The 461,373-nt window shown below is 46.0% G+C and carries 414 protein-coding genes, 1 other RNA gene, 3 pseudogenes and 2 other annotated features (2 of these 420 only partly in view); of the genes and pseudogenes, 313 read left to right on the top strand and 105 right to left on the bottom strand.

Annotated features, from left to right (window positions below; translation table 11 throughout):
* Positions 1-153: the 5' portion of a cysteine-rich CWC family protein gene (locus tag M1D71_RS22440; RefSeq protein ID WP_458123752.1), read on the bottom strand. Its footprint begins 99 nt before the window's first position; 153 of the gene's 252 nt are visible here — the first part of the coding sequence; its start codon is at positions 151-153; the stop codon falls past the left edge of the window.
* A gap of 148 nt (positions 154-301) precedes the next feature.
* On the bottom strand, positions 302-2,305 hold the full coding sequence (locus tag M1D71_RS22435; RefSeq protein WP_458123751.1) for an endonuclease MutS2: 2,004 nt from the start codon (positions 2,303-2,305) through the stop codon (positions 302-304).
* A gap of 512 nt (positions 2,306-2,817) precedes the next feature.
* Between M1D71_RS22435 and M1D71_RS22430 the strand changes: the two genes are divergently transcribed.
* The 14 genes from M1D71_RS22430 to M1D71_RS22365 all read left to right on the top strand — a co-directional run bounded on the left by M1D71_RS22430 (position 2,818) and on the right by M1D71_RS22365 (position 25,734).
* Entirely contained in the window at positions 2,818-5,154 is a 2,337-nt protein-coding gene (locus M1D71_RS22430) for a helix-turn-helix domain-containing protein (protein ID WP_458123750.1), read from the top strand.
* 281 nt (positions 5,155-5,435) lie between these two features.
* Entirely contained in the window at positions 5,436-6,389 is a 954-nt protein-coding gene (locus M1D71_RS22425) for an ABC transporter permease (RefSeq protein WP_340399190.1), read from the top strand.
* A gap of 45 nt (positions 6,390-6,434) precedes the next feature.
* Positions 6,435-7,307 carry a carbohydrate ABC transporter permease gene (locus tag M1D71_RS22420; RefSeq protein WP_145323913.1) on the top strand — a complete coding sequence of 291 codons (873 nt, stop codon included), beginning with the start codon at positions 6,435-6,437 and terminating at the stop codon, positions 7,305-7,307.
* Between the two features lie 63 nt (positions 7,308-7,370).
* Entirely contained in the window at positions 7,371-8,870 is a 1,500-nt protein-coding gene (locus tag M1D71_RS22415) for an extracellular solute-binding protein (RefSeq protein ID WP_458123749.1), read from the top strand.
* Positions 8,871-8,893: 23 nt separating this feature from the next.
* Entirely contained in the window at positions 8,894-10,006 is a 1,113-nt protein-coding gene (locus M1D71_RS22410) for a glycoside hydrolase family 88/105 protein (protein WP_458123748.1), read from the top strand.
* Positions 10,007-10,185: 179 nt separating this feature from the next.
* Positions 10,186-11,697, top strand: a complete 1,512-nt coding sequence (locus M1D71_RS22405) for an extracellular solute-binding protein (protein ID WP_336765195.1) — start codon at positions 10,186-10,188, stop codon at positions 11,695-11,697.
* 341 nt (positions 11,698-12,038) lie between these two features.
* On the top strand, positions 12,039-13,316 hold the full coding sequence (locus M1D71_RS22400) for an S-layer homology domain-containing protein (RefSeq protein ID WP_458123747.1): 1,278 nt from the start codon (positions 12,039-12,041) through the stop codon (positions 13,314-13,316).
* Between the two features lie 642 nt (positions 13,317-13,958).
* Positions 13,959-17,006, top strand: a complete 3,048-nt coding sequence (locus M1D71_RS22395; protein ID WP_458123746.1) for a DUF5704 domain-containing protein — start codon at positions 13,959-13,961, stop codon at positions 17,004-17,006.
* Between the two features lie 169 nt (positions 17,007-17,175).
* Entirely contained in the window at positions 17,176-19,224 is a 2,049-nt protein-coding gene (gene pulA, locus M1D71_RS22390; RefSeq protein WP_458123745.1) for a type I pullulanase, read from the top strand.
* Positions 19,225-19,619: 395 nt separating this feature from the next.
* Positions 19,620-22,496, top strand: a complete 2,877-nt coding sequence (pulA, locus tag M1D71_RS22385) for a type I pullulanase (RefSeq protein WP_458123744.1) — start codon at positions 19,620-19,622, stop codon at positions 22,494-22,496.
* 279 nt (positions 22,497-22,775) lie between these two features.
* On the top strand, positions 22,776-23,405 hold the full coding sequence (locus M1D71_RS22380; RefSeq protein WP_458123743.1) for a 50S ribosomal protein L25: 630 nt from the start codon (positions 22,776-22,778) through the stop codon (positions 23,403-23,405).
* Between the two features lie 161 nt (positions 23,406-23,566).
* The gene (locus tag M1D71_RS22375; protein WP_458123742.1) at positions 23,567-24,082 is read left to right on the top strand and encodes a hypothetical protein; all 516 of its coding nucleotides are present in this window, start codon (positions 23,567-23,569) and stop codon (positions 24,080-24,082) included.
* Between the two features lie 279 nt (positions 24,083-24,361).
* Positions 24,362-25,333: a helix-turn-helix transcriptional regulator gene (locus tag M1D71_RS22370; RefSeq protein WP_458123741.1), complete on the top strand. Its 972-nt coding sequence runs from the start codon at positions 24,362-24,364 to the stop codon at positions 25,331-25,333.
* Positions 25,334-25,371: 38 nt separating this feature from the next.
* The gene (locus M1D71_RS22365) at positions 25,372-25,734 is read left to right on the top strand and encodes an HIRAN domain-containing protein (RefSeq protein WP_458123740.1); all 363 of its coding nucleotides are present in this window, start codon (positions 25,372-25,374) and stop codon (positions 25,732-25,734) included.
* Between the two features lie 61 nt (positions 25,735-25,795).
* Here M1D71_RS22365 and M1D71_RS22360 read toward each other — a convergent pair whose 3' ends face one another.
* Positions 25,796-26,899, bottom strand: coding sequence for a glycosyltransferase family 4 protein (locus M1D71_RS22360; protein WP_458123739.1), 1,104 nt, complete (start codon positions 26,897-26,899; stop codon positions 25,796-25,798).
* A 212-nt stretch (positions 26,900-27,111) separates the two neighbouring features.
* On the opposite strand from M1D71_RS22360, the gene M1D71_RS22355 reads away from it, so the two are divergent.
* From M1D71_RS22355 to msrA, 6 genes are all read left to right on the top strand, one after another.
* On the top strand, positions 27,112-27,426 hold the full coding sequence (locus M1D71_RS22355; RefSeq protein ID WP_458123738.1) for a DUF3817 domain-containing protein: 315 nt from the start codon (positions 27,112-27,114) through the stop codon (positions 27,424-27,426).
* A gap of 277 nt (positions 27,427-27,703) precedes the next feature.
* Positions 27,704-28,522, top strand: a complete 819-nt coding sequence (locus tag M1D71_RS22350) for a TerC family protein (RefSeq protein ID WP_458123737.1) — start codon at positions 27,704-27,706, stop codon at positions 28,520-28,522.
* A gap of 497 nt (positions 28,523-29,019) precedes the next feature.
* Positions 29,020-30,483, top strand: coding sequence for an RtcB family protein (locus tag M1D71_RS22345; RefSeq protein WP_458123736.1), 1,464 nt, complete (start codon positions 29,020-29,022; stop codon positions 30,481-30,483).
* Positions 30,483-31,787, top strand: coding sequence for an ATP-binding protein (locus tag M1D71_RS22340; RefSeq protein WP_458123735.1), 1,305 nt, complete (start codon positions 30,483-30,485; stop codon positions 31,785-31,787). The genes M1D71_RS22345 and M1D71_RS22340 overlap by 1 nt, the downstream gene beginning before the upstream one ends.
* Positions 31,788-32,123: 336 nt before the next feature.
* Positions 32,124-32,381 carry a GlsB/YeaQ/YmgE family stress response membrane protein gene (locus M1D71_RS22335; protein ID WP_062835823.1) on the top strand — a complete coding sequence of 86 codons (258 nt, stop codon included), beginning with the start codon at positions 32,124-32,126 and terminating at the stop codon, positions 32,379-32,381.
* Positions 32,382-32,560: 179 nt separating this feature from the next.
* Complete coding sequence (gene msrA, locus M1D71_RS22330) at positions 32,561-33,076, top strand: peptide-methionine (S)-S-oxide reductase MsrA (protein WP_458123734.1); 516 nt, start codon at positions 32,561-32,563, stop codon at positions 33,074-33,076.
* Between the two features lie 121 nt (positions 33,077-33,197).
* Here msrA and M1D71_RS22325 read toward each other — a convergent pair whose 3' ends face one another.
* A complete protein-coding gene (locus M1D71_RS22325; protein ID WP_458123733.1) occupies positions 33,198-34,469 on the bottom strand; it encodes a hypothetical protein in 1,272 nt (423 codons plus the stop codon).
* A gap of 260 nt (positions 34,470-34,729) precedes the next feature.
* Here M1D71_RS22325 and M1D71_RS22320 point away from each other — a divergent pair, with 260 nt between their 5' ends.
* From M1D71_RS22320 to M1D71_RS22310, 3 genes are all read left to right on the top strand, one after another.
* Positions 34,730-35,326: a restriction endonuclease gene (locus M1D71_RS22320; RefSeq protein WP_145323879.1), complete on the top strand. Its 597-nt coding sequence runs from the start codon at positions 34,730-34,732 to the stop codon at positions 35,324-35,326.
* 123 nt (positions 35,327-35,449) lie between these two features.
* Complete coding sequence (locus M1D71_RS22315; RefSeq protein WP_458123732.1) at positions 35,450-35,674, top strand: hypothetical protein; 225 nt, start codon at positions 35,450-35,452, stop codon at positions 35,672-35,674.
* Positions 35,671-36,918 carry a DNA glycosylase AlkZ-like family protein gene (locus tag M1D71_RS22310; RefSeq protein WP_458123731.1) on the top strand — a complete coding sequence of 416 codons (1,248 nt, stop codon included), beginning with the start codon at positions 35,671-35,673 and terminating at the stop codon, positions 36,916-36,918. Before M1D71_RS22315 ends, M1D71_RS22310 begins: the two co-directional genes overlap by 4 nt.
* 176 nt (positions 36,919-37,094) lie before the next feature.
* Here M1D71_RS22310 and fabV read toward each other — a convergent pair whose 3' ends face one another.
* On the bottom strand, positions 37,095-38,288 hold the full coding sequence (gene fabV / locus M1D71_RS22305; protein WP_458123730.1) for an enoyl-ACP reductase FabV: 1,194 nt from the start codon (positions 38,286-38,288) through the stop codon (positions 37,095-37,097).
* A gap of 307 nt (positions 38,289-38,595) precedes the next feature.
* On the opposite strand from fabV, the gene M1D71_RS22300 reads away from it, so the two are divergent.
* From M1D71_RS22300 to M1D71_RS22290, 3 genes are all read left to right on the top strand, one after another.
* On the top strand, positions 38,596-39,003 hold the full coding sequence (locus tag M1D71_RS22300) for an NUDIX hydrolase (protein WP_458123729.1): 408 nt from the start codon (positions 38,596-38,598) through the stop codon (positions 39,001-39,003).
* Positions 39,004-39,228: 225 nt separating this feature from the next.
* Positions 39,229-39,591, top strand: coding sequence for a hypothetical protein (locus M1D71_RS22295; protein WP_458123728.1), 363 nt, complete (start codon positions 39,229-39,231; stop codon positions 39,589-39,591).
* A 416-nt stretch (positions 39,592-40,007) separates the two neighbouring features.
* On the top strand, positions 40,008-40,322 hold the full coding sequence (locus M1D71_RS22290; RefSeq protein ID WP_458123727.1) for a hypothetical protein: 315 nt from the start codon (positions 40,008-40,010) through the stop codon (positions 40,320-40,322).
* Positions 40,323-40,608: 286 nt separating this feature from the next.
* On the opposite strand, the gene M1D71_RS22285 is transcribed toward M1D71_RS22290, so the two are convergent.
* Positions 40,609-41,424, bottom strand: coding sequence for a class I SAM-dependent methyltransferase (locus M1D71_RS22285; protein WP_458123726.1), 816 nt, complete (start codon positions 41,422-41,424; stop codon positions 40,609-40,611).
* Positions 41,425-41,511: 87 nt separating this feature from the next.
* Positions 41,512-42,438 carry a helix-turn-helix transcriptional regulator gene (locus tag M1D71_RS22280; protein WP_458123725.1) on the bottom strand — a complete coding sequence of 309 codons (927 nt, stop codon included), beginning with the start codon at positions 42,436-42,438 and terminating at the stop codon, positions 41,512-41,514.
* An 89-nt stretch (positions 42,439-42,527) separates the two neighbouring features.
* Here M1D71_RS22280 and M1D71_RS22275 point away from each other — a divergent pair, with 89 nt between their 5' ends.
* Positions 42,528-43,961 (top strand): glycoside hydrolase family 1 protein, encoded by a 1,434-nt coding sequence (locus tag M1D71_RS22275; protein WP_458123724.1) that lies wholly within the window; start codon positions 42,528-42,530, stop codon positions 43,959-43,961.
* Positions 43,962-44,122: 161 nt separating this feature from the next.
* Here M1D71_RS22275 and M1D71_RS22270 read toward each other — a convergent pair whose 3' ends face one another.
* Complete coding sequence (locus M1D71_RS22270) at positions 44,123-44,788, bottom strand: phosphatase PAP2 family protein (protein WP_458127329.1); 666 nt, start codon at positions 44,786-44,788, stop codon at positions 44,123-44,125.
* 169 nt (positions 44,789-44,957) lie between these two features.
* Here M1D71_RS22270 and M1D71_RS22265 point away from each other — a divergent pair, with 169 nt between their 5' ends.
* Positions 44,958-45,530: a hypothetical protein gene (locus tag M1D71_RS22265; protein WP_458123723.1), complete on the top strand. Its 573-nt coding sequence runs from the start codon at positions 44,958-44,960 to the stop codon at positions 45,528-45,530.
* Between the two features lie 387 nt (positions 45,531-45,917).
* Here M1D71_RS22265 and M1D71_RS22260 read toward each other — a convergent pair whose 3' ends face one another.
* Positions 45,918-46,703 carry an AraC family transcriptional regulator gene (locus M1D71_RS22260; protein WP_458123722.1) on the bottom strand — a complete coding sequence of 262 codons (786 nt, stop codon included), beginning with the start codon at positions 46,701-46,703 and terminating at the stop codon, positions 45,918-45,920.
* 19 nt (positions 46,704-46,722) lie between these two features.
* Positions 46,723-47,304 (bottom strand): LysE family translocator, encoded by a 582-nt coding sequence (locus tag M1D71_RS22255; RefSeq protein WP_405157758.1) that lies wholly within the window; start codon positions 47,302-47,304, stop codon positions 46,723-46,725.
* A gap of 206 nt (positions 47,305-47,510) precedes the next feature.
* Between M1D71_RS22255 and M1D71_RS22250 the strand changes: the two genes are divergently transcribed.
* The 6 genes from M1D71_RS22250 (at position 47,511) to mmsB (ending at position 55,905) form a co-directional block, all read left to right on the top strand.
* Positions 47,511-48,518 carry a substrate-binding domain-containing protein gene (locus tag M1D71_RS22250; RefSeq protein WP_458123721.1) on the top strand — a complete coding sequence of 336 codons (1,008 nt, stop codon included), beginning with the start codon at positions 47,511-47,513 and terminating at the stop codon, positions 48,516-48,518.
* A gap of 91 nt (positions 48,519-48,609) precedes the next feature.
* Complete coding sequence (locus tag M1D71_RS22245; RefSeq protein WP_458127328.1) at positions 48,610-50,478, top strand: cache domain-containing sensor histidine kinase; 1,869 nt, start codon at positions 48,610-48,612, stop codon at positions 50,476-50,478.
* 80 nt (positions 50,479-50,558) lie between these two features.
* Complete coding sequence (locus M1D71_RS22240; protein WP_458127327.1) at positions 50,559-51,791, top strand: response regulator transcription factor; 1,233 nt, start codon at positions 50,559-50,561, stop codon at positions 51,789-51,791.
* Positions 51,792-52,100: 309 nt separating this feature from the next.
* Positions 52,101-53,186, top strand: a complete 1,086-nt coding sequence (gene chvE / locus M1D71_RS22235) for a multiple monosaccharide ABC transporter substrate-binding protein (RefSeq protein WP_458123720.1) — start codon at positions 52,101-52,103, stop codon at positions 53,184-53,186.
* Between the two features lie 21 nt (positions 53,187-53,207).
* Positions 53,208-54,773 carry a multiple monosaccharide ABC transporter ATP-binding protein gene (gene mmsA / locus M1D71_RS22230; protein WP_458123719.1) on the top strand — a complete coding sequence of 522 codons (1,566 nt, stop codon included), beginning with the start codon at positions 53,208-53,210 and terminating at the stop codon, positions 54,771-54,773.
* Positions 54,742-55,905 carry a multiple monosaccharide ABC transporter permease gene (gene mmsB / locus M1D71_RS22225; RefSeq protein ID WP_458123718.1) on the top strand — a complete coding sequence of 388 codons (1,164 nt, stop codon included), beginning with the start codon at positions 54,742-54,744 and terminating at the stop codon, positions 55,903-55,905. The genes mmsA and mmsB overlap by 32 nt, the downstream gene beginning before the upstream one ends.
* A 69-nt stretch (positions 55,906-55,974) precedes the next feature.
* On the opposite strand, the gene mgtE is transcribed toward mmsB, so the two are convergent.
* Positions 55,975-57,345, bottom strand: coding sequence for a magnesium transporter (mgtE, locus tag M1D71_RS22220; RefSeq protein WP_458123717.1), 1,371 nt, complete (start codon positions 57,343-57,345; stop codon positions 55,975-55,977).
* 190 nt (positions 57,346-57,535) lie between these two features.
* Between mgtE and M1D71_RS22215 the strand changes: the two genes are divergently transcribed.
* The 9 genes from M1D71_RS22215 (at position 57,536) to M1D71_RS22175 (ending at position 64,532) form a co-directional block, all read left to right on the top strand.
* Positions 57,536-58,240 carry a DNA alkylation repair protein gene (locus M1D71_RS22215; protein WP_458123716.1) on the top strand — a complete coding sequence of 235 codons (705 nt, stop codon included), beginning with the start codon at positions 57,536-57,538 and terminating at the stop codon, positions 58,238-58,240.
* 36 nt (positions 58,241-58,276) lie between these two features.
* Positions 58,277-58,831 carry a methylated-DNA--[protein]-cysteine S-methyltransferase gene (locus tag M1D71_RS22210; RefSeq protein WP_458123715.1) on the top strand — a complete coding sequence of 185 codons (555 nt, stop codon included), beginning with the start codon at positions 58,277-58,279 and terminating at the stop codon, positions 58,829-58,831.
* Between the two features lie 180 nt (positions 58,832-59,011).
* The gene (locus M1D71_RS22205; RefSeq protein WP_458123714.1) at positions 59,012-60,238 is read left to right on the top strand and encodes an amidohydrolase; all 1,227 of its coding nucleotides are present in this window, start codon (positions 59,012-59,014) and stop codon (positions 60,236-60,238) included.
* 127 nt (positions 60,239-60,365) lie between these two features.
* Positions 60,366-60,617: a hypothetical protein gene (locus tag M1D71_RS22200; RefSeq protein ID WP_458123713.1), complete on the top strand. Its 252-nt coding sequence runs from the start codon at positions 60,366-60,368 to the stop codon at positions 60,615-60,617.
* Positions 60,618-60,754: 137 nt separating this feature from the next.
* Positions 60,755-61,183: a GNAT family N-acetyltransferase gene (locus M1D71_RS22195; protein WP_458123712.1), complete on the top strand. Its 429-nt coding sequence runs from the start codon at positions 60,755-60,757 to the stop codon at positions 61,181-61,183.
* Positions 61,184-61,217: 34 nt separating this feature from the next.
* Positions 61,218-61,916, top strand: a complete 699-nt coding sequence (locus M1D71_RS22190; RefSeq protein WP_458123711.1) for a DUF1361 domain-containing protein — start codon at positions 61,218-61,220, stop codon at positions 61,914-61,916.
* Between the two features lie 199 nt (positions 61,917-62,115).
* Entirely contained in the window at positions 62,116-63,060 is a 945-nt protein-coding gene (locus M1D71_RS22185) for a GNAT family N-acetyltransferase (protein ID WP_458123710.1), read from the top strand.
* On the top strand, positions 63,057-63,788 hold the full coding sequence (locus M1D71_RS22180; RefSeq protein ID WP_458123709.1) for a metallophosphoesterase family protein: 732 nt from the start codon (positions 63,057-63,059) through the stop codon (positions 63,786-63,788). Before M1D71_RS22185 ends, M1D71_RS22180 begins: the two co-directional genes overlap by 4 nt.
* Before the next feature lie 216 nt (positions 63,789-64,004).
* On the top strand, positions 64,005-64,532 hold the full coding sequence (locus M1D71_RS22175) for a DinB family protein (protein ID WP_458123708.1): 528 nt from the start codon (positions 64,005-64,007) through the stop codon (positions 64,530-64,532).
* Between the two features lie 127 nt (positions 64,533-64,659).
* Here M1D71_RS22175 and M1D71_RS22170 read toward each other — a convergent pair whose 3' ends face one another.
* Positions 64,660-65,562, bottom strand: coding sequence for an ArsR/SmtB family transcription factor (locus M1D71_RS22170; RefSeq protein ID WP_458123707.1), 903 nt, complete (start codon positions 65,560-65,562; stop codon positions 64,660-64,662).
* Positions 65,563-65,741: 179 nt separating this feature from the next.
* Between M1D71_RS22170 and M1D71_RS22165 the strand changes: the two genes are divergently transcribed.
* The 11 genes from M1D71_RS22165 to M1D71_RS22115 all read left to right on the top strand — a co-directional run bounded on the left by M1D71_RS22165 (position 65,742) and on the right by M1D71_RS22115 (position 74,044).
* Positions 65,742-67,232 carry a glycoside hydrolase family 43 protein gene (locus M1D71_RS22165; protein WP_458123706.1) on the top strand — a complete coding sequence of 497 codons (1,491 nt, stop codon included), beginning with the start codon at positions 65,742-65,744 and terminating at the stop codon, positions 67,230-67,232.
* Between the two features lie 215 nt (positions 67,233-67,447).
* The gene (locus tag M1D71_RS22160; protein ID WP_458123705.1) at positions 67,448-67,993 is read left to right on the top strand and encodes a GrpB family protein; all 546 of its coding nucleotides are present in this window, start codon (positions 67,448-67,450) and stop codon (positions 67,991-67,993) included.
* 41 nt (positions 67,994-68,034) lie between these two features.
* Positions 68,035-68,457 carry a hypothetical protein gene (locus tag M1D71_RS22155; RefSeq protein ID WP_458123704.1) on the top strand — a complete coding sequence of 141 codons (423 nt, stop codon included), beginning with the start codon at positions 68,035-68,037 and terminating at the stop codon, positions 68,455-68,457.
* A gap of 30 nt (positions 68,458-68,487) precedes the next feature.
* Complete coding sequence (locus M1D71_RS22150) at positions 68,488-69,009, top strand: cysteine hydrolase family protein (protein WP_458123703.1); 522 nt, start codon at positions 68,488-68,490, stop codon at positions 69,007-69,009.
* Positions 69,009-69,491: a hypothetical protein gene (locus M1D71_RS22145; protein WP_458123702.1), complete on the top strand. Its 483-nt coding sequence runs from the start codon at positions 69,009-69,011 to the stop codon at positions 69,489-69,491. The genes M1D71_RS22150 and M1D71_RS22145 overlap by 1 nt, the downstream gene beginning before the upstream one ends.
* 337 nt (positions 69,492-69,828) lie before the next feature.
* The gene (locus tag M1D71_RS22140) at positions 69,829-70,308 is read left to right on the top strand and encodes a DinB family protein (protein WP_458123701.1); all 480 of its coding nucleotides are present in this window, start codon (positions 69,829-69,831) and stop codon (positions 70,306-70,308) included.
* 41 nt (positions 70,309-70,349) lie between these two features.
* Complete coding sequence (locus tag M1D71_RS22135) at positions 70,350-70,475, top strand: hypothetical protein (RefSeq protein ID WP_458123700.1); 126 nt, start codon at positions 70,350-70,352, stop codon at positions 70,473-70,475.
* Positions 70,476-70,516: 41 nt separating this feature from the next.
* On the top strand, positions 70,517-71,014 hold the full coding sequence (locus tag M1D71_RS22130; protein ID WP_458123699.1) for an aminoglycoside phosphotransferase family protein: 498 nt from the start codon (positions 70,517-70,519) through the stop codon (positions 71,012-71,014).
* Positions 71,015-71,103: 89 nt separating this feature from the next.
* Positions 71,104-71,460 (top strand): hypothetical protein, encoded by a 357-nt coding sequence (locus M1D71_RS22125; protein ID WP_458123698.1) that lies wholly within the window; start codon positions 71,104-71,106, stop codon positions 71,458-71,460.
* 237 nt (positions 71,461-71,697) lie between these two features.
* Complete coding sequence (locus tag M1D71_RS22120; protein ID WP_458123697.1) at positions 71,698-72,699, top strand: endo-1,4-beta-xylanase; 1,002 nt, start codon at positions 71,698-71,700, stop codon at positions 72,697-72,699.
* A gap of 526 nt (positions 72,700-73,225) precedes the next feature.
* Positions 73,226-74,044, top strand: coding sequence for a purine-nucleoside phosphorylase (locus M1D71_RS22115; RefSeq protein ID WP_458123696.1), 819 nt, complete (start codon positions 73,226-73,228; stop codon positions 74,042-74,044).
* A 106-nt stretch (positions 74,045-74,150) separates the two neighbouring features.
* On the opposite strand, the gene M1D71_RS22110 is transcribed toward M1D71_RS22115, so the two are convergent.
* Positions 74,151-75,227: a LacI family DNA-binding transcriptional regulator gene (locus M1D71_RS22110; RefSeq protein WP_458123695.1), complete on the bottom strand. Its 1,077-nt coding sequence runs from the start codon at positions 75,225-75,227 to the stop codon at positions 74,151-74,153.
* A 541-nt stretch (positions 75,228-75,768) separates the two neighbouring features.
* On the opposite strand from M1D71_RS22110, the gene M1D71_RS22105 reads away from it, so the two are divergent.
* From M1D71_RS22105 to M1D71_RS22075, 7 genes are all read left to right on the top strand, one after another.
* Entirely contained in the window at positions 75,769-76,629 is an 861-nt protein-coding gene (locus M1D71_RS22105) for an ABC transporter permease (protein WP_458127326.1), read from the top strand.
* Positions 76,630-76,644: 15 nt separating this feature from the next.
* Complete coding sequence (locus M1D71_RS22100; protein ID WP_215076232.1) at positions 76,645-77,526, top strand: carbohydrate ABC transporter permease; 882 nt, start codon at positions 76,645-76,647, stop codon at positions 77,524-77,526.
* A gap of 56 nt (positions 77,527-77,582) precedes the next feature.
* Entirely contained in the window at positions 77,583-79,190 is a 1,608-nt protein-coding gene (locus M1D71_RS22095; RefSeq protein WP_458123694.1) for an ABC transporter substrate-binding protein, read from the top strand.
* 22 nt (positions 79,191-79,212) lie between these two features.
* Positions 79,213-80,691, top strand: a complete 1,479-nt coding sequence (locus tag M1D71_RS22090) for a glycoside hydrolase family 32 protein (protein WP_458123693.1) — start codon at positions 79,213-79,215, stop codon at positions 80,689-80,691.
* 22 nt (positions 80,692-80,713) lie between these two features.
* Positions 80,714-81,613 (top strand): ROK family protein, encoded by a 900-nt coding sequence (locus M1D71_RS22085; RefSeq protein ID WP_458123692.1) that lies wholly within the window; start codon positions 80,714-80,716, stop codon positions 81,611-81,613.
* Between the two features lie 250 nt (positions 81,614-81,863).
* A complete protein-coding gene (locus tag M1D71_RS22080; protein WP_458123691.1) occupies positions 81,864-82,307 on the top strand; it encodes an N-acetyltransferase family protein in 444 nt (147 codons plus the stop codon).
* A gap of 153 nt (positions 82,308-82,460) precedes the next feature.
* Positions 82,461-82,904, top strand: a complete 444-nt coding sequence (locus M1D71_RS22075) for a hypothetical protein (protein ID WP_458123690.1) — start codon at positions 82,461-82,463, stop codon at positions 82,902-82,904.
* Positions 82,905-82,908: 4 nt separating this feature from the next.
* Here M1D71_RS22075 and M1D71_RS22070 read toward each other — a convergent pair whose 3' ends face one another.
* Positions 82,909-83,241 carry a DUF6199 family natural product biosynthesis protein gene (locus tag M1D71_RS22070; RefSeq protein ID WP_458123689.1) on the bottom strand — a complete coding sequence of 111 codons (333 nt, stop codon included), beginning with the start codon at positions 83,239-83,241 and terminating at the stop codon, positions 82,909-82,911.
* Between the two features lie 108 nt (positions 83,242-83,349).
* On the opposite strand from M1D71_RS22070, the gene M1D71_RS22065 reads away from it, so the two are divergent.
* The 3 genes and pseudogenes from M1D71_RS22065 to tnpA all read left to right on the top strand — a co-directional run bounded on the left by M1D71_RS22065 (position 83,350) and on the right by tnpA (position 85,196).
* Positions 83,350-83,529 (top strand): hypothetical protein, encoded by a 180-nt coding sequence (locus M1D71_RS22065; RefSeq protein ID WP_458123688.1) that lies wholly within the window; start codon positions 83,350-83,352, stop codon positions 83,527-83,529.
* Positions 83,530-83,709: 180 nt separating this feature from the next.
* Positions 83,710-84,537, top strand: coding sequence for a sugar phosphate isomerase/epimerase family protein (locus M1D71_RS22060; protein ID WP_458123687.1), 828 nt, complete (start codon positions 83,710-83,712; stop codon positions 84,535-84,537).
* A gap of 192 nt (positions 84,538-84,729) precedes the next feature.
* Positions 84,730-85,196, top strand: a pseudogene (gene tnpA, locus M1D71_RS22055) (IS200/IS605 family transposase).
* Positions 85,197-85,295: 99 nt separating this feature from the next.
* Here the strand turns inward: tnpA and M1D71_RS22050 are convergent.
* From M1D71_RS22050 to M1D71_RS22040, 3 genes are read right to left on the bottom strand one after another with little or no spacing between them, the layout of a single operon-like run.
* Positions 85,296-85,427: an IS3 family transposase gene (locus tag M1D71_RS22050; RefSeq protein ID WP_458123686.1), complete on the bottom strand. Its 132-nt coding sequence runs from the start codon at positions 85,425-85,427 to the stop codon at positions 85,296-85,298.
* 10 nt (positions 85,428-85,437) lie between these two features.
* A complete protein-coding gene (locus M1D71_RS22045; RefSeq protein WP_458123685.1) occupies positions 85,438-86,136 on the bottom strand; it encodes an IS3 family transposase in 699 nt (232 codons plus the stop codon).
* Positions 86,085-86,402, bottom strand: a complete 318-nt coding sequence (locus tag M1D71_RS22040) for a helix-turn-helix domain-containing protein (protein ID WP_458123684.1) — start codon at positions 86,400-86,402, stop codon at positions 86,085-86,087. Before M1D71_RS22040 ends, M1D71_RS22045 begins: the two co-directional genes overlap by 52 nt.
* Positions 86,403-86,527: 125 nt before the next feature.
* Here M1D71_RS22040 and M1D71_RS22035 point away from each other — a divergent pair.
* The 4 genes from M1D71_RS22035 (at position 86,528) to M1D71_RS22020 (ending at position 89,836) form a co-directional block, all read left to right on the top strand.
* Positions 86,528-87,648 (top strand): IS3 family transposase gene (locus M1D71_RS22035; protein ID WP_458123683.1). Its coding sequence is split into 2 segments (ribosomal slippage): positions 86,528-86,777 and positions 86,777-87,648, totalling 1,122 coding nucleotides; the frame shifts between segments, so codons are not numbered across the junction.
* Between the two features lie 4 nt (positions 87,649-87,652).
* Positions 87,653-88,234 (top strand): ABC transporter permease, encoded by a 582-nt coding sequence (locus tag M1D71_RS22030; RefSeq protein WP_458123682.1) that lies wholly within the window; start codon positions 87,653-87,655, stop codon positions 88,232-88,234.
* Between the two features lie 270 nt (positions 88,235-88,504).
* On the top strand, positions 88,505-88,966 hold the full coding sequence (locus tag M1D71_RS22025; protein ID WP_458123681.1) for a helix-turn-helix transcriptional regulator: 462 nt from the start codon (positions 88,505-88,507) through the stop codon (positions 88,964-88,966).
* A gap of 714 nt (positions 88,967-89,680) precedes the next feature.
* Positions 89,681-89,836 carry a hypothetical protein gene (locus tag M1D71_RS22020; RefSeq protein WP_458123680.1) on the top strand — a complete coding sequence of 52 codons (156 nt, stop codon included), beginning with the start codon at positions 89,681-89,683 and terminating at the stop codon, positions 89,834-89,836.
* A gap of 103 nt (positions 89,837-89,939) precedes the next feature.
* Here the strand turns inward: M1D71_RS22020 and M1D71_RS22015 are convergent, their stop codons facing one another.
* Together M1D71_RS22015 and M1D71_RS22010 are read right to left on the bottom strand one after the other, a co-directional pair.
* Positions 89,940-90,284, bottom strand: coding sequence for a hypothetical protein (locus M1D71_RS22015; RefSeq protein ID WP_458123679.1), 345 nt, complete (start codon positions 90,282-90,284; stop codon positions 89,940-89,942).
* Positions 90,285-90,574: 290 nt separating this feature from the next.
* Complete coding sequence (locus M1D71_RS22010) at positions 90,575-91,171, bottom strand: hypothetical protein (protein WP_458123678.1); 597 nt, start codon at positions 91,169-91,171, stop codon at positions 90,575-90,577.
* A gap of 98 nt (positions 91,172-91,269) precedes the next feature.
* On the opposite strand from M1D71_RS22010, the gene M1D71_RS22005 reads away from it, so the two are divergent.
* A complete protein-coding gene (locus M1D71_RS22005; protein WP_458123677.1) occupies positions 91,270-92,217 on the top strand; it encodes a helix-turn-helix transcriptional regulator in 948 nt (315 codons plus the stop codon).
* 368 nt (positions 92,218-92,585) lie between these two features.
* On the opposite strand, the gene M1D71_RS22000 is transcribed toward M1D71_RS22005, so the two are convergent.
* The gene (locus tag M1D71_RS22000) at positions 92,586-92,696 is read right to left on the bottom strand and encodes a hypothetical protein (protein WP_458127325.1); all 111 of its coding nucleotides are present in this window, start codon (positions 92,694-92,696) and stop codon (positions 92,586-92,588) included.
* Positions 92,697-93,132: 436 nt separating this feature from the next.
* Between M1D71_RS22000 and M1D71_RS21995 the strand changes: the two genes are divergently transcribed.
* Positions 93,133-94,299 (top strand): iron-containing alcohol dehydrogenase, encoded by a 1,167-nt coding sequence (locus M1D71_RS21995; RefSeq protein WP_458123676.1) that lies wholly within the window; start codon positions 93,133-93,135, stop codon positions 94,297-94,299.
* 100 nt (positions 94,300-94,399) lie between these two features.
* Here M1D71_RS21995 and yidD read toward each other — a convergent pair whose 3' ends face one another.
* A complete protein-coding gene (gene yidD / locus M1D71_RS21990; protein ID WP_458127324.1) occupies positions 94,400-94,627 on the bottom strand; it encodes a membrane protein insertion efficiency factor YidD in 228 nt (75 codons plus the stop codon).
* 777 nt (positions 94,628-95,404) lie between these two features.
* Here yidD and M1D71_RS21985 point away from each other — a divergent pair.
* Positions 95,405-95,998: a YdeI/OmpD-associated family protein gene (locus M1D71_RS21985; RefSeq protein WP_458123675.1), complete on the top strand. Its 594-nt coding sequence runs from the start codon at positions 95,405-95,407 to the stop codon at positions 95,996-95,998.
* A 121-nt stretch (positions 95,999-96,119) separates the two neighbouring features.
* Positions 96,120-96,377: a type II toxin-antitoxin system HicB family antitoxin gene (locus M1D71_RS21980; protein WP_458123674.1), complete on the top strand. Its 258-nt coding sequence runs from the start codon at positions 96,120-96,122 to the stop codon at positions 96,375-96,377.
* A gap of 65 nt (positions 96,378-96,442) precedes the next feature.
* Here the strand turns inward: M1D71_RS21980 and M1D71_RS21975 are convergent, their stop codons facing one another.
* Positions 96,443-97,309, bottom strand: coding sequence for an AraC family transcriptional regulator (locus M1D71_RS21975; protein ID WP_458123673.1), 867 nt, complete (start codon positions 97,307-97,309; stop codon positions 96,443-96,445).
* Positions 97,310-97,499: 190 nt separating this feature from the next.
* Between M1D71_RS21975 and M1D71_RS21970 the strand changes: the two genes are divergently transcribed.
* Together M1D71_RS21970 and M1D71_RS21965 are read left to right on the top strand one after the other, a co-directional pair.
* Positions 97,500-98,516 (top strand): quercetin 2,3-dioxygenase, encoded by a 1,017-nt coding sequence (locus M1D71_RS21970; RefSeq protein WP_458127323.1) that lies wholly within the window; start codon positions 97,500-97,502, stop codon positions 98,514-98,516.
* A gap of 7 nt (positions 98,517-98,523) precedes the next feature.
* Positions 98,524-99,873, top strand: a complete 1,350-nt coding sequence (locus M1D71_RS21965) for an MFS transporter (protein WP_458123672.1) — start codon at positions 98,524-98,526, stop codon at positions 99,871-99,873.
* 147 nt (positions 99,874-100,020) lie between these two features.
* On the opposite strand, the gene M1D71_RS21960 is transcribed toward M1D71_RS21965, so the two are convergent.
* The 3 genes from M1D71_RS21960 to M1D71_RS21950 all read right to left on the bottom strand — a co-directional run bounded on the left by M1D71_RS21960 (position 100,021) and on the right by M1D71_RS21950 (position 102,827).
* Positions 100,021-100,680, bottom strand: coding sequence for a DUF554 domain-containing protein (locus M1D71_RS21960; protein WP_458123671.1), 660 nt, complete (start codon positions 100,678-100,680; stop codon positions 100,021-100,023).
* Positions 100,681-100,696: 16 nt separating this feature from the next.
* Positions 100,697-102,019, bottom strand: a complete 1,323-nt coding sequence (locus M1D71_RS21955; protein ID WP_458123670.1) for an amidohydrolase family protein — start codon at positions 102,017-102,019, stop codon at positions 100,697-100,699.
* 196 nt (positions 102,020-102,215) lie between these two features.
* A complete protein-coding gene (locus M1D71_RS21950; RefSeq protein WP_458123669.1) occupies positions 102,216-102,827 on the bottom strand; it encodes a TetR/AcrR family transcriptional regulator in 612 nt (203 codons plus the stop codon).
* Between the two features lie 404 nt (positions 102,828-103,231).
* On the opposite strand from M1D71_RS21950, the gene M1D71_RS21945 reads away from it, so the two are divergent.
* From M1D71_RS21945 to M1D71_RS21920, 6 genes are all read left to right on the top strand, one after another.
* A complete protein-coding gene (locus tag M1D71_RS21945; protein ID WP_458123668.1) occupies positions 103,232-105,472 on the top strand; it encodes an ATP-dependent nuclease in 2,241 nt (746 codons plus the stop codon).
* On the top strand, positions 105,454-107,337 hold the full coding sequence (locus M1D71_RS21940; protein ID WP_101314495.1) for a UvrD-helicase domain-containing protein: 1,884 nt from the start codon (positions 105,454-105,456) through the stop codon (positions 107,335-107,337). The genes M1D71_RS21945 and M1D71_RS21940 overlap by 19 nt, the downstream gene beginning before the upstream one ends.
* A 168-nt stretch (positions 107,338-107,505) precedes the next feature.
* The gene (locus M1D71_RS21935; protein ID WP_458123667.1) at positions 107,506-107,775 is read left to right on the top strand and encodes a hypothetical protein; all 270 of its coding nucleotides are present in this window, start codon (positions 107,506-107,508) and stop codon (positions 107,773-107,775) included.
* A 199-nt stretch (positions 107,776-107,974) separates the two neighbouring features.
* The gene (locus M1D71_RS21930) at positions 107,975-109,012 is read left to right on the top strand and encodes an ROK family protein (RefSeq protein WP_458123666.1); all 1,038 of its coding nucleotides are present in this window, start codon (positions 107,975-107,977) and stop codon (positions 109,010-109,012) included.
* A 260-nt stretch (positions 109,013-109,272) separates the two neighbouring features.
* Positions 109,273-110,472, top strand: a complete 1,200-nt coding sequence (locus M1D71_RS21925) for an MFS transporter (RefSeq protein WP_458127322.1) — start codon at positions 109,273-109,275, stop codon at positions 110,470-110,472.
* A gap of 418 nt (positions 110,473-110,890) precedes the next feature.
* A complete protein-coding gene (locus tag M1D71_RS21920) occupies positions 110,891-111,025 on the top strand; it encodes a hypothetical protein (RefSeq protein ID WP_458123665.1) in 135 nt (44 codons plus the stop codon).
* Between the two features lie 123 nt (positions 111,026-111,148).
* Here the strand turns inward: M1D71_RS21920 and M1D71_RS21915 are convergent, their stop codons facing one another.
* Positions 111,149-111,850 (bottom strand): MerR family transcriptional regulator, encoded by a 702-nt coding sequence (locus M1D71_RS21915; protein ID WP_458123664.1) that lies wholly within the window; start codon positions 111,848-111,850, stop codon positions 111,149-111,151.
* A gap of 150 nt (positions 111,851-112,000) precedes the next feature.
* On the opposite strand from M1D71_RS21915, the gene M1D71_RS21910 reads away from it, so the two are divergent.
* Together M1D71_RS21910 and M1D71_RS21905 are read left to right on the top strand one after the other, a co-directional pair.
* Positions 112,001-112,489 (top strand): DUF6022 family protein, encoded by a 489-nt coding sequence (locus M1D71_RS21910; RefSeq protein WP_458123663.1) that lies wholly within the window; start codon positions 112,001-112,003, stop codon positions 112,487-112,489.
* A gap of 53 nt (positions 112,490-112,542) precedes the next feature.
* Positions 112,543-114,186, top strand: a complete 1,644-nt coding sequence (locus M1D71_RS21905; RefSeq protein WP_458123662.1) for an SNF2-related protein — start codon at positions 112,543-112,545, stop codon at positions 114,184-114,186.
* 433 nt (positions 114,187-114,619) lie between these two features.
* Here M1D71_RS21905 and M1D71_RS21900 read toward each other — a convergent pair whose 3' ends face one another.
* The 3 genes from M1D71_RS21900 to M1D71_RS21890 all read right to left on the bottom strand — a co-directional run bounded on the left by M1D71_RS21900 (position 114,620) and on the right by M1D71_RS21890 (position 120,305).
* Positions 114,620-117,733 (bottom strand): ATP-binding protein, encoded by a 3,114-nt coding sequence (locus M1D71_RS21900; RefSeq protein ID WP_458123661.1) that lies wholly within the window; start codon positions 117,731-117,733, stop codon positions 114,620-114,622.
* Positions 117,734-117,810: 77 nt separating this feature from the next.
* Positions 117,811-118,965, bottom strand: coding sequence for a response regulator (locus M1D71_RS21895; protein ID WP_458123660.1), 1,155 nt, complete (start codon positions 118,963-118,965; stop codon positions 117,811-117,813).
* 734 nt (positions 118,966-119,699) lie between these two features.
* Positions 119,700-120,305, bottom strand: a complete 606-nt coding sequence (locus M1D71_RS21890) for a DedA family protein (protein ID WP_458123659.1) — start codon at positions 120,303-120,305, stop codon at positions 119,700-119,702.
* A 320-nt stretch (positions 120,306-120,625) separates the two neighbouring features.
* Here M1D71_RS21890 and M1D71_RS21885 point away from each other — a divergent pair, with 320 nt between their 5' ends.
* Both M1D71_RS21885 and M1D71_RS21880 read left to right on the top strand, forming a co-directional pair.
* Positions 120,626-123,796 carry a GNAT family N-acetyltransferase gene (locus M1D71_RS21885; protein ID WP_458123658.1) on the top strand — a complete coding sequence of 1,057 codons (3,171 nt, stop codon included), beginning with the start codon at positions 120,626-120,628 and terminating at the stop codon, positions 123,794-123,796.
* On the top strand, positions 123,783-124,661 hold the full coding sequence (locus M1D71_RS21880; RefSeq protein WP_458123657.1) for an amidohydrolase family protein: 879 nt from the start codon (positions 123,783-123,785) through the stop codon (positions 124,659-124,661). Before M1D71_RS21885 ends, M1D71_RS21880 begins: the two co-directional genes overlap by 14 nt.
* A 244-nt stretch (positions 124,662-124,905) precedes the next feature.
* On the opposite strand, the gene M1D71_RS21875 is transcribed toward M1D71_RS21880, so the two are convergent.
* The 8 genes from M1D71_RS21875 to M1D71_RS21840 all read right to left on the bottom strand — a co-directional run bounded on the left by M1D71_RS21875 (position 124,906) and on the right by M1D71_RS21840 (position 132,611).
* On the bottom strand, positions 124,906-125,331 hold the full coding sequence (locus M1D71_RS21875) for a hypothetical protein (RefSeq protein ID WP_458123656.1): 426 nt from the start codon (positions 125,329-125,331) through the stop codon (positions 124,906-124,908).
* Positions 125,332-125,357: 26 nt separating this feature from the next.
* Positions 125,358-125,774 carry a hypothetical protein gene (locus M1D71_RS21870; RefSeq protein ID WP_458123655.1) on the bottom strand — a complete coding sequence of 139 codons (417 nt, stop codon included), beginning with the start codon at positions 125,772-125,774 and terminating at the stop codon, positions 125,358-125,360.
* A 240-nt stretch (positions 125,775-126,014) separates the two neighbouring features.
* Entirely contained in the window at positions 126,015-126,401 is a 387-nt protein-coding gene (locus M1D71_RS21865; protein ID WP_458123654.1) for a RidA family protein, read from the bottom strand.
* Positions 126,402-126,420: 19 nt separating this feature from the next.
* The gene (locus tag M1D71_RS21860) at positions 126,421-127,797 is read right to left on the bottom strand and encodes an amidase (protein ID WP_458123653.1); all 1,377 of its coding nucleotides are present in this window, start codon (positions 127,795-127,797) and stop codon (positions 126,421-126,423) included.
* Between the two features lie 193 nt (positions 127,798-127,990).
* Positions 127,991-129,019 carry an ABC transporter substrate-binding protein gene (locus tag M1D71_RS21855; protein WP_458123652.1) on the bottom strand — a complete coding sequence of 343 codons (1,029 nt, stop codon included), beginning with the start codon at positions 129,017-129,019 and terminating at the stop codon, positions 127,991-127,993.
* 34 nt (positions 129,020-129,053) lie between these two features.
* Positions 129,054-129,926: an ABC transporter permease gene (locus tag M1D71_RS21850; protein ID WP_458123651.1), complete on the bottom strand. Its 873-nt coding sequence runs from the start codon at positions 129,924-129,926 to the stop codon at positions 129,054-129,056.
* Positions 129,926-130,702 (bottom strand): ABC transporter ATP-binding protein, encoded by a 777-nt coding sequence (locus M1D71_RS21845; protein WP_145323717.1) that lies wholly within the window; start codon positions 130,700-130,702, stop codon positions 129,926-129,928. Before M1D71_RS21845 ends, M1D71_RS21850 begins: the two co-directional genes overlap by 1 nt.
* A gap of 229 nt (positions 130,703-130,931) precedes the next feature.
* Positions 130,932-132,611 carry a PucR family transcriptional regulator gene (locus M1D71_RS21840; protein ID WP_458123650.1) on the bottom strand — a complete coding sequence of 560 codons (1,680 nt, stop codon included), beginning with the start codon at positions 132,609-132,611 and terminating at the stop codon, positions 130,932-130,934.
* 249 nt (positions 132,612-132,860) lie between these two features.
* Between M1D71_RS21840 and M1D71_RS21835 the strand changes: the two genes are divergently transcribed.
* The 4 genes from M1D71_RS21835 (at position 132,861) to M1D71_RS21820 (ending at position 134,621) form a co-directional block, all read left to right on the top strand.
* A complete protein-coding gene (locus M1D71_RS21835; protein ID WP_458123649.1) occupies positions 132,861-133,115 on the top strand; it encodes a hypothetical protein in 255 nt (84 codons plus the stop codon).
* 47 nt (positions 133,116-133,162) lie between these two features.
* Positions 133,163-133,420 (top strand): hypothetical protein, encoded by a 258-nt coding sequence (locus tag M1D71_RS21830; RefSeq protein WP_458123648.1) that lies wholly within the window; start codon positions 133,163-133,165, stop codon positions 133,418-133,420.
* A gap of 41 nt (positions 133,421-133,461) precedes the next feature.
* Positions 133,462-134,130 (top strand): Type 1 glutamine amidotransferase-like domain-containing protein, encoded by a 669-nt coding sequence (locus M1D71_RS21825; protein WP_458123647.1) that lies wholly within the window; start codon positions 133,462-133,464, stop codon positions 134,128-134,130.
* A 65-nt stretch (positions 134,131-134,195) separates the two neighbouring features.
* On the top strand, positions 134,196-134,621 hold the full coding sequence (locus tag M1D71_RS21820; protein WP_458123646.1) for a hypothetical protein: 426 nt from the start codon (positions 134,196-134,198) through the stop codon (positions 134,619-134,621).
* A gap of 499 nt (positions 134,622-135,120) precedes the next feature.
* Here M1D71_RS21820 and M1D71_RS21815 read toward each other — a convergent pair whose 3' ends face one another.
* On the bottom strand, positions 135,121-135,369 hold the full coding sequence (locus M1D71_RS21815) for a hypothetical protein (RefSeq protein WP_336765067.1): 249 nt from the start codon (positions 135,367-135,369) through the stop codon (positions 135,121-135,123).
* 153 nt (positions 135,370-135,522) lie between these two features.
* Here M1D71_RS21815 and M1D71_RS21810 point away from each other — a divergent pair, with 153 nt between their 5' ends.
* Together M1D71_RS21810 and M1D71_RS21805 are read left to right on the top strand one after the other, a co-directional pair.
* Positions 135,523-136,878, top strand: coding sequence for a lipase family protein (locus M1D71_RS21810; protein WP_458123645.1), 1,356 nt, complete (start codon positions 135,523-135,525; stop codon positions 136,876-136,878).
* A gap of 15 nt (positions 136,879-136,893) precedes the next feature.
* Entirely contained in the window at positions 136,894-137,199 is a 306-nt protein-coding gene (locus M1D71_RS21805) for a WXG100 family type VII secretion target (protein WP_458123644.1), read from the top strand.
* 94 nt (positions 137,200-137,293) lie between these two features.
* Here M1D71_RS21805 and M1D71_RS21800 read toward each other — a convergent pair whose 3' ends face one another.
* Together M1D71_RS21800 and M1D71_RS21795 are read right to left on the bottom strand one after the other, a co-directional pair.
* The gene (locus M1D71_RS21800; RefSeq protein WP_458123643.1) at positions 137,294-137,719 is read right to left on the bottom strand and encodes a hypothetical protein; all 426 of its coding nucleotides are present in this window, start codon (positions 137,717-137,719) and stop codon (positions 137,294-137,296) included.
* Positions 137,720-138,093: 374 nt separating this feature from the next.
* Positions 138,094-138,468: an iron-sulfur cluster biosynthesis family protein gene (locus tag M1D71_RS21795; RefSeq protein WP_458123642.1), complete on the bottom strand. Its 375-nt coding sequence runs from the start codon at positions 138,466-138,468 to the stop codon at positions 138,094-138,096.
* Between the two features lie 278 nt (positions 138,469-138,746).
* Between M1D71_RS21795 and M1D71_RS21790 the strand changes: the two genes are divergently transcribed.
* The 10 genes from M1D71_RS21790 to M1D71_RS21745 all read left to right on the top strand — a co-directional run bounded on the left by M1D71_RS21790 (position 138,747) and on the right by M1D71_RS21745 (position 151,647).
* Complete coding sequence (locus tag M1D71_RS21790; protein ID WP_458123641.1) at positions 138,747-139,775, top strand: LacI family DNA-binding transcriptional regulator; 1,029 nt, start codon at positions 138,747-138,749, stop codon at positions 139,773-139,775.
* 181 nt (positions 139,776-139,956) lie between these two features.
* Positions 139,957-141,228: an ABC transporter substrate-binding protein gene (locus M1D71_RS21785; protein WP_458123640.1), complete on the top strand. Its 1,272-nt coding sequence runs from the start codon at positions 139,957-139,959 to the stop codon at positions 141,226-141,228.
* Positions 141,229-141,318: 90 nt separating this feature from the next.
* Entirely contained in the window at positions 141,319-142,206 is an 888-nt protein-coding gene (locus tag M1D71_RS21780) for a carbohydrate ABC transporter permease (RefSeq protein WP_036668619.1), read from the top strand.
* Positions 142,199-143,044 (top strand): carbohydrate ABC transporter permease, encoded by an 846-nt coding sequence (locus M1D71_RS21775; RefSeq protein WP_458123639.1) that lies wholly within the window; start codon positions 142,199-142,201, stop codon positions 143,042-143,044. Before M1D71_RS21780 ends, M1D71_RS21775 begins: the two co-directional genes overlap by 8 nt.
* Before the next feature lie 91 nt (positions 143,045-143,135).
* Complete coding sequence (locus tag M1D71_RS21770) at positions 143,136-144,632, top strand: glycoside hydrolase family 30 protein (RefSeq protein WP_458123638.1); 1,497 nt, start codon at positions 143,136-143,138, stop codon at positions 144,630-144,632.
* A 365-nt stretch (positions 144,633-144,997) separates the two neighbouring features.
* A complete protein-coding gene (locus M1D71_RS21765) occupies positions 144,998-148,033 on the top strand; it encodes a beta-galactosidase (protein WP_458123637.1) in 3,036 nt (1,011 codons plus the stop codon).
* Between the two features lie 388 nt (positions 148,034-148,421).
* Positions 148,422-149,762 (top strand): AbfB domain-containing protein, encoded by a 1,341-nt coding sequence (locus M1D71_RS21760; RefSeq protein ID WP_458123636.1) that lies wholly within the window; start codon positions 148,422-148,424, stop codon positions 149,760-149,762.
* 40 nt (positions 149,763-149,802) lie between these two features.
* Positions 149,803-150,459, top strand: a complete 657-nt coding sequence (locus M1D71_RS21755; protein ID WP_458123635.1) for a glycoside hydrolase — start codon at positions 149,803-149,805, stop codon at positions 150,457-150,459.
* Positions 150,434-150,841, top strand: coding sequence for a hypothetical protein (locus M1D71_RS21750; protein ID WP_458123634.1), 408 nt, complete (start codon positions 150,434-150,436; stop codon positions 150,839-150,841). The genes M1D71_RS21755 and M1D71_RS21750 overlap by 26 nt, the downstream gene beginning before the upstream one ends.
* Entirely contained in the window at positions 150,766-151,647 is an 882-nt protein-coding gene (locus tag M1D71_RS21745) for an RICIN domain-containing protein (protein WP_458123633.1), read from the top strand. The genes M1D71_RS21750 and M1D71_RS21745 overlap by 76 nt, the downstream gene beginning before the upstream one ends.
* Positions 151,648-151,782: 135 nt before the next feature.
* Here the strand turns inward: M1D71_RS21745 and solA are convergent, their stop codons facing one another.
* Positions 151,783-152,919 (bottom strand): N-methyl-L-tryptophan oxidase, encoded by a 1,137-nt coding sequence (gene solA / locus M1D71_RS21740; protein ID WP_458123632.1) that lies wholly within the window; start codon positions 152,917-152,919, stop codon positions 151,783-151,785.
* A gap of 164 nt (positions 152,920-153,083) precedes the next feature.
* On the opposite strand from solA, the gene M1D71_RS21735 reads away from it, so the two are divergent.
* The 5 genes from M1D71_RS21735 to M1D71_RS21715 all read left to right on the top strand — a co-directional run bounded on the left by M1D71_RS21735 (position 153,084) and on the right by M1D71_RS21715 (position 157,344).
* Positions 153,084-153,641, top strand: coding sequence for a GNAT family N-acetyltransferase (locus M1D71_RS21735; RefSeq protein ID WP_458123631.1), 558 nt, complete (start codon positions 153,084-153,086; stop codon positions 153,639-153,641).
* An 85-nt stretch (positions 153,642-153,726) separates the two neighbouring features.
* Complete coding sequence (locus tag M1D71_RS21730) at positions 153,727-154,482, top strand: exodeoxyribonuclease III (RefSeq protein ID WP_458123630.1); 756 nt, start codon at positions 153,727-153,729, stop codon at positions 154,480-154,482.
* A gap of 232 nt (positions 154,483-154,714) precedes the next feature.
* On the top strand, positions 154,715-155,698 hold the full coding sequence (locus tag M1D71_RS21725; protein WP_458123629.1) for an alpha/beta fold hydrolase: 984 nt from the start codon (positions 154,715-154,717) through the stop codon (positions 155,696-155,698).
* A gap of 50 nt (positions 155,699-155,748) precedes the next feature.
* Complete coding sequence (locus tag M1D71_RS21720; protein ID WP_458123628.1) at positions 155,749-155,895, top strand: hypothetical protein; 147 nt, start codon at positions 155,749-155,751, stop codon at positions 155,893-155,895.
* Between the two features lie 471 nt (positions 155,896-156,366).
* A complete protein-coding gene (locus M1D71_RS21715; RefSeq protein ID WP_458123627.1) occupies positions 156,367-157,344 on the top strand; it encodes a diaminopimelate dehydrogenase in 978 nt (325 codons plus the stop codon).
* 167 nt (positions 157,345-157,511) lie between these two features.
* Here the strand turns inward: M1D71_RS21715 and M1D71_RS21710 are convergent, their stop codons facing one another.
* Positions 157,512-158,366 carry a pentapeptide repeat-containing protein gene (locus tag M1D71_RS21710; protein ID WP_458123626.1) on the bottom strand — a complete coding sequence of 285 codons (855 nt, stop codon included), beginning with the start codon at positions 158,364-158,366 and terminating at the stop codon, positions 157,512-157,514.
* Between the two features lie 94 nt (positions 158,367-158,460).
* Positions 158,461-159,504 carry a LacI family DNA-binding transcriptional regulator gene (locus tag M1D71_RS21705; RefSeq protein ID WP_458123625.1) on the bottom strand — a complete coding sequence of 348 codons (1,044 nt, stop codon included), beginning with the start codon at positions 159,502-159,504 and terminating at the stop codon, positions 158,461-158,463.
* 243 nt (positions 159,505-159,747) lie between these two features.
* Here M1D71_RS21705 and M1D71_RS21700 point away from each other — a divergent pair, with 243 nt between their 5' ends.
* The 4 genes from M1D71_RS21700 to M1D71_RS21685 all read left to right on the top strand — a co-directional run bounded on the left by M1D71_RS21700 (position 159,748) and on the right by M1D71_RS21685 (position 165,252).
* The gene (locus tag M1D71_RS21700) at positions 159,748-161,022 is read left to right on the top strand and encodes an apiosidase-like domain-containing protein (protein ID WP_458123624.1); all 1,275 of its coding nucleotides are present in this window, start codon (positions 159,748-159,750) and stop codon (positions 161,020-161,022) included.
* Between the two features lie 65 nt (positions 161,023-161,087).
* On the top strand, positions 161,088-162,131 hold the full coding sequence (locus M1D71_RS21695; protein ID WP_458123623.1) for a Gfo/Idh/MocA family protein: 1,044 nt from the start codon (positions 161,088-161,090) through the stop codon (positions 162,129-162,131).
* Positions 162,132-162,133: 2 nt separating this feature from the next.
* The gene (gene eutH, locus M1D71_RS21690) at positions 162,134-163,222 is read left to right on the top strand and encodes an ethanolamine utilization protein EutH (protein WP_458123622.1); all 1,089 of its coding nucleotides are present in this window, start codon (positions 162,134-162,136) and stop codon (positions 163,220-163,222) included.
* An 89-nt stretch (positions 163,223-163,311) separates the two neighbouring features.
* Positions 163,312-165,252, top strand: coding sequence for a beta-glucoside-specific PTS transporter subunit IIABC (locus M1D71_RS21685; RefSeq protein ID WP_458123621.1), 1,941 nt, complete (start codon positions 163,312-163,314; stop codon positions 165,250-165,252).
* A gap of 123 nt (positions 165,253-165,375) precedes the next feature.
* On the opposite strand, the gene gdhA is transcribed toward M1D71_RS21685, so the two are convergent.
* Positions 165,376-166,761: an NADP-specific glutamate dehydrogenase gene (gdhA, locus tag M1D71_RS21680; protein WP_458123620.1), complete on the bottom strand. Its 1,386-nt coding sequence runs from the start codon at positions 166,759-166,761 to the stop codon at positions 165,376-165,378.
* A gap of 388 nt (positions 166,762-167,149) precedes the next feature.
* Here gdhA and M1D71_RS21675 point away from each other — a divergent pair, with 388 nt between their 5' ends.
* The 4 genes from M1D71_RS21675 (at position 167,150) to M1D71_RS21660 (ending at position 170,561) form a co-directional block, all read left to right on the top strand.
* Positions 167,150-167,623, top strand: coding sequence for a GreA/GreB family elongation factor (locus M1D71_RS21675; protein ID WP_458123619.1), 474 nt, complete (start codon positions 167,150-167,152; stop codon positions 167,621-167,623).
* Entirely contained in the window at positions 167,613-168,119 is a 507-nt protein-coding gene (locus tag M1D71_RS21670) for a cation:proton antiporter regulatory subunit (protein WP_458123618.1), read from the top strand. The genes M1D71_RS21675 and M1D71_RS21670 overlap by 11 nt, the downstream gene beginning before the upstream one ends.
* A gap of 3 nt (positions 168,120-168,122) precedes the next feature.
* On the top strand, positions 168,123-169,328 hold the full coding sequence (locus tag M1D71_RS21665) for a cation:proton antiporter (protein ID WP_145323658.1): 1,206 nt from the start codon (positions 168,123-168,125) through the stop codon (positions 169,326-169,328).
* 516 nt (positions 169,329-169,844) lie between these two features.
* Positions 169,845-170,561: an expansin EXLX1 family cellulose-binding protein gene (locus M1D71_RS21660; RefSeq protein WP_458123617.1), complete on the top strand. Its 717-nt coding sequence runs from the start codon at positions 169,845-169,847 to the stop codon at positions 170,559-170,561.
* Positions 170,562-170,577: 16 nt separating this feature from the next.
* On the opposite strand, the gene M1D71_RS21655 is transcribed toward M1D71_RS21660, so the two are convergent.
* A complete protein-coding gene (locus tag M1D71_RS21655) occupies positions 170,578-170,982 on the bottom strand; it encodes a PhzF family phenazine biosynthesis protein (RefSeq protein WP_458123616.1) in 405 nt (134 codons plus the stop codon).
* Between the two features lie 70 nt (positions 170,983-171,052).
* Between M1D71_RS21655 and M1D71_RS21650 the strand changes: the two genes are divergently transcribed.
* A complete protein-coding gene (locus tag M1D71_RS21650) occupies positions 171,053-171,979 on the top strand; it encodes an NADP-dependent oxidoreductase (protein WP_458123615.1) in 927 nt (308 codons plus the stop codon).
* Here M1D71_RS21650 and M1D71_RS21645 read toward each other — a convergent pair.
* Both M1D71_RS21645 and M1D71_RS21640 read right to left on the bottom strand, forming a co-directional pair.
* Positions 171,963-172,598, bottom strand: coding sequence for a type 1 glutamine amidotransferase family protein (locus M1D71_RS21645; RefSeq protein ID WP_458127321.1), 636 nt, complete (start codon positions 172,596-172,598; stop codon positions 171,963-171,965). The two genes, M1D71_RS21650 and M1D71_RS21645, sit on opposite strands and share 17 nt — an antisense overlap.
* A gap of 87 nt (positions 172,599-172,685) precedes the next feature.
* Positions 172,686-173,648: a helix-turn-helix transcriptional regulator gene (locus M1D71_RS21640; RefSeq protein ID WP_458123614.1), complete on the bottom strand. Its 963-nt coding sequence runs from the start codon at positions 173,646-173,648 to the stop codon at positions 172,686-172,688.
* Between the two features lie 145 nt (positions 173,649-173,793).
* Here M1D71_RS21640 and M1D71_RS21635 point away from each other — a divergent pair, with 145 nt between their 5' ends.
* A complete protein-coding gene (locus M1D71_RS21635) occupies positions 173,794-174,531 on the top strand; it encodes a cyclase family protein (protein ID WP_458123613.1) in 738 nt (245 codons plus the stop codon).
* Between the two features lie 117 nt (positions 174,532-174,648).
* On the opposite strand, the gene M1D71_RS21630 is transcribed toward M1D71_RS21635, so the two are convergent.
* The gene (locus M1D71_RS21630) at positions 174,649-174,849 is read right to left on the bottom strand and encodes a hypothetical protein (protein WP_458123612.1); all 201 of its coding nucleotides are present in this window, start codon (positions 174,847-174,849) and stop codon (positions 174,649-174,651) included.
* A gap of 801 nt (positions 174,850-175,650) precedes the next feature.
* Here M1D71_RS21630 and M1D71_RS21625 point away from each other — a divergent pair.
* A complete protein-coding gene (locus M1D71_RS21625; RefSeq protein WP_458123611.1) occupies positions 175,651-176,709 on the top strand; it encodes an ROK family protein in 1,059 nt (352 codons plus the stop codon).
* Between the two features lie 63 nt (positions 176,710-176,772).
* Positions 176,773-177,417 (top strand): sugar O-acetyltransferase, encoded by a 645-nt coding sequence (locus M1D71_RS21620; RefSeq protein WP_458123610.1) that lies wholly within the window; start codon positions 176,773-176,775, stop codon positions 177,415-177,417.
* A 57-nt stretch (positions 177,418-177,474) separates the two neighbouring features.
* Here M1D71_RS21620 and M1D71_RS21615 read toward each other — a convergent pair whose 3' ends face one another.
* From M1D71_RS21615 to M1D71_RS21605, 3 genes are all read right to left on the bottom strand, one after another.
* Positions 177,475-179,295 carry an ABC transporter substrate-binding protein gene (locus M1D71_RS21615; protein ID WP_458123609.1) on the bottom strand — a complete coding sequence of 607 codons (1,821 nt, stop codon included), beginning with the start codon at positions 179,293-179,295 and terminating at the stop codon, positions 177,475-177,477.
* A gap of 69 nt (positions 179,296-179,364) precedes the next feature.
* Positions 179,365-180,876: an ABC transporter permease gene (locus tag M1D71_RS21610; RefSeq protein WP_458123608.1), complete on the bottom strand. Its 1,512-nt coding sequence runs from the start codon at positions 180,874-180,876 to the stop codon at positions 179,365-179,367.
* 36 nt (positions 180,877-180,912) lie between these two features.
* Positions 180,913-182,355, bottom strand: coding sequence for an ABC transporter permease subunit (locus M1D71_RS21605; protein WP_458123607.1), 1,443 nt, complete (start codon positions 182,353-182,355; stop codon positions 180,913-180,915).
* A gap of 142 nt (positions 182,356-182,497) precedes the next feature.
* Here M1D71_RS21605 and M1D71_RS21600 point away from each other — a divergent pair, with 142 nt between their 5' ends.
* Positions 182,498-184,249 carry an ABC transporter ATP-binding protein gene (locus tag M1D71_RS21600; protein WP_458123606.1) on the top strand — a complete coding sequence of 584 codons (1,752 nt, stop codon included), beginning with the start codon at positions 182,498-182,500 and terminating at the stop codon, positions 184,247-184,249.
* A 108-nt stretch (positions 184,250-184,357) separates the two neighbouring features.
* On the opposite strand, the gene M1D71_RS21595 is transcribed toward M1D71_RS21600, so the two are convergent.
* The 3 genes from M1D71_RS21595 to M1D71_RS21585 all read right to left on the bottom strand — a co-directional run bounded on the left by M1D71_RS21595 (position 184,358) and on the right by M1D71_RS21585 (position 187,144).
* Positions 184,358-185,137, bottom strand: coding sequence for a hypothetical protein (locus M1D71_RS21595; protein ID WP_458123605.1), 780 nt, complete (start codon positions 185,135-185,137; stop codon positions 184,358-184,360).
* Positions 185,138-185,246: 109 nt separating this feature from the next.
* The gene (locus tag M1D71_RS21590) at positions 185,247-186,008 is read right to left on the bottom strand and encodes a LuxR C-terminal-related transcriptional regulator (protein WP_458123604.1); all 762 of its coding nucleotides are present in this window, start codon (positions 186,006-186,008) and stop codon (positions 185,247-185,249) included.
* Between the two features lie 71 nt (positions 186,009-186,079).
* Positions 186,080-187,144: a suppressor of fused domain protein gene (locus M1D71_RS21585; protein ID WP_458123603.1), complete on the bottom strand. Its 1,065-nt coding sequence runs from the start codon at positions 187,142-187,144 to the stop codon at positions 186,080-186,082.
* A gap of 148 nt (positions 187,145-187,292) precedes the next feature.
* On the opposite strand from M1D71_RS21585, the gene M1D71_RS21580 reads away from it, so the two are divergent.
* The 6 genes from M1D71_RS21580 (at position 187,293) to M1D71_RS21555 (ending at position 194,067) form a co-directional block, all read left to right on the top strand.
* Positions 187,293-187,433: a hypothetical protein gene (locus tag M1D71_RS21580; protein ID WP_458123602.1), complete on the top strand. Its 141-nt coding sequence runs from the start codon at positions 187,293-187,295 to the stop codon at positions 187,431-187,433.
* Between the two features lie 35 nt (positions 187,434-187,468).
* Complete coding sequence (locus M1D71_RS21575) at positions 187,469-187,585, top strand: antitoxin Xre/MbcA/ParS toxin-binding domain-containing protein (protein ID WP_458123601.1); 117 nt, start codon at positions 187,469-187,471, stop codon at positions 187,583-187,585.
* Between the two features lie 289 nt (positions 187,586-187,874).
* The gene (locus M1D71_RS21570; protein ID WP_458123600.1) at positions 187,875-189,332 is read left to right on the top strand and encodes a glycoside hydrolase family 1 protein; all 1,458 of its coding nucleotides are present in this window, start codon (positions 187,875-187,877) and stop codon (positions 189,330-189,332) included.
* Between the two features lie 191 nt (positions 189,333-189,523).
* Positions 189,524-190,948 carry a glycoside hydrolase family 1 protein gene (locus tag M1D71_RS21565; RefSeq protein ID WP_458123599.1) on the top strand — a complete coding sequence of 475 codons (1,425 nt, stop codon included), beginning with the start codon at positions 189,524-189,526 and terminating at the stop codon, positions 190,946-190,948.
* Positions 190,949-191,182: 234 nt separating this feature from the next.
* Positions 191,183-192,034 carry a BglG family transcription antiterminator LicT gene (gene licT / locus M1D71_RS21560; RefSeq protein WP_458123598.1) on the top strand — a complete coding sequence of 284 codons (852 nt, stop codon included), beginning with the start codon at positions 191,183-191,185 and terminating at the stop codon, positions 192,032-192,034.
* Between the two features lie 128 nt (positions 192,035-192,162).
* A complete protein-coding gene (locus M1D71_RS21555) occupies positions 192,163-194,067 on the top strand; it encodes a beta-glucoside-specific PTS transporter subunit IIABC (RefSeq protein ID WP_458123597.1) in 1,905 nt (634 codons plus the stop codon).
* A gap of 72 nt (positions 194,068-194,139) precedes the next feature.
* On the opposite strand, the gene M1D71_RS21550 is transcribed toward M1D71_RS21555, so the two are convergent.
* On the bottom strand, positions 194,140-195,045 hold the full coding sequence (locus tag M1D71_RS21550; RefSeq protein WP_458123596.1) for a LysR family transcriptional regulator: 906 nt from the start codon (positions 195,043-195,045) through the stop codon (positions 194,140-194,142).
* 157 nt (positions 195,046-195,202) lie between these two features.
* On the opposite strand from M1D71_RS21550, the gene M1D71_RS21545 reads away from it, so the two are divergent.
* Both M1D71_RS21545 and M1D71_RS21540 read left to right on the top strand, forming a co-directional pair.
* Complete coding sequence (locus M1D71_RS21545) at positions 195,203-195,787, top strand: ankyrin repeat domain-containing protein (protein ID WP_458123595.1); 585 nt, start codon at positions 195,203-195,205, stop codon at positions 195,785-195,787.
* 50 nt (positions 195,788-195,837) lie between these two features.
* Entirely contained in the window at positions 195,838-197,181 is a 1,344-nt protein-coding gene (locus M1D71_RS21540; protein ID WP_458123594.1) for a uracil/xanthine transporter, read from the top strand.
* A gap of 73 nt (positions 197,182-197,254) precedes the next feature.
* On the opposite strand, the gene M1D71_RS21535 is transcribed toward M1D71_RS21540, so the two are convergent.
* Complete coding sequence (locus tag M1D71_RS21535) at positions 197,255-197,632, bottom strand: PilZ domain-containing protein (RefSeq protein ID WP_458123593.1); 378 nt, start codon at positions 197,630-197,632, stop codon at positions 197,255-197,257.
* A 181-nt stretch (positions 197,633-197,813) separates the two neighbouring features.
* Here M1D71_RS21535 and M1D71_RS21530 point away from each other — a divergent pair, with 181 nt between their 5' ends.
* The 5 genes from M1D71_RS21530 (at position 197,814) to M1D71_RS21510 (ending at position 201,252) form a co-directional block, all read left to right on the top strand.
* Positions 197,814-198,281, top strand: a complete 468-nt coding sequence (locus M1D71_RS21530; RefSeq protein ID WP_458123592.1) for a DUF6386 family protein — start codon at positions 197,814-197,816, stop codon at positions 198,279-198,281.
* Between the two features lie 32 nt (positions 198,282-198,313).
* On the top strand, positions 198,314-199,033 hold the full coding sequence (locus M1D71_RS21525) for a hypothetical protein (RefSeq protein ID WP_458123591.1): 720 nt from the start codon (positions 198,314-198,316) through the stop codon (positions 199,031-199,033).
* Between the two features lie 39 nt (positions 199,034-199,072).
* The gene (locus tag M1D71_RS21520; RefSeq protein ID WP_458123590.1) at positions 199,073-199,396 is read left to right on the top strand and encodes a hypothetical protein; all 324 of its coding nucleotides are present in this window, start codon (positions 199,073-199,075) and stop codon (positions 199,394-199,396) included.
* Positions 199,397-199,574: 178 nt separating this feature from the next.
* The gene (locus tag M1D71_RS21515) at positions 199,575-200,123 is read left to right on the top strand and encodes a sigma-70 family RNA polymerase sigma factor (protein WP_458123589.1); all 549 of its coding nucleotides are present in this window, start codon (positions 199,575-199,577) and stop codon (positions 200,121-200,123) included.
* Entirely contained in the window at positions 200,113-201,252 is a 1,140-nt protein-coding gene (locus M1D71_RS21510) for a DUF4179 domain-containing protein (RefSeq protein WP_458123588.1), read from the top strand. Before M1D71_RS21515 ends, M1D71_RS21510 begins: the two co-directional genes overlap by 11 nt.
* Positions 201,253-201,378: 126 nt before the next feature.
* On the opposite strand, the gene M1D71_RS21505 is transcribed toward M1D71_RS21510, so the two are convergent.
* Positions 201,379-203,364 (bottom strand): beta-galactosidase, encoded by a 1,986-nt coding sequence (locus tag M1D71_RS21505; protein WP_458123587.1) that lies wholly within the window; start codon positions 203,362-203,364, stop codon positions 201,379-201,381.
* A 116-nt stretch (positions 203,365-203,480) separates the two neighbouring features.
* Between M1D71_RS21505 and M1D71_RS21500 the strand changes: the two genes are divergently transcribed.
* From M1D71_RS21500 to M1D71_RS21485, 4 genes are all read left to right on the top strand, one after another.
* Complete coding sequence (locus M1D71_RS21500; RefSeq protein WP_458123586.1) at positions 203,481-204,323, top strand: helix-turn-helix domain-containing protein; 843 nt, start codon at positions 203,481-203,483, stop codon at positions 204,321-204,323.
* A 285-nt stretch (positions 204,324-204,608) separates the two neighbouring features.
* Positions 204,609-205,652, top strand: coding sequence for a pectate lyase family protein (locus tag M1D71_RS21495; RefSeq protein WP_458123585.1), 1,044 nt, complete (start codon positions 204,609-204,611; stop codon positions 205,650-205,652).
* A 303-nt stretch (positions 205,653-205,955) separates the two neighbouring features.
* The gene (locus tag M1D71_RS21490) at positions 205,956-207,434 is read left to right on the top strand and encodes a methyl-accepting chemotaxis protein (RefSeq protein ID WP_458123584.1); all 1,479 of its coding nucleotides are present in this window, start codon (positions 205,956-205,958) and stop codon (positions 207,432-207,434) included.
* Positions 207,435-207,572: 138 nt separating this feature from the next.
* Positions 207,573-208,796 carry a GNAT family N-acetyltransferase gene (locus M1D71_RS21485; protein ID WP_458123583.1) on the top strand — a complete coding sequence of 408 codons (1,224 nt, stop codon included), beginning with the start codon at positions 207,573-207,575 and terminating at the stop codon, positions 208,794-208,796.
* Positions 208,797-208,899: 103 nt separating this feature from the next.
* On the opposite strand, the gene M1D71_RS21480 is transcribed toward M1D71_RS21485, so the two are convergent.
* Both M1D71_RS21480 and M1D71_RS21475 read right to left on the bottom strand, forming a co-directional pair.
* A complete protein-coding gene (locus tag M1D71_RS21480) occupies positions 208,900-209,265 on the bottom strand; it encodes a VOC family protein (RefSeq protein ID WP_458123582.1) in 366 nt (121 codons plus the stop codon).
* Positions 209,266-209,426: 161 nt separating this feature from the next.
* Positions 209,427-211,046 carry an alkaline phosphatase gene (locus M1D71_RS21475; protein ID WP_458127320.1) on the bottom strand — a complete coding sequence of 540 codons (1,620 nt, stop codon included), beginning with the start codon at positions 211,044-211,046 and terminating at the stop codon, positions 209,427-209,429.
* 639 nt (positions 211,047-211,685) lie between these two features.
* Between M1D71_RS21475 and M1D71_RS21470 the strand changes: the two genes are divergently transcribed.
* The gene (locus tag M1D71_RS21470) at positions 211,686-213,929 is read left to right on the top strand and encodes a carboxylesterase/lipase family protein (RefSeq protein WP_458123581.1); all 2,244 of its coding nucleotides are present in this window, start codon (positions 211,686-211,688) and stop codon (positions 213,927-213,929) included.
* 485 nt (positions 213,930-214,414) lie between these two features.
* Here the strand turns inward: M1D71_RS21470 and M1D71_RS21465 are convergent, their stop codons facing one another.
* On the bottom strand, positions 214,415-216,001 hold the full coding sequence (locus M1D71_RS21465) for a choice-of-anchor I domain-containing protein (RefSeq protein WP_458123580.1): 1,587 nt from the start codon (positions 215,999-216,001) through the stop codon (positions 214,415-214,417).
* A gap of 241 nt (positions 216,002-216,242) precedes the next feature.
* On the opposite strand from M1D71_RS21465, the gene M1D71_RS21460 reads away from it, so the two are divergent.
* From M1D71_RS21460 to M1D71_RS21450, 3 genes are all read left to right on the top strand, one after another.
* Positions 216,243-217,202, top strand: a complete 960-nt coding sequence (locus M1D71_RS21460; protein WP_458123579.1) for a helix-turn-helix transcriptional regulator — start codon at positions 216,243-216,245, stop codon at positions 217,200-217,202.
* Between the two features lie 112 nt (positions 217,203-217,314).
* The gene (locus M1D71_RS21455) at positions 217,315-218,517 is read left to right on the top strand and encodes an MFS transporter (RefSeq protein WP_458123578.1); all 1,203 of its coding nucleotides are present in this window, start codon (positions 217,315-217,317) and stop codon (positions 218,515-218,517) included.
* Positions 218,518-218,708: 191 nt separating this feature from the next.
* The gene (locus M1D71_RS21450) at positions 218,709-219,152 is read left to right on the top strand and encodes an Hsp20/alpha crystallin family protein (protein ID WP_458123577.1); all 444 of its coding nucleotides are present in this window, start codon (positions 218,709-218,711) and stop codon (positions 219,150-219,152) included.
* 134 nt (positions 219,153-219,286) lie between these two features.
* Here M1D71_RS21450 and M1D71_RS21445 read toward each other — a convergent pair whose 3' ends face one another.
* From M1D71_RS21445 to M1D71_RS21435, 3 genes are read right to left on the bottom strand one after another with little or no spacing between them, the layout of a single operon-like run.
* A complete protein-coding gene (locus tag M1D71_RS21445) occupies positions 219,287-219,844 on the bottom strand; it encodes a DUF1697 domain-containing protein (protein WP_458123576.1) in 558 nt (185 codons plus the stop codon).
* A complete protein-coding gene (locus M1D71_RS21440) occupies positions 219,813-220,001 on the bottom strand; it encodes a hypothetical protein (RefSeq protein WP_458123575.1) in 189 nt (62 codons plus the stop codon). Before M1D71_RS21440 ends, M1D71_RS21445 begins: the two co-directional genes overlap by 32 nt.
* A complete protein-coding gene (locus tag M1D71_RS21435; RefSeq protein ID WP_458123574.1) occupies positions 219,998-220,339 on the bottom strand; it encodes a hypothetical protein in 342 nt (113 codons plus the stop codon). The genes M1D71_RS21440 and M1D71_RS21435 overlap by 4 nt, the downstream gene beginning before the upstream one ends.
* A gap of 288 nt (positions 220,340-220,627) precedes the next feature.
* On the opposite strand from M1D71_RS21435, the gene M1D71_RS21430 reads away from it, so the two are divergent.
* Positions 220,628-222,262 carry a nucleoside hydrolase-like domain-containing protein gene (locus M1D71_RS21430; protein WP_458123573.1) on the top strand — a complete coding sequence of 545 codons (1,635 nt, stop codon included), beginning with the start codon at positions 220,628-220,630 and terminating at the stop codon, positions 222,260-222,262.
* Positions 222,263-222,345: 83 nt separating this feature from the next.
* On the opposite strand, the gene M1D71_RS21425 is transcribed toward M1D71_RS21430, so the two are convergent.
* The 3 genes from M1D71_RS21425 to M1D71_RS21415 form a co-directional block, all read right to left on the bottom strand.
* A complete protein-coding gene (locus M1D71_RS21425; protein ID WP_458123572.1) occupies positions 222,346-222,909 on the bottom strand; it encodes a TetR/AcrR family transcriptional regulator in 564 nt (187 codons plus the stop codon).
* Positions 222,902-224,116, bottom strand: coding sequence for an MFS transporter (locus tag M1D71_RS21420; protein ID WP_458123571.1), 1,215 nt, complete (start codon positions 224,114-224,116; stop codon positions 222,902-222,904). Before M1D71_RS21420 ends, M1D71_RS21425 begins: the two co-directional genes overlap by 8 nt.
* Positions 224,117-224,323: 207 nt before the next feature.
* The gene (locus M1D71_RS21415) at positions 224,324-225,175 is read right to left on the bottom strand and encodes a leucine-rich repeat domain-containing protein (RefSeq protein WP_458123570.1); all 852 of its coding nucleotides are present in this window, start codon (positions 225,173-225,175) and stop codon (positions 224,324-224,326) included.
* A gap of 117 nt (positions 225,176-225,292) precedes the next feature.
* Between M1D71_RS21415 and M1D71_RS21410 the strand changes: the two genes are divergently transcribed.
* Both M1D71_RS21410 and M1D71_RS21405 read left to right on the top strand, forming a co-directional pair.
* Positions 225,293-225,979: a Crp/Fnr family transcriptional regulator gene (locus M1D71_RS21410; protein WP_458123569.1), complete on the top strand. Its 687-nt coding sequence runs from the start codon at positions 225,293-225,295 to the stop codon at positions 225,977-225,979.
* 187 nt (positions 225,980-226,166) lie between these two features.
* The gene (locus M1D71_RS21405; protein ID WP_458123568.1) at positions 226,167-226,823 is read left to right on the top strand and encodes a DUF2625 family protein; all 657 of its coding nucleotides are present in this window, start codon (positions 226,167-226,169) and stop codon (positions 226,821-226,823) included.
* Between the two features lie 70 nt (positions 226,824-226,893).
* Here M1D71_RS21405 and M1D71_RS21400 read toward each other — a convergent pair whose 3' ends face one another.
* Both M1D71_RS21400 and M1D71_RS21395 read right to left on the bottom strand, forming a co-directional pair.
* The gene (locus M1D71_RS21400) at positions 226,894-228,234 is read right to left on the bottom strand and encodes an MFS transporter (protein ID WP_458123567.1); all 1,341 of its coding nucleotides are present in this window, start codon (positions 228,232-228,234) and stop codon (positions 226,894-226,896) included.
* Between the two features lie 240 nt (positions 228,235-228,474).
* Positions 228,475-231,126, bottom strand: a complete 2,652-nt coding sequence (locus M1D71_RS21395) for a cation-translocating P-type ATPase (RefSeq protein ID WP_458123566.1) — start codon at positions 231,124-231,126, stop codon at positions 228,475-228,477.
* Positions 231,127-231,457: 331 nt separating this feature from the next.
* Between M1D71_RS21395 and hcp the strand changes: the two genes are divergently transcribed.
* The 11 genes and pseudogenes from hcp (at position 231,458) to M1D71_RS21340 (ending at position 241,659) form a co-directional block, all read left to right on the top strand.
* Positions 231,458-232,750 carry a hydroxylamine reductase gene (gene hcp / locus M1D71_RS21390; protein WP_458123565.1) on the top strand — a complete coding sequence of 431 codons (1,293 nt, stop codon included), beginning with the start codon at positions 231,458-231,460 and terminating at the stop codon, positions 232,748-232,750.
* A 235-nt stretch (positions 232,751-232,985) separates the two neighbouring features.
* Complete coding sequence (locus M1D71_RS21385; RefSeq protein WP_458123564.1) at positions 232,986-234,368, top strand: PTS transporter subunit EIIC; 1,383 nt, start codon at positions 232,986-232,988, stop codon at positions 234,366-234,368.
* 74 nt (positions 234,369-234,442) lie between these two features.
* Positions 234,443-234,797, top strand: a pseudogene (locus tag M1D71_RS21380) (thioredoxin reductase); the annotation flags it as partial.
* Positions 234,798-235,199: 402 nt separating this feature from the next.
* Positions 235,200-235,487 (top strand): sigma factor, encoded by a 288-nt coding sequence (locus M1D71_RS21375; protein WP_458123563.1) that lies wholly within the window; start codon positions 235,200-235,202, stop codon positions 235,485-235,487.
* Positions 235,488-235,489: 2 nt separating this feature from the next.
* Positions 235,490-235,897, top strand: a complete 408-nt coding sequence (locus M1D71_RS21370; RefSeq protein WP_458123562.1) for a hypothetical protein — start codon at positions 235,490-235,492, stop codon at positions 235,895-235,897.
* Positions 235,898-235,990: 93 nt separating this feature from the next.
* On the top strand, positions 235,991-236,389 hold the full coding sequence (locus M1D71_RS21365) for a hypothetical protein (protein WP_458123561.1): 399 nt from the start codon (positions 235,991-235,993) through the stop codon (positions 236,387-236,389).
* The gene (locus tag M1D71_RS21360; protein WP_458123560.1) at positions 236,343-237,122 is read left to right on the top strand and encodes a hypothetical protein; all 780 of its coding nucleotides are present in this window, start codon (positions 236,343-236,345) and stop codon (positions 237,120-237,122) included. Before M1D71_RS21365 ends, M1D71_RS21360 begins: the two co-directional genes overlap by 47 nt.
* Before the next feature lie 440 nt (positions 237,123-237,562).
* The gene (locus M1D71_RS21355) at positions 237,563-237,715 is read left to right on the top strand and encodes a hypothetical protein (protein WP_458123559.1); all 153 of its coding nucleotides are present in this window, start codon (positions 237,563-237,565) and stop codon (positions 237,713-237,715) included.
* Positions 237,716-237,885: 170 nt separating this feature from the next.
* Complete coding sequence (locus tag M1D71_RS21350; RefSeq protein WP_458123558.1) at positions 237,886-238,428, top strand: CueP family metal-binding protein; 543 nt, start codon at positions 237,886-237,888, stop codon at positions 238,426-238,428.
* Positions 238,429-238,609: 181 nt separating this feature from the next.
* Positions 238,610-239,611 (top strand): ABC transporter substrate-binding protein, encoded by a 1,002-nt coding sequence (locus M1D71_RS21345; RefSeq protein ID WP_458123557.1) that lies wholly within the window; start codon positions 238,610-238,612, stop codon positions 239,609-239,611.
* The gene (locus M1D71_RS21340; RefSeq protein WP_458123556.1) at positions 239,608-241,659 is read left to right on the top strand and encodes an iron ABC transporter permease; all 2,052 of its coding nucleotides are present in this window, start codon (positions 239,608-239,610) and stop codon (positions 241,657-241,659) included. The genes M1D71_RS21345 and M1D71_RS21340 overlap by 4 nt, the downstream gene beginning before the upstream one ends.
* A 170-nt stretch (positions 241,660-241,829) precedes the next feature.
* On the opposite strand, the gene M1D71_RS21335 is transcribed toward M1D71_RS21340, so the two are convergent.
* Positions 241,830-245,006 (bottom strand): S-layer homology domain-containing protein, encoded by a 3,177-nt coding sequence (locus M1D71_RS21335; RefSeq protein ID WP_458123555.1) that lies wholly within the window; start codon positions 245,004-245,006, stop codon positions 241,830-241,832.
* 163 nt (positions 245,007-245,169) lie between these two features.
* On the opposite strand from M1D71_RS21335, the gene M1D71_RS21330 reads away from it, so the two are divergent.
* Positions 245,170-247,263 (top strand): bacterio-opsin activator, encoded by a 2,094-nt coding sequence (locus M1D71_RS21330; RefSeq protein WP_458123554.1) that lies wholly within the window; start codon positions 245,170-245,172, stop codon positions 247,261-247,263.
* A 93-nt stretch (positions 247,264-247,356) separates the two neighbouring features.
* Here M1D71_RS21330 and M1D71_RS21325 read toward each other — a convergent pair whose 3' ends face one another.
* From M1D71_RS21325 to M1D71_RS21305, 5 genes are all read right to left on the bottom strand, one after another.
* Positions 247,357-248,529 carry an aminotransferase class I/II-fold pyridoxal phosphate-dependent enzyme gene (locus M1D71_RS21325; RefSeq protein ID WP_458123553.1) on the bottom strand — a complete coding sequence of 391 codons (1,173 nt, stop codon included), beginning with the start codon at positions 248,527-248,529 and terminating at the stop codon, positions 247,357-247,359.
* A gap of 100 nt (positions 248,530-248,629) precedes the next feature.
* A complete protein-coding gene (locus M1D71_RS21320) occupies positions 248,630-250,702 on the bottom strand; it encodes a methyl-accepting chemotaxis protein (RefSeq protein WP_458123552.1) in 2,073 nt (690 codons plus the stop codon).
* 577 nt (positions 250,703-251,279) lie between these two features.
* Positions 251,280-251,957, bottom strand: a complete 678-nt coding sequence (locus tag M1D71_RS21315; RefSeq protein WP_458123551.1) for a hypothetical protein — start codon at positions 251,955-251,957, stop codon at positions 251,280-251,282.
* Position 251,958: 1 nt separating this feature from the next.
* Positions 251,959-252,828 carry an ATP-binding cassette domain-containing protein gene (locus M1D71_RS21310; RefSeq protein WP_458123550.1) on the bottom strand — a complete coding sequence of 290 codons (870 nt, stop codon included), beginning with the start codon at positions 252,826-252,828 and terminating at the stop codon, positions 251,959-251,961.
* A 1-nt stretch (position 252,829) separates the two neighbouring features.
* The gene (locus M1D71_RS21305; protein WP_458123549.1) at positions 252,830-253,204 is read right to left on the bottom strand and encodes a GntR family transcriptional regulator; all 375 of its coding nucleotides are present in this window, start codon (positions 253,202-253,204) and stop codon (positions 252,830-252,832) included.
* A 242-nt stretch (positions 253,205-253,446) separates the two neighbouring features.
* Between M1D71_RS21305 and M1D71_RS21300 the strand changes: the two genes are divergently transcribed.
* Together M1D71_RS21300 and M1D71_RS21295 are read left to right on the top strand one after the other, a co-directional pair.
* Positions 253,447-254,151, top strand: coding sequence for an ABC transporter ATP-binding protein (locus M1D71_RS21300; RefSeq protein WP_458123548.1), 705 nt, complete (start codon positions 253,447-253,449; stop codon positions 254,149-254,151).
* Complete coding sequence (locus tag M1D71_RS21295) at positions 254,151-256,475, top strand: ABC transporter permease (RefSeq protein WP_458123547.1); 2,325 nt, start codon at positions 254,151-254,153, stop codon at positions 256,473-256,475. Before M1D71_RS21300 ends, M1D71_RS21295 begins: the two co-directional genes overlap by 1 nt.
* Before the next feature lie 445 nt (positions 256,476-256,920).
* On the opposite strand, the gene M1D71_RS21290 is transcribed toward M1D71_RS21295, so the two are convergent.
* Together M1D71_RS21290 and M1D71_RS21285 are read right to left on the bottom strand one after the other, a co-directional pair.
* A complete protein-coding gene (locus tag M1D71_RS21290; protein ID WP_458123546.1) occupies positions 256,921-257,757 on the bottom strand; it encodes a sulfurtransferase in 837 nt (278 codons plus the stop codon).
* A 63-nt stretch (positions 257,758-257,820) separates the two neighbouring features.
* The gene (locus M1D71_RS21285) at positions 257,821-258,765 is read right to left on the bottom strand and encodes a DMT family transporter (RefSeq protein ID WP_458123545.1); all 945 of its coding nucleotides are present in this window, start codon (positions 258,763-258,765) and stop codon (positions 257,821-257,823) included.
* 228 nt (positions 258,766-258,993) lie between these two features.
* Here M1D71_RS21285 and M1D71_RS21280 point away from each other — a divergent pair, with 228 nt between their 5' ends.
* From M1D71_RS21280 to M1D71_RS21270, 3 genes are all read left to right on the top strand, one after another.
* Positions 258,994-259,896 carry a polysaccharide deacetylase family protein gene (locus M1D71_RS21280; RefSeq protein ID WP_458123544.1) on the top strand — a complete coding sequence of 301 codons (903 nt, stop codon included), beginning with the start codon at positions 258,994-258,996 and terminating at the stop codon, positions 259,894-259,896.
* 40 nt (positions 259,897-259,936) lie between these two features.
* A complete protein-coding gene (locus M1D71_RS21275; protein WP_458123543.1) occupies positions 259,937-260,590 on the top strand; it encodes a YkyA family protein in 654 nt (217 codons plus the stop codon).
* Positions 260,591-260,732: 142 nt separating this feature from the next.
* A complete protein-coding gene (locus M1D71_RS21270) occupies positions 260,733-261,623 on the top strand; it encodes a hypothetical protein (protein WP_458123542.1) in 891 nt (296 codons plus the stop codon).
* A gap of 242 nt (positions 261,624-261,865) precedes the next feature.
* Here M1D71_RS21270 and M1D71_RS21265 read toward each other — a convergent pair whose 3' ends face one another.
* Together M1D71_RS21265 and M1D71_RS21260 are read right to left on the bottom strand one after the other, a co-directional pair.
* Positions 261,866-263,038 (bottom strand): mannitol-1-phosphate 5-dehydrogenase, encoded by a 1,173-nt coding sequence (locus M1D71_RS21265; RefSeq protein ID WP_458123541.1) that lies wholly within the window; start codon positions 263,036-263,038, stop codon positions 261,866-261,868.
* Between the two features lie 47 nt (positions 263,039-263,085).
* On the bottom strand, positions 263,086-263,754 hold the full coding sequence (locus tag M1D71_RS21260; protein WP_458123540.1) for an HAD family hydrolase: 669 nt from the start codon (positions 263,752-263,754) through the stop codon (positions 263,086-263,088).
* 502 nt (positions 263,755-264,256) lie between these two features.
* Between M1D71_RS21260 and M1D71_RS21255 the strand changes: the two genes are divergently transcribed.
* The 7 genes from M1D71_RS21255 to M1D71_RS21225 all read left to right on the top strand — a co-directional run bounded on the left by M1D71_RS21255 (position 264,257) and on the right by M1D71_RS21225 (position 270,022).
* Positions 264,257-265,183 carry an ADP-ribosylglycohydrolase family protein gene (locus M1D71_RS21255; protein ID WP_458123539.1) on the top strand — a complete coding sequence of 309 codons (927 nt, stop codon included), beginning with the start codon at positions 264,257-264,259 and terminating at the stop codon, positions 265,181-265,183.
* 28 nt (positions 265,184-265,211) lie between these two features.
* Positions 265,212-266,459 carry an MFS transporter gene (locus M1D71_RS21250; RefSeq protein WP_458123538.1) on the top strand — a complete coding sequence of 416 codons (1,248 nt, stop codon included), beginning with the start codon at positions 265,212-265,214 and terminating at the stop codon, positions 266,457-266,459.
* A gap of 85 nt (positions 266,460-266,544) precedes the next feature.
* A complete protein-coding gene (locus tag M1D71_RS21245; RefSeq protein WP_458123537.1) occupies positions 266,545-266,724 on the top strand; it encodes a hypothetical protein in 180 nt (59 codons plus the stop codon).
* A gap of 89 nt (positions 266,725-266,813) precedes the next feature.
* Positions 266,814-266,993 carry a hypothetical protein gene (locus tag M1D71_RS21240; RefSeq protein WP_458123536.1) on the top strand — a complete coding sequence of 60 codons (180 nt, stop codon included), beginning with the start codon at positions 266,814-266,816 and terminating at the stop codon, positions 266,991-266,993.
* Complete coding sequence (locus M1D71_RS21235; protein WP_458123535.1) at positions 266,986-267,579, top strand: zeta toxin family protein; 594 nt, start codon at positions 266,986-266,988, stop codon at positions 267,577-267,579. Before M1D71_RS21240 ends, M1D71_RS21235 begins: the two co-directional genes overlap by 8 nt.
* A 221-nt stretch (positions 267,580-267,800) precedes the next feature.
* The gene (gene sigK, locus M1D71_RS21230) at positions 267,801-268,499 is read left to right on the top strand and encodes an RNA polymerase sporulation sigma factor SigK (RefSeq protein ID WP_145323447.1); all 699 of its coding nucleotides are present in this window, start codon (positions 267,801-267,803) and stop codon (positions 268,497-268,499) included.
* 161 nt (positions 268,500-268,660) lie between these two features.
* Positions 268,661-270,022, top strand: coding sequence for an amino acid permease (locus tag M1D71_RS21225; protein WP_458123534.1), 1,362 nt, complete (start codon positions 268,661-268,663; stop codon positions 270,020-270,022).
* A 56-nt stretch (positions 270,023-270,078) separates the two neighbouring features.
* Here M1D71_RS21225 and M1D71_RS21220 read toward each other — a convergent pair whose 3' ends face one another.
* A complete protein-coding gene (locus M1D71_RS21220; protein ID WP_458123533.1) occupies positions 270,079-271,248 on the bottom strand; it encodes a serine hydrolase domain-containing protein in 1,170 nt (389 codons plus the stop codon).
* Between the two features lie 185 nt (positions 271,249-271,433).
* Between M1D71_RS21220 and M1D71_RS21215 the strand changes: the two genes are divergently transcribed.
* A complete protein-coding gene (locus tag M1D71_RS21215; RefSeq protein ID WP_145323415.1) occupies positions 271,434-271,886 on the top strand; it encodes an Lrp/AsnC family transcriptional regulator in 453 nt (150 codons plus the stop codon).
* Positions 271,887-271,978: 92 nt separating this feature from the next.
* Here M1D71_RS21215 and M1D71_RS21210 read toward each other — a convergent pair whose 3' ends face one another.
* The 3 genes from M1D71_RS21210 to M1D71_RS21200 form a co-directional block, all read right to left on the bottom strand.
* Complete coding sequence (locus M1D71_RS21210) at positions 271,979-273,184, bottom strand: MFS transporter (RefSeq protein WP_458123532.1); 1,206 nt, start codon at positions 273,182-273,184, stop codon at positions 271,979-271,981.
* A gap of 124 nt (positions 273,185-273,308) precedes the next feature.
* Positions 273,309-274,172, bottom strand: a complete 864-nt coding sequence (locus tag M1D71_RS21205) for an alpha/beta hydrolase (protein ID WP_458123531.1) — start codon at positions 274,170-274,172, stop codon at positions 273,309-273,311.
* Positions 274,173-274,228: 56 nt separating this feature from the next.
* Positions 274,229-274,675 (bottom strand): MarR family winged helix-turn-helix transcriptional regulator, encoded by a 447-nt coding sequence (locus tag M1D71_RS21200; protein ID WP_458123530.1) that lies wholly within the window; start codon positions 274,673-274,675, stop codon positions 274,229-274,231.
* Between the two features lie 470 nt (positions 274,676-275,145).
* Between M1D71_RS21200 and M1D71_RS21195 the strand changes: the two genes are divergently transcribed.
* Together M1D71_RS21195 and M1D71_RS21190 are read left to right on the top strand one after the other, a co-directional pair.
* Complete coding sequence (locus M1D71_RS21195) at positions 275,146-276,222, top strand: FecCD family ABC transporter permease (RefSeq protein ID WP_458127319.1); 1,077 nt, start codon at positions 275,146-275,148, stop codon at positions 276,220-276,222.
* 2 nt (positions 276,223-276,224) lie between these two features.
* Positions 276,225-276,992 (top strand): ABC transporter ATP-binding protein, encoded by a 768-nt coding sequence (locus M1D71_RS21190; protein WP_458123529.1) that lies wholly within the window; start codon positions 276,225-276,227, stop codon positions 276,990-276,992.
* Between the two features lie 91 nt (positions 276,993-277,083).
* On the opposite strand, the gene M1D71_RS21185 is transcribed toward M1D71_RS21190, so the two are convergent.
* A complete protein-coding gene (locus tag M1D71_RS21185; protein WP_458123528.1) occupies positions 277,084-277,707 on the bottom strand; it encodes a DUF421 domain-containing protein in 624 nt (207 codons plus the stop codon).
* 156 nt (positions 277,708-277,863) lie between these two features.
* Between M1D71_RS21185 and rnhA the strand changes: the two genes are divergently transcribed.
* The 5 genes from rnhA to M1D71_RS21160 all read left to right on the top strand — a co-directional run bounded on the left by rnhA (position 277,864) and on the right by M1D71_RS21160 (position 282,106).
* Positions 277,864-278,520, top strand: a complete 657-nt coding sequence (gene rnhA / locus M1D71_RS21180) for a ribonuclease H (protein WP_458123527.1) — start codon at positions 277,864-277,866, stop codon at positions 278,518-278,520.
* A gap of 194 nt (positions 278,521-278,714) precedes the next feature.
* A complete protein-coding gene (locus M1D71_RS21175) occupies positions 278,715-279,584 on the top strand; it encodes an alpha/beta fold hydrolase (RefSeq protein WP_458123526.1) in 870 nt (289 codons plus the stop codon).
* Positions 279,585-279,881: 297 nt separating this feature from the next.
* Complete coding sequence (locus M1D71_RS21170) at positions 279,882-280,868, top strand: serine/threonine protein kinase (protein WP_458123525.1); 987 nt, start codon at positions 279,882-279,884, stop codon at positions 280,866-280,868.
* A gap of 228 nt (positions 280,869-281,096) precedes the next feature.
* A complete protein-coding gene (imm48, locus tag M1D71_RS21165; protein WP_458123524.1) occupies positions 281,097-281,537 on the top strand; it encodes an Imm48 family immunity protein in 441 nt (146 codons plus the stop codon).
* Positions 281,538-281,560: 23 nt separating this feature from the next.
* Positions 281,561-282,106: an RNA 2'-phosphotransferase gene (locus M1D71_RS21160; RefSeq protein ID WP_458123523.1), complete on the top strand. Its 546-nt coding sequence runs from the start codon at positions 281,561-281,563 to the stop codon at positions 282,104-282,106.
* Between the two features lie 143 nt (positions 282,107-282,249).
* On the opposite strand, the gene M1D71_RS21155 is transcribed toward M1D71_RS21160, so the two are convergent.
* The gene (locus M1D71_RS21155) at positions 282,250-283,107 is read right to left on the bottom strand and encodes an SDR family oxidoreductase (RefSeq protein ID WP_458123522.1); all 858 of its coding nucleotides are present in this window, start codon (positions 283,105-283,107) and stop codon (positions 282,250-282,252) included.
* A 157-nt stretch (positions 283,108-283,264) separates the two neighbouring features.
* The gene (locus M1D71_RS21150; protein WP_458123521.1) at positions 283,265-283,690 is read right to left on the bottom strand and encodes an Rrf2 family transcriptional regulator; all 426 of its coding nucleotides are present in this window, start codon (positions 283,688-283,690) and stop codon (positions 283,265-283,267) included.
* 313 nt (positions 283,691-284,003) lie between these two features.
* On the opposite strand from M1D71_RS21150, the gene M1D71_RS21145 reads away from it, so the two are divergent.
* The 4 genes from M1D71_RS21145 to M1D71_RS21130 are packed head-to-tail and all read left to right on the top strand — an operon-like array spanning position 284,004 to position 289,161.
* Positions 284,004-286,337 carry an ABC transporter permease gene (locus tag M1D71_RS21145; RefSeq protein WP_458123520.1) on the top strand — a complete coding sequence of 778 codons (2,334 nt, stop codon included), beginning with the start codon at positions 284,004-284,006 and terminating at the stop codon, positions 286,335-286,337.
* A 12-nt stretch (positions 286,338-286,349) separates the two neighbouring features.
* Entirely contained in the window at positions 286,350-287,117 is a 768-nt protein-coding gene (locus M1D71_RS21140) for an ABC transporter ATP-binding protein (protein ID WP_091028310.1), read from the top strand.
* Positions 287,118-287,176: 59 nt separating this feature from the next.
* On the top strand, positions 287,177-287,812 hold the full coding sequence (locus M1D71_RS21135) for a TetR/AcrR family transcriptional regulator (protein ID WP_458123519.1): 636 nt from the start codon (positions 287,177-287,179) through the stop codon (positions 287,810-287,812).
* Between the two features lie 20 nt (positions 287,813-287,832).
* The gene (locus M1D71_RS21130) at positions 287,833-289,161 is read left to right on the top strand and encodes an MFS transporter (protein ID WP_458123518.1); all 1,329 of its coding nucleotides are present in this window, start codon (positions 287,833-287,835) and stop codon (positions 289,159-289,161) included.
* 161 nt (positions 289,162-289,322) lie between these two features.
* Here the strand turns inward: M1D71_RS21130 and M1D71_RS21125 are convergent, their stop codons facing one another.
* The 3 genes from M1D71_RS21125 to M1D71_RS21115 form a co-directional block, all read right to left on the bottom strand.
* Entirely contained in the window at positions 289,323-290,147 is an 825-nt protein-coding gene (locus M1D71_RS21125; RefSeq protein WP_458123517.1) for a carbohydrate ABC transporter permease, read from the bottom strand.
* A 1-nt stretch (position 290,148) separates the two neighbouring features.
* Positions 290,149-291,021 (bottom strand): carbohydrate ABC transporter permease, encoded by an 873-nt coding sequence (locus M1D71_RS21120; RefSeq protein ID WP_458123516.1) that lies wholly within the window; start codon positions 291,019-291,021, stop codon positions 290,149-290,151.
* A 100-nt stretch (positions 291,022-291,121) separates the two neighbouring features.
* Positions 291,122-292,423, bottom strand: a complete 1,302-nt coding sequence (locus M1D71_RS21115; RefSeq protein WP_458123515.1) for an ABC transporter substrate-binding protein — start codon at positions 292,421-292,423, stop codon at positions 291,122-291,124.
* A gap of 138 nt (positions 292,424-292,561) precedes the next feature.
* On the opposite strand from M1D71_RS21115, the gene M1D71_RS21110 reads away from it, so the two are divergent.
* Both M1D71_RS21110 and M1D71_RS21105 read left to right on the top strand, forming a co-directional pair.
* A complete protein-coding gene (locus M1D71_RS21110) occupies positions 292,562-294,481 on the top strand; it encodes a cache domain-containing sensor histidine kinase (RefSeq protein ID WP_458123514.1) in 1,920 nt (639 codons plus the stop codon).
* A complete protein-coding gene (locus M1D71_RS21105) occupies positions 294,474-295,295 on the top strand; it encodes a response regulator transcription factor (protein WP_458123513.1) in 822 nt (273 codons plus the stop codon). Before M1D71_RS21110 ends, M1D71_RS21105 begins: the two co-directional genes overlap by 8 nt.
* Position 295,296: 1 nt before the next feature.
* Here M1D71_RS21105 and M1D71_RS21100 read toward each other — a convergent pair whose 3' ends face one another.
* From M1D71_RS21100 to nirB, 4 genes are all read right to left on the bottom strand, one after another.
* Positions 295,297-295,926 (bottom strand): YfbR-like 5'-deoxynucleotidase, encoded by a 630-nt coding sequence (locus M1D71_RS21100; RefSeq protein ID WP_458123512.1) that lies wholly within the window; start codon positions 295,924-295,926, stop codon positions 295,297-295,299.
* Between the two features lie 209 nt (positions 295,927-296,135).
* On the bottom strand, positions 296,136-296,918 hold the full coding sequence (locus M1D71_RS21095; RefSeq protein ID WP_458123511.1) for a formate/nitrite transporter family protein: 783 nt from the start codon (positions 296,916-296,918) through the stop codon (positions 296,136-296,138).
* Between the two features lie 49 nt (positions 296,919-296,967).
* Positions 296,968-297,294, bottom strand: a complete 327-nt coding sequence (gene nirD / locus M1D71_RS21090) for a nitrite reductase small subunit NirD (RefSeq protein WP_145323375.1) — start codon at positions 297,292-297,294, stop codon at positions 296,968-296,970.
* Between the two features lie 57 nt (positions 297,295-297,351).
* The gene (nirB, locus tag M1D71_RS21085) at positions 297,352-299,781 is read right to left on the bottom strand and encodes a nitrite reductase large subunit NirB (protein WP_458123510.1); all 2,430 of its coding nucleotides are present in this window, start codon (positions 299,779-299,781) and stop codon (positions 297,352-297,354) included.
* A gap of 277 nt (positions 299,782-300,058) precedes the next feature.
* Between nirB and M1D71_RS21080 the strand changes: the two genes are divergently transcribed.
* The gene (locus M1D71_RS21080) at positions 300,059-300,766 is read left to right on the top strand and encodes a metal-dependent hydrolase (RefSeq protein WP_458123509.1); all 708 of its coding nucleotides are present in this window, start codon (positions 300,059-300,061) and stop codon (positions 300,764-300,766) included.
* A 229-nt stretch (positions 300,767-300,995) separates the two neighbouring features.
* Here the strand turns inward: M1D71_RS21080 and M1D71_RS21075 are convergent, their stop codons facing one another.
* Complete coding sequence (locus M1D71_RS21075; RefSeq protein WP_458123508.1) at positions 300,996-301,316, bottom strand: hypothetical protein; 321 nt, start codon at positions 301,314-301,316, stop codon at positions 300,996-300,998.
* A gap of 180 nt (positions 301,317-301,496) precedes the next feature.
* Complete coding sequence (locus M1D71_RS21070) at positions 301,497-302,570, bottom strand: M42 family metallopeptidase (protein ID WP_336762047.1); 1,074 nt, start codon at positions 302,568-302,570, stop codon at positions 301,497-301,499.
* Between the two features lie 793 nt (positions 302,571-303,363).
* On the opposite strand from M1D71_RS21070, the gene spoVAC reads away from it, so the two are divergent.
* From spoVAC to leuS, 17 genes and pseudogenes are all read left to right on the top strand, one after another.
* Complete coding sequence (gene spoVAC / locus M1D71_RS21065; protein ID WP_458123507.1) at positions 303,364-303,867, top strand: stage V sporulation protein AC; 504 nt, start codon at positions 303,364-303,366, stop codon at positions 303,865-303,867.
* The gene (gene spoVAD / locus M1D71_RS21060; protein ID WP_336762046.1) at positions 303,864-304,880 is read left to right on the top strand and encodes a stage V sporulation protein AD; all 1,017 of its coding nucleotides are present in this window, start codon (positions 303,864-303,866) and stop codon (positions 304,878-304,880) included. The genes spoVAC and spoVAD overlap by 4 nt, the downstream gene beginning before the upstream one ends.
* Before the next feature lie 5 nt (positions 304,881-304,885).
* Positions 304,886-305,236, top strand: coding sequence for a stage V sporulation protein AE (gene spoVAE, locus M1D71_RS21055; RefSeq protein WP_458123506.1), 351 nt, complete (start codon positions 304,886-304,888; stop codon positions 305,234-305,236).
* Positions 305,237-305,443: 207 nt separating this feature from the next.
* Positions 305,444-306,400 (top strand): AAA family ATPase, encoded by a 957-nt coding sequence (locus M1D71_RS21050; protein WP_062835567.1) that lies wholly within the window; start codon positions 305,444-305,446, stop codon positions 306,398-306,400.
* Between the two features lie 3 nt (positions 306,401-306,403).
* The gene (locus M1D71_RS21045) at positions 306,404-307,651 is read left to right on the top strand and encodes a DUF58 domain-containing protein (protein ID WP_458123505.1); all 1,248 of its coding nucleotides are present in this window, start codon (positions 306,404-306,406) and stop codon (positions 307,649-307,651) included.
* Positions 307,648-309,861 (top strand): DUF4129 domain-containing transglutaminase family protein, encoded by a 2,214-nt coding sequence (locus M1D71_RS21040; protein WP_458123504.1) that lies wholly within the window; start codon positions 307,648-307,650, stop codon positions 309,859-309,861. Before M1D71_RS21045 ends, M1D71_RS21040 begins: the two co-directional genes overlap by 4 nt.
* A gap of 110 nt (positions 309,862-309,971) precedes the next feature.
* Positions 309,972-310,499, top strand: a complete 528-nt coding sequence (locus M1D71_RS21035; protein WP_458123503.1) for a YqeG family HAD IIIA-type phosphatase — start codon at positions 309,972-309,974, stop codon at positions 310,497-310,499.
* Positions 310,496-311,623 carry a ribosome biogenesis GTPase YqeH gene (gene yqeH / locus M1D71_RS21030; protein WP_017687184.1) on the top strand — a complete coding sequence of 376 codons (1,128 nt, stop codon included), beginning with the start codon at positions 310,496-310,498 and terminating at the stop codon, positions 311,621-311,623. The genes M1D71_RS21035 and yqeH overlap by 4 nt, the downstream gene beginning before the upstream one ends.
* Positions 311,624-311,668: 45 nt before the next feature.
* Positions 311,669-312,538, top strand: a complete 870-nt coding sequence (aroE, locus tag M1D71_RS21025) for a shikimate dehydrogenase (RefSeq protein WP_458123502.1) — start codon at positions 311,669-311,671, stop codon at positions 312,536-312,538.
* Positions 312,539-312,619: 81 nt separating this feature from the next.
* The gene (gene yhbY, locus M1D71_RS21020) at positions 312,620-312,913 is read left to right on the top strand and encodes a ribosome assembly RNA-binding protein YhbY (protein WP_063567269.1); all 294 of its coding nucleotides are present in this window, start codon (positions 312,620-312,622) and stop codon (positions 312,911-312,913) included.
* Positions 312,914-312,928: 15 nt separating this feature from the next.
* On the top strand, positions 312,929-313,519 hold the full coding sequence (locus M1D71_RS21015; RefSeq protein WP_074095918.1) for a nicotinate-nucleotide adenylyltransferase: 591 nt from the start codon (positions 312,929-312,931) through the stop codon (positions 313,517-313,519).
* Complete coding sequence (gene yqeK, locus M1D71_RS21010) at positions 313,503-314,069, top strand: bis(5'-nucleosyl)-tetraphosphatase (symmetrical) YqeK (RefSeq protein ID WP_458123501.1); 567 nt, start codon at positions 313,503-313,505, stop codon at positions 314,067-314,069. Before M1D71_RS21015 ends, yqeK begins: the two co-directional genes overlap by 17 nt.
* 200 nt (positions 314,070-314,269) lie before the next feature.
* Positions 314,270-314,617 (top strand): ribosome silencing factor, encoded by a 348-nt coding sequence (gene rsfS, locus M1D71_RS21005; RefSeq protein ID WP_458123500.1) that lies wholly within the window; start codon positions 314,270-314,272, stop codon positions 314,615-314,617.
* Positions 314,614-315,519: a CvfB family protein gene (locus tag M1D71_RS21000; RefSeq protein ID WP_458123499.1), complete on the top strand. Its 906-nt coding sequence runs from the start codon at positions 314,614-314,616 to the stop codon at positions 315,517-315,519. The genes rsfS and M1D71_RS21000 overlap by 4 nt, the downstream gene beginning before the upstream one ends.
* Positions 315,520-315,841: 322 nt before the next feature.
* Positions 315,842-316,612, top strand: coding sequence for a class I SAM-dependent DNA methyltransferase (locus tag M1D71_RS20995; protein WP_458123498.1), 771 nt, complete (start codon positions 315,842-315,844; stop codon positions 316,610-316,612).
* A gap of 218 nt (positions 316,613-316,830) precedes the next feature.
* Positions 316,831-317,787, top strand: coding sequence for a phosphotransferase family protein (locus M1D71_RS20990; protein ID WP_458123497.1), 957 nt, complete (start codon positions 316,831-316,833; stop codon positions 317,785-317,787).
* Between the two features lie 111 nt (positions 317,788-317,898).
* Positions 317,899-318,167, top strand: a binding site (T-box leader).
* A 74-nt stretch (positions 318,168-318,241) separates the two neighbouring features.
* A pseudogene (leuS, locus tag M1D71_RS20985) lies at positions 318,242-320,687 on the top strand (leucine--tRNA ligase).
* Here leuS and comER read toward each other — a convergent pair.
* Positions 320,668-321,513 carry a late competence protein ComER gene (comER, locus tag M1D71_RS20980; RefSeq protein WP_458123496.1) on the bottom strand — a complete coding sequence of 282 codons (846 nt, stop codon included), beginning with the start codon at positions 321,511-321,513 and terminating at the stop codon, positions 320,668-320,670. The pseudogene leuS and the gene comER sit on opposite strands and share 20 nt — an antisense overlap.
* A 188-nt stretch (positions 321,514-321,701) precedes the next feature.
* Here comER and M1D71_RS20975 point away from each other — a divergent pair, with 188 nt between their 5' ends.
* The 3 genes from M1D71_RS20975 (at position 321,702) to M1D71_RS20965 (ending at position 325,874) form a co-directional block, all read left to right on the top strand.
* Positions 321,702-322,337, top strand: a complete 636-nt coding sequence (locus M1D71_RS20975) for a ComEA family DNA-binding protein (protein ID WP_458123495.1) — start codon at positions 321,702-321,704, stop codon at positions 322,335-322,337.
* Positions 322,338-322,376: 39 nt separating this feature from the next.
* Complete coding sequence (locus tag M1D71_RS20970; protein WP_145323337.1) at positions 322,377-322,895, top strand: deoxycytidylate deaminase; 519 nt, start codon at positions 322,377-322,379, stop codon at positions 322,893-322,895.
* Positions 322,896-322,997: 102 nt separating this feature from the next.
* Complete coding sequence (locus M1D71_RS20965; protein ID WP_458123494.1) at positions 322,998-325,874, top strand: ComEC/Rec2 family competence protein; 2,877 nt, start codon at positions 322,998-323,000, stop codon at positions 325,872-325,874.
* A gap of 136 nt (positions 325,875-326,010) precedes the next feature.
* Here M1D71_RS20965 and M1D71_RS20960 read toward each other — a convergent pair whose 3' ends face one another.
* Entirely contained in the window at positions 326,011-326,499 is a 489-nt protein-coding gene (locus M1D71_RS20960; protein ID WP_145323335.1) for a pyridoxamine 5'-phosphate oxidase family protein, read from the bottom strand.
* A 164-nt stretch (positions 326,500-326,663) separates the two neighbouring features.
* Here M1D71_RS20960 and M1D71_RS20955 point away from each other — a divergent pair, with 164 nt between their 5' ends.
* From M1D71_RS20955 to M1D71_RS20915, 9 genes are all read left to right on the top strand, one after another.
* Positions 326,664-327,203, top strand: coding sequence for a glycerol-3-phosphate responsive antiterminator (locus M1D71_RS20955; RefSeq protein WP_458123493.1), 540 nt, complete (start codon positions 326,664-326,666; stop codon positions 327,201-327,203).
* Positions 327,204-327,343: 140 nt separating this feature from the next.
* Complete coding sequence (locus M1D71_RS20950; RefSeq protein WP_458123492.1) at positions 327,344-328,057, top strand: glycerophosphodiester phosphodiesterase; 714 nt, start codon at positions 327,344-327,346, stop codon at positions 328,055-328,057.
* 18 nt (positions 328,058-328,075) lie between these two features.
* The gene (locus tag M1D71_RS20945; protein WP_458123491.1) at positions 328,076-328,909 is read left to right on the top strand and encodes an HAD-IIA family hydrolase; all 834 of its coding nucleotides are present in this window, start codon (positions 328,076-328,078) and stop codon (positions 328,907-328,909) included.
* 39 nt (positions 328,910-328,948) lie between these two features.
* Positions 328,949-329,785 carry a metallophosphoesterase family protein gene (locus M1D71_RS20940; RefSeq protein ID WP_458123490.1) on the top strand — a complete coding sequence of 279 codons (837 nt, stop codon included), beginning with the start codon at positions 328,949-328,951 and terminating at the stop codon, positions 329,783-329,785.
* 23 nt (positions 329,786-329,808) lie between these two features.
* Positions 329,809-330,897: an ABC transporter ATP-binding protein gene (locus M1D71_RS20935; RefSeq protein WP_458123489.1), complete on the top strand. Its 1,089-nt coding sequence runs from the start codon at positions 329,809-329,811 to the stop codon at positions 330,895-330,897.
* Positions 330,894-331,766 carry a carbohydrate ABC transporter permease gene (locus tag M1D71_RS20930; RefSeq protein ID WP_458123488.1) on the top strand — a complete coding sequence of 291 codons (873 nt, stop codon included), beginning with the start codon at positions 330,894-330,896 and terminating at the stop codon, positions 331,764-331,766. The genes M1D71_RS20935 and M1D71_RS20930 overlap by 4 nt, the downstream gene beginning before the upstream one ends.
* A 19-nt stretch (positions 331,767-331,785) precedes the next feature.
* Positions 331,786-332,610, top strand: coding sequence for a carbohydrate ABC transporter permease (locus M1D71_RS20925; protein ID WP_458123487.1), 825 nt, complete (start codon positions 331,786-331,788; stop codon positions 332,608-332,610).
* Positions 332,611-332,634: 24 nt separating this feature from the next.
* On the top strand, positions 332,635-333,945 hold the full coding sequence (locus M1D71_RS20920; protein WP_458123486.1) for an ABC transporter substrate-binding protein: 1,311 nt from the start codon (positions 332,635-332,637) through the stop codon (positions 333,943-333,945).
* A gap of 320 nt (positions 333,946-334,265) precedes the next feature.
* Positions 334,266-334,931, top strand: coding sequence for a glycosyltransferase (locus M1D71_RS20915; protein ID WP_458123485.1), 666 nt, complete (start codon positions 334,266-334,268; stop codon positions 334,929-334,931).
* A gap of 118 nt (positions 334,932-335,049) precedes the next feature.
* Here M1D71_RS20915 and M1D71_RS20910 read toward each other — a convergent pair whose 3' ends face one another.
* On the bottom strand, positions 335,050-335,352 hold the full coding sequence (locus M1D71_RS20910; protein ID WP_211080831.1) for a hypothetical protein: 303 nt from the start codon (positions 335,350-335,352) through the stop codon (positions 335,050-335,052).
* A gap of 341 nt (positions 335,353-335,693) precedes the next feature.
* Between M1D71_RS20910 and M1D71_RS20905 the strand changes: the two genes are divergently transcribed.
* The 3 genes from M1D71_RS20905 to holA all read left to right on the top strand — a co-directional run bounded on the left by M1D71_RS20905 (position 335,694) and on the right by holA (position 338,793).
* On the top strand, positions 335,694-336,242 hold the full coding sequence (locus M1D71_RS20905) for an RNA polymerase sigma factor (protein ID WP_017687205.1): 549 nt from the start codon (positions 335,694-335,696) through the stop codon (positions 336,240-336,242).
* Positions 336,239-337,519, top strand: coding sequence for a zf-HC2 domain-containing protein (locus tag M1D71_RS20900; protein ID WP_458123484.1), 1,281 nt, complete (start codon positions 336,239-336,241; stop codon positions 337,517-337,519). The genes M1D71_RS20905 and M1D71_RS20900 overlap by 4 nt, the downstream gene beginning before the upstream one ends.
* A 257-nt stretch (positions 337,520-337,776) precedes the next feature.
* Positions 337,777-338,793 carry a DNA polymerase III subunit delta gene (gene holA / locus M1D71_RS20895; RefSeq protein ID WP_458123483.1) on the top strand — a complete coding sequence of 339 codons (1,017 nt, stop codon included), beginning with the start codon at positions 337,777-337,779 and terminating at the stop codon, positions 338,791-338,793.
* Between the two features lie 188 nt (positions 338,794-338,981).
* On the opposite strand, the gene rpsT is transcribed toward holA, so the two are convergent.
* Positions 338,982-339,254 carry a 30S ribosomal protein S20 gene (gene rpsT / locus M1D71_RS20890; RefSeq protein ID WP_024628504.1) on the bottom strand — a complete coding sequence of 91 codons (273 nt, stop codon included), beginning with the start codon at positions 339,252-339,254 and terminating at the stop codon, positions 338,982-338,984.
* A 175-nt stretch (positions 339,255-339,429) separates the two neighbouring features.
* Between rpsT and gpr the strand changes: the two genes are divergently transcribed.
* From gpr to M1D71_RS20800, 18 genes are all read left to right on the top strand, one after another.
* Positions 339,430-340,431, top strand: a complete 1,002-nt coding sequence (gene gpr / locus M1D71_RS20885) for a GPR endopeptidase (protein ID WP_458123482.1) — start codon at positions 339,430-339,432, stop codon at positions 340,429-340,431.
* A gap of 147 nt (positions 340,432-340,578) precedes the next feature.
* Positions 340,579-341,874 (top strand): stage II sporulation protein P, encoded by a 1,296-nt coding sequence (locus M1D71_RS20880; protein ID WP_458123481.1) that lies wholly within the window; start codon positions 340,579-340,581, stop codon positions 341,872-341,874.
* Between the two features lie 53 nt (positions 341,875-341,927).
* Positions 341,928-342,287: a hypothetical protein gene (locus tag M1D71_RS20875; RefSeq protein WP_458123480.1), complete on the top strand. Its 360-nt coding sequence runs from the start codon at positions 341,928-341,930 to the stop codon at positions 342,285-342,287.
* Positions 342,288-342,433: 146 nt separating this feature from the next.
* Positions 342,434-344,248 (top strand): translation elongation factor 4, encoded by a 1,815-nt coding sequence (lepA, locus tag M1D71_RS20870; RefSeq protein ID WP_145323302.1) that lies wholly within the window; start codon positions 342,434-342,436, stop codon positions 344,246-344,248.
* Positions 344,249-344,389: 141 nt separating this feature from the next.
* Positions 344,390-345,574, top strand: coding sequence for a radical SAM family heme chaperone HemW (hemW, locus tag M1D71_RS20865; RefSeq protein WP_458123479.1), 1,185 nt, complete (start codon positions 344,390-344,392; stop codon positions 345,572-345,574).
* A 118-nt stretch (positions 345,575-345,692) separates the two neighbouring features.
* A complete protein-coding gene (locus M1D71_RS20860; protein WP_017687214.1) occupies positions 345,693-346,163 on the top strand; it encodes an N-acetyltransferase in 471 nt (156 codons plus the stop codon).
* Between the two features lie 254 nt (positions 346,164-346,417).
* Entirely contained in the window at positions 346,418-347,449 is a 1,032-nt protein-coding gene (gene hrcA / locus M1D71_RS20855; protein ID WP_036615092.1) for a heat-inducible transcriptional repressor HrcA, read from the top strand.
* Positions 347,450-347,493: 44 nt separating this feature from the next.
* Positions 347,494-348,057: a nucleotide exchange factor GrpE gene (gene grpE / locus M1D71_RS20850; RefSeq protein ID WP_458123478.1), complete on the top strand. Its 564-nt coding sequence runs from the start codon at positions 347,494-347,496 to the stop codon at positions 348,055-348,057.
* Positions 348,058-348,216: 159 nt separating this feature from the next.
* A complete protein-coding gene (dnaK, locus tag M1D71_RS20845; protein ID WP_062835522.1) occupies positions 348,217-350,061 on the top strand; it encodes a molecular chaperone DnaK in 1,845 nt (614 codons plus the stop codon).
* Between the two features lie 129 nt (positions 350,062-350,190).
* Positions 350,191-351,315, top strand: a complete 1,125-nt coding sequence (dnaJ, locus tag M1D71_RS20840) for a molecular chaperone DnaJ (protein WP_062835521.1) — start codon at positions 350,191-350,193, stop codon at positions 351,313-351,315.
* 242 nt (positions 351,316-351,557) lie between these two features.
* Positions 351,558-351,926: a hypothetical protein gene (locus M1D71_RS20835; protein WP_336761977.1), complete on the top strand. Its 369-nt coding sequence runs from the start codon at positions 351,558-351,560 to the stop codon at positions 351,924-351,926.
* Between the two features lie 83 nt (positions 351,927-352,009).
* Positions 352,010-352,189, top strand: coding sequence for a YfhD family protein (locus M1D71_RS20830; protein ID WP_062835520.1), 180 nt, complete (start codon positions 352,010-352,012; stop codon positions 352,187-352,189).
* Positions 352,182-352,574 carry a hypothetical protein gene (locus M1D71_RS20825; RefSeq protein WP_458123477.1) on the top strand — a complete coding sequence of 131 codons (393 nt, stop codon included), beginning with the start codon at positions 352,182-352,184 and terminating at the stop codon, positions 352,572-352,574. Before M1D71_RS20830 ends, M1D71_RS20825 begins: the two co-directional genes overlap by 8 nt.
* Positions 352,575-352,793: 219 nt before the next feature.
* Positions 352,794-353,759, top strand: a complete 966-nt coding sequence (prmA, locus tag M1D71_RS20820) for a 50S ribosomal protein L11 methyltransferase (RefSeq protein ID WP_458123476.1) — start codon at positions 352,794-352,796, stop codon at positions 353,757-353,759.
* A 3-nt stretch (positions 353,760-353,762) separates the two neighbouring features.
* Positions 353,763-354,443 (top strand): site-2 protease family protein, encoded by a 681-nt coding sequence (locus M1D71_RS20815; RefSeq protein WP_458123475.1) that lies wholly within the window; start codon positions 353,763-353,765, stop codon positions 354,441-354,443.
* A gap of 138 nt (positions 354,444-354,581) precedes the next feature.
* Positions 354,582-355,346 (top strand): RsmE family RNA methyltransferase, encoded by a 765-nt coding sequence (locus tag M1D71_RS20810; protein ID WP_458123474.1) that lies wholly within the window; start codon positions 354,582-354,584, stop codon positions 355,344-355,346.
* A gap of 2 nt (positions 355,347-355,348) precedes the next feature.
* Positions 355,349-356,695: a tRNA (N(6)-L-threonylcarbamoyladenosine(37)-C(2))-methylthiotransferase MtaB gene (gene mtaB, locus M1D71_RS20805; RefSeq protein ID WP_458123473.1), complete on the top strand. Its 1,347-nt coding sequence runs from the start codon at positions 355,349-355,351 to the stop codon at positions 356,693-356,695.
* Between the two features lie 111 nt (positions 356,696-356,806).
* Positions 356,807-357,241, top strand: a complete 435-nt coding sequence (locus M1D71_RS20800; RefSeq protein WP_458123472.1) for an NUDIX hydrolase — start codon at positions 356,807-356,809, stop codon at positions 357,239-357,241.
* 57 nt (positions 357,242-357,298) lie between these two features.
* Here M1D71_RS20800 and M1D71_RS20795 read toward each other — a convergent pair whose 3' ends face one another.
* Positions 357,299-358,300, bottom strand: a complete 1,002-nt coding sequence (locus M1D71_RS20795; protein ID WP_017687227.1) for a Na/Pi cotransporter family protein — start codon at positions 358,298-358,300, stop codon at positions 357,299-357,301.
* Positions 358,301-358,813: 513 nt separating this feature from the next.
* Between M1D71_RS20795 and M1D71_RS20790 the strand changes: the two genes are divergently transcribed.
* The 30 genes from M1D71_RS20790 (at position 358,814) to rnpB (ending at position 396,841) form a co-directional block, all read left to right on the top strand.
* Positions 358,814-360,190, top strand: a complete 1,377-nt coding sequence (locus M1D71_RS20790; RefSeq protein WP_458123471.1) for a class I SAM-dependent rRNA methyltransferase — start codon at positions 358,814-358,816, stop codon at positions 360,188-360,190.
* Between the two features lie 200 nt (positions 360,191-360,390).
* On the top strand, positions 360,391-363,894 hold the full coding sequence (addB, locus tag M1D71_RS20785) for a helicase-exonuclease AddAB subunit AddB (protein ID WP_458123470.1): 3,504 nt from the start codon (positions 360,391-360,393) through the stop codon (positions 363,892-363,894).
* Positions 363,891-368,309 carry a helicase-exonuclease AddAB subunit AddA gene (gene addA / locus M1D71_RS20780; RefSeq protein ID WP_458123469.1) on the top strand — a complete coding sequence of 1,473 codons (4,419 nt, stop codon included), beginning with the start codon at positions 363,891-363,893 and terminating at the stop codon, positions 368,307-368,309. The genes addB and addA overlap by 4 nt, the downstream gene beginning before the upstream one ends.
* A 59-nt stretch (positions 368,310-368,368) precedes the next feature.
* A complete protein-coding gene (locus M1D71_RS20775) occupies positions 368,369-369,553 on the top strand; it encodes an exonuclease SbcCD subunit D (RefSeq protein ID WP_458123468.1) in 1,185 nt (394 codons plus the stop codon).
* On the top strand, positions 369,550-372,969 hold the full coding sequence (locus M1D71_RS20770; RefSeq protein ID WP_458123467.1) for an AAA family ATPase: 3,420 nt from the start codon (positions 369,550-369,552) through the stop codon (positions 372,967-372,969). The genes M1D71_RS20775 and M1D71_RS20770 overlap by 4 nt, the downstream gene beginning before the upstream one ends.
* Positions 372,970-373,402: 433 nt before the next feature.
* The gene (locus M1D71_RS20765) at positions 373,403-373,747 is read left to right on the top strand and encodes a hypothetical protein (RefSeq protein ID WP_145323265.1); all 345 of its coding nucleotides are present in this window, start codon (positions 373,403-373,405) and stop codon (positions 373,745-373,747) included.
* A gap of 355 nt (positions 373,748-374,102) precedes the next feature.
* A complete protein-coding gene (locus M1D71_RS20760) occupies positions 374,103-374,462 on the top strand; it encodes a histidine triad nucleotide-binding protein (RefSeq protein WP_145323263.1) in 360 nt (119 codons plus the stop codon).
* Between the two features lie 267 nt (positions 374,463-374,729).
* Positions 374,730-374,903, top strand: a complete 174-nt coding sequence (rpsU, locus tag M1D71_RS20755; RefSeq protein ID WP_005547957.1) for a 30S ribosomal protein S21 — start codon at positions 374,730-374,732, stop codon at positions 374,901-374,903.
* Positions 374,904-374,918: 15 nt separating this feature from the next.
* Positions 374,919-375,362, top strand: a complete 444-nt coding sequence (locus tag M1D71_RS20750; RefSeq protein WP_458123466.1) for a GatB/YqeY domain-containing protein — start codon at positions 374,919-374,921, stop codon at positions 375,360-375,362.
* A 280-nt stretch (positions 375,363-375,642) separates the two neighbouring features.
* Positions 375,643-376,965, top strand: a complete 1,323-nt coding sequence (locus M1D71_RS20745; RefSeq protein WP_458127318.1) for an NfeD family protein — start codon at positions 375,643-375,645, stop codon at positions 376,963-376,965.
* A 165-nt stretch (positions 376,966-377,130) separates the two neighbouring features.
* A complete protein-coding gene (gene floA / locus M1D71_RS20740; protein WP_458123465.1) occupies positions 377,131-378,141 on the top strand; it encodes a flotillin-like protein FloA in 1,011 nt (336 codons plus the stop codon).
* Positions 378,142-378,154: 13 nt separating this feature from the next.
* A complete protein-coding gene (locus tag M1D71_RS20735; RefSeq protein ID WP_458123464.1) occupies positions 378,155-378,754 on the top strand; it encodes a hypothetical protein in 600 nt (199 codons plus the stop codon).
* 179 nt (positions 378,755-378,933) lie between these two features.
* On the top strand, positions 378,934-379,227 hold the full coding sequence (gene yqfC / locus M1D71_RS20730) for a sporulation protein YqfC (protein ID WP_458123463.1): 294 nt from the start codon (positions 378,934-378,936) through the stop codon (positions 379,225-379,227).
* Entirely contained in the window at positions 379,224-380,417 is a 1,194-nt protein-coding gene (gene yqfD / locus M1D71_RS20725) for a sporulation protein YqfD (RefSeq protein WP_458123462.1), read from the top strand. The genes yqfC and yqfD overlap by 4 nt, the downstream gene beginning before the upstream one ends.
* Positions 380,418-380,423: 6 nt before the next feature.
* Positions 380,424-381,395 (top strand): PhoH family protein, encoded by a 972-nt coding sequence (locus tag M1D71_RS20720; protein WP_458123461.1) that lies wholly within the window; start codon positions 380,424-380,426, stop codon positions 381,393-381,395.
* 16 nt (positions 381,396-381,411) lie between these two features.
* Complete coding sequence (locus M1D71_RS20715; RefSeq protein WP_458123460.1) at positions 381,412-383,661, top strand: HD family phosphohydrolase; 2,250 nt, start codon at positions 381,412-381,414, stop codon at positions 383,659-383,661.
* A gap of 34 nt (positions 383,662-383,695) precedes the next feature.
* Positions 383,696-384,193, top strand: a complete 498-nt coding sequence (gene ybeY / locus M1D71_RS20710) for an rRNA maturation RNase YbeY (RefSeq protein WP_036674804.1) — start codon at positions 383,696-383,698, stop codon at positions 384,191-384,193.
* Positions 384,193-384,564 (top strand): diacylglycerol kinase family protein, encoded by a 372-nt coding sequence (locus M1D71_RS20705; protein ID WP_458123459.1) that lies wholly within the window; start codon positions 384,193-384,195, stop codon positions 384,562-384,564. Before ybeY ends, M1D71_RS20705 begins: the two co-directional genes overlap by 1 nt.
* Positions 384,565-384,816: 252 nt before the next feature.
* A complete protein-coding gene (locus M1D71_RS20700; protein WP_458127317.1) occupies positions 384,817-385,230 on the top strand; it encodes a cytidine deaminase in 414 nt (137 codons plus the stop codon).
* 37 nt (positions 385,231-385,267) lie between these two features.
* Positions 385,268-386,167, top strand: a complete 900-nt coding sequence (gene era / locus M1D71_RS20695; protein ID WP_145323247.1) for a GTPase Era — start codon at positions 385,268-385,270, stop codon at positions 386,165-386,167.
* 104 nt (positions 386,168-386,271) lie between these two features.
* Positions 386,272-386,412, top strand: a complete 141-nt coding sequence (locus tag M1D71_RS20690) for a YqzL family protein (RefSeq protein WP_145323245.1) — start codon at positions 386,272-386,274, stop codon at positions 386,410-386,412.
* Positions 386,413-386,445: 33 nt separating this feature from the next.
* Positions 386,446-387,198 carry a DNA repair protein RecO gene (gene recO, locus M1D71_RS20685; RefSeq protein ID WP_458123458.1) on the top strand — a complete coding sequence of 251 codons (753 nt, stop codon included), beginning with the start codon at positions 386,446-386,448 and terminating at the stop codon, positions 387,196-387,198.
* Between the two features lie 409 nt (positions 387,199-387,607).
* Entirely contained in the window at positions 387,608-388,495 is an 888-nt protein-coding gene (gene glyQ, locus M1D71_RS20680; protein ID WP_145323243.1) for a glycine--tRNA ligase subunit alpha, read from the top strand.
* A complete protein-coding gene (gene glyS / locus M1D71_RS20675; RefSeq protein WP_458123457.1) occupies positions 388,488-390,563 on the top strand; it encodes a glycine--tRNA ligase subunit beta in 2,076 nt (691 codons plus the stop codon). Before glyQ ends, glyS begins: the two co-directional genes overlap by 8 nt.
* A 229-nt stretch (positions 390,564-390,792) precedes the next feature.
* Complete coding sequence (locus M1D71_RS20670; protein ID WP_440131283.1) at positions 390,793-391,260, top strand: YaiI/YqxD family protein; 468 nt, start codon at positions 390,793-390,795, stop codon at positions 391,258-391,260.
* A 50-nt stretch (positions 391,261-391,310) separates the two neighbouring features.
* Entirely contained in the window at positions 391,311-393,131 is a 1,821-nt protein-coding gene (gene dnaG, locus M1D71_RS20665) for a DNA primase (protein ID WP_458123456.1), read from the top strand.
* A 43-nt stretch (positions 393,132-393,174) separates the two neighbouring features.
* A complete protein-coding gene (gene rpoD, locus M1D71_RS20660; protein ID WP_062835490.1) occupies positions 393,175-394,314 on the top strand; it encodes an RNA polymerase sigma factor RpoD in 1,140 nt (379 codons plus the stop codon).
* 186 nt (positions 394,315-394,500) lie between these two features.
* Complete coding sequence (locus M1D71_RS20655) at positions 394,501-395,259, top strand: tRNA (adenine(22)-N(1))-methyltransferase (RefSeq protein ID WP_458123455.1); 759 nt, start codon at positions 394,501-394,503, stop codon at positions 395,257-395,259.
* On the top strand, positions 395,235-396,350 hold the full coding sequence (locus M1D71_RS20650) for a Nif3-like dinuclear metal center hexameric protein (protein WP_458123454.1): 1,116 nt from the start codon (positions 395,235-395,237) through the stop codon (positions 396,348-396,350). The genes M1D71_RS20655 and M1D71_RS20650 overlap by 25 nt, the downstream gene beginning before the upstream one ends.
* A gap of 82 nt (positions 396,351-396,432) precedes the next feature.
* Positions 396,433-396,841, top strand: an RNA gene (rnpB, locus tag M1D71_RS20645) — RNase P RNA component class A.
* Positions 396,842-397,087: 246 nt separating this feature from the next.
* Here the strand turns inward: rnpB and M1D71_RS20640 are convergent.
* Positions 397,088-398,317, bottom strand: a complete 1,230-nt coding sequence (locus M1D71_RS20640) for an aminotransferase-like domain-containing protein (protein ID WP_458123453.1) — start codon at positions 398,315-398,317, stop codon at positions 397,088-397,090.
* 108 nt (positions 398,318-398,425) lie between these two features.
* Between M1D71_RS20640 and pdxR the strand changes: the two genes are divergently transcribed.
* Positions 398,426-399,946, top strand: coding sequence for a MocR-like pyridoxine biosynthesis transcription factor PdxR (pdxR, locus tag M1D71_RS20635; RefSeq protein WP_458123452.1), 1,521 nt, complete (start codon positions 398,426-398,428; stop codon positions 399,944-399,946).
* 86 nt (positions 399,947-400,032) lie between these two features.
* Positions 400,033-400,290, top strand: a complete 258-nt coding sequence (locus tag M1D71_RS20630) for a hypothetical protein (RefSeq protein WP_458123451.1) — start codon at positions 400,033-400,035, stop codon at positions 400,288-400,290.
* Between the two features lie 100 nt (positions 400,291-400,390).
* On the opposite strand, the gene M1D71_RS20625 is transcribed toward M1D71_RS20630, so the two are convergent.
* Positions 400,391-402,265 carry a S8 family peptidase gene (locus M1D71_RS20625; RefSeq protein WP_458123450.1) on the bottom strand — a complete coding sequence of 625 codons (1,875 nt, stop codon included), beginning with the start codon at positions 402,263-402,265 and terminating at the stop codon, positions 400,391-400,393.
* Between the two features lie 282 nt (positions 402,266-402,547).
* Here M1D71_RS20625 and M1D71_RS20620 point away from each other — a divergent pair, with 282 nt between their 5' ends.
* The 6 genes from M1D71_RS20620 (at position 402,548) to thiI (ending at position 407,399) form a co-directional block, all read left to right on the top strand.
* Entirely contained in the window at positions 402,548-403,054 is a 507-nt protein-coding gene (locus tag M1D71_RS20620; RefSeq protein ID WP_145323225.1) for a YpuI family protein, read from the top strand.
* A gap of 167 nt (positions 403,055-403,221) precedes the next feature.
* Complete coding sequence (locus M1D71_RS20615; RefSeq protein WP_076211597.1) at positions 403,222-403,440, top strand: DUF1540 domain-containing protein; 219 nt, start codon at positions 403,222-403,224, stop codon at positions 403,438-403,440.
* Between the two features lie 36 nt (positions 403,441-403,476).
* Complete coding sequence (locus M1D71_RS20610) at positions 403,477-403,890, top strand: hypothetical protein (RefSeq protein ID WP_458123449.1); 414 nt, start codon at positions 403,477-403,479, stop codon at positions 403,888-403,890.
* A gap of 188 nt (positions 403,891-404,078) precedes the next feature.
* Entirely contained in the window at positions 404,079-404,831 is a 753-nt protein-coding gene (locus M1D71_RS20605) for a lytic transglycosylase domain-containing protein (protein ID WP_458123448.1), read from the top strand.
* A gap of 171 nt (positions 404,832-405,002) precedes the next feature.
* Positions 405,003-406,151 (top strand): cysteine desulfurase family protein, encoded by a 1,149-nt coding sequence (locus M1D71_RS20600; RefSeq protein ID WP_458123447.1) that lies wholly within the window; start codon positions 405,003-405,005, stop codon positions 406,149-406,151.
* A 6-nt stretch (positions 406,152-406,157) separates the two neighbouring features.
* Positions 406,158-407,399, top strand: a complete 1,242-nt coding sequence (gene thiI, locus M1D71_RS20595; protein ID WP_458127316.1) for a tRNA uracil 4-sulfurtransferase ThiI — start codon at positions 406,158-406,160, stop codon at positions 407,397-407,399.
* 120 nt (positions 407,400-407,519) lie between these two features.
* On the opposite strand, the gene M1D71_RS20590 is transcribed toward thiI, so the two are convergent.
* A complete protein-coding gene (locus M1D71_RS20590; protein ID WP_062835479.1) occupies positions 407,520-408,230 on the bottom strand; it encodes a TerC family protein in 711 nt (236 codons plus the stop codon).
* Positions 408,231-408,318: 88 nt separating this feature from the next.
* Here M1D71_RS20590 and M1D71_RS20585 point away from each other — a divergent pair, with 88 nt between their 5' ends.
* The 6 genes from M1D71_RS20585 to M1D71_RS20560 all read left to right on the top strand — a co-directional run bounded on the left by M1D71_RS20585 (position 408,319) and on the right by M1D71_RS20560 (position 414,127).
* Positions 408,319-408,978, top strand: coding sequence for a TerC family protein (locus tag M1D71_RS20585; RefSeq protein WP_458123446.1), 660 nt, complete (start codon positions 408,319-408,321; stop codon positions 408,976-408,978).
* Between the two features lie 297 nt (positions 408,979-409,275).
* Positions 409,276-409,770, top strand: coding sequence for a hypothetical protein (locus tag M1D71_RS20580; RefSeq protein ID WP_458123445.1), 495 nt, complete (start codon positions 409,276-409,278; stop codon positions 409,768-409,770).
* Positions 409,771-409,946: 176 nt separating this feature from the next.
* Positions 409,947-411,791 (top strand): translational GTPase TypA, encoded by a 1,845-nt coding sequence (typA, locus tag M1D71_RS20575; RefSeq protein WP_458123444.1) that lies wholly within the window; start codon positions 409,947-409,949, stop codon positions 411,789-411,791.
* Between the two features lie 336 nt (positions 411,792-412,127).
* Positions 412,128-412,424 (top strand): YlaH-like family protein, encoded by a 297-nt coding sequence (locus M1D71_RS20570; protein WP_047843765.1) that lies wholly within the window; start codon positions 412,128-412,130, stop codon positions 412,422-412,424.
* A 90-nt stretch (positions 412,425-412,514) separates the two neighbouring features.
* Positions 412,515-413,576 (top strand): LCP family protein, encoded by a 1,062-nt coding sequence (locus tag M1D71_RS20565; protein ID WP_458123443.1) that lies wholly within the window; start codon positions 412,515-412,517, stop codon positions 413,574-413,576.
* A 98-nt stretch (positions 413,577-413,674) separates the two neighbouring features.
* The gene (locus tag M1D71_RS20560) at positions 413,675-414,127 is read left to right on the top strand and encodes a pyridoxamine 5'-phosphate oxidase family protein (RefSeq protein ID WP_458123442.1); all 453 of its coding nucleotides are present in this window, start codon (positions 413,675-413,677) and stop codon (positions 414,125-414,127) included.
* Between the two features lie 7 nt (positions 414,128-414,134).
* Here M1D71_RS20560 and M1D71_RS20555 read toward each other — a convergent pair whose 3' ends face one another.
* Positions 414,135-414,830: a YhcN/YlaJ family sporulation lipoprotein gene (locus tag M1D71_RS20555; protein ID WP_458123441.1), complete on the bottom strand. Its 696-nt coding sequence runs from the start codon at positions 414,828-414,830 to the stop codon at positions 414,135-414,137.
* A gap of 241 nt (positions 414,831-415,071) precedes the next feature.
* Here M1D71_RS20555 and M1D71_RS20550 point away from each other — a divergent pair, with 241 nt between their 5' ends.
* Complete coding sequence (locus M1D71_RS20550; RefSeq protein WP_458123440.1) at positions 415,072-416,406, top strand: PhoH family protein; 1,335 nt, start codon at positions 415,072-415,074, stop codon at positions 416,404-416,406.
* A 221-nt stretch (positions 416,407-416,627) separates the two neighbouring features.
* Entirely contained in the window at positions 416,628-417,896 is a 1,269-nt protein-coding gene (locus M1D71_RS20545) for an extracellular solute-binding protein (RefSeq protein ID WP_458123439.1), read from the top strand.
* A 2-nt stretch (positions 417,897-417,898) separates the two neighbouring features.
* On the opposite strand, the gene M1D71_RS20540 is transcribed toward M1D71_RS20545, so the two are convergent.
* Both M1D71_RS20540 and M1D71_RS20535 read right to left on the bottom strand, forming a co-directional pair.
* A complete protein-coding gene (locus M1D71_RS20540) occupies positions 417,899-418,978 on the bottom strand; it encodes a hypothetical protein (protein ID WP_458123438.1) in 1,080 nt (359 codons plus the stop codon).
* A gap of 183 nt (positions 418,979-419,161) precedes the next feature.
* Positions 419,162-419,398, bottom strand: a complete 237-nt coding sequence (locus tag M1D71_RS20535) for a DUF2626 domain-containing protein (protein WP_076332330.1) — start codon at positions 419,396-419,398, stop codon at positions 419,162-419,164.
* Between the two features lie 315 nt (positions 419,399-419,713).
* On the opposite strand from M1D71_RS20535, the gene M1D71_RS20530 reads away from it, so the two are divergent.
* The 36 genes from M1D71_RS20530 to ileS form a co-directional block, all read left to right on the top strand.
* Complete coding sequence (locus M1D71_RS20530) at positions 419,714-420,364, top strand: RsfA family transcriptional regulator (RefSeq protein ID WP_458123437.1); 651 nt, start codon at positions 419,714-419,716, stop codon at positions 420,362-420,364.
* Positions 420,365-420,515: 151 nt separating this feature from the next.
* The gene (locus M1D71_RS20525) at positions 420,516-421,460 is read left to right on the top strand and encodes a ketopantoate reductase family protein (RefSeq protein WP_458123436.1); all 945 of its coding nucleotides are present in this window, start codon (positions 420,516-420,518) and stop codon (positions 421,458-421,460) included.
* A gap of 17 nt (positions 421,461-421,477) precedes the next feature.
* A complete protein-coding gene (locus M1D71_RS20520; RefSeq protein WP_458123435.1) occupies positions 421,478-421,852 on the top strand; it encodes a DUF3397 domain-containing protein in 375 nt (124 codons plus the stop codon).
* A 153-nt stretch (positions 421,853-422,005) separates the two neighbouring features.
* Complete coding sequence (locus M1D71_RS20515) at positions 422,006-423,703, top strand: peptide ABC transporter substrate-binding protein (RefSeq protein ID WP_458123434.1); 1,698 nt, start codon at positions 422,006-422,008, stop codon at positions 423,701-423,703.
* Positions 423,704-423,925: 222 nt separating this feature from the next.
* The gene (locus tag M1D71_RS20510; RefSeq protein ID WP_458127315.1) at positions 423,926-424,825 is read left to right on the top strand and encodes an ABC transporter permease; all 900 of its coding nucleotides are present in this window, start codon (positions 423,926-423,928) and stop codon (positions 424,823-424,825) included.
* Positions 424,826-424,872: 47 nt separating this feature from the next.
* Entirely contained in the window at positions 424,873-425,754 is an 882-nt protein-coding gene (locus M1D71_RS20505; RefSeq protein ID WP_458127314.1) for an ABC transporter permease, read from the top strand.
* A 17-nt stretch (positions 425,755-425,771) separates the two neighbouring features.
* The gene (locus M1D71_RS20500) at positions 425,772-427,541 is read left to right on the top strand and encodes an ABC transporter ATP-binding protein (protein ID WP_458123433.1); all 1,770 of its coding nucleotides are present in this window, start codon (positions 425,772-425,774) and stop codon (positions 427,539-427,541) included.
* A gap of 156 nt (positions 427,542-427,697) precedes the next feature.
* Positions 427,698-429,329, top strand: a complete 1,632-nt coding sequence (gene bshC / locus M1D71_RS20495; protein WP_458123432.1) for a bacillithiol biosynthesis cysteine-adding enzyme BshC — start codon at positions 427,698-427,700, stop codon at positions 429,327-429,329.
* 44 nt (positions 429,330-429,373) lie between these two features.
* Positions 429,374-430,639, top strand: a complete 1,266-nt coding sequence (locus tag M1D71_RS20490) for an adenosylhomocysteinase (protein ID WP_145323188.1) — start codon at positions 429,374-429,376, stop codon at positions 430,637-430,639.
* Positions 430,640-430,908: 269 nt separating this feature from the next.
* On the top strand, positions 430,909-431,346 hold the full coding sequence (gene mraZ, locus M1D71_RS20485) for a division/cell wall cluster transcriptional repressor MraZ (RefSeq protein ID WP_017687291.1): 438 nt from the start codon (positions 430,909-430,911) through the stop codon (positions 431,344-431,346).
* Between the two features lie 18 nt (positions 431,347-431,364).
* Complete coding sequence (gene rsmH, locus M1D71_RS20480; protein WP_336761885.1) at positions 431,365-432,315, top strand: 16S rRNA (cytosine(1402)-N(4))-methyltransferase RsmH; 951 nt, start codon at positions 431,365-431,367, stop codon at positions 432,313-432,315.
* Between the two features lie 27 nt (positions 432,316-432,342).
* Positions 432,343-432,774 (top strand): hypothetical protein, encoded by a 432-nt coding sequence (locus M1D71_RS20475; RefSeq protein WP_458123431.1) that lies wholly within the window; start codon positions 432,343-432,345, stop codon positions 432,772-432,774.
* 12 nt (positions 432,775-432,786) lie between these two features.
* Positions 432,787-435,120: a penicillin-binding transpeptidase domain-containing protein gene (locus M1D71_RS20470; RefSeq protein WP_458123430.1), complete on the top strand. Its 2,334-nt coding sequence runs from the start codon at positions 432,787-432,789 to the stop codon at positions 435,118-435,120.
* Between the two features lie 142 nt (positions 435,121-435,262).
* Entirely contained in the window at positions 435,263-437,167 is a 1,905-nt protein-coding gene (locus M1D71_RS20465) for a stage V sporulation protein D (RefSeq protein ID WP_440131295.1), read from the top strand.
* A gap of 140 nt (positions 437,168-437,307) precedes the next feature.
* Entirely contained in the window at positions 437,308-438,795 is a 1,488-nt protein-coding gene (locus M1D71_RS20460) for a UDP-N-acetylmuramoyl-L-alanyl-D-glutamate--2,6-diaminopimelate ligase (RefSeq protein WP_458123429.1), read from the top strand.
* Positions 438,795-440,207, top strand: coding sequence for a UDP-N-acetylmuramoyl-tripeptide--D-alanyl-D-alanine ligase (locus M1D71_RS20455; RefSeq protein WP_458127313.1), 1,413 nt, complete (start codon positions 438,795-438,797; stop codon positions 440,205-440,207). Before M1D71_RS20460 ends, M1D71_RS20455 begins: the two co-directional genes overlap by 1 nt.
* Before the next feature lie 12 nt (positions 440,208-440,219).
* Positions 440,220-441,188 (top strand): phospho-N-acetylmuramoyl-pentapeptide-transferase, encoded by a 969-nt coding sequence (gene mraY / locus M1D71_RS20450; RefSeq protein WP_047843751.1) that lies wholly within the window; start codon positions 440,220-440,222, stop codon positions 441,186-441,188.
* Between the two features lie 3 nt (positions 441,189-441,191).
* Complete coding sequence (gene murD / locus M1D71_RS20445; RefSeq protein WP_458123428.1) at positions 441,192-442,613, top strand: UDP-N-acetylmuramoyl-L-alanine--D-glutamate ligase; 1,422 nt, start codon at positions 441,192-441,194, stop codon at positions 442,611-442,613.
* Between the two features lie 48 nt (positions 442,614-442,661).
* Positions 442,662-443,759 carry a stage V sporulation protein E gene (gene spoVE / locus M1D71_RS20440; protein WP_458123427.1) on the top strand — a complete coding sequence of 366 codons (1,098 nt, stop codon included), beginning with the start codon at positions 442,662-442,664 and terminating at the stop codon, positions 443,757-443,759.
* A 7-nt stretch (positions 443,760-443,766) separates the two neighbouring features.
* Positions 443,767-444,876 carry an undecaprenyldiphospho-muramoylpentapeptide beta-N-acetylglucosaminyltransferase gene (gene murG / locus M1D71_RS20435; protein WP_145323174.1) on the top strand — a complete coding sequence of 370 codons (1,110 nt, stop codon included), beginning with the start codon at positions 443,767-443,769 and terminating at the stop codon, positions 444,874-444,876.
* A gap of 149 nt (positions 444,877-445,025) precedes the next feature.
* A complete protein-coding gene (gene murB / locus M1D71_RS20430) occupies positions 445,026-445,931 on the top strand; it encodes a UDP-N-acetylmuramate dehydrogenase (RefSeq protein WP_458123426.1) in 906 nt (301 codons plus the stop codon).
* A gap of 17 nt (positions 445,932-445,948) precedes the next feature.
* A complete protein-coding gene (gene murA, locus M1D71_RS20425) occupies positions 445,949-447,232 on the top strand; it encodes a UDP-N-acetylglucosamine 1-carboxyvinyltransferase (RefSeq protein WP_458123425.1) in 1,284 nt (427 codons plus the stop codon).
* Between the two features lie 58 nt (positions 447,233-447,290).
* Positions 447,291-448,058, top strand: a complete 768-nt coding sequence (locus tag M1D71_RS20420) for a cell division protein FtsQ/DivIB (protein WP_458123424.1) — start codon at positions 447,291-447,293, stop codon at positions 448,056-448,058.
* A gap of 293 nt (positions 448,059-448,351) precedes the next feature.
* Entirely contained in the window at positions 448,352-449,629 is a 1,278-nt protein-coding gene (gene ftsA, locus M1D71_RS20415; RefSeq protein WP_458123423.1) for a cell division protein FtsA, read from the top strand.
* A 150-nt stretch (positions 449,630-449,779) separates the two neighbouring features.
* Entirely contained in the window at positions 449,780-450,895 is a 1,116-nt protein-coding gene (ftsZ, locus tag M1D71_RS20410) for a cell division protein FtsZ (RefSeq protein WP_145323164.1), read from the top strand.
* A gap of 254 nt (positions 450,896-451,149) precedes the next feature.
* A complete protein-coding gene (gene spoIIGA / locus M1D71_RS20405) occupies positions 451,150-452,130 on the top strand; it encodes a sigma-E processing peptidase SpoIIGA (RefSeq protein ID WP_458127312.1) in 981 nt (326 codons plus the stop codon).
* 11 nt (positions 452,131-452,141) lie between these two features.
* Complete coding sequence (gene sigE / locus M1D71_RS20400; protein WP_017687308.1) at positions 452,142-452,864, top strand: RNA polymerase sporulation sigma factor SigE; 723 nt, start codon at positions 452,142-452,144, stop codon at positions 452,862-452,864.
* Between the two features lie 111 nt (positions 452,865-452,975).
* A complete protein-coding gene (gene sigG, locus M1D71_RS20395) occupies positions 452,976-453,758 on the top strand; it encodes an RNA polymerase sporulation sigma factor SigG (RefSeq protein ID WP_017687309.1) in 783 nt (260 codons plus the stop codon).
* A 174-nt stretch (positions 453,759-453,932) separates the two neighbouring features.
* Positions 453,933-454,325 carry a YlmC/YmxH family sporulation protein gene (locus tag M1D71_RS20390; protein ID WP_017687310.1) on the top strand — a complete coding sequence of 131 codons (393 nt, stop codon included), beginning with the start codon at positions 453,933-453,935 and terminating at the stop codon, positions 454,323-454,325.
* Between the two features lie 51 nt (positions 454,326-454,376).
* Entirely contained in the window at positions 454,377-455,276 is a 900-nt protein-coding gene (pgeF, locus tag M1D71_RS20385; protein ID WP_458123422.1) for a peptidoglycan editing factor PgeF, read from the top strand.
* Positions 455,277-455,282: 6 nt separating this feature from the next.
* Complete coding sequence (locus M1D71_RS20380) at positions 455,283-455,984, top strand: YggS family pyridoxal phosphate-dependent enzyme (protein WP_458123421.1); 702 nt, start codon at positions 455,283-455,285, stop codon at positions 455,982-455,984.
* Positions 455,975-456,442, top strand: a complete 468-nt coding sequence (locus M1D71_RS20375; protein ID WP_215077507.1) for a cell division protein SepF — start codon at positions 455,975-455,977, stop codon at positions 456,440-456,442. The genes M1D71_RS20380 and M1D71_RS20375 overlap by 10 nt, the downstream gene beginning before the upstream one ends.
* Positions 456,443-456,500: 58 nt before the next feature.
* A complete protein-coding gene (locus tag M1D71_RS20370; protein WP_051447375.1) occupies positions 456,501-456,716 on the top strand; it encodes a YggT family protein in 216 nt (71 codons plus the stop codon).
* 18 nt (positions 456,717-456,734) lie between these two features.
* Positions 456,735-457,517 (top strand): YlmH family RNA-binding protein, encoded by a 783-nt coding sequence (locus M1D71_RS20365; protein ID WP_458123420.1) that lies wholly within the window; start codon positions 456,735-456,737, stop codon positions 457,515-457,517.
* A gap of 239 nt (positions 457,518-457,756) precedes the next feature.
* On the top strand, positions 457,757-458,266 hold the full coding sequence (locus M1D71_RS20360) for a DivIVA domain-containing protein (RefSeq protein WP_458127311.1): 510 nt from the start codon (positions 457,757-457,759) through the stop codon (positions 458,264-458,266).
* Between the two features lie 57 nt (positions 458,267-458,323).
* Positions 458,324-458,616 (top strand) — a binding site (T-box leader).
* A 512-nt stretch (positions 458,617-459,128) separates the two neighbouring features.
* Positions 459,129-461,373, top strand: partial view of an isoleucine--tRNA ligase gene (gene ileS / locus M1D71_RS20355; RefSeq protein WP_458123419.1) — the 5' portion only. It continues 854 nt past the right edge of the window; only the first 2,245 of its 3,099 coding nucleotides appear in the window; the start codon lies at positions 459,129-459,131; its stop codon lies off the right edge, out of view.

Here is a 461,373-nt window from a genome sequence, read left to right as displayed (position 1 = left end):
GTCAAATATACCTTCGGGGAAAGTAGCCCGGTTACACCAGCATTCCGAATGAGGATGTCCTGCGGCATAGGAACAGCTATTAGCTTCCCCGCATAAAGGGCAGACAAGAACATCGATGTTCAAGCGCTCCTGATTGTCTTGTTCTGCAGACATTCGGTTCTTCCTTCCTTGTGGAATAGCTATGAGTTGAAGATAAACATACTGATCTCAGTATAACAGAAACGTGTGGGTGATCATGGAATTCACTGTACTTAAATGTACATATGAATTCCACTTCACTATATTTGTTTTTCTCACTTAACTATTCTTCAGGCGGTAATTCGATCTGTAGACCTTCTACATGCTTGCGTCCCATTAGTTTGCGTTTCTTCCGGTTTTCTTTTGTCTCAAACACGATGTCCAGATCGTAGTCGTCACCCGGATATAGTTCATCGGCAGATATATGGAGGGTCAGGCGTTTTTTATGGATTTTGACTTTGCGCCCTCTCAGTATGACTCCGATATTTCCCCGGCTATCCTCCACATCACAGACGATGCCCGACTGGTTGAGATAGGCCGCATACACCCGATCCCCTTTGCGAAAAGGTTTGGCAGGAGCAGGAGAATCAGACTCTCTGGTTGTTGTCTTTTTGTGGAGACTGACGGAATCCTTTGATTGCTTAGACTTATTCCGCCTGGTCAACTCTGCTGGGTCCTCTGCTCCTGTAACGGAACGATCAGGCATCAGGACCGGATTCTCCAAAGGAGGTGACGTGAACACGAATGTACGATCTCTCGAACTACTTTGATCCGATAGGGACTTGGAACGCTCGATAATTCGCTGTGGCATGCCTAGCTTCGATGCGATGGAATAAGCATAGCTCTCACCAGCTTCTCCTATACGCAATCGATAAAGAGGCTGGAGTGAGATCGTATCAAATTCCATGCGCGCATTTTCAAATCCTGGGGTGGCAGCTGCAAAATGTTTGATTTCCCCAAAATGCGTTGTCGCCACAACGGTTGCTCCGCGGCTGTGCAGTTCCTCCAGCATGGCGATGGAAAGTCCGACGCCTTCACCGGGATCTGTGCCGGATGCCATCTCATCAATGAGCACCAGAGTCGATGTATTGGCCTGTTCCAGTATGCCGATCATATTGCGAATGTGTGCAGAGAATGTACTGAGTGCTTGTTCCATACTCTGTCCGTCACCAATATCGACCGCTACTTCGTGATAAACGGCCATCTCGCCACCTTCCTCCACCGGAATAAGCAAACCGGATTGCATCATCAGGGTGAGCAAACCTAGCGTTTTGAGTGCTACCGTTTTACCACCGGTATTCGGTCCGGTAATAATGAGCGACGAGTACGTTCTGCCGATTGCAAAATCAAGTGGGACCATGGAAGAACCCATGAATGGATGACGTGCACGTTGAACACTGATGTGGCCTTGTGTATTGACTTGAACAGTACGTCCGTCCATGGTGGCCGCATATTTGGCTTTGGCAAACAGGAAGTCCAGCACGCCTACCGTTTCAGTGTTCAGTGCAATTTCACGGCTATAGGATTCAGCCAGGGAGGTTAAATCACCGAGAATTCTCATCTCCTCTCGGGACTCCTCAGCCTGTAGAGCGGCCAATTCCATCTGCAGGCCTACTAACTCAACGGGTTCAATATATACAGTTTGCCCGCTCCCCGATTCATCCAGCACACTGCCTTTCACCTGTTTACGGAATTCTTTCTTAATGGGAAGAACCGTTCTTCCTCCGCGTTGACTGATGACATGTTCCTGCATAATGGAGCGATGTTTGCTCACCAGAGAATCAAGCTTTCTTTTCATTCGTTCCTCATTCACGGTCATTTTTTTACGGATTCGAATCAGTTCCTTGCTTGCCTGATCCTGAATGCGTCCACTATGGATGCAACGCTCGATCTCACTCAGCAAAGGTTCGATCATAATCATGGACGCTGCATAACGACTGACGGTGGGGGCGGCCCCAGATTTGCCCTCCATGTATTTCATAAGTTGTGCACAGCTCCGCAGGAACTGTGCGAGATGACTGAAGTCACGTTCACTGAATAGATAACCGGTACCGAGCAGATCCATAATGGTTTCCATTCCATCCAGTGAAGGGAGGGGGATACTGGCGCCAAAACGAATCAATGCAGCCGCTTCAGCAGTTTCCTCCAAGCGAATCTGAATCAACTGAGCGTCAACCATTGGTTTCAGTTCTCTGGCATAACGCTTCCCTAGATAAGACAGGGCGCAGTCTGCAACGTTTTTTTGAATTTGTGGATAGCCCAGACTGTTTAAGGTGTTTTCATTCATGTGTAATCTCTCCTTGGATTTCAAATGGTATTTCAGTTAAAGTAGTGAAACGTATTCCTGAAAACGCAAAAAGGGCGGAGAATGAACAAACGTCATTCTCCGCCCTAAACGTATGGGAAAGCAGAGTCCACTACAGGTCTATAATAAAAAAATCCGCGCTGAACACAGCGCGGAAATAGACCCGGACAACTACAATCCCGGAGGCGATTTATGATATCCGCTGTTCTTAACTAAGTACAGGGATCTGGCGCATCATGAAATACACGTATGCCATAAGGGCACAAGCGCAATGAAAAGCCAAACTCCTGAATATGAAACTTGGTTAGTTAAGAACATTCACCGACATTAAAAATCTCTCCTTTGATTGAGGAATATGCAACCAATATAAACTGGAAATTGGTTTGAAGTCAACCTTTAGAATAAATGAGTGGACTTGAATAAGAATGGGTTTTAAAATAACAATAGTAAAATAATCCAATGAAAGCGATTTTATATGAAGGAGGATGCTCTTCTTGCCTAAATATTTATTGCGTTTGCTTTGCTTTACCCTGATCCTCGGAGCCCTTCCGGTTATTGTTATTGGTTCCGTATCGTATACGATTGCTTCGCGTGACATTGAACAGAAAGTGCGTGAGAGTAATCTTCAGATATTGCATCAGACCCAAATGCGGGTAGAGCAAGTACTACGTAGTCTGCAATTGTCATCCATCCAGTATGTGAATTCGCCTTTGGTATTACAAGCGATGAAGAAACCACTGGACAGTAGTGAGTTTCAGGAGATTCGTGATCTGACATCCGGCTTCAACAACTTGCAAGCGGTCACGAATATTGACCAAGCCTATCTGGTTAATCTGGACGAAGATTGGGTTGTCTCGATGCGTTCTTTTGGCAAATTGGATGATTTCAGCATTCGAGACCGGATTGGTTCGTACCTGACCTATACGAACAGCCTGTTCTGGGTCACCCAGAATGCCAGTTCAGCCAAAGAAAGTGTACCCGTTTCAGCTGGCATGGGTGAACTAACACCCGAACAGGCGCCTACCCTTATATCATCCGATAATGTGGTCAGCATGGTATTCAAGATTCCGATGGTACCAACGAATGTGAAACCCAAAGGTTTTCTGGTTATCGATATTGCCGATACGGAGCTTAGTACATTTCTGAGTCGCAATCCGAATTCAGGTGACCTGTACGTTCTGGACCGGGAACAGAAATATTTCTTGAATGATACAAGACAAGGTGCGAAATATGACACTTTAAATAAGGAAATCCACGAGATCGTCCAGACGACGGGGAAGCCAGAGGGCTTCTTTAGCGCGGAGGTGGAAGGTAACCAAGTAGCAGTCAGCTACAGACAATCTCCGCTCAATGGCTGGTTGTATGTGTCCGTCGTATCTCTAGGGCAGATCACGGCCCAGTCGCAGAAAATTGCCCTGGTTACCGGCGTTGCTACACTGGTCATGTTATGTGTAACGGGACTTGTCGCCATATACGGCAGTCGGCGGATGTATTCACCGATCTCAAGATTGCTGCAGTTTACAAAGGGGCTGGATGCTCCAGTTGCTTCGTCAGGACGTCGTCAGGATGAATTTATCTATATCGAGGAACAGTTGTCAACGTTGTTCAGTTCAGAGAAAACGATGCGTGAGCAGATGAAGGGGCAGCATGTGCACCTCCAGGAATTTTTTATGACCAAGCTGCTAACAGGCAAAATCTCGGAAGAAGATTTCAGATATCAGGGAGAATTGTACGATTTTCCGACGGGGTGGGCAAGTCTTGGTGTGCTTATGCTCCAGATCGATACATTGGAAGGGACCAGATATGAGGAACAGGATCGGGACTTGCTGCTGTTTGCTGTCAACAATATGGTAGGTGAGCTTCTTCCTTCGGCAGTTCGGTTCACCCCTGTCATGCTGGATGATGCTCAGGTCACCGTACTTGCCTCCGAACTGACGGATGAGGTGAACCTGAAGGAATGGATGCATACACAGGCAGACTGGATTCGGGAACGTGTCGTGACTTATCTGAATCTGCCTGTAAGCATCGGCATTAGTCGTTCATATTCCTGCATTGGAGATACCCCAAGAGCGTATCAGGAGAGTAGGGAGGCTCTGCAAGGTCGGGTAAGTCTGGGCAGCCGTATTATCTTGCATTACGAGGATATTCAGCCACGTGGTCAGATGGAGGCCGCGTTGTATACCCAACTGCGGATGATTGAAGATCAGCTCGCTTCTGCCCTCAAGCAAGGAGATGAGGAGAAGACGGATGCGTACTTCAAGCAATATTTGGGGCTACTTGCAGACAAGAAGCTTCATTTCAGTGAATATCCTGTCATTATGGTTCAGTTATTGTCTCGTGTATATCAGCTTGTGCAGGAGCAAGGGGGAGATGTGGCTGAAGTATTAGGTGAAAAAGCATCCATGGCACATTTGCTGAAGTTGTCCACGTTGGATGAAATGACCACTTGGTTCCGCAAGCGGCTGTTCCTGCCCGTCATCCGTTTCTGGCGAGAACAGGAAGAATCCCAATACATGAACATTGCAAGGCGCATGATTCGATTAATTGAGGAACGCTATGATCGTGAATTGTCGCTGGAAGCCTGTGCAGCAGAGCTTAATTTCCATCCTGTCTACCTAAGTCGGGTATTCAAGAAGGAAGCGGGAGTTAATTTTACTGAATATCTCGCAGAGTATCGTATGGAAAAAGCCAAAACATGGCTGCAAACGACGAATCTTAAAATATCGGAGATTGCCGAGAAATTAAACTACACCAACCCAACCGCATTTATCCGTACATTTCGCAAAATCACAGGAACGACCCCCGGTAAATACCGGGAGCAGCAGCGATAAAACAAACCTGCTCTGCCTGCCATGGCAGGCAGGCTTTTTCATGTCCGGATGAAGGAAGCAGTCCGCTTTTGCCATGGAGTTAAGACAGGAATATCGAGGTTGAAAGCAGTTCATTGCTCCTTTTAATTCTGTGAAAGAAATGGCCTGATCCCTTGCTACATAAGGGAAAACAAGAGGCTAAAAGGAGACGATAGCCAGTCATTCGTTTATCCGCCACAATGAAGACATGAATTCAGGAAGTGATATTTTGTAATCGTTTCCAATGTGGGGAGGAAGACAATATGAAAGCCGAAACGGCGGCTCGGACACGGCCCGCTACCCGCAGTGACAAAAACCTGCTGTGGAGGGACATTATCAAAAACCGGTGGCTGTATATCATGTTAATACCGGGTGTGCTTTACTTTGTTATTTTCAAATACATACCCATGTATGGCATCACGATGGCTTTTCAGGATTACACGCCTTACAAGGGCATCTTGGGGAGTGAGTGGGTAGGGTTCAAACATTTCCAGCGTTTCTTCGGAGAACCGCAGTTCTGGACATTATTTCGAAATACGTTTTTGCTTGCCATCTATAACATCGTTTTCTTTTTCCCACTGCCGATTGTATTGGCACTCATGATGAATGAGGTTCGGCGTGAACGCTTCAAACGATTTGTACAAACGCTAGTCTATGTTCCACACTTTGTTTCCTGGGTTGTTGTTGTCGGTGTGTTCTACATGTTGTTCACAACCGAGGGCGGAGCCATTAACGAATTGCTCTATAACCTGACGGGGCAAAAGGTGGCTTTCTTGCTTGAACCGGGATGGTTCCGAACCATGATCGTCGGACAATCCATCTGGAAAGAGGTTGGTTGGGGCACGATTATCTTCCTGGCGGCACTTTCGGGTGTAGATACACAACTCTACGAAGCTGCACGGATTGATGGTGCCAACCGCTGGCGTCAAACCTGGCATATTACGTTGCCGGCCATTCGCAGTACCATCGTCATTTTGCTCATTCTGCGTCTGGGCAATTTCCTGGATACAGGCTTTGAACAGATCTTCCTGATGCTGACTCCGACGAACCGGGATGTAGGCGAGGTATTCGATACCTACGTGTACACGAAGGGTCTTACCCAGGCACAGTACAGTTATAGTGCTGCTGTCGGGTTGTTCAAATCGGTTGTCGGGCTGGCGCTTGTCCTTGGTGCCAATACGCTGGCCAAAAAATTCGGGGAGGAAGGCGTCTACTAACCTTCGGGAGCAGACGCTCTTCACCAGACAGGAGTGAACATTAAGATGCAACAGGATAAAACGTGGGGCAACCGGATCTTTGATTTTATCAATCATGGCTTGCTGCTGTTAATTGGAATTGTGACCGTCATTCCGTTCATTTATATTTTGGCGGTCTCGTTTACCAGTCCGCATGAAGTGGCTAAGGGAGGATTCATTCTTTTTCCTAAAGAGTTCTCTCTGGCTGCGTATCGTTACATTTTCTCGACAGATACCTTGATTCGCAGTCTGGGCGTATCGATCTATATTACGGTGATTGGTACTTTCATTAACTTGCTGTTTACGTCACTTATGGCGTATCCGCTCTCCAGAAGATATTTGCGTGGACGCCAGCCCATTTTGCTGGGTGTATTGTTCACGATGCTCTTCAGTGGCGGGATGATTCCAACATACTTTGTCGTGAAATCCTTGCATCTGACGGATACGTTGTGGTCGCTGATGCTACCTACCGCTATTAGTGCATTTAACTTGATCGTACTCAAAAACTTCTTCCAGGCTATTCCCGACGAGTTGGAGGATGCAGCCAAAATTGATGGATGTAACGATGTCAGCGTATTGTTCCGGATTGTACTACCGTTGTCCATGCCAGCCATGGCAACATTTTCACTCTTTTATGCGGTGGCCCACTGGAACAGTTTCTTCAGCGCTGTTATCTATATCAACGATAGTGAGAAGTGGCCTGTTCAGGTCTGGCTACGTGAGATTGTCATTCTGGCACAGAGCCGAATCGGAGACACGAGTATTGAAGAGACCGAGATCCAGCCGCTGACCATTCGCATGGCAGTTATCGTATTCTCCACGATCCCGATTATGCTGGTGTACCCATTCCTGCAAAAGCACTTTGCCAAAGGAGTGATGCTGGGTTCGGTGAAAGGTTGAGTCGGCAGATGGTTCAAAGTGAGTTCAGTATGACTGCATAAAAAAAAGGGAGGTTTTCATGTTATGAAAGCAACAAAAAAGAAAGCCGTAGCTGTCTTGAGCACACTGGCACTGGTGACAGGTTTGCTGGCAGGATGCGGATCAGACGAGGGGCAGGCTGCCGAGGGCGGCGTACAGAATGTTTCTATAGCCATTGCACAGGTGGGTGATGTGCCAAGCAAAGGCAATGAGGTTCAGCAAAAGATTGAAGCGTATACCAATACCAAACTGGATATCCAGTGGATTCCGGCTTCAGCCTACAATGACAAAATTAACGTGATGATCGCTTCAAGCGATATGCCGAAAATTGTGAAGGTGCAATATAACCCGACGGTGACCAACGCAATGCGTAATGACGTGTTCTGGGAAGTGGGACCTTTGCTGAAAGATTACAAAAATCTGTCGGCACAGAACGAGCGTTTTTTTGACAACATCAAGGTAGAGGGCAAAATCTATGGGGTTCCCGTATTCTCGGATATTGCGCGGGCTACAGTGATCTATCGCAAGGACTGGTTCGAGAAGCTGAATCTGAAGGTGCCAACGACACCGGATGAATGGTACGAAACGATCAAAACACTGGCAACCTCCGATCCGGATGGAGATGGTCAGGATAATACGTTTGGACTGATGCTTTTCAAAAAATACAATGAGGATCAATATTCCTTCACGACGCGGCTTGGTGTAAGTTTTGGTGCACCTAACAAGTGGAAGGTCGAGGATGATGGCAGCTTCACGCCGGAATTCATGACACCGGAATATATGCAGGTGCTCGATCTGCTGAAACGCTTGTATGATGAGAAACTTTTGAATCAGGACTTTGCCGTATTCGACTCTACGGAAGCGGAGAAAAAGTATGATTCCGGTGTTGTTGGTATGCGTGTTGGTGTTGCTCAGAACGGGAAGAGTCAGCAAGAGCGGTTGTCCAAAAACAATCCGGATGGTGTGGTAGACATCGCTGGTTTGCTTGGACCGAACGGAGATCGTGTTGCAGGACAGACGGGTAACTCCGGAATTCTGGCATTCCCTAAATCAACGGTGAAATCGGAAGAAGAACTCAAGAATCTGCTCTCCTTCCTGGATAAATTGATGGACCCTGAGATGGCTACCCTGTTGATGCGTGGTATGGAAGACAAACATCACACCAAAGTGGGCGAAGATCAAGTGGAGATGAGTGACTTCGATGCATTCCAGCGTGAAGTGAAACCTTACCGTGACAACCTTCCTTATGTGGAAGGATATAACGTACCGAAATTGAAGGATACCGAACTGGGTGAAAAAGGTACGACACTTGCCAAGGAACTGGCGGAGCACGCTGTGCCAAACCCTGCGCTGACGTTATATTCTCCAACGTATGGTGACCGTGGGGCGGATCTGGATCAGGTGATTGCCGATGCGCAGACCAAATACATCATGGGCAAGATCGATCAAAGTGGCTGGGAAAAGGAAATCGAGAATTGGGGCAATGCTGGTGGAAACAAGATTCGTGAGGAATATGCCGAAGATTACAAAAAACAGGCTCAATAAGAGCCGGAAGCGGAGGCTTGATCATGAAGGAAACATTGCAATTCACATCGGTGCGCATGGCACAGCAGTTCATGGAAAGTTATCGCAACCATGAGCTGTACTCCACTTGGCATTATGAGAACGGCTGCTTCCTGAAAGCACTGGAGGAGCTGTACACGCACACGGGGGAGCAAAAGTATTTTGACTACATCCGTGAGCTGATGGATCATTTCGTTCAGGAAGATGGCTCCATTCGCTCCTATACGATCGAGGAATATAATCTGGATCAGATCAATCAGGGAAAATCGCTGTTCCTGTTGCTCGAGAAAACGGGGGAAGAGAAATACCGCAAAGCTGCGGAGTTGCTTATAACTCAGCTTAAGGGACAGCCACATACGAGTGAAGGCGGGTTCTGGCACAAGAAGATTTACCCATTCCAGATGTGGCTGGATGGATTGTACATGGCGACTCCGTACCTGACCCAGTATGGCGCAGTGACAGGGGAAGATAAGTGGTTCGACAAGGCTGCCCTGCAGCTCTTGCTTGTGGAACAGCGCACACGTGATCCACGAAGCGGTCTCTTGTACCATGCCTGGGATGAGAGCAAAGAGCAGCGCTGGAGTTCGGGAGAAACGGGATGTTCTCCACATGTGTGGAGCCGGGCAATGGGCTGGTATGTGATGGCGGTTGTGGACACATTGGATCACCTGCCGGTAGATCATCCGCAGCGCGGACAAATTGTGGGCATCTTCGAACGGGTGGCGAATGCGCTTGTACATGTGCAGGATCAACAGACTGGACTATGGCCACATCTGCTGGATCAGCCGGGACGTGAGCGGAACTATCTGGAAGCTTCCGGTACTTCAATGTTTGTCTATGCATTGGCCAAAGGTGTGCGTAAAGGATATCTGAGTGGCAAGTTCAAAGCGGTTGCGGAAAAAGGATATCAGGGACTGCTGCAGCATCTGCTGCAAACGGATCGTGAAGGCGTACTGTCCCTGACGCAGTGTAACGGCGGAGCCGGCCTCGGAGGAAGCCCGTATCGTGATGGGTCATACGAGTATTATGTAACTGAATCCATTCGAATCAATGATCCGAAATCGGTTGCTCCGTTCATTTTGGCAGGAGTGGAGATTGAACTTTACAAGTCCAACTAACATGTACATGAGAACGGAGAGGGCAGAAATAATCTGAGGAAGCGAAGCGTTCGCCTTTATCCCCGGATTTTCCCCTTTTTAGAAGGGAACCAAAAAATCTGGGGATAACAGCGATCGGAAGGTTGTTCTGTCATCGGAGTGATCTGTGTACATAACCTTATCCAAAGGAGAGATGGTTCATGAGTCCAAAAGGTCCAATGTCCCGTTTAGGCGGAATCGTTGTAATTGGTGCAATGTCCGCTGGGCTGCTTGCAGGTTGCGGGGGAGAGAAAGCACCTGCTGCAGGGGAAGGTAAACTTCCCATTTCCATCTCTTTAATGCAGGTAGGTGATATACCCGCCAAGGAGAATGGGATTGAACAGAAGATTGAAGAATACACGAATACGGATGTCAACGTACAGTGGATTCCGCAGTCTGCTTTTGATGATAAAGTGAACGTTATGGTTGCTTCAGGCGAGATGCCTACCATTATGCGTGTGAATTATGTACCAACAACGTTTAATGCCGCCAAAACGGGACTGTTCTGGGAACTGGGGCCATACCTGAAGGATTATAAGAACTTGTCTGCCCAATCCGAGGCTTATTTTAACAATATCAAAATTGAAGGTAAGGTCTACGGCATTCCCAACTTCAGGGATATTGGACGGACCGCTATCGTATATCGCAAGGACTGGTTTGATACGTTAAAGCTGGACATACCCAAAACGCTGGATGATTGGTATGAAGTGATGCGCTCCATACGCAAGGACGACCCGGACGGGAATGGCAAAGAGGATACGTATGGTGCACTGTTATTCAAAAAATATAACGAAGGTGTCTCATCCCCGCTGACTCGGATCGCTGTAAGTATCGGTGGCGTTAATAAATGGGGAGTGGACGATGCCGGGAAATTGACCCCTGAGTTCCTGACCACTGAATATGTGGATACGATGAAGCTCTTCAAGCGTCTGTTTAGCGAGGGACTGATTAACAGTGATTTCCCAGCTCTTGACCCTTCCGATGCGGACAAAAAAATGGATTCAGGCCTGGTTGGCATGAAGCTTAACGGTGTGGCTCAGAACGGAAAGTCGTCTCAGCAGCGGCTTACACCTAACGCTCCAGATGGAGAGATTGACGTTGCTCCGTTCCAGGGAACCGATGGCATTCGAATCGCCGGGGAGCCAGGGAACTACGGAATGTTGGTCATCCCGAAGGCGTCCGTACCGGACGAGGAGCAATTGAAACAGGTTCTCACATTCCTGGATCAGTTAATGGATGAGGAATTGAGTACGTTGCAGCTCCGTGGATTGCTTGATGTGCACTACACCAAGACTGCGGATGGCAAAACCGAACTTAAGGATTTTGACGCCTATCAGCGTGAAGTGAAGCCATATCGTGATAATCTGTTAAGTATTGAAGGGTATAACGTAGCTGAACTGGTCGATGTTCCGATCGGCATGAAAGGAACGAAAATGGCTCGTGAGAATGAGCAGTATGCCATTGCCAATCCGGCACTCACCTTGTCTTCGGCAATCTATACCGAGCGTGGTCAGGAGCTGGATCAGATGATATGGGATGCGCAGACCAAGTACATTATGGGTAAAATCGATGATGCTGGTTGGGAGCAGGAAATAGCGAGTTGGAGAAAAGCTGGTGGCGATCAATTGATCACGGAACTGGAAGCATCCTACAAGGAACTAAACGGAAAATAAAGAGGTCTTGAGTAAAAAAAGTGGTTGATTAAATGGAATGATATGGTTTACTCTAGGAGTAGATTTATTTTTCCAATATCATAAGAAAGACCACACCCTTAAAGCATAAGGCTATGAATCTGCGGATTCATGGCCTTTTTTTGTGTTTTTAGCGAATGCAGTGGGTCTATGGGAGGAGGGTTGCACACCTTGAAGTGATGGGGATGGACGAAAAACAATACCAATAGCCTAGTGTGACATGGTAGAATATTGATTATTATGGCAAATTTAGGTTTTGGTTATGAAGAGAAGTAATCTAGGCTGACCAAGCAAAGCACCCCCATACTAAGGTACATAGGAGCGTGAGTAGATTGAAGAAGCAGATCAAAGGACACGAGAAGAAGAAAAAACGGAACGTTTGGATCGTCGGGTTGTTAACGACAACTGTATTAGCAGGAACGTTATTGACTGTTGGACCGATACATTTGAAGTCAACAGCGAGTGCTGCATCGGGGACGAGTGACACTGCCCTTAGCAAGTTTAAGGATATTAAAGGCCACTGGGCTCAAGCAACGATTGCCAAAGCTTACGAAAAAAAACTGATCTCCGGTTACCAGGACGGAACGTTTCGTCCCAATGGCAAAATCACGCGTGGGGAATATGCGACCATACTTGCCCGGGCGACTGGACTAGACAAGGTAGAGGGGCAGAATCCGTTTTCCGATCTCAAGGGACATTGGTCTGAAGCGGCGGTTAGCCAGCTTGTAGGACAAGGATTCATTAACACTGGTGATTACGCCAAAGGGTTCAATCCGAATGCAGAACTGACGCGCTACGAGATGATGAAATGGATTGCCAATGGACTGATCAAGTCCGGGAGCAGCTTCCAGGATGCTTTTAACGATACGAAAAACACGCTGCTTCCCACACCCGAAGTGAACCGTGGCACCATTCGTGCCGAGCAGATTCCGTATCTTGCTCTCGTTCGTGGGACAGGCATTGTAGGTGGGTTTCAGGATGGCACATTGAAACCAGCGGACTCCACCACTCGTGCGGAAGTGTCAGCCATTTTGCTGCGTTATATGGATGTAGAGGGCACGGATGCGGGGAAGTATAGTGACCTGAATGAGATGAGGGAGGTCGGCACGACGGGTACGAATTTAACGACCATTAGTAATTATAGGTATAGTAATAACTCCGCTAAAGTAAGTGACTTAGCAAGAGAAGAATTTAAATTATCCAATAATTCTGGTGTAGTTACACTGCATAGATATATAGTCGTGGATATTACTCAAGGTAAGGCAAAAGGTCTCTATGCAACATTATTCATTGGTCCAGAGACACATCTTTTCAAAGGTAATTATATGGCTTTTGCAGATATTTCTTTTACATCAAAAATTGAGAGATCCAATCCAATTACCTTTAATGGAGGGCTATATAGTGGTTTTTTACAATTTAATCGTTTGGATCTTAAGCAAGCATCCAAAAATGGCCTATTGACTATCCCTGAGAGTTCGAGTGATTTGATTAAGAAGGATGTTAAGAAGAGATTTTGGATCACATCCGTTTTGGATGGTAAAAGTGGGGCATATACCTTTAATGAAAAAAGTGGAAATATACTAAAAATTCAGAATATGTAAGTCGAATTTAATGGTGGTGGAATATTTTTGTGTGCCTATGTTGAGAAGAAAACCTTAATATTTATCTCGATTTTTCTTATTAATATACTATGTTTGAATTTAACATCCTCAATAGAAGCTGCAAGTTCAGATCCGTATGGACCTAAGAAGCAAAAAATATCAAATACGGTACAGTCTACAAAAAGGATAGCAAACCCAGGTGTTTACTGGTATCAACTTGATAATGGAAATTTCAAAGCAGAACACACTACTGGACCAACTTATTCGGATAACCTAAATCCTAATTCATGTTCTAGTCCATACCCAGATGAGAAGGAAATCCCTAATGAGGTCGATTTTTCTGAATGGCCTGCAATATCTTGGCCAGATTTTCAATCTCAGACTGTTACACAGAGAATGCTAGATAAAATCCGCATTAAAAGTGTAGATTATCAATCAAGCACACTACAGTCGTCTTATACTGGTGTTGGTAATACGATTTTAAGAGAAGGAAGTACAATCGTAAAAATTATTACCAAAACAGGAGGCTCACACACAGTTACTAATCGAAGGGATTTTGAGAATGGTGGTAAAACAATTCGAAACTGTGTGAAGCAAATCGTTGCCTACCATACACCAATGGACATCATCTGGGAGGGTGATTTGGAGGAAGAGAAAGAAATCGATGTGACGCCAAATTCTACCCTTACCATAGGTCAAACCCAGCAGATGATAGCCAAGGTGAAGACGAAAAACTATGGCGAAACCAATTTTAATGAGGGCATTGACGTATCGCGAAGAGAAGCGGAGATCAAATGGTTTTCCTCTGACGAGACGATCGCGAGCATTGAACTGAAAACAGGGATGTTAAAGGCCGAAAGTCCAGGCACGGTCACTGTGCGTGCGATCTGGAACAATGGTACATATCTCATCTCAGATACAGCCACCATAACTGTTACGTCTGAGCCAGGACTCGTGGTGAATTTGCCGAACGCTTGTAAAGCCAATACAACACCACTACAGGCAGAAGCAGTTCTAACCAAACCTGATCGCTCTGTTCATAAACTGACGGCTCATCCCAAATTGACGTGGCAGAGCTCGAATCCGGCTGTGGCAACGATCGGCGCAGATGGCAAAATCACGACCAAAGGTCTCGTGGGTAGCACGACCATAAAAGCTCATTTTCTTGATCCAACCCAGCAGTTGGATGAACAAGTGACTCAGGTGCTGGAAGTGAAGGACTGTACGAATCCTGAGGGAGGCGGTAATGGTGGCGATCCGGGTGGAGACCCTGCGAACGCGTGCCCTGTGACCATCAGCCCGCCTAGTAGAGGTACAGTTATTGAAGCAGCGGTCATGGACCCATCTGTTCAAGGCGTGCTGAAGGCAGACGATCGAGGAGCTGAGAAATTTGATGTCACTCGCGGCATTCCAACTTCAGAAGACCTTTATGCCAATGTCCTAGCCAAAGGATATCTGTTCCAGCACCGGTGGGTTAACATGACTGGAACGGTGACTTATACCGTGAATGTGAAGAAGGTTTATCATAAAACCTGGACAATCCCGGGAAGACCCTCTAGTGGTGAGGGGGATCCAGGAACACCTCCTGAGCCCAGAGAACTTGATGTGCCTGGGGATAAAACCATGCAAGTAACACGGACATATAGCTATTGGCAGATCCATAACCTGGAGGTTTATCAGTTAAATGAAGCCAAGGTATCTAACTATGCGCTAGGTGGTTATGGTGACACCGTGACCCTGACGCCCAATGCATATACACCACCAACTTTGCAATCGGCTATGGATCCTGCGGTTACCACTCATGTGAAACCTGCGCCATGCCGAGAGATTGATCTTGGTACCGAAGGGGTTCCGGGTGGTTCGGCTGAACCGCCTACGCCAGATGAAACATCATTGTTTCAATCCAAAGCTGAAGCGGAGGTTAGAGAGAATACCGTCAATAATGACAAGGTAACCTTTAATGGAGCGACGATTATGGACCCTGCTCCCGTAGAGAAAACTGCTCCAAGACCTGGGATGATCCCCCAGCCTGGCATGATCGGAGACGATATTCTATACCAGAACCGACTGACAATCAAGAACACATTGATGAACAAAGCTAACCAGCCAACCACAGGTGAGATTACGTATGGACTGCTCCCTGGCAATATTAACGGAGGCCAGGATCAGAAGTTCCCCATTCCGGGCATCAACTCGGTGACAGTACATACTCCGGTTGTGAACTATGCCTGGGTGTCAGATGATCAGCCACATAACCAGAAGACAACACCTGATCCGACCAGAGCTGCACTTATTTTAGAGCGTCCATTCCTTGTGCGGATACCCACCTCAGGTCAACATCTGGATGTAGCGAGTTACCCTGGTTATGGAGACCGTGATTACGCAAAATATTTTCGGATCAAACAGGTTCGTTTCCCATTCGATGTCTATAACGGTGCCAGAAGCCAATTTATTCCGGCTCTGACATGGGTGGATATTCCGGTAAATCAGCTGGACACCCCTTTTTATCTCCCTGTATGGGTAGATGAAGGGAATTACCAGATCGAGTTCCGTAATATTGCCGAAAATGCTCCTGCAAACTTCACGGAGCAACAGGATGCCAATACAAATCTGACCCATCATGTCGCAGCAGATACCGTTGCTGTGGAGGTCATCGGACGATTGTATGATTTTCATATCACCGATATTTCAGACTACAACTGGGAGAATGTGTTCCGCAAGCGGATGGGCAGCCCGGAACCAACGGGTGTGAGCTATTGGACCGGGGGAAACAGTATAGACGGAGACCCCCGAGGTAATCTGGCACCCTATGTACTGCCAATTCGTCCCGGCAGTCATCCGGTACAGGGTTTCCGAAATGCAGCGGTGAAAACAGGGTACCATTTCAAGTTCGACCTCAAGACCAAGGGCAATATGTTTGGGAAACAGGATGGTATCCGAATCACCCCGACGTTCTCTTTTGTGAGTAAAGATGGCACCACCCGGCAAGAAGTGGATTTATATTACCACCGAGGACAGGAACGACTCATTCGGATTGGATCGGCACAGGATCTAGAAAAACGCTTTGTTGTCCTGAACTCACGATTGAGGAATGTACCCGGTACGGAATTAGGTGATACAGCGCGTTATCAGTACACTTATGAACTGTCTGAGGAGGAACGCGATCAGGGTACACTGGCGGAACATATGGTTCGTTACGTGGATCAGACTTCTCACCATAAAACGTGGGTAGGTCGGTATGACTGGATGATTCTCCCTTCACAGATCCGTACACTCATTGGTCCAAAAACAGATATTCCGTCCGGTGTTAATGTAGATCGGGCAAATGCAGCGATTCAGCGCTGGTATGGCGAATATAGCTTGCCAGCGGATGTATATGCTGTGTCCAAGGGAACCGATCTCGAATCGCTTGCCAGACAAAACCGGTTGGATGAGAAGGCAGCGGTATTCCTGAGGGACGGTTACATCGTGGTAAACTTCGATATCGAAACATTGCGCAACGGCAATACAAATGCACCACATCTGCAATATATTCATGCCCCGTTGATGAACCAATGGCAGATGGAAGGTTTTGATAATAACCCGGTAGATGGTCAGGGTAGAAGTTGGACGATGCAAGATGGAGATGTGGTTTTCTACCACGCCGATCAATCCAGCCGTAATGATTTTCAATCCCAGGTACCGCATTAGATAGACATCGTTTTACCCTTAAAGAAGGCAGGCGTGATGTGAATCCACATGGCGTTTGTCTTCTTTTGCTTAATTCGGATTATGGTTGGTCAACAGAACGGGTATAAAGGGTAAGGGGTACTCGTTCCATCCATATTCATTAATTTCTCAACGAGAGGGGAACAACAACATGATTGAAGAGGATAAGCAGGGGCTATTAATTTCAGGAGATACATACGAAGGAAGAGATCTGGGTGTCATAGTAGAAGCACAAGCCTGTCACTTCAAAGTCTGGTCACCGTTAGCCGTTCAGATGGAACTACTCCTGTACCCGCCTTTGACAGGTGGGGGCCCGGAGGAAGAGCCCAATCAACTGAAACAGAGGGCGTTACCTATGCACAAGAAAGAACAAGGCATTTGGGCTCTGGAGCTGGAAGGGAATTTAGATAACTATCGATACATGTACAAGCCCACTTTTGAAGACGGACATTCTACCGAAGCTGTAGATCCCTACGCACGAGCGGTCACCATGAACGGAGAAATGGGTGTAATCATCAGCCTGGAGCAGACGCATCCGTATGGGTGGAGTGAGGATATTCGCCCTGAATTGACCAGTCCTGTAGATGCAGTTTTGTACGAACTGCATGTGCGTGATTTTTCCATACACCCATCATCTGGAATCACGCATAAAGGAAAATACATGGCTTTTACGGAGACGGGGCTCCGGGATGCAGAGGGCAACACGCTGGGAATCGATCATTTGGTTGAACTGGGAATTACCCATGTGCATCTGCTGCCTGTATTTGATTTTGCGACAGTGGATGAATCCAGGGTGGATGGTGATACGTCTGATGCCTCCAACTATAACTGGGGATATGACCCACTTCATTACAATGTCCCGGAAGGTTCTTATGCCTCACGTGCGGATGAACCGAAGACACGAATTCGTGAATTCAAATCGATGGTACTTGCTCTCCATAACAAGGGCATAGGTGTCATAATGGATGTGGTATATAATCATACGTTTGATACGGCGGGCAGTTCGTTTGAAAAAATGGTACCCGGGTACTACTATCGCCAGAATGCCGATGGGACTTACAGCAATGGTTCAGGTACAGGCAATGAGGTGGCTACCGAACGCGCCATGGTACGCAAGTTTATTATCGATTCGGTGCGATACTGGGCAGAGGAGTATCATGTGGATGGTTTTCGATTTGACCTGATGGGCCTAATCGACACAACTACGATGAAGCAGCTTGCAGTGGAGTTGCACGCCGAAATATCCCCATCCATATTACTATATGGTGAACCATGGGGGGCACTGGATTCACCACTTGGGGATGATATGACCCTAAAAGGAGCACAGCGCGGAGCGGGGTTTGCCGTCTTTAACGATAATTTCCGTGGGGTGATTAAGGGAGACAGTGATGGTGTGGGTACGGGTTTTGCGACGGGCGCGGATGGAAAAGAAGACGAATTGTGGACAGGCGTACGGGGAGCCATTCATGATTTTACGGATGGCCCAACCGAAACCATTAATTATGTGACGGTGCATGATAATCTCAACCTGTGGGACAAAGTCGCACGGACACAAGGACTGCACGATACGCTGAATTTCCTGACCTATAACGAGGATGGAAGCATTCGCGGATGCCAAAGTGTGAAAGAGGCTGTAGAGAAGGCTAAGCCTTACCTACAGATTGATCCGAATCATATTCTGGAGAACGAGACGGTTAGGCGTTGTCTGCTTGCCAATGGTATCGTTCTCACCTCCCAGGGTGTCCCCCTGATTGCGGCTGGAGATGAAATGCTTCGCAGCAAATATGGGGATGCCAACAGCCATCAGAGTGGAGACGTGGTCAATGCCATTCATTGGGGGCAAAAGCAGCGGTTCAAGCCGGTGTTTGACTATTATTGCGGGCTGATCCGTCTTCGGCGAGAGCATCCGGCCTTTCGGCTCCGTACACGGGAAGAGATCGAGAAGCATATTCGTCTTCTTGAAAAAGGTAATGGTATACTGGCCTATGAATTGGAAGGTGCGGCCGTCAACGATTCATGGGAACGCATTGTCGTCATCTATAATGCGGCAAAAGAAGCTTGTATCGTCTCTGTTCCCACAGGGACATGGAATGTGGTCGTAGAGGAAGGGCAAGCCGGTGTTGATGCGATCCGTGTCGTACAGGACGGACAGGTAAATGTGAATGCTCTATCCATGACGGTGATGTATTCGAAGTTCTGATTGCCACAAAATATAAAACTAATCCCCCTTTCCGTCCGGAAAGGGGATTTTGTGTCGAGTTAAAGAGCAGGGGACTGGGCGAAGAGGTCTTCGTCATGCTCGACCTTTAATATAACGTCCGCCAGTTTAGTGCGTAGTTTAGTATAGTTTTCGTTCTAACCACGTGAATCCTACAATGTATTCTTACATATTTCAAACTTTTTTTGTCAGGACAGGTACAAATGCTGTCAATCTATGGCGCTTGTTTTCATATCTATATTTTGAAAGCGATTGCTAATTGAATGCTCGAATCGAACCGATATGTTGAGTACAGACAACCCCGGGTTGACAAACAACGTCCCGCTCCGTAACATCGGGACAACACGAAATCAATGGATATAAAGGCGGTGGGAACGATGCCGGAATGGACTTCTTTTCGTTACGAAGGCAACGATCTTGGCTTAACATATACTCGTGCAGCAAGTACTTTTAAATTGTGGGCACCTACGGCACAACAGGTTTATATATTGGTTTTTGAAGATGAAGGGCATTACAACGATAGTGGCAAAGTACAAGATCATGAAGGTGGGCAGGAATATTCTCTGACGTGCGATGCGGACGGAATATGGAGTCTGAAGCTAAACGGTGATTGGGCAGGACATTTTTATATGTACCGAATTATTCATGATGAACAGCGAATGGAAGTGGTTGCTGACCCTTATGCCAGAGCGGTAACAGCTAATGGGCAACGTACGGCCATTATAGATCCTGAAACGACCCATCCGGTCGATTGGGACCTGGATGTCAAACCTGCTTTTCTGCGTCCAGTGGATGCTGTCCTATATGAGCTGCATGTACGTGATTTCTCCTCCGATCCCCATGCGGACATTCCATATAAGGGGAAATATTTGGCATTCACGGCATCTGGACTCACCGATAGAGCGGGGAATAGCATTGGGGTAGACCATCTTGCCGAACTGGGAGTTACGCATGTGCATCTATTGCCTGTGGCGGATTATCAGACGGTGAATGAACTCGCTACGGCGGATGTGGGTTCAAATGCCAGAGCACCATACAACTGGGGGTATGATCCCCAGCATTATAACGTTCCAGAGGGTTCGTATGCGACCGATCCGTGTGATCCTGCGGTTCGCATTCGGGAGTTCAAATCACTTGTTCAATCACTGCACAGACAAGGTATTCGCGTTGTGCTTGACGTTGTCTATAATCATACGTATAGCGTGGAAGAAGGACCTTTTGATCGAATTGTACCAGGGTATTATTACCGTTATCGGGAGGATGGCACCCTCAGTAATGGTTCTGGTGTAGGCAATGAATTGGCGACAGAACGCCCAATGGTGCGAAAGTATATTCTCGATTCTCTCCGATACTGGGCAGAAGAATATCATGTGGACGGATTTCGATTTGACCTCATGGCTCTGATTGATACGGAAACGATGAATGAATTAACGCGCGAACTACGGGAACAGATCGATCCGGCATTTCTGGTCTATGGGGAACCCTGGACGGGTGGAGATTCGCCATTGGACCGCAAAACGTTAAAAGGAACACAGCGAGGTCAGGGATTTGCTGTATTTAATGATCATTTTCGCAGTGCAATCAAGGGAGACAGTGATGGTGGTGGAAAAGGGTTTGTCACAGGTGCCGGGGGGCGGGAATATGAGCTCTGTAGGGGATTAGCCGGGGCACTGGATGATTTTACATCTTCACCTGTGGAAACCGTCAATTATGTAACTGCCCATGACAATCTCAACCTGTGGGATAAAATCGCAACTACGATGAACATCAGACATGAATTAGGTTTTCCCGTATGGAAGGACGGACAGCCGGTGGGAGGCGGAAGTGCTGAGTCGGCTGTAAAAGCAGCAGATCCATATCGATATGTGGATGCAGATGATGTACTGGATCATGAGATGGTTCGACGCTCGTTACTGTCTTCCGGCATTCTGCTTACCTCTCAGGGCATTCCGTTTCTGCATGCAGGAGATGAGATGCTCAGATCCAAAGCCGGTGATCATAACAGCTATCGGAGCGGAGATGCGGTGAATACCATCACGTGGGCCAACAAATCGCGGTTCAGACCGGTGTTTGACTATTATCGTGGTCTTATCCATCTGCGGCGCACACATCCCGCCTTTCGTATGATAGATGCCGAACAGGTACGGAATCACCTTCGTATCATTCGTGCCGACGGCAATGTAGTTGTATTTATGCTTCAGGATGGAGCGAATCAGGACACCTGGAATCAGATTATGGTGATCTATAACGGAACGGAACATCAGAAGCATGTGGACCTGGGGGAAGGTGACTGGCATGTCGTGGTCAATGATCATCAGGCAGGTACAGACCTGATTGAGACCGTTCGTGGCACTGTTCGGGTAGAACGGTGGTCATTGATGGTTTTGTACGACACAGAGCGTGCTGGAGGCGCTGATCCGGCCACACTGGAGATTAGTTTTCCAAGACAGGTATACAGTCCGAAAGAGACCGTTCAACTGCGAGCGATCGTGAGGGACAACATTGGCAATGTAGTAGAGAATGCCCCTGTTACCTGGACTTCTTCTGAGCCGGATATTATTCGGATACAGCCTGATGGAACTATCCATGCACTGGAACGCGGAGAAACTTCAATTACAGTCCACTGTGGGGACATAACGGCAACTTGTATGTTACAGGTGGATCATCGTCATGCCGAGCGAATTGAAATTGTGGGCGAACCTGTCATGTACATGACTCGAATCAGCCGTTTCCGTGCATTGGTTCTGGATCAATTCGGTCAGCCGCTTCAGGATTCTACTATACGTTGGAGCTCGTCTCATTCGGAAATGGCAGCCGTAAGTTCAGCGGGGATCGTGCGGGCGATATCACCTGGAACAACGCAGATCATTGCTGAAGCTGGAGGAATCCGGGCAACACTTGGGGTAAGCATTCTTAAACAGGTTTCGCGAACCGTCACGCTTCGATATGAACGGGAGGACCAGCACTATGAGGGCTGGGATGTCTGGGTCTGGGGCACTGGTATGGAGGATGGAGCAGTCCCGCTGGAACAAGTCGGAAATGCCGCTGAAGCCCGCTTCCGTGTTGCTCCGGGTCTGCATCACTTGGGATTGATCATTCGATTGAACGAGTGGGAAGCCAAAGACACATGCGGAGACCGTTACGTGGATATAGTACCTGAAGACGGTGATGTGCACATTATTGTTCGCAGTGGGTCGGATGAGATGCAGGTCATTCGCGAAAGCGATCTGAGAGAGGATCGTAACAGCGCATAATTTCTTTTTTTATAATCTCATATAGTCGTTCGGTAAAAGCTTGATAAACCAGCAGTTGGAAGAGATTCCGACTGCTTTTTTGGGTCTGATTACATGAAGCACTGGTTGATTCAAAAAAGAATTATCCTGTTGAGTGTTTGAGATCCTCTATCATTGGGGTAAATATAGATATGGCCCACGATTCGGCCACAGGAAAAAGACCATCGTGGTCTATGAGAGAAGCCTTAGCGCTTTCCAACAAATATAATGTAGTGATCCCTTGAAGGAGGATGTTCAATCATGAAATCCAACGGAAAAATGGCTCAACTTACAGCAACGCCCAGAACGGAAAAGAAAGGTGCAGCACTGCGCCTGTTAAGACAAGGTGGACGAGTTCCCGCTGTCGTTTACGGCCCGGGACAAGAAGGTGCCTCCATACATGTAGATGAAAAAGAAATGCTGAAAGTGGCACGCACAGGCCGCTCCGAAATGTTCAACCTGAATGTTGAGGGCGGTAAAACAGTTCCGGTGCTGATCAAGGATCAGCAAGAGCGTAACGGACGTTTGCTGCATGTAGACTTCCTGCAAATATCCAAGAACAAGCCGATCAGCGTAAGTGTTTCGATCGACTTCCAGGGAACAGCAGCCGGCTCGAAAGCTGGCGGTGTGTTCCAGACACAAGAAACACAATTGGAAGTAGAAGGATTGCCTGCGGATCTGCCAACTTCCATTGAAGTCGATGTCAGCGGGTTGGACATTGGTGATCGCTTGACTGCTGCGGATATCAAACTGGATAAAGGTTTGACACTCATAACATCACCTGAATCCATCATCGCTTCCGTTATGCCGCCACAAGCGGTTGAGGAAGAGCCAACAGCATCTGCTGAGGAAGCTGAACCGGCAGCTGAGGGAAAAGCTGCAGAAGAATAAGCCATGCTAAGGGATCTCGCGAGATCCGATGCAAACCCGAGCCCAGTCCTAAGGACTGGGCTTTTTTTATTTTCCGAGCAAGTTCAATAGTCACATCGTTCGCATGAATGTGGAGAATGTACTACAATTCATGTTAAAGGAAAAGAAGGTGGGTTTATTCAATGTTTGATCCAACGGTATATGACAATCTGAAAGTTGGCTTTGAAAATGTTCTATATGATATGGATAACCTGGATGAACGTATTCAGATTACGGGACGTAAAGATCGGCTGGAGATGGCAGTGATGTCCAGAGAGTTCATGTTACAATTCTGTCTCAGGGATCGTCCGGAAGTAAGAGGGGAAGTCGTGTTAAGCAGTTCCCTTGAGGAGCTCGCAGCGGAGATTCTGGAGACGCCTGGCGCTCATCCAGGTTGCCGTTTGGAAATCCGGTTTGGCATGGTTATGAAGGAGCCTGAGAGGCAGTGCTCAACTATTCGTTCGATATTGCAACAAAGCTGGCCTGAGCAGCGGATCTGCCAGACTATCCAGTATATCTTCGATGAACAGCCAATCACGTATAACGTTACGGCACACGTACATTTTGACCGCAGTGTGAATGAAGACCAGATGGGAGATATTCCTGAACTCTGTGAGCATATGGCGAATGTGATGAAACAATTGAATACCATTTCATAACCAGTAATTCCTATAAATAGCCTTGTCTCTTTGAAGAGATTAGGCTTTTTTTGTATTAATTTTAGAAATTTGTATAGGCTCTCAGACTTAGGTATAAGGAGTTTATGGTAAATAATTTACGCAAGCAAGTAAGAGAATGTATATTAAAAGAGGGAAAAAGTGCAATTGAACTATATACAGACGGTGAAATTGCGAAAATAATATTGGGACTAAAGATTTAGTTCTGTACTAAAGGAACTAGTTTTCCTTGCCGATAAAATATCGAAGGGGAGAAACTACATGACAGAGAAATTAATTCGTCTGCTGCGTATACTTCAAGCTATACAAGCAAATCCTGGAATTTCGGCCAAGGAGTTGGCGATGAAATGCGGTACGACAGTACGCACGATCTATCGTGATCTTCGGATTTTGGACAGGGTCGCCCCTATTATGAACGAAGGATATGGCAAGGGTTACCGATTTATTGGTGAGTTTGCGATGTATCCGTTAGACTTTACTGAACAGGAAGCCATGGTCTTCTCCATGCTTCCATCCGTAGTCGATACCTCTAAGTTACCTGCTGAATTTGATTCAGCTTTTGACAAGGTCATGTCGGCTCATACCAAATTAAAATCAAGAAACAGTGACATTGTAGAAAATATTGCGGGAATTATTCGAATGGGTACTCCGGCTTATCGGGAGGAAGGAAAAGACCCCAATTTGCTCATTCCCATCATCGAAGCGATCCTAAGCCGGCAAACGATTCGTACTCATTATCATACGCTGACCAGAAATGAGATCACGGTCCGGGATATTGATCCTTATTATCTTATTCCGCGAGATCAACGTTTTTATCTGATTGGGTACTGTCATTTGCTGCAAAAAGTCCGATTGTTTCGAATTAGCCGCTTTCTGGATGTGGAGAGAACACATGTTGAATTCGACAAGGGTGATTTCAACATAACGCAGTACATGAAGAACACATGGTCCATTGACCGTGGCGATGAAAATATCCATTTCAAAGTAAGATTCTCTGAGAAAGTGGCCCCCTACATAAAAGAAGAAGAGATGTTTGTTCGCCCGCGAATGACAGATATGTCGGATGGGGGATTGTTATTTGAAGTGACACTGAATAGCGGCCGAGAATTTTTGAAATGGTTGTATCAATTTGGGCCCGAGGCAGAAGTACTTGAACCTCTTGAGTTTCGTAGAGAGATACGGAAGCAACTCGTGGCGTGGTTGGAGCATTATGAGAACAATGAATCTTTGTAATGTTAATCATGAAGAATACAGGAAAAGGAGCAGGTGATATGAGTACCAAATTATTCGCAGCTATGTATGGGATGGACCATTACCATGGCGTACAGGTTTTACATGTGGGGGATACCGTGTACCTCGTCAAAGATCCAGATAATGGCTTGGATCACCAAGCCATTAAGGTTGTCATTCCCCCAATTGGAGCCGTAGGTTATATCGTTAATGATCCGGTTGTTGTTCCTCATGGATGTTGGACCGGGGCTGCATTCTACGATGTATTTCATCAACTAACGTGTGCCAAAGTACGATTCATGATGAAAGATATGGTTATTATGGAGTTGATTGAAATGAGCCATATTCCCATTCCTCAGATGGATTCTTTTATTACCGGATGGCAATCACGTGAAAAAGCTTGATCTTCTTAAATAATATCTCCCTCTATTTGGGGTCAAGATGATTATCAAAACAGAAGGAGGCTCATTCACGGATGAGCCTGGTATAGGTGGCTTCCAGATGCATGGCTGTTCGGGTCCAACTGAATTGTGCGACTGCGCTATCTCGACCAGCCTTCCCCAATATTTCGGCAGAATTCGGACTGCTTGCAAGTTTATACAGGCAAGAGGCAAAACGTTGAGGACGCTTATAAGACGTCACTAGGTACCCATTGATACCTGATTCAATAATCTCACGAATACCTCCGTTATCAGAAGCAATAACAGGCAATCCCGAAGCCATGGCCTCCACATTAACCAGGCCAAAGGCTTCGTGTTCTTGGGATGGACAGACGAGACAATCGACTGCCCGGTATAACTGATCGATATGCTCATGGTTTATCTGGCCTCGAAAAGAGATGTGGACTTTTTGTTTCCGGGCAAGCTCGCGAAGTTTACGCACGTAGAGCGGAGGCCCTTTGCCTGCCACAACCAGTTGAACAGGCGTCTGTTGCTGAAGAAGAGCAGTTGCCCGAATTAATATGTCTACGCCTTTGCCGGGGATGAGCCTACCGACATATAGAATAGAGAATGGTTTAGTGATTCCAAATTGCGTACGCAGGCGAAGCTGTTCTTCACTGGACTCAGCAGGCCGGAAGCGACTTAGATCTGCACCAAGTGGAACAACGCTCATCCGGCGTTTTACAAACGGAAATCTGCGGCCCAGCCTTTGTCTCAAGGATTGGCTGTTGACGGCGATCCAATCGGCTTTTTTCATTAATGCGTGTCTGGAAGCTCCAGGCTGCGCGAACGTTAGCGAGTGGAGATAGAGTACAACGGGGGTGTGTGGAAAAGCTTGTTTAATGGCAGCCATGCTTCGGGGCCTGTTATCCACTTGAATCACATCAAAGGGTTGTTTGGATAACAGTCGTATGGCTGCTTTGGTGTACCCGACAGGGCTTGATGCAGGCACGCGCAGAATGGTTATGCCGTCGATCTGCTCCGTGGCGGCGAGACCTGCCATTTGACGACTTATGATGGTCACCTGATGGCGATGGGCAAGTTCGCGAGCGATGCCCAGAATGCAGATTTCCACTGAACCATTACCGGGCAAAGGCAATTTCTCGGGTGCAACCATAGCGATTTTCATGATCAGGCTCCTCCTTGTCCGACATCTGTAACAATCTTCGTTATATATCCTATGAGCATCAGAAGCATTTGGCTCCTGTAAACAGGCAGGTGAACCACCCATATGAGTGTGCAGGAATAATCTGCTGCATGTATTGGAGCGGAAATCTGCGACTTTTGTGATATACTGTACGGGAACATTGAGTTCGTTACATGTATAGAAGCAGGAGGAAAATGATGTTACATTCTATGCTGGGGCGCTTCCGGCTGATGTTGTGGTTGCAGGGGATTTCGTATGTGTTGCTGCTGTTTGTTGCTTTTCCATTGAGGGATGCCGGGATTATGCCGCAGGCTGTCACATGGTTTGGAAATTTGTACGGTTTTTTGTTTTTAATGTATTTGTTGTTTATGGTGAGTTTGTACACTTCACAGAAATGGCGTTTGCGCCGTCCAATTGCTCTGTTCTTCGTTTCCTTCATTCCACTGGGGAACATGATCTACGATATTGTTGTATTCCGTAAGTTGTCTCGTCAATTAAATAAAGCTTGACTTTATTTAACGTTATGAAATATGATGAGTACAGGTTAAACAACCCGTTCCAACTAAAACTACATATTCCTGTTAAAGGGGAGTAGCTTTTACAGTAAAGTCGTCAATTCGGGATCATATCCCCGGCTTTATTGGCAGCAATTTTGTTGTTAGCGAGACCTTTACCAAGTTTTCATGCTCGGTAAAGGTCTCTTTTTGTGGATATAAAAGGACCTTACCAGTGATGGTAAAGGTCCTTTTTTTTGTACATCATAAGAATATTAAGGAGGAGTCAATTTTGGATGTTTCATTATTATTAGAATATGGGTGGGTGCTTGCTGTCTTAGTGGTCCTTGAAGGATTACTCGCAGCAGATAATGCATTGGTACTCGCAATTATGGTTAAACACTTGCCTGAAGATAAGCGCAAAAAAGCGTTGTTCTATGGTCTGATGGGTGCATTTGTTTTCCGTTTAGGTTCGTTGTTCCTGATCTCTTTCCTAGTCGATGTATGGCAGGTACAAGCGATCGGTGCCCTGTATCTCCTGTACATTTCGATTAACCACATCGTTAAAAAGATACTTGGCAGTCGAAATAAAACAGATGAAGCAGCTGATTCAACTCCGAAGAAACCGAAAAAACAATCCGGTTTCTGGATGACGGTATTCAAAGTCGAAGTAGCGGATATCGCATTTGCAGTCGATTCTATTTTGGCTGCTGTTGCTTTGGCCGTGGCGTTGCCACCAAGTGGATTGCCTCCAATTGGGGGACTTGACGGTGGACAGTTTATCGTTATCTTCCTCGGTGGATTCATCGGGCTTGTGATCATGCGTTTTGCAGCCACATACTTCGTGAAATTGCTTCATTCCCGTCCAGGGCTTGAAGTTGCGGCTTTTGTCATCGTAGGTTGGGTAGGGGTTAAACTGGCAGTTATAACACTTGCACACCCTTCGTTGGGTGTTCTGGATGAGCATTTCCCGGAAAATAAAATTTGGAAATTCGGATTCTATATTGTACTGATCACCATTGCGGTATGTGGTTGGTTCCTGTCTTCCAAAGCTCCTGAAAAAGAAGACGAAAATCCGGTTGAAGAGTTGGAAAAACAAGCAGGATTGTAATAATAATGTTACGCTAACAACATCATTATTAGCTGCAAAACAGGAGGCTGTCCTAGGACAGTCTCCTGTTTTTGTTGCATATGAAATATGCGTATGGTCCATTTTCCAAGAAAAGGGTTGACACATGAATTCTAGTCCCCTTAATATAAGACTAACATTAACGAAGGGAGGCCGAGAGACATGATGCTTGGTTATGATTTGATTCAAACAGGGCGCAACGTAGACACAATAGCATATCCGGCTCATCGTTTCATTGGCCTCATACGGTCGACATAGGAGATAGGCATATCGCTTAACAGGTGTATAAACGATATGCGTTCTTCGCTTATATTATAGCGATGGATGACAGACACAGCATATTCATGCTGCTCTGTTCTCCGTTATTGTCATTCAGTAGAAGTCATGGGCGAATAGCCTATGGCTTTTTTATGTTTATTTTATACAAGGAATCAGCAAACCGAATTTGCTGAACGTACAGGAAGGAATAAAACACATTTATGAATACAGAGTTTAATTTATTGACCAAGCAGAACGAATTCGCAGGTGACTATCGGCATGAAGTGAAATTGCCTGCAGGCGACCTAACCGTATATGCGGCGCAACAGCTCTTCTCCTCGCTGGATTACAAGGTGTTCGAGATGGCGAACAATAATCTGCAGATTCCGGGAATCTCTTATATGAGTTACACACCAGACGTACATGTCGGTGTAGGTACCTGCATTGGAACGACAGCTGTGTGGGATGCGCAGAGTGGATATGTATCTCCCTCCATCGTGGGCAGTGATATTGGCTGTGGCATGCGAGTGCATATGACGAACCTGCACAAGGACGAATTGAAAGATATCAAACTCCGCCGCAAACTCGTTAAGGCCATTGAGAAAGTATTGCCGATGGAGGCGAACCAGCGAGGCCATTACTCAGATATCAGACTGGAACATATTGTTCGTAAAGGGCTGCATGGGTTACCCAAAAAGTATATTCCGGACAGCTATACCCCGAAAAAATCAACCTCGATGACGCATGTGGAAAGTAGTAAGTTCGTTTACGATGAGGATGTGTTAAACCACATTCCAGATATGACGTGGCATCGTTCACATCGTCAGCTCGGTACACTGGGTGGGGGAAATCATTTTGCCGAAATCCAGGCGATTGAAATTGCAGAAGAGAATCGTGAAATCGCCGAAGCTTGGGGATTGTACGATGGGCAGGTCGTGGTCATGATTCATTCCGGCTCGCGTGCATGGGGTGGTTATGTAAGTCAGACGAGTTCGTCGGCCATTGCCAAAGTCATGCAGCGCCTTAACCTGGGAACATCCGACCCGAGACTGGTCTTTGCCCCGCTTGAGCATGCGGAAGGTCGTCATTATGTAAATATGATGTATTCTGCTTTGAATTACGCCGTTGTCAATCGTCATCTGATTGCGTATGCTATTCGCGAGGCTTTCCGGGATGTGTTTGGCTCCAAATGTGAATTTCGTACATTGTACGATCTGATGCACAACTATGCCTGGGAGGAATCTCACGCAGATCAAGGTTCCATATTTGTGCATCGAAAAGGTGCGACACGTGCGTTGCCAGCAGGGCACCCGGATAATCCAAAGCCTTATCTGGCAACAGGACATCCCGCGCTTATTCCCGGTTCCATGGGAACTGCTTCGTATATCATGGTGGGTCAGCCACAAGGCGCCGATAATTATTATTCAATATGTCACGGTGCGGGTCGGATCCGTTCACGGACGGCAACGAAGCGACTGGTTTCCGTGGAAGATTTTGCTTCGGCACTGGGTGTGGGTACAGAAGATGAGATTGTGGTAAACCAGCGCTCGCTTGAATCCATTATTGATGAGTCACCTCAGGCTTATAAAAATGTAGATGAAATTATAGACAGTGTTACCGGCGCAGGCCTGGCTCAAGTTGTAGCCAAATGCAAACCGCTTGTAGCGGTAAAAGGAGCGAAATAATGACAATAAACGAAAAACAAACCGATCCAACGCAAGCGATTTATACCTATGACGAACAACATGATACCCGAATTCGAGTGGAAGGGTACGCTATCTATTCAAGGCTCATCCGTGGAATCAGTGAGGCACTCAATCAGCGTTATGGGGTCGAATACAAGCTCTATGCCAGTTCTGACCCGAACAATGAATATTGGGAGTTACTCCGGGAAGACTTGCAGAATGGTAGTGCCGAAGTGGAATTGGTAGCCCGCATATTCGAGGATCTGGAGCTTCAGACGTTGCATTACGACGATGATGGAGATGTGCCCACCTATGGTGTGCATTACTCCATTCGTAATAACGTATTTGCCTATCCGAAATGGGGCGTTGCGCTTGTGCGTGTTCCATTTTTCCGAGAGAACGGAATCTACAGTGAAGACTTTGTCTTTGCTGTCGGTGATGAGGAGATGAAGCAATTTCTGGGAAGTGTCCGCGAACGGGAACGTCAGCAAAATATGAAAAAAGTGACGGTTTACACCGATGCCCGGAATGGCAGCGATCGCCATGTCGAATCTATCACTCGTTCCGTGGGAAGGGAAGATGTCGTTCTCTCGGCCCAGATCAAACAGGATATTTTCCGCTCGCTGGATCAATTCTTTGAAGCGGATCGTTCTTTTTACCGAGATTATGATATCCCGTACAAACGGGGAATTCTATTGTATGGACACCCTGGAAACGGCAAGACCACATTGGTGAAATCCATTGCTGGAAGTATCCCGGGACCGGCTGCGTATTGGCAGATTACGGAGTATACCAATAGTGAATCGGTGCGTGAAGTGTTCGAGGCTGCCAAACGGTTGGCACCGATGGTGCTGATTATTGAGGACATCGATTCGATGCCGGATGAAGTCCGTTCCTTTTTCCTGAATACACTGGATGGAGCAACTTCGAAAGAAGGCATTTTCCTGATCGGGACAACGAATTATCCGGAGAAAATAGACCCAGGCCTGATGAACCGAGCTGGACGGTTCGACCGAGCTTATGAAATTCCGTTGCCAGATGAAGAGCTTCGCCTGCAATATTTGCGGCAACGAGGCTTCACCATATTCGCGGGTGAAGCAGGCACGGTAGAGGCAGCCCGCCTGACCGACACCTTCTCTCTTGCGCAGCTGGGTGAGTTGTATGTCAGTGTTGCGCTGGAATGGCATCAGAATGGACAGACAGACATTGTGAAAGTCATTCAGTCGATGCGTGGCGAATTGGACAAGAGCCACAAACATACCTGGCTAGCGCAGCCGGGTAAGGAACGTGCAGGATTTTATTGATTGGTAGGATCGATTCATAATCGGAACATGGCCACTGTGACGTACATGAACTTTTAGTATGGGACTATAAATAATCCTACCTCAATTGGTGATACTAACCTTGTCTGATCTAACATACAATGACTTTCGGGAGGTACATAACGCAGCCCTGAGCTGGTGAGATGCCGGAAAGTGACGCGATCTGTTTCCATACTGGGCCGAGGCCTGTTTTGCAGAGAAGGATGCATCCGGACAAAAGGTAATATGCAAAAAAAATTTATGCCAATTGTTTAAATGCTTCTGTAGCGGTTAATAGTAGACAGACAACAACAAAAACTTTAATTAGAGGTGAATGATATGGGTTGGTTATGGTCATTAATTATCGGTGGTATCATTGGTTGGTTGGCAGGTCTGATCGTTGGTCGTGACATCCCGGGTGGTGTAATTGGTAACATCATTGCTGGTTTCATCGGTGGATGGTTAGGTGGAGTAATCTTGGGAGATATGGGTCCTGAGATGGGCGGATTCCACATTGTACCTGCATTGATTGGTGCAATCGTTCTTGTAGCGATCGTAAGCTTGATCTTCCGTTCGATGGGACGTAGTCGCGGGTAACGAATTCTAGATAACTTCTTGAATAAGTTGTCAGCCATATGTAGTACAAAATGAAGAGGTTGATTGAGAGCCATATCGATGGCTTTCAATCAACCTCTTGTTGTTTTACAATATAAGAATGTATGCGCACATTAGCATCAGTATTATATAGGTAGTTTCGATAAGAAGGGATGAACGGAATGGAAAAAGCTACATTCGCCGGCGGATGTTTCTGGTGTATGGTTACACCGTTTGAAGAACAACCGGGCATTCATGGTATTGTATCGGGTTATGCCGGCGGTCACGTCGAGAATCCAACATATGAGCAGGTCAAAACAGGAGAGACTGGTCATGTCGAAGTGGTCGAAATAACATTTGATCCAGATGTATTCCCTTATGAACGACTGCTGGAGCTGTACTGGCCCCAGATTGATCCGACGGATGACGGAGGCCAGTTCCAGGATCGGGGTACACAGTATCGTACAGCAATCTTTGTGCATAATGAACGTCAGCGTGAGCTTGCTGAACAGTCCAAGCAGGAACTTGCAGCTAGTGTAAGATTCGATCAACCCATTGTTACGGAAATTCGTGATGCTGTCGTATTTTATCCGGCTGAAGACTATCATCAGAATTACCACAAGAAAAACGAGAAACACTATAAGGAAGACCGTGCGTTATCCGGACGGGACGAGTTTATAGAAGAAAATTGGAAATAGAATAAGGATATCCTGACAGTGAAAAGCCGGAGAGTTCTTTATAGAACTTTTCCGGCTTTTTTTGGCTAGTATATGGAACTAGAATCACTGGCATACGATAAAGATCCTGATAGACTCTTTTTTATTTTGCAGGAGTGGACTTCAGTACATATTTGGACAATGACTCATTGTTCATGGAATAGATGATATCATCCATATAAGTAGAGATACCTTCTAATGAAGGAACTGAAGCACTGGTGGTGTAGACATGTACGTCCTCCAGTTTCTGTGGATCAAGAATGTATCCTGTTTTGGCAAAATCAAGCTGGTACTGTCCATCCTGCGTCTGGTCCACACGCATAAGTGCAGGTTGTGCGTCCTTGAATGTACGCTCGGTCACTTTGCCTTTCATCGTGTACAGTTCCAGCTTCTGCCCTGTCAGGACTGTATAGCCGTTGCCAGCTGTCTGAATGTAGGCATCACCAGCAATGGCACGTCCCCAAGCGAGCTTGCCATCGATGCCAAAGCCCATCAGTCGGTTACCCGTGTTCTCGAAATTGGCACGCATAAGAATGGAACCATCGCCCAGAATAGCCAGTGATTCACCGCCGCCATCTCCTAGTGTATTCGCACTGGCGGGGAATTGGTAGAAGGACAGACGATTCAATGTACGATCATAGATCTCCACTTTGGGATTCGCGGCTTGTTGCCAGAAGTTGCCTACCTTGGTTTGTTTACTGGCATCCACTACAATTCGGCCATGATCAGCTTTAAGCACAGCACCGTTAATCGTCTTTTCGTTAATCAGCTTGCCCTTTTTGTCATATAACGAGATGGCTGAGCGAACTGAACCATTCGATTGTACGCCCTGACTTGTAGCAACCATCAGCGTATCGTTATCCAGTAGGGAAATACTTGCAGGTGAATTCACCGTTTTGACCCAGTTGGTTTTGCCAGATGTATTGAATGAGTACAATTTTTTGGTTTTGTCCGAATACTCCATATACACATATGCTGTACCGTTGCTTGCATATACCGAATCGGAGTAGGTTGTGTAAGGGCCACTTTTCTCATGGAATATCGTATTCCACTTCAATTGTCCAGTTGTCGCATCGAATGCCTGAAGGGAGTCCAGTTGCCAGTCCAGTGTTGTTTTGCTGCTTGTTTTGGTGACGGGCTGGGAAGCATGCACATATACGAGATTTTTCGAAGGCACGGCATAGATTTCCTTGATCAGGACATCTTTCTCTGTATTGGCCTCAGACAGCAACAGAGAAGATGATGTCCACGCCGGTTTGGGCATGGATTCGGGTGAGGCGGCAGCGTAACTCGTTGTATGCATGGTGAAGAGGAGCATGCCGCTAAGAATGAGGGCAGCCCATGTTTTGGACTTGTGTTTGGTCAATGTATGCAAGTGATAAACCACCTTTCTTCTTCGGTTCAAAATAGAACCGATTGTTGAATTTTACCATTGAAGTCAAGTTGAATTCAACCGAACATACTGTAACCTTTTATTATTAGTATATCGTATTATCTCTGTTTAATGAAGTGGGACGGTTACAGGGATTTCATCTTCTTTCGATGAAGGGGGAAGTCTGATATATTTAGTGCGGTGACAAGCCATATCTGCATAAGACGTTGGATACAACATAGGAATGAACAAGGAGAAGAGCTATGAATTGGAGTGAAAATGTGACCCTATGGGTCATTGGATGTATCATCATATTGTTGATATTGACCTGGATTATTCGGCGTGTTATCGGGCGCGGGCAGCGGATCCGAAGTGAAGCCAATCCTCGTAAGATTACGATAAAGGACATCGACAAGATGGAGGACGGTTCGGAATTTGAATTATATCTCTATCATCTATTTGAAGAGCTCGGGTACGATGAGGTTCATAAAACGACAAGCAGCCGGGACTTCGGGGCTGATCTTGTATTTGTTGATCGACTCGGTAGACGAAGTGTTGTACAAGCGAAGCGATATGGTGCGAACCATCCCGTAGGGTTGAGTGCTGTGCAGGAAATCTATACATCCATGCGTTATTATGAAGCCGACCGATCGATTGTATTGACGTCTGCCCGTTACACCGAAGCCTGCAGGACACTTGCAGCGGTCAATGGAGTGAAGTTGCTGGATCGGGAAGACCTGATGGAGTTAATTCTGTTATTCAAAGCGAAAAGAATGGCAGAAGCACTGGAACTGATTGAGGAAGATGATCACGAACCGATTGAGACGTGGCAGTCCAGGCGAAAGCGGCAATCCCGCTAAGTACTTGGGTTGGGTGGAACCCTTTTAATGATGTATATGCCTATTCCAGTAGGAGCACCTTCACTTGCGTAGCTGCACATGATATATTGAGTGTATATCAACCAAAGGAGAGTGTAATCCATTATGGCACGTACACAAACACAAAAAGCATTACGCAAAGCAGAGCGTTCAAGTAAGTGGTGCTCGGAACAGAGCCGGAGAGTCAACGGTGATTATGGTGCGCTATCCCAGCATGTACGCCTCATGCCTACAAAGCAGGAAAAATTGCAAAAGGTCAAACACAAGAAGCAGATCATCCAGGATGGTGGTGCTTCTTTTTATTTTGGGAAGAAGAACCTATACATATGACAACAGCGCTGCACATGAATAAGAAAATCGTTCGGCGTTTTTTGCTGCAAACACAAGCTTTACTGGGACGTTGGCCCGCAGTTTCCTTACCTTCGGGACCCGACCAAGTTTTGAGTCTGATCCGCTCCCTTGGCTGTGTGCAGATCGATCCTGTGGCTGCTGTAACCGGGAACCAGCATTTGGTGCTGGGTGCTCGTGACCCTGGTTATACTTCTAACAGTTTAAATGCGCTGCTGAGTGATCACAAGGTGTTTGAATATTTTGCAAATGCCGCCTGTGTCATTCCAATCGAAGACTATGCTCTTTTTGAACCTGTGCGTGCTCGGTTAAGGGAGCGTCTGGCTCCGTCCTTACAAGGTCTGGAGAAAACAGTGCAGCATGTGTTACAGCGTTTGAAGGAAGAAGGGCCTTTACCTTCGAGAGCTTTCCGTGCTGTTGAACGGGTAAGTGGTTATTGGGACAGTGCGGATGTGCCGAAGACCAAGGATACAACACTTGCTCTGAATCTACTGTTGGACTCCGCTGTGATTCGTGTGGTGGCGAGGCAGGGGAATGAACGTTATTTTGATATTACCGAATCCGAATTGCAGCAACAGGGGCTTCCGATGAAAGAAGACATGGATGTGTTTGCCCAGAGACAGGCTCTGCTGGATAAATACATTCATGCATATCGGGTTGTAGATGCCCGTGATCCCCGTCTGGGTTGGCTCAAATCTACAGCGGCTGAACGTCGGGCTGATATCGCTGCCCGTGTGTCAGATGGACGAATGATCCCGCTTGAGGTGGAGGACGTGGCGACACCTTATTATATTCGTGCTGAAGATGAGGATTTGCTACTACGTATGGAAAGGGAAGAGCCACACTATGATCCGTCAGGTCCGGTACGTTTCTTGCCGCCGCTGGACAACCTGTTATGGAGAAGAGAACGTATTGTGGATTTATTTGATTTTCATTATAAATGGGAGATTTATACGCCAGAGGTGAAAAGAACCTACGGGTATTATGCCATGCCTATTCTTCACGGTGATCGGCTGATTGGACGGATGGACCCCAGACTGGATCGCAAAACAGGAGTACTTACGGTCCGCTTGTTATCCATGGAGGAGACAGCTCCACCTGTGGAGAAATGGATCACGGATTTCAGAGAGGGGCTGCAATTCTTTGCATCCATGCATGGAGCGCGTTCCATCACCATGGATAAGACGGTACCGAAAGGGTTGAAAAAGCTGCTAAAATCGATTTGATTAGGGAATATGCGAGGAGTATACGGGTACGGGAATTGGAATTAATGAAAGGATCTAAAAGGACAAAAAAAGGGGGAGCCCAATGGCTCCTCCTTCATTGATTTTAAAATTATAACTTTAGCAATACATCCGCAGTGCTAACGAAAACCTAAGCTCACGTCCACACAAAGAATTCTTTAGTTCACCAGATGGGGCATTTCAACGTTCGGATCAACATCTGCTTCATAATCCACGCCATCTGTCTCAAAACCAAACAGTTGGAAGAATTCGCGACGATAACCTTCCAGATCGGACAGATCGTAGATGTTCTCTGTGGTCAATTCATTCCAGAGGTTCGCTACTTCTTCCTGAACGTCAGCTCTCATCTCCCAATCGTCAATACGAATACGGCCTTCGGCATCGGTTGGAACTTCTCCTCCAGCATACAGGCGATCAGCGAACAGACGTTGCAATTGCTCGATGCAGCCTTCATGCAGGCCTTTTTCTTTCATGACTTTGTACAATGCTGAGATGTACAGCGGCACCACTGGAATGGCGGAGCTGGATTGGGTCACCAGCGCTTTGGCTACTGTTACGTACGCACGTCCACCTTTTGCACTTAGACGATCATTCAGCTTGCGTGCAGTGGTTTCCAGATGATTCTTGGCCTGACCGATGGAACCATCACGATAAATGGCATGGGTAAGTTCAGGGCCGATGTAGGAGAAAGCGATCGTTGTTGCATCATCAGCAAGCACACCACCTTGTTGAAGGGCATCCATCCACAGTTCCCAATCGTCTCCGCCCATAACGGTTACCGTTTGACGAATTTCTTCCTCAGTTGCCGGTTCAAGAGTAACGGAACTGATCTCGCCTGTATGGAAATTCACTGTTTTGTTCGTGTAGGATTGTCCGATGGGCTTCAACACAGAGTTGTATACTTCTCCCGTGTTCGGATCAATACGACGTGCGGAGGCTACGCTGTATACAACCAGATCCACTTGACCGAGTTCACTGCGAATCAGTTCAACGGCTTTGTCTCTTGTTTCGTTTGCGAAGGCATCACCTGTGATGCTGTACGATTTCAGGCCTGCTTCTTCAGCGGCTTTTTCGAATGCAGCGGAGTTGTACCAACCTGCTGAAGCTGTACGTTTTTCTGTAGAACTGCTCGGACGGTAAATGCCGATCGTATTCGCTCCTGCTCCAAAAGCAGAAACAACGCGTGACGCTAGTCCGTATCCGGTGGAAGCACCGATGACGAGCACATTTTTGGGGCCTTTCAGTTCCGGCTGGGATTTTACATAATCAATCTGTTCCTGCACTTGCGCAGCGCAACCTACAGGATGGGAAGTGGTACAAATAAAACCACGTGTTCTTGGTTTAATAATCATTTATTTGCATCCTTTCATATTCAGCTCATGTTTTCAGCATTTCGATAAAATGCTCTTACACATACTCTCTTATTGTAAAACAATTATCTGGGAAACGGAAACCGTTTCGGTTGATTTTGCCGGAAGGGTGGCGTGATATCTCCAATTTTGCGATGATATTACAAAGGCTGCGGCTCAGGATGAGGAAACACTCGAATTTTGAAATAAAAAACGACATTGTTTACAAGCATAATCTAACTTGATATAATTTAACACGTAAAAGCGTTTAAGCGTTTAAGTGGTAAATATCATTAGAGAGGTGAAACTAATGAAATTCATCGTTTCAGCTAGTGTGATTGTACTTAATGAAAAAAACGAAATTCTGTTAATGCGAGGTCGTCGTGGTTGGGAGATGCCTCAAGGATGTGTAGAAGAAGGGGAAACAATTAGGGAGGCCGCTATCCGAGAAGTGAAAGAGGAAACAGGAATCGAAGTAGAACTAATTAGTTTCTGTGGGTTGTATCAGAATATAACTCGTGGTGTATGTAACAACATTTTTACAGGCAAGCCAGTGGCCGGTACATTAACAACAAGTATAGAGAGCGATGAGGTAGGTTACTTCTCTTTGGAAGAGGCAAGGAAAATGATAACTTGGGGCAATTTCATAGAAAGAATAGATATGGCACTTAATAATCAAACTCAGCCCTTTCTCGTAGAATTTCGAGAATCACACTAAGGAAAGTAAATCATCTGAAATGGTTTCATCATTGACCTAACGGGAAACTCTAGTTGAATAGACCCAGTCTAAAACCTCTAGATTTAATTTCCGAGGCATGCTGAGCTATGAAAAAGCCAACCATACAAATGCTTAACTGCGCGAAAAGCGACAGAGAGAACTTTCTCGCCGCTTTTTTAACTTTTTATAATTAGATGATATTATGATTAGTGATAGGGGGCTATGATGTGTAAATATTTTTTCGTTTTGTGTTTAGGTTTTATGTGTGTTTCTTTGGTTACGGGGTGTAGTTTTCTAAGCGGGAATACCTCAGTAAAAGAAGCCAAAGTAACAGAATATACTTCAAGTGAGTTGCAGGCATTAGTGAAATCAATAGCAGACCATGTTACTTACAATGTATCAGGGAAAAAACAAAGAATTTATTACGAATCTGATATTGGGAAAATTGTTGTTCAGTCAGAACTAACGGACAGTGAAGTCGAAGAGCTTAACAAGCAATTTGGAAAAGAGCTAATTAGTTTAAAACCTGTAGATAATGAGGAGTTTGTCGGATTAACTCCGTCACAAGACAATCCTTTCCTCCACTAAATACAAGGCATAGAAGAAATCAATGGGTATTTCAGGATTTCGCTAACGGGGACAATTACTTTTATAATGCCAGAAGCATATCCGCGAACAATATGGATTAGTAAAAAAGATTAGAATTAAAGAAGCATCTTTGTGAAAATTGAAATATGAAGCATAAGTTTGCCATGAGTTTTTGAAAGCATCAGTGTGTATAGCGGAAAACTTATGGGTTAAATAACACTGTTTTTGGCATGATTATGTACATTGCCGAAGCATTTGTCACAAAATATAGTCTCGAATGTTCCTTACTTAAGAAACGATCATCCTGTGATTCAATTACGGGATTTTTCGTTTTTTTTTTGTATGCAGTCAGAAGGTTTTCAGGGACAAGCCGCCGTGATTATAATTTAACTATAAATAAAAATAAAACAAATGAGGTGTTTAATACATCGGGAGGCCATCAATCAGAGTCTGGATTCGGCGAAGCAGGCACAATTGCGGCGAGTGGTTCTCTGCCTTTGACAGCAACGGCTGCGGTGGTGACGATGACCGATACGGGGAAACTGATCAACTTTGATCCGATTGTTATGCTTGTATTGGATGTAACGGAAACGAATGGACACCAGTATCAGCGAACATTGGAGACACTGGTGTCCAAGATGCAGATTCCGCGAGTAGGCGATCGGGTGGGATTAGGGCAAAATCCGGCGAATCCGTCCGAGTTGATCTATATGGGTCTGTTGTCCGTTTAGAGAGTATTCAGTTACGAGACAGTGATACTTTTTTATGTAATACAGCTAACAATGTTATATAGAGATGACGGGAAAGGGTGGGGCATATGGTTGAATCCTGGCCATCGCTTGTTTTCCTCCTGATGAGGTAGACAAAAGAATAGATTTACTAGTGGAACTCATAGAGTCTCTTGATTCACTAGATCGGATGATGCTAAAAAAGGATGCCCCATACGTCATACTAATGACATATAGGACATCCTTATTTCATTAGACCTGTACGAGAGAAGCAAGCAATATACTACGTTCAGACAATACCAAGGCGCATGCGATAAGAAAAGAGTACTGTTCTGGATTCTCCGTCAAATACACGATCAGCCAGCGCTCTGAACTCGTCGGCAGCTGTTAATAGATCATCCGCTCCGAGCTTCAACGCCGTTTGCAGCCCACCTTGACTCAGAGCTAGGTTGACGTAGCGGTCTGCATCAAAGGTCTCGTGGTGATGAAACACAATTTCCCGAACATATCGGAACAAGCCAGATTGCTGAATCTGCTGCAGATGTCCATCCTTGCTCCACTTATGTGCCTGATTCTCTTGGCTAGAAAGTTGGGAAGCGCGGTCATCTGCTGTAAAGACTAATTGTTGGTACGCTTGTTCAAGCTGCCAATTCAGCATTGGAGGCCAGTCACAGTCATAAGCGGCGAAGATGCCTCCCGGTCGCAACACACGGGCGAACTCGCGTAATGTGGATTCAGGCTCCATCCAGTGAAACGATTGGGAGCAGGTCAACACATCGACACTACCATCCGGAAGCCCCAGGTCATGAGACAAGCCGGACACGAACCGGAGGTTATCCGGCTTGCCCGCAGATTCCCACTTGGACTCCGCTACAGACCTCATGTCATCGCTGGGTTCGAAGCCAATAATGCGTTCTGCCTTATTAAGCCAGATCCACGAGGATAAGCCGGTGCCACAGCCAACATCTGCGACCATACGCGGTGTTTTGCCAAGATATGTCGTTAGAATATCCACCACTTCTGTGGGAGCAGCAGGTCGATTCTGATCGTATAACGTACCGAAACCTTTGAAACGTTCCACATTGTTGCGTCTGATGTCCTGCATGGATAAACCTCCTTCGGTCAGATGTAGAATGAGAGTCACCTGTAATCAAAAGTTGTATAGGCCTATATTATATCATTCATTGTCGGGTTATTTGTACATGACGTTCTGCAAATGTTCAACGGCTTTGATGTGGCGCCTGAGCAACTCTTGTCCAACATGAGCGGGCTCGATTACGGTCAACTCGGAACCAAACGATAGCAGGAAGGAGTAGAGCCATTCCCCTACATTTAGATCGAGAGAAACACGGAGCCTGCCATCCGGCTCCTTTGTAATGAGGGAAGGTTCAAAAAAATCATACACTCGGTATGCAATGTTGCTGGAGAACGAGAGTGTAAGAGGAGTCAGGACAGGAGCTGTTTCTGATTCAGGGTAGGTTGACTCCGCATGAACAGGATGATCATATTTTCGCGTCAGAAAAGTCAACTGGGTGATCCGTTTCATCTTGAATGTCTCGAATTCTCTCCGATCAGGATCATCATGAATATATCCTTTGAAGTACCATGTACTATTTTTGAATATAAGCTTCTGTGGCTCCACGGTTGGAATACTCTTCTCACCATCCGAATTAATGTAGTGAAATGTAATCAGTTGATTCGTTAATATGGCTTGTTTCACTTGATTGAACACTTCTCTCTCCTGCAGGGGGATACTGCCCCAGGGTGAAAAATTGAATTCGATCCAGTCTAGCTTATGATCAAACAAGGCGGTTAACCGTTGAAGCATATGGGCACTGTTCAGATGGGGAATCGCACTGACGCTATAGAGACCCATCAAAATTTCATTTTGGTCTTCTTCCGACAGCAGCGACTTGTCCATGACATAGTTGTCCATCAGATGTATACCCCCATGCTTGCCGGTCGTGGTATAGACGGGAATGCCCGCAGCGCTCAGCCGGTCGATATCACGGTACACCGTGCGTACAGAAATCTCGAACAAACGGGCGAGTTCGGGAGCAGTAGCTTTCTTTTTCTCCAATAACAAAAGCAACATTCGAAATAATCGGTTATTTTCCATGCCATAATTATACCATGACAATAGGTGTCAGGGTATGGATGGTACACTGGTTACATAGTCTTTGTTGAGATATGAAGGAGGAACTGATCATGACAATGAAAGAAGGATTCTACTGGGGTGGCGCAACGGCTGCCAATCAATTCGAGGGTGGATGGAATCAAGGTGGCAAAGGACCGAGCACGTCTGACATGATGACAGGGGGAACCCACACGATCCCACGCCGGATTACGCCTGTATTGGAAGAAGGCACGTATTATCCGAGCCATGAAGCGGTTGATTTTTACGGACATTACAAAGAAGATATTGCCATGATGGCAGAGATGGGCTTCAAAATGTTCCGCATGTCCATCAACTGGTCCCGGATCTATCCAAATGGTTACGATCTGGAGCCAAACGAAGAGGGATTACAGTTCTACGACAACGTCTTTGCCGAGTTGAAAAAGTACAATATTGAGCCGCTCGTAACGATCTCCCATTACGAAACGCCATTTGGTCTGACACAGAAGTATAACGGTTGGGCTTCCCGTGAAGTCATCGACTGTTATATCCGTTATTGTACAACGCTCTTCAACCGGTACAAGGATCAAGTGAAATACTGGTTGACATTCAACGAGATTAACTGTCTGACGATGCCGATGGGTGCTTATATGGCTGCAGGTATTTTGTTTGAAGGCAAAGAGACGCTGGTCGACGGAGTGGATGATCCACAGACTCGTTTCCAGGCATTACATCATCAATTCGTCGCGAGTGCCAAAGCCGTGAAGCTGGGACATGAGATCAACCCTGATTTCCAGATCGGCTGTATGGTCGCTTTTATGACAACCTATCCAAACACATGTAACCCGGACGACATGTTGCTTGCACAGAAGAAAGACCAAATCTCCAATATGATCTGCGGCGATGTTCAGGTTCGTGGTGCATACCCTGGATTCGCCAAACGGTTCTTCGCGGAGCAGGGCATCCAGATCGAGATGCAACCGGGAGACGAGCAGACTTTGCGTGAAGGTTGCGTAGACTTCTATTCCTTCAGTTATTACATGTCTTTGGTTGAAAGTGCAGACGAGTCACTCGAGAGAGCAGAAGGTAATCTGCTTGGCGGTATCAAAAATCCATATCTCGAAGCCTCTGACTGGGGTTGGCAGATCGATCCGAAAGGACTGCGTTACACGTTGAATCATCTGTATGATCGTTATCAGATTCCATTGATGGTGGTTGAGAACGGTCTGGGCGCTGTTGATGTGGTAGAAGAAGACGGCTCCATTCAGGATGACTATCGCATTGATTATCTGAAAGGTCACATTGAACAGATGAAAGAAGCGGTAGCTGACGGCGTAGATCTCATTGCCTACACGATGTGGGGATGTATCGACCTGGTTAGTGCTTCAACTGGAGAGATGAAGAAGCGTTATGGCTTCATTCATGTCAATAAGGACAACGACGGTAATGGGGACCTTAGCAGAACACCGAAGAAGAGTTTCCACTGGTACAAAAAAGTCATTGAATCCAATGGTGAAGAATTATAATTTGGCGTAAAAATACAAGACATGCCTGTTCCCTTAAATGGGACAGGCGGGTTCATATGGTCCTGAACGAGTTCAGAACTACTGTACATGAATGTAGAAATACCCGGCGATCCTTCAGTTAAGGAAAGCCGGGTATTTCTTTGTGCAGTACAATAGCTTGCCTATGCCAGTCTTCTGGAATGTAATTGGGACATGCGCTCCAAATGACGCTGATAAAACCATATGCATGTGGAAAGCCAGCAACCACTTAAGAAGTATCCGCCAACGATATCACTTGGATAGTGCACACCCAAGTAGATACGACTTATCCCGATGGTCAGTATAAAGACGGCACTGGCAATGATCATCAGCACACGTCCGGTGAAGGTAGGTACATGTTTCCAGATCAGAAAGGCGAGTCCACCATATAGGCTGAACGCCGCCATGGAATGTCCGCTGGGGAAACTGTATCCACTCACTTCAATAATACGGTTAATGGTAGGTCTGGCACGTTGGAATACCAGCTTGAGCAATGCATTTAACAGGGTTGAACCGACGAGTACGCAAGCCAGGAAAAGCAGTTCGCGTTTGTGTCGAAGGCACACGTATAACACAATCATGGCGATGATTGTAATGATGACCACGGGCTTCCCGCCGCCAATCCAGGTGAACAACTGCATGAATTGCGTCATACTGGCGGATTCCAACCCCTGAATCCATCCAATTAGGGTATCATCAAATCGATGAATCTGGTTGTCACTGATGGACAGGGCGATGCTTACAAAAGCAATCATGCATAACGCTGCAACGAGCAGCGGGAATGTGATGTTCCTTTTCCAGTTTTGCATCAAATGTTCAGTTCCTCCGCGATGTTTGATTTCGTATGTTGTGTCTGCGAAATGCGATCATAGACATATTGGTATTATGCTATAATTTTACAATAAATATTGCAGCAATAAAAATATGTAACCTTAACAAGGTTAATCAAGCAGAGAATCTAAGAGGGGGGCGGGCGGAATGAAACGACGGTTGGTGATGTGCATGTTGGTCTTACTGTTGGTTATGTCTGGGTTAGCTCTATTTCCCGGAGAGAAAGTGTATGCTTGCAGTTGTGTCGAGAATGATGTTCAAAAGAGATTGGAAACGTATACCACGGTATTTACAGGAAAAGTAGTGAAGAAAGGCGATTCTCAGCAATCGAAGCATGACGGCATCTTAAGAGAGTATACCTTTGATGTAGATTCTGTGTGGAAGGGAGTCAGTGCCAAAAAGATGAAAATTGTGGGGAAGGACGGATGGTCTGACTCCTGTGGCATTCAATTTGAAAAGAATCAGTCCTACCTGATCTTTGCCAGTCTGGATGAACGAGATAACAGGATGCATACGAACCTGTGCAGTGGCAATGTTCCAATTGAACAAGCCGAAGACGATTTGAAATTGCTGGGTGCGGGCAAGGTTGTAAGTAGAGAAGATTTTGGGGAACCCGACGAAGGGCGAAGTGGGACTTTCTATCTCATCTTATACGGTGCAGTCGTTTTATTGGTAGGGTCGGCAGTAGTGTGGGTCTGGAGACGAAAGAAAAGAATCTGATTGCAGGTCTGATGTAAAAGTTGGTTTGTATAACATGAGGTTTGTATGACGGAAAAAGAAACTAATCCCCGTACAGAATGTTAAGGTTCATTAACTTTCTATACGGGGATTTTCAGGAGTAGCGTCAAAATTATATCCATTTGGGGTCGGGACTATCGATCCGATGGAACTAAATAAATTGAACTAAACATTTACACAAAACGGAGAGGACAGAAAGAACCTGAAGAAGCGTAGCGTTCGCCTAAAAGCTTTCTGAAAGAAAGCTGCATCGGAAGCATACGCTATCACCGGATTTTCCCTTTATAAAAGGGATCAGAAAAATCTGGGGATAACAGCGATTAGAAGGTTATTCTGTCATCGGAGTGGCCAGTGTAAATATTCTTTAGTTCACTTTGTATAGTTTAACTGCAACATGTATTCATAAGCCGTGATACCGAATACCCGTTTGAAATGTCGGTTCAGATGGGTCAGATCGACAAATCCGCAATCGGCAACAGCTGCATAGACGTCTTTCTGCATTTCAATGGCTTGACGGGCACGCTCAACCTTGCAGTTCAAGAAAAACTGGTAGGGGGATATGCCCGCGTGTGACTTGAATTCGCGGATAAATTGAAACTTGGACATGCCAAATTCGGAGCTTAGGTTGTCTAGTTTGAGCACATCTTCGGTGCTGCAAAACATGATTTCCTTCGCTTTTCTAACCAGGCTATCCTGAGGCAACCAGAGCTTGGTATCCATCTCCTTCTGAGCCAGAAGGTTAACCAGATCGAAGAGCCGTTCGCTGCATTCGGCTTCGTCCTGTCTGTGTTGAACAGCGTCGTTCAGCATCAGGATGTTACGTGCAAGCTCGGGATCATAGACGATGGGGTTTACAAAACGCAATTCCTTTTTACCTATAATCTCCTCTACCAATTCCGGCTTCAAATACAGCATCACATAGTCAATGCCAGCCTTATCATAAGAGCTTCCATCATGAGACTGTTCACGGTTGAACAACATGACACCATTTTGGTGAGAAGCCTGATATTGTCCGTCCAGGTTGTATTGTTGAATGCCGCGCAGGGTTACGCCCACCGCATACTCTTCGTGGCAATGTTTTTTGTATGCAAAATCAGTAAAGCTGGCGGATAGTGCCAGCACGTCTTGCGACTTTTTATAGTTAAACCGTTCCATGCAGCACACCTCCCAAGCTTTAGATTAATCCGGATACTATAATGGCTGAGTATAACAAAAAAAGGGCCATGAGAATACTTAGTAATTTTTGGTGTCGATTCAGTAATGTCTTGAAGACCGTACCGAACACAACCCAACTGGAATAGGCCAGAAAACCGATGAAGGTAATGAGCAGCACGAACAGGAACGAAGAAAATGAACTTTGATAAAAGGGCAATACATAGCTTGGAATGACAGTGAAAGTAAACAAGACCACTTTTGGATTCACAAATTGCATGATGAAACCGTTCCAAAATCCGGTAACTTGTTTCGGTGCATCCTCGGTAGTACCCATCTTGTAGATCTGGTACGCCAGATACACCATGTACAGGCCACCGACGATCTGCATCACCTTCAGGATTCCGGGCAATACTCCGGCAAGAAGTTGATTGAGAAAAGCTGATGCGGTAAGCAGCAGACCAAATGCCAGCGTAGCTCCCCACACATATTGCATCGTTTGACGCGCCCCAACCTGCTGTACGGAAGAAAGAATTACGATATTGCTGGGGCCGGGGGTGAATGTAACGACGATGCAGTAGATTAAAAAAGATGCAAGATTCATAATGATGATGCTCTCCTCAGGTTGTAGTTTAGTTCCATGATCATACGTCCAGAGGGAGAAATCATATAGTACATTATTGCAGCAGGTACATGGTTAGCAACAGGAGCTTCCTTTTAAAAGAAGAGGGGGAGTTTTCTTTTTGAATGATTGCGTTTACAATTTAGACGAAGTACAAGGTGATTAGACTACTTGAGGAAGTGAACAGAATGAAAAAAATGCTGCTGGTTTATATTTTACTAATCTCAGCATTTGCGCTGTATGTATTGAGATTCGAATACACCAGTCAGGTAAACAGTTCATGGGAGGACCGGGGGCTGCGCGGCGATATCGGGGAGACGTATATCATGATTACATTCCAGTCTGGGCTAGAGTATTGGAAGAGCCCGCTCAAAGGCTTCGAAGATGCCGCGGATGCGCTTGGCGTGACCGTAGAATATCGCGGGGCTACCCGGTATGATGCGAAAGAGCAGACCATGGTGATTGAGCAGGCCATCGCTCGTAAACCCGCAGGCATTGCCATATCTGCGATCGATCCGCAATCGCTAATTCCAGCCATTAACAAGGCAATCGACGCAGATATCCCTGTTGTATTATTCGACGCGGATGCACCTGGTAGCCAGGCCTATTCTTTTCTTGGGACAGATAATTATAAGTCGGGTGTAATGGCTGCCGATAAAATGGCTGAACTGCTGGGTCGTGAGGGAGAGGTCGCGGTATTAACCCTGCCTGGACAACAAAATCATGAAGAACGCACGAAGGGCTTCCGCGATACGATTGAGGAGAGATACCCATCCATGCAGGTCGTTGAAGTTGCAGACGGACATGGTGATGCGATGGTATCCAGAGATGAAACACTGAGAATGATGAAGGAACGTCCGGAGCTGGCGGGTATTTTTGTGACTGAAGCCACTGGAGGAGCAGGAGCGGGTGAAGCCGTTCAAACTGCCGGGGAAAGGCATCCAGTGCAGATTATTTCGTTTGATACGAATAAGGCTACATTGGATATGATCAAGAACGGTACGATCTCGGCTACAATTGCACAGGGTACCTGGAACATGGGATATTGGTCACTCCAATATTTGTTCCATCTGCATCACCAGTTAACGGTTCCTGCCCCATCCTCATCTGGTGAAAATGCACCGCTCCCCGTGATGGTGGACACAGGTATCTCTGTGGTGACTCGATCAGATGTGGATGATTATTATGCCAAATAACAAGAAGTATTCCAAGAGGTCAAGGCGCTGGAGCATGAGAGATTTTCTCTCAACTTTCAGGAACAGGATTCGGCGTTTACGCTTGCGTAATATGCCCCTTCGCTACCAGCTGATGCTGCTTTTTCTGCTATTCGCCATTGTACCTTCCGTAGGACTCGGGTTGCTTGTGAACTGGACGGTGGAGCGGGTAGTGGAGCGACAGGTTGAAGGGCATACCATGCAACTGATTGGCAAAGTGAATGAAGCTCTGAACAGCAAGATGGAGAATTTGCAAAACATGACGTATCTGATTGCGTTTGACCCGGAAGTTGATGCTTTTATGGACGACAAAATGCCACCGAATGATGATGCAGGCATCGAACCGATGAACATGGACACAAATGCCGAAACGGATCAAAATCGGTTATATGGCATCAAGCAAACCTTGCAGGGGTTCACAACGTTGTATCCTGAAATCGCCGGAATTGTTCTCGTCAATGGAAGTGGTGATTATATTAGCAACGAGATGTATCCCCGAGATGAGCAGAGCCTGACCCAGGAAAGTTGGTACCAAAAAGCTTCGGCCAATCCGGGCATTTTCATGGTATTGGGTCAGCCAAAAGAGCGCAATCTCACGACACATGTACGGTACAAGGATGATGAGATTGTAACGGTTGCGCGTTCCATAACGGATGAAGCGTCAGGACGTGTGCGTGGCGTTATTATGATTGATCTTAAACTAAGATCTGTCTCGCAGGCTGCCCGTAATGTAACCTTGGGGAAATCCGGTTATGTGATGGTGACGGATGGAGAGGGTCAAAGTGTGTACAAGCCGGAACATCCGCTAATAGAACACATCCCTACAGACTGGTTCCCCTCCGGGGAGAGTGGAACGTTTACCGCCGAAACAAAGGGTGGAGCGTTATTATTCATGTACCAATCATCTACTTTTACGGATTGGAGAACGGTCGGGGTATTTCCAACAAGAGAATCGATATCCGAAGTACGCCAAATCCAGTTTTACGTGGTTAGCTTTGTATTTGTGGTGTGCTTGTTCGGCCTGAGTGCCTCTTTATGGTTCTCGCGTTCCATTGCTCAGCCGATTTTCCGGCTCATGTCCTATATGCGCAGGGCGGAGACCGGTAATCTCAGAGCAGGCCGATGGAGTGATCGCGCTGATGAGATTGGCATGCTTGGCAACAGTTATAACCGAATGCTGGCACAGATTCGACAACTGATATCGCTAAATGAATTGCGGGAGCGGCAGAAGCGTGACGCTGAAATGCGAAGTTTGCAGGAGCATATCAAACCTCACTTTTTGTACAATACCCTGGATACGATTCATTGGATGGCACGCAAAGAGGGTGCAGAAGATGTATCCGGCATGGTTAGTGCGTTATCTCGATTATTTCGCATAGGGCTTAGTAAAGGACAGGATTATATTCCGCTACACTCCGAGATTGAACATATGACCAGCTATCTGCAAATTCAGCAGACACGATACCGTGATCGTCTTCAGTATACATTGCATATTCCAGAGGAGCTGCGGGATCTTTTCGTGTTAAAGCTGCTTCTTCAGCCTCTGGTAGAGAATGCAATCTATCATGGAATCAAGGGCAGGCGTGGGCCGGGACACATTCGGGTGGAGGCCAGATTAGAACATAGCAGACTACTGCTGACCGTTCAGGATGATGGAGCGGGGATGTCCAAAGAACGGCTTGCCGAGATGCAGCATCTGCTCAAAGCTCCTTTGGCAAGTTTGGAAGCGTCTTCGCCTGGTATAACGGGCAAAAGCTATGGAATGTTGAATGTGCAGGCACGTATCCGACTGTCTTTTGGCGATGAGTACGGTATTGTGCTGGAGAGCGAGGAAGGTGAAGGAACTAGTGTGACCGTCATTCATCCGTTGATGCGAGAGCTTCCACCAACGCAGCAATTCAATAACGAAGAGAGGCAGGAGAGTGAATGGAAAAATTCATAAAACCGACAGCGATGACTTTCACTGAAACAGATGATATATACGCATCAACCAACGTAATTGAAAATTCTCCGGATAGCCACATGGCGAAGAAGTACCGCGTACTCATCGCCGATGATGAGCCGATCATTCGTGAGGGAATTCGGGATGCAATCGACTGGGAGGCTCTCGGAATGGAGGTTGCGGGTGAAGCAGAGGATGGTGAAGAAGCACTGGAACGGGCTGCTGACTTGGGTGTGGATATTGTTCTCGTCGATATGAATATGCCATTCCTGAACGGAATTGAACTAATTCGTGCTCTGCAGCAGAAGTGCCCGGGCTGTCGTTACCTGATCATTTCGGGACATGATGAATTTGCATATGCGCAGGAGGCGGTTCGTCTTGGCGTAGAGGATTACATCTTAAAGCCTGTACAAGCAGATCAATTATATGCTGCGCTTGAGCGATTGCATCAGCGGCTTACTGAAGAGCATCAGAGGACGTCATATGTACAACAGGCAGCCCATCAGATTGAACGCAATATCCCCTTGCTTCGCCAGCGATTTATGCTGGAATGGCTGGAAGGGCAGGCTGAGGGGAAAAATCTGACCGAGCAGCTTGTGTTTTTGCGTTTGCCCGCCATCCCACCTGTGCAGATCGGGATCGTGCGCTGGCCTGCAGCTGAAGCACGTCAGACGATTATGAGAGAGAATGATCGTCAGTTATTTCTGTTTGCAGTGGAAAATATAATCAGTGAACTGCTGGGAGACCTGCATCATGTCCTGTTTCGGGACGCAAGCGGATTGATTGGCATGTGTCTGTGGCAGGAAGCCCCTGAAGAAATAAAGTCCCTTCTGGAACAGCAGATCAGTTCTTGCCTCAATATTGCCATTCATGCTCATGTGGAGACACATGCAGGAACACTGGAGGAAACGCCGGAAACGTACCGTCATTGCCGTGAACTGGTATACGGGGAAGTGCAGTTGTCCCCTCTGGTTCGGCGGGCAAGACAACTTATTCATGAAGACTATGCCGAACGGGAACTGACCTTGGAATCGCTTGCTTCCCGTCTACAAGTCTCTGCCGTATACCTTAGTCGTGTACTGAAGAAAGAGCTGAATGATTCCTTCGTCACGCTCGTCACACATGCTCGCATTCGAAAGGCTATACAGTTGCTGGACTCAACAACACTGCCAATTCACACCATATCCGAGCGTGTAGGTTATGACACCCAGCATTATTTCAGCACCGCGTTCAAAAAAACAATGGGCATTTCGCCTGCGCAGTATCGAAAGAACGGAGGGACGGCTCATCGTCCTTCAGCGAATCGAATATAGTACTACAGTTGTTCATTCCGACGTGTGATGAATGAGATGGATATGTTCTACTTCGTGTGAGGCGAAGTGGAGCATGTCCTTTTTTTGATCCTGAAATGATCCTTCATGGATTACACTCGCAATTGACGTTTTCATCAAAAGTTAAATTTTTATAAAAAAGGTTCAAAACGTGCAAAGACCTTGCGGCATCTCGGATGCTACCATTGGTCTCAGATAGGAACGGCAAGCAACAGGATGCACCACATGCATTGTAAGCGTTATCTTAAAACTCATTCAGAACCGTATGACGTGAGGAAAGGGGAACTTCATATGAAAAAAGGAGCAATGCTCATCTTGTTTCTGGTGATGACTTTGATGCTCTCGGCCTGCAATCTGGCAGAGAGTGGTCCAGGCAGCAAGGAGAAGGGATATGTCGGTATATCGATGCCAACCAAATCATCAGAGCGATGGGTGGGAGACGGGGAGAACATGGTCCGTCTGTTTCAGGAGCAGGGGTACAAAACCGATCTTCAGTATGCTGAGGATGTGGTCGAAAATCAGATTTCCCAGATTGAGAACATGATCACCAAAGGCGTGGATGTGATGGTCATTGCGTCCGTGGATGGCAACACACTAACGGATGTGATTCAGAAGGCGCATGATGAAGGGATACAAGTGATCTCGTATGATCGGCTCATTCGCAATACGCCCTATTTGACCTATTACGCCACGTTCGACAACTTTAAGGTGGGTGTGCTTCAAGCTTCCTACATTGAACAAAAGCTCGGGCTTAAGGAAGGAAAGGGACCATATAACATTGAGCTGTTTGGCGGCTCTCCGGATGATAATAACGCCTATTTCTTCTTCGATGGTGCGATGTCTGTCCTGAAGCCGTACATCGATTCCGGTAAGCTGGTCGTACGCAGCAAGCAGATGACGATGGCCCAGATTGCCACCTTGCGCTGGGATGGTGCACTGGCCCAGTCACGGATGGATAACCTGCTTAGTGCCTACTACTCGGGTGATAATCTGGATGCAGTTTTATCTCCTTATGATGGAATCAGCATAGGTATTATCTCATCCTTGAAAGGGATCGGTTATGGTACTTCGAACAAGCCGCTGCCTGTCATTACGGGTCAAGATGCCGAACTTGCCTCGATCAAGTCGATTGTTGCCGGGGAACAGACGCAAACCGTGTTCAAGGATACGCGGAAGTTAGCCGAGCAGACGGTAGAGATGGCCAATAGTATTTTGCAAGGAAAACAGGCGGAAGTTAATGATACAAAATCATATAACAACGGGATTAAGGTTGTCCCGGCGTATCTCTTGGATCCGATCTCCGTGGACCGTACGAATGTGGAGCAGGATATCGTTGGTACCCAGTATTACACGAAGGAAGAAATCGGACTGAAATAATGAATGAAAGGAGCACATCTCATGGCTGGAATCATTCTGGAAATGAAGAACATCACCAAAACCTTTCCTGGCGTCAAAGCGCTGGAAAATGTCAATCTGAAAGTCCGGGAAGGCGAAATTCATTCCATATGTGGTGAGAATGGCGCAGGTAAATCTACGTTGATGAAGGTGCTGAGCGGTGTATATCCAAATGGCACGTATGAAGGCGATATTTTATTTCAGGGCAAAAAATGTGAGTTCAAGGATATCAAGCAAAGCGAGGATCTGGGAATCGTCATTATCCATCAAGAGCTGGCTTTGATTCCCTACCTTTCGATCGCGGAAAATATATATCTGGGAAATGAACGTGCCAGCAGAGGAATCATCGACTGGAAGGAAACTTTTGTGGGTACACGGGAGCTACTCTTGAAGGTGGGGCTGAGCGAAAATCCAAACACGCTGGTATCCAGCATCGGCGTAGGCAAGCAGCAACTGGTCGAAATTGCGAAAGCGCTCTCCAAAAAGGTGCGGCTGCTTATTCTGGATGAACCAACTGCTGCGCTGAATGAGGACGACAGTGAAAATTTGCTGCAATTAATGCTGGAATTCAAGAAACAGGGCATCGCCTGTATCCTGATCTCGCACAAGCTGAATGAGGTATCCAAGGTATCCGATTCCGTGACCATTTTACGGGACGGCAAAACGATTGAGACGTTGGATATGAAAAAGGAAAAAGTGACGGAGGACCGGATTATTAGCGGGATGGTAGGACGTGATCTCACCAGCCGATATCCGGAGCGTCATGCCACCATAGGGGAAATCATCCTTGAGGTAAAGGACTGGACGGTATATCACGAACATCATGCCGAGCGAAAAGTACTGGATCAGATCCATATGAATATCAGACGTGGTGAGATTGTAGGGATTGCCGGGCTGATGGGCGCTGGGCGTACCGAGCTTGCCATGAGTATCTTTGGCAAATCCTATGGCCGGAATATTTCGGGACAGCTCATCAAGGATGGTAAACCGATCCACAACAATACCGTCACAGAGGCCATTCAGAATGGGTTTGCTTATGTGACAGAAGACCGCAAGGAATACGGACTCATTCTGATGGATGACATCAAGCGCAATATTTCCTTAACGGGTCTGAGCAAGTTGACGCGAAACGCGGTAGTGAACGAGCGCGAAGAAGTACTGGTAGCGGAAGAGATGAAGAAAAGCATGAATATCAAAGCACCAAGTATTTTGCAGAAGACCGGCAATCTGAGTGGTGGTAACCAGCAAAAAGTGGTGCTCAGCAAATGGATTTTTGCCGGACCGGATATTCTTATCCTGGATGAACCCACCCGCGGTATTGATGTGGGAGCGAAATTCGAAATCTATACCATCATTCATCGGCTTGCTGCTGAGGGCAAGGGCGTACTGGTAATCTCATCCGAGCTTCCGGAGGTTCTTGGCCTGTGTGACCGGATCTATGTGATGAATGCCGGGCGAATCACCGGTGAAGTCAGCCGGGAGCAAGCATCGCAGGAAACGTTGATGAGATATATGACCAAGTCTGGAGGCGGCAAGCATGGAAATGATAACAAAACTGTTCAAAAGTAATATCCGTCAATACGGCATGATTATTGCCCTGGTAGTGATTATGCTCTTGTTCGAGGTACTGACAGGCGGGCTGTTGCTCAAGCCGATTAATATTACGAATCTGATCTTGCAGAACAGCTACATTTTGGTGCTGGCAATCGGAATGGTGCTGGTCATTATTACCGGGCATATTGACCTGTCTGTCGGTTCCATTGCAGCCTTTGTCGGTGCCGTTGCCGCGATTATGATGGTTGATTGGCAGCTTCCGGCTTGGCTTGCGGTCATCGCTTCCTTGCTGGTTGGTGCTTTGATCGGTGCATGGCAAGGCTTCTGGATCGCCTATGTGCGAATTCCGGCATTTATCGTGACGCTGGCAGGTATGTTGCTGTTCCGCGGCTTGACGATGATCGTGCTGGAGGGGCAGTCCATCTCTCCTTTTCCGGGTGGATTCCAGAAAATAAGCTCGGGCTTCCTGGCGGACATTCAATTCTCAGGTTTCGGTCTGGTATCCATTATTGTGGGTCTTGTGCTCACCGTCTGGTACATCGTTAATGAACTGCGGGAACGCCGCTCCCAGCGAAAATATGGATTTGAGGTCGTATCACAGGGGCTGTTTCTGCTCAAGCTGATTGTAGTGGCTGTCGTGACGAATCTGTTTACGTTTGTCCTCGCAAGTTATGCGGGTATTCCGAATATCCTGGTCCTGCTGTTTGTCTTGATCGTCGTGTATTCCTTCGTGATGAATCGTACCGTCATGGGACGTCATGTGTATGCGCTTGGAGGTAATGAGAAGGCCGCAGGTCTGTCCGGAGTCAAAACGAAAAAGGTAACCTTCTGGGTTTTCGTGAACATGGGTACACTTGCCGCAGTATCCGGGTTGATCTTCGCCGCACGTCTGAATGCTGCTACGCCAAGGGCGGGTACCAACTTCGAGCTGGATGCCATTGCGGCCTGTTTCATCGGTGGTGCTTCCGCTTCAGGGGGCATAGGTACGGTATTTGGTGCTATTATCGGTGGTTTGGTAATGGGTGTGCTGAATAACGGGATGTCCTTGATTGGCCTCGGCATTGACTGGCAGCAGGGGATTAAGGGATTGGTTTTACTGCTGGCTGTAGCGTTTGATATCTATAATAAAAATAAAAGATCTGCGTAGCACTTGATAAAATGAAAAAACAGACCATGATCTCAGGATCAGGTCTGTTTTGCTGTGTGCCCAACTTATTTACATCAAGGCATCGAGGAAACGTGTGGCGATCCCAAAATAGATAAACAGGGACAAGATATCATTCAATGTGGTGATTAACGGGCCAGAGGCGACAGCAGGGTCGACTTTGAAACGACTAAGTAGAAGCGGGATGCATGTACCGGTCAGTGTACCAATGACCAGAGTGAGGAACAGAGACACCCCGATAATGGCGCCCAGTAGCCAGTCCCCTTGCCAGAAATAAGCAATGACGGTGATCAGTAATCCGCATACCAAGCCAATCATCGTGCCTACTTTGATCTCCCGACCAATCAGTGCGAGTACGGTGGCTTTGTCGAGCTTGCGCCCGATCAGTCCACGTACCACAACAGCCAGAGATTGCGTTCCTGTGTTCCCCGTCATACCCGCGATCATCGGCATGAAGAATGCCAGTGCCACAACCTGATTCAGTGTATCCTCGAAGAAATCCACGATACTTCCCGAGATTAGTCCAATCAAGAGAAGCAATATGAGCCAGGGAAGCCTGCGTCTGACGGCAACGAGTGGTTTGGTATCAAAGTCGATATCTTTACCACCACCACCCATCTTGGCCAAATCTTCACTGGCTTCATCCATAATAATATCAATGACATCATCCATCTGAATGATACCGCATAGCCTGTGATTCTCATCCACCACCGGAAGCGCATTGAACTCATAACGCTGCAGAAGCTGTGCCGCTTCTTCCTGGTCCATATCCACTGTTGCATGAATCACCCGCCGGGTCATCAGTTCTTCAACCTGGGTCTTGTCGGCAGCCAAGGCAAGAGATCGATAACTCACGACACCGACCAGTTTGCCTTCATCATCGGTCACATAGAGGTAACTGGAGGCGGAGATATGCATGGTACCTTGGGATTGCCGTAGGGCTTCCTTCGCTGTCTCATGAGAGAGCAGGGTCCGGTACCGATCTGTCATGATGCGTCCTGCTGTCTCCGGTGGATAACTAAGCACGGATCGGATAATGGCAGAGTGATCCAGGTTCATGTTGGACAGCAATTCTTCTCTGCGTTTGGCAGGCAAATCGTGCATGAACCGGATCAGATCACTTTTGTCCATCTGCTGCATGACTTCAAGCGTTCGTTCCGGCCCGAGTCGTTCAAACAGCTGAATCTGTTCGTGCAGCTTCAAGGTCTCGGCGAGATCCGCAAGGGCATCGGGTTTGAACAGGAGCAGAAACCGATTGGTTTCTTCTTCAGGGAACTTTTTATATACAAGTGATAGGTCGTAGGGATGCAGTTCTTTCACCAATTTATAAAAATCGGGCAGGTTCCCAGATTGCACATATTGTACGAGTTGTCCGGTGATCTCTTCAACAGAAAAATCTTTCCTGGAATCAGATTCTTTCATATCGACACTCCTTTCTAAACGGTTAGCTTCATATTTTTAAACGGAATGGGTTAGCGGTTAAACAATGAATGGAAAATACAGAGTACCAAAATGATATTGTAATCTTGCTCAAACATTCGATATGGGCTTACAAACAGTCGCTGCAAGGATATACTTGTTGTACAGCAACAAAAGAGGAGGACATGTGCGAGTGGAAGCAGATATCAGAACACAATTGCTCAGCCTGGCTGAGCCGGAATATCAGAAATTCTCAGCTGCGCTCATTCCTAATATCACCAATGTACTAGGTGTGAGATTGCCGGCTTTACGGAAGATTGCCAAACAGATTGCTGCCGGGGACTGGCGCATGTATCTGGAGACGGCAGACGATGAATACTTTGAAGAAGTGATGCTGCAAGCGATGGTGATTGGACATGTACAGGCCGATCTGGACGAACTGCTGAAGGCCATTGAAGCATTTGTACCGAAGATCGACAATTGGTCGGTGTGCGACAGCTTCTGTGCAGGACTGAAATATACGAAGGTGCATTCGGAGCCAATGTGGTCGTTTTTGCAGCCCTATCTGAGATCAGATCAGGAATATGAAATCCGGTTTGGCGTGGTGATGCTGTTGAATTTTTATCTGGATGAGCGATATATCGATCAGGTTCTAACTGCATTGGATCAGATCCGGCACGAGGCGTATTATGTGAAAATGGCAGTCGCCTGGGCCATCTCGATGGCTTATGTGAAACAACCTGAAGTGACCATGCGTTATCTAAAGCATAATACCCTGGACGATTTTACGTATAATAAGGCACTTCAGAAAATCACGGAATCTTATCGCGTGGATCCGGAGAACAAGCAGATCATCCGCAGTATGAAACGAAAGGTGAAGAAGCAGGCTACCTCCTAGCATTAAGCATTCCACCGGGAAGAGGGCGATAAACGGATGAGAAAAAAGTTGATGTACACCACGATGCAGTTGGACGGTCGTCCATGGGTGCTGCTGGCTACGGAACAAGGATTGTGCCGAGTGGTCATGCCCAATGAAACGCTGGAGGACTGGAGCGGTTGGATACAGAAAGTTGCACCTGGTGTGGAACTGGAAGAGAACGAGGATGCTCTGAAACGAACAGGTATGATGGACTGGCTGCAGTCCTATTTTGCAGGGGAAACCATGGCTCATACAGATGCAATCCCACTGGACTTGATCGGAACGAACTTCCAGCAGGAGGTATGGAGAGAGCTAGGGCGTGTGCCTTACGGAGAAATTCGGACCTATGGTGACATCGCCGCTGCGATTGGAAGACCATCGGCTGTGCGAGCGGTTGGGGCTGCAAATGGAGCCAATCCGATTCCGGTTTTGTTACCATGCCACCGGATTATCGGAGCTAATCGCAAGCTGACCGGATTCCGTGGAGGCCTGGAGATGAAGCGCAGACTACTGGATATCGAACAGATTGAAGGCGTGACCGATGGAGGGCATGCGCGGTTTCATTTTTAATGCAGGCACTTCATTGTGCCTGTTTTTTGCATGTATTAAGGTAGCGTAATACAAACGATCCGCGTATGGAACACCAACGTTTTACGTATTTTTGCCCTGTGAAACCGTATGGTACCATGAATCATAGATCAATCGGTATCCGGGGTACGTAATGCCGGGTGAGAAAAGAGGGATGACATTATGAAGCAGGCCTACTGGTTAACCAATGTGACTTTGGAACGGAGTTATGTTCGGGAAGGGGAACAGGTGACGGGGACACGGACAAGCCTTGCTCATCTACGGATTGAAGATGGAGTGATCGCGGAGATTGTGGAAGGAAACGACCCGCTGTCTAGCGATCTACGACAAGTAAATGGCAAGGGACTTTTGCTGCTGCCTTCGTTCGAGGAGGCACATATTCATCTGGATAAAACGTACTACGATGGGCCGTGGACAGCGGTTAAGCGAATCTCAAGCATTTTCGAACGTATTGAAGAAGAGAAGGTTCTGTTGCCAAAGCTGCTACCAGATGCGAAGCGTCAAGCGGAAAGTATTCTGACCTTGATCCAGGGGTATGGCTCCACTCATGTACGTAGTCATTGTAATATAGAACCGGTCAGTGGATTGAAAAGACTGGAAGCGACGCGGCAGGCTCTGGATTCATTTTCGGGTAAAATCTCTTCGGAAATCGTGGCTTTTCCGCAACATGGACTACTTCGCTCCAATTCAGTGGAGCTTATGGGCCAAGCTATGAAGGAAGGTGCAACGCATGTGGGTGGACTTGATCCTCATACTGTGGACGAGCAGATCGAGAAATCACTGAACACCATGGTTGAACTGGCCGTTCAGCACCAGGCGGGCATAGATATTCATCTGCATGATGGCGGACAGGCGGGCAAACAAACGTTGCTGGAACTCGCGAATCTGACCGAAACAGCAGGGCTTCAGGGCAAAGTTACCGTGAGTCATGCGTTCTGGTTCGCCCGCGCAGAGCAGCAGGAAGCAGAAGATATGGCGCAGCGAATGGCTTCGCTGGGGATGAGCATTGCCTCCACGGTCCCCATTGGCAGAACGATGATGCCTCTTCCCATGCTCCACCGTATGGGCGTGAATGTGAAGCTGGCAACAGACAGCCTGACGGATCATTGGTCTCCTTTTGGTAATGGAGATCTGCTTGAGAAAGCAGGACGCTTCGCAGAACTGTACGGATATAGCGATGAATGGTCCTTGTCTCAATCTTTGGCATGGGTAACAGGTGGTATCACACCGCTGGATTCGCAAGGGCAGCAGGTATGGCCGAGAGTAGGAGATACTGCGAACTTTGTATTGGTGCATGCAAGTTGTTCGGCGGAAGCCGTTGCTCGGCGATCTGCGCGGCAGGCCGTATGGTACAAGGGGCAATTAGTGAGCGGATCGATATCGGATTGAGGAAAATAGAGCGTCTAGAGCCACGGGAAACCGTGGCTTTTTGGCATGGGAGAAAAAGAGGAAGGAACTGTTCGCATATACCACATTTTGGGTTATGATGGACGTAGTTAATGAAGGGGAAATTCCAATGAAGATTGAATATGCAACGGAAGCCGACTACGAATATATCCTGGAGAGAGATCGGCATGTCCATCAGCCACTTGTGAAAACGAAGATGAGTGAGAAAGAAATATTCATCCTATGGGATGAGGGGGCAAGAGTTGTGATGGATGAGGCACGGGTACTTTTGGGACAACATTCCCTTCAAGAAAATCTAGTAAATAAGCTGCAAGGAGAGATGATTGTGGATGTAAAGCAAGAGAGAAGTGATTGCCAGTAAATTAGGCTATCGCATGTTCCGCATAACATTGCGGCTAACTCGTTATATAAGCATTGCGGATTTCAGGACTTGGGTGAATTCGAGGACAACGGTGATATCATTTTAAGTTATCAGATGAGGTAATGGGGGAGAATTTGATGATAAGAGAGGCAGAAGCTAGGGATGTAACGGTTATTGAAAGGTTGTATAAAGAATTATTGCCGAACAACTTAAACACAAAAGTACTAGCAGAGCGCATTGAAGAAGTTCGGAATAACCCAAACAGTTTCTTGTTCGTGTATGAACTAGGTGATCAGGTGATCGGCACGGCTCATTTACATATTTGTCTGGATGCTTTGGTGGAAAATAGACCATTCGGCGTAGTTGAGCGGGTTATCATTACGGAACATGTGCAGAGCAAGGGATATGGATCTGAATTGATGAAACATATAGAGCATGTGTGTGTACAGAAAAATTGTATAAAGGTGTTTCTAACCAGCGGATCATCCAGAAAAGAAGCACATCACTTTTATACGAAACTGGGGTATAACGGAGAATCCAGCAAGGCCTTTAAAAAGTATTTATAACATTCATCAGGGAAAAGGAAGTAGAAAGAGCAAAATGAAAGATAACAAACATCCGGTTCAAGATCTCCGACTTATCGTTACCTTGCTCGTGGCTACTTTATGTTGTCTAGGTGTTGTTATGTATTTACGTGCTCAAACAGATACGAATATGTATCGCTTTTTAAGCTGGGATATGTTCCTGGCATGGGTACCATTCATCATCTCATCTTGCATTAGATACATATTCAATAAGAAATTAACAACGAGCGTTATATGTATGGGGCTGATGTGTGCAGTTTGGCTATTTTTTCTGCCGAATTCAGCCTATCTTTTTACAGAGATCCTGCACTCATTCAGATATTTCGATGCTCAAGGGGAAACCAGATTCTGGGCCAATATTGATTTTTGGTATAGTCTTACTCTGACGTTTGCTGTAGCGATAATAGGATTGCTTCTCTCGACTTGTTCGATTATTCAAATCCATGGCATGTTAAACAAATTAGTCAATAAGTACATTAGCATGATGGTTATAGGCGTTATTTTGCTCTTAAGCAGTATAGGAGTCTACATTGGAAGATTTAATCGGTGGAATTCGTGGGATGTGTTGTCGAGGCCTGGGAAGATCTTTGTGGATCTTGTAAATGATTTCTATGCAGCGAATAGCATGATGGTTGAGTTTGTGGCTATCGTATTTACAGTTCAAGTTTTTGGATACGTTATTGTGTCCTTGCTAACCGCAAGGTCTGGCAACTAATCTCCATTTGATTACAATTTTATAAAAACAACGCCAGAGCTTGCATACCTGACTTTCGTATTTTGAGAATCCGTTTAAGGACATGTTGGATTTGTTCGAACATTTGGAGGCACAGAAAGTGTTAATTCATGTTCACGGGGTGGAATATCTAAAGGTTCTTTAATTGGTACAATTAATTAAAATTGAGGAGGAATGACGTATGGGTTTAACCGAGTGGTCCACAGATATTCTTCAATATGATCTTTCGGATGAATATTCGCTTCGAATGGCTGAGCCTGCGGAGTGGGGCGTATATTGTTCCGTTTATTATAATATGCGTTATGTTGGCTTTTTTAGGGAAGAAGAATTCAGTTCCTCGAAGAGTAACGCTTATTGGATCTACAAGGAAGAATGCAAAATAGGCGGGGTACGAATGGAGCCTAACCAGATTTATCATTTGTTCTTTATACCACCATTCCAACATTCATTTGAGGTACTCAAGCTTCTAAGAAATATGTTAATGCAATGGTCAGATCGTACAAAACGTATACAGACATTTGAAGTTCTTCCAGACCAAGTGGATCTATACGCAAGAGCTGGATTCTGGCCAGTGGAGTTCAGATGTCGCTGGATGCAGCGGCCTACAGATCATTTTGAGATCGAGTGGGACAGCAGAGTAACTGTAAAGAGTCTGGAAATTATCGAAGATGAATCGGGTACCCGAAAGTATATGAATGAGGCTGAAATTGCTCAATGTGATCTGGATAGTTTTGCAGGAAGTCTTGAAGCTACACGAAGAAATAAGACCTCCCTTGCGGATTTTATACCTGACGAAGATCCCAATTATACGAATGAGATTCTTACTCAGGCATCTACACTTGTATACGATAAGGAAACGGGGCAGCTTATTGCCAACTGTCGCCTTTGTCTGCAAGACAATCAGGCTGCCGTATATAGCATAGGGGTTCGTCCGGCATTTAGAGGAAGAGGGCTTGCTACACAGATGTTACAGAGAGCATTGAATGCGCTTAAGGGTGAGTATCCCGTTCTGCGATTGTATGTAATGCAGGGAAATGATGCCGAGTCCGTATATCTGAATATGGGATTTATTCCGGGCGTACAGGAGATTCAGACAATGTATATTCCAGAGGAGGAATCACAATGAAGGTTGCCATCTTAACCGATATTCATGGGAATGTTCCTGCGCTTCAAGCGGTATTAGCTGATATCGATTCCAGAGTGGATGTTGAGCATACATTTTGTTTGGGAGATATGATTGGCATCGGCCCTTACTCCAATGAAGTGATTGAGATGTTATACAGTCGTGAAAATATGATAGCGATCTCAGGGAATCACGAAGAGGCCGTATTGAGTTTGCTTCAAAATAAGGGTCCATTAGAAGGGCACAAAGGCATGGCTGAGCATCATGAATGGATTGGTCAGCATTTGAGTGCAGAATCGATCAAGAGAATACAAGCTCTACCGAAATTCGTTGAAAAAGAGGTCGAAGGATATCGGTTTCTTTTGACTCACTATCATATGAACAACGACAAGCTGGATGTCATCGATAAAGAATCATCCGGAACCAAATTGGACGCAAGGTATCAGGATACGAACTATGATTTGGTTTGTTTTGGTCATCATCACATTCTTCATTATTATAGAACAGATCAACGAATCTATATGAATCCGGGAGCTTTAGGCTGTAACGATCTTGCCATTGCCAGATACGGGATCGTGGATCTCCAAGTGGGCAAACTGGATGTGAAATTCATTGGCGTTCCATATGACAACAGGGAGTATCTGCAATCGTATGAACGGTTGAACGTTCCAGATCGGGCTTTTATTTTGAAAGCATTCCATGGAAATCAGTTGGAGAGAGAGGGTATATAGGGGACAGTAAACGTTCGTAGTAATGTGCTGCTTCAGAAAGGAGAGATGTATGTGGGGATGATCATTATGTTGGTGGTGTATCTGTTTCTCGGTATTTATGTCGTGAAAATTGGAATAGATAACTCAAAAAGTAGCCAACACACAAAAGAAATATTATCAGAGTTAAGAGAAATTAAGGACCTGTTGAAAGAGCAAAGGTGAAGAGGAGGGATGACTATGATACACGATTTACAAGGTGAAGTCGATATGTCACCAGTTGTGGGGATGTTATTTTCCGCAGTAACAGAGAACGGCCAACGACTTAAATCGATTACAGAGGGGATGTCGCAAGAAGAGGTAGATTACAAAGGGGTAGAGAACCAGTTTAATAGTGTAGCTCAATTAATACGACATATTATGTTTGTTGATTTGAATTGGGTCTACAGAATAAAGGGAGCTGTCCTTCCTCAGCCATTAATAGAGCAATATGGTCCCATGATCGATGAAAATAATAGACTTCCGCTGGTTCAAGGCTTGTCACGTGACACACTTATCTCTCAATATGAGGGTGTATTAACACTTCTGAAAGAAACATGTGCACATTTAGCAGATTCTGATCTAGATCGAGTAGTTACTTTTGGGCATCAGAATGAAAAGCAAGCTACAATACGTTGGGGATTATGGCATATGGCTGACCATAACCGTTATCATCAAGCTCATATTAATCAGCTAAGAAAGTGGTTCCAGACACAAAATGATTGCTAACACATAGACAGGTCAATCTTCTAATGCCAGATCTGAATTATATCACCTCCTACCCTTTGCAGTTACTTCAGATCTGGAGAAATATAATGTTTTTGAGAAAATCGAGTTAATCGATTAGATGAGAAAATTAACTCAATACACGAATAACAATATCCTGATCATGATTACCAAAACCGGAACCATAGATCGTTAAACCACCTACGTTAGGGCTTTCCTCGTCAACTGTGAAACGTAGCGTCCAAAACGGCTCGCTAAGCTTAATATCCGCGAGTCTGATGTCCGACATCTGCTCACCATCCATATAGGTACCAGAGGCATCAATGCGAATGGTCTTCAATAATCCATACTGATTCACATTGCGATGCCACCATTCTGGTGTATATTTGCCTCGCGCTGCTCTGCCAAAGTCGGCAGGGCTTGTCCACGTTCCGAGAGAAACGCCATTGAAGGTGAATCGAATATCCGAAGGCCAATGATCCCGCAATCCCGGAGCTTCAGACGCCAGTTCCATCGAAATCTCAATAGCATCGGTTGTCTGGTCAGGAAGTACAAAATTTGGTGTTTTATATTCAACATAGCCTTTCCCAAACCACAAGATAGCGGCGTGTACACGTTCGGGATCAAGGAAGTAACGCGGATCGTCCCATACGCCGATTTCTTTCTCAAGTGTTCCTAGCCCACAGGTAGGGTGAATATCAAAAGCAGTGTAGTGTCCGACAGATATCGTCTGCTCTTTGGTTCGTGAAGTTCGGCTTGCGGATGGCAGCTCGACCTCAATCTGATTTTGCTTGAGGTAACATAACTTGTGTGTTCCTCCGTTGATCCGAACTCGTCTGCTTCCAATTAGCCCCGCATCCTCCAGTTTGCGAATATGCATCGTGACAATGGAGGGGCTAAGCTCTAATGCTGCCGCAATATCCTTCACATTCTTCTCGCGATCTGCAATCATATCCATGATTCTCCATCTGACTTCGCTTGCTAGCGCCTCATATAAAGGAAGGAACTGGGGCTCTCCATTTGCTTTGATCATCTGTACAACTCCCTACCCTTAATCTATAAAATCACATATATATTAATTTAATAAAATTAGCTCCAAGATGCAATCCAGATTCATTGCAAGTTTACACCTAATAGTGTTTAATTTTTTTAGTTGTTACGAAGTTGAATTCTTATATTTATGAATTTTATAATAAGAGGTGGAGTGGAGTAATGAAATACAATAACCCTGTTGTAAAAGGTTTCTATCCAGACCCTAGTGTGATTAAGGTGCACGATACATACTATATGGTGTGCAGTTCTTTTCAATACTTTCCGGGCGTACCGCTATTTGAAAGCAAGGATCTGCTGAATTGGAAGCAGATTGGTCACTGCCTGACTCGTAAAAGCCAGATTCAGCTCGAGACGGTGAACAGTTCCGGGGGTGTATTTGCCCCAACCATCAGGCACAATGACGGGCGTTTCTACATGGTGACAACGAATGATACGACGCATCAGAATTTCTATGTATGGACGGACGATATCTACGGAGAATGGTCTGAGCCTATCTATGTGGATCAAGGCGGGATTGATCCGGATTTGTATTTTGAAGATGGGAAGACCTTGTTTATGAGTAATGGGGTGGATGATGAAGGCGTTGGCGGAATTGTCCAGTGTGAGATTGAGATTGAAACGGGCCGCAAACTTAGCCCAAGTCGGTCGATATGGAATGGGACAGGTGGACGATATCTGGAAAGCCCGCATCTGTATAAAATAAATGGATACTACTACCTGCTTGCAGCTGAGGGCGGCACGGAGTATGGTCACATGGTTACGTATGCTCGGGGAACTTCTTCTTCGGGACCGTTCGAAGCCTATGCGCACAATCCGGTTTTAACTAACCGCAATCTAGGTGGATATGAGTTACAGGGTGTGGGTCATGGTGACCTGGTTGAGGATGATCTGGGGAACTGGTGGCTCTTTCACTTGGGATTCCGGCAGATTGGCAGATGGGCTACGTACCATCATCTGGGCCGGGAGGTGTTCCTGACTCCGGTTACGTTTGGTGAAGACGGATGGTTTACAGCTGGGCATGAAGGCACGACGCTGACGAGTTTTGAGACCAATCGTATTCCGGGCACGGTGATCCAGCAGGATAAGAAGAATTATACGTTTGAAAATACCGACTGGAACCTCGACTGGTGTTATCTTCGTCATCCGAATACAGAGCATTATCAACTTGAGTCAGACAAACTTACGCTAAGAGGAACTGAAGTGACGCTGGACGTTCCGGCATCGCCGACGTTCATTGGGTTACGTCAAAAAGACTTTAATGCTACAATCTCTGTCGATGTCAGTCTAACGAACGGTGAAGCGGGTATCACGATCTACATGGATGAGAATCATCATTATGAAGTGGCAATTCGTCACGAGCAGGACGGCTATAAGGTGATCGAGCGTCTGAATATCGGTGATATCAAATCGATTGAACATGAAGTAGATCTAGGAAATAAACAGCATGCAACACTAGTCATCCGTTCAAGTCAGGAACGCTACAGCTTCCTGCTTCAAGCAGATGGTGAAGAGATTCTGCTGGGCTCGGCACAGACGAGATACCTTTCCTCGGAGGTGGCAGGAGGTTTTACAGGCGTACTTATTGGTTTATACGCGAGTGGGCAAGATGCTTCCGCTGAGTTTACAAATTTCAAATGTGAATATCATTAAGAAGTGAAGGGGAGGGCCTAATGGTCCTTCTCTTTTTTTTAATGTGTGTCAAAATATAGATATATTAATACACGCCAATAGAGAAGAGGTGTTTAGACTAGGAAGAAGCTCCTGTTATCTTTATCGCATCCTTTAAATAATCTAAATGTAACAAAAGGTCAAAAGAACTTGTTATTTAATTATATAGCTTGATTGAATATCTAAGGAGGAGTTGCATGGAGGATCAATGGAGAATTGCAAAGTATAATCCGGCATGGCGTGATTTGTTTCTCGAAACGGGTTCGAAATTAAGAGAAGCGTTAGGAGAAAAGGCTGTGCGGATCGATCATGTGGGGTCCACTTCAATTTTGGGAATAGACGCCAAACCCATCATAGATATACAAATATCTGTTTCCAATTATGAAAATTTATTGGACTACAAGCATGAGATCGAAACAGTCGGTTTTGTATTCAGAGCAGAAAATCCAGATAAGACTAAACGTTACTTTCGGGAAGAACCCGGAAGCAGAAGGATACATATACACGTTAGACAGGCAGGCAGTTTCTCCGAGCAGATGACCTTGCTGTTCAGAGACTATTTGAGGGGACATCCAGAAGATTGTATGAGATATGCAGAAGAAAAGCACAGACTCATGTCATTGTATAAGGATCAGCGTCCCAAGTATGTTGAAGGAAAAGGACCGACGGTGTGGAGCATATTACAGAGAGCGCATAGTTGGTCTCAAGAAATCGGTTGGCATCCGGCAAAATCTGACGCATAAGAACATCCAATGAATAGAGAAACCTTTATTGGAGTGATGAGATGAACATGGGAAGAAAGCTGATGACGACCGTTCTAACCATTATTTGTTTTACTTTAGCTGCAAGTATCCTATCGATGAATAAGTCCTACAGTTTTGATTTTTACATTGTTATTTATCTGGTATACGCGACTCCCCTGATCGTATTGATCGGGCTACCTTTATCGATATTGTTGGACTATCTGCTGAGCCGAATTCAATTCGTCAATCATGTGTCGTATCTAAGTACGAGGATAGTGGGCTATGCATGTGCTGGAGTTTTAGGTATGTATATTTATTATTTGCTCATGGGCGCTGGAGAAGAAATTCTGAATTTCAAAGAGACGTTAGTTCTGACCTTATTTGGTGTTCTTGCTGCTATCCTATTTGTACTGATTGATATAGGATTGGAAGTCTTGTTAAAAATGCGAGGAAGAAAGATTTGAATTAAATTGATTCGTCAGGAGGAAAGCAAGATGACAACGCATTGTGCACTTCTAATTATTGACGTACAGGTAGCGATGTTTGATGAGGCAGATCCTGTATATCAGGGGGAACAATTGCTTCAGAAGATCCAGATGTTAATTGCCAAGGCCCGTGAAGCAGGCCATTCCATCATATATATCCAGCACAGCGAAGAAGCAGGCAGTCCACTGGAACGAGGAACTCCGGGGTGGGCCATACATCCGTCCATCACACCGATTGCTGGTGACCTCGTGATTGAAAAGGAGACACCGGATTCGTTTCACGAAACCGATCTGCATCTGAAATTGCAAGAAAATGGTGTGACGGAGTTGATCCTCACGGGTATGCAGACCGAAGTATGTGTAGATACAACTTGCCGCAGAGCGTTCAGTCTGGGATATACAGTCAATCTGGTTCGAGATGCGCACAGTACATGGCATTCAAACGCGCTTCAAGCGGATCAGATTATACAGCATCACAATACGGTGCTGGGATTGTTTGCCAAAGTGGTGGATACGGAGAATGCCCTGTAATGCTAGGAAAACGTAGGCGATTCTGGTTTTTCATAGGTGCGGCAATCATGTTTCTGTATTTTCTAATCACGAGTAACCCTGATCCAAATAAGCCGATTTCGAGAAATCAAGTGATAAGCACAGAGATGAGCATAGTCGTGTACACTAGGACAGGCGACGGTGCAGGACACGTTAGGTTTGACAATGTTACGTTAAGTAAAGAAGACATTAGCCGTATAGTCGGCTGGCTGAATGTAGCCCCGGAATCAACCAAAATACCAGTAGATGATGTCACAGGAAGCATTAGTGCAGGCATTGCTTTGAGATTAAAGCATAATGCTGAAGTTACAATTCAATACAATCGGAAACAGATTATTGTAACCAGAAAAAGCAGATTTAATAGAAGTTCGAGATATATACTTGATCAAAAGTACTTAAGAGACTTTATGGATCAAAAGCTGGAGGGAACCTACTTTGGAGAAGATCCCGTCAGTGATGAGTAAGGGGAGAGGTATTGACGATTAACAGAAGAATAATGAATCTATCAGCCTGGCTTGCTGTGTTAGCTGTCATTATTATTCCCGGAAAAGCATACACGGAAGGGGCACCTTGAACAGAATATGGTTTCCCATTCCGGTTCTTCACGGATTATCACTATGCGAAGCCAGACGATACGATATGGTTTGTGTTTACAGTAAACATCAATATTCTTGAATACTTGTTGAATGTCCTGATTATTTATAACGTCATTTTATTTATGAAAAAGAGGATAAATCATTCAAGAGAGTAGACTAATCCTGATCCAATCGTTCTTGAAGCACAAATGAAAAGGGGTTTCAAATGGAAACATTTTTTCGTTATAACTGGATGGTACGTGAGCAATGGTATGTGTGGTGTGAAGATGTATCGCTTGAAGAATTGCTTCGGCCCCGCACAGGCGGAGTAGGCAACATATTACAAACGTTTTTTCATATCATTGATGTAGAGTGGAGCTGGCTTCAGTTGCTTCAGGGCAAACCGGATGATGCAGAAGATTTTGCAAACTACCAGAATCTTGAGGCGGTAAGGCGATTGGATCGCAAGTTACGTCCTGATGTGGAGGTATTTGTTACAGCTTGGGAGCCGAGTATGGAAAAAAGAGCTTATATTGATCAGCGCTCAGCTGGCAAGGTCGGTACAGATTCATGGGGAGAAGTCATGCGACATGTGATCGCCCATGAGATTCACCATATGGGACAGCTGTCCGTATGGTCCAGAGAATTGGGCAAGCAGCCGGTATCCGCCAATGTAATCGGCAAAGGCCTGATTATACCTGACTAACAGGGAGAGAGCGGTATGACATGAATGAATGGAGGAGAACGATGACCATTCAACTTAACCAGATAGATTGGATGCAACTGGATGAACGTGTCCAGCAGGTGATCGAACAGGAGCATCGGATCATTCCCTTGGTACCTGGACTGGAAGCGAGTGTGATGACAAACTGACACGGTTGGCTGAGCGATTAATGGAGGTCCACCATTATCCGGTGAATAAAGTGGGTGATGGAGAAGATAGAGAATATATATCGAGAACCGATTTTGTTAAATACTTTTTTCCTCAAATTGAATTACATAAAGATATTCATGAGCATCTCGCAAACCTGATTCAGCATGTCCAGATCAGACAGGACCATTTGATTCATGGCGATTATAATCTGGGAAATATTCTTGAAATGGACGGCCATTACACCATTATCGATTGGACCAATGGGCAATACGGCGATCCGAGGTACGATATGGCATGGTCTATTTTTTTGATCACCATCTATAATGGGGAAAGTTACGGTGAGATGTATCGCGCTCAATTTGCACGTTCTGTAAGTTATACGTACACGTTGGAAGAGGAGCAGGTTTTTGAAGCTATAGCTTGTCTTCGCTGGATTCTGTTAAAGCGCGTTGGGGATGTACCCATGGGGCCAAAAGTAATGGAACGGGTTCACAGCATGACTGTCTATAATCCATATTTGAATGAATATCTGCTGTGATTAGGAATAGTAAGACGACATTTTTGCAAATAAAATAAACAGCCTGTCCTAAACTAGCGTTCCTCGCATACCTATGATAATAGAGGAGCGTGATCGTTATAGAAGAAAAAGTGCAATCCTACTTTGAATTGAAGCAACAGCAAAAAAATATTGAGCAACAGTTGTCTGTGCTACGAGATGAGATTGTCGCGTATTGTGCGGAACAAGGTGTCTATGAGACACAGGTTGGGAATTACACGGTGAAGACGGTGCTTCAGCAACGTAAAGAATACGATGATCAGAAGTTGTATGCTGCTCTGCCTGACCCAGATATCTGGCGATTGTTGTCCAAGGTGGACAGCCATAAGCTGAAAAGTCTGATTAAACTTAACATTCTGTCCGAGGAGCAGATTAACCCGGCATGTACACTGAAACAGGTGACTTTATTACAGGTGGACAAGCTATAAAGCATAATACCATTTCCAAACCTGAGTTGAATTCAACGGAATATCACTATTACAAAGCACCTTCCATGAAAATAGTTCTGTTGCCCTGGGCAGTGGAACATGGGGGTGCTTTTGTTTTACGAACAGGGATGGGGTCCAAAAATAGTTAAATATGAGGGGGAAGATGTTTAATCTGTTCATCGTAAGCGTATTCATAAAGCGATATGATGGATAAAAACAGGCAGGGAGGAATTGTAAATGTCATCAGAAATTCCATCACTACATGCTGCTTATGCAAACAAGTTCAAAATAGGTGCTGCTGTACATACCCGAATGTTGCAGTCCGAAGGGGAGTTTATCGCCAAGCACTTCAATAGCATCACGGCTGAAAATCAGATGAAATTCGAAGAAATTCACCCGGAGGAGGATCGTTACACATTTGAGGCAGCGGATCAAATTGTTGATTTTGCCGTTGCCCAAGGGATTGCGGTTCGCGGACATACTTTGGTCTGGCATAATCAAACATCGAAATGGGTCTTTGAGGATACCTCAGGTGCTCCCGCTTCCAGAGAACTGCTATTATCCCGCTTGAAGCAACATATTGATACGGTAGTAGGTCGATATAAGGGGCAAATATATGCGTGGGATGTTATCAATGAGGCTATTGAAGATAAGACCGACTTATTCATGCGGGACACGAAGTGGTTAGAGCTGGTGGGGGAAGATTACTTGCAGCAAGCGTTCAGTATGGCTCATGAAGCTGATCCGAATGCCCTGCTTTTCTATAATGATTACAATGAGACGGACCCGGTCAAACGGGAGAAGATCTACAAACTGGTTCGGTCCTTGTTGGACAAAGGAGCGCCTGTACATGGGATAGGGATGCAGGGACACTGGAATATCCATGGTCCTTCCATTGAGGAGATCCGAATGGCTATTGAACGATACGCTTCACTGGATGTACAGTTGCATGTTACCGAGCTGGACTTGTCGGTGTTCCGTTATGAGGATCGCCGAACGGATCTCACTGCGCCCACTTCGGAAATGGCTGAGCTACAGGAGCGTCGATATGAAGAAATCTTTAATTTGTTCCGTGAGTATAAATCATCCATTTCCTCTGTGACATTCTGGGGAGTAGCTGATAATTATACCTGGTTGGATCATTTTCCGGTACGTGGACGCAAAAATTGGCCCTTTGTGTTTGATCAGCAGTTGCAGCCAAAGGAATCATTCTGGCGTATTGTAAACCATATGTCCTGAACATCAGGTAAGGAAAGAGAATCGGTCACGATGTGGCCGATTTTTTACTGTACTCATATTAATTTCTACAGTACGGCTATCTTGGCGTGGTTGAAACACGTAGTTAAGTTGAAATATGGTTTTATATGGAAATGTGTGATAGGGTAAAATAAAGAAATGGTGAACCAAATTCTATTCTGAAATGAGATGAGAAGATGGAGTACATCCGAAACTATTTAATTACTTTCGCCGGGAATTGTACATTTAGTTATTATATTTTTGGTGAGGGAACCCTAATCAAGCCTCTGATGTTTGCATCCATGATGTCATTACTGATGATGGGAATGGACTATGCGAAAAGTAAAACGAAATATTCCCTAGACTAGTGGGTCCATGGATCATCTGATCCTGAAATCGTGAGTTGATCAAAATCATATATGAAGTGGTGAACATTGAGACGGCTTCCATTTACATCATGACCATTGTTCATTACACTTGATTAGTAGCACCTCGTTAACTCAATTCAGATCATCAGGAGGATATCATTATGCATCAATCCGTACATATTCAAGAAGCAAGAGATTACATATTAAACCGAATCCATACCAAGCCTGTCGTAGGCATGATTCTGGGTTCGGGGCTGGGAGCGCTCGCGGACGAGATCGAGAATGCGACCGTTATCCCGTATACAGAAATTCCGTATTTTGCACAATCCGAGGCCATCGGCCATGCCAATGAACTGGTTATTGGTGAACTGATGGGCAAAACGGTGGTGGCAATGAAGGGACGCCTTCACTATTATGAAGGTTTCACACTGGATGAAGTGACGTTCCCGGTTCGTATTATGAAAGCGCTGGGTGTTGAACAATTGCTCATCACGAATGCCTGCGGAGCCATCAACACAAGCTTTGAGCCGGGCCAACTGATGCTCATTACAGATCATATTAACCTGGTAGGCAATAACCCGTTGATGGGACCGAATAATGCTGAACTGGGAGTACGCTTCCCTGATGTGTCCCAGGTGTACAATCGCGAACTGCGCAGCATTGCTCTGAAGGTTGCAGAAGAGCAGAATGTTGGCCTGCAGCAAGGTGTCTATGCGTGGTGGAGTGGTCCGGCATATGAGACACCAGCCGAGATTCGCATGATTCGTACGATGGGTGCGGATGCTGTGGGTATGTCCACGGTACCTGAAGCCATTGTCGCCATTCATGGCGGGATGAAGGTGCTGGGTATTTCCTGTCTGACGAACATGGCCTGTGGCATTCTGGATCAGCCGTTAAGTCATGATGAAGTCATTGAAGTGGCTGCCCAAGTGAAAACAACCTTTATCGGGCTGGTAAAAGGCATCTTGAAAGAGATCTAATCGTGAGATTATTTCTATCCTAAGGATCGTGTTACATGACAGGCCAGTCAAAAACTGAAATAACCGTATGCTTCACGAGCTGTTACTCGTGAGACATACGGTTTTTTTATTTTACAGAACTATGAACCATCTGAGAACTAGCAGGCATGATTGCTGGCGTGGACTCCCTGATGATAGGTTTGGTCACAATATGCGAGATCTGATACGGCTGTGTCGGGTTTTTAATTCGGGATAATAGCATCTCTGCAGCCTTAATGCCCATTTCATTGCTGTAAATATGAACCGTCGTTAGCGGAGGTTCAATAATTCGCGATTGGGGTGCGTTATCGAATCCGCATATCGCAACATCCTGTGGAACAGCGACATTTCTGGCTTTCAAAGCCCGGATCAGATCGACCGCAATAAAATCATTAGCACATACGTAAGCGGAAGGTAAGGATGCCATCTCTGCCACTCGCTGGTTCAACCATCCGGGCTTGGAGAAACACAGGCGATCATTATCTACGATGCAATGGGACAGATCGACCTGCAGGCCCGCTTCCAGCATAGCACGGTGATATCCAGTCCATCGTTCATTAAAGCTCTTGCAGTGATTGTAATCTCCGGCAAATCCGATACTTGTGTAGCCGCTCTCAATTAACTTTTTGGTTAACTGGTAGATGCTATGTTCATTCTCCATAAGTAACAAATCTGCTTGGAATTCGGGATAACATATGTTGGAAGCGCAATCGATAAAGATCGTGGGGATGCCGAGATCCGTAATAAGCTGAGTGTATTCCAGATCAAATAATTCAATGCAAATGATTCCGTCTACTTTGGCGATATCAAAATTGTTGGGCAGTGTAAGCGCATCTTGATCGTCTTCACGCACGATATGAATCGAGAGATTGTATCCCTCCGCACTGATTCTTTTCTCCAAACCACTAATCAACAATGACCCAAAGTGGGATGTATTAGGCAGATTTTCAGTTAACAGGGCGATATTGCTCGGAGCCTTGGTTAGAACATGCTCATTTTCCATATAGGCGAATTGTTTATATTTAAGTTCAATTGCTTTTTTAATTACACGGTTTCTAGTCTCATCCGGAATGTTTCCGCTATCGTTTAATGCTTTGGAAGCCGTATTCCTGGAGATTCCCAAAGCATCGGCGATGTCTTGTATCGTGACTTTTTCCTTTGCCATCTAATGCCTCACCTCTAATAATCAATAGTCATCCATATTCTTCTCTACGTCAAATGTATAATAGAACGGGACAAATAGCAATCTTGAATTTACAAATGCACAATTTTGTTTACATTCTGAAATGAGTGCATGTTTTTTGGTTTGATCATAAGGTTCTTTTTTCATTAGTAACAATGATAGACCAATTATGGTGATAACGTGGGGATTCCTGGGTTTGATTTATAAAAATAAATACTGTCTATATGCAAATTCAGTAATGTTTAGTCACATTGATGCACAAAAATATATTTCAAATGCACAAATTATTTTTACAAAACATATTGACTAAATCCTCTGATACCTGATAAATTGTAAATTAATAAATAGGCAATTGTAAATATTGAAAGCCCTTACCGAAATCAATTGTCAACTTCAAGAATGAAACGGGGGTAGCATGTTGGATAACATAGCAGACAGCAAAAAGGGCAGAGGAAGGGTACTGAAAGTGAGGACGACCAGCGGTCATAAGTTGCAGCAGCTCAAAAAGAATTACTTTTTATATATGTTGCTCGCACCAGCCTTAATCTTGACCCTTATCTTCAAGTATATCCCAATGTACGGAGCCATCATTGCATTTAAGGATTTCAGTCCGATCAAAGGCATCATGGGCAGTGATTGGGTAGGTCTGAAGCATTTTGAGAAATTTATAGCTTCACCCAATTTCGATATCATTCTAATGAATACGCTTAAACTCAGCTTTTTGGGATTGATATTCAGTTTCCCGGTGCCCATTATATTGGCACTCATGCTGAATCAGGTACGCAAAGCTGGCATCAAGAAAAATATTCAATTGTTTCTGTACGCACCCAACTTCATATCCGTTGTTGTCGTTGTGGGAATGCTGTTCATCTTCCTCTCACCGACAGGGCCAATTAATCAATTCGCCACTTGGATTACAGGTCAGCCGATCATGTTCATGTCTGAACCGGAATATTTCCGCTGGATCTACATTTTGTCCGATATCTGGACCGGAGCGGGTTGGGCTTCCATCATATACGTTGCGGCTTTGGCCAATGTTGATCCAGAGCTTCACAATGCGGCCAATCTGGATGGAGCGAACCTCCTTCAACGTATTCGGCACATCGACCTTCCAACCATTCGTCCGATTATGGCTATCGTCTTTATCCTGGCAGCTGGGGGGATTATGTCCATTGGATTTGAGAAGGCCTATCTGATGCAGACATCCATGAACCTGCCTTCCTCCGAGATCATTGCCACATATGTCTACAAGGTGGGACTGCAATCGGGAGATTACGCTTATTCAGCGGCAGTGGGATTGTTCAACTCGGTTATTAATGTGATTCTGCTGGTGACGGTGAATCTGATCGTGAAGAAATTGAATGAAGGCGAAGGCCTCTACTAGGAAAGGAGATTATCCATGGTTGTAAAACATACGGGAATGGATCGATTGATCCTCACACTCAATGCCATCTTTCTCACCTGCGCTGTACTGGTTGTCGTTGTTCCCTTGATTTACATTGTTATCGCCTCATTCATGGACCCCACAGTGCTATTGAACCGTGGACTATCTTTCAATGTATCCGACTGGAGTCTGGACGGTTATCAGATGATATTATCCAATCCAGCCATGATCCGAGGTTTTGCGAATGCGGTATTGTACTCGGTTTCCTTTGCACTGATCACCGTGACCGTATCCATATTTGCAGGCTATGCATTGTCAGATGAAAGGCTAGCGGGACGCGGATTTTTCATGATTATCTTTATCATCACGATGTTCTTCGGCGGGGGATTAATCCCTACGTATCTACTCATACGTAATCTCGGCATGCTGGATACGGTGTGGGCGATCATCATTCCTGGAGCCGTCAACGTCTGGAACATTATTCTCTCCAGAACCTTCTTCAAAGGAGTCCCTCGGGAACTGAAGGAAGCCGCGAATGTGGATGGCGCCTCCGAGATGAAGATTTTCTTCCAGATCGTCATTCCGTTGTCAAAACCGATCATTTTTGTACTCGCACTCTATGCGTTCGTTGGGCAATGGAATTCCTATTTTGATGCAATGATCTATCTCGATAATCCGAATCTGCATCCGTTACAGCTCGTTCTGCGTTCCATTTTGATTCAGAATCAGGCTGCTCCGGGCATGATCAGTGACCAGCTAGCGATGGCAGAACTGAAACGGCTCTCCGAGATGATTAAATACTCAGCGATTGTCATTTCGAGTCTGCCTCTCATCATTATGTACCCGTTCTTCCAGAAGTATTTCGAAAAAGGTGTCATGGTCGGTTCCCTCAAATAGTGAACAGCCTGCGATACAGCAAGTTCGGTCCAATCCAACTCATGGAGGTCATGATTATGAAAAAAGTGAATAAGTCCAGAAAAGCCGTTACAACGGCGTCCATTTCCATGCTGTCTGCGGTGCTCCTTCTAACTGCTTGTGGAGGGGGTGGAGGTGGAGCTGCAAGTGAGGCGCAATCACCTGATGGTAAAGTGACATTGAATTTTATCACACAGAGTTCCCCTCTGGCTCCTGCTGATCCGAACGACAAGCTGATCAACAAGCGACTCGAAGAGAAAACCAATGTGCATATCAACTGGAAAAACTATACGAGTGATGTATTTGCGGAAAAAAGGAATCTGGCGGTAGCTAGCGGTGACTTACCGGATGCTATTTTTGATGCAGGTTACGGGGATTATGATCTTCTGAAACTGGCGAAGGATGGGGCGATCATTCCGCTCGAAGACATGATTGAACAGTACATGCCGAATCTGCAAAAGGTGCTGGAGGAAGCTCCCGAATACAAGAGCATGATCACGGCTCCAGACGGACATATATATTCATTCCCGTGGATTGAAGAACTCGGCAGTGGCAAACAACGCATTCAGTCGGTGGATAACTTGCCCTGGATTAATGTGGAATGGCTGAACAAGCTCGGACTGGAGATGCCGAAGACAACCGAGGAATTAAAAGAAGTACTGATCGCGTTCAAAACCCAAGACCCGAACGGTAACGGCAAGGCTGACGAAATTCCGCTTTCTTTCATTAACAAGCCGGGCGGAGAAGATCTGACATTTCTTTTTGCGGCATTTGGACTTGGGGAGAACTGGGATCATACCGTGGTAACGGATGAAGGAAAAGTGGTCTTTACAGCAGCCGATACGGGTTACAAGGAAGCGGTTAAATACATTCATGAACTGGTTCAGGAAGGTCTCGTGGATGTGGAATCGTACCAGCAGGATTGGAACACGTATCTTGCGAAAGGCAAGGATAATAAGTACGGCATGTACTTCACCTGGGATAAGGCTAACATTACAGGCATGAATGATACGTATGATGTTCTGCCTCCAGTTGCTGGACCTGACGGAGAGGTCAATGTCACAAGAACGAATGGTATCGGTCTTGATCGTGGCCGCATGGTCATTACCAGCAGCAATAAAAACCTGGAATCCACAGCGAAGTGGGTTGACCAATTGTACGATCCACTCCAATCCGTACAGAACAACTGGGGCACCTATGGAGATGAGAGTCAGCAAAATATTTTTGAATTCGATGAAGCCAAGGGCATGCTGAAGCATCTTCCACTGGAAGGCTCTGCACCTGTGGAACTCAGACAAAAAACGAGTATCGCGGGACCATTGGCCATTCTCGACAGTTACTATGACAAGTACACAACCAAACCGGAAGATGCAGCTTGGCGCATGGAACTTCTCGACAAGGTTATGGTTCCGCATATGAAAGCAGAGAACGTATATCCAAGTGTGTTCTTCTCCATTGATGAACTGGATCGATTGTCCACCATTGAGACCGATCTATTCGCCTACGTGCTGCGTCTGCGTACGGAATGGTATCAGAACGGGAAGGTTGATCAGGAATGGGATGCTTATCTGAAAGAGCTGGATCGCCTTGGACTGCAGGAATGGCTTCAGATTAAACAAGCGGGATATGACCGTAATACTAAATAAGAGAAATGAGGGAGAGAACATCATGTCAACCATACTTAATCAGGATCACAGAGGCGCCTATCATTTCACACCAAAAGAAAATTGGATCAACGATCCGAATGGCATGGTATTTTTCAAAGATGAGTATCACTTGTTCTATCAGCATCACCCACATGGAACCACATGGGGCCCCATGCATTGGGGCCATGCAGTGAGCAGGGACCTGATCTCCTGGGAGGAACTTCCGATAGCCCTACTCCCCGATGAGAATGGCACTATATTCTCCGGAAGCGCCGTAGTGGATTGGAATAATACAACCGGATTCTTTGAGGATGAGCCAGGATTGGTTGCTATTTTCACCCACCATCTTGAAGTTGAAAACCATGATGCCATACAAACCCAGAGTCTGGCGTATAGCAAAGACAGCGGCAGAACCTGGACTAAATACGAGGGTAATCCGGTATTAAAGCATGAGTCCTTTGTCGATTTCCGTGATCCCAAAGTGTTCTGGCATGAGCAGACCAAGGAGTGGATTATGATTATCGCTTGTGGTCAAACGGTATGTCTGTATCGTTCTCCCAATCTGAAGGATTGGACGCTAGGTAGTGAATTCGGCGCAGGGATTGGTTCACACGATGGCGTGTGGGAATGCCCCGACCTGTTCCCCCTTGCAGTGGATGGAGATTCAGGGCAGGAGAAATGGGTGATGCTCGTTAGCATCGGTGCAGATCCTGCTTTTATTGAAGGCTCCAGAACACAATATTTTACCGGAGATTTTGATGGAACTACATTTGTCCCAGACGAGGCATCCCATACGGTTCGCTGGATTGACCATGGTCGGGATAACTACGCAGGAGTTAGTTGGTCTGACGTTCCTGAGGAAGATGGAAGACGCCTCATTATCGGCTGGATGAGCAACTGGATGTATGCCAACCAGACACCAACCAATAATTACCGTGGAGCAATGACCATTGCCCGGGAGTTGACACTGGAGACAAGAGCGGGAGAAGTTATACTGATTCAACGTCCTGCACGTGAACTTGAGCAAGCTCGTACGCCGATAGTGTCCCTACAGAATGCTTCGATTCGGCAAGTGAGTGAGCAGTTGAACGCTTTGCAACTAGTGAACTATGAGATCCATGCAGAGTGGGCTCAGAATCAGTCGTTCCATTTTGCTCTAAGAAGCGGCGCAGATCACGAGACGGTCGTTGGCGTAGATTCGATCCGAAGTGAAGTGTATGTCGATCGTAGTCGATCGGGCATCGGCCATTTTCATGAACATTTCCTGAGCCGTCATACAGCTGAGTTAAAAGAGGTGAATGGGAATCAACGATTGCATATCTTTGTAGATCATTCATCTGTGGAGGTATTTGCGAATGATGGTCAGGCCGTTATTACGGATCTGATCTATCCGGATGCGGATTGCCAGGGCATCTCTGTTCATGCTGAAAATACGGATTTCGCATTCTCTTCACTTCATATCTATGAGATATCACCGACCAATGCTAACGGTCAATTGTAATGAAGGGAAGGAGTGCAGAACGATGCGTATTGGAGCCATTGAAGCCGGCGGAACGAAGTTTGTATGTGGTGTAGGTAACGAGCATGGACAGATTGAAGATCGGATCAGTTTTCCAACAGAGCATCCTGAGACAACACTTGCCAAGGTGATCGACTATTTCAAGGATAAAGGTGTGGAAGCAATCGGGATAGGCTCTTTTGGTCCGATTGATCTGCAACCGGATAGTCCCACTTATGGGTATATTACGACCACGCCTAAGCCTGGGTGGGCAAACTGTAATGTGATTGGAACCTTGAAGCATGAATTTCCGGTTCCCTTTGGATGGGATACGGATGTGAATGCTGCCGCGCTCGGTGAAGTGACGTGGGGAGCAGCGCAAGGACTGGACAACTGTGTATATTACACGATTGGCACAGGCGTTGGTGTTGGACTCGTGGCAGGGGGCCAACGAGTACACGGATTGTTACATCCCGAGGGTGGACATATTCGCACAAGACGCCATCCGGATGATCACTTTGCCGGATTATGCCCGTATCATGGTGATTGCCTGGAGGGGATGGCTGCAGGACCAGCCATTGAAGCACGGTGGCAGAGCCCTGGCAGTGAACTGCCGGCAGACCATCTGGCGTGGGAGATCGAATCCTTTTACATTGCGGAGTCGATCACCACGGCTATCCTGCTTCATTCGCCGCAGAAGATCATCTTGGGCGGTGGTGTGATGCAGCAAGATCATCTGTTTCCTATGATCCGGGAGCAGGTAGTGCGGAATCTCAATGGTTATGTGAATGCAGCTTCAATTACGCAACATATCGATCAATATATTGTCCAGCCCGGATTGGGCCAGCATGCAGGCCTGTGTGGTGCACTCGCTTTGGGTCTGGAAGCATTGCAACAAGCGGCACAAGCTTCACATGCTTCGTAGTTCTCTAAAATAATATACATCCCAGAAGGGGCGGTTGCGAGTTCGCTTATTGGTATAAGCCAACGACGCACTGTCCTTTTTGGGCTTTTTTATTTTTTTGAAGAGTTAAGTAGTTTGAAAAATATAGTACGTTCTAAAATTCGATGTTGCTCAAGTGAGCTGCCAAAGGTATGATTTTTAGTGTCCTATTCCTATCGTGCGATAAGACATTCAAAATTTAACGTGTCTCAAAATGAAAGGAATCCAACCAATGAACCAAATAACGATGCGTCAAGCCGTACAGACAGACCAAGAGCAACTGGCCGATTTGCGAGCGTTGGTATTATACGATGATTTAACCAGACTGGGAAGGTACGATGATGTGAAGGTACGTGAACGTTTCCGGAATACATTCGACCCTGCCCACACCCATATTATTGAAGTGGAGGGTTCAATGGTAGGTTGTGTCGCCTTGAAGCCTAAGTCTGAGGCATTTCTATTGGAACATTTCTACATACATCCCGATTATCAGGGCCAGAAAATAGGAACTCAGGTACTGAAATTGTTGCTGGAACAGGATGAAGTTCAGGGGAAACGGGTTATTTTAAATGTGTTGCAGGGAAGTCCTGCTCGACGATTGTATGAACGATTTGGGTTTATCCTGGACACTGAAGATGAGGTCGATGTGTTTATGTCAGTTCAATTGCAGGAATAGTATGATTGCCATACGTAGTAGACCCATTCATTTAATTCTTGAATGGGTCTATTGAATTTTTCTATTATACTTTCCAGTGGTCGTACCCTAAAATGGATAATAACCTACTTTTTACATAGGAATTATATAGTATGGAGAAGCCAAGATGCCACAATGGAAGCGAAATCTGTATATTCTGTGGTTCGGCCTGTTTTTCAATCATATGGCGTACTCACTATCCGTTCCGTTCTTTCCTCATTTCTGCAAAATGATCTTGGTATCCAAACCGGGCTGGAAGCCTGGTCCGGTATTTCCATCTCGATCAGTTTTCTGATCAGTGGATTATGCGCACCCTTCTGGGGATCGCTGGCTGATCGATATGGCAGCAAATTGATACTGGTCCGTTCAGGCGTTGGACTAGGCATTGCGCATCTGGCTAACTTTTTTGTTTACGATCCGTATACGTTTATCGTCGGCGAGTCAGTTCGGCATTGTGCTGGGACCGTTAATCGGCGCTTTTCTTGGTGGATGGATCGGCACTCCATTGATGTGAAAAAGGCGGGTGAACCGGGTTTGCGTATGACAGTAGACTCTGGCACAACACATATGAAGAAGTGAACGTTTAAAATGCCTGAAACGCGACCCATATGGCTACGATCATGCAAGCTATACCGCCAATTTTGCACATGAGGTAATAAAATTCGCTAGGTTCGGGATCTTTTAACCATATCCAGCGGAGGGAGAGCAGGAATTGAAACTTTTGAAACCTTGGATAATAGAAGCTGCACCATCCATAGATGAGTCCGGCAAGTGCAATGAACAGGAGAACAGGCGTACCTGGCGTATGATGATAATCCGGATAGGCAGCGGTCACGAGCGTGGCAGGAGTATAGCGCTCTTCGGCATCCTCCATGACTCGTTGGTTGTCTACATACATGTTGATCGGAGAGAGCATCTTCCCGGTTTCATCGTAGCTTAATAATTGTTCGGATTGTTGTTCAACTGTATATTTGTGGTCGTTAGGGTATACCACATTATACGTTGCAATAGGGGTGGATGCGATATGGGTGATGACATAGTTCTGCTGATCGATGCTGACCGTACGCTTCTGCTGATTGACGGTGACCTGAATGGGGTCTGCTGTACTGCTCTCATACGTAATTTGATTGCCTTGCTCGTGATCGTAAGTGTATTTATGCTGATCTACATAAAATATGGGCTCAGTAAAACTTTTAATACGTGAAATTTGGACATAAGTTGCAATGACTTGTTCTGGTATTTTAAGAATGGGACATTATGGTTTCTTTTTGAGAGAGTACTGTTATTATAAAATTATACCCTGTTCAAACCAGAGTGTTGGTTAAGGGGACAAAAGAGTGTTGGACAATCTGTAATTCCAGACGAGTCACAGGAGGAGATTGGGATGATTAGAGGGTTAACAAATGCGGGTTTGGGAAACATCGAGTCTGATGAACAATATATCACAGATGCGGCCAAGCACGGATTCGGATCTGTAGATTTGAATCCGCTCTCATTGATTGAAACGTATGGCAAGGAACAGGCACAACATCTGCTAGAGAGTAATCAGGTGATCATCGGTTCATCGGGTCTGACGTTGGAGTGGCGGACGACAGATGAACAATTCCGTGAGGGATTGCAATCTTTGGTCGCGATGGCAGAAGCTTCTGCTTCGCTGAACTGTTACAGCTGTTGCACGTATATTTTACCCTCAACGGATCAACCGGCAGCGCAATTTATGGCGGCGGCTACGAAACGTTTGAGACTCTGCGCAGATATCTTGGATGCTTACGGGATTAAGTTGGGTCTGGAGTTTGTGGGCTGCCATCACTTACGGACGCAATGGAAGAATCCGTTTATCTGGCGTGTGGAGGATACGCTGGACTGGATCGAGACCATCCATGCGCCTAACGTAGGTTTGTTGGTGGATTCCTATCACTGGCATACGAATGGTCTACCGATGGAAGATCTATTGAAGCTGAAGAAAGAACAGGTTGTTCATGTTCACATTAATGATGCCTATGATCTGCCCATTGAAGAATTGCTGGATTATGAGCGTTTGTATCCCGGCGAAGGGGTCATTGATCTGGGTGGGTTTCTGAGAAATCTGCAGGCGATTGGCTACAATGGTGTGGTGGCTCAGGAAGTACTGGCCCCGGCATCGAATCTTGGTACGAATGAACTATTTGCCAAGTCTAAGGCTGGGTTCGATCAGGTGTTTATCACAGTATAATGTATGAGCAAATATGTAATGACAGCAAGGGCCCATACATTGTGTGTGGGTCATTTTGTTTGTATAAGAAAACTCCCAGTTCAACTGGGGGTTCCGGAAAGCTTATAGCAATAAGTAGTCCATCTTTTGACCTTCATGATAAAATGAGTGCCGGTCTGCCAACCGCACGGATGAAACCAAGGAGGGAGAAAGATGGACAAAAGTAATCTAGCACATACGAAATGGAACTGCAAATATCATATTGTATTTGCGCCTAAATATCGAAGACAAGTGATCTATGGGAAGCTCAAAAGGGAAATTGGGAAGATTATTCGAGAGTTATGCGAGAGAAAAGGTGTAGAAATATTGAAGGCGGAAGCTTGTGTGGATCACATCCACATGCTGGTGAGCATTCCGCAAAACTGAGTGTGTCGGAATTTATGGGATATCTAAAGGGAAAAGCTCGCTGATGATTTCGATAAGTTTGCCAATCTGAAATATCGATATGGCAATCGACAGTTTTGGGCAGAGGATATTATGTGGACACGGTAGGAAGAAATAAGAAAGTGATCTGCGAATACATTCGGAATCAGTTAGCGGAGGATAAGAACTACGAACAACTGACCATGAAAGAAATATTGGACCCGGTTACGGGTGAGTCTGTGAAAAAAGGCAAATAAAAAGCCCCTTTTAGGGGTGGTCAAGACCCCATTTAGTAGACATTATAAAAAGACCCTAGGCTGCAAACTGGCGTCGGTACTCTACCGGCATCAGTTTTTTTAGTTTCCGTTGTGGCCGTTTTCGTTGTAAAAACGGATATATTTTTCGGTTTTGCTTTGTGCTTCGGTAAGCGTTCGGATATGATAAGGATAGAGTCCTTCCGTTTTGAGATACGAGAAGAAACTCTCCATAGAGGCATTTTCATAACAATTTCCTCTGCGAGACAAGCTGATTCGGGCGCCAACCTTTGGCAGCATGTCGTGGTAAGCATGAGACGTGTACTGGAACCCCTGGTCGCTGTGAACGACCAGTCCGGTCACGTTTTTTTTGCTTCGCAAATGCTTTGCTGAATGTGCGGAGCACGAGTTCATTGTCGTTGCGCTCGCCCATTTCGTAAGCCACAATCTCGTTATTAAACAGATCCTTTATGGCTGAAAGATATATCCAGCGCTCTCCCACACGATACTGGGTAATGTCCGTTACCCATTTCTGATTCGGTTTTTCTGCACTGAAGTCTCGCTTCAAGCAGTTCTCTGCTACACGCTGCGCAGGTGCATACGAGCTGATGGAGCGTCGTTTACGACGTATTCGAGATTGGATACCGAGCATTTGCATCAGCCGGAGCACCTTTTTGTGGTTCATCCAAATTCCTTGATCTTGCCAAAGGAACAACTGGAGCTGTCGATAACCATACTTGCCTTCATATCGTTGATATGTTTGAAGCACCTGGTTCTTCGCCTTTGCATCGCGATCGAATCGTTTACGTTTTACATAGGCATAAAATCCACTTCGGGACACGCCAAACACATGGCAGAGTTTCTGGATATCACCGTATACCGCTACCTTTTCTATGATCTGAAATCTTTCCTGTTTGCTTCCTCCTTCCAGATTACCAAGCACTTTTTTAGCAACCCATTCTCCCGCTTCAGTTTTTGCACATAGCGTTCTTGATCCAAGTATTCTTTTCGTCGACCTCGCTGATCCATCAGTCCAAACTCGCCTTGTTCCCGGTGTTTTCGCATCCAGCGCTTCATTCGTCCCGGGTCATGAATTCCTAAATGTTCATTTATCTTTCGGTAAGTCCACCCCTCAACCGTATGGAGACGAATAGCCTCCTTTTCTATCTTCTCCGAATATGTTTTAAACTTCTGTCCTTTAATCGCCATAAAAAATGTACCCCCTAGAATTTCATCGGCTAAACCCAGGGGTTTTGGATCGGCTACACTTAGTTGGACAGAAAAAATAAGGGCTTGTAGAATAAAACTATCATGTTAAGGAGCGGATCTCTACAATGCCTAAACAACAACGACGCACATTCACAACCGAGTTCAAAAAACAAATGGTAGAGCTCTATGAAAATGGCAAGTCCAGAGCAGCCCTTGTGGAGGAGTACGACCTCACTGCTTCGGCTCTAGACCGCTGGATCAAGCAATCGCAGGCCACGGGCTCTTTCAGAGAGAAAGACAACCGTTCACCTGAAGAAAACGAATTAATGGCTATGCGTAAAGAGCTCCAACGTCTACGGATGGAGAACGATATTTTAAAGCAAGCCGCGCTGATCATGGGACGAAAGTAGCTATCATCCAAAATAACCGTGATAAATCCTCAGTATCAGCAATGTGTAACGTCCTCGAAATTGCCAAAAGCACGTTCTATTATGAAGCGAAGGAAAAGCCAAATGAAGACAAGCTAGCGGAAGCCATTGTGGGCATCTTTCGCAAAAATCGAAATGCCTACGGTACACGAAAGATAAAAGCCAAGCTTCAGGAAAGAGGAATCATCGTCTCTAGGCGTCGCATCGGTCGAATCATGCAAGAGCACAGTCTCGTCTCCACGTACACCATTGCTCAGTTTAAGCCTCTCAAAACAGCTTGTAATGAGGCGACAACAGCGAATGAATTAGATCGGGAGTTTAATCAGACGGAAGCGAAGCGTTTCGTGGTAAGCGATCTAACGTATGTGAAGGTCGGGCATCGGTGGCATTACGTTTGTGTCCTCATTGACCTGTTCAATCGCGAGATCATTGGTCATAGTGCAGGTCCACATAAGGACGCTGCTCTGGTTTCGCGTGCCTTTGCAACGGTAGAAGGCGACTTAAGCCAAATCCAGTGGTTTCATACCGATCGTGGAAGTGAGTTTAAAAACCACACGATGGACCAGCTTCTAGGTACGTTTGGTATTGGCCGATCACTCAGCAAGAAAGGATGTCCCTACGATAACGCCGTGGCCGAAGCCACCTACAAGGTCATGAAAACGGAGTTTATTTACCAGATGGAATTTAGAAACCTTCGTCATTTAGAACTGGAATTATACGACTACGTCAACTGGTTTAACAGGCATCGAGTTCATGGATCGCTGGGGTATTTGACGCCTGTTCAGTATCGCCAAACAGCCCTTAAAAAAGTTGTCTGATTTAATGTTGACAATCCATTTTTCCAATGTCTATTCTAAGGGGTGCACTTCAGGGCAAGCCCGGGACCGCTCGCGGTTGGCAGACTTTAGGCGCAAGCTAGTACCATTTACGGTTTCATTTGGCATGTTTTTAGCCACGCTAGTTTTTCAGATCATTGCTACCCTTTTACTAATCATATTTGCAGTTGCAACCAAAGGGGTTTCAATACCCTATGATAATCTTATTTATGTCATATTAATGGTAATGCTTGTTAACCTGTATCAGTTTTCAATCGTAATCTTGTTGACAGCTCTTGTGAACAAGAGCACTACGTATCAATCAATTGCCCTAATCATATTCTATATTCAAATTTTTTTTGGTGGTTTAACATTCCCACCAGAGATGTTTCCTCAAGTCGTAAGAAATATTGTATATGTCTTTAATCCGATCATTTATGGTTTAGAAGCCATGCGGGGAATATGGACGGAAGGTCACAGCATTTTTGTTTATACGAAGGAATTTCTGATCTTGTTACTTGTCTCAATCTTTTTGATAAGCATAGGTTTATTGTTAGCGAAGAAAAGGGAGAAAATTCAGTATCAATAACTAGGTAGAATAGAGTGGAGTAATTTTGTTGTAGTAACTTTAACATTGCCGTTGGTTTCCTGTTTTTTTATGTGAACCCAGCGGCACTGTTATTTTAGGAAAGCAAAACGTGTATGTGTTATTTAATAGTAGGGTTAACTCTTAAAAGGTGCCAAAAGAGTTGAGGAATTTTAGAAAATAGAATTCTATTTTCTAAAATTCCTTTATATGGACCCTATATTTGGTTTAAATTAATTTAGAAGTAAACAACAAAAAAATGGTGGTGAGCAAATGACGAAGAATATATTGAGTGAAAAGTTAAAACAGTATCGTGAACAAAAAGAAATCACACAACAGGAACTTGCAGAGTTATTAGATGTTAGCGATAAATCCATCTCAAAATGGGAATTAGGAAATGGTTATCCAAGCAAAAAAAACATGATGAAAATTACAGATCTACTTGATGTTTCTTTGGAGGTTATGTTAATTGAGGAGAAGCAAGAGGGAAATAAATTCAAAAAAAGTTTGAAATATGGATTAATTAGTTACTGTATTATTTTTGCCGTGACAATATTGATTAAAGGGTGGAGAGAGCAAGAGCGCTATCAAGATTTATGGAGTGAGAATTTAAGTGAAGTGGTTAAAATAGTGTTTATTACGTTCGGGCAAAACATATTTACTGCCTTAATTCCATCTATGATAATTGGTTTAGTTTTTTATTTTTATATCATTCCACGACAGGAAGTTGATTGAATTTGAAATGTATTTATCCACTCCAATTGCACGAAGTTATGACCACACAGATTCTATACAGACCATCACTAGGGGAGGAAGTGAAACGACTCTAAGGGAAGGCCGACTATGATTTATGGATTGATGTTGACAATGTAAGTGTAGTTGCAATCAATTGAGTAAAAGCAAGGGCCATCCGGGATGGGGGTTGCCTTGCTTTTATTTAAGGTTTAAATTAAGGAAGACAAGTCAATAAAATCTGGGTAAGTGGTTCTATACAATCCTTTGTAAACCAGTACGATTGGATCTATAAAACCATGAGAAAAAAAGGTATTTCTTTAATGACGAATACAATTGGGACTCGTAAAAGTTGACGGCTATTTAAAGGAACTCAAAACGTGGAAGGAAATGTCCCCGAGCTGAAAGAGTGTATTCTTGATTTTTAACTGCAGAGGATATGAAATGGCTACAACCTTGTTACATGATCGACAGGGAAAATATCGTTTTAATTCACATGCGCTTAACGTTCGATCTGCCGAGCGTTTTGATGCGAACCTGTAACCTGCCGCTTTTCACCTGGTTCGGTGGCTGTACTCCTATGGCCCAACAAGCGCCGCAGCTTTGGCAGAAGCAACTGCAATGGACCGCAACTCGGTCAGCTGATTAATCAAACAACTCGAAAAGTCGGGATATGTTAGCAAAGAGCCAGACCCCGGAGATCGGCGCGGGGGGTTATTGTCTCTTACGGAACTTGGTCAACAATCGACGGTTGGTGCGCTCAAGGAGAAGGAGTCAGCTTTTTATGACCGTATATCCAGATGGGATGATGATAAGGAACTGGAGCGTTTCATGACCATGCTACGGCAGTTTAACGGTTTGGAAGGTAAGTGAGAGCTTCTATAGTGTGGGTATGCACCATTGAGCGAGGGGAGTACAAATACATAGCAAAAGCGGACATCGGTAATATCCGCTCGCGCGATGTAACCAAATGATTTTATAGTTTCCACGGGAGCTGTGGGAGCTTATAACGGAAACCCTGATGGTTTTCTTTTCTCACATATATCCAAGGTGGTGGGACAAGGGTGCCTAGTGCTTTATACAAGACCGTTCCGTCATCGCTTATGGAGTATTCTTCGATACTACTTTGGATATCCTGCCAATTAACCTTACCTTGGTAAGACAGTGTCAGCCCTTGAACGATAACATGAGGTGCACCTGAAATGATTCTCTGCGTTGTGTTGAGAACTCCAACCTTCCCTGAGGAGAGCATTACGAATTCGCTCATGAAAAGTATGATAATTAAAATGACTATGCTCACAATCCATCGCTTTTTTCTCATCTTGTGACCTCCACTACCTAGGGAGTCATTCCCTCATAGTTAATGTCTTTTAATGACATAATCTCGTCAGAGATGGTATTGATTTTGACTGAATAGGGCTTAATAGCTTGAAGGGATTCATTAATGATATTCTTGCGATCCTTATCAAAGACGGCAGATGTTATGTGATTCTCTTTTAATACGTTATCCTTCATTATGACTTGTTTAGAATAACTAACTGAATTACTATAATCGATTAGATGCGTGACCCCCGTGAATTTGCCACGTGTCAAAAAAGTCCTTATCCCCGGTTAACTTTCGTTGAAATAATCATTTTTGAGAGCAATCGTAGTTGTATGATCAGTATATCCTAGTGAGACAGTATCTGAAGAGTGGATTGCGTAATATCCCTGAGACATCTTGCCCTGATTGAATGTTCCATCGTTAATGGTGTTGTTGTAACGGTCATGTGCAGGGTAAACCTTGCCATCAGAAGTAAGATACTGTACTTCTAACCATTGCGTAATTTCTTTTCCTTTACCATGATATGTATCATTAATCCATGATCCGGTGTAGGTTTTTGTAGTGAATTCACCTGTTCCATGGCCCATATTAGATTCATTGTAATCCTCAAAGGGGACACCTCCACCTTCAACTAATGTATATGTATACTTGCCTTTTCCTTGCCGCTTACCACTCACCCAATCTCCAGAGTAAACTTCGGTTTCTCCCCATCTTGCGGTTCCTTTACCATGAGGTTTCCCGTTTAAAACTTCACCATAGTACGTCCCTCCATCTGACAATTTTAAGTTTACTTTCTTCGATGCTGCTTCTGTTGGAGTAGAGCTTGATAATAGTCCAATGATAATAGTGATCGTTAATCCAAAACCTAGATAGAATCTTTTCAAAAGTGTGCAACTCCTTCAATGGATAATGATTTTTGCGTTGTTAGCTACTGTGATAGAATGAGTTAGGTTTGGATGATGAAACGGTGGGGGCTTGGAAAATGAACAAAACGGAGCGGCAGCTTGCGATTACGCTTGAATTGCAGCGAAGAAAGATGCTAAGAGCAGAAGATTTAGCTGCTCAATTTGAGACAAGTGTACGGACGATATATCGAGATATTCAGGCCTTAAGTGAAGCTGGCGTTCCAATTATGGGAGCTCCGGGTCATGGTTATTCCCTCATGGAAGGATATTTCCTGCCCCCGGTAAGCTTCACAGCAGAAGAAGCCGTTTCCCTGCTCATGGGAGCTGATTTTATCGAACAGAGAATGGATACAGAATACGCGATGCAGGCTAAGTCGGCTCAACGAAAAATTGAAGCGATTTTACCAGAATCCGTTCGTAATGAATCAACGCGTGTTCGGGAAACGATGAGGCTGCTTCATACGGTTGAGCCCTTAACCAGAGCGAGAGTGAAAACATACCTTAACCAAATACGTAATGCCATTTTGGAACAACGTAAAATCAGCTTTATGTACCTGAAAAAAATGCCAGGAACGGATGGCAATCGGTATAACATGCGTGAGGTTTCACCATATGGACTCTCACTTGTTCAGGAGAATTGGGTGTTGATCGCACGTTGTGATATGCGGCAAGATATTCGCCATTTTCGTTTGTCACGCATGACTGAACTTTCCGTGCTGGAGGATCATTTCCTGTTGCCGCCGGATTTTGATCTGAACAGTTATCGACCTCCTGAAGACCGTAACGAACAGGTATTAATTAGGGCGAAACCCGAAATTGCTGACAAAATTATGGAGGCCCTTCATTTTTACATGGATGCAATTGAGGAGCAAGAGGAAGGTGTCATTTTTCACTTTCGTGTCCGCTATCTGGAGGAAATATTGCATTATTTACTTGGCTGGGGTGGAGATATCGAGGTCTTGGAGCCAGAGCCTTTACGCTTCCGAATGCAGGAAGTAGCCAAAAATATCTTAAAACACTACTGACATACTCTTGTCAGTAGTGTTTTTTTATACTTTGGTATATTACTAAAGGCATCACCCGGAACTTATTAGCGCTGTAAATTAAGAATAACATTACGGTTTATAGAACGAAACAGTTCTATAATGATTGTGTCTCCAGCTATGATCCTGAACTGTAACGGAACGGGAGGTTGTCTGATGAAAAGCCAGAAGAAATTAAGCGGGGGAGACCTCGTGATTTGGTCTAGGGACACGCTGGTCTTCGAAAACTGAACTTGTAATCGATGCTGTTTTTCTATTTAGCCCATACGAAATGTTAGAAGATCGATTGAATAGAACTGCTGCTGCGAGTAATGATCAGTTAAGAAAAGAAGTTGACAACATACCATAATTTATACCCAATGTGATTCCTCTACGATTCCGGCAACTTCACTTCCGAACCGGGAAGGCAATGTTGGTTGTGCATTACTATACAGGCTGGAATATTTTCCCTCATAAAAAATAGAAGTATCACGGCTGATACTTGCTGCTTCTACCCGAATACGTACCTCGCCTGTTCCTAATTCTGCTGTTTGGAGCTGATAATTCGAATATGTTCTGGGCCTCCAAACGCATGGAGTTGTACAATTTTTACGACTAATTCCCCCTATAATGTAGAAACTAATTATTAAACCTTTACATATACAGAACTGCTCGGTTCCGTTTTAAAAGGATATCATTCTGAATTAAAGAACGAGAGTACCGTATTTATAGCTAGATTTTCTTTCCGAAGTTTTCACTTGTTAAATCACTCATTTGTAAGTTAGTGATTGGTTTACTTGAGGATACTATGCAACTTATAGGTAAGTATCTGTAAATAAAGTGCGTACTTACCAAAATGAAACAGGCCTTCTATACTAAGAAATGTAATCAAGACACCAGCAAGGGGAGGAACTTAACATGAACAGATTTACAATTCCGCGAGATATTTATTACGGAGAGAATGCATTAGATATTTTGAGAACGTTAAAGGGCCGTAAGGCCGCTTTGGTTATTGGTGGAGGTTCCATTAAGAAGCAAGGTCATTTGGATAAAATAACACAATTACTTGGAGAAGCAGGCATGGAAACACTGCTTATAGAAGGGATTAATACTGAACCTACTGTGGCTATGGTCCAATCTGGAGCTGCACAAATGAGAACATTCCAACCGGATTGGGTGATTGGTATAGGTGGTGGATCACCAATGGATGCTGCAAAAGCGATGTGGATCTTCTATGAGTACCCAGAACTGACCTTTGAACAAGCTGCTGTTCCTTTTTCTTTACCAGAGCTTCGAATCAAAGCTAAATTTATTGGAATTCCTACTACCAGTGGTACGGCTGCGGAAATCTCCAATCTTTCGGTGATTACGGATGAGCAAACAGGCATTAAATATCCCTTGGCAGATTTTGGGCTCACACCGGATATGGCTGTTATAGATCCTGCTTTGGTTAGTCATATGCCTCAACATATGATTGCTTACAGTGGTATGGATGCAGTAACGCATAGCATTGAAGCTTATGTGGCTAAACCACGTACGATTTTTACCGATGCACTTGCGATTGAAGCCGCTGAGGTACTAAAAGATCGTTTGCTGACTTCGTTCCAAGGGGATATTGCTTCAAGAGAGGAAGTTCATTATGCTCAGGCCATGGCAGGTATGTCATTTGCTAATGCAGTCTTGGGGAATGTTCACAGTTTGGCACACAAGAGCGGTCCGATTTTCAATATTCCTCATGGATTAGCAAATGCCATCTATTTGCCGTACGTAATTCAGTTTAATCGCAAAGTCGTGGAAGATCGTTACGCTAATCTCGCGGCTCGTCTAAATTTAAAAGGGGACACTCCTCAGGAATTAACGGATTCCTTAGTGGAATGGGTACGTCATATTAACCGTGAAATGGGGCTTCCCGCTACATTACAAGAGTTTGGTATTAAAGAAGCTGACTTCTTCCAGCATGTAGCAACCATGGCTGTCAATGCAATGAAAGATCCATGTACAGGCACAAATCCTAGAGAAACGTCCGCTGAACAAATGAGAAAATTATATGAAGCTGCATTCTATGGCATCGACGTAAATTTTTAAGATAAAGACTATCTCAAATGCTAAATTAAGGGATTTTAGCGTAAGCCAGAAATGATAACCAAACCAAGAGGCCCATAGATTGTCTATGGGCCTTTTTGCTTTAAGGATAATCATATCCTCCACCGTTGATATTACATTTTCGAAGACGATGAATCCCTAGGGAAAGACCTTTGACCGCCCCGTATTTCTCAATAGCTTGAATCATATACACAGAACAGCTTGGCTCAAAACGACACTTGTTTCTCACTTCAATGGGGGCAAAACGTTGATAAATTCTAATACTCCATATCAGGATCACTCTAGCACGTCGTAGAACGATGAAGAACATACTTGCTATGAAAATAATCTGGGCACTCAGCAAAGCATACACTGGAATGAATGGATTCAAGAGATAGAAACATATCATAGAGACGATTAGCCCTGTGAATAATGCAAGTGTAACGTTAAGCAAAGACTTCAACCAATCGATTTCTGGAATAACATGAGTTCTTATATAGAAACTGCTTCGAGGATCGTTTTCTTCATGATGTGTATGTAAGAGTCTAATAAGTTCTTCTTCGGATGGCATGTTATTATATATCAGTTCCTCAGATTCTGAGTTTCTCATGATTGTTATACTATTATTAAATCTCTCTGTAGAAAATCAGCATATAATGATGCGTTATAACAGGTTGCTGGAGACAACCGGGCTTCTCGGTGACAGCTAGCGACTCCATGGATTGATAGATCCACCCGGATTGTGTTTGTGATTGATGATATCAGAAAATAAATTAACAGCAGCCTGAGTATCACCTCGGTTTACTTGAACATTTTTGGGACCTGGAACGACTGTGTACTCTCTCATTTAAATCATCCTTTCATATGTTGGAATTATGATAATAGACATTCCATTATTTTACTATGGGTATGGTGAACTGTCGATTGAAACTTATTAGATGAGATTGGATTAAATGATAGGCCATCTAACAGGATGGTCTTTGTTGCTATTAAGGTTTAAATTCAAGTGGAAAAGTCAATAAAAGCTCTGTAAGCAACGCTGTACAATCCACTGAAAACCAGTACAATTGAACCTATAAGAACATGAGATAAAGAGAGGGATTTCTCCATGACGGATACAAGTGGGAATCGCAAAGTTGATGGCTATCTAAAGAAACTCAAAACGTGGAAGGAAGAGTCCACAAAGCTGAGAGAGATTATTCGGGATTTTGAACTGACAGAGGATATGAAATGGATGCACCCTTGTTACATGCTGGATGGGAAAAACATCGTTTTAATCCATGGATTCAAAGAGTACGTGGCCATTCTGTTTTTCAAAGGTGCTCTGCTGAAGGATACACACGGCATTTTGGTCCAGCAAACGGAGAATGTACAGGCAGAACGCCAGCTTCGCTTCACTAGTCTGGAGCAGATTGTGGAGCAGGAGGCTATGATCAAAGCCTATATCCAGCAAGCGATTGAAGTGGAACAGGCAGGATTGCAGGTGGAAATGAAAAAGACTGCCGAATATAGCGTTCCAGAGGAACTTCAACAGCAGTTTGATGAGAATCCTGCCTTCCAGGCCGCATTTGAAGCACTGACACCCGGACGGCAGCGGGCATATCTCTATTATTTCTCACAACCGAAACAATCCAAAACAAAAGTGTCACGAATCGAGAAGTCCATGCAGCCGATCCTGGAAGGTAAAGGATTGAATGATTAATCTTATAACAATATATTTGAGGGAAATTAAGAGTGAAAACGAGTTGAAAGCCTTTCAGATATAATCCGAAAGGCTTTTTGCTGTTTTTTCTAAAAGTGTAGATAACAGGAGAGTGTCCCATATGATTCGAACTTACCAATACTACGCAGTTTTTAATCTTGCCGAAGATGGAATTAATGTTACATTTCCTGATTTGCCTGGATGTATCACCTGTGGGGATTCAGTTGAAGAAGCCTTATTCATGGCGAAAGAAGCACTTGAATTATTTTTGGATGGAGAACCTGTTGAAGATATTCCGCCTTCTCAAAGAATAATGCCTCAATTTTTGAACTCTAAAGATAAAGCGTATTTAATTGAAGCAAGTATTACGTATGATTGATGAACTCTATATTTACATATCTGAATTCACCAAACTGAATTTAGTACATCATCGACTTCTTTGAATCACGACCCTTGAGGCTGCCTGAATTCTTTAGGGGTCATCCCACATTTTTCTTTAAATATCCGATAAAAGTACTTCATATCCTGTATTCCTACCTCTCTGGCAATGGTTTGCACACTCCAATCGGTTTCGGATAACAGTTCGCAACTTCGTTGTATACGTTTATTTTGTAACATCTGCGTAAGGGTAAGCCCGGTAACCTGCTTGAATGTTCTTTGGAAATGGCGAGGGCTTATGGCAAATCGCTCGCACAAACGAGTAAGAATGGCGGATTCATCATAATGATTGGATATATAGTTCACTGCAAGTTGAATGTGGTCGGTCATGTCCCCTTGAGTAGACTGAAGATCACTTGGCTCGGCATGCCGTATGCGAGTTAACAAGTCCATCAGATGAAGATACAGCCGGTATCGATATCCTGACTCCTTACATTGAAGTTCAAGGTGTAAAGAGTACATGATCTTTCCGAATTCTTTCTTGTGCTCAGATACTTTGAAGCCGTTCCCTAAAGTACGGAATGTATGAGTGAGCTCATCAATATCATCATAGATCATGCGATCACCGATAGCTTGAGGCCCCGATAATATGTGTTTCTCCACAAGGCAATTCATGAGCGTGACCGACTGATTCAATGTGGTCTGGAACACATGTCTCGTATCTGTAGGAATGAACAACAGGTCTCCACGAGCGATTGGGATACAACTGTCATCGATCGAGAGTGTTCCTTGACCTGCCGATACATAAGACAATTCATAGAAGGAATGCGCATGCTTTTGACATTGGTTATTTCGTATTTCTACCGGATGCATGGAAATGGGAGTGTCATGGAAAGGGTGCTCCATGTAATAGGTTGAATCGTTAAAATTCATAAACAGGAGGCCCCTCCCTCTTCAATTTTTTATTATTTAATTTTAATGGATCAAGCGAATGACTTCAATCAATCAGATGTCGCATTTGCCCATAGGCTGGTCGCCTTAGACCATTTTTTATATAGGGTGAAGTCCTTAAAATGAACATGAATAAAGGATTGGAGGAGAGAATCAAGTGACATCAACATTAATGAGTACATTGCCTCAGACAAGAAAGCCTTATTTACTTCGTAAAGGAGAGGGCACGAGTTATACGTTTGGTAAACAGATAGTTACGATCATGGCGGATGCTGACAGCACAGGAGGACAGTTCGAAATGTTCACCATCGCTGGGAGTAAGGGAGAGGAGTTTCCCCTCCATTTTCATAACAGCAGTTACGAATCATTAATGGTTCTGGAGGGAAGAGTTGAGTTGATGATCGAAGGTCAGTATCATCTGCTAACTGCTGGTGACTATGCACACATACCGCCAGGGACAAGACATGCCTATCGGTTTGCAGGTCATCGAAATCGTATGGTTTCCTATTCGCTACCGGGAAATATCACGTCTATCTTTCCTGTAATTGGTTTGGCCTATTCTTTCAAGGATTACCCGCCGCAGCCCCTACACGAATGGACGAAAGAGGATTTGATCCAAGCCTCCAAGGTAGCCGATATTTGTTTTGAGGATGGAACGCTGCAGTGGGGCGATTCCGAGCTTGTTGAGACGGGAGTATTAGACGGCGGAGTCGTTCCTTATGTATTGGAGAGCGGGGAAGGAGATCGTCTCTTAACGGGAGATCAATTGCATCGCATTCTTGCTTCTCAGAAAAATACAGATGGCGCCTACATTTTCGTATCTACCGAAGGGCCGAAGGGCGAACCTATTGTAGAACATTATCACGAGAGCCATGTGGAGACTTTTTATTGTGTACAAGGCCAGATGACCATGTGGGCGAACGGAGAAGAGATTCAGCTTCATGAAGGAGACTTCCTCCATGTACCGGAAGGTACTACCCATGCCTATCGTCTGGATGCACCGTATACCCGCTTTGTTGGAATGCTTGCGTCTGGTTTGTTTGAGCCATTCTTCCGTATATTGGGAGAACCCTATGAACATTTTATTTTCCCAAATGAACCTGGCCCGTTACGGATGGACCGCGTGATGGCCAATATGAATACACTGGATCTGAAAGTGGTTGCCCAATCACCGTTGCATCGCAAATGAGTACATGATGGATAAAAAAAAGAACCTTTCACAACGATCACAATCGTATAAATTAATTTGGATTTTAGCCTTTGCGATGGTTATTTCCGTGATGAATTCCACCATGTTTAACGTGGCACTGCCTGATCTTAGAGCGGAATTTCGACTGACCTCTTCCCAGGTTAGCTGGGTGGTAACGGCATATATTATTATATACGCCATAGGGTCGGTAACGTATGGCAAGCTGGCGGATATGTTCAAGTTGAAAAATTTGATTACATTTGGATTATGTTGCTTTGCAATGGGGTCACTAATCGGAGTACTGGCGGACAGTTATATGTTCATCATTGTGGCTCGAATTCTACAATCGGTAGGTGCGTCCGTTATTCCGGCATCTTCCATGTTGATTCCAATTCGGTATGTGGCTGAAGAGAATCGCGGCAGAGCATTGGGGATTACTTCGGCTGGTATGGCTCTTGGGACAGCTATTGGTCCAATCATTGCCGGGTTCGTTCTTAGTATGGCAAGCTGGCGTTTTCTCTTCGCGATTTCCATTCTGGTACTTGTTACGTTACCGTTCTTTCGAAAATATCTGGGTAATGACAAGGGGGTAAAAGGACAGGCAGATCTTCCAGGGGGTCTATTGCTGGCGGGTGTCATTACGCTGTTAATGCTTGCGATTACAAGACAAAGCTTGCTCTTGATGCTGTTGATGTTATTGACCCTCGTGCTATTCTGGATAAGGATGAGAAGATCGTCAGCACCGTTTATATCTCTTGATTTGTTTAAAAACAAACGCTACTCTCGCGGACTTCTCATTGGGTCCATGGTGTTGACTTTGAATCTGTGTGTGCCTTATCTGATCCCCCAGATGTTAACCAGTCTCCATCAGTTGTCTGCGTTACAGATCGGATTAGTGATGTCGCCTGGAGCCTTGTTTGCCGCATTATTTGGACTCTTGGGCGGGCGCATTACGGATAAAAAAGGGAATCGTTATTTGTTTTCGTGGGCTTTTGGACTGCAATTCATTGCGTATACGCTATTGTACCTTTTTACAGGTGGTTCGTATGGTGTGGTTCTGTTCGTTCTTATCGCTGCGAACACAGGGCTGACGTTTGCCCAGATTGCTCTTGCGAATACCGTATCCAGAACGTTGCCGAGGCATGAGGCGGGTGTTGGCATGGGTGTCTATATGATGTGCAGCTTCATCGCTGGTGCGATCGGAACATCGATTCTTGGAACCACGTTGGATGCAAAAGGGGCAAGCACTCAAGTATTCGGTTCAATTTATATCTTTTTCGGGATATGGATTGTAGTCTCAGCGGTATTGTTTCTTTCCTTTACCAGAAAAAGAGTGTCCGAATCTGGATCATCCTAGGTTGTACCTGGTATCGCCGGTTTAAAATCGATAGAGATTTTCTGTCATACGCAAGTTATTGAACAGGCTGTCCCACAAGTCCTCTAAAGGGATGGGGCAGCCTATTTGTTATTTTTATATTTACGGAAAGATTCCAATATGCTGAAGCTACAGTAAAAAGATCGGAATAAATAAGGCAGGCAGTAGATTCAACACTTTGATCTTCGTAATCTTCAAGATGTTCAATCCCGTACATAGCACCAGGATACCACCAATCAAAGTAATTTCATTCATGATGTTCGTTGTCATGAAAACGGATAAGAAATCAGCCGAGAAGAAGATTAGAACTTCGATGACCAATAAAATGAACGCTGAGAAGATGATGCCGATCCCGAAGGTGGATGCCAGAATCAATGAGGTAATGCCGGAAAAAATCGTATTGATCTGTAAAAAGGTATTATCCCCCTGTAACGCACTTTGTAGTGGTCCCAGAATCGGGATCGATCCCACGCACAACAATGATATGGCAACCGTTAATCCTTCATTTAAGCCATTGGACGAGAATTTGGTCATGATGTTGGACAAGATGTTCTCGAGTTTAATCAGTTGTCCAATGATGCCGCCTAAGGTGAGGAAAATGATAAACATAATCTGATATTGGCTGGTGGATATGCTGCTCATGGTTGTACTAATGCCTATGATGAGCGCGCTGATTCCAATCACTTGATTGAGTATGGACTTATAACCGTCATTCATGAACCTTTTGGAGATGGCTCCAAGGGTACTTCCGCATATAATGGAAAAACAATTGATCAATATACCAAGCATGATTTCACTCCTGAATTCACCAAACTGAGTTTAGAACATCGTCGACTTCTTTGATTCTTGTGACAGATGGTGTTTGAATTAGATTTCCTTTGACCATGACCATAGCGATGTCAGACAAGGCCTCGATATGTTCGAGCGGATTTTGCTCCATGATAATCAGATCGGCATGTTTCCCGATATCCACCGTCCCTGTAACATCGTCAACACCGAGGATCTTCGCATTGGTTCGGGTCACCATGTCAATGACCTGTTTGGTGTTCAGGTTGGCCTGTCTCATGTAATGGTCCATCTCTCTCCACATATCATAGTGAGTCACGTAAGGCATAGCGGCATCAGTACCTATACCGATGGTGATGTCGTTTTCGATCGCCTGTTTTACGCCTTTGAGCATTGAATCGTAGACGAGTCTGGAATTCTCTTTTACCGTTGCACTTACCTTCGTTACGCTCGTATCCAGTGAAGCGGAGGGATAAGCGGCTTGCAGGGTGGGGAGGAGTGCGGTGTAGCCATTCAGGGCATTGGGATTATTTTTGTACAAACGAATGATTTCGTCGTCCATCTCCGAACCGTGCTCAATGGTATCGACACCACCTTGTAACGCGACCCTTACGCCTTCCGTGCTCTCCACATGCGCTGCCACCCGTAAGCCAATCTTATGAGCTTCATCGCAGATCGCCGCAACTTCGTCCACCGTCATCTGTAAACGGCCAGCTTCGCCCACCATTTTCGCATCTGTCACGCCACCCGTCACACAGATTATAATCAGATCCACACCGTGTTTCACATTGATGCGTACATTTCTTCGTGCTTCCCACGGAGAATCGCCTACCAGAGCGAGGAATGGAGCACCATGCCCGCCTGTGACACTTAGGAAAAACCCAGAGACAAGCAGATTAGGGCCGACAAAGTCACCGTTGTTAATCTCATCCCGCAGCTGGACGTCGGTGTAAAAAAATTCCCCGACACTGCGCATCGTTGTGACACCCGCATGGAGTGCGGTCAGTGTGTTGCGTTTCATTCGTTTTTTCAAAACGTTTCTGCCGAACTTCGTGTTCAATATCCGATCATAGGCAAACTGCAAGAAGCCTTCACTGACCGAGAGACTGAACGGTTTACCATCTGCAAAGAGGTGCACGTGGGCATTGATCAGTCCAGGCATTACGTATTTCCCTGGGAGGTCGATCGTTGTGTAGTGACTTGGGATATACAACTCATGATCTCGGCCGATATCCTGAATGAGGCCTTGTTCATTGACGAGAATGGACATGTTTTTTTGCAGATTACGGTTCGCATCCCCGTGGATCTGATTGACGTTTTTTAATGCGTAAGCGGTGTTCATGTTGTGTTCCTCCTTTGGATATGGGTGAAGCGAGTAGTTAGGGTAACGAAGATACTTGCTTCAATAATGAATAGTTAATTCATTTTTAGGTCAAAAAAATAGGCTGATCTATGATGAAGTTTTTTGCGTGCAAACCATGTGAAGTTGATCTGATCTGCACGCTTTGTCTATCCGGCATAAATGATGAGATGGAGCGTTATTCGTTGAGACTCTTCATACCGTACAGTCTGTATACATACAACGCTTCGAATATTTGTTTCCGGCTGTCTTCACTCATATCCCGCTTCAATAGATCCAGGTTCATGTCGATCACATTGTGCGCGAGAATGTTCAGCAAGATCAAGTTCTCCTCGGTGCCAATCTCATATCGTTTATATTGATTCTTCAGATAGGCCTTCTTGGTTTCGATCATCAGCTCAACAAGTTCGTTCTTGGCGTTGGTATAAATCGTACCTTTATTCTTTTCGAAAATAATCACGATCTGATTCCGGTACTTACGTAGCACATCCACCTGTTCCTGCAACAGCGCCGACTTTTGCTCGCTATCCGTTTTCTCGAACAAGGTCTGATTATCAAAGTGGATCGTCTCCACCAGTACATTTTTCAAATAATCCACCAGATCCGGCGGCACGACGGCGTAGAATAGTTCTTTCTTATTCTTGAAATAGGTATAGATATTGCCCACGGAAATATTGATCTCATTCGCGATATCGCTCATCTTGGCATCCACATAACCTTTTTCAAAAAAGACTTTGAGCGCCGCGTATTCAATCTCTTTCCTGACTTCGTCTTTCTTGGCTTGCACCATCGGGAACGACTCCTTAATAGTGAATAGATGATTCGTTATTAGGATAGACCTTTTTGGAGGGGGTTGTCAATATTTTAAATATATACTGAAAACACTATGAATTCATAGGTACGGTGATACTCATGGCTACTTAGAAAATAGCGATATTAGTTAATAATTTTGTAATAGAATGGCGAGTATATTGCATTAGAGTGAAATTCAACCAAAAGCAAGTGAGTAGTTTGGTCTAAATGTAATTTCAGTTATTAGGTCCTAGTTCTGAAAATTCTTCTAATTTTTGTAGAGGAAATAGTCTATAAATGTAGAATAAGATTTTATAGGTCAAATGTAACAGATCTAACAAGGCCTTAGAGGTAGAAATAATTGAAATTTAAGTTCTTATTATTAGAATTGGAGTGAACAGTATGCAAATTTCAAAAGTTAAGATTGAGAATTTTAGACTTCTCAAGTCCCTTGAACTTGATTTAGAAAAGGAATTGTCTCTGGTAATTGGTAAAAACAATTGTGGTAAAACTTCATTACTTTCAATATTAGACAAATTTATTGGTTCAAAAGCAAACGTAAATACATTTTCTCTCGATGACTTTAACATTGATTTTCTTAGAGATCTGATAAATAGAATAGAAGCTGAAGAAGATGAAGAAAAAGAAAGTAGTACATATTTAGGCATATCATTAATGTTATTTATAAAGTACGACGAAGGGGATGACTTATCCAATATAAGTAAATTAATGTTGGACTTAGATCCTAATCATAGAACAATTGTTTTGAAATTTGAATATAGGCTGATACAAGAAGATCTAAGAAAGATGAGAAATGATTACAAAGAATTTCAAGATAAACAACTCATAAAAAAAAATGTAGAGATAGAGGATGGCAAAGTTGAAAACAGAGGGAATATTTTTTTGAGAGATAATCATAAGAAGTATTTTAAACTATCGAAAAAATCACTTGGTTACGATACGGAAACGTCAACTGAAATAGAAAGTGAATACATTGATTTATTGAAAGAGAAGATTGCAATCGAAAAAGTTATAAGCTTTAAAATGATCAGTGCTAAAAGAAATGTATCTAATATCGATTCGGATAAAACATTATCAATTCTATCATCAAATTATTACAAGAAAAAAGAAGAAAAGAATCAAGAATCAGAGAAAATACAGGAATTCAAAGATATTCTAAGCAGAACAGATAAGCACTTAAATGAAGTGTACAATAATTTGTTTGAGAAAATAATAGAAAAGGTCGGGATGTTTGGCGGTATTAGAAAAGGTGACTCTAATATAAAAATTGTATCTACTTTACAACATAAAGAATTATTAAAAGACAACACAACTGTAATGTATGATCATAATGGTGAACACTCCCTTCCTGAAAATTATAATGGTCTAGGATATCTCAATTTGATAAGTATGATATTTGAGATTGAGCTGATTCTAAGTGAATTTAGATTTGAAAATAAACTGAACGAAGAACCAGCAAATATAAACTTGCTTTTCATTGAAGAGCCAGAAGCACATACTCATCCACAAATGCAATACATATTTATAAAAAATATTAAAGATATTTTGAACAGTGCGAGTAAGGGTGACGATGGTAAAAAGTTCAATTTACAAACTATTATTACAACTCATTCTTGCCATATTACTGCTGAGAGTGACTTTAATGATATAAAATACTTTTATAAAACTAATCAAAATCAAGTTATTGCAAAAAATTTAAAAGATTTAGAGAAAGAATATGAAAAGGATAAAGAAATCAGTAATTTTAAATTTCTAAAACAATATTTGACGTTACATCGAGCAGAGCTGTTTTTTGCGGATAAAGCAATATTCATAGAGGGTGACACAGAAAGGTTATTATTACCTGCAATGATGAAAAAGATTGATCAAGAGACGGATGAAAATCCACTACTCTCACAAAATATTTCAATAGTAGAGGTAGGTGCATACTCTCATATTTTTGAGAAATTCATTGCTTTTATTGGAATAAAATCGTTAATAATCACTGATATAGATTCTGCTATGAAAAAAGTTAAGAAAAATGAAGATGGCAAAGAAAAAATTAAAATTATAAAATGTAGAGTTTCTGATGAGGGGGCCTTCACGACTACAAATGCTTCATTAAAATATTTTGTTAATTACAGCAATTATATTGTTTCCCAATCTTTTGGAAAAGAAGTAGCTTCAACTTCAGAGATTCTAATAAGCGAGCCTAGTGAAGAAGTCGATATTTTAAATTTTTATAGCAATTTGAACTACAGTGAGAGAATACTTTTAAAAGATCCAGAAACGAAAAAATGGTTACCCTCTGATGGTGGTAATTTATTAATTATTTATCAAACATCTGAATTAAACTCTTTAAATATTGCCTATCATGCAAGAAGCTTTGAAGATTCATTTTTTCACATAAATAGGCAGTTTATTATAGATAATAAAGAAAGTTTCAAGAGTTTAGTGAATATAAAATATTTCGAAGATAAAGAAAAAGATTCCTATTTTTTAGCTGAGGAATGTGTAGATAAAAAGCCATCTTTTGCAATGGAAATCTTACTAAATAGTAAGGAGATAAACAATAAAAAATATTGTAATTGGGATATCCCGAGTTACATAAAGGAAGGGTTATTATGGTTGAAGAACAATTAGAAGTTGAAGTTGAACAAATATTTAAATTAATCAGTAATGGGCATAATTTTTTGTTAAGTGGAGGGGCAGGTAGTGGGAAAACTTATTCTCTAATAATGGTTATAAAGAAGGCGATCAGAGATAATCCAACCGCAAAAATTGCTTGTATCACTTATACAAATGCTGCTGTTAAAGAAATAAAAGACAGAATAGATCACAATAATTTGTATGTAATGACTATTCATGAATTTTTATGGAGCATGATTAAGCCTTTTCAAAGAAATCTAAAAAAAGAATTGATTTCTCTTATCAACGACGAAAATTCTAAATTTGCTAGCCCTGATGGTATTGTTGATAAGGGATATTTTGACTCGATAGAGTCAGGTATTCAGTATAAGGATTATGTTCGAATCAGAGAAGGTATAATTTCACATGATGAAGTTTTGGAGTTGTCAAATCTAATGTACAAGAAATACCCCCTACTTTGCGATATTTTAAAGGATAATTACAGATTTATTTTTATTGATGAGTACCAGGATACTAGTCAATTAGTTATTGAAATATTTTTAGATCATCTTAAGCAAAGCAAAAAGAAGAATATAATAGGTTTTTTTGGGGATTCTATGCAATCAATTTATGATAAAGGTGTTGGTGATTTATATAAATATATTGAAAAACAGGATGTTAAGGAAATTTGGAAAAGACAGAATCGTAGAAACCCTAGTAAGGTAATTAATTTAGCAAATAATTTAAGGTCAGATGGCTTAATCCAAGAACCTTCCCTTGACAATAAAGCTCCTAACATGTTGAAAGGATTCATTAGAGAAGGTAATATAAAATTTTTATACTCATCAAACAATGATCTGAATGAAATTAGAAAGACAGAGTACTTTGCTGGTTGGAATTTTAATGACTCCAAACAAACAAAAGAATTATACCTTACACATAATTTAATAGCTCCTAAAGCAGGGTTTCCGGAATTAATGGAGATATATGATAAAGATCCGATAATTGATTTGAAAAATAAAATAAAGGAAAAAATAAAAAAAGATAATATAGAAATCAATGAGGACTATTCTTTTGATCAAGTTGTGGACTTAATCGCACTAAAAAATAGAAGTAAACTACGAAAAGATATTATCACAGAAAATCCTATTCATAGTGTCCTATACGATGAATTGAAAAACGAACTATTTTCAAAAGTTAGCAAAATATATCTGAATAAGGATTCCTTAATTGATGATAAGAAACAAGAAGAACAAGATATAAATAAAGAAGGCTCGAAAAGGGATGCTCTAATTAAACATCTATTCAAGATACAAACTATTATTCAACTTTATAAAGATAAATTATATAACGACTTTATCAGAAAAACTGAGTTAAAAATCACTTCAATAAATATGAAGAAAGAGATAAACGAAACTATCTCTATTGTAGATCAAATGTTCAATTCGACGATAGAGGAAGTTATTGATTTCGTAGATGAGAGGCGCCTTTGTCGTAAAGACGATAATTTTTATAATTTCATAAATGAAAATGAGTATATATTTAATAGAGTTAAAAAAGTGAAATATCAGGAGTTTCAAAATTTGTTTTATTATTTAGAAGGGCATACTCCGTTTTCTACGCAACATAAAATTAAAGGTTCGGAATTTGATAATGTTCTTGTAATACTAGACAATGGGAAATGGAACGATTATAACTTTGATTACTTATTTAGTAGAAGAACAGAAAAAGAAACAATTTTTTTAAGAACACAAAAAATTTTTTATGTATGCTGTACCCGAGCGAAAGAAAATTTAATAGTTTTTTATCATAATCCTAGCGAAATTGCAATCAATCAAGCAAAATTATGGTTTGGAGAAGAAAATGTAAAAAAGATATAGTGCTTAATTGTCTATTGAGATGTGATTAACTGGAATTTATTATATAAGTATTGATTTACTTAGATCCATGCAGTGCAATTAATCTATTATCAATCTAAAATGATACGTATCGACGTACCACACTTTTCTATTCTTTATGTTACCCTCTCTATACAAAGGAGTGGTGACATGACAAGAACCAACAGCGAAGACCTCGCTTTGCAGTACGCACAATTTGTCCAACAGGAAGACGATTACATCGACCAACTCATTACATGCAACAAACTCATCCTGGACGCCATGGACATCATCGCGAAGCAGGCAGGTGTGCTAGACATGGATACCGTGAAACAAGCAGCATATCACCTTCATTCCATGGAACAGGATTTGAACCGAAAGTTATTTAAAGTCCGACTGGAGAAGAGCATCTTGGCGAATCGAATGAGCCAGTCTACATAAAATCACCTTAACAAAAGGACAGTGCAGGATCACACAAGATGATCTTGAACTGTCTTTTTGTCGTTCCATCCATACGTTTTTCACTCTCAATTTAGCATTGACTTTCCCTGCAATTCCTCATACACTTCAATTATTAAAATACTTTTAAAAACATTCATTGAATGGTTCAAAATGAACGAAAGGAGGCAAACAACTAACCATGCTACACACATCACACAACACTCAGCAGGTCAAACGTATTAACGTTGAATTGGTGAAGAATACGCTCCGATCCATGGGAGTGGGCACTAAGGCTTCCATTGCGAATCTGACGAAACTCAGCGTAGCGACATGCGGCACCATCTTGAACGAATTACTCCAAACGGGTGAGATTATCGATCTGGGTCCAGATGAATCGAGTGGGGGAAGACCTGCCAGTCGGTATCAATTCAATGCGGACTACGCAAGCGTACTGTGCCTGATTATTCGAACAGAGGGCGGCATTCACTCGATCACACATACATATGCCAATCTGAACGGTGAGATGGCGGACGAACAGACGCTCTTTTTGGATGAGATTAATGTTCCGGTGGTAGAGGATCTGATTGCAAATCTGATTGAACAACACCACAATATGCAGGCGATTGGTATCGGCATACCTGGTGTGGCACACAACGGTGTTATTGGCATTTGCGATGTACCGGAGTTGATGTATCAGCCACTCGGGCCAAGGCTTAAGGAGCAATATGAAGACGTGGAAGTGGTCATTGGCAACGATATGAACCTGACGGTCTACGGGCTGTATAACCAGCAGCAATTTGAGGAAGAGAAGAACTTTGCGGTGGTGACTTTTCCGGAGAATCATTTTCCGGGTGCAGGCTTTATCATTGATGGTCGTCCGCTGACCGGGAATACGCAATTTGGGGGCGAGGTGTCCTTCTTACCTTTTGGCGTATCACGAGAAGAGCAGCTACGAATGTTGAAAACGACAGAGGGTTTGCAGGAGCTCGTCGTACAGACGCTTGTATCCATCATCGCGATCATTAACCCCGCTACGATTGTAGTCACAGGGGATACGACGGACCCTGCTATGAGGGATGACCTGACGCAAGGTTGTCTGGATCGAGTGATTCCACTGGAGCATATGCCGGAGTTGATTATTCAGAGAGACACTCGGCGCGAATATGTGACTGGTCTAGTCGCTGTTACACTGGAGAGCCTGACCTACCGCATTCAGGTTATTGAGAAGCAGTGGTAAACAACTACTTTTATGAAGTTAAGCAAAATATCTCACACGATAACGGAGAGTGCGGAACCAATCTGAAGAGCGCCTTTATCACCGGATTTTCCCTTTAGGACATGGGATCAGAAAAATCTGGGGATAACAGCGGTCGGAAGATGGTACTGCAATCGTAGTTATGAAGTGTAACCATTTTTCTGAACACAATGGAGGAACTTATTTTGAATCAGCAAGCAGGTACACAAGGAAACAAACGAAAGTTCAACAAGCTGTACGCCATGCAATTGGCAACGATCTTTCTTGGATTTATCGTATTCGGGATATCGGAAAATATTAAGGGGCCAGCCATCCCGCGCATTCAATTCGACTTCAATCTGGATGAGAAACAGCTCGGGACGTTATTGTCCCTGAATGCACTAGGGTACCTGATCGCCTGCTCCTTCACGGCTATTCTGGTTCGCAAATGGGGCATCAAGGCGGTTAGCATCATATCATTTGCATCGATGATCCTCTCGGGTGTGTTCATTTATGTGTCTCATACCTATCCACTCTTTGCTTCATCGTACTTCTTCATGTATATCGGTAACGGCATGCTGGAGATTGCCTTGGCGATTCTGGGTGCGCGGATCTTTGTAAAAAACACAGGTACGATGATGAACCTGTCCCATTTCTTCTATGGACTGAGTTCAACGGTGGCTCCTTTGCTGGCGACGGGTGTCATGTCCTTGAAAGTGTTTGGTCACGAACTGGACTGGCGCGGCATGTATCTGGTGATGTTGTCACTCTGTCTGCTGCCGATTATTGCGGCGCTGCGCAGCAAATTCCCGGGGGACGATCTTCCGCATGAAGATCGGACTTCACTGAAGACGTTAACACGTGATCCTGCCCTTTGGCTGATGGTGCTCATTCTTTCTTTTGGCGTGGTATCGGAGCTGGCGGTTGGGGGGTGGCTGGTTAATTTCTTGGAAAAAGCCTACTCGTGGGACACGGTCAAAGCCTCCGGGTTATTATCTGCGTTCTTCCTCACGTTCTCGCTGGGACGCCTGCTGCTTGGACCATTGACGGACCGGATCGGATTTGTATTGTCACTGATTCTGTTCTCGGCGTTCTCGGGAGTATGTACGTTCGTGGCGCTTGCAGGGGGAGAGCGTCTTGCGATTTTCTTTGCGATATCTGGCGCGGGAATAGCGATGATCTATCCAACAGTGATGGCATTTATCGCACGCAGATATCCGAACGGCAGTGACACTGCGATTACGTTCACAGTTACTCTGATGGGGGTTGGTAGTGTCATTGGTAACTATGTGATTGGCTGGGTGATTGAGGGCGTGAAGAATCTGTACGGTTCAACGACTCAGTTGGGACTGCTGCGCGGACTTCAGGCGGGGTATGGATTTATCGGCTTATGTGCGGTAATCTGTGCGGCATCTGGTGTAGTGTTATATGTGTATTTGAAAAGAAGGCAGGAACTGATTTAGTTGTTACGTAACACCAAGCTTCATTAAGAACTCTTTCTCACCCCAACTACGGAGTGGAAGGAGTTTTTTTATACTGCGAGAGAGACTTTTCATACATATAGATCAGGATCAACTGACCAATTGGTACGATATAGACCTTCAGTCCGACCAGCTGGACAAAATGTTACAAAATAGCATTATTTACTTTAACAAGCTGAATATTTTGGCGAATTATATATAGGAGGCATTATGGATACTTCAAAAAAATGAGTGTAGCGGCTATAGCAACGATAGCTCATTGGGAGACGGAAGTTCTTATCGATGGGAATGGACCTACGTAAAAGATGCTTTAACGATTAAAAACACAGATGGAAATGGCTCCCCAAGCTCCCGTTCGTTCGGCGGACATGGCAGTTATTCGGGTCCAGGAGTTGTCTCATTGATCACCGAGCAATTATCCATAGAAACGGGTAACACGATCGATCCGTTAAAGGGAGAAGCAGTCATGCATATTTTTGGAGTGTATCCTTCTCCGTTAAAACAAGAGTTGGAATTGGTTGAAAAATATGATTAATCGATTGGATATTAGTTTCCGTCCACCTGGATCGATTCGTCTGCATTCGTTGGTTGATTGGTCGGCGTTCCGGAGCACTTCCGCGGAGAGAATGGCCAAGCAACCATGAGCTTCGGTTATATCTTAAAAGTCTAGTGATCGTATCAATCGATGTAGGAAGTAGAGACCTCTTACCTGAAGATTAATCGTTTTGTTCAGGTAAGTTCGGATTTGTTCTGCAAGCTTGATCACCTGCTCAATGTTTTGGAATTCTAACAGTGCAATTGATTGCTTTAAGTGTACAGTCTCCTCGGAATAAACAGAACTTTGCAATATCTGGATCATCTTAATTTTAAGCAAGTGTGCTTCATTATATAGACGATATTCGTTATCAGAGTTACGTTCAGTAGTGAACAGGCCACTTTTCTCCCAGTATCGAATCGCTGATTTAGGGACCCCCGTCCGTCTAGAGACCTCGTGGATGTGGAAGCGCTGGTTCAAGTCGAAAACTTGACCTTCGTCGGCATACGAATTCAACTCCTCTACCAGTTGTTCCAAACTTGCTTTTTCCTGATGCAGTTTGACCTCCCTCTCCCTAACGACCCACAATGCGTCATCCAACTCATTTCTTTGGAGACCATGTAGCACCTCGGTCGTCACGTCCATCCCGAATGCAGGGGCCATGGCTTGAATACATGCCAGATAGGCTTCATGCCTTTCCGTATACATGCGATAACCATTGGCAGAACGCTCAGCAGGAGGAATTAACCCCTTCGCTTCGTAGTTTCGCAACGTGCTAGCGCTTATCATAAATTTATTCGCCAGTTTTTTTGGTCGCATTCCCATGTTATCCCGCCTTTCTAATAAAAAGAACATTGAAACTATTGTAACGTTAACTCTATCCTTATGTTGATTTTATTTGAACTATCCTATAAAACCTTCCAATTGGCTTACATGTTGTATGATGAAGGCAATACAAATCAAGGAGGAATAAAAATGACCTTTAATCCAGTATTCCATTACGAGATGACAATTGAGGAGATTAGCCAGGTAGGCAATCGGTACATTGAATCGGCATGGAAGCCCTTGTATGACTCTATGCACGATCAACTAATGGTCGCTTTTCATGAGATCGAGGATGCTGCCTATGGGCTGTATTTAGACAGGCTGATGCCTCTTTTTTTTGATGGCCTTGAGGACGCCGGCTTTGAAGCAATGGAATCACTCGATGATCATGATTTCGTTATCGGCCAATGTTTACTATTTCGAAATTCGCTAGAAAAGTGGGGAACGGAGGAAAATAGGTCCAGGTTATTTTGGAATGTTGTACGTAGTAAAAAAAGCCAACAACCTATTGGAACTTTATTGACGGAAATTCCTCATTCCCATCTGAAATTTGAGATTCCTACAGCACCTGTACTCTATTCGTTGAGGGAAATTGAGAAAGAACAGATCGTGCAAGGAATCCGACGCATTAAGGGATAGATCGAGATTGACGAACGCAGTGCCAGCATAAAATGATTCATTGGAAGGTGGGGTTGATTGGAACGATGTATGGGAAACTAGAGCTAGTGAACGGAAGGTGGAAGTTAAGCGAAGTTCACCCGCATGTTGTAATTCGCTTGAAGCAGCTGTTTCCACGCGTTGCAATGAAACAAGCGGGCACATTTTTGTTTTCGAACAGATCGAATATATGTACGGATCTTGTCTGGTTTACTCAGCGGTTTCCGATGGAGATAACTTCTGAAGACAGGGCTAAGTTATTGCGTGGCCACGATAAGTTCTTTGAGAAGAAAGCGTACATGGAACAGATACTCACTCCTGATTATGACCCCATCTTACGCCTAGGCCTCAAACCTGGACAAAAGATTCGCCACTATCAATTACAGGCTATCGATCTGTGCTTGGAACGCCGTTCTCTGCTCCTCGGTGATGATCTTGGCCTCGGAAAGACGTACACAGCGGCTGGTATGCTGCTGGAACCGGATACACATCCCGCTGCCGTTGTCGTTCAGGCTCATCTCCAAGACCAATGGAAAGAGAAGATTGAATCCTTTACGGAGCTTATTGTTCATAAAATTGAAAGAACACGACCATATTCGCTTCCCGTTGCAGATGTTTATTTGTTCAAGTATAGCCAGCTTGCCGGTTGGAAGAACTTCTTTGCAGACGGCTACTTCCAATGTGTCATATATGACGAAATCCAAGAACTTCGAACCGGTCTTACAAGTAATAAAGGCGAGGCCGCGAAAATTTTGTCCGATGCAGCAGAATTCCGGTTGGGTCTTTCGGCAACACCGATTTACAACTACGGTACTGAGATTTGGAATGTCTTACAATTCCTCGACCCCGACCTATTGGGAACCTATTCAGAGTTTATTAGGGAATGGTGCCGTAATGATCGGAAAGTTCATGACCCGGTTGTACTAGGCAGCTTCCTTCGCGATCAGAATGTCATGCTCCGGCGGACGAAAAGAGAAGTTGGCCAACAGTTGCCCCCCGTCAACCAGATCGTCGAGGTGGTCGAGCCCGATTTATCAAAGTTAAAATCGGTGAAAGCACAAGCAAAACAACTTGCCTTAAAAGCTTCCCAAGGGACATACCTGGAACGTGGTCTAGCAGCTCGTGAGCTGGACCTTTTGATGAGACAGGCAACTGGTGTGGTTAAGGCTGCAGGTGTTGCGCAGTATGCGAAACAGTTGTTGGAAGCAGGCATCCCCCTGCTTCTTGTTGGATGGCATCGCAATGTTTATGAGATATGGCTTAAGGAATTGGCAGATTATCGGCCAGCTATGTATACGGGCAGTGAGTCAGATATTCAGAAGATCGAATCCGTTAGGCGGTTTGTTCAAGGGGAGACAAATGTATTCATATTATCGTTGCGTAGCGGTGCAGGGTTGGACGGTTTGCAGTATCGCTGCTCGACTATATTGTTCGGAGAGTTGGATTGGTCGCCTAAGGTACATGAACAAATCCTTGGTCGTTTAAATAGGGAAGGTCAAGAGGAAAAAATCACAGTAGTATACTTAAATTCAGAGGAAGGTTCCGATCCGGTCATGCTAGACGTATTAGGCTTGAAGCAGGCCCAATCAGAAAAAATAATCGACCCTCACGATCTATCGAACACTAAGTCAATTCAAAAGCTAAACAAGACCCAAGCGCTTGTCAATCAGATTCGATAAAGGAATTGAATTGTACGAACACCCTTGTCGCTCCACAGCATCGCATCGAAAAAATATTTCAATTTAACGGAGACGACCTACCATAACGATTCTTCTCCGAATGGCTTCCTACTCCTGGATACGAAAAGGTCGATGGAATGGAATTTGAAATTACAGGAGTTAAAGACGGACTTAATTTCGTTGAGCTATGGTTTGCAGATAAGGATAATAACTTAGGTGTGATTGTTTAAAAACATCTTCTTTGATTATATTCAAATCAAATAGAGCAGTTTGCAAGTTGTCAACTGCTCTATTTTTTCGTTTAGCCCTAAGCAGATAAAACTAAACAAACTTGTTCGTTAATGAACTGGATCAGCATAGCATGACGTATGAGCAACATAAGCCTTCCAAAAATGTTGGGAAGCATGTCCAAATCTACAAATGCTTTTTCAGTTTATTTAATATGTGCTGAGTTCGGTACTATGAAGGATACCGTAGTTCCCCCACCAGGTGTACTTTGAATCGCTAAGCCTTGTCCATATATTTTTTTGAGACGACGATCCGTATTAATTATTCCCACCCCGGATGTCCCAGCTTTTTTCTTGCCATCCAATAGGGAAGAAAGCTTGGTCTCATCCATACCGACTCCATTATCGTGTATGACGAATTTGATGCAGTTTTCTTCTTTCATAGCTGTTATGGTTAGTTTTCCTCCGCTTGCCCGGTTCAATATTCCGTGACGGATTGCATTTTCAACGATAGGCTGTATCGTGAGTGGAGGAAGTTTAGCCTCCAGATGATCGGGCAGGTTCCATTCGACTTCCAAACGCTCTCCGAACCGTTCCTTTTCGATGTATAAATAGGTTCGTAGCAAATCAAGTTCATGGGAAAGGGGAACTAGACGCTCCAAATTTCTCGAATTAAAGCTTCCCTTCAGATAATCACCAAATGCTACGAGCAAGGCAATCATTCGATCTGGATCTAAGAGGCTGAGTGAAGCGATAGAATTGATCGTGTTGAATAAAAAGTGAGGCTGAATTTGAGCTTGGAGCCAGGCAGCTTCCATCCGCAGCTGCTCGTCAACGGATTGCTTGAAATGGATTAATGCACGGACTCTGGATTGTAGCTCTAACACTTCAACCGGTTTTGCCAAGTAATCATTAGCTCCTGCTAGAAATCCAGTATGAATATCCTCAGGTCGGATTCTTGCCGTAAGCAGCAATACGGGTAGCTCGAAAATGGTGAATTTCTTACGTATCAACTGGGTAAGCTCATAACCGGACATCTCGGGCATCATGACATCTACAACAACCAGATCCCATTGGTTATGGCTAATTTGTTTGAGTGCCTTCTCAGCACTGTTCACAGTTGTAACGTCATAACTGCTCAGCTCCAGCAATGACTTTATAACCTTCAAATTGATGGCATCATCATCAACAATAAGGATAGACCCAGTGACACTCTCCATCTTGTATCCGTTCTCTGAAGAAACAGCTGCCTCACTATTTCCTTTCATCGTGTGTTGTATCTGAACGGGATGATCCTCTATGACGTCACCCTTATTTAAACCCTCTATAGATGATGTTGTTGTTGCTGCCAGAGGAAGGTTGAAAGTGAAAGTGGACCCTTTTCCCAAGACAGATCTCAGCTCCAATGTTCCGCCATGAAGTTCCACTAAATTTTTGCATATACTTAGCCCTAGACCTAAACCGCTACCTTGAGAGGTGATACTCGAATCAGATTGTTCATAGGGGAAGAAGATTCTATGCTTCATCTCCTCGTTGATACCGATACCCGTATCCGCAATATGGATATAAACAGTCTCATTCAGGACTTCTGCACGAAGGGAAACACGGCCTTCCCTAGTATATTTCAGAGCATTATGCACTAAATTAAATATAATTTGAATAAGGCGGTTTTCATCTGCTGCCACGTTAGGCAGTGAATCGGGAATTTCATTCACCAGCTGCACGTTTTTATCCACCGTCATATAGTTAAGCATCTGGATTATGCCCCCTGACACAGCAGATAAAGAAACACTCGCTATATTTAGCGTGATCCGGCTGTCTTTGAGAAGAGTGATGTCTATCAGGTCATCGAGCAGATGTGACATACGTTGTCCAACTTTAGTGATCAGCATTAAATCTTCTTGGTCCATCGTATCTATCTTACTGTTCCTTCGAATGATAATGGATTGAGCTATATTAATGATCGCGTGTAACGGATTTCGAAGTTCATGTGACGTATTAGCAAGAAATTCATCTTTCTGCTTGTCCACCTTTTTGAGCTCTGCGGCTTGTTTCTCAGCACGTATTGCCGTTTTGGTGAAGCGTACAAACCAGAAAGAGGCAAAAACAACAAAAGCCACAATAAGGTCGATGGGGTAGAAAGGTAGATCATTATCAAACCTATTTTTGAAAAATCCGCTGAATACCATATTGAATGAAACGGCAATTCCGGCAAGTAATATTGAAATAGCTGCTTCTTGACCTGTCCTGACAGCTTGTCTAGAAATGATAGGGACAAGTAATATGGCTGAGAGCATAAAAATGCCAAGAATCTTAGATGTGTAATCTAGCCAAGCAAGGGGGGAGAACAGGTTAATAGCTGCATAAGAATAAAAGAAAATAGAGAAGATAATGATCAGTTTCTTAAAACTATTAATAGACAGCAGATGCTTTGTACATAGCACCAAACAGTATGAAAGGGCAGAATATCCAATGATTCTCATCCGTATTGCCCATTCAAAGTTTATAGGAAACCATTGAAGCAGCATTCTGTCATCGTCCATCCACGTAACAATCAAGGCAAATATAATAATTCCGGCAAAATAAAAAAGCTCTCTCTTTCGATGGCCGACGAAAAGCAGGATAACGACATATAACATGTGAAGCAACAGAATAATGCCAACTAGCAGCTGCATGTTCTCACTACTATACTTTTCTTTCATGACTGCAGCTGAAGTTCCAAATTTGATGGATTGAATAATTCCACCTTTGTTATGATAGTGAAAATTGCTGACGTGAATCACAATATCAATGTTTGACTGCTCCACTGTAAAGTTACCTGTATACGGTACGACCTTAGAGATCGTTCCAATTGAAGTTTCATCAGGGTGGCCTGATTCGTATAACAGGTTACCGTTAATATATAAGCGATAAGCAGTCTTGATTTCAGGAATATGAATGCCATAGGACGTATTCGATTTAGGCAAAATTACGCGAAGTCGATAAGTTCCGAAATTGGATTCTGGACTCGTATCATTAAAAGTACCGGGAACCTTTGTTGGATTTACAATACTCTGCCTTTCATTGAAGGATATACGGGGAGAAAGGAAGATATCAGGGGAGAAGTTCCATTGCCCGTTCAGTGTGATCGTCTGTCTATCATCAAATTGCCAACTTGATAAATCAAGTTCCCCTTGTACTGCATGAGGTTGACTTGGAGAAGAGTACTCCGTATACCATAAAAGCCTCATTCCCATTAAAACTGCTAAGTAAATTAGAATAAGCCATGCCAGCCTGAGTTTTAATATGTTTTTCTTAATTTGAATGAATGATGGCAACATTAACAATCCTTTATCATACGTATAGTGGAAAAAATACTGACTCTCCTAGGGAGTTGGCACAAGATAACAACATCTGCCTAAAATGCTGATTTTAAGCGGCTATGTTTCCTTTCCCATCCCCTAAACCATTGTTGAATATCGTCTCCTGGGGGCATATCGTACTCCTCTTCTAGTACTTCTACGAGTTCTTGATAACACTCAAGGGCCATTTTTGGTTCATCTATCTTGTCATAGAGCTTCATCAAAGCAAATGCAAACTTTTCCTCGGCCGGATTGAGACGGTTTATCTGTAAGTATATTGTCAAAGCTTCGCTAAGTTTCTGTTGATCTTCATACCACTGTCCTAAACATAGTGCTGTATTAAGCCATGATCGTTTGAGCCTTTGCCGCTCTCCCTCTGCCCACCAGTAATCATATTCTTGCAGATAATCACCTGTATAACTGTTGAATTTCCTAAGGTAGATCTCCAGGTTGTTTTCCGATATATCTTTAACGTCCGGAGAGGAGTCCCACTCTGCCACATCCAGGATAACATTCTCTAGCTCCAATAAGTAACCGTCATTCGCACTCTTGATCTGAAACCTCTTTCCATAAGGGTTGAGGCTTTTGCGAATATGGTAAATCGTTGTGTAAAGTTGTGAATATGCTTTATTTACATCTACATTAGTCCATAGCGAGTCCACGATAAATGATTTGCGAACTAGCTGCCCTCTGTGCTGAAGTAGATACAAAAAAAGTTCCTGCGCTCTGGTGGTTCTCCATTGGATTAACGAGAAGTGGCCAGATGTTTGCGGCTCTTCAATCATGACTTGTTTGAACAACGTCATCTTAAGTGGTTTTAGAGAATCAGCATGATTAAAGCTCACGGTATTACTACTGATTATCCGATTCATCGTTTTGGACAATCGATCAAAGCGGACCGGTTTTATAAGATAATCAATGGCGTTCACTTCGAAGGCTTTTACAGCGTATTCTTGATAGGCCGTTACAAATACAACGATCAAACCAGGTTCATGCTCCAGCAATTTTTCGGCTAACTCAATACCATTCATCTCGGGTAATTCAATATCAATAAACGCAATATCCACCCTTGTATGTTTTGATATATCTATGGCGTCATAGGGGTTTGTAAACTTACCGATAATTTCAAGACTGAAGTTATCCATCTTCATTAAATGATGCTCTAAATAAGACAAAGCTAAAAGTTCATCGTCAATAATAATAGCTCTCATCTTGAATACTCCTTATATAACTAGTGAGTTTAGTTTACTATATTGATTTTATCACGGATGTTGAAAAATGGAATTAAAACTCGAAATATGTAGTCACCTATACGTATTCTTATACAAAGAGATGATGAATAGAGATGATTTCAAAAGAATCTCACGGTAGGCGAAACCCGTCTGCGTTGGGCGTAATAGCTCCTGTGCGAAGCTCGTGAAGGATATTACTTATGTCCGGATTGGACATGATTTTGCTTATCTATCGGTTGTGATGGATCTGTACAACAACGAATTGTAGCCTGAGAACTCTCCGAGCGAAATGACTTAAAACTCGTTATGGACACAGTGAAGAAACTGAAATGTGGACCAACCTACAGTTGTATTTGGAGAAGCCTCAAAATCTGGAACAAGCAAGGACCTAAATTATGGAGTATATTTCGTTTTACAACAAGGAACGTTTCCAAAACAAACTCGGCGACCTCTCTTAGTCACGGCGTGCATGAACCAAAAAAAACAGGACATCCATGTACTTGGGTAACTAGTTTGAAATTCCATAAACTGATAAAGCCCCACTAATCGTCGTGATCGGTGGGGCTTTGCATATGAATATACGAGTAGATTAGTACGGTATATGATCTATTACTAGTATCTTAACAAATCATAACCATGGGCCATGTAAAGTAAGGATTTTTTTCATCATATATCAGCTACTCTACTATACAGTCTGCATTTCCTCAGCAAGTCTATGACTTGTTCAAAGCCGTTCTTCTTTTCCAACGTTTCAAAAGCACATACAATCCAAAAGCGCCTAAGAAGATCGCCGCTGCCGGAATGATATAAGGTTTAACAATCTCGTCCACATGCTCCCATTGAGAGCCCAATTTGAAGCCTAAGTAGATGTACAATGAGGTGATCGGAAGCATGGCCAAGAATGTAAAGATACTGAATTTAAACACATTCATCTTCGCCATACCACAAGGGATGGAGATCACGGTCCGAATGCCGGGAACAAAACGTCCATAGAAAGCTACCCCACTGCCATATTTCTCGAAGAACTTATCGGAAGCGTCCAGATGGTGGGGGCGAATCAAGAAATACTTGCCGTATTTTTCGACCATTGGTCTGCCGCCGTATCGTCCCAGGGCGTATAACGTCAGAGGTCCAAACGTTCCGCCTACGGTACCAGCCAGAATTGCCAGCCATAGCTTCATATCCCCAAGATACACCCAGTATCCCGCCATGGGCAGCACAAGTTCAGCGGGTACAAATTCAAACGACAAGGCAATGACCAGACCTGCGTACGATAAATCTTTAAAAAAGAGTATAAATTGCGTGATCCATTCAGTCATGCTTTCCCTCCAAGAATCTACCTATTTTTATATAAAAGAAACACTCCTGTACAAAGAGTAACAATAGCGAATAGAGCTTGTCAAAGCTTACATGGATATCCATTAAGCCCGTCATGGCGGGATATGTTAGGTGTTACATACGTCTGGACACGGTTCGACACGAATCAGCAGACGCTTACTTCTTAAGCAACTTGACCACTCTTATCCCCTTTCACAATGGAAAGCCGATATAACTCTCTGAAAATGTTTCCAAATATAGTATGATAAGACTATCACTAGCTTCTTCACCATCCTATACATAAAGAGAAGGAGATCAGAACATGGCCGTAACTTCGATTATCGAACAAATTCATATTATTGAATACGATCCCTCTTACGCTGCCGCACTCGCGGATATGTGGAACCGCAGTAATGAAAGCTGGGGAGGTGGCACCAACCTTAGAACAGAGGAAACGGTTCGCCGGGAGATGGAGAATTCGTCCAATCTTCATGCATTTCTAGCTGTTCATGGGAAAGAGGTGGTTGGGTTTTGCAGTTTCGCCCACTACCGCTATGACGAGAAAGCCCTATATGTACCGCTGCTTAACGTACGCCCCGACTATCACGGGTATAAGGTCGGACGCAATCTGATCCTGAATGCTGTGCGCAAGACTGTGGAGGCTGGATGGCCACGCCTGGATCTGTTCACATGGGCAGGGAATACGAAGGCTGTACCGATGTACAAGAAATGTGGATTCTTCTGGGAGAAAAAAGATGAACATGTGCATCTGATGAATTTCATCCCCACCATCTTGCAGACCGAAGCACTCGCTCCTTATTTTGAGGAGCTGGATTGGTATGCAGACAGTACGCGGGAACTCGTCACCGAGCCGGATGGCCGACGGGAGCGCGGTTTTGATTTCTTTGACTACACGTGGAAAAAGGGAGATGTCTCCCTGCGGGCTGAATTTGAAAAGTCGGGTCGCGGGCTGACTGCCCTCGAAACACCGGATTACGAAATCTCCACAGAAGTCGACGATCATGATCTGGTATTCGGTTCCAGCTATAAGGTTCGCTATCGCATCAAGAACACTTCTGCGTCTGAACTGGCGGTTGAGATCAAGGGTCAGAATAACAAAAACATTCGATTTGCGCTGGAAACTGCACGAGCAGTCGCTCCGGGAGAAACCATCATCGTGGAGGGTGAGTTTCACCTTGATCCGATTACAGAGGAACAGAATAACAATAAGACCCATCCCGTTGTCGCCAGCACATGGCTGATTAACGGCAAGAAAGCGGAGTTCAGGTTGGGTATCGCCCCGAAGTTCCCAGCCAAGATTAAGACTGTATTGCCCGTGAAAGAGCTTTACCCCGGCATCCCGGCGGAATTGGTTCTGAACGTGGAAAATAATGTGGATGCAGAAACGGAGTTCAGCTTGGACCTGCCTGAGGATGAATTCCTTGAATGGGCAGAGCCTTCGGTGCGCTTTACGGTACCTGCCAAAGGCAAAGTGTCAGTGCCAGTGCCTTTCACTTTGCGTTCGTATGGTCTCTATTCCCAAGAAGTAGAAGTGAAGGCAGTCCCAGTGGGGAACCATGCGATCTCTTTTACAAGTAAACTTTCTGTACTGATGAAGGGAATCGAAGGGAAATATGGCGGGCAGGTTGAGGATCAATGGGTGGCTGTCAATGGCGCATTCTCCATCCATATGAGCAAACAGGAAAATAACATGTGGATTGAATATCCGGGCTCCCGTCATTCGTTCTGGTGGACTTATCCGAAGCTGGGTAAGCCGTTTGCCGAAGAGTTATCCAAGAAACAAGCAAAAGAAGTGAATATCTATCCCGAAGGGGCACGTCAGGTTCTTGAGGCACTGTATGACTCGGAGGATTTCCCTGGGTTGCAGATCAAGTCTGTGGTCAAGCTGTCTGCGAATGGAATCGCTGAATTCCACCACGAGGTTGAGAATACACGAGACACCGCCTGGGAAGAGGACCTGTTTCTGATGAATAACTTCGGATTCTATGGAAGCGGGCTAATCCTCCCGTACCAAGACCGTTTTGTGGATATGGGCGATGATTATGCAGGTGATCCGAATCATTGGGACAGTGCGCAGATTACGGAAAACTGGCTGTTTTGCAAGGAAGAGTATGGCGCGTGCGGCATCTATTGGGACCCTTCCCTGAAGCTGATTCGTCCAGAGTACACGCTGGGGTTGCAGCATGAGCTTGGACGTTTGGAGGCAGGCGCTGTAGCACGAACCAAGGAAACGGTGTTTGCTCTGAACACGTTTGCCAAATGGTCGGATTTCCGTGCGTTTGCTCGCAAACAGCGTAACCCGATTATTCCGTTGCTGGACAGTCATCTGGATCTGACACTGAGTGAGGGGAATCCATTTGCCCCGGATGTGCTACAAGCTGCGTTGACTGAACACAAACTGGTTCCGCTTGCGGGCAAGCTAGAGCTGTACGTACAGCAGGGTGCCGAACCGGAGGTTATGGCAATTGCTAAGGAATTCAATCCGGAGCAGAATCTTAACTCCGCGAAGCTGATATTTTCACCAGACGAAGCGGACCAGCATGACCAACACGTGAGTGGTTGGAAAGTTCGTGGGGTATACCGGGGTGAAGATCGGATTCAGGAGCGAACGGCCCTTTGGTTCCCGCAGAGCGGAACAGAGGTTAAGCAAATACTTGAAGAAGGTTCATCTGGACCTTTGTACACCGTAGACAATGGAGTATTGTCGATCGCCGTTGCTCCTGAATTCGGGAGTGTAGTACACTCTCTGAACTATGCAGGAGAAGAATGGCTGGACAGCTCGTACCCTGAACCGGCTCCACGCTCGTGGTGGAATCCGTGGTACGGCGGGCTGGGTGTGGGGATTCCGGGCATGAATGGTTTCAGCCGTCAGTTGGAACAGAGAGCCGCTTCCTGGACAGAGCAGAAGGATCAATACGGTAACGTCTGGAAGGGTGTAAAACTGACCACCCGGATTGAGAAGCATGAAGCGAATCGGGGAATTACGATCCACCAGCATTATCTGATGCTGCCAGGTGTTCCTGTACTCTGCACCCTGCTTGAAGTGATGAATGAAAGCGGCCTGACGCTGACGAATTACTCGCTTGCGGAGGAACGTTTCCTCCAGCCTTCATCTATCTTTGCGGAAGGTTGGATAGAGCAACCGGGTAAAGATCGATTCCCGCTGGGCAAGGTGGATGTAGGCCTGCCACTTGAAGACCTTTTGCGAGTAGGATCGGTTTCGCGTGAGAATATGCTGCATGCGGTCCATCGTTACCCGAACCAGAGTGCATGGGGTTTTGCCAACAATCAGGTGACCGGTCTGAACGTGAGTCATCATCTGACACTCCATCACGGGGAAACAGTCTGGACGGAGCCGACATATCTGGTTCTGGGACCAATCCCGCTAAGTTCAGCGGATGTGCATGACCTTCTAAAACTGAATTTTGCAACTTCTACCGATGAAAAGGAGGCTTCACATGCCGATCATTGATATTCACATTCATCTGTCGGACATCGACAGCTTCCATCGAACAGCGATTGATCTATCGAAAGTGGATTACTCTGCCGCTGGTCTTCAAGCGGAGTTCGATAAGAACGACGTCATTATGGGTATCGGCATGGGGGTTACGGAGCAGACGAAGGGAGCATTCCCGGATTCCAGTTCCCCTAACCCGATGGGACTTGACCTGGAAGATAAGGTTCCATCATTCCTCATGGAATGCGTGGGCATCAATCCCAATGCGCTAGACGGTAAAAACGCTCAGGACGAGCTTGACCGGATTGAAGCAAGACTGCAATCCCCTGAGGTAGCCGGAATCAAACTCTATGCCGGATACTATCATCACTATGTGTATGACAAAATCTATACCCCGGTCTATGAACTCGCAGCTAAGTATAACTTGCCTGTCGTGATTCATACAGGAGACACGTACTCCATGAACGGGTTGCTCAAGTATTCGCATCCGCTGACGGTGGATGAATTGGCCTTTCAGCAGCGCGGTGTGAACTTCATGATCTGTCATCTGGGTGATCCCTGGGTGATGGATGCAGCTGAAGTGGTGGCGAAGAATCCTAACGTGTACGCGGATTTGTCTGGTCTTGTGGTGGGGGATCGGCCTCATTTTGAACGGTTCATGAATGAGCCTCTGTTCATGGATCATTTCCGCCGGGCCTTGGTCTATTCGGATCATTACGAGAAAATGCTGTTTGGCACTGACTGGCCGCTTGCGCCCATCGATCTGTATGCCGAATTCGTCCGCCGGCTTGTACCGGAGCAGCATCATGATAAGGTGTTCTACGAGAATGCCTTTGGGCTGTTTCCACGTATTGGACAGCGTATTGCCGATCTGGGTTAAGCGAGGGATATGATTTCAACATGGAATTCGTGATTATATAAGCTTATATCACAAAATGTACCCTATGGAGCAGACACGTATAAGTCTCTCTGTAGGGTATTTTTTTGCATGCGTGTTCGAGGTATTTTACAACGAGTATAACGAAATGAAGTACAGCATGAGAACGGAAAACAATACGATCCAGCTTATACGGTATACTCAATATCAGAAAAAAGCCTGACAACATTGTCAGGCCCCTTTCGAGTTAATCCTTTGCTTCAACTACTGACTCATTGACACGGGTATCCTTTCGTTTCAGATACAACTTGCTTGGACGATGCAAGAGCACGATGAGCAGGGAGAAGAGATGAATCAGGGTGAACAGGTTACTTTCATTGGGAATGGCAACGAGTAACGCCAGACTCAGAAACGTCACGGTGAGCTTGAACTTTCTCTTGGTGATGAATATAACAGCGAGCAGGCTTGGGCCAATCATAAACAACATTCTGCCTATGATTACGCCAGAGGCGTAAGCCAGATCATCACCTTTACGCGAGAAAGCAAGGTAAGCTTCTATGTTCTGGTTGAAGTCAATGAGGAACACGATAAAGGACACGATCACGTAGATCAGTTTTACACTCAATAAAATGCGCACGACATTTAATAGCGTGGGCAATGCTGTTTTTACCATACCACTTCTCCTATTCTACTTCGAATCTATAACCGCAGATTCTCCTGGTTGTATTCTCGCGGAGGGCCTTCCTGCTTCAGATACACCTTGCTAGGCTTATGAAGCAACAGACAGAGCAACATGAAGATGTGCAGCAAGATGAGGAAGTTCTGAAAGAACACAACGCCAAAAAATAGGGCCAGGCTCATGAAGGTAATTGTTAGCTTATAGCTTCGTCTTGAGATAAATACGATAGTCAGAATCGGCGGAACCAGAACCATGAGGACTCGGAACCCGATACTTGTAAAATAGGCGACCTGATCAGATAGCGGAAACGCGGAGTAATCCGCACTATTACGGAATAGATCTGCAATGAGGAATGTCATGGAGATCCCAATGAAGATGGATTGTACCCCTAACAGGGCACGGATGACGTTTAATAAAGTGGGCATTTTCGTATTCAATAAGTCGTCCCTCTTCCTGCACGATATGTATTTCATACATTATACGATGTTGATATCATATTTTGTATTAACCCAAAGTCTACATTTTCCAATCGTCTGCAGTGGCCTTTGACCTACAATCATCCCGCTTCAAAACAAAATAGGAATACGAAGAAACCCGCCTCTCCAAAGAGAACCGGGTTTCTCGAAAATGTGAGCATCTGTACCCATCTAAGGGTACAGGTGTTTTTTGGTGATGTGCTACTCTCCACGAACGGATGGTGCATACGCCAGCACTTCCATTTCAATTAAATAGGGGCCTAAACCGCTGAATACGGTAATACGGGCGGGATATGGTTGCTTAATCATTCGCGTATATACTTCGTTGTATTCGGGCTGATCTTCTACACGGGCCAGATGCGTGGTTGCCTTCACAATATGGTCAAGTGTAAGTCCGGCTTCTTGCAGAATAACCTCAATATTGCGAATGCACTGTTCGGTCTGTTCCTTAATGCCGCCAATGGGCTCAAGCGTCTGTGGATCGACACCTACTTGACCTGCGACGTAGACCATATCTCCTGCACGGACAGCATGGGAGAAAGGAAGTGGGAATTGGGGTGCAGCACTTGCGTGTATGGTGGTAGACATAGTCGTTGTCATTCCTTTCCTAATGAGTGTGTATGTTTGGTGTTAACTGATGCCAGTTCGTAGCCTGCTGATAATGATGAGCGATGGACAACAAGCGGTCTTCTCGCATAAGTGGACCAGCAAGCTGCATGCCGATAGGCAATGGCTTCCCCGAGGTGGTATCGAATCCGATAGGAACCGTGATGGAAGGTAGTCCTGTATTGGTAAACGGTCCGTTGAAAATTGGGCTACCCGTCTTGTAGCCATATGGGGCCACATATGGTGTTGATGGAGTCAATAACACATCCACTTCATCGAACAGCATCATCATCTCACTCCGGAATATCGTTCGGATGCGCTGTGCCTGCAAGTAATCAACGGCACTCGTCTGGTAGCCAAGCTCGAGCTGCTCCCGCATCGTATGTCCGTAACGATCAGAGGCTTCTGCGAAGCGTTCTAGATGGAAGGCAGCAGCTTCTGCTCGCATTACCGTACGATGAGCAGCACATGTCTCTTCCATATAAGAGGGCATGTCTACCTCCTTCCATTGCATGCCCAGCTTCTCAAGTATGGTGATTGCCGATTCTACGGCTAACAAGATCGCTGTTTCATCGGTCTGGAAGAAGTTGCTCGGCAGACCGATGACCATTCCTGAGATAGGATGCTCAAGAGCGCTTGTTAAGTCGGGCTTGCCATGAGGAAGCGTGAAGGAGTCCATCTCATCTTGCCCGGCTATCGCTTCCAGAACAATCGCGTTATCTTGTGCGGATCGAGTGAAGGCACCAATATGATCCAGGCTCCAACTGGCTGTGATGACACCGTTACGGCAAACCCTGCCGTAAGTGGGCTTCATACAGGTTAATCCGTTGTAAGCTGCGGGTCTAAGCAGAGATCCGAAGGTCTGTGTTCCGAGTGTGAAGGAAGCCATGCCAGCCGCTACTGCAGCGGCGGAGCCGGAACTGGAACCGCCCGGGGTATGCTCTAGATTCCACGGATTGCGGGTTGGCGGCTCTCCTCCCTGGAAGGCATATTCCGTCGTTGTCGTCTTGCCGAGCAGGATAGCGCCTGCTGCCTGCAACTTATGAATTACAGTAGCATTCGTCTCGGGTACGAAGTCAGGATAGGTACTTGATCCAGCCGAGGTGCGTATGCCAGCGGTATGGATAATATCCTTGGCTCCATATGGAATGCCATGCAGAGGACTGAGATATTCGCCATTCATCAGTTTGCGCTCAGACTCTTTTGCAGCCTGCAAGGCTTGTTCTGCGGTGACTGTAACGAAGGCTTGCACAGCAGATTCTACTTTCTCAATGCGATCCAAATAGGATTTCGTAAGCTCGACAGGAGATACCGTCTTGTTTTTGATCAGTTTTGCAGCTTCAGCAATCGTCAGCTCGTTAAGTGGTTTCGTAATCATCGCAGAGGCACTCTCCTATACGGAGGATTGGGCCCTACTTCTTCTGGCAGCTTGAAGCTTCGAATCAGCTTCAAGTCGGCTGTAAATAGGGCCAGCTCCTCGCTGGTAATAACTCCGTTCGCATATCTGGCGCTTTCTGTACGTCGGTGTGTGAGATAGTCGTCCTGCTTCAGAGTAATCAACCTTTCTCTCTCTATTTGGTGAAGCTTGAATCGATAATGTCCTCGTAAGCGAGGTCTTCCTTCAGATTACCGATGAAGCGCTGCATGCCAATTGCGGTCTCGAATGCTGATTCATTGATGAGTCCTTCCGCAGGATATACCTTGCTGTCGATCATGCGTTGTACCGCTTGCTCCACGACGTTCTTGTCTAGATTCGGGAATTCCTTCACTGCGACTGCTTTGGCGCCTTCAGGATTCGATTGAATGTAGTCCAGAGCTTGCTCGATTGAAGTCACGAAGCGCTGGGTGAGATCAGGATTCTTCTCAATGAAGCTTGCGGTTGTGTTCATCGTTGCAAAGGCGAAGTCTGGATAATCCTTCGTGAAATCATGGACAATATGCAGCCCCTCTGCAATGCCTTGATCCAGCTGAGGCTCGTAAACGATAGCAATGTCGGCTTTGCCGGCTAATACAGCACCAAGCTCGGAGCCATTTTGGACCTCGGTGATCGTCACATCCTTGTCGATATCGATGTTATTATCAGCGAACAGCTTCCGCAGTAAGCTGTTGGAGCTTGTAGGTGCCAAGCCCACTACGATGGTCTTACCCTTGAAGTCCTCTGTGGTGTTTACCGTTACTCCTTCTCTCGCGACTGCCCATACTGGAGCGCTGCCGGATAGAAGGACCAGTGAGCGAGCATCTCCGCCCTTCGCATTAGCGAATGCGACATGTTCAGGACCATGGAAGGAAAATGCGGACTCGCCTGAGATGACCGAAGACAATGCTGTTGGTCCGCTTCCGGCAGCACGGATGGAAGATAGCTCAATGCGATTCTCTTTTAGAAAACCTTGGTTGTTCGCTACATACAAGGGAAGATAGAGCAGGTTGTGATAAACCTCGGACACCATAATTTTGTCCACCTGCGTATTTTCTTGCCCCTCGCTATTAGATGCACCTGCGCCATTGGCAGGTGTTGCGGCTTTGCTGCCGCATGCACTGAGCAGTGTGGTCAATATAACCGTCATCGTTGCTAGCATAGCTATCTTTTTGAATGTACGCATTAGTCATCAGGCCCCTTTAATGGTTGTAGGTCAGCTATACAGATGTGGATTTGTTACCAGTCTTGTTGTCACTCCATGGAAGGAGACGGGATTCGATATAACCGACACAGGTGTAGAGGAGCATGGCGACCAGCATAAGCATGAACACGCCAACCCATACGGCCGGAAGGTTGAACAGGTTACCTTCGACGAATACCATATGTCCGAGCCCTTTATCTGAAGAGATGAATTCTCCGCCTACGACAGACACCAATGCTAATCCGATATTGATACGGAAGGCCGAGATGATCCATGGCAGAGAGGATGGAACGATAATTTTGCGGAAAATTTGTGACTTCTTCGCACCAAAGGATTTCATCAGATTAATCTGGGATTCGTCGATCTGATGAGTCGCTTGGTAGGCGGATAACAGTGCTACGATAAATGTTGCCACGGAGGCAAGAGCAATCTTGGAGAAGATGCCTGAACCGAACCAGATAATAATCACGGGAGCGAGCGCAATCTTCGGAATGCCGTTCAGCGCTACGATGAATGGATCGAGCACACGGGCAACGGACTTGGAATACCACATGAGCAGTCCTGCTAATGAACCAATTAAGCTTCCGGCTACAAAACCGATAACAGTGGCATTCACCGTTGCGAACGCGTCTGTAAGCAGTTGCCCTGAGCTGGCCATTGTGATGGCGGCATCGAAAATGGCGCTCGGTGACCCCATGAGGAAACCGTTAACCAGTTCCAAGCGAACGGCGGATTCCCATATCACTAGGATGACTGCAACGATAATGAATCGCCACAGCATTGTTACCAGCCATTCTTTGGAGAAGGTGGACTGTCTGCGTTTGCTCTTGCTCTTCGTAACTCCAGCAGGCTTTCCGGCAAGAGTGATTTTAGGTGATGTGCTCTTCATTAGCTGATCCTCCCCATCTGGATATCAAGCTCTGCCCAGATCGATTCAAAATACTGCTTAAACTTCTGGTCGGAGCGGGCTTTCAGTGCTGAGCCATATTGCGAGGCGAGGCCAATGTCATACACCTGCTTCACGGTCGTTGGTCTTTTGCTCATAACGGCAATGCGGTCGGAGATGGCAATCGCTTCCTCGATGTCATGCGTGATCAGGACGCCTGTCTTGCCCTCGGATTTTAGAATGGATAAGATTTCATCTTCCAGAATGAGTCTGGTCTGATAATCAAGTGCTGAGAAGGGTTCATCCAGTAATATAATATCGGGCTGAGTAACGAGGGTACGAATGAGGGCTACACGTTGGCGCATACCGCCTGATAGTGTGGAGGGATAGGCTTCTGCGAATGAAGCCAGGCCGTAGCGATCCAGATAATCCATGGCAATATCGCCGCGATCCTTTTTGGACATGCCCTTCACTTCCAAGCCTAACGTGACATTATCCAGGATGCTTCTCCAAGGAAGCAGTAGATCTTTCTGCATCATATAGCCAACATGCCCGGTCGTCTGGTCGATCTCTTCGCCACAAACGATAACCTTGCCATTCGTTGGCTTAAGCAGACCTGCGATAATATTGAAGATCGTACTCTTGCCGCAACCGCTCGGTCCCACGATACTGAAGAATTCCTGCTTCTTGATTTGCATCGAAACCTCAGCCAGGACCTGAATATCTTCTCCGGTTGCACTGACAAATGATTTGGATACGCCTTGTATTTGTATAGCCATGATAGGTAGCCCCTTTCCTACAGCCTGTTGGTTGTTGTTTCTTGATGTGATTTGGTGTTAATTAATATGACATTGATGATTATATTCCTAATCATATAGACTGTTTGCCCAATTGTCATTAGTTACTATGAACATAAAAATAGAATTGAATCAGTTAAAATGTACAAAAGAGATAGGGTTGGGAAAAAGAAAATAAAAGAACGTGTCATTATATATGACACGTTCTGGGTTATGACGTATGATTAGCTTCGCTTGGGGCTGGATTGACATTCAGCAGCGACTCCAGTGCGAAGGCGAGGCGGAAGCGCAGACTCTCACTCGGATCCTTGATGTTCCTGCCGGTCAATTTTTCGCATTTCTCAAGCCTGTAGATGACTGTATTGCGATGTACGAACAGCTCTTTCGCTGTATCGACGATCTGGCAGTGATTCTCATAGAAAGAGGACAAGGTTTTCATCAGTTCGCTGCGCTCGTTTGGATCTCGGCCAGCGAAGGGCTTAAAGGTTTCTTGATGGAACTGAAGCATTTCATCATAAGGTATCATGCGCAGCAGGCGGCTTATATCCATGGTCTGATAGGAATGAGCGAAGCGGGTCTTTCTCATCTGATAGCCGGATTGAAGCGCCTTGACTGCTTCCTTATAAGATAATCCAATATCCAGTACATTCGTGTAGGGATTGCCTATACCGAAGGATAAGCTGAGCTGCGATTCCGTATATAGGGTGCTCGCGATCTGTTCAAGCTGCTGAACCACGATGTGTTCGTCCCAAGACGATTCGGCCAAAAAGACGAGTATACCGAACTGGTCATTCTTCGTGAACATGACGAAGGAGAGATCCAGTCTGGCGAACTCCTGCTTAATCAGCTCATAATAAGCATCTCGTTCCGAGATGAACCGCTCTTCTCCAGGGGGAGTGAGGCTCTGGTTAGGCATACTCGATAAAGATTCATCCTTTTTAGCAATGATGAGAACGGAGCTTCCTTTTGCTTGGAGCCCATATTTCTTGCCACGATGCAGCGCTTCTTGTTCAGAACGAATGAAGCCCTGAATGAGATCGGAGAAATATTCATTTTTGTAACGGCGGGAGCGCTCCTTGACGGCTTGCTTCTTGGTTAACTCCAGACCAATCACATTGACGGCTTGTTCCAGTGCCAGAGTGGAGAGCTTAGAGCTTGCGGAGCTGTCGTATAGTGCGATCAAATAGCCCTCGTGCCGATCCGTGAAGATGGGATGAAGCTCAGTGTGTCGATATTTATCAGCAGTAAGCAGGCAGATCGAGATTGCGGTATGGAAGGAAGGGTGCTCATCTATAAAAGTCAGTAAGGGCGTGGCGAGAGACTGGTGATCCATCTGTTGTGCATAATGGGAGCTTGCCGTAATCTGCTTCTTTGAACCAAGCAGAAGTACAGGTGAGGATAGCAACTGAGACAGCGTATCTACGATGGAGGGTATACCTTTTCCCTGCATAACCATCGTGGAAAATTGTTTGTGAATAGATAAGGCGTAGTGGAGCTCATGGGTTTTATTCTGAAGGATGGCACTGATCGATTGTTGAAATATTTCACCGAGTGTATTGTCTATCTCAGATAGTTCGATGATAGGAAACCCCAGCTTATCGGCTGTCTCGAGCAGTTGCGGGGATAATTCAAGAGAGAAGCGCTGTGTCTTGACCGCAAGCGCTGCACAACCAATCGCGTGCATATCTGTAATGAATGCAAGATGAGCATCGGGGCGGTCTTTCAGGATATAGCCATTCGTCAGCAGCATATCTCCCGGCTTCAGGAATTGCACAATATCTGGCGCATCCATAATATTAATCGATTGCACCAAGCGATCTAGTCCGCGATGTCCAGCAATAACCTTTGCTTTGGAGAGAATGGGGATAGTCAATAAATGTTGCAGATCCATCTTCAACCCACTCGCTTTCATAATAATATGTTATAAAATCTAACATTAAGTTAGGTGGGCGTAAAGAAGAGTTTGGATAAAGAGGCTAAAAGATAGATGCAAACAAGTTTCTCATAAATATAAAAACTTTCCAATAATTTAATGCGTTATACTAAGTAGATCTATATAAAATTTGATCATTATTACTAACTCTAACACTAAAAAGGAGTTCTCCATCCATGAAAGGAAAAGGATTAGTATCGCTTTTACTTGCCAGTGTTGTTGCTGGTTCTATTATGGTATGAAATTGTGGAAAGCAAACAAATCAACACGGATGAAGTTCAACTTTATGTAGTTCAAAAGTATGCAGGACAAGACTACGAACAGTCACCACCACTCCCATATAAAATTTTCAAAAGCGAAAATGGATGGAAGGTTTTAGTAGAGCCGCTAGAAATCAATACATTGACAGGTGAAGTCACTAAAGGTACACCGATTCACGCTTTGCAGTATACAGATCATTAGTTATTTTATCTGGTTTCTACTAAAACAAATATAGAAACGATTGAGGAGTGACCTCCAATGAAAAAATCTTTATCAGTACGGCATTAATAATAACTGTTTCAGCAGTGACTGCTTTAAGTATGTATGCTAGTAGTTATGATGTTGATTCTAAAGCGGATAACCCAAACTATCCAGATTTTGATCCTGAAGTAAAATTATCAGAAGAGGAAATTAAGCGAGCTCTAGAAAATGTCAGCAGGTTAACGTGGAAACATATTTCGCACACTATAATTCCAGACTATTGTAATATAATATTTTTTCGTTAAGAATGGATGCATGTAAATAATACATATGGAGGTAATTAAGTTTGAGTACTCACTACTATTTCAGTTGGTTTAATGATTTTTTTCCAGAGAAGCTGGTCAAATTGTTGCATGAGGACATACAAGACAGAAAATCGCTTGTTATGATTAGCGCTGACCCGTCTGGTTATACAGATGAGCAAATTAACTTTGATGATATTTCTGAATGGAACTGGTTGAATCAGGCTAACATTATTTTTGATGAAAATCATTTCATTGATTACCGCATGCAGAAGGAAGATGCCCAGCGATTAATTCATCACGCTTCTGTCATTTTTTTATGCGGTGGAGATCCTGTTTTGCAGAACGATTTTTTGACGGATTATGAATTATCGGATGCAATTAAGAACAGTAATGCCGTTATCATAGGTGCCAGTGCTGGTGCGTTAAACATGGCTGCAAAATGGTTATCCTCGAAAAACGCTGGCCATAAGGTTGAAACAAGTACTATTTATGATGGTATAGGCTTTGATCATTTTGCCTACGAATCTCATGCCAGACTCGACTACGAAGCATTGGTTCAAGGCTACCTGTTTCCCTTGTCTGAGGAGATGGATGTTTATGCGGCATTACAGGAGTGCGCTGTGCGTGTAAAGGACGGGAAAATCGATATAATGGGTCCTGTATATTTACTTTCCCACTCAAAGATTCAGAAATTGGTTGAGACGCTCTAGTTGGGGTGAACCCTTTCTATGTATCGTTCGTTAGAGTATGAGAGAGGTGATATGAAATTATTAAAATGAGTAGTAACATCATAATGTTGGTACTAGTGGTATCCATGATATTTGCTGGATGTTCATCAAAAGAAAAAAATGAAGATATGGTTACTGAACGTGTAGTAGCATCTGATTTTGTTCTCGAAGTTACAACACCAACTGTTTCAGGTACTGGTGAGGCACTGAAAGTAAAAGGAACTTTAAAATATACAGGTATTAAACCTGTTGAAGTATCTCATGGAGAACCAATCATTCGTTTTTTCTTCTCCGGTAGCAACGAGGAGCGTAATTATGCGGATGTGGGATATGTAACTGAGTTTAAATCAGGTCAAGTGGTTGAGGTTGAAGATGAATTTATGGTAACCAAAAGAGGGAAACAAAATCTCTTTGTAGATATGACCGGGGATATCTCGTTAACCATGAATCCAATTGAAATTCGAGTGAATTAATCTTAGTAATATTGAACTGATGGATTCAGTCGAACAAGGAACTTTATATGAAATTATAGAATATTAAATACAGTCCATTATACCGATTTTAGCTTAACCCAATTTGAGATTGATTACGAATGTGTATTGAAATCTGGAGAGAGACTAGTAACTAATAGGTTAATTATTGGATCACAAATTCAGTTACAACAATTGGAGTTGCATTAACTGGTATATTCATGAAAATTAAACTTTCCCTCTTCTGGTAACAACAGCCTATACTATTCAATGAATCACTGTTCACTTGGGGGAAGAGTGTGACTATATTCCTGTTTTTGAGTGTTTAACTACCTGGACAGGAATAGATGTCCTATAATAAATTTTACTCCCTTGGAAAAAAGAAGGAAGTCCCTTGGCGTGCAGATCCTGATTACTGAAAATAATGTATGATATCATGATGATGTCTCGTAAAATTGATGTCTAATATAAGAAAAGAGCCTCAGAAAGAGGCTCAGAAACATTATTGAGTAAGTTCTTCGGGAACGGCCGCAGTGACGACTTCAAGTGTCTCATAGTTAATAAGCAGAAAAACTTCTGTACCCTTATCTTCTGTCAAATGTCCATAGAGCCCCACGTCTGTCCCAAGATCGGGAGGATTGAACTTGTGACGCGTAAATTCAACATTGAGATCATATTTTTCTTTAAAGTACGTTTTTCCTGCTTCCATAGCCTTGTTAACGGTTTGAGCATCTTCACGAGAATCAGACATAAAGCTACAACCTCCCATAATTAGGACAAAACAAACAAAAATAAATATAATTAGTGACTTACTTTTTAATATAGTGTCCACTCCTTGCATCTATCATGATATGGGTATATTACTATATTTTAAGTTTAAGAGTAAATATAGGAGGTTTATTTTTTGAAAACTTACATTTCAGATGAGACGTACATGAAATTTTCCAAGCTTGCATATCAAGATGTTTCCGAGGGATTTGTCCTCCCAGAATTGGAACCTTGGAAAGTTGTCGAGCCTGAGGGTGCTGAGTTACATAATAAAGTTTCAGGTTTCGACGCCTTAGTGCTTCAAAACGAACAAACCGACCAGATCGTTATTGGTTACCGCGGAACTGAACCGGGTGGAAACTGGTTTGATATGGGAGCCGATTACGAGACCGATGTGTTCGACGTTCTTGGCGGCCGAACACGCCGGCTGGAGGATGCCGTCACGGACCCGGACCATCACAACATATTTAAAAAAAGCTTTGTCGAAGCGATCAAGGACGATATTGAATGGGAGAACAACCAGTTTCGCCAAGCGGAAGTACTCTACGAGAAAGTGAGCCAGACGTATCCTGATGCGAGTATTTCGTTGACAGGGCATTCGCTCGGTGGCGGATTGGCGCAATACGTGGCGGCACGTAAGGATCTGTCGGCCATGACTTACAGCGCACCGAGCGTGACCAACCTGCTTGATGATGTGAGTTTAGCCAAAGTAAATGAGGGGTATTACGACGGTAAAGTCGTAAATGTCGTGGATCCCAACGATTCTGTCGGTGCGGGTGGAATTGTCGAGTATGACAGGCACGTGGGGAGCACCTTTTACAGAGGTCAGGATTTCGATTCTGCGAATGCCATGTATCAGAATTGGATGCTTCGATATCAACTTACGGTTCCGATTCGCTCTTTGGGAGCAAACTCGCCGATTGTATTATATGATTTTCCGATTAATATCGATCTGGATAAGTTTCAAGTAGGCAATGTCTATCGTCTTTTCGATTCCTTCTCCAAAGATGAGGGCAAAGGATACCATTCGATGAATCAATATCAGTTCGACAAAAATGGAAATCTTGTCGGACCACTTATTAATCGGGCAACAGGAGAAGAGATCGGCATATCACCACGCTGGACGGCTCATCAAGAAGCACTTGCATCCTTGTCGAGCATTGTAAGAGGTGCTATAGCACCATTGGTCGCAGTTGCGGCCAACGCACAAGCAGGTGGAGGAAAGATTCAATTAACACCGGAGGAGTTGGCGCAAGCAGCAAGGGAGATGCGGATTAGCTTGAGTGGATTTTCTAGCGATGCGCAGGCTTCCATCCAGATGTTCCAAACACATATCTCCACCAGTGAGAGTCAATCGTTCACGCCGATTGCATATAACGCGACCGCAACGCTTCAGCGGATCAACCGCTGGTACCAAGAATCGATTGGTGAGATCGCGGAATACATAGAACGCAAAAGTGAGGATTTCTTGCTGGCAGACGAGTTCAAATAATAGGAGGAAGGCAACATGGGGAGAATATCCGTATCCCTGTCGGATCTGCAAAGAGCAGTTGCACAATGTGAGCAGTTGCAGGAACGCTTGAGGCAACAGGAGCAGAAAATGCGTTCCATTCATGGTCGCTTGCAGCAAGATTGGGCCGGTAATGCTGCCACCACATTGGGGTATAAAATGCAATCATTTCTTGATGGGGCATCCGCCCGTCTGGTGGAATTGGAGACTCACAAAGAGGAGTTAAAGCGATATATCCGTAAGATGGAAGAGGCTGATCGCGAAGAACGCAGGGATCATAGAAGCCACAGCATGACACAATAAAAGGATCGAGGACTCAGAAAAAGAGCATTATTTCAAATTAAAGTGTACATACTGTCCGATACCGGTCGTTTCAATCAAAAACAGAGCCTGACGTTTAAGTCAGGCTCTTCTTGGCGATGTACTGTGTACCTACGTCATTTGAATCCTGGCGTTTCAAGAATATCTTGCTTGGTCGATGTACGAGCACAACTAACAAGGCGAATAGTTGAACAAGTCCAGTTAAAAGTCCTTCATTCAGCAGACCGATAAATAAAGCGATACTCAGGAACGTAACAGTCGATCTAAACTGTCGTTTGGTGATGGAGATGATAGCAAGCAAACTAGGAATGATCAAAAATATGATTCTCCCAGTAATTTCATTAGAGAAATTAATCAGATCATTGCCGTTCACTTGATAACCGGCAAAGGCTTCAGGATTTTGACTGAAAATATAGAGAAATACACTGAAAGAAACAATAAGGTATATAACTTTAATACTCAACAAGATGCGAACTACGTTCAGGATTGTGGGTAACTTCATAAGTTTCAATTTTCCTCCTCGACACTTCTAAACGGATACAATGTTCTAACCGTGTTTTTCGTATAACTAGACTTATATCTTTAATTAGGTATTCCGTTTTGTGTATCTCCTAAATTCATATGTGGTTATCTAAGTATACAGTTTGCTTGTAATTATTTGTATTAAACTAAAGTCCATATTAATTAATCAATTTTTCACCTCTTTTGTCCTGAAAAATGGTCGGAAATAGATTGGCAGAGGTACATAGGCACTGCACGAATATGAAATGTTTACAAGAATAATGCCTAATGAACTCATTAAAATATATAAAAAACCTCCCGTCCCGCTATAATATCTGGGGTTGGGAGGTTTTGATTATAGTGCTTATTCAACGTTTATCGTACAAACCATCCGGTGGGCTGAGGGGCTATGTCTGCGGTATCTCGTAAATCATGGACCTTGACGTTGCTGCCATAGATCATGGAATCACTGCTCAGTCGGAACGAGGGGAAACTATGCTCGGATTGCAGACGCAGACAGGGTTCAAAGTAAATCTGCTGCTGTTTGTTGATTACAAACGGAAGCGAACCCGCTTCTACAGTAACATCATCGCTATCCAGGTCGTTCAAGATCAGAAGTACCGCAATTCCGTCACAACCGCATCCATCGGTATCATAAAACAATTTGAAATAGCCCGGTCGATCGCCCAGCTTTTCAGTAAGTCTTGCTTCTGCCAGCGGACTGACTTGAATGATCATGACATCGTTCACACTCCTCTAATCTCCAATGAATTCGCTTACAATTTAATATATGGACCATAAACGCAGATTAGAAGGTGAAATAAAGAAAATCAAACATGTCCTGTGAAAATATTGACACTAATGAGTAACGCATCGAACAATTCACGTATGAATGTCATACCTAGAAACTTCTATTGGTCCAGTGTGAAATCATCCGCCCGTCAATGAAACCCATTTCATCGCCATTCCTTATCTGGTATGATAAGCAGGGAAAATAGGGAAAATTAGAGAAAAAGGAAGGTTCCGCTATGACACCGATCACCATATATGACATCGCCAAGGAAGCAAACGTATCTGTAGCAACGGTCTCCCGGGTGCTGAATGATACAGCACCAGTGCGTGCAAGCACCCGAGAGAAGATTATGTCCATCATTGAAAAACACCAGTTTCAGCCCAACGCGCAGGCGCGCAGTCTAATCAAGAAAGAGACGGGCACCATTGCCATTATCCTGCCGGACATTACAAACCCCTTCTTCCCGGAAGTCTTCTGGGGTGCGGAGAATGAGGCTCGCGGATTGGGGTACACGTTTTTTCTCTGCAATACTGCAGGTGACTATAACAGGGAATCTGAATATTTGTCCATCCTGCGAGAGAAGCGGGTAGACGGAATTATTTTTCTCGGCGGGCGAATCAACATGCAGGTCTGTCCGGATGACATGGCTCAGGAATTGATTGATATGGGCAAACGTATGCCGATTGTACTGGTCAATGGCAATATTGCCAAAGGAGGGTTCCACCGGGTGTACACAGATGAAGGGGCAGGGGCAGCCCTTGCAGCTGAGCATTTGCTTGAACTGGGGCATCGCGATATTGCGTTTGTCGGCGGTCTGAAAGAGTTGTCCACCACCATGGTTAAGGTCAGAGCTGTGCAGAAGAAACTTCGCGAGCATGGGCTCGAAATCCCGAAAGAGCGTCAGCTCCTCGGCAGTTTCTCCATCGACGACGGCAAACGCGAGATGTCCAAACTGCTGGATCGTGACAATCCGCCAACCGCAGTCCTCTGCGTTAATGACAACACGGCGATTGGTGCCATCAAGTCGACGATTGAGCATGGGCTCTCCATTCCGAAGGATATTTCCATTGTGGGTTTCGATGACACGCCGCTCGCCAGTGCCGTTATACCGGAACTGACAACCGTGTCCCAGAACACGTATCAGCTTGGCAAACAGGCTGTGGACGTGCTACATGAGCTGATTAACCAAGGCAAACCGAAGAAGCAGATCATTCTGCAACCGGAGCTAATTGTGCGTCAAAGTACAGGACCCGTTGCAAGATAAGGGGGCCTGTAATTGGAAAAGAAAGCGTTGACATTTCCTTGAAGGGTGAAATATAATGAGTGCGTGAATGAAACCCCTTTCATAAAGTGGAACGGGTTTTATGTTTCAGCTTAATGAAACCCATTTCATGAAACGGGTTTCACTGTAGTCATCCATTCATTAGTTTAAGGGGGCGTAACGTATGAGAAGAAGTCTTAAGGTCATTTCGTTATTGATGCTGGTCATGGTAATGGGTCTGACAGCCTGTAGCAGCGGGAGTAACAACGATTCTTCCGGCGAGTCCGGTGGCAAGGTTGATCTGAGCATGACGATTTGGGGCTCGGAGGATGAGAAGAAGATTTATCAGGAGCGACTCGACATTGTGAAGCAGACGTATCCCGATATTAACGTGAAGCTCAATGTGGTTGCAGGGGATTATGACCAAAAGGTACAGACCATGATCGCCGGGGGAACAGCGCCGGATATCATGATGATTGCCGAGAACTATCAGGCTTACGCCTCCAAGAATCAGATAATACCGCTGGATGACATGATTCAGGCGAACAACGTGAACATGTCCAAGCGTTATTCCGACGATATTGCAAACCTGATGAAGTACGATGGCAAGCAATTCGGTTTGCCGGATCGTGCAGGCGCGATGGTCCTCTTCTATAACAAAGATCTGTTCGACAAGGCTGGAGTGGAATATCCAACCAAAGATTGGACGCAAGACGATCTGATGGCGGCAGCTCAGAAGCTGACGGTCAAGGAGAATGGCAAAACGGTGCAATGGGGTTACTACCCTGGCAGCTGGTGGCCGCAATGGATGCAACTTATCTACCAGAACGGTGGCTCACTGTTCGATGAGAGCGGTAAACCGACCTTCAATACAGAGCCTGTGCGTAAAGCATTGCAATTCATGAATGATCTGACCTTCACACACGGTGCAGGACCAACGCCAACCGAGATTGCCGACATGGGAAATATCGGAGCTGATCCGCTGTTCGCTCAAGGCAAGATCGCCATGGAAACGACAGGGTTCTGGAACATTGGTTCGCTTGCCAAGGTGGAAGGCATTAACTGGGATATCTCTCCGGTATGGGGCGAAACGAACGCATTTTTCAACGGGTTAACGATTACCAACGCTTCCAAACACAAGGAAGAAGCATTCAAAGTAATTGAAGCACTGACCACACCTGAAGCACAGATGCCAATGGTCAAAGCCGGTCAGGATGCTCCTGCAACCAAAGCAGGTCTGTCCAGTGATGAATTCCTGAATGCCGAATATGGCGGCAAGAAAATCAATATGGCTGCTTTCAGTGAATCGACGATCTACGCAGAACCGTTCAACCCGCAATGGAACGAAATGATGAAGCTCATTAACGATAAGTTGGGTGTGTACTTCAACAACAAAGCTTCGCTTGATGATACCGTAACTGAAATCCAGAGTGGACTGGAAAGACTCTACAAATAGAGGTTGTTCAAATAGCATCGACAGGAGGACAGGTGGAATTCGGCGTGAATGCGGGTTCCATCTGCTCTCTGCGTCATGGGAGGGCTTAACGTGAGAAAAAAGGACGGGAAATGGTTCTACATCTTCATCTCGCCTTGGCTGATCGGGTTTCTGGGGCTAACCCTGGGTCCGATCCTGTTTTCCATCTATATGAGCTTCACGAATTGGGATCTGTTCCAGTCCCCTGAATTTATTGGCATCGACAATTATAAAACGCTACTGACCGATGATCCGATCTTCTGGAAGTCTGTGGGCAATACATTCTTCTATGCCCTGATATCCATTCCACTGGGGATGTCGATCTCACTCTGGATTGCATATTACCTGAACAAGAAGATCAAAGGAATTACCTTCTTCCGTATTCTGTTCTATCTGCCTTCCGTCGTTCCGGTGGTTGCGAGTTCATTGCTCTTCATCCACTTGCTTGCGCCGACGGAAGGATTGATCAACCAGGCACTTGCGATCTTCGGTATTCAGGGTCCTGCCTGGCTCCTTGATCCGAACTGGGTTAAGCCTGCATTGATTCTCATGTCCTTATGGGGTGTGGGTGGTGGCGTGGTATTGCTGCTTGCAGGTATGAAAGGAATACCGCAGGAACTGTACGAGGCCGCTGCCATCGATGGGGCGAAAAGTACACAGTCGTTCTTCCATATTACATTCCCAATGCTTACGCCCGTCATTTTCTTCAATCTCGTGACTGGCATGATTGGAGCGCTCCAGACCTTCGCGCAGGTATTCATTGTTACTGCCGGGGGACCTGACAATTCAAGTCAGATGGTTGTGCCCTACTTGTTCCAGAATGCGTTCCAATTCTACAAAATGGGATATGCATCGGCGATTGCCTGGGTACTATTCATCATCATCATGGCGTTGACACTGGTTGTATTCCGTTCATCGGCGCTATGGGTGCACTACGAGGAGGGAAAAGCCAATGAGTAATCCATCGACTGTGGAGAAGACGATATCCTATATTTTTCTGATTCTGGTCGGGGTGCTGCTTGCTTCGCCTTTCCTGTACATGATCTCCATTGCACTGGCAAGTGACGCAACAACCGTCAAGTCAGCCTTTACCTTCGTACCGCTGGAGTTCCAATGGTCGAACTTCTATACGATTTTCACGAATAACAATCTTGGCACGTATCTCAAAAACTCGGTCATCATTACTATCTTTACGATTGTCGGATCGGTATTGTCAGCTTCGATCGTGTCCTACGGCTTTGCCCGAATCAAGGCGAAAGGCAGCCGTTTCCTGTTTATTGTGTTGCTTAGTACGATGATGATTCCGGGTGAGGTGACGATGGTGCCGCAGTTCATCATCTTCCGTCATCTGGACTGGATTAATACATTTTACCCGCTGATCGTACCGAGCTTCTTCGCCGGAGCGTTCAACGTATTTCTGATTCGGCAGTTCGTCATGAGTATTCCCAAATCACTGGATGAAGCCGCCATGATCGATGGTATGGGACATCCGGGAATCTACTGGAAGATCATCATGCCACTGACTTATCCGATACTTGCAGCCATTGCGATCTTCTCTTTCTCCTATAACTGGGGGAACTTCATGGGGCCGCTTATCTATATCAATGATCCGGAGAAAATGCCTCTGGCACTCGGGGTGCAGCTGTTGACTACGGTAGGTGGCGGTCAGATGCCACCGTGGAACCTTGTGATGATCGCTTCCCTGTTCCTCACCATTCCGATGGTGCTGGTATATCTGTTCGGACAGCGTTATGTCTATGAGGCCAACATTAGCGGCGGAAGCAGTGGAATCAAGTAACAGAAGGTGTCTGTAGTGTGTTTATGTATTGGACCTGACGTTCAAGGCCAACGGAGTAATCAACGTACATGGAGAAAGGATTGTTTAGCCCATGGCGCATAAAGAACAACGCAGCAGAGGCAAACGGAGCTATATCCTCATGGGTGTCGCCTTGATTGCCCTGCTGGCAGGAGGAGGAATTGTTATCAATCATTTTGCCAATGAGTCATCTAAAACACTTGTGTTCCAAGGGGAGCCAGTACGTCTGAAGCTGGATCAGTCCTATGATCATTTTGAAGGTTGGGGTACGTCACTTGCCTGGTGGGCCAACGATCTTGGCGGATGGAAGGATCAGGCGAAGGTGAGTGAAGTGATGGATCTGGTCTTTGATCCGGAGAAAGGATTAGGTCTGAACATCGTTCGTTACAATATTGGTGGTGAGGAAAATCCGGAGATGAAAGCTCTTCGTCCCGGCGGGGATGTACCTGGCTTCCAGCCTGAACCTGGAGAGTGGGACTGGGATGCTGATGCAGGCCAGCGTGCTGTATTACAGGGATCGATGGAGCGCGGCGTGAACATTGCCGAAGCATTCTCCAATTCACCACCTTACTGGATGACGATCAGTGGATCGGTTACTGGAGCCGTGGATGGCAGCAATAATTTGCGTGATGATCAGTATAATGCCTTTGCCGATTATTTGACCGAAGTCGTGAAGCGTTATCGGGACGAGTGGGGGATCACCTTCCGCACACTGAATCCGCTCAATGAACCTTCCTCCGACTGGTGGAAGAAGGGCAATATGCAGGAAGGCAGTCATTTTACGAATGAGAAACAGGCCGAGATTATTAAGAAAGTGGCCGCTTCCCTTCAGAGCAAAGGACTGGACGGAACCGTCATCAGTGCCGCAGACGATAACAGCATTGATGAGACAGTGTTCAATTTCAACCTCTATGATCAGGACACGCTGGACGTGATCCAGCAGATCAATACCCACTCCTATAATGGTAGCAAAATGGAAGAACTGCGCACGCTGGCAGAACGCCATGGCAAGAAGCTGTGGATGTCCGAGTACGGAACAGGTGGCAGTGAACCTCACAGTCATGAGGATATGACCTCGGTGCAGGAGCTGGCGGAGCGGATCATGTTCGATCTGAAAATCATGCAGCCATCCGCCTGGGTATACTGGCAGGCCGTTGAAGATGAAGGGGCCGATAACAATTGGGGATTCATTCATGCCAATTTTAACGGAGAAGAACAGTATGAGATGACCAAGCAGTATTATGGCATGGCCCAGTTTACGAAGTTCATTCGTCCTGGTGCGACAATTATTCCAACGGATGGTGGACGCACGCTGGCTGCCTATGACGCAGAACATCAGAGACTGGTGCTGGTAATTCGTAATGAATTGTCAGCGGGTACAACGGCGTTTGAACTGGAAGGGTATGCGTACGGAAAATCATCCAACGCTCAGGTGTATCAGACTTCTCCGGATCGGAATATGGAACAGCTTGAGGACATTCCGGTGTATGCTAACGGACTTGAAGTGCCTACCGCAGACAATTCTATCACAACCGTTGTACTGGAAGGCGTGACGGTGCAGGCGAACTGATGACAGCGATTGGAAGGTTATTCTATCATCGTAGTACCAGTGTAAGTCGTCTTTTAGTTTAACGAATATGGTTCAACTTATATTGTAAAAAAATCACAGGACATATGAACTATATAAATTGAACTAAACATTTACACATAACGGAGAGGACAGAAGAAACCGGAAGAAGCGGAGCGTTCGCCTACAAGCTTTCTGTAAGAAAGCTACATCGGAAGCATACGCTATCACCGGATTTTCCCTTTGAGAAAAGGGAATCAAAAAAATCCGGGGATAACAGCGATTGGAAGGTTGTTCTGTCATCGAAGTGTGCAGTGTAAATATTCTTTAGTTCAATTTATATAAATAAAGAGAAGGAGGGGATATCTTTGACAGAGAAAGCATCCCTTTTGTTTCAGGAACAGGAGAAGAACATCTCCAGGGCTGAGAACGGTGTTCAATCCGAATTAACGTACGACGCGCGTAGTTTCTTCCTAAACGGAGAGCGTGTATTTCTGAACAGTGCAACGATCCATTATTTCCGTATGCCGAAGGAGGAATGGCGTGAGGTTCTGTTGAAGGCGAAGCTGGCAGGCATGAACTGCATCGACACCTACTTTGCGTGGAACGTACATGAACCGGAAGAAGGACAGTGGTCCTTTGAAGGGGATAACGATTGCGGTGCATTTCTGGATCTGTGTGCAGAACTGGGCATGTGGGTCATTGCACGTCCGGGTCCATTTATCTGTGCAGAATGGGATTTTGGCGGTTTTCCATACTGGCTGGGTACGAAGGATGGCGTGAAATTCCGGGAAAATAATGAGACGTATCTACACTATGTGAACCTGTACTTTGACCGACTTGTGCCGATCATTCGGGAACGCCAGCTATCCGCTGGGGGCAGGGTCATTCTGGTTCAGGTGGAGAATGAATACGGATACCTGATGGATGACGTAGCGGCAAGTGACCATATGAATACGCTGAGAGATGGATTGTTACAACGTGGCATCGACGCTACGCTGATCACTTGTGTTGGCGGGGCGGAAGGCACGATTGAAGGGGCTAATTTCTGGTCGGGTGCTGACGGACATTATGAGAAACTTCGTGCCAAACAACCGGAGACACCGAAGATGGTCACGGAATTCTGGACCGGATGGTTCGAAAACTGGGGAGGGCCTTCTGCCATTCAGAAGACGGTACCTTTGCTGGAGAAACGAATCATGGAAATTCTGCGAGCCGGGTATACCGGAATCAGCCATTATATGTTCTACGGCGGCACGAACTTCGGTGGATATGGCGGCAGAACGATGGGTAGCAGTGATATCTTCATGATTACGTCTTATGACTATGATGCACCGCTGAATGAATATGGACGAGTGACGCCGAAATATGCGGTAACCAAGAATCTGTCTTATTTCGTACATGCATTCGGGGCACTTCTCATGCAAACAGAGGAAATTCCCGCAGAGCAGAACCATGTACGTCATCCTGAAGGGGTGTCTGTGCGAGGCAGACAAGCGGGTGACCAGAAGATCTGGTTCTTGGAGAGTCACAAGGATGAACGGGAGACGATGCACATTACGCTCGAAGAAGGCCGCACTCTTCCCGTAGCGCTGAATCCAGGGCAGATTATTCCGGTACTGGATCGGGTACCGATTGCCGAACAAGTATATCTGACTGCAGGAACGATGATTACGGGCAATGAAATGATAAACGGAGAATTGACCCTGTTCATCGTAGCTGCTGCTGGGCAGCGCTCTATTATTGAACTGGAAACTGGTGCATTGAACGTCACGGGCAGTACGGTGCAAGTGCTTGTCGAACACGATTCGGCTAGGAACGTATACCGCTTCGATCTTTTTCATTTCCAAGAGCCGGGAACGATCCAACTGGAAGCAAACGGCACACCGATCCGTTTCATGATTCTAGATCAAGAAACGATGAATCGAACATGGCGATTGGAAGCAACAGAACAGAAGGGGCTGCGTTATGCAATAGGCTTCGATGATGTAGACGTGTTGTCATCTGGCCAGGTCAAAGGCATGATCTCTGACCCGGATCGGACGATTACGTTGCTTGGTGACTGGGCCGATGGAGAACGTATGTTAACAGGTCGCGAGTTCCTTGCCAGTCAGGAGTCCATCGCTGGAATACAGCAGCATCCATGGACATCGCCAATTGCACCGACGTTATCTGTTTCCCCCGAGTTGTCACGTGTTACGTTAACTGCGAAGCAGCGCACGGCGAGTGCACAACCGGAAGACTTTTCCCGGTATGGACAAGATTTTGGTTATCTGTTGTATGAATGCGATTTCGAGAGTCCGAAAGAAGAGATCACTAATCTCATTTTGCCGGATATCCAGGATACCGCCAGAATAATCGTTAATGGTGTTCAGCAGGCATTAGTGCGTCAGGTAGGTGCCGCAGGAGTGCAGTTACGAGTAGTCCAAGGGAAGAACACACTTCAGATTCTGGTACAGCATATGGGCAGATTGAATTTCTCTCCACACCTGGGTGAGAGCAAAGGTCTGGCTGGTCCTGCATATCTGGGTGGCATAGTTCAGGATATACGTCGGGGTTGGCGCATGGAGAGTGGAAGTGTGCATCTTGATGAAGTAAATTCTCTCCAAGAGACTCCACATCTAAGCAGAAGCTTTACGCTGGATGGCATGGATCGTGCGATTCTCGTGGGTGCACTGAGCAAAGGTCTTCGTATCAACGGCATCGAAGTTCCGATGGATGGATATCAGGACTGGTTTGCCTTTCAGACGCTGGATCTGTCCCTCTACATCAAGCCCGGAGAGACGAATACATTGGAAATGCCGTATAGCCGTTCACCGTTGAACCGACTGGAACTGATTACGTATCCGAGTGAGGGAGAACTGAAGGATTGGCGTATGGCAGGGACAGATGCATTGCTTCCGCAACAATGGGAGATCTCGGGGGTAGGACAAAAATCGGTCCATCCTGAAGCACAGGGGTCAATTCAGCGTGCAGCACACCCTGGTATCGCCGAAGGTGGCAATTCAAGTGCCAATCGGGTAACCCATACCTCGGGTGAATCGGTCAATCGTGCTACGTTGAACGAGAAGTCTCACCCTGTATCCAACCATGATCCCGTCCAAGGCTCGTACGGTCAGTCCGTCTGGTACCGCTGGCGTTTCGCCAAGCCCGTAGTATCCGAGCATCATAAAGTGAACCTGATGCTTCGTCTGACCGGAATGAGTAAAGGAACCATTCACCTGAATGGACATCATCTGGGACGTTATTGGCAGATTGGTCCACAAGAGGATTACAAGATCCCAGTCGCTTGGATACAGGAAGAGAATGAACTGCTTTTGTTCGATGAAGAAGGCAGAACGCCAGAACGTGTACGATTCATATTGGATGAACTATCCCGTTATCCTTGGGTTGTCGTGGAGTAGCGCTCTGAAATAGCATCTATAACGCAAACGCAAAAATTACCTTTTACTGCAGTCAAACTACCTCATTTTCTTAGTTTAAATAACCCCGGTTCATGAATTTTCGGATTCAGTCTTGTGAGTAAATTGAGCTAAGGGAATGGGGAGACTGTGGTGATCAGGTCTGCACAATGAGCAAAGGTAAAACTTGTAGCATTTTATTTGTAACCGTTTACATAAATAAAGAGTGTTCATCCATGATCTGTGAAGGGAGTGATGCTTCATGTAATTGGAATTCGAACAGGTAGTCGTGAGGTGTTGCTCATCAGGGACAGTCCCAGGTACGTTTTGTATTTGGTAATACAGTAAGGTATTCCTCTGTTCATCACTCAGGGATAAGGGAGATGACCCAATGTTAACGAAGTATCAGGAGGGAGTAAGAGTAGGAACGTCCAGCGGTTTCAAGTCCGGGATGATTCTGTTCCTCGGAACATTACTTCTATTAACGATGTTATTCCCCAATACAGCCAGAGCAGCGACAAGTGTATATACGATATCCGCCTTTACAAACACAAGTGAGTCCAATATGTATATCTATGAATCGTATAATGCAACCCACTATGGTTTGCTAAAAGGGCCAGCCTATACACCTCCGGCCGATCTGATCCGCGATCCCAGCATCATGAAGCACACAGATGGTCTGTACTACGTCGTTTACACCACGAACTGGTCAGGTAATTCCATCGGTATCGCCTCCAGCCCGGATAAGGTAAACTGGACGTTTGTCCGTAACATTACATTATCCACTCCTACCACGATTGCACACACATGGGCACCGGAATGGTTCAAAGACAGCAACGGCAGTCTGAACGTTATCGTGTCCCTCTCTCCAGGCAACTATGAAAATTTCAAACCTTATGTCATTACTGCTTCAAGCAGCAATCTGACGTCTACCTCATGGTCCGCGCCTACTGAACTGGCAGGCATTGCTCCCAATTATATTGATACCTTTATCGTTCAGACAGGCTCAACCTATCATGCCTTTACCAAGAACGAAACCACCAAATATATTGAATATGCGACAGCGACCTCGCTGACCGGACCTTATACCTTTAAAGGCACAGGGGATTGGGCCGGCTGGGGCTCATGGGTTGAAGGTCCGGCGATTGTTCAGTTGGATAATGGTTCATGGCGAATCTACTTTGACGGCTATGCAACACAAAAATATTATTACAGCGACTCTGCTGACGGTTTCAAGACCTGGGGTGTCAAGCAGGAGATTGCGGGTCTTACCGGACTCGTCCGGCATATGACCGTATTGAAAGAATCCGGACAGCCTGGCGATATCCGCAAGTTGGAGTCATTCAATGTACCAGGCAGCTTCATTCGTCATTACAACTATCAGGCTCGAATCGATGGCAATGTTAGTCCAGCCGAGGATGCACAGTTCCGCATCGTTCCTGGTCTCGCGAATGCAACAGGAATTTCGTTTGAGTCCATGAACTATCCAAGTTATTTCCTGCGCAATAATAATGGCAACATCACATTGGTGAAAAATGACGGCAGCGCCACATTCCGAAATGATGCCACGTTCAAACGTGTCAATGGACTTGCTAACGCCGCTTGGACTTCGTATGCCTCGTTTAGTAACCCTAACTTGTATTTGAGACATTACAATAATGTACTGAAATTGGAAGCTGTCGTTACTGCACTCGATAAGTCAGACGCGACATTCCGAGAGGTTGCACAATAATTGGTGTTCGCGTTTCGAAAAATTCTAAGGAGTGAAGCGGATGAAGTGGTTAAAACGAATGAGCTCGCTGCTACTGGCAGGAAGTCTGCTAACGGGCAGTTTGGGACTGGGGACAGAGGTATCTGCTGCGGGAGCTTACACGGCTGTTGCCGATCCATCGAAGCAATATCAGACGATGGAGGGATGGGGAACATCTCTCGCGTGGTGGGGCAAAGTGGTAGGAGAATACTCCAACCGGGATGAGTATGTGGAGAAAATGTTCAACGCAAATACCGGACTGGGTCTGAACATCCTGCGGTACAACATTGGAGGCGGGGATAATCCATCGTCCAATATTCTCGAATATCGCAAAGCCGTTCCCGGTTATCAGCCTTCTCCGGGTGTGTATGACTGGACTGCGGATGCGAACCAGCGTTATATGCTGCAAGCTGCCAAAGCGCAGGGTGTAAACGTCATTGAGGCTTTTGCCAACTCGGCACCCTACTGGATGACGATCAGTGGCAGTGTATCGGGTGCAGCGAATGGAGGGAATAACCTCAAGCCTGAACATTATGATGATTTTGCAGATTACTTGACCGAGGTTGTGAAGCATTTCCGGGATAATTGGGGGATCACATTCGATAGCGTAACTCCGCTGAATGAACCGATCTCGACGTGGTGGAAGCAGGGCAATGACCAGGAAGGCAATGCACTTTGACCGGGCGGATCAGAACACGATTCTGAGTCAGGTACAAGATTCGTTGAATGCGAAGGGCCTGTCCACGAAGCTGAGCGCACCGGAAGAATACAGTATCGATGATACCAATGTGTCATTCAACAGCTACAGCAGTGCGGTTAAATCATCCATTAGTCAGATCAACACACACACGTATGGCGGAAGCAATCGCACTGCTTTGCGCAACACAGCGACGTCTGCCGGTAAACATCTGTGGACCTCGGAATATGGAGACGGGGATGCAAGCGGACTTACGATGTCACGTACCATCCTAAGGATATTCGTAATATGGGAGCGAGTGCATGGGTGTATTGGCAAGCCGTGGATAGTGCAGAAGGATGGGGATTCTTCAAGAATGTGTTGAACAATACGCAAACGACCAGTTACACCGTGAACCAAAAATATTATGTCATGGGCAATTACAGCAAATTTATTCGTCCCGGATACAAGATTATCGGCATGAGTGATGCCAATACCCTTGCAGCCTATGATGCAGCTTCCGGTAAAATTGTACTGGTCACAACCAATTCGGAATCGACAGATACAACGGTAACCTATGATCTCAGTCGCTTTACTAACACAGGCACGTCTGCTCAGGTATATCGGACCTCTTCAACAGAGAAGTTGCAGCAACTGACCAATATTAAGGTGCAAAACAAAACCTTTACGGCTACAGCCAAAGCCAATTCGGTCACAACCTACGTCATTTCCGGTGCAACTTACAATGGCAGTACAGGATATGAAGCCGGGGCCATCTACAAGCTGATTAATCGGAACAGTGGACTAGCACTCGATGTGAACGCTGCTTCTACTACAGGTGGAGCCACGATTATTCAATGGAATGATAATGGAGCCGCCAACCAGCAATGGAAGCTGGAGTCGGCAGGTAACGGATATTACAACATCCGCAATGTAGGCAGTGGTCTTTTACTGGATGTGAATGCGAGTTCCACACAAGGCGGAGCCGCTTTGATCCAGTGGCAGGATAACGGGGGCAACAATCAGCAATGGCTGCCCATTGATGTGGGAGGATATTTGGTACTTGCGAATCGAAACGGTGGCCTGACGGTCGACATCAATCAAGGATCTCTGACCGCAGGTGCCTCCACGATTCAGTGGGCCGACAATGGCGGATTCAATCAGCAATGGAGCCTCGTCAAAGTTCATTAGTGTTCGTGCGCTTGCATTAACGTTCTAACGTAGCATACTTTCCTGGAGGTGCAGTGCTCTGAGCAACACTGCACCCTCTAAGGAAGTAGCTGTTTTATACATACATATGTTCAAGTTGATTCAGCAGGCTTGTACTTAACGAAAACGGGACAGGGCGAACCTTCCAATATCCTGATCTGTGTGTCCTGTCTGAACCAAGTCGGATAGAACTTGTCCAATGGCACTTGCGAACTTGAAGCCGTGACCGGAGAAACCGCCTGCCAGCCACACACGCTCATGGGCAGGGTGTCGGTCGATAATAAAATCTTCATCCGAAGTGAATTCATACTTGCATACACTACCACGTTTCAATTCTCCAGCTGCCTGAGGCATATGAAGTTCGAGCAGCCTGCGCAGATCACCCTCGTCCGTTTCTTCCGTACCAAAAGGAGCCATCGTACTTCCTGGTGTCCACACCTGACCCGTATCATGACGACCCATCTTCAGACCTGATCCGCCAATGCTCGGGAATCCGTAATAGGTCCCTTCTTTTCCTGCCAGTGTGAATCCGGGGAAGTGCGCCTCGCCATACAAGGCTTCTGGGGAATCAAACCATCCAACTGTTTTACGTACAGCCTGGATCGGGAGATCCACGAAAGGTTTTAACGTCTGAAACCAGGCACCCGTGCTCAGGATGATTTGATTCGCATGGTATGTCTCACCACCTGAAGTCTGAACTGCAACGGAATGTGGTCCGTATTCGATATGCTCCACACGCGTGTGCGTTAACAAGGTGGCACCGTGAGCCTCGGCTGCCTTGCGGAAGGCTCGAATACAGGGTTCACTATACAAATAACCTGCATCAGGCTCATACATGGCCTCGTAATGTTCAGGTACTGTAATACCTGGCCAGCGTTTCATCACCTCGGTTGCATGCAACGTTTCATAACGAATGTCTGCATCATCTGCATGGCTCAATCGGCTTTGAAAGGAATGAATCTCCGGGTCAGCTATATTCAAGACGCCTGAAGGAACAAACAGTTGGTCTCCTGTCGTTTCCTCCAGCTCATGCCATAACTTCTGTGCAAGTAGTGCCATGGCAACATAGTCAGGCCCACCACTGTACACATGGCGAATCAGTCTGGTATCTCCGTGATGGCTTCCTTCCGTATGCGGAGGATCAAAGGCATCTATTAATAAAACTTTGCATCCACTGCGCGATAGATAATAACCTGCACTCATGCCCATGGAGCCGGCTCCAACGATAATAACGTCATATGATGGTGTGGTCATGGTTCCGCCTCCTAGTCTATTTCCAACGTTAATCTTCTAAAGCATAATGTAGTCTCCCAACTTTTAATAGTCAATATAACAGCTTATAGAGAAGAGAGAGATGTTAATAGAACATATTAATAGTAAAATGACTTATATAATGAATGTGATAAAGGAGACCACGCATGAGTGAGCAATTTACGTTTGACCTGTTTCCCCTAATCCAGACCGAACGATTCATCCTTCGGTCGGCAGAGGCAAGGGACAGCCAAGACCTGTTGGAGTTATATTCGGATGAAACTGTGGTTCAATATATGCCATTCACTCCCTTTGAATCCGTGGAGGATGCAATGGGTGAGATGAACTGGTATGCGAAGATTTTCAAGGAACACACGGGTTTACGCTGGATGATTGAAGACCGTGAAACTCGTAAAGTGATCGGAACCTGTGGGTTCCTGAACTACGAAGATGTACATAACCGTGCTGAGATCGGATACGACTTGTGCTCCTCTTTATGGGGCCGCGGTGTTATGACGGAAGTGGCCCATGCTGTGCTGCATTTTGGATTCATGAGCATGCAGCTCAACAAGATCGAAGCGAAGGTTGAACCGGAGAATGAGGCGTCAATTCGCCTGTTACACAAGCTTGGTTTTCAGAAGGAAGGCGTACTTCGACAGCATGAGTTCGAGAAAGGCAGATATATTGACCTTGCGGTGTTCTCCAAGTTACGAAGCGATATATAGGCAAGTTGGTGTCATTTCCAGGCCGTGAACCTTGTCCTCCTGAATTCGCTCATGCTATATTGGTGAGATGTGAGGAGATGAGGATATGAAGCTGGTGTCCTGGAATGTGAATGGCTTAAGGGCATGTGTGACCAAAGGATTTATGGATTATTATCAGGAGAGTCAGGCAGATATCTTCTGCCTTCAGGAGACCAAATTGCAAGCCGGACAGATTGAGATGGACCTGGGGGAAGATGTTTATCAATATTGGAATTATGCGATCAAAAAAGGTTATTCCGGCACGGCTGTATTTAGCCGAATCAAGCCTGTATCCGTTCGTTACGGGATGGAGGAAGACAGCGAACCGGAAGGCCGGATGATTACACTGGAGTATGATGATTTTTATCTGGTGAACGTCTATACACCTAACGCGAAGCGGGATCTGACCCGGCTGCCTTACCGTCTGGAATGGGAAGACCGATTCCGGGGTTATATTCTGCAACTGGAGCAGACCAAGCCGGTTATCGTCTGTGGAGACCTGAATGTGGCTCATCAGGAGATCGATCTGAAGAATCCGAAGCCCAATCTGGGCAACTCGGGATTTACCCTTGAAGAGCGCGGCAAAATGACCGATTTGCTTGCTTCTGGTTATGTGGACAGCTTCCGCCATCTGTATCCGGATCGTACGGATGTATACAGCTGGTGGTCTTATATGCCGAAGGTTAGAGAACGGAATGTGGGCTGGCGCATCGATTATTTTCTCGTGTCCAATCAATTGGCGCCGAAGGTTGCTGATGCACATATCGACTGCCACGTGATGGGCAGTGATCATTGCCCGGTGGGTCTAACATTGGAACTCTAGGTACGGATCATGGTGAGATGGATGAAGGTATGAGGTTTGGAATATAGATATAGATGAACTGCAAGTTTCCTTAATCGGAGATTTGCAGTTTTTTTACGTCACGGGTAGGGGAGTGAGACTGGACTTTGGTTGGGGAAAGGACTGGACTCCGGATTGTTTCAATTCCGCTATTTCTTGGGTACGATTGAAGCATACATATATAGATGAACCTTTGGAGTAAGGGGTAGAGAAGATGAAGAAGGGGTTACGGAGAGGGTTAAAAGTGCTGGGAGGCCTGATGCTGGCTGCAGGACTTTTACTGCTGACAGGTGCAGCCTATGAGGCGTATCAATCCACGCAGGATATGAAGTCTTATCCTCCGCCAGGCAAGTACTATGAAGTGAGTGGTCGCAACATGCATCTCTACACCGCTGGCAAAGGAGAGGTCACGGTGGTTTTTGCCTCAGGTTGGGGTACACCCAATCCGTATGTGGATTTCAGTCCGTTGTATGACAAGTTGAAATCAAAGGTGAAAATTGCGGTATACGATCGGTTTGGGTACGGATACAGTGACTACACAGATGAACCTCGTGATGTCGATACCATCTCGGAAGAGATTCATCAGTTACTGCGAACTTCCGGTCAACGTCCGCCTTATATTATGGTAGGCCACTCCCTTGGTGCTTTGGAGACTCTCCGATTTGCGCAAAAGTATCCCGATGAGGTGGCCGGCATGGTCATGATTGATGGCGGAAGTCCTGAATATTACAGTACGGTGGAAATGGATACGCCCGAATGGTATTTTACTTCAGCCCGATTCCTGGTTAAAACAGGCATTGCGCGTACATTGCTGCATTCGGATCAGATGATGGCAACACTGGTCATTGACCCGGAGTTGGTTTCTGCGCCGATGAAAAAGGCTGCCACCATTTCTACCCTGAAGCATGCATACAATGACAACGTGATGGATGAGATTCGTCATTCCAAGATCAACGCATTACGTGTGCTGGAGAACAAAAAGGAGTTTCCTTTCCCTCTGACGATCCTGACAGCTGGATCAGATCAACCAAGTGAGGGGAGTCGGGCATGGCAGGCAGATCAAGTGAAATTTGCTTCATGGTCCAGACAAGGAACCCAGCAGATTGTCCCTCACGCCGAGCATTACATCCATAACAGTCAGCCGGATATTGTCGCTGCCGAAATCTTGAAATTAGTGACACCGTCCAATGACCTATGAGTAACATGATTCCGCAAACACATGATGAACAGGATGAGGAGGAGGGATGGATGAAAAAGATTAGAGTTGTCACCCGATTCCTGTCCATCCTCGTAGCCAGTTGTCTATTATCTCTGAGTGTATTATCCGTATCCGTAATATGGGTCAAGAATAACGTTGATGCAGTACCTGTCATCCAATCGTTTGAACGGGATTAGCGCATAAGATCAAGAAGAAGGAGTAGTAATTGCTGGAACCAATGAGTTGCCAGAGAACTTGCCAAGTGACTTCCCTCTGCCGGAAGATGCAACCATTCGATTAGCCAGTTCAGGTGAGAACGAAGGCAAGCATCAGCTATGTTGATTTTCTCCACAGAACAAGACATGAAAACGGTATTCCAGCTCCTATAAGGATTACTTCAACACCAAAAAGTTGACGGATGCAGGAAGGCGTCATTGAACTGACATTGACCTGGACAGAATCTTAAGAATCAGATGAGGGACATTGTTCTCCTTATTTAAAATTAACGAATAGATTCCATAATACCTTGCATGCGGAACAGCATTATTGCTGCACCGCTGTAAGGTATTTTTTTATTCGAACTGGAAACCTGACAAGTTACATGGTATGTTATATCATTATACAAGAAGTAATAGACAACTATAGAAGAAGACAGGAGAGGATTGAACATGATTAGAGTAGGTATTGTAGGGTACGGTAACTTGGGTAAAGGTGTGGAGAAAGCCATTTCTCAGAACGAGGATCTGGAACTGATTGCTGTGTTTACACGTCGTAATCCGGAGCAGATGGTCGCTGAAAGTACAGAAGTTCGTTTTGAGCATATCTCTGCAGCTGAGCAATACATAGGCAAGATCGATGTTATGATCCTCTGTGGTGGCTCGGCAACCGACCTTCCGGAGCAGACACCAGCTATCGCCAAGTTGTTCAATACGGTAGACAGCTTCGATACGCATGCGAAGATTCCTGAGTTCTACAAGGAAGTTAATGCTGCGGCAGAGCAAGGCGGTCACGTGAGTGTCATTTCCACAGGTTGGGACCCAGGATTGTTCTCCATGAACCGTCTGCTTGCACAGTCCATCCTGCCAGAAGGAAAAGAGTACACGTTCTGGGGCAAAGGTGTGAGCCAAGGTCACTCGGATGCCATTCGTCGTGTTCCAGGCGTTAAGGCAGGAGTACAGTATACTGTACCTGTTGAAGAGGTGATCAACCGCATTCGTGCAGGGGAGACGCCAGAACTGTCTACACGCGAGAAGCATCTGCGTCAATGTTATGTGGTAGCAGAAGATGCTGCCAATCAGGATGAGATCCGTGAGACGATTGTGTCAATGCCTAACTACTTTGCAGATTACGATACGACAGTAACATTCATCAGCGAAGAAGAATTGAAATCCGAGCATGAGGGCATGCCGCATGGTGGATTTGTAATTCGCAGTGGGGTTACAGGTGCCGGTCAAAAGCAAATTATTGAATTCGGTCTGAAACTCGACAGCAATCCTGAATTTACAGCGAGCGTACTTGTGGCGTATGCGAGAGCCGCACAACGTTTGAGCGTGGAAGGACATAAGGGAGCGAAGACGGTATTTGATATTCCGCTCGGTCACCTGTCTCCGAAATCAGCTGAGGACCTTCGCCGCGACTTGTTGTAATTCGTAATTCATTCCTGTAGTTGATATAACAAAAAGCTCGTCCTATGATGCATAGGACGAGCTTTTTTTGCCGTATACAATTCGAAATACGATTCGAACATTAGCATGAATCAAGCATGTGCATAATACTTTCCTGCTGGCGGTTGTATCTTAACGAGACGGTTTCCCTACGTCCAGTGCGTGGGAGCAGTTAAGTGATCTGGCAGTTTGGTATGCAGATCACCTTTGGCTGCATTAAGCTGGGATTGTGTCAGGAAGATGCCACCTCTCAGGTCAGCACCGCCCAGATTCGTATCTCGCAAATCCGCGCCAATCCAATCGGAATTTCTCACATCTGCATTTTGGAGATCGGCTGCAATCATTAAAGCCCCTCGGAAGCTCGCGCTCCGCAGGTCAGCTCCTCTTAAGTTGGCGCCAAAGAAGTCACTTCCGGTGCGTTTTTTGCCCTTCTTCGACTTTTCTTGTCCATGAGTTGCAGGTGGTACATTCGCGCGTACCATTTCACTTGCCTGGACCAAGAGCTGATTCACAGTGGACCGATGTTCAGTAATATCCAGACGCAAGAGGGCCGCAGGCTCCAGGTTGCTCAGACGCTCAATCTCCTGATATAACTCACCAAATGCCGAGTGAAGCGATGATGTCTCCGGTCGCATCATCATTTCATTCATATAACTTAGCAACTCGTGAATTTGCCGCAGGGCAGGCAGACAATCAAACATTTCAGTTGCAGACTCCGGATGATCCCGCCAATCTTTGCCCGCGTAGGTCACTTGAGACAGCTTCTGTCCGGCTCCGAAACAGTCGTATACGGTACATCCCTTGAAACCTTTCTGCCGAAGCTGGGTATGGATACCGCAGCGATTGTCATTGCGCAGATTGGAACAGGGTGTGCCGCTGGCCTTGTCAAAAGCAAAGTCCGATGACTTGCCATAGGGCAGGGCAACACAGCACAGGCCGAAACATTGCTCGCAGTCTGCGCTCAGATGAGGACTCGCAGTACTGGCAAATGGTTGGTTAGACAATATAAACACTTCCTTATAATAGTACACAAAGATGAAATCACGTCAGTACCACTTTACCATCCCACCGGAATGCGATCAATTGTATTGTTAACAATTATTCAACAGCGGGCGTGGCGACAGGCACACAGGATCTGCGTTCCACAATTTCCGTATTCACATAGATGTGAGTACCGTTTTTCTCATTGTTCCCCAGGTTAGTCATAATCAGATTGACGGCCGTTTTGGCCATCATATCTTTTTTGACATGTACGGTGGTTAATTCAGGGCTGATTACATTGGCTTCGAAAATGTTGTCAAAACCCATTACCGAAATATCTTCGGGCACCCGGATGCCGATATTTTGCAATGATTTGATCGTACTGATCGCCATATAATCGTTCTCGCAGAAAATAGCAGTAGGTCGTTCCTCTAGATGCCGGATCGATTGCTGTAAATGTTCCTGAGCCATCACCAGCATGGGCTGCAGATGGAAGGTTAGTGCCTCAGAAACGGTCAGATGGTGTTCGGCTAGCGCGACACGAAAGCCATCTTCCCGTTTGATAAAGTTCGGAATTCGTGTACCGGATTTCACATATCCGATACGACTGTGCCCCAGCTTGACCAGATGTTGACCTGCCTGATATCCGCCCAATGCATTATTAATGGACACGAAATTCGCATCCACATGTTCAAAGGATGTGTCCAGAATGACGACATTGTCATGAATGGATTGAATGGTTTCAATCATGGGCGCAGTTAGATTGATCCCGAGCAACAACAGGCCTGTGGACGGTTGTTCCTTCTCCAACGTTTGCAGTTCTTGCTGCAAATCCTGCACGTCAATGGACGATATGACGAGTGTACTGCCGTGTTGCTTGACCTCTTCCGTGATATGGTGGATCAATTCATTGAAGAACGGGAGAGAATCGTAATGCTCTGTGACGATATCGGAATTTTTGCAGGCAACAAAACGAATAATAGCATTTGTTTTCGGTGCCTCTTTTCCGATTTTTACGGTTCTCGGTTTGTAGCCATGTACTTGAGCGATGTGTAGTATATGTTCACGTGTCTGTTCGCTGACACCGGGTTTGTTGTTAAATGCCAGAGAGACCGCTGCTTTGGAAACTCCAGCAAGCCTTGCAATATCATCAATCTTCAATGTGGAACCTCCTAAATGGATTACATAGGATCAGTATACCATGAATTAAGTGATAAGTTTAGTTAATATATAAACTAAACTAAACTAAAATATACGCATGAAAACTAAAATTATGATTGACTGTTTATAAATTAGATGCTAATATTCAAATTGAAAACGCATTTATATTCATTTTTTAATGTTATTTTATATTAAATTAACTAAAATAATATAATTAGTTTAGTTGGAGGGATAGGTGAAATCATGTCTGTTCAAGTTACAGCCAACCGCAGGACGTTTGAGAAGGAAGGCAAACCGTTTTTTTATTTGGCGGATACGGTATGGAGTGCATTTACCAATGCTACATTGGAGGAATGGGAAGAGTATCTCGATTATCGTAGCATGCAAGGATTCAACGTTGTGCAGATCAATATTTTGCGCCAATGGGATGCCAGCGGTTCTGATCTGAATATCGAACCTTTCAACCTGCAAGAAGACGGTTCGATGGACTATTTTTCATTTAATGAAGCTTATTTCGACCGTGCACAAGAAATGGTTCGCATGGCAACAGAACGTGGATTCACACCAGCGCTTGTGCTTCTGTGGTGCAACTATGTACCCGATACCTGGGCCACGATGTTTCAGAAGGATGGGAAGATGCCATTGGAAGCGGTTGAGCCTTATGTGACGTATGCTGTAAACCGCTTCGGGGAGTTTAATCCAATGTATCTGGTCAGTGGGGATACGGATTTCCCTTCCGAAGAAGCGAATGCTTACTACCAGACAGCACTGGAGACTGTAAAACGCATCAGCCCATCCAGTCTGACAACGTTACACATTCAAGGCAGGCTACGAGAGATTCCTGAAGTGTTTGCGAACCGTGAAGGGTTAGACTTTTACATGTATCAGTCTGGACATAACTCGGAATTCCAAGCCTACGCGCATGAGATTGCAGAACATTTCTATTATCAGTCACCTGTACGTCCAGTGATCAACGGTGAACCTTGTTATGAACAGATTAGTTATAGCCGCAACGTCTATGGACGATATTCCGCATTCGATGCCCGTAAGGCTGCATGGCATAGTTTGCTTGCCGGAGGCGGGGCCGGAGTCACCTATGGAGCACATGGCATCTGGAGCTGGCATAAGAAAGGCAAGTCTTTTGGCATTGTGGAGGGTGAAGGTTTTGACAGTCCCTATGATTGGAGATCGGCTCTCCGGTTCGAAGGTGCGTGGGACTACTCCTTTATCAAGTATCTCTTCGAGCAGTACAAGCTGGTCGGCGTGAAGCCGATGGATATTGTATTGAACAAGACGAAGGAGATCCGTGCGGCAGGCACGGAAGACACAATTTTGCTGTATGTTCCGGTAAACACCAAGGTACGTCTGGACTTCCCTGTTGAAGAATACGAATTCACGACAATTGACCTTGTGCAACGCCGATTTGCCAAGACAGCAGCTTATCGCGAGAACGATTACGGCATAATCCCCATGCATGCTTTTGAACATGATGTGGTGGTGATCGGTACGCGTAAATAAAGTCGCTAGAGAGAGACGCCATAGCTGGCACAAATAGAGATTTACATTACAGATGGGGTGAAGGTATGTGGAAAATTGGTATTGTCGGAACGGGGTACTGGTCCGAAAAACACATTAAGGCTTGGCAATTCGTTGCTGATGCCGAGATAACAGGAATTTGCGACAGGCACGAAGATACATTGAATGAAAAAGCAGAACAATTTAACATCCCGGCAACATTTCGTTATTCGGATGTGACAGTGATGCTAGATAATGCGAATCTCGATGTAATCGATATCATTACGCCACCGGAAACTCATCTGGAGCTGGTGAAAATGGCTGCAGCAGCGGGGAAGCATATTATGTGCCAGAAGCCGTTTGCCCGGTCCATTGAGGAAGCCGAGGAGATGGTACGAATCGCAGAGAAAGCTGGCGTACGTCTGATGGTGACGGAGAATTGGCGCTGGTTAGAACCTTTCCAGTTGATCAAGCAACTGCTTCAGGAAAATACTGTGGGACAATTGAATACGATTCGGTATATTCATACGGATTATTATTCTCCGAGATTTGCACCGGAAGAGAAGTTGCCACAGCCTTTTTTCAGAGACATGCCACAATTGCTGTTCTATGAGATGGGTGTGCATTGGTTTGACACCTGGCGGTTCTTGTTTGGTGAGCCTGAACGTCTATATGCCGAGACCAGAAAGATTAGTAACTATACGTTGGGGGAAGACACCGGTATGGTCATGCTGGGATACAGGGATTATGTCGGTCTCATGGATATGAGCTGGGCGACTCGCCGTGAACTGAGTGAACCTTTGCCGAATCAGGTGCTTCCGGATCATAAGGAGCAACTCATCATTGAAGGGGATAAGGCTTCCATTAAGCTATATAAAGACGGAAGGTTGTCCATCATTGATAATGCTGGTGTGGAGACGGTATATGCTGAACGTACAGAGCTAAACTACGAGGACAGCCATCGTAAACTGCAATCCCACTTTATTGAATGTTTGAATACAGGTGCGGAATTCCAGACCAGCGGTTCGGATAATGTTAAAACGCTTCGATTGGTATTCGATACGTATGACAGCGCAACCCATCACAACGTGAAGCGGTATGTACAGGAGTAATCATGCCCATTAATGATGTTGTCATGATTCTTATTGCATTTTTCCTGGTGCTTGGCGCTGTGGACAAGGCTTTCGGAAACAGGTTGGGCCTTGGAGCAGCATTCACGGAGGGCATTATGGCGATGGGCACACTCGCCCTGGTGATGGTGGGAATTGTATCCCTTGCACCATTCCTAGCGAATATGCTTATTCCGCTGATATCTCCATTATATGAAGCGATCGGTGCTGATCCGGCATCGTTCGCCAATACCATCCTCGCGGTAGATATGGGAGGGTACGCTCTGGCTGGACAGATGGCCCAGAGTGAACAGGCTGGCCTGTTCTCCTGGGTGTTCCTGGGGACCATGTTTGGGCCAACTATCGTGTTTACCATCCCTGTTGCACTGGGCATTCTGGATCGGAAGGATCATCCGTACTTTGCCAAAGGGGTACTGATCGGCATCAGTACCATTCCCGTTGGTTGTTTAGTCGGCGGTCTGGTAGCGGGCATCAATTTTACAGTGATATACCGAAATCTGATGATACCGATTCTGTTATCTGTAATTATTATGATCGGCTTGCGCTATTTTACGAATCAGACAGTGAGGTTGTTTAAAATATTTGGAAGCGGTATCACCTTGTTGTCCCTGATTGGACTGGTGGCTATAGCAGTCAAAACCCTTACAGGTTGGGTACTAATTCCCAATATGGCACCGCTCTCGGAAGGCATTACAACGGTAGGTACAATTGCGATTGTGCTGGCGGGTGCTTTTCCCATGGTTGCGGTAATCAATAAAGTCTGCCAAACCCCGCTTGAGCGAGCGGGTCGTGTGCTCAATCTGGATGCGCCAACAACCGCCGGACTCGTTGCTTCACTGGCTCACAATATTCCGACCTTTCGAATGGTCAAAAATATGAATCCAAGGGGAAAAGTTATTAGTATCGCTTTTGCAGTCAGCGGCTCCTTTGTACTTGGGGGTCATCTGGGTTTCGTAGCAGGAATGGACAAAACTATGGTAACTGCCATGATTGTGGGCAAATTGACAGGGGGCATCAGTGCGGCGATTGTAGCAGCATGGGCTACACCAATCAAGAACGATATTCAAATATAAATCATTTAACAACGGTATATAAATACTGATTTGTCTGATTAAGAAATTATTGCAAGATATTACGGCATCCATGTAAAGGAGTATATGATATGAATCACGACCAAACAGCAAAGGAAATTCTCAGCGCCGTCGGTGGCAATGATAATATCAATAACGTCATTCATTGTGTGACTCGTCTCCGATTCAACCTGAAAGATATGAAGGCACCCGACAAGGAAGAGATCAAGAAGATTGACGGAGTACTCACTGTTGTGGAGAGTGGTGGCCAGTTCCAGGTGGTCATCGGCAATGAAGTTCCCAAAGTCTATGAGTCCCTGATAAGAACAATGGGAAAAGAACCGATGTCAGCCACTTCAGAACAAAAGGGGCAAGGTGATAAGCATGGTCTGTTCAATCGCTTTGTTGACGTGATATCTGGCGTATTTATGCCGGTAATCGGTGTGCTCGCGGCAGCGGGTATTCTCAAAGGGTTGCTAGCCCTGTTCAGTACGTTGAAATGGCTTACGGAAGACATGAGCACATACAAGATATTGTTCGCAACCGCAGATGCACTGTTCTACTTCTTCCCGATTCTGCTCGGGTTCTCGGCAGGGAAGAAGTTTGGAGGTAATCCATTTATCTCTGCAACCATTGGTGCTGCACTCGTATATCCAACGATGACCGCTGCCGCTACGGCAGGGACAGGTATGTCATTTCTGGGCATTCCGGTTATTTTAATCAACTATACACAATCGGTTATTCCAATTATTATTGCTTCTTATCTGGCAGCAAATTTCGAGAGATGGCTTACGAAAATATCTCCTTCTTCCATTAGAATGTTTGCTGTACCGCTGATTACACTGACAGTAATTACCCCGGTTGTTTTTATGGCAGTGGGGCCGGTAGCAACGCTAATCAGTGACTATTTGGCCAAAGGAGCAATGTGGACTTACGGGCTAAGCCCTATTGTTGCCGGATTGCTTCTGGCTGGCCTCTGGCAAACCATTATTATTTTTGGGTTACACTGGGCATTTATTCCCATCCTGCTCAATAATTTGGTAACAAACGGATTCGATCCAATCAATGGTATGTTGTATGCTACTACGTTTGCCCAAACCGGGGCAGCATTTGCAATTGCGATCAAAACCCGGGATAAGAAGTTGAAGCCGATTGCGATGTCTGCGACAATTTCAGGCCTCATGGGTGTAACGGAACCCGCCATTTACGGTGTAACATTACCGGCGAAAAAAGCGTTTATTATGGCTTCCATTGCCGGTGGTATCGCAGGATCAGTCGCTGGTTTCATGGGTTCTACTGCGTATGGCTTTGGTGCAGGGGTGTTCGGTATTCCGTTGTTCATCAATCCTAATGGAATGGATACCGGATTCATTGGTTTCATCCTTTCTGTCCTTATCGCCTTTGTATTGGGCTTTATTCTGACGTACATGTTCGGTTACAAAAATGCAGACATGTCTTCTGCTGCAATGAAGCAGGAAAAAGCAGAACAGGTGCAACCAAACCGTATATCATCGGATTACAAAGAAACTGCTGGTGATGTTTCAGCCACGACTCCAGTTCAGGCAACTACGGAAGTGTATGGAGAGAAGATCGTGTCCAGCCCGCTGACGGGCCAACTGATTCCGTTGACAGAGGTCGGGGATGAGGCGTTCTCTAGTGGAGCCATGGGTCAAGGAGCGGCGATCATTCCGACAAAGGGTGTGGCGTATGCCCCGTTCGATGGTGTAGTGGTTACGATTTTCAAGACGAAACATGCCATTGGACTGTTGTCTGAGGATGGCGTGGAGATTTTGATTCATGTGGGTATCAATACCGTGACTCTCAAAGGCAAGCATTTCACTTCATATGTCTCTGATGGCGATACTGTTCGCAAAGGAGACAAGCTGGTGGAGTTCGATCTGGAGGGCATTACAGCCGCAGGGCTGGATATAATGACCTCTGTGATCGTATCGAATACAGCTATTTACACAGACATTCAGGCTAAACAACAAGGTAACATCGAACATGGTGAAGCTTTGATCACTGTAAAATAAAAACGTTGATATGTCAGAGCAATAGCATTTCAATATAACTACGTAACAGTACCAATAAGGGCAGTTCTCCGAATTAACGGGGAACTGCCCTTATTCATTCCATATAGATTAGTGAGAGATGAATTAAACCACACCTTGAGCAATCATGGAATCGGCGACCTTGAGGAAACCGGCGATATTCGCTCCAGCAACGAGGTTGCCTTCACAGCCATACGCTTCAGCAGCTTCTACACAGCTGGTGTAGATGTTCTTCATGATGTCATGCAGCTTCGCGTCTACTTCTTCAAATGACCAGGACAACCGCATGCTGTTCTGTGACATTTCAAGAGCAGACACGGCTACGCCGCCAGCATTCGCCGCTTTGGCTGGACCAAACAGCACGCCTGCACCATGGAAGACGTCAATGGCAGCCAGGGTGGAAGGCATATTCGCGCCTTCGCCAATGGCCTTCACGCCACCTTTGACCAGGAGGGCTGCAGCTTCTTCATCGATCTCGTTTTGCGTCGCACACGGAAGAGCGATATCACAAGGAATAGACCAGATTCCTTCACACCCTTCGGTATATGTAGCATGCGGGTGTTCTTTGACATATTCGCTGATGCGAAGACGGTCAACCTCTTTCAGACGTTTCACGGTATCCAGGTTGATGCCTTGTGGATCGTGTATGTAGCCACCTGAGTCACTACACGCCACGACTGTAGCTCCAAGCTCCTGTGCCTTCTGAATGGCATAGATGGACACATTACCAGAGCCAGAGACAACGACCGTACTGTCTTTGAAGCTGAGTCCTTTCGATTGCAGCATCTCATGCACGAAGTACACACAGCCGAAGCCAGTTGCCTCTTTGCGTGCCAAGCTTCCCCCATACAGAAGACCTTTTCCAGTTAATACGCCTGCCTCATGCCCGCCATGAATACGTTTGTATTGACCGAACATGTAACCAATTTCCCGCGCGCCTACACCAATGTCGCCAGCAGGTACATCGGTATCGGAACCGATATATTTGTACAGCTCTGTCATGAAGCTTTGTGTGAAACGCATCACTTCCAGATCTGATTTTCCTTTGGGATCAAAGTCGGAACCACCTTTACCACCGCCAATAGGCAGGCCGGTCAACGCATTTTTGAAGATCTGTTCGAAGCCAAGGAACTTGATGATGCCCGAGTATACGGATGGATGGAAACGCAGCCCGCCTTTGTAAGGGCCAATGGCACTGTTGAACTGTACCCGGAATCCACGGTTAACCTGAACTTTGCCCTGATCATCTACCCACGGAACACGGAACGTAATTACACGCTCAGGTTCAACAAGCTGTTCCAGCAGGCTATGGTTCTTGTATTTGGGATGTGCTTCAATGACAGGAATGAGGGAATCCAGGATTTCTTTGACAGCCTGATGGAACTCGTCTTCATGCGGATTTCGGGCGACAACCGACTCATAGACGGAATGAACATATTCTGCGGCAGTAACTTGAGCTGACTCTGTAGTTTGTTTTGTTATCGTGGACACTTTTTCGATGCACTCCTTTATTGTGTTAAAGTCTGTAGATGCTTATTTGTATAAATTGCATAAAAGTTTGTAGTTAAATATACAGGAAAGCAAATAAAAATACGAGATAGAAATCCATAAAATGTTTTTTATGCCGTAATTAAAATGTTCTATGGATCTACCATCTAATGTAAAGAATTAGATTATTAAATGGATGATACAACCAAATTAATTGACATTAACAGCAAGTTAGCCTAATACACTGGATTAATATTTTTCTTTTGGTAAGATGGTATGAAGGTCTCATGTTCTGAGGTCTATACGAATAACAAGGAGGAAAACAAGATGATCAATAGAAATATGCGAATCAACGTGGAGAACAAGGCTTGTATAGGGGGTGAAATTTATTATGAACCATAGGACTTCCCGCCAAAATTGCAGAGAGAAGCTGGTAAGCCAGCTATTTACATTGGGTGAAGAGAAAAGGACATTTCTCGACGCTTATTTTGACGTGCGCGATCCGCAGCGAATACAGTTGGAAAAACAGCTGTTGACATATACGCAGTATGTGGAGAAATTGCTCCTTGGCCCGGATGAAGATCTGGACTCGGTTGTATTGATTGGTAGTCTCATTGAATTTGAATACATCGATTTTCACACATCGGATTCGTTCGTGATAGTCATGCCTGATGATACTGATCCTGATAAGGGGCGTATTTCCTTTCTCTCCCCAGTAGGAAGTCAATTATTGCTAGGCAGTAAAGGGGAAGTCCGGTCCGTTCAGACGCCATCAGGCTCCATGCGGATACGCATCACGGGAATTGAGCTGCAGAGCAAAGCTATGAACGAATCGACTCTGGGGGGTGCAGATCATGCACTTTAAGGAGACCGATTTACCGGGAATTGGACGTAAATACTGGCTGCATACCCGTAGTGGCGAGCATCTGGTCATTGTAATTCATAACGACGAGCGACGGGACCTGTTTCACATGGAGGCAGGGGATACGCCTGAAGAGCTGGGGGATATGGTATCTCTGGTTACCCTGGACGATGATGAAGCGCGGGCGGTAGCCGCTATTGTCGGTGGTATGACCTACAAACCGAAATTTCAGAATGAGCGGGAAGTCATGCTCGAAGGGCTGTTAATCGAATGGCTTCGAATCGAGCCTCACGCGGCAAGTATAGGTATGACCATTGGTGAACTGGATATCCGGCAGGCAACAGGTGCCGTTATTTTGGCTGTTGTGACCAAGGACAAGGAGAAGCAATTCAATCCAGGTCCAGACTATGTTTTTACCGCTGGAGCTACAATTGTGGTCGCAGGTGAACGGGATCAGCTCAAACAGCTCAAACAATTGTTAACTGATGGACGGACATAGCCTATGGATATGCTCATATTCGAAGTGGGAATTGCCGTTGCGCTGATTACACTTACGGGGCTGATATCTTCACGATTACGATTTTCGGTCATTCCATTTTATATACTGATTGGTATGGCTGTTGGACCACATGCACCACAGATTGGCATTGTGGATTTACGTTTTATCGAAAGTTCGACCTTTATTGAATTTATGGGCAGGCTGGGCATTTTGTTTTTGCTATTTTACCTGGGTTTGGAGTTCTCAGTCTCCCGGTTACTGAAGTCTGGTAAAGCCATTCTAACCGGGGGAATGTTCTATGTAGGGCTTAACTTTGTCTCTGGTCTGTTACTGGGCTGGTTCATGAATCTGCCGCTTCAGGAGACACTCGTTGTCTGCGGGATCATGACCAGTTCTTCTACAGCCATCGTCGCTAAAGTGCTCGTTGACCTGAAGCGCACGGCGAACCCGGAGACAGAAATTATTATGGGTATGATCATGTTTGATGACTTGTTCATCGCGATTCATATCTCCATCCTGACCGGACTTGTGCTTAGCGGGGCAACTTCATTCTTAAGTGTCCTGTTGGTATCGCTGTCTGCTCTGCTGTTCATTGTGCTGTTCCTGATCATCGGCAGGAAAAGCATCAAATATATTGATAAGGCACTGAACATTAAATCGTCAGAGCTATTTCTGCTAACTGTCATGACACTGCTCTTCCTGGTGGCGGGCTTCTCGGAGACACTTCATGTAGCGGAAGCAATTGGAGCCTTAATGATGGGACTTGTGCTGGGCGAATCAAGGCATGTCAGCCGAATTGAGCATCAGATCATGCCTTTCAAAGACTTTTTTGGTGCTATATTCTTCTTTAGCTTTGGACTGACCATTGAGCCGTCGTCACTCGGCGGAGCTGTCGGCATGACAATTATTGCAGTGATTCTGACGATTGCCAGTAACTATGGTGCAGGTATGATCGCTGGCAGATTGGCTGGAATGAGCCCAAAGGCTTCACTGAATGTAGGCTTTACCCTGGTATCCCGGGGCGAATTCTCTATTATTATGGCTAACATCGGCAAGGCGGGGGGACTGATGGCCTCCATCCAATCGTTTGCCGTATTATATGTGTTAATCTTGGCTGTGCTGGGGCCTATCCTGACCAAAGAATCTCCGCGGATCTATGCACAATATGAGCGTCTAAGGAAGCGGATGAAACGAAGGGAAACGGGGTGAGCCGAACGCCGGCTTTCACGGGACAGACTAAGAATCCCGACCGTAGTGTTTAATAAGCGTCACACCATTTGGAGAGAGAAATCACTCCGGGGTGTGGCGTTTTTTATTATTGAAACCGATACAATACCGCCTTGTTATTATGTGCATCCACCAATTTATGGTATGTATCCATATCTTGTGCGTGGTCGTGAATGTTCAAGTCCGGAGACGGGACTTTGGATGTGATTTGGTAGGCATGGATTGAAAATAAACAGTTATTATGTAAAATAATGTTATATTAAAATCTAGTAGTTGAACTAACCCTTTACACAAGAACGTAGAGGGCAGAAGAAACCTGAAGAAGCGGAGCGTTCGCCTTTATCACCAGATTTTCACCTTTGTAAAATTGAATCAAAAAATCTGGGGATAACAGTGATCGGAAGGTTGTTCTGTCATTGGAGTGGAGGTGTAAATATTTTTTAGTTCAACTTATGTTTCAATGTAACAGAAGGTAGAACGGACGAGGAGGAATAGTTCATGAATAAGAAAAGTAGATTTCAACGGTTAAAATGGGCAGGTACAGGGATGTTGCTCAGTCTCGTATTATTTGCTCTGCCTGCATCAGCTGCTTGGAACGATACATATCAGGGGTATGCGACGTACACAGGTTCAGGTTACTCGGGAGGTGCGGTGTTGCTTGATCCCATCCCGGCAGACATGAAGATTACTGCACTCAATCCGTTCCAGCTCAATTATAACAGGGTTAAAGCTGCCTTGGCGGGAGCCTATCTCGAAGTACAGGGACCCAAGGGCAAAACAACGGTCTATGTAACAGATCTGTATCCTGAGGGTGCTAGTGGGGCACTGGATCTTTCACCGAATGCCTTTAAGCTGATCGGTGACCCGAAGGCAGGCAAAATCAATATCAGCTGGAAAGTGGTCAAAGCACCAATTCAAGGCAATGTCTCCTATCGGATCAAGGAAGGCAGCAGTCAGTGGTGGGCAGCCATTCAGGTCCGCAACCATAAGTATCCAGTGCTGAAGTTCGAAGTGAAACAAAAGGATGGCACGTGGCTCAATCTCGAAAAACAAGATTATAATCATTTCCTCGGAACCGGACTGGGCAAAGAAAAACTGAACGTTCGCATTACCGATATTCGCGGTCAAGTATTGAATGACACGATTCCAGCTCTTCCTAATGATGGGTCAGGCGAGGCATATATCGTACCGGGCAATGTACAGTTTCCGGATTGACAGATATATGAAGTTGTTATAAAAAGAAGTATGGTTCAGCGTGTATATCATGCAAAGGAATACGCAACGAATCGGCAATCTGCTGTCGGTCCACGATCTCCCCAAACTTCGGTAATGTCTGTGACAGATAGACTTCACCATTGACCTCGATAACGACCTCAAGAATTCCGGCCAGTGTCTCCAGTGTATATGTACCAACCTCAATAATGTGCTGTGTCTTCATTAGATAAAATAAAGCAATCGTGGCATGTCCACATAGATCGACTTCATCACTTGGGGTGAAGTAACGTACTTTGAAATCAGCCTGATCCGATGGCATAACAAACGCTGTCTCTGAAAAACCGACTTGTCTGGCAACCTCTTGCATCTGGGATTCAGATAAATGTGCTGCTTGTAACACATTCTTGAATGAATAGGTCAAGTGACCTCCGGGAAAGGGTAATGATAGAGGAGAGCATAACGATAATCCAATGGAAGGGCTGGGATCTCTAATGAAAGCAATTGTGATTGAGGAATTTGGTGGAGCGGAGCAATTGAAGGAAAAGGAAGTAGCCAAGCCAGCATGTGGAGTGAATCAGGTGCTAATCCGAACGCATGCCACGTCGGTGAATCCGGTGGACTTCAAAATCAGACAAGGACATATGAAAGAGGCGGCAGAGAACTTTCCTTTAATTCTGGGCGGTGATGTGGCTGGTACTGTAACTGAAGCAGGCTCGAATGTTACGCGATTCAGAGAGGGAGATCGGGTATTTGCACGCCCGCGTCAATTCGGAACTTATGCTGAATATGTTGCTGTCGATGCGGACATTATTGCACGTATACCGGAGAACCTGAGCTTCGAGGAAGCAGCGGCTATTCCCTTGGCTGCGATGACAGCCTGGCAAGCGCTTGTAGTTCATGGACGATTAGCCAAAGGGCAGAAGGTACTCATTCATGCGGGTGCCGGTGGTGTGGGAACATATGCGATTCAGATTGCCAAGTCCCTCGGCGCTGAAGTGGCTTCCACAGCGAGCGAATCCAACAAAGAATTGCTTCGCTCGTTGGGGGTGGATCATTTTATCAATTATAAAAAAGAAGATTTCTCGGAGATTCTCTCCGGTTATGATGTGGTACTGGACACGATGGGCGGGGATATTCAGCGCGACAGCTTCAAGGTGTTGAAGTCTGGTGGCCATCTGGTATCCCTGGTGGAGCAACCAGATGAGAAGCTTGCCAAGGAGGCCGGAGTAACGGCCAATGTATTCATGATGGAGCCCAAAGGGGATCAACTGGATCAATTGGCTGAACTGGCCGCGGAAGGCAAGCTCAAATCGGTTATTGATGGAACATATCCGCTAAGTGAAAAGGGAGTGCGTGAAGCACACGAGAAAAGTGAAACTCATCATGCCCGTGGCAAACTGGTTATTCGGGTTGAATAGAGTTCATTAACTCGTAGAAGTAGTTTGACTCATGAGTCCGATACAGATTGAACCAGGCATGTAAGGTTTCTGGTGCAAAGACATCCAACAACTTCAACACGTGCATCGCAAATTCTAACGGAGCTATTCCTGATGCAGTAACTACATTTCCGTCGGTTACTGCAGGCTCCGTTACATAATATTTTTCTCCAGTATAATCTGGGCATATCATCTTCAGGTATTCTAAATCATTGCTTGTATGCTGTCTGGAATCCAGCATCCCTATTTTTGCAAGTGCAAAAGTGGCACCACAAATGGCTGCAATAACCGTCCCTTTTTCTACAGAGGCAGCAACTTTTTTCAATAGAGGATCATGGATGGTGTCCAGCCAGGTGTTTCCTCCTGGAAGAATGATGACATCATTACTGTTCAATTCACACTCATCAATAGAAATATTAGGAAGGATATTCAATCCTCCCATGGTAGTTACCGGATGTTTATCTACGCCTACCGTTACGACCTGTAAAGGCTCGATCTCTTTCCTGAAATATCTTCCTGAGTTCAGTTCAGCAGTTAGATATCCTATCTCCCAATCTGCCATCGTATCGAATACATATAGATATACGTTCTTCGTTTGCATCATACACTCTCCTTCTGTTATTCATGATTGAATGGATTACTCTCTTATTATAAAAAAACTTCACTGACAACTACGGTCAGTAAAGTTTTAAACTTGATAATAGTCAATGAGGTCGTATAGAACTTCAACCAGTTTGTGCTTCAAACTGAGGGGTTCTAGGACTTGAACAGACCTGCCATAGGGCAAAAGCAAGCTCGGGACGTATTTATGCATATGTTCTTGATCTATTAAAAATATAGCTTCCTTAGAAGTCCGTTCTTGGAGATGATTTCCCAAAAACCAATGTTGGCATAGGCTATCGAGCGTACTTGTTTTACCTGCCAGAACCATAGAAATAAATGATTCCGAATGGTCTGCTTCTGGAAGCAGGTTACTAGTAAAAAATTCACTTGCCGAAAAATGCGGCGGAGGGTTGAACGTTATTTCTGTCTGGTGAATACGGATGATTCGCTCCACCCTAAAACTGCGAATTTCATTCCGCAAATGACAAAAGGCTATAACATACCAGTTAGTATTCCAGTAGATCATTCCGTAGGGGTCGACAATTCTACGTTTGGGTTGCTCTTCATGACTGGTGTGGTAATCCACTTCTACAGACAATTTGTTTAACACGCTTTGCTCCAATTTTCTCAATATGGGCACTATAGTTGGTTTTTCAAGGGGGCCTATGACTTCAATCCCTTCGAAATGTTGCTTAATCATGCTTTCCTGTTCTTGATTTGAGTGCATCATAAGCTTTGAAGTTGCGCTATCTAACGCCTCCCCTAAAAAATATCCAGCTTCTTTTGCGAAAACAGCGGCATGAAGTAATGTTGTTTTCTCCTCTACATCAAAAAGAAGAGGACTCTTAATAAAATGATTCAACAGAGTATACCCTCCATGATGACCCGTGTCGGATATAATCGGTACACCACTAGCACAAAGTGAATCAATATAACGGTAAACTGTTCGTATGTTGATTTCTAATTTTTCAGATATTTGTTTTGCCGTAATTTTTCTGCCTGAATTCAGCATCCATAGGATTGCCATCATGTTATCCAGTCTAGACATTAGTTTCACCTCAGAGATTACTATAACATTCATTCCGAAATTTGGGTCTGGGTTGGAAGAATTAAGAGTGCCTGCTCCCCAATTCTAGTGCAATAAGATATAATAGGAGAAATTTATTCCATTCTGTGCATGAGGTGATAGAAGGATGTCCAACGAACTCATTGAAGCCATTCAATTGTTAAAAGAAAAGAAGTGGGTGGATCTGACCCATACTTTTGGACCGGATTCTCCACATTTTTCAGCTTTTGATGCAGCAAAATTCGATACATTGTTTGATCATGATCAAGGTTTCTTTGCCCAGAGCTTTAAGTTCCCCGGTCAATACGGCACACATCTCGATGCACCGATCCACTTTGTACGTGATACCCGGTACCTTGATGAGTTGGACTTGAAAGAGCTCGTATTGCCGCTTGTAGTCATTGACCAGTCCGCTGAAGTGGCAAATAACCCGGATTTCACACTGGGTGTGGAGCACATTCTTGAATTTGAAAGAGAATATGGCGTGATTGAAGCTGGAAGCTTCGTAGCCTTACGTACGGATTGGAGCAAACGTTGGCCGAGACATGAAGCATTTGATAACAAGGATGATGAGGGCAACAGTCATGCACCCGGATGGTCGGTTAGTGCACTTATGTTTTTATTTGAGGAAAGAAAGATCAAGGCCATTGGGCACGAAACCTTTGACACAGATTCAGCCGTGGATTATCAGAAGAATGGAGCACTTCTGGCAGAGTATTATGTACTTGCCCAGGATACATATCAGGTCGAACTATTAACGAACCTGGATCAGGTGCCGGCCAAAGGCGCAGTCATCTTCAACATAGTACCCAAGGCGGAGAAAGCTTCTGGTTTTCCAGTCCGATCTTTTGCCATTTTGCCGTAAAACGAGATTAGATCAAAAGCTGAAATAGATAATCACATAAATCAGACACTAACGAAGTCTAAATGATTCACATATGTAAATAGCAAGGGAGGCGTATTCCGCCTCCTTTTTATGTTGTTACTTTTGATCCGAGTAGGGATCTTGATTAAATCTTTGAGAGATTTTCTTCTCCATTTTCTTACGTCGTATCCAGCGCTTCAGCAAGCCCTCTTCTTTGCGTTCTTGCAGTGTTTCCTTCAATCCTTGAATCATAAATTCAGATCTTCGTCTGTCATCCCGACTAATCTCGCGTAATTCCTTAATAAATTTGTCGTCCATATCTGCCTCTCGCTTGTTCAGGATAATTCCATTATACCGAACGTACGTTCTTTTATCAAGTTTTACCATGTTGATGGTTTGAGAATAACTCTCCATGAATGTATAAAGAACGAGAGAACGGAAGGAGCAATTCATGATGAAGTGGAGTATAGGCAGGTGTTACCAGTTTTTTGTTTCCGGGAATTATCCTATTGCTTGTTCTTGGCGTGATGCCTCTAGTGATTGGTATTTCGCTCATGCGCTACGTTCATTGGGAACGGGGTGAGACACTTAATCTCTATTCTGACCGCTACTGGGCTTGGACATTTTCTTTGTACACGGGTTTTGCTCTTATCATCTGGATTTTGGTGCAGGTGTACTGGATTCAGGATGTTTCCATCATTAATCATATTGACAAAAATACATCATCCTCGCATACTTACGATATACACTTTATAAAGTTTGTTTATTAAGTTAAAAGGAAATGGAGTCAAACTCATAAGCTATCAGATAGTCGTCGCATATGATGGCAACCGCGTTGCTTCTCCACTGGCTTGCAGAAGCGACCAACTGCAAAATTAAGATCCGCAGGAAGCAGGGAGGTGAGTATGGATGGTCTACGTTATTATGGCAGTTATCATTTGGGCAGGTACCTATGCAAGTATAGCCTTGTCCAAGCAACCGATAGAAGTGCAGCCTGTGAAGTCGATGGATGATTTGTTTGAGTGAACCAAGCAGCTCTGCCGATTTCGATCCTTTGCCAGCACGATGGAACTCATGTGTTCGAGTAAAGTATTATGTTATGATATGGAGTAAAATTACATGCATACCATTGCTTTGGCTCAACTGAACCAGAGTAGAAACGAGAGGGTTATGAAAAAAGCCAACGCTACAATGATGAAATACATCAATTTAAATAATGTGCGTGAAGTCATGCAGCAGATTGAGACGGCGACCAAACCGCAATTAGCTTCACTAACCAATCTTAGTGTGGTTACCATTAATGCGCTGATTCAGGAATTATGTGATGGCGGAGAGTTGTTCCAGGATAAAGTGGTTCCGTCTAACGGTGGTCGTCCTGCTCAGGCATATCGATATAATTATAACTTCAAGCTTGCTCTTGTTCTTTACATCAAAGAGATGAAAGGTCAGGAGTTAATTTCGGCAACGATCATGAATCTGGAGAATAAGGTTGTGTTGAAGGAAGAGAGTATCTTGCCTGCTTTCGATAAACAGCATGTGCTGCAACTTATCGCGCGTTTCATTGCGGAGTATCCGTCCATTGATATGATCGGCATCGGTATTCCGGGGCAAGCCGTAGATGGAGACATCACGGTGAGCAGTCATGAAGAGCTTATCCATTCACATCTGATAAGGGAGATCGAAAGCGAGTTCCAACTGAAAGTTCTCGTGGAAAATGATGTTAATGCAGCGATTAGCGGATACTGTACTCAGCATGCTGATATGAAGGAACAGAATGTAGCCGGAATTTATTTTCCAAACCGATATCCTCCGGGTATGGGTATGATGTTGAATGGACAGATGATCCGCGGGAAAAACGGGATGTTTGGTGAGATCAAGTATCTTCCTAATTCACCTGATTGGCAACGTGAAATGAGCAAAGATGATTTTGTAGTGCAGGTATGTAAAATCCTGCAAACGATTAATGCTGTCGTTGCCCCGCACCAGATTGTCATTTATCAGGAACGGGTGGAGCGAGAAGAGCTGGACTTGGCATGGAAACAGTACGGGAAGGATCATCCCATGCCGTCGTTGCCCGAGATCGTACATCAGGACTCGTTTCAACATGATTTCGATGCTGGGTTACGAGAAATGGTTCTTCAAGCGTTGAAGTCAGGCATTCTATCAAACGCCTTATGACCCACAGTTCATGTCGGTGGATTTAATTCTACAAATTGCAGGAACAAGCGTAGAGGAGGATTCATGATGGGTGAAGAAGAGAGAATCATGAAGGGCATGTTGTTCAGTCCAAGTGATCCGGAATTAAAGATCATCAAAAGGCGGGCCCATAATCTCAGTCAGCGTTACAGTCAGACCTTTGAAGAACAGACTGAGGAAAGGGATCAGATATTGCAACAGCTACTGGGGGAGATTGGAGAAGGCGGATTTATGCAAGGACCCATCTTCTTTCATTATGGTGTGCACACTCGGATAGGTCATCATTTCTTTGGCAATTACAATCTGACGATACAAGATGACGCTCAAGTGACGATCGGGGACTATACCAGTTTTGGGCCAAACGTTACGATTGTTACTCCTGTTCACCCCCTCATTGCCAGCGAGCGGAGACAGATGGTGGACCAGAACGGTGATGTGAAGTCACTATGTTATGCCAAACCTGTCACGATTGGAAACGATGTATGGATCTCGGCAAACGTCACAGTGTGCGGGGGAGTAACGATTGGAGATGGATGTGTCATTGGAGCAGGTAGTGTGGTGACTCGTGATATTCCACCGCATTCTTTTGCAGCAGGCGTACCGTGCAGAGTTATTCGCAAAATTACTGAAGCGGACAGCATGCGAAATTACCCCGATGTTCTGGCAGATTGCCGTGTGCTGGAAGAATAAAAAGGCTGTCACCAGGATCTGCAGATGATCTAGTGACAGCTTTTTGTTGTTGTACGCTTATTTGGAGGCGTTATAGTTACTCAAGAGTTCTTTTACTTTTGCAGGATCAGCTTTCAATTCATTCCCGGTCTGAACGAGCGGGCTTACTGTGGAGTATGCTTTGAGTTTGTTGTTCTTGTAGAAACTCAAAATCTCATCCTGATTAATGGAGTACAGCACGGCTTTTCTCAGGTCACTGCTCTTGGCAACTTCACGATTGGCCGTGTTGAACAACAGATAGGAGACAGCGTTACTTGGCAGACTTTGCAGTTTCAGTTTGCTGTCATTTTCGATGATGTCATACTTGGTTTCAGGTACACCGTAGTATAAGTGGATTTCACTGCTGCGAAGAGCAGAGAGGGCGCTGTCTGCATCCGCGATGAATCGGACGTTAACCTGAGCAATTTTTGGTTCATCTTCCGTGCCTTTACGGTAGGCCGGATTTTTTAAGAATACACCTTCATAGTCATTTTTATAAGACAAAATATAAGGTCCGCTAGTATAAAGGGTGTTATTGTATGCTGCGCCTTCAGTCACCGTGTTCTGATCACCGTAAGGAATATCTTTGTTGACGTCAAAGGAAGCTACATCATATGTGTTGATGCTCTCCACCTGTTTTTTGGACACGATGCCAGCAGATTGGTGGGCCAAGTAGTTCAGTACTTGCGGGAAAGGTTCAGTTGTTGTCAGTTTAACCACCTGATATTTACCTGCACTATTATCTGCTTTGGTTTTGTCAGTCACGAGTTCTGTAATTTTGGTGCCCAATCCTTGTTCCAATGCTTCCAGAATGGTGCCGTTGCCGCTGGATTGTTTAACAGATTGCAATGCACTCAGATCCGTTACAACCTCAGCTTCTTTGATGTGTTCATGCAGAGTGTATGTCCGGTGATCCGGAACGGAATCTTTGTTTTTAGCACGATCCAGGGAGAAGATGACATCATCTGCACCCACACGTTCTCCTGTGTCTACAGCTTTTTTGTTATCAATCTTCGCAAAGTTGATATCGTCTCTGAGAATGAAGTAGTAGTCGGAATTTCCTTCAGCAATACTGAAGTTATGGGACAGTGATCCATCTGCTGTCAGCTGATCGTCATCCGTCAAGTTAACGAGACGTACATACATATTGGTATTCAACTGGTTGATGGAGCCGTCATTTCCTTTGATGGGATCAAGGGAAGTCAGTACGGATGCACTTTGCGTCAGAATCAACGGGTCTGTGGCATTTTTGGAGCTGTCGTTGAATTCAATCGGTTCCCAAGCCATGGCGCGGGATTTGGAGAGACGAACCGTGTCGACATTCAGAATGTCTTTGTTCACAGCCTGACTTTTCAGGGAAATGTACAAAGGAGCGATATAAGCCTGGTCAGTTACCAAGCGATCTTCCAATTGTTTGTAAGTGTCCTTATATTGATCTGGCGTTTGGGTAGCTGCCTGATCGATGAGTTTATCAATCTCCCCATCGGCGAGGATACTGTAATCTCCACCTGTTTTGAAAAGGGAACGTACCGCATAATCGGGATTTCCCGTTACCGTTGTCCAGCTGGACAAGGCAATGTCATAATTCCCTGCATCCTGCTGGGATTTGAAGCTGCCGTAATCCGGCTGCAGGTTCAGCTTCACATTGAAGCCGTTTTTGGTCAGCTGGTCGCGGACAATGTTTACATCATTTTCGGAAGAACTCATGGCGAGCAGTTCAATGTCTGCCGGTTTTTGTGCAGTCTCTGTTGTGTCCGCTGGTGCGGTTTCCGCCTGGGATTCCGTCTTGGTTTTTACGCTGCAACCAGATATCACAATGACGAGAATTAATAGCAATGAGATCAGTGTACGTTTTTTCATGGGATTACCCTCCATATCTTGAATGTGTGATGTGTGAATTCTTTTTTCTGTATCAGTTCAACGAATCGTTTATGCTTTCTCCAGCTTGGGATCAAGCGCATCACGCAGGCCGTCACCGAGAAAGTTAAAAGAAAGAACCAGTAGAATAATAGCCAAGCCTGGATAAATCGCCAGATAAGAGTGGGTCTCCAGATATGTACTGCCGAGCTTCAGAATGTTACCCCATTCCGGAATATGTGGCTCTACGCCGAGTCCCAGATAACTCAAACTGCTGGTAGCGATAACCGCTCCACCGATCGTGAGTGTGGATTTGATAATCATGGGCGCAAGTGAGTTCGGAATAATGTGTTTGAAAATAATAGTACGATTGTTGTACCCCAGTGCACGTGCAGCTTCCACGAATTCAAAAGTAGATACATAGAGTACACTGGCTCTCATGGTACGGGCATAAGTTGGAATTGATCCAAGACTTAGCGCCAGAATGAGATTGACCGTATTGGCTCCAAACGCCGCAATAATCGCAATGGCGAGCAGAATACCCGGAATGGCATAGAGAATATCGAGCAGCCGCATGATGATGTTATCCGTATGTCTTCCGTAGAAGCCGGAGAATGCTCCGAGGACTCCGCCGATCAACACAGGAATGATGGTCGACATGCAACCTACGATCAAGGAGATCCGGGCACCGAATACAATCCGGGAAAATAAACATCGTCCGAAGTCATCCGTTCCCAAGGGGTACGCCAGGGAAGGAGGTTGAAGCAGAGCGGAGTAGTTGTTTTCCACAGCCATGCTGTAATCAAAGGTAAAGAAGCTGCAAATCGATATCGAGAACAGAAAAATGATGAAAAACAAACCGGACATCGCAGTCATATTCGGAGCAAGACGCTCCCACAGATCGTTCCAGAAGTTTGATTTTTGTTTCCCCTGTCTGCGAATTCGTCCAATAATGGAAATGCCGAGCAATAGTGCAAATACATTACCTGTGATCGAGGTCAGAATCAGTACTGCACTGACACCTATCATCCAGCGAGGGAGGATAGAGGTCGCGTTATATCGGGATACGATAATCAGTACGACCAGGTCAATGACCAGAATAAATATCAGCACCGCCATGGCCGGCAGAAAGTTGTCAGCCACATAGGGTTTGAAAACATTTAACGCGGATACACCGATCACGAACAACTGGGTTAACAGCATATACACCGCAAAGGTATACTCCACATTTCTAGCTTTTCGAATCAGATGAAAGGCTGCCGTTACGATAAATATATTGCCTGAAATGATAGCAAGCAGTTGAACCCAGGCGATCCTGCGGGTCAGAGTAGAGATCGTACCCGTACGAATCAAGTCTTTCCGAATCCGAAGGGTGATGACACTTTGGACCAGTGTGAAGAATACATAGATCCCAAGTATCGTTAGAAGAAATGGTTTGAACGCCTGCTCGCTCCAGTCATAACTGTTGAACAGCAATAATGCAGTCAAGAGAAGGGACGTGATCCAGGCAAAGCTTGCCTGACTGTATTCTCGAGAAGACTTAAGCCGGAAACGCATTTCTTGTGTTAAGGATGAGTTTGTCATAGTACACCTGCTTTAAGAGGTAGTTCAACACACACTTTAATATTGTTTCATCTTGGAGCGCACTCTTGGATCAATAAAAGCGTACAACAGATCAACCGCTACATTGATAATGGAGATTGTAATCGCTGTGTATATTACTCCGCCCATGATACTCGGAATATCGGGGATGAATTGCTTATCCACAATGTAACTGCCGAGACCGCTGATATTAAACACTTTCTCCGTTACCGCTGCCCCGCCCAGCATGGCTCCGAATTGAAGTCCAACCACAGTTACGATGGGGATCAATGCATTGCGTACAGCGTGTTTCAGCATGACCTGACGTTCGCTTAACCCCTTGGCGCGGGCGGTCATCACATAATCCTCATGAATGACTTCCAGTGTGGAAGATCGAGTCATCCGTGCCACCGCAGCCGTGAGTCCCGTGCCCAGCACAATGGTTGGCATAATGATCGACAGCCAATTTTGCGGGTTGAAGGTAGCGGGAAGCCACTGCAATTTGATTGAAAAATTCAGAATGAAAATGAGTCCTTGCCAGAAATTCGGGATCGATAATCCAATCAGAGCGATAAACATAAACGTATAATCGAACCATGAATTAGGCTTAATCGCTGAGATGATACCGATGGGCAATGCAATGACAAGTGCTAATAACAGGGAGATGACCGCGAGGGTCAGTGTAATCGGAAACTTCCTTGCAATCGTTGCTGTGACATCTTCATTTCCCGCAAAAGACTTGCCAAGATCGAAGAGAGCAACTCCCTTAATATTGTTCCAAAGCTGTGTAAGATAAGGCTGATCCAAGCCATACACCTGATTGAATGCTGCAATCTGTTCTTGCGTTGCTGTCTCTCCGAGAATGTTAGCTGCCGGGTTGAACGGAGACAGATACAAAATCGTAAATACGAGTGTTGCTACACCCAGAATGACGAATACCGTCATCAGTATTCTTTCAAATATGTACTTTAGATAAGGATTTCCATACAAAAACAGGATGCCATACATCAGACAGCCGGGAATAATGGATATCTTGAAAAACCACGGTTTTTCCAAAAGCGAACGGAACGTATCGGACATCGTTAGACGGTGACTTCCCTGTTCCTGAAGTATGCGAGAAGTCCGCTCCCTCAACTCTTTCTGAACCGTCTCTTCCAACCATTCCTCTGTCTGACGTCTGAATTCTTCCTCACTGACCTGTTGCTGGAAGAAACGATGTTTGCGTCGCAGCTGATCTTCCACTTCCAATTTAAGCTTGTTCCGGTAGGAAGATGCGAGCAATTCTTGCTCAGCCGTCTGCCTGGCAGCTACCCAGCCGTCATTTTTTCGATTCGAACGCCATATTAGAAACACGACCAGATTGATCGGTAATCCAAGAATGAACAGAACATATCGGTAGGAAGGATGAAGCAGCATTTTGCCATAAATAAAACTTAAATTGTACACCAACCGCGAGAGTCTGCTGCCTTCTGGAAGATTCAAACCAAGCGTGCCTCCTTTCATTCAGGTTTAAATTGCATTATTCCGATTGATATAGTATATATTATTTAGGGTCTAAACAATTGTCAAGGTAATAATTGTATACATATGTGTATGTGAAAAACGGATGAGAGCTGGTGATAACATGGAACCTTTATTGAAAGTTAACGATCTATCTGTCTCTTTTCATTCTGGAGAGAGTGAGTTTCAGGCAGTGCGAGAAGTGAGTTTTGAAGTGCGCAAAGGCGAGACGCTGGGCATTGTAGGTGAATCGGGCAGTGGAAAGAGTGTGACCGCACGTTCCATTATGAGGCTGCTTGCTTCCCCGCCTTCGCAGATGAAAAATGGAGAGATTCTATTTAAAGGGGTCGATCTGGCGAATAAAACACAGAAAGAGATGGAAAGCATCCGTGGGCGTGATATTGGCATGATCTTTCAAGACCCGATGAGTTCTCTTAATCCGACTATTAAAGTGGGTAAACAGATTTCCGAGAGTCTGATCAAACATCAGAAGGTGTCCAAAAGGGAAGCCAAGAAGCAGGCTATTGCCATGATGGAACGGGTGGGGATAACTCGGAGTGAAATACGCTACAACCAATATCCGCATGAATTCTCCGGAGGCATGCGCCAACGGGTCATGATCGGTATTGCACTTGCTTGTCGCCCAGAATTGCTCATTGCCGATGAGCCGACAACCGCACTTGACGTTACCATTCAGGCTCAGATTCTGAATTTGATGAAAGATATGCAGGACCAACTGGGTACATCGATTATTCTGATCACACATGATCTGGGTGTGGTGGCAGGCATGTGTGATCGGGTTGTTGTTATGAAGGAAGGACAGATCGTGGAGACCGGAACAACAACAGAGATTTTTGCTAACCCCAAACATCCGTATACCATCAGACTTCTGAATGCATTACCACGTCTGGATCAGAAGAAAAAGCCGAAACCTGTATCATTAGTCCCGAGAGATCTGGAAGATGACCAGCCGTTGCTTGAGGTGAAATCGCTCAGACAACATTTTAATCTGGGGAAAGGCAACACCTTAAAGGCCGTGAATGATATCAGCTTCCATATTCGTCAAGGAGAGACGCTTGGCGTTGTGGGGGAATCCGGCAGCGGAAAATCAACCACGGGGCGTGCGATTCTGCGCTTGCATGAGCCAACGGGTGGAGATGTACTGTTTAAAGGAGTCCCGCTCAATCGCTTGTCAGCTTCGGAGATGAAAACGATGCGCAGACATATGCAGATCATCTTCCAAGACCCCTATGCATCTCTGAATCCCAAAATGAGGATTATGGATATCATTGGAGAAGCGCTTGATATTCATCAACTTGCAGGTACTGCATCTCAGCGGGAGAAACGAGTGGAGGAATTACTGGAGATGGTAGGTCTCGATCCCACCCATGCGCAGCGTTACCCACATGAATTCTCGGGTGGACAGAGACAACGGATCGGTATTGCACGAGCTCTCGCTGTGGAACCCGAATTCATCGTATGTGATGAGCCATTGTCAGCACTGGATGTATCGATACAGGCTCAGATCGTACAATTGCTTGAAGAATTGCAGCAACGATTGGGCTTGACGTATCTCTTCATCGCCCATGACTTGTCCATGGTTAAACATATCAGTGATCGAGTGGCGGTGATGTATAACGGGAAAATTGTTGAGCTGGCAGAGAGTGAAGAACTCTATTCCAATCCGCAACATGCCTACACCAAGGCATTGCTGTCTGCTATCCCTGTGCCTGATCCGGCCGTAGAAGCGAAGAAAAAGAGACATGTTGTAAAACAAACAACAAGAGAGAATATTGAAGTAGAGGACCGTTATAATCTGGAACATTCCAAGTGGGTAGAAGTCACGGAAGGGCACTGGGTAGCCATATCTAGTTAGTGCAAGACATCCTTTTTCAGTAAAAAAAGAACCCCGATAATGATCTCTATAGATCGTGATCGGGGTTGAGTTATATGTTCTTCGTATAATGGCAGTAATCAAAAGCCATTATTTGAATTGAACCGATTTCTTGATGGTATCAATCTCGGCTTTGGTCGCATCATCCATGTAAGTGAAGATGAAGTTGAAAGCATAGCCTTCAATAATCGTACTATAGTAATCCTGAGTAACCGTTGAACCGTCACCTGCATCCATCGTGATTTGCATCAGATCCATCTCTTTACCACCGATCGTTTCGGTTGTGATCTCTTTGTAATCATAAGGGAATTGGCTGTCGACCATAAATTTTTTAGCTGCTTCCAAATAGTCTTTACCTGTACGAATACCCTGCAGCAGGCTGACTTTTTCGGCAACTGCCGAAGCGGAAGGACTCACTTCCTGACCGCCAAGTGGGAATTTGGAAGCCATCAACAGGTTCAGTGTTTTTGCCTGACCCAGTTCAAGTTGTTTCTTCTTCGTTTCATCATCACCAGCAATCGCTTCGGAAGAAGCACTTGTCAGCTCATTCATGCCTGCAGCATCCTGGAACTCCCATGCTTCCGGGAAGTTCAGAGATACGCCGAAATAGTCATTGGTGTAAGAACCTTTTTCTGTCGTCCCCAGCTCAACGTCTTGGGAATTATCGGTTTCCTTGGACTCTTCGCCAGCTGGCTCTGTGTTCTCTGTATTTTTCGTACTTGCTGTGTCAGCATCGGTGCCAGTTGTTGTTTCTGTCGGAGTAGAATCATCTGTTGCAGCCGTGTTATCTGCTTTGTCACCACAAGCGGCAGCTACCAGCAAAATCATAATGAGCATGGCGAATAAAGAAGCTTTTTTTGGAATTGTCATATTACCCTCCTGAATGTGTGTGTTTGTTTCTCTCTCTACATGTTGTCTGTTTCTTAAATTGTAGCACAAACGTTCTTATATACTACCTATAGGAATCTATAGGGGTCATCTATACATAAGACATTCGGCTGGCAATTGAAACAGCTTCTGTGCTGGATTGCACACCTAATTTGTTAAAAATCACTTTTTTGTGATGATTCACGGTGCATTCCTTGATCTTTAATTTCAAAGCAATGGCTTTTACTGTGAGGCCTCCGGCTATCATCTCCAGAATGGTTAACTGACGCTCGGTGAACTCCACCGCCGGTTTGTCGCACAGTTCACCAGTCTGTTGACTCTGATAACAGTTCTGGATGTACGCTGGAATTAGCTTGGCAATGGCGATCAATTCACCCTGCATATCCGCATTAATGGTGGACACATCCAGATAACCGAAATGTTGTGATCCCATGAACAGAGGTGTGGCGTAACAATGCCAGCTTTGAAAATAAGGACTTTCATGCTGCTCGGGCAGCAGCAGTACAGGCTTATTGTTATCCATCGTTTCTGATATGGCGTTGACTCCACAGCTTTTTGCGGTGAAGATCATACCCGGACTTATAGGGGAATGTTCCACCACAGCTTCAAGATCTGAACTGTAATCCATGGAGAGTAACACACCGTCCTTATCTATGAGTAGAAAAAGATAGGTGCCCGTTAAATTTTCTTTGATATCCGAGATACTGTTCTGGAATGCATGAATCAGGAAATGATTGATTTTGCGAAGCCTGTCCAGACTGGATTTTGGTGAATAGTCGAACGGAGCCGTTCCTGCTACATGCGAGCGAGTAACGGACTCATTGTGCCGTGAGGCAAGTGTAATGGCAGGCATGTGGTTTCCTCCTTGCTGCACAATCGCTGAATGCAAACGTTGTTCTTCTAAATGAATCTGAGGGTGTGTTCTCACCCAATCGTTTGAATGACGTGTCCTTCCTGGTTCTTAATCTCTGTTTTAACAATCTGAACAAGAAGATGATCTAACGAAATAATCTCGAATGTCCCTTCGATCGGGCGAAGGTTCTGTGCCAGCTCCTCAACAATCTGCGTGTTCACCGTCAGTGTAATTTGTCTATCTGATTCCGACACGGCAGGATACTCTCCGGCTTCGAACAGGATATTGATATCCGGTCCGATCAAGGACAGAGATTCACCTTTTGATATTCGGCTGCGAAGAATGTTACCGATTAAAACGGCCTGTTTGGCTCCAAGCTGAAGTTTGGCCGGAACCGTTTTTTGTAGTATTTTTTTGCGTGGGGACTCCCAACCCAGTTGTTGTATGAATAAAAAGGCTGTGCTGGACCCGTCTTGTTCAATTCCATGCTGGACCGCCTGCATAACCGAAGGGATATCTGCGTACGAATTTCTCATGAGATCTGTTACATATTTGGGCGTGAAACTGGAACATGCAGACAGAAAGCCACGGGTATTCCAAGTTTGAATCATCTCCAGTTCACGACCTGAAATACCCACGATCTGAATAAACTTCACTGAACCATTAGGTGTTGATATCTCGGGCAGATCAGGGTCTTCTATAAAAGCGAGTGCTGTCAGCAGTGTATCCGACTCCAGGCAGATCGGTCCATTGGCGTCCATGTAATCTCCTGCGTGAAAGACATTTCCGCTATTGAAGACATATCGTCCTACATTTTGTAATAGATTTAGTGCCCAGGCAGGTGGTTCGGTCTCTTCTTCACTACGTGTAAGACGAAACGTGAGTTCAAATCCATACCCGCTCCTGGATGCATCCTGCATCTCTTTTTCATATAATTCAGAGAAACCGTAGGTAACAAAATGCCAATGATGCATAAGTTTATCGACAGCATAGACGCTGATACCATCAAGCGGATCAGGTCCGCCGAGCATATACGGAAGGGCAGTACCGTAGTGTCGTGGCTCTTGTTCACCGTATAGATCACCGATAGCTTTATCAATCGCATCCCAACCGGATGTATTTTCTTCGTGAGTCATTTTCTGAATCCTCCCTGACTGTTCTTTCCCCGAAAAAACATTTAAAATTAAGTCTACCTGTTACAGGAGTGGATTCAAGCGGCTTAAGGATGAATTGTGTGAAATAGGACCACAGGGTTACAAATGGCGATATGGGGAGTGAAATTACATGAGTATGAAAGGTGTTTATTTCAGGGAGTTTAAGCAGGCAAGCTGGGACTCATTTTCCGAACGGTTTGAAGAACTTGAACAGAAGATGGACCCCGCGTGGGCAGAACGTGCGCGATACAAGGGATTCCGGCGGATATAAGTCGGGTGCTTTGGTGTGAAATGGGGGAGTACGCTTTGGAATGGCTGGCGAAAGATATTACGGCTTTAGGGGACCAAAGTCCCGCTACGTACCTGAAAACAGAGGAAGGAACGCAGGCATTAAGGGCAGCCATTATGCGTATGCCGCGTTAATTTTCCGATGGAGAGAGTGTGAGAACGATCATATAATCTAGTGAAGTTGATTTTGCAAAATAGATATGTTACGCTTACATTACAAGAGCAAACACAAACAGAATACGCAATAACATCTTTTGATGGATTGTAACTGTGAAGACAGGCAAAACCTAAACTGATGGTGAAATGAAAGCCCCTTTTTTTGGTGCTATTTTACCTTGAGTTTAGGTTTTTCTTGTTTTCTGCTCTGAATTACAGTTCGTTACCTGGAAAAACCAAAATAAATTTCGAAAAGAGGTTGTTGTTCATGACCACGGCAAAAAAAGGATTCCCCGAAAACTTCCTATGGGGCGGCGCTACAGCTGCCAATCAATTGGAGGGTGCATTCGATAAGGACGGCAAAGGCCTCTCCACAGCGGACATGATCGCTCATGTTCCGAAAGAGAAGCGTACAGGCGGACATGCCATGGAAATTTCCTCTTCCCGAATCGAAGAGATTCTCTCCGGCAAAATTGAAGAACGTTTCCCGAAACGTTTTGGTATTGATTTCTATCATCACTTTAGAGAAGATATTGCGTTGTTCGCCGAAATGGGCTTCAAAGTTTTCCGTTTGTCCATTCACTGGGCCCGTATTTTCCCGAACGGTTATGACCAAGAGCCGAATGAAGCTGGTTTGAAATTCTACGATGAAGTCTTCGACGAATTGTTGAAATACGGTATTGAGCCGCTCGTTACATTGTCTCACTATGAGACTCCGCTAGGCTTGACGCAAAAATATAATGGCTGGGCTGGCCGCGAAGTGATCCAGCACTACGTTCGTTATGCAGAAACGGTGTTTAACCGTTATAAAAATAAAGTGAAATACTGGCTGACGTTCAATGAAATTAACGTAATGCTGTTCAGCCCGTACACTGGTGGCGGCATTCTGATCGATAAAGTGGACAACAAGCTGCAAACCACATATCAAGCGCTGCATCATCAATTTGTAGCCAGTGCATTGGTAACGAAGCTTGCACACGAGATTATGCCTGGTTCCCAAGTGGGTTGTATGCTTGCTCGTATGGAAACTTATGCAGCAACATGTAATCCGGTAGATGTTCGTCTGGCTCAACATGAGAATCAGATCAACCTCTTCTTCACGGACATGCATGCTCGTGGTAAATACCCGAACTACATGGCTCGTTATTTTGAAGAAAACAACATCGTGATTCAAAAAGAAGCAGGCGATGATGAGATCTTGCTGAACAATACCGTTGATTTCATCTCCTTCAGTTACTACATGTCCGTAACCAAATCTGCATCCGCAGACAAGGAAGAAACAGCAGGTAACCTGACTGGTGGCGTGAAAAACCCTTATCTGGAAGCGTCCGACTGGGGCTGGGAGATCGATCCGATCGGTCTGCGCGTAACCCTGAATAACTTCTGGGATCGTTACCAGAAACCATTGTTTATCGTTGAAAATGGTTTGGGTGCATATGACCGTGTTGAAGAAGATGGTTCTATCCATGACTCCTATCGTGTGGATTACCTGAAAAAACACATTGAACAAATGAAAGAAGCCATCAAAGATGGTGTGGATCTGATTGGATTCACAGCATGGGGCCCGATTGACCTTGTGAGCATGTCTACGTCCGAAATGTCCAAACGTTATGGTTTCATCTATGTCGATCTGGATGACGAAGGTAACGGAACACTCAAACGTTCCAAGAAAGATTCGTTCGACTGGTACAAAAACGTGATTGCAAGCAATGGTGAGCAACTGTAGTTCTCCCGTTTTCAGGATTGTTACCGCATAAAAAGCGGGCAAAACCTAACACGAAAGTTGGCATTCAAGGAACTAATATTCCTGATGACCCTTTTAGTTGGAGATTGTCCGCTTTTTCCTGTCGGCAAAGGATAGAGTAAAGCATTTATACAAAGAATGAAAATATCGTTAATTAGAGAGGAATGATTGATATGACTACACCATTTCCGAAGGATTTCCTATGGGGCGGCGCTGTAGCAGCCAACCAACTTGAAGGAGCTTATAATACAGATGGCAAAGGCCTATCTGTTCAAGATGTCATGCCTCACGGGATTACAACGCCGAGAACGGAAGGTCCTACAGAGGACAACCTGAAACTGATCGGGATTGATTTTTATAATCGCTACAAAGAGGATGTTAAACTGTTTGCTGAAATGGGCTTCAAAGTGTTCCGTACATCTATCGCTTGGTCCCGTATCTTCCCTAAAGGCGATGAATTGGAGCCAAACGAGAAAGGTCTGCAATTCTATGATGACCTGTTCGATGAGTGTCACAAATACGGTATTGAACCACTGGTAACGATCTCACACTATGAGACACCGCTGCACTTGTCCAAAACATATGATGGCTGGGTTAACCGTAAAATGATCGAGTTCTACGAGCGTTATGTAACAGTGCTTTTCAACCGTTTCAAAGGTAAAGTAAAATACTGGCTGACATTCAATGAGATTAACTCCATTCTGGAGGAGCCATTCATGAGCGGCGGGATCTACACGCCAAAAGCAGAACTGTCCAAGCAGGATCTGTACCAAGCGATCCATCACGAACTGGTAGCCAGTGCCCTGGCTGTTAAACTGGGTCATGAAATTTTGCCTGAAGCCAAAATCGGCTGCATGGTACTGAGCATGCCTACGTATCCGTTGACTCCGAATCCGGATGATGTGGTTGCAGCGATGCATGCTGAACAGCGCAATGATATCTTTGCTGATATTCATGCACGTGGTTACTATCCGAAATACATTAATCGTTATTTCAAAGCGAATAATATCAATATTAAGTTTGAAGACGGCGATGCTGAAATTCTGAAGCATACCGTAGACTTTATCTCGTTCAGTTACTATGTAAGTATCTGTGAGACAGGTGATCCCGAGAAACGGGTTGAAGGAAAAGGAAACCTGTTCGCAGGTGTGCAAAACCCTTATCTCAAAGCGAGCGAGTGGGGCTGGCAGATTGATCCGCAAGGACTACGCGTAACCCTGAACAAATACTGGGACCGTTATCAAAAACCATTGTTTATTGTCGAAAATGGTCTGGGTGCAGTAGATGAACTGATTACGGACGAAAAGGGCAATAAAACAGTGAATGATGATTACCGTATCCAATATTTGAATGATCACCTGGTACAGGTGGGAGAAGCTCTTGAAGATGGCGTAGAAGTGATGGGTTACACGTCATGGGGCTGTATTGACCTGGTGAGTGCTTCAACTGCCGAAATGAAGAAACGTTATGGCTTCATTTATGTAGATCGCAACAATGATGGTTCAGGAACACTGGATCGTTACAAGAAAAAATCATTCCACTGGTACAAAGAAGTTATTGGTACGAATGGCGCAAGTCTTAAGAACAACAACGAGTAAATATTAGTTCTTAAAGCATGGTTGTACATGCACCTTCTTATGTCACATTATTGCACATTAACCGCTTTCACAAAAACATTGTCATATGGATAATTATATGGTAAGATGGGCCTAAGGCTAATGAATAACTGGATTGTTACTGTTCAATCAGGCAAAACCAGAAGCAGGGCATATCTCGTGACCTGCTTTGGTTTTGCCTTTTACTACTTTGACGGTGCAAGGTGATGTGAAGAAATGAAAATTGAGAAGGTGCTGAACAACAACGTAGTTACCGTGATTGATCCGGGAGGAAACGAACTGGTCGTTATGGGACGTGGAATTGCCTTCAAAAAGCATACTGGTGAATCGATAGACGAGAGTCTCGTCGAAAAAATATTCTCGCTCGAAAGTAAAGAAGTATCACAGAAACTCAAAACACTTCTGTCTGATATCCCGGTTGAATATGTCGAGTGCTCGGATGAGATTATCCGTTATGCCGAGACGGTATTGGGTGAGAAGCTGCATGAGAGCATCTACATTTCACTGACGGATCATATTCATTTTGCCATTGATCGACATCGTCAAGGATTGCAGATCCGTAACGCACTGTTTTGGGAGATCAAGCGCATGTACCGGAAGGAATATGCCATTGGACTCAAGGCGCTACAGATTATTGAGGAAACCTTAGGTGTCCTGCTTCCCGAAGACGAATGCGCATTCATTGCGATGCATCTGGTTAATGCCCAGATGAACGGTGAGATGAGGGAAACGATCAGCATTACGAATATCGTTAAGGACATACTTAACATTGTAAGACGTAGTTTTGTAATCGAGCTTGATGAAGATTCATTGAGTTATTATCGATTTTTAACTCATCTGAAGTTCTTTGCCCAACGTGTGTTGCAAGGAATGGCGATTGAAGATAAAGAAGAAGATAATCCTCTTCATGACTTGGTGAGCAAGCAGTATCCGGAAGCACATGCATGTGCAGTAAGGATCAGTGACTATACTCGTAAGATCTATAATCGGGTGTTGTCCAAGGAAGAAATACTGTATCTGACCATTCATATTGAACGAGTTGTCAGAAATGAACAACCAATCGAATAAAATTGGGATTGTTACTGCTAAAAAGGCAAAACCTAAACGTTGAATAATGATAAGCTTTTCTGCTTTGTCATTATTCAGTGTTTAGGTTTTTTTTTAACCTTCATTACACATAAAAGGAGCAAAACACAATGGATACACAACAATTGTCCAAGGATATTTTGAAGCTTGTTGGTGGCGAAGAGAACATTGATCAAGTCACACACTGTATGACAAGACTCAGATTCAACCTCAATGACAACAAAAAAGCGGACAAAGCGACGCTAAAAAATACACCAGGCGTTATGGGTGTTATGGAGAACGGTGGACAGTTCCAGGTCATCATCGGTAACGATGTACCTATCGTATATAACGCACTTGTTGGCAACATGTCCAAATCTCCAAACGCAGATAATGCAACATCAAGTGCTTCAACTGGGGAGAAGAAAAAGAGAAATCCGGTAAGTGCGTTGTTCGACTTCATTTCCGGAATATTTACACCGATTCTGCCAGCGATTACAGGTGCAGGTATGATCAAAGGGATCGTGGCTATCCTGGTTGCCCTGGGGTGGTTGTCCGATACCAGCTCAACTTACATCATTTTGTCCGCAATCGGTGACGGTGCATTCTACTTCCTGCCAATTATTCTGGCGATAAGTGCTGCACGTAAACTGGGTAGCAATATGTACATTGGCGCAGCACTTGCCGCAGGTATTATGCATCCAACGATTACCGCGTTACTTGCTGAAGGGGATTCGACATTTGCAGGCATTAAAGTCATTGCCGCAACGTATTCCTCCACAGTAATTCCGATCATTCTCGCCATCTGGATTGCTTCTTATGTAGAGAAAGCTGTTGATCGTGTAACACATGCTTCACTTAAACTCTTGGTTGTTCCAACAGTTACCCTGTTGATTATGGTTCCACTGACGTTGATGACAGTAGGTCCATTGGGTACAGTTCTTGGTAATGGTTTGTCCGGTGGTATTTCATGGTTGTTCGATAACATGTCCATCTTCGCAAGTATTCTGATTGGTGGTACGATGTCACTGCTTATCATTACAGGTATGCACTATGCGTTGTTGCCGATCGTTGTAGGTTCAATGACAACACTGGGTTACGATTTTATCATTCCACTGATGTTTGCAGCTAACTTGGCACAAGGTGGCGCAGCATTTGGTGTAGGTCTCAGATCGAGAAATAGCAAAACAAAATCCCTTGCCTATTCCACAGGTCTTACGGCTGTCATGGGGATTACGGAACCAGCGATGTACGGTATTAACATGAAGTTCAAAAAACCGTTTATTGCAGCCCTTATCGGGGGAGCGATTGCCGGTGGGTTCATGGGGATCTTCAATGTTAAATCATACGTTATTACAGGACTTGCAGGTCTGCCGAGTGTGGCAGCATTTATCAGTCCAGCAATTAGCACACTGCTCTATGCTCTGGCTGGTGGTTTGATTGCCATCGTAGCTGCGGCAGTACTGACGTACATTCTTGGGTTCCAGGAAGAAAATGCAACTGAGCCAGCAGCACCAGCAGCAGCTGAGCCTGCAAAATCAGCAGCAACGACTTCTGTTGTAACTGAAGAAGCAAAAGCACAAGATGAGCAAGTATTCAGCCCGATCACAGGTGAAGTTAAACCGCTGAGCGAAGTTCCAGACCCTGCATTCTCTGAAGAGATTATGGGTAAAGGATTCGCGATTCAACCATCTGAAGGCCGCGTTGTTTCTCCGATCAACGGAACTGTGTTCTCGTTATCGAAGAGTGGACATGCCATTGGTCTGGTGAGTGATACAGGCGCAGAGATGCTGATTCATATCGGGATTGATACGGTGAAGCTGAAAGGTCAATTCTTCTCTCCTAAAGTTCAAGCAGGTGCGAAGGTAACCGTAGGTGATGTACTCATGGAGTTTGACCGGGAACAGATCGAACAAGCCGGTTACACGACGATTACACCTGTTATTATTACGAACATGCACCAGTATGAGACCATTGAATCTGCTGGTCGCACTACGATCAAAGAAAAAGACTTGTTGTTCACAGCTAAAGCTTAACTATAAAAATGAAGCAGCAGCCTTACCGGATTACATTCCGGTAAAGTTGCTGCTTTTTTTGTTTATCAAGTTCTATACCACGGGAAGCATATCCTGTACCAATTGCACAAAGTGTTGTGCAGGCTTGGACAGATAGCGGTTCTGTAGCCAGACCAGCGCCGAGCCAACCGTGGAATGCTGATCCTGAATGCGATATACGTGGAAAGGGTGCTCTTGGTATAGCTGCAGTACCGTATGAGGCACGATGGAACTGGCGAAGCCGAGTCGGACCAACTCCAGCAACATATTAATGTCTGAGCATTCACCCATGATGGAGGGGGTAACCTGGTGCTCCCGAAACCTGTCCAGGATCAGCTCGAACATGCCGAGTCCCTCTGTACTTGGAAGCAGTAGAGGGATGCTTGTAAGCTGTTCGAAGTAAGTCCCCATCTCCGCTCTTAGGCTCATCTCCGTCGGGCTTTCTAGTGGTGTCGAAGAAATGTAGAAGAGCGGCTCCTGTGGCAGGTGCAGCACTTCATAGCGTTCTGTCTGGACAGGCATGCGTACACAGGCGAGTTCGACTTTGCCATCTTCCAGCAGGCGGCATAATTGTGCGGATTCATTTTGCTGAATTTTATAGGTAACCTGTGGATGTGTGGTGCGGAACTGCTGAAGTGCTTGCGGGATCAGACGATCAGATATGGTATTGATACCGATCGCAAGTTTGCCACGGATGCCATGACGGAAACTTTGCATCTCCATTACAGCTTCCTCCATATATTTGGTCAAAGTAACTGCATAATCATAGAAGCTGCGACCCGCCTGTGTTAGTTCCATCATACGTCCTTTGCGTTCAAACAAAATCACGCCGAGCTCTTCTTCCATTAACTTAAGCTGCTGGCTTAAAGGTGGCTGAGCCATGTGCAGTCTTCGGGCAGCGGCTGTGATCTGTTTTTCCTCGGCAATGGCAACGAAATAGCGACATTGTTTGATATCCAAATGATTTTCTCCTTCGCTTGCAATGTATATGTAATTCGTATGGAAAGCCAACAAAACATGTATTTTTAATATACTACGATCTTATGTTACCATACATTAGATTTGCACACCTGAATGAATAACAGTAGAAGGACCTTACATTGGAGGATGAAGCAACGTGGGTAGAACAATACATGATGCCGCTCAAGCGGGGCATACCGATGAGGTCATTCGATATATCACACAAGGTAGCCGGTTGAATGAAAAGGATGCATTGGGGAGAACACCTCTGATGGCAGCCGTACACGGTAACAAGATAGACACAGCAAGGATGTTAGTTGACGCTGGAGCGGACATTAACCTTCAGGATGCACGATTGGACAACCTGCTATTATACGCGAGTGCTGAGGGTATGTATGACATGGTTGAATTGGCTATTGCCGGGGGTGCGGATACCCGCTTAACAAATCGATTCGGCGGTACAGCTCTTATTCCTGCAGCGGATCGGGGCCATGTGGACATTGTAGAGCTTCTGCTGACACGCAGCGATGTGAATGTGAATCATATCAACAATCTGGGGTGGACAGCCTTGCTGGAAGCGGTCATTTTGGGGGATGGTGGACTGCGTCATCAGCAGATTGTTGCCCTGCTTCTGAAGTATGGTGCAGATCCAAAGATTGCGGATCGGGACGGGATTACACCGCTCGAACATGCGCGCCAGCATCAATATGCCGACATGGAACGACTACTAACTCAAGTCTGAAGAGACTTATGCGTTTATGATACAGAAGAGTGAAAGGATATTACTAACGAATGAACAGACATCAAGAGCATTTTTCACAAAAGAATATGAAGGACGTATCTGCACTGGTTTTGGCAGGCATACAGTGGTTTTTCTTCCTCTTTACCAATACCGTTGTTGTTCCGCTATCCATTGGACATAATTTTCATCTGTCCCCGGATGCCATCGCTGCCTCCATGCAGCACGCATTTATACTTACCGGAGCAGTGTGTATGCTTCAAGCCATATTCGGTCATCGGTATGCGGTCATGGATGGTCCGTCAGGATTATGGTGGGGACTAACGCTAAGCTTGACGGTATCTGCTTCATCAGCGGGTATGAGTCTAGAGCGTATTGGTGGTGGGCTGGCTGCAGGTTTCCTGTTAGCGGGACTAACGATGATGATTTTGGGCTGGCTGGGAGCAGCGCAAGTGCTGCAAAAGCTGTTTACGCCCATGGTCAAGAGTGCCATGCTGTTTCTGATGACGATTCAATTAACCATGAACTTTTTCAAAGGCATGATTGGATATACGGAGTTTGGGCGCTTCGATCTGCCTGTTGCCGCGCTATCCGTTGTCATTGCATTTCTGGTGGCATGGATTCAATTAAAGGGGAGGGGGAAACTGGGGAACTACGCGATCCTCATTGGGATTGTGGCAGGCTGGATCGCCTATAGTCTCTTGTTTCCTGGACAACATGGCGGACAGCCGAATCAGAACCCAGCAGGTCTCACTCTGTTTCCGTGGGGAGTACCCAGATGGGAGCCGGGGATCGTCATTACTGCTTTCTTCGTGGGGCTGGTGAATATGACGAATTCGATCACCACATTAAGCACAGTTGAGAAACTATACCGGACAGGGACGACGAGTCGTCAGTATCGACGCTCATACGCGCTAACAGGTCTGTTCACGATGCTATCAGCCTGTGTGGGTGTGCTACCGTTTGGTTTATTTGCATCTTCCATCGGATTCCTGGAGAGTACTCGTATCCTGCGCCGTGCTGCCTTTATTATTGGAGCAGGCTTACTATGTATGATGGGTCTTACACCTTCGATCACGGCATTCTTTGCACAAATACCACCAAGCGTAGGCAGTGCTGTTCTGTTTGTAGCGTATCTGCAGATGTTTGGCACGGCATTAAGAACGCTTGAGGGTACGACATTTAATTCTAAGACCATCTATCGTGTAGCATTGCCGGTTCTCACTGGAGTTGCTGTCATGAATATTCCTGCTGAAGCCTTTCAAACCTTGCCCATGTATCTCATTCCGATTATAAGCAATGGTCTTGTCATTGGGGTATTGGTCTCACTAGTTCTTGAAAAAACCGTGAATTGGTCCAACATGGAACAACCAGCGACAGTCAGTAAAGCGGCATAAAAAGTCTAAATAATAGGACAGTCCAACTTGTTTGGGCTGTTTTTTTGTGTTTTTTGTTATCAGGTCTATATGGCTATTTCACAATAATTTTGCCTTGTCCTGCAAGCATTCTCATCTCCCGGGAGAGACGGTCCTGGTTACCATCTTGAATCTCAAGCTGGACACCATAGTGCCATGAGGTGTTTTTTTCTTGACCCCAGCGGAGAGTGCCTTCCATATATAGGGGGTCTTCAAATAGCAACATATTCATTCCAATCCGAATATCATTATTCTCTACAGGAAGGGACAGGGGAAATGACAGCTGACAGCCGGATCGACTGATATCACATAACTCGGCCTGAATGGGTTTCGGTGGTGCAATGACCCCGTTGATGCTGAGAATATAGATCTCAAAGTTGATCGGTTCCTTCAATGTGTAGCGAAAGGGTTCTTTTCTATTGTTAATTGACATGGCTTCCTCCATCAAATTCAAAAAAGTCAGTTATGCTTATATCGACCGTTTGGAACCAGAAATGAAGAGTTGCGCAAGCAGAGTTGGCCCCCGGGTTCCTTTTACACGTGTACGAGCCTTGATATAATGGTGGGATATGGTTCTATATCGGACCTGAATCAGATCGAAGGGACGGTTGAACATGCGAGGAACATTTCAAATGGTTACAGATACGGCAACATTGTGCCTGTATGATCTGGCGGCGTTGAGGCATCGGGTCCAAGACACTTCAGACTGGTGGTCCATTCCGGAGGATGAGCTGGCTGAGGTGAACGCAGGCCATTGTCTGTTCCTGAATCTGGGTGCGGATGGAGTATATGAGGTCGAATGGAGTCTGGAGGATGCAGATTCAGATCGAGATTCAGATTGCGTAGCAGAACAGGGAAGTGTGTATCATCTGCAAGTTCCGTCGGGCAACGTCTATCTGGGAGCAGCAGAAGATGTTAGTGGCGGTGAGCTGGAGCCGGATGAGTCGTGTGAAGGTGTCCTGTTTCGATTAAAGCCGGGAAACTATGCATGTATCATATCCAGAAAAGCCAGTCGCATCTCGATTCTCATGAAACCAAGTATGCAGGGTAAGAACACGCTGGATGAATTAATCCGGATGTAATATACATATGCGAACAGACAGGAGAGATTCATATGCAGGATTGGAACGAGATAATAGTGATGAATGCAGATGCTCTGCGTAAACGGATGAGGATACTCGCTGCATTGGACATCATTTTTTCCGAGGAAGAATGGCTACGCGTACACCGTTATGATGCTGTGCTTCAGCCTGGTGTGGCATGGGGGAGTATTAATAATGGAGCAGGGGATCATCTGCATGTATTGTTTACGCATTCGGGCACGTTGATCAAAGGATTCGATCATGAGTCACCTTTGAGCCCACATGCTCGTGAGGATGGAGAAATCTATCCGGGCATGTACGACGATGTGCCAGAGAAGTTGATGGCTGTTCTGCGGCATCATGAGGAGACATTGGCCTTGGAGGATGTCACCTTTTGCCTGTGGCAGGAAGGAGACGACTTGCAATGGAAGGTTGGTAGCTGGATTCAGCTGGCGATGGCCGAGGAAGACAAAGCGGACACCAGAGGTGGAGCGGACTTTTTGCTGGGGTATATGGAGAAGAACCCGGAAGATTACGTTGATTGGGCAAAAGCATACTATGACTTACAGGAATTGTCACTGGAAGCCGTAGCTAAAGTATATGAAGAAGAGGATTGGGATGTGCTAGAGCACGAATATCTTGATCCAAAATGGTCGGTAGGCATGCTGCACATCAGTGATTTTGGCTGTGGCATCTCCATGAATCTGATCGTTAAGGGAGCCTCCTGCGGAGAAATCTGGTTTGAACTCTGATATGTAGGAGATTTGCCTGAAACAGGAGGAGGATTCTATATGGCTAAAAGATCAAAGAGAACTATGGTCGAAGTAGAGATGGAAGATATGCTGTTCATATATAATGAAGACTTTGATCTTATTCGTCCGGCATTGGATCGAATGTTCCCGTTAACTGACCCTCGATCTGGAGAAGAGAAGAAGGAACTTGATCCCTGCTGGGACAATCCCGTTATGAAGGAAGTGTGGGTGGAGGTTCCGGAAGAGTCGGGTCAACAGGTGGTTGCAGAGCCTGAATTGCGTGTGTTTTTGGATCAGTTCACCACTTGGGTAAGAACTCATCTACAATTGGCCGAAGGGATCGAAGTAACGGGTAATCTGTAGGTTAGTTGATATGAAGTATCTAAATTACACGTCAATCAGATTATCTTCGGCTGAAGTCCTATGTAATCAAGCTCCCTCATGATGATGGCGGAGCTTTTTTTGATGAGCAAATAATAAAAACCGTTTGCTTCTTTCACCCGTCTTATACCACAGAAAGAGAGAGAAGGAGGGATGCGGGGTGGAAACAAAAGCAGAGATGAACCAGAGGATATATGTACAGACCGAAGACGAGACGGCATTTGTACAATCCATTATGGAGCATCAAGATACGCTCATTTCCATTGCCTACAGTTATCTGCGTAACCAGCAAGATGCGCTGGAAGCGGTACAGGAGATGACGTGCCGGGCTTGGATCAAGCGTCGTACGCTGAACAATGAGAAGGCGTTCAAATCGTGGATCATTCGGATTCTGATCTATGTCTGCATCGATGAGCAGAGACGCCGCAAGCGGGCGACACCTCTGGCGAAGGCAGATCTGGAGGACAGCATTCCGGCGTCTTGGATGATCAGTGTCGATGATAATCGAATAGCTATGGAATCTCTTTTGCAAAAAATAAAACCGAAATATCGCCATGTATTATTGCTGAAATATTATAACGACATGACACTGACGGATATTGCCTCCATCCTCGGCAAACCGGAAGGTACGATCAAGACCTGGCAGCACAAGGGACTTCAGCAGTTGCGCAAGTTGATGAAGAACAGGAGGGATTGGCATGACCACTAACCCGGAGGAAAAAGCACTTCTTGCAGACGCCTATCAGGTGAAAAGAGAGAAACAGCAATGGAATCCGGCGGACACGACGGCTGCAATTCAACGTGGTCTCGCGAAGGCGAGAATAAGACGATCAGGTAGGACCGCTCGTATCAAATGGATCACGGCAGTGCTGGTCACGGCCCTGGCTGCGAGTTGGTTTCTTATGGGCCCGCTTGGAAACTATGGGCAACAACCGGCAACATATACTGAGCCTGCAGTCCATTGGGGAGTACTTGAGCCCTTTCGTGACATATCAACCGATATGGAAAAGACTACGATTACATCAGCACTCAATAATGGTTATGTGCAACTTGTGGATCGGACGGTTACATCAGGCATATATCACTTTACCGTGAATGCGGTTATGGCTGATGAGAACAGGATAACCATATTGTATACCGCCAGAACGGATGCTCCGCAAGAGATTTATTCGATCGTCAATACCAAGATGACGGATGCAAGTACAGGTTACGTCCTTGATAACGGAAACATAGGAGGCGTGCACTTCTCGAATGATAAACATACCATTCATGGTCGAAGTACACTTGAGCGAAATCGCAACAAACCGTTACCGGAGCAAGTGAATCTTCAATTCCAGCTTTCTTCTATTGTTCCAGATGTGGTGGAATATTCAGAAAACGGGGAAAAGGAACGTAAATATCAATTTTCCAAAAAAATGAATATTGCTTTCGCCCTGGATCCCAAGTTTTCCATCCCCAAAACGGAAATCATCAACGTTAATCGTACTTTTACCGTTGGAGGTCATGAAGTTATGTTATCAGAAGTGGAAATATCACCGCTTGTGACTCGGGTTAGATTTGTCTATGAACCAGAGCAAAAGATCGATTACAAAACGAGGTTGTTGATCAGTGAGGTAGTCCAGCCTATCGAGATTATAACTACCACTAAAGACGGGAAGCAGACCAAGTTAGCCATGGTAAACGGGAGCGGAACGGGAGATGGAATGATGTATTCTTTCAACAGCAATCAGCTAGATCATCCTCAATCGATGATATTAAAACTTCGTGGCAATCCAGGTAAGGCCTATGATGATTTGCAGGAAGCCAAGAATGATGAACTGGAAATCAAAATCAAATAAGATGAACTAAATAAGGGGAAATACTCTTATTCAGATTAGGTGGACGTTAGTGAATAAGAGAAGGGATGTCCTCAAGGTCGCAAGCCTTGTGAGACATCCCTTCTTAAATATGAAAAACTGCTACTCTTATACAGTTAGAATATCCACTCCCAGAGCTGGAAGAGTCAGCTTCTGATCCAATCTCTCGCTGGTCAACAAGCTGCGATAAGGAACGTCCAGCGTAATCTCTCGTTGCTCATTCGTCAAATTGATCAGGAACAGAAAAGTTTGCTCCCCCTTCGTTCGAATCGACAGCTCGACACCTTCTGGTAGCTGGATTTTGGGCGCCAATTCCTTTTCCTTCAATATGCCTTCAAACAGCTGATAGAAATACGATGGTTCCGGCCAAGTGCCGATATAATATACTTCACCTTCACCAAACTTATTGACAGTAACCGCTGGTACACCCTCGTAAAAGTCGTTGTCATACCAGGCGATCGGCTCTGCACCTCGCAGTTCCAGTAGATCACACCATTGCTTCGCAGCGAATGTCTTGCCCTCCGCGTTCCGTATCCGATGCTCACTGTTGCCGATTGCATCATATTCACTTACGACAACACCCGCCGCTTCCGCCAGCAGCCCCGGCAGAGGCAACATCTCACATACATTCCTCATGTTCTTCACACCAGTCCGATTGGTGAGGACAACGGTCCCCCCTTTGGCTGCGAATCGCTCCAGTCGCTGGGCTATTTCTTCACTTAACAGGAAGAGGGAAGGGACAATGACCAGCTTGTACCCGTCAAGTTCCTCGGTCCAGTTGATAACGTCCGTACCGATACCCATTTTCAGAAATGCATTATGCATAGAGGACAAGTTGTCTATATAGTGCATTCCCCCTTCCGCCTGCGGCTGAAGGGAGAGCGCCGTATGCTGAGCATGCGAATGCAGAATCGCAACCTGGGTAACAATGGTCGAGTCGGCTAGCAGTTCTCCTAACTGGTTCACCTCGCGAGTAAGCTCGGCGAACTCCCTGAACCTGCGTCCAGGAACATTGCTGTGGTCAATCAGCCCATGCCAGAATTGTTCAGCTCCGACGGTTGCACTCCGCCAGCGGAAATGGACGACCATATCTGCACCGCGGGCGATTGTCTGCCAGGAGCGAGCTCGGATCAGTCCAGGATACGGGGTGCGCTGAATCGGCATCCATGCGCCCTGCGCTCCGCTGAGCTGTTCCATTACCCAGAAATTCCGGCGTTTGATGCCGCGAACCAAGTCCAGCGTAAGCGCTCCGTTCCTCGGAAACCGATCGCCATAATCGCGATACAGCTCATTCGGATAATAATCGACAGAGACGAAGTCCAATTCGTTGTGCAGATCATAATAGTCCAGGCTATTCGGATATTGCCACATGTTATGCGTCACGAATTGATCTGGACAGTTACGGCGTAAAATCTCAAGCTGCCATCCCAGCAGATAGCCTACGCTGTCGGAACAAAACCGCTTGTACTCCAGAAGATAGGAAGGATTCATCGGTTTGCTGGGTCCGAGCGGCGTTGTTACCTCAGCCCAGCTGCTGTACTCACCACTCCAGACGACCGTACCCCACTCCCGGTTCAACTCCTCCAGATTGGAATAACGCTTCTGCAGCCAAGCGACAAATGCACGATTACATGTATCACAATGGCACTCCTGATAATGCATCTCGTTATCGATTTGCCAGCCAATGACGGCGGGATGCTTACCATAGCGCTGTGACATCGCTTCCACAAATTTGGAGCCCAGCATTCTCAAGGAAGAGCTGTTGTTGCAACGATGTCCACGCACACCTGGCCGGATGATGTGGCGTTGCTCATCCATGGGCAGTACATCCGGATAACGGGTTGTCATCCAGTTCGGCGGGGTATTGGTGGGGGTGCATAACACAATTTCCATACCGTGCGAAGCGAATACTTCTATAGCCGCATCCAACCATTCAAACTGATAATTACCCTCGGTCGGTTCCATTCTGCTCCAGGCGAACTCCGCCATTCGCACAACAGCAACCCCTGTCTCTTGCATAAGAACGGCATCTTTCTCCCATAACTCCGGAGTCCATTGCTCTGGATAATAATCAATTCCTATCTTAATTGTCATCCTGTGATCTCCTTTATTTATCAATATATTGCGATTATATGCTATATTAATTGGAGTGAATATCTTAAATAATTAATATGATATAACAATATTAAGATAACAGGAGAGTTGGTCGCATGCCTCTTCCCAATCGCAATTTCCCGGTATTATCTGCCCGAGACAAGCTGCTCCCTTTTTATTTGCTTGGCATCGGGCTGCATCATGAACAGGAGCACATCCGCCGAGACCAAGGCATTCAGGATTATCAGTGGATACAATGCCGCAGCGGTGTGGGTAAGCTCAAGCTAAGTGAAACGGAACATATCGTCAAGCCAGGCATGGGTATGCTCTTGTTCCCTGGACAGAAGCACGAATACTATGCGCTATCCGAGAGCTGGGAAGTCGACTGGATCATTTTCGATGGCAGCGGGTCAGCGAGCCTGTTTGAAACCGTTGGCATTGTCGACACATGCGTATACACGCTTGCATCGCCTGAATACCTTCTATCCCGAATGCGGGAGTTGCTGCAAGCTGCCTTAACACCACAAGAGCAGACGTTAAGCAATTACGCCTGCTCCGCCATCCTCTATACCTTATTGACAGAGATTATTCAACGCGTTTCTGTTGAGGGCAGCGATACGGTCGGGCAGCAGTATGAGCGATTAAAACCGGTTCTGGACTATATTGAACAGCATTATGCTGAAGAGATTGCTTTGCCAACGCTGGCTGGATTGATCTGTGTCACACCGGAATATTTCTGTCATTTGTTCAAGAAGACGACAGGTATTCGTCCCATTAGCTATGTTAATCAGGTAAGAGTCAACAAGAGCAAGGAACTGCTTCTCGACAATGTGCAGCGCGGGATGGAGGATATTGCTCGCCAAGTTGGCTTCGAATCTACCAGCTATTATGGAGCAATCTTCAAGAAGCTTGAACGACTTACACCCGGTGCCTTCCGCCGCAGCTATCAGAAGTCGTGATATATTATTATCCGCAAGCAATGGTTTTTCGTCAGAGGCTTTAGAAACTGATCCGAGGGCGGATCAGTTCCAAGTTGTATCTCACAGTACTCGTTTATAGAGCCGCTAATTAGCGGCTCTATTTTGTGTGAAAGAAAAGTCTATTTTGTTTTTCACTATATCTGATCTGCTGTTGCAAAAAAGATAATATTGTTGTCTTTTTGCAATCATTGTATTGTCACAACCAGAGTTACACGATATAATCGAGTTGTCTTCGAGGATAATATTATAAAGGATGGTGGAATTTTGAAGAAGTTTTCGATGCTTTTACTCGCCGTAACTCTATTGTTGCTAACTGTCTCTACGGCCCCGTCTACCTATGGTGCGGCCAGTTATCCGAACACAGGTACGAACGGGTTAACCGGTTTTGCAGGCAGTGCCAAGAATGAAAGTGGTGTATCCAAGGCAGCCACGACAGGCGGCAAGAACGGTCAGGTTGTTTACGTTAGTAATCTCAATGACCTGAGAACACACATGGCAGGCTCTACAGCCAAAATTGTCGTCGTTGAACAGAACATTTCTTCCTCCACCCTGCAAAAAGTTGAATTTGGAGCGAATAAGACACTTGTTGGTTCCTTTGACAAACATACATTAACGAATATTCATTTCAGATCTACAAGCAGTTCAAGCAATGTAATTTTTCAGAATCTGACATTTCAACATTCAGCAAATATCAATGGGAATGATGATATCCAAGTGTATATCACTTCTGGCTCTAATTATTGGATCGATCATGTGACGTTCTCTGGCCATAGCTACAGCTCCGGCGGAAGTGATCTGGACAAGCTTCTGTACATTGGTGATCGCGCAGACTATATTACGATTAGCAATTCCAAATTTGCGAACCATAAGTATGGCGTTATTCTCGGACATCCGAATGATGGTAACAGCAGTTACAATGGCGTCCCTCATGTGACGATGTCCAACAATTACTTCGAGAATCTATATGTGCGTGGACCTGGACTTTTAAGATATGGTTACTTCCATCTCAAAAACAACTATGCAAACAACTTTAATCAGGCCATCACAATTGGTGAAAAAGCGCGGATTTATTCCGAAAACAACTACTTTGGTGCTGGCGCTGAAAAGGGCGGCATCTTGGATGACAAAGGAAAAGGGGAGTTCACCGATACGGGCAGTACGCCAGCCCTTAATAGCCCGACTTCTCCTAAAACGAACTGGAGACCAAGTTCCAATTACAATTATCAGGTAGAGAGTGCCAGCTACGCGCGTGAATTCGTCACCAAGTATGCAGGCTCGTCCAATACGACACTTGTATTCGGAAAGTAAGAGTTTGTCCCGTATATGCGCATTATGCCAAAAAGCCTGTCCTATACGCCAAGACGTATAAGACAGGCTTTTTGTTTGTAAAAATGATATGTCTGCATATCATTTTGCAATTCATATTAATTTTTAATTGTGAATACCGATATACATAAAGTAGCGCTGGTTTCATACTTATGAAGTCAATATGTACTATGTTAAGGTGCCGCGTATTTGCGATTTGCGCATAAGCAGGGCCAGAGACTAATAGATGTAGTACAGAAAGGCCCTACAACTTACATTTAACCTACTTAAAAGGACGGGGTATGCATGGATCGTATGGACGAAATTATTTGGAAAAGGAACAAATTAATCGGTATCATTTTGTGGATTATTGTTGCCATTGGTATGGGTCTGGCCTTTATGATGCCGAAGTTACTTGTGTCCAATGGAGTAGCTCTGATCTTTGTAGTTTGGATTACATACGCTAATGCGAAAAAGAAGCATATTCATCTCATTCCATGGCTGATTACCGTATTAATGACAATATGTGGAGTCTATGTCGGGTGGGGAACGGTCAATTTTGCGTTAAGTTTGGTCATAACCGCAGTTCTCCTGTTATTTCCTAACAAGAAATTTTTTATGGTTGGATTCTCGGTATTACTAGTCAACAGTGTTCTTCAGTTATTTGTTATGAATACCGTTGACGCTGTTGAGCTAATAGGTAATATCGTCAATGTGGGACTATTTGCGCTCACGGGAGTTATTCTGATGCTGGTCTCACAGCTGAATCAAAGGCTCTTCCGTGAAAGTGAAGTACGCCAGAATGAGGTGGAGCACTCTAAACAAAGAGTGGAAACCATGCTGGAACGTGTGAAGGAATCCGTCGAAGGTTTATCACGTTATACGGATCAATTGAAGCAAAAAGTGAATGCGACTGGCTCCATCACCAATGAGGTGACGCTTGGGTTCAGTGAGGTTGCAAAAGGTGTTGAGTTCCAGGCGACCAGTGTAGCCGAGATTTCGGAATCCTTGTTTGTGTCAGATCAGCATATCAAGGACGTTGCGTCGTATTCCCAGCAGATGAAAGAGTTGTCCGCAAGTATGGCAACGAGCACGCAAACAGGAAGCACACAGATGGACCAGCTGAACATCCAAATGCAAGAGCTATATGAGACAATCGATACCACTGCAAATGACATGCGAAAGTTTAACGAGGAAAGTGAATCCATGACGCTTATGCTGAACAGCATAGCGGATATTGCGAGTCAAACCAACTTGCTCGCACTCAATGCAGCCATTGAAGCAGCTCGTGCGGGTGAGCATGGACGCGGGTTTGCCGTTGTATCAGAGGAAGTTCGCAAGTTGGCCGAGAACTCGGGTCAGTCCGCAAGTGATATTGCAACCATTCTGTCTCGATTGAAAGGACAGACGCAGGCGCTGACGGATCGATTCGAACGCATTCGTCAATCGTTACAACAAGGAAGAGACAGTGTGCATACGGCAGAGGAAGTGTTTCGTACGATCAACAGTAACTCTCATCATGTATTGAATCAAGCGACAGATATTGAGACTAGTTCGGCGACGATGAAGGAATCTTCCACCAGAGTTGTGAATGAGGTTTCCGAGATTTCGAGTGTGACTGAGCAATCCAGTGCAGCGACAGAAGAGATTCTGGCGAGCATGGAAGAACAACGTAACCTGACACAGAAGATGGTAGAGAGCTTTGGAGAACTGGAGCAACTGATTGTAGACCTGAATGAATTGGTCTCGGATCATCAGGCTTCTTCCGCTGAGAACAAACTTTAATAATAAATAGTTGAGAGCCTGTCGGTGCGTATTAAGCGTGCTGGACGGGCTTTTTTTTATCTGGAATACAACTTGAAAGCAGCATTTTTTTCCTATACAGTGTGGTGTAGAGTATGAAGGGTATGGGGGAGTATAAGCTTGAAGAATAAAGTAATGAAAGATAGATCGGCCTGTGATGATCGTACATACGAGGATGAAAGTGGTAACCGTGTTGAACGCGTGCGTCTGTATGATCAGCATTCGATCAAAGGCATGGACTGGCCCGATACAGAGGACGGAAGATATGCAAGAGCCTATTTGGAACCCATTATGCTGGACGGTACCCAAAGTTATATGGCGAACGTGGAGGCCACATTGTTGCTCGCCCGGATCGATGATCTCGTTCTTCCGCTAACGGTGAATGAGGCGGAGTACGACAATGCCTATGTATGCTCACCGTATACGCATTATGTAAGTTACGCCAAACAGGAATTGACCATGTTGCAAAAGCCAGTGTTGGAGAAAGGGCTTTCTGTGCTGCTCAGTCTATTGGGTTGGGGAATGAAGCAATCACAGATCAACAAGGTCGTGCATGTGAACAACTGGCTGTTCTCCACGAACCTGTATCCTTCCATGTCCGGCGAACAGGCTGTCCGTATGCTTGCAGTGATACAAGAGCGATACCCTGAGCACACCGTCGTCTTTCGCTCCTTGTGCCCGGGGCTTCACCCCGACCTGACGGAGAAGCTAAGGGAAGCGGGGTGCAGACTGATCCCGAGTCGGCAAATCTACCTGTACCGTGCGTATGATCCGAATTTTGGCAATGCGAAGTCGCGCTGGCTGTTGAAGCGGGATAATCAATTGCTCACCAAGCACGGGTATGATTTCGTTTCCGGAGCGGATATGACGGATGCGGATATTCCGCGGATCGTGGAGCTATACAAGCTTCTATACCTTGAAAAATACTCCTATGACAATCCGCAATTCACCGAGCGTTTCATTGCCACTGCGATGGCATCTGGAACGCTCATACTGCACGGACTGCGGAAGGAGGGGCGTCTGGACGCGGTCATGGGTTATTTCTGCCGGAATGGAATCATGACAACACCGCTGTTCGGTTACGATACGGCGCTCCCCCAGTCCGTCGGTCTATACCGCATGTTGTCCGCATGCCTGATCGGACAGGCACGCGAGAATGGCCATCTGTTACACGAGAGCGCCGGGGCGGAGCAGTTCAAGCGCAATCGCGGTGCTGTGGCTGACTTTGAGTACTCCGCTGTGTATGAGCGTCATCTTCCGTGGGGCAGACGCTGGTGCTGGCTGTTACTTGACCGCTTATTGAATCGCGTAGGTGTGCCGCTGATGCGCCGCATGAAACTATAAACAGACTAGTAGTGTGTTTACGTAGCCCTAGGTTGTGCATGCAGGGTTGATTGCACGTAAAACTGGTCATCGTGATACATACACTCATTTTACACTCGCCTAATTAAGCATGCTCTGCAAGCTGCACCTCGAAGCCGTCAGGATCGGTAATATAAATGAATCGCAGGTGAGGATTGGGCTGGATGGGTCCGCGCAAAATCGGAATATTCAGTTCAGCCAGTCGCTCCATGGCTTCCTCCAGCGAGCTCACCTCATAGCCGATTGACACGCCGGCCTCTGGTTTAAGAACGGATTCGCTGCCTTCAATCAGTTCCAGCTTTGTTTCATTTTCCATGCCCAGCATGGCAATCTGCCGTCCACGGCTTTCGAATCTGCGCTGGATTGGAAGTCCGAGCATGTCGTGGTAGAACCCGAGCGAAGCTTCCAAATTACTGACCCTCAGCGTGATCCAGTTTAATTTGATCAACATGGGTGAATCTCTCCTTTTGTATCCTATTTCTGAGCATTATGTTCATTATACGATAAGCGGGAACAGGGACATACTGCTTATCAGAAAACAACAAAATAGCTGCCGAGATTATTCGGCAGCCAAATGGTTTAATCTTCGGTAGTTCCGGTAGTTCTAACGTATTATTGGATCAGATCAACAGCCATTTGTGGAACAAAGGCTTCTACACCGTTATAAACAATGACACCATCCAAGGCTGTCTTCTTGCCGTTCACCAGTGCAATATTTTTGTAGATTTGCAGTTCCAGCTTGGTGCTGCCTTTTGTAACGAGGATCTTCGGATTTTTGGCATCCGTCAGGTCCAGCTTGTACGTAGCACCTTTGGCTGTAAATGCTTGTTTGGCAGGTACAAACAACTGTTTGTTCACACTGTCCAAATCGAGATCCAGCACGCGAGCCATATATTTAGCGACATCCGTGTTGTCAATCACACCGAATGGACGGTCATTGTTCGGAGCATACGTGTACAACACAACATCTCCACCTGTATGACCACCAGTTGTCCAGCCGATCCCTGCACGTTTGCTGATCATTGGGCCGATTGCATAGTTAAGGCTGCCTGGTTCGGCTGCTTTAATGGTGGCAATCTCTTCGGAAGTCAGATCGGTAATGCCATAGTATTGTTTCATCACTGCTTTGATGTTCGTGCGCTTGGCATTCAGTTTCGCTTCCACGCCTTCACCTGTCAGCTTGGCCTTTTTCAAAGGTCCGATAAATGTGGACAAGGGCTCTTTGTCGTATGTGCCACTTGTTGCATTGTTACCAATGGTGAGTCCACCATTACCATGATCAGTTACAGCCACAACCGCAGTCTCTCCGTCGGCTTTGGCGAAATCCATGGCTGCTTTTACGGCATCATCAAAGGCCAGCACGTCACTGATAATACCAATCGGGTCATTGGCATGAGCTGCCCAGTCCACTTTACTACCTTCTACCATCAGGAAGAAGCCGTCTTCATCTTTGGACAGAACTTCGATGGCTTTGGATGTCATCTCGGCAAGGCTTGGCTGCTTCGCAGGGTCACGGTCCATATTGTAAGCCATGCTCGTGGGAGCGAACATGCCCCAGAGTTTATTTGAGTCGGATGCTTTCATTGCAGCAGGTGTAGTTACGTAATCGTAACCCAGTGCCTTAATGGAGGAAACCAGATTCTCCCCGTCTTTACGCCCCGCTGGCTCAAGGTACTTGCTACCCCCACCCAATACAACATCCATGCCATTGTAGACTTGCTGTTTGCTGAGCGCATCGTAATTTTTGCGATCCGGGTAGTGAGCAGAGAAGTCTGCTGGCGTAGCGTGCATAATTTCGGATGTTGAGATAATTCCAGTTGCTTTGCCTGCCAGTTTGGATGCTTCCAGTACGGAAGCAACAGGTTTTCTTGCATCTCCAGGGGCAATCGCCTTCTGCCCAGGCATCGTAGCCTTGTCCGGCAGTACACCGACAAATCCGGTATGGGATTTATATCCTGTAGCAAAAGCTGTTCCGGCAGGGGCCGAGTCCGCAATCGGCGCATCTGCAGAGTGTGTGCGAACCATACCACTTGCCATGGAGTCCAGCGTCAGGGAAGAGCCTTTATACCAACGAGCCAGAGCAGTCGCATCGTTAGCCATGCCGTCAGGAATAAGGATAATGACATTTTTAATCGGTGATGCAGATGTAGTAGAGGTGGTACCTTCCACAGCCCACGCTGCACTGCTTCCTCCGAGCGTGGCCGTGACAATGGTCGTCACCGCTAGCATCATTTTGGCTGCACGAGTATTGAACCGGTTTAACATGAATGCATCCTCCTAGAATATATGTATCGTTTTTTTGTTATCCAAAACCCAGTGTATACAACAAATGCTAACTGAATATATGAAATGGATTAACTAAGTGTAAAATTTACAATTATAGAAGGAATATTGGCGGAGCTTGTTTTGAGAAAGAGATACTATATCAGTAATAATATATTGCGAACGCTTACATTCTGTGCTAACATCACGATAACAACAGGATTGTAACCGTATTTAGGGCAATACCTGTGTCAGTTCATTCGTTGACTCTTTAGTTATTAAACGATTGATTGCGTATACATGATCATATGGAATGAGCCTCATTCCTCAGGGTTGTTACTGATTGCAGGCAAAACCTGAATTGAGGGCAGTAGACCACGCTAAAGCGATGTCTGTTTGCCTTCGGTTCAGGTTTTTTTATATATAAAAATGCCTGATGGCATGACCGTAAGCGCCGTAGCAGAAAGGAGCGCAGCAGACCATTTTTCCTAAATAGAGATATAGACTCATCCAGACATTGGAATACTGATTCTAGATACGCATATCAAATGAACATTTCCAATGAAATTATCCCATCACACACTATTCGACAGCGAGGAGATTTATGACATGAAAACCATTAAACGTTCGATTGCCGTCGCAACAATTCTGGGGTTATGTGTATCCGCTCTACCAGCTTATGCAGCAGGGAACACAACAACCTCTTCTTCAGCAGCGATGGACAAGCTGATTCAATCCGAACTTATTCGTGGCAGTGGTCAAGGCGTTAATGCGGCTTATCTGAACAAAAAGTCTACACGCATTCAGGCCGCAGTACTTTACTTGCGTCTGTCCGGATTGGAGAAAGAAGCGCTCGCCTACCAGGGGAATGAAACGTATGACGATGCGGCTCAGGCAGGCAAAGTATTGCAACCTGTCGTTGGGTACTTGAAGCAGCATCCGTATGTGGCTGAGATCGTGACAGGAACGGAGAAGTTTGAACCTAACGCACCACTGACAGCGGAAGGTTATGCCCGAATGCTGCTGAAGGTGCTCGGATATGAAGCGGGTACAGATTATCCGCAAGGAGAGGCTTCCACTTATGCGGCTGGTAAAGGAATCAAGGCGCTTCAAGGAAAGGGAGCAAGTCAACTTACCAATCGCCTGATGGCAGAGGCAACAGCACAAGCTTTGCAGACGCAGCTCAAGAACGGCGGTGGAACCTTGGAACAGAGCTGGTTGAAACATAAAGAAGCTGGGACGTTCCAACCTCAAACGGTGCAACAGACCAAGTATGGCGCCATTGATGGCAAAACCTATGAGCAATATGGCACGCTTGGCTGGCTCGGTGTTCCTTATGCAGCACCTCCGGTAGGTGAACTGCGCTGGAAAGCCCCGCAAGAACCGGAAGCGTGGACAGGAACCAGATCGGCTAAGGAATTTGCAGCGAACAGCTTGCAGATCTCAGGCAAGACTACAGCCGGAAGCGAAGATTCGCTGTACCTTAATATCTGGCGTCCTGACACAACCAGTTCGAAACTTCCGGCTATGGTGTTCCTGCACGGCGGTGGGAATATGACCGGATCAGGCAAAGATTTTCAGGGTGAACAGCTTGCACGAAGCACGAACAGTATCATCATTTCCGTGAACTACCGACTGGGAGCACTTGGATTCTTCGAGAACGCTGCGCTGAAAACAGGCAATGCCCTGGATGACTCAGGTAACTATGGTCTCCTTGATGCATTCCGTGCACTAGAGTGGGTACAGGATAATATCGAAGGGTTTGGCGGAGATACAGGCAATGTTACATTAGCCGGACAATCTGCTGGTGCACGTGATGTGCTGGCAACCCTGATCTCACCACTTAGCAAAGGACTGTATCAAAAAGCAGTTGCTTTCAGCGGAGGATTGACGACAGCATCACCGGAAGAAGGCGAGCAAAAATCCGAGGATGTACTCGTGAAACTGCTCGTGCAAGAGGGGAAAGCGGCTACCGCAGAAGAAGCAAAAGCGTGGATTGGCAAGCAATCTCCGGCACAGCTGGAGAGCTACCTGCGTGCACTGCCTGCGGACAAGTTGGTCACAGCGTTTGGTGCTACCGCAATCCGTATGGACCCGTTCCCGCATCTGTTCCGTGATGGCACCGTGATTCCAAAAGAAGGCTTTGACGCCATCAATGACGGCAACTACACGAAAGTACCTGTATTGCTGGGCAGCCTGGAAACGGAATTCTCTGGCTTTGCCTTCGGTGATCCGAACTTCTCTCCATCCATCACGGATGAAACCCTGTTTACCGATAAAACCAAGGCGGAACAATATGCTGCTGCGTTGAAATACGGTAGCGAAGCTTATGCAGGCTTTAATGCAGAGCGTGTAGCGGAGCAATTGACGAGTGAAGCAGGTCAACCGCCGGTATATGCTTATCGTTTTGCATGGGGTACGCAACCTGGGGTCATCTCTGAGCGGCTGCTCACCTTACTGGGCGCACCGCATGGTGCGGATATGGACTTCTATACAGGACACGCAGACGGAATTGCTGCCTATTTCCCTGAGGGGTACTTTACCGATACGAACAAACCAGGACGTGATCAGTTGTCCGCCGCGATGGCAGCATACCTGAAGCAGTTCCTGTACACAGGCAATCCAGGTACAGGTGGTTCCCCTGATTTGGCGGCATGGACACCTTGGACGAAAGATGCCCAAGCACCAATTATGCGTCTGGATGCGAGCAATACAACGGCAGAGATTGGCATGTCCACACAATATAATCAAGACAAAGAAGCTGTTATGGCAAAGATGAAAAAAGAATTGCCTGAAGAAACATACAAACTGTTGACGGAAAAAGTATTTGCAGGTCGTTTCTTCTGGGAATAAGGATCACCGGATAGGAAGGTATATAGAGATAAAATGAAAGCCAAGGGAGCACGCTCTCTTGGCTTTTTAGGCTGTTCGTTATGCTTAAATATGGTATTGTTGTAAATATAAATTAATAAGATATGGGAAAGGGGAAAACGTACATTATGGATGGAGCTAGTAATTTTGGTATTGCTGGGATTATAACTCTATTGATTTTCTTTATTATGATGGGCCTCGTATTATATCTGATCTTCTATCTTGTGATGAAGAGGTCTGGTGTCAAAGAGGAAGTATCCGCATTAAGGATGGAAGTACGAGTATTACAAGAGGAAGTAGATAGGAACAGACGTGAATTGGAAAATATGAAGCATCGATAACCTTTACACCACTATACGTGGAATAGCGTGTACGACAGGATGAGAGGATAGGGGCTTTTCGCCCCTCCCAACTCAATACAAAGTGACAGTGTTCATTTCAGTCTTTGTCTGTCATGGATACTCGATCTATTTCTTGGAGAAAAAACTAAGCGTTCCTGTGCTTTCATCTGCACTCACAAACAGGCTGCGTCCGTTAACACGATGAATTCCCTCTGGTGATTCTCCGGCTGTAGGAATCAGACCCAGATAGTCCGGATTGACCGGATCAGCAAGATCGAAGAACAGAATGGCATCTGCACGTTCAGAAGCTACGGCTGCATACGTAGTGTCGTCTAAAGTAGAAACAGTTAGATTCTCCACTTCACTTCCCTTGTTGGGACTGCGATCATCCGGATACAAGCCGACCATAGCGGTTGCCTCGTCAATGAGGTTCTGGCTATCGTACATCCGCTGGCCTTGCAGATCCCAGACAGCAATATTGCGTCCGCCCGCTTTTACACCATCCTCAAATTCATTCTTGCCCAAGTCCCCTTCATTGGCTGTCAGCAGGTACTTACCATCTGCAGAGAAAGCAATTCCATCCGGTTCATAACGAGCGGTCAATGTCTCTTTAAACTGAACGATACCGTCATCTTTGAGATCTGCTTGATGTGAGGTGGTTCCAAGAGCGAAGATTGAGCTGATCTTTTTCGTCTCCAGATCTACAACGGCAACGACATTGTTTTCCTGTAGCGTGATGGCTGCTGTTTTGCTATCTGGGCTAATGGCAACATACTCCGGTTGCGGATCATGCGGATAGATGGCACCTTCTACATTGTCCAGAGATACCGGCAAGTTGGTGATTTCACCCTCCAATACGTTCCCGCCAGCAAAAGATACAACCATAATGCTACCCGGACGTTTGGTGTTGGCATAATCAATTTCATCGGTAGCTGTATTCAGTTCTTCATCCTCTATGGCGATCACCGCATGCAGACCGTCGGGTGACAGTGCAATCGAGTCAGGACCAATACCGAGTTCATATGTTTTTACCGTTTTGTAGGTTGTCAGATCCACAATGGCAAGCAACCCCTTGCTTGCTTCACTGTCTGTATCACCAGTACGAATAACAGCAAGACCGTATTTGCCATCTTTGGACACGGTTACGCTCGTAACTTCAGCTTTGGCGGAGAGGTCAAGGAAGCTTACCGTCTTCAATACGTTGATATTTTTCAAGTCAGCAATGTCCAGCACGGAAATGCTGCCATTGTCTGCTTCGGTTACAAGCAGGCGCTGTCCATCTGGGGTGGAGGCTGATATTTCAGCTTTACCACCAGGCATCTGATAGGATGCTGTCCGTTCAAAACCGGTTTTATTTTGGTTGAGGATCAATTGATCTGTAATTAATTTTAGCGTTTGGGAAGATACATAGGTTGTCCCGTTGGTAATATAGCTTTTACTGTCCAATGGAGTTTTTACACCGTTGATGGTGGCTGAGGACGTTCCTACAGGAAGTTGAACTTTAGTATCTGCGATCTGGATATCGACACTGCGACTGCTTCCGTTCCATGTGACCGTACCCTGCATATTTTGGATGGCTGTACGCAGTACGACATGATCGTTGGTGGTTTTAGTTGCATCAGCAGCATGAATCATTGATGTGTAGCTGGTTGCTCCTGCAGTAAGAATGGCAGTCATCGACAGAACGGCGAGCCATTGATTTCTCTTTTTCAATGTTCCAGATCCCCTTTATGGTTTCGTGTGTGATGGCATGTACAACTGCTTCAGTATAAGAAAGAAACGTTAAGCAATGGTAAAAAAGCATGTTGAATTGTGTAAAAGGTTAGACGGGAACCTTCATACATATAGGACTGGTCGAAAAAGAGAAATTGCGGTAGAATTAATTGAGAATCATTATCAATTAATTCAGGCTTTCTTTACTGATAGTCTGATCAGTTATAGCGAGGTGACTACCATGCGTACTGATGATGCATTAGGCATCATGTATCAGCATTATTTAACCCGGGACCCCTACAGTCAGCAAGATGAACATACATACCTGATCTCCGCTAAGGCGGGCAGTGGAAGTATAAAGAGACTGACCACATACAGTGGCATCGAGATTCTATGTTCTCATGTAGAGTATTATCAGCCATGCCCGACGTACTTTGCGTCCGAGACGCCCGTAGTGGAGTTACAATTTGCCTTGGCGGGTCAACGGCATGTCGATATCTCTGGACAAGAGTATTCGTTATCCATTGGGCAAGGTGCCCTCATTTTCATGCATGATTTCGAAGCGTGGTTCCATCCTCCTGCCAGGGAACCGTATACTTCTTTTTCACTGGGAATTCCGGTGAATCTGTTCAATTATGCAGCAGCACAACTGGGCAGTTTCAAGTCCATTGATTTTAAACAGGTGTTGGGACGAAAAGTGTTCAAGCCGATTGTATTTCAACTGGATAACCGAATACGAACGATGATTGACAGTCTGATTGCGGAATTAAACAACAGTTACCGATCATCCTTAATGATGGAAGCGACAGCCTTGGAGATCTTGAATCGATTTATGATCCAACTGTTTGATCTGGCGCCAATCCCCGCGGGATTCTCCAGAGAGGACATCCGGAAGTTACATACGGCACGGGAGATTATGGAGGCTTGCATGGTAGATCCTCCATCCTTGCTAGCCTTGTCCAGACAAGTGGGTCTTAACGATTTTAAATTAAAAAAAGGATTCAAGGCGCTTTTCGGAAGCACGGTCTTCGAATATTTGCGTCAGGTTCGTCTCGATAACGCCATGAAGCTGCTGCGCAATCAGGATAATAACGTGACCGAGGCCGCCATAGCGGTCGGTTACAGTAATGTCAGTGCCTTTTCGCAGCAATTTTATCGCAAATTCGGCGTGAAGCCCTCTGAGATGAAAAAGATTTATTAAATAAATCCGGCTTGCCGTGAATTGTTCCGTATAGAGGCAGTGGGGATTCTCTCAGCCTTGTATACTCCAGGTACAGTGGATACTGTACTGAAATATAGAGGAGTGTATGAGCATGAACAGAATCAGAGGAAGTATTTTTTTTAGCGTATTTGCAGCCATGTTGGGTCTGATGCTGATTGCACCCATTATGCCACCGCTTATTCGGGAGTTAGGCATGAAAGAAAGCCATTCCGGTCTTATTATTTCGCTGGGTTCCATTATGATGGCTGTAATGGCTCCGGTATGGGGCAGATTCAGTGATTTGAAGGGCAGAAAACCCATCATATTGATTGGATTCATAGGTATGGCTGTTAGCTGTGCGTTATTTGCTATGGCATTGTATGGGGGATTGAATGCATGGATCGGAGGAGGCGTATTGCTTACCCTTCTGATTGTGACGCGCAGTCTGATCAGCATGTTCATTCCGGCCGTGCTCTCTTCTGCCCAGGCCTATATGGGTGATGTGACAGAGGGGGAGGAACGGGGAAGCGGGATGGCGATTATCAGCGCTGCGAATGGACTCGGCCTTGTATTTGGGCCTGCTATCGCAGGAGCATTTACTATCATCGGTCTGCTGTGGCCGCTTTATTTTGGCATTTTTATAGCGATCGCTGCATTTATTATCGCCTTGTTGTTAATTCCAGCAGCCAAACCGGTCATTCAGGCAAAGCCGCCTAAAGTCAACCCTCTCCAACGTGGGTTACGAATGTACCTTGCAGCGGGCTTGGTTACGATGATTGGCATCATGACATTGCAGGTTGTCGGGGGATTTTATTTTCAGGATCAACTGGCCCTCTCCCCGGCGGCGACGGCCCGCATGGTTTCGTTTGGACTCATGTTCTCTGGAGCAGCCATGTTGATCATGCAGGTCATTCAGATGAAGTGGTTGAAATGGCAGCCGCGTCCAATGATTTTGCTCGGGTCCCTTTTTCTGATCGCAAGCATGATCCTGTTTCTGGTCTTCAATGTGTTGTACATGTATTATCTCTCATTCTTCCTGTTCGGCTTGGGTTCGGGTCTGATGATGCCGGGGTTCATGGCAGGTGCTTCGCTCGCGGTCAGCAAAGAACAGCAGGGAGGTGCAGCGGGGATGGTAGCAGCAATTCAGGGGATATCCGCCGTCATTACTCCGTTACTTACAACGACACTCTATCAGGTGGACAAACATATTCCATTTATGTTAGTAGCCGTTCTTGTTGTTATAATGGCAATCTTGATGCTGGGAATGCGGAAAAATGAATCCAATACTGTAGCGGACGCCATTCATTCGTTATAGTCAGACTAGGTCAGAAGGTCAAAAAAGGTCAAAATGGAAGAAAAAAGGATCTATTTTAAAATAGTGAACTAGGGTGGAAGTAAATCGTTTTATTTCGACTTTTACGGACTTTGAGCCTGATCTGCGCTGGTATTATAATAATCCATGTAAGCAACAACAATAAACCAACCACACAAAAGGAGCTGATTTTCATGTTTGATCTGATTCCGTTTCGTAAACGAAATGAAGACCCATTCGGACACATGTTGAAATCCTTCAATGACATGGTTGAGACCTCATTCCTCTCCCCTTTTGGAACTCGCTCCCAGCCATTTCGGACCGACATTCGAGAGGAAGAAGACAAATATTCGGTAGAAGCCGAGCTGCCGGGCATCGCCAAAGAGAACATAGACATTCAGGTTCAAGGTAATGAATTAATTATTCGTGCCAAACGCAATGATATGGTGGAGCAGAAGGATGACTCCAATCGAATCATTCGGCAGGAACGCCGATCCGGTGAATTTATCCGACGTTTCTATGTTGATCATATTGATGAGGAGCATATTAAGGCCAGATTGGAAGATGGTGTGCTGAAACTCGAGATTCCGAAACGTCCTGGTAATGATCAATCTCGCAGACGCATTCAGATTGACTAATATACAGAGAAAAGAATAGTTTCCTAATATGGTGAAAAGCATGCAGGAGACATCCGTAAGGATGTGTTCTGCATGCTTTATTTTTCACTGAGTTGGACGCGATATAATTGAATATCTATTTTGCTGAGTCCGTGTTATTTCTCTGCTGCTGCCTGCATTAGTGCATATATCTTACGTGTGGTATTCACGTTTCTTACGGTCATATAAGTATAGACTTTGGACCCTACAAGCTTGTTCATGCCACTTCTACCTGCGTCCTCTCTGCTGACTGAATATAAAATGGCTCCTGGAACATAGATCAGTCTACCGATTTCCGGTTTGATGGGCAGTTTGTCCAGCACAGAAGGATCATTGATTTCATCCCAGAGAAACAGTACATCACTTTTGGCCGTGTCATCATTAGCCCATTCCGCTGGCAACGCCTGTATAACGGATTGGATTTCATCCATATTCCGCACCATCACCTTGATCTGTAAGCCGAAATCGGCCGCGATGGCCTGTTCTAACACATGGGATATCTCCACATTAGCGTTGGCACGTTCCTGATGATCGGCAAAAATAATATTGCCAGAGTTGATATATGTAACGACATCCAGCATGCCTGCTTGTTCAAACGTTTCTTTCAGCTGCTTCATATTCATTTTATTGTTTCCGCCTACATTAATGCCCCGTAGCAAGGCCACATATATCATAGGGATGCCCCTCCAATTCCTTTAATTCAACGGTTAACAAAAGGACAGATACTCGAACCTTTATTGCAGTATACTCTTCTCCCAATAGATCCTGCAATAAAGGTTCAACTTGCTCCAGATACTCGGGCTTGGTTTCATAGGTTTCTTCATCTTTCACTTCCCCGGCTCCTCATAAGGTTCATTCATGCCAATCCAGCGGAAACCTAGTTGCTGACGAAGCAGATGTTCAGGTGCGACAAAGGAGATTAGTGCGGCATCACCGATCTCGACGGCGGCATTTTTCATTTTAAGTGTACCTTCTGCATTGGCATCCACCATTTCATAGTGACTGTAGAGGTACTGCAGTTCCGGTGAAAGAGGTATTCGCGCGTCTACTTCCGGCTGATGATGATGTTCGCGGGGACGCAGATCATGATTTTTGAAAAGTCCATAAGCTTCATTATATAAATCCTGCTGTTCTATAAAACGGCTTAAGGCCGCATCCAGTTGTTGCATGGTGTCTGATTCCTCCTGGTAACATTCTTTTACAAGTATTGCTGATTCATTTGGTAGCTAACTATAAGCATTATACTATATCAAAGATGAATTCAAAAAAATGTTGAATACGTTTACATTCTTGCGTGAACATGGTATACTTTCATTCAAATAGGATTGTTACTGCTTCGGGCAGGCAAAACCTGAGTATCATTATGCGTGGACTTGGTCCCATTCATAGTGATGTTCGGGTTTTTTTGCATTGATCCCAAAACCAACATCACGCTGTACAGAAGAAAGGGGAACATTATGAACAAAAGAAAATGGTTAAATAGTCTTGCTGCGGGTTGCCTCAGTATGATTCTGGTGATTAGTGGATGCGCATCCCAAGCGCCACAAACCGCGAGTGACACACCGAATCAGACGACAGAACAGGCAGAAAATGAAACTCAGGAACCTGCAAACAATCAAGCGGCCAAAGGCAGAACGGTGATTACAACCGACGGTGAAGTGGATGATATGAACTCGGTCATTCGTTTCCTCTTGTATTCGAATGAGATGGACCTCGCCGGAATTGTACTGACCAGTTCGGTGTATCATTATGCTGGAGACGAGGAAGCGGGGATCAAACCGTTCCGCTGGACAGGCACACAGTGGGTATACGACATGATCGATGCCTATGGCGAGATCTATCCAAACTTGTCCAAACATGCGGATGGATACCCAGAGCCAGAACAGCTTCGAGCGATGACCAAGATCGGTAATATTTCCGATAAAGGGGAGATGGAGAAGGAAACCGAAGGTTCGGAGTTCCTCGAAACTCTTTTCCTCGATGATGACTCCCGTGATCTGATTGTTCAGACATGGGGTGGCACCAATACGACAGCCAGAGCGCTGAAATCGATTGAGGAACAGTACAAGGACACGGCTGAGTGGGATGCGATTCGCAAAAAAGTGAGTGACAAACTGGTCCTGTATATCATTCTGGATCAGGATGACAGCTACAACGAATACATTGCGAAGAATTGGCCGGATATCCGCATTCTTAATGACCAATCGAACTTCTGGCATTTTGCCTATGCATGGAAGATGCATGCCGAAGAAGTGAACAGCAAGCTTCATGGTGACTGGATGATCAAGAACATTCTGGACGGACATGGCAAGCTGATGGATATGTATGCATCGATGGGTGACGGCAAAATGATCGAGGGCGAACTGGCCGAAGAACAACGTGGAAGTGCTGAATATCTCAAGAACAATCCGCAATATGACAAATACGATTTTATATCTGAGGGTGATTCTCCTTCCTTCTTTTATCTGATCGATAATGGGCTGCGCAGTATGGAAGACCCTTCCTACGGCGGTTGGGGTGGACGCTTTGGCGTCGTGAACGACAAGCTGTTTAGAAATAATGTGCTTGATTACGATCCCTATACCAAACGGTATGAAGCCGAGTACTCTTTGATGAGATGGTTTGACGATGTCCAGGATGATTTTGCAGCGCGTGCAGACTGGGCAGTTGCAGACACTTACGAAGGTGCCAACCATAATCCGTCATTAACGATTAAGGAAGGGTTGGATTTGAGTGTTAGTCCTGGGGAGGAAGTTACTCTTCATGCGGAGGGCACAGACCCGGATGGAGATCAACTGACGTATACGTGGTGGAGATATTTCGAAGCTGACACGTACGAGGATTCCAAAGTAGAACCGAACAAAGTTCAGCCGGAAATGGCGGGTGACTTGTTGCTTGGCTTGCATCGTGAACTTGCCAAGGATGAGCAGGTGGATACGATTAAATTGCAAGGCAGTGATACCGAAGCGGTGACATTCACCATACCTGATGATGCCAAATCGGGCGATACCATTCATATCGTTGCTGAAGTACAGGATGATGGAGAGCATCAGTTGAAGCATTATCAACGTGTGATCTTAACCGTGAAATAAGGAATAGAGGGGCTGTCCCAAAAGTCATTAACATGGCTGCGGGACGCCCCTCTTATTTGTATAGTCTCATCGTAATCGATCCGTTAACGCTGGATGCCTGACCAGAAGACATTCCAGGTAATCGCTAAAGCCTGCTCATAGGATTGCCGTGTCTCATACACGAGCTGCACATCCAGTCCATCCATCACGGTAACAAATGCTACGGTAGCTTCTTCCGGGCTCAGGCGTATATCGGGATGTCTGGTAAATACGGCTGCCAGCTCTTCCTTCAGTGTCCCGAGGTACGTTCGATACTGCGCGAGCACAAAATCATGCACCTCCAGCGGTGTGATAAAGGACAGGATATACATAAAAGCGACGTTCGGGTGAGTCAGGAAACGATTTTTGTGTTCATGTAAAAAGGCATATAGCTGCTGATCCAGCGTTTGGGCAGCAGACGTATTGAAAAATTGGCGTACAAACTGCTGTTCCTCCTGCACAACTTCCTCATATAACTCCAGCAATAGCGCTTTTTTGGATGAATAATGATAAGCCAAAGATTGCTTGCGAATGCCGGCCTCTTCGGCAATCTGCGCCATCTTGGTTCCCTCGTAACCCAGGCGATTAAAATGTTGAATGGCAATTTCCTTGATTCGTTTTTTACTCAATGTCTACCTCCAATTGGTGAGCTGTATGCCTCTGCTGTTTTTGGGAGTATACCAAATATAACAAGATATATACCACAAAAATGCCTATAGAGATAGCATACACCACCGTATAGGAAAATGCAGAAGCCACAACGCCCAGGATCAACGAACCACCGCCAATCCCAAGGTCAAAGAAATTAAAAAAGGAAGCCATCGCATTTTCATGCTCATGTTCTTCCACAAGATTCACACACCAGGTCTGAATCGCCGGGAATATGGCACCAAAGCCAAAGCCGTATAACGCGCCGGCGATCAGGAATTGCACATCACTCTGCGCGATAATCAGAACCAGCAGTCCTGCAATTGCAAACAAGGCAGAAGGCAATAACACGGAGCCTGGCCCCAATCGATCAAACATTTTTCCCGAGAACAGTCGGACGGCGAAGCTGGCGATGGCGACGATGAAGAAAAACCAGGCTATATTCTCAAACCCTCTTTCGGCGGCGAATAAAGCTACGAAAGACATGATCGAACCAGCTGCAACACCAACGAGCATAATCAACAGGGAAGGGAAAAGTACTTTCTTCTCGATGAGTTTCACAGAAGGGACATGGGTTTGCGCGGACTCGCTACGTACTCCGGTTTTCGGCTTTCTGGATACAAATACTGTCATCAGGAGAGCTAACAGCAAAATGCACGTGCCTCCCATAAACAGGCTCTGATAGTCGTAACTAAACAAAAGACTGGTGCCGATCAACGGACCAATGGATATGGCGACGGTTTCCCCTACACCGAAGTACCCCATGCCTTCTCCCCGGCGATCCTTGGGTATGTTTTCTGTGGCAATCGTCGCAAAATATGTCGTTGCCAAACCAAATCCGAATCCATGGATCACTCGGAATACGAGAATCATCCATATACCTGACGATAGGTAGTATGCACCTGTCATTAATGCACAGATGGTGATACCGATAATCAACAGATATTTTTTATCTATTCGAGCTGCCAAAACAGATGTGAAGGGTCGAATTAAAATGGCAGAAAACATAAATATGCCAGTAACAAGTCCAATCTGGGATGCTCCTCCACCCAGACTTGAGACGAACAAGGGCAAGGTGGGAAGCAACATTTCAAAGGCCATAAACAATAATGCGTTGGCTAACATGATAAAAATGAATGATCTTCCCCAGAGTTGCTGAGGTGTTGGACTGTGTGTTGAAGTAATCATGGTTTTCCTCCGTAAGTGTAATCTCTGTCGCGCGACATGTTGAACTGAGTTTACCTGACGATGGTCAGATTGTAAAGTATTTATTATCTCGAAAAGTCGAGTAGAGACATTTGGTCAAACGAGGAACGCTGCAGGGGAACAGATAAAATTGATTTACGAATATAATTGTGAATGAATTTTATTTTCAATCCTGGAGCGTGCGGATGGTTAGGTGTAAACTACACAGCCTCTTTGTTCGAGGGCGGTTAAGCAGGATGTATGTGTCAAATTCCTATTCCATCTCAGATCAAGCTTCTCCAAATGGTCCAAATTCATAATGGAATCGGGGATTTCTGATATATCGTTATCTCTCAGGTCCAGTTCAATGAGTCTGCTGAGCTCACCGATTTCCTGTGGCAGATAGGTGACTTTGTTTTTTCTTAGACTAAGCTTTCTCAGTTTCTTTAGTTTGCCCATGGAGCGTGGAAGTTCTGTTATCTTATTGTCGTTGCAGTCCAATATTCGAAGCTCCGTGAGGTTACCCATATGCTCGGGCAGGCCAGTCAGTTGATTCCCATAAACATGGATTTCTCTCAAACGGCTTAGCATGGTAAGGGATTCAGGAAGAGAACTCAGTTTGTTACCATATAACCGCAGTTCAATCAGGCTCTCCAGATTGCCGATGTTGGCCGGAAGCTCCTGCAGCTGATTATCCGTTACGTTCAAGTATTTAAGCAGTCGGAGGTTACATAGTTCCTCGGGAAGGCTTGCAAACCGATTGTTGCTCAGATAGAGAAAAGAGTCCAGTGATCTTAATTGACCAATCTCATTGGGCAAGTGTTCAAGACGATTATGCCCCAGATCCAGCATTTTCAAATGAATGAGCCGACCTATGTACGCTGGTAAAATTTCAATTTCATTCCCGGCATAATTTAATATTTCAAGTTCAGGATGTTCAAGCAGCTGCTTAGGAAGTTTTTTGACCCGGTTGTTATACAGGCTCAATTCGATAAGATGATGTACATTCCATACGTCCTTCGGTGTTTCCGTCAAGTCCATTCCATCCAGATTAACTCTCATGGTATTCTCTCCTCTAACAAGATGATCTATATGCTTATCAAACTATATCAGGACAGGGTACAATATTCTGTATGCCAGCATACGGGAAACGGATGTCTAGAAAGGAAAGAATATGATATGGACCATATGTCGTTTTGGAAAGCTGTTCCTTTATTCAGAGATGTAAACCCTGCTGAAATGCAAGAGATCAGCCTGCTTTTCCGAAAACAGTCTTATTCAAAAGGTAAACGGATTTTTGATGAAGGTGAGGAGAGCCACGGTGCCTATATTGTATTATCTGGAGTAATCAAAGTGTATCGAACGACGAATGGAAGAGAGCATACGATTGATCTGTTGGGCAATGGGGATATTTTTGGGGACATGGAGCTAGTGGACCCGGTCAAGGTTAGATTGCTATCGGTTGTTGCCCTTCGTGAAAGCGTCCTGTACACCATTGACCAGAATCTGTTTAAACAAATGATTGCACAGTATTCAATCGTTAAAGATCGATTGTTACAGCTTCAAATTGATCGGTTGATTTCAGCCAACGAGAAGTTGCATGAAATGAAAACGAATGATGCCAGGACACGATTGATGTTGACCCTGCAAAAGCTGTACTCCAAATTCGGTACGCAAGAAGATGAGGGGGCAATCATTAATTTGAGGCTGACTCATCAGGATTTGGCTGATATGGTCGGAACGCTGCGGGAGACTGTTACGCTTCTGTTAAAGGATTTGCAACATCAGGATGTGGTCAGAATGAAAAATCAAAAAATATATATCAGGAATGTTGAAGTTTTGATGAGCCTCACACGAGGGGGATGAACATACGGAATACTCGTTAATATATTTCGGTGAATCAAAAAAAACGATACGCGCAGTATGGAAAAGCTATTATGCCGTATGGTTTTACCCGAAGGGAGGTGGACATCTGTGTGGACTTGGACAACGATAATGGAGAGTTAAAGGCATATGGCGGCCGGAATTGAGATATATCGAAAGGAGAATGAATATGAACACATGGTCTGCAGAAGAATTATATGATCGTGAGAACCACGCTTGGGAGGAATTAAAGGAGCTGCTGGATGGAGGGCAAAATACATATTCATATGTTCCCGCCGCACGGGAGACTGCAGAAAATACACTCTATCGTCTGCAAATAAGCACCAAATCCTATTTGGGGGCTGTTGCTTATGAGACAGAAGGCATTGTACTGGACCATGGCTGGATCACGCTGCTTGGTGCGGGTGGTGACAGTACATCGGGAAGTCTAACCAGTTGGAATGGTGTGAGTGAGCAACCTTGGGTAGATGTACTGGAAGGCATGATGGTTGTCGCATATGATGCGGCAGGCGGTTTTTTCGGAATGGATACTGGTAAGTATGGCCGAACGGGACAGGTCTATTATTTTGCACCGGATACATTGGAATGGGAATCGACAGAACTGACATATTCAGGTTTCATGAATTGGCTCGCAAATGGGGATCTGGAGAAGTTCTATCAGACCTTTCGCTGGAAAGGCTGGCAGGAAGATATGTCTCAGCTACAGACAGGACAAGTATTTGCCTATTATCCACCACTTTGGACACAGGAAGGCAGCGGTGAGAGCAGTAGTAAAGCCCCAATTAGCGTAATGGAGGCCTGGAAGTTCGCACTGGACGGGAAATAGTCAACATGCTGATTGAGGAACAAAAAAAGGCTCGCGCTTGGCGCAGGCCTTTTGTTCTGAACTTTAAACATTAACTGTCCAATATAACAGGTTCAATGCCTGAGCGTGATGCTCTGCTATGCCAGACGGTCAACCCGAGTGAGACAACGCAGACGAACAACAGACATGCATAGACCACATGATAAGCTTCCTCGACCGAGACTCCCGGAATGCTGTGTAGCAGCAGCCCACACACGGCTACAGACACCGAACCACCGAAGAACTGAATCAGTTGTAGCATGCCCATACCCGAACCTATTTGCGCTTTGGGTAGCACACGTGACGCTTCATTATTCAGTGAAGCCATGGAGGCTGAGAGTGCCGGTGAGAAAAAGAGATAACCACTGGTAATGATCAAGGCGGACTGATCAAGTCCGAGCATGAATAAGGCAAGTACCGCTGCAAGCAAGGTGTGCCCGATGATCATGAATCGCATATTGCCATAACGGTCGATCCAGCGCCCGACGAAACGAGTACAGAATGCTGCAACGATTGCTCCAGGAGCAATCAGCAAACCAATGGCGAGTGAAGAGCGCCCATACAGATCAGCGAGCACAAGCGGCATCAAAAACAGATTGCCCAGATTCACGACGAGCACGCAGAATCCGATAAGGATTAACCGGGTGTATCCCGGCGTTCGGAACACTTGTGGATTCACAAACGGCAGATTCGCTTTACGGATATACAAGAGGTGTGCAATAAGCGAGATAACGCCTATGGCGAACCATAACCAGGATTGCTGGGTGATCGCTACCAGAAGTGTAGTGGCATTAATGACGGTTAATATGGCTCCAATGAAGTCGAACGGCTGATCCGTTTTGACCGTTTCCCGGGGGAGGAAATAGAGTAATACGGGCAGGGCGAGCAGGACAAGTACCGTTATGGCAAAAAGTCCATTCCAGCCCCAGTACTCACTAATGAGTCCGCCGACAATGGGGCCCAGTCCAAAAGCCATCGCACTACCTGATGAGATCAGCGCGATGGCAGCTCCGCGCCGTTCCACCGGGATGTAACGACTCGCAATGACGAGACCCAGACCGGCCATAACTCCTGCACCCGCAGATTGCAGTATGCGTGTCAGCAACAGGATCGGAAAGCTATGCGCGAACAATCCTAGCAACGAAGATAACCCCAGGATCAGGAGTCCAACTGTTAACAGTTTGCGTACCGGAATACGATCTGACAATCGACTGTAGATCACCGTCGACAAAGCGTAACCAATCGAATAGCTTGAGATAACCCAGGACCCCAGATCTGAGGTGATCTGAAGATCATGAATAATGACTGGCAAAGAAACATTGAACATGGTGGTATTCATTACAACGATGAACAGGCAGCATGTCCAGAGTGGCATGACAATTTTATCTTTCACGTAACCATTCCTGTCTTTGGGTATGAATATGAATTCGGATAGAACATCAATGGGAATTTGTATAAAAGCAATATATTATTTTACACCCTATTTCATCATATGGCAATAATGTCATAATATTTCTCGCTGGGATTACTTGTGAATGTGAGACGATAATTCATAGATGAATAAACAAATAGGCGCCCTGACAAAGGGCGCCTATATCTGCATGAAACCTTTAAGAGGTACATCTTTTGACTCTTATGCCGCAGCAACTTGTTTACCGCGATTGCGAATCCACTTGATGACATCCATCAGAATGACGGCAGCAAGAGCGAGTCCGCCTGCAATCAGGAACTCATTCCAGCCAAACGTATCCGGGATGGCGAAGACGCCGCGAACACCTGGAATCAGTGTGATTGCATAGAGACAGAGACATACCAGGATGGAGCCAAGCACGAATTTGTTGGTCGTGAAGCCCACCTGTAAGATGGTCTGTGTGTTGGAACGTGCTGCAAAAGTCTGAAGACTGCGTGCCAGAATCAGTGTTGTAAAGGCCATAGCCACACTGATTTCCTCCGAGATACCAAGTCCGATATATTGGGATACGATAACAGCCGCCCCAATCAGGACACCACGCGTAATTACAGCCTGCAGGGTTCCACCTGCGAAGATGCCTTCGTTAATATCACGTGGTTTGCGCCGCATGACATCCGGCTCGGCCTTCTCGGTACCTAGTGCAATGGCAGGCAGGGAGTCATTCACCAGATTAATGAACAGCAGTTGAAGGGCCGTAAATGGATTAACCCAGCCGACGATCAAGGCAAACAAAATGGCGATAATGGCGCCGAGGTTACCGGCAAACAGGTATGCGATGGCTTTTTTGATATTATCAAATACCATCCGTCCAACACTGACCGCATTCACGATGGAGACAAAGTTATCATCGGTCAGAATCATGGCAGCCGCATCTTTGGCAACATCTGTTCCGCTACCCATCGCTACACCGATGTCGGCTTGTTTCAGCGCTGGTGCGTCATTAACTCCATCTCCGGTCATGGCTGCAACTTTGCCTTTACGCTGCCATGCACGAACAATCCGAATTTTGTTCTCAGGCGATACTCTGGCGTAGACCGAGATGTGTTCGAGTTGTTGATCCAGCTCCTCATCAGACATTTTGTCCAGTTCGGCTCCGGTAATGGCGAGATCGTCTGGTTCGGCAAGGCCAATATCCACACCGATGGCCTGAGCCGTCGTTTTGTGGTCACCGGTAATCATGATGGTGCGAATGCCCGCTTTTTTGGACTCTTCAATAGAGCCGTATACCGCTTCGCGCGGTGGGTCAATCATCGCTGTCAGGCCAACAAGCGTCAGATCATGCTCGTCATCAACGGTAACCTTGTTTTTATCATCGAATTTTTTGTACGCATAAGCCAGCACACGGAAGGCTCGTTTGGAGAAGGCTTCGTTCTTTTCTTCAAATTGTTTACGAATCTCAGGTGTCAGGGGCTGAACTTCACCATTAATAAACACATGACTACAGCGGCTGAACAACACATCCGGCCCACCTTTGGTCAGTAAAGCTGTCTGTCCCTCAAACGTATGAACCGTACTCATGAGTTTTCGATCCGAGTCAAAAGGAAGCTCGGCTTCACGCGGGAATTGGTCACGGATTTCATTGTAATCCTTGTTCACCCGGTTGCTGAAGGCGATGAGGGCCACTTCGGTTGGATCACCCAGTTCCTTGCCTTCCTGGTTAATATTCGAATCATTGCAGAGCACTGCAATATGTAACAAACGTCGTTCCTCATCAGACCATTGATCGGGATCATCGGGGAATTCGTCCTTGGTGCCATGGGGAATGTAATAATCCACGACCGTCATCTTGTTCTGCGTTAGTGTTCCTGTTTTATCAGTACAGATGATGCTGGCAGAACCGAGCGCTTCCACGGCAGGCAGTCTGCGAATAATCGCATGCTGTTTGGCCATCTTATTCGTTCCGATTGACAATACAATGGTCACAATGGAGGAGAGTGCTTCAGGAATGGCAGCAACCGCAACGGCTACCGCAAACATCAGTGCATTTACAATGGACGGTCCGATATTTTCCGTACCTTCGGTCAACCATACCCGACCGGCTTCAATGGCAAAGATGAGAATCGACAAGCCAAGAATGAAAAAGCCCAGTTTTTTGCTGAATGATTCTAATTTACGCTGTAATGGCGTGTTCTTGGCTTCGGCATTTTCAATTAGTTCGGCAATTTTGCCGATTTCGGTTTTGAGTGCCGTACCTGTAATGACGAGCATGCCGCGTCCATATACGACCAGTGAACCACTGAAGGCCATATTGCGGCGATCTCCAATTGGAGCTTCATCCGGGATGACATCGGCGTGTTTTTCCGCAGCTTCGGATTCTCCGGTCAGCATGCCTTCGTTAATTTTCAGACTGCCTGATTCCAAGATACGTCCGTCGGCAGGGACATAATCTCCTGCGTCCAACATAACAATATCACCAGGCACGAGTTCCCTCGCTGGTATGGTCTTTTTCTGGCCATCACGAATGACCTTGGCTTCAGGTGCAGACATTTGTTTTAACGCGTCAAGCGAACTCTCTGCTTTTTTGGTCTGTACTACACTGATCACGGCATTAAGCAAAATAACCAAGAATATGATCAACGATTCAATGAGGTGTCCAAGTACAACCTGTACGGCGGCTGCAATCAGTAGCACGATGACCATAGGGTCTTTGAAATTTTCGAGAAACAGTTTCCAGACTGGCGTTGCATCTTTACCTTTTAACTCATTATATCCTTCCGTTTCAAGTCTCTTGGCAGCTTCGGAGGTGGTTAGTCCCTTAGAGGAACTCTGCACATCCTGAAGGGTTTCCTCTGCACTGTGTCTATAGTGTTCCAATTGACCAGCTCCTTGAATATTAGATTTCTCTGTGTATTACCCTTACGACCAAAATCTAGAATCGTTTCATTTCCATAATTTTTTTTAACCACGAATGTATCCCTCGATAGTACTTCGATCAGAAGTTTTTCTTATGTACACAGTATTTTTCATAATGAGCCGAGATATGCTTCATTCCCAATGTTATTATTTCCAGTGATTCAGAGACATACAGAGAACCAAATACAAGTGTTGGATCAGAAACTGTGTGCACCATCACACATGGACATATCGGGGTCTGTTACGCTGTTTCATAACGAACAGTGTTTAATCTAGTTTGGAGGGGAATCATATGTTTTGTTATCAGTGCGAACAGACGCCGAGTGGCGGGTGTACCGTGGTTGGGGTATGCGGCAAAAATGAAACGATCGCAAGTTTGCAGGATACGATGATCTTTGCGTTAAAAGGGATTGCTGCTTATGCAACACATGCACGCCAGTTGGGATATCATGATCCTGAGGTGGATCGAATTACACATGAAGCATTATATATGACATTAACGAATTCGAATTTTAATGTTCAAGAGCATTTGGAGATGGCGATGAAAGTCGGCAATGCAGCAATCCGCATTATGGACGTGCTGGATCGTGCGCACACAGACCGCTTTGGTGTACCGCAGCCGATTACGGTTAGTCAGAATCAGATCGAAGGACAGTGCATCGTGGTAACGGGACATAATCTATATGCACTGGAGGAGTTGCTGCGTCAAACCGAAGGCAAAGGAATCAACATCTATACCCACTCGGAAATGTTACCTGCTCACGGTTACCCGGCGCTGAAGAAATATGCCCATCTCAAGGGCAATATCGGCAAAGCCTGGTATGATCAGCGCAGACTGTTCGAGCAATTCCCAGGTGCCATTCTTGCAACGACCAACTGTGTCATGCCGATCAAAGGCACGTATGCAGACCGCTTTTTCTCATACGAGGTGGCCGGTCTGGAAGGTGTTGCCAAGATTATGGATGACGACTTCTCACCTCTGATTGAACGCGCTTTGTCGCTGCCTGCGGCTGATGTACAGTCCGAGCAAGTCTTAACGACAGGATACCATCATGAGACGGTAATCGGACTTGCGCCCGAAATTATTCAAGCGGTAAAAGACGGTCATATCCGAAGATTCTTCGTGATTGCGGGCTGTGATGCACCAGGCAAAGGCGGCAACTACTATCGTGAACTTGCTACATCGCTGCCGAATGATACCGTTATTCTGACGACATCTTGTGGCAAGTTCCGCTTCAATGATGTGGATTATGGTACGGTTGGAGACACGGGTATACCGCGTTATATCGACCTGGGACAATGCAATAATTCCGGTTCCACCGTGAAGATTGCAATGGCATTGGCCGATGCTTTTGGCTGTACCGTGAACGAATTGCCTGTCAGCATTGTGCTGTCCTGGTTTGAGCAAAAAGCAGTAGCCATCCTGCTTGGCCTGTTCAGCCTGGGTATCCAGGATATTCGGATCGGACCAAAACCACCTGAGTTCATATCGGAAGGTGTCTTGGATGTACTCGTGGATATGTTCGGTCTGAAGTTAATTACAACGGCAGAAGAAGATATGAACGCGATGTTGGCATTGTCATAAGTGGATAAATGGAACATATAGAACATGTGTTAGAGCCTGCGCTTGTGCAGGCTTTTTTGCTACGTAAACGATGTCATAGGTCCATATACCTTTAAATGAATATGCAATGTAAGGGAAATTAGTTTTATTATCCCATTGAAGTTCTTTCGTGGAAATGTGTATATAGATAGAGGCACATTAGAATGTAGCACATCACAAAACACGGATTTACCGTCACATGAGGAGATTGTACATAATGCATGACACACAGAATGAAGATTGGTTGAAACTCGCAGGTGGCGAGGAGAACATCAAGCTTGTAGAGCACAATAAGGGTATAACGATCCTGATACTGAAGGACAGTACCCAATTGAACATGTCGGTTTTGACCTCCACAGGATATGAGGCAGATATTCGGGTAACGGGTGTGCAGTGCCATCTGGCAATAAGAGATGAATCTGCAGAGATCTACAATACGTTACTGAATATGGGCGTAGCGGAAGCGGAAGGAACAGCATTGCAGGAAGCAGGACACGTGAAGAAGAACAGATTCTCGATCTTACATTTTGTATCTGATGTGTTCAGGCCCTTGATGCCTGCAATTCTCGGAGCCGCCGTTATTAAGATTTTACTCGCTATTATTACATTAGTGGATACCTACAGTTCAGCGGATTCTTCTGCACTGATGGACAGCCAGACCTTTACGATATTCAGGATCATTGGGGACAGTGTTGTTTATCTACTGCCTGTATTGGTAGCAATCAGCACAGCTTATCGGTTGAAGAGCAATATCTATGTTGCTGCATCTATTGGTGGATTGATGTTCCATCCGGAGATGACCATGTTGATGTCAGGTGAAAAAGAGGTTCATTTCCTGGGCTTGCCACTTGTGTCTCAGCCTGCTTTTTATTCGACTGCCATCTGGGTTATTCTAACAATCTGTGCCGCGTCTTATCTGGAAAGAGCCGTTCAACGAATAAGTCCAAAATTATCCAAAGGGATTGTTGCTCCGTTCCTGACGTTATTGATCCTGGTTCCACTGGTATTCATGATATTTGGTCCTATCGGTATCTGGATCGATGGATATCTGCCGGAGGCATTGAATTCACTGTTGGCTAATATTCCAGTGTTGACGGTGATGTTACTTGGAGCGGTCTTCTCACTGATGTTAATTATGGGATTACACTACTGGTTGATTGCCATCCTAATTAATGAAATGGTTATGAATGGTGGTTCCATGGTGATTACTGCCATGTTAGTGGCGATTGTTGGACAAGCGGGGGCCGCGCTTGCAAACGGAATTCGCTCGAAAGAGCCAGCGTCCAGAAGCCTTGCTTTCTGGGAAACGGGAACAGCCCTCCTTGGAGTTGTAGAGCCTGCATTGTATGCGGTCAACATGAGAAAGAGATCCTCTTTCTACGCGGCATTGCTGGGTGGAGCTGCGGGTGGACTATATTTCGGATTGTTATCTGTCAAGGCATTCGCTATGGTGGGGAATCCGAGCTTGGTCAGCCTCCCGCTTTTCATCGAAGAGGGGAGCCTGAATCTGTTACACACTTGCATTGGTGTGGTTATTGCTTTTGGTGTTTCAGGTGGACTGACATATTGGATGGCGGGAAAAGGACAGAAACGGGGATAGGGATCACTGAAAGCTAGCATCGAATAGTTGTAAAATGTTACAAAATGAGCTAAGCGAACATCGTAAGCCTGTACCTGGAAAGACAAGCGAGAACGTTCGATCCAACGATTGTATTTGGTCAGGAAATTGCTGAGCTTGAACGAAGCGAGGACGGTGTATTTGAACTCATTTCCATGTGCTGGGAGAGGTATGACGCAGGTGCAAAAGCTGGATGTTGAAGGTGCCAACCGTTGTGAGCTTACGAATCTGCATTATACGATAACCGATCTGTCCCGATTTGCCGGGAAGCGTGTTCTGATCTCGGATGGCGGCGATTCCGCAGTCGACTGGGCGAATGAAATGGGCAAGATAGCAAGTGAAGTCATGGTAGCACACAGACGCCATGAATTTACCGGACACGAGTCGCCTGTTGCTCAAATGAAAAGCTCTCTTCAATACGTAAAACTGCATATGAATAAAAGATAACATGTCATAGCAAGAAGCCCGATCTGTGTCGAGATTTTTCTCAAACACGCATCGGGCTTCTTTGTGAGAAAATCGTGTGTTTCTCGTAATGAAAGAGATATTAAGGTGCTTATCAATCCAAAATTAAATTATTTCTATGAGAACCTAGATAAGATATTTTGTCATAAAAACCACGTTACTGTTGATTAGTTAAAACCTTTGACGAATGAAAGATTTCCCTCAACTATTAAATTATAATTGTAGAAATGATGATATCTGGGGACTTGCATTTGATTCAGCCTCAATCCACCGAGATAACAATAGAAGAAGCCATCTATAAACACGCCAAAAACGTAAAAAGAACAGCAAAGATTTTTCTACTCCAGAATGTTATACGACAAGTGGCTATTGGATGATCTTACACAACAAGGCTATTTAGGACTTATAGAGGCGTATTCGAAATTTGATTTTAAAAAAGGACATGAGTTTTTTTGGCGTTATGCTTATAAATTCGTAAAGGGAAGAATGATAGAGTTTACAATACAACACTATAATATTGTACGACCTAGCCAAAAAATAAATTGTATAATCCTTAAAATAATGAGTCGAAACCATTATACTCATTTGACTCAATTAATTCAAAGCAAGAAAACCAAGATGAAAGACAGCTTATAGATGTGATTGCGGTCGAAGAAAATCAGGATCAAATATTTCAAATCGAAGTTGTAGGAAGCTTTTCTACAATAGAACAGAAAGTTGCTGACAAGCTAATAGAAGGCTACAGCAGAGAGAATATAATAGAATATTTTACGATCTCCGCAGCTCAATTAAGAATAAATATTGATGAAATATTAAGAAAATGCGATTTCGACTACCAAAAAATTATCAATAGAAATGAGGCGTTACTATTGCAAATTTCAGCACTCAATCTAAATGGTCAACCACAGCAGAATAGTGATGATAATTTTAAATGGGTGCCAATTGAATATATTTTTGCTAATCCCAGTAACCCCAGAAGAGATCTAGCCGTCGACACAAATCAATTACAACCTGGGAATCACAGTTTTTTTTATCTGAGAATTTAGACGGATGAAATATAATATGTTCTAAGAAATGGTATAATATTGTCGAATAACATCAAAATCTGTTAGCTGATAAAAAAATGTTGGAGGTAGCAGATGAAAAAAATAAACAAATTTATATCTTCTCCTCTTGAATTTGAGGTCTTGGAGCATGACCAGGTGATTGCCAAAGTGAAGTTGGATTATAGCAATCAAACGGTTGATGTGTGGCAAGATAAAAGTGTATCGCCTGTTTTTCTCCCTTTTCCAAGCAAGTCTAAGGTGACCGTAGGGGATGTACTGGATTATTTTGAATCAAGATGTTTCCCTCGCACCAGACATCATGCCGATAAAATTTTGCAATTGTTAGGTCTGAATGATTATGTAGCTTCGGAGATCGTAAAACAAACACATGGCGTGTTATATGATGATTATGTCTGGATTCGATTTTCTAATGAGGAGTTGACCTGTGCTGATGTCCATCCCCGTTTTGCAGGTGAGCAAGGATTCTCGTAAGACTTTTGTCAGTAGCAGCAAGGGTGACCAATTAAAATGGAAAATTGAGAATAAGTGGGGAAAAGCTAATAAATTTGGTTATGAAGGACTGGCGGAGTGGGTAGCGTTCGAGCTAATTAGTCGATCCAATATTCCATCAGGACTTATAGTTCCTTATACGCAGTGTGTTCTGATTGAGGAAAACGTTGAATATCCGGGTTGTTATTCTGAAGATTTTCTGCAGCCGGGAGAGAGTATCATTACTTTGCATCGCATTTTGGAGAGTTATGGTGTCAAATTTGATGATTTACAGCAAGGACAGAGCACACGAGATTCCGTGCTTTTAGTTGTTGATTTTCTCAAGGATGTATTGAAATTAGATACGCTAGAGTACTTCTCAATCATGTTACCACTGGACGCGATTCTGCTAAATGAAGACCGACATTTGAATAATATCGCTTTTATACATGGTCCTGATGGATATAGACTCTGTCCACTTTTTGATCACGGTCTAAGCCTTTTGTCAGATACAACAGACTATCCGCTAAGCATGCCAACAAGTATTGCGTTGCGCAAGATTAAGGCGAAGCCATTTAGCAGTGATTTTTCAAAACAAGCACGTGCGCTGGAAACAAATCTTCGACTTGATCGATCTTCAGTTATTCAATTCATTGAACAGCATGATCAAGTTCTTGGGAGAGTTACTCAAATTTTAAGATCCCAGATTCGAAAGTATGAACACTTATTTGTGTGATTAGATAAAATATGTCGACGTATCCTTATTGAAAATAGCGACATATTCATACCAAATAAAACAGCGCCACCTGAATCGTTCTGGTGGGCGCTGTTTGTGTAACCTTTTTTTGAGATGGATAAAGAGTCTTGAATCCCCAGACTGCCGATCTTGGCGAATGGATAGATGATTTTTTAAGGAACCCAGGACATCTTATTTGGCCTTCAGCTCCTCTTTTTAAATTGTAAGGAACATCAGACACGTTATCTAACAAAATCCCCTTATAAAAACACTGAAAACGGCTTTTTAATTGGATATAGAGTGTCTCAGGTTCCTTAGATTTCTGCACGCGCTTCAAATCGTTGAATAAGAAGCCTCCGATTCGTTAGCGCTCGCTCCATGCTATGATCCAACCGGGAGCCGAGAGGACGACCCCGAATCCCGCGATAATGGTCCAGTACATGGACTTAACGAATCTTCAGGCAAACCATGGCAGAAGTCCATCGAGACAGATCGTGTTATTTAGCCTTGACTGGAATAGATATTTCCTCTCCGACCCGTTGTCTGCGGTGCTGCAAGCCGAGGAAATGGCAGATCGAATTATGGCATATTAATTGTCGCTCACGCAATGAGCAGTAAGACTTATCGACCAGATATCATATATGCATATCCCGAATTGAGCCAACCATATATGTGAATATATGGTGAATTCCGTGCTGTATAAGTCCATGTTGGTTCGTTCTCCATTATACTTAAGTAAAACAGACGAGGAGATGGACTCCAGATGAAGAAACAAATGTGGATTATTGCTAGTGTTGTAGTTGTAATTGTAATTGGAACCTATCTGTTTGCGCACAATACGGGCAAGGAAGATGCGGGTACAGCCAGTGCGCCCAACATCAGAAAATTGGTAGAAGATATCAGCACAGGTAAGGAGACGCCGGAATCTGCTTCGATCAATGCCAAACAGTTAATTGTCACCGATCAGGATAAAAAGACCACTGCATATGATTTGCCTGGAAATGAATTCTTTCTTTCCATTGCACCCTACGTGGATCAGACCCATCCCTGTGCAATTCATAGCTTGACCGGCTGTCAGGGGGAAATGGTAGATGAGGAATTCAATGTTACTATTCACGACTCTGAAGGCAACACTTTAATGAAGGATTCCATGATGAAATCGGGTGCAAACGGATTTATGGATCTATGGGTTCCCAGAAACAGAACATATCTCATTCGTGTAGTTCATGACGGGAAAGTTGCAGAGACCCAACTGTCTACATATGACAATGATGATACGTGCATTACTACAATGCAGCTGAGTTAATCAAGTGTGATCTATCTAAGGGAAGGGGATTGCTGAAGAGCAGTTCCTTTTTCCTATTATTCGGAGAATCAAAATCACAGGTGACTTTGCATTGACAAAAATCCATTCCTACGGCATAATCCAATAGTGATAATGATAATTGTTATCATATAAATACATATAAACAGGGGAGAATAAAGATATGAAAAAAGGGTTAAATGGACTGTTGATCATGCTGGCCTTTGTGCTGGTCTTGGCAGGGTGTGGTAAAGCCAGTACTACAACAGATACAAGTCAAGGCAGCGATTCGGGTAGTGCTCCTGCTGAAGAGACCGCAGGTCCTGTTACAGTGAAGCATAAACGTGGAGAGCTTCAATTGGACAAGCCGGCAGAGCGTGTCGTTACACTTGAATGGACATATACAGAAGATGTTGTTGCCCTGGGAGTTCAACCAGTAGGCAACGCAGATAATGCTAACTATAAACTCTATGTAACCTCCGAAGCAGCACTGGATGACAGTGTTACGGATATCGGAACACGCAGTGAGCCGAATCTGGAAGCTATTGCTGCATTGAAGCCAGATCTGATCATTGCCAATGCAGATAATAATACAGCGGTCTACGATCAGCTGAATGCAATTGCACCAACGATTGAATATGATCCGTATGATGGTGACGGTTATGATTATGACAAGATGACAGAGATTTTTAATAACATTGCAACAGCTCTAGGCAAAGAAGACAAAGCAAAACAAGTTCTGAGTGACCTCGATCAGCATTATGTGGAAGCCAAGGAAAAACTGGCTGCTGCGGGGAAAGAAAACTTCAACTTTGCACTGACACAAGCGTTCACATATCAAAATGCAGCCAGCCTGCGTATGTTTACGGATAACTCTGTAGTTATTGGTACGCTCGACAAGATTGGCTTGGTTAATGATTGGCAGCCGGACAAGATGGAGAGTTATGGCTTCTCTACAGTAGGCATTGAGTCATTATCGACTGTACAGGACAGTAACTTCATTTATATTACACAGCCAGACGATGACGTTTTTGGCACAGCCATGAAAGATAACTCCGTTTGGAATGGACTCAACTTTGTGAAGGATAAACGCATATATCAACTCGATAGCACAACATGGACATTTGGCGGGCCGATCTCCTCCAAAGTATTGGTTGATGGTGTAGTCGAGGCGATTACCAAATGAGTTCGGTTCAAGGATCTAAGCCGGCTATGAATTGGCGGACAATAAGCATATATGGGGGCGGTCTAACCGCTCTCATCGTGCTTTTTTTTGTAAGTCTAATTTATGGAGAGGCATCCATTCCTTTGCATGTCGTTTGGGACGCTCTTACGGGCAGACAGGATACACTAGAGCACAATATGGTCTGGGATTTGCGCATGCCACGTACAGTGATTGGTATTTTTGCAGGCGGCGCACTGGCTGTTGCGGGCGCATTGCTGCAGACCATTACTCGTAATCCACTGGCTGCTTCAGATACACTGGGCATTAATGCAGGAGCATACTTTGTGGTGGTGCTGGGAGCTATCGCTTTTCCAGGTCTGATAAGTCAGTCGCCTTTTCTCTTCGCAGCTCTGGGTGGTTTGCTGGCAGCATTTGCAGCTTATTTCATGGGCGGCGGACGAACATCAAGCCCGGTTCGACTTGCGTTGTCCGGTATGATTGTATCGATGGTGCTTGGTTCATTTACAAGCGCATTACATATTTTTTTCTCGATGGAGACACAAGGGTTATTCCTGTGGGGCTCCGGAACACTCGTTCAGAATGACTGGAGTGGTGTGTCCTATGCTTGGCCTTGGGTAGTTGGCATTACTATTCTCGCGTTAATCCTGTCCAAACAGTGGGATATGCTTGAACTGGATGAATCAACGGCTTCTTCCTTGGGACAAAAGGTTGGATTGGCTCGTGCCGGTGGATTAATTCTCGCGGTATTGCTGGCTGCTGTGATTGTCAGTGTAATCGGGCCCATTGGCTTCGTCGGACTGGTTGCACCTCATCTGGTTCGATTGAGTGGTGTACGTTCCAATCGATTACTTTTACCTGGTGTGTTCATATGGGGCGCAGCGCTCCTGGTTGGAGCAGACGTCCTCGCCAAGATGGTACATAACTCCAGCATGGAGCTGCCAACGGGTGCCGTTATGGCGATCATTGGTGCACCGTGGCTCATCTGGCTTGTTCTTACACGCATGAAGGCTGCGAGCGGATCAGGCATGTCTACTTCAATGAGCACAGGAGGAGCCGCGCGTCGCTTTGCATTTGGCCCGATGGCTGTATTATTTTCAGTCATAACCGTCGTGCTTATCTTGCTCAGTACGATGTTTGGCGGTATGCGAATTCCGCTGGCCGATTGGTTGCCGAGTCTGTTCCAATCGGATGGACTGTTCTCCGCTCTGATTCAGCTTCGAATTCCGCGTACACTTGTTGCCGCAGGTGCAGGAGCTGCACTGGCAATCAGTGGAGTGCTCATTCAGATGGCGGTACGTAACCCTCTGGCAGATGCTTCAATTGTCGGTGTGTCCTCAGGTGCAGGGCTTGGAGCGATGATGGTCATCATCTTATGGCCGGGTCTTCCGATATACTTGCTGCCCATTGCGGCAATCATCGGTGCAGCCATTGCTGCAGTGGTTGTGTTCTCCCTCTCTTGGAAGAAAGGACTGAACCCTTCGGCGGTTGTGTTGCTAGGGATCGCGATGTCTGCCATTGCTGGAGCAGGTATTCAGATTCTGATTGTACGTGGTGCCGTCTACGGTAGCAGCGGGTATATCTGGCTGACAGGAAGCACCTATGCTCGTACCTGGGAACAGGTGAAGGTTATCGGATTATTTTTAGTTATTCTGTTACCTGTGGCCTGGTGGCTGGCGCGTAGATTCGAACTGTTGGTATTCGACGACAATAGTGCATCTGGACTTGGACTGGGTGTACGCCGTACACGATTACTGGCCATGACAGTTGGTGTATTACTTGCAGCAGGTGCTGTTGCTTGTGTAGGAACCGTCGGTTTTATCGGTCTGATTGCACCACATATGGTTCGGTTACTGACGGGGAATAAGTTAAGACGTTCGATGTTTTTATCCGCATTAGCCGGTGCAGTCATGTTGGTATTGGCAGATACGATCGGCAGAACCGTCATGGCGCCAACAGAGATTCCATCAGGCATACTCATTGCAATTATCGGAACGCCGTACTTCCTGTATCTGATGTATCGTTCCAACTGGCGCAAGTCGATGAAGTAAGTGGCAATTAAAGACACAGTGCGGGATTTGGAGTGAAAAAAAGCACGCTCATACATCATGCATGAGCGTGCTTTTTGGCGTATATTTTTTATTAACTGTGCCATGTTGCCTTCTTCCTCTGTATCTATATTGAACGAACCGCTCTTAGATAATTTATAAAGACTTGGCTACTATGGGCTGTCGATAAACTTCATATATTGCAGTAGGCGATTCAATACTGCCGCACTCTGAGCCCGGGTTGCCATTTCCTTAGGAGAAACCCTGTTGGGTAGCATACCTTCCATCAAGCCTGCTTCCAGTAAAATGGATACAGAGTCGGAAGCCCACACCGAAAGAGTGGCTCGATCGGCCAACACATTCAGTGCATCCGTGTTCAGCTGAGGCTTCAATCCTGCAAAATCCAATGCACGGACGAGAATTACGGCCATTTGTTCCCGGGTAATTGGTGTCTCCGGTCTAAACAAGCCATCACCGTAACCGTTAATTAAGCCTGCAGCCTGTGCAGTGCCTACGGCTCCAGTATACCATTGCGCTGATGGGATATCGGCAAATACTGATGTTTGCTGGTGCTCAGGCAATCCAAGGGAACGTACAAGCAATGCCGCGAATTCGGCACGTGTAACCGGATTCTCTGGCGCAAAGGTATCATCGTTGACACCCTTGACAATGAATTTGTTTGCAAGCATTTCGACGTCGTATCGTCCCCAGTGATCCTTCATGTCCGTAAACGCATGATTCGCAGATACAACTGCAAACATGCTGTTATGGGGTGTGGAGATGGTGGCTTGCGCCTGCTTGTCATCCTTTGTGAACAGTGAAGGAACAAAATGCATCTGATCCTCTGCATCGATCCACACAGCTGTTGATTTTTCGGATTCAGCCTGCGAAGGGAGTGGAAGGATTCGTTTGCTATATCCCTGATTTAAACGTTCTATCTGTTTTCCATCGATATAAAGGTTGAAATCCATGGGGGTGCCGATGAGCTCAAAGCCTTGCTTCCTCACCGCAGAAACCAGGGTGCTGACGTTATTGGGAGAGGTTTTACCGATGCCAATAGTAACAACCTTGTTGTCAGTCAATGAGGGTAACATGTTCAGGGGCAACTCATAGCTCGCGCCATTGACCTCGAAGGTCACACTGATTTCCGGTTGCTTTTGCATCATTGTCCGTAGTAACTCACCCGGCAGATCCAGGTATACGACAGGGGATTCCGTACTGAAGCGTATCAGTATTCCCGCTTCTAAACCACCGAAGGCTTGCACGAGAGAAGCCGTATCAGGCTTGAGTCGGATTGCAGTCTGAGCGTCAGGGGCTATCTCTGTTGAAGCGGTTGACCTGATGTTCATACTGTTAATTTCGAGCTTGACTGTAGCTGGATCTTCGGCTGGCGGCAAAGCATTCGGGAACTCTGAGGACGATTCTGATCCTGAAGCTGTTGAAGGTGCGGGAGCTGTACCAGCCTGGGGGAATACAGTGATGGTTGCCGTTGCTGTATGGAAGCCATCTTCAGATGTAACCGTAATTATGGTTGTACCTGCAGTTACAGGCTGGATTTCCCCATGTAGATCAACGGTAGCGACAGCCTCATTACTGGAACTCCAGTGAATGTTCTTGTTCGTAGCGTCTTCCGGATCAATGAGTGCTGTCAGTTTAGCCGAGGGTCCACCAGAGGTCAGGTCCAGTTTAGCCGGCTCCAGATGAAGACCGTTAACCGGGACAAACTGGCGAATATGCCTTTGCTCCAGCACGAAGCGCTGCCACGCCTGAATGCGATAGTTCCCCGTGTTTTCATCTTCTGTCACTTCAAACAGGTCCACAACCTGCCCTGGATTTGCACCAGGAATATCGGCACCGGAAATATAGCTTACCGCACCCTCAGGCAGCGCATCTCCAACCGATGGAAGAGTGCTGTCTGTGCGATCCAACATGTAGGCAAAGGAATGACCCGTTTGCGTCGGCGCTGCTGTAATGCTTGTCGCTCCCACCTCTAGTCCGGGCTGAACCGATGCATTCGCAATGCCTGGAGCCTTCGTGGCAACGACAAGTTGCAGAGCGCGTTCAGTTGTGGCCGAGCCGCCATCCGACAGCGAGAGGTTTACGGTATACGTGCCGGATTGTGTCGGTGTACCTCCCAGCTCACCAGAAGGGCTCAAGCTTAATCCTTGGGGAAGTCCGGAGGCGGTCCAGGTAAGTCCTGCGCGCGCTCCATCATAGCCCGCCAGGTTCATGGAATAGGATTCATTCTGAACCGCCTGAGGCATCTCGGTTGATAATATGGCAGGGCGCAAATAAGGATAACCGTTGTTGATCGCAGGATGAATGTTCCAGGTATCTGTAAAATCCCATCCGGTATAAGTAGCATGCTGTTTCATTTCAGCTGTTGTTTTCCCATAGATCTCTACTGTGCTCTGATAAGGATCACTTGCTCCCACAGTCATACCTGTTGTCATCATGTCGTAGTATGTACCCGTTATGTTTGTTTTGGTCACATATCCACCGATCGCACCCCATTGGGAGTAGCTTCTCGGATTCAGCGTGGAGATCGCGCCAGTTGAATATGTATTGTTGAGGATATTGTATTCATCTGAGACGCTTAACTGATAGCCTACAATTCCTCCAGCATATATATGGGAGGTAGGATGCTCCTTGACAGGCTCGTTATCTAGATTACCGGTAAAGTAAGATTCGCTTATGCGGCCCGTAATCTGGGAACCTGCAAGTCCACCTCCATGCAAATTGTCAGATTCGCCTACCGTAACGAAAGCAGCGGAGGAAGAGTGAGACAGACGTGCATTGTTCAGTAATCCTACGATGCCCCCTGTAGGGGTGACACTTTTGGAGATGTGCCCGCTTCGTACAGTTCCTTCCGTATAGACATGATCAATGCTTCCCCCGGATTGAAAGCCGACAAGTGCGCCTGTATTGGAGCCTCCTCTAACTTCGGCCTTCAGGTTAATATATTGAATTCGACCATTGGCCTCACCCAAAAAGCCGTTCGATAATCGGGTGTCGTTGTTTATAGACAAGCCTGTAATCCAATGCCCCTGTCCGTCAAACGTTCCACTGAACGGAGCGTTGTCATTACCTCCAAACGGAATCCAGTCTATTCCCGTCAAGTCGATATCCTCAGTCAGGCGAATGCTCTCTGTCAGATAAAGCTCCTGATTTTGGTTCATGTATACAAGCTGCTCTTTGGTAGATACCTGGACCCAGCCGTTCTCAACCGGAGGAATGGCATTTGGTCCGTCAGGTTCTCCTTCTGCATGTACATAGCTGTACACGCCCAGTTGTCCGGCGATCAGAATGATGGCAAGCAGGATTTTCATCATGGATGAGCGTTTCTTCATTTACACTTCACTTCCCCTTTGGTTTGCAGTAATGGATTATTGAATGGATAAGCATGTGAGGAACCGGAACAGTCTACGCCAATCAAGAAATAGTATAGTATATTATTAAGAAATGCAGTGTCTCGTTTTTGTCTCAAATTATGAATAGAAAGTAGTGTGCAGCATGAATCTTAGATCAGTGGACCGAAATTCCCCTACGCCGTGTATTGTCGGTTTGACCCAGGAATTGGAGGTGTTATCCAATTGGCTTGCTTCGCCTGATGTCACTTCACAAATCTTTTCCATTTCGGGAATTGGAGGCATTGGCAAGACGACGCTGCTCACGGAGATGGCAGCAGAGGCCAAGAGATGTTCAACGGTTACATTGTGGATGGATGGACAGTTCTGCCTGCAGACGCCGCGCGCTTTTCTGTCTCATCTGGAGATGAGTCTTGAAACGGAGTATGGTCGAACACGTGCCGCAGATACCCCACTTCTTACACATGTTGTTGAAGAACTGACCTGTCAACGGACTGTAGTGATTATTGATAACTGTGAAACAATAGATCGGATCGATAGCTGGCTGTTATCCAGCCTGCTTCCCCTGCTAGTAGCAAGCGAATTCTTGCTTATTGTGGCTTCGCGGACAGGTCTGCCCGTTCAGTGGCATACGAATCTTGTATGGGCCAATCAGATTCACTCTTTTGCCCTGGAGCTTTTCACTCGCAAAGAGGTTCACGAATATGTGCAGTCAAGTGGCTTGCCACCCTTCGTACAGCAGAATATTGTACACAAAACAGATGGTCATCCGCTGTTGCTGGCGTTAACGGTGGATATGCTGCGACGTCAGGGAAGGGAGCGAGAGGACTACGCACATCAGATTCCTGGCATATTGAGTGCAGAAATATTCAAGGAAGCAACCTCTACCTATATGTATGAGGCTTTGCAGATGCTGTCGCTGTTCCCGGCAGCGGATCAGACGATGCTGAACCAGTTGTTGACTCATCCTCTGAGTGCATTGGATTACACGGCACTGAGTACATTATCCTGTGTCCGTTCTGGAATCGGCGGGCTTTCTCTGCATCAGTTGGTATCCCGGATGTTGAGGGAGGAATATAAGAGTCGCGACCCCGGCCATTATCAATTGATGCGTTCCCGAGTACTGGAATTGCTAACGAATCAGTATCCTTCACTGAACAAGCTGTTGCAAATGCAGATTGCTGCTCACACTTTGGAGTTGTACCGTGAACAATTGCCCTCGACCCATGCTTATACGGATTTTTCAATGATACGTCAGCGGGAAGTGGAACAGCAGATGTTCTTTGAGCCTGAAGATCTTCCCTACTTACAGCGTTTTCTTGCCGAATCCCTGGCACGTTCAGATTGGCAATCGGAGCTTATCGAGAACGGACAGTATTCTTCATTATTAGATGATATCGCTAATTATGCGTCGGAGGGGATACGTGTCATACGGAATGCGGACAGGGTTCCTTTGGCGTTCTGTGCTGGACTTTGGTTACATGACCAAACGTTGTCCATATTGGAACGATATTCTCCTAATAATATGCAAATGCTGGGCGATCCGGTCAACTCGGCACGCGGGCTCTCTCCTGAAGCGGCTGATACGATATGTGTCCTGTTAGCTGCGGTAGACGTGGAACAGTCTTCGTATCGCCCTGAGGAACTGGGTGGCATGCTGTTTCAATCCTGGCTAATTGATGCAATGAGCGGTTTGCGTGCAATCATTCCCACTGCGGACAGACAACTAAACATGTTACTCCCTCATTTGGGATTTGAGGAGTGGGCAATGCCGTCTCAGCCATATGCCAGGGAGGAGATGCATGTATGGGAATTGGATTTCAGGCAGGCGAACTTTGAGGTCTGGGTTCAGCGTATTCTAAGGCAGAACATTCAGACTGCAGGCTTCATCCCGCAGGAAGCACCCCGTGTCTTGTCCCGGGATGAGGTCAGACTAATGCTTCAACATTTATATGAGGATACGGTACTTGAGGAGATGGTTCCTTTACAGGCAATGGGGTGCAAGGGAGTGATGGCACGTGAGTTGGTCGTGAGCATCCTTCAGGCTGATCCACCGACCTATCCGCTTACTGATCTGGAGCAGCGTATACTTCGGGAAAGCTATCTGCATAGAAACTATCGCAAGTCTGAATTGGCCGAAGCTTTACATATGAGCCGCGCCACATTTTACCGCCATTCGCGGCAGGGCTTCATCCATTTGGGCCATGCGTTCACGCAGAGATGGATGGCTTTGAAATGAAAGACCAGCAGTTGAACGATAACGATCATAACAAACCAAAAACGCGAGTCTGCTGCGGATTCAATCCGTTCCAGCTCGCGTTATTGGCTATTTCTACATGTTTCTGAGAATGCCGCTGTCCTCAACAGAAGCCACTGCTCGGAGAAGGTTCTCATTATCCTGCACCAGTGCCAGTCTGATATATCCTTCACCTGAAGGGCCAAAGGCACTTCCGGGGGTCACGATGACGCCTGCCTGGCTGACCAAGTCCATGGCGAAGTGTTCAGAACCCTCATAATGAGCGGGAATCCGCGTCCAGATAAACATGGTTGCTTCGGGCTTCGTTATTTCCCATCCGAGTCTGCTGAAGCCTTCGCACAGTATGTCCCGTCTTTCCTCATAGATTGCTCTGACCTGTTCAACCTCGGATTGATCCCCGGTAATGGCAGCAATTGCTGCTTTTTGGATCGGTAGGAACATCCCGTAATCCATATTGGATTTTAGCTTTTTAAGCATGGCGACGATGGTTGCATTGCCCACACAGAAGCCGATTCGCGCTCCGGCCAGGCCATAGGTTTTGGATAAGGAATTGAATTCCACACCGACGTCCATGGCGCCAGGGAATGCGAGGAAGCTTCCACATGATTTCCCGCCAAAAACGAGCTCACTGTACGCATTATCATGAAGCACGATAATATCGTACTTCTTGGCAAAGGCAATCAGGTCGAGATAGAACGGATCCGGTGCCATCGCTGTTGTCGGATTATTGGGATAGGAGACCAGCATGAATTTCGCTCGATGAGCGATATCCTCCGGAATATCCTGAAGCTGAATAACATATCCGTTTTCTTCTTTTTGCGGCATGTAAAACAGCTCTGCTCCGGCTAATAAAGGCCCGTCCGCGAAGACAGGATAACAGGGATCAGGTACCAGAACGAGATCTCCTTCGTCGACGATGGAGAGGGAGATATGAGCCAGTCCCTCCTGTGAACCGAGCAAGGAACAGATCTGCGTTCTCGGGTCCAGCTCGACCTGATAGCGCTGCTTGTACCACTCACTTGTAGCTTGCAGCAGCTCACTCTGGTCATTCACCGCGTATATATAATTCGATGGGTCAGCAGCAGCTTCACATAGCGCAGTAATGATATGCTGTGCAGGTGGAATATTCGGTGTACCTACACTGAGATCGATAACAGGTTGTCCATTCTCCAGGCGCTGGCGTTTGATCTCCAGGAGCCGGGTGAAGATCCCTTCACTGAAGTGATCCATACGTTTAGCAAAGTTCATGATGAATATAGCCTCCAATCCTTTTCGTACACATATCTATTCATAATAAATGGATAACGTGCAAATGAGAAGAGGAAAGAGGCTGTCCATTGTACTTGTACTATTCAACCTTGAACTGGCTCAGTTCGTCTTGCAGTTTATTGGATAACTGATTCAATTGCTTCGAAAGATCTGCTACCTGTTCGATGCTATCCAATTGCTCCTGTGTGCTTGCGCTAACTTCTTCCGTTGAAGCAGAATTCTCTTCTGTTGTGGAAGAGATGATCTCCAGTGCCTGGAAGATCTCATCTTTATGTTTGTGTACATGGGTTGTATTACCCGTGATTTGCATCATGCGGAATTTCAAATCTTCCAGATCCTTGTTAATACTGAAGAAGACTTGTTTGGTGTCCTCTACGGATTTGGCATTTTCCTCAGCAATTTTCATACCGCGTACGGTATGTTCCACCGAGATGTTGGTTTTCTCTTCAATGACACGTACCTTCTTGTTGATTTCTTCTGTCGCTTGTGCAGTTTGTTCCGCAAGCTTACGCACTTCTTCTGCAACGACAGCAAATCCTCTACCTTGCTCGCCAGCGCGTGCAGCTTCAATCGATGCATTGAGTGCCAGCAGGTTGGTTTGTGAAGCAATTTGTTTTACAGTGTCCACAAAACTGGATATTTCATTACGGCTCAGATCAATCTCCTGAATGATGGAGGACATGGCCTGTGTGGAATTATGGTTCTCATCAGCCCATTTGGAGAGCTGTTCAACGACTAAGAGTCCTTGGCCGCTCTGGTCCACAGAAGTCTGCACCATCGTCTCGATGGCTTGAGCATCACTCGCAATTTCATCGATTTGATTCGATAATGAACCTGTTTTGCGTAAAATATTTTCCGTCTCAATAGACTGATAGTTCGTCGCATTAGCTATCTCATTGATGGCAGTAGACGTATCGTTCATAGTCACTGCTGTTCTGGAAGATATGGATTGCAGGTCGTTAGACGACTGATTCAGGACATGAGCTGAACTGCCAACCATCTGCAGCATACCTTGAATCTTCTGCACCATTGAATTCAAACCCTGAGCAATCTGACCGATCTCATTATTGGAATTCGTATCCAGCTGAACCGTCAGATCCCCTTGTTCAATCAGCTTGATCTTGGCAAGCAGCTGTGGGATTGCTCTTAACAGATAACGAAGTGTAATGTAACTGATGATTACGAGCAGAATAGTAGCAACGGCAAATCCACCAAGCGTAATCCATGTGAAGGTCTTTAATTCCGCGAGCACTTCTTCCTCGGATATAGTCAGACCTACAGACCACCCTGTATCTATACTGGTTGCGTAGCCGATGTAACGACGCTCCCCATTGTCATTAATCAGCTGCACACCGGATTCTCCAGCGATCATCTTCTTGCCGATGTCCCCAATATCGCCTGTGCTATCCGTAATGTTTTCTTTCAAAACTTTCTCCTGATCGGGATGGTAGAGAATATCTCCAGTCTTGGAAAGTAGAATGGAATAACCCGTGCTTCCCAGTGAATAGCTCTCCATAATCGCCGGGATATCCTTGAATGCAATATCAGCTGCGGCAAATCCGATCATTGTATCGCTCTCATCTTTAATTGGATAAAAAATACCCATAAGTACATTGTTCGAAGCGATATCGATATATGGATCAGAGTAGTACAGAGCATCTGTCGCTAGGACGGGCTCATAGTACGGGCGTGCTTGAATATCAAAATCGGGGGCGGAAGCCGCACCATCGTTTTGTAGCCAAAACCCCTTGCCATCCAGACCGCCGATCCAGGCATCTGCAAATGAAGGTTCTTCCTTTACAATGGCTGCGAGCGTGTCTTGGGTTTCAGCTGCATAGGTAGAAGTTGTCGCCACCTCAGCCGATTCGGTCGTTTCTATATATTGTTGAAATAGTTTATTCGTTGACATCTGTTTAACAAGCGATCCTTTTTCTTTGAATAATGCATCAAACTCACTTACAATTGCTTGAGTCTTGGTCTGAAGCATGGATTCTTGCTGTGTGATCAGAATATTTCGAGTGCTTGAGAACATGAACGTCCCCAGAACTGCAAAGACAACAACAATAATAACGAATAGCACAATGGACAATGTATTTGCGATGCTTGATGCACGCGTTCCCTTTAATCCCCGCTTCTTCAAAACGTTTGTCATGTTCCATCTCCCCAGATGTGTATTACGCTAAATGCGCCTAATTATATGTCGGTATAAAAACTGGATTTGTGTAGATTTCCGCGATAAACTGAAAAAAATCTAACGTGGACTTGTGGTAAATGAGACGGTGATATATCTAACAGGATGGGTCACTATTTCACAGATACTATCAGTATCACGTTGTGAAATATAGATCTATTGAGAACGAGTCAGTCAGGTCAAGTAAATGAGAGTGCACTACGTCTGAACGATTTTGTGAAAAGGTTTAACATATATATGCATTGACGCTTAAACTGGTTTGGCCCGCCCTCGGTTAAGAGAGGCGGGATTTTTTGTACAGTTAGGTTTTGGGAAGTCCTAACTGGCGTTTATACCTGATAATGTTGGCATGTTGATTTTTTTATACAGGCGCCCGCAATGAAGTGGAAAATCTGATGATGACATTTGTAAGTATGTAGTAGGGCTTCGTAACTGGGAACGAGGGACAATCTATTTGAAGTTGGGGAGACTTAATATGTATTGCGAAGATAGACAAGGAATTAAAGAAGGTAAATATCCATATTCAATAAAAGATATTCTAATGTGTTCTTCCCCTAGTGAAAAACCAACTGCCGGCCATGAAAACGAAAAAAAGCACAAGATTGAATCCGACGCCCTCGAGCAGTGAGTCGTTGAATAGCAATGCTTCAAAAAAAGAAATAACATGAGTGCGTAATGCAGGAATCGCTGTTCCGGTCGGGATCGCCACTATAAACAGCACCCACAGCAGCCAACCGACAAGGTGGTGATACCCGGAGACCAGCATGCTTAGGAGCGACATCGTCATCAAATAAAAAATGGTTTGGTAAACAAAAGAACCAGCCACTCCAAATTCATTCCAATGAAACGCTTCAATAAGATTAACGGTGTTTTTGTGGAGCACGTTCACTTCAATCATAGGCCATAAAGAATTGAATAAAGCGATGGTCGCTGCCCACACGGCATAAACAAATTGAAGCCCCCAAAAATATTGTTTTCGGCTTGCGCCTAAATGTACGATGCGTTTGTAATAACTAAGCGGAAGTGCGATTGCGATAATGAGCAAAATAAGCAGTAGCAAGTTTCCATCCGAGAGTCCTTTGTTATTGCTGCTGTCTGTTAAGCGACCAACAATGAATTCCACCAACCTGCCAAGGATGATGAAAATAATGATCATCCAGATGTATATCCTCAATTGCAAATAGGTCGCCTTTAAATGAACGGTCAATGCACCCAATCTAACGACCTCCTTCAATCAAATATGAGAAAAACTTTTGAAGCTTCAAATTTTCAATAGTAATGTCTAGTTTGCGGGCCTGCATCCTGTCCTCATCGTTCAACTTTTCGTAAATGGCGGCAAGCATCCCATGGCCGTAGGATTCCTTATGTAATACTCGCATTCCTTTTGTAAATGAAGCCACGGCATCCGTATTCCCACGAATCAAGTAGGATGCCATGTGTATCCGATTCATATCGTCATGAAGCAGGAGGGAGCCTTCATCAATGATGTAAACTCGCTCTGCGATTGGGGCAATTTCGTCAATCAAATGCGTAGAAAGTAAAATCGTACGGGGATGATTGGCGTAATCCTCCAACAGCTCCTTGTAAAACCTTTCCCGCATCAATACATCAAGTCCAAGCACCGGTTCGTCGAATAATGTCAACCCCGATCGGCTGGATAGACCGATGATGTTTCCTACGAGCGATTCCGTGCCTCTTGAGAGCTGTTTAATTTTTTTGTTGGGATCTAGACGAAACGTTTGAAGTAGCTTATGAGCAAAGGTCCAATCCCAATTGGGATGGAAATTTGCAGCGAATTGCAAGATATCAATCAATCGCGCTCCTCCAAATAGCTTGTTATTCTCGCGTACGAAACAAGTATCCTCCGGGAGCACTCCTTTGCCCAACTTTTGTCCTCTTACCTCAATGGTGCCGTCGGTCGCGAAGAGTCCGCCTGCTATTATGTTAAGCAAGGTTGTTTTGCCAGCGCCGTTTCGCCCGAGCAACCCGTAAATAACGTTTTCTTCCAGATGTATATCCAGATCACGTAATGCATAGGTCCGACCATATTTTTTGTTTAATTTGTCGCAACTCAGCACGATGCTCACACTACATTCCTTCCTTCCGTAATTGTTTAATCATTTCAATGATATCCTCGGTTGTCAGTTCAAGTTTGTCGGCTTCACAAATAAGATTGGACAGGAGTTCCTTGTAAAAACGATTTCTTCGCTGATTCTGGATTTTTTGTTTGGCATCGGATGAGACATACATGCCAATCCCTCTTTTTTTATACAAAATCCCTTCATTTACGAGCAGACCGATCCCCTTCACAACAGTCGCCGGATTGACTTGAAACAGCTGAGAAAACTGAGAAACGGTAAGAATTTGCTCGTCCTCTCGGTAAGTTCCGTTGAGGATATCGTCCTCAATGATATCCGCTACTTGTTGAAAAATAGGCTGCTTTTCGTCGAAAGTGACGCTCATTACCTCACCACCGTAGTTTGTTACACATCTAGCAGGAAAACATAACGTATATTCTAAAATTTGTCAATAACCAATCATTTTGAAGTGGGCGGGTTATTTTTTTACATGAAGTACAGATATTGACAGTTGAATGCAATTAACTATAGTATGTTACTTGAGTGACATACCAACATACTTAGAAATATACTTCCAGAAGGAGCACTCCTGAAGTATGACAAATAGATAGCGGGGAGCTAGAACTTATGAAAACATTGATCGAATTTAAAAACGTAACGAAAGAGTACAACATAGGCGAAGTGCCGATCAAGGCGCTGAACGGCATTAACTTTTCCATCAACGAGGGGGAATTCGTTGTTGTTCTTGGTGCAAGCGGCGCTGGTAAAAGCACGATTCTGAATATACTTGGTGGTATGGATACGGCTACAACGGGTACAGTGACTGTTGGCGGTAAGGATATTACTAGCTTTAACGAAAAGAAGCTTACGGGGTATCGCGCCGAGAAGGTAGGCTTTGTTTTTCAATTCTATAACTTAATCCCCAATTTGAATGCTTTAGAAAACGTAGAATTCGCCACTGAAGTATGTAAAAACCATCTGGATGCCAAAGAGATATTAAATAAAGTCGGGTTAAAGAACCGGATGAAAAACTTCCCTTCACAGCTCTCCGGAGGGGAACAGCAGCGAGTTGCTATAGCACGCGCCGTTGCAAAGAACCCTTTGCTATTGCTCTGCGATGAGCCTACTGGTGCGTTGGATTATGTGACCGGTAAGTCCGTTTTGAAACTTCTTCAGGACCTGAATACGGAAATGAGAAAGTGTGTTGTGCTGGTCACACATAACTCCGCGATTGTCCCGATGGCAGATAAAATCATTCGGGTGAAAAGCGGAAAAATCGATAGCGTAACGATCAACGAGCACAAACAAAGCGTTGAAAGGATTGAGTGGTGATGAAATTATTCAAAAAATTGTTAAAGGATATCAAGCAATCGATGGGTCAATTTCTTGCCTTTGTATTGGTTATCACTATTGGCGCTTTTTTCTACGCGGGGCTGGTTACGTTAAGTGATAATCTCAGTGCTTATACGAAGGAATACTTTCATACGCATAATTTAAGCGACTTGAATGTCTACTACGACCAAATTTCCAAGCAGAACATGTTGAAGTTGGGTGAAATCGAAGGGATAAACAAGATCGAAGGGCGATACACCTTCAATGCGATGCAATCTTTTGACAATACGAAGGCGACCTTAAATATCCATTCGATCCCAGTCGACAATATCATTAATACGCCTACCTTGATTGAGGGCAACACTCCGTCTCGAAAGGATCAAATCTTGCTTGACTCCCATTATGCCAGGGAACATCAGTACAGAGTAGGGGATCAAATAATGTTAAGCATCAATGACGTGGAGGTTGCATTCACCATTAGCGGTTTGGGCGAAAATGTGGAATATGCTAAAAAGAACGAAACCCAGAATCATAAAACTTCCGGATTCGCATATGTGGCTGAAGCAGGTGTTCCTCGAATCGCCGGTAGTCTTTACTATAATGAAGTGTTGATCGATGCGGAAGAAGGGTACGATATAGATTGGTTAGGGCAGAACGTTGAGGCGCAATCCCAAAAACTATCTTATGTAAGTCAAATCAGCAAAGAGCGAACATTCAATTATACGCAGCTACAACAAACAGTCTATAACAATAAATTGATGAGCAAAGTTATTCCGCTGGTTCTCTTTATAATCGAAGCGATCATTCTCTTTCTCACTATGTCTCGGATCATCGATTCCCAAAGGAACCAAGTAGGAATTATGAAGGCGTTAGGAGTGAAGAACAGCAGCATCATGCTCCATTACATGGGGTTCCCGGTGCTTGTCAGCATCATAGGTTCCCTTATTGGTTGCATCGTTGCTGTAATTATATTCATTCCAATGATTGAGGCGTCGAATGCTAGATCCTACTCGCTGCCGAGCATTAACTTCTCCCTATCTTCTTTCTCGATCCTCACGCCTATCCTGTTCTCGAGCGCATTCGGCATGCTGGCTTGTTACTTGAGCGGTATAGGTATTCTGCGGGAACACGCAGCGCAGGCGATGAGGCCTAAACCGCCAAAGAAGATGAAGAAGCTGCTCATTGAACAGTTTTCGGGAGTCTGGAAACGCATTTCCTACAGTAATAAGCTCATTTTGAGAAACATTTTTCTTAATAAGCAAAAGGCGATAGCGAGTTCTGTTGGTGTTGTGGTGAGCACGGTGTTATTAATCACTGCTTTCGGGACTCAAACGTCCTTACAAAGGGTAGCTGACCAGATCGAAGAGGTAAATACTTATGATCTGAAGGTCGAATACACAAGAGGTACAGAGTTAGAGAAGGTGGAGCTACCCACCGGCATTGAAAGCAGCTATTTGCTATCGGCCTTTCCCGTGGAATTCGTCAAAGGCGCTGAACAAGAGAAAGCTACATTGAGCGTTACGGAGAAGGACAACACGCTTATTCAATTTTTCAACGAGCACGACAATCCGATGACACTTATGGACAGCGGCGTGCTGGTACCCAAATCGTATGCGGATCACTATAAGATTGAGATAGGGGATACGATTCAAATTCAATTCACTGATCCGTCGTTTGAGAATAAGAAGGTCGATATGAAGGTTACTCAAATATCTAATCAGTATTCGAGTCCGTCGTTCTTTTGCTCGATAGCGTATCTTGAGAGTGTTGGCATCGACTACAACCCAACCTCGATTCTAGTGAAAGCCAGTAGCGCTGCAGACCTTACTAAGGTCCGACAGTTTTTCGAACAAGACAATCAGGTAGATACAATCGCGGATAAAGATGATTTGAAAGAATCTGCACAATTTATTCTGAAGCAAAATAGTTTTATCTTCATCATTTTTATCATTAGTGCCATCATTCTTTCGTTTGGTGCCATCTACACGATATCCTCCATTAACATCTACGAAAGGAATCGCGAGCTGGCTACTCTTAAGGTATTGGGTTATCAAAAAAACAAAATAAATCGACTTATCTTCTCTGAGAACATGATACTTACCACCTTTGCGGTCATTATAGCACTGCCGATCAGCGGCTACATGTATTCCGTTATTATTGAAGCGTTGTCGAGTACCCATCAACAAATCCCAGATCAGATAAATATATTTGTTATGCTGGTATCAGTCATCCTAGCCTTTTTGCTTACTGCGCTCTCTAACTTACTGCTCCGGAGAAAGGTATCCCGAATTAATATGATTGAATCGTTAAAAAGTATAGAATGAATCGAATAGGATGTGGCTAACAGGTAGGATAGATCAATAAATAATTGAGATGGAGAATCTCTTGCTGACATAATCAGTAAGGGATTCTATTGTAGCTTCTATAATAACAATTCAAGATATGTATACCCACAAGAATCTACGTCAATGAATAGTTCAATATGTATAGATCTGAACCTACTTGACCAAGAGCACAGATGATGGCCTCACACCAATTTGCCAAGGTGCCATAACTAGTTGCGGTGCCACTTACGGTTACACTGTCCAAAGCGTCTGCCCCAATATTTCCGACCCAAACTCCTAAGCTAGTGTAGGGTGGAGATACAGTGAATGGTATTCCGGCTTAGAGCATTTTTGACTTTCGGGCCCAAAAAATACACCACCAAGGATTTAAAGCTCCATGGTGATGTATCCAAACTTTACAGACTGTTACTTATCTCTCGGTTTTCTATTCTTCCCCAGTAGCCACCGGATTCTCCTCATAACTGATCCAGTCGCTCCAGCTCCCGGAATACAACTTCACATTCGAGAATCCCGCTTCTTCCAGTGCAATCACGTTCGGGCAAGCTGATACGCCGGAGCCGCAATACACGATAATCGCACCATCCTTGTCCAGCTTACTAAAACGCTCTTCTAACACCCCAGTACCTGTCCAACGTCCATCCCAATCCAACACATCTTTCCAAAAATAATTCACCGCACCCGGAATATGTCCGGCCTTGGCATCAATGGGTTCCTCCAGACCCGCGTAGCGGCGGGCATCGCGAGAATCTATTAACACAGCACTGCCACTTGCCGAAGCCTTCTGAACATCCTCAACACTTGCCAACATGCCCGGCTGCACATTCACCTCAAAAGAAGCCGGGATCTGAACTGGCACATCCACGGTCACCGGGAATTTGGCGTTTTTCCAAGCGGAGAAACCTTCGTCCATGATATACACCTGCTCATGACCGATGTAGCGAAGCAACCACCATAACCGAGAAGCATTCATGCCGCCTTGGTCATCGTAGGCAATAATGCGAGCATTGGAGCCAATGCCAGCTTTGGAGAGACGACTTGCTAGCACAACCGGATCAGGAAGCGGATGACGTCCTCCGTGTGCAGAGACAGGAGCGGACAGATCTTTTTCCAAATCGAGATAGACAGCACCTGGGATATGTCCAGCTTCATAGGCTTGCCTTCCAGCCTCCGGCTGACCGAGCAAGAATCGGCAATCTGCAATGACGACATCCGGTTCATACATTCTGGCGAGCAGCCAGCGCATGGATACAATATTTTTCATGAAAATACACCGCCTTATGAGAGTGGTAGAGTCGTATATAACTATAGATTAAGAAAAAATACGTTATACCGTTGTAGGTTCAATAGGCCCTTTTCCCGTAACCGAAGCTTCTGTTGAAGCCATTTGAGGTTTGGTTTTACCATATCGAATGAAGATCCATACCCCGAATATAATGACGACGCCGGCAGACATCTGTAATGCACTGAGGGATTCGCTGAGCAGCATCCAGGCCAGCAAAGAGGAGAAAACGGGTTCCCCAAGTACGCCCATCGATACCGTCGTGGCATTCATATATTGAAGCAGCCAGTTGAAGAGATAATGTCCGAAGATCGTTGGCACAATGGCGAGTAGCAGGAAGATTCCCCACTCCGAAGCAGCGTAACCCCCGAACGGATGGCCCATGACCAGATTATATACCGCCAACGTACAAGCAGCGACGAAGAATACCCAGAAGTTATACGAAAATGCACTAAGCCCCGCACGCAAAAATTGACCCAGCAGCATATGAACGGCGACTGCGATTGTACCAAGCAAAGACAGAACATCACCTTGCAGAGCAGTACCCGCTAACTGGAAATCTCCTGCACCAATGACGATCGACCCAAGCAGGGCAATTCCCATGCCGATGATCATCATGCGATTAATTTTGGCTTTGAACAGCCATACCGAACCCGCGAGAATCAATATAGGCTCCAGCGCGAAAATGACTGTGGAACTGGCAACACTGGTGAGTCGCAGCGAACCCATCCAGAGTAGAAAATGAAGAGCCAGCATCACACCGGATGCAAGCAGCAAGCCCCACTGCCGTAAGCTCAGACGCATCATCTCGTGTCTGTACTTCCAGACAAAAGGGAGCATCAGCAGATTGGTCAGAAACAGACGGTACATCGCAATGACCGCAACATCTGCAGTAGAACAACGTACAAAGATCGAAGAGAAAGAAATGGCGATAATGCCGACAAAGAATAGCAGATAAATGGATCTGCCGGCACGGTTCAAGCTTGTCATGGGTGTAGCTCCTTCTTGAAGTCTGATGGCGTAAATCACTTCATTATACAGGAGAAGGTAACTGCAGGAAAGATAAAGAGAACGAAGAGATAAGCAGATTGTAACCGGGCTTGTAACTATTCTGTCATTCTCCCGAACCATTTTTCTATTAATCTTCTATATAGAGACATGAAACGAGATAATACACCAATAATCGGGAAAAATTGAAAGTAAGGAAGTGGCCTGGCAGTGAGAGTTCAACAAGAGAGAGCGGGAGAACGTGGCAGTATTCCGCCCAGCACAAGTCGCACGAAAACACATAAACGAAGAAAAATCCGGTATGGAAGGCTGAGCATAGCTCTAATGCTCCTGGTACTGTTCGTTACCGGTATTACATATGTATTCCTTGGAATGACGCATTGGATCAAAAGCGTTGCGGCGCCGCCTCCGATTACTGTAATAGAACAGCCCGCCAAGCTTGGCATGATACAAGTTACTCCGGATGCGAAAGAGGAACCGGCGCGGTTCCAGGGTCAGGTTCGCAAATTGGCATACATAACGTTTGATGATGGGCCAACAGAATATACGGAACAACTGCTGGATATATTGAAGCAGCATGAGGCGAAGGCTACCTTTTTCATGATCGGACGCCAGTTGAATCAGCATCCAGAAGCAGTGAAACGGCTGTTGAAGGAAGGAAGTTATCCTGGGCTCCACAGCATGACACATAACTATAAAAAGCTGTATAAGAGCGGCAGCTCTGCAAACTTTGTGAAAGAGTTCAAGAAAGAGCAGAAGATGGTGCAGGACCTGATTGGTTTTACACCTCATCTGATTCGTGCACCCTATGGAAGCAGCCCGCAGATTGGAGAAAAATTCAGGGGTGATATTGCTGCAGCCGGCTTCAAACTGTGGGACTGGACGACAGATTCACTTGATTGGAATCTACCCGGTCAACCGGATAAGATTGTGGCGCGGGTGAGCAAAAGTGTACATCGGGATAAGGAAGTGATTCTGATGCACGAGCGCGAGCAGACCGTTGAGGCTCTGCCACGTATTCTGAAACTGCTTGAAGATCGGGGTTACGAGTTCGAAGTATACGATCCGGATGCACACTGGGTAGCCAATTTTAGCGGAGATAGCCGCTTGTAATATAACAACAAGATGATGATGCAAGAGAGGAAGGACTTGGGTGCTAACGAGTAAAAAAGTGGCGCTTGCGGCAGTCAGCGTATTGCTAATTCTGCTGGCAAGTGGTTGTGGAGAGCCGCAGGAGCCTGCGGCAAATCAGGTGAATCAATTGGTGCTCAGCGGACAGGAGATTGATCAGAGTTTGAAGGCTCTGGCCAGTCATGAGCAGGAAGACATGAAGTTATACAAGTCCATTCTAGAAAAAGGCAAGAACAAAAACAGTGATCTTGAAGCACTGCTGGATCAGGCAGAAAATTACATTCATGAACGAAGAACGTTGTTGAAGCAGGCCGAAGGGGTCATGAAACAGACCAGCGAGCAGATGGTAACTCTGCGCAATTCACTGAAAGACCTATCATTTGAAAACGAGGAAACATTGGCCCAGGCTGGGAAGGTGCTGGATCAATATGAAGCAAGAGCACGTGCTTTTGACAATTTCGCAGCTTCGTATCAGCTGAGTCTGGATGCCGATGAGCAGTTATATGGCCTGATGAGGGGAACTGTAGAACCTAATCTGGTTAAGATCAAGCGAGCCATTCGAGTACGGAATAGTGAATATGCGCAGCTTGCTGAATTCCGTAAGCAATTCAACCTGCAGACCAAAGCATTTAACGGAGCCAATGCGAAACTGGTACAGATGGATCAGGCCAGTTAGGTAGAGGACTACAGTAATCGTTCAGACATTTTGCATGATTGAGCTGTCTTTCTCCCGTGTAAGTACTAGTATACAGCCAAGCCAATGAATAAAAAGCAACATGGACAAGCATCATTGCGTATAAGCTAACGGAGGTGTTCATATGCGAAAAGGAAATACAATGAAAGTTAGTACATCACTACTGGTTTTACTTATGGGATTCTCGCTTGTGGCCTGTGGGAACAGTAGTCCTGCTGCACAACCACCTGTCAATAATACGGAAGAACAGTCCCCAGCACCGGTGCAAAAGCCGGATGAAAGTGCTGCAATAGAAGCGGAAGGTATTCTCACTGGATGGGCTGATCCGCACACCGTCGAGATTCGAGTGAATGAAAAACCGATGTCTTTCCAGGTGGGCGAAGATCTGCAGAAGTCACTGGATGATATCGATGACGAAGATTCCGTGCGTTTCAAATATGTAGAGAAAACCATTGATGCAACGACGAAACAGTTGATACTTACAGAGATTGCAAAGATTGAATCAAATGATGATAACAAGGGCTCCAGTGCAGGCGGTGCTGTAACGTCCGATCGCCCGAAGACGTCAGAGCTGGAAGTATCGGTAGAAGGAATGACCGAGAAGCGCCCAGTGACATTGGCACAAGCGAAAGGTTATTCACTTTATATCTTTGAACCGATGGCTTTTGACGCGGAAGATCATGAATTAACAATGAAGATTGATCCGGCTTATGAGGTAGAGATTGAGAAACTGCCTGCGGACTTCAATCTGGATATGCTGAAGATGGATGCCAAGGAAGAGTTGTCCGAGACCGGAGAAGTGAAGCAGTTAACGACTGAACAACTCAGTAACGGCCCGATGAAGGATGCAAGATTGTACATGATGTCCCAGAATGATAAGAAAACAGAGTATTATATTGTCAAAGAATTGGACGGTAATGGTTTCATTTTCCACATCCAAGCACCCATTGGTGAACCTTCTGAAGGTTTCCTGCCGATGGCATACGCATCCCTCAATTCCATCATGAATGAGTAGAAAAGGGATGGGCCACGCGGCTAAACCGAACGGCTCAGTGAATTATAACGATCATTTAAAACAGCGTGTCTCCTTGAGAGAGGAGATACGCTGTTTTATTGATGTTGCTATCCTATGAATGTACATTGCCATGCAAAGACAAAGAGCCGGAAGGAGCGATGCTGACGCATAGGTTCCTCCCGGCTTCTTGGCCGTACTTCTATTCAGTTTGCGGGATCGAACCAATGACCCTGATCCATTACTCAGGTTAGTATAGTCGATTCCTTGCGCCCTCGGAGTTCTTGATAGCGGGCAATCACATTCTGATGAACGGGATGTTCGTCGGGAATTCCCATGCGTTCACGGATAAAGGCGGAGACGCCATCTTCGCGAATCATGTGTTGTAGCTTCATGGCTTCCTCGTCGTGTTCGTCATTGAACAGCATTGCGGCCGCCATGGCAGAAGTTAAATGGGGAATTTCAATTCCGAATTCACTGGCCTGCAGCGCTGGGCGAACAAGCCGGTCATGAGGCGAAAGCTTGCGAAGGGGGGAACGTCCGACCCGGGTAACCTGATCTGTCAGGTTAGGATTGGCGAAGCGCTCCAGGATGGTATCGATATATTTGTTATGCTTCTGTACGTTGAATCCGTGCTTCTGGATGAGCATCTGACCCGTCTCTTCCATAACATGGCGGATCTTGGCCCGAAGGGTGGAGTTACTCATGACCTGTCGAATAGTCTTGAATCCTTCGAGATAGCCGAAGTATGCGGCGACACAGTGGCCTGTATTTACCGTAAACATTTTACGCTCAATATAAGGCTCGAGGGAATCCACATAATGGACACCATCAATTTCCTTGTAACCATCCAGAAAGGCAGGACGATGAACGACCCATTCATAAAAAGGTTCAACAGTGACCTGCAGCGGGTCCTTGTGGTTTTGAGCCGGAACAATCCGGTCCACTGCTGCATTGGGGAAAGAAATATAACGTTCGGCTTTTTTACGAGTAGGTTCATCCAAGAATGGATAGATGCGTTTCTTCAGCCTGGTGCTGCCACCGATGGCATTCTCGCAAGCGATAATATGCAGTGGAGCCTGATTATTGTTTTTCATGCGAAGTTGAATGCCTTTGGCGATAGGCTCGGCGATATCTCCGAGTGCAGATACGCCCACGGCGGTTGTGATCAGATCGGCTGAAGCGATCTCTTCAGCAACCAGATTCTGCTCACTTACATTGATAGCCGTCACGTTGTTAACAATCGTTGTATCCTGATCGCTATTGGCGAGTGTAATGGGATATTCCTGTCTCTCTTGAAGCAAGGAGATTTTCTTCGGGTTACGTGCGACAAAGCAGACTTCGTAGTCGGAAGCGGACAACATATGACCGATAAAACCGCGGCCTATATTGCCCGCACCAAAATGTACAGCTTTCATGTATGAACTCCCCCTTTAAGGATTGAATCGCGAAATTCGTGCAGACCTTAGACGGTAGTGACGAGTGGCTTCGAAATCAAATCATTAAATGTAAGGTCAGTCAAGCAAGACAGCCGTTGGTGAGGCATGTCGAATTCCAATGTTCCTGTAATGGTATTCGAGATGACTACGCAGTGTATACCAGCCGCAGCAGCTGCACGCGCGCCGTTAGGTGAATCCTCAATCGCTACGGCTTCGTCTGCAGTTACTCCAAGGGCTTCAAGCGCTTGATTGTAGAGTTCCGGGTCAGGCTTCACGTTCGCAACATCATCTGCCGTACGGATAACTTCAAAATAATCTTTCAGTTTCAGTTGTTCCAGATGCTGTTCTACCCACTCTCGTTTGGAGCTGGATGCTACAGCAAGTTTTAGTCCAGCTTTACGCGCTTCATCAAGATAGTTCTGAATACCCGGACGAATCACCTCTTTGTTCATCAATGCAGCGTGCTGCAACTGAACGGATTCCCTGAACGCTTCCCGATCGATCGGAAGATTCAAATCTGTGATGAGGTACTCATACGGATTAAATGTTTTCAGACTGGTACCGATGCATTGTGAATACATCTCCAGGGTTAAATCCACGCCGTGTTCCTTGTAAGCATCACGAAAAGCAATATACCATGCTGTTTCTGTATCAATAATCGTTCCGTCGAAATCAAACACCAGTGCCTTAATCATAAATTTGTTCCTCCTGTTTCAGAATTAGTTTGGGGATAAAACAAAATGAAAATTTTCTGCAAATTCATTCCCGTATATTCATTAACCTGCGGGATATTAGTTGACGCAATAAACAGAAAGTGAATACTAATTCGGGAAAAAATATGCGTTGAAGCTAATAAAACCGTAACATAGGACAAACTGAAGGGTCAAGCGCGTCATGATAGTTTACATTGAAAATTTTCACATGCATGACGTACTTTCTGAAAATGACGGATGTTGCAAACCGTTAAGCCCTTTACATGTAAGCGGTGTACTGAATAAACTGTTTTTTCAGGATAATAAAATAAAACTTTTTTTATGAAAATTGGATGTTCTGACCGTTCAACAGCTTTCGACACTTTTATAATAGAAGAAACCGTGCCATGCGCTTTTGTTTTTATTAGCTTTACGCATGATCAGACCATGTGGGAAAATGGAGTAAAAGGTTTTGAAAATCAATGAAAAAAGGAGGGATGTCGTCATGCTTCAAAGGGATCGTTTCGATGGATGTTTGATCGGGCTTGCAGTGGGTGATGCGCTGGGAACTACTGTAGAATTCAGTAGCCCAGGAACGTTTGAACCTGTTACCGATATCGTGGGAGGCGGTGTATTCGGGCTGGAAGCAGGACAGTGGACCGATGATACATCCATGGCTCTGTGTCTGGCAGAAAGTTTGGTGCGCAAGGCAGACTTTGATCCTGCGGATCAGATGCGCAGATACACCAATTGGTATAAGGTCGGGTATATGAGCAGCACAGGCGATTGCTTCGACATCGGCGGGGCTACACGAAGTGCCTTGGAGAGGTTTGGCTTAACCGGAGAAGCCTATAGCGGGTCAACCGACCCGATGACGGCGGGCAATGGATCTATTATGAGGATTGCTCCTGTCGCGATGGCTTATGCCAATCGTCCCCAAGAGGCAGTTCATTATGCCGGGCTTAGCTCCCGAACAACACATGCCGCAACGGAAAGTGTGGAGGCCTGTGAAGTGCTGGTCGCTATACTTGTTGCTGGCCTAAGCGGAGCGGACAAGAGCGTCATGCTGATGCCGGAGACATGCCGACAGTGGAGGGAAGATCCTACTTTTTCACCCGCAATTGAAGAGGTTGTCATGGGTTCGTATCAGAGCAAAGAGCCGCCCGAAATTAAGGGCAGTGGCTATGTGGTTCGTTCACTTGAAGCCGCATTATGGGCTTTCCATAAGTCCTCAAGCTTCGAGGAAGGCGCGTTGTTAGCTGTTAATCTGGGTGATGACGCGGACACCACGGGAGCGGTATATGGACAAATCGCAGGTGCTTATTATGGACTCAGCGGCATTCCGGCACACTGGCGGGACAAGCTGGCCATGCGTGAAACGTTCGATCAACTAACCGATGCATTGTGGTTGAAAGTGACAGGAAATCGTTGATAAAGAGACAGAGGAGAAGAGAACATCTATGAGCAGGGTAGAACACACAACAGCATCAAAATCTTCGCAGTCCGGTAAACGAGGGGCGTTTCCATTATCCCTGTTTTGCCTGACGATTGGGGCTTTTGCGATTGGTATGACTGAGTTTATTATTATGGGCTTACTGCCCAATGTAGCGACAGATCTGAATGTAAGTATTCCACAGGCGGGACAGCTCATTACGGGATATGCGCTTGGTGTAGCGGTAGGCGCGCCGATACTAACCGTGTTCACGCACAAGATTCCGCAGAAAAAACTGCTGGTGCTGCTGATGTGCATTTTCATTATCGGTAACGCCTTGTCTGTCATTGCTCCCACCTATGGACTGCTGATCTCGGCACGAATTCTGACGGCATTTGCCCATGGTACGTTCCTAGGTGTAGGTTCGATCATGGCAACACGACTCGTTGCACCCGAGAGAAGGGCAGGAGCGGTATCGGTTGTTCTCGCAGGGCTCACGATTGCCAACATTATTGGCGTTCCGTTTGGTACATTTATCGGGCAACAGCTTGGATGGCGGTCGTCCTTCGGGGCAATCACCATTCTAGGCATTATCTCGTTGATTGGCATCATTCGTTTCATTCCCGTTATCCCGCAAGGCGCACCAGCGAACCTAGGGCAGCAGTTCCGAAATCTGGTTCGTCCACAGGTATTATTGGTTCTACTCATTGGCGCGTTGGGCTGTGGAAGTCTGTTCGCCGTATTCACTTACATTACGCCGATGCTTGTAGACATTAGTGGTTTTGCCGAGCAGAATGTGACCTGGATTCTGGTGCTGTTCGGTTTCGGTGTGACACTTGGCAACATGGTTGGCGGTCGTCTGGCAGACTGGAAGCTGATGCCTTCCTTGATCATCAACTTCGGCATCCTGGCCGTTCTTCTAGCTGCACTTACGCTTACGCTGGACAATCCTTATCTCGCGGTAATCACCATATTCTTCTGGGGTGTTGCGGCTTTTGGCATTATGCCAGGATTGCAGATTCGAATCATGAATATGACCCGGGAAGCACCGCTGCTGGCAACGACTTCAAGTCACTCCGCGTTTAACCTGGGTAATGCAGGAGGAGCCTATCTGGGCGGGTATGCAATTACCCATACGGGACTTATATCCGTACCTTTGTATGCAGCAGTTATTGCTGCTTTGGGGTTACTGGGATTGCTCGTCAGTTTGATGATGGACCGTAAACAGCGTTTGCCGGAGATTCCGAACGTTGTGGAGCCAGTATCGGTGAACTAGAACATGGCATGTGAAGCCTTTGCTCCTGCATCGACATGTGGGAGTGAAGGTTTTTTTCTAATATCGATTAGTGGGAGAGAATGTTATGTTTTATTATAGAGGTGCGTTCCGGGAAACGGACAATTTCATCTACTTCAAAAGCGATGCTCCATTAGCGGAGAATGATGTCGTTATATTTGGCGAGAAAACATATTTTATTCAAAGTGTAGAGAAAGAATATCTCCTTCTTCAGAAGGTGGGCTCGATTGTTTCCGTAAGTGTATGAGAATGCACTTACAACGTGTGAGCCCCCGATTTTTTGAAACAAATACGTATGGTACAATAAGAGCAAGATGAAAATGGATGGTGATGATTATGACGAATCGTATTCAAGATCTGCAAAAGCTTATTAAACTTACAGGAGAACGTGCCAAATTGGATGCAAAAGCGAATGGAACATACATTGTGTATCAAGGGGATAACGGGAAAATTGTCAGGGAGTATGCAAACGGCATAATCGAAGTAGTTGAAAATACAGGGATCATTCATGACTAAAGCTAATTCGATCATGTATGTGTTTGCAGGTAATAATGGCAGTGGAAAAAGTACCATTCGAAATATGATTGTAGACAAGCTCGGCATTAGCGTCAATATTGACCCCGATTCCTTGGCGCGTAGGATTGATCCAGTTGATCCAGATCGACGTAAGATATCAGCGGGTAAAGAAGCGATTAAACTTGCGAGGGAATGCATTCATTATCAACGTGATTTCTCCATTGAAACGACTTTGGCTGGAGGCAATGTGATACGACTCATGAAGGCTGCCAAAGCGAGTGGGTTTGAGGTAACTATGTTTTATGTGGGGCTGAATGATGTTCTTCTCAATATTGAGCGTGTCGCTGGTCGAGTTCGAAATGGCGGACATCATATTCCGACAGAAGACATCGTTCGAAGACAAACGACATCTATAAAAAACCTGTTGGCTAATCTTCATCTTATAGATGATTTGGTTGTCATTGATAATAGTCAAGCTTCCGGTGAAATTGTAATGCAGGCCGAGAAGTATATTCTGACATATCAAGTGGAAACCTTTCCTGATTGGGTGTTACCGATTGTTGGGGAGCTAGATGGCCTGAAATAAAGCCGATAAACGATTGTCTTCAGAATGTCGTACAATATTATTGAGAAGTGAATGCTTAAAGGCAATCTCTACCGCTTCTGTGTGTGTATGAAATCTTCGCAAGAACATCCTCTTTTTCAAGTGTACGTGCACTTCTGGGCCCCTGCCTACATACAATAGATCGACCCTGTTCCCCCACGTGCTCAGGCCAGATCGTTGTAAAACTGCAGGAGGTGTCATCTGTGCCCGGATTGTTTACCGCTATTGCTCTATTCATTAAGGAGTTAACGTTACTCGTCTCGTATGTCAAAAATAATGCGTTCCCCCAGCCCCTGGCTGAGGATGATGAAGCCAAACATTTACGCCTTATGGCTGAAGGCAATGCTCACTCCCGCAATCTGCTCATTGAACACAATCTGCGCCTCGTCGCGCATATCGTCAAGAAGTTCGACAATACGGGTGAAGATCAGGAAGATCTGATCTCCATCGGAACCATTGGTTTGATCAAAGCCATCGAAAGTTTTCAACAAGGCAAAGGAACCAAACTTGCCACATTTGCAGCGAGATGTATTGAAAACGAGATACTTATGCATCTGCGTTCCCTGAAGAAAACACGCAAAGACGTATCCCTGCATGATCCCATCGGAACCGATAAAGAAGGCAACGAAATTACATTGATCGATATCCTCGGAACAGAAGCCGACGACGTTGTAGATAAAGTGCAGCTCAAGATCGAAAAAAGCAAAATTTATCGCAATCTCGATATTCTTGATGATCGGGAGAAGGAAGTTGTGGTTGGTCGATTTGGTCTGGAAGCGGGCGGGGAAGAGCGTACCCAGCGCGAGATTGCCAAGGAACTTGGAATTTCACGCTCTTATGTATCGCGAATTGAGAAGCGGGCGTTAATGAAGCTGTATCATGAGTTCTACAAGCAAAAATAATAGCTTATCAGACCAGGAGGGCGCCTTGCACAAAGGTGCCTTCTTTGCTGTGCAAAAAAATATATAAAAGAGGGATATGTATTCTGGGCAGATTATTATATGATGAATAATAATATTTTGCATCGTAGAGAGCATGTGCAGAAAGAGAGTGGTGGTTTATCATGCAGCAAGAAACGTTAACAAGGGGATTAAAGAACAGGCATGTGCAGCTGATGGCCATTGGAGGGGCGATCGGAACAGGTCTGTTTCTCGGAGCAGGCAAAACGATCCAACTGACAGGGCCATCCATCTTGCTGGCCTATATCATCACGGGTGTTGTATTGTTCCTGATCATGCGTGCATTGGGTGAACTGCTGCTTAGCAACTTAAAGTATCATTCCTTTGTCGATTTCGTGCGCGATTACCTGGGAAATATGGCGACATTTATTACAGGCTGGACATACTGGTTCTGCTGGATTTCCATTGCTATGGCTGACATTACCGCCGTTGGATTGTATACGCAGTTTTGGTTTCCGAATGTACCTCAGTGGATGCCGGGGTTAATTGCGTTGGTCATATTGCTAATCATGAACTTGGCGACGGTCAAGCTGTTCGGTGAAATGGAATTCTGGTTTGCCCTAATTAAAGTCGTGGCCATTTTGGCACTCATTGTTGTTGGTTTATATATGATAATTAAAGGTTTTACAACCGATCAGGGTCCAGCTAGTTTCAGCAATCTCTGGAGTCATGGGGGATGGTTCCCGAATGGACTGCATGGATTCATCATATCATTCCAGATGGTGGTATTCGCCTTTGTAGGCATGGAACTGGTGGGGCTGACAGCGGGGGAAACCGAGAACCCGGAGAAAGTTATTCCGAGAGCGATTAATCAGATTCCGATCCGGGTACTGCTCTTCTATGTTGGCGCATTGCTGATTATTATGAGCATTTACCCGTGGAACGCCATTGTGCCTACGGAAAGTCCGTTTGTACAGGTGTTTGCTGCTGTAGGTATTGCGGCCGCTGCAGGGATTGTGAATTTCGTTGTGTTAACATCAGCGGCTTCGGCGTGTAACAGTGCCATTTTCAGTACAAGCCGTATGGTGTTCTCCATGGCAAAAGATCACAACGCGCCTGAGTCGTTTGCACGACTGAACAAGCGAAAAGTCCCTTCCAATGCGCTGTATTTCTCTACAATCGTTATTCTGATCGCGATTGTACTGAACTATGTGATGCCGGAGGGCGTATTTACACTGATCACGAGCGTGTCGACTGTATGCTTCATCTTTGTCTGGGGCATCATGGTGATCTGTCATCTCAGATATCGTCGTACTCAGCCGGAACTGGCGAGTCGCAGTCGCTTTAAGTTGCCACTATATCCGTTCTCAAACTATTTAATTTTGGCTTTTCTGGCGTTTGTGCTGGTAGTATTGGCATTGGCTGAGGACACGCGAGTGGCGCTATTTGTCACGCCGGTGTGGTTTATTCTTGTTGCGGGGATCTACCTTTTTAAAAAGAGAAATTTGAGTAATAACAGACAGTAGATCTTACCATCGTTGCAAAATAAAGCCGCCCAATGATATTGGGCGGTTATTCGTATTTAAATTCTTGCAGCCTCTTTGCCTTCACGAATGCTCGCATAGATGGCATCACAGATATCGGTGGTATACTGGCCCGACATCCCTTCAAGTGCCGTGTTGGTGAATGCTGCAACACTAAGTTCTTCTTTTGGATCAACAAACCAGGAATGACCGTAGGTTCCACCCATTCGCCACGTACCCGCTGATTCCGGTGTACCGGCTGCGACAGGATCTTTAAGTACTGTAAAACCAAGGCCAAACCCTCTGCCTGGCCAATATGGCATCACGAGATCACCGATTTGATTGGTAGACATCTCAGCGGCAACGGCTTCTGTAAGGAGAGGCTGTCCTCCTTGTCGCAATGCTTCAAGTAAAGTAAGAAAATCTCCGGTACTTCCAACCATACCCGCTCCGCCCGATAAGTAAGCAGAAGTATGATTCGCACGATTGGGTGCCAGTCGGAAGCCAGCAGTACCCTCAATAAAAGGAATCTGCTCCAACTCGTTATAAAGGAGACGCGGTTCTTCAGAACCATCAGCGTATGCGGCTGTCAATCGATCCGAATCCACCGCAATAAAATCAGTGTCGGTCATGTGGAGTGGATGAGTAACCAGCGTTTGAACAGCTTCTCGTAGTGACATCCCAGTTACCTTTTCGATAACGGCACCAAGTACATCTGTCGCAATGGAATATCTCCACATGTTTCCTGGCTCATACAGAAGAGGAGCAGAAGCCAGCCTTTGCAGATTCTCCTCCAGACTAATTCCAGACCAATCCATTCCGTCCGATACTCCTGCAAGCTCATAGGTTCCCTGGTCTTCTTGGAAGAAACGGTATGTTAAGCCTGCGGTGTGCGTCATCAACTGATGTACTGATATTGAAGCGTCCTGACCATTGGCAAGTTTGGGCCGGAATGCAGGAAGCCAGCGGGTCACAAGATCATGCAGACTCAGCTTTCCTTGTGAGATTAATGCCAGAGCTGCTGTCGATACAATAGGTTTGGTTACGGAAGCAAGTCGAAACAGAGCGTTTTCCGACATGGTGCGCTTTTGCTCCCTGTCTGCGAAACCAGCAGCCCGGCTGTATACCAGTTCCCCTCCTAATGCAACCTGTACAACTGTTCCTACGATTCTTTTTTCGCTTAGGGCGCGATCAATAGCTTCATCCACATAAGTATGCAATGTCGTCATGTCTTCTTTTCCTATGTTTATCTTCCTCTCACCAACTGATGTATTTGATTTCTCGTGTTAACTGTGTTTATTATATAAATGATTGATCTTGTATTACATGGTTTGTTAAAGGCATTATAATGAATTAACGAATATACTTAAGGTAATTTCTGAATATATCTTATGTAATTAAAGGAGTGGATTATATGGATGAAATAGATCAGCATATCCTGTTTCACTTGGAGAATCAGGCGAGATTATCCATGACCGAACTAGGCAAACTGGTGGGGTTATCTCAGCCCGCCGTTACTGAACGAGTCAAACGAATGGAAGAAAAGGGAATCATCGAGGAATATCGAACCGTGATCTCCCCCTCCAAATTGGGCAAGCAGAGCACAGCCTATGTACTTTTTCGTACCCGGGATTGTTATCCTTTCCTGGATTTCTGCCGTGCGTCACCTGAAGTTGTGGAATGTTATCGGATAAGCGGGGAATACAATTACTTGCTGAAAATCCTCACAGACACCATTCAAGGACTCGAGGAATTTGAGAACAAGTGTGATCCGTACGGCACTTACATGACTTTAATCACCATGTCTTCTCCAATTGCACATAAGAATCTCGTGGAAGGACCAAATTTGCTGGCACAGGCAGAATAAGATTCTGGTCTTTATAATGAAAAACAGAAGAGGAGTGCACATCAAGTGCACTCCTCTTTCTTCTGCTGTAACACATGCAACATGTCTTCCTGTTAATTTGCTCTGGTAAATCCATATTTATAAGCACGCATAGCTACAAGCAACGCAGGAATGAGCAAGATAAACAGCGCCCCAGAAAGGTATCCTGCTCCAAATACTTCAAGAAGGATGCCCCCGATGATGCCTCCTCCGCCAATCGCCAGGTTCCATGCTGTAACCAGCATCGATTGGGCGACATCTGTGCTTTTGCCTCCGGCTTGAGCGATGGCAGTTTGTAACAGTGTCGCGGCTCCGCCAAACGTAAGTCCCCAGATCATGACGGCAAGAATAATAATGACAGGTTGATGAGTACCGATTCCCATCACGACAGAGGCCAGAGCGAATGATGCCAGGCTGATGATAACCAATCTCCTCAAAAACCGGTCAATGAGCATTCCGGTTAACCAAATCCCCACAATGGAAGTAATACCGAAAATGAGCAAAATCAAGTCTACTCTGTTAGCAAATACGGTCTGGGTAAGGTAGGGAGAAATATAGGTGTAAAGGATATTATGGGCAAGCATCCAGGCCAGAACAACAAACAGAATGGGCCTAACTCCCGGAATTAAAAACACCTTATGCAGCGGAAGACGTTCCCCAGCGGGCTCTCCGGCAAAATCCGGCATTTTCCAGAGAACCCATACGATTAAAGCTACGGTCAGAAGAGATACTATCCCGAAGATGAGGCGCCAGCCGATATAAGAACTAAGAAAACTACCGATTGGGACACCCAGGGCTAGTGCTACGGGGGTGCCGACCATAGCCACAGCCATGGCTTTACCTTTTAACGAGTCGGGGACCATTCGACGTGCATAACCTGCTGTCATTCCCCATAACACACCCGCAGAGACCCCGGCCATGAAACGAGCGGCAAGTGTCAGGATATAATCCGAAGATAAGGCGGTAACGGTGTTAAAGACAAGAAAACCGCTAATGCATACCAGCAGAAGAGGCCGGCGTCTCCATCCGCGTGTAGCAGCAGTCAAGGGAATGGCAGCAACAAGTGATCCAATGGCATAAAGAGTCACCAACTGTCCGGTAAGAGCCTCTGTGATCCCCAAGTCTTTTGCAATTTGCGGTAGCAGTCCCGCAGGCAGACTTTCAGTGAGGATGCAAATGAATCCCGCCATGGCTAATGCAAGAAGCCCAGCCCACGGAAGGCGTTTTGAAGATATGGAAGGAAGCTCCCTTTGGTTTGGGAGGGTTGTGTGAGCGGTCATGAACAAAACCTCATTTCTTATATTTTAATCCTATCCAGAACTATGCATATAAGCTTATCTGAAAAAATCAAACTTTTGCATACAGGATTAAAGGTAAGAAGGAGGTTTTAGCATGATATTTAATTTATTTATTGAGTTTATTTGTTAATTCAAAGGAATGTTGTCTGTGTAACCATTCAAGGGTGATATCGACAGCTTCCATGTACCGTTGGCCTACCAGTATGCCCGTATGGGTCGTATCCCACAGTCCGGCATATTCAGCATCCAGCTGCTTGGCAGTTAATTTGCCTCTCAGATCTTCGTCTTCGCAGGATACAGCCTTGATCACCAAGCTGGGGCAATGGATCAGGTCGCCATTAATGGATACACCGCCATCTGCTCCAAACATAACGGAAAAGGTGCTAAATGCTTTCGAAGACTCCATCTGAAGATATTTACGCTGAAATGCAATGTCATCTGCCGTCTCATCTATACTGGTCAGTTCATCACGGACAGGTGCAGGAATGATGATCCCAGGTGTGATACGATCGCTTTCCGGGTAGGGTATTAACCCATGAACTTCCTTGCTCAGACTGCTGTCAATTACAATCAGGCTTGCCAGAGTAGCGGTTTCTGCAATCTTTTGACTGAGAATCCCACCCATGCTAAAGCCGATAAGAACGGGAGATTCGTTGAACTCAGCTAACACTTCACGAATATCCTCCAAATAATCGTCAAACGTAATCTTTGTCATGTCCATGACCCGACTCTTGTAATGACTTCTCAAGTTCATGACATAACAGGTCCAACCGTGCTGGGCAAAGTGGGGGATGTATTTGCTCCACATCCAGCTGCCTGTGTATGCACCATGAACAAACAGGAGTGGTGGCTTCTTGGTCTCTGTTTCTTCGTCATGAGGTGGGGTTCCTTCGAAAATTTCCAAGTGTAAATCATGTTCTCCGATCTTCTTCACCTCATGTTCAGGTAACAATTGGATGTAGTCCGTCATACCCAAAACCTCCTCTAATATATTGGTTTGATGTCAAACTATTTCTCAAAAAAAAATTAGAAGTTACCATGAATTTTCATTAAAATTCGAAGCAGTTCTTTTTTCTCCGCTTCCGTAACGTCCGCATAAAATGTGTCTAGCACGCGCTGCGATATATCTTCGAAGATCGGTTTTAAATCTTCGCCTTTTGCAGTCAAAGCCACATGAACAACTCGCGAATCTGTTGCATCACGCTCCTTGTCGACGTATCCTGTCCGCACCAATTTGTCCACAAGTGCGGTCACCGTGGATTTATCCTTGCCAATTTTTTTGGCGATCTCGGCCATGGTCATCCTGTGATTGTTATACAGGGCATAGATAATATCCCCATGGGACGTAGCGAGTTCCTGGATTCCCTGCTCAGCCATCTCGGTCAGGATGAAGCGGTTGGCCTTCTCTTTAATTTTGGATATGAGTGAAATAGCGTCTCTTGTTTTCATATGTGTAATATAGTTTGTTATCAAACTAATGTCAAGCCTTGTTCCGTGACGATCTGCCCAAGTTGTGCAATATCGCTGTACAGGCTATCGAGTGTGCCTTTGTGATTCGTCGTTTGCAGGAACGTACGTATATTCATGTCATTCAATCCATCGACGGTACCCACGCCCCAGTCTGCATCAGCGAACAGGTCGCCCCGTCCGAGTACCAGATCCGGACTTGCACCTACAACCAGCTCTTTACCTACATGAAATTCTCAATCGTGAGCGGGTACGTTGTTTTATTTGTATTCTCAGGCAGGAACAGCTGCTTATGGATGTGAATTTCATTGCACGATGAACCTCTTTTCTATGTGTTTTTTAATTGACAAAGATAATCATTCTCAATTATAATCCGAGAAAACACATTGTAAATAGCTAAATTCAATTTATTTTACATTTTACGCGAATTAATGGGGGAAGAGATGGCACAGACAGTTCAGGTTCAGACACATCGTATGGGGAAAAGAGAGTCTCTGGTTCATAGTAAAGCCGGGTTTACTTTACTGATTGCAGCTTTAATCATTATTACGATTATTTCTGTAGGGATCGCGGTTTCGATTGGACAGGTCCGTATTCCGCTTGCGGAGTCATATCGTATTCTTTTAACCAAATTAACGGGATTTCAGTGGGGGGCAACACCAATTGAGGCAGGCTCCTTTACCGATATTATCTGGCAGATTCGTTTTCCACGTGTGCTGATGGCGATGTTTATCGGTGCAGGGTTGGCCTTGTGCGGTGCTGTTATGCAGGCTGCTGTGCAGAATCCGCTAGCTGATCCTTACATACTGGGTATATCCTCAGGCGCATCACTCGGAGCTACTTTTGCAATTCTCATTGGCTTCGGTGCGATTGGCTGGCTGGGTCAGACCGGTGTGGCTTTCTGGGCATTTGCCGGGGCGATGGGAGCTTCTTTGCTGGTACTCACCCTTGCGGGGATTCGGGGGAAAATGACGTCGGTCAAGCTGGTGCTTGCCGGAATGGTCATTAATGCGCTGTGCAGTGCCTTCTCCAATTTTATTATTTACTTTGCCAACAACGCCGAAGGCATCAAAACGGTGACGTTCTGGACCATGGGTAGCCTGGCGGCTTCCGGATGGAACAAACTTCCGCTGGTTGGTATCGTCGTGTTAGTGGCGATTCTATTCTTCCTGTTGCAGTCGAGAGTTCTCAATACGATGTTATTGGGGGATGAAGCAGCGGTTACGCTGGGCATTAATTTGAGTGTGTATCGCAGGCTGTACATGCTGTTAACGGCTTTGGTCACAGGCGTCATGGTGGCAAGCTGTGGCATGATTGGTTTTGTCGGATTGATCATTCCGCATATTGTGAGAGGTCTGGTGGGTTCGGACCATCGTAAAGTGATGCCTGTATCCGTGGTGTTCGGAGCCATTTTCCTCATCTGGACAGACGTGATCGCACGATCCCTCATATCCAGCGTGGAGTTGCCGATCGGTATCATTACGGCCATGATTGGCGCGCCGATGTTTATGTATATGCTGGTCAAAAAAGGCTACGGCTTTGGAGGAAATTAAACATGAAGCTGAACGTAGAAAATGTATCCATTTCTGTACTGAACACGGAGATCATCAAGGACATTTCTTTACAAGTGAACGACAAACAATTCGTTGGGCTGATCGGGCCGAATGGTTGTGGCAAATCAACGCTGCTCAAGAGCATCTATAAAGTGATCAAACCGCAGCAAGGCAAGGTTTTTCTGGATAATACAGATATCCTCAAATCCAGCCCGAAGGTCGTTTCCAGACATATGGGCGTTGTCGGTCAGTTTAATGAATTGAGTTTTGATTTTACGGTGCGTGAGATGGTCATGGCGGGTCGTACTCCACACAAAAAAATGCTGGAGACGGATAATGAACGGGATCACGAAATCGTGGAGCAAGCTCTGGAAAAAGTACATCTGACTGGACATGCAGACCGCAATTACGTGTCCCTGTCTGGTGGAGAGAAACAGCGTGTGGTATTGGCGCGTGTCCTGGCACAGCAACCTGAATTCCTGATTCTGGACGAGCCAACGAACCATTTGGACATCAAATACCAACTTCAGATTCTGAATATTGTCCGTGGACTGGGCATTGGTATACTTGCAGCGCTTCATGATCTCGAACTCGCCGCAGAATATTGCGATTATCTCTATGTGGTGAAAAAGGGCCAGATTGTTGTACATGGCAAACCGGCTGATATTCTGACTCGTGAGATGATAGGTGAGGTATTCGATGTAGATTGTGAAATCTATAAGAACCCGGTAACGGGTGGATTGGGCATCGCATACCTTAGCACACGGTAATTAGGACCGTACCTTGTTTAGAGCACTGTTGATAAGTGCTTACAGGTGCGGTCTTTTGTTTTTTTGTTTTTTTTGTAGTGTGAGGACGTAGCTATTGAAGTTTCGGATCGACGGGCTGAACATGAGCACCTTTGCTGACTTCTTCGAAAATATCTGAGGAGTTTTCGCTTGAAGACTTGCTGCTGTTGTGTTTAGATTGTTCTCTCGTTGCTGAACTACTACCTGTAATCGTATAGCTCCGCAGGATCTCCTCGAGCTCTCCGATCGTCACGGGGCGCGCATGTCGTTTCAGTACATAACCTAGCTGGCCATTAGGCTCCACTGTTGCAATCTCCAGATCGTCCACACTCGTAATACCTTCCTTCCTCAGGTGCATCTCGAGCTGGTCCATCGTGTAACGCATACGTTTCAGATTCGGGATAATGACCTTCCCGTCCTCTACCACGATTTTGGAACTGCCACTCATTAGCCGTTCAAAAAAATTAAATTTCAATTGCAGTTGTTCCACTACAAGCAATGTCGCGATAAATACCGATGCTGATCCAATCGCTTTACCAAGCTCATGATTTGCGATGGGCTGCACAATCGTTGTTCCGATGGAGATCATGATGACCGTTGTAACCACACTCATCTGGGAGATTGACTTGCGTCCTGCAATTCGCAGCAGGATCATGCCGACAAGTACAAGTAAAACAGATTTCCATATCCAATCCATAAGTTTGTATTCCTTTCTATTCCAGTTTGCTCTTTGCTTCTTAGGCTGTTCTGGAGATGAGGGAATTATGCAGTTGGCTGAATCCATAGCTTTCATTCCGCCTACCGGATCGTATACAATAGGGTATTGATGAAGTGAACAAAGGAGCGGGTCAGAGTGGCGAAACAGAAATACTATGTTGTCTGGGAAGGTAAGAAGCCAGGCGTGTATAGCACATGGGCAGATTGCAAAGCGCAAACGGATCATTATACTGGAGCAAAATATAAATCCTATGAGTCCAAAGCGGCCGCTGAAGAGGCGTATCGCGCCGGATGGAAAGGGAACTGGGGTTCAAGTGCCGGCGGCAGTGGATCGAAGACGAAATCGGCTACCAGCGGAAGAAGCGCAGGTATGGAAACGTCGGAGGAAGTGGATTATGACAGCATCTCTGTTGATGTGGGTACACGCGGTAACCCTGGACCTGTAGAATACAAAGGGGTGGACACCCGCACAGGTGAGATTATTTTCTCCGTTGGACCAATCTCCAAAGGCACGAACAATCTGGGCGAATTTTTGGCCATTGTACATGCCCTCGCACATCTGAAGAAAGAAGGCAGTACCAAAACGGTGTATACCGACTCGGTCAATGCCATGAAATGGCTGAAGCAGAAAAAAGTAGCTACGACATTAGCACGGGACAACTCCACGGAAGAGATCTGGCTGATGATTGACCGGGCGGAGCAGTGGCTCCAGACCAATACGTATAGCAATAAAGTGTTAAAATGGCAGACAAAGCAGTGGGGCGAAATCAAGGCGGATTACGGACGCAAATAAGCTCGTTAAGAAAGGTGGCTCTAATATTTATTTTGTAAGAATAAACATTTACAATTTCCAGTTTCCATTCTATAATCAGTTCAATACGATATGTTACACACGGAGGAGCCTGCCATCAGCGGGCTTTTTTGTCTTTTTTGGGGTTTCATCATCATATAGTTCATTGAGTTCAGTTCATATTGCAGGAGGCAAAAATGAGTTCCATATACAGAAGTGAAGAAGGAAAAAGCAGCATACTTCAGGAATACGAAGCATATCTTGATGAGTTGGAGAGCAACTTTACACGAGAATTCGTCGGTACGCGCTTCGGCCAAACACATGTGTTATTAACAGGGCCAGAGAACGGTAAACCGTTATTTATCTTCCAAGGCGGAAATTGCGTGAATCCGATGACATTGTCCTGGTTCTCATCCTTGTTCAAGGATTACCGGATCATTGCTCCCGACACGATCGGCCATCCCGGTTACAGTGAGGAGACTCGAATTTCGGCAAGGTTCGATAGTTTGGCTTTGTGGGTCTCGGACTTGCTTGACCATTTTGATATTCAAACATGTGCTTTTGTTGGTCCATCCTATGGAGGGGGGATTATCCTAAGGTTGGCAACGTACATTCCAGATCGTATTTCATGCTCTGTTTTGGTTGCTCCTGCGGGATTGGCGGTCGGTTCCAAACTGAAAATGGTACAGGATATCGTGCTGCCACTCGTGACGTACAGAATGACTTCTTCAACGACTTCTCTGCAAAAAATTGCGGATCGCATGTCATGTAACTGTATGAAAGAATTGGATAAGAATATTATCGGTAAAATCTTCAAACACGTCAGTCTGGAGCAGGATATGCCTAAGATTACGGAGCAGCAAGAGCTTGTTAACTATACGTCACCAACCCTGCTGCTGGTGGGAGAGAAGGATATCTTTTTCCCTGCAGACAAATTAATAGAGAGAGCAAGGAAAATTATTCCGAATCTACAGACCATCAAGTATGATACTGGACATTTTCCTTCACAGGACGTATTGGTTCAGATGAATGAGGAAATACAGCAGTTTTTACAAAAGAATTATTAATAAAATCTGCAAGAACCGACGGAGAAAATGTTTTTTTCCAGTTTAATAAAGTAATTCGCTTTATGTGTCGATAGAGTATATAAGAGATATTTTCTTCTATAGAAGAGCTTGTTATGGATTAGGAACAGATCATAGCCAGTGTGGTATGATTAATATTTAAATATTTCGTGTTAAGGTGTTTCAAATTGCATCATTTGGTTTATATGTATAGTTGGCGATGAAATGCTTACGGGTTAAACCAAATGATGCATTTACGCGGAAAGTCTTCCGATCGACAAGGTTGAAAAGAGGTCTGTTATGAGAAAAGACAATTGCAAAATGGCATTGCAGCGCAATGTGATTATAAATGATACATATCAGGTAAGACAGGTATTGGCCAGCAGTGAGTTGGCTATTGTATATGCAGGGCGAGATCGGAACACAGGCGCCAAGGTAGCCATTAAGGAATTTTTCCCCCAGAGAATAGCCGAACGTCAGGCAGACAAGCGGGGTGTATTTTGTTCTTCGCGAGGATACGGTGGGCAATACCAGGAGTTGCTCGGTGCATTTCTACTCGAAGGTGAACTGTTATCGAAACTGAATCATCCTCATATTGTTTCGTATATGGATCATTTTGAAGCGAATGATACGGGTTACCTCGTTATGGAATACTGCACGGGCATTACGCTAACCGAGTATCTGAATGAACATAATCATGCGCTTGATGCTGCATTCATTACAGAGACACTGCTTCCACTGGTGGATACGCTGGATTATATACACAAACAAGGAATTCTTCACCGGGATGTGAAACCTTCGAACATTATGGTGATGGAGGACGGTACACCGAAGCTTCTCGACTTCGGTTCAGCTACCCGCTGGCCTATGCAATCTGGTGAGAAACAGGCGATATTTACATCGGCAGGTTATTCTCCACTGGAGTTCTATTCAGAGAAATCCAGTCAGGGACCCATGTCGGACATCTATAGCCTGGCGGCACTGCTCCATTATTGGACATGCGGGCAACCTCCCATGGATGTGAAGCAGCGGTTATTCCAGGATGAATTGCCATCTGTTCGCTCACATAACGAATATGTAAACCCTTGGCTCGCTCGTGTTATTCATTGGGGGCTGAGGGTCCGTTCCGAGAAACGCTGTGCTTCCCTGGCCTGGGTCAAAAGTTCGCTGCGAGTTCAAGCCTGGGTGTGGAAAGTGCGTAAACCAGGTACAGTGGAATGGTCTTTCGCCGAGAATGAACATACACAGGTCTATGAAGTGCCGAAAAAGCAACATGAGACGGCCTAAGAGAGCATGATTTTTCTAAGGAAGAAGAGTTTATTTTATCGATGCATATCAAGTGAAGGTGAGCCAAATCAACTCGTGATCGGGGGATTTGGCTCTTTCTTATCCTAGTCTAAACAGCAGGCCGAAGTGAATCGATAGAATTTGATACGAATACCCTATCTCCGATACAATGTTCTCATAGAGTATGAGAGATCAATCAAATACGGTGCAGGAATGGAGAAATACATTATGACTGAATTTATTAATGCTGACGATATTAATGACGTAATTCTGGCTGCGGCGGCAAATGAGCTGGAGCAGATGGTGGACAAAATATGTGAGCTGATGGGCACACCTTTGGAACAAACGACGGAACTGGAGCGTCAGGTGATGGCTGCTTTTGGGTTTGGTGCGGTGTATGGCATTACGAACAGGGATCAGTTGGCGGAGCCACAAGCGCATGCACTAAGTATCCGGATGCTGATTAAGCCGTTTAACTACAGTGAGCAGCAGGCCGTCGACTTTGCCGATGATCTGATTCGGGTGGCTTCGCATCGGGAGGTTCATCCGGTGATGAATACGATTATCCAACGTGGGATTGACGGACACCGCCAGTTCAATCAGGAAGACGATGAGGGATTGGCACGTAACATTCAGGAGATTTTAACAGCGGTTCAATCGCAGCAATAGACGAGTTTTATTAGATTGGGGAGATGATTGCATTGGATCTGATGAAACTAAGCAAGGAACTCTCATACGCTCTGCGTCACGCCCCATGGGAATATGAGCTGGAGCTGGACGAAGAGGGTTGGGTGGAAATCTCGCAATTGCTGGTGGCTCTACATGAAAGTCCACAGTGGAAGGAAGTTACGGAAGCCGATCTGGAGCAGATGATCCAAGCTTCGGAGAAAAAGAGACATGAGATCCATTCTGGCCGTATTCGGGCATTGTATGGACATTCGACTCCGCATAAGATATCCAAGTCATCTGCTGAGCCACCGGAAACCCTTTACCATGGTACCCCGGCGCGCGCAGTAAATTCTATTATGGAACATGGCTTACAGCCGCGGCAAAGGCAATATGTACATCTGTCCGCAGATATCGATACGGCCACTCAGGTGGGACGAAGACGTGATGATCAGCCTGTCATTTTGAAAATTAATGCTGCCCAAGCGGCTATAGACGGAATCCTCTTTTATCATGGAAACGAAAATATCTGGCTGGCCGATCATATTCCGGCACGTTATATTAAGCAATGAGCGATGAACTATTGATCGTTAGCTATACCGAAAAAGGACACATCCAATATTCATTGGTGTGTCCCTTTTTGGGTTTTCTATTTCATTCTCTTCTATCTATAGAGGAGAGAGAATTCAATTCTTGGAATTCTCATATCCCAATCTTACTTGCCTACAATCGCTTTAATACCTTCGCTTAGTGGCTGAGCCGGACGGCCAAGCAATTTCTCCAATGTATCACTCTCTACTGCCAGCGCGCCTTCACGGATGGCACCTTGCATATCAACGAGCATGGATACGACAAAGTCCGGTAGACCTGCGCCTTTCATGATGTCAGCATAAGCGGCATCGTCCACGTTTTGCACGCTGATATCCTGTCCGAGCACTTCACCAACAATGGCGGCCAGTTCAGCTTGAGTGCGCAGTTTGCCGGACAACTCATATACGGTATTCTCATGTCCTTCACCTGCAAGTACAGCTGCAGCAGCATGAGCATAATCACTGCGGGTAGCCCAGCCTACTTGGCTATCGTTGGTGGTATGAACCCAAGGTGCGCCTTGCATAGCCGCTTGAACGCTACCTGCTTCATTTTCCAGATACCAGTTGTTGCGCAGGAAGGAATAAGGGATGCCGGATTCACGAATAGCTTGTTCTGTAGCGCGGTGAACTTCAGCCAGGGAAAGGGTGTTTTTCTCTGCATTCACAACGCTTGTGTAAGCGATGAAGCCAACGCCTGCGCTCTTGGCAGCGTCAATGGCAGCCTGATGTTGGCGAATACGCGTTTCATTGTCACCATCAGTGGAGATGAGCATCAGACGATCTACACCCGCAAAGGCTTTTTCCAACGTCTCCGGTTGATCGAAGTCACCGTGACGAACGTCAACACCTTGAGCATGGAGAGCTTCCGCTTTCTCCGGATTACGTACACTTACTGCCAAATCCTTGGCAGAACCCGTTTTTAACAATGCTTCTACAACCAGTGAACCCAATTGACCTGTTGCCCCAGTAACCAAAATTTTCATCTTCTATTCCTCCTATAATATGTGTTGTGGTTGACTACGTCTTACTTAACCCAAGCTAGCAAGTCGTATCCGTATAGTGCATATGGATGTAATCAAAGGTGTTATAACAGGTGTGATTACAACGAAAAGGTTAAAAAAAGCTCGCAATGAGCTTTTTTTATTCAGAGACATGAACCTGATCCATCATCTGTTGTATCGTTACACGATTCAAACGCTGTTCCATAGCTTTCTGAGCCTCAATGAGTTCGGCGCGCAAGGTGTGTTCAATCATATTACCAACCGGACATTGCGGGTTCGGGTGTTTGTGGAAGTTAAACAGTTCTCCATCCTCCACGACCTCAAGCGCTCGATATACATCGAGAAGGGTAATATTCGCCGGGTCTTTCAACAAGGAAGCACCGCCCACACCGGGTCTAACGTCGATTAGACCAGCCTGTTTCAGCTTGGACATAATTCGCCGGATAATTACGGGATTCGTATTCACACTCTGAGCGATAATATCTCCGGTGCATTCATTGGGCATAACAGCGATCAGGGACAGGGTATGAACCGCGATGGAAAAGCGACTGCTGATTTGTTTCATTGATGATCACCACCGTTGTAACCATAATAGTTACAAAGTGATCTTTTGTCAAATCCTATTTTTATTTCTTCTTAAGTGAAATCGGGCATGCTTTAAATACTTTATAGCTGGCTTTTCTAAGTGAATCTAGCGATAGAAAAATAGAAAAATATGTTTTAATTGACAATTAAAAATAGAGTTATATAATCTGGCTAGATGTCTCGTAGTGAAATGAATTGCGTTGGTTTGGAATAACCTTGTATGAAAGGAGTTGGGCATGTATTTTGCCAGATAAATAGGAACAACTTGTAGATGAGAGGAGCCATGTTCGTTTATGCTGCTAAGAATGCTGAGAAACGATATAACGAGAAAAAAAGGGATTACGGCTGCGTTATTTATTTTTGTACTGCTGGCCGCCTTGCTGGTGTCTTCGGGGTCACGAATGATTATGGAACTGACGAGTTCCATCCAATATCTATTTTCTGAATCCAAAACACCACACTTTGTGCAAATGCATGCCGGAGAACTCGATCAGGTCAAAGTGAACACATGGGCTGAGGAAAATGCCATGGTCCAGCAGCATCAGATTGTGGAAATGGTCAACATTGACGGCTCTAATCTGTTTCTCGGAGCAGAGTCCGAAAAGAACAGTGTTATGGACATTGACTTTGTTACACAGAATCAGGGTTTCGACTATTTGTTGAATCTGGACAGTGAGATTATTCAGGTTAACGATGGCGAGATCGCGGTTCCGGTATATTACATGCAGCAAAATAAATTGAGCGTGGGCGACCAGGTTCGGATCGATAATGGTCAATTTGAGCGTTCTTACACCATCGTTGATTTTGTCCGTGATGCTCAGATGAATCCATCGGTTGTGCACTCCAAACGTTTTATTGTGAGTGATGGGAATTTGCAGGAATTGAAGCAGAGCATCGGGGAGATGGAGTATCTCATCGAATTCCGGTTGACCGATCCCGGACTGACGAGTGAATTTACCCAGGCTTACCAAAATGCCGGACTTCCCAACGCGGGTCCAGTCGTAACCTATGGGCTGTTCCAGGTATTGAATGCGATGACCGACGGAGTTATTGCAGCCGTTATTATTCTGGTTAGTCTAGTGCTGATTCTGATCGCGATGCTCTGCATCCGATTCACGATGCTTGCGACCATCGAAGAGGATTATCGTGAGATTAGTGTCATGAAAGCGATAGGGATCGCAGAGAAGGATATTAAGAGACTGTATCTGATGAAGTATATATTTATGGCCGGATTCGCATCCGTGCTTGGTTACATTGCATCACTTGGCGTTAACAGACTATTTGTTTCCAACATCATGTTGTATATGGGAAAAGCACCTGCAACCCTGTTGCATTTCGCGATTCCGTTATTAGCCGCTGGAATAATATTTGCCATGGTTGTTCTGTTCTGTCGAACGGTACTGCGGCGTTTTCGTTCCATCTCCGCGGTGGATGCTCTCCGTACCGGGAGCCTGGGAGATACACAGATCATTCGAAACCGGCTCAGTTTGTCCCGCAATCGCTGGTCTTCCGTACCTGTTTTTCTTGGTCTGAAGGAAGTGATACAGCGAATCAAGATGTTCCGATTATTGTTGTTCGTCTTTGTAGTCAGTTCATTTATCATGATTGTGCCGGTCAACTTCCTGAACACTTTGCAGGCGCCAAGTTTTATTTCTTATATGGGTGTTGGACAAAGTGATATTCGCATTGACTTGAGGCACACAGACGATGTGGAGCAGCGTTATGACAATCTGGTTGCCCAGATCCAAAATGATAAAGACATCAAAACGTATTCCCCATTGGTAACAAGCCAGTTCAAGATTAAGAATGCGGAAGGAAGTTACGACAATCTGAGTGTAGAAACTGGAGATTTCAGTATTTTCCCATTGTCTTATGTTAGCGGTAATGCGCCAACAACCGAGAATGAAATTGCGTTATCTGATGCAAACAGTAGCGAGCTGCGCCTGAAGACTGGTGAGCAACTTACCTTGCTGGTTAATGGCAAGGACCAGATGATGACGGTCAGCGGAATATACCAGGACGTTACGAATGGTGGGAAAACGGCGAAGGCCTTATTGCCCTACAACAAGGATAGTGTGTTGTGGTACGTGGTCAGTTTGGATCTGAATAATCGTGGGGACATGGCTACCAAAATTGCTGAATATGAGGTTGCTTTCTCGCCAGCCAAAGTAACCGATCTTCAAGGTTATCTGGATCAGACGTTAGGCGGAACCATCCAACAATTGAAATTGGTGACGATGCTGGCCTTGGTCATCGGTGTCTTCATATCTATTTTAATTACAGCACTGTTCCTTCAGATGTTAGTAGCCAAGGACAACAACGACATTGCTGTACTAAGAAGTCTTGGGTTTGCCTTGTCTAAAATCAAGTTCAAGTATGTCGTTATGTCACTTGTCATATTAATCTTAGGGGTTGTTACTGGAACGATATTGTCCAATACGTTGGGTCCGTTGCTGGTTAGTGCCATTATGTCGACGTTCGGTGCTTCCAATATTGTTTTTGTTGTTAACCCGTTACAGGCATATATTTTGTGTCCATTGTTACTTGCGGGCACGATTGTACTGACAGCATGGATTAGTATCCAATCGATCAAGGAAACGAGCATATCCAAAATGATTGTCGAATAGGGAGGATCAACGATGACAACTATACTTGAGGCTAAAGACGTGAATAAATCCGTAGCGATCGGCGAGAATGAAGAACATAATATCTTGAAAGATATCAACCTTCAATTAAAAAAGGGAGAATTTGTTTCCATCATGGGGCCGTCTGGCTCAGGCAAGTCTACCTTACTGTACAACATAAGTGGCATGGATCAGATTAGTGCTGGAAGTGTTTATTTTAATGGCAAAAAAATATCGGCATTTCAGGAGAGAGATCTGGCAAGTCTACGTTTGACCAAGATGGGGTTCATCTTTCAGAATATTCATCTGCTCAAGAATCTGAATCTGTTAGACAATATCGTACTTTCCGCGTATCTGGCCAAGAATAGCAGCAGAGAAACGATTAATACACGGGCGATGTCATTAATGAAAAAAATGGGGATTGATGAGCTGGCTGGGCATAACATCACCCAAGCCTCAGGGGGACAGCTTCAACGGATTGCCATCTGCCGTGCGCTGATTAATAATCCGGATATTTTATTCGGCGATGAACCAACGGGGGCGCTGAATTCCAAATCAACGTATGAGATCATGGATATTCTGGGCGATATTAATGCAACGGGTACAACCATTCTGCTTGTGACCCATGATGTGAAAGTCGCTGCCAGATCGGAACGTGTACTGTTTATGATGGACGGTAAGCTGGTTGCAGACAAAAATATTGGAAAATATGCAAGAGAGCGTCAGGATCTAAAAACTAGGGAAAGCCATTTGGCGCAATGGTTGACTGAAATGGGGTTCTAAAAAAGGAACCTCATGACTACAATAGACCGACAGTCGGTCGATGTATTGGAGGCCAGAATATGAGATTGATAAAGAACCCGGAAGAACGCAGGAATGAGATTTTGAATGCAGCCGAGATTCTGTTCGTGACCAAGGGATATACCAAAGCTACGGTCATGGATATCCTTCGGGTATGTAATATCGCGAAGGGTACATTTTATTATTATTTTCAGTCCAAGGAAGAGGTTATGAACGCCATCGTTATGCGTTTTATTCTGAGCGGGGAGGCATCAGCCAAGGCCATAGTGTTAGATCCCAAGTTGAACGCCCATGACAAAATTTATCGCATCATGATGGCGCAGAATCAGCCTGACGACAGAAAGCATGGCCTCATTGAGCAATTGCACAGTGTCCAAAATGTGGAGATGCATCAAAAGAGTCTTATAGAGACGGTAATTCGATTAAGTCCCATCTTGGCCGAGGTGGTAGAGCAGGGCATTCAGGAGGGGGTATTTCATACGCCTAACCCAAAGGAATCCATCGATTTCCTGCTCGTATCTTCACAATTTTTGCTGGATCGAGGCATCTTTCAATGGGAGGAGGAAGAACTCCAAAAAAAGGTTGAAGCATTCACGCATATTATGGAACGTGTTCTGGGAGCAGAAAAAGGAAGCTTCGCCTACGTCACTCGTCTTTATTTTCCGAATCAAGCTTAGCCGAGAAAGGAGTATCATCCATGGAAAATACCGTTCAAAAATCATTTAAAAAGTTTCTGGTAGTATGGTTCGGTCAGCTCATCTCCATGATTGGGATTGGACTTACAGCCTTCTCCCTGGGGGTGTATGCCTTCGAAAAAACGAATACGGCAACAAGTGTTGCACTGATTACCTTATTCACGTTTCTGCCGAATATCCTGCTTCGACCTATTGGAGGGGTATTGGCAGACCGATTCGACCGTCGAACGATGATGATTATCGGCGACTTGGGGTCTGCGGCCGGTTTGATTTTTATTCTGTCCATTATGCTCACAGGTGATATCCAGTTATGGCATATCTATGTGGGAGTGGCCTTTAGTTCCGTGTTTTCCGCGCTGCAGAGCCCGGCATATAAGGCCTCTGCTACAGACTTGCTGGATAAGGATCAATTCTCAAAAGGAAGCGGTCTTGTACAACTGGCTGAATCCTCGAAGTTTCTGTTTTCACCCATCATTGCGGGCATTCTGCTTAGTATAACAACCATTGAAGTCATTCTGGTCATTAATATTCTGACATTCCTGGTTGCCATTCTGGCTGTGCTGGTTATTCGGAAGAGCATGAAGGTGGAACGAGAGGATCAAGAAGACAAAAATTGGATCACTGATATTCAAGAGGGCTGGAGGGGAGTTGTAACCAACAAGGGAGTACTGTTGCTGGTGGTGATTATTTCACTTGTCACCTTTTATCTAGGATTCCTGGAGACACTCATTGGTCCGATGCTTCTGTCATTCACGGATGCAAAGACACTTGGAACGTTTCAGTCTGTTAGCGCTATCGGCATGCTGATTAGCAGCTTGTGCATCGGCATATTTACAATAACAAAGAGATACGCAAGTGTGCTTGTGATGGGTCTGATTTTGTGCGGTTTGTCCTTTTCGCTTCTGGGGATATCCACCAATATTTATTTTATTATCTTCGCAGGCTTTCTGTTCCTGTCATCGCTGCCGTTTGTCAACATGAGCGCAGATGTGCTGGTGCGAAACAATATCGCCAACGAAAAGCAGGGCAGGGTATGGGGAATCATTGGTATTCTGTCACAACTCGGGTTTATTATTGCGTACAGTTTGGCTGGATTTCTGGCCGACCATGTGTTTAATCCGTTGCTGATGGAGGGGGGAGCACTGGCTTCGTCTGTTGGTCAAATTATTGGAACTGGGCCAGGCAGAGGTATTGCCTTTCTGTTTATCATCGCGGGTCTGTTTGTTATTCTGATCGCAATAATCACATCCCGCTTGAAAATGATCAAATCTCTGGAGCAGAGCCCAGATATAACGGCTCCATCCGATGTTGGCGGGTTGGCGCACGATTAATACGAATCCCACAGCGTAAGCCCTTGTCCGCAGCAGCGTGCAATACTTCTTCTGTACGAAGAAGTTATTCACACTATGAGCAGACAAGGGCTTTTAGTGCTGAGGAGTCAGCAGATGTATTTATACAAGATGCGTTTGTGAATTTGGATTGTCGGTGGAGCTTACCCTTTAACCGCCCCTGAAGTTAGGCCCCCTACAATATACTTTTGCCCAATGAGGAACACAATCAACACAGGCAATGACGTAAGTACAATATCTGCGCTGACCAGATTCCACTGGGCACTGAATTGTCCGAAGAAGTTATACACAGCAAGGGTCATCGGCCACATCTCCACTGTATTCAGCATATAGAGTGGGGCAGTAAACTCATTCCAGACACTCAGGAAATTAAGAACAAATACCGTTACCAGCACCGAGGTTAACAAAGGTACAATGATTCTCAGGAACAGCTTGATCCCATTACATCCGTCCATGATCGCGGCTTCATCCAGCTCCTTCGGGATGTTAGACACAAACGCATACGTAATGAACAGCGAGATCGGAATCCCCATAGCCGTATAGAGCAGAATCATGCCGAGATGTGAATTGATCATGCCCATCGACTTCATCACTTCCATCAGCGGAATGTAGTTGAGCGGCAGTGTAATGCCGAGAATCAGGAAGAAGTACAGAAACTTGCTGAGCTTCGAGTGATTACGGGATAAAGTGAATGCCGAGAAGGCCACAACAAACACCAATAGCAGAGAAGAGGCCCCGGAATGCAGCAGGCTGTTGAAAAAAGAACCTCCCAAGTGTCCTTGTTCATAGACGATTTTGTAATTTTCGAAGATAAACTTCTCGGGCAGTGTCAGTTTCAACACTTTGGCCTCGGCGTCCGACTTGAATGAATTCAATACAATGACGACAAAAGGAATTAGGACCACCAGGCTAAGCAGCCAGGCGAGTACATTTAACCCGATGGAAGCCAATCTTTTTTTCAATCGCATGTCAGTATTCCACCTTTCGGTTCATCAAACGGATGATGAAGAAGGAGATGATCGCCATGATGACAAACAGAATGGTAGATAGGGCGCTACCCAGTCCCCAATACCCTTTGGCAAAAGAGGAATAGACCGCCGTGTTAATCACATCTGTGGCATTACCAGGCCCACCATTAGTCAGCACGTATACGGCATCGAATACCCGTAATCCATACGTAATATTGAGCACCGTGGCAATGGTAATCGTAGGCATCAGCATCGGAATCGTGATCCGGAACAGCTTTTGCCCGAACCCGGCGCCGTCAATGGACGCTGCCTCGTAATAATCGCGGGGGATGGCGAGCAGTCCGGCGATGAACAGCACCATGATGTACCCCATGCCTTTCCACGTATCCACCGCCATAATGGATGGCATGGCCCAGGTTAGGGAGCCCAGCCAGTTCTGGGCGAGAACGTCCAGTCCCATGGAACGCAGGGTCACGTTAACGAACCCGTTGTTGGGGTCGAGCAGACTTTTGAACACGAGTCCAACAATGAGGAACGACAGCACCTGTGGGGAGAAGATGATCATCCGGTGCAGATTCGCGACCTTTACACCGCTGACCAACAGCAGAGCCAGGAATAAGCCCAGCACGGTCTTGGCGATGGAGGTAACGAGGGTAAACAGGACTGTATTTTTAATAAAAAGCAGATAGGTTGGATCACCCGCCAGAATGGTTCGGAAATGCTCCAGACCGATAAAGTTCTTCTCCGAACTATAGCTGTTCCAGTCGGTGAAGGAATAATAGATGCCGAGCAGAGCGGGAGCGACAATGAACAGCAGATATAATACAATCGCTCCGGATGAGAAATACCAGGGATAGATTTTGTTCGCATTCATAATCCGTAACACCTTTCCTTCCTACCAAAATACATGAGCGGGCAAATGCCCGCTGCTTGTAATTCTGTTCAGCGTGTATGTTTATCTGAGATTTGCGCTGTTATTGCCACGCTTCATCCTTCAACACTTTGGCTTGTTCAGCCCGACGTTTATCAATATTTTGCAGAATCTGATCCGGTGTCATTGCGCCAGCGAACATGCCTGACAGGTCCTTGCCGATATCCATCCATTGTGGATCAATGTATTTCACAGCGGCCTGCATGACCGTACCTTTTTCATGATTTTTCTCATAATCAATATAATCCTGTGTCAGCTTTGGTTCGATTTCTGGCCAGCAGATTGTTAGGTTTCCTTCACCTTCATCAAACACACGTTGCAGATGATCATGCTCGGTGATCCAACGGAAGAATTTCAGCACTTCTTCGGGGTGTTTGCTGTTTTTGTTGCCGAACATGGCAGCCGAACCGCCCGGGTTCACCCCTATCGTCTGATTGTCTCCCCAAGGCATGACGAAGAATCCCATATTGTCTTCCATCGCCGGATACGCTTCGGAAACTTCTTTTTCAGTACCTGGCACCCGCAGCAGCATAGCCGCTTTCTCCTGACCAAACGCTTCAATTCCCGCTTCTACCGTATTGGACAAGAAGTCTTTGCCGAAATAACCGAGATCCGCAAATTCCTTCAACTGCTCAATGACCGTCTTGAGCTGTGTCATATCGGCCACTTTCATCTCATTATTGTTCAGTTTCTCGTACGTTCCCGCTGTCGTTTGCTCATAGTTAGGTCCCGTTTCGAACAAAGGCAGAACCTGATACCATCCACTGGCCGGTGCCTGATAGAACGGAATGATATCTTTATCCTTGATTTTCTGGCTGATTGCCTTGAATTCCGCATAGGATGTAGGAGGCTCGATGCCAAGCTCTGCGAATATACGTTTGTTATAGTACACATACCAGATTTTCGATGGGGCAAAAGAAACCCCGTACACTTTGTCATTGTGGCTGACGGTTGGCAAAATCTCTTCCGACATCCGACTTGTGAATTCCTCATTAGTCAGATCGATGGCATTTTCCTCTGGTCTTACGTTGGCCGGCATGCTCAGTGGGTCCACATCCACATTGAAAATGTCAGGTGCTTCGCCAGAGGCCAGCTTCACCTTGACCAGGTCACGCCACTGTGCGTCAGGTACGACTTGAAAGTCGATTTTGACCCCTGTCTCCTGCTCATATTCCTTGGCCATCGTCTGCATGATGCCTGTACGTGGAATACCTGATTGGCTCGTTCCAAACGTGAGGGTCACCTTGCCCGAACCTTCCGCATTTTTCCCTGAGTTGCACCCGGCAAGTAGCAGGGTGGAGAGCAGGAGCACACTTGCAAGCGAAAATAGAAATCGTTTTCTCATTATTGAACCTCCCGGAATATAAAGAAAATTGTCACTTGCCTAAACGCTTAATGTAAGCGTATTCTTATGTGGATAACTTTACTGCGAACAAGGGATATGCTCAATAGACAAAAGCGTTCTGTTGGGTGGACATTTTCGATGGATGTAACAGATATGATCATAGGACGAGGTGTGTGGGGATTGAGGTATCGATTTGGAACGCTTCAGCAAAGCCTGTTTGCCTATTACTCTGCGGTATTTATTATCTTTTCTCTCATTGTGGCAGGGCTTCTGTACGTATTTCTTGCGAGTGACATTCGTCATCGAAGTGAAGAGCAGCAGAAGCAACTGGGAGTATCGATTGTCGGCAATCTGGATCAGGAAGTGGTGAAAATGAATAACTTCTCCATGAATATCGTGTACTCCAATCTGGTGAAGGAACACTTCAGTCATTATTTGGCACCAGCGGAGGACAGTGAGCGGACAATGACGAGTGATCCGGCACTGTACAAAGATACAACCACACTGATTGACGTCATTCTGGCGATCATCAGCAGCTCCAATACAGCCAAGCAGGCCAATATCTATGACGTGAACGGCAAGATGTTGGGAGCGGGTGCATTCAACGGTCAACTGTCGGTGGATCTGACTCAGCGACCGTGGTACAAGGAAACATGGGAGCGGAGTGGCTGGCGGGTAATCCGTCTGTTAGAGGGGGGAGCTTTGCCCATGCCAACAGGCGAGGGGAAAGCGGATCAACCCTACATTTCACTTACCCGGGTATACAAAGATGGCAATTATGTCAGCCAGGGTGTAGTTGAGATTTTGCAGGATGCCGGAACTCTGTTCCAGCATTTGAATGATTTGCAGGCGAGTAACGACGATCTTCGCATCTATGTGATGGATGAACAAAATACACGGTTATATCCACTTTCTTCGGGTGCCGATGCTTCCCAAGCAGGCCATTTCGACGATGTGGATTTGATTCAAAATCGTACATTTCCGCCCGATACCATGCAGGAAGTGACTGATCCTCTGAATCATTCCAAGCAAATGATGACCTACATGACTTCACAGGAGACGGGATGGACCGTTGTTGTCATGCAGTCCAAGCAGTCCCTTTTTACCAACTTGAACCGGATGGCTGTGATGTTTATCGGTGCCACGTTAGCTACCCTGATGCTGATCTTGATCCTCTCATATCTCATATCGAAACGGGTCACTTTGCCACTACATCGCTTGCAGCGCATTATTCAGAAAACGGGTGAAAACGATCTGGTATCGGGTCAGGATTCAGGCCAATTGTTCAAGCTGGAGCATCCCGGTTCCATCCGGGAGATGGATGAGCTGAATGATACGTTTATCCGGTTGAATCAGCAGCTTGTACAGTCCTTTCAGGACAGGCTGGCGATGAAATCTCAGGAGACAGAAGCGAGATTACTGGCGTTGCAATCCCAAATGAACCCGCATTTTCTCTATAACAACATCACAAATATTAGCATCATGGCGGAAGAAGGCATGAATAAACAGATTGTCGCATTCTGCGGAAATATTGCGTCCATGCTCCGTTATATCTCTACTCCGGGCAAGAATGGCGTTCCACTGTCCCAGGAATTGGATTATTGTGAGCGGTATCTGGAGTGTATGAAGATTCGGTTTGAAGATGACCTGTACTATGAGTTCCATATTCCGGCTGAAATGCAACATATTCAGGTTCCAATGTTAATGGTACAACCACTACTCGAAAATGCCATGAAATATGGACTGAGTGATACGCCCCCTTGGAAACTGGTCATTACTGGAGAGTTGGATACGGTAGAGGAGACCTGGCAGATCTACGTTGAAGACAATGGGCCTGGCATGGAACCTGAGGCACTTGCCAAAATCCTGCATTATATCGAACAGTCACAGGAGTGGGAGCGTATGCCTGAGCTTGAGATTAACGGGATGGGACTCAAGAACATCTGGGTCCGCTTGAAATTGTGGTATGGCACGGCAGCTCGGATGCAGATTACGAACAAGTCTTCCGGCGGTGTCCAGATTACAATAGGTGGTTCCATTCGAAAGGAGCATGACTGAACCCGTGACGAACAAATACAGAACGATTATTGTGGAGGACGAGGCCTTGATTCGCCGTAATGTCTCGCGCAAATTCAGAGAGCTCGACAGCCGGTTCGAAGTGATTGGTGAAGCGAGGAACGGTCAGGAAGCTTTACAATTGATCGAACATTCCGTACCTGATCTGGTCGTAACCGATATTCAGATGCCGGTGATGAACGGATTGGAACTGGCCAAATATCTGTATTTTGCCTATCCGCATGTGAAGATTGTGATCCTGAGTGGTTATCATGAATTTGAATATGCACGGCAGGCGATCAGTTACAAAGTGGAGGATTATCTGCTCAAACCATTGTCCGAAGAACAGCTTCGTACACTGCTGGATGCGATGGAACTGAAGCTCGGGAGCGCTACGGATTCGCTTGCCCATGTCAGTGCTGTGCTGGATGAGCAGGTGAAGCCAGAGGATATTGCCGAGGCCGTTAAGCTGTATCTGAAGCAGAATTACATGCATGAGATTACACTCCAGGATATGGCGGGGCAGATGCATTTTAGTGTGGACTATGTGGGGAAGTGCTTCAAGAAGGTGACGGGGGAGACTCCGCTGAAATATATGACAGGCTTGCGAATCAATGAAGCGAAACGCATGCTCGTTACACACGAGAATATGGATATCAAGACGATCGGCGGAGCGGTAGGGTATAGTGATTCCCATTATTTCAGCCGGATTTTCAAAAACAAAACGGGGATGTATCCTAGTGAGTATCGATTGAGCTTACAGCAACGAAAAAAAGCCCTGTCCGTGGATGATGGGGATCCAGATGACCTGAGCTAATTTATTGAAGTAAAGCTTCTTCAGTTATTTTGCGAATATCAAACGGGGATCGAATACCTTCTTCGATGATATCAGGCAGGATATGATTGAGGAAATAACGGACACAGTGGAGATCAATGTTTTTGATCTTGACGAGCGCGTAACGGTACATGACGATGAACTCTTTCTCCGTGTTACCCCGTTGCAGTTCCGCAAAAGCTTCGTACACTTGATCCATCTTGTCTGCAACTTCGAGAATCAGTCCTTCGATCGATTGGTCTTTGCCTTCACGCAGTTGTCTGCGGAAAATTTCTTTGAACTCTTCCGGGATATTCTCATTAATAAAATGTTCAACCATACCTTCTTCCACCTGCTGAAGCATGGAACGAAGTTCAAGTGAATAATGTTTGACCGGGGTCTTGATATCACCGATGAAGATTTCGCCATAGTCATGACTGCTGGTAATCTCGTATAACTTTTTCCAATCAATGCTTACGCCTTGCTGTTCTTCAATATCGGCCAACGTTTTGGCGTACTGAACCACTTTCCAGGAATGGGCGGATACACAATGTTCTTCGAACTTGAATTTGCCAGGGGTCCGAATAATGCGTTCAAGATCATTCAGTGATCTGAAGTACGTATGAATTCCCATAAGAAGAGATCATCCTTTACAAGTTAGGTGGGCGTATACATTGACTATACTTCAGTTATATTAACCACGGATTAACGATGTATGCATTGAATGTAAAATGAAGCCAGAAAGCCACGATGGATGACTGAACGTGAGTTCGTCATCCATCGTGGCTTCATCTGTGCAAATGTTATGCTACCTAACGTAGATAAGTGCAGTTGGGTCAACGATCATGCTTTTTTTCGCACCGGCGAAGTGTACCAGTACGCCATTCCGACAAAGAGGGCACCACCGATGATATTACCAAGTGTCACCGGAATCATGTTGTGGAACCAGCCTGCCATAGTGATCGTATCCGGGTGGTTCGGCAGCAGCCAGGATAAAGACAGCAATGTCATATTGGCAACACTGTGTTCATAGCCACTTGCGATAAATGCATACAGACACCACCAGATAAGAACAAGTTTGGCAATATCCTCTTTGGAGCGAGCGGCCATCCAGATCGCCAGACAGACGAGCCAGTTACATAGAATGCCGCGGAAGAACAACTCAGATACGGGAGCGGCCATTTTTTTGGCAGAGACGACAAACAGCAGATGGTCCGGCGTAGCCGTCTTGAACAGGCCGCTACCGACAATAAGCAAACTTAGCAGGATGGCACCGAGCAGGTTACCGATAAAGACGAGCCCCCAGTTCTTCAACGTATCGTTAACTGTGGTTCGGCCAGCCAGCGTACTCATGGTGAAGAACATATTGTTACCTGTAAACAGTTCCGATCCGGCAAAGATGACCAGTGTGAGCGCGAGTCCGAAGGACATGCCCATCAACATGGTTTGCAGTGGTGACTGCGCCGCAAGGAGCGGAGCACCAATACTGAAGATCAGAACGATGCCAAGTCCTACATAGGCACCAGCCATCAAGGCAGCAACCATGTAACGTGGCAGGCTTGCATTCATTTGATCGCGTTTTTTAACCGCAGCTTCAATAATTCCCTCAACACTTGGTGTATACATCACGGTTTCCCCCATTATTTTGCATCAATCTTTGAATGTTTCAATGGAGCTATATTGCAATCCAGACCTGGCCGTTCTCTACTTTCACTGGATACATCTGTACTTGACCGTTGTCCGGTGCTTGGACAATACCGGTAGTCAGGTCGATTTTCCAATCATACAGTGGATCGTACAGATAATGTCCGGACACGATACCTTCAGCCAGCGGCCCCCCCTTAGGGTGGGGGTTGTGATTATCCGCAGCGAAGATGGTGCCATCCGATGCCAGAAAGACAGCAAGCTGATGATCCTTAATTTCAACTACTCTTCCGATGCGCGGTAGGAAGTCTTCAACTACTCCGGCAGGGAAGTAGGTGCCTGATTGTTTTGTCGTCATCTTGAACCACTCCTTTTATCTATTTAACATTGATCCCGATTCATCTTGCCAACTTGCTTATGGACGAGCTGACACTTCGATGCCGTAGAACATTTTACTTTGGCCTTCTTCATTGCGAATCGCTTTTTGCCAAGGTTCTTCAACATGCTCAAGTGCAAACTCAATCCGCTCCATCAAAGCTTTTCGTTCTTCGAGGTTATCCACGACAACCGAGCGAATATGTTCCAGACCCATGCGTTCCACCCATTCGGAAGTCCGTTCCAGATAGTTACCTGTCTCGCGGTAATATTGCATGATGGCTCCGCACAGTTCGATTAACTCTTCATCCGTTTTTACTTTGCATAGGGAATCAGCAAGTCTTGCTTTAATACCGCCGTTGCCGCCGATAAAGATTTCCCAGCCCCCGTCGTTACCAACGATACCGATATCTTTTGTACATGCTTCGGCACAGTTCCGCGGACATCCGTTGACGGCATATTTAAACTTGGCTGGCAGATCTAGACGTTCGAATTTGCGTTCGATTCTGGCGCCCATAGCCATGGAATCCTGTGTACCGAATCGGCAGAATTGGGAGCCGACACATGTTTTGACCGTGCGCAGCGATTTGGCGTATGCATAACCTGAAGGCATATCCAGTTCAGCCCAGACTTTAGTCAGATCTTCTTTTTTGACACCAATCAAGTCGAGACGCTGACCGCCAGTCACTTTGACTGCTTTAACATCATATTTGACGGAAACGTCAGCGATGCGTTTGAGGTCTGCCGGTGTAGTCACCCCGCCATACATCCGAGGTACAACCGTATAAGTTCCATCTTTTTGAATATTCGCGTTCATGCGTTCGTTAACAAAACGGGATTCCTTCTCATCTTCGTGCGTATCCGGTGCAATCATGCCAAGGTAATAGTTGATTGCCGGGCGACATTTGGAACAACCTTCTGGCTGACTCCATCCAAGTACATTCATGACCTCTTTGGTCGTTTGCAATCCTTTTTGACGGATCTCGGCTACAATCTCATCCCGTCCCATAGATGTACATCCGCAAATGCCCTGTTTGGCTCCCGTACTGAAGTTGTCTCCAAGTACATATTGCAAAATCTGTTCCACAACCGGTTTACATCCACCGCAAGAGCGGGTTGCACCGGTACAGGCTTTGATTTCATCTACAGTGGTCAGGCCCTGATTTGTAATTACATCGACAATAGTTCCTTTAGTCACCCCGTTACATCCGCAGACGATCTCGTCCTCGGGCATCGTTTCAACAGAGGTTGCTTTCTTATGACCGCCGCAGCCTGTGCCCATGAGTGAACCGTACAATTCCTCGGTCATTTCGGTTTGATTTTTGATCAGCTTTTGCAATTCGGCAGAATCCGTAATGTCACCGAAGAGCACGGCACCAACCATTTTATTGTCACGAAGCAGAATTTTTTTGTAAGTCCGTTTCCAGTCATCTTTGTGCGAAATGACGGTGTGTTCCGGACTGTCGATGAATTCACCGGTTGAAAAGACGTCCACACCGGAAATTTTCAATTTCGTTGATACAACAGAACCTTCATAAGGAGCCGTCTCAACCCCGCAGATATGTTTCGCCAGAATCATGCCTTGTTCGAACAATGGGGCAACGAGGCCGTAACATACCCCGCGATGCTCTGTACATTCCCCGACCGAGTACACATTCTCAAGTGAAGTCTGCATATAGTCATTTACGACAATGCCCCGATTCACTTCCATACCGCTTTCACGGGCTACAACTGTATTGGGTTTAATCCCTACAGCCATGACAACAAAATCAACATTCAGTACGGAATTATCAGCAAAACGAATCCCTTCAACCCGTTCGCCGCCCAGCAATTCGGAAGTCTGCGCACCCATCTTGAACCGGATACCCTGACGTTCCAATTCAGCTTTCAACATGGCTGAAGCTTGCGGATCGAGCTGACGTTCCATCAGATCTTGCATCAAATGCACTACGGTAACTTCCATGCCGAGCTGTACCAACCCTTTGGCAGCTTCAAGGCCAAGCAATCCGCCCCCGATAACGGCCGCTCGTTTATACTGTTTAGCAGCTTCCAGCATGACATTGCAATCGGCGATATCACGGAAACCGACGACACCTTCTTTGTCATGTCCAGGTACGGGGAGAATAAAGGAGTTAGAGCCAGTCGCAATGATGGTTTTGTCATAAGGGAAGCGAGTTCCATCCTCCGTCACGACCTCATGGGTATCCGAATCAATGCGGGTTACGGTTGTTCCTGTATGGAGGGTAATACCATAATCCTGATACCAGTGGAGATCATTCAACACGATGTCATCCAGTGTTTTGCTTCCTTCCAATACATAGGACAACATAATGCGATTGTAGTTAGGGTAGGGCTCTTTGCCAAAAACGGTAATATCAAATCGCGAAGTTAATTTCAAAATTTGTTCTACAGTACTGATTCCTGCCATTCCGTTACCAATGATAACGAGTTTCTCTTTTTTTCCGTTCATGTGTGTATGCCTCCTTGGATAGACGCTGTACATTACCAACAATTTTAGTGGTTTATATTTGAAATTATACAAGTAGTTGACGATAGTTTATGTGATTTAATTCACTAATAACGATAGAAGAGTCATAAATATAATGATGTGAGCCCCATCACAGAAAGTGATATTTATTTTCATACAAATAAGGAAATACGAACTATTGTTCTTGTTTTGGTTTCGTTGTACTATCAAAAGTGGGCTATGTATGTTCCCTATTTCTTCGAAAGGAAGTTTTTGCACCATGATGGGAAGATCCCACCTGATGATCGGGACAGGCGTATCACTTTCTGTACTTCAGTTGGCTGGTATGCCGGTAACTGCACCGGCAGTTACAGTTGCTCTGATTGGTTCCTTATTGCCTGACATCGATGAGCCGAATTCGCTGCTGGTATCGAGAGCATTGCCTAATAGCCTGATCAGGCTGTTACAGACCATTCTTTTGCCGACAGCTGTATTTGTGTACTTTTATGTTCATGCCAAACCGTGGAACCTGTTGCTTGCGATCCTCATTGCACTTGTGTCATTTCTACCCTCGCGTTCACTACGCAAAGTGCTGATGTTTGCGATTGGACTAGGGCTCGTTTTCTATGGTCACTCATTCGCGCCATGGAATCTGATTGCAGGCAGTCTGTTAATGCTCTGCACCACCCTAACTCACAGGGGGCTGACACATACCCTATATGGAACCGCAATATGGGCTGGCTTACTTTACAGCACGACCCAGCAGCAGGGACCGGAGATTTGGGTAGCGGGAGGTACGGCATATGCGATGCACTTGTTGGCTGATTCTTTGACCAATCGGGGCATCCGTCCGTTACCACCGCTCAAGTGGCGCATACGAGCCAATCTGATGAGTACAGGAACCAAGCGTGGAGCCGTTGTAGAGAATGTCTGCATTGTGCTTACCCTTATTTTGGCCTGGATTGCATTCTCACCGCTATTTTTATAGCCACCAAAAACGCCAGCCCGCATATTGTGGACTGGCGTTTATAGTTACGCATTTCATAATGAATGGAGCGTAATACGTACGCCAATTCAGGATTGAGAAGGTGAATCGGTTAGATCGTCAATATCGGAAGAACCAAATACAAATAAAACAACAAGAATGACAATGATCAATAGTTCAGCGAACCCATTTCCGTCAAAGTCAGACATCACTTCAACCTCATTTCTTGGCCTTAAAAATTGATTCTCTGTTGGAAAGCCCGTATAACATCATTCAACGTCATATCCCCACCAATCTCATCCAGGAATTGCACCAGTTTGTCTTGATTTGACGGTGTAATATTTTGTAACGTTTTATATTGTCCGACCAGTTCAACGACCAAAGTGGCTTCTCGAAACAATGTGACCGCATCCACTCTTAACTTCCCGCTTACCAGTAATGCTGCAACGATAAGTTCCAGATTTCTCCCTTTAAGGTTGCTATTGAGAAGGGTGTTGGCGGCATTTGTTTTTTTAGAACCTTTATTTGATTTTCCATTCCTTCTCACTGCCATAAACAGGTCCCCCACTGCTTGGTGTTTGAATCATCTACCGTTATTGTATCTTATGTGTAATTCCCTACACTTGCCACTCCGATGACAGAATAACCTTTCTGTGTAAATGTGTTCAACTGATATCGTTGTGAACATAAAAAAGAGACCTCCCGATATAGTTAGGAGGTCTCTTATCAACTGTTACGCGTTATTAATGATGGTATTCATCGTTGTCCGATCCAGACCTTTCACCAGCTTCACAATCAGCTCCTTGGCTGCATCATAGTCGTCTGTGTGAATGATGGAGGAAGAGGTGTGAATATAACGGGCACAGATACCAATTACCGTTGAAGGTACACCGATTCCACTCAGGTGAACTTGACCTGCATCGGTACCGCCTGGCGAGATGAAATACTGCATTTTGATCTGATTGGATGAAGCCGTGTCTTGCACATACTCCACCATTCCGCGATGGGTGAACATACCCGGATCAAAAATACGAAGTAATGCCCCTTGTCCGATATGTCCAAATGACTGTTTATCACCTGTCATATCATTCGCGGCGCTACAGTCGAGTGCGAAGAAGATATCCGGTTGAATCAGATTGGCAGCTGTACGTGCACCGCGAAGCCCCAGTTCTTCCTGAACCGTTGCACCAGCATAGAGCGTATTAGGCAGTTTTTCCTTGTGCAGCGCTTCAACCAGTTCAAGGGCAAGTCCAACGCCATAACGATTATCCCACGCTTTAGCCATAATTTTCTTCGGATTGGCCATGGGTGTGAATTCACAGATCGGCACGATCTGCATCCCAGGATGAATGCCCCAGGATTCTGCTTCGGCCCGGTTGTCCGCTCCAATATCGAGATACATGGTGTTCAGATCTACAGGTTTGCTCCGTTGGGATTCGTCGAGCAAGTGCGTAGGTGTAGAACCAACAACCCCGATAATTCGGCGATCAGGTGTGATAATTTCAAGTCGTTGAGACAGTACAGCCTGACTCCACCATCCACCGAGTGGACGGAATTTGACCATACCCGTTTCCGTAATGCCCGTAGTCATGAAACCTACTTCGTCAAAGTGTCCGGCTACCATAACTTTAGGGCCGGATTCCTCCCCGCGTAATACACCAAAAAGACTCCCAAGACGATCCTGTACGAATTCATCGGTATAAGCGGAAAGTTGCTCTTTCATCCAGCCCCGAAGCTCACGTTCAAAACCGGATGCAGAAGGGAACTCCGTTAACGTGCGGAACATATCCATCGTTTTTTCATTCATGTGTCAACAACTCCTCTGTTGGTATGTATTTCAGGTCACAGTAGAACGGCTACCCGCCTGTTGTCCTCTAAGATGTAGTTCAAAAAGTCCACTTTTGATTACGAATCATGCCTAGCAGCATGATCAGCATCGAATATGAAATTCAGCCGAAATGTCCGTTGCTCACGTAGTTTTCCTACGCTCCGCTACTCCATTTCTAGCTTCATCCCATCTTCTCGGTACTGAAAATCAGACTTTTTGAACATGTCCTTTAAGATGCTGAGGACTTGTTATTTAACCACTGGTCACATTACAGTATGAACCTTGCGCAAGTGATTGTCCATGTTTATGTCACGTATTTAAGGCATAATTTGGGCCCGTATCGTGCCTTAGTTTTATCATTCTATCCGCTGTCGTCGCAATCCTGTCGCCGCTTGAGTGAATATGAATATACGGAGGAAAGGTCAGCATTTTTTGAAGTTCTTCATGCTTCATATTCGCTTGTTAGTACACAGGAAAGGAGCCGGGATATCAGATGAAGCCTCCGGAAGAGGGCACTGAAAAAGTGCTGTTTATCGTTCTTTTTATCTTGCTCGTGATCGTTCTTCTTTATTTATAGGACGTAATCAAATAACTCTGGAGATCCGGCATAATCGAATCTTGCTTCCACGGCTTGATCCTGTTGGAAACATATGCTGTCTGTCGCCGGATACATAACCTACCGATCATTAACAAACAATGTATAGAGGATTACACACATAGGCATTCATCAGCCGCAGCTGTTGATTCATTCACATAAAGGAGGTCTTGTATTTTGCCAGCTCAATCTGCATCCGGAAGCTCAAAAAAATCATCGTCTCTGTCCATGGATGAAAAGGAGTACAAGAAAGTCGCGAAAAAACATGAGCCGCCTCGGCCGATCCTGAAAAACTGCCTCAAGGCATTTCTGGTTGGTGGAACCGTCTGTTTGATCGGACAGGCCATTCAGGAGGCTTTTATGGCTGGCTTCGACATGACATCGAAGGAAGCATCCAGTCCAACGGTTGCTGTCATGATCCTTATAGCGGTTATTCTGACCTGTCTGGGCGTTTACGATAAAATGGCTCAATGGGCAGGAGCGGGTACCGCTGTGCCGGTTACCGGATTTGCCAATTCCATGTGCTCTGCCGCACTGGAACATCGTGCTGAAGGACTGGTGCTCGGTGTAGGGGCCAACATGTTCAAGCTTGCTGGTTCCGTTATCGTGTTCGGTGTCGTGGCAGCATTTGTCGTGGGCATTGTTTACGCCTTTTTAGGATTCGGAGGTGGGCACTTATGAAACGATTGGGTCGCCAGACGTGGCAGTTTGAGAATCGTCCGCGGATCATCGGTAAAGCTGCAGTCGTAGGACCAGAAGAAGGCGAGGGTCCATTGTCATCTGATTTCGATTATGTCTATGACAACCTCGAGATCGGCGAGAAGACGTGGGAAAAGGGAGAACGCAAACTGCTCGAACAGGCCTCCCAACTGGCTTTGGTTAATGCAAATATCACCAAGGAAGAGCTTCACTTTTTTGTTGGTGGAGATCTGATGAATCAGATTATCAGCAGTTCCTTTTCAGCACGAAAACTGGGAGCACCTTATCTGGGTGTCTTTGGTGCTTGCTCCACATCCATGGAAACATTAGCTTTGGCCTCCATGATTGTTGACTCGGGAGCTGGAGATTATGTCCTTGCAGGAACGGTGAGCCACAACTGTACGGTGGAGAAACAATTTCGGTATCCGACGGAGTATGGCTCCCAAAAGCCGCCTTATGCGCAATATACCGTCACAGGATCAGGGTGTGGTGTGGTCTCCCGTACGGGTGACGGTCCCGTTGTTACCAAAGCCACTATTGGACGAATTATGGATTTGGGCATCAAAGATCCCTTTAATATGGGTTCAGCCATGGCTCCAGCAGCAGCCGACACTATAATCTCTCATTTCAGGGATACGGGATTGGAGCCCGGCTATTATGATCTCATTGTGACCGGGGACCTGGCTTCCGTCGGTCTGCCGATTACGAAAGAACTCCTACAAAAAGAAGGCATTCCCATGGAACAGACGGTTTTTAATGACTGCGGCCTGATGATCTATGATCGGGAGAAACAACCTTATGTTGTTGCCGGGGGAAGTGGCTGCGGATGTTCTGCCACCGTAACCTATGGTCATATTTTGAACCGAATGCAGAAGGGTGATCTTAAGCGGGTGCTCGTCGTTGCTACCGGGGCACTGTTGTCTCCAATTTCGTACCAGCAGGGTGAAAGTATTCCCTGTATTGCTCATGCCGTAGCCATAGAAAAGGAGGGATAAAGGTAATGCAGTTCTTGTGGGCATTTATTGTTGGCGGTTTGATCTGTGTTGTCGGACAGCTTCTAATGGATGGGGTTAAACTGACGCCAGCTCATACCATGAGTACACTTGTTGTAACAGGTGCGCTTGCGGATGCATTTGGCCTGTATGACCCCTTGGTTAAATTTGCAGGTGCGGGTGCTACCATCCCCATCACAAGTTTCGGTAATTCCTTGGTGCACGGGGCATTGACGGAGCTGGAAAAAGAGGGATGGCTGGGTGTGATTACAGGGATTTTCGATCTGACTGCGGCGGGGATTTCGTCAGCGATCATCTTTTCTTTTCTCGCGGCATTGGTGGTTAGACCAAAAGGCTAACATAGAATGGGGAAATCTACTTGAACATATTGCGATTCAGAAGAGGCTTCGGATAACTCTATCCGAGCCTTTTTGTCGTATTCATGCGTGAACTGCGGTGAATCTGACGGGTTGGAAACAAATTGTGAGTTCCTTCGAGTGTACTCGTGACCCCGGATCATGTACAATAAAAGGAAATCTGTATGCTTTTTTAGGAGGTTAGACCACATGCCTGTGCGCAAAGAGTCGATCCAAATCATATCCGCAGTTCGTTCGAATCTGGAATCCTGCATTATGGGGAAATCCTTTGAAATTCAACTTTTACTTACAGCTTTGCTTGCAGGCGGGCACGTTCTGATTGAAGACGTACCAGGAACTGGCAAAACGCAGTTGATCAAGGCATTATCGAAATCCATGCGCGGAGAGTATCGACGCATTCAATGTAATCCTGATATTTTACCAAGTGATATTACGGGTGTATCTGTGTTCCATCCGAAGGATGAGCGTTTTTATTTCCGTCCAGGCCCCGTCATGACCAACATCTTGCTTGCTGATGAGATTAACCGGGCAACAACGAAAACCCAGTCAGCTCTGCTCGAAGTCATGGAGGAGCGCAGTGTAACCGTTGATGGCGATACGTATGATCTGCCACACCCGTTCATGCTCTGTGCAACTCAGAATCCGATTGATTTTGAAGGTACGTACACATTGCCGGAAGCGCAACTTGACCGGTTTATGTTGAAAATAAGTCTCGGTTATCCCGATAAAGAAATTGAGAAAACCCTGCTGAAGACGCATCAGTTGGGCCAGCCTGTAGATCGGCTTGAATCCGTAACCCATATGGATCAGATCTCGGCAATCCAACAGGAGATCAAGGAAGTCTTTATCGGTGATCCTGTCATGGACTACCTGCTGGATGTTGTTCGTCAAACCCGCTCCCACCCATCTGTATTGCTGGGTGCCAGCCCACGGGCAGCCATATCCTTTATGATGGCCGTGAAGGCCTTTGCTTTCTTGCAAGAACGTGATTATGTGCTTCCGGATGATGTGAAGACGATGGCCCCTTATGTGATCTCTCATCGTATTGTGCTCCGTCCCGAATCGAGATTGGACAGTATGAGTTCCGAGGCCGTTCTGAATGCCGTACTTCAGCAGGTTCGCGTGCCCGTCTCCATGGGGCAATAGTTCATGAAGCCGCTTTTGAGTACAGTGAACAGAGGACTGCGCCACCCACGCGTATGGAGCATCGCAATGGTGTGGATGTGCTGTCTGGCTTATGTTTTGTTTCAGGGCGGGAAGACATCCCTCATGTTGCTGTCGATGGTGACCCTGCTCTGTGTGTATCTTGCCATTGCCGGATTTAGCGGAGTGAGACGTGCTCAAGGAGTGCGAAAGCTATCCTCTGGCCCGGACCACGAAGGATTATTGCATGCAGGTGATCAGGTTCAAGTACAGCTGAGTCTGACTATTCCGGGATTCCTCCCGCTTCCTTATGTTGTAGTACGTGAAATGCTGCACCGGCATAACGGGGAATCCTGGTCGTTCAAGGAAAGTTTGATTCCCAATATGCGAGGAAATGGCGAGTTGTCTTTCCAGACACCACCACTTGAGCGGGGCAAGTATTTTTTTTCAGAAACAGAATGCGCCAGCGAGGACATATTTGGATTGATTGAACATCGAGGAAAGTTTAAGGCCAAAGGTGAGTTTCGAGTACTGCCAAGAACGGTATTTATTCCATATTGGCAGCTATACGACCGCAAATCACGGTTATCCGGTCCTCAGACGGCTCTAACCCGCTCGCGAAGAGAGACGACCCAGATTAATGGTGTGCGTGACTACGTATACGGAGATCGACTTTCCCGCATTCACTGGAATGCAACGGCGAAGACAGGGAACTGGAAGTCCAAGGAGTTCGAGCATGAGTCGGTACCCAAAACCATTCTGGTTCTCGATGGGCTAGCATCAAGTTATGAACATGGGGATGCATTTGAGATTGCCGTGTCCACAGCTGCCTCTCTGCTGGAGTATGGTGCCAGAGAACGAATGGGAATGGGCTTGTTGACATTGTCAGACGAGACATCCTTCATGGCCCCCAGTGAAAGTCTGTTGGAACGGCAGAAGATGATACATCATCTGGTGGATATTCAACATAACGGGCAGGATACGCAGCTGTTGCCTGGCGTGGAAAGAATCGCACGTCAACTGCCTCAGGGAGCTTACTTTGTCGTGATTTCTCCCCAGAAGGATGAGAAAATATTAGAACTGTTGCGCTGGGCCGATACGCGGGGCATGACTCCATGTCATATTCTGATCGATACCAGTGAATCCCGCCGGAGTGCCCAGTGGAATGCCATGTTGCGTGGAAGAGGCACGAGGTCATTCACTGTTTCTCATTTGCAGGAGCTTCCAACGGTGATGGGGGGAGGTTCTGTATGAGTACAAAAGGAACTGAAAGTGTTACAGGCAAACGATCCTGGTATCATGCAGCATCATTGCTCTGGATTTTCCTCATTGGAATGCAGTGGATTTCATTTACACAGGAATCGTGGTATACAGAAACGACTTCTCTGGTGTTATGGACACTTGCAGCGGTCTGTGTGCTGGAGGTCATTCTGCCCTTCAAAACGATATTTCGCACGATCATCAAGGCGGTTGTCGTCGGTTACATTTTGCATAAAACACTAATTGATTATATGGTATACATCCCTTATGGCTCTTTAACGGATCGAGCGGAGCAATTTATATTGCATATGACGCCGTACATCTGGTTCTCCCTGTGTGCATGGGTGATGCTTGAAGTTGCCCTTCGCCTCGTGACCACCACACGTCGCATTCTTGTTTTTCTGGGTGTCAACATCATTTCGATGGGGATTCTCGATTCTTTCACCCAGATCCCACTTTGGATTGAAATCGCGTGGGTGATGTTTGCAGGGATGGGATGGCTCGTATGTCAGCATTTCCGCAATTATCAGCTACAGTATCCACAAGGTTGGAAGCGAATCATCCGTCATCCTTATAAAGTCCTGGCCAATATTGCCATTATCTTTTCTTTAATTATTGTGGCCAGCGTCAATATGCCGGAGATTCCACCCACCTTGACAGACCCATATACGGCGTGGCGTAACTATACTGGTACGTCCACAAGTCAGGCTGGTAACGGCAACCTTGATATTCCGGCGGCTACCGAATCGGGATACAGCAGGGAAGACAATCAGCTTGGTGGAGGGTTCAACTTCGACTATACTCCTGTCATGTCTGTCACCACCAATGAGCGTAGTTACTGGCGCGGTGAGACACGTGCAGAGTATACAGGTACAGGCTGGGATGACCGGGGACGGGGTGCGACAGAGAATGTTGAAGCAGGACAGCCTCTGGAGAATGATGAATCCGGAAACGTGAATACCAAACAAGTAACCCAGAATGTAACGATGCTGAATGATAATGTTTATCCGATTCTCTTTGGTGCGTATTCGATCGCTGAAGTGAGTTCGATTAACGGTGAGGACAGAGCAGAACGTATGTTGTGGAATGCTGAACAGGCTGAACTGCATGTGGTGACAGACCGTCAGCAACCACAGTATCCCAAGACGTACACCATCGTATCGGAAGCTCCTGTGATTGTGGAGGATGAGCTGCGTACAAAGTCTTTTGAAGATCTGTACAACAGTAATCCGGCAGACGATATGTACTTGCAGTTACCATCCCGTTTCCCTGACCGGGTGTCAGATTTGGCAACTGAAATAACGGCATCTGCGAATACCCCGTATGAAAAAGTAGCATTACTGCAAAACTATTTACAAACCAATTTTGAATACACGAACAATCCGGATTTATCTCGAAAAGTAAGCAGCGACTTTGTGGAAGGCTTCCTGTTTGACATTATGGAAGGCTACTGTGACTATTTCTCCACTGCGCTGGTAATGATGGCGCGCTCGGAGGGCATCCCTGCAAGGTGGGTTAAAGGTTATGCGCCTGGACAATTGTCCCTGAATTCGGACATGCAGGCTCCACGTCAACCTGGCGCGGAGATTGAGACGACTTACACCGTTACGAATGCAGATGCACACTCTTGGGCAGAGGTCTACTTTGGTGAGTATGGCTGGATTCCTGTTGAAGCAACGCCGGGCTTTGATATGCCTTTGCTCACGGAACAACCTGATGTACAGCCTGTAGATGAGCCTGAAGAACAGCCAGAAGAGGAGCCGGTACAAGAGGAAGAGCAGACTCCTGCACCAGAGCAGGCCTCGTCCACCATCCCGACTTTTGTCATCTGGGCTGCAGGAGCCATCATCGTATTGTGGATAGCATATATGTTCTGGCGTAATCGCTTCTCCTTACGATTCCTCCTGCTTCGTTTACGGACAGGTGGACCGCTCACCCCTGAACAGAAGGTGGTGGCAGAGACCGAGCGTTGGATACAATATGTGAAACGCAAAGGTCTGACCCGGAGCGGAGACGAGACACTTCGTGAATCGGTAAACCGCTGGAGCCAGGCCAAACCAGCTGCAGAAGCTACATTGCATGAGCTTCTCATGAAGTTTGAACAGACTCGCTACAGTCCGGCTTCCGTAACTGCCGACGACTGGAAGGGTGTCTATCAGACAGCCTTGAAGCTGCGGAAGGAACTGAAAGCGGAACGGGCATAGTTGCAGCCCGTCCCGTTTTTCCTTTTTTCCTACGCCATCAGGCGCTGTATGCATTTTCAGGAAAGACGGATTTGTGATATAGTGTGTCGTATGAAACTGAGGTGACTTCTTTGTTTAAAATGTTAATGCCCAAGCTGCGTGTAGACACGGTTTTTGACATTAATCTGGAAGAGCTGTACGCTCAAGGCTACCGTGGAATTATAACTGATCTGGATAACACACTCGTTGGAGCCAAAGCCCCTGACGCTACGCCCGAACTGATTGAATGGTTTGCACGTGTGAAAGAGGCAGGTTTCAAGCTGATGATTGTGTCCAATAACAATTTGAATCGTGTATCCCTGTTTGCTACCCCGCTGGATATCCAGTTTGTGCATAGTGCACGCAAACCATCGAATGTACCGTTTCGTAAAGCAATGAAAATGATGGAGTTATCTCCTGAAAAAACGATTGTAGTAGGCGATCAGATGCTTACGGATGTCTATGGAGGGAACCGAATGGGGCTATATACCGTTCTGGTACTGCCAATCTCCATTGGGGACGAAGGCTTCATGACCCGCTTCAATCGACGCGTGGAACGAATTGCTCTAACGAGTTTACGCAGGAAAGGCTTATGGCTTGAGGAGGAAAAGAAGAAATGACAGAACCGCATAACGGCAACCTTGCCGTAAGGTGCAGCGGATGCGGCGTGCATCTGCAAACAGAAAATTCGGAATTACCAGGGTTTATCCCCGAGAAGGCACTGGATCGTGAACCGGTTATATGCCAGCGCTGTTTCCGTATCAAAAACTACAATGAGTCATCATCCGTTACGGTGGATCAGGACGAATTCCTGGCTCTGCTTAGCAAAATCGGGGATAAGGATGCACTTGTCATCCATATCGTTGATTTGTTTGACTTTGATGGCAGTATTATCTCCGGTCTGCAACGTTTTGTAGGTAACAATCCGGTCTTGCTTGCTGTGAACAAAACGGACTTGCTTCCGAAAGTAACTAACTGGAACAAGGTTCGGAATTGGGTACAAAAGCAAGCCAAAGAACAAGGTTTGCGTACAGTGGATGTAGTCTTGTGCAGTGCGAAGCAAAATCAGGGATTCGACCGACTGCTTGAGTTAGTTGGAACCTATCGCGAAGATCGTGATGTGTACGTGGTTGGCGGTACCAATGTGGGCAAATCCACACTGATTAACCGTCTGATCCGTGATTACAGCGATCTGGAGCAGGAACTGACCACATCCCGTTATCCGGGAACGACTCTGGATATGGTGAACATTCCGCTGGATGATGGGAAATATATTATTGATACGCCTGGGATCGTGTATCCATGGCGTTTCAGCGAGATTGTTTCCCGTAAGGATCTCGCTGCCATCATGCCTGAAAAACCGCTTAAACCGGCTGTTTATCAGTTGAACTCTGGTCAGACGCTGTTCTTTGGCGGCATGGCTCGATTTGACTTTGTTGAAGGAGATCGCCAATCGTTCACTTGTTTCATCAGCACTGCGCTTGATATTCACCGGACGAAGCTGGAGCGTGCAGATGACCTGTACCGCGACCACTTGGGGGAATTGTTATCTCCGCCAACCCGTGAAGATGCAGCAGAGATGGCTGAATGGACAAGACATGAATTCCGTATCAAACGCGGCAGTCAATCGGATGTATTTATCTCTGGTCTGGGCTGGATTAAGGTGAATGGCGATATTGGAGCACTTGTTGCTGTGCATGCTCCAAAAGGTATTCGTGTACAGATCCGCCCATCCTTAATCTAATGTAATCTCAGAACCTGTACATCAGAGCGGATCGGAGGCGGACCTATGTTTGAGGAAAAAAAGTTCGACCCTTCACTTCCCGTGTTGCTTGGCGTTATGGGTAATCCTATTGCTCATTCCAAATCACCGGCAATGCACAATGCGGCCCTGCAGGCTGCTGGAGTGAATGGAATGTATATGCCACTGCATGTTCATCCGGATCAACTGGAAGCAGCAGTTCGGGGAATTGTGGCATTGGGCTATTGTGGTGTCAATGTCACCATCCCGCACAAAGAGCAGGTGATGCAGTACCTGGATGTGATCGATGAAAGTGCTCGCCTGATTGGTGCGGTGAATACCATCGTCAATGAAGGTGGAACACTGACAGGGTACAATACGGATGGTATTGGCTATGTCCGATCCCTGAAGGAAGAGGCTGTGCCGGAGCTTGCGGGCAAACGTATTGCTGTCCTGGGAGCAGGTGGAGCGGCGAGAGGTGTTATATACGCACTTGCATTGGAGAAGCCTGAGCAGATCCATATTCTGAACCGTACAGCGGACAGGGCTATTGCACTTGCTTCGGATTTACGGGGCCATGGCTTGGGAGAAATCTCGGGCGGTGGCATGGAAGACGCTGCGACGGTCTTGGCTACGGCTGATATTGTGATTAACACTACGGCTGCCGGAATGCATCCCCATGTTGATGACGTACCGGTTGATCCTGCACTAATTCGTGAAGGCGCAGCTGTGAGTGATCTGATCTACAATCCGCTGGAAACCCGCTTGCTTCGGGAGTCGCGGTTACGTGGATGCACAGTGCACGGTGGTCTGGGAATGTTTGTATACCAGGGCGCTGTAGCCTTTGAACATTGGCTCGGCATCCCGGCTCCTGTGAAGACGATGAGACGTGCAGTGTTAAAAAGTTTTGAAGTGTAAAAATATAATTGAACGGTCAGGTCCGGATAGTCTTTGAACTGTCAATCAGGGCCTGCTCAATATAAGGAGTATGGAGTATTCATGTTAAACGGTAAACAAAAGCGCTTTTTGCGGTCACAGGCACATCACCTGACCCCTGTATTTCAGATTGGTAAAGGTGGAACAAACGAGCACCTGTTCCGTCACATCGAAGATGCGATTGAGAAGCGCGAATTGATGAAAGTGCAAGTGTTGAACAACAATGACGAGGACAGAAAAGAGATGGCAGAAGAAGTTGCCCGTGAAACGGGAAGCGAGCTTGTACAAGTCATCGGTAACACAATCATCCTGTACAAAGAATCGCGCGATAACAAACAAATCGAACTACCTAGATAAGGGAGCGTGACGCGGGTGAAGATCGGCATCATGGGTGGTACGTTTGATCCGATCCACATGGGACACCTCCTGGCAGCTGAAGCGGCAAGGGATTCGCATGCACTGGATGAGATCTGGTTCATGCCCTCTCATGTTCCACCTCACAAGCGCGGAGCCGGAGCTTCGGGACAGCAACGTCTCGATATGACGGAAGCTGCTGTGAAGGGTGTTCAGCAATATGAGGTGCTCGGCATCGAGATGGAACTTGGCGGAGTGTCTTATACCATCGATACGATGAAGGAACTGTGGCGTCGCCATCCTGAACATGAATTCTATTTCATTATCGGGGCAGATATGGTGAACTATCTTCCCAAATGGGAGCAGATTGAAGAGCTTGCAGAACGCTTAACCTTTATCGGAGTTGGTCGGCCGGGCTTCCAGTTACATCTGGATGATTTACCAGACGAGTTACAGGATCGGGTCCTACTGGCCGAGATGCCCTTGGTTGATATTTCATCGACAGCCGTGCGCAGACGTCTCGCCAAAGGACATTCGGTACGTTTCATGATTCCTGATGAAGTGCACCAATATATTGTAAGGAGCGGTTTATATGGAACTAAGCCGTGAGGAACTGATTCAAGCCGTATCCGGACAAATGCCGGAGAAACGCTGGAAGCATACACTGGGTGTAATGGAATCGGCAGTGATGTTGGCTGAAAAATACGGTGCTGATCCTGTAAAAGCGGATCTGGCAGCGATTTTGCATGATGTGGCGAAGTACTGGCCCGTATCGGAGATGGAAGCGGTCATCCGTGATAATGGATTAAACCAGGAACTTCTGCAGCATGACAAGCAGCTCTGGCATTCCGAAGTCGGTGCTTTTGTAGCCGAGCGTGATTACGGTGTTGAAGATTCCGAAGTTATTCATGCCATCCGGTGGCATACCTCGGGTCGGGTGGGCATGAGCCTGCTGGACAAAGTGGTATGCCTTGCCGATTACATTGAACCGGGACGAGATTTCCCGGGAGTGGATCACATTCGCGAACAGGCTGAGCATAGTCTGGAGGAAGGTTTAATTGCCGGATTCGACTCGACGATCAGCTTGTTGATCTCGCAGCGCCGTGTCATTTATCCTTTGACCATGCTGTCGCGGAATGACTTAATTGCACAATTATAGAGGTTGTTCAAAAAGTCCACTTTTGATTACGAAGGATGCCTAGCGGCATCATCAGCATCGAATATGAAATTCAGCCGAAATGTCCGTTGCTCACGTAGTTATCCTACGCTCCGCTACTCCATTTCTAGCTTTATTCCATCTTCTCGGTACTGAAAACTGATCTTTTTGAACACACAATTATAGATTATGGAGGTTGGTTCATGACAGTATCATCGAAAGAACTTATGAATATGGCGGTTGCTGCCGCTGACGACAAAAAGGCATCCAATATTGTTGCATTGGATTTGATTAATATTTCCCTGGTGGCTGATTATTTTGTTATTTGTCACGGGAATTCCGATACACAGGTACAAGCCATTGCCACTGAAATTCGCAAACAGGCTCATGCAGCCGGAGCGACGATCAAAGGTATCGAAGGTATGGATTCTGCACGTTGGGTACTGATGGACATGGGCGATGTCGTTGTTCATATCTTCCACCGCGACGAGCGTGAATACTACAATATTGAACGTCTATGGTCTGATGCCAAAGTGGTGGAAACCGTATGAGTTTGATTGCTGGAACAGTCGTCTCTTTGCCGGTTTCACGTGAAGTGTCTCCGTTTGGCTTCTTTTTGACGACAGGATCGGAAGATGTACTGCTTCACTACACCGAGTTAACGCGGGATGTTAAGATTGGCGAGACGCTTGAGGTCTTTGTATTCTTTGATACAGAAGACCGTCTGGCCGTAACGATGAAAAAGCCTTATCTTATGCTCGGCGAAATGGCACGACTGGTTGTGGCTGATGTTCACCCACGACTGGGCTGTTTCCTGGAAATGGGACTTGGTCGGCAATTGCTGCTTCCTATTCGTGAACTGCCTGAACTGGAAGAACTGCGCCCTCAAGTAGGGGATGAAGTCTTTGTAATCATGGAACATGACAAGCAAGGACGTCTGCGTGCCAAATTGGCCGGGGAACGTGAGCTTTCACCACTGTCTTTCCATGCTCCAACTTCATGGTTAAACGAGTGGGTTGAAGCGACGGTATACAAGGCACTGCAGATGGGTACTTTTGTACTTGTAGAGGGCGGTGTACTGGGCTTTGGCGCGATTGGTATGATTCATTCATCCGAACGCAGTCATATGCTGCGTCTTGGTGAGAAAGTTAAATGTCGGGTGACACTGGTACGTGAAGACGGACGTGTGAATCTGGCCATGACTCAACTAAAACAAGTTGGACGTAACGAAGATGCAGACAAGCTGCTCGCTTTCATGAAAGAACGCCCTATGGGCGGCATGCCATACTCGGATGCAACTCCGCCGGATATCATCAAGCAGCGCTTTGGCATCAGTAAGTCTGCTTTCAAGCGTGCCTTGGGCAAATTGATGAAAGACGGACTGATCGTGCAAAAGGAAAGCTGGACGTATTTGTCCGAATCTGCACCTGCGGATCAGAATGATTCGAAGTAATTGAAATGGATTAAGTGTATGTCATATTGAACTCGCAGAAGGCAGGGTTAGGCTGGGTAAACACCGGATGCCCCTGTCTTTGCTTTTGTTATATATATTGAACTAAACATTTACGCGAAACGGAGAGGACAGAAAGAACCTGAAGAAGCGGAGCGTTCGCCTTTATCCCCGGATTTACTCCTTTATAAAAGGAATCAAAAAAATCTGGGGATAACAGCGATCGGAAGGTTGTTCTGTCATTGGAGTGTCCAGTGTAAATAATCCTTAGTGCAACTTGTATAGACCAGGATTGAAAAATGAAATTGAAAGTGCGGTGCCTGACATGTCTTACCGGAAATTTGCCTATGTCTATGATGAATTAATGGAAGATATGCCTTATCCGGACTGGATAAGGTTTGCAAGAACAGCCTGGGAACATCATGGAATGCCCAAAAGTGTTGCTGAACTTGGCTGTGGAACGGGCTCGATTACGATCCCGCTCGTGAACTCCGGTTTTGAAGTTACAGGCATTGACCTCTCAGCAGATATGCTGTCGGTTGCGCGCAGTAAGATGGAGGCCACGCCTCAGGGTCATCGCTTGTACCGCGAAGGCAGTGTACGTTGGGTGCAGCAGGATATGCGGGATTGGCGAGTTCCGGAGCCTGTAGACTCCGTTATATCTTTCTGTGATTGCGTCAATTATCTGCTCGAACAAGAAGATGTCGTTCGTACATTCGAGCGCACATATGAGATGCTGAAACCTGGTGGAACGTTCCTGTTTGATGTTCATCATCCCAATACCCTTATTCGTTATGATGAGGAACAGCCTTTTGTGCTGGATGAACGCTCCGTATCGTATATTTGGACCTGTGGATTGGATCAAGATCGATGTGAGATTGAGCATCATCTGAGTATCTTTTCGCGTGTGGATGATGGTAGCAAAGATATGTATCAGCGTTTTGAAGAAGTCCATGTCCAGCGTGCATATCATCCGGACTGGATGAAGCTGGAGTTATCCAAGGCAGGCTTCAGAGACGTAAAGGTATATGCCGATTTTGAATGGGAAGAAGCCGGAGACAGCGCACAGCGCTTGTTCTACGTTGCTGTGAAGTAAGAGCGAATGATGAGAGCTGTCCTTATGGTACATAAGGGCAGTTTTTTTGTTTGATTTTCCATGGAGCATGAATAACAAGCTTCTGTAATAGGCAAAAGGAAATGCGAGGAAGACTTACGAGCGTGACAAAAAGTATTGCCAGTTAAAGTGAAGGAGGCCATAATGGTTGGATAGAAAGCGTTTTCTAACCGAATTAATTGTCAAAGTGAGGTGCAGTAATGGAAAGTACATATAAAACAAGACTCACGCCGGAACAGCTGAATGCCATAATCAAACAACATTTCTCTACAAGTATACAGGATTATAAGGAGATGGTGGATGGCTGGGCCAATCATGCATATCTCATTACCCTAAGTGATACACAGCGGGTGGTACTCAAAATTGCCCCGTCGGCTTCGACCAATCTGATGCGCTGTGAGCAGGACCTCATGATTGCCGAGGTTGAGGCATTACGCCTCATTACGGAATTACAGGATGTTCCCGTACCGCAAGTGCTGGTTTATGATGATTCGTTAACCATTGCTCCAGCGCGTTATTTTATCATGGAGTATATGTCTGGAACACCCTACAATCAGGTCAAGGATCAATACGCGCCGGAAGAGCAGGAAGCTATTGAACAGCAGCTAGGTCGTTATAACCGTCGGATTAATAAGATCAAAGGCGAGAAGTTCGGATATTTCTCGAAGCAAAAACAGCGTTATTCCACTTGGAAAGAAGCATTTATCCATCTGATGGATGACATTCTTACCGATGGGGAAGAAGCTGGTATTACATTTTCGATTGAATACGCTGAATTGAGACGCTTGATTGAAGAAAAATCGGATGTGTTGGACGATGTAAAAGAACCTGTACTTGTCAGTTGGGATCTGTGGGATGGCAATGTTCTGGTAGACGCAGGTCGTATCACAGCTATTATTGATTTTGAACGTTCTCTGTGGGCAGACCCTTTGATGGAGCATTACTTTAGTCATTTTAACTATACTCCCGGATTCGTGAAGGGATACGGACAAACGATTACGACTGAAAGTGAGCTGATAAGAAGAAGTCTATACGACTTGTATTTTGATCTGGTATTACGCATTGAGTGCGCTTATCGCGAATATGATAATCAGGAACATGTGAATTGGGCCATTCATAATCTGGAGGAAGGCATCGAGCGTTTTCGTTTATCCTGAACAGCCACGAGTGTCATTGATCGGTACGAACCGTGTGCCTCAAAAGGTGATTATAACGTGTAATATTGACTTTGGGTTTGCTTTTTTATATAATGTTCCCGATATTGTATACATATTTCGATGATAAGGATCAGTAGTAATTCCTGTACATAACAGAGAGCCGGCGGTTGGTGCAAGCCGGTTGACAGTGATTTGCGAACTCGCCTTGGAGAAATGCGGTGATTACACCATTCTGTTTAACCTGCTTGTAAAAGCTTGGGCTCAGGAATGGAAATCCGCATCGGTTAACCGCCGTTACAGGTCCAAAGGGAGTGGATGACGAAGCACGTTCGTCCGCTAACTAGGGTGGTACCACGGGAATTCAACCTCTCGTCCCTAGCGCTGCAAACGCTACGGGATGCTGAGGTTTTTTTGTTGCAATTAAAATGCGAATAACCTGAAGGAGGAACAATAGATGAGTGAGAATAACCAGCCGAAACACGGCTATCAGCCACAAGTCATGGAAAAAAGTTGGCAGCAATACTGGGATGAAAATAAAACGTTTAAAACGGGTGAGGACCCTGCTAAACCGAAATTTTATGCACTGGATATGTTCCCTTATCCATCCGGTTCAGGTCTGCACGTAGGCCACCCGGAAGGATACACGGCAACGGATATCGTTTCACGTTACAAGCGTATGCGCGGTTACAATGTATTGCACCCAATGGGTTGGGACGCTTTCGGACTGCCTGCTGAGCAGCATGCACTGGATACAGGTGAACATCCACGGCATATTACATTCCGCAATATTGATAATTTCCGTCGTCAGATCAAATCGCTCGGGTTCTCCTACGACTGGGAATCGTGAGATCAGCACAACGGACCCTGAATACTATAAATGGACACAATGGATCTTTATCCAGCTGTACAATAAAGGCCTCGCTTATGTGGATGAAGTGGCAGTTAACTGGTGTGAAGCACTTGGAACGGTACTGGCTAATGAAGAGGTTATTGATGGCAAGAGCGAACGTGGTGGACATCCGGTTGTACGCAAACCGATGCGCCAGTGGGTCCTGAGAATTACCGAGTATGCGGAGCGTCTGTTGGAAGACCTGGAAGAGCTGGATTGGTCTGAAAGCATCAAGGATATGCAGCGCAACTGGATCGGTAAATCGACAGGTGCAGAAGTGGTTTTTGCCATTGAAGGTCACGAAGAAGTCATCAAGGTGTTCACAACCCGTGCAGACACATTGTTCGGTGCGAGCTTCGCAGTTCTTGCTCCGGAACATGAACTGGTAGAAGCAATTACGACCGATGAACAACGTGAAGCCATTCAGGCTTATCAGGAGCAAGCTGCACGTAAGAGTGATCTGGAACGTACCGACTTGGCCAAAGATAAAACGGGTGTATTCACAGGAACCTATGCCATTAACCCGGTTAATGGTGCAAAACTGCCAATCTGGATTGCCGATTATGTCCTTGCTGGTTACGGTACAGGTGCAGTTATGGCCGTTCCGGGTCATGATGCACGTGACTGGGAATTTGCCAAGCAGTTCGGTCTGGATATCATCGAGGTTATTCAAGGTGGAGACGTTACACAAGAGGCCTATTCGGGCGATGGCGCGCATGTGAATTCTGACTTCCTGAACGGACTGAACAATGAAGAAGCGGTTGCCAAGATGATTGCTTGGCTGGAAGAGAACGGCAAAGGACAAGGCAAAGTAACCTATCGTCTGCGCGATTGGCTGTTCAGCCGTCAGCGTTACTGGGGTGAGCCAATCCCAATTCTGCATCTGGAAGACGGAACCATGAAGACCGTACCGGAGGATCAACTTCCACTGCTGCTGCCTGATATCGACCAGATCAAACCTTCGGGTACTGGAGAATCACCACTGGCGAATGTTACGGAGTGGGTGAATACGGTAGATCCGGAAACGGGAATGAAGGCACGTCGTGAGACCAACACTATGCCACAATGGGCGGGTAGCTGCTGGTATTACCTGCGCTTTATCGATCCGCACAATGACAAGGAACTGATCTCCAAGGAGAAGCAGCAACAGTGGCTGCCAGTTGATCTGTACATTGGCGGAGCAGAGCACGCCGTGCTTCACTTGCTGTACGCTCGTTTCTGGCACAAAGTGCTGTATGATCTGGGTGTTGTAGATACCAAAGAGCCTTTCCATAAACTCGTGAACCAAGGTATGATCCTGGGTACGAATAATGAGAAAATGAGTAAATCCCGTGGCAATGTCATTAACCCGGATGAAATCGTTAATGAATTCGGTGCAGATACTTTGCGTCTGTATGAAATGTTCATGGGACCATTGGAAGCAACAAAACCGTGGAATGCTAACGGGGTTGAAGGCATGCACCGCTTCCTGTCACGTGTATGGCGTCTCTTCATCAATGAAGACACAGGAGCCATCAATGACAAGATTACGGTGGACGGTGGAACAGACGAGTTCAAGCGGACGGCTCACAAAACGATCAAAAAAGTTACGGAAGATCTGGAGCATCTGCGTTTCAACACATCCATCAGCCAGCTGATGATCTTCATCAACGATGCATACAAAGCCGATACACTGCCTCGTGAAGCGATGGAGAACTTTGTGCAGCTGTTGTCACCACTGGCACCGCATATGGCAGAGGAACTGTGGAGCCGTTTGGGTCATGAAGGTGGAATCTCTTACGTGGCTTGGCCTGAATATGATGAGTCCATGACCGTGGATGCGGAAGTAGAAATCGTTGTTCAGGTAAACGGTAAAATCGTAACACGTGCTACAATCGCGAAGGATCTGGATGCACAGGGTATGCAGGACTTTACGATGGAGCTGGCACCTGTTAAGCAGGCGCTGGAAGGCAAGACCATTCGCAAGGTCATTGCCGTTCCAGGCAAACTCGTTAATATTGTTGCCGGTTAATCTCACCGGCTCGGAATAGTTCATCCAGCTTTAACAAATCTTCATCATACTTGTCATGCGTTGTGTGGATCAGGCTGTCGAAAACGCCGTCGAGGCTAACCTTCAGCAGTGCAAGTGCCTGAGCGGTTATACCGCCAGGTACAGCGACACGAGCCTGAAGTTCTTGCGGAGTGTAACCTCCTTCGGTGAGCAGCTTGCCTGTTCCCAGGAGCATTTCGCCAGCCAGAGCACAGGCATCTGCCCTTTTGATGTCTGTCAGCTTCACTGCACTTTCGATCCACTGTTCCAAGAAGAATGATATGAATGCAGGCCCGCAGCTGGAGAAGTCGGATGTAATTCGTGTACAGGCTTCATCCACTTGGTACGGCCTGCCTATATGACTGAGCAGACTTTCTAACACAGCGCGGTCTTCACTGGTCATTCGTTCACCGTGTATGCACAGGGACGCTCCGCTGCCGACCTGGTGTGTGACGCTGGGAATAACCTTGGAGACTTTGCAAGGAAGTGAAGATTCCAGATGGCGCAGCTGCACGGGACTGGTGATCGAGACAACTATATGATTGGGATTCACGACAGGCAGGATGTCTTCAATGACATGTTTGAATTCAAGCGGCTTCACGCACAGGAAGATGATATTGCTTCGGATCACCGTTTCCCGATTACTCTGGGATTCATGCAGACCAGGGTAACGGAGGGATAACTGACGTACTTTGGACGGGGTTCGATTGCTTGCGGCGATCTGCCGGGGCTCGAGTGCACCCGATTGGATCAGGGCATAGATCAGCAGGCTGCCCATGCTGCCGGTTCCGATAAATCCAACCTTCATTGTTTCAGGCCTCCTTTCATGCTTTACGGTACTGGCGCAGTTCATTCCCTCTATATCTATGCGTGAGGACCTGTTTCACATGACATGAAAAATGCACAACTTGTTTCATCAGGAAAGTTCAACGGTTCGGAAGCACCGCCCGTGTTCGAAATGAATGATTTTGAATTCAGGGAGAGAGGTGTGGAAGAATGAGATGGAATAAAGGAATGACCATTGCTGCAGCGGTGGTTGGAAGTATACTCATATTATGGTCGGGCAAAAGTGAACAACCACCTAGTGGCTGGGAACCCTTGCAGCTCGGCACCGAGAAGCCGACGATAGAGCAGGAACTCCCTGCTGTTCAGTCGGCTACTTCGGTTGAGGGTAATACTGGAGCATCTTCGGGAACGGATGCAAGTGGGATGCAGACTGGGAAGGATGCACAGGCAGGAGAATCTAAAGAGCTTTCGAACGTAGGAGTTGAAGGTGATTCTGTATTTCAAACTACAAACCAGACGAATGATAATGCAATGGATGCCTCTGGTTTGACTGAACCGATTGTACCAAGTACGAATTCGAATCCTTCAGTTACCTCCGAGACGGCTTCAAACAGTAATCCAACTGTAATTCGTGAGGAACCTGGAGACAATGACAAGATTGATGTGAATACTGCACCTGTCTCCAAGCTTACAGAGCTTCCCGGAATCGGGGAGAAGAAAGCTCAGGCCATAGTGGACTATCGGAATGCACATGGTCCTTTTGCGAAAGTGAGTGATTTGACGAAGGTCAAAGGAATCGGCATGAAGATGCTGGAGAAGATGGCACCATATGTGCAGATCCGGTAATATTAGAATAAAAATTGTATTGAGCGGGAGGAAAGCAGCATGAGTACAGAGGTACGCAAGGACTGGGACACGTATTTTATGGACATCGCATATATGGTCTCAACCCGTTCCCGCTGTTCGCGTCGTCATGTGGGTGCCGTGCTTGTTCAGGGGAAGAAACTGCTGGGAACAGCCTATAATGGCGCACCCACGGGCGTCCCGGATTGTTCTGAAGCAGGTTGCATGATATCGGAAGAATATGAGTTAGTCGTGACCGATGGGCAAGAAGAAATGGTCAAAAAGCAACGCTGCATTCGCACAATCCACGCGGAGCAAAATTTGCTTTTATTCACAGACCGAATTGACCGCGAAGGCTCGTCTGTGTATGTGACCGACGAACCTTGCTGGACATGTGCCAATATGCTGGCGAATAGCGGGATTACAGAAATCGTATTTCATCGCTCTTATCCAAAAGATACCGGCAAGGTTACGAATATGATGCAACAGAAGGGGATAACGTTTCGCAGGTTGGAGAATTACCAGCCTCCGCGGGAAACGATGATGACCGTGAGCAACTAATACGAATATGGTCTAATATGCGAGGGAGAACCTCCGGCAAGCCTGAATCGGCTTTCCGGGGGTTTTTCTGCGTTCAATGGGTGAAGTGAAGGAGGAGAAGGAATGAAAGGCAGACCGTTACTAAGTTTTACGATTTGCTGGTTATGCGGGAGCGGGATGGCATGCGCATTAACAGGCTGGGCTTTGACCTGGGGGTTCATTGGAGCACTGGCATGTCTGCCACTTCTACTTCGTTTTCTGGATGTGCGTGGATGGTCTGTTTTATTCATACTTGCTGCCTTTATTGGGGGTGCTGCACATTGGGAGTGGAATGACGCACGCAATCACAGCAGTCTGCCGGAGACCATGCATATCGCTGCTGATGCGCTGGACGGATGGTCAGCCGAAATTCAGGGTGAGCTAGTGTCAGATGTACGCATTGATGGAGACCGGGCTGACTTTAAGATACAGATGTCTTCAATATTACCATTATCGAATTCATCAACAGATGCAGATCTGGCAACATTATCTGGATTCAAAATAGATGAACAATTGATGGTGCAAGTCAGATTGGCGGAGGAAGAAGAACAGCAGGTAGCGGCAGGTTGGAAGAGGGGCGATTCAATCACGCTTAATGGTTCTTTTGCCCTTCCTGGTGAAGCCAGGAACTTTGGCGGGTTTGATTATCGCAGCTATTTGCGAACCCTGCACATCCACTGGTTGTTCAAAGTGAAGGGAGCCAGTTCAGTAACAGCAGCTCCCCCTGAAGGGGTTGGACAATTTAACGTACTACGGTGGACGGATTGGACGAGGCATAAGTTGGGTTCAGCGGTCGAACGGTTATTCCTCGAGCCTCATGCAGGGTATATGAAGGGTCTGATTATCGGAATGGCTAATGATATCGATCCAGGTACCTATGGTCAGTTTTCACAACTGGGTCTAACGCATATCCTGGCAATCTCCGGAACTCATGTCGCTGTATATGTAGCTACTCTTCTCCTTATTCTATCCTGGCTAAGGCTTACCAGAGAGACGGCACTCACGGTTGTTCTTATACTGGTACCAGCTTATGTTTTGTTGTCCGGTGGTTCACCTTCAGTGATTCGGGCAGGGATTATGTCCATGATTGGGTTGTATATGGCACGTCGTGATCTCGCCAGAGATGGCCTTCAGATGATTAGTGCAGCTGCGCTACTGATGATGTGGTGGGATCCGTACTTTTTGCTAAGCGTAAGCTTTCAATTATCTTTTCTCGTAACCGCAGGTTTGATGATCTATATGCCTTTGATTAACCGACTGTTCAGCAGTTGGCCGAAATCTCTGGCTGCAACAGCATCCGTTGCGGTGACAGCTCAACTGATTTCGTTTCCGGTAACCATCCTGTATTTCAATCAGTTCTCATTGCTCTCATTTGTGGCTAACTTTCTGCTTGTTTCTTTGATTAGTACCATTGTATTACCTCTGGGGACGGTCGCCATGCTGTTGTCTTTCATATGGGTTCCCTTGGCGAACCCCCTTGCATGGATTGCAATTCAACTGAATCAGCTGACATTTACAAGCGTAGAGTGGATGAACAGCCTGCCGGGTTTTGTACTGATCTGGGCTACGCCTTCCCTGTTGTGGATTGCTGCATATTACGCCGTGTTGTATGCTCTTTTGTATCTAATTCATCAGGGCAACGGTACACAGCAAGAAACGGTGGTTGCTGAGGAGGATACGGCTCCTCTTGTCATGCGACAGCCTTCTGTTGCAATGGGGAATGTGGGCATTCGCTCTTCGATGTCTACCGTGGCACAGGATCAAGGTAAGAACCGTCTAGATGGAAAAGAAACTTCATTAACAACTTTAGGAGCCAGTATCGCATGGCCGGAGTATACAAGTGCATTTTCTGCACGAGGTGCAGGTTACTATGCGCATCAACGTATGAGTAAAGTTCAACGATGGATGTGCGGTTTGCTCGCGATCAGCTTTGTTGCTGGATTGTGGTGGGCATACCAGACTCCGAAGCCTGCTGGAACCGGCATTGTGCAATTCTTGGACATTGGTCAGGGAGACAGCACGTTGATTACAACGCCAGAAGGCAAACATATTTTGGTGGATGGCGGAGGCACGGTGAGCTTTGGGAACACCGAACAATCATGGAAAACAAGGCGTGATCCCTATGAAGTGGGAGCTAAGGTCGTTGTTCCTCTATTGAAAAAGAGAGGCATCCATCAACTGGACGCTGTAATTGTAACGCATGCTGACCAGGATCATGCTGGAGGACTACAGGCTGTGCTGGAACAGATTCCGGTTAAACGATTCATGTTTAATGGCACAACCAGTGGTAAGGAAAACTTTGATAAATTACTGAACACAGCCATGGAACGGAAGATTCCACTTTACGCCATCCAGCAGGGCATGTCTTATAAGGCTGACAAGGAGACGGTTTTACATTTTATAGCTCCAGACCTGGAACACATGGTAGCAGAAGCATCTGGCAGTTTGCCTGTGTCTGAACATCAGAATCATGATTCCGTTGTCTTTTTGCTGGACATGGCTGGGACATCCATGTTGTTCACTGGGGATATGGATGCAGCGGCCGAACAGGACCTGCTCTATACGATTCAAGATGGCTCGCTCGCTGAAGCGTTTGAACAGAGAGGTGCAGATCTTGGAGTTACAGAGGGCGTTGTACAAAGGGTACTTACACGCCCGTTGCAGGTTAATTCAAATAATGTTTCATCAGCATCTGTCTCTATTGACGTGTTAAAGGTCGCACATCATGGTAGTAAAACATCATCAACCGAAGCCTGGCTCCAATACTGGAAAGCCAAAACCGCGGTCATATCTGCGGGTGTTAACAACACATATGGGCATCCCAACCCAGGAGTGATGGAACGTCTGGAAGCTACCGGGTCAGAAATCTATCGAACAGATCAGATGGGTGAGGTCCAGATGAGAGTGAGAGATGGGAAGATTGATATTCGGTACAAGTTGGTTGACAAGGAGGAGGGATGAGTTTTGGCTGGCCTAAATCGTTTTTCTGAATGCCTTTGACTATTATGGATTGATATCCTGTATAAGATCGAATTCAAAGTGCCCATCACCTATAGCATGATGGGCACTTCTTCTTTAGGAAATTTCTTTACCGTATCTAATTGAATTCGACGATCTGATTGATATCTGTTCCTTCAGTATTTTTGCCCAGTAGTCGACGGAACAAGAACTTGGCCATCTTGAACTTGTTGCCGGTATCCCAATACTCGGCAGTTTCGGCTTTGACCTTGATGAGAACGAGGTTCGGATCATCATACGTGGTTTCTAGTACGTTCTCGTAGACCGGGCTCCAAAATTCCTTTATCTTCTCAGAGCTTTCCACGAGTTCGGCTTCGCCACGGATGGAGACGAAAGATTTACCCGCATATGCGATGTTAACTTGCTGGTTGTGAAGCAGTTCATGAAATTTGCTCGTATCTTTCTTGGTCAGGAACCACAGGTTGCTGTCGAACTCGACATCCTGGGTTTTCATTGGGCGTGAAACTAGCCCTTCTTCTGATACCGTTGTAAGCATCGCAACGTCGATGTCTTTGATCAATTCCTGAATTTTCTCGATTGCTTCTTGGTGATCTGAAGTTGGATTCATCGTGTGATTCATCCTTTCGATGTGTAGTATTATCACTATTTCCCTCGCTAGGCTTCGCCAAACCTCAGGGCTTAAGTTAATACCCCGTTTACATGGCGGTGATACCAAACGAATATTAAAGCTTTATCATTTAAGATGACAAACGAGGGAATGAGGACTAAATCATGAAGAATTATCCCATCATCGCCTCCATTACGGTAGACGAGCAAATTTCTCAAGCTATAGCAAGCGATGTGAAGAGAGTTATTCTGATGACAGGCAACATCACCAATCTTGGTTCAATCATAGACAGTCTGCATCAAGGCGGCAAACAGGCTTACGTGCATACCGAGATGGTCTCCGGGATTGGACGAGATGCCTCCGCCATTCAATATCTTGCTGATGTGTTTAAAGTCGATGGGATCGTGACGACGAAGAGCAATGCGGTTTCAGCGGCAAAGCAAGCAGGCATATTAAGCATTCAGCGCATATTTGCCATTGATTCAGCTGCAATTGAGACTGCAGTTCGGATGATTAAGAGCTACAAGCCTGATGAGGTTGAACTGATGCCGGGACTTATGCCCCGAGTGATCCAAGAGCTGAAAGAACGCATTACGCAGCCGTTGATTGTTGGAGGACTTATCCGGCATGAGGAAGAAATTCAGGAAGCATTAAAGAGCGGGGCAGATTTTGTTTCGATAGGCCATGAGAAATTCTGGACTTAATTTCATACATTTATCCTTGGGTGGAGACGACGAGAAAACCCGGTGGTAAGTAAATCGATAGAACCTTGATGTTGAAGGAGGGTGATTTGCTGCTGGGTTTTTTGTGTTGTCCATAAAATACAACGGGAGGTAACTTTAGCATGACCATTCAAGCAGTTGCTCATCGCGGCTACCCAAAGAAATATCCTGAAAATACGATGTCTTCCTTTTTAAAAGCGGTGGAGCTTGGGTTCACACATCTTGAACTGGATGTACATCTCAGCAAGGATGGAATCCCGGTTGTCATTCATGATCATACGCTTGACCGCATGACAAATGGGACGGGCAGGGTAGCCGATTATACAGCTTCGGAGCTGCAATCTTTTAAAATAAAGCAAGATGAGCATATTCCAACCCTTGAAGAGGTGCTGCGTGCTTTAAAGGGTAAGATTGGGCTTAACATTGAGCTTAAGCAGATGGGTAACTATTACCCTCAGCTGGAGGAAAAGGTACTTGAAGTTATCAAAGAATTCAACCTGCTGAATCAGGTAGTCATTACGTCATTTGATTTTGATGCCTTGGAGAAGATCAGGCAATTATCTAGCGATGTACGCATCGGTCTTATCACTTTTGGGTGTTCGAAGGCTATTCTTGACTGGTCGTTAGAGATGGGGGCGACATTCTTGTCCATGCACCATGCCTTCGTGACCGAAGATTACATTCATCGATGTCAAGAGCTAGGAATTCAACTGATGGCTTGGACAATAAATGAGACTTCCATAATGGAGAAATTTCAGGAATATCCGTCCGTATGGGTCTGTACAGATGAGCTCGAATGCTTCATGAATGTATTGGAGTTGTCCAGCTCAGTGTGAGTGGGCAGGGTTAAGGTCATGGAGGATTTGTATGCTTACGATGCGTATTGCTTCGATTTAGACGGGACGATTTATGTCGGCCAGATGATGCTCCCTGGCGTAAACAACTTAATTAGTGGCTTGCGATCACGAGGCAAGCGTCTCTTGTTCCTTACGAATACTCCCATTCATACCAGGGAGGATTGCTACAAGCGGCTGCTGAATTTGGGTGTTTCGTGCCAGCTTGATGAAATTCTGACCGCAGGATACGTGTCAGGAATGTATTTTACAGAGCATGCCCCGGACGCCAAGGTGCTGGTCGTCGGTGAGGAGGCTTTGCAGAGAGAACTTCGTGCAATCGGGATAGCCATTACCGAAGATCCGTATCGATCAACGCATGTGTTAGTTGGCATGGATCGGCAGTTTCATTACGATAAGCTTCATTTAGCGGCAAAAGCAGTTCGTCATGGGGCGGTTCTGCTCGCAACGAATCCGGACAACTGCTGTCCCGTGCCAGGAGATATCATTCCGGACACTGGAGCCATTCTAAGCTCGATCGAGGCAGCTAGCCAGCAGAAAGCATCGGTCGTGATTGGCAAGCCTTCCCGCTATTATGCAGAGAAGGCGCTCGAGCTTTTGGATGTGGATAGCAGCAGATGCCTCATGATAGGTGATCGGCTGGAAACGGATATTTTATTTGGACAGCAGAATGGAATGAAGACTGCGCTCGTGCTTACGGGTATCTCCTCAAGAGAGGATATCGGAAAGACCGGTATCATTCCGGATTATATATGGCCTTCCTTCAACGAATGCATCATGGAGCAGGATGACCATTTAAAGCCTTCAGATGTGTTGCAGGTGGAGAGAGCTTGAGCAGCAAGGTGTCCAAAATAAAGATGGAGGTGGCGTTTAATGCGTCTAGCGTTACTAGGTGATTTTCACTATTCAAGTATGAGTCACGGGACCGAGGAAATGAAGGCTGCGAGAGTCCGGGCATACGAGCATATGCTCGAGGCTTTTCTGAAGGAAGAGGCGGATTTTCATATCTCTATTGGCGATTTAACGCATGAAGGAACGGCTCAGGAACTTCGATCGATTTACTCCATTCTTGCAAGAAGTGAACGGAACTTTATTCATGTGCTGGGCAATCATGATACCTATTCGATACCAAAGCATGAAATTTCCACGCTAACAGGTCAGGATCGCTATCGAACGATTGACACGCCTCATGCCAAGCTGTTTTTTTTGGATACTACCCAGGAAATGAACCGTGAAGATTGGGGAGGAGAACTGGACGGAGAGCAACTGGCATGGCTCAAAGACCAGCTTGCCGATTCGCATAAGAAGCAAGTACTCCTCTTCGGGCATCATCCGGTATTCGATACAACTGCGCGTTCGACGCTCGATAAGCTGTATGTCCGTCCGCAGGATGAACTGAAGAGCATATTCAATAGTCAGCCAGAAGGAGGCATCTATTTTTGCGGGCATAATCACATAAACTCCATCGTTAAGCAAGGAAAATGGCATTACGTACAGACCGCAGCTTGTCTCGATGTACCCGCCTACCGCGTTATTGAAGTTCACGAGGGAAAAGTAGCGATAACTCACCGGCTTATACAGGGTGCCGGTCTCATCGACGATATTCAGAGCTTTTGTAGTGATATGCCGGGCTTTGGACCTGTCGCTGATGCATTGGGAGAAGAAAGCGACCTTGTCTTATCCATTCAATTAGCATCGGCCGCTCAGTAATGTAAAGAGAAGGAGGGAATGTCATGGCACAAATTGTGTTGAAGCAGATTGAAAAAAGCTTCAAGCAGGATAAAGTCATCGAGGGTCTCGATCTGACCATTGAGGATGGTTCCTTTACCGTATTGGTAGGCCCGTCCGGCTGTGGAAAATCGACGACACTCCGCATGATCGCAGGACTTGATAAGGAGTCGGGCGGTGAAATTTGGATCGGAGACCATTCTGTCAATGGATTGGAGCCGGGCAAGCGCAATGTCGCCATGGTATTTCAAAACTATGCATTATATCCAATGATGACGGTCAAGGAGAACATCGAATTCGGATTAGTGAATCGCAAGGTTCCCCGGCCCGAGCGAGAGCGGCTCGTTAAGGAGATCACCGAGGTCGTCGGCCTAGCCGAGTATTTGCACAAGAAGCCGCAGGCTCTGTCCGGAGGTCAGCGTCAGCGGGTTGCCTTGGCTCGGGCCATGGTGAAGAAACCCGCAGTCTTCCTGATGGACGAACCATTGTCCAATTTGGATGCCAAGCTTCGCCATCAGATGCGAACGGAGCTAATCCAGCTTCACAAACGACTAGGCGCAACCTTTGTCTTTGTTACGCATGACCAGGTTGAGGCCATGTCCATGGGAGATCGTATCGTCATCATGAATAAAGGGCGTATTCAACAAGCAGATCGTCCAATGAAAATCTACGATGATCCGGATAATGTTTTTACAGCCCAGTTTATCGGTACACCGCCGATGAATGTAATTAATCGTGAACGTATCCTTCCTTATTTGAATGGGCAGCTTCATGACGACATTGGGCAGATTGGCTTTCGACCAGAGAAAGCAACGATGACACTTGAGAATAGACCGCAGACGGGACATGTTCAATTCACGGCCCAGATCATGACACGCGAGACTCTAGGTGCAGAAATTATCTATCAACTGGATTCGGCGCTTGGACCTGTTGCCGTGAAGAGCTTTTTGAAGCCTTTGGAGTCAGCCTCCGAGGTAAACATCACGGTCTCTATGCAGGATCTGTACTATTTTGATCGGAACGGAGTCCGTGCTCGTCAGCATGAGCGGTCTGAAGCTAGAGAGCTCATTGTCCTGGGAGGGAAATCTTCATGACCGTTTGGTCCAGATTCCGTCCTTATGTGATGGTGGCTCCTTCCATCGTGGTGTTCTCCATTTTTTTCATTTATCCGATCTTCTATATGATCTTCCTAAGCTTTTATAACTGGGATTTCATTAATCCGGTCAAGGAGTTCGTGGGCTTCAACAACTTTGTTGAGTTATTTAAGGATAGTGCATTTCTTCAGGTACTGAGCAATTCCTTGAACTATACGCTTCTTTCCGTATCCTTATCCATTGTGATTTCGCTACTGCTAGCCATATGGCTGAATCGGGAAGGAGCATGGTATGGGTTTGTTCAAGGTGCACTATTTAGTCCACATATTGTTTCGCTTGTATCTGTATCCCTGGTGTGGATGTGGCTAATGGATCCCAAATTCGGTTTGCTTAACGGTTTGCTGGATATGGTTGGCTTGCCCAAGCTGGAATGGCTGAGTAGTCCCGACAGTTCATTGCTGTCGCTAGTACTTGTTTCGGTCTGGAAAGGCGTGGGCTACAACGCTCTCATCTTCATCGCTGGTCTCCAAAGCATTCCGAAGGATGTGTATGAGGCCACAGCTCTGGATGAGGCCAATTGGTGGCGGAAGTTCTACAAAATTACGCTGCCCATGCTTTCGCCGACGCTGTTTTTCTTAATTATCATTAATCTGATCAGTTCATTCCAGGTGTTTGAGACCATTGCCATTATGACCAACGGGGGGCCGATCAATTCAACTAATACGCTCGTCTTTTACATCTACGAGTACGGATTCCGCTACTTCAAGATCGGTTACGCTTCGGCTGCAGGAGTTATACTGCTCGTTGTCGTTGGATTGCTTACGCTAGTCTACTTCAAGTTGCTGAGCCGCAAGGTTCACTACCAATAGAAAGGAGAAGGGAAATGTCATGGCAAGGAAGCCAGTGCTGCGTATCCTGAATGTTACTGCCACGGTCGTATTGGTTGCGATTTTTGCTATCCCTTTTCTATGGATGATTTCAACATCATTGAAGTCTTACCCGGAGACGGTAATCTTTCCACCCAAATGGATTCCCTCCAAGGTGATGTGGAGCAACTTCCAAGCGGCGTGGGAATCGGGGCCTTTTTTGAAATATCTAATGAATAGCGTTGTTGTATCGGTCAGTATACTCCTTCTTCAATTCACAACCATTATATTGGCTGCCTATGCGTTTGCAAGGTACTCCTTCAAAGGAGACAAGCTGTTATTCGGGATAACGATGGTGACCTTGATGATTCCTGGTCAGCTTATTTTCCTGCCTGTGTATTTGTTGCTCAGCAAGTGGGGACTCATTAACAATTTGTTGGCACTTATTCTTCCTTTCTCTTCCAGTGCCTTTGGCATATTCATGCTCCGGCAGTCATTCAAGCAAGTACAGGAAGAGCTCATTGAAGCGGCACGGCTTGACCAAACACCGGAATGGAAGATCATTCTCAAAATTATGGTGCCCATGGCACGGCCAACGCTGGTGACCTTTGCATTGTTCAGCTTCATTGCACACTGGAATGATTATTTCTGGCCGCTCGTAATGACGACCTCCGATGCAGCAAGAACGCTTCCGATTGGGATCTCTAAGCTGCGCGAGGTCGACGGAGGAGCCGCCTGGCACATTTTGATGGCTGGAAACATGATTTTGGTCGTTCCGATTCTGATTGTTTTCTTATTTGGACAACGGCAAATTATTAAAGCATTTGTCTATTCGGGTGTGAAGTAATCTAATTCATAGGGGGCTTTATCCATGAAAAAATTTGGGTCAATTTTGTTAGCAGCAACGCTTGCACTTGCAGTAACTGGTTGTGGTGATTCCAATTCCGCGGGTTCAACCGATAATGTTGCTTCAGGTACTTCCAATGGCACGGCCAATAAACCGATAGAGATTACATATTGGTACTCATGGGGGGACAAGATCGCCGAGAACAATGAAAACTTGGTTAAAATGTTTAATGAATCCCAGGATGAAGTCATTGTGAAGGCGGAATACCAGGGATCGTATGCAGATCAGCACTCCAAGGCACAGGCTGCTTTCGCAGCAGGCAATGCCCCTGAAGTTTGGCAAAATGAAATTGCTTCAGTTGGTGTCTTTGCTGAATCTGGCATGACTCAGGAATTGACTTCATTTGTTGAGAAAGATCAACTTGATATGAAGGATTTTATTCCAGGACTAATGGGAAATTCTTACGTGAATGACAAGCTGTATGCACTTCCTTATTTACGAAGTACACCAATCCTGTATTTGAACCGTACAATGCTGAAGGAGGCGGGACTTGATCCTGCTGGACCGAAGAATTGGACGGAATTTGAAGATTATGCACGCAAGCTAACAGTTAAGGATCAGCGTTACGGTATCTCGATGCCTGTTGATATTTGGTTCTATGAGGCTTTTGTTAGACAGAGCGGAGGAACAATGATTAGCGAGGATGGGAAAAGTGCAGCATTCAATAATGAAACCGGAATTGAACCAGTGAAGTTGTGGCTGAAGATGAAGAATGAAGGCATCATGAGCATCGGTACGACTGATGATGCAGGTACACAAGCGAAGACGGATTTCCACAATCAGCGTGCTGCGATGCTCTTCTCCTCAACTGCGGACTTGACCAATAATATGAAGGTTGCAGAAGAGCAGGGTTTTGAACTTGGGACGACATTTATGCCTGCGAATGATACGTATGGAGTACCAACAGGTGGTGCCAACCTGGTGATGACTTCCGGACTGTCTCCAGAAAAGCAGGAGGCGGCGTGGAAGTTCATTAAATGGATGACCGCCAAAGAGCAAACGATATATGCAAGCTCCTTCACGGGATATTTGCCTAGCCGAATCAGTGCAGTGGAAAGTGATGATATGAAGAAGCTTTATGAGGAAAAGCCGTTGTTTAAGGTGGCGGTAGATCAACTGGAATATGCAGGTCCGCGACCAATGCAGAAGGTGTATCCAGAGATTGGTGAGATGATCAAGGATGAGATTCTTCGCGCGGTTGTTGATTCGTCCATCACGGCAGAGGCAGCTATAGCTGAAGCAGCGAAGAAGGCCGATGCCCTACTGAATAAGTAAAATGATAAGACTAAGAGGCTAGGCGGTATAATTTCCGCTTAGCTTTTTTGTTGTATGAGTCCATGGAAAGTCGCTATTTAATTTGTACTTAGCAGCCCCTAACTTGCTTTCAGGAAATGAATTATGCTACTAGTAATTTATCCATTGCAATTTTACTGGAAATACATATACTATTCAGATCTTTGATCATTTGAACACCAAAGGAGGGCTAAGTGCGTGTCTAAGGAAAAAAAACTCATTATAGAAATGCTCTTTAATAACTGGGGGGGACATCGGACCGACTCACCAAACAATGGATAGAATACAGAATAGATATATTCATGAAATATACACTTAAGAGCCTGCTCCTTCAATCTTCTCAGGATTTTACCTGCTACGTGCTATATGATCCGAAGTCTGAGAACCTCGTACAAGGGACACTAAAAAACTACCCTCCCCTGCCTTCCAATATCTGTTTTGTTACACCTATAGATTACAAAGCTCATGTATTCCAAGATATTGAGGAGTTTAAGTATTTGTACCGTGTCTATCTGTCCAGCGACGATATGTACCACAAAGATTTTATTAAACAACTGCACGTCTATGAACCACAAAAGGGCACGGTTGCCTTGATACCTCAATACGGTTACATCTACGATTCAGTACAAAAGCGACTGGGGAATTTTTTTTTCTGGCTTCCCAGCTACGGTGTAACACTTATCCATGTAGATGAGTATTTAAAAGGACAAGCAGCCAGTTATACCTGGCGCGATGCACTAAAGGTACCCAGGGAATTTATTCATATCAAAGAACCCATCTGGATCAATCATATTCATGGACAGAATACAGGAACGACTTTTGACAATGTACTGGATTGGAAAATAGCTGATGTTCATGATGCTTGTACGTTGGAGCCTTGGAATAACAGTAAGCAACCTAGAGCAGTTTTTGGTCCTGAAATTACAAAGCCAAATGAAATCGAACGGATATTGAACAACTTTTTCTAAATATACGCTTCTTTCCCGGAAGAGGATCCAACAAGCAAAGCCCGCTTTCCGTTACCCTTCACGAGGGAGAATATCGGAAAACGGGCTATTTCTTTAAATGGTTGAAATAATATAAGAACTACTCAATGCCATCCTTAAAGTGTTTGTTCCAGTGTTTGTCGCCTTTGTGCAGCAGATCTTCTACCGTTTTCTCAAGAGTCATCAACAGCTGTGCTCTAACATCAAGTACGGTTTCTCTGTACAGGCGTTCTTCCGATCCAACGATTTTATCGCCGTATAATGCCTGTGCAGCAACGTACTTCCGATGTTCCTCGACCAGAGTATCAATGGATTCCAATGCATGTTCCACAAAATGGGAAATGCTTTGATATTCTTTGGGCATTTGTTCTTTTAAAGCTTGAATTTTCGCAAGAGCTGGCATGCTCATCACCTCGTGTTTATGAATGTAAATTTACAATACACTATTTTCATGAAAGTTACATTAAAAATAGCTTAAATTTGGACTTTATTTATTTTTGGGACCAAAAAAGTGTTTAGCTATAATGTATGCCATTGCATTAGAATTGAGTCGTGTAAGTAATGGAATCCCTTTTGTACTCGTTTGGTGACTCGTTATGCGATTTCTGTTATTCTAAGAGAAGATTTCAGCGGCCCTAATACATACGCCGTTATTTTGTTATGGCAAATTAAAAAAATACTTAACTTTGCAACAATTTTATTGATGATCACGTCTGTAAGGTTGCAGGGAGAGGGGGATCCTTTGTGGTAGAGCCGGAACTCATCAGAGCCGCTCAATCGGGCGATCGCGACGCTCTAATTACCCTATTGCGGGAGATTGAACAACATGTCTATCGGACCGCATATTACATTCTAAATAATGAACAGGACGCTTTGGATGCTGCTCAGGAAGCGTTGATCCGAATTTACACCAAAATCAACTCATACGAAGAAAAGGCCCAATTTAAAACATGGGTACAACGCATCGTCACGAACATCTGTATTGATAAATTCAGAAGAACCAAGCCGTCTGTCTCCATTGACGAACATGACATGGTTTTTCAGGATAATCAGGATGTGGAGTACGAGGTCATGTCTACATATGTGGCCCAAGACATTCAGGATGCGATCAACAAGCTTCCCGAGCATCATCGTACCGTTATTGTTCTAAGATATTTGCAGGACTTATCCTACAACGAAATTGCGGATTGTCTCGATCTTCCGTTAAATACGGTGAAATCTTATCTATTTAGAGCCAGACAACAATTACAGAATCTACTACAGGAATATCAGAAAGGTGGTGTGACAGGATGAAATGCGAAGAGGTGGTGGAATGGATGCACCGCTATCTGGATCATGATCTGGGCGAGACGGAAACCGCGCAGATGCTACAGCATGTGGCGAAGTGTCCGGAGTGCGCCGAGAATTTTAGTTTACTCAGAGCTCTTTCCAGAGAACTGGAGGAGTTACCGCAAGTAAGCCCGAAGTTTAGTCTGGTGGATGCGATTATGCCACAGCTTGATGCCATTGACGAAGCGCGGAGGGAACAAAGTAGCACCATACAAGAAATGAGTCCTGTCCCCGCTGCATTTGAGAATTTACAACGTTCAAGTGAGCGGAAAACGAAGCAAAAATGGCTTAACTCGATGGCAGGACGTATGTCCATGGGTGCAGCGGCTGCGGCAGTTATATTGGGATTCGCCATCTGGGGAAATCCGCCTGAACAGATTGAGAATGCCGATTCCATGCTGATGAGCTCTGGAGCTTCTCAAGAGAGCGGTAATGTGGATGAGAATCCATTAAGCAAGAATATTGAAAATTATGATACTGCCACTTCGTCCCAACCAAGCAGCAACGATGTGTTTGTGGATCAATCGAATGTTTCACCAACTGAACCAGATAACCAAGGCGTAGAAACTATTCCTGAAGAGAATGGTGGAGATAAGGTAGAGGAGCCTGAAGTTCAGGTAGATCAAACACCTAAACAACCGGCAACCGAGCCAACGCCTGCTCCGAACAAAGGAACGCAAGATGATTCGTCCAATTCTCCTTCGACGGATAGTCAGAAGGACCTGACGCCGAATCCGGATTCCGAGCCGCAAAATCAGGATTCGGAAAGTGCTCCTACTTCTTCAGCAGATGGGAAAGTGAATCGGACAACGCAACCAGATAGCGAAGATGATCAAACCTTCACTTCTCAGGATACAGCACCTAATATGACTGAAGATGCTCCGGTAGAAGGCGATGCAGCTACTGATTCCGGTACAGGTGCAGACTCCTCTGGAGGTAACCAAGGATTCGCAGGACCAGATCAGGGGATCACCTCATCGGCAGCATCCAAAGAATGGAAATCACCTGACGGCTCTTATGTGGTTATGCTTATTGGTGATCAAATCAGCATATACTCCAAACCTGTGAATGAACCCGATGTTCTGAATCTGGTTGAACAGCGAAATATAGAGGGGACACTGAAGTCAGCGAGTTGGTCGAAGGATGGCACCCTGTTTAATTACGAAACGGACAAGGACGGAACAACGGCGAAGAACTCGTTTAGTGTACCTTCTGTTTCAGGTGGAGCTTCTGCCAAATAAGTGGAGTTAGGGATTCCAATCCTATAAAACAAAAGAACATCTTCAGTATGACAAGCATATATTGGAAGTAACAAAACGTCCTATCTCAGTTCAACCAACTGACGTCGTATGACCGCACACCAGCTTTTTCTAGAACTGCTGGTATCTGCGTTTATATAGATGTAGGACAGGGGACCTTCATCCGTAACTGGATGTAAGGTCCCTTTGTTGTCTTGCGCTTTTTCTGGTAGGATAAGAGGGATAAGGAGGCACCGTGAATGGATGTGAAAAGTGCAACAAAGGCAATACGTAGTGGAGAACCAGCTCCGATCTATGTGCTGTATGGAACGGAGAAGTATCAAATACAGCAATTTACGGATATGTTAAAAGAGCAGGTTATTGAAGAAGAACATCGCGATTTTGCGATTATTCCATATGATTTGTCTGAAACGGCTGTGGAGGTCGTTATTGAAGAAGCGGAGACCGTACCATTTCTGGTTCCCCGCAAATTGATTATTGTACGCGATGCCAGCCTGTTTACTGCAGGTAAAGAATCCAAGATTGAACACCAGGTTGATCGTCTGCTTACATATATGGACAATCCAGCAGAATACAGTACGATTGTTTTTCTGGCACAGGGGGACAAGCTGGATGAGCGTAAGAAACTGGTGAAGGCTGTCAAGAAACAGGCAGTGGTTCTTGCTTTTGCTCCATTAAGTGGAGATGAGCTGTTGAGTTGGATTGTAAAACTGGCGAAGCAGCGCGATGTCTCTTTTGAAGCTGGTGCGGCGGACACACTTGTTAGCTATGCGGGAACAGGGCTTCAGACGTTATCTGCTGAAGTAGACAAACTATGTTTGTTCGCGGGTAATGGGGGGACAATCAAGCGTGCTGATATTGAATCGCTGGTTGCCCGTAGCACAGAGCAGAATGTATTTTCCCTGGTGGAAGAACTCGCCAATTTGCGATTAGAGAAAGCATTGGCTCTTTTCTATGAGTTATTGAAACAGCGGGAAGAACCGATCAAAATTGCAGCTTTAATCGCACGCCAGTTTCGGATCATGATTCAGGTGAAAGAGTTGGGCCAACAAAGTTACTCCCAGCAGCAGATTGCCAGTCAGCTTGGTCTGCATCCTTACGCTGTTAAGATTGCAGGTGAACAAGCTCGTAAATTTCAGCCGGATCGTCTGAGAATGATCCTGAGTCACCTCAGTGAACTGGATTACCAGATGAAAACTGGAGCTGTGGATAAAGTGCTTGGTCTGGAGTTGTTCCTATTAAGACTTGGTGCGTGAAGTGATTCGTACACCTGATAGAATCATAGTATGAATAACAAACAAAGCGACCTTTGCTCCATGATGGTTAGATCATTGGAATAAAGGTCGCTTTGTCTGTGTCTTATACTTATCGAATCAGATACTAAAAAATCCTGAAAGCCTATGCTGTTCAGGATTTTTCCATTGGATCGTATAAGTAACGCTTCTTACGCTTGTGCGGAAAGAGCGTTCAGTTTTTTCGCCAAGCGAGACTTTTTGCGTGCTGCAGCATTTTTATGAACCAGACCTTTAGTTACAGCCTTGTCCAGCTTTTTGGAAGCAGCTTGAATCGCAGCTTTTGCAGTATCAACTTCATTACTTACCAGAGCAGCATCAGCAGCTTTAACAGCTGTACGGAGTGCAGACTTCTGGGAAGCGTTGAGTGCGCGGCGCTTGTCGCTCGTTTTTACGCGTTTAACAGCGGATTTGATGTTTGGCATTACATTCACCTCCTGTAAGGCATTTGCATGAATACAAACGTTTCACAACTTAAAATATTCTATCACGCTAGCATGTAAAATGCAACAGATATTCCTACGATGTTCGACATGCTGCATAAAGAAACTCTTTTCCCCACACAATATGCTCAAATGCGGTAAGGGAGGCAGGGACAGAATGACACTGGATTTGCAAAACTATACAGTTCGTACCGATTTGGCAATCGACTCCAAGGAAATGGCGCAAGGTGGACAGAAACAGACGATTCCCGGACTACGGGAAGATGTAGAGAAAAAAGAGGGTATTACGATTACACGTATTGATGTACTTAATGATGAAGCAGCCCAAGCCATTGGTCGGGTGAAAGGCCACTATGTCACTTTGGAGGTGCCGTCACTACGGAATGGTGATACCGTACTACAGGAGCGTGTTGCCGCTGAGTTCACGCGTGAGATGGAAGACTTTATGATTAAGGCAGGGATCAACAAAACATCCAAGATCCTGATTGTGGGTCTCGGTAACTTGCATGTCACCCCGGATTCACTTGGTCCGCTTGTGGTGGAGAATCTGATGGTGACCCGTCAGTATTTCGAATTGGTGCCGGATCAGGTCGCACCAGGGTATCGGGAAGTCAGCGCGATTGCTCCCGGCGTGCTGGGTACAACGGGCATTGAATCCAGTGACATTGTACAGGGTATTGTTGACCGTACCAAGCCGGATGCCATTATTGCGATTGATGCCTTGGCCTCCCGTTCTCTGGAACGTGTGAATACAACCATTCAGGTAGCGGACATCGGTATCCATCCTGGTTCAGGTATTGGGAACAAACGGCGAGGCTTGACCCGTGAGATATTGGGTGTTCCCTGCATCGCCATCGGCGTACCGACCGTATGTTATGCGTCCACCATTGTGAACAATGTCATTGAGATGATGCGCTCACATTTCAACCAGGAAACGGATCAGACGAAGCAAATTATGGGCATGCTGGACGACATCGGTGAAGAAGATCGCCTGAGTCTGGTGAAAGAGGTACTGGAGCCATTGGGTCATGACCTAATCGTAACCCCGAAGGAAATTGATGAGTTTATCGAAGGAATTGCCAATGTTATTGCTACAGGGCTTAACGCCGCACTTCATGATGCAGTGAATCCGGATAACGTTGCTGCCTATACACATTAAAACTAAAAACTACTCAGAAGAAGGTCCGAATCTATCGGACTTTCTTTTTTTTTGTTCCTGGAATCTTTCATTTTCCTGTTCTATCAAATCTTGCAGGCTCATAGAGTTGAAGTATAAGAGTTGTCCAGCAGGGAAGGAGACAGCAGAATGAACAAGATATTGGCCTGGAATATTGGGAAGTGGAAAAAAAGATGTCTGCACGTGCTGGCCATGGGCCGTACGTTGTTGTTGCTTATGATCATATCCGCTTTGTTTTTTGTCGTACTTGGTCTCGGGGGAATGGCAGAGAAACGCCTAAATAATTCACCCGTTTCTTCCATGAAAGGATTTGCGAGCGCCGTATCAAGCCGCTTTTTCGTCGATATGCTCGGTATGGAGATGCCCCATCTCACCCAGAAAGAACAGACTTCTGCCATATCAGGAGAGAATCTCACCTCTTTTGTCTTCCAATTACTGACGAATGTAAACCCTCAAGACCCCAAGAGCCTGATTGCGAGAGAAATGCCCGGCATGGGTTCCAACCAACCTGTACTGCTCCGGCCTGGCTCTGGTAACGAAAAGGCCGAGGCTCCCGAAGATTATCAGCCCGGTCCTGGTCTTACGGATACGGCATCTGCGAGTGGAGGGAAACCCGGTAGTGAGCTGCATGTTCCACCAGGTCAGGACAACACGGATCCGCCTGATTCGAGGGAGCCTGGAGATGGAGAAGTTAAAGAAGACCCCCCAGCGAAGGATGGCGAGAAAGACAATAGTGGCTCACCGACATCAGGCAGAAAATCAGTTCTTATCTATCATTCCCATCCACGGGAAGGCTACAATCCACTGCTAGGTACGAAGAGTGACAATCCATCATCCGGCAAATCAACAGGCAATGTGTTTCAAGTGGGAAGCTATCTTTCAGACAGTCTGGAGAAGCTGGGAATCGGCGTAGAGCATGCAAAAGATGATTACCCTACCAAAGTAAAGGATTATAACTGGAACTATTCCTATAAATACTCCCGTCAAACCGTAAAAGCGGCACTTGCTCAAAATGACGATCTGACGTACCTCATAGACATTCATCGGGATTCACAGCGTCATGGCAAAACAACGACTACCATTAACGACTTGGGTTATGCCAAAGTGTATTTCATTATTGGACATGAAAATCCGAATTGGCGGCAGAATGAAGCCTTTGCAGCGAAAATTCATAAGAAACTGGAAGCCAAGTATCCAGGGGTATCCCGAGGTGTGTGGGGCAAGGATGGCGGAGGAGCCAACAACGGAGAGTATAACCAAACACTTTCACCCAACAGCATTTTGATTGAGATTGGCGGCATTGACAATACAGGAGCTGAGCTACAGCGCACATCCAAGATTCTCGCTGATATGATTGCCGAGGTGTATTGGGAAGATCAGAAGGTGGACAAAGCCAGTGCAGAGAACTCGTCGCAGGGTGGATAGGAACTATATATGTAAGAAGACAAAAAATAGTAGAGTGACGGGAGGCAAAGCATATGTCCAGATTCGGTAAAAGACTGTTATCCATTGCTGTATTAATGTTGCTGGGTGTTTTGTTCGGAATGCAGTTGGCTGGCAGTAACTTTCATATCGGTAATCCGTCAGGTGCCACACCAACCGCCGTGACAACAGAGCGAGCGACATCGGTTACCGAATCTGTTCAGACTGCACCTGTCCAAAAGGAAGTCAAAGAACCACCATTTGAACCTGTACAATCACCAAGCCAAGTGCTTGGGGCAGATCAGAATAAAGCTCCGGTTGATGTACTGGCAGACAAAACGGCTGGACTATTGCAAAATCTGTCTCACAGTGGAATCAAGTGGGTGGTCTCTCTTTTTAGCGGAGTTGCTGAATAAAATACCATGATTTAAAGGTACAATATAACCTCTGGGAGTGAATGATCACACTTTATTATAAAAGTTAAGACATCACGGGATTGATGCACTCTGCATCAACTGTTATAATGAAGTGATTGACACTAGGCTGTTTCTGGGGGTAAGGAATGACTGATATTCGGGCAAGACAACGTAAAATTCGTAACTTTTCTATTATTGCACATATAGATCACGGCAAATCAACACTTGCGGACCGGATCTTGGAGTACACAGGTGCGCTCACTTCACGTGAAATGCAGGATCAAGTTCTGGATAAGATGGATCTTGAACGCGAACGTGGAATAACGATCAAGCTACAAGCAGTTGCTCTGAGCTACAAAGCTGATGACGGTGAAGAGTACTTATTGAATCTGATTGATACACCGGGACACGTAGACTTCACGTATGAAGTATCACGCAGTCTTGCTGCATGTGAAGGGGCTCTGCTGGTTGTGGATGCGGCTCAGGGAATTGAAGCCCAAACACTTGCCAACGTGTATCTGGCATTGGATAACAACCTTGAAATTTTACCGGTTATCAACAAAATTGACCTTCCGAGCGCTGATCCTGAACGGGTGAAGCAGGAAGTGGAAGATGTTATTGGTTTGGATACGAGCAACGCTGTTCTGGCTTCGGCCAAGTCGGGTATCGGGATCAAAGAGATTCTGGAGCAAGTGGTGCAAAGTGTTCCGGCACCTACTGGTGACCCGGATCAACCGCTGAAAGCGCTGATTTTCGACTCGCATTATGACCCGTACAAAGGTGTAATCGTATACGTACGTGTTGTTGATGGCAAAATCAAATCCGGTTCCAAAATCAAAATGATGGCAACAGGTAAATCATTTGAAGTCATTGAAGTTGGCGCGTTCAAACCTCGCATGACCATCGTGGACGAGCTGAACGTGGGTGATGTTGGATTTATTGTTGCCGGTATTCGGCATGTAGGCGATACACAAGTCGGGGATACCGTGACAGATGCCAAAAATCCAACACCGGAACCTCTGCCGGGTTATCGTAAAATTAACCCAATGGTGTATTGTGGTCTCTATCCGATCGAAACATCGGACTATGTTGATCTGCGTGAAGCGTTGGAGAAATTGCAGTTGAACGATGCGTCTCTCAGCTTTGAGCCGGAAACATCCAGTGCACTCGGTTTTGGATTCCGTTGTGGATTCCTTGGACTGCTTCACATGGACGTTATCCAGGAGCGGATCGAGCGGGAGTTTAACATTCCGTTGATCACAACGGCCCCAAGTGTAATCTATCACGTCACCTTAACCAATGGTGAAGTGATGAAAATCGACAACCCATCCAACTATCCTGAGGTGGGACGGATTGATTACGTCGAGGAACCATACGTCAAGGCAGATATTATCGTACCGAATGATTATGTAGGTACCATTATGGAACTGTGTCAGAACAAACGCGGTGAATATGTGAATATGGAATATCTGGACACGACCAGGGTTACCATTACGTATGAGATTCCGTTGTCCGAGATTGTATATGACTTCTTCGACCAGTTGAAATCCGGTACCAAAGGATATGCATCCCTGGATTATGAGCTGTCCGGTTACCGTCAGTCCAATCTGGCGAAAATGGATATTGTACTCAATGGCGAACAGGTTGATGCTCTGTCCTTCATCGTTCACCGGGACCGTGCCTATAATCGCGGACGCATTGTCTGTGAGAAACTGCGCGAGCTGATTCCGCGGCAAATGTTCGAGGTGCCAATTCAGGCATCCGTGGGTACCAAGGTCGTTGCTCGTGAAACGGTAAAAGCAATGCGTAAAAACGTACTTGCCAAGTGTTATGGTGGTGACATCTCGCGGAAACGGAAACTGCTTGAGAAGCAGAAGGAAGGTAAGAAGCGGATGAAGCAGGTTGGTAACGTTGAGGTGCCGCAAGAGGCGTTCATGGCGGTACTGAAAATTGATGACTAATAATTCAATTTCGGGTACATCACAGAGTGTGTGTATCGAAATTGAATTGTTGCAAACATGGTTACAACACAAAATATTAAATAACTAAGCTGAAAGGGAAGCCGGATGGCTTTCCTTTTTTCAAATAGAGGGGGACTTGCCATGACATTGGCAGCACACAGCCGGAAGACAGGTGCGCCCCAAGCGGTGTATCTTCACATTCCCTTTTGCACGAATAAATGTTTTTATTGCGACTTTAACTCTTACGTTCTGAAAGATCAGCCCGTGATGCAATATCTCGAAGCGCTGGAACGGGAGATGGAACATACGGTTAAAGCAAATCCACCGGGTGAGATCAAGACCATATTTGTAGGTGGTGGTACGCCAACGGCTCTGAAATCGGATGAGATGGCGGTATTCCTTCGTTCAGTCAAAACGTATTTCCCGAATTGGGCGGACGACATCGAATTTTCGATGGAGGCCAACCCGGGAACAACGGATGCAGAGAAGCTCATTGCGATGAAAGAAGGCGGAGTCAATCGCGTCAGTTTTGGCGTACAGGCTTTTCAGAATGATCTGTTGACAGGCATTGGCCGTATCCATAATACGGATGATGTATATCGCAGTCTGGAGAATGCTCGCAAAGCAGGCTTGAATAACCTCTCCATTGACCTGATGTTCGGGTTGCCGAACCAGACCGTCGAGATGTTGAATGAGAGCATCGACAAAGCGCTGGAACTGGATCTGCCGCATTACTCCATCTACAGCCTTAAGGTAGAAGAAAATACACTTTTCCATACACTGTATCAGAAGAACCAGTTACCACTTCCTCATGAAGATGACGAGTTGGAAATGTATCTTCTATTAATGAAACGGATGAAAGAAGCAGGCTATGGACAATACGAGATCAGTAACTTTGCCAAGCCAGGCTTCGAGAGTCGTCACAATATTACCTACTGGCGTAATGAGGACTACTACGGTCTCGGTGCAGGTGCACATGGATATGTGGGCCGCGAACGGCATATGAATATTAAAGGTATAAATCCTTATGTTGAAGCTTCACGTGCAGGACTGCCTCGTCTGGATCATTTCGAGATCGCTCGTCCGGAAGCCATGGAAGATTATCTGATGGTTGGACTGAGAATGCTGGAAGGCGCTTCAGCCTCACGGTTTAGCGAACAGTTTGGAGAGTCCATGGAAGAAGTGTTTGCGAAGCCTTTGGGCAAAATGCTTAACGCAGGATTGCTTGAGCGGACGGCAGACGGCTTCCGACTGAGTGAGCAGGGTATCCTGTTCGGAAATGACGTTTTTGCGGAGTTTATCGGGTCCATATCGCTGAATTCGTAGCTTGAAATTCTATACGCTCTGTTGTATATTTATTCATATTGATTTTACAGAGCGTGTTATTTTAACAACTACGAAGTCAGCTTTCCTCTGGAAAGCTTGGTAATAGGAGGAGAGCAGGATGTCGGTAATATGCAGAAAAGCCGTGCCGGAAGATGTTGAACCACTGTATGAAATGATTAAGGGCTATGCAGAGCGTGGGATCATGCTTCCGCGATCACGGGAAATACTGCACCGACAGCTGGAGCACTTTGTTGTAGCCGAAGTCGATGGTGAAGTGGTGGGTTGCGGATCGCTTTGTCGTCTGGGGAATGATCTGGTGGAAGTCAGATCACTAGGTATTTCGGAAGGGCATAAAGGGCTAGGTATTGGCTCCCGATTGCTGGACCGGCTGGTAGAAGAAGCGGAGAAACAACAGATTCCGAAGGTTATGGCGTTAACCTATGAAGTGTCCTTCTTTCTCAAAAACGGATTTGCCGTTGTGGAAAAAGAGATTTTCCCCGAGAAAGTATGGACCGACTGTGTTCATTGCAGCAAGCAGGATTGCTGTGATGAGATCGCCGTATTAAAAGAGCTTAACGTATCGGCCTAACAACAGAATGGACTGCATGGATCGAGCCGAGTCAACCTCTGCCCAACATGCAGTCCTTTTTACTTCAAACTATCTTCAGTAAAGTTGTTAGTACACCACGACATTGGTCTATACTATAAATAGATGAGCCCACTCATCAAACTCACTTGACAATGTTCACGTCAGTTTGGTATTTTTGTATTACCGCTTAGCACTCATCTAACCGGAGTGCTAACGACATGGGACAGTACAGTCAGAAGGAGGGAATACTCACCATGTTAACAGAGCGTCAACGAATGATTCTGAACGCTATAGTGGATGACTATATCCGTTCAGCTGAGCCCGTAGGGTCCCGGAGCATTTCCAAAAGGGGAGATGTTGGATACAGTCCGGCGACGATCCGTAATGAAATGGCGGACCTTGAAGATATGGGTTTCCTGGAACAGCCGCATACATCGGCAGGACGCATTCCTTCCCATAAAGGCTATCGATATTATGTCGATCATTTGGTTCCTTGGAATCAGGTGGAGCCCCAAGAGTTGGATGATCTGAAGTCGTTTTTCGCCGAAAAACTGAACGTCATGGAACAAGTTATTCAGCATGCATCCAATATTTTGTCACATATGACAAATTATACTTCGATCCTGCTTGGACCGGAAGTATTCCATACGTCCCTGCGCCACTTCCAATTGCTTCCGCTGAACGAGAGTGAAGCTGTGGCAATCATTGTGACCAATACCGGTCAGGTGGAGAACAAGACGGTCCAGATTCCGCCAGAAATCTCGGTAGCCGAGATGGAGAATGTGGTTCGACTGTTGAACACCAAGCTGGTTGGGGTGCCAATTTACAAATTGAAATCCCGTCTCTATACCGAACTTGGGCAAGAGATGGAACGGCATATTACACGTTATGAGGAAGTTATGCAGGTGCTGAACAGTGCCTTTGACAATGAACATGATAATCGTCTGTTCCTCAGCGGTGCCACCAACATGTTGACTCAACCGGAGTTTAAAGATATCGAAAAGGTAAAAGATATTCTTGATCTGCTTGAGGAGACACCAACACTCATGAAATTGATGATGCCCGTGCCGGGTGGATCTGGTATTCAGGTGCGAATAGGCACCGAGAATGACCATGAAGCCTTTGCAAACTGCAGCCTGATTACAGCATCCTATTCATTGGACGGCGAGGCTTTGGGTTCAATCGGTATTCTGGGACCCACGCGGATGGATTACGCACGTGTCATTCATATTCTAAATACACTATCCCGTGATTTGACGGCGATGCTGACGCATCGTTTCAAATAAGAGACGGGAATGAACCATTTCATTCGCATAAGGAGGTGAACATCTTGAAAGAGGAGCAATCATTTACAGAAGAACAAGAGGTAACAGCAGCTGAGCAGGAGCCTGTCAATGAAGCTGGCGCTGCAGAAGCACAAGCTGAAGAGATCGCTGAGCAGGAGCAGGATGAGCTTGCACGTCTGAAGGCAGAAGCTGAGGAACAACAGCAGCGTTATGTCCGTGCACAGGCTGATTTTGATAACTTCCGTCGTCGTACACAGAAGGAAAAAGAGGAATTGGCTAAATACGCTTCGATGAAGCTGGTCACCGAACTGGTACCGGTTATTGATAACTTCGAGCGTGCAATGGCTACTGTACCGGAAGGAACAGAGTCCGAATCTTTCTCCAAAGGTATCCAAATGATTTTCCGTCAATTGGAAACTGTGATGACGAATGAAGGTCTGACGGCGATGGAATCGGTAGGACAACCGTTCAATCCTGAATTCCACCAAGCAATCATGCAAGTGGAGAGCGACGAGTACGAAGAAGGTATCGTTGTTGAGGAAGTCCAAAAAGGCTACATGCTGAAGGATAAAGTGCTTCGTCCGGCTATGGTTAAAGTTAGCTCATAATTTCCATACAGGAAAGAATGAGTCAGCTCCATGGTTGAATAATGTGGTCGAAGCTTAATATAAAGGTTTGTACACATAGAGCACGATTAGCAACATGAACATCCAATAAGGGTCATACCTGACCCATTCATTTTAAATTGTCGAGGAGGAAATTTTTCCATGAGTAAAGTAATCGGTATTGACTTAGGAACCACAAACTCATGCGTAGCGGTAATGGAAGGCGGCGAGGCTGTCGTAATTCCAAATCCCGAGGGCGCACGTACAACCCCATCCGTAGTAGGTTTCAAAAAAGATGGAGAGCGTGTTGTTGGTGAAACAGCAAAACGTCAAGCGATCACGAATCCGGATCGTACCATCATGTCGATCAAACGTCACATGGGTACTTCCCACAAAGAAACAATCGATAGCAAAGACTACTCCGCACAAGAGATCTCTGCAATCATCCTGCAAAAATTGAAATCCGATGCTGAGGCTTATCTGGGTCAAACGGTAACTCAAGCAGTTATCACTGTACCAGCTTACTTCAATGACAGTCAGCGTCAAGCGACTAAAGATGCGGGTAAAATTGCAGGTTTGGAAGTTCTGCGTATCGTCAACGAGCCAACAGCAGCAGCTTTGGCATACGGTATGGAGAAATCCGAAGACCAAACCATTCTCGTATATGACCTGGGTGGCGGTACGTTCGACGTATCCATTCTTGAACTGGGTGACGGCTTCTTCGAAGTTAAAGCAACTAGCGGGGACAACCAACTGGGCGGGGATGACTTTGACCAAGTGATCATCGATTATCTCGTAAGTGAATTCAAAAAAGATCAAGGCATTGACTTGAGTAAAGATAAAGCAGCGGTTCAACGTTTGAAAGATGCAGCGGAAAAAGCGAAAAAAGAACTTTCCGGCGTATTGACTACAACGATCTCCTTGCCGTTCATCACTGTTGCTGATGGCGTTCCTCAGCATTTGGAGTTGAACCTGAGCCGTGCGAAATTTGAAGAAATCTCTGAAGGTCTGGTTGAGCGTACGCTCGAACCAACTCGTCGTGCATTGAGCGATGCGGGTATGACGGCTAACGATATCGACAAGATTGTATTGGTTGGTGGTTCCACGCGTATTCCTGCAGTACAAGAAGCGATCAAAAAACTGACTGGTAAAGAGCCTCACAAAGGCGTTAACCCGGATGAAGTTGTAGCTTTGGGTGCTGCTGTACAAGCGGGTGTACTGACAGGTGATGTGAAAGACGTTGTATTGCTTGACGTAACTCCATTGTCCCTGGGTATCGAAACAGCGGGTGGCGTATTCACTAAAATGATCGAGCGTAACACAACGATCCCTACAAGCAAATCTCAAGTATTCTCCACATATGCAGACAATCAACCAAGCGTTGAGATTCATGTTCTGCAAGGTGAGCGCGAGATGGCAGCGGGTAACAAATCGCTTGGACGTTTTATGTTGGGTGATATTCCACCAGCTCCACGTGGCGTTCCACAGATCGAAGTTAGCTTCGATATTGATGCCAATGGTATCGTTAACGTATCTGCAACAGATAAAGGTACAAACAAAACTCAAAAAATCACAATCACTTCTTCCAGCGGTTTGAGCGATGCTGAAGTTGAGCAAATGATGAAAGATGCTGAGCTGCACGCTGAAGAAGATAAAAAACGCAGAGAGCTCGTTGAAGCGAAAAACAGTGCAGATCAATTGATCTACTCTGTTGACAAAACGATCAAAGATCTTGGCGAAAAAGCTGATGCTGGCGAAGTTGAAAAAGCAAATGCAGCCAAAGAAAAACTGCAAGGCGTTTTGGCTTCCGACAACCTGGAAGACATCAAAGCCGCTACAGAAGAACTGACAGAGATCGTTCAACAACTGTCCGTGAAGTTGTATGAGCAAGCACAGGCGCAAGAGCAAGAAGCACAAGGTGCTGAAGAGCAACAAGGTTCCGCAAAACGTGACAACGTTGTAGACGCTGATTACGAAGTTGTGGATGAAGATAAAAAACAAAACTAATTCGTAGTTCTACGCGAATTAAACATCGGTGACGTTCGAATTAGAGGGAAAGTCATAGCCGGGGCTCCCGTGCTTTGGCTTTCCTTTTGTCACGATGTGCGATAAGGTGAATGATATGGGGGTGGAAGAGTGGCTGAAAAGCGTGATTATTATGAGGTGCTTGGCGTAAGTAAAACGGCTAACGACGATGAGATTAAAAAGGCTTACCGTAAGCTTGCCCGTCAGTATCACCCTGACGTAAACAAGGCTGCTGATGCGGAAGCTAAATTTAAAGAAGTTAAAGAAGCTTATGATGTCGTGAGTGACGGTCAGAAGCGTGCACAGTATGACCAATATGGTCATGTCGATCCGAATCAGGGTGGATTCGGTGGTGGCGGTGATTTTGGCGGCGGCGGATTTGGCGACATCTTCGACATGTTCTTTGGTGGCGGTGGCGGCGGACGACGTGATCCAAATGCTCCGCAACGGGGGAATGACCTGCAGTACACGATGACCATTGAATTCAAGGAAGCAGTATTCGGGAAAGAAACCGATATTACGATTCCACGTACCGAAGGCTGTGATACCTGTCATGGCTCAGGTGCCAAACCTGGAACGAAACCGGAAACATGCTCGGTCTGCCAAGGTAGCGGTCAGCAGGAAGTCGTGCAAAATACACCGTTTGGTCGTATGGTTAATCGTCGTGCATGTTCGAACTGTAGTGGTTCGGGCCAGATCATCAAAGAAAAATGTACGACGTGTAGCGGTAGCGGTAAAGTCCGCAAGCAACGCAAAATCCATGTTCGCATTCCAGCGGGTGTAGATGATGGCGCGCAACTGCGTATGACAGGCGAGGGCGAGGGCGGTCTGCGTGGCGGACCAGCGGGAGATCTGTATATTGTCATCCGCGTGAAATCACATGATTTCTTCGAGCGTGAAGGCGACGATATTTATTGTGAAATCCCACTCACCTTTGCCCAGGCAGCTCTGGGAGATGAAGTTGAGATCCCGACGTTGACCGAGAAAGTGAAGTTGAAAGTACCAGCCGGTACACAAACGGGAACGTATTTCCGTCTCAAAGGCAAAGGTGTACCACGCCTGCGCGGTATGGGGCAAGGGGATCAGCATGTGAAAGTGGTTGTGGTTACACCTAGTAAGCTGAATGACGAGCAGAAAGATCTGCTTCGCCAGATTGCTGCGCTGGATGGAGAGCAAACACATGAGCATGAGCAATCCTTCTTTGACAGAGTGAAACGCGCCTTCCGTGGCGACTGAGGATAAAATATAGCAAGCCTAAAAGGACACCGCAGCGGTTTTTACCGCAGGGTGTCCTTTTTTGCATGCCCTTTGGAGTGGCTATCCACTGGTTTTGGCAAAATCCATGGATTTAGGATACGAAGAACGGCAGCAAATTGTGGGAGCATTCGGTATATTCTGAGCGAACTTGCGGAAAGATAGCATGGCGAGAATGATATGCATAGCTGTTATGCGAGAAATTAGGGAAGCAGGTGAAGCGGATGACCGAGAAAAATATTTTGGCGTACTTTAACAGCCCGGAGCAAGCTCAAGGGGCAGCCAAAAAACTGGAGGCATTGCGAGTGGAGGACCTGTCGATTAATCGATTCAGCCGATATGCGGGTGTAGGACCAAGCGGGGCTTCCTACAAGCCGGGCGTTTCCGGCAGTTTTTCATCATGGGTGCCCGATTCAATGCAAACGAATGCCAGTGCTGGAATCATGGCTGCGGCGGACCCTTCTGCAAGCGGCATGAGTGATGGTGGACAGGGTGGACCTACAGGAAGAGACGTATTACTAACTGTCGTCGTAGATGAGTCGGTACATCACCGTGCTATGTCCATTATCGAACAAGCCGGTGGAATGATCTAGTTTCAGGAAATCTATATAAGATGAACAGAGAATTACACTTTAACACGTATTAGTTCATTTTAATTTGAGGGAGGAACATAACAATGGCAGAACACGAACGCCCAGGCAAGATTCTCACGAAAACGGAAAAGATGAAACGATTGCAGTCCGCCAAAAATGAAGACGTGGAATTCAGCGCTGAAGCTGCGGATCATGAAGATATAGAGGCACTACGCCGCAGTGAAGCGGCTGATCGACGTCAGGGACGGGAGCTTCATGACTGAAGATCGCTCGGCAGTGACCCTCGAAGCTGTTTTTACCAGCTGGACTGAGGCGGAGTCTGCACGCAGAGCCCTGGAATTGTTGCACCCGAACCAATTAAGTATCGAGAGCGTTAGCAATGAAGCGTCTGCATTGGACTCACACGATGTTACGGGCTCCGATAGTTCTCCTACGGCCGTCGTCGGAGGATTCAGTGGTGAACTGAACGTACTTGCCCTGATTAGTGATGAAACGGAAATGTTATCAAATGGTCAGGTCTATGATACGCCCGAAGAGGATTCGGCAAACAGGCTAAAACAAGAGATATTGCTGACTGTTTCCGTCTCCAACGATTCGTTACCGCAAGCCGCAGAGATGATCACTCAGAACGGTGGACGTTTTTGCTAAATGAGCATTTTGCATAAACCCCGTGAGCGATATGATTCGAATTATGTAAAATGCTTAAGTAAGTGAAACTGATAATGATCATTACACGACAGGATATTCGAGCGGTCAAGCTGCGGATATCCTGTTTTGTTTTTCTTTTACTGATGCGGCTTTGTACTCCGGCTCGCTTGTGTAGTACAATAGTTGGGATGTTTGAAAAATGAGGAGGAAAAACCAAGTATGTTATGGCATGAACTAACAATACATACCACAGAAGAAGCTGTGGAGATGATTTCGAATTTTTTACATGAAGCGGGTGCTGGAGGGGTTTCGATTGAAGAGTCCGGTACTTTAAATAAAAAACGGGACACGACATATGGTGAGTTATACGACGTTCCTTTGAATGATATTCCTGAAGGCTTTGCGGTCATCAAAGGGTACTTCTCCGAAGGTACGGATATGGTTGCATTGCAGTCAGAAGTTAACCCGAGAATTGAGGAACTCTCTGAATTCGGAATTGATACGGGTGAGGTTCGTTATGAGACGCGTACAGTGGACGAAAATGACTGGGCAACGGCCTGGAAGCAATATTTCAAGCCGGTACGTGTATCAGAACGTCTGACGATTAAACCAACGTGGGAAGAGTATACGCCAGAAAGTCCGGATGAGAAAATTATTGAGCTTGATCCAGGCATGGCATTTGGTACAGGAACTCATCCAACGACTTCACTCTGCTTGCGCACACTGGAAACGGTTATTCAAGGCGGCGAGGAAATCATTGACGTAGGTACAGGTTCTGGCATTTTGGCAATTGGAGCGATAAAGCTTGGCGCTAAACATGTGTTGGCGCTCGATCTGGATCCAGTTGCGGTAATCAGTGCCAGGGAGAATGTGGAACTGAATGGGCTGGAGCAACAAATTACGGTTAAAGAGAGTGATCTGCTGTCCGTCCTTGGGAATCAGGACCCTGCACTTGGAGTACAACTGCCTGTTAAGGTTGTGGTTGCTAACATTTTGGCAGAAATCATTTTATTGTTCGTGGACGATGTCTATAATGCACTTGAGTCTGGGGGTACTTATATTGTATCGGGCATTTGGAAGAACAAAGAGCAGGTTGTGCATGATGCACTGGTAGCCTCCGGGTTTGAAGTGAGTGCCATCCACCGTGATGAGGATTGGCTGGCGTATGTAGCCAGAAAGGGGTAACGTATGGACTTTTGGAATTCGTTCTTTCGTTATCCGATCGATCAGCTGCCATTCTTCCTGCTGACCATTCTGATCGCATTTACGGTGCATGAATTCTCGCATGCATATTTCGCCAACAAATTCGGTGATCCGACAGCCAAGCTGTTGGGTCGGGTCACGCTCAATCCAGTTGTGCACTTTGACTTGTTTGGTGTGCTGTTGCTCATTATAGCCGGCTTTGGTTGGGCGCGTCCGGTTCCGGTTAACCGGGCTAACTTCGACAAGCCTAGATTGATGGGCATCATCGTATCCGCAGCAGGGCCTCTGAGCAATCTGTTGCTCGCGATCATCGGTACAATCATCTATGCTTCACTGGTTGGTTCGGGAGCACTCGGCGGCATTGATAATGAGCGGTTGCTGACAGCAATCACGACGTTCTTCGCTATTTTTAACCTAACAAACTTTTTCCTGTTCCTGTTTAACTTGATTCCGTTGCCCCCGCTGGATGGTTATCGGATTCTAGAAGATGTACTGCCACCTTCAATCAGCCGCAAGCTGCAAGGTGTGGAGCAATGGTCCATTTTTATCTTCCTATTGATTCTTGTTATACCTCCGTTGCAAAATGCGACGATTCAACCTTTGTATGAGTTTGCGCAAACAATGTATGTGGATCTGGCAAAGCTGGTTATTGAATTATATCGCTAAAAGCGCATTGTGTTATGGACTGGAATACTGGTCAGAAACACGTAAAAGTTGTATGATCATCTGTGGCGATTGGATTCACGCCTGTCATCAGGCGGGGTGAATTCCAGTCATAACAGGACAGAATGGGTGGATTGACTAATGCAGCGATATTTTGTATCTGCAGAACAGTTTAATGAACATGCTGTGATCATCACAGGTGATGATGCACGCCATATCGGCAAGGTTATGCGTGGTAAACCTGGAGATAAACTGATTGTCAGTGACGGAGACTCCAGAGAAGCACTAGTGGAAATTGAAAGTATTGAAGCAGGCCAAGTGACGGCCAATATTGTAGATTCTTTGGTTATGGACCATGAAGCGCGAATTCGCGTAACCGTGGCACAGAGCTTACCCAAAGGCGACAAGATGGAGACAGTCATCCAGAGATGTACCGAGATTGGGGCAGTATCATTTGTACCCTTCCTATCAGAACGTACGATTGTGCAATATGATGCCAAGAAAGAAGGCAAACGGTTGGAGCGGTGGCGGAAAATTGCCAAGGAAGCTGCCGAACAGAGTCACCGGAATCGCATTCCATCCGTGGAGCAGCCACTTTCCTGGAAAGGGCTGTTATCTTCTTTTGAGGGCTATAGCCTGGTATGTTATTGTTATGAGAAAGAAAACGGTAAGCAGCTGAGAGACGCGCTGAAACCGTTTGTTGAGCAACTTGCACCTGATGCAAGTGCAGAAGTTTTGATCGTTGTTGGACCGGAAGGTGGATTTTCTGAGAAGGAGACGGCAGAGGCCGATCAGGCAGGTGCTGTATCTGTTGGACTGGGCAAGCGCATTTTGCGTGCCGAGACAGCTGGAATGGCGGCACTCACTTGTGTGCTATATGAATCCGGAGAAATGGGAGGAATGTAATTATGCCATCCGTGGCGTTTTACACCTTAGGCTGCAAAGTTAATTTCTATGATACAGAGGCGATTTGGCAATTGTTCAAAAACGAAGGATACGATCAAGTGGACTTTGACGAACAGACAGCAGATGTATACTTGATTAATACTTGTACAGTAACCAATACCGGCGACAAAAAGAGCCGTCAAATTATTCGTCGTGCCATTCGGCGCAACCCGGAGGCCATTGTGGCTGTTACAGGCTGCTATGCGCAGACTTCTCCGGCAGAGATTCTGGACATCCCTGGCGTAGATTTGGTTATCGGTACACAGGACCGTGACAAGATTCTGCCATATGTCAATGAGATTCAGGAGTCCCGGCAACCTGTTAACGCAGTGCGTAATATTATGAAAACCCGTGTGTTTGAAGAGATGGATGTACCTGATTTTGCTGATCGTACCCGAGCTTTCCTGAAAATTCAGGATGGATGCAATAACTTTTGCACGTTTTGCATTATTCCGTGGTCACGTGGATTGTCTCGTAGCCGAGAATCCAACAGTATCATCCAACAGGCACATCAACTCGTACACGCCGGATATAAGGAAATTGTCCTTACAGGTATTCATACAGGTGGATATGGGGATGACATGGAGAACTATGATCTAACTGATCTGCTGTGGGATTTGGATAAAGTAGAGGGCCTGGAGCGTATTCGAATCAGTTCGATTGAAGCCAGCCAGATCGATGATCGCATGCTCGACGTGATTAAACGTTCTGATAAACTCGTTCGTCACTTTCATATTCCGCTGCAAGCTGGCGATGATACGGTATTAAAACGCATGCGTCGCAAGTATACGACAGAAGAGTTCTACAACAAAATGCTTCGCATTCGGGAAGCGATGCCAGATGTGGCGATTACGACTGACATTATTGTTGGATTTCCGGGTGAGACGGATGAAATGTACAGTAATGGCTATGAGTTGATGCGAAAAATCGGTTTTTCCGAAATGCACGTATTCCCTTATTCCAAACGTACGGGTACTCCTGCAGCACGGATGGAAGATCAGGTGGATGAAGAGGTCAAAAATGCACGTGTGCATGAACTCATTGAATTGTCTGAGCAGATGCAACTGGAGTACGCCAAACAGTTTGTCGGACAGGTACTGGATGTTATTCCCGAAGGTGAAGCCAAAGGCCGCGAGGGAAGTGGCAAGCTGCACGGATATAGCGACAATTACATTCAGCTGGTCTTTGACGGTACCATGGATATGGTCGGTAAAGTATGCCGAGTCAAATTGGTTGAAGCTGGCGTGAACGAAAGTCAGGCTACGCTGGTACGTGTATTGGAAGATAATCTCAAGTCCGCCGCGATGTAATCGAGGCGTCAGAAACAAGGATTTCATTTCCTTGGGGAGCTTACCCGTGGAGATGAGGTCCTTCTTTTGCGAAAAATAAGATACAGATATCGAAGTATGGGGGAGAGCACGATGAACAAAAAAGAAATTTCAGCAGGCGGAGTTGTTTATAGAACAGGGGAAGACGGACGTCTTCAAATTCAGCTTATCGTAGATCGTTACGGTAAAACGACTCTCGCCAAGGGCAAAATGGAAGATGGGGAAACGGTTGAACAGACCGCACTGCGCGAGATTCTGGAAGAGACGGGTATGGTCGGTCGCATTGTGGAGCCGGTTAATATTATCGCCTATACGTACCAACATGCAGAGTTTGGCCCGGTAGATAAGGAAGTTCATTACTATCTCGTTGAAGCCGAGAGTGGTGATTTACAGCCTCAGATTGAAGAGATTAAGGGTGTGGACTGGTATGCTCCGGAAGAAGCATGGTCCCTACAGCAGCAGAGTGGATATGATAATAACGATGACATCTTGCGTGTAGCACTGAACAAGTTGGGTGTTAACGTATAACAAATTATTGTTCTAGTCAGTTAGCCGCGCGTTCTATAGGTTTGGATAGGCAGATCATCAAGCCACGGGTGACTTCGCCGCGGGGGCGTGGACCGGTGGTTTTTTGTGCCAGATTGGCAAGTAACAGAACGGCAAAGCAAGCAGTGAACTGGTGATGTTAAAAAGGGTCTGGGCATGCGCGATCTGTGCCCCATTGTCCGCTGACAGCCAAGCCGAAGCTGCATGCAGCTGGCCGATCAGCGGCATGAACAACAGTGCTCCCGCAATGTTTAATACAACATGGGAGGCTGCGACAAATTTGCCTGCGGATGCTCCGCCCGCGGCAGCAATTACAGCAGTGATGCAGGTCCCCACGTTGGACCCGATCACAATGGCGATACCGATCTCCACAGGTAATACCCCTGTGGCTGCGAGCGTAATCGCCATGCTAATGACAGCCGCGCTGCTGTGAATGAGCGCCGTGAGACAAGCGCCTGCCAGGAAGCCCCACCACAAGCTGTCGGCCGAGCGGTCGAGAAACCATTGAAATACGCCCATGCTCCGCAGTGGCAAGGCAATGGATTGCATGACCTGAATGCCTGTCATGACAAGTGCAAATCCGGCAGCTGCGAGGAAGCTGTATTGGATGTTAAACAGAGTCTGCCGCGTGCGTTCAGGAGCGGCTAGATTGCGTTCACCAAGTACAACAAACATGGCCCAGCCCGTCAGCGACAGGACAAGCAGGGGCAGGGAAGCACGTCCGATCTGCAGACCTACCAGCTCCGTTGTCAGGCATGTCCCGATGTTGGTGCCAAGGATGATGCCGAGTGTGCGTCCATAGGTGATCAATCTGGCATTAGCCAGTCCAATGGTGAGTACGGTGACCGCAGTACTGCTCTGCAACAGGGCCGTTGCCCCTGCGCTGAAGGCCATGCCTTTCCAGGGAGCAGAGGTAGCTCGATTGAGCCAACCTGCCAGCATGGGCCCAGCCATGCGCTGCAAGGCGGTTTCCATCAACTTCATGCCACCAAAAAAGATAATAAGCCCATATAGTAGGGGCAATATAACATCTCTAAACATAAAAATATCATTCCTTCCGTTCCGGTTCCTTAACTCATCCTATGAGTAAATAAAGACAACCATGACAAGCCTAAAGGAATTCAGAGGGAAGCGAACCTTAATCCCCCCCATTCGAAAGATACGGTGATTCGAGCAAACGTAGCGAAGAAGACGAAATTGTTACCGAAGAAGCGAAGCGCTCGCCTTTATCCCCGGATTTTCCCTTTGAGAAAAGGGAGTTCAAAAAATCTGGGGATAACAGCGATCAGAGGAACAATTCGTCGCCGTAGCGTCACTTAACTGCCGCACCCCAATTCGAAAGATACGGTGATTCGTGCAAGCGTAGTGGAGGGGACGAAATCGAATCTGAAGAAGCGAAGCGTGCGCCTTTGTCTCCGGATTTTCCCTTTAAGAAAGGGAATCAAAAAAATCTGGAGGCAACAGCGATCGGAAGATCGATTCGAACCCGGAACGCCATTTACGCGCCGCACCAAACCTATCTTTTCAACTAACTATGAAAGAAGTGGATCTACCTTGCCATCAGTTACACTCGAACGCAGTCGCAAAAAGCGGCTTGAACATGCACATCCATGGATATTTAACAACGAAATTGCCTCTGTTGACGGAAACCCGGAACCGGGAGATCTGGTCAATGTATTGAATCATCAAGGTCGCTATCTGGCGACAGGTTATTACAATCCCGCATCTCAGATCACAGTAAGGGTCGTAGCGTATCAACCGCTGGAGTCCGAACAGATGGACACCGCGTTCTTTGCAGCGCGATTCCGCGATTGCTTGCGTCATCGGGAACGCTTTATCCAGGATGGAGAGGCATATCGTCTCGTTTATGGAGAAGCTGATTTTCTACCAGGACTGATTGTTGACCGTTTCGGTAGCATCCTTGTTGTACAGTTGCTTACACTCGGCATGGATCGTTGCCGTGAAGCTATCGTACAGGCACTCATTGAAGTGATGCAGCCGGAAGGCATATTTGAGCGCAGTGATGTCTCGATTCGTGAACTGGAAGGTTTGGAACAAACCAAAGGCCCATTGTACGGGGATTGCCCGCGGCATGTCACCGTTACAGAGAACGGACTACTCATTAAAGTGGATATCGTAGAAGGACAGAAGACAGGTTACTTCTTCGACCAACGCGAAAATCGTGCAGCCATCGAACCGCTTATGAAGGGGTGGGGCTACAAGAGTGGAATCACACTCCAACAGACCGAGCAGGATGGCACAGAGCAGCTGTTGCCAGTGAATAAAAGCGGTAAAGTGGTTACATTCCCTTATTGGGATGGCGCTACCGTGCTGGAGTGCTTCTCACACACAGGCAGTTTCACGTTGAATGCTTGCAAGTATGGAGCCAAAAAAGTGACATGTCTTGATATTTCGGAGCACGCCATTGAGAGTGCACGAACGAATGTGGAGCTGAACGGTTTTACCGATCGCGTAGAATTCGTTGTTGCTGATGCATTCCAGTACTTGCGTGAACAAGTGAAAGGGCTGGATGAGCGTACCGCACGTGCACGTGCAGGCGAACAAAAAGTAGATACATCCAAAGCGCTTGCAGCTGGCGGTAAAACATTTGATGTAGTCATCCTCGATCCTCCTGCGTTTGCCAAAACGAAATCAGCAGTTAAAGGTGCATGTCGCGGTTATAAGGATATCAACCTGCAAGGAATGAAACTGGTTAATGAGGGCGGATATTTGGTAACAGCCAGTTGTTCGTATCATATGCGTCCTGATCTCTTCCTGGACACGATTGCGGATGCGGCGGAAGATGCTGGCAAAGTGCTGCGTCTAATCGACTGGAAGGCAGCAGGTAAGGATCACCCGCAAATTTTGGGCGTGGATGAAGGACATTACCTGAAATTTGCTATCTTCGAAGTGCGCAGTAAAAAGAATTAATTGTACGAATTAAGTTCCAATGAAGTATAGGTCAAGTCTAAAGTCCACAGTGTGAATAGCTGCGGGCTTTTTGCTGTTTTGCTGTGTTAACGGAGATGATCTCCGGTTTTACCGGATAGTGGCAAACGTATGTTCCGAACCAAGTCAGATATGTTATACTGGGAATTAAAATCTTGTACGTGTGGTTTGGAGGATTAGACATGTCCGTTCGTTTTGTTATTGGCCGGGCAGGCAGCGGCAAAAGCTCGCTGATTACCCGGGAAATTACATCCCTTCTTCAAAAGGAGCCGCAAGGTAAACCTTTGATTTTACTCGTTCCGGAACAGAGTTCCTTTCGAACAGAGCAAGCATTGGTGTCTTCTGGAGCAATTAAAGGTACGATGCGTGCAGAAGTGCTCGGCTTTCGCCGTTTAGCCTACCGCATAATGCAGGAAGCAGGCGGTTCTGCTCGTATTCCAATCGGAGCCGAAGGCAAAAAGATGCTGCTCTACAAAGTCATCCAGCGCCGTAAGGATGAATTGAAGCTATTTGGTGCATCTGGCAGCCAGCTGGGTTTTATAGGGGAATTAAATGACTTATATAGTGAATTTAAACGTTATGAAGTTGATCCATCATTGCTGGAAGAAGGGTTGTCTGGATGGAATATTTCATCCTCTTCGCCGATTCTGGAGGATAAGCTACATGACTTGAATCTGATATATCGTGACTATGAACAGGAACTGACCGAATTATATATTGATGATGAAGACACGTTGACCGAACTGACAGAGCGTTTGTCGGAAAGTTCATTGCTGCAAGATGCCCAGATCTGGATTGATGGTTTTCAGGGATTCACGCCACAGGAGATGAGTGTGATCGGTCGGCTCATGTTGCAATGCTCTTCCGTGACGATTGCCCTGACATTGGATCGCCCTTATGATCACGGTGCTTTGCCTGGAGAACTGGAGCTGTTCTATCCCACGGCAAGTGCTTACGCGCGTCTCAAAGGAATGGCCGAAGAACTGGGTGTAACGAGCGATACAACTGTACTTGATTCGGAGACTCCACCGAGATACAAGGATCGTCCGGGACTTGCTCATCTGGAGGCAGGCTTTGATCGCCGAATTCGCTGGAAAAGTGAAGGCCTTGATTCCGGAATCCGATTGGTCGCAGCTGAGAACCGTCGAGCTGAGATGGAGGGAGCACTCCGTGAGATGCGGCGCTTGGCGCAAAACGAAGGTGCGCGTTATCGGGATATGGCCGTACTTGTTCGTCAGTTGGATACCTACGCTGATATAGCTAAACCGTTATTCAGAGATTATGGCGTGCCCGTCTTTCTGGACCGCAGAAGAAATGAACTTCATCATCCTTTATCCGAGTTTATCCGTTCCGCACTCGACATTGTTCGTCGACACTGGCGTTACGAGGATGTATTTCGCTGCGTCAAAACGGACCTACTGCTTCCGCGTGATGGTTCCATCACCCGTGAAGATATGGACCAGCTTGAGAATTATGTATTGGCTTGTGGTATTCATGGGTATCGCTGGACTGACGGCAAACCGTGGAAATATGTGCCAAGCCTTTCGCTTGAAGACAATGGTCAGGATGGCCGTAGTCGAGGACGGGATCAGATGCTGTCTTTAATGGAGAGTTGTCGAACGGTCATTACAGATTCCATGGGTGCTTTTGAGAAACGAATGAAAAAGGCAAAGACAGCCAAAGCCCAATGCGAGGCACTATACAGATTGCTGGAAGAGGCCGAGATTCCATGGAAACTGGAGAGTATGTCTGCTGAAGCTAAGGCTCAAGGTGACCCCGAACGGTCGAGAGAACATCGGCAGATGTGGGGAGCTGTGTTGGATTTATTGGATCAGATGGTTGATATGATGGGGAATGAACGGCTGGATATCACTCTATTTGCCGGGATGATCGAGACCGGATTGACCGAACTGAAGCTGGGTCTGGTACCACCAGCACTTGATCAGGTATTGGTCGGTTCCATGGATCGTACACGTCTTCAGGATATCAAATACGTATTTATTCTCGGTGCAGTGGATGGTGAACTGCCTGCTGTACCTCAGGAGGATGGAGTATTAACGGAGCTGGAAAGATCGTTGCTGACAGAAAGAGGCGTGGCGCTTGGACCAGGAGCAACAAGACAGATGCTGGATGAACGTTTTCTGATCTATACAGCACTTACAGCGGCAAGCAGCCAGTTGTGGCTGAGTTATCCGGTTGCTGATGATGAGGGAAAAACACTGCTTCCTTCCGAGATTGTCCGTCATGTACGGAAGATGTTTGGTTTACAAGAACAGCCATTGCTCGCTCAACCACCGGTTACGAACTCGGAAGAAACTCATTGGTCCTATGTCACCCATCCGGGTCAGAGTCTGTCTACGCTCATTGGACAATTGCGCAAATGGCGCCGTGGAGAAGACATTCCAGAAATGTGGTGGGCGGTCTACAATTGGCATGTATCTCGGGAGACAAGCAGACCTCAGCTAGAGCGGTTGCTGGGATCGATCTTTTACCGTAATCGGGCATTGCCCCTACGTACAGCTACCAGTCGCAGATTGTATGGCACAGAGGTGAGAACGAGTGTTTCACGAATGGAGCGGTTCGTAGCTTGTCCGTTCTCCCATTTTGCTTCGCACGGGCTGCGCCTCAAAGAACGGCAATTGTACCGTCTTCAGGCTCCTGATATCGGACAACTGTTTCATGCTGCATTGAGCCAACTGGCTATGCGATTGCGTGAAGAAAATCGTAGTTGGGGCAGCTTGACTCCAGACCAATGTCGCAAGGAAGCCGAGCAAACGGTGGAGCAGATTGCACCGCAACTGCAAGGAGAGATTTTGTTAAGCACCAAGCGATACGGTTATATTTTCCGCAAGTTGAAGGACATTGTTAGCCGGGCATCCGTTATTCTCGGTGAACAGTCCAGGCGTGGAAGTTTTGAACCGATTGGGTTGGAGCTTGATTTTGGACCGGATAAAACACTGCCACCTCTGCGATTTGAACTGGAGAATGGCTGTGTGATGGAGATTGTGGGTCGGATTGACCGTGTGGATGTGGCAGAAGGAGAGAACGGTCTGCTATTGCGTGTCATTGACTACAAGTCCAGCCAGACGGATCTCAAGCTGCATGAAGTGTACTATGGTCTGTCATTGCAGATGCTCACCTATCTGGAGGTGTTGCTTAGTGCTGCCGAGGAATGGCTTGGAGAAACGGCTATGCCGGGAGGAACGCTGTATTTCCATGTGCATAACCCGTTGTTGCAATCCGCAAATGGCCTGACATCGGAGCAGGCCGGACAAGAACTGTTGAAAAGGTTCAAAATGAAAGGTCTGCTGTTGGCGGACCGGGATGCAATTGCGCAAATGGATAACACCCTGGATAAAGGGTATTCAGCCATTATTCCGGTTGCCCTTAAGGCAGACGGCAGTTTTTATAGCAGCGCTGCAGTAGCTACGCCAGAGCAATGGGATACGCTGCTTGCTTCGGTTCGGAGTAATATCCGCGAGATTGGCACCCGAATTACGGATGGGGATGTGGCCATTGAGCCTTATCGTATTCAGCAGGAAGTGGCGTGCACGTTCTGTCCGTATAAGCCTGTTTGTCAGTTTGATGAGAATATTGAAGGAAATGAATATAACCTGTTGTCCAAACCGGGCAAACAGCAAATCTGGGATATGTTAGCTCACACCAAGGGAGGGGAAACATCATGACGAATATGCCAAAACCGGAAGGAAGCTTCTGGAGTGATGACCAATGGAGTGCCATCTCCGAAAGCGGAGAAGACATTCTGGTTGCGGCTGCGGCGGGATCAGGCAAGACAGCTGTATTGGTTGAACGAATTATTCGCAAGATTGCAGATCCCTCCCAAGGATTCAGTGTGGATCGCTTACTTGTTGCCACGTTTACCAAAGCGGCGGCCGCCGAGATGAAACAACGGATTCGGGAAGCGCTGGAACTTGCGCTGGAAGAACAGCCTGGAGAAGAACATTTGCGTAAGCAGCTGTCGCTGCTTGGGCGTGCATCTATTACAACATTGCATTCATTCTGTATGGAAGTCATTCGCCGTTACTATCAGCAAATTCCGTTGAATCCGGCTTTCCGTATCCTGAATGAAAATGAAGCGGAAATCATGCGGCAGGAATTGCTCGAAGAACTCTTTGAGGAAAAGTATGGTGAAGAAGATGAAGGCAGTACATTCCGTGAGTTGGTGGACTGGTTCAGTGGAGAGCGAAACGATGATGCCATGCATCGACTTGTGCAACGATTGTATGATTTCTCCCGCAGTCATTCCTGGCCGGATCATTGGCTCTCAGAGATGGCATCCGCTTTTCAGGTGGAAAGCGTAGAGAAGCTTGGACACTCAGCATGGGTTCAGAGCATTTTGCGTGATGCGGCACTTGCCTTAAGTGGTGCAGCAGGACTGCTCCGTCAAGGCATCCATATTTCCATGCAGCCTGAAGGTCCGGCACCATATGCAGAGACGTTAAAAGAGGACCTGGTGATGGTGGAAGAGCTGTTGTCTGCGGTTGAGGTTATGCCATGGGAGAGGTTGCCTGAAGTGTTTCAACCCGCTGCATTTGGCAAACTGAAACCCTGCAAAAAAGATCAGACGGACCCGGCATTACAGGATCAGGTGAAGGAACTCCGTGAAGCTGCGAAAAAGGCAGTTTCCGACCTGAAAGGTTCATTGTTCGGAAGAACTGCGTTTTCGTTCTGGCAGGAGCTGGAGCAGGCGGCGCCACTCATGCAGGAACTGTCGAGGCTGGTTAGTACATTTGGAGAACGTTATCGACAGGCCAAACAGGAACGGGGGCAAGTTGACTTCAGTGATCTGGAGCATTACTGCCTTCACATTTTGCGACATGAGGATTCAACGCCTGAACTGTCGATGCCTTCCGATGCGGCTATGGAGTACCGTTCGCGGTTCGATGAAGTATTACTCGATGAATATCAGGACACCAATACGGTTCAGGAAGATATCGTGAAGCTGATCTCCAGAGAAAATCCGGGTAACCGATTCATGGTAGGTGATGTCAAACAGAGTATCTACCGTTTTCGGTTGGCTGAGCCGGGTCTATTTATGAACAAGTATCGCCAGTATGGAGCGAGCACACGTGAGGATGGAAGTGTTGAAGATCGCCTGAGTCGTACAGGCCAACGTATTGATCTTGCACGGAATTTCCGCAGTCGTGCAGAAGTCGTGCATTCGGTCAACATGATATTCCGGCAACTCATGAACGAAGGCGTGGCAGAGATTGCTTACGATGAACGAGCTCAGCTGGCATATGGGGCTACGTTCCCATCAGAGACGCTTGGCGATGAGGCGTATACACCTGAACTCATGCTGATTGATCGTCAGGGCGGTGGGCCTGATCTGACAGAGAGTACGGATGAGAATGGGGATGCATCGATCTCCGCAGAGCTGGAGAGTGCCGAACTCGAAACAGCCCAGTTGGAAGCACGGGCGATTGCAAGGCGTATTCGTGAAATGGTTGGGGACACGGACAAGCCTGCGCTCCATGTATATGACAAAGCCCTGCAAACGATGCGCCCGGCACGTTACGGCGACATGGTCATTTTGTTGCGTTCGACCTTGATGTGGGCTCCGCTCATGATTGAGGAATTCAGACAGCAGGGAATTCCTGCTGGAGGAGAACAGAGCAAGGGCTACTTCCAGGCTACAGAAGTGGAAATCATGATGTCTCTGCTTCAGCTTGTTGATAATCCAAGGCAGGATATACCGCTCGCTTCAGTGCTGCGTTCCCCGATTGTCGGACTGGACGAAGAGGAGCTGGCACAGATTCGTCTTGGTGACAAAAGACAGTCATTCTATGATGCGGTTATATCAGCTGCTGGAGAATGGAACGATTCCTCCACGAATGCCGTACAACAATCCCGGCAGGATAACGATCCTGATTCCAATATGGTCCAGTTGCAGTGGCCGGAAGCCTGGTCAGAGATGGAACAGGGACAGCGGGAAACAGCAGCTTCTGTCGAGGCAGAGATCCTGGATGATGGATGTGAATTCGGTGTGCATACAGATGGAATTCAAGATGCTGGTTTTACCGGGAGCGCAAGCGAAGATATGGGCATAACGGAGATTTCAGGCTCGGAGCTTGAGCAAAAGTTGATCCGATTTATGCGTCAATTGGAGCAGTGGAGACTTGAGGCGAGACAAGGCAGTCTAAGTGAACTGATCTGGCGTATGTATCGGGAAACCGGGTATTTGGACTGGGTTGGTGGTCTTCCAGGAGGCCTGCAACGTCAAAGTAATCTTAAGGCACTGTACGATCGCGCACGACAATATGAGGAATCAACTGCGAATCGCGGCTTGTTCCGCTTCCTGACTTATGTCTCCAGACTGCGGGAAAACGGGGGAGACCTCGGAACTGTAGCAGGTAGTTCAGGTGAGCAGGACAACGCCGTACGTATTATGACCATTCACCGGAGTAAAGGTTTGGAGTTTCCGATTGTCTTTGTCGGGGGCATATCCAAAATGTTCAATCAGCAGGATCTGAACGCACCGTTTCTCATGCATAAGGAACTGGGATTTGGTCCGAGGTTTGTGGATCGTGAGAACCGGGTTGCCTATCCTACACTAGCCAATCTGGCGATTCGTCGTCGGGCCCAATTTGAACTGCTTGCTGAAGAGATGCGTGTGCTGTATGTTGCGTTGACCCGTCCCAAAGAGAAAATGATTTTGCTGGGTACCGTAAAAGATGCATCGAAAAAAGCACTGGCGTGGTCTCAGGTCAAGGATAGCCCTGATCTGGCATTGCCGGACTATCTGCTTGCTGCCGGACGGAGCTACCTGGACTGGATTGGGCCATCCCTGATGAGACATCCAGATGCGGCTGTGCTGCGTGAACTTGCAGGAAGCAATGATTCATTCTCAGCCTGTCTTGCAGATGATCAATCACGATGGGCGATTTCTATTATTTCTGCCGATCAGGTATCCCGTGACCATGTGGTGGATCAGACACTCGGAGAAGAAGACGGGATGACTGAGGTGCGGAAAGAACGAATTGCTGCGCTCAAAGCGGTTCAGCCTGTGAGGTTGGCTCCATCCTCAACTGTAAAAGAGCTGACGGAGAGTGCACAAAATGTAGCTAACCAAAACTTTGGAGATGAAGGTACAGATCCAGGAATCTCTCAAGCAGAAGAGACACACCTGATTCGCGAGGTTGATCAACGGCTTTCGTGGACTTATCCCTATGAAGCAGCAACTCAAGTAGCAGCCAGCACATCTGTGACCGAATTGAAAACGTTACTTGCGATGCAAGACATCCAGTCCGTAGAGGTGATGGAGGAACTGGGAGAACAGTCCGAGAGAATATTAGATCACAACACTTCAGGAATGAATTACATCAAGGGTGAAGCAATCCATGTACTACGTGGCGCATCCGTTGAATCTATCGAGCATGAGGCTGAATTAGGGTCAGTTTCAAACAGTACGGTGAACGTTTCGGGTGCGGGATCTGAGGGTGCGTCTTTCAAATTGCACCTGCGTCGTCCCAAATTTATGGGGGAGAAACAACTGACTGGGGCAGAACGAGGGAACGTGTATCATACGTTGATGCAGCATCTGCCTATAGATGGATCAGGCATTGATTCACAGCTTATTGAGCACACAATTGGGCGACTGGTGGAGCTTCAGATTTTGCTGTCCCATCACGCGGAGGCTATCGAACCTGAAGAACTGGTCGGATTCTTCGATACAGAACCAGGGAAAGAACTGTTGCGTGCAGAGTGGGTAAAACGGGAGATTCCGTTTGTGTATGGACTTCCGGCACATCAGTCCCCTGTGGAATGGCTCCATGAACGTGCAGCGAACTCAGATATGCAGATGCTAAATGAAGATCGCAAAATGCAGGCAACGATTGAAAACGAAACGGTGCTTGTACAGGGCATTATCGATTGTCTGTATGAGGTGGACGGCGAGCTTGTCCTGCTTGATTACAAGACGGATCGAGTATTGGAGCATCGTGGTGGTTTGGATCAACTCACCAAAAATTATCGCTTCCAACTGGATCTGTATGGACGGGCCATTGAAGATATACTGGGTCGGAAAGTTGACCGGAAATGGCTGTACTTTTTTGACGGTGGACATGCAGTGAAATTGTAAAAGAGACGGATTGGAATTCAGAACCATGGATCTCACATGGGAGAGGGGTGGTACGGACGATGCGTATTTTGCATACAGGGGACTGGCATTTGGGAAAAACGCTGGAAGGACGAAGTCGACTGCGTGAACAGGAAGATTTCGTTGATGAACTCGTCAGGTTGGCTGATGAGCAGCAGGCGGATGCCATATTGATGGCCGGAGATGTATATGATTCCGTCAATCCTCCGGCAGCGGCGGAACAACTTTTTTATGAAGCGGCTGCACGTCTGACGGAGCACGGAAGGCCTCTCGTGGTGATTGCAGGAAATCATGATCAGCCAGAGCGGGTGGCTTCTGTGACTCCGCTTGTAAACAGACAGGGCATCACACTCGTAGGCATGCCTACTTCAGAAGCAGTAACCATCCATGCACAGCGGACCGGAGAGACTGCACAGATTGCGGCATTACCTTATCCTTCTGAAGCAAGATTGAATGAATTGCTGACAACGGATGGGGATGAAAATGTGCTTCGTCAGGCATATAGCCACCGGGTAGGCATGTTAATGCAGCGTCTGGCAGCTTCTTTTCGCCCGGATACTGTGAACTTGGCCATGAGCCATATCTATGTGCTCGGCGGACTTGAGAGTGATTCGGAACGTCCGATTCAGATCGGTGGGGCCTACACGGTAGATCCTTCGTCTTTATCGACTGGTGCGCAATACACGGCACTCGGGCATCTTCATCGTGCACAGGCTGTCAAGGGAGACGGTGTGATTCGATATAGTGGCTCTCCGCTGGCCTACAGCTTCTCGGAAGCGGGGCAGAGCAAGTCTGTCACGATGGTTGATCTTGCACCAGGCGGAGCTGCACAGGTAGAGGAAGTCTTGTTAACGTCCGGGCGTCCGCTCGTTCGTTGGCAGGCGCGTGGTGGTCTGGCGGAAGTATATCGCTGGCTGGATGAGGGACGTGATCCGCAGGCTTTTATCGACATGGAAGTGTGGTTGGACGAGGCGATGTCTCTGAAGGAGATTCAGCAGCTGCGAAAATCACATGAGGGTATTATTCATATTCGACCCGTGTATCCCGAGATGGCTGCAGCAGGACTTTTGGAGCAACGATCTGAACTGCCGGTCCACGAACTGTTCCGTAAATTCTATCAGCGTCAGACGGGTGGCGCACAACCGGAAGACAGCCTGGTACAGCTTTTCCTGGAACTTGTCGATGAAGATGAGCCGGGTGTGCGTGAGGAGGTCGAGGAAAGATGAAGCCGATTTTATTAAAAGTCGCCGGACTGCAAAGCTATCGGGAGATGCAGGAAATTGATTTTACCGTGCTGACGGAGACAGGGTTATTCGGTATATTCGGTCCAACAGGCAGTGGTAAATCTTCCTTGCTTGATGCAATCACACTCGCCATGTACGGAAAAGTGGAACGTGCGGTGAACGGCACGCAGGGCATTATGAATCATGCAGAGGATTCGTTGTCGGTTGCTTTTACATTCGAACTGATGTCAGCAGAGGGGACTCGAAGATTTCGGGTAGAGCGACGTTTCAAACGAAACAATGAAGTATCCGTGAGTAACACGATCAGCAAATTCATAGAGACAGTTCATGGCGAAGAACAGGTACTTGCCGACAAATTGGCAGATGTTAATCGCTGCGTTGAAAATGTGATCGGTTTAAAAATGGATGATTTTACACGGGCAGTCGTGCTTCCGCAAGGGAAGTTTGCCGAGTTTTTGTCACTCAAAGGCAGTGAACGTCGCCAGATGCTGCAACGCTTATTCCATCTGGAGAAGTATGGGGATCAGCTGGCCATCAAATTAAGTCGGCGGGTTAAGGATAACGATACGGTTCACCAATCTCTTGCTGCCGAGCAACAGGGACTTGGCAATGCCAGCAAGGAGACACTGGAAGAGACCAAACGTCTTCTTCAAATCGCAGTGCAACAGTCTGAATTGTCTCGCAAAGCGCTGGATGAAGCGGTGAAGGAAGCCGAACAGCTGGGTAAAATACGTGAGTTAAGTAACGAACGGCAGGCCCGTACAGATGAACAGCAGAAGCTGAAAGCACTGGAACCACAGATGGAGGCAGGCGAACAACGGCTGAAACAATCCGTAGCAGCAGATGCAATACTGCCTGCGTTGCAGACGGTTCGAGATGCTATGGCTATGCAGAAGCAACGGCAGGCTATAGCAGAGACAGCTCACCAGCAAGCATTGGAACATGAGCGTCTGTCCGTTCAGGAAGCTGAGAAGGCCGAGATCGCACGTACGCAAATGGCTGAGGAAGAACCGAAACTGCTGTTGCGCCTGGAGCAACTTGAACAAGCGAAAGAGCTGCAAAGGGAACGGGACGGGCTTCAAGCGGATTGCTCTAGCCTCACGCAGCTTCTGGAACAGGGACAGGGCGAACAGACTGCGCTGGGACAGCAGCTTGAGAAAGAAAAGGAGTTGCAGCAGCGCGGGCGCAAACGGCGTGAGGAACTTCAGGAGAGCCTCAAGTCGAATGAAGTGAAGTCAGAGGAACGCAGGCAGCTTCAGGCTGCACTTGAACTGAAGCATCGTGTGGATATTGCCGCGGAGCAGTTGCAGCAAAACAAGGCTGACATGCAATCCTACAAGCAGTCAGCAGAACAGGGAGCCGACAAGCTGAAGGCGGCGGCTGAGGAAGAAAGACGCCTGAGTGATCAGCGTCAGCATCTGATAGAACAGGCGTCAGCAGGTCTTGAGGCCTTGCTTGCCTGTGAGCAGGACATTAGCCGCGAACAGAGCCTGCTGGCCCTTGCTGAGGAACAGCTGCGTGACACGATGCGTGAGCAGGAGCTGCACCGGCTGTCCTCCGCTTTGCGCGCCGAACTGAAGGGCGGCGAGCCATGCCCGGTGTGCGGCTCGCCGCATCACCCGCTCCCGGCTGCGCCGCCGGGAGAAGATCCGCACGCAGGCGATGCGGACCTGGAACTGCTGCGCAGCCTGCACGCGGAGCTGCAGGAGCTGCGCTTTGGGCTGCGCCAGCAGCTGCACGAACGTCGCAGCCTGCTGACGCAGCTTGGCGCTGCGGCCGGCGAAGCTCCTGCCGCAGCCGAGGCCGCGCCTGCGGCAGCGGAGCCCGAGCCCGCCGGGTCGCCCGAACACGGGCGCTCCCCGGCAGCCTGGGCATCGCGTGCCGCTGCGCTGCGCGAAGCCGCGCAGGCGCTGGCTGGCGCAGCAGCGCCATTGCAGGCGGAAGCCGCCGCGTTGCAGCAGGCGGCTGTAGGCGCGCAGCAGCGCCGCATGGAAGCGGCAGCAGCCCAAGAGGCCGGCCGTGCCGGTCTCGCCCAGGCGGAGCGCAAGCTGGCTGAGAGCGAGGCCGCAGCGGCTGCCTTGCAGGGCCGCTGGGCCTCGGAACTGCCGGGCATCGCTCAGGCGGAGGCCAAGGCCCTCTATCAGGCGATGCAGGAGCGCGACGCGCGCGCCGAAGACATCAAGGAACGTCTGAACAAAAGCGTGACGTTCCTTGAGGAAAAAGATCAGATCATCCAATCGCTCCAGCAGAAGCTGGTTGAATTGGACAAACAACTGATCCAGTGGCAAACGCAGTGGCAGGGTAACAGCAAACAGCTGGCCGAGAAGGAAGAACGCTTGCGTCAGTGGGTTGGGGAGCAGCGGGTAGAAGACCTGATTGCATCGGCTCAGGTTCGTCTGGATGGACTGCGAAAAGCAGCTGCCGAGTCGGCACAACGCTTCAAAGAAGCAGACACCCTGAAGCAGGAGTCAACCAAGAAAGATGTCATGGCACAGCAAGCCGCCGTCTCGGCCGCAGAACATTTGCAACAGGCCCAGGAGCGCTGGCGGCAATTGCTGGAACAATCTCCGTTTGACTCGGATGATGCTGTCGTGTCCGCGGCGATTCCATCCCAGGAGGCGGAACGATTGGAAGGGGAGATCCAGCAGCACCGTGAACGTGAGCGTGAACTGGCATCCCAATTGCGCGAACTGGAACAGAAGTTGGGTGGTGCTAATGTATCGGATGAACAGTGGTTCGCCTGTACCGAACGTTTGCAGCAAGTCAGGACTGAGGATGAGGCGGCTCTTCGTGCCAAAGCACGGGCAGAACGTGATCTCGAGGATGTAGAGCAGCGACATGTTCGCTGGACCGAACTGGAGAACAAACGGGTGGAGGTAGGCCGTCAAGGCGAACTGCTCAGCAAACTTCAATCCGCGTTCAGAGGCAATGCTTTTGTCGAGTATATTGCCGAAGAACAACTGATGCAGGTTAGTCATGCGGCTTCTCAGCGTCTGCGTTTCCTGACCAAACAACGCTATTCACTGGAGGTGGACTCCGGTGGTGGTTTTGTAATCTGTGATGATGCCAATGGGGGAGTCAAACGACCAGTATCAACGTTGTCAGGTGGCGAGACGTTCTTGACCTCATTGTCATTGGCGTTGGCACTGTCGGCCCAGATTCAGCTGCGAGGCCAGTACCCACTTCAATTCTTCTTCCTGGATGAAGGGTTCGGTACACTTGACCCGGAGCTATTAGATACAGTTATCACGTCTTTGGAAAAACTGCATGACGACCGATTGGCTGTCGGTGTAATCAGTCACGTTCCTGAACTGCGCGCACGCTTGCCGCGTAAGCTTGTGGTGATTCCGGCAGGTGAAGGCGGAGGCGGTTCGCGGGTGGTCTTGGAGACCCTGTAGAGAGCAAGATGTATAATCTGTTATATGTGCCGGGCTCATGATCCAAGATTTTGCGAGATGGTCGAAGAATACGGCGCTGGACTTAAGTTTATTAGAGACTAGACCTGTCGTCAGAATGACTTTCATTTTTGATGAATCGAATGTTATTGTAAAAAAAATTCTTTTCTTGCTTTTTATAACTTAGCGTAGTGAGTTACATCACAGATACAGGTTCATCTCGCTGTTATACTACAGTTAAGCCGACAAATTTTATTTTAAGTACCCCGGCGGACATCTGATCAGGACGCTTCCTGAATAGATGTCCGCGCAGCAGCCTTCCAAGGAAGCCGCTACGGGGTGCTTCTTTTTTTGTATTTTTAACGTTGTGTCAATTCGCCCAGATCTGAATACCATGAAAAGGTGATCAAGAGCAGATTCAGGGAGGCGTTGGCAAGTGGAAAAGGTGGAAGCGAAGAAAATATGCAAGGAACACATGCACCGATATGTATGTGTGCAGATGAATGACGGCATGCAATATGATGGCATTATGGAAAACGTGGATGATGAAATGATTTATCTGGCTGTTCCAGTTGGACCTGAAGCTGTCGTACATCATGCGAACTGGGCTCCAAATGCAATGCCGGGAGCGAATTACCCTATAGGTCATACCCGTGGATTCTATCCAGGATACGGGTACCCTACGCCTTATCCTTATTATGGTTACGGCCGCAGACGTTTTAACCGACTCGTGCTCCCGTTATTTGCACTCACTGCATTAACGTTGCTGCCTTATTATTGAACCATGCACTGGCGTAAATTCTGATCAGTTGCTTAGATGGAGCGAAATGGGTTTCAACTGAATAAAAAAAAATAATTATTAAAGGATGGATCAAGCATAGAACCTTTCTCATCTCCACGTGCAAGAATGGAACTCATTGAGATGCAGAGAGGTTTTTTGCTTTTAGATAATATCTGTTCATTATCTCCAGTCGATAAGTTCACTTGATTGGTATGGAAAGAAGAGTCTTTAACATGCTGATACTTGTAAGCAAAAAAGATGTTCACCAGTAGTGAAGAAAATTGGACTAGACTTTTTACTTCGGGTATGATGTACAGGAATACATAATTTTGAAAACAAAAGGAGGGTATGAACTATGGATTGCTTATTTTGCAAAATTGTAGAGGGCAGCATCCCCTCCAATAAAGTACTGGAGAATGACCATGTTATTGTTTTTCATGACATCCAGCCCGCTGCGCCTACACATGTTCTCGTCATTCCGAAGAAACATATTGCTTCCATGAATGAAGTTACCGCAGAAGATCTGCCTTTGATCGGTGAGATTCATCTTGCTGCTCAAGAAGCCGCCAAACGTCTTGGCGTGCACGAAACAGGATATCGCCTGATCAACAACTGTGGTAAGGATGGAGAGCAAACTGTCCACCATCTGCATTACCATTTGCTTGGCGGCACCAGACTTGGTGTACTGACAAGTTTATCTGATTCTCACAAATAATCGAGCTAATGTGTGCTAATATCACGGATTTAGACATATGCTTAAATCTATGAATATGTGACCTAACGCTCGTATAAATGAATCAATTCATAATACCTTAGCTAACTCAATAAGGTTACAAAAATCTATTTTTAGTGAGTTATGAAATTGATTCAAATAAGTGATCATTACATTGAGGTTGACACCTTTATTACCTTTCGCCTATAATGAAAGATGATGAACCGTGTTATTGCTCTTGGACGGTCTGGTCGGAGGGAGGGAAAACTGGTGTCTGAAACTAAAGTTCGCAAAAACGAGACTATTGATGCTGCACTTCGTCGTTTTAAACGTTCCATCGCTAAAGATGGCGTATTGGCTGAGGTGAAGAAACGTAAGCATTATGAGAAGCCAAGCGTAAAGCGCAAGAAAAAGTCCGAGGCTGCTCGTAAGAGAAAGTTTTAGGAGGATTTTAACTACATGAATCTTAGCGAACGATTGAACGAAGATATGAAGCAAGCGATGAAGAGTAAGGACAAGTTCAGACTCTCCAACATTCGGTTGATTCGTTCGACGATCAAGAATCTTGAAATAGATTTGAAAAGAGATTTGGATGACAACGAAGTGCTTGATATCCTGAGTCGTGAAATCAAACAGCGCAAAGATGCCCTCCAAGAATTTGACAAAGCGGGCCGTGAAGACCTCGCGGCAAATGCAAAAGCGGAAATTGAAATACTTATCCAGTACCTTCCCGCACAGCTTACCGAAGAAGAAATTAAAGTTATTGTACAGCAGACCATCCAGGAAACCGGTGCTTCTTCGAAAGCCGAGATGGGGAAAGTCATGGCGGCGCTTATGCCGAAAGTTAAAGGCAAAGCGGACGGCAAACTGGTAAATCAAGCAGTTCAACAATTTCTGCAATAAAGCAAATCAATAAACACCTTCTGACTTGTCAGGAGGTGTTTTTTCCACTTACAAGAACGCATTATGTCCTTAATAGCAACTATTTCTTTTAAATGGTTAATATATATTATTATGGTTTTAATTCTTGCAATTGCTCCAGTTTTCAAATATAATTTTAAGATTTTGAAACGAAATGTTGCATTGTACGTAATAAATACCATAAGCTGGACAGTATAACATTAATGGAAAAGGGGGGACTATTGTGAAGGGAAAGCGCCGGAAGAAGCTTGCGGGGCCATTGATGCTCTTAATGCTGCTGACGCTGTTGCTTCCTGTCTGGATTGGATCACCGTCAGCGCATGCAGCTGAGAAGAGTGGCGCCGTATATATTATTCCGGTTGACAAACCAATCGAGCAGGGACTTGGCAAGTTCATGGAACGCGGGTTTAAGGAAGCGGAAAAGATGAACGCTGGCCTGATCGTTCTTGATATCAATACGCCGGGAGGCCGTGTCGACACTGCGGAAGCGTTGGGTACCCTGATTAAGGACAGTCCGATAGAGACTGTTGCATTTATCCGTGGAGATGCTGCTTCAGCCGGAAGTTTTCTGGCTCTGAATGCAGATAAGATCGTAATGTCGCCAGGCAGTATGATCGGTGCGGCAGCAATGGTGGACAGTTCAGGCAAACATGTTGATGATCCAAAGCTTGTTGCGTTTTGGAAAAGCAAAATGCAGGGAGCAGCTGAGATTAGTGGCCGTGACGGCAAGATCGCGGCTGGAATGACGGATGTTAACATGGTTGTGGAAATGCCAGAGATCAATAAAACAAAGCAAAAAGGTGAAATTATTGCTCTCTCGGCTGAAGAAGCGCTGAAAGTCGGTTATGCCGACCACATCAGCAACACACCGGAAGAAGCGGCAACCTGGCTCGGTTACAGTCAGGATGATGTATTCAAGGTAGAACGGACGACAGCAGAGAATATCTCATCTTTTCTTACCAATCCTGTTGTCATGACCGTATTGTTGTTCCTCGGAATCGCGGGTGTAGCCATTGAACTGATCGTTCCTGGGTTCGGGGTTCCTGGTATTGTCGGTATTGTGTGTTTTGTCCTGTATTTCTCAGGAAATTACGTTGCCGGTTTTGCAGGAGCAGAGACGTGGGTATTGTTCACTGTCGGACTCATCCTGATGATTCTGGAGATGTTCATACCAAGCATGGGTATTTTGGGTATTCTGGGATCAATTGCGCTAGTTGCCGGTGTTGTGAGGGCTGCTTATGATACGAGTGATGCATTCGTTTCTTTGGGTATCGCTTTCGGAGCAGCATTGGTAGTCATTGCGATTATCGCAGTACTGTTTAAAGATCGAGGGATATGGAATCGATTTATACTGAGTGACAGTTTGTCTGCGGAACGTGGATACTCCTCCGCTACCGAACGTAAAGAGTTGATTGGACTGCAAGGCATCAGTCTGACACCGCTTCGACCTTCTGGAACAGCGATGTTTGAAGGGGAACGAATTGATGTTGTGACAGATGGGGATTTCATTCCGATTGACACGCCGATTATTGTGATAAAAGCGGAAGGTACCCGGATTGTGGTTCAGCAAGCTTTACCGGTGTAGCCCGCTCTGTTGCCGAAGTGGAATAACGCTTTGGTAACATACATAACCACCTAGCTGAAGCTGCCAGAGAGGTGGTGCATTTATTCATCCATTTAGCAGCTGACTCAGTAATGTCTTTTCTGATGTGTTTATCAAATTCAAATTGCAAATGGAGGAAATTAAACAATGGAACCAACCATGATTACGGTTTTGCTCATTGCGGTAGTTGCCATTATCGTATTGAGCGTATTCTTCAGCTTTTTCCCGGTAATGCTCTGGATCTCGGCAATTGCATCCGGTGTGCGTGTTAGTATTATTACCCTGGTCGCGATGAGACTCAGACGTGTAACACCTAGCCGAATCGTAAATCCGATGATCAAAGCCACTAAAGCAGGTATTCAATTGTCGATGAATCAACTGGAAAGTCACTTCCTGGCTGGTGGTAACGTTGACCGTGTGGTTAACGCTCTGATCGCTGCCCAGCGTGCAAACATTCCACTCGAATTTGAACGTGCTGCTGCGATTGACCTTGCTGGTCGTGACGTATTGCAGGCGGTTCAAATGAGTGTTAACCCGCGTGTTATCGAAACGCCTGTTGTATCTGCGGTGGCAAAAGATGGTATCGAAGTCAATGTTCGAGCAAGAATTACAGTTCGTGCGAATATCGATCGACTCGTCGGTGGTGCTGGTGAAGAGACAATCATTGCCCGTGTCGGTGAAGGGATCGTAAGTACCAACGGTTCGGCAGAAACGCATAAAGTGGTGTTGGAAAATCCGGATCTGATCTCTCGTACAGTTTTGTCCAAAGGGCTGGATTCTGGAACTGCCTTTGAGATCCTGTCCATTGATATTGCGGACGTGGATATCGGTAAAAATATTGGTGCTTTCTTGCAAACTGAGCAGGCAGAAGCTGACAAGCGAATCGCTCAAGCCAAAGCGGAAGAACGTCGTGCGATGGCTGTAGCACAAGAGCAAGAGATGAAAGCACGCGTTGTTGAGATGAGAGCGCGCGTTGTTGAGTCTGAATCCGCAGTACCACTTGCAATGGCTGAGGCTTTACGTAGTGGTAAGATTGGTGTCATGGATTACATGAACCTGAAAAATATTGAAGCGGATACTCAAATGCGTAATACACTGGGAAAACCTGTTGAAGGTTCGAGTTCCAACGATCAGGGTGATTCCAAAAACGGAAGATAGGCGGTGAGTGCATATGGGCCTATTTGAATGGATTTTTGATAATCTGTATATTGTAGCCGTTATCGGCTTTATGCTCTTCTCCTTTTTGGGGAAAGCGGCCAAATCGGCTGATCCGAACAAAAAGCGTCCTGGCAACGGGATGCCTACGTTTGGAGGCAGTGGTGATTCAGACCGAGATGAACGCTCAAGAGACAACTCATCTACGCAACAGTCTTCCGGACATACTGATCCCCGTTATGATGAACAGTATGACGATCGGTACGAAGACGAACAATATGAGAATCAGTATGATCAGCCATATTCGGAGCCTGCTGCTTCTTCTGGCACAGCCAGTAACCATAGAAGTGAGAATTCCTCAAGAGGAATGGAAAGCTCGCTTGAGCAACAGATGAAAGAAGTGGAACGACAGGAGCGTTTGATTCAAGAGAGATTAAATCGCTTCTCTTCTGCAAATAAACCTGTTGTGTCTGATTCCAGTTGGGATATACCCAGCACGGAGGAATCGGGTGTGTCTCCCCTTCGCTCTGCCGATATTCGTACAGGTGTGTTGTGGGCAGAAGTACTGGGTCCTCCCCGTTCCAAACAGCCGTTTGGTACAAGAGGGAAACTGTAACCAAGTTTCATAATGAACAGAAATAGAGCCGTCTCTGGTGAGCAGAAAGCCGCCGGAGACGGCTTTTTTTGTGTTCTTTACTTTTTTCTCAACATTCGTCCCTAACACGCCCCGGAATTTTCATAAATTCTTGAATCTGCGCATAAGTTGAACTGTAGAGGAAGGGGGAAGACCTTCGAATGACCCGGATCAGCCGCAAGCTGCGCAGATGGACCAGTGAAGTGCTGGATCTGCCGCAGGATGTGCTTTATGATATGCCACGGTTAACCCTAATCGGCAGCAAGCAACTGTATATAGAGAATCATCGCGGTGTCATCCATTTCACGCCGGATCGCATCGTGCTGGCTCTTTCCCAAGGCCAGTTGGAGATCAGAGGAACTGCCTTGGTGATACGCAACATTTTGCCGGATGAAGTAGCTGTTGAAGGAACGATTCTGGATATTCATATGAATGGAGTGGAGGGGAACGGATGAAGCAGCCCAGTCTGTACAAACTGCGGGGAGCAGTCCGAATCACGGTCACTGGGGGAGACATTGAAGCATTAATCAACACGGTGGCAGAGCAGGGACTGGAAGTGTGGAACCTGCGTGCTCACGATGGACGCGTAGCAGAGATGAATATTCTGCTGCCGCATTTTTTCAGGCTGCGTCCTGTGTTGAAACGGACAGGCTGCAGAGTGAAAGTAACCCACCGTAGCGGTTTTCCTTTTTTTGCGGCCCGACTATTGCGAAGGAAGTTCTTTCTCGGTGGAATGCTGTTTTTTGTGGCAGCTTTGTTTGCGTTGTCGTCTATGGTATGGAATGTGGAGGTCAAGGGGAACGTTACCATTCCCACGGACGAAGTGCTCGCAGCAGCGAAGAAAGAGGGGGTATACCCTTTCCAGTGGGGGTTCCGCTTGCAAAGCCAAGACAAGCTCTCCAGGCAGCTTGCACTCGCTCTGCCGGATGTAACCTGGATTGGAGTAAGCAAAGAAGGGACAACCATTACCATTCAAGTCGTGGAGTCCGCACAACCGAAGCGCGAACCGTTACTGAATCCGAGACATTTGATCAGCAAATCAGATGCTGTTGTCACTCAAATCTATGCGGAGCAGGGGCGTCCTGTCGTTCAGAAGGACATGCGTGTCAAAAAGGGCCAGGTACTGATCTCGGGCATTCTTGGAGACGAAGAGAACACCAAGACTATTGTTGCCAAAGGCGAAGTGCGTGGACTGGTATGGCGTGAGTATCAGGTACAGGTTCCTCTTGTGCAAAAACATAATACGATGACCGGTGAGAGCAAAGAACGGTTTTACATGGTGCTGGGGAAATGGGCGATCCAATTGTGGGGATACGGAAGTACACCGTTCAGTTCCTTTGATACCGAGAGTAATCATAAACCACTAACCTGGAGATCCTTTACACTACCCATGGGCTGGTTGACAGAGAAGGATCTGGAGACCCGTGAACATGAGGAACAACAGACCATAGAGTGGGCCAGAACGAAAGGATTGGAAGGAGCAAGAAACGATATTATTGCTAAAAACGGCAAAGGAACGAAAATTATAAGTGAAAAAATTTTGCATGAGAAGAAAGAGAATGGTAAAGTTTATATGAAAGTCTTATTTGAAGTAGAAGAAAGCATTGCGGAAGAACTTCCGCTATTCCATAGTCAAGGAGAATGAGGATATTTGTCAGAGCCAACACGCAGCATACAAATCTCCCTCCAGAGTGCGGGAGAGGGCCAATCTCTTTTTGGACCCCAAGATACTTTTCTTAAACTGATTGAATCCGAGATTCCCGCCCAGATTGCATCCCGTGAAGCGGAGATTGTGATTTTCGGCAATGCACAGCATGTGGAATCGCTTGAACAATTATTTGATGTGTTACTGCAGTTGATACGCAATGGATATGTGTTAACCGAAAGAGATGTGAAATATGCGATTGAACTTGCCAAGGATATGCGGGCAGATCAGCTATTGGATCTGTTCAAGGGCGAGATTACCACGACATACCGAGGTAAACCAATCCGTGTTAAAACCATTGGACAGAAGCACTATGTAACTACAATTAAAAAACGTGATATTGTATTTGGTATTGGTCCTGCCGGTACGGGTAAAACCTACCTTGCTGTTGTACTGGCTGTTGCAGCAATCAAGGAAGGCAGCGTCAAACGTATTGTGCTCACACGGCCTGCTGTTGAAGCAGGAGAGAGTCTTGGTTTTTTGCCAGGTGATCTTCAGGAAAAGGTAGACCCGTATTTGAGACCATTGTACGATGCCCTGTATGACGTTATGGGACAGGAACAGACCGCGAAGGCACTGGAGCGAGGGTTAATCGAAATCGCACCACTCGCCTATATGCGGGGGCGTACGCTGGACGACTCCTTCATCATTCTTGATGAAGCACAGAACACAACACCGGAACAGATGAAGATGTTCCTGACCCGTCTTGGTTTTGGCTCCAAAATGGTCATTACCGGAGATGTGACACAGATTGATTTACCGCGTGGTAAGAAATCCGGGCTTGTGGAAGCGAATACGATCTTGAACGAAGTTAAAGAGATTGGATTTGTCTATTTTGCCGAGCAAGATGTTGTGCGGCATTCCCTCGTCCAGAAAATTATCGTAGCTTACAACCACGCCGCAGAAAATCAAGCATAGAAAGGGATTGTCTAAAGTGACCTCGAAGGAACCGTCAAAAGGCAAATCTTTTCAGAATAAGGCTACAGGATGGAAGTATAGCGTGTGGGCACGCTATCTTCTGTTTTTGTTTCTGGTGATTCTTTTCTACGTGAGTCTGGCTTCCAAGTTGCTCCCCGAGCGGTATGATATTCAGGAAGGTACACGGAGTGAAGTGGACATAGCTGCGCCCATGCAGATTCCAAATAACAAGGCCACACTCAAAGCACAGGAAGAAGCTGCTGAACGGGTACAGCCGATATTTCAGATTGTGCAGATGCGAAACGAAAATTTGATGACGACCCTGCTTGATCGTGTAGATCGATTGAACCAGGATGATCAGATTTCAAGTCAGGACAAGATTGATATTTATCGGGATGAAATCCCGCAGCGTCAGAAGGATTTTGTGACCAATTATATCAATAACAATCGGAAAGCCGGTACATACTCCGAGACTCTGTTGGAAGAGATCAGAAACGTGGTACAGGAGCAAAGCTACCGTATTCCCGAAGAAACCTACATCAAAATCTCGCGTCTGACATCGGATGATATCCAAGAGATGAAACCAGTTGCGAGGGATATTGTTGCCCGGTTAATGACAGATCAGATCAACGATGCAACCACTGCACGTGCGAAAGTAGCCGAGATGGTGAGTGTCAGCTCGCTCAGTAAGCGTACGCAACGTGAGGTGGTGCAAGAACTTGCTCGCCTCGTAGTGACCGCTAACCGTTTCTATGACGAAGAGGGAACCAAGGAAGCGAAAGTTCAGGCGCGTGAGAACACGCAAACGGTCTTTATCAAGCAAGGGGACACATTAGTTGCCAAGGGTGAAATGATCACCCCGGAAATGTATACGCTCCTGGATGAGAATGACTTGCTGAAAAATGAAGTGAACTACTGGCCGCAGCTTGGACTTCTTATGTTTTCCTGCCTGTTGTCGGCAGCAATTCTGATGTATATTCAGCAAGGCAGCGGAACGCACTTTAAATATAATAATGCGCAGCTGTTGATGCTTGTTCTCATTTTTATTATTACGATTGTGGTTATGCATGTAACGGCGATTATCCAGACCAATGAGAGGTCTTATGTAGGTTTCCTTGCGCCTGTTGCGGTAGGGGCGATGTTAATTGCGCTTCTCCTGGATACCTCGCTTGCCTTTGTATGTTCGATTTTGATCGGTATGTTGTCCAGCATTATTTTGAACACGCATCAGGGTCAGCTTTTTGACTTTGAACTGGGCTTCTTCGCTGTATTAGTTTCGTTTGTTGCGATCTTCGCAACTCATAAGGCTAGCCAGCGATCAACGATCCTGAAAGGGGCCATTATGGTCTGTCTGTTCGGATCCATAGCCGTCTTCACCCTGGCCTTGATTGACTCGGGCGATTGGAACCGAACCACGACACTGTATGGCGTTGGGTTTGCATTTGCGGGTGGCGTGCTGACTGCGATCTTGGTGATTGGGCTGATGCCATTTTTCGAAACTTCATTTGGTATCTTGTCAGCGCTCAAACTGGTGGAACTGTCCAATCCGAACCATCCGCTTCTTCGCAAGTTGCTGACGGAGACACCGGGTACCTATCATCATAGCGTTATGGTAGGTAATCTGTCCGAAGCTGCAGCAGAGGCCATTGGAGCTAACGGATTGCTCTGCCGAGTGGGATCGTATTATCATGATATTGGCAAGACCAAGCGACCCATCTATTTTATTGAAAATCAGAATAATATGGAGAATCCACATGATTCGATCGATCCGAAACTGAGCAAATCCATTATCATTGCCCATGCGCGTGATGGTGTGGAAATGCAGAAGGACTACAAACTGCCCAAACCTATTCGGGATATTGCGGAACAGCATCACGGCACAACATTTCTCCACTATTTCTATCACAAAGCACTGCGCCAAGCAGAAGAAGCAGGAGTTGAACCTGATTTCACGGAAGAGGATTTCCGTTACCCTGGGCCGAAGGCTCAGTCCAAGGAATCTGCTATTGTTGGCATTGCCGATAGTGTGGAGGCTGCTGTGAGATCTTTGCGCAAACCTACAGTGGAGCAAGTGGAGTCGATGATTGAGAAAATTATTAAAGGGCGATTGGACGATCATCAGTTCAACGATTGTGATCTCACGATGCGTGAACTGGATATCGTCGCCAGAACATTGAAGGAAACGGTGATGGGTATCTTCCACTCCAGGATAGAATATCCGGAGGAGATTAAGAAACCGAAGCCGACTTCGCCCGAAGCAGGCTAGTTCAATAATATGAGCAGACAGGAGTTATGAAGGAATGAGTCTTAATCTGGCATGGAATAATGAACAACAGGACAAAGAAATTACAGAACCAATGATTGCAATGCTGGAACAGTTGCTGAATCTTGCCGGAGAAGCGGAAGGTGTTGCAGACGGGGAAGTGGCTCTGACTTTTGTGAACGATGAGCAGATCCATGAGTTGAACCGTGATTATCGCGGTATTGACCGTCCTACGGATGTATTGTCTTTTGCGATGAACGAGACGGTGGATGAAGAGCTTGATATTATCTATGAGCTGGACGAAGATGAAGAAATGGAAGAAATGCCGGATGTTCTTGGAGACATCATCATTTCCGTACCACGGACCATCCTGCAAAGTGAGGAGTATGGACACTCATTTGAACGTGAGCTTGGTTTTCTGTTTGTCCATGGCTTCTTGCACCTGCTCGGATACGACCATCAGGATGAAGCCAGTGAGGCTGAAATGATGGGCAAACAAGAAGCTGTATTGGCCCAGGCCGGGTTGACACGATAATGAAAAGGCGCTCCTGGGGTCTGGTATTCCGCAATGCTGCGGAAGGAATCGCATATGGGTTGCGGACTCAGCGTAATGTGAGAGTTCACACGGGAGTGGCTGTTTTGATGTGTATAGCCGGCTTTTTTTTCAGAATCTCAAGAACGGATTGGATGTTTGTGCTGACCGCTGTCTTTTTGGTCCTGGTGACTGAATTGATGAACACGGCTGTAGAGGCTGCAGTTGATTTGGCACATCCCCATATCCATCCGCTGGCAAAAGCGGCGAAGGATACCGCGGCCGGGGCAGTTCTGCTGGCTGCGGTATTCGCCGTCATCATCGGTTGTATCGTCTTCATGAAGCCGGTGATGAACTGGCTAGGTTTGTACTGATTTTGTTTTAACTTTGTTTTGATTTTAATACTACACACTAATATAAATTTACTTGATGCAAACACGATAACGGAGAGGTCAGAAGAAACCTGAAGAAACGGAGTGTGCGCCTTTATCTCCGGATTTCCCCTTATTAAAAGGGATCAAAAAAATCTGGGGATAACAGCGCTCGGAAGGTTGTTCTGACAGCGGAGTGCCCAGTGTAAATGCACAAGTTTGATTTTATATTGCACCCTAAGGGAGAGAATAATGATGGATAACGGTTTGTTAATGCAGGAAGCAATTAAGGCACGTACGAAGGCGTATACGCCTTATTCCCATTTTGGTGTAGGTGCGGCTTTGCTTGACAGTGAAGGACATGTGCATCATGGTTGTAATATTGAGAATGCTGCTTATTCCCCAGGTAACTGTGCTGAACGTACAGCGATGTTCAGTGCCATTGCAGGTGGACAGAAGCCTCGCAGCTTCAAAGCGATTGCCATTGTAGGAGACACGGATGGTCCGATTGCTCCTTGTGGTGTATGTCGTCAGGTCATGTACGAGCTGTGTGAACCGGATATGAAAGTCATCTTGGGGAACATGAAAGGTGATCTGCAAGAGACGACTGTTGCCGAACTGTTACCTTGGGCTTTTGGGCCTACTGATCTGAATTCTGCCAAAAAATAAACCAATATTCCAGGCCTAGGCGCCTGAGGAGGAACATATGAAAAAACAAGCATTTAAATCCGGTTTTGTAGCCATTATTGGACGTCCAAACGTAGGTAAATCCACACTGATGAACCAGGTTATCGGACAGAAAATTGCGATTATGTCGGACAAGCCGCAAACAACTCGTAATAAGATTCATGGTGTGTATACATCAGAACATCAGCAAATCGTTTTCCTGGATACACCGGGTATTCACAAACGTCAATCCAAACTTGGCGATTACATGAACCAGACTGCTCTGAACACGCTCGGAGAAGTGGAAGCAGCACTGTTCTTGATTGACGCTTCGGAAGGAATGGGTGGCGGTGATCGTTATATTGCGGAACAGTTGAAAAATATCCGTACTCCTGTCATTCTCGTCATGAATAAAATTGACAAAATTGAGCCGGAAGCGTTGCTGCCCCTTATGGAGGAGTATCGCAAACTGCATGATTTCGCTGAAATCGTGCCTGTATCTGCCAAGCTGGGTAGCAATGTAAGCACCTTGCTCGAACAGCTTGGGAAGTATTTGCCTGAAGGTCCACAGTACTATCCTGATGACCAGGTCACTGACCATCCGGAACAGTTTGTATGTGCAGAGTTGATTCGTGAAAAGATTCTACAGATGACTCGTGAAGAAGTACCTCACTCCATTGCTGTAACGATTGAAGATATGAAAGTACAGGATAACGGTGTCGTTTATATCTCAGCCGTCATATTTGTGGAACGGGATTCGCAAAAAGGGATCATTATTGGGAAGCAGGGTGCTCTTCTGAAAGAAGTGGGTAAACGAGCTCGACATGACATTCAGAACTTGCTTGGTTCCAAAATTTTCATGGACCTATGGGTCAAAGTGAAAAAGGACTGGAGAAATCAGGATCGGGTTCTGCGTGATCTTGGCTTTGGCCGCGATTAATGATTTGAGTTATATCCAGTAATTGCAACACATAGTTTACCTTGCAAGACTCCATCCTATTTGGTAGATGCAGACGTCATTTCCGAAGAGAGGATGAAATTCCGATGCGAGATTTTTCGTGGAAGGTTTTTGCGATGACGGGGGATGTGGAGTCCTATTTGTTATATACCGAGGCGTGTAACTCGTTAGGACAGGAGTCGGAACCTGCAAGGGAAGTGATTGAAGATGAAGAAGCCGAAGGATAACTGGCTAATTCGGGAATGGTTAGGTGACGAGGCATGCTATACAGGGTGGAAGGGATTGTCATCCGCAGCATGGACTACGGCGAAGGGAACAAAATTATTACGCTTTGCACCGAAAGCGGCGGGAAAGTAGGCGTACTCGTCCGCGGTGCCAAAAAACCCAAGAGCCGACATGCTGCACTGGTGCAGCCGTTTACGTATGGTCAATATGTATATTTCCGCAATACGGGTCTAGGCACACTGAATGCTGGAGAGATTGTTGAATCCTATCATGAGTTGCGTGAAGATCTGGTCAAGGCCTCTTATGCCTCGTATGCGTGTGAACTATTGGATCGCGTGCTTCAGGATGAAGAGACAGGTACATTTTGGTTCAAACAGTTAAAGGCGTGTCTGCAGGCGTTGAAGGAAGAGAAAGATCCGGTTGTCATTACAAGTCTGTACGAAATGAAAATATTACAGGCATCCGGTTATGGTCCGCAGTTCGATGAGTGTATCTCCTGTAACCAGGAGCGACCTGATGAGCAGTTGTTTATAAGTCCCAGACTTGGCGGCGTCCTGTGTCGTGCATGCAAACATTTCGATCCTCCGGCGATGTCAGTCAGTCCAAAGGCTCTGAAGTTGTTGCGCTTGTTCGCTCGGTTGGATCTGCAGCGCTTGGGGAATATATCAGTGAGTGAGTCTACCCGTAATGAGATCAAAAAGCTGATGCGTGCCTTTATGGATCATCAGCTTGGCCTGAATCTTAAATCCCGTTCTTTCCTCGATCAGATGGAGAAGTACGGGATTTGAGGCGTTTATGTGGAAGTGAAACTATATCTTGACTTCATACTAGATTTTATATATTATGAAATATAATTTCTCTTTATGAGACATGCATTGAACGAGAAAGTAAAAGACTGGATTTATTGCATTTGTGGGGACAAGTCGTTGTAGGACACTTGCGCATCATGAATGAGCGAGTTGGGGATGGTGGAAGCCTGACTGAATCGGTTTTTGAAACGGCACTCGGGAGCATGAATGGACACGGAAAAGTGGGCTTGAATAACAGGATTATCCTGTTTGATCCAAGCCAAGTAGGGTGGAACCGCGGGAATAGCTCTCGTCCCTACGTCTGTACAACAGGCGTAGGACGGGGGCTATTTATTGTTGTTTTCGCCGTTCTAAGCCTACTAACAAACCATTGAAAAGGAGCATGATTATGAATTTTCAGCAGATGATTCTAACGCTGCAACAATTCTGGGCCGAGCATAACTGTATTATTGTCCAGCCATACGATACGGAAAAAGGGGCAGGTACGATGAACCCGATGACCTTTTTGCGTTCGCTTGGACCCGAACCTTGGAAAGTGGCCTATGTGGAGCCTTCCCGTCGTCCTTCGGACGGACGTTATGGCGAGAACCCTAACCGGCTGTATCAGCATCATCAGTTTCAGGTAATCATCAAGCCTTCTCCGGACAATATCCAGGAAATTTACCTGGAAAGTCTGAAGCGTCTGGGCATTGATCCGCTCAAACATGATATTCGGTTTGTTGAAGATAACTGGGAGAATCCTTCACTTGGTTGTGCAGGTCTTGGTTGGGAAGTATGGTTGGACGGAATGGAGATTACGCAATTCACGTATTTCCAGCAGGTTGGTGGAATCGAGACGAATCCGGTAGCCGTTGAAATTACGTATGGTATGGAGCGTTTGGCTTCTTACATTCAGGAAAAAGAGAATGTGTTTGATTTGGAATGGGTGGAAGGTATTACTTATGGTGATGTGTTCCGTCAGCCAGAATTCGAACATTCTAAATATACATTTGAAGTATCCGATGTCAAAATGTTGTTCACTCTCTTCAACATGCACGAAGAAGAAGCAAACAAAGCCATGGCGCAGCATCTGGTATTCCCGGCATATGACTATGTGCTCAAATGTTCCCATACGTTCAACCTGTTGGATGCACGTGGGGCCATCAGTGTAACGGAACGTACGGGTTACATCACACGTGTCCGGAATCTGGCTCGTCAAGTCGCTGCAACATATATGGAAGAGCGTGAGAAGCTAGGCTTCCCGCTAATCAAGAAAGGGGGAGCCGAGCATGTCTAAGGATCTGTTGTTTGAAATCGGGCTGGAAGAAGTACCTGCACGCTTCATGCGTGCAGCAATCGCACAGCTGCAAGAGCGTGTCGTGAAATGGCTTGAAGCATCCCGCATTGCTTATGGTGAAGTGAATGCGTATGCTACACCTCGCCGACTGGCTGTTTTGATTCAGAATGTGGCTGAGAAGCAGGAAGATATCGAGGAAGAAGTGAAAGGTCCTTCACGCAAAATTGCATTGGACGACAGTGGCAATTGGAGCAAAGCTGCACTTGGATTCGCCCGGAGTCAAGGTGTTGAACCGGACCAGTTCACGTTCAAGGAATTGAACGGTGTCGAATATATCTATGCAACGAAGAGCAGTAAAGGTGTGGAAACGGCTTCTGTGATTGGGGAAGGACTGCTTTCCGTATTGCATGCCATGACGTTCCCGAAATTTATGCGCTGGGCTTCCTATGATTTCAAGTTCGTACGTCCAATCCGCTGGATTGTAGCTTTGCTTGGCAGTGAAGTCATCGAGCTTGAAGTGGCCGGAGTGAAGTCTGACAATGTCACACGCGGGCATCGCTTCCTTGGCGATGATGTGGTAATTTCGAAGCCTGCCGTTTACGTAGAAGTCCTGCGTTCCGAACATGTCATTGTAGATATTCAGGAACGTGAACAGATGATTGTATCCCAGATTCAAGCACTGGCTGCTGAGAAAAAATGGGATATTGCCATCAAGGAAGACCTGCTGGAGGAAGTCCTGTTCCTGGTGGAGACACCTACGGTGTTGTTCGGAACATTCGACTCATCATTTTTGAATATTCCACAAGAAGTATTGATTACTTCCATGCGTGAGCATCAGCGTTATTTCCCTGTATTGGACAGCGAGGGACAATTGTTGCCATTCTTCGTGACGGTGCGTAACGGTGGAAGTGACTCACTTGATGTCATTGCTAAAGGGAATGAAAAAGTACTGCGTGCGCGTTTGTCTGATGCCAAGTTCTTCTATGAGGAAGACCAGAAGCTACAGATTAAGGATGCATTATCGAAGCTGGAAAGTATCGTCTTCCAGGAAGAGCTGGGTACGGTTGGAGATAAAGTACGCCGTATTCGCAAGATTGCCGATGGAATTGCTGCCAAACTGCAAGTATCCGGTGATGTTGCAGAATCCGTTAGCCGCTCAGCAGATATTTGCAAGTTCGATCTGGTGACACTGATGGTGGGTGAATTCCCGGAACTGCAAGGTGTGATGGGTGAGGATTACGCTCGTAAAGCTGGCGAAAAAGAAGAGGTGGCCAAAGCCGTATTTGAACACTATCAGCCACGTTTCGCCGGAGATCAATCCCCCGCTTCGCTTGTCGGTGCCATTGTGAGTGCTGCGGATAAAATGGACACAATCGTGGGTTGTTTCTCCATCAACATTATTCCAACAGGTTCTCAGGATCCATATGCGCTGCGCCGTCAGGCTGCAGGTATTGTACAGATTCTACTGGATCACAAGCTTCCGCTGACATTGTCAGACGTGTTCGGAGTGGCGCTTCAAGTGCATGCCCAGATGAACCTGTTGAAACGTGCAGATGAAGAGGTTCGTAAAGATCTGCAAGACTTCTTCGGTCTTCGCGTGAAAAAATTATTGTCCGAAACCGTCCGTTATGACGTAGTGGATGCCGTAATTTCTTCCGGATTCGATGATATCAGCGCTGTGGTTCCAAAAGGTGAAGCATTGATGGCGGCTGTTCTGACAGGTGACGCATTCAAAACAACGGTTGAATCGTTCAACCGTGTGGGTAATTTGGCTGCCAAAGCATCCAATGCTTCCGTACATCCAGAACTGTTCACAGAAGATGGAGAGCGTCAGTTACATGAGTCATGGAGCAAAACGAATGCAGAATATCGTCAGGCGTTGACTCAGCATGATGCTGCTGAAGCACTGGCTATTGCATCAGCTTGGAAGGATGGTATTACCTCATTCTTCGATTCGGTCATGGTTATGGCTGAAGATGAGGCTGTCCGTGCGAATCGACTTGCCTTGCTCGCGGCTATTGATCGTGACTTGAAAGGATTTGCTGATTTTTCCAAGTTGGTTTGGTAATTGGGCGTATTTCATGAGTCCTTTTCCACAGACTTGGAGCAAAGCTAAAATTCAGTATTAAAGAAGGATATATGAGGGTATAAATATACGGAACGGGTTGTGAAATGTATTTTTTACAACCGCTCCGTATTTTAGCCTTTGATTTCCCTTGTTCCGGCAGAAGGATTTTGCCTGGCCGGGGTCGTATATTACAATATGCAGCTATTTTATGAAACCGGGTGGTCTGGGTTTGAGTGAGTTAAATATACGCCACATTGTTGTGGATGGTGATGCTTGTCCGGTCAAAACCGAGATTGCGCAAACCGCTCGCCTTTTCAACATCCCTGTACTGTTGGTCTCTTCATTTGATCATTTGCTTCAAGGAGGAGAAGGGGTGCGTACTGTGCAAGTGGATCGAAGTGATCAGAGCGCAGACCTCTATATTGCTAATCATATTAAGCCATACGATGTGGTTATTACTCAGGACTATGGACTTGCGGCACTTGCGCTCGGCAAACGTTGTTATGTTTTATCCTTTCGTGGTCGTGAGTTTAACGATCGGGACATTGATTTCATGTTGGATTCTCGTCATACTGCGGCCAAAGCACGAAAAAGAGGCCATTACGGGAAAGGCCCAAAGCCTTTCACAGAGCAGGATCGAGAAATTTTTCAACATAAACTGACAAAACTTTTAAAAGATTTGCAGGAGAATGTGTAAGTTTATCGAATTATATTTACGACGTGTTGAAGAGATGAAGGTGGCCAGAGATGAGTACCGGACAAGGCGGTATACCCGAAAGTATTATTGAATCGGTGTTACAGCAGAATGATATCGTCGATACGGTGAGCCGATTTGTGCATCTGACCAAGCAGGGGAAGTATATGAAAGGCCTCTGTCCTTTTCATTCCGAGAAGACCCCTTCGTTCACCGTTACACCTGAGAAACAAATTTTCTACTGCTACGGTTGCGGCACGGGCGGAAATGCCATCAAATTCAGGATGGAAATCGAAGGGTTATCCTTTCCCGAGGCTGTCAAGACGATGGCGGAAGAAAGCCATATCTCAATGGGGGACTGGCAAGGGCGTGAATCTGCTCATGTGAATCCGGAGACGGAACGTCTGTTGGAGGCCTATGAGCTTACCGCAAAGCTGTATCATTTTTTGTTAAAAAATACAGAACACGGCAAGTCAGCCATGGAGTATTTACGCTCAAGAGGTTTTGGCGACAAGTTGATTGACCAGTTCCAGATTGGTTTTGCACCAAATCGTTGGGATACACTGGTACAATTTCTCGAAAAACGTAACTATCCGCTTGAAGAGATGGAAAAGGGTGGTCTTCTATCACCGCGAAATGAAGGTCAAGGATATGTGGATCGATTCCGCGACCGGATTATGTTTCCGATTAACGGCAGGAGCGGTAAGCCAATTGCATTTGCAGGGCGCATATTGGGAGATGGGCAACCGAAGTATCTAAATTCACCGGAAACCCGGTTATTTAACAAAAGCCGTGTTCTCTATAATCTGCATCATGCCAAAAATGCAATTCGCAAACAAAGGCAAGCCATTTTGTTCGAGGGATATGGTGATGTCATCTCCGCATGGGATCAGGATATCCAGAATGGTGTTGCGGCAATGGGTACTGCGCTAACTGAGAATCAGGCACTGATGCTCAAAGGCATGTGCGACGAGATCATCATATGTTATGACGGTGACCGAGCAGGACAGGCTGCTGCACTCAAAAACTTCCCGATTCTTGAGGAAGCCGGATTGCAGGTCAAAGTGGCTCTCATTCCTGAGGGACTTGACCCGGATGATTTTATCCGGAAGCATGGTGGGGAACGGTTCCGAAACCAGATTGTGGACGGTGCTGTGACCACTACAAAATTTAAACTTATAAACCTAAAAAAAAGCCATATACTGCTAGAGGGTGGCGGACAAATCGCCTATTCAAAAGAAGCGGTAAAATTGATTGCCCCCTTACCTTCTCCAACAGAGCGGGAAGTGTATCTTCGAGAACTGGCTGCAGAAGTGGACGTATCCTTCGAAACATTGAAGCAGGAGTGTAATGAAGAACGGGAGGCAATGAAAAATAACCTCCAGTTTGGGGATAATAACCCGAAAAGGTGGAATAATGGTAGGCAACAAAATAGGCAGGTGCCTACACCCAATCTGTTGCCAGCTTACCACGCTGCTGAACGCAAACTGATCGCCTGGATGTTGCAGGATGATGAGGCCGCCCAGTACGTGAACGAGCATCTTGGTGAAGCTTTTAACTTGGATGATCATGCAGCTATTGCTGCTTATCTATATGCCTACTATGCGCAAGGCAAACCGTCGGATACAAGCCGTTTTATGTCTTCACTGCATGACGATCGCCTGGAAAAAACGGTCAGTTCAATCTCGATGATGGATGGTCCAGGTGAATGGAGTATTCAAATGCTCGATGATTGCATCAGGGAAGTGCTGAAGTATCCGCGTAAGAAAGAGTACGATTTGAAAAAAGAAGAAATGATTGCTGCAGAGCGGGCAGGTGATTCTGTACGCGCGGCACAGATTGCAATTGAAATGATTGCCCTAGAGAGACAGTGAATGTCTGATTATTGGATGTTTCTAGGGAGGAGGGAGTCGAGTTATGGCGAATGATCAGCATACTGAACTAGAAACAGAATTGACACTGGATCAGGTTAAAGATCAATTGATTGAATCAGGTAAGAAAAGAGCTTCGCTGAATTACAAGGAAATTATAGAGAAACTCTCTCCTTTTGAGCAGGATGCAGAGCAAATGGATGAGTTCTATGAGCAACTGAGCGATCTGGGTATCGATGTAGTGAATGAAAATGATGAAGAGGTTACACTTCGTCCTAGTGAAGATTCCGAGAACAACACCAGAGAGGGAGAGGACGAATTCCACTTTGATGATGATCTGAGCTTGCCGCCAGGTATCAAAATCAATGACCCTGTCCGTATGTATCTCAAGGAAATTGGTCGTGTGCCATTGTTGTCGGCAGATGATGAAGTACAACTGGCCAAACGGATTGAGAACGGGGATGAAGAAGCCAAGCGTCGTCTGGCTGAAGCGAACCTGCGTCTCGTAGTCAGTATCGCCAAGCGTTACGTTGGACGTGGAATGTTGTTCCTTGATTTGATTCAGGAAGGTAATATGGGTCTGATCAAAGCGGTTGAGAAGTTTGACCACAAAAAAGGATACAAGTTCAGTACGTATGCTACATGGTGGATTCGCCAGGCGATCACTCGTGCGATTGCTGACCAGGCGCGTACAATTCGTATTCCTGTTCACATGGTGGAGACGATTAATAAGCTGATCAGGGTATCCCGTCAGCTGTTGCAGGAACTTGGGCGTGAACCGACTCCAGAAGAAATTGCTGCTGAGATGGATCTGAGTGTGGAGAAAGTTCGTGAAATTACGAAGATTGCACAGGAACCGGTTTCTCTTGAAACACCGATTGGTGAGGAAGATGATTCCCATCTGGGTGACTTCATTGAGGATCAGGAAGCACTTGCTCCAGCAGATGCTGCTGCGTATGAGTTGCTGAAAGAACAGCTCGAAGATGTACTGGATACTTTGACTGAGCGTGAAGAGAATGTTCTTCGTTTACGTTTTGGGCTGGACGATGGACGGACGAGAACGCTGGAGGAAGTGGGCAAGGTATTCGGTGTTACGCGTGAGCGTATTCGTCAGATTGAAGCCAAGGCTCTTCGTAAATTGCGCCACCCGAGTCGTAGTAAACGACTCAAGGATTTCCTCGAATAATCAAACTATGGGAGACTTTCCGCAAGACGCTTTAGCGGCGGCGGGGTCTCCTTTATTTTTAATTTGAACGTCTTGATTTCTTGGTTTTGGAAATTCATCCTTGAAATGTTTGATTGGATTTTATTTTATCGCTTTTCCTTGTTCAATGCAAATCAATAAATTAAATGAATGGTGTAGGTGTGCTTCATGAAACTTTCGAATCGATTACAGCGAATACATGATCAAATTCCCGAGGGCAGCCGCATGGCTGATATCGGTTCAGACCACGCGTTGCTGCCAGTAGCCGCGATCCGCAGTGGGAAAGCCGCAAGCGCAGTAGCTGGGGAAGTCAACCCTGGCCCTTATGATGCTGCATGCAAACAAGTCAGCGACGCTGGCATGAAAGAAAAAATTACGGTGCGTCGTGGAGATGGGCTTGATGTGATCTCTGCGGGTGAAGTGGATGTCATCACCATTGCAGGTATGGGTGGTGCCTTGATTGCTTCTATTTTGGACAGAGGTATATCCAAACTGGAAGGAGTTCAGTTACTTATTTTGCAACCGAATGTGGGAGAGGACATCCTCAGACGCTGGTTGTTGGAGCATCACTGGGTGGTTGTAGCAGAACAGTTGCTCGAAGAAGATGGCAAGATCTATGAGATTATAACGGCGATGCCGCAATCCGTAAGCCCGATTGCAAATGTTGAGGTGTATCGTGCACGTCCGCTTCAAGGCGGGGCAGAATTGACTGAAGATTTGCTTCTGCGGATGGGACCGTATTTGGTGGATCGTCCAACGGATGTATTTTTTGCCAAATGGGAAAGTGAGATCGTCAAACTGCAAGGGGTTGTAAATTCCATCTCCAAATCGGATCAGGATTCTTCCCGGGACAAGGCGGCTGAGGTAGAACGTCTTATCGCAAACTTGAAGGAGGTTTTGGCATGTTTGCCAAAGGTCAAACTGTAATTCAACTGATGGAGCAGCTCGCTCCTAAACATCTGGCTGTGCCGGATGACCGCATCGGTCTGCAGCTCGGCAGTTTGCAAAAAGAAATCAGTCACGTGCTCGTTGCTTTGGATGTGACGGATGAAGTGGTGGATGAAGCAATTCGTATCGGTGCCAATCTGATTATCGCCCATCATGCCATCATTTACCGACCGGTTAAGTCACTGAGCACGGATACGCCTATGGGTAAACTGTATGAAAAGCTGATTAAGCATGATATTGCTGTCTATATCAGTCATACGAACCTTGACGTGGCCGAAGGTGGCATGAATGACTGGATGGCTGAAGCACTTGGCATTGAGAGCAAGGAATCGCTGGAGGATGTACATACAGATCATCTGTACAAGCTGGCGGTATTCGTACCTCGTACGCATCATGAACTGGTGCTTCAAGCCATCCTAGAAGCCGGAGCAGGAAGTATCGGTCAATACAACAAGTGCAGCTTCAACATGGAAGGTACAGGAACGTTCGTACCCGGAGAAGGGACACAACCGTACATTGGTACTCAAGGGCAGATGGAACGTGTGGAAGAAATGCGGATTGAGACAATCGTGCCTCAAAGTCTGCGCAGTAAGGTCGTTCAGGCGATGCTTAAGGCTCACCCGTATGAAGAAGTCGCCTATGACCTCTATGCAATGGATTTAAAGGGCCGTACGCTCGGTCTGGGACGCTTGGGACCCCTTAGGGAGCCTAAGACATTAGGTGAGCTGGTGGAGGTCGTGAAGACCCAATTCAACGTGCCTCATGTTCGTGTTGTAGGGGATCTGAACAAACAGATCAAAAAAGCAGCGGTTCTGGGCGGTTCTGGTAGTCGTTATGCACTCACTGCCCGCTTCAAAGGTGCGGATGTTATTGTGACCGGAGATATCGATTATCACACGGCACATGATGCGTTAATGGCAGGCATGTGCATCATTGATCCAGGACATAATTCCGAGAAGATTATGAAACCGAAGACAGCCGATTGGCTTCGTTCCCGTTTGGAAGATAAACGATATGATACGCAAGTTACGGCTTCTGAGGTGAATACAGAAGTATTCCAGTTTATCTAAAAAGACAGGTGATGTGGGATTCCCAGTAATATTAAGCTTGTCTGGGAACCCAAATGCCTGTATACTATGTAATGTTGTTCGGAAAGCTTGACAGACAATCGCTGGTGGCCTTTGTTGCCACGAGAGGAAAGTCCGGGCTCCACAGGGCAGGATGCTGGATAACGTCCAGTCAGCGCGAGTTGAAGGATAGTGCCACAGAAATGGACCGCCGATGGCCGGATTTCCGGCACAGGCAAGGATGGAACCGAGGTGTAAGAGACCCCGAGGAACGCTGGTGACTTCGTTCCTGGTAAACCCCATCTGGAGCAAGACCTAATGGGACACAGTCACCTCTTCGGAGGAGACAGCCTTAGCCCGAGGTGTGTCTAGGTTGGTCGCTTGAGCTGTGCAGCAATGTATGGCCTAGATAGATGATTGTCGCTTCTGGTGGGAGGGTAGTTCCCGCATGAACCACGAAGAGCACAGAACCCGGCTTACGGTAAGCTTTCCTAACTGCAACAACAGCATTACAGTGTAGTCCACCTATCAGTCGAGGACAATCCTTGAGATTCACCGATGGCCTGACTGATCAGAAGGACCCATGAACATCTGAACAAACATAACTCCTGTTGATAACAGGTTCTATAAAATAAGGCGGCATGCCCGAGATTCTCGGGCATGCCGCCTTATTTTTGTTTCTCATATCAAGTCATTAACCTTCATACGCTAGTGGATAGCAAAACGTTTATGACAGTTCATTACAGTGTAACAACACTGTCCGATGTCAAGGAAGCATGCCAGCGTTGGATGGCGCGATCCATTCTTTCCACGGCTTCCGGAAGAAGCTCAGGATCTGTATGGGTAAAGTTGATTCGCATACGGTTCAACTCTGGTATGCCCGCATAGAAGGAATCACCTGGGACAATGCACACTTTCTCTTGGATACCGTAAGTGAACAGATTACTTGCCAGCATGCCTTCAGGCAGCTGTAGCCACAAGAACATGCCACCTTGAGGTGAATTCCACGAGATACCTTCCCATGATTTGGCTGCCATGAGTGTGGTCAGTGTTTTCATGCGTTGCTCGTAATCCTGTGAAATATGGCGGATATGTGCATCCAGATCGAAAGATTCAAGCAATGCATGAAGAGCTCTTTGGTCGATGCTGCTGGAATGCAAGTCGGCACCCTGTTTGGCCCGTGCTGCCATTTTGACAATATCAGGAGCAGCCAGTATCCAGCCGGTACGAAGGCCTGGTGCTACCGTTTTGGAGAACGTACTGGTGTAGATAACATTGGAAGGGGCACCATAGGCGGCTGCATCCAGTTCTGCGAGAGCAGGGACATCCAATTGTTCCGGATTGAATCGAATTTCGCCATACGGATCATCCTCCAGAATGAGCACACCATACTTGCGGCACAGATCCACAGCTTGTTGTCTTCTTTCTCTTGACCACACTTTACCCGTAGGATTGGAGAACGTCGGGTTGATATAGACGAGCTTTGGACGATGAAGTTGGAGCTGTTCCTCCAGAGATTCAGGCAACATGCCATGATCATCGCAGGCTACGCCGTGAGATTCAGCCTGATAGGAATGGATGACTTGCAGAGCAGCGAGATAGGTTGGTGATTCAACCAGTACGCGGTCACCCGGGTCGAGAAGGATGCGGCAAACCAAGTCAATGGATTGTTGTGAACCCGTAGTGAGAAGCATGTGGTCTGGTGAAGCGGGAATGCCCTTGGATTCAAGACGCTCGGCAATTTTGGCGCGAAGAGGACGGTATCCTTCAGTCTCCGCATATTGAAGAGCGGCTGCTCCGCTCATAAATACTTTTTCATATGCAACGCGGATGGCTTCCAGCGGGAATGAAGTGTGGGCTGGTAATCCACCGGCAAGTGAAATCATTCCAGGTGCCTGGGCGGCCTGGAGCATGTCGCGAACGACAGAGGACGGGGTGTTTTGTGCCATTTTGGACCAAGGGATACTCATGTTATTCTCATCTCCTGTTATTCACTGTTATACTGATATTATAAACTATTTTAGACGGACTGCACTATAACAGTAAAATGAAGATCATAACAGTTGGGGGGAGCACGTATGCATATTGAATTAAAGCGGGGAAGCAGTACCAAATTGTACGTGCAGATAGCGCTAACGATTGCCGATCGCATCAGATCAGGACTCATTGAACCCGGAACCCGACTTCCTTCTGTTCGTAAAATGACCGCCGATCTGGGTGTAAGCCTGGTCACCGTATCGAAAGCCTATGCTGAACTCGAGGCAATTCAATTGATCACTTGCTCCCAGGGTAAAGGTTGCTATGTAAGAGGCGTGTTGCACACCGATCAGACGGAGGAGATGGAAAGGACGCAGCGGATGAATGGTAATAGTGAATCCAGTACGCCTTGGAATTGGCAGATGGCACTGGTGGATTATTTACCAAGAGCACAACTCTGGAGACATTTTGATACGTCACCTCAAGTACGGGTTGAACTTCATATGTCAGCGATCCAGCCTGAACTCTTGCCTACACGCGAGATTATCGATAGTGCCTACCGCCTTTCCTCGGATCATGCAGAACGTATGGCGGCGTATGGATCTTTTCAGGGAGATCGGGAACTCAGACAGACCTTTGCGGAACATTTTGCTGAGCGTGGACTACAGGTGACACCTGAACGCATGCTGATTACAAGTGGAGCCCAACAAGGAATTGATCTTGTCGCACGGACTTTTGTTGGACCTGGGGATGTAGTGTATATGGAGGCTCCAAGCTATACCGGAGCCATTGATGTGTTTACCAGTAGAGGTGCGAAGATCATTACGGTCCCGATGGACGACGAAGGTATGCGTATTGATCTGTTAACCCGGTTATGTGATACATATCCTCCCAAGTTGATCTATACAATCCCGACCTATCATAACCCAACAGGCATTACGATGAGTGCAAGAAGACGAGCACAGCTCTTGAATCTCGCGCAAAGTTACCACTGCCTCATTCTGGAGGATGACCCGTTTGCAGATCTTTATTTCCGTGCCCCTCCCCCGGCTTCCATTAAATCGATGGATGGGACGGGCCACGTTGTGTACATCAAAAGCTTCAGCAAGGTGTTATCTCCTGGTTGCCGTATAGCTTGCGCTATTGCAGACGGAAGTGTATTGACCCGACTTGTAGCTGCGAAGTCTACGGCGGATTTGGGGAGCCCGCTCCTTACACAGAAGGCATTGCAATCCTTTATTCAGAATCAGTACGGAGTGTATGTATCCCGCTTGAGGGATGAACTGTATTCTCGCTTATGCGCAGCAGCTGAAGTACTGAAAGAGCATGCTCCTATGGGGATGCACTGGCGTTTGCCGGATGGGGGACTCAATCTGTGGCTTCAACTACAGGATAACTTGGATATGCGTGAACTTCATCGTCAGTCACTTGCCGCCGGGGTGTCATTCCTGCCGGGTTCCGCCTGTTATGTGGGTGAGACGGATACATCAAGTCTGCGCATTTGCTTCACCGTGACGAACGTTGAGCTTTTGTGTGAAGGATTGCGCGTATTGTGCGATGTCATTGACAAGGTTACACCTCAGGAAGGCGGGGCAGTGGCGGACAGGCTACCGCTCATATAATTTTTCGGACTATGGACATACATCCAATCCACTTTCGACCTGCTGCAATAGGTTATAGTATCACCAGAAAGGGAGTTGGTTTTGAAATGAACCATTACTGTCCACCGCTTTGCCCGATTGTCTGTGACCCGATCCAGGTTGTTGAGGATTACTACATCCCACAAATCGTGCCTGTAATTCACCCGATTGAAGTTATCAAAAAACATCACTGCGTTCCAATTCACCACCACATGTACCCAGTTGTTGTCAAAGAAGAAGATCCTTGCTATGTATCCAGTCACAATGCGAAGAAGAAATCCGTGAAAAAATCAAGCAAGGCCCGCACAACTTCTCGCAAACGCTAATCGCAGCGGGTGCCCCGGGGAATTGGATTTAAACCAAAGAGCAGCGTACGCCCCGGGGCGCAGCTGCTTTTGTATTTTTTACAGAGTAGCGTCATTACGCTTACTGCGTATACTTTTTCATCGTATTATCCATTTGTTTTCTGACATGCTGGGGCCAAAACTGCAAAGGAGCGCTGTTGCCTGATGCGGCTTGCAGTGCTTTATAGACATCGATTTGTCCATAACCGAAATACTTATCGTGACCCGGATCACCGAGGTCAATGACACTTTGGCGCATTAGATCCATCACTTCCGTGTTGGTTAAGTCCGGGTTCAAGGAACGAATCAATCCTGCAAGTGCTGCTACATGCGGGCTAGCCATGGATGTACCAGACAAAGCTGCATACTGATTGTCCGGATACGTACTTGCGATACTGGACCCTGGGGCCATCACATCCACATAATCCCCGTAATTGGAATAGGAAGCTTTGCTCATATCCGGGTCTGTAGCGGACACGGCAAATACCTCCGGGTAGGCAGCAGGGTATCCTGGACGCTCGGTATTATCGTTCCCTGTAGCTGCAATCAAGACGATATCCCGGTCAAAAGCGTATTTAATGGCGTCATGAAGAAATTGGGCATCGGCATAATTGCCAAGACTCATATTGATGACTTTGGCTCCATGATCAGCTGCCCAAATGATACCTTCAGCAACGGCATACGTGGTGCCTGAACCCGAGTTGTCCAGTACTTTAACGGGAAGTACCTTGTTATACCAGCTCATGCCTGCCACGCCTTCATTATTGTTAACAATAGCGCCGATAATGCCGGCAACGTGTGTGCCATGTCCCACATCATCCAGTGGCTGGCTTCCCGGATCGACCACATTATATCCCTTCAGGAGCTTGCCTTTCAGATCAGGGTGATTCAAATCAACCCCTGTGTCGACCACTGCAACGATAACATCCTTGTTCCCCTTGGTAATATTCCAGCCGCGATTCGTTTCGATTGCAGGCAGGTTCCACTGATAATCGGAGAACAAAATATCGTTGGGTATCGTTACATCTGTTTGTTCAGTTACAGTATCATTGGTTAAATACATGTAGTGGGGTTCCATATAGAGTGGATTCCATTTGCTTTCGAAATAGCTATGCAATTGCTTGTAATTCATGTGTTCTGACCGGAAAACATACGTGTATCCCAGCTTACGCGCAGACTTCGCTCTTAGATCAGATTTAATGATACGCATATCCCGGTCACCAGGATCTTGCCGAAAACGGATAACAATTTCATTTTCGTAAAAATGACTGGCATTGGCATTATCGTGCCCTGTTTTAACCGTGATTTCGTTAAGGGTATCCGGGTGAACGGACTCAATTTTGAACTTACCTTCACGTGGATATGGGATCATGCGCAGATTTTTGCGCTGGTGTTGTTCAACAGCATTCAATACGTTCTGACTGAACAAGGCGATCACAGCTCTTTTACCATCTTTCGCAGGTTGCCCCATCACAAAATATTTCTCTTTTCCCAAGGGGAAAGAAGAGGATTCGAAGCTTTGACGTTTGTTTACCGCTTTTTTGGCGAGGTTCAAAGCATGTTCAAGCTTCTGTTGCTCCAGCTTGCTACCTTGCTTGGATGCCTGATCAAATGGCTTGTTGAATGAACCGTTGGTATCCATGAGATGAATGGATCTAATATGTTTATGCGAACTTTGGAGATCATTCATGTATTGATTAAGCTGCGAAGTATTCATGGTGGAGGTTTTCTCCAGCATGATACTGAGGTGTTGTTTGGCATCCATGCGGGTCAGAAGATCTGTTGCTTTGACATCCTGTACTTTCAGTCGCTGTTTGTTCGTGTGCTCTTCATGAGCAGAGTCGGAAAGGGCGCTTGGCTTAGGTTCGGGACGATTGGATGTTGGAAGCAGCAGAGTCAGGGCGAGTGCTCCCGCACCAGCTGCTATGGCCCAGTTAATCCATTTCGGTCTGGACATGGGGGTGGAACCTCCTTCGTTCATTTTGGACAATCATCAACAGTGCTTCATCATTGTCACTGGTTGTATCTATCGTTAGGATAAGCGGATATTTTTATGCAGGCGAGTTCGAGTCTAACTGCGTATAATAGGCATGTTTGATGGTAGAAACGGAAAGCATGATTAAGGGATACCGCTCGTCATCTTTTTATGGTAGGATTATAGCTGAGAATTCAAAGGTCAGGGGAAAACCACCGTTGGCCGACCTATATGTAAGGACTTATTTAAGGGGGAGCTACCTTTATGTCAGCAGCCAATGTACAGAAAACATGTGAGTCAACTAGGGAAAAGTTAAAACCGGCTATCGATCGGATCGAAAAATTTTTGAATGAAAATGCCTTGCCTGAACTGGATCAGAATCAGACGGAAGAATCAACAGCCTTCTACAAAGGATTTCTTTCAGATCTCCGTCATTTGCTCGTTTTTTCTGAAGTTTCTTACGAAAAACTTGGCGTTGTGCTGCGTCGTGCCAACTTTGATGTCGATTTTGCCGAAAAGGCTCTTTATAATACGTATCACCAATGCGTAAACAGCTTTTTCTATCCTAAAAATGAATGTTATTCTGAAGACGGAAGATATGCTTATACGGGACAAGATGCCATTCGTTTCCGTGACAAGCCAATCCGTTCGGTACGGGATGTCATTCTTGAGGTTTCCAAAACGTACGAAGAATTGCGCGATGATCTGGCATATTATGAAAGTGACTACCTGACTCAGCGCCGTATGCAGAATCAGCGTAATCACGCCTAATTCCTGTTAAAACCTGATATGAAATTGGACAAAACCGCCCTTGTGGCGGTTTTTTTGTGTCTTTATATAAGAATCAGACCAGGACGAGATCATGTCATCATCTGGCATTTCGACGGGGAATATCGGTTTTGTGGCGGGGAGACAATAGTACTCGAGGTGATAAAAAAATGAGCCAAGACAAACCTATTGTCAAATGCAGCGTCTCCAACTGCAACTTTTGGGGAGAAAACAACTTCTGCCAAGCTGATGCCATCATGATTGACATTGACCAACATGCCACCCGTCGTCTGCATGAAGAATTTGCCGGTGAAACATTTGACTCAGATCACCATGATCATGCACGTACATCCTCTGCAACATGCTGTCACACGTTCAAACCCAAGTGAGCAGTCATCCCTATTTCATAACGGAGGTGCTTCCAAATGAAAAATGACGATAATAAGTTTAATTTTAAAGATCGCCCTGAAACCAATGTAGAAGGTGAAAAACAGCGTATGCGTGTCGATTATCCAAGAAAAACACATCGGGAAGAATATGGGGCAGAGGTCGCTCCTCCGACTGTGGTAAGAACTGGAGGCACCGAGCGCACAGAACAGGTACCTGAGAAACATGAGGCAGACCGTGTTATGGAGTCAACAGGCAAAGTCGCGGGATATATGGGGCTTGCCTTCGGGATCGCGTCCTTATTCATGTGGTCAATCGTACTTGGACCGGCGGCAGCCGTACTGGGTTACTATGCATATGTAAATGGTCGGAAAACAGCGGGAGCTTGGTCCATTGGATTGGGTGTTGTAGCCACGCTAAGTTATTTTTTCATGATTCCATTCGCTCGCTAAAGTGTAAAGTATTCATCAAAAGCCTTCTGTTCTCACCCCAAAGTGGTGAATTACAGAAGGTTTTTTTCGTATATGCGAAGCATAAGTGGTCAGATTCATATATTTTTTTGAAAACAATGGAACCTTGCTGTAAAACGATGTAGAATAAGGTCATAATACGCTTAATTATACGGGAGTGGATATAACGCATGCAGATTGATCCACGCGGATCGCGGCAGTTGTTGGAACTGCAATTGTCCAATGTGAATAACCAGACCAATGGATCAGCCCCAGATGCTGGTTCAACAGTGGATTTTGCCAATATGATGGACGGGCTGTTAGGCACGGGTTCCAATTCGACGAACATGACCGGTTCAACCGAAACGATCTCCAAAAGATCCAGTGATGGTCTTTTGTGGCTGCAACTTGGAAGCACGTACAATCCGGATATGAATACGGCAGGGTCGTCCTCTGTCTCCAATAACATCGTTGAGTCTTTATTATCTTTATCCAATACAGGCATGGTGGATTCCGGTGCATCTGTACCTACGGATTATGAATCCATAATTGCGGAGGCAAGCGCCAAGTATGGTGTTCCTGAATCGTTGATCAAAGCCGTCATTGATACAGAATCCAATTTTAACCCGAATGTGGTGTCCTCCGCAGGTGCCAAGGGTCTTATGCAATTAATGGATGGCACGGCTGCAGGGCTGGGTGTGAGTAATTCATTTGATCCTGCCCAGAACATTGATGCGGGTACTAAATATCTCTCCCTTCAGCTCCAGCGTTTCGGTGGAGAAGTGAAGATGGCACTTGCTGCATATAATGCAGGACCGGGTCGTGTTTCACGTCTGGGTGTGTCGAGTGATAGCGAATTGATGAGTGTACTTAACCGTCTGCCTTCAGAAACTCAGAATTATATCTCCAAAGTAGAGAAGGCGCAGTTGAAATATGTGATCTAAACTCACAGAAAGACCTTTGCGATAACACATCATTGCAGGACAAGATCAAATGGGGGAGCAGTAGCGCTTGAAACGCCTGTTCCCGGTTGGTCTTTTTGTGTTGTATGGGTATCGTGTTACAATGCTCACTGTAGATTCATGAACGAAGAGATAAGGGAGGTTTAACCTCATTTGAAATATTTTGATTATGCTGCAACCACACCTCCCCATCCCGATGTGATTCGTACGATGGCCGAAATTATGGAGACACAATTCGGAAATCCGTCCTCCATTCATGGGTATGGAGAGCGTGCAGATCAATTGTTGCGTCGTGCTCGATCCGGATGTGCTACGGCAATAGGCGTTAAGCCTGAAGAGATTGTATTTACTTCCGGTGCGACCGAGAGTAATAATCTCGCGATAAAAGGTGCGGCATTACGTTACCAGTCACGAGGCAGACACATCATCACAACAGCTACCGAGCATGCCTCGGTGTATGAAAGTTTTATGCAATTGCAACAGTGGGGATGGGACGTGACGCTAATTCCTGTCAATTCCGATGGTGTGGTTAATGCTCAGCAGGTTGTAGACGCGCTCAGGCCCGAAACGGTGCTTGTGAGTCTGATGCATGTAAACAATGAAACAGGGGCCATTCATCCGATTGGAGAGATCGGCAAACAGCTCAAAAAGAAAGCACCACGCGTGCTTTTTCATGTGGATGGTGTGCAAGGGTTTGGAAAAATGGAAGCAGCACCTGCCGCTTGGGGGGCAGATCTGTACAGTCTGTCTGCTCACAAGATCCGTGGACCGAAGGGAGCAGGCCTCCTGTATGTGCGAAGTGGAGTGGAGCTTACGCCATTATTGTCAGGTGGATCACAGGAGCATGGCCTACGGGCAGGCACGGAGAATGTGGCCGTACTGGTAGGTATGGCAAAGGCCATGCGAATGGCAGCAGAAGATCAGGTTGATTTTGCAAGGCGTACAACGGGACTTCGTGATCGATTGATGAATACGATACGTGCCATTCCTGAATTTGAATTGAACAGTCGCCAAGAGGGTGCGCCTCATATTGTGCACTTCTCCTATCCCGGGATGAAGGCAGAAGTGGCGCTGCACACCTTGGAGCAACTGGGCGTAACGATATCCACCCAATCGGCCTGTTCTTCGCGTTCGGCTGAACCGAGTCGGGCTCTGCTTGCGATGGGCAGAGAGGCAACTTGTGCTGCTGGGGGATTGCGTATTAGTCTTGGAGATGAACATACAGAAGAAGATGTGGCCTTGCTTGAGCGGGCTTTACATCAGATGGTGGCGCAGTTGCGACCCCTCGAAAGGCGGATGTGAATGGATATGAATTATGATATGCTGCTTCTCCGTTTCGGAGAATTTATGTTAAAGGGAAAGAATCGTGCCCGATTTGAAAAAACGATTATTACACAGGTGAAAGCCTTACTTAAACCTTACCCTGGAGCGAGCCTTCGCAAAGAATATGGCCGTGTCTATGTGGATCTTGGCGGTGAATCACATACTGAGCTAATTACTGTACTGAAGCGGGTATTTGGCGTGATGTCGATTAGTCCGGTTAAAGTTACCCCTTCGGAGCTTGATGAGATTGTGAAAACGGCAGTTGCGTTTATGGATGAAAGGGAAGACGAATTCAAGGAAGGCACCACATTCAAGGTCAATGTAAGGCGGGTATGGAAGGCGTTCCCGAACTCTTCACATGAAATGAATCATCTGGTTGGTTCCCCGATCCTTCGGAAGTTTCAGCAATTGAGTGTTGATGTTCGGCAACCTGATATTGAACTGAGAGTGGAAATCCGCGAACAGGGAACGTATATTTTCAATGAAACCATTCCCGCAGTAGGTGGGTTCCCTCTTGGTACCAATGGAAAAGCGATGGTACTGTTGTCTGGCGGCATAGACAGCCCGGTTGCAGCATGGTCTTCCATGCGTCGAGGACTGGAAGTGGAATGTGTGCATTTCTATAGTTATCCGTTCACAAGTCAGCGTGCAAAAGAAAAGGTCATTGATCTAGCACGTGCACTTGCCGATCACGCAGGAACTATCAAACTGCATCTGGTTCCATTCACAGAGATCCAAACGGCATTTACCCAACTGGGTCAGGATAACCTGATTATTACCCTGATGAGACGTTCAATGCTGCGAATTGCATCCAAACTTGCCGAGCGTGAGCGTGCACTTGCACTGATTACAGGAGATAGCCTGGGTCAAGTAGCGAGTCAGACTCTTCCAAGTATGAATGTCATTGGTCGTGCGACGGATCTGCCGCTGTTGCGCCCACTGGTTATGATGGATAAACAGGAGATTATCACGCTGTCCAAACAGATCGGAACGTATGACATTTCCATTTTGCCATATGAGGATTGCTGTACTCTCTTCGTGCCAAAGTCGCCTTCAACCAATCCGAATCTTCGGATTGTGGATAAAATTGAATCGACAATGAGTTTATTGCCGGAGTGGCTGGATCAGGCGGTAGAGCAGACAGAAACGATCACACTGCATGCCGGTGAAACTTCCGTGGTATCGAATCAGACAGGTGATAATGGGTTGAAAGATGATTGGTTCTAAACTCAATAAAAATTAGCATGGCTTAAATAATAAGGGCTATGTTAACTGCAAAAAAGGACTGAACGATGTAATATCGTTCAGTCCTTTGCTGTATTCAGCACACATATAGATTAGATTAAGTTATGAATAGGAACGCTGCTGTTCCCCGCCAGATCCCTTGTTGCTGGAGCTGCTGGAGCGTTTGCGATAACCTGCAAAGACTACACCTGCAATAACCACAACAATGAAGAGAATCCGCAATGCCGGATGTTCAGTAAAGTAAGGCAAGAGTCGCTGCTCCTCAGTGATCATATTGGAAGCCGTATACCCGAGAACGATGGCCCCGACATAGATGATCCAAGGGAAATGATTGATGAGCTTGATAAACAGGGTACTACCCCAGACGATGATCGGTACGCTGATCAAGAGTCCAAGAATAACAAGCACGAGATGCTGCTGCGCAGCTCCAGCGACTGCAATCACGTTATCTAATCCCATGGCTGCATCCGCGATCACAATGGTACGAATAGCGGTCCACAAGGAAGTACCCGCCTGAATATCATTGTGTTCATCCCCCTGATCCGCCAATAATTTATAAGCAATCCAGATCAGAAGTATGCCCCCTACAAGCAAGAGCCAAGGCACCTTAAGCAACCATAACACGACAACTGTTGCCAAAATCCGAATCAGAAGTGCACCGCCAGTTCCGTATAAAATCGCCTTTTTCTGCACGGAAGGGTGCAAATTTCGAGCTGCCAGGCCAATGACGATAGCATTGTCTCCAGCCAGAATGAGATCAATAAAGACAACGTTCAACAAAGCCAGCCAGAATGTGGGACTAAATAGCTCCATATGATATGTCACTCCTTATATACGGTTCAATCATTAAGAATAGCATGGACAACTCTCACATACAAGTTAATGTGGGGGGGATGAGGACATGGATACACTATGGCTGTTAACTGAAATTTTAATGATCAATCTGGTATTAAGTGGAGATAATGCGGTTGTGATTGCGCTTGCCAGCAAGGATCTGCCACCAATACAACGTAAAAAGGCGGTATGGTGGGGGGCATTTGGTGCGGTACTACTACGCTGCGTATTAACCTTCGTAGCGGTATTATTGCTGGGCATTCCATTTATTCAGGCGGCAGGTGGGCTGCTGCTACTCTGGATTGCAGTGAAGCTGCTGCTTCAAAATGATGATGAAGTACATATTCGAGAGGCTTCGACGACCTGGAAAGCCATTCAAACGATTCTGATTGCCGATTTTGTAATGAGTCTGGATAATGTCTTGGCCATAGCAGCATTGGCGGATGGAGATCTGGCTTTGATCGTGATCGGGATTGCGATCAGCATCCCTATTGTCGTATGGGGGAGCGGTCTAATCGTTGGTTTGTTGAAGCGATTTCCAATTCTGGTGTTCGTCGGCTCAGGCATTCTGGCCTTCACAGCAGGTGAGATGGTTATGAAAGATCCAAAGTTGGGAGAATGGCTGGGAGGAATGGCATCAGAGGTGCACACGCTACTACCCACAGCAATGGCTTGCCTTGTGGTCGCGATTGGAGGCGCACATAAATTTGTGCGGAAGAACGCATAGTTTGATTTCGGGAAATTGCTTGGACAAAGGGCCGTCTGAACCATCCGGTTTAGGCGGTTTTGTGTAGAGAGAAATACGCTTGACGATGCAGTTCTCATTGGGCTAGTCATAAGTTGCAGATTTTAGGGTAATACAGGTAAAGGGAGCAAGCAAAGTACGACATAAAGTATAGTTTTTTGCCGAAACATCGGATACACTAGAAGCAGGATTACAGGGTAGGGGACCAACAGTCATCATGGAATGTGCATCGTTTATAAGAAAAAAGTACATAGCCAATGGTATAAGAGGTGATTGCAGATGAGGATGAGAAATGAAAAAGCGATTGGATTATTTATTGTAGCTGCGGGGATTATTATTCTGCTTGGCAAGTTTGGGGTGTTTGGGTTCATTGGTCGTAATTTCTGGCCTTTGTTGATCCTGCTACCAGGCATCGCCCTTCATGCGTTATATTATGCGCGTATTTCACCATCGTGGTCACTTGTTCCTGCCGGCATACTAACGGTGTATGGTGTTTTATTCAGTATAACGAATACATGGGGTGCAGGACTTATGAGCAGGCTGTGGCCAGCATTCTTGCTGGGGATCGCCATAGGTTTACTGGAATATGCAATGGCAGAGCGGAGAAGACCGGAATTTGTATTACCTGCGGCTTTGATCCTTGGTGCGGTGTCCATCATATTATTCGGATTCACCCTGCTTCAAGCGGGAATAATCTATGTGCTGGCTGTCCTTTTGATCTTGGGCGGAGCCTGGTTATTGCTTGGTCGAGGGCGTCAAGGGAGGGGCTGGTAACATTCCCAGTGGTCTTTTCATGCGAAATATCTTGATTTTTACCTATAATAAACTATAATATAAGGGATATAGACATGCGTCGGGATATCACCGACGCTTATTTTGTGAGTAACCTGCGAAATTGCGGGAAGTTTAGTAGATAAGAATTGAAATTGGAAAGGATATGGATACAAACCATGCATTCAAGAGAACACATTCGCAATATTGCGATTATTGCCCACGTCGACCACGGGAAAACTACGCTCGTCGACAAGTTGCTCCAGCAATCCGGTACTTTCCGTGATCACGAAACGGTACAGGAGCGCGCAATGGACTCCAACGATTTGGAGCGTGAACGCGGTATTACGATTTTGGCCAAAAACACGGCTATAACTTATAAAGATTACCTGATCAACATTGTGGATACACCAGGACACGCCGACTTCGGTGGTGAAGTGGAACGTATCATGAAAATGGTTGACGGCGTATTGCTCGTTGTTGATGCATATGAAGGCTGTATGCCACAAACGAAGTTCGTACTTCGTAAAGCACTGGAGCACAACCTGACACCAATCGTTGTTGTAAACAAAATTGACCGTCCAGCGGCTCGTCCGACTGAGGTTATTGATGAAGTACTGGACCTGTTCATTGAACTGGGTGCCAACGATCAACAACTTGAATTCCCTGTTGTATATGCTTCCGCATTGAACGGAACATCCAGCATGGATAATGATCCTGCGAAACAGGATGACAACATGATGGCGATCTACAATACGATCGTTAGTCATATCCCTCACCCAACAGAGAATGTTGAAGAGCCACTTCAATTCCTCGTTACTTTGATGGACTACAATGAATACCTTGGCCGTATTGCCATTGGTCGTGTTAACCGCGGTGTGATCCGTCAAGGACAATCGGTAACGGTTATTATGCGTGATGGTAAGAGCAAAACTGCACGTATCGAAAAACTGTTTGGTTTCCAAGGTCTCAAGCGTGTTGAGACAGAAGAAGCAGGAGCAGGCGACATCGTTGCGATTGCAGGAATCAAGGACATCAACATTGGTGAAACCATCGCTGATCCGAACAATCCAGAAGCACTTCCAGTTTTGAAAATTGATGAGCCTACACTGCAAATGACGTTCCTCGTGAACAACAGTCCATTCGCAGGTCGTGAAGGTAAATGGGTAACTTCCCGTAAACTTCGTGAACGTTTGTTCAAAGAGTTGGAAACAGACGTTTCTCTTCGTGTTGACGAAACAGAGAGCCCAGATGCATTTATCGTTTCCGGACGTGGTGAGCTTCACTTGGGTATCCTGATTGAAAATATGCGTCGTGAAGGATATGAGCTTCAAGTATCCAAACCAGAAGTTATCATTAAAGAAGTTGATGGTAAGAAAACAGAGCCTATTGAGCGCTTGTTGATTGATATCCCTGAAGAGAGCATGGGTTCCGTAATGGAGAGCCTGGGCGCACGTAAAGCAGAGATGGTTAACATGGTCAACACAGGTAGTGGTCAAGTTCGTCTGGAGTTCCTGATTCCAGCACGTGGTTTGATCGGATATAGCACAAATTTCCTGACATTGACTCGTGGTTACGGTGTTATGAACCATGCATTTGACAGCTACGCTCCGGTAGTGTCCGGTCAAGTGGGTGGACGTCACCAAGGTGTACTGATCTCAACTGAAACTGGTACATCTACGTTCTATGGAATGATGGGCGTTGAGGATCGTGGTACGCTCTTCCTTGAGCCTGGAACAGAAATTTACGAAGGTATGATCGTTGGTGAGCATACACGAGACAATGATATCGTTGTCAACATCTGCAAAGAAAAACAACTGACTAACGTTCGTTCTTCAGGTAAAGATGATACGGTTAAAATTAAAACTCCGATTATCTTCTCGTTGGAACAGGCGCTTGAATATCTGAATGACGATGAATATTGTGAGATTACACCGAAATCTATTCGTCTTCGTAAGAAGATCCTGAATAAATCCGAGCGTGAACGTGCAGAGAAACAACGCAAAATGGCTTCAAAATCCTAATAACAACAAAATAATCTATATAAGTTAACGTTTGATGGAACACAGAAGTTAACGATGTTATGCACAGTGGAAGTAGTGAAGGGATCGGAATCGATTCTGTAGGAGCGAAGCGTTCGCCTGAAAGCTTTCTGAAAGAAAGCTACATCGGAAGCATACGCTTATCCCCGGATTTTTCCATAGAGAAATGGATCAAAAAAATCTGGGGATAACAGCGATCAGAAGAACGAGCTGAGACCGAAACGGTCACGATGCACGTATTGGCTCTAAGTACTAGAGGGAATTCCATCAACCAGTTAACTTATATCCTAGCATGATAACGAAAGGAGCTGGCTGTGCATGCAAGCATGGTTTGCGTCAAACCCGATCGTAGCCTACATCGTCATCTTTGTATTGATTACTTACGTATATAACAAGGTGTTTCGGGTACGTCAGAAATTACCGCTTGGTAAGGAAATCGTTCTCTATATATTGATGGCGATGGGCACATTCATGCTTCTTATTTTTCAGATCGACAAGCTTCCCATCATTCAATGTTTGTTGGTGGCAGTCGGTTTGATGTTGTTAGTGAGAGTGCGCTATTTTATTGAAGGTCGTCAAAAGAAAAAAGCGGAAGCTGCCGCTCGAAACTCATAAATCCTGTCTTGTACAGACCATCCGTTTTCCTTAGGGAAAGCGGTTGTCTTTTATTTAGACAAAAACAGATGTGATAAAGGTGTTGAAGATATGAACTCGAATTCGAACGGACTGCCTCCACGGAGACAGGCACCGACGCAATCCGGCGCTTCTGGGTCGAAGAATGGCAAGGGTAAGCAGCCTAAGAAGAAAAAGAGAATGAATGCGTTTGGTAGAATCTTTTTAAGTCTATTGGTAATTGCCATTGTGGTAGGCGGCGGATATGCGTATTGGGTATACAATCAAGTCGTGGAAACAGGCATCGACAAACCGGTACCTCCGGGGATGTCAGCCACAACAAAACCGATCACGATGCTGTTGCTTGGTACAGATAACCGTCCGGAAACTGGCACGCATCTCTCGGATGTCGTTATGGTGGCTTCGTTGAATCCGGAGACCAAGACGGCAACGATTGTATCTTTGCCCCGAGACACGCGTATTCAACTGGATGGGTATAAATCTAACAAGCTGAACTCCTATTATCCGAGGTTCAAGGCACAGGAAAAGACTACTGGCAAAAATGCAGAGGATCAGATGAAAGAAATGATGGGCAAGTATTTGGATGTAGATATTAATTACACCACCGTCCTGAATTTCCAGGCATTCCGTGATGCTGTCAATGCCGTAGGTGGCGTAGATGTGACTGTGGATAAAAATATGTGTTACAGAGATACAGCCGACGGTACCGATATCAATCTGGTCGCAGGCGCACAACATCTCGATGGTAAAGAGGCACTGGATTTTGTTCGTTACCGCAAATCCAATTGTAATCCAAAGACAGATGAGTCCAACGACTTTGATCGGAACAAACGTCAAAACCAAGTGCTGAATTCCATGTTGGATCAGATGAAATCCCTTGGTGGCATTACGAAGATTAGCAAAGTAATTGGTGCAGTTGACGATAACATGACGACAGATGTGGAATCGGAACAAATGAAAAACTTTATCTCGACGTATTGGAATATCTCTACCTCAGATGTGCATTATACTCCGGTTACCGGAGAGTGGAGAAGCCCATATGTGTATATTAATGAGACGGAACTGGCCAATGCGAAGCAGGCTTTACAAGATACACTTTCTGGTAAAGTAACAACTTCACCTTCAGGTGAATAACCTCCATTCTTTTGGGATTGGAAGCACGTTAATCGGTATGCTATAATAACATAAACCAAGTTTAAGAATTGCATAAAGAAGTTTAGGGGGCTGGTTGAATGTCCGAAGCCGTCACACAATTAACTGAATCTCTTTTACAGCAATTCAAGAATGAGACCTTTGTGCTTCTGAGCACCGTGGATGCAGAATCCGGAGGTCCGACTTCAACAGCCATCTCCTGGATCTATGCGGAGAATGCTTCTACTTTTCGTGTGGCGATCGATCATCGTTCACGCTTGGTGAACAACATGCTCACTAATCCGATCATTACGGTTACTGTCTTTGGAGAAGAGACGGTGTACGCAGTGAACGGACGTGCGACGGTACGACAAGATCCGCTGCAGGATGTTCCATTTAATATGTGCTGTTTCGACATCACGATTGAAGCAGTGAGGAATGCTCTGTTTTACGGCGCTCAACTGTCCTCTGTGCCTCAATATGTCAAAATATATGATCAGCGTGCTGCTGAGAAATTAGATGAGCAGGTTTTTGCTGCCATGAAAAAAGCCTAGTGAGAGATCACTGGGCTTTTTGTTGTCTTTTGTCATTTGAACGCTGCGGCATTTGTTGTTCTTGATCCACGTGTTCATCCGGATTTTGACGGACTTTGACGTCTTTCGGAAGTTGGGGAATAATTCTTCCCACCATGTCAGCGAGTTCTGAAGCAAAACCGGATATCGGGTGTCCTTGACGAATATGTTCACCAATTTCTTTAATTCGTTCAGTAACATCGGCATCGGCAGTAACAATAGAATCTACACCTTCGGGATCTTTGCGAAGCGCTTCGGCAACAGAGTACTTAATCGTACCCACCCGGGCACGTTCAAGTTCACCATCAACATCTATGCCAACTACGGCAGTATTTCCCAGTATAACGCAGTTCGCATCTTCAACACCTTCCACTTGCTTGGCAAGGGCTTTCAGGTGATTAATCCGTTTTTCATTTGACATTCGTCCACTTTGATCATCTTCAACAATGTCCATGTCATGGACTTCGCCTGTATTTTCATTGAAACGGTCCAGACGTGAAGGGTTCATTCGATCGTCCTGTGTATAGATCGGTTGGGTCCCATTCTGTTGATTTTCTCGTGTTTCAATATTGCCTCCGTAACTTCTGGGATGTGACGTATGCGGTTCTTGTGAAGCACTTCGTGAAGTGTTGTTACAACCGGTAATTAAGAAGATTAGAAGCAACGTGCAAACCCAATTTTTCATAAATGTTCATCCTTTCTTGGAGTTTTTCAGAATGGTTGACAATTATTTTGTCCTAGTCGAATACATTTATGTATGGGAGCATGATTGTCCATGCCGCTGCTGATAAGATCATACAATCAAAATGAACTCGGGAATAAAGGGAAACGGGCTTCCTTCCAGGATAATACAAGGATTAATCCGACATTCCCGAGTTTTACGTTCCAGCCCATGCCTTTAACGACGCCGCTTTGGAGGGGATTGAATGAAAAAGATTTTTGTATTGGATACCAACGTGCTTCTGCATGACCCCAATGCCATATTTGCCTTTGAGGAACATGAGGTAATCATTCCCGCGGTTGTACTGGAGGAAATCGACTCCAAAAAAAGAAATGCCGATGAAATTGGGCGTAACGCCCGCAATGTATCCAGACTGTTGGATGGATTACGTGAGCTGGGTCACCTGCACAGTGGGGTGCCTTTGGCTAATGGAGGTAATCTGAAAGTAGAGCTGAATCATCGGAGTTTCGTGAAAGTTCAGGAAATGTTTGGTGAGGTGTCCAATGATAATCGGATTTTGGCTGTCGCGCTGAATTATCAGATTGAGGAAAACGAGAAAGAGATTGTTGAATGTCAGGTGGTGCTTGTCAGTAAAGATGTACTTGTGCGTATCAAAGCGGATGTGCTTGGTCTGTTCACACAGGATTACTTATCAGATCGGACGGCAGGACTCAGTGAGTTATATCCAGGCTATACGGCTCTAAAAGTTCATCCGTCAGTGATTGATGAGTTTTACACATATCGTTTTTTACCGATCAAACCGTTACAGTTGTCATATTCGCTCTACCCGAATGAATTTGTCATTCTCAAGGATGAGATGGGAACCAATAAATCGGCTTTGCTGAAAGTAAATACAGAGGGAACGAAGCTTGAACCGCTTTTCCTCAGTAATGATAATGTCTGGGGCATTAGCGCTCGTAATGCGCAACAACGTATGGCACTGGAGCTGCTTTTAAATGATGACATCCCGCTGGTTACGATTACCGGTAAAGCTGGAACAGGGAAAACCTTGCTGGCGCTTGCAGCAGGTCTGCTTAAGGTAGAGGATGATCATAAATACAAAAAACTGTTGATTGCTCGTCCTGTCGTTCCGATGGGGAAAGATATCGGTTACTTGCCTGGTGAGAAAGAAGAGAAGCTCCGTCCATGGATGCAACCGATTTATGATAATCTGGAGTTCTTGTTTGATACCAAAAAATCAGGAGATATCGATAAAATTCTAATGGGGCTTGGCAGTATTCAGGTGGAGGCTCTAACATATATTCGTGGAAGATCGATACCTGGACAGTTTATCATTATTGATGAAGCTCAGAACCTGTCCCGCCATGAAGTGAAGACGATTGTATCAAGGGTCGGTGAAGGCAGTAAAATTATTTTGATGGGAGACCCTGAGCAGATAGACCATCCGTATCTCGATTCCGCAAGTAACGGCCTCACGTATATCGTGGAACGGTTTAAACAAGAGGGGATCAGCGGACACATCATGCTCGAAAAAGGAGAACGCTCCAAGCTGGCACAGCTTGCAGCTGATTTGTTGTAAAATTCAGGTTATTTATTTCCCGGAAAATGTTACCTTGGAAGCCGGCTCTTGGAGCCGGCTTTTTGCTGAAAAAATGAGAAAGCGTTATTGCACAGAACTCGATATGCTCTTAATATGCAAAAAGCCGGAAAAGTGTTTTTTGGCAGGGTAGGACAAGAGCACTACTTATTTGTTACAATAATTGCTGCAGGAAAAAACGAGGTGAGCAGGGAGGGAAGTTAATGAAGCGTAGACATCAGGTTGTTTTATTCGCGGTATTGCTGCTTTCGTTAACGATCCTGTCTCCGAGTTTTGACTTCAGAGGTTCACAGCTTAATCAGGAACGTGATCAGGAAAAGGATACCTTTCCTGGTTCTTCATCCCGTAATGAGAATGCTCAAGCTCCACTGGAGATTGTAGTCGCCATGTCGGATGAAGAGTTTGAAGCCTTTCAAAAGATAGCAAAGGAAGTTGCTGCTTCTCAGCTGGTAGAGATCAATCTTCGGAATGAGAAGCCGGATACATATAAACGTGTTCTTGATCTTGAATTTTCGCTAGGGGAGAACGGGGATGTTGTTCTGCTTGATAGTGAGGAAGTGCAATACTATGCCCGAAAAGGGCATCTGTATCCGTTGAACGGCACGACATTATCGAAGTCGCTTGGAGAGACGGTTGCTGGGTTACGTGGAATGACAGAGTGGAATGGTTATCAGTGGGGCATGCCCTTTGATTTTGACCCATACATTCTAGCGGCACAATCTTCATTTCTGAAAAAGGCGGGTCTTCAGACGTTACCTCATAGTAAAGATCAGTGGGTTAAACTAACTCAACAGGCCATTGCGGAAGGAATATATTTAATTGCAATGAACATGAACGATGTGTACGGAACGAGTGGGTGGTTGCATCATTTGGAACCGGGGATGGCACCGGATCAAGTTAAGGGAGCGCAGATTTCTTCGCAAACGGGGGATCTCCAACAAGGAATTGAGTTAATGAATCAGATTCAACCGCATATCATGGGCCAGTCTGCCAATCCGGGTTTCTCTTCATCTGCTGACCAGAAAGTAACACCGATGATTGTATCATTGTTATCTCTATTATTAAATGCAGAACAAGCGAGTACAGTTGATAAAGATTCCATAGAGCGTATTTCTATCGAAACGTTGGAACCTGTAAACTCGAGAAGCCTTGTAATTACCGCGGGTTCGGTTGAGGCTGAGGAAGCAAGTAGATGGATTGAAGGCATGACAGCTGCTGGTACACAGTTGAAATGGTACCAACAGACTAATCGGTTGCCCGCAAAGCAACAGGAACTGGATGTGGAATCTGAGAAACTCGCGGGACATTATGACTTGACCAAAGGACAATCCTGGTTTTTAACCGAAGATGTCCCAGCTGTAACGCCTGAAAGCCGTGCTTTGATTATCCGTTTTCATAAAAAAGTGCAACAGTTCTTAAAGGGAGAGATTACTGCTAATCAATACGTAGATAGTATCAGAACGACAAACTAACCTTAAAATGATATGGCGAGTTTTACTTCCAGTACGCCTTCACTTGATGAAACATCGGTGGCTTTGACGAAGGACAAGATTTTCTGTGGATAGAATCCGAGGTCGAACTCTCTTTCCAGCATTCGGCGAGTGGTGTCGGGTAATTCAAGCTGATTGAATACAAGTTTGTCCACATGAAAACGAATAGAGTTTTGAGGCTCATTTTCTACCGTATAATGTCCTTCAATACTTAATTGCAATTGATCTCGCTGACCTGAAGCTGTGATCTTGTCCTGGTTGAATTGAAAGGCAAAGTCTTCAAAGATGGAATTCTGGGAACGTAAAAATGCATTAAGCTCATCCTGACCAATTCGAATCGTATACGTTGTTCCGGTCGTGGATATGCCCCCATTCTGCTCTTGAATAAAATCGGGCAGGTTCTGCATGGCAGATGCCAATGCTTTGAAATATCGTTTCACCTCATAGATGCCGATGTTCTCCCAATATAGGGTCAGTTCATCCATCAGTTTTTGAATCGCTGCCGCATCTCCGCTGGTGGCTATTTGGGCATCAACTTCCTTTTGCAAGGCGACTACACGTTCCCGCTGGTTTTGGAGATCAGTCTTCATTTCAGATAATTCTGATGTAGTTTGACGAATCTGAGTGGAAGTCTGCTGCAGGTTGCGATAACGGTCCTGATATTTGTCCAGCACAGCCTGATCCCGTCCAATAATGATCTGGTAATAATCATACAGTACAAACAGGTCTTTAAATGACCTGGCTCCCAGGACCGTCATGAGGAGATTGTCACGTTCTCCCGTGTAGTAGGACCTCACCACAGCACCGGCCCGATCTTGCTGAATATGTATCTGTTGTTCCTGTTCCTGAAGCTGGACGGATAATGTCTCGTATTGTTGAGCCAGCTGTTTTTGCCTGTCTGCGATGCGTTCGATTTCATGATCGATTTCGACGATGGATAGACTTTTTTGCAATATTTCACGTGTATCCTCGGGTGAGGACTCTCCATAGGCATAGGTAGAAGGTAGCTGTGTGAATAAAATGATGCATAATAAAAAGGCGGCAATGCCGTATTGACGTTTCACCGATCATTCTCCTTTCCATTCCCTAAATGATAATAGTACAGGCTTGTAGTCTTTCAGACAATATATGAAACAAATACGTGAAATATCCTTAGTGGTTACATAACACCACGAACAAACGTGTAATCTGAAAACAACAAAAAAGCAATCCGACTGATGCCGGATCACTTTGATGTTGCAGGTGGATTAGAGCGGCAACCCCATTTGGAATACGGTCCAGTAGCTGAACCCCGTGAAGGTCACGATCATATAACCCCAGAAGAGCAATATGTACGTCCGTTCAGTGAATTTCAAGTATCCCAAAATGACAAAAAACGCAGTCTGCAGGAAAAAAAGCAAAGCCATTTCGACCAGATCTCCCGCAAAAGCCATCAGGCCAATCGCAAGCGTGAAGAACCCGAGTACCCGAAACATGCGTGCCACGGTAAATCCTCCTCTCCTAAGTACGATCATAGATTGTCTACACAACATTATACCGGGAAAGGAAAAACGTGTAAACAAATTTGGGTATGAAAGCGAATTCTTTTTTAGTCCCAAAGCAAGTATAACGGGAGTAGTTTTACAGAAGTTACGTATGAACAAGCCTAAATGTGGAAATACATTTTAGTATGAAATCAATTCTATGAACTCTATGAGAGGCATAAGAATGAATGAAGCAGCTTTTATACCTAATTCACATACCGGGTTTCCGGTAATGCGGACGGTTATTTTAGGATGTTGTTAGGAGGGTATTATAGCATGACTGCAGTGAGACAGGATGCTTGGAGTACAGAGGACGATTTGATATTGGCTGAGGTTACTTTGCGTCATATTCGGGAAGGCAGTACACAACTGGCCGCTTTTGAAGAGGTGGGCGAAAAAATAGGCAGAACTTCTGCCGCATGCGGTTTTCGCTGGAACAGTTGTGTGCGTAAAAAGTATGAGTCTGCCATCAGTAATGCCAAGGCACAACGGCAAAAACGTAGTTATCTCAGAAAGCAGCCGGCTATGCTGGGACCGCAGGTTGCAGCTCTGTCTACAATGGATACCGAAGAACATCTGTACAAATCAGATGGGATCTCGGACGATTCATTATCTATGGATGCAGTAATTCGCTTCCTGCGACAATGGAAAGGAACAGTGCAGGAGAGCAGTCGTCAACTTAAGATGCTGGAAAAGGAGCTTCGAGAGAAAGAAGATGAATTGCTTGAACTGCGCTGCGAGAATGACCGTCTCTCCAAGGAAGTGAACGAAGTACAGACGGATTACCGTGTGGTGAATGACGATTACAAGGCTTTGATTCAGATTATGGATCGGGCTCGCAGACTCGCATTTTTGTCCGAAGAAGAAGAGGAACTCAAAACGCGCTTCAAGATGGATGCCAACGGGAACCTAGAACGGATTGAATAGTAAGAACAGGAGTTTGATTTGCGAAAGTCAGATATGAACCCGCCACACCTCCGTTACATAACGGCAGGTATGACGGGTTTTTAGTTTGGTCTTTTTGTTCTATGATAGATAAAATGAGAATAACTACTGAAGCCGAGAGGAGTGAATTCATATGATCATTGACATCGTAGGAGCAGGGTCACTGGGTCTTTTGTATGGCGGGAAACTGCTCGCGGCGGGTAATCAGATTCGATTTTGGACCCGAACAACTGCTCAGGCAGACCTACTAAACCGTAATGGAGTAACTATCGTGGAACAAGATAGGAAGATACATATTCAACCGGATCAGATACAGGCAAAACCGATCAATGAGTTGTCTGACGCATTGGAGCGCACGCCTGGAGAATGGTTATTGCTAATGGTTAAGCAGACAAGCATTGACGATTTCCTTCATGAGGTTGGTCTATTGAAAGATCAGGTTCTGAACATCGCGTGTTTTCAAAATGGGATGGGCCATCTGGAGAAACTAGAAGCTACTTTGCCGCATTCATTTATATGTAGCGCGATTACCACAGAGGGGGCAAAGCGTACCGAGTACCAGGTGACTCGTGCAGGCACAGGTGGTGAAACCAGACTGGGAAAACGAAACATATATATGGAAGCTTCTACATCTATAGAGATGGAAAAAACATTTACTCTATCGAGACTTATGCAGCAGGCAGGATTTGACTGTACAGTGTCGAATGAAATCGATAAGCTGATATACAGGAAACTGTTGATCAACGCGGTCATAAACCCGCTTACGGCATTATGGCGTATTCCCAACGGTGAATTAATCATCAAGGAAGAACGCAAGCGGTTTATGCGCCAGTTATATGATGAAACATTGGTGATCTACTCCGCAAGTGGAATATACCTAGATCAGGATATGTGGGAGCAACTGATCGGTGTCTGTCGTTCCACAGCCTCGAATACGTCCTCTATGCTTGCAGATGTTCTTCAAGGACGTGGTACAGAAGTCGGATCCATCAACGGACATATCGTAAGGATGGCACAAAAGTCAGGCCTTGCTGCACCTACACATAAAATACTGCTTGATCTGATTGAAGGAATGTAACCGGAAGGAGTGAGTTAATGGGATTATTTATTGTGTTAAGTATACTACCCTTTTTTCCGTTCTTTCTTGTATATTGGGGCATGTACGGGTGGAAAAAAGACAAACGCACAGCATTGCGGATGGCAATGGATGTAACGACCTTTTTTCTTGTATTTTCAGTTTCGGCGTTATTCAACTTAACATTTGACTCGAATTTTGGTTTTTATCTGACACTATTACTCATACTACTAGCACTTGGATTCATCGGAGGGGCACAAAATCGACTAAAGGGGAGGGTCAATGGGGGTAGAATGTTCCGGGCCGTTTGGCGCATGGCCTTCATCATTATGAGTTTCGGGTATATTTTGTTTACTTTATTTGGATTATTTAGATACTTCATGCAACAGATGTGAGGATACATAACGCAAAAGGGCTAAAAAATGTGTCGATTTTGTCGAAAACTGAAAAAAACATTACTTTCTGAAAAAGTAATGTAGATTTTTTTGACCGGTGGTTGTATAATCTATAAACATATAAACCATATCAATTTAGGGGGAACGTGTTAGATGAAAAGGAAAAGTCTATTAGTCCTTTTGACGCTGATTTTGGCGTTCGGTACCGTACTTGCAGCGTGCGGATCGAAAAACGAAGGCACAGGTAACACCGATACTGGTTCTGCAAACGAAGGAAATGGTCTTGCTAAAGATCAAATCCTGAAAATCAACCTGTCAGCTGAACCTCCTACGTTGGACCCGGCTCAAGCAAAAGACAGCCAAACCAACACTGTTCTGAAATTCTTGTATGAAGGTCTTGTACGCATCGATGCTGATGGTAAAGAACAAGCAGGCGTAGCTAAAGACTGGACAATCTCCGAAGATGGTTTGAAATATGTTTTCAACCTGAACCCGGAAGCTAAATGGAGCAACGGTGATGCAATCACTGCCGAAGACTTTGTTCGTTCTTGGGAACGCGCTTTGAAACCGGAAACAGCTTCTCCATATGCATACCAATTGTACTACATCAAAGGTGCTGAAGGTTACAACCTCAGCAAAGATGAAACATACACTGGTACTAAAATCACAGATTTCTCACAAGTAGGCGTTAAAGCTACTGATGAGCACACACTGGAAGTAACGTTGGAAAACCCAACACCTTATTTCTTGGGTCTGACAGCATTCTACACGTACTACCCAGTACATGCATCTGCTGACACGAATGACAAATTCTTCACAGACTACAAAAACATGATCGTTAACGGACCATTTGTAATGGATCAATACGCTAAAGGTCAAAAAATTGTTGTGAAGAAAAACGATGGTTACCATGCAGCTGCCGATATTAAATTGGCTCAAATTGATATGTCTCTGACTAACAGCAGTGCTTCCGAACTGCAAGCTTACAAATCAGGACAATTGGACTACACTGGTGCACCTAACGGTGAAATTCCATCCGACCAAATTCCTTCTGTAAAAGCGGAATTGCCGGACGAGTTCAAAGCTACTGGTATTGCAAGTACGTACTACTACCAGTTCAACGTAAACGAAGCACCATTTAACAACGTTAAAATCCGTAAAGCATTTGCAATGTCCATTAACCGTCAACTGATTGTTGACAAAGTAACACAAGGTGGACAAATTCCAGCATTCGGCTTTGTACCTCCAGGTATCCGTGGTGAAAACGGCGAATTCCGTGATGAGCACAAAGACGATTATTTCACAGAAAATGTGGACGAAGCAAAAGCATTGCTTGCTGAAGGTATGAAAGAAGAAGGTTACACAACATTGCCAGCTGTTACTTTGATCTACAATACTAGTGATGGTCACGCAAAAATCGCTTTGGCGGTTGCTGACATGTGGAAACAAAATCTTGGTGTTGATGTGAAAACAGAAAACCAAGAGTGGGGCGTATTCCTTGAGAACCGTCAAAATCAAAACTTCCAAGTAGCTCGTGCAGGTTGGTCTGCTGACTACAACGATCCATACAACTTCTTGGAAATGTGGACTACTGGAAACACAAACAATGATTCCAAATTCAGCAACGAACAGTATGACAAAGATGTTAAAGAAACTGTGAAATCTGCTGATCCAGCTACACGTATGGCTGCATTTGCTGACGCTGAGAAAATCCTGATTCAAGATGAAATGGGCGTTTTGCCAATTTATTACTACACTAACGTATCTTTGACCAAGCCTTACCTGAAAGGCGTACAACTTGATTTCAGTGGAGCTATTGACTTCACACGTGCATATCTAGAAGAGAAATAAGTTGTTCTGAAGTCTAATATGAATACTTCGGGATATATATGTGGAATTCCATATATATCCCGATTTTTTGTATGTGCACCGATTTTCCTTATAATTCTTGAAATTTCCGATAAATGGATTGGACTTTATTTCTGTCTAATTCTACAATCGATTTGTATACAAAATATTGTTTGTGGAGGTGTGCAAGGGTTGGTTAAGTATGTGTTGAAAAAACTATTATTTATGCTGCTATCGCTTTTCATACTCGCATCTGCAACCTTCTTCCTGATGAAGGCTATTCCGGGTGACCCTTTTACATCCGAGAAAAAAGTATCGCCTGAAATTCGGGTCTTGCTGGAACAGAAGTATGGATTGGACAAACCGATGTATGAACAATACCTGAAGTATATGGGTGGAATCATTAAGGGAGATTTCGGGGTTTCAATGAAATATCTCAATCGAGATGTAGCCGGAATGATCGGCGAAACATTCACCGCTTCGCTGAAGCTTGGAGTGTTTGCAATTGTTATCTCCATTATCGTGGGTGTTTTACTGGGACTTATTGCTGCAGTTTATCATCGTAAACTCATTGATGATGTCACGATGATCCTCGCTGTCATAGGTATAGCTGTTCCGAGCTTCTTGCTTGCGTCACTATTGCAGTATCTCTTTGCTACTAAATTAGGCTGGTTTAACGTTATGGGCTTCGATGGTCCATTGGATTACGTTCTTCCGGTTGCGGCGCTATCTGCATCTCCGATTGCTTTTATCGCTCGTTTGACGCGTTCGAGCATGCTCGAAGTCTTGCATGCAGATTATATCAAAACAGCTAAAGCCAAAGGTCTGAAATGGCCTGCAATTATGTTTAAACACGTTGTAAGAAACGGTATTCTACCGGTAGTAACTTATGTTGGTCCAATGACAGCGAATATCATCACAGGATCCGTTGTAATTGAACAGATCTTTAACATCGGGGGAATTGGTAAAGTATTCGTAGAGAGTATCACAAACCGTGATTACACCATGATCATGGGGATTACGATTTTCTATGGTATCCTCCTGATGTTGGCGCGTTTCTTTACGGATATCGCTTACGTGCTGATTGATCCTAGAATTAAGCTGGAAAGCCGGAAGGGGGCATAACGTTGTCTGGCACGAATAATAAAAACAATGAAACGGCGAACACTGACCTGACTAGTCAGGCAGCGGTTAAACCGCAAGAAAGTGTATCCCTTTTTAAAGATGCCATGTACAGACTTGCAACCAATAAGGCTGCAATGATTAGTCTAGGTGTATTGTTTCTTGTCGTGATTTTCTCTTTGATTGGTCCAACTTCTTTGTTTACAAGTTATAATTATTATTCCAATGATTTGATGAATGCCAATGCAGCGCCGAGTGCGGAGCACTGGTTCGGTACGGACGAGCTTGGTCGTGACGTGTGGGTAAGAACTTGGGTAGGAGCACGTGTATCCCTTACTGTAGGTTTGGCCGCAGCCTTGATTGACCTTGTTATCGGGGTTATTTATGGAGCGATCATGGGTTTCTACGGTGGACGTGTAGATGGAATTATGAACAAGTTTTCCGAAATCCTCTATTCCTTGCCGTACATGCTGGTTGTAATTTTGTTGCTGGTTGTATTGGAACCAAGTCTGACAACGATTATCATTGCCCTCACCATCACAGGCTGGATCAGCATGTCATGGATTGTGCGTGGTGAAATTATGCAACTCAAAAACAGAGACTTTATTCTTGCTGCACGATCCATGGGAGCAAGCACAGGGCGTCAATTGTTCCGTCATTTGCTGCCCAATGCAATAGGACCGATTCTTGTAACATTGACGTTGTCCATTCCAAATGCAATCTTTGCCGAAGCGTTCCTGAGCTTCCTTGGATTAGGTGTATCTGCACCAAGATCTTCACTTGGTTCTATGATCAATGATGCACTTACAGGCTGGACGCTATTCCCGTGGCGGATGTGGTTCCCTGCAGGTCTGATGGTTCTTACAATGCTTGCATTTAACTTGCTCGGAGACGGACTGCGCGACGCACTCGATCCGAAATTACGTAAATAGAAATAGGAGGTGGGATTATGGAGCCGATTTTAACAGTCAAAGACCTGAGTGTGTCGTTCTCAACACGTTCTGGTGAATTTGATGCCGTTAAAAATGTGAGTTTTGAAATTGGCAAAGGAGAGACGCTGGGGATCGTAGGTGAATCGGGTAGTGGTAAGAGTGTTACCGCCCAAACCATCATGAAATTGATTCCCTCCCCGCCTTCGAAGGTCAAAAGCGGAGAAATTACTTTTCACGGGCAAGACCTGCTGAATAAGACGGATAAACAAATGGAAGCCATCCGTGGTAAAGATATCGGTATGATCTTCCAGGATCCAATGACTTCTTTGAATCCTACCATTAAAATTGGTAAACAAATAACGGAAGTACTTCGGAAGCATCAGAACATGTCCAAGCAAGAGGCTAAGAAAAGTGCTTTGGAAATGTTGGAGCTTGTAGGTATCAAAAATGCAGATATCCGCATGAACCATTATCCTCACCAATTCTCTGGTGGTATGCGTCAGCGTGCGATGATTGCAATCGCGCTTGCTTGTCGTCCATCTCTTCTGATTGCGGATGAGCCGACAACTGCACTTGACGTTACAATCCAGGCTCAAATCCTGGATGTAATGAAAGATATGCAGCAAAAGCTTGGAACATCAATTATGCTCATTACGCATGACCTTGGTGTTGTAGCAGGGATGTGTGACCGTGTTGTTGTTATGAAAGAAGGCGAAGTTGTTGAAACAGGAACAACTGCTGAAATCTTTAGTAACCCTCAACATCCATATACGATTAAGTTGCTGAATGCTTTGCCACGCCTGGACGAGCCCAAAAAGGAGAAACCAACTCCGGCTGGTATTATCAAAGGCAGCAACAAGCCTTTGGTACAAGTGAAAAACTTGAAACAATACTTTAATTTGGGTAAAGGTAACATTCTCAAAGCGGTCAATGACGTAAGCTTTGATATCTTTGAAGGTGAAACACTTGGCGTTGTAGGCGAGTCCGGCTGTGGTAAATCCACAACAGGTCGTACTATTCTGCGTCTTTATGAGCCAACTGGTGGAAATGTTAACTTTAACGGAACGGATATCTACAAGCTGCCCCCGCGCAAAATGAAAGAAATGCGTAAAGATATGCAGATGATCTTCCAAGATCCATATGCATCCCTTAACCCGCGTTTCAACGTTATGGATATTATCGGGGAGTCCCTTGATATTCATGGTCTGGCTTCCAGCTCTAAAGAGCGCAAGAGAAGAGTGGAAGAGCTGCTTGACCTGGTAGGTTTGAATCCAAGTCATGCACTCCGTTATCCGCATGAATTCTCTGGTGGTCAAAGACAACGGATCGGGATTGCGCGTGCACTTGCTGTAGATCCTAAATTCATCATCTGTGATGAGCCATTGTCTGCTCTGGATGTATCCATTCAGGCGCAGGTCGTTAAATTGCTTGAAGAACTTCAGCAACGTCTCGGCTTGACATACCTGTTTATTGCGCATGACTTGTCGATGGTTAAACATATCAGTGACCGTGTAGCTGTAATGTACATGGGTAAAGTGGTTGAGCTCGCAGAAAGTGAAGAACTGTATGCGAACCCGGTCCACCCTTATACCAAAACATTGCTTTCAGCGATCCCTGTGCCTGATCCGGAAGTGGAAGCGAACAAGCGTCGCATCTTGCTGCCGGAAGAGCACATGAGCCCGATTCAGAATGGATCTGGCGGTCCTGCTAATGACCCATACAACCTGGAAAATGCTCAATTGATTGAGGTTTCCAAAGGTCACTGGGTTGCAGAACCTTACGTATAATAGAAATTCTAAAGCGATATGCTATTATTGATGTATTAACTGCCGCCGACTTGTTCGGCGGTTTTTTCGTTTTTTAATTACTTTCTTTTGACGAAGCGACCCTGAATTCGGTACAATCAAGTAAGGCTCTTTGAAGCAGAATAGGAGGCAGACCTCATGAACGGTATTACCGAGGCACTCCGCAGCGGATCAAAACTTGCAGAAGATTATATCTGTTCAAGAGAAGCTGCGCGTGGCCTTTACGAGTATGACATTCGCTGGGAATCAGGACTTCATGCGCGTGCCGAGTGGTTGGACCAATCGGAAAACACACGCATTGATCGTCGTGATCTGGCAGAGTATTTACGTATATATAATAAACGGGTGAACAACCATGGAGAGGTTCATGCGTCCATCACACGTTTGGCAGAACAAGGTGCATTGGTGGTTACAGGAGGACAGCAGAGTGGTTTGCTCACCGGACCACTGTTTGTCATATACAAAGCCGCCAGCGTAGTTGCAGCTGCGCGTGAAGCTGAAGAAAGGCTTCAGCGCCCGGTAGTTCCAGTATTCTGGATCGCGGGTGAAGACCATGACTGGGATGAAGTTAACCATACGTATCTGCCTGATCACCAGGGAGACATGCAGAAAGTTAAGTTACCAGGACGATTCGCAGGAAGAGATTCTGTGAGTAATGTTCAAGTGGATACGGAACAATGGATGAATGTAATCGAACAGGTGGAACATCTGTTACCTGATACGATACATAAACCAGGATTGATGAAATGCATCACAGAGATCCATCAATCCAGTTCGAATCTGAGTGATGCCTTTGCCCGTATGATGTCCGCTTTGTTTGCCAACAGTGGACTTATTCTAATGGATGCATCAGATCCAGACTTGCGCAGATTGGAACAGCCTGTTTTTGAACGGCTGATCCGTCGTAATGAAGTGCTGCGTAATGCTTATATACAAGGATCTTCGTTAGTACAACAAGCTGGTTATGCTATGCCTGCCGAAGTGGCAGAGGATGGAGCCAATCTGTTCTATATCCATGAAGGTGTGCGTTTGCTTTTGACGCTGAAGGATGGCTTGTATACTGATCGTAAAGGTCTGGTTTCTTTCACAGAGGAACGTTTGCTTCAGGAGCTAGGGGAACATCCTGAGCGCTTTAGTAACAACGTATTGACCCGGCCCTTGATGCAGGATTCCGTTTTGCCTGTAACTGCTGTTATTTTGGGGCAAGGTGAAATTGCATATTGGGGTTTGACTCGCGAAGCATTCCGTCAGTTCGGGCTGCAAATGCCAATTTTGTTGCCGCGGTTGTCCTTTACCATTATGGAAGATGTTCATCACAAACATATGAAACAATATGGACTTTCCTTTCAGGATGTTCAGTATCATATGGAAGACAAGAAGGAACAGTGGCTTGCGCAGCAGGAGATATTTCAGGTAGAGGAACAATTTGCTAAGGTTCAGGAAGCGTTTCTGGATCTGTATGGCCCATTGTTGGATGAGATCTCGGAGATTCACCCGGGGTTGGAAGGAATTGGGGATACCAATTTGAGTAAAATCACCGAGCAAATGCATTATCTGAAGCAGCAGACTCACAAAGCCATCGAAGATAAACATAATGTAAGTCTAAGGCACTGGAACGGCATTCAAAACTCCTTATTCCCGACGGGCAAACCGCAGGAACGAGTACATAATGCACTCTTTTACCTGAATCGTTATGGCACCGAGTGGATCGATGAACTGATTAAGACCTCAAGCGAATTCCGTGGAGAGCATAAGGTTATTGCACTGTAGAGACCTTTATAATAGAAGAAACACATAAACGAGGAGGAGATGGAATGACTACACCTGCATTGCAAAACAGTATTGTTAAAGATATGGGACTCGCTTCAGAGGGTCATCTGAAAATTGACTGGGTAGAAGCACATATGCCGGTATTGAACCGAATTCGTCGCCAGTTTGAACAGGATCTGCCTTTTAAAGGTTTGAAGGTAGCTATTTGTCTTCATCTGGAGGCCAAAACAGCTTACTTGGCAAAAGTGATCCAAGCCGGTGGAGCAGAAGTAACGATTACCCACAGCAACCCATTGTCTACGCAAGATGATGTCTGCGCAGCATTGGTAGAGGATGGCGTAACTGTATATGCGAAGTACAACCCGGAACCTGCAGAATTCAAATCACTGCAACTTCGTGCGCTTGAGGTGAAACCTGATCTCATTATTGATGATGGCGGAGATTTCGCGACCATTATTGCATCTGAGCGTCCTGACCTCGCAGCGACCATTCGCGGTGGAGCAGAAGAAACGACAACGGGCATTATTCGTCTGAAAGCATTGGCGAAAGAGGGCCAATTGAAGTTTCCGATGGTAGCAGTTAATGACGCTTACTGCAAATATCTGTTTGATAACCGTTATGGCACAGGCCAGTCCGCGTTTGACGGTATCATTCGTACCACCAATCTGGTGATCGCTGGGAAAAATGTAGTGGTTGCCGGATATGGCTGGTGTGGTAAAGGTGTAGCGATGCGCGCCAAAGGCCTTGGAGCGAATGTGATCGTAACCGAGATTGATCCAATTAAAGCGGTAGAAGCACATATGGACGGATTCCGGGTAATGACGATGGTGGAAGCTGCCAAATTGGGCGATTTCTTTATCGCGGTTACGGGCAATAAGGATGTTATCACGGGTGAGCACTACGATGTGATGAAGGATGGAGCGATCCTGAGCAATGCCGGTCACTTCGATGTTGAAGTGAATAAACCTGAACTTGCTAAACGTTCGGAATCGATTCGCACAGTTCGCCGCAACATTGAGGAATATCGTTTCAAAGATGGTCGTAAAATGTACCTTCTTGCAGAGGGTCGTCTGGTGAACCTGGGTGCAGCAGATGGTCACCCTGCCGAAATCATGGATACGACGTTTGCTCTGCAGGCGCTTGGTCTGCGTTATGTGAGTGAAAACTATGCTGAACTGGGTAAAAACGTGGTTAATGTACCTTACGATATCGACCAACAGGTTGCGAGCTATAAGCTTGAAAGCCTGAATATTGGCATTGATTCCTTGTCAGCTGAGCAGGAAAAATACTTGGATAGCTGGAAGTTTTAAGCTCGATCCAATATTTACAAGCTGATGAACCGATTCAAAGGGTATAGAATGGTTTATTGATGATATGGCTGCGGGTAGACATACGATTGTCCGTTTACGGGAAACGTCTTTGATCCTGAGTGACAGGATCAAAGACGTTTTTTTTATGCTTATAAAATAAAAAATCAAGCAATGCAAGAAGGATTTTGATTTTTTTGTGCGAATCTATTATGCTTAGGTGGTGGAAAGTGGGGCAAAGTGGGAGAATCGGGTGAGGAGTGAGTGGGCCAATGTTTATGGGGGAGTTCCAACATAGCATTGATGATAAGGGTCGGGTCATCATTCCGGCTAAATTCCGCGAATCTCTGGGACCGTCTTTCGTTGTCACACGGGGTTTGGACCAGTGTCTTTTCGTGTACCCCATGGAGGAGTGGGGGGTCATGGAACAGAAGCTCAAAGCACTGCCATTGATGAAATCTGATGCACGTGCGTTTACCCGGTTTTTTTTCTCGGGTGCAACCGAATGTGAACTGGACAAACAGGGCAGGGTAAATCTGCCGGGCAATTTAAGAGAGTATGCCAAGCTAGACAAGGATTGTGTTGTTCTTGGCGTGTCGAACCGGGTGGAGATTTGGAGCAAAGGCATATGGGAGAGTTATTTCAATCAATCCGAAGAAGCATTCAACGACATTGCCGAAAAGCTGGTCGATTTTAATTTTGATTTATAAAGTCAGGAGGGGTGCAGGTTGTTTCACCACATAACCGTACTCAAAGAAGAGGCAACAGAGGGATTAAACATCAAGCAGGACGGTATATACGTGGACTGCACTTTAGGCGGTGGCGGACATAGCTCCGTGATTGCTTCCAAGCTTGGTCCAGGGGGACGTCTGATCGCACTTGATCAGGATGATTGGGCTTTGGATAATGCTCGCGAGAAGCTCGCTGCCTATGGAGAACGTGTAACATTGGTGAAAACCAATTTTCGAGATCTGGAACAGGTACTTAAGGATCTGGATGTACCGATGAAGGATGGTGTACCACAGGTCGATGGTATTTTGTACGACTTGGGTGTGTCATCTCCGCAATTCGATGAAGGAGAACGTGGATTCAGCTACAATCATGATGCTCCACTTGATATGCGAATGGACCAGGATGCAATGCTTACAGCCAAAGAGATTGTAAATGAATGGTCAGAAGAAGAGATTGCTCGGATTTTCTATCGCTATGGCGAAGAGAAGTTTTCGAGAAGAATTGCCCGTGTAATCGTTGCAAAACGAGCTCAGTCTACCATTGAAACCACTGGTGAACTAGTAGAACTGATCAAGGAAGGCATTCCGGCGGCAGCTCGCCGTACCGGTGGACATCCTGCCAAACGCAGCTTCCAGGCATTACGGATTGCCGTCAATGATGAGTTAGGTGCTTTTGAGGAAGGTCTGCATCAGGCTGTTCGTTGTCTAGCACCAGGAGGACGTGTATCTGTTATTACCTTCCACTCCCTTGAGGATCGGATATGTAAACAGATTTTCAGCAGTTATCTGGAGAAATGTACATGTCCACCCGATTTTCCGTTGTGTGTATGCGGCGGCAAGGGTACCCTGCGTTTAGTTAACAGAAAACCGCTGATTCCAACGGAAACGGAATTGGCCGAAAATTCACGTGCTCGTTCAGCCAAACTGCGCGTAGCCGAGAAATTGTAGATCAAGAGTGGAGGAGAGAATCGGAGTATGGCATATACACGTGGTAATCTCGCTGTAAAAGAAAAAGCGTCCCAGGAACGTGTGACCCAGCAACGATACAAAGAAACCACCAAAGTGGTGACCCGTCGCACGGGTCTTCCGGCACGCGAGAAGATTTTGTATCTGATTACCCTGGTTGCAGTGATCCTTGTCGGAGGAGCCTTGATGTCTCGTTATGCTCATATCTATGATCTGAACAAGCAGGCACAGGCCACTATTTCAGAAGTTAAGGGGTTTGAGAAGACGATTGCAGACCTGCAAGTGGAAAAAGAAACATTGAACAATCAAGTTATTGAAAATGCAAAACAACTTGGTTATGTTGAAGCTTCCGGCAAGGATGTCATTTTTGTACCTCGCTCAACAAGTTCGACTAAATCAACAGGTACTGAATCGTCCTCGAATACAGCGAGCAGTAAGTAAAGAGGTGTTCCGATGATAAAAAGAATAAAGATGCGCACGTTGCTTATAGGGGGATGTATTACCCTCTTTTTTCTTGTACTCGTAACCCGAATCTTTTTCATTCAAGTGGTAAATGGGGGGGTATGGCAGGAACGGGCGGCCGGTTTGGTAGAGCGGGAACAGACGATTAAGGCTGCACGTGGGACGATTACGGATCGAAATGGTAACGTTCTGGCTACGGATGCACCCGCGTATACGGTTTCGGTGAATCCATTGCTTATTAACGAACTGGGCGTAGAGGATATCGTTACTAGCAGGCTCTCTGCTCTACTTGGGAAGAGCGAGAGTGAGATGCGAGCGCTGGTCACAGCAAAGAAAGAAGATGGCAAATTTTTCCAGCAGCGTGAAGTGCGCAGTGAAGGATATAAAATCAGTCCTGAGCTTGCGGCACAAGTCAACGAGCTGCGTGAGGAATTGCAAGAGGAGCATAAAGCCCGTAATGCAATTGTGATGACTCAGGAGTCGAAGCGCTTCTACCCTGAAGAAACACTTGCTTCTCACCTGCTGGGATATATGAGCCGTGATGGGAAAGCTGTCAATGGACTTGAGGTCTCATATGATAAAGCACTGACAGGCACAGACGGGTATCTGAATTACCAGAAGGATGCCAAAGGTATTAAACTTCCGGATTCACAGGATAACTATCTGCCACCTCAGAACGGGAAAAATCTTAGGCTTACCGTTGATGACACAATTCAATTTTACATTGAGGATGCAATGAAAGAAGCTGTTGCTAAGTATAATCCACTGAGCATGACGGTTATTGCTGCTGATCCGAACACAATGGAGATTCTGGGCATGGCGAACTGGCCAACCTTTAACCCGAATACGTATGCGAGCACGCCTGATCAAAAGAACTTTATTAATCATGCAACGCAATCGATCTATGAGCCGGGTTCTACATTCAAAATTGTAACGCTCGCAGGAGCTGTGGAAGAAAAACTCTTCGATCCCAATGCAAGTTTTGAATCCAAGCGTATGTATATCGGTGGTTTCCCAATTAGTGATAATGGACATGCCTATGGTTGGATCTCTTATCTCGAAGGTGTCAAAAGATCAAGTAACATTGCCTTTGTTAACCTGGGTTACAACATGCTTGGTGGTGAACGTCTGCGTCATTACATAGACGAATTCGGCTTTGGCAAAAAGACAGGTATTGATCTGCCGAGTGAGGCAGCTTCACCAATCAAGCCATTAGTGTACAAATCCGAAATTGCTACCGCTGCCTATGGTCATGGTCTCGTACAGGTAACACCAATTCAACAGGTCGCAGCGATTTCGGCGATTGCCAATGGCGGCAAGTTGCTTGAGCCGCATCTGGTGAAGGAGATCAAGAATCCGAATGATGGGACAACGGAAGTGATCAAACCTAAAGTTGTTCGTCAGGTAATTTCCACGGAATCTTCCAAACTGGTGAGCGGTTATCTGGAACAAGTGGTTGCAGACCAAACGATTGGTACTGGTCGCAACGCTTATATCGAGGGTTACCGTGTAGCTGGTAAGACAGGTACGGCAAGAAAGGTAGTTAACGGGGCATACAGCAAGTCGAAAGACGTTGTATCCTTTATTGGATTTGCACCCGTGAATAATCCGAAGATTGCGATATTAGTTGTCATTGACCAACCTGACGGTACCAATATCGGGGGAGGAACTGCAGCTGCCCCGGTCTTCAAAAAAATTGCAAGCCAAACCCTTCAATATATGGGAGTTCCTAAAGATAGAATCAAAACCTCTGATCAAAAGTCAAAAGAAGTCCCTGTCGTACAAGCCAAGGCGCCAGACCTGAGTGGCAAGACAGCCAAACAGGCCAGAAGCCAACTTCTAAGCGCAGGTATTGCTTATGTGACTCTTGGTCAAGGTGATAATGTTATTCGGCAGTATCCGGTGGCTGGCGCATCGATGAATCCAGGCCAACGAATTTACTTGCTAACGGAAGAAAGTAGCAAAATGAAGATTCCTGACCTGACAGGTGAATCTCTCCGCGATGCTCTTGAAGTGCTTTCTCTCATGAAAGTTGGAGTTACCGTCAAGGGTGAAGGTTATGTCGTGAAGCAAACGGAGCAGGTCGCAGGTGAGCAGAGAACCGTGCTACTGAATTTGCAGACTGCCAAAGCCGCAGTCACTGGCATAGCGGATGAGGCTCCCGTTTCTTCTGATCCGTCGTCAGATGCTGAAGTGAAGGAACAAGAGGGGTCCGGCGGAGAAGGTAAAAGCGATGTAACAGAAGAGACAGATAACAACAATGCTTCTGCCAATGAATCCGAATCCTCTAGCGATCCAACAACAAACGGGGCTTCTCTTCCATAAGGAGCTCTGACAGCTTGTTCTAACCCCCGGTTGTCCTGAATATTCATGAATGGAACGAATGTCATGATTTTGGGACGAGTGGGGGGATCTTTTCGTGAAGGGAACAAGCGTAAATCTGCGGCGCAGGCTGCTATGGAGTTTAATGATTTTAGTTCTGTTATTTTCGGCCCTGGTGATCAGGCTTGCTTATGTACAACTCGGGAAAGGCCCTGAATTGTCAGCAAAAGCAGAAGAATCCTGGCGGCGTAATATTCCATACTCTGCTAAGCGAGGGGAGATTCTGGATCGTAATGGAACCTCTCTGGCCTATAATGTCACAACACCGACCATTATGGCCATTCCGGCACAAGTCAAGGAAGCTGAAACGACAGCCAGAGCGCTGGCTCCATTGCTCGGGATGACGGAAGAGAAAGTGCTGGCAACCATTAAGAAACGAGAATTGATTGTAAGACTACAACCCGGTGGCCGCAAAATTACGATGGAGAAAGCTCAGCGCATCCGTGATTTGAAGCTTCCGGGTATCGTTGTTGCTGAGGACAATAAACGTTTTTATCCTTATGATGATCTGGCTGCTCATATACTTGGTTTTACGGGCATCGATAATCAGGGTTTAACGGGCGTCGAGAAGAAATATGATGACAAGCTGAATGGTTTAAATGGCAGTGTGTCCTACTTGTCCGATGCGGCCGGAAGGCTAATGCCGGGCTCATCCGAGAAGTATGTGGAACCGAAGGACGGCCTTAACCTCAAGCTGACCATTGATAAATCCATTCAGTCTATCATGGAGAGAGAACTGGATCAGGCCATGGTGAAATTCCAGGCGAACTCAGCACTGGCCATAGCCATGAACCCCAAAACAGGTGAAATTTTGGGGATGTCCAGCAGGCCGGGATACGAACCTGCTGATTATCAACAATATCCCGCAGAGATATACAACCGGAATCTACCGATCTGGATGACATACGAGCCGGGCTCCACGTTTAAGATCATTACTCTGGCAGCAGCGCTTGAAGAGAAAAAGGTTAATCTGCAGCAAGATCAGTTTTTTGATCCAGGCTATGTTGAGGTGGGGGGAGCTCGTCTGCGTTGCTGGAAAAAAGGCGGCCACGGTAGCCAGACCTTTTTGCAAGTTGTGGAGAACTCATGTAACCCGGGATTTGTGGCATTAGGGCAGAGGCTGGGTAAAGAATCGCTATTCTCCTATATCAAAGACTTTGGCTTTGGTACCAAAACGGGAATCGACCTCAGCGGAGAAGCCAGTGGAATTCTGTTCAAACTGTCCAGAGTAGGACCGGTCGAGCTTGCAACGACTGCTTTCGGTCAAGGGGTATCTGTAACGCCTATTCAGCAAGTTGCAGCGGTGTCAGCGGCCATCAATGGGGGTAAACTTTACAAGCCCTATGTTACGAAAGCCTGGGTCCATCCGGTAACGGGAGAAGTGATGGAAGAAGCCAAGCCGGAACTCGTTCGCCAAGTGATTTCGGAGAATACGTCCAAGCAAGTACGTGAAGCACTCGAGAGTGTTGTCGCCAAAGGTACCGGGCGTCCGGCGTTTATTGATGGATACCGGGTCGGTGGTAAAACAGGTACAGCCCAGAAGGTTATCAACGGACGTTATTCCTCGACGGAGCATATCGTATCTTTTATCGGTTTTGCTCCTGCAGATGACCCACAGATTGTGGTCTATACCGCAGTGGATAATCCCAAAGGGATTCAATTCGGAGGTGTGGTTGCCGCCCCGATTGTACAGAACATCCTTGAGGATGCCCTGCATTACATGAACGTCCCTGTCCGGAAGGATCAGGTCGCCAAAGAATACAAGTACGGCGAGACCAAAATCGTGACGGTTCCAGATCTGACAGGTGCTACTGTTGAAGATCTATACGAAGACCTGAACATGAATTTTATGTTGGCGAAGTCCGGCAGTGGTAAATATGTCATTAATCAGGCGCCTAAGCCTGGGGCAAGGGTAGATCAGGGTTCAACCATCCGCATTTACATGGGGGATGTGCTGAATGATGCGCATGATCACACGAAGGATGAATAACGGACGCTTTGAAGCCGTTTCGACTTCAGGCGCAACAAAATTCATCCAGGCGCGTTTCATTATGTGTCTGTATTGACGATATTAATCAATACAGACACAAGCTAGAACAGAAGTATAATTGGAAAAGTGAGGTTATTCATGTGCTTTTAAAACAATTCGCATCGATGCTGACCACCGCCCGTATTGTGGGCGAATCGAATACAGAATGCCACAACCTTCAGACAGATTCCCGGCAGGTAAAACCGGGTGATCTGTTTATCTGTCTTCCGGGACATACGGTAGATGGTCATGATTATGCAGAAAAAGCCGTAAATGCTGGTGCAGTTGCATTGGTTGTTGAACGGCAGCTGGATCTGCCTGTACCACAATTGCTGGTGAAGGACAGCCGGTTTGCGATGGCTGTTCTGGCAGATTTCTTTTTTGACTCGCCAAGCCAGAAGATGAATATGATTGGTGTAACGGGAACGAACGGAAAAACGACCACCACGTATCTGATTGAAAAAATCATGAGCGATTATGGACGTAAGACGGGCTTGATCGGTACCATTCAAATGCGTTATGACGGTCGTACCTATCCGATGTCAGGAACAACACCAGAGGCGCTTGATCTGCAGCGCAGTCTGCATGATATGGTTCAGAAGGGGACTGACTGCTGTGTTATGGAGGTTTCTTCTCACGCACTGGAACAAGGCCGTGTGAAGGGAACGAATTTCCGTACTGCGGTATTCACTAACCTGACACAGGATCATCTGGACTACCACCATTCCATGGAGGAATATCGCGGAGCCAAAGGATTGTTCTTCGCACGATTGGGTAACGGATATACGCAAGACACTTCACAGCGTAAATTCGCTGTCATCAATGCAGATGATCCGGCAGCGGCTTATTTCATCTCTGTGACTGCGGCTGAAGTGATTACATATGGCATGGGTGAAGAGGCGGATGTACGCGCATCCCAAATCTCGATCACCTCACAAGGGACTTCTTTCCACGTGGATACATTTGCAGGCAGCACGGATATTCGCTTGCGCATGGTAGGTAAATTCAATGTGTACAATGCAATGGCAGCGATCTCTGCAGCACTGGTAGAAGGCATTCCGCTGGAAGAGATCAAGCGCAGTCTGGAGACGGTTCCGGGCGTGGATGGACGTGTTGAAGGAGTGGACGAAGGACAGCCGTTTGCTGTGATTGTCGATTATGCCCATACACCGGATGGACTGGAGAATGTGCTGCGGACGGTGAAGGAATTTGCCGAAGGACGTGTGATTTGCGTGTTTGGCTGTGGTGGTGACAGAGACCGTACGAAACGACCCCTTATGGGTAAAATTGCTGCAAAATATAGTGATTTTGTACTGGTCACTTCCGATAATCCACGGACAGAAGATCCGGATCTCATTCTCAAAGACATTGAACAGGGCCTGATTGAAGAATCCGTTCCTGCTGAACGTTATACGATGATTGTGGATCGTCGCCAGGCGATTCATGAAGCTATTGAAATGGCAAGCCCAGCCGATGTAGTATTGATTGCGGGCAAGGGTCACGAGACCTATCAGATTATCGGCACAACCAAAACCGATTTTGATGACCGGATCATAGCCAAAGAAGCGATAAGGGGCAAATCCAATTGATAAAAAGAACATTGGCACAATTGGCCGAGATGTGTGGAGGAACATTAAGTGACGTTGCTGTTCATGGCAATGTAATGGTCCAAGGGGTGTTTACCGATTCGCGTAAACCTCTGGAAGGCAGTTTGTTTATTCCACTAGTGGGTGAAAGGTTTGACGGACACGAATTTGTGCAAGCCTGTTTAGAGAAGGGTGCCGCAGGGGCGATCTGGCAAAAGGATCATGGGATTCCGCCACAAGGAGCAGTCATTGTTGTTGACGACACACTTGTCGCACTGCAAGCACTCGCATCTGCTTATCTAACGGAGAATAAAGCTGCTGTTGTTGGCATTACAGGCAGCAACGGCAAGACAACAACGAAAGACATCGTGGACGCCATTCTCTCGACTACGTTTAAAGTGCACAAGACGCAAGGCAACTTCAACAATCATATCGGGTTGCCACTGACTGTACTAAGCATGGACCCGGATACAGAAATTATTATTTTGGAGATGGGCATGAGTGGCCGCGGAGAAATTAACGAGTTATCGGTTATTGCTCAGCCTGATGTAGCGATCATTACGAATATTGGTGAATCTCATCTGCTTCAGCTGGGGTCCAGATTAGAGATTGCCAGAGCCAAAGCCGAGATTGCAGCGGGATTAAAGCCAGGCGGGTTACTGATCTACAACGGAGACGAGCCTTTAATTGCTCAAGTCCTTGAAGAGCCGGAAACGATCCAACCGGAGGGATTGCAGCGGTTTACATTCGGTCTGCAAACCGACAATGATGATTATCCTACCGGACTCATGAATGCGCAGAATGGGGTCGTTTTCACCACCAAACAGTTTGGAGACCTTGCAATTACGCTCCCGCTGTTAGGAACCCATAATGTCGTTAACTGCTTGGCTGCCCTCGCTGTAGCCCGTCATTTTGGAGTGACGACAGAACAGATTGCTGCAGGTTTGTCCCGCTTGAAACTGACAGGCATGCGCATTGAGGTTACTCAAGGCGTAAGTGGTCTGACCATGCTGAATGACGCATACAATGCAAGTCCAACTTCCATGAAGGCTGCCATTGATGTATTAGAGGGTCTGAAAGGATACCGCATGAAAGTGGCTGTGCTTGGTGATATGCTTGAACTCGGTCCTCAGGAGCAGGATCTGCATCTCGGAATCGGTGAGTATATTACATCTGCCAAAATGGACATGGTGCTGGTATATGGTCCGCTATCAGCAAAGATTGCTGAAGGAGCAAGAAAGCATATGCCGGCAGAGGCTGTGCATGCTTTTATAGATAAAGAAGAAATGACCCGTTATCTACTGGAGAAACTTCATCCAAGAGACGTTGTCTTGTTCAAAGCCTCAAGGGGCATGAAGCTGGAGGACGTGGTCGAAGCACTACAAATAGCACCATTACAGAATCGAGTAGACTAGAGGGGTGAACCCATGGATTTTCAGGTATTACTGTTAACAATCGGCGTTTCATTTATACTGGCGGTGATTGCCGCACCGCTCCTGATTCCGTTGTTACGACGAATGAAATTCGGACAGCAGGTTCGGGAAGATGGGCCTCAGAGCCATTTGAAAAAAAGCGGAACACCTACAATGGGTGGCGTCGTCATTTTAGTTGCGTTCACATTGGCCTTTTTGAAATTTTCGGCAGTCAAGAATACAGACTTTTATGTCTTGCTTGTAGCTACGCTGGGATTCGGGCTTATAGGCTTCCTTGATGATTACATCAAAATTGTGTTCAAACGTTCGCTTGGACTGACGGCCAGACAAAAGATGCTGGGGCAGTTGTTCTTCAGTGCAGTGATGTGTTTCTTGCTGATTCAGAATGGACACAGCACAGCCATCTCTATTCCGGGTACGTCATTCTCGTTTGACTGGACCGGATGGTTCTATTATCCGTTTGTCGTATTCATGATGCTTGCCATTACCAATGCGGTTAACTTTACCGATGGTCTGGATGGTCTGCTGTCCGGGGTGAGTGCGATTGCCTTTGGGGCGTTTGCCATTGTGGCGATGCAAGCCACGTCCATGCCGGCAGCAGTGTGTGCAGCAGCGATGATCGGAGCCGTGCTTGGTTTTCTGGTATATAACGCACATCCGGCCAAAGTGTTTATGGGAGACACAGGTTCTCTGGGGATTGGCGGTGCGATTGGTGCAGTGGCCATCGTAACGAAAACAGAGCTTCTATTTGTCATCATTGGCGGTATTTTTGTCATCGAGATCCTGTCGGTTATTATTCAAGTGGTATCCTTCAAGACTCGTGGCAAACGTGTATTCAAAATGAGCCCCATTCATCATCACTTTGAACTAAGTGGTTGGTCAGAATGGCGTGTTGTCATTACCTTCTGGGCGGTAGGCGCAATTTTGGCCGCTCTTGGACTTTATCTCAACAAGGGGTTGTAAATCATGAACCATCCTGAATCATATTGCGGACAACAAGTAGTCGTTCTGGGATTGGCCAAAAGCGGCGTACAAGTCGCCAAAGTGCTGGATCGTGCCGGAGCGAAGGTTACAGTGAATGATAAAAAAGAGAGAGATCAGTGTCCCGAAGCTTCCGAATTGGAGGCTTTGGGAATTTCTGTTGTATGCGGTGGACATCCGGATGATCTGATTCACAGTGATGTGAAGCTGGTTGTCAAAAACCCGGGTATTCCTTACAACGCTGCTCCTGTACAGCAAGCTCTGGCATTAGGGATTGAAGTGGTCACGGAGGTAGAGGTGGCATATCATCTATGTGCTGCACCCATGATCGGTATTACAGGTTCCAATGGGAAGACAACAACGACGACTTGGGTGGGGCAAATGTTGGAACATGCCGGTCTCAAGCCGATCGTTGCCGGTAATATCGGAACCCCTCTCTGTGAAGCGGCAGAGCAAGCTTCTCCGGATAACTGGATGGTTGTCGAGCTTAGCAGTTTCCAGCTCAAAGGAACGGCCGATTTCCGTCCGCGTATTGCGAGCCTGCTAAACGTTGCAGAGACGCATCTGGACTATCACGGGGACATGGATGATTATGTGGCTTCCAAAGCCAAGCTCTTCGCCAATCAGCAACCTGACGACGTGGCCATCCTGAATTGGGATGACCCGGTATGTCGTGGTCTGGTTCCTTACATCAAAGGCAGATTGCTCCCCTTCTCGATGACCGAAAAGTTGGATGAAGGTGTGTATGCAGATCCTCCTTATGTGGATGGCGAAGAGGATGATGTGAAGCGCCAGATTATTTATGCGGATGAAAACGGAGATCACCACATCATTATCGATATTGAGAACATTGGCATCGCTGGACGATTCAATGTGGAAAATGCAATGGCTGCTGTGGCCATTGCCGTAGCGGCAGGAGCTGATCCGGCGGTGCTGGCTGCTCCGCTTGCAGACTTCAAGGCGGTTGAACACCGACTCGAATATGTTCTAGAACATAATGGCTCTGCGTACTACAACAACTCCAAAGCGACCAATTCGAAGGCTACGGTCATGGCCCTGAATTCGTTTAAGGAACCGGTGGTGTTAATTGCCGGTGGGCTGGATCGTGGGTCAGACATGATGGAGTTGTTACCCTTGTTCCAGGAACGGGTAAAAGCTGTCGTTGCCCTTGGAGAGACACGGACAAAAATTGCCAAGGTTGCGGAACTTGCCGGATTAAAGCAAATTAAGGTCGTCGATAATGAGGAGGACGCTGCCCGGACGTTAACCGTTGCTGTGCAGGAAGCATCGAAGCTTGCCAGTGCCGGTGATGTCGTTTTGTTATCCCCGGCGTGTGCAAGTTGGGACATGTTTGCTTCCTATGAGGAGCGGGGACGCATTTTTAAAGAGGCGGCGCATAACTTGTAAGTAGGGGGGTGGAAAAGCCCCTACTTACATGCAAGGGGTGGCCTCCTGATGAAACAGACGCGACCGGCACCAGATATTTGGTTGCTGATTTGTATTTTGGCATTGCTTGCCATCGGCATTATTATGGTATATAGTGCGGGCTCGGTGCTTGCCTTTCATGACTATGGCGATTCATTTTATTTTGTAAAAAGACAGGCTTTGTTTGCAGTGCTTGGGCTTGTGGCCATGTTCGTAACCGCTAATGTAGATTACCGGGTCTGGAGGAAGTATGCGAAGCCAATATTAATTGCCTGTTTTATTATGCTTATTGCGGTTCTAATTCCTGGAATCGGTGTAGTTCGTGGCGGCGCACGAAGTTGGCTGGGCATAGGTTCGTTCGGTATCCAGCCATCAGAATTCATGAAGCTGGGCATGATTCTGTTTCTCGCTCACTGGTTGAGCAAGGAACCTGGCAAAATCAAAACCTTCACAACGGGGCTAATGCCACCGCTTGGATTGATCGGGTTGGCTTTTGGTATTATTATGCTACAGCCTGATTTGGGGACAGGCACCGTGATGATGGGTGCATCCATGCTTATTATTTTCACAGCCGGAGCACGAATGAAGCATCTATGCTTGCTTGCTCTCGGTGGCGTAGCCGGGTTTGCAGCGTTAATCGCGGCAGCCCCCTATCGGTTGCAGCGTATCACAGCGTTTTTGGACCCTTGGTCTGATCCGCTGGGTGCCGGTTATCAGATTATTCAATCGTTATATGCGATTGGTCCGGGTGGACTTGCGGGACTTGGACTAGGAATGAGCCGACAGAAATACAGTTATGTACCCGAACCGCAGACGGACTTTATTTTTAGTATCTTGGCCGAAGAACTCGGCTTTATAGGTGGAATGATTGTCTTATTGTTGTTTCTGGTGCTCGTGTGGAGAGGAATGCGTGTAGCAATGACCGTCCCGGATGCCTTTGGCAGTCTGCTTGGTGTTGGTATTGTAGGAATGGTCGCCGTACAGGTCATCATTAACATTGGCGTTGTTATTGGAATGATGCCTGTGACGGGCATTACCTTACCTCTGATCAGCTACGGCGGATCATCATTAACCCTCATGCTCACAGCACTGGGCATTTTAGTGAACTTATCCCGTTATGCGAGGTGACTATGCGATGCGAGTCGTTCTTAGCGGCGGCGGTACGGGTGGACATATCTATCCGGCCGTTGCCATAGCAAGACAATGCGAGGCGGAGAACCCGGACTCGACATTTCTATATATTGGAGGAACCAGAGGGCTGGAAAGCAAACTGGTTCCCCAGGAAAATATTCCTTTTAAATCCATTGATATTACTGGTTTTCGGCGTAAATTGTCCATCGACAACCTGAAAACGGTCATGCGTTTCATCCAGGGTGTACGCAAATCTAAAAAAATGCTGAAGGAATTCAAACCGGATGTTGTGATTGGTACGGGTGGATATGTGTGCGGGCCTGTGGTGTATGCAGCAACAAAACTGGGGATTCCGAGTATAATTCATGAACAGAACGCTATTCCTGGTCTCACTAACAAATTTTTGATGCGTTATGTGGACACGGTTGCAGTTAGCTTTGAAGGTTCTGAAAAATCGTTTTCCGGTGCGAAAAAGGTGATCTACACCGGTAATCCACGAGCCACTACGGTAGCTCAGGCAAGCCGTGATCGTGGTTTTGCCACGCTAGGGGTACCGATGAACAGCCGTGTTGTTCTTGTGGTTGGTGGCAGTCGCGGAGCAAAAGCAATCAATCAGGCCATGGTGGACATGGCTCCAATGCTGGAACAACTGGATGATGTACATGTGGTTTACGTGACAGGGGATACCTATTTTGATGAAACGCGTGAAGCCATTCGCAGCTCACTCGGGACAATGCCAAACCATCTGCATGTTTTGCCTTATGTACATAACATGCCTGAGGTACTTGCCTGCACATCCTTGATTGTAAACCGCGCAGGGGCATCATTCCTTGCGGAGATTACATCACTGGGTATTCCTTCTATCCTGATTCCTTCACCCAACGTGACCAACAATCATCAGGAGGCCAATGCACGCACGCTTGAAGGTGGAGGCGCGTCACTCACGATGCTGGAGAAGGATCTTACAGGCAAAGTACTGTACGAAGCCATCGCAGGTATTATGAATGATGAATTGGGTCGCAAACGAATGGCTGAAGCCTCTCGTAAACTGGGGAAACCCGATGCAGCTGAAGTGCTTGTAAGTGAAATTCAACGTCTTGCTGCACGCCGGTGAAGTGCGTTTGTGGGCGATTGTCACACACATGACGGGACTGACATAAGATACCGTATAAATCGTGATCATCGTTCCATGGCGCCAGAACACGGTCTGTAGCAACAGAAGATATCGTGTTCATCGGTTTTGAAGCAAAGGAGGAATCAAACATGCACCAGTGGATATCGCACCTATCCCAGAATAATGTTGGCAGAGTTCTTGAAAACGAATCGCTAGCCAAATACACCACATGGAAGATCGGCGGTCCTGCGGATGCACTGGTCATTCCGGAGAATAAAGAGCAGATGATGAATCTCGTTCAATGGCTTCACAAGGTTCAGATTCCGTGGATGCAACTGGGACGGGGTTCAAACATGCTGGTATCAGACAAAGGAATACGTGGTGTTGTAGTGAAACCAGGCGCAGGCTTTGATTATGCCGAATTTCACGAGGGCAGCGTAACCGCCGGCGCGGCGCATTCTTTTGTCAAACTCAGTGTGGTTGCTGCCAAAAAGGAATGGACCGGTCTGGAATTCGGCAGCGGTATCCCCGGCACTGTCGGTGGAGCCGTGTACATGAATGCAGGCGCCCATGGATCGGATGTGTCACGGATATTCAAATTCGCTGAGATTGTACTGGAGACAGGGGAATTGGTGCGTTACAGCAAGGAGGACATGGATTTTGCCTACCGCCACTCTGTTCTGCATGACCGGAGAGGCATCGTGCTGGAAGCTACATTTGAACTTCAGCAGGGAGAGCGCAAAGTCATTTCGGAAGCCATGGCGGCTTACAAAGATCGCCGGCGCCGCACTCAGCCACTACAGATGGCATGTGCAGGCAGTGTATTCCGTAATCCCCCGGGTGATCATGCAGCCCGCTTGATTGAAGCAGCAGGGCTGAAAGGATTGACTCAGGGAGGCGCACAGGTATCCTCCATGCATGCCAATTTCATTGTCAATACAGGCCAAGCAACAGCAGAGGACGTTATCACCCTAATGCAGCAAATTCAGAGCACTATATCATCTCAAAACGGTATTAACCTGGTACCGGAAGTCTTCGTAGTGGGTGAGCGGTAAACCCCGGAGGTGATACATTGGACAAATTGGTGATTGAAGGCGGGAAACCCCTCTCAGGATCCATACGCATCCATGGAGCAAAAAATGCCGCTTTACCGATTATGGCCGCAAGTTTGTTGGCAGATGGAGAAGTTACGCTGCATAACGTTCCACACTTGCTGGACATTGAAGTGATGCTGTATATCCTGGAACGGCTTGGATGCACGTGTCGGCATGAACAGGGAACAGTGACGATTAATACCTCGTCTATCCGGTCATATGATGTGCCAGAAGATCTAATGAAGCAGATGCGCTCTTCCATTTTTTTGATGGGACCATTGCTGGCTAAGTTTGGGCAAGTGTCGGTGTACCAGCCAGGGGGCTGTGCCATTGGAGAACGCAAAATTGATCTTCACCTCCGGGGCCTGGAAGCGCTCGGAGCTTTGATTGAAGAGCAGGACCAACAGATTATCTGTCATGGGAAGAATCTGGTGGGTACCGATATTCATTTGGATTTCCCGAGTGTGGGAGCGACCGAGAATATCATGATGGCAGCCGTTATGGCTAGAGGAACAACAACCATTTGCAACGCGGCAAGAGAACCTGAAATACAGGATCTGCAGCATTTCCTTAATGCTATGGGTGCAAGCATCATTGGTGCAGGAACGGATACGATCACGATTAATGGCGTTGAGAAACTGAAGCCTTGTTCGTATGAGATTATACCGGATCGAATCGTTGCTGGAACCGTGATGATTGCAGCCGCGGCAACGCGAGGCAATGTTACGCTTACACACTGCAATCCTGCTCATCTTACTTCACTTATACATGTGTTGAAGCGCACTGGTGTTCAAATCACAGTCTGCAATGATATAATGACGGTGAGCTGTATGAGCCGTCCCAAATCAGTGGACCGTATTGTGACTTCTCCGTACCCTTCGTTTCCGACAGATCTGCAATCGCAAATCATGGTGCTGCTCAGTCTGGCAGACGGATTCAGTGTGATGAAGGAAACGGTATTTGAGGGCCGGTTCAAACATGTGGATGAGCTGAATGTAATGGGGGCTGATATTTCAGTCGATCTGAACGCAGCATTTATCCGTGGTGTTCCCCGTCTCTACGGGGCTACAGTAGAAGCAACCGATCTTCGCGCAGGTGCAGCTCTCGTTATCGCAGGCCTGGCAGCTCAAGGCAAAACGGTTGTGGAGCAAGTGCATCATATTGACCGGGGGTACGACCAGATCGAGAAGTTGTTCCAGAGTCTTGGAGCATCGGTTGAGCGACAGTCGCCCGTTTCGAAACAGTTGGATTTTGCCAATTAACGTCCTTGGCGTCCCCTTCTTGAAGGGAGGGGACCTGAGGCTTTGTGGAGCGCTACTTATGCCTAAAAGTCAAATTCCGGTTTTGAAGAAGAACCGGCCAAAAGGAAACACAAGCCGCAAAATTGTAATTATTCTTTTATTACTTTTTATTGTATTGCTCGCTGTATTATTCTTTCGTTCTTCCATGAGTCGGATTTCAGCAATTGAAATTACGGGTAATGTATACACAGCGACTCCAGAACTGCTGGAGAAAAGTGGTCTGAGAGAAGGCGATCAATTTTTTGGGACAACTACTGCCGAGGTTATTGAGCGTCTTAAGACAATCAAGGCGATTTCGACCGTTACCGTGGACAAGCAATTTCCGGGCATCATTCATATTAAAGTTCAGGAATATGCTACGGTGGCGTATGAACTTGGTACGGATGGTACGCTAAAAGCGATATTGGCCAGCGGGACAAGCTTGACGGTCCCGGCAACGATCGGTGTTGCGGTAGAGAAGCCGATATTGACCCAATGGAATGCTGATGATCCGCTCAAAGCCAAACTGAGTGAGACGCTGGCTAAAATTCCGAATGAATTGACGACGGATATTTCGGAGATTATCCCGAATCCTACGCCTTCATTTCCGGACCAGATTCGGATGTATACCAAATCACAGTTTGAAGTGATTACAACCGTCTCTCTTTTATCCGATAAAGTGGAGTATCTGAATCAGGTGATCGAGACCGAACGGCCTGGGAAAATTACTATGCTTGAGGCAGATACCTATGTACCTTTCATCCCGGATGACCCGGAGGATGATGCTGAACTGGGAGCAACCCCCTGATCTTTGCCATCATGAGGCCGAATTGATTATGAAAGCCTAGGCAGGTGGGGGTTTGGCCCCGTCAAAGCAATGAAACTTGTTCTTTCTGAGATGAAGAAAAAATGATACACTTGAACTTATGGCACATGAGTTGCCTCCTTCTTTTTTCTTCAAGGTTTTATGTCTATCAACCAGATTTTGACACCTAAAAACATTGTAGAAAAAAGAGGGAAAGCCTGAAGTGTGTTGAATATGTTTTAAGAGTGTTTAAACCCGAACGTAATTTACTATTGGAGTCAGGAGGTGCCACAGACTTGAGTAACAATGACATCATTGTTAGTTTGGACATCGGTACATCCAAAATTCGCGCTATTATTGGTGAAATGAATAATGGAGCCTTTAATATTATAGGAGTTGGATCTGCCGACTCGGAAGGAATTCGCAAAGGTGTAATCGTAGATATCGATCAGACGGTGCAGTCGATTCGCAACGCAGTGGATCATGCAGAACGTATGGTAGGTATTCAAATATCCGAAGTGTATGTTGGAATCTCGGGAAATCATATCGGACTGATGAGCAGTCACGGCGTCGTGGCTGTGTCTAACGAGGATCGTGAAATCGGAGAAGAAGACATGGAGCGGGTGTTGAAAGCAGCCGAAGTGATTGCAGTTCCGCCGGAACGGGAAATTATTGATGTTGTCGCCAAGCAATATGTTGTAGATGGCTTGGAGGGCATACAGGACCCCCGTGGTATGATTGGTGTTCGTCTGGAAGTTGAAGCGACAATCATTACGGGTGCAAAAACCGCGATACATAATCTTTTGCGCTGCGTGGAAAAAGCGGGTCTGAAAGTAAGCGATCTGGTACTCATGTCGCTTGGAGCGGGTCAACTGGCTTTGTCCAAAGATGAAAAAACGATGGGTTCAGTACTTGTGGATATTGGAGCAGGTGCAACAACCATCGCCATTTTTGAAGAAGACAGTCTTGTCGCAACATCAACGTTGCCTATTGGCGGGGAATTTGTAACGAATGATATCGCCTATGGCTTACGCACGTTAACGGATCAGGCGGAGAAGGTGAAACTGAAGTATGGTTGTGCCTGGTTGGATGATGCTGCTGCGGATGTGATGTTCAAGGTAACCCGAATCGGCAGTAATGTAGACAAGGAATTCTCACAGGAGGATCTGGCGGCTATTATTGAACCTAGGGTTCAGGAAATATTCCAGATGATATCTCAAGAAGTGAAGCGCCTTGGTTACAACGAGCTTCCTGGAGGTTATATACTAACGGGAGGTACGGTCTCTATGCCGGGGGTTCTGCAGGTCGCTCAGCATGAGCTTGCTGCTTCGGTACGAGTTGCAGTTCCGGATTATATTGGTGTGCGTGACCCTGGTTATACAAGTGGAGTCGGCATATTGCACAGTGTAATTCGCAGTTTGCGTATTCGTCCCTCGATCAATAACGGCAGTGGAAATAACAATAATAATAACAAGAAACCGACCAACCGTCCGAAGCCGAATGCGGCACAGGAATCGGAGCAAAAACCTGGTCTGTTCGAACGGCTGAAGAATATGTTCAGTGAATTTATATAACAGGTTGGATCCATTTCATACATTCTTGAAGCCGTCTGAATGCGCTGGTACTAAAATAAACGCTTTCGTTCGTCGATATATGAAATTGATTCGGTTCAAATCAAAAATTGGACGGGCCATCCATGCACATTGAGGGGGAGATGGAATAATATGTTGGAATTTGATTTCGAGATGGAGAGCTTGGCTCAAATTAAAGTCATCGGTGTAGGCGGCGGCGGAAGCAATGCAGTCAACCGTATGATTGAAAATGGTGTACAAGGTGTTGAATTTATTACGGTAAATACGGATGCGCAGGCGTTACACCTGGCAAAATCCGAGCATAAATTGCAAATCGGTGATAAATTGACTCGTGGTCTTGGCGCTGGCGCCAACCCGGATGTAGGTAAAAAAGCAGCGGAAGAGTCCCGCGATCTGATCATGAACACGTTGAAAGGTGCAGACATGGTATTTGTTACAGCCGGTATGGGTGGCGGTACAGGTACAGGTGCGGCTCCGGTTATTGCCGAAATCGCTAAAGAGTGTGGTGCACTTACAGTTGGTGTCGTAACTCGTCCATTTACATTCGAAGGACGCAAGCGTTCCAGCCATGCAGAGCAAGGTATTGAAGCCCTCAAGGAAAAAGTCGACACACTGATCGTGATTCCTAATGATCGTTTGCTCGAAATCGTAGACAAAAAGACACCTATGCTTGAAGCATTCCGTCAAGCGGATAATGTGCTTCGTCAAGCAGTACAAGGTATCTCTGATTTGATCGCAGTACCGGGTCTAATCAACCTCGACTTTGCAGACGTAAAAACAATCATGACCGAGCGAGGTTCAGCGCTGATGGGTATTGGTGAAGCAACTGGTGAGAACCGTGCTGCTGAAGCAGCTCGTAAAGCCATCATGAGTCCTTTGCTGGAAACTTCAATTGAAGGTGCGCGTGGTGTCATTATGAACATTACGGGTGGCATGAACCTGTCACTCTATGAAGTTAATGAAGCTGCAGAGATTGTTACTTCTGCTTCTGATCCGGAAGTGAATATGATCTTTGGTGCCATCATTGATGAAGATCTCAAAGAAGAGATTAAGGTTACGGTTATCGCGACCGGTTTTGAAGACAAACCTGCTTCACCACCACCAGGACGTAAACCAGCTCCAGCAACAACGGAGACAACGGATACGCGTTCGCCGAACCTGCGTCCGTTTGGAAATCAGCCGAGCAATGATCAGCTGGATATTCCGACATTTTTACGCAATCGTTCACGCAATAATAACAATGATTAATACACATATCAATTTATCGAAAACCCGGTGCTCCTGATGGAGTGACCGGGTTTTTTTATGTTCTTTAGATATCTTAGCATTTAGCAATGAACAAATTCTGAACATCAGGTATGCGCAATTCCGACAAAAAAAGTTGGAAACACACCCCCATGATTAGACAGACTTTGAACAGGGGGCTCCGTATACTTGTGAATATGCTCATGAATATCGGAATATCACTATTTCGATATGTTGGTTGCAGGTAGGTGAAGAGATTGGTTGTTTATGTGGATCTTATTTTTTTGACAAACCTGTGTATTGACGGTGCTCTCATCGGACTGACCGCCTGGATGCGCAAAACGAAGCTGGTCTGGTGGAGATGGTTGCTATCAGCCATTGTGGGCGCATTATACGTAGTCATGATGTTTGTGCCGGAGTTTGATTTTATGTTCACCTTTTTGATCAAGTTTGGATTCTCTCTGGTTATGCTCAGTATCGCTTTTGGTTTTAAGGGTCTGCAGGCTTTTGCGAGAACGCTCGGTACCTTTTATGTGATTAATTTTGTCGCTGCCGGAGGTATTCTGGGTGTGCATTACATGCTTCAGAGCTCCGGAGAGCTGTTTAACGGCATTTGGTTTACGGCTTCAGGTGGAATGTCATTTGATCTGAAGATTGCTTTCTGGTTCACGTTTATTGTATTTTTTGCTGTCCTGTTTTTATTCAAAGCTGTGCAAAGCTCAAAACGGAAAACGGATCGCATGACGACCTATTTGGGTAAAGTAGAGGTCTGCATCGATGAGGTAGTGATTTCTTGTACAGGCCTTCTGGATACGGGCAATCAGCTCACTGATCCCTTAACACGTATGCCGGTCATGGTGATGGAGGTTTCGTTATGGCAAGACATGTTACCTGCTTCATGGAAGGGCAGGCTCAAGGACGAGGCGCCGGACAACCTTATTATGGAGCTTGATCAAGAGAGTTTTCAGTGGCAGGATCGACTGCGGCTTGTGCCCTATCGGGGCATTAACAAAGGGACTGCGTTTATGTTGGCGATGAAGCCGGACCGGGTGAAGGTAACGATGGAGGAAACATGCTATGAGACGACAAGGGTATTAATTGGGCTGGATGGAGGTGTTTTGTCGTCGGATGGCAAATACCAGGCCGTGATTCATCCTGAACTCGTGCAAGACGCTGCTTCTGCGCAGTCTACGGCTCTCTCTGCGGGAGCAACAGAAAAGCCGCTGAATGTGGTATAGGAGGAACGTACATGCTTGTGAAATGGAAACTGGTGGCGCAGCTGCAATATTATCGTCTGTTATTTTTGTTGGGACTCAAAAGTGAAGAGATTTATTATATTGGGGGAAGTGAGGCACTTCCGCCGCCATTGACACGGGAAGAAGAAGAATTTTTGCTGCAAAAATTATCATCCGGAGACTCGGCTATTCGCGCGATGCTGATTGAGCGTAACCTTCGTCTGGTTGTATACATCGCACGTAAATTCGAGAATACAGGTATCAATATTGAGGATCTGGTTTCCATTGGAGCCATCGGATTGATTAAGGCAGTCAATACATTCGACCCGGAAAAGAAAATCAAACTGGCAACATATGCTTCACGTTGTATCGAAAATGAAATTTTGATGTATCTGCGACGCAATAGCAAGATCCGAACTGAAGTTTCTTTTGATGAACCGCTCAACATTGATTGGGATGGAAATGAACTATTATTATCCGATGTACTGGGTACAGAAAACGATACAATCTATCGGAATATTGAAGAGCAGGTAGACCGCAAACTGTTGCACAAGGCACTGGAAAAATTAACGGAGCGCGAGCGAATGATTATGGAGCTTCGTTTTGGCTTGACGGATGGGGAAGAAAAGACCCAAAAAGATGTAGCGGATCTACTTGGAATCTCCCAATCCTACATCTCTCGTCTCGAAAAAAGAATCATTAAAAGACTCCGCAAGGAGTTCAATAAAATGGTCTGAAATACATCGTTGATCAGAATGGGTATTACTGGCAAGGGTGCCAAGTACGAATAAAAAAGCCTGCCCCGGAGATAATGTACATTAATGTTTCTCCTTGGGAGGTAAATCACGATGACCCGAAACAAAGTCGAGATTTGTGGCGTGGACACCGCAAAATTGCCTGTCCTCACCAACACTGAAATGCGGGAATTGTTTCATTCCCTTCAGCAACACCATGATCGCTCAGCAAGAGAGAAATTAGTGAATGGCAACCTGCGTTTGGTACTTAGTGTCATTCAGCGTTTTAACAATCGGGGGGAGTTTGTCGATGATCTGTTCCAGGTTGGTTGCATCGGCCTGATGAAAGCCATTGATAATTTTGATTTATCCCAGAATGTCAAATTTTCAACCTACGCGGTGCCGATGATTATCGGTGAAATCCGTCGATACCTGCGTGATAATAACCCGATTCGGGTATCTCGCTCCTTGAGGGACATTGCTTACAAAGCACTTCAGGTCCGTGACAGCCTGACGAATAAAAATTCCCGGGAACCGACGATATTCGAAATTGCGGAAGTACTGAATGTGCCGAAGGAAGATGTTGTTTTTGCATTGGACGCCATTCAGGACCCGGTCTCGCTCTTCGAACCGATCTATCATGATGGCGGAGATCCGATCTACGTCATGGATCAGATCAGTGATGACAGAAATAAAGATGTGTCATGGATCGAGGAAATTGCGCTCCGCGAAGCGATGCATCGCCTTGGTCAGCGAGAAAAAATGATTCTGTCGATGCGGTTTTTCGAAGGGAAAACCCAGATGGAAGTGGCTGATGAAATTGGCATTTCTCAGGCTCAGGTCTCACGTCTGGAAAAGTCAGCAATACAGCAGATGCAAAAGCATGTAAAGTCGTAATACGAAGCAAGGACAGGAGGACGATCAATCGGGGGTGTGTATACCGTTGATCGTCTTTTTGTTTTTGGCGGTTTCCACATTCAATGAAAAACAGGACATTTTTCGCCCCTGAAACATATATTGTATAGAAGTGTAAGGAACGGACAGAAGAGGAATAACAGGGGGCGGAAATGAATGAAAGTGAATACAAGCGAAGTAGCGGCAAGAGGCATGAAAATCTCGGACTTTCAGACAAAGGATGTCATTAACATTACAGATGGCAAACGTCTGGGGCAGATCAGTGACTTGGAGCTGGATCTGAAGCAGGGACGAATTGAAGCGATTGTAGTGCCAGGGTATAGTCGCTTTATGGGGCTCTTTGGAGGGGGCACGGATCTTGTGATTCCCTGGAGAAATATTGTGAAGATTGGTTCAGATGTGATTCTGGTGAAGATGGATGAGGTTAAGGAAAACACGTATGACGAGCGTGATCGGGAAGCGCGTCTGTATGATGAACAGCAGCATAACCGCACAGAACGTGTGGAACGCATTGAACGATCGGAACGTAATCAGCGTCGAACGATATAAATGAGACAGAATGTGGCTCATTTGGTACACTGGAAGTGGTGAGGTGAGAGAATGGAACCATTTGTATTGAATAAGGAATTACTTGAACGGACAGTGAACCCAAATTCAGATTTCGGTTCTGACCCGTTATTATTATATGTTGCGCCTTGGAGAGATCAGTTTGAAAAGTTAACGATCGGGTTTACGACAAGACATGGTGGTGTCGGAAATGTTCCCTATGATACCCTCAATTGTGCTTATCATGTGGGGGATAATCCTGAAGCTGTACTTAACAACCGCAGGCTCGTAACCGAGAAGCTTGGTTTTGCAGCGGAAGCCTGGACCTGTGGAGAGCAGGTGCACGGCAAACATGTAGCTGTAGTTAAAGCTGAAGATCGGAGCAGGGGATTACTTGATCGTCAGTCTGCGTTGCAGGATACAGATGGATTGGTCACGAATGTGCCAGGCGTGTTACTGACTTCTTTTTATGCTGACTGTGTTCCGCTTTATTTCTATGACCCGGTTCAGCAGGCGGTAGGTCTTGCTCATGCCGGCTGGAAAGGTACAGTCGCGGGTATCGCTGTATCCATGGTGGAGACGATGGAACGAGAGTATGGAAGCCGCAGACAGGATATTCGGGCTGCCATCGGTCCGTCCATTGGGGATTGCTGTTATGAAGTGGATGAGGCGGTCATGCAGCATGTACGGGTTTGGTTTGAGGATTCACCGGTTAATGATAAATACGAGGATTCTGCTTCTAAACAAGCATATCGACCCGTGAATAACGGTAAAACGATGTTAAACTTGAAAGAATGTAATCGACACATTATGATGAAAGCAGGAATAATGCCGGATCATATCGAATGTACAACATGGTGTACAAGTTGTCATCCCGAACTATTTTTCTCCTATCGGAAGGAAAATGGTGTTACAGGGCGGATGGCGAGCTGGATTGGGCTGGAAGAGAGGTGACCCTCTGTGTCATTGGAGGAGCGTATACAACAGGTAAACCAGAAGATCGAGGATGCATGTCGGCGCAGTAACCGTCAACGTGATGATGTGAATGTGATTGCGGTCACGAAGTACGTCTCACTTGAAACAACGGGATCGGTGCTGGATCATGGTCTTGAGCATATTGGAGAAAATCGGTGGCAGGATGCGCAGGCCAAATGGGAAGCTTTTGGTCAGCAGGGCACTTGGCACTTTATCGGCCATTTGCAGACGAACAAGGTGAAAGACGTGATTGGCAAGTTTCGTTACATACATTCACTGGATCGTTTGTCATTGGCGAAGGAGTTGGATAAGAAAGCAGCTTCACTTGGCATCCAAGTGGAAACGTTTTTGCAGGTGAATATTTCGGGTGAAGAGAGCAAGTATGGCTTACAGCCTGAACAGGCAAGTTCTTTTTTGCGTGATATTCGTTCGTTCCACAATCTTAAGGTCGTCGGCCTGATGACCATGGCACCTCATGAGGAAGATCCGGAGCTGACGCGTCCCGTATTTCGTGGATTGCGTGAGCTGAGAGATCAATTGAATGGACAAGCCCTTACAGCAGAGCCATTGACTGAGCTGTCGATGGGGATGTCCAATGATTTTGAAGTGGCCATTGAAGAAGGTGCAACCTGGGTACGGCTAGGATCGATTCTCGTAGGAAAAGAGGAGGGTTCACGATGGGCGTAATGAATAAATTTATGAATTTCCTCGGACTTCAGGAAGAGGAAGAGATTGTGGAACGTGAACGAATGGCTGCGCAGGAGGAAAATGAGTCTGAACAACAGGAAGCTGAAACCTCCAGTCTCGATAAACGTAGAAACCAAAGGGGGAATAATGTGGTGAGCATTCATTCCCAGAAAAATGTTAAAGTTGTCCTGTATGAACCGCGTTCTTATGACGAGGCTCAGGAAATTGCCGACCATCTGCGTTCGCATCGTACCGTTGTGGTGAACTTGCAACGTATTCGCCAGGACCAAGCGCTGCGCGTTATTGATTTTTTGAGTGGCACGGTATATGCATTGGGTGGCGGTATTTCCAAAATCGGCGGAAACATTTTTCTCTGTACGCCAGATACGGTTGAAATTCAGGGATCAATTACGGAAATACTGGCTGACAGCGAGCAAGATTATAACAGAATGAGGTGAGCCGTTTTTGGAGTCGTTAGTTAATATTTTGGGTTTTGCATATCAAATTTACTTTTACATGGTCATCGTCTACATATTGATGTCATGGCTTCCCAACGCACGGGAAAGCTTCATCGGTGAATGGCTGGGCAAATTAGTGGAACCATATCTAAGTCCGTTTCGCCGATTTATACCGCCTTTGTTCGGTGTGCTGGATATTTCCCCGATTGTGGCGTTGCTTGTTCTTCGACTTGCGCTTGTTGGGTTGATCTCTATACTTGGATATTTTGCATAATAGGGTAGGGTGACATAGATGAGCGGTGAAATTTACGAACATTTTAGCCATGATGAGCGGGACTTTGTAGATAAGGCTTCGGATTGGGTTGAGCAGGCAGGTAAGTATCATGACATGAAGCTAACTGACTTCCTTGATCCAAGACAGGTTTTTATATTACAGACTCTTGCCAATCGCCGTAACGACGTTCAGATTCGTCTGAATGGTGGTTACGAGGTTGCTGAACGCAAGCGTGCGCTGGTTGCACCTGATTATATGTATCTGGATGATGAGGATATGGGAATGCAGGTGCTCAGTATCACGTCTGATGATCAGAAAATCTCGGAGCTGGAGCATGGGGACTATATGGGTTCCCTGCTCGGGCTTGGGATGAAGCGTGGAAAGATCGGGGATATCCAAGTGCTGGAGGACGGTTGCCATACAGTGGTGGCTGCGGAAACCGGCGCTTTTTTATCGCTTCAACTGAATCAGGTGCATCGGTTACATGTGTTCACAGAGTTACTTCCTTTGGATCAGATGCGATGGTCAGAGAGTAAACTGGAGACGATGGACATTACGGTCGCTTCGCTTCGTTTGGATGGGATCTGCGCAGATGTGTATCGGCTTAGTCGCAGTAAGGTGCTGGTGCCAATCAAAGCCGGTCGCTGTCGTGTGAACTGGAAGGTTGAGGAAGACCCCTCCAAATCGTTAAAAGCAGGAGATGTCGTATCCATTCAGGGATTTGGCCGATTCAAGGTTATTGAACAGGACGGGATGACAAAAAAAGGACGCTGTCGAGTGAAAATCGGCAAATTTGCCTGAGACTGTTGCAGGAAAATTGGCTTTCTTGTCGAAATGTTTAACGTAAAGATGTAAAAAATACGCGGTGTTTCCGATATACATTAAGTCAAAGGTTTAAATGAACGTCTGAGGATGCAATTCGGATCCTGCATTCCGTATAAGTTGCCAGAGTTAGGCATCAACGATACGGCCCCTTGGGTGGAACCCCTATGCTGCAACCTTCTCTGAACGGGAAGGAACTTTTACAGGAGGTGGACAGCATGCCATTAACGCCGCTGGACATACACAACAAGGAATTTTCCCGACGTTTGCGCGGGTATGACGAGGATGAAGTCAATGAATTCCTGGATCAAGTCATCAAAGATTACGAAGGCGTCATTCGCGAGAACAAAGAGCTGAGCAATCAGTTGCTGTCCGTTCAGGAGAAACTGGATCATTTTGCCACGATTGAAGAAACGCTCAGCAAAACGATCATCATTGCGCAGGAAGCTGCTGATGATGTGAAGGGTAATGCCAAGAAAGAAGCGCAGTTGATCGTGAAGGAAGCAGAGAAAAATGCAGACCGGATCGTGAACGAATCACTGGGTAAATCGCGTAAAATTGCTTTGGAAGTGGAAGAACTGAAAAAGCAGGCATCGATTTACCGTGCACGTTTCCGCACGCTTGTTGAAGCGCAGCTTGAACTGTTGACTCAGGATGGTTGGGAAGTGCTGGAGAGCCGGGAGCAGGAAGTGCGTGACCGTGAGCGGGAGATGAAAGAAATTTATTAGTCTGTCGCCTGGTTGACTTTTGTCTGCAAAGAGGCTATAACTATATTCATAATGAATAGTGATTCCATGACGGGTTCAGTACGTTATGATCTCATCCCTCAGAGAGTTGGTGGTTGGTGCAAACCAATGGATGAGTTATAGCCGAATATCTCCCCGGAGAAGTGACGCTGAAGCGGTGTACTTGAGTGCCGTGTGTAAGCCGAACCGTAAGCCGTACGTTATAACGGCACCCTGCGGTAGTATAGCGGGGCATAAGCGCTGTTGATGACAGAGCATACCCAGGCTTGCTTGGATGTGGTTTGTGATGAACAGAATTAGGGTGGTAACGCGAGTATAGTCTCGTCCCTTTCCAGGGATGGGGCTTTTTTTGTGTCCAAAAAAGGGCGAACGTCCATGAGGCCCGAAGGGACCTCAAGGAGAGAGCCACCCGCCGGGAGAGCGAAGCGCCCAGCACCGGGTTTCGCCAAGGCGAACGTCCATGAGGCCCGAAGGGACCTCAAGGAGAGAGCCGCCCGCCGGGGGAGCGAAGCGCCCGGCAATCGGGTTTCGCCAAGGCGAACGTCCATGAGGCCCGAAGGGACCTCAAGGAGAAAGCCGCCCGCCGGGGAAGCGAAGCGCCCGGCAACACCGGCCTCGCAATAAGGCCATGCGGCGTTCCCGGAGGGAACAGCCGCAGAATGGCCGCCACCACGCACATAAACCCTCGCCCATAAGCGCCACCGTTCCCCCAACGACAACCTATCCCGGGTGTCCAGAGGGCGGAGCGCCTATGGGGTCCCCCTTGGCAAGGGGGATTTAGGGGGATTGAAACGCTTTTTGTGGACGGTCCACAATCTAACTAAAGAAAGGGAAGTTGATCATCATGCAACGAGTTGACGTCAAAGAGAAGGCACGTGCCAGAGAATTACGCGTGTTAGATAAATGGAAAACGGAAAATACATTCAAAAGATCCATCGAAAACCGGGAGGGTAAGCCAAACTTCGTATTTTATGAAGGGCCGCCTACAGCGAACGGCAAACCGCATATCGGTCACGTACTGGGACGCGTAATCAAGGATTTCGTGGGACGGTATAACACGATGAAGGGTTACCGCGTCGTTCGTAAAGCGGGCTGGGATACACATGGTCTGCCTGTAGAACTGGGTGTACAGAAGAAGCTCGGCATCTCTCACAAGTGGGAAATCGAAGATTACGGCGTGGAGAAATTCATTAACGAATGTAAAGCGAGCGTATTTGAATACGAGCAACAATGGCGTGATCTGACAGAAGGTATTGGTTATTGGACGGATATGGATAACCCGTATATCACCCTGGATAACAACTACATCGAGAGTGTATGGAACATCCTGGCGACGATCCACGAGAAAGGGCTGCTGTATCGTGGTCACCGTGTGAGCCCGTATTGTCCATCTTGTCAGACGACACTGAGTTCCCATGAAGTTGCACAAGGGTACAAAGACGTCAAAGACTTGAGCGCTACAGCCAAATTCAAGCTGAATGACAGTGGAGAATTCGTACTCGCCTGGACGACGACGCCTTGGACACTCCCTTCACACGTAGCACTTGCCGTGAATCCGGATATGGACTACTCCCGTGTTCGCCAAGAGGATGAAGTGTACATCATGGCTACCAATCTGGTTGAGAAAGTGATGAAAGATACCAAAGATGAGTATGAAATCATTGGTGCACTGAAAGGTGCCGATCTGGTTGGCAAAACGTATGATCCTCCGTTCAACTACGTACAGGCTGAGAAAGCCAACATCATTCTGGGCGCAGGTTTTGTAACGGATGCGAGTGGTACGGGTATCGTACACATGGCTCCTGCCCATGGTGAAGATGACTATCGAGTGTGCCGTGAGAATGGCATCAGTTTCGTCAACATGGTGGACCTGGAAGGCAAATTTGTCGCTGAGGTTACTGACTTTGCCGGACGTTTCGTGAAGGATTGTGATATTGATATCGTGAGATATCTGTCCGAGAAGGGACGTTTGTTCAGCAAAGAAAAATATGAGCACAGCTATCCATTCTGCTGGCGTTGTGATACACCGCTTCTGTACTATGCGATGGACAGCTGGTTTATCCAAACGACAGCCATCAAGGACCAACTGATTGCCAACAACAGTGAAGTGGACTGGTACCCGGGTCATGTTCGTGAAGGTCGTTTCGGGAAGTTCCTTGAAGATCTGGTGGATTGGAACATCAGCCGTGACCGTTATTGGGGAACACCGCTGAACATCTGGGTGTGTGAAGAGACTGGCGAACAATTTGCTCCACACAGCATTGCTGAATTGCGTGCTCGTGCGGTAGGCGATGTGCCTGAGAATCTTGAATTGCATAAACCATATGTGGATGACGTTAAAGTCATGAGCTCTTGTGGCAAATATGAAATGAAACGTACGCCGGAAGTGATCGATGTCTGGTTCGACAGCGGATCTATGCCGTTTGCTCAGCAGCACTATCCATTTGAAAATAAAGAAGTGTTCGAACAGCAGTATCCTGCTGATATGATCTGTGAAGGAATTGACCAGACACGCGGCTGGTTCTACAGCTTGCTGGCAGTTTCTACCCTTTTGACAGGCAAAGCGCCGTACAAAGCGGTTATGGCTACAGGTCACGTCCTCGACGAGAATGGACAGAAGATGTCCAAATCCAAAGGTAACGTCATCGATCCTTGGGAAGTGATTGAAGAATATGGTACAGATGCATTCCGCTGGGCTTTGTTATCTGATAGTGCACCGTGGAACAGCAAACGTTTCTCCAAAGGCATCGTAGGCGAAGCGAAATCCAAAATGGTGGATACACTGGTCAACACCCATGCATTCCTGACGCTTTACGCGACCATTGATGGATTTGATCCACAGGAGCATCCGTTCCAACTGTCCGCTCACAAGCTGGATCGCTGGATTCTGTCGAGACTGAACAGCCTGATCCTGGTTGTAGAAAAAGCGCTGTTGGTTAACGACTATCTGAACTCTTCCAAAGCGATTGAAGCGTTTGTTGATGAGTTGAGTAACTGGTATATCCGTCGTTCCCGTGATCGGTTCTGGGGAAGTGGCCTGACAGAGGATAAATTGGACGCTTACCGTACATTGACTGAGGTACTGGTGA

Source organism: Paenibacillus sp. Z3-2 (assembly GCF_054161325.1).
Note: the sequence above shows the minus strand (reverse complement) of the source record. Positions and strands in the feature narration are given on the sequence as shown.

Bases quoted from the DNA above. Each gene is read 5' to 3' on its own strand.
- M1D71_RS22435 (WP_458123751.1), bottom strand. From the start codon at position 2,305: ATGAATGAAAACACCTTAAACAGTCTGGGCTATCCACAAATTCAAAAA.
- M1D71_RS22425 (WP_340399190.1), top strand. From the start codon at position 5,436: ATGAAAGCCGAAACGGCGGCTCGGACACGGCCCGCTACCCGCAGTGAC.
- M1D71_RS22420 (WP_145323913.1), top strand. From the start codon at position 6,435: ATGCAACAGGATAAAACGTGGGGCAACCGGATCTTTGATTTTATCAAT.
- M1D71_RS22415 (WP_458123749.1), top strand. From the start codon at position 7,371: ATGAAAGCAACAAAAAAGAAAGCCGTAGCTGTCTTGAGCACACTGGCA.
- M1D71_RS22410 (WP_458123748.1), top strand. From the start codon at position 8,894: ATGAAGGAAACATTGCAATTCACATCGGTGCGCATGGCACAGCAGTTC.
- M1D71_RS22405 (WP_336765195.1), top strand. From the start codon at position 10,186: ATGAGTCCAAAAGGTCCAATGTCCCGTTTAGGCGGAATCGTTGTAATT.
- pulA (WP_458123745.1), top strand. From the start codon at position 17,176: ATGATTGAAGAGGATAAGCAGGGGCTATTAATTTCAGGAGATACATAC.
- pulA (WP_458123744.1), top strand. From the start codon at position 19,620: ATGCCGGAATGGACTTCTTTTCGTTACGAAGGCAACGATCTTGGCTTA.
- M1D71_RS22380 (WP_458123743.1), top strand. From the start codon at position 22,776: ATGAAATCCAACGGAAAAATGGCTCAACTTACAGCAACGCCCAGAACG.
- M1D71_RS22375 (WP_458123742.1), top strand. From the start codon at position 23,567: ATGTTTGATCCAACGGTATATGACAATCTGAAAGTTGGCTTTGAAAAT.
- M1D71_RS22370 (WP_458123741.1), top strand. From the start codon at position 24,362: ATGACAGAGAAATTAATTCGTCTGCTGCGTATACTTCAAGCTATACAA.
- M1D71_RS22365 (WP_458123740.1), top strand. From the start codon at position 25,372: ATGAGTACCAAATTATTCGCAGCTATGTATGGGATGGACCATTACCAT.
- M1D71_RS22360 (WP_458123739.1), bottom strand. From the start codon at position 26,899: ATGAAAATCGCTATGGTTGCACCCGAGAAATTGCCTTTGCCCGGTAAT.
- M1D71_RS22355 (WP_458123738.1), top strand. From the start codon at position 27,112: ATGATGTTACATTCTATGCTGGGGCGCTTCCGGCTGATGTTGTGGTTG.
- M1D71_RS22345 (WP_458123736.1), top strand. From the start codon at position 29,020: ATGAATACAGAGTTTAATTTATTGACCAAGCAGAACGAATTCGCAGGT.
- M1D71_RS22340 (WP_458123735.1), top strand. From the start codon at position 30,483: ATGACAATAAACGAAAAACAAACCGATCCAACGCAAGCGATTTATACC.
- M1D71_RS22335 (WP_062835823.1), top strand. From the start codon at position 32,124: ATGGGTTGGTTATGGTCATTAATTATCGGTGGTATCATTGGTTGGTTG.
- msrA (WP_458123734.1), top strand. From the start codon at position 32,561: ATGGAAAAAGCTACATTCGCCGGCGGATGTTTCTGGTGTATGGTTACA.
- M1D71_RS22320 (WP_145323879.1), top strand. From the start codon at position 34,730: ATGAATTGGAGTGAAAATGTGACCCTATGGGTCATTGGATGTATCATC.
- M1D71_RS22315 (WP_458123732.1), top strand. From the start codon at position 35,450: ATGGCACGTACACAAACACAAAAAGCATTACGCAAAGCAGAGCGTTCA.
- M1D71_RS22310 (WP_458123731.1), top strand. From the start codon at position 35,671: ATGACAACAGCGCTGCACATGAATAAGAAAATCGTTCGGCGTTTTTTG.
- fabV (WP_458123730.1), bottom strand. From the start codon at position 38,288: ATGATTATTAAACCAAGAACACGTGGTTTTATTTGTACCACTTCCCAT.
- M1D71_RS22300 (WP_458123729.1), top strand. From the start codon at position 38,596: ATGAAATTCATCGTTTCAGCTAGTGTGATTGTACTTAATGAAAAAAAC.
- M1D71_RS22295 (WP_458123728.1), top strand. From the start codon at position 39,229: ATGTGTAAATATTTTTTCGTTTTGTGTTTAGGTTTTATGTGTGTTTCT.
- M1D71_RS22285 (WP_458123726.1), bottom strand. From the start codon at position 41,424: ATGCAGGACATCAGACGCAACAATGTGGAACGTTTCAAAGGTTTCGGT.
- M1D71_RS22280 (WP_458123725.1), bottom strand. From the start codon at position 42,438: ATGGAAAATAACCGATTATTTCGAATGTTGCTTTTGTTATTGGAGAAA.
- M1D71_RS22275 (WP_458123724.1), top strand. From the start codon at position 42,528: ATGACAATGAAAGAAGGATTCTACTGGGGTGGCGCAACGGCTGCCAAT.
- M1D71_RS22270 (WP_458127329.1), bottom strand. From the start codon at position 44,788: ATGCAAAACTGGAAAAGGAACATCACATTCCCGCTGCTCGTTGCAGCG.
- M1D71_RS22265 (WP_458123723.1), top strand. From the start codon at position 44,958: ATGAAACGACGGTTGGTGATGTGCATGTTGGTCTTACTGTTGGTTATG.
- M1D71_RS22260 (WP_458123722.1), bottom strand. From the start codon at position 46,703: ATGGAACGGTTTAACTATAAAAAGTCGCAAGACGTGCTGGCACTATCC.
- M1D71_RS22255 (WP_405157758.1), bottom strand. From the start codon at position 47,304: ATGAATCTTGCATCTTTTTTAATCTACTGCATCGTCGTTACATTCACC.
- M1D71_RS22250 (WP_458123721.1), top strand. From the start codon at position 47,511: ATGAAAAAAATGCTGCTGGTTTATATTTTACTAATCTCAGCATTTGCG.
- M1D71_RS22245 (WP_458127328.1), top strand. From the start codon at position 48,610: ATGCCCCTTCGCTACCAGCTGATGCTGCTTTTTCTGCTATTCGCCATT.
- M1D71_RS22240 (WP_458127327.1), top strand. From the start codon at position 50,559: ATGGCGAAGAAGTACCGCGTACTCATCGCCGATGATGAGCCGATCATT.
- chvE (WP_458123720.1), top strand. From the start codon at position 52,101: ATGAAAAAAGGAGCAATGCTCATCTTGTTTCTGGTGATGACTTTGATG.
- mmsA (WP_458123719.1), top strand. From the start codon at position 53,208: ATGGCTGGAATCATTCTGGAAATGAAGAACATCACCAAAACCTTTCCT.
- mmsB (WP_458123718.1), top strand. From the start codon at position 54,742: ATGGAAATGATAACAAAACTGTTCAAAAGTAATATCCGTCAATACGGC.
- mgtE (WP_458123717.1), bottom strand. From the start codon at position 57,345: ATGAAAGAATCTGATTCCAGGAAAGATTTTTCTGTTGAAGAGATCACC.
- M1D71_RS22210 (WP_458123715.1), top strand. From the start codon at position 58,277: ATGAGAAAAAAGTTGATGTACACCACGATGCAGTTGGACGGTCGTCCA.
- M1D71_RS22205 (WP_458123714.1), top strand. From the start codon at position 59,012: ATGAAGCAGGCCTACTGGTTAACCAATGTGACTTTGGAACGGAGTTAT.
- M1D71_RS22200 (WP_458123713.1), top strand. From the start codon at position 60,366: ATGAAGATTGAATATGCAACGGAAGCCGACTACGAATATATCCTGGAG.
- M1D71_RS22195 (WP_458123712.1), top strand. From the start codon at position 60,755: ATGATAAGAGAGGCAGAAGCTAGGGATGTAACGGTTATTGAAAGGTTG.
- M1D71_RS22190 (WP_458123711.1), top strand. From the start codon at position 61,218: ATGAAAGATAACAAACATCCGGTTCAAGATCTCCGACTTATCGTTACC.
- M1D71_RS22185 (WP_458123710.1), top strand. From the start codon at position 62,116: ATGGGTTTAACCGAGTGGTCCACAGATATTCTTCAATATGATCTTTCG.
- M1D71_RS22180 (WP_458123709.1), top strand. From the start codon at position 63,057: ATGAAGGTTGCCATCTTAACCGATATTCATGGGAATGTTCCTGCGCTT.
- M1D71_RS22175 (WP_458123708.1), top strand. From the start codon at position 64,005: ATGATACACGATTTACAAGGTGAAGTCGATATGTCACCAGTTGTGGGG.
- M1D71_RS22170 (WP_458123707.1), bottom strand. From the start codon at position 65,562: ATGATCAAAGCAAATGGAGAGCCCCAGTTCCTTCCTTTATATGAGGCG.
- M1D71_RS22165 (WP_458123706.1), top strand. From the start codon at position 65,742: ATGAAATACAATAACCCTGTTGTAAAAGGTTTCTATCCAGACCCTAGT.
- M1D71_RS22160 (WP_458123705.1), top strand. From the start codon at position 67,448: ATGGAGGATCAATGGAGAATTGCAAAGTATAATCCGGCATGGCGTGAT.
- M1D71_RS22155 (WP_458123704.1), top strand. From the start codon at position 68,035: ATGAACATGGGAAGAAAGCTGATGACGACCGTTCTAACCATTATTTGT.
- M1D71_RS22150 (WP_458123703.1), top strand. From the start codon at position 68,488: ATGACAACGCATTGTGCACTTCTAATTATTGACGTACAGGTAGCGATG.
- M1D71_RS22145 (WP_458123702.1), top strand. From the start codon at position 69,009: ATGCTAGGAAAACGTAGGCGATTCTGGTTTTTCATAGGTGCGGCAATC.
- M1D71_RS22140 (WP_458123701.1), top strand. From the start codon at position 69,829: ATGGAAACATTTTTTCGTTATAACTGGATGGTACGTGAGCAATGGTAT.
- M1D71_RS22135 (WP_458123700.1), top strand. From the start codon at position 70,350: ATGACCATTCAACTTAACCAGATAGATTGGATGCAACTGGATGAACGT.
- M1D71_RS22120 (WP_458123697.1), top strand. From the start codon at position 71,698: ATGTCATCAGAAATTCCATCACTACATGCTGCTTATGCAAACAAGTTC.
- M1D71_RS22115 (WP_458123696.1), top strand. From the start codon at position 73,226: ATGCATCAATCCGTACATATTCAAGAAGCAAGAGATTACATATTAAAC.
- M1D71_RS22110 (WP_458123695.1), bottom strand. From the start codon at position 75,227: ATGGCAAAGGAAAAAGTCACGATACAAGACATCGCCGATGCTTTGGGA.
- M1D71_RS22105 (WP_458127326.1), top strand. From the start codon at position 75,769: ATGTTGCTCGCACCAGCCTTAATCTTGACCCTTATCTTCAAGTATATC.
- M1D71_RS22100 (WP_215076232.1), top strand. From the start codon at position 76,645: ATGGTTGTAAAACATACGGGAATGGATCGATTGATCCTCACACTCAAT.
- M1D71_RS22095 (WP_458123694.1), top strand. From the start codon at position 77,583: ATGAAAAAAGTGAATAAGTCCAGAAAAGCCGTTACAACGGCGTCCATT.
- M1D71_RS22090 (WP_458123693.1), top strand. From the start codon at position 79,213: ATGTCAACCATACTTAATCAGGATCACAGAGGCGCCTATCATTTCACA.
- M1D71_RS22085 (WP_458123692.1), top strand. From the start codon at position 80,714: ATGCGTATTGGAGCCATTGAAGCCGGCGGAACGAAGTTTGTATGTGGT.
- M1D71_RS22080 (WP_458123691.1), top strand. From the start codon at position 81,864: ATGAACCAAATAACGATGCGTCAAGCCGTACAGACAGACCAAGAGCAA.
- M1D71_RS22075 (WP_458123690.1), top strand. From the start codon at position 82,461: ATGGAAGCGAAATCTGTATATTCTGTGGTTCGGCCTGTTTTTCAATCA.
- M1D71_RS22070 (WP_458123689.1), bottom strand. From the start codon at position 83,241: ATGCTCTCTCCGATCAACATGTATGTAGACAACCAACGAGTCATGGAG.
- M1D71_RS22065 (WP_458123688.1), top strand. From the start codon at position 83,350: ATGGGTGATGACATAGTTCTGCTGATCGATGCTGACCGTACGCTTCTG.
- M1D71_RS22060 (WP_458123687.1), top strand. From the start codon at position 83,710: ATGATTAGAGGGTTAACAAATGCGGGTTTGGGAAACATCGAGTCTGAT.
- M1D71_RS22050 (WP_458123686.1), bottom strand. From the start codon at position 85,427: ATGGAGAGTTTCTTCTCGTATCTCAAAACGGAAGGACTCTATCCTTAT.
- M1D71_RS22040 (WP_458123684.1), bottom strand. From the start codon at position 86,402: ATGGCGATTAAAGGACAGAAGTTTAAAACATATTCGGAGAAGATAGAA.
- M1D71_RS22030 (WP_458123682.1), top strand. From the start codon at position 87,653: ATGTTGACAATCCATTTTTCCAATGTCTATTCTAAGGGGTGCACTTCA.
- M1D71_RS22025 (WP_458123681.1), top strand. From the start codon at position 88,505: ATGACGAAGAATATATTGAGTGAAAAGTTAAAACAGTATCGTGAACAA.
- M1D71_RS22015 (WP_458123679.1), bottom strand. From the start codon at position 90,284: ATGAGAAAAAAGCGATGGATTGTGAGCATAGTCATTTTAATTATCATA.
- M1D71_RS22005 (WP_458123677.1), top strand. From the start codon at position 91,270: ATGAACAAAACGGAGCGGCAGCTTGCGATTACGCTTGAATTGCAGCGA.
- M1D71_RS21995 (WP_458123676.1), top strand. From the start codon at position 93,133: ATGAACAGATTTACAATTCCGCGAGATATTTATTACGGAGAGAATGCA.
- yidD (WP_458127324.1), bottom strand. From the start codon at position 94,627: ATGTTCTTCATCGTTCTACGACGTGCTAGAGTGATCCTGATATGGAGT.
- M1D71_RS21985 (WP_458123675.1), top strand. From the start codon at position 95,405: ATGACGGATACAAGTGGGAATCGCAAAGTTGATGGCTATCTAAAGAAA.
- M1D71_RS21980 (WP_458123674.1), top strand. From the start codon at position 96,120: ATGATTCGAACTTACCAATACTACGCAGTTTTTAATCTTGCCGAAGAT.
- M1D71_RS21975 (WP_458123673.1), bottom strand. From the start codon at position 97,309: ATGAATTTTAACGATTCAACCTATTACATGGAGCACCCTTTCCATGAC.
- M1D71_RS21970 (WP_458127323.1), top strand. From the start codon at position 97,500: ATGAGTACATTGCCTCAGACAAGAAAGCCTTATTTACTTCGTAAAGGA.
- M1D71_RS21965 (WP_458123672.1), top strand. From the start codon at position 98,524: ATGGATAAAAAAAAGAACCTTTCACAACGATCACAATCGTATAAATTA.
- M1D71_RS21960 (WP_458123671.1), bottom strand. From the start codon at position 100,680: ATGCTTGGTATATTGATCAATTGTTTTTCCATTATATGCGGAAGTACC.
- M1D71_RS21955 (WP_458123670.1), bottom strand. From the start codon at position 102,019: ATGAACACCGCTTACGCATTAAAAAACGTCAATCAGATCCACGGGGAT.
- M1D71_RS21950 (WP_458123669.1), bottom strand. From the start codon at position 102,827: ATGGTGCAAGCCAAGAAAGACGAAGTCAGGAAAGAGATTGAATACGCG.
- M1D71_RS21945 (WP_458123668.1), top strand. From the start codon at position 103,232: ATGCAAATTTCAAAAGTTAAGATTGAGAATTTTAGACTTCTCAAGTCC.
- M1D71_RS21940 (WP_101314495.1), top strand. From the start codon at position 105,454: ATGGTTGAAGAACAATTAGAAGTTGAAGTTGAACAAATATTTAAATTA.
- M1D71_RS21935 (WP_458123667.1), top strand. From the start codon at position 107,506: ATGACAAGAACCAACAGCGAAGACCTCGCTTTGCAGTACGCACAATTT.
- M1D71_RS21930 (WP_458123666.1), top strand. From the start codon at position 107,975: ATGCTACACACATCACACAACACTCAGCAGGTCAAACGTATTAACGTT.
- M1D71_RS21925 (WP_458127322.1), top strand. From the start codon at position 109,273: ATGCAATTGGCAACGATCTTTCTTGGATTTATCGTATTCGGGATATCG.
- M1D71_RS21915 (WP_458123664.1), bottom strand. From the start codon at position 111,850: ATGGGAATGCGACCAAAAAAACTGGCGAATAAATTTATGATAAGCGCT.
- M1D71_RS21910 (WP_458123663.1), top strand. From the start codon at position 112,001: ATGACCTTTAATCCAGTATTCCATTACGAGATGACAATTGAGGAGATT.
- M1D71_RS21900 (WP_458123661.1), bottom strand. From the start codon at position 117,733: ATGTTGCCATCATTCATTCAAATTAAGAAAAACATATTAAAACTCAGG.
- M1D71_RS21895 (WP_458123660.1), bottom strand. From the start codon at position 118,965: ATGAGAGCTATTATTATTGACGATGAACTTTTAGCTTTGTCTTATTTA.
- M1D71_RS21890 (WP_458123659.1), bottom strand. From the start codon at position 120,305: ATGACTGAATGGATCACGCAATTTATACTCTTTTTTAAAGATTTATCG.
- M1D71_RS21885 (WP_458123658.1), top strand. From the start codon at position 120,626: ATGGCCGTAACTTCGATTATCGAACAAATTCATATTATTGAATACGAT.
- M1D71_RS21880 (WP_458123657.1), top strand. From the start codon at position 123,783: ATGCCGATCATTGATATTCACATTCATCTGTCGGACATCGACAGCTTC.
- M1D71_RS21875 (WP_458123656.1), bottom strand. From the start codon at position 125,331: ATGGTAAAAACAGCATTGCCCACGCTATTAAATGTCGTGCGCATTTTA.
- M1D71_RS21865 (WP_458123654.1), bottom strand. From the start codon at position 126,401: ATGTCTACCACCATACACGCAAGTGCTGCACCCCAATTCCCACTTCCT.
- M1D71_RS21860 (WP_458123653.1), bottom strand. From the start codon at position 127,797: ATGATTACGAAACCACTTAACGAGCTGACGATTGCTGAAGCTGCAAAA.
- M1D71_RS21855 (WP_458123652.1), bottom strand. From the start codon at position 129,019: ATGCGTACATTCAAAAAGATAGCTATGCTAGCAACGATGACGGTTATA.
- M1D71_RS21850 (WP_458123651.1), bottom strand. From the start codon at position 129,926: ATGAAGAGCACATCACCTAAAATCACTCTTGCCGGAAAGCCTGCTGGA.
- M1D71_RS21845 (WP_145323717.1), bottom strand. From the start codon at position 130,702: ATGGCTATACAAATACAAGGCGTATCCAAATCATTTGTCAGTGCAACC.
- M1D71_RS21840 (WP_458123650.1), bottom strand. From the start codon at position 132,611: ATGGATCTGCAACATTTATTGACTATCCCCATTCTCTCCAAAGCAAAG.
- M1D71_RS21820 (WP_458123646.1), top strand. From the start codon at position 134,196: ATGAGTAGTAACATCATAATGTTGGTACTAGTGGTATCCATGATATTT.
- M1D71_RS21815 (WP_336765067.1), bottom strand. From the start codon at position 135,369: ATGTCTGATTCTCGTGAAGATGCTCAAACCGTTAACAAGGCTATGGAA.
- M1D71_RS21805 (WP_458123644.1), top strand. From the start codon at position 136,894: ATGGGGAGAATATCCGTATCCCTGTCGGATCTGCAAAGAGCAGTTGCA.
- M1D71_RS21800 (WP_458123643.1), bottom strand. From the start codon at position 137,719: ATGAAGTTACCCACAATCCTGAACGTAGTTCGCATCTTGTTGAGTATT.
- M1D71_RS21790 (WP_458123641.1), top strand. From the start codon at position 138,747: ATGACACCGATCACCATATATGACATCGCCAAGGAAGCAAACGTATCT.
- M1D71_RS21785 (WP_458123640.1), top strand. From the start codon at position 139,957: ATGAGAAGAAGTCTTAAGGTCATTTCGTTATTGATGCTGGTCATGGTA.
- M1D71_RS21775 (WP_458123639.1), top strand. From the start codon at position 142,199: ATGAGTAATCCATCGACTGTGGAGAAGACGATATCCTATATTTTTCTG.
- M1D71_RS21770 (WP_458123638.1), top strand. From the start codon at position 143,136: ATGGCGCATAAAGAACAACGCAGCAGAGGCAAACGGAGCTATATCCTC.
- M1D71_RS21760 (WP_458123636.1), top strand. From the start codon at position 148,422: ATGTTAACGAAGTATCAGGAGGGAGTAAGAGTAGGAACGTCCAGCGGT.
- M1D71_RS21755 (WP_458123635.1), top strand. From the start codon at position 149,803: ATGAAGTGGTTAAAACGAATGAGCTCGCTGCTACTGGCAGGAAGTCTG.
- M1D71_RS21750 (WP_458123634.1), top strand. From the start codon at position 150,434: ATGACCAGGAAGGCAATGCACTTTGACCGGGCGGATCAGAACACGATT.
- M1D71_RS21745 (WP_458123633.1), top strand. From the start codon at position 150,766: ATGGGAGCGAGTGCATGGGTGTATTGGCAAGCCGTGGATAGTGCAGAA.
- solA (WP_458123632.1), bottom strand. From the start codon at position 152,919: ATGACCACACCATCATATGACGTTATTATCGTTGGAGCCGGCTCCATG.
- M1D71_RS21735 (WP_458123631.1), top strand. From the start codon at position 153,084: ATGAGTGAGCAATTTACGTTTGACCTGTTTCCCCTAATCCAGACCGAA.
- M1D71_RS21730 (WP_458123630.1), top strand. From the start codon at position 153,727: ATGAAGCTGGTGTCCTGGAATGTGAATGGCTTAAGGGCATGTGTGACC.
- M1D71_RS21725 (WP_458123629.1), top strand. From the start codon at position 154,715: ATGAAGAAGGGGTTACGGAGAGGGTTAAAAGTGCTGGGAGGCCTGATG.
- M1D71_RS21720 (WP_458123628.1), top strand. From the start codon at position 155,749: ATGAAAAAGATTAGAGTTGTCACCCGATTCCTGTCCATCCTCGTAGCC.
- M1D71_RS21715 (WP_458123627.1), top strand. From the start codon at position 156,367: ATGATTAGAGTAGGTATTGTAGGGTACGGTAACTTGGGTAAAGGTGTG.
- M1D71_RS21700 (WP_458123624.1), top strand. From the start codon at position 159,748: ATGTCTGTTCAAGTTACAGCCAACCGCAGGACGTTTGAGAAGGAAGGC.
- M1D71_RS21695 (WP_458123623.1), top strand. From the start codon at position 161,088: ATGTGGAAAATTGGTATTGTCGGAACGGGGTACTGGTCCGAAAAACAC.
- eutH (WP_458123622.1), top strand. From the start codon at position 162,134: ATGCCCATTAATGATGTTGTCATGATTCTTATTGCATTTTTCCTGGTG.
- M1D71_RS21685 (WP_458123621.1), top strand. From the start codon at position 163,312: ATGAATCACGACCAAACAGCAAAGGAAATTCTCAGCGCCGTCGGTGGC.
- M1D71_RS21675 (WP_458123619.1), top strand. From the start codon at position 167,150: ATGAACCATAGGACTTCCCGCCAAAATTGCAGAGAGAAGCTGGTAAGC.
- M1D71_RS21670 (WP_458123618.1), top strand. From the start codon at position 167,613: ATGCACTTTAAGGAGACCGATTTACCGGGAATTGGACGTAAATACTGG.
- M1D71_RS21665 (WP_145323658.1), top strand. From the start codon at position 168,123: ATGGATATGCTCATATTCGAAGTGGGAATTGCCGTTGCGCTGATTACA.
- M1D71_RS21660 (WP_458123617.1), top strand. From the start codon at position 169,845: ATGAATAAGAAAAGTAGATTTCAACGGTTAAAATGGGCAGGTACAGGG.
- M1D71_RS21650 (WP_458123615.1), top strand. From the start codon at position 171,053: ATGAAAGCAATTGTGATTGAGGAATTTGGTGGAGCGGAGCAATTGAAG.
- M1D71_RS21645 (WP_458127321.1), bottom strand. From the start codon at position 172,598: ATGCAAACGAAGAACGTATATCTATATGTATTCGATACGATGGCAGAT.
- M1D71_RS21640 (WP_458123614.1), bottom strand. From the start codon at position 173,648: ATGTCTAGACTGGATAACATGATGGCAATCCTATGGATGCTGAATTCA.
- M1D71_RS21635 (WP_458123613.1), top strand. From the start codon at position 173,794: ATGTCCAACGAACTCATTGAAGCCATTCAATTGTTAAAAGAAAAGAAG.
- M1D71_RS21630 (WP_458123612.1), bottom strand. From the start codon at position 174,849: ATGGACGACAAATTTATTAAGGAATTACGCGAGATTAGTCGGGATGAC.
- M1D71_RS21625 (WP_458123611.1), top strand. From the start codon at position 175,651: ATGCATACCATTGCTTTGGCTCAACTGAACCAGAGTAGAAACGAGAGG.
- M1D71_RS21620 (WP_458123610.1), top strand. From the start codon at position 176,773: ATGATGGGTGAAGAAGAGAGAATCATGAAGGGCATGTTGTTCAGTCCA.
- M1D71_RS21615 (WP_458123609.1), bottom strand. From the start codon at position 179,295: ATGAAAAAACGTACACTGATCTCATTGCTATTAATTCTCGTCATTGTG.
- M1D71_RS21610 (WP_458123608.1), bottom strand. From the start codon at position 180,876: ATGACAAACTCATCCTTAACACAAGAAATGCGTTTCCGGCTTAAGTCT.
- M1D71_RS21600 (WP_458123606.1), top strand. From the start codon at position 182,498: ATGGAACCTTTATTGAAAGTTAACGATCTATCTGTCTCTTTTCATTCT.
- M1D71_RS21595 (WP_458123605.1), bottom strand. From the start codon at position 185,137: ATGACAATTCCAAAAAAAGCTTCTTTATTCGCCATGCTCATTATGATT.
- M1D71_RS21590 (WP_458123604.1), bottom strand. From the start codon at position 186,008: ATGCCTGCCATTACACTTGCCTCACGGCACAATGAGTCCGTTACTCGC.
- M1D71_RS21585 (WP_458123603.1), bottom strand. From the start codon at position 187,144: ATGACTCACGAAGAAAATACATCCGGTTGGGATGCGATTGATAAAGCT.
- M1D71_RS21580 (WP_458123602.1), top strand. From the start codon at position 187,293: ATGAGTATGAAAGGTGTTTATTTCAGGGAGTTTAAGCAGGCAAGCTGG.
- M1D71_RS21570 (WP_458123600.1), top strand. From the start codon at position 187,875: ATGACCACGGCAAAAAAAGGATTCCCCGAAAACTTCCTATGGGGCGGC.
- M1D71_RS21565 (WP_458123599.1), top strand. From the start codon at position 189,524: ATGACTACACCATTTCCGAAGGATTTCCTATGGGGCGGCGCTGTAGCA.
- licT (WP_458123598.1), top strand. From the start codon at position 191,183: ATGAAAATTGAGAAGGTGCTGAACAACAACGTAGTTACCGTGATTGAT.
- M1D71_RS21555 (WP_458123597.1), top strand. From the start codon at position 192,163: ATGGATACACAACAATTGTCCAAGGATATTTTGAAGCTTGTTGGTGGC.
- M1D71_RS21540 (WP_458123594.1), top strand. From the start codon at position 195,838: ATGAACAGACATCAAGAGCATTTTTCACAAAAGAATATGAAGGACGTA.
- M1D71_RS21535 (WP_458123593.1), bottom strand. From the start codon at position 197,632: ATGTCAATTAACAATAGAAAAGAACCCTTTCGCTACACATTGAAGGAA.
- M1D71_RS21530 (WP_458123592.1), top strand. From the start codon at position 197,814: ATGCGAGGAACATTTCAAATGGTTACAGATACGGCAACATTGTGCCTG.
- M1D71_RS21525 (WP_458123591.1), top strand. From the start codon at position 198,314: ATGCAGGATTGGAACGAGATAATAGTGATGAATGCAGATGCTCTGCGT.
- M1D71_RS21520 (WP_458123590.1), top strand. From the start codon at position 199,073: ATGGCTAAAAGATCAAAGAGAACTATGGTCGAAGTAGAGATGGAAGAT.
- M1D71_RS21510 (WP_458123588.1), top strand. From the start codon at position 200,113: ATGACCACTAACCCGGAGGAAAAAGCACTTCTTGCAGACGCCTATCAG.
- M1D71_RS21505 (WP_458123587.1), bottom strand. From the start codon at position 203,364: ATGACAATTAAGATAGGAATTGATTATTATCCAGAGCAATGGACTCCG.
- M1D71_RS21500 (WP_458123586.1), top strand. From the start codon at position 203,481: ATGCCTCTTCCCAATCGCAATTTCCCGGTATTATCTGCCCGAGACAAG.
- M1D71_RS21490 (WP_458123584.1), top strand. From the start codon at position 205,956: ATGGATCGTATGGACGAAATTATTTGGAAAAGGAACAAATTAATCGGT.
- M1D71_RS21480 (WP_458123582.1), bottom strand. From the start codon at position 209,265: ATGTTGATCAAATTAAACTGGATCACGCTGAGGGTCAGTAATTTGGAA.
- M1D71_RS21475 (WP_458127320.1), bottom strand. From the start codon at position 211,046: ATGATGCTAGCGGTGACGACCATTGTCACGGCCACGCTCGGAGGAAGC.
- M1D71_RS21470 (WP_458123581.1), top strand. From the start codon at position 211,686: ATGAAAACCATTAAACGTTCGATTGCCGTCGCAACAATTCTGGGGTTA.
- M1D71_RS21460 (WP_458123579.1), top strand. From the start codon at position 216,243: ATGCGTACTGATGATGCATTAGGCATCATGTATCAGCATTATTTAACC.
- M1D71_RS21455 (WP_458123578.1), top strand. From the start codon at position 217,315: ATGAACAGAATCAGAGGAAGTATTTTTTTTAGCGTATTTGCAGCCATG.
- M1D71_RS21450 (WP_458123577.1), top strand. From the start codon at position 218,709: ATGTTTGATCTGATTCCGTTTCGTAAACGAAATGAAGACCCATTCGGA.
- M1D71_RS21445 (WP_458123576.1), bottom strand. From the start codon at position 219,844: ATGATATATGTGGCCTTGCTACGGGGCATTAATGTAGGCGGAAACAAT.
- M1D71_RS21435 (WP_458123574.1), bottom strand. From the start codon at position 220,339: ATGCAACAACTGGATGCGGCCTTAAGCCGTTTTATAGAACAGCAGGAT.
- M1D71_RS21430 (WP_458123573.1), top strand. From the start codon at position 220,628: ATGAACAAAAGAAAATGGTTAAATAGTCTTGCTGCGGGTTGCCTCAGT.
- M1D71_RS21420 (WP_458123571.1), bottom strand. From the start codon at position 224,116: ATGATTACTTCAACACACAGTCCAACACCTCAGCAACTCTGGGGAAGA.
- M1D71_RS21415 (WP_458123570.1), bottom strand. From the start codon at position 225,175: ATGAGAGTTAATCTGGATGGAATGGACTTGACGGAAACACCGAAGGAC.
- M1D71_RS21410 (WP_458123569.1), top strand. From the start codon at position 225,293: ATGGACCATATGTCGTTTTGGAAAGCTGTTCCTTTATTCAGAGATGTA.
- M1D71_RS21405 (WP_458123568.1), top strand. From the start codon at position 226,167: ATGAACACATGGTCTGCAGAAGAATTATATGATCGTGAGAACCACGCT.
- hcp (WP_458123565.1), top strand. From the start codon at position 231,458: ATGTTTTGTTATCAGTGCGAACAGACGCCGAGTGGCGGGTGTACCGTG.
- M1D71_RS21385 (WP_458123564.1), top strand. From the start codon at position 232,986: ATGCATGACACACAGAATGAAGATTGGTTGAAACTCGCAGGTGGCGAG.
- M1D71_RS21375 (WP_458123563.1), top strand. From the start codon at position 235,200: ATGTTATACGACAAGTGGCTATTGGATGATCTTACACAACAAGGCTAT.
- M1D71_RS21365 (WP_458123561.1), top strand. From the start codon at position 235,991: ATGAAAAAAATAAACAAATTTATATCTTCTCCTCTTGAATTTGAGGTC.
- M1D71_RS21355 (WP_458123559.1), top strand. From the start codon at position 237,563: ATGGACTTAACGAATCTTCAGGCAAACCATGGCAGAAGTCCATCGAGA.
- M1D71_RS21350 (WP_458123558.1), top strand. From the start codon at position 237,886: ATGAAGAAACAAATGTGGATTATTGCTAGTGTTGTAGTTGTAATTGTA.
- M1D71_RS21345 (WP_458123557.1), top strand. From the start codon at position 238,610: ATGAAAAAAGGGTTAAATGGACTGTTGATCATGCTGGCCTTTGTGCTG.
- M1D71_RS21340 (WP_458123556.1), top strand. From the start codon at position 239,608: ATGAGTTCGGTTCAAGGATCTAAGCCGGCTATGAATTGGCGGACAATA.
- M1D71_RS21335 (WP_458123555.1), bottom strand. From the start codon at position 245,006: ATGAAGAAACGCTCATCCATGATGAAAATCCTGCTTGCCATCATTCTG.
- M1D71_RS21330 (WP_458123554.1), top strand. From the start codon at position 245,170: ATGAATCTTAGATCAGTGGACCGAAATTCCCCTACGCCGTGTATTGTC.
- M1D71_RS21325 (WP_458123553.1), bottom strand. From the start codon at position 248,529: ATGAACTTTGCTAAACGTATGGATCACTTCAGTGAAGGGATCTTCACC.
- M1D71_RS21320 (WP_458123552.1), bottom strand. From the start codon at position 250,702: ATGACAAACGTTTTGAAGAAGCGGGGATTAAAGGGAACGCGTGCATCA.
- M1D71_RS21305 (WP_458123549.1), bottom strand. From the start codon at position 253,204: ATGAGCGTCACTTTCGACGAAAAGCAGCCTATTTTTCAACAAGTAGCG.
- M1D71_RS21300 (WP_458123548.1), top strand. From the start codon at position 253,447: ATGAAAACATTGATCGAATTTAAAAACGTAACGAAAGAGTACAACATA.
- M1D71_RS21295 (WP_458123547.1), top strand. From the start codon at position 254,151: ATGAAATTATTCAAAAAATTGTTAAAGGATATCAAGCAATCGATGGGT.
- M1D71_RS21290 (WP_458123546.1), bottom strand. From the start codon at position 257,757: ATGAAAAATATTGTATCCATGCGCTGGCTGCTCGCCAGAATGTATGAA.
- M1D71_RS21285 (WP_458123545.1), bottom strand. From the start codon at position 258,765: ATGACAAGCTTGAACCGTGCCGGCAGATCCATTTATCTGCTATTCTTT.
- M1D71_RS21270 (WP_458123542.1), top strand. From the start codon at position 260,733: ATGCGAAAAGGAAATACAATGAAAGTTAGTACATCACTACTGGTTTTA.
- M1D71_RS21265 (WP_458123541.1), bottom strand. From the start codon at position 263,038: ATGAAAGCTGTACATTTTGGTGCGGGCAATATAGGCCGCGGTTTTATC.
- M1D71_RS21260 (WP_458123540.1), bottom strand. From the start codon at position 263,754: ATGATTAAGGCACTGGTGTTTGATTTCGACGGAACGATTATTGATACA.
- M1D71_RS21255 (WP_458123539.1), top strand. From the start codon at position 264,257: ATGCTTCAAAGGGATCGTTTCGATGGATGTTTGATCGGGCTTGCAGTG.
- M1D71_RS21250 (WP_458123538.1), top strand. From the start codon at position 265,212: ATGAGCAGGGTAGAACACACAACAGCATCAAAATCTTCGCAGTCCGGT.
- M1D71_RS21245 (WP_458123537.1), top strand. From the start codon at position 266,545: ATGTTTTATTATAGAGGTGCGTTCCGGGAAACGGACAATTTCATCTAC.
- M1D71_RS21240 (WP_458123536.1), top strand. From the start codon at position 266,814: ATGACGAATCGTATTCAAGATCTGCAAAAGCTTATTAAACTTACAGGA.
- M1D71_RS21235 (WP_458123535.1), top strand. From the start codon at position 266,986: ATGACTAAAGCTAATTCGATCATGTATGTGTTTGCAGGTAATAATGGC.
- M1D71_RS21225 (WP_458123534.1), top strand. From the start codon at position 268,661: ATGCAGCAAGAAACGTTAACAAGGGGATTAAAGAACAGGCATGTGCAG.
- M1D71_RS21220 (WP_458123533.1), bottom strand. From the start codon at position 271,248: ATGACGACATTGCATACTTATGTGGATGAAGCTATTGATCGCGCCCTA.
- M1D71_RS21215 (WP_145323415.1), top strand. From the start codon at position 271,434: ATGGATGAAATAGATCAGCATATCCTGTTTCACTTGGAGAATCAGGCG.
- M1D71_RS21210 (WP_458123532.1), bottom strand. From the start codon at position 273,184: ATGACCGCTCACACAACCCTCCCAAACCAAAGGGAGCTTCCTTCCATA.
- M1D71_RS21205 (WP_458123531.1), bottom strand. From the start codon at position 274,172: ATGACGGACTACATCCAATTGTTACCTGAACATGAGGTGAAGAAGATC.
- M1D71_RS21195 (WP_458127319.1), top strand. From the start codon at position 275,146: ATGGGGAAAAGAGAGTCTCTGGTTCATAGTAAAGCCGGGTTTACTTTA.
- M1D71_RS21190 (WP_458123529.1), top strand. From the start codon at position 276,225: ATGAAGCTGAACGTAGAAAATGTATCCATTTCTGTACTGAACACGGAG.
- M1D71_RS21185 (WP_458123528.1), bottom strand. From the start codon at position 277,707: ATGGATTGGATATGGAAATCTGTTTTACTTGTACTTGTCGGCATGATC.
- M1D71_RS21175 (WP_458123526.1), top strand. From the start codon at position 278,715: ATGAGTTCCATATACAGAAGTGAAGAAGGAAAAAGCAGCATACTTCAG.
- M1D71_RS21170 (WP_458123525.1), top strand. From the start codon at position 279,882: ATGAGAAAAGACAATTGCAAAATGGCATTGCAGCGCAATGTGATTATA.
- imm48 (WP_458123524.1), top strand. From the start codon at position 281,097: ATGACTGAATTTATTAATGCTGACGATATTAATGACGTAATTCTGGCT.
- M1D71_RS21160 (WP_458123523.1), top strand. From the start codon at position 281,561: ATGATTGCATTGGATCTGATGAAACTAAGCAAGGAACTCTCATACGCT.
- M1D71_RS21155 (WP_458123522.1), bottom strand. From the start codon at position 283,107: ATGAAAATTTTGGTTACTGGGGCAACAGGTCAATTGGGTTCACTGGTT.
- M1D71_RS21150 (WP_458123521.1), bottom strand. From the start codon at position 283,690: ATGAAACAAATCAGCAGTCGCTTTTCCATCGCGGTTCATACCCTGTCC.
- M1D71_RS21145 (WP_458123520.1), top strand. From the start codon at position 284,004: ATGCTGCTAAGAATGCTGAGAAACGATATAACGAGAAAAAAAGGGATT.
- M1D71_RS21140 (WP_091028310.1), top strand. From the start codon at position 286,350: ATGACAACTATACTTGAGGCTAAAGACGTGAATAAATCCGTAGCGATC.
- M1D71_RS21135 (WP_458123519.1), top strand. From the start codon at position 287,177: ATGAGATTGATAAAGAACCCGGAAGAACGCAGGAATGAGATTTTGAAT.
- M1D71_RS21130 (WP_458123518.1), top strand. From the start codon at position 287,833: ATGGAAAATACCGTTCAAAAATCATTTAAAAAGTTTCTGGTAGTATGG.
- M1D71_RS21125 (WP_458123517.1), bottom strand. From the start codon at position 290,147: ATGCGATTGAAAAAAAGATTGGCTTCCATCGGGTTAAATGTACTCGCC.
- M1D71_RS21120 (WP_458123516.1), bottom strand. From the start codon at position 291,021: ATGAATGCGAACAAAATCTATCCCTGGTATTTCTCATCCGGAGCGATT.
- M1D71_RS21115 (WP_458123515.1), bottom strand. From the start codon at position 292,423: ATGAGAAAACGATTTCTATTTTCGCTTGCAAGTGTGCTCCTGCTCTCC.
- M1D71_RS21110 (WP_458123514.1), top strand. From the start codon at position 292,562: ATGGATGTAACAGATATGATCATAGGACGAGGTGTGTGGGGATTGAGG.
- M1D71_RS21105 (WP_458123513.1), top strand. From the start codon at position 294,474: ATGACTGAACCCGTGACGAACAAATACAGAACGATTATTGTGGAGGAC.
- M1D71_RS21100 (WP_458123512.1), bottom strand. From the start codon at position 295,926: ATGGGAATTCATACGTACTTCAGATCACTGAATGATCTTGAACGCATT.
- M1D71_RS21095 (WP_458123511.1), bottom strand. From the start codon at position 296,918: ATGTATACACCAAGTGTTGAGGGAATTATTGAAGCTGCGGTTAAAAAA.
- nirD (WP_145323375.1), bottom strand. From the start codon at position 297,294: ATGACGACAAAACAATCAGGCACCTACTTCCCTGCCGGAGTAGTTGAA.
- nirB (WP_458123510.1), bottom strand. From the start codon at position 299,781: ATGAACGGAAAAAAAGAGAAACTCGTTATCATTGGTAACGGAATGGCA.
- M1D71_RS21080 (WP_458123509.1), top strand. From the start codon at position 300,059: ATGATGGGAAGATCCCACCTGATGATCGGGACAGGCGTATCACTTTCT.
- M1D71_RS21075 (WP_458123508.1), bottom strand. From the start codon at position 301,316: ATGGCAGTGAGAAGGAATGGAAAATCAAATAAAGGTTCTAAAAAAACA.
- M1D71_RS21070 (WP_336762047.1), bottom strand. From the start codon at position 302,570: ATGAATGAAAAAACGATGGATATGTTCCGCACGTTAACGGAGTTCCCT.
- spoVAD (WP_336762046.1), top strand. From the start codon at position 303,864: ATGAAACGATTGGGTCGCCAGACGTGGCAGTTTGAGAATCGTCCGCGG.
- spoVAE (WP_458123506.1), top strand. From the start codon at position 304,886: ATGCAGTTCTTGTGGGCATTTATTGTTGGCGGTTTGATCTGTGTTGTC.
- M1D71_RS21050 (WP_062835567.1), top strand. From the start codon at position 305,444: ATGCCTGTGCGCAAAGAGTCGATCCAAATCATATCCGCAGTTCGTTCG.
- M1D71_RS21045 (WP_458123505.1), top strand. From the start codon at position 306,404: ATGAAGCCGCTTTTGAGTACAGTGAACAGAGGACTGCGCCACCCACGC.
- M1D71_RS21040 (WP_458123504.1), top strand. From the start codon at position 307,648: ATGAGTACAAAAGGAACTGAAAGTGTTACAGGCAAACGATCCTGGTAT.
- yqeH (WP_017687184.1), top strand. From the start codon at position 310,496: ATGACAGAACCGCATAACGGCAACCTTGCCGTAAGGTGCAGCGGATGC.
- aroE (WP_458123502.1), top strand. From the start codon at position 311,669: ATGTTTGAGGAAAAAAAGTTCGACCCTTCACTTCCCGTGTTGCTTGGC.
- yhbY (WP_063567269.1), top strand. From the start codon at position 312,620: ATGTTAAACGGTAAACAAAAGCGCTTTTTGCGGTCACAGGCACATCAC.
- yqeK (WP_458123501.1), top strand. From the start codon at position 313,503: ATGGAACTAAGCCGTGAGGAACTGATTCAAGCCGTATCCGGACAAATG.
- rsfS (WP_458123500.1), top strand. From the start codon at position 314,270: ATGACAGTATCATCGAAAGAACTTATGAATATGGCGGTTGCTGCCGCT.
- M1D71_RS21000 (WP_458123499.1), top strand. From the start codon at position 314,614: ATGAGTTTGATTGCTGGAACAGTCGTCTCTTTGCCGGTTTCACGTGAA.
- M1D71_RS20995 (WP_458123498.1), top strand. From the start codon at position 315,842: ATGTCTTACCGGAAATTTGCCTATGTCTATGATGAATTAATGGAAGAT.
- M1D71_RS20990 (WP_458123497.1), top strand. From the start codon at position 316,831: ATGGAAAGTACATATAAAACAAGACTCACGCCGGAACAGCTGAATGCC.
- comER (WP_458123496.1), bottom strand. From the start codon at position 321,513: ATGAAGGTTGGATTTATCGGAACCGGCAGCATGGGCAGCCTGCTGATC.
- M1D71_RS20975 (WP_458123495.1), top strand. From the start codon at position 321,702: ATGAGATGGAATAAAGGAATGACCATTGCTGCAGCGGTGGTTGGAAGT.
- M1D71_RS20970 (WP_145323337.1), top strand. From the start codon at position 322,377: ATGAGTACAGAGGTACGCAAGGACTGGGACACGTATTTTATGGACATC.
- M1D71_RS20965 (WP_458123494.1), top strand. From the start codon at position 322,998: ATGAAAGGCAGACCGTTACTAAGTTTTACGATTTGCTGGTTATGCGGG.
- M1D71_RS20960 (WP_145323335.1), bottom strand. From the start codon at position 326,499: ATGAATCCAACTTCAGATCACCAAGAAGCAATCGAGAAAATTCAGGAA.
- M1D71_RS20955 (WP_458123493.1), top strand. From the start codon at position 326,664: ATGAAGAATTATCCCATCATCGCCTCCATTACGGTAGACGAGCAAATT.
- M1D71_RS20950 (WP_458123492.1), top strand. From the start codon at position 327,344: ATGACCATTCAAGCAGTTGCTCATCGCGGCTACCCAAAGAAATATCCT.
- M1D71_RS20945 (WP_458123491.1), top strand. From the start codon at position 328,076: ATGGAGGATTTGTATGCTTACGATGCGTATTGCTTCGATTTAGACGGG.
- M1D71_RS20940 (WP_458123490.1), top strand. From the start codon at position 328,949: ATGCGTCTAGCGTTACTAGGTGATTTTCACTATTCAAGTATGAGTCAC.
- M1D71_RS20935 (WP_458123489.1), top strand. From the start codon at position 329,809: ATGGCACAAATTGTGTTGAAGCAGATTGAAAAAAGCTTCAAGCAGGAT.
- M1D71_RS20930 (WP_458123488.1), top strand. From the start codon at position 330,894: ATGACCGTTTGGTCCAGATTCCGTCCTTATGTGATGGTGGCTCCTTCC.
- M1D71_RS20925 (WP_458123487.1), top strand. From the start codon at position 331,786: ATGGCAAGGAAGCCAGTGCTGCGTATCCTGAATGTTACTGCCACGGTC.
- M1D71_RS20920 (WP_458123486.1), top strand. From the start codon at position 332,635: ATGAAAAAATTTGGGTCAATTTTGTTAGCAGCAACGCTTGCACTTGCA.
- M1D71_RS20915 (WP_458123485.1), top strand. From the start codon at position 334,266: ATGAAATATACACTTAAGAGCCTGCTCCTTCAATCTTCTCAGGATTTT.
- M1D71_RS20910 (WP_211080831.1), bottom strand. From the start codon at position 335,352: ATGCCAGCTCTTGCGAAAATTCAAGCTTTAAAAGAACAAATGCCCAAA.
- M1D71_RS20900 (WP_458123484.1), top strand. From the start codon at position 336,239: ATGAAATGCGAAGAGGTGGTGGAATGGATGCACCGCTATCTGGATCAT.
- holA (WP_458123483.1), top strand. From the start codon at position 337,777: ATGGATGTGAAAAGTGCAACAAAGGCAATACGTAGTGGAGAACCAGCT.
- rpsT (WP_024628504.1), bottom strand. From the start codon at position 339,254: ATGCCAAACATCAAATCCGCTGTTAAACGCGTAAAAACGAGCGACAAG.
- gpr (WP_458123482.1), top strand. From the start codon at position 339,430: ATGACACTGGATTTGCAAAACTATACAGTTCGTACCGATTTGGCAATC.
- M1D71_RS20880 (WP_458123481.1), top strand. From the start codon at position 340,579: ATGAACAAGATATTGGCCTGGAATATTGGGAAGTGGAAAAAAAGATGT.
- M1D71_RS20875 (WP_458123480.1), top strand. From the start codon at position 341,928: ATGTCCAGATTCGGTAAAAGACTGTTATCCATTGCTGTATTAATGTTG.
- lepA (WP_145323302.1), top strand. From the start codon at position 342,434: ATGACTGATATTCGGGCAAGACAACGTAAAATTCGTAACTTTTCTATT.
- hemW (WP_458123479.1), top strand. From the start codon at position 344,390: ATGACATTGGCAGCACACAGCCGGAAGACAGGTGCGCCCCAAGCGGTG.
- M1D71_RS20860 (WP_017687214.1), top strand. From the start codon at position 345,693: ATGTCGGTAATATGCAGAAAAGCCGTGCCGGAAGATGTTGAACCACTG.
- hrcA (WP_036615092.1), top strand. From the start codon at position 346,418: ATGTTAACAGAGCGTCAACGAATGATTCTGAACGCTATAGTGGATGAC.
- dnaK (WP_062835522.1), top strand. From the start codon at position 348,217: ATGAGTAAAGTAATCGGTATTGACTTAGGAACCACAAACTCATGCGTA.
- M1D71_RS20835 (WP_336761977.1), top strand. From the start codon at position 351,558: ATGACCGAGAAAAATATTTTGGCGTACTTTAACAGCCCGGAGCAAGCT.
- M1D71_RS20830 (WP_062835520.1), top strand. From the start codon at position 352,010: ATGGCAGAACACGAACGCCCAGGCAAGATTCTCACGAAAACGGAAAAG.
- M1D71_RS20825 (WP_458123477.1), top strand. From the start codon at position 352,182: ATGACTGAAGATCGCTCGGCAGTGACCCTCGAAGCTGTTTTTACCAGC.
- prmA (WP_458123476.1), top strand. From the start codon at position 352,794: ATGTTATGGCATGAACTAACAATACATACCACAGAAGAAGCTGTGGAG.
- M1D71_RS20815 (WP_458123475.1), top strand. From the start codon at position 353,763: ATGGACTTTTGGAATTCGTTCTTTCGTTATCCGATCGATCAGCTGCCA.
- M1D71_RS20810 (WP_458123474.1), top strand. From the start codon at position 354,582: ATGCAGCGATATTTTGTATCTGCAGAACAGTTTAATGAACATGCTGTG.
- mtaB (WP_458123473.1), top strand. From the start codon at position 355,349: ATGCCATCCGTGGCGTTTTACACCTTAGGCTGCAAAGTTAATTTCTAT.
- M1D71_RS20800 (WP_458123472.1), top strand. From the start codon at position 356,807: ATGAACAAAAAAGAAATTTCAGCAGGCGGAGTTGTTTATAGAACAGGG.
- M1D71_RS20795 (WP_017687227.1), bottom strand. From the start codon at position 358,300: ATGTTTAGAGATGTTATATTGCCCCTACTATATGGGCTTATTATCTTT.
- addB (WP_458123470.1), top strand. From the start codon at position 360,391: ATGTCCGTTCGTTTTGTTATTGGCCGGGCAGGCAGCGGCAAAAGCTCG.
- addA (WP_458123469.1), top strand. From the start codon at position 363,891: ATGACGAATATGCCAAAACCGGAAGGAAGCTTCTGGAGTGATGACCAA.
- M1D71_RS20775 (WP_458123468.1), top strand. From the start codon at position 368,369: ATGCGTATTTTGCATACAGGGGACTGGCATTTGGGAAAAACGCTGGAA.
- M1D71_RS20770 (WP_458123467.1), top strand. From the start codon at position 369,550: ATGAAGCCGATTTTATTAAAAGTCGCCGGACTGCAAAGCTATCGGGAG.
- M1D71_RS20760 (WP_145323263.1), top strand. From the start codon at position 374,103: ATGGATTGCTTATTTTGCAAAATTGTAGAGGGCAGCATCCCCTCCAAT.
- M1D71_RS20750 (WP_458123466.1), top strand. From the start codon at position 374,919: ATGAATCTTAGCGAACGATTGAACGAAGATATGAAGCAAGCGATGAAG.
- M1D71_RS20745 (WP_458127318.1), top strand. From the start codon at position 375,643: ATGCTCTTAATGCTGCTGACGCTGTTGCTTCCTGTCTGGATTGGATCA.
- floA (WP_458123465.1), top strand. From the start codon at position 377,131: ATGGAACCAACCATGATTACGGTTTTGCTCATTGCGGTAGTTGCCATT.
- M1D71_RS20735 (WP_458123464.1), top strand. From the start codon at position 378,155: ATGGGCCTATTTGAATGGATTTTTGATAATCTGTATATTGTAGCCGTT.
- yqfC (WP_458123463.1), top strand. From the start codon at position 378,934: ATGACCCGGATCAGCCGCAAGCTGCGCAGATGGACCAGTGAAGTGCTG.
- yqfD (WP_458123462.1), top strand. From the start codon at position 379,224: ATGAAGCAGCCCAGTCTGTACAAACTGCGGGGAGCAGTCCGAATCACG.
- ybeY (WP_036674804.1), top strand. From the start codon at position 383,696: ATGAGTCTTAATCTGGCATGGAATAATGAACAACAGGACAAAGAAATT.
- M1D71_RS20705 (WP_458123459.1), top strand. From the start codon at position 384,193: ATGAAAAGGCGCTCCTGGGGTCTGGTATTCCGCAATGCTGCGGAAGGA.
- M1D71_RS20700 (WP_458127317.1), top strand. From the start codon at position 384,817: ATGGATAACGGTTTGTTAATGCAGGAAGCAATTAAGGCACGTACGAAG.
- era (WP_145323247.1), top strand. From the start codon at position 385,268: ATGAAAAAACAAGCATTTAAATCCGGTTTTGTAGCCATTATTGGACGT.
- M1D71_RS20690 (WP_145323245.1), top strand. From the start codon at position 386,272: ATGCGAGATTTTTCGTGGAAGGTTTTTGCGATGACGGGGGATGTGGAG.
- recO (WP_458123458.1), top strand. From the start codon at position 386,446: ATGCTATACAGGGTGGAAGGGATTGTCATCCGCAGCATGGACTACGGC.
- glyQ (WP_145323243.1), top strand. From the start codon at position 387,608: ATGAATTTTCAGCAGATGATTCTAACGCTGCAACAATTCTGGGCCGAG.
- glyS (WP_458123457.1), top strand. From the start codon at position 388,488: ATGTCTAAGGATCTGTTGTTTGAAATCGGGCTGGAAGAAGTACCTGCA.
- dnaG (WP_458123456.1), top strand. From the start codon at position 391,311: ATGAGTACCGGACAAGGCGGTATACCCGAAAGTATTATTGAATCGGTG.
- rpoD (WP_062835490.1), top strand. From the start codon at position 393,175: ATGGCGAATGATCAGCATACTGAACTAGAAACAGAATTGACACTGGAT.
- M1D71_RS20655 (WP_458123455.1), top strand. From the start codon at position 394,501: ATGAAACTTTCGAATCGATTACAGCGAATACATGATCAAATTCCCGAG.
- M1D71_RS20650 (WP_458123454.1), top strand. From the start codon at position 395,235: ATGTTTGCCAAAGGTCAAACTGTAATTCAACTGATGGAGCAGCTCGCT.
- M1D71_RS20640 (WP_458123453.1), bottom strand. From the start codon at position 398,317: ATGAGTATCCCTTGGTCCAAAATGGCACAAAACACCCCGTCCTCTGTC.
- pdxR (WP_458123452.1), top strand. From the start codon at position 398,426: ATGCATATTGAATTAAAGCGGGGAAGCAGTACCAAATTGTACGTGCAG.
- M1D71_RS20630 (WP_458123451.1), top strand. From the start codon at position 400,033: ATGAACCATTACTGTCCACCGCTTTGCCCGATTGTCTGTGACCCGATC.
- M1D71_RS20625 (WP_458123450.1), bottom strand. From the start codon at position 402,265: ATGTCCAGACCGAAATGGATTAACTGGGCCATAGCAGCTGGTGCGGGA.
- M1D71_RS20620 (WP_145323225.1), top strand. From the start codon at position 402,548: ATGTCAGCAGCCAATGTACAGAAAACATGTGAGTCAACTAGGGAAAAG.
- M1D71_RS20615 (WP_076211597.1), top strand. From the start codon at position 403,222: ATGAGCCAAGACAAACCTATTGTCAAATGCAGCGTCTCCAACTGCAAC.
- M1D71_RS20610 (WP_458123449.1), top strand. From the start codon at position 403,477: ATGAAAAATGACGATAATAAGTTTAATTTTAAAGATCGCCCTGAAACC.
- M1D71_RS20605 (WP_458123448.1), top strand. From the start codon at position 404,079: ATGCAGATTGATCCACGCGGATCGCGGCAGTTGTTGGAACTGCAATTG.
- thiI (WP_458127316.1), top strand. From the start codon at position 406,158: ATGAATTATGATATGCTGCTTCTCCGTTTCGGAGAATTTATGTTAAAG.
- M1D71_RS20590 (WP_062835479.1), bottom strand. From the start codon at position 408,230: ATGGAGCTATTTAGTCCCACATTCTGGCTGGCTTTGTTGAACGTTGTC.
- M1D71_RS20585 (WP_458123446.1), top strand. From the start codon at position 408,319: ATGGATACACTATGGCTGTTAACTGAAATTTTAATGATCAATCTGGTA.
- M1D71_RS20580 (WP_458123445.1), top strand. From the start codon at position 409,276: ATGAGGATGAGAAATGAAAAAGCGATTGGATTATTTATTGTAGCTGCG.
- typA (WP_458123444.1), top strand. From the start codon at position 409,947: ATGCATTCAAGAGAACACATTCGCAATATTGCGATTATTGCCCACGTC.
- M1D71_RS20570 (WP_047843765.1), top strand. From the start codon at position 412,128: ATGCAAGCATGGTTTGCGTCAAACCCGATCGTAGCCTACATCGTCATC.
- M1D71_RS20565 (WP_458123443.1), top strand. From the start codon at position 412,515: ATGAACTCGAATTCGAACGGACTGCCTCCACGGAGACAGGCACCGACG.
- M1D71_RS20560 (WP_458123442.1), top strand. From the start codon at position 413,675: ATGTCCGAAGCCGTCACACAATTAACTGAATCTCTTTTACAGCAATTC.
- M1D71_RS20555 (WP_458123441.1), bottom strand. From the start codon at position 414,830: ATGAAAAATTGGGTTTGCACGTTGCTTCTAATCTTCTTAATTACCGGT.
- M1D71_RS20550 (WP_458123440.1), top strand. From the start codon at position 415,072: ATGAAAAAGATTTTTGTATTGGATACCAACGTGCTTCTGCATGACCCC.
- M1D71_RS20545 (WP_458123439.1), top strand. From the start codon at position 416,628: ATGAAGCGTAGACATCAGGTTGTTTTATTCGCGGTATTGCTGCTTTCG.
- M1D71_RS20530 (WP_458123437.1), top strand. From the start codon at position 419,714: ATGACTGCAGTGAGACAGGATGCTTGGAGTACAGAGGACGATTTGATA.
- M1D71_RS20525 (WP_458123436.1), top strand. From the start codon at position 420,516: ATGATCATTGACATCGTAGGAGCAGGGTCACTGGGTCTTTTGTATGGC.
- M1D71_RS20520 (WP_458123435.1), top strand. From the start codon at position 421,478: ATGGGATTATTTATTGTGTTAAGTATACTACCCTTTTTTCCGTTCTTT.
- M1D71_RS20515 (WP_458123434.1), top strand. From the start codon at position 422,006: ATGAAAAGGAAAAGTCTATTAGTCCTTTTGACGCTGATTTTGGCGTTC.
- M1D71_RS20510 (WP_458127315.1), top strand. From the start codon at position 423,926: ATGCTGCTATCGCTTTTCATACTCGCATCTGCAACCTTCTTCCTGATG.
- M1D71_RS20500 (WP_458123433.1), top strand. From the start codon at position 425,772: ATGGAGCCGATTTTAACAGTCAAAGACCTGAGTGTGTCGTTCTCAACA.
- bshC (WP_458123432.1), top strand. From the start codon at position 427,698: ATGAACGGTATTACCGAGGCACTCCGCAGCGGATCAAAACTTGCAGAA.
- M1D71_RS20490 (WP_145323188.1), top strand. From the start codon at position 429,374: ATGACTACACCTGCATTGCAAAACAGTATTGTTAAAGATATGGGACTC.
- mraZ (WP_017687291.1), top strand. From the start codon at position 430,909: ATGTTTATGGGGGAGTTCCAACATAGCATTGATGATAAGGGTCGGGTC.
- M1D71_RS20475 (WP_458123431.1), top strand. From the start codon at position 432,343: ATGGCATATACACGTGGTAATCTCGCTGTAAAAGAAAAAGCGTCCCAG.
- M1D71_RS20470 (WP_458123430.1), top strand. From the start codon at position 432,787: ATGATAAAAAGAATAAAGATGCGCACGTTGCTTATAGGGGGATGTATT.
- M1D71_RS20465 (WP_440131295.1), top strand. From the start codon at position 435,263: ATGATTTTAGTTCTGTTATTTTCGGCCCTGGTGATCAGGCTTGCTTAT.
- mraY (WP_047843751.1), top strand. From the start codon at position 440,220: ATGGATTTTCAGGTATTACTGTTAACAATCGGCGTTTCATTTATACTG.
- murD (WP_458123428.1), top strand. From the start codon at position 441,192: ATGAACCATCCTGAATCATATTGCGGACAACAAGTAGTCGTTCTGGGA.
- spoVE (WP_458123427.1), top strand. From the start codon at position 442,662: ATGAAACAGACGCGACCGGCACCAGATATTTGGTTGCTGATTTGTATT.
- murG (WP_145323174.1), top strand. From the start codon at position 443,767: ATGCGAGTCGTTCTTAGCGGCGGCGGTACGGGTGGACATATCTATCCG.
- murB (WP_458123426.1), top strand. From the start codon at position 445,026: ATGCACCAGTGGATATCGCACCTATCCCAGAATAATGTTGGCAGAGTT.
- M1D71_RS20420 (WP_458123424.1), top strand. From the start codon at position 447,291: ATGCCTAAAAGTCAAATTCCGGTTTTGAAGAAGAACCGGCCAAAAGGA.
- ftsZ (WP_145323164.1), top strand. From the start codon at position 449,780: ATGTTGGAATTTGATTTCGAGATGGAGAGCTTGGCTCAAATTAAAGTC.
- sigE (WP_017687308.1), top strand. From the start codon at position 452,142: ATGCTTGTGAAATGGAAACTGGTGGCGCAGCTGCAATATTATCGTCTG.
- sigG (WP_017687309.1), top strand. From the start codon at position 452,976: ATGACCCGAAACAAAGTCGAGATTTGTGGCGTGGACACCGCAAAATTG.
- M1D71_RS20390 (WP_017687310.1), top strand. From the start codon at position 453,933: ATGAAAGTGAATACAAGCGAAGTAGCGGCAAGAGGCATGAAAATCTCG.
- pgeF (WP_458123422.1), top strand. From the start codon at position 454,377: ATGGAACCATTTGTATTGAATAAGGAATTACTTGAACGGACAGTGAAC.
- M1D71_RS20375 (WP_215077507.1), top strand. From the start codon at position 455,975: ATGGGCGTAATGAATAAATTTATGAATTTCCTCGGACTTCAGGAAGAG.
- M1D71_RS20370 (WP_051447375.1), top strand. From the start codon at position 456,501: ATGGTCATCGTCTACATATTGATGTCATGGCTTCCCAACGCACGGGAA.
- M1D71_RS20365 (WP_458123420.1), top strand. From the start codon at position 456,735: ATGAGCGGTGAAATTTACGAACATTTTAGCCATGATGAGCGGGACTTT.
- M1D71_RS20360 (WP_458127311.1), top strand. From the start codon at position 457,757: ATGCCATTAACGCCGCTGGACATACACAACAAGGAATTTTCCCGACGT.